Raw genomic sequence first — 461,373 nt, 5'->3', positions numbered from 1 at the left:
GTGGATATCGACCGCGCCGAGCTGGGCAAGGTCAAACAGGCCAACGTGGCGATCCATGCCGACGTCGGCCAGGTGCTGCAACAGCTGCTGCCGCAGATCGACACGCAGCCGCGCAGCGAATGGCTGAACACCGTCAATGACCTGAAGCGCGAATTCCCGTTCAACATGCCGAACGCCGACGATCCGCTGAGCCATTACGGCCTGGTGCTGGCCGCCGCGCGCTGCGTGGACGACAGCGCTATTATCACCACCGACGTAGGCCAGCATCAGATGTGGGTGGCGCAGGCCTATCCGCTGAGCCGGCCGCGCCAGTGGCTGACGTCGGGCGGCCTGGGCACCATGGGCTTCGGTCTGCCGGCGGCGATCGGCGCGGCGCTGGCGGAGCCCAAGCGCAAAGTGCTGTGCTTCTCCGGCGACGGCAGCCTGATGATGAACATTCAGGAAATGGCCACAGCGGTCGAGCACGATCTGGACGTGAAAATCATTTTGATGAACAACCAGGCGCTGGGGCTGGTGCACCAGCAGCAAACCCTGTTCTACCAACAGCGCATCTTCGCCGCCGCCTATCCGAAGCGCACCGACTTCCTGAAGATCGCCGCCGGATTCGGGTTGGATACCTGCGATCTGAACGCCGCGGAAGATCCGCAGGCGGCGCTGGCCGAGGCGATCCAACGCCCGGGCCCCTGCCTGATCCACGCGCTGATCGATATCAACGAAAAAGTATTCCCGATGGTGCCGCCGGGCGCCGCCAACATCGACATGATTGGAGAATAAGCCATGCTGCAACCACAAGATAAACCCCAGGTGATCCTGGAGCTGGCCGTGCGTAACCATCCCGGCGTGATGTCGCACGTTTGCGGGCTGTTCGCCCGCCGCGCGTTCAACGTCGAAGGCATTTTGTGCCTGCCATTGAACGACGGCCAACAGAGCCGCATTTGGCTATTGGTCGCCGACGATCAGCGGCTGGAACAAATGATAAGCCAGGTGGAAAAGCTGGAAGACGTGCTGCGGGTGAAGCGCCACAGCGAAGACGTGCGGGTATTTGAACAGCTGGAAGCGTTCTTCCAGTAAGGCGAACGGGGGCTAATGCCCCCGCAATCATTGCCCGGACAACACCTGCCACAGCAGGTGGCGATACACCGGCATCAGAGGCTGCTGGCTCAGCGCATAACCGGCCGCCAGTGCCGCCAGCCAACTCAATCCGCACACCACGCGCAGCCGCAGCGGTGTCAGCCAACGGCTCAGCCGATCGGCGCTGCGCTTGCCCTCGCGCCACCAGCGCCAGCTCAACCATACCGCCAGCCAGACCAGCAGCGCCGCCGCAAGCAGCAGCCACTTGAACATCGCGCTGTCGGCGCCGGCGGGAATATCGATCGCCACGCCCGCCAGAATGCCGGGGAAGAAATAAACCGGCGGCCAGGTCAGGCAACCGATGATGTTCGGCAGCGCGAACTTGTATGGCGGCAGATCGAGCATGCCAGCCACCATCGGCACCAACGGGCGCGTCGGGCCAACGAAGCGGCCAATCAAAATGGTCGCCATGCTGTGCTGGTGCAAGGCATGTTCGGTTTTGTCTAGCAGCGCCTTGTTTTTCTTCAGAAACGACCAGCGATGCAAAGGCCCCTTGAACGCGCGGCCGACGAAATAGGAGATCCAGTCACCGAGCAGGCAACCGACGATGCCCGCCGCCCAGGCGTAGTAAAAGTCCACCTTGCCGCTGCCGATCAACGCGCCGATGCTGGCCATCATCACCGTGCCGGGCAACAGCAGCCCCACCAGCGCCAGCGACTCCAGAAAAGCGACCAGCAGAACGACCATCAGGGTGAAAGCCAGTGACTGGGTGATCAAATCTTGTAAATAGGCTTCCATTACACCTCTGTGGATTATTCGGGCCAAACGGGCGGAGGATTTTCCTGTGCCGCCGCAGACGAGTCAATCGATCAATTGTATGCGTATTTGGCAACGCCGCGCGGCGATGGACAATCACTGTATAAAAACCCATACTATAATTTATCTATATTAGCGCCAAAACCGACATCTCGCTGAATGTCACGCCCGCCGCCCGGCGGAAGACGAAGGGGTTATGACAGCACTGCAACAGGGTTTCCTGCTCACTCGCCACTGGCGCGACACGCCCGCCGGCACCGAGGTCGAATTCTGGCTGGCGACCGACGCCGGCCCGCGTCAGCTACGCCTGCCGCCGCAAACCTCGGTGGCGTTTATCCCCGCCGAACAAAGGCAGCGCGCGGAACTGCTGCTGCGGGAAGAGCGGCAAGTCGAACTGAAACCGCTGGCGCTGACGGATTTTCACCATCGCCCGATGCTGGGGCTGTACTGCCGCCAGCACCGTCAGCTCATCAAGCTGGAAAAACTGCTGCGGGAAGGCGGCGTTGCGGTCTACGAGGCCGACATTCGCCCGCCGGAGCGCTACCTGATGGAACGCTTCATCACCGCGCCGGTGTGGTTCAACGGCCAGGGCGACGGCAATGGGCCGTTGCTCAGCGGCCAAATGAAGCCGGCGCCGGAGTACCGCCCAACGCTAAAACTGGTGTCGCTGGATATCGAAACCACCGCCCACGGCGAGCTTTACTCCATCGCGCTGGAAGGCTGCGGCCAGCGGCAGGTCTACATGCTGGGACCGGCCAACGGCGGCGATGAGCCGCTGGATTTCGATCTGGAATACTGCGCCAGCCGCCCTCAGCTGCTGGAGCGGTTGAACGCCTGGCTGGAGCGGCACGATCCCGATGCCATCATCGGCTGGAACCTGGTGCAGTTCGATCTGCGGGTGCTGCAAAAGCACGCCGAGCGCTACCAAATCCCGCTGCGGCTGGGGCGCGGCGGCAACCTGCTGGAGTGGCGCGAGCACGGCTTCAAGCAGAATCACTTTTTCGCCGCCGCCGCCGGCCGCCTGATCATCGATGGCATCGAGGCGCTGAAATCCGCCACCTGGAACTTTCCCTCCTTCAGCCTGGAATACGTTTCGCAGGAACTGCTGGGCGAAGGCAAGGCGATCGACAATCCTTATCAACGCATGGCGGAGATCGACCGGCGCTTCGCCGAAGACAAGCCGGCGCTGGCTCGCTACAACCTGAAGGACTGTGAGCTGGTGACGCGCATCTTCGCCAAGGCCGACCTGCTCAACTTCCTGCTGGAGCGTGCCACCGTCACCGGGCTGGCGGCCGACCGCAGCGGCGGATCGGTGGCGGCCTTCAGCCACCTCTATATGCCGCGCATGCATCGCCTGGGCTTTGTCGCCCCCAACCTCGGCGAACAGCCGGAGGAACACAGCCCCGGCGGCTTTGTGATGGATTCCCGGCCCGGCCTGTACGATTCGGTGTTGGTGCTGGACTATAAAAGCCTGTACCCGTCGATCATCCGCACCTTCCTGATCGATCCGGTCGGGCTGGTGGAAGGCATGCGCCACCCAAGCGACGCCGACTCGGTGCCCGGCTTTCGCAACGCCCGCTTCTCGCGCAGTAAACACTGCCTGCCGGCGATCGTCGAACAGATCTGGCAGGGGCGCGAGGCCGCCAAACGCCAGCACAATAAGCCGCTGTCGCAGGCGCTGAAGATCATCATGAACGCGCTGTACGGCGTGCTGGGATCGAGCGGCTGCCGCTTCTTCGATCCGCGGCTGGCGTCGTCGATCACCCTGCGCGGCCACGAGATCATGCGCCAAACCCGCGAGCTGATCGAAGCCGAAGGCTATCAGGTGATTTACGGCGACACCGACTCCACCTTCGTGTGGCTGAAACAGCCGCATGACGAGCAGCAGGCGGCGCAGATCGGCCGGGCGCTGGTGCAGCGGGTCAACGCCTGGTGGCAACAGCATCTGCAGCAGCAGTTCGGGCTGGAGAACGCGCTGGAACTGGAGTTCGAAACCCACTATTCCCGCTTCCTGATGCCGACCATTCGCGGCGCCGAACAGGGCAGCAAAAAACGCTACGCCGGCCTGATCGCGCGCGCCGACGGCGAGGAAGAGATGGTGTACAAAGGGCTGGAAACGGTGCGCACCGACTGGACGCCGCTCGCGCAGCAGTTCCAGCAGCAGCTCTATCAGCGTATCTTCAAACAACAGCCCTACCAGGACTATGTGCGCGATTACGTCGGCAAAACCCTGAACGGCGACTTCGACGATCAACTGGTGTACCGCAAACGGCTGCGCAGAAAGCTCGATGACTATCAGCGCAACGTGCCGCCGCACGCCCGCGCCGCGCGCATCGCCGACGACTACAACCGCAGCCAGGGGCGGCCGCTGCAGTATCAGAACGGCGGCTGGATCAGCTACGTGATGACCGTGGCCGGGCCGGAACCGCTGGAAACCCGCCATTCGCCCATCGATTATCAGCACTACCTTGAACGGCAGCTGCAACCGGTGGCAGACGCTATACTCCCTTTCTTGCACGACGATTTCACCACGCTGGTCACCGGGCAGATGGGGCTGTTTTGAGATTGCGCCAGGTTAAGAAAAATCATCCGGTTTTGCAGGTGACGAACGCGCCGCCTTCCATTACCATAGCGCCCTTCCCAAAACTGAACCACGCTTAGCCCTGCCGTCTCGCGACGTCTGCATGGCGTGAACGGCTATTGCCCGCCAAATTTAAAACAAACCGGGATTAGCAGACGTTCAGTACAGGTGCCGCGGCCCTTCCCGCCCGGTAACAAGACTTACTTACAAAGAATCGAGCCGACAATATATGCCTTTTACTCTTGGTCAACGCTGGATCAGCGACACGGAAAGCGAATTAGGACTGGGCACCGTCGTGGCGCTGGATGCGCGCATGATTACCCTGCTTTTCCCCGCCACCGGTGAAAACCGCCTCTATGCCAGAAACGATTCGCCGATCACCCGCGTGATGTTCAACCCGGGCGATACCGTCAGCAGCCACGAGGGGTGGCAGCTGCAGGTGGAAGAGGTGAAAGAGGAAAACGGTCTGTTGACCTATATCGGCACCCGCCTGGACACCCAGGAAAGCGGCGTGGCGATGCGCGAAGTGCTGCTGGACAGTAAGCTGACCTTCAGCAAACCGCAGGATCGCCTGTTCGCCGGCCAAATCGACCGCATGGACCGTTTCGCGCTGCGTTTTCGCGCCCGCAAATACCAGAGCGAGCAGTATCGCCTGCCGTTCGCCGGCCTGCGCGGCATGCGCGCCAGCCTGATCCCGCACCAGCTGCACATCGCTCATGAAGTCGGCCAGCGCCATGCGCCGCGCGTTCTGCTGGCGGACGAAGTCGGCCTCGGCAAAACCATCGAAGCCGGCATGATCATCCACCAGCAGCTGCTGGCGGGGCGCGCCGAACGCGTGCTGATCGTGGTGCCGGAAACGCTGCAGCACCAGTGGCTGGTGGAGATGATGCGCCGCTTCAACCTCTACTTCTCGCTGTTCGACGACAGCCGCTACGCCGAAGCCAAACTCGACAGCAGCAACCCGTTTGAGACCGAACAGTTGGTGATCTGCTCGCTGGACTTCGTGCGCCGCAACAAGCAGCGCCTGGAAGAGCTGGCGGACGCCCAGTGGGATCTGCTGGTGGTCGATGAAGCGCACCACCTGGCCTGGAGCGAAGAGGCGCCAAGCCGCGAATATCAGGTGATCGAACAGCTGGCCGAGCATATCCCCGGCGTGCTGCTGCTGACCGCCACCCCGGAACAGCTCGGTCAACAGAGCCACTTTGCGCGCCTGCGCCTGCTCGACCCGAACCGTTTCCACGACTACGGCGAGTTCGTCGCCGAGCAGCAGAAATACCGTCCGGTGGCCGACGCCGTCACCCTGCTGCTGAGCGGTGAACGCCTGGCCGACGACAAGCTTAACCTGCTGGGCGAGCTGATCGACGAGCAGGACATCGAGCCGCTGCTCAAAGCCGCCAACAGCGAAGGCGACAACGCCGAGCAGGCGCGTCAGGAGCTGGTATCGATGCTGATGGATCGCCACGGCACCAGCCGCGTGCTGTTCCGCAACACCCGTAACGGCGTGAAGGGCTTCCCGCACCGCAACCTGCACCAGATCAAGCTGCCATTGCCAACCCAATATCAGACCGCGATCAAAGTGTCCGGCATCATGGGCGCCAAAAAGTCCGTCGAAGCCCGTGCGCGCGACATGCTGTACCCGGAGCAGATCTATCAGGAATTCGAAGGCGAAAACGCCACCTGGTGGAACTTCGATCCGCGCGTCGAGTGGCTGCTGGATTACCTGCTGGCCAACCGCAACGAAAAAGTGCTGGTGATCTGCGCCAAAGCCGACACCGCGCTGCAGCTGGAGCAGGTGCTGCGCGAGCGTGAAGCGATCCGCGCCGCGGTGTTCCACGAAGGGCTGTCGATCATCGAGCGCGACCGCGCCGCCGCCTACTTCGCCTCCGAAGAAGAAGGCGCGCAGGTGCTGCTGTGTTCCGAGATCGGTTCCGAAGGCCGCAACTTCCAGTTCGCCAGCCAGCTGGTGATGTTCGATCTGCCGTTCAACCCGGATCTGCTGGAGCAGCGTATCGGCCGTCTGGACCGTATCGGCCAGATGCACGATATCCAAATCATGGTGCCTTACCTGGAGCACACCGCGCAGGCGGTGCTGGGCCGCTGGTTCCACGAAGGGCTCGACGCCTTCGAACACACCTGCCCGACCGGCCGCACCATCTACGACAGCTGCTACGAGCAGTTGATCGGCTATCTGGCCGCGCCGACCGAGCAGGAAGGCCTGGACGAATTCATCCACGCCTGCCGCCAGCAGCATGACCAGTTGAAAGCGCAGCTGGAACAGGGCCGCGATCGCCTGCTGGAGATGCACTCCAACGGCGGCGACAAAGCCCAGGCGCTGGCCGCCGCCATCGCCGAGCAAGATAACGACGTCAACCTGGTGGGCTTCGCGCTCAACCTGTTCGACATCGTCGGCATCAATCAGGAAGATCGCAGCGACAACCTGATCGTGCTCACGCCGTCCGACCATATGCTGGTGCCGGACTTCCCGGGCCTGCCGCAGGACGGCTGCACCGTCACCTTCGATCGCGATCGGGCGCTGTCGCGCGAAGACGCGCAGTTCGTCAGCTGGGAACACCCGATCATCCGCAACGGTCTGGATCTTATCCTGTCCGGCGATACCGGCAGCTGTGCGGTGTCCCTGTTGAAAAACAAAGCGTTGCCGGTCGGCACCTTGCTGGTTGAGCTGGTGTACGTGGTGGAAGCCCAGGCGCCGAAGCACCTGCAGCTGACCCGCTTCCTGCCGCCGACGCCGATCCGCATGCTGATGGACCGCAAGGGCACCAACCTGGCGGCGCAGGTCGAGTTCGAAAGCTTCAACCGCCAGTTGAACGCGGTCAACCGCCACACTTCCAGCAAGCTGGTCAATGCCGTGCAGCAAGACGTGCACACCATGCTGCAGCAGGCGGAAAGCCTGGTGGAAGCGCAGGCGCGCACGCTTATCGAACAAGCGAAGCAAGAGGCGGACGACAAGCTGAGCGCCGAGCTGGCGCGTCTGGAAGCGCTGAAGGCGGTCAACCCGAACATCCGCGACGACGAAGTCGAAGCGCTGGAGTTCAACCGCCGTCAGGTGCTGGCCAACCTCAATGAAGCCGGCTGGCGCCTGGACGCCATTCGTCTGGTGGTAGTCACCCACCAGTAACCGGCGCGACATGGGGAGGCCACCGTCTCCCCGGTCGGCCCTTTTCGCGGAGCCAAGATGGAACCCTACAATCCCCCGCAGGACCCGCTGCACATCCTGTATCAGGATGAACACATCATGGTGGTCAACAAGCCCAGCGGCTTGCTGTCGGTGCCCGGCCGCGCGCCGGAAAACAAAGACAGCCTGATGACCCGCATTCAGGCCGATCATCCGGCCGCCGAATCGGTGCACCGGCTGGACATGGCCACCAGCGGGGTGATCGTGGTGGCGCTCAACAAGGCCGCCGAGCGTGAGCTGAAGCGTCAGTTCCGCGAACGCGAGCCGAAGAAATCCTATATCGCCCGCGTTTGGGGGCATATGGAACATGACGAAGGACTGGTGGATTTGCCGCTGATCTGCGATTGGCCGAACCGGCCGCTGCAAAAGGTGTGTTTTGACACCGGCAAAGCGGCGCAAACCGAGTATCTGGTGCTGTCGCGAGACGCCGATGGCAGCACGCGCGTGAAGCTAACGCCGATCACCGGCCGCTCGCATCAGCTGCGGGTGCACATGCTGGCGCTGGGGCACCCGATCCTCGGCGACGGTTTCTACGCCCCGCCGGAGGCTAAGGCGATGGCGCCACGGCTACAGCTGCATGCGCAAGAGCTGCGCATCACCCACCCCGCCTTCCAGACGCCGATGCACTTTCGCGCCGAGCCGGATTTCTGAGCTCATCACCCTGAGATACCCTAAATAATTCGAGTTGCAGGAAGGCGGCAACTAAGCGCAGCCCCGGGAGCGTACAAAAAGTACGCGACCGGGGTAAGCGCGGGCAGCCAACACACCTGCAGCTCGAAGTATGACGGGTATCGTTATTTAAAACCTTTCTCGCGTTTGATCAGGTCGTACGCCGCCTGGATCTCCTGCGCTTTCTGCTTGGCCATTTCCATCATCTGCGGCGGCAAGCCTTTCGCCACCAGCTTATCCGGATGGTGTTCGCTCATCAGCTTGCGGTAGGCGCGTTTGATGGTGGCGGCATCGTCGCTGCTGCGCACGCCGAGCACCTTGCACGCATCGTCGAGCGTCGGGCCGCGCTGAGCCTGCTGATAGCCGCCCTGCGAATACCCGCCCTGCTGACCGCCGCCGAACTGACGCCCGCCCTCCATCATGCTGAGGAACTGATCGAACTGCGCGCGCGAAATGCCCAGCTCTTCGGCGATGACATACAGCACCTGACGTTCGTTCGGGTGCAGCGAGCCGTCGGCAAACGCCGCCTGAATCTGAATTTCCAGAAACATCCGAATCAGATCGAAGCGGCCGAAACAGATGCTGCGAAACTGCTGCAGCGTCTCACGCAGCGGGAACTGGCTCTGTTTGCCCTCGCGGAACGCCTGCTGCGCCGCGGTGCGCGCTTCGCCGTGCAGCTGCAGGCGATCCATAAACAGGCTGGCGATCTGGATATCCGCCTCGGTGACGCGCCCTTTGGATTTGGTCAGGTGGCCCATCACCTGAAAAGTGGTGCGGAAAAACAGCGTTTGCCGCGTTTGCTGGTCGGTGAAAAACCCCCGGCTGCGCTTGTTGCTGCGCGCCGTATCGATCATATGACCGATAATCAGCCCCAGAACTACACCCCAGAATCCCGCGCCAGACCAGATGGCGACGATGACGCCGAGCAGTTTTCCCCAATACTGCATATACTCCTCAATTATCATGCCGAAAGCCGCCCGCTCTCCTTCGCTTCAGGAAAGGGCGCAGGCGATTTTTCCTAGAATTTGGATTATCATACCTGTCATTTATCTTTGCGCCTAACGACGACGCAAGTAAACGGCTGGATTTAGCACTAGCGCAACGCAGATGAGTAATATAGTCTCTGACCGTTTGCCGGACACGACGCCTCTGATGACGGAACACCAAAACCGCGTATGAAAAAAAGTTTCCCAACACTGCTGGCCACGATGATTTGGACGGCACTCTACAGTCAGCATGCGCTGGCTGATCTGGCCGAGCAATGCATGCTTGGCGTTCCCGTTTACGACAAGCCTTTGGTCAGCGGCGATCCGAACAGCCAGCCGGTGACCATCAATGCCGATGACTCGCGCGCCGACTACCCGAAAAGCGCCCTGTTCAGCGGCAACGTGCATATCGAGCAGGGCAACAGCACCCTGACCGCCAAAGAAGTTGAGCTGAATCAGACGCAAAACCCCGGCCAGACGGAACCGGTGCGTACCGTCACCGCCACCGGCGACGTGCACTACAGCGACAATCAGATCAAACTGAAAGGCCCGAAGGCCTGGTCGAACCTGAATACCAAAGATACCGACGTCTATGAAGGCGACTACCAGATGGTCGGCCGTCAGGGGCGCGGCGACGCCGACAAGATGAAAATGCGCGGCGCCAACCGTTACACCATCCTGGAAAACGGCACCTTTACCTCCTGTCTGCCGGGCGACGACAGCTGGAGCGTGGTCGGTTCCGAAGTGATCCACGATCGCGAAGAGCAGGTGGCGGAAATATGGAACGCCCGCTTCCGCATCGGCGGCGTGCCGGTGTTCTACAGCCCGTACCTGCAGCTGCCGGTCGGCGACAAGCGCCGTTCCGGCTTCCTGATCCCGAACGCCAAGTACGGCAGCAACAACGGCTTCGAGTTCATGTTGCCGTACTACTGGAACATCGCGCCGAACTACGACGCCACCATCACCCCGCACTATATGTCCAAGCGCGGCTTGCAGTGGCAGACCGAGTTCCGTTATCTGGTGCAGCCGGGCCTCGGCCTGATGGAGTTCGACTGGTTGCCGGACGACAAGGAATACGGCAAAGATCATGACGACAACAAACGCTGGCTGTTCTACTGGAACCACAACGGCGTTATGGATCAGGTGTGGCGCTTCAACGTCGATTACACCAAGGTCAGCGATTCCAAGTACTTCACCGATCTGGACTCAAAATACGGCTCCACCACCGACGGCTACGCCACGCAGAAATTCAGCCTCGGCTACGCCAACGAGAACTGGAACGCCACGCTGAGCTCCAAGCAGTTCCAGATTTACGACGATACCGATCGCTCACAGTCAGACTCGTATAAAGTCCAGCCGCAGTTGGATCTGAACTACTACAAGAACGACCTCGGTCCGTTCGATTTCCATATCTACGGCCAGGCGGCCAAGTTCACCAGCGTCAACCCATACAGCCCGGACGCCACCCGTCTGCATATGGAGCCGACGCTGAGCCTGCCGCTCACCAACGGCTGGGCCAGCCTGAACACCGAAGCCAAGGTGATGGCAACCCATTACCAGCAGGATATTCCTGACGGTTTCGCCGCCAACTACCAGAGCCGCAAAAACGCTGCCGCGCCGGAGCTCGATGATTCGGTCAACCGCGTACTGCCGCAGTTCAAGGTCGACGGCAAGCTGGTGTTCGAGCGGCCGATGATCTGGGCCGAAGGCGCCACCCAGACGCTGGAGCCGCGCGTGCAGTACCTGTACGTGCCGTACCGTGACCAGAGCAACATCTACACCTACGACACCACGCTGCTGCAGACCGACTACTCCGGCCTGTTCCGCGATCGCACCTACAGCGGCCTGGATCGCATCGCTTCGCAGAACCGCGTGTCTACCGGTTTGACCACCCGCATTTATGATGACGCGCTGGTTGAACGTTTTAACGCTTCCGTGGGTCAAATCTACTACTTCAGCCGTTCGCGCACCGGCGATCGGGTAACCGGGTACGACAACAACGACGATACCGGTAGCGTGGCCTGGGCCGGCGATACCTATTGGAAAATCGACGATCGTTGGGGCCTGCGCGGCGGCCTGCAGTACGACACCCGCCTGAACAGCGTCTCGCTGGGCAACGGCGTGGTGGAATACCGCCAGGACGCCGAGCGCGTGGTGCAGCTGAACTACCGTTACGCCACGCCGGAATATATCCAGACGGCGTTGAACACCAAAACGGTTCCGGCCTTCCAAGACGGCATCTCGCAGGTGGGCATCACCGGCAGCTGGCCGATCGCCGATCGTTGGGCAGTGGTCGGGGCGTACTACTACGACACCCGTGCCAAACAATCCGCCGATCAGCTGGTGGGGCTGAAGTACAACACCTGCTGCTGGGCGGTGACGTTGGGCTATGAGCGCAAGATCACCGACTGGAACAACAGCAACAATACCAGCGTTTACGACAACAGAGTTTCGTTCAACGTCGAACTGCGCGGCCTGAGCAGCGATCATAGTCTCGGCTCCGCAGAAATGCTGCGCTCCGGCATTCTGCCGTATCAGCGCGCATTCTGACGCTTTGCAACACTTTGAAAACGAGAACTTTCACCCGCATTTGCGGATTACATAATGGGAAATGTATGAAGAACTGGAGAACGCTTATTCTCGGATTGGTGGTTTGCGCCAATGCCGCGTTCGCAGCACCCCAAGAAGTGGATAAAGTCGCCGCCGTCGTGGATAACGGCGTGGTACTCGAAAGCGACGTCAACGGACTGTTGCAGTCGGTGAAGCTCAACGCCCAGCAGGCCGGTCAGCAACTGCCGGACGACAAGACGCTGCGCCATCAGATCATCGAACGTCTGATCATGGATAACATCCAGCTGCAGATGGCCAAGAAAATGGGCATCACCGTCTCCGACGCCGAGCTGGACAAAGCGATCGCCAACATCGCCGCGCAGAACCGCATGAACGTCGATCAGCTGCGCAGCCGCCTGTCGTACGAAGGGTTGAACTACAACACCTACCGTTCGCAGATCCGTAAAGAGATGCTGATTTCCGAAGTGCGTAACAACGAAGTGCGCCGCCGCGTCACCATCCTGCCGCAGGAAGTGGACGCGCTGGCCAAACAGGTGGGCGCGCAGAACGGCAGCGACACCGAAATGAACATCAGCCACATCCTGATCCCGCTGCCGGAAAACCCGTCGCAGCAGCAGGTCGACAAAGCCGAAGAGCTGGCCAAACGCCTGGTGGGTGAGATCAACAGCGGCGCCGACTTCGGCAAGCTGGCGATCACTTACTCCGCCGACTCTCAGGCGCTGAAAGGCGGCAACATGGGCTGGGGCAAGCTGCAAGAGATCCCGACCCTGTTCGCTGAACGTCTGGTGAGCGCCAAGAAAGGCGACGTCGTCGGCCCAATCCGTTCCGGCGTCGGCTTCCACATCCTGAAAGTGAACGATATCCGCGGCGCCAGCCAGTCGGTGTCGGTCACCGAAGTGCACGCCCGTCACATCCTGCTGAAGCCTTCGGTGGTGCTGACTGACGATCAGGCGCGCGCCAAGCTGCAATCCGTTGCGGAAGCCATCAAGAGCGGCCGCGCCAAATTCGCCGACGAAGCCAAACAGCTGTCGCAGGATCCGGGTTCCGCCATGCAGGGCGGCGATCTGGGCTGGGCCTCCCCGGACATCTACGATCCGGCCTTCCGCGATGCGTTGCTGAAGCTGAGCAAAGGTGAAATCAGTGCGCCGGTGCACTCTTCCTTCGGTTGGCACCTGATTCAGCTGCTGGATACCCGTCAGGTGGATAAAACCGACGCCGCGCAGAAAGATCGCGCTTACCGCATGCTGTTCAACCGTAAGTTCGCCGAAGAGGCGCAGACCTGGATGCAGGAACAGCGCGCCCAGGCTTACGTGAAGATCCTCGATGGCAGCGATGCGCAGCAATAAACGCGTCGTCATTACCCCCGGCGAACCCGCCGGGGTGGGGCCGGATTTGGTAGCCGCCCTGGCGCAACAGGATTGGCCTGTTGAGCTGGTGGTGTGCGCCGATCCGGCCCTGCTGCTTGAACGAGCCAGGCGTTTGGGCCTGCCGCTGACGCTGCGCGACTACCAACCGCAGCAACCGGCCGAGGCGCAACGCGCCGGCACGCTGACCGTGCTGCCGGTGTCGCTCGCTCAGCCGGTCACCGCCGGTGAACTGAACGTCGGCAACAGCGCCTACGTGGTGGAAACCCTGGCGCGCGCCTGCGACGGCTGCCTGAACGGCGAATTTGCCGCGCTGATCACCGGCCCGGTGAACAAAGGCGTGATTAACGACGCCGGCGTGCCGTTTATCGGCCATACCGAATTCTTTGCCGATCGCAGCCGCTGCGATCGCGTGGTGATGATGCTCGCGACCGAAGAGCTGCGCGTGGCGCTGGCGACCACCCACCTGCCGCTGCTGGCGGTGCCGGGCGCCATCACGCAGCAGAGCCTGTTCGAAGTCATTCGCATTCTCGACCACGATCTGAAAACCAAATTTGGCATCGCTCAGCCGCACATTTACGTCTGCGGTCTGAATCCCCACGCCGGGGAAGGCGGCCATATGGGGCGCGAAGAGATAGACACCATCATCCCGGCGCTCGACGCGCTGCGCGCTGACGGTATCCATCTGATCGGCCCGCTGCCGGCGGACACCCTGTTCCAGCCCAAATATCTGCAAGATGCCGATGCGGTGCTGGCGATGTATCACGATCAGGGGCTGCCGGTGCTAAAATACCAAGGGTTCGGCCGCGCGGTGAATATCACCCTCGGTTTGCCTTTCATACGCACCTCGGTCGACCACGGTACCGCTCTGGAACTGGCCGGCACCGGCACCGCCGATGTCGGCAGTTTCCAAACGGCCCTGAATCTCGCCATTAAAATGATAATTAATTGTAATGAATAACAGAGTCCACCAAGGGCACTTTGCCCGCAAACGCTTTGGACAAAACTTTTTAACCGATCAGTTTGTCATCGATAGCATTGTCTCCGCCATTCACCCGCAGCCGGGCGAAGCGGTGGTCGAGATCGGCCCCGGCCTCGGCGCCTTGACCGAGCCGGTTGGCGCGCGCATGGACCGCATGACGGTGATCGAACTGGACCGCGATCTAGCCACCCGGTTGGAGAACCATCCGCGGCTGAAAGACAAGCTGACCATCCGCCAGCAGGACGCCATGACGGTGAATTTCGCCGAACTGGCCGAGGAAGCTGGCCAACCGCTGCGCGTATTTGGTAACCTGCCGTACAATATTTCGACGCCGCTGATGTTCCACCTTTTCAGCTATACTCAGGCAATCCGCGACATGCACTTTATGTTGCAAAAAGAGGTGGTCAACCGTCTGGTGGCCGGCCCGAACAGCAAGGCCTACGGGCGTTTGACCGTGATGGCGCAGTACTACTGCAACGTCATTCCGGTGCTGGAAGTGCCGCCGACCGCGTTCGCGCCGCCGCCGAAGGTCGATTCCGCCGTGGTGCGCCTGGTCCCGCACACCGAGCTGCCGAACCCGGTGGGCGACGTGCGCATGCTGAGCCGCATCACCACGCAGGCGTTCAACCAGCGGCGGAAAACCATCCGCAACAGCCTGGGCGACCTGTTCACGCCGGAGCAGCTGACGGAGCTGGGCGTCGATCCTTCGCTCAGAGCAGAAAATATTTCTGTGGCGCAGTACTGCAAGCTGGCGAACTGGCTGTCAGCCAATCCGGCGCCGCAGCAATAAGGAGTTGTTGTCATGATTGATTCGCCCCGCGTGTGTATTCAGGTTCAGAGCATCTATGTGGAATCACAGTCGATCCCTGAAGAAGAGCGTTACGTCTTCGCCTATACCATCACCATCCGCAATCTGGGGCGGACCAACGTGCAACTGCTGGGCCGTTACTGGCTGATCACCAACAGTAACGGCCGCCAAACCGAAGTCCAGGGCGAAGGCGTGATCGGCGAACAGCCCGTCATTCCGCCCGGTGGAGAGTTTCAGTACACCAGCGGCGCCATTCTGGAAACGCCGCTGGGCACCATGGAAGGCCATTACGAAATGGTTGACCATCAGGGTCAGCCGTTCCGCACCGCTATTCCCGTTTTTCGCTTAGCCATTCCAACGCTGATCCATTAATTATGTCGACATACCTTATCGGCGACGTTCACGGCTGTTTCGATGAACTGAAGTCGCTGCTGGCTCAGGTTGCGTTCGATCCCGAGCGCGATCAACTGTGGCTGACCGGCGATCTGGTGGCGCGCGGCCCCGCCTCGCTGGACGTGCTGCGCTACGTGCGCTCGCTCGGTCCGGCGGTGCGCATGGTGCTGGGCAACCACGATCTGCACCTGCTGGCGGTCTACGCCGGCATCAGCCGCAACAAACCCAAAGATCGCATCACCCCGCTGCTGGAAGCGCCGGACGCCGACGAGCTGATCAACTGGCTGCGCCGCCAACCGGTGCTGCAGGTGGATGATGAGCAAAAGCTGGTGATGGCGCACGCCGGCATCACCCCACAGTGGGATATCGACACCGCGAAAATGTGCGCGCGCGAAGTGGAAGCGGTATTGAGCAGCGACAGCTATCCGCTGTTCCTCGATGCCATGTACGGCGACATGCCGAACAACTGGGCGCCGGAGCTGAGCGGCCTGGCGCGCCTGCGTTTCAGCACCAATGCGTTCACGCGCATGCGCTACTGCTTCCCCAACGGCCAGCTCGACATGATCTGCAAAGATGCGCCGGGCAGCGCGCCGGCGCCGCTGAAGCCGTGGTTCGAGCTGCCGCGCCTGGTGGACCCGGAATACACCATCATCTTCGGCCACTGGGCCTCGCTGGAAGGCAAGGGCACGCCGGAGGGCGTGATCGGGCTGGATACCGGCTGCTGCTGGGGCGGCGATCTGACGATGCTGCGCTGGGAAGACCGCCGTTACTTCACGCAACCCGCCAATCGCGGCGAAGCGCCTGACCACGCCGGCAGATTAGCCGCATCCTGAAAATACAAAGGCGGCCCCGTGGCCGCCTTTGTTTTCTATATTATCGCCTTACGCCCCAATCACCCCGCCATCTTCACGCGTGATCATCAATACCGATGAGCGCGGGCGCGGGCTGTTGTTCGGGAAGTGCGAATCGCCCTCTTCTCCCGGATGCTGCACGTTGACGAACATCGTCTTGTAGTCCGGGGTGAAAGTGATGCCGGTCAGTTCGCAGGACTTCGGCCCCACCATGAAACGGCGGATCTCGCCGCTGACCGGATCGCCCACCAGCATCTGGTTGTTGCCCTGCCCGACGTAGTCGCCCTTGTTGCTGTATTTGCCATCGGTGAGGATCCACAGACGACCGGCGCGATCGAAGCCCAGCCCGTCCGGGCTGTTGAAGGTGTTTTCCGCCGTGATGTTCGGCGTGCCGCGGTTGACGCCTTCGGGGTGGGCGATCGGGTTGCCGCACAGCGCATAGATGTCCCAGGCGAAGACGTCGGCGGTGGCGTCGCCGCCCTCGTCCCAGCGAATGATTTGGCCGTAGATATTGTTCGGTCGCGGGTTGGCGGCGTTCAACGGCATCCCTTCCTCGCCGCGCTTGCTGTTGTTGGTCAGCGTGCAGTACGCGCGGCCGTCATGCGGGTTCACCGCGATCCACTCCGGGCGATCCATTTTGGTGGCGCCGACCTGCTGCGCCGCCTTGCGGGCGAAGATCAGCACTTCGGCCTCGTCGCGGAAGCCGTTCTCCGGCGTCAGGCCGTTCTTGCCGAACTCGAGCGCAATCCAGCGCCCTTTGCCCTTCAGCGGCGTGCCGGCCTCATCGCTGTCGAACTGCGCCACGTACAGCGTCCCCTCGTCCAGCAGCGTGCGATTGTTGGCCGGATTGGCGGCGTCGACCACGCCTTTGGAGACGTACTTATAGATATGTTCGCCGCGCTCGTCGTCGCCCATGTACACCACCAGGCGGCCGTCTTTGGCCACGGTCACCGCCGCGTTTTCATGTTTGAAGCGGCCGAGCGCGGTGTGCTTGATGGGCGTCGAGGCCGGATTCAACGGATCGATCTCGACGATCCAGCCGTGGCGGTTGAATTCGTTAGGGTTCTTCGCCACATCGAAGCGCTCATCATAGTCCGGCCAGTTGCGCTCCGGTTCGCTGGCCTTCAGCGTGTAGCGCTTCTGTTCCGGCGTGGTGCGATAATCGGCCTGACGGGTGCCGAAATAGGTATCGAAGTTTTCCTCGCAGGTCAGATAGGTGCCCCACGGCGTCTTGCCGTTGGCGCAGTTGCCGAAGGTGCCCAACACCTTGCGGCCGCTCGGATCGGCGGCGGTCTGCAGCAGCGAGTGCCCGGCGGCCGGGCCGCTGAACTGCATTTCGCTGTTGGCGGTGATGCGGCGGTTATAGCGCGACGGGCGCTCCACCTCCCAGCGCTGGCCGTCGCCAACCCGCTTGACCGCCACAATGGAGACGCCGTGCGCCGCCTGTGACTTGCGCACCTCTTCCAGGCTGGTGGCTTTGGCGCCGCCGTGGGCGAACAGATACTGTTCGTTGACGTATTCGTTATTGATGGCCATCACGCCGTGATTGTCATCGATAGGGAAGAAGCTCATGCCGTCATTGTTGTCGCCAAACTGTTTTTCCTGATCGGCGGCGCTGTTGTTGCCCTGCGGATCGAAGGCCGGCGCGCCGTCCACCAGCGGCTCGCCCCAGGAGATCAGCACCTCCGCGCGGTAGCCCGGCGCGATGGTCACCTCGTCGGCGGTAGATGCGGCGATGCCCTGAAAGCCCAGCAGCCTGTTCGGCGGCAGATCCTCGGCCAACGCCTCGGCGGAGACCGACCAGATGCCACCGCCGAGAAAGCCGGCCAGGCCGACGGCGCCGGCGCTGCCGAGCAACAGCTTGCGGCGAGAGGGATCGATCAGGCGGTCGGCGTCTAATTGCTCAATTTGCTTGGTCATAACGTGGTTACCTTTTTAGTTATGGCGCCGCGGTCAAGATTCACCAGAGTTGCCGTGGCGCTCGGAGTTGGGCTTCATACTAATCAGGTAATGTGACGGAAAGGTTACGAATGACCGGCGTAAAAAGGCCGGGGGCGCAATTGCTTGCGCCCCCGGGGATAACTGGCTAACGGGCTGAGATCAGCGGCGCTGCAGGATTTCGAAACAGTAGCTGTGCGAGTTCAGATTGTCGGCGTCGTGGAATTCGCTGAACGTGGTTTCCCACTCGTCCGGCTCGTAATCCGGGAAGTGGGTATCGCCGCCGACTTCGGCGTCGATGTGCGTCAGGTACAGACGGTCGGCGCGCGGCAGCAACTGGGTATAGATGCGCCCACCGCCGATCACCATCACTTCTTCCACCTCGCCCGCGGCGGCCAGCGCCTCATCCAGCGAGGTTACCCAGGTCACCCCGGCTTCGCTGCCCGGGCGGCTGCTCAAAACGATATTGTGGCGGCCCGGCAGCGGGCGGCCGATGGACTCGAAGGTCTTGCGGCCCATAATAACCGGCTTATTCAACGTGTTGCGTTTAAACCACGCAAGGTCCGCCGGCAGGTGCCACGGCATGGCGTTTTCCATGCCAATAACGCGATCCGCCGCCAAGGCAGCGATCAGGCTGATAATCATTGTTTAACCCTGTGTAGGCAGCAAAATTGGTGACACTATACGTAAAGGCCTGAGTGCCGTCGATAGGCTAATCAAGCAAGATGAATATATAAGATAGCTCTTATCAGCATATCTAATAACCAACGTTCTTCCGCCGGGAAATTTCACACGCCGGGGCGTTTGCGGTACAGCCACAGGCCCGGTAACGACAGGCCGATCGACAAGGCACCGACGATAAAACTGGCCTTGAGGAAGTTAGTGATCATGGTCTCCATCAAGGCCTCGCTGTAGCCCAGATGCGAGATCTCCACCACAGTTATCATCGCGGTATAGGCGGAAATGCCGGGGAACATCGGGATCACCGCCGCCACGGTGAACACCTTCGGATGCGCCAGCAGCCAGCGCGACCAGTAAATGCCGATGATGCCGATCAGGATCGCCGCCAGCAGCGAGGCCCACTCGATGTTCATGCCGGCATGCATCATCAGCATGCGCGAACCGCGCCCGATAGCCCCGAGCAATGCGCAATAGCGCAGCGCACGCAGCGGCACGTTAAACACCATGGCGAAGCCCAGCGCCGGCACCGCCGCCAACAGCATCTCCTGCAACAAGGCCCACAACAGATTCATGACCACCCCCGCAGATCCCACAGCGACATCGCCATCACTACCCCGATACAGGTCGCCAGCGTCAGCAGGCTGGCCATCGCCCAGCGCGCCAGCCCGGTATTCACATGCCCCTTGAACATGTCGGCCACCGCGTTGATCAGCGGGAAGCCCGGCACCAGCAGCAGCACGCTGGCGGCCATCGCCACGCTCGAGGTGTCTTTAAACGCCGGCAGGCGCAGCAGCAGTCCGGAGATCGACGTCGCGACAAATGCCGTCAGGCAGAAATTGATCAGCGGATTCATCTGGCGGGCGGTGAGGATTTGGCGCACCAACATCGCCGTGCCGCTGGCGATAAAGGTCACCAGGAAGGCGTCGCCGCCACCGCCGTTGAGCATGCTGAAGCACCCGCAGGACAGCCCCACCATCAATACCACCAGCCAGCGCGGGTAGCGCAGCGGCCGGATCCTTTCAAAGCGGCGCGCCACGTCGTGCGCATCCGCCAGGCGATGCTCGGCGAGGATCACGATATGCTGCACTTCGGTCACCACCTGCATATTGATGCCGCGATCGACGTTCTTACGGGTGGTGGTCAGACAGGCACCATGGCTAAGAGTGGTCAATACCACCGCATTGGCGGAGATCGAGCTTTCCACGCTGTCCATGCCCAGCGCCAGTCCCAGGCGAGTTGATAACTGTTCCACCACCGTGCTCTCGGCGCCGTGCTGCAACAGCAGCAACGCGCATTGAATGCACAGTCGGGTGATTTCACGCTGTTGCCGGTGCGGTTCCGGCCTGTCTGTGGCGGTAGTCTGCTGCATGGTGCTCCGTCGCGGGCGGTAGATGAATTATTATCATAGAGCCTAACAATACCTCATTGGGTTGATGCGCATCAGGGGAAGCGGCGTTATTATCGCCAGATTGCTGCCTTTTGCGCGAGACGTCTCCCATGCTTGAAACTTCGTTGTTCGTCGCCGGCATTGCCGCCCTCGGCATGCTCTCCCCCGGCCCGGATTTTTTCCTGGTGATCAAAAACGCCGCCCGCTACCCGCGGCTGGCCGCCATGATGACCGCCTTCGGCGTGATCTGCGGCGTCGCCACCCACATGTCCTACTGCGTCGCCGGGCTGGCGGTGGTGATCACCACCACGCCGTGGCTGTTCAACCTGCTGAAATACGCCGGGGCGGTCTATCTGGTGTGGATCGGCATCCAGGCGCTGCTGTCGCGCGGCGGCGGCAAAATGAACGTCAGCAATCTGCCGCAGCAGCAGGTCAGCCTGAAGAGCGCCTTTGCGCAAGGCTACCTGTGCAACCTGCTGAATCCGAAAGCCACCCTGTTCTTCCTGGCGGTCTTCACCCAGGTGCTGCAGATCGATTCCGGTCTGGGTGACAAGCTGTGGTACGCGGGGATTATTCTCGGCCTGTCGGTCATCTGGTGGCCGCTGCTGGTATTTTTGATCCAGAGCGGGCCGGTGCGCCGCGGGCTGGAAAAGACGCAGAAGATCGTCGACAAATTGCTGGGCGGCATGTTGATCGCCTTAGGCATCAAGGTCGCGCTGAGCTAAGCAAAAAAAGGGGCGCCATCACGGCGCCCCTCCCCTTATCCTTTGGCTTCCACCACTTCATCCTCCGGCGCCTTGCCGTCGATACTGCCGCGCCAGCCGGTCTGCTGCACCCGCGCCAGCCGATTCTGATCCTGCTCGATGGCCGCGCTGAGCATCTCCTTGGCCCGCTGCAGGCTGGCGATACGGAATTCAGTATCCTGGTAATTATCCAGCGTATCTTCCAGCATCTTCAGGTTATAGCGACGGAACGTGTCCGCTTTCTCGCGCGCCTCATAGGCGTCCAGCCCCAGCAACTCCAGCGTTTCACGGCCGACGCGCAGCGAGCTTTCGAAGGTTTCGCGCTCCGGTTTTTCCACCCCCAGCTGCCGCAGCTGATACCAGTGATCGACGTCGCGCGCCCGCGCCACCACCTTAAGATGCGGGAAGTGCTGCCTGGCCAGCTCGGTTAACGCCAGGCTGTCTTCCACGTCGTCGATGGCGTTGATCAGCACCTTGGCGTGAGCGGCGCCGGCGGCCTCCAGCAGATCGGCGCGCGTGGCGTCGCCGTAGAACACCTTGGTGTCGAATTTACGCAGCGTTTCGATATGGTCCGGATCGTGATCCAGTACCACGGTGTGCACGCCGTTGGCCAATAACAAACGACCGGCGATCTGGCCGAAACGGCCGAAGCCGGCGATGATCACGCTGGCATTCTCGTCATCAATGACGTCGGCCGGGCGATCCTCTTTCGGCGCATTTTTCTCCAGCTGCGCGGCGATCACCAACAGCAGCGGGGTGGCCGCCATCGACAGCGCCACCGCCAGCGTCAGCGACTTGGCCCATTCAACCGGCAAGACGCCGGCCAGCTGTGCGGCGCTGAAAATCACGAAGGCGAACTCACTGCCCTGCCCCAGCAGAATGGCGAACAGGCCGCGCTGGCGCTTCGGCACGCCGAGCAGCGGCCCAATCAGCCACAGCAACGCCGCCTTGATCAGCATAAAGCCCAGCAGCAGCGAGGCGATCAGCAACGGATGATGGAACAGCGTGCCGAAGTCGATCGACATGCCGACGCCGATGAAGAACAGCCCCAGCAGCAATCCCTTGAACGGCTGAATATCGCTCTCCAGCGCGTGGCGGTATTCCGAGCTCGCCAACAGCACCCCGGCGAGGAACGCCCCCATCGCCATCGACAGTCCGGCCATCTCCAGCAGGATGCCGAAGCCGAACACCAGGAACAATGCCACGGCGCTGAACACTTCGCGCATGCCCGAACGGGCGACGAAGTGCAGCAGCGGGCGGGTGACGTAGCGGCCGAGCAACACCACCATCGTCAACGCGCCCACCACCTTGGCCGCCGACAGCATGAAAGCGCCCAGCGTGGTGGTGGCGCCGCTGCTGGCCAGCAGCGGGATCATCGCCACCAGCGGGATCGCCGCGATATCCTGGAACAGCAGCACCGCAAACGCGCTGCGGCCGATCGGCGACGGCGTCAGATTGCGTTCGCTCATCGCCTGCATGGCAATGGCGGTGGATGAGAGCGCCAGCGTCAGGCCAATCAACAACGCCACCTTCCAGTTAAGGCCAAGGAAGTAACAGAAGGCGCTCAGCGCCAGGCCGCAGCCCACCATCTGAATGCTGCCGCCGCCGAACACCGAGGCACGCAGCGTCCACAGCCGTTTAGGATCCAGCTCCAGGCCGATGATAAACAGCATCAGCACCACGCCGATCTCGGCAAAGGTCAGGATCGATTCGGCGTCCGACACCAGCTTCAGCCCCCAGGGGCCAATGATGCAGCCGGCGATCAGGTAACCGAGCACCGAGCCCAGTCCCAGGCGCACCGCGATCGGCACAAACAGCGCCGCGGAGCCGAGGTAGATCAGCCCTTCGATCATCATGTGGTGATTATCCATGGCTGGCCTCCCGGGTTTCCGCTTCGGCATGTTCCATCAGGTAGTCGACCAGCCGCTGGCGGTAGGCTTCGCCGGCGGCAAGCAGCGCTGGCTCGTTGCAGGTAAAGGTATTGTGCACGGCGAAATAAGGCAGCCAGGTCATGCCGCAATAGATCGCCGTGGCCTGCAGCGGCTGCGCCAGCGCGGCGAAGTTGGGGAAGTCGCCCAGCTCGAAGTGGTGCTCGTCGCCGCCGCTGGTCACCGCCCACAGGCAGTCTTTACCCACCAGCGCATTGCCGTCGTGGCCGTAGGCCCAGCCGTGCTCCAGCACTTTGTCGATCCACAGCTTCAACAACGGCGGGAAGCTGTACCACTGCATCGGATGTTGCAGCACCACCAGGTCGGCGCGCTCCACCGCCCGCTGCTCGGCGTTGATGTCGATATTGAAATCGGGGTACAGCTCATACAGCGAGCGCACCTCCACCTCGGGGAGATCCTTCACCGCCTGCAGCAGGCGGTGATTGGCATGCGAATGCCGAGGATACGGGTGAGCATAAATTATCAGAATCATTGTTATCGTCGTTCCTTCGTTCCTTGCCAATACACCAAGCATATACCAATCACACAGAGTGACAGTTTGCCCACTGATTGATAGCGGAAATTTTTAACGCCAGCCGACAAATTCGCTGAATAAAAAAGGGCGCTGCATCTGCAGCGCCCCTTACGTTGCGTTATCGCGCTGTTACTTGCCGATGCGCGCGTGCATTTCCTGCACCGACGTCACCTGCTCGGTCGGATCCGCTTTCAGCGCCATCGCGGTGGCGAAGCCGCCGTTCAGCGTGGTGTCGTAGTGCACCTTGTACTGCAGTGCGCTGCGGCGAATCAGCTTGGAGTCCTCAATCGCCTGACGGCCTGCCGTGGTGTTGACGATGTAGGTGTACTCGCCGTTCTTGATACGGTCCTGAATGTGCGGACGCCCTTCGTGCACCTTGTTGACCAGGCGCGGGTTGATGCCCGCTTCGCCCAGCACCACCGCGGTGCCGTGGGTGGCGTCCAGCTCGAAGCCCTGCTTCAGCAGGCTGGCGGCCAAATCGACCACGCGGGCTTTATCGCCTTCACGCACCGACAGCAGCGCGCGGCCCTGCTTCTTCATGCCCGAGTTACTGCCCAGCATCGCTTTGGAGAAGGCTTCCGCGAAGGTGCGGCCCACGCCCATCACTTCCCCGGTAGAGCGCATTTCCGGCCCCAGAATCGGGTCGACGCCCGGGAATTTGTTGAACGGCAGCACCACTTCTTTCACCGAATAGTACGGCGGGATGATCTCTTCGGTCACACCCTGCTCGACCAGCGTTTTGCCCGCCATCACGCGCGCGGCCACTTTGGCCAGCGGCACGCCGGTGGCTTTGGAGACGAACGGCACGGTGCGCGCGGCGCGCGGGTTGACTTCAATCAGGTAGACTTCGTTGTCTTTCACCGCGAACTGCACGTTCATCAGGCCGCGCACCTGCAGCTCGAACGCCAGTTTTTCCACCTGACGACGCATCACGTCCTGAATTTCCTGGCTCAGGGTGTACGCCGGCAGCGAACACGCGGAGTCGCCGGAGTGCACGCCCGCCTGCTCGATGTGCTCCATGATGCCGCCAATCAGCACGCGTTCGCCGTCGCAGATGGCATCGACGTCCACTTCCACCGCGTCGTCCAGGAAGCGATCCAGCAGCACCGGCGCATCGTTGGATACGCTGACCGCAGTCTGGAAGTAGCGGCGCAGGTCGGTTTCGTCGTAAACGATTTCCATCGCCCGGCCGCCCAGCACGTAGGAAGGACGCACCACCAGCGGATAGCCGATGGCCGCCGCCTTCTCCACCGCCTGTTCGATGGCGGTGACGGTGGCGTTGGCCGGTTGCTTCAGACCCAGACGGTTGACCGCCTGCTGGAAGCGCTCGCGGTCTTCGGCGCGGTCGATGGCGTCCGGACTGGTGCCGATAACCGGCACGCCTGCGGCTTCCAGCTCGCGCGCCAGCTTCAGCGGAGTCTGGCCGCCATACTGCACGATCACGCCCTTCGGCTTCTCGATGCGCACGATTTCCAGCACGTCTTCCAGCGTTACCGGCTCAAAGTACAGGCGGTCTGAGGTGTCGTAGTCGGTGGAGACGGTTTCCGGGTTACAGTTGACCATGATGGTCTCGTAGCCGTCTTCGCGCAGCGCCAGCGAGGCGTGCACGCAGCAGTAGTCGAACTCGATGCCCTGGCCGATACGGTTCGGCCCGCCGCCCAGCACCATCACTTTCGGCCGGTCGTTGGTCGGGTTGGATTCGCACTCTTCTTCATAGGTGGAGTACATGTAGGCGGTGTCGGTGGCGAATTCCGCCGCGCAGGTATCCACGCGCTTGTAGACCGGATGCAGGCCGTAGCTGTGGCGCAGCTTGCGAATTTCGCTCTCGGCGACGCCGGCCAGCTTGGCCAGACGCGCATCGGCGAAGCCTTTGCGCTTCAGGGTGCGCAGGAACTCTTGGTTCAGGCCGTTGATGCCCGCGTCGGCCACCTGCTCTTCCAGGCGCACCAGCTCTTCAATCTGCACCAGGAACCAGCGGTCGACGTTGGTCAGGTTGAACACGCCGTCTACCGACAAACCGGCGCGGAAGGCGTCGGCGATGTACCAGATGCGGTCGGAACCGGCGTCTTTCAGCTCGCGGCGGATTTTGGTCAGCGCTTCCGGATCGTCCAGGCTCACTTTCGGGTCGAAACCGGTGGCGCCCACTTCCAGGCCGCGCAGCGCTTTCTGCAGCGACTCCTGCTGGGTGCGGCCGATGGCCATCACTTCACCGACCGACTTCATCTGGGTGGTCAGGCGATCGTTGGCGCCGGCGAACTTCTCGAAGTTGAAGCGCGGGATCTTGGTCACGACGTAGTCGATGGACGGTTCGAACGACGCCGGGGTGCGGCCGCCGGTGATGTCGTTCATCAGCTCATCGAGGGTGTAGCCCACCGCCAGCTTGGCGGCGATCTTGGCGATCGGGAAGCCGGTGGCTTTCGACGCCAGCGCCGAAGAGCGCGATACGCGCGGGTTCATTTCGATGACGATCAGGCGGCCGGTTTTCGGGTTGACCGAGAACTGCACGTTGGAGCCGCCGGTTTCGACGCCGATCTCACGCAGCACCGCCATCGAGGCGTTGCGCATGATTTGGTATTCCTTGTCGGTCAGGGTCTGGGCCGGCGCGACGGTGATCGAGTCACCGGTGTGGATGCCCATGGCGTCGAAGTTTTCGATGGAGCAGACGATGATGCAGTTGTCGTTCTTATCACGCACCACTTCCATCTCGTACTCTTTCCAACCGATCAGCGATTCATCGATCAGCAGCTCGTTGGTCGGCGACAGGTCCAGGCCGCGTTCGCAGATCTCTTCGAACTCTTCGCGGTTGTAGGCGATGCCGCCGCCGGTGCCGCCCATGGTAAAGGAAGGGCGGATGATGCACGGGAAGCCGACGTCAGCGGCCACCGCCAGCGCTTCTTCCATGGTGTGCGCGATGCCGGAACGCGCGGTATCCAGACCGATTTTCTTCATCGCCACATCGAAACGGCGACGATCTTCGGCCTTGTCAATCGCATCGGCGGTGGCGCCGATCATGGTAACGCCGAACTCGGCCAGCACGCCCTGACGCTCCAGTTCCAGCGCGCAGTTCAGCGCCGTCTGGCCGCCCATGGTCGGCAGCACCGCATCCGGGCGCTCTTTTTCGATGATCTTGCGCACCACTTCCCAGTGGATCGGCTCGATGTAGGTCGCATCGGCCATTTCCGGGTCGGTCATGATGGTCGCCGGGTTGGAGTTGACCAGAATGACGCGGTAACCCTCTTCGCGCAGCGCTTTACACGCCTGGGCACCCGAGTAGTCGAACTCACACGCCTGGCCGATAACGATCGGGCCAGCGCCGAGGATCAGGATGCTTTTTATGTCTGTACGTTTTGGCATTTTTTACTGCTCCTGATTATTTGGCGTTAGAACGGTAAGTCTCAATCAGTTCGATAAAGTGATCGAACAGCGGCGCGGCGTCGTGCGGGCCTGGGCTGGCTTCCGGGTGGCCCTGGAAGCTGAACGCCGCTTTGTCGGTGCGGTGAATGCCCTGCACCGTGTGGTCGAACAGCGATTTGTGCGTCACGCGCAGGTTCGCCGGCAGATTGTTCTCATCTACCGCAAAGCCGTGGTTCTGCGCGGTGATCATCACGGTGTTGTTGTCCAGATCCTTCACCGGGTGGTTGCCGCCGTGGTGGCCGAGCTTCATCTTCATGGTTTTCGCCCCGCTGGCCAGCGCCAGCAGCTGGTGGCCCAGGCAGATGCCGAACACCGGAATGTCGGTTTCCAGGAACTGTTTGATGGCGGTGATGGCGTAGTCGCACGGCTCCGGATCGCCCGGGCCGTTGGACAGGAAGATGCCGTCCGGATTCATTTTCAGCACCTCGTCGGCCGGGGTCTGCGCCGGCACCACGGTCAGGCGGCAGCCGCGATCCACCAGCATGCGCAGGATGTTGCGCTTGGCGCCGTAGTCGTAAGCCACCACGTGGAACGGCAGTTCCGCGGCGGTTTTGGCTTCGGGCAGGTCGCCTTCAAGCGTCCAGCTGCCTTGCTGCCAGCTGTAGGCCTCTTGGGTGGTGACCTCTTTCGCCAGATCCATGCCCTTCAACCCCGGGAAACCTTGCGCCTTGGCCAGGGCCAGCGCGGCGTCCGGCGAATCGGCGGCGATGATGCAGCCGTTCTGGGCGCCCTTCTCGCGCAGCAGGCGGGTCAATTTGCGGGTATCGATATCGGCGATCGCCACGATGTTGTGACGCTTGAGGTAGTCGGACAGGCTTTCTTCGTTGCGGTAGTTGCTGGCGATCAGCGGGAGGTCGCGAATGACGAGGCCTTGGGCGTGTACTGCGGAGGATTCTTCGTCGGAAGCATTGGTGCCGACATTGCCGATATGAGGATAAGTAAGAGTAACGATCTGGCGGGAATAGGAAGGATCAGTGAGGATTTCTTGATAACCGGTCATCGACGTATTGAAGACCACTTCCCCCACTGCCGTTCCCTCTGCCCCGATGGCCCGACCGTGGAATTGGGTTCCGTCTTCCAGAACCAATAGCGCTGACTTTATCAAAACACCCTCCAAGGAATAATCAATCACAATATTTGCATATTAATTCAGATATCGCGATCTAAATCAATGCAAAAACCGTCCGCGAGGCCAATTTTTGGCAAATTGGGCGCATTTTAATGATGAGTGCCTGGCTTGTCTACCCAAACTGCCGTTTTTTGTTTTATTTTTGCAGTTCTCGGCGCTCATGCGGCTTGAGCGCCGATAAAAACACAGAAAACCGGGGCTGGAAAACGGTTGCGGGGAAGAATGACGGAAAATAGCGCCGAAATGGGACAAAAAAGACGCTGAAAAAGCCGAGAGTGGAAAAAAAGGAGATGATTAGCAAAGTAAATACAGACAAATAACAGCTTTGGCAATGAAATAAAATCAACATGATATTTATCATGTTAAAAAAAAGGACAATAAAATTATTGCCCGATTATCATAGCATTATGATCAATACAACCACATCACGATGGTATGCAAATCAATTATAACTGGTCCAAATTCAACACGTCGCGCATATCAAATAAACCTTTATCCCGGTTATGCAGCCAGGCAGCCGCGCGCACCGCACCGCTGGCAAAAGTCATGCGGCTGGAAGCCTTATGGGTAATTTCCACCCGTTCACCGATGTCGGCGAACATCGCGGTGTGCTCGCCGACGATGTCGCCGGCGCGAATGGTGGCAAAGCCGATGCTCTTCGGATCGCGCTCGCCGGTATGGCCTTCGCGCGCATAGACCGCACAGCTTTTCAGATCGCGCCCCAGCGCGCCGGCAATCGCTTCGCCCATCGCCAACGCCGTGCCCGACGGCGCATCTACTTTGTGGCGGTGGTGCGCCTCGACGATTTCGATATCGGTATAGTCGCCCATCACCTGCGCGGCCTTCTCCAGCAGTTTCAGCACCAGGTTGACGCCGACGCTGAAGTTGGCGGCGAACACGATGCCGATATGCTGCGCTGCAGCGCGGATCGCCTGCTTGCCCGCGTCATCGAAGCCGGTGGTGCCAATCACCATCGCCTTGTGGTGCGCCACGCAAAAATCCAGGTAGTTCCGCGTGCTTTCCGGGCGGGTGAAGTCGATCAAAATGTCGAACTCGCTCGCCACTTTCTCCAGGCTGTCGCTTACCTTGACGCCCAGCGCGCCAATGCCCGCCAACTCGCCGGCATCGACGCCGATCAGGCTTGAACCCGGGCGCGACAACGCCGCGCCCAACACCACGCCTTCCGCCTGCTGCACCGCCTGGATCAACTGACGGCCCATCCGGCCGCCGGCGCCCGCAATCGCAATGCGGATTTGTGAATCACTCATGCTTGCTCTCTTCTTGATTTGACGCCTATCCCATTAGGCTATCGATTCAGGGTAACTGCCCCGCTGCAGCGCCGCCAGAGGATTCATTTCATAATTAGAAAATTATGATATTCCCCCGTTTTCATCAGCGGCGCTGTCGTGAGATTAACATTCAACCGATTTGGCGGCCTGCGACGATTGTACATAATCATGCAGTTTCCATGGCAAAAAAATGCAGAAAAAAGGCGCCGAAAACGGCGCCTGAGGAACGGAGTGCGGCGATGTCAGGCGGTAATGGCGGCCACTTCGTTGGCGATCGCCGTCAGCGCATCGTGGCGGGCATAGTCCTCACGCACCAGCGCCGCGCGCTGGCGATAGATCGGCTGCTGCAGAATGCGCGTCGCCGCCGCCAGGATCTGTTCAGGGCTTGGCGTGCTGGTGTGCAGGCTGATGCCGCAGCCGGCGGCGACCACGCGCGCGGCCGCCTCCAGTTTGTCTTCGCCTGTGCCGGCGACGATCAGCGGCACGCCGCTGTTCAGCGCATAGTTGATCGAGCCGTAACCGCCGTTGGTGATCAGCAGCGCCGTCTCCGGCAACCAGCGTTCGAAGGAGATAAACTCCCGCACTCTGGCATTGGCCGGCAGCGCGTCCATCAGTCCTTCCGTCGCCCGCCCGCCGGTGGTGGCCAACACCCGCACCGGCAGATGCGCCAGCGCCTGCAGCGTCGGCACGATCAGCTGATGCAAATCGACATTGGCCAACGTGCCCTGAGACACGATCACCAGCGGCCGGCGGTCGTCCGCCTCCCACAGCGTCTCTTCCGACGCCGGCTGGCCGCCGCTGCGCAGCGGGCCGACGAAGCGCACGCCGCTCGGCAGATCGTCGCGCTCATATTCCAGCGCCGTGGTAGCCAGCTGCAGGAAACGCTCGCAGCCGCCGATCAGCGCGTCGGTGAACGGGCGATCCAGCGCCCGCCCGCCCGCCTGCACCAGCGCCGCATCGAAGCTCTGCTGTACTTCATCGAGCAGCACGCGCGTTTCTTCATCCACCAACTGCTCACGGGTCAACGCCTGCGGCAGCAGCGCCGGCGGGATGCGCGGGCCATAAAAAATAGCATCGCGCGAAGAATACGACAGCGGCGTAACGCCGATACCGAAGACCGGCGGCCGTTCGGCAGACTGCAGCAGCGGCAGCACGCCGTAGAAGCAGTTCTCCACCATCAGCAGATCGGTGTCTTCGGCAGCGATAGTCGCACGCAGTTGCCGATCCAGCAGCGGGATCGGCGCGGCGAAGAAATCTTTCAGCGCCAGCGCCATCTGTGCATTGCCCGGCGGCAGGGCGGCGCGCTCGGGGAAGTGCTGCTCCAGGTGGCGGTAATCGAAATCCACCTGCGCGTCGAACGGCACGAAGCTCGCGCCCGCCGCCTCGGCGCGTTCGCGAAACAGCGCGCCGGTCATCATCCGCACCTGATGCCCTTGGGCAATCAGGTGTCGAGCGATGGCCAACATCGGGTAAACGTGCCCCGGAGTGGCGACTGCCGCCATCAATATCCTTGCCATAATGCTCCTTTACGCTTCTGTGTTAGCCGGCTTCAGCGCCAGATTGGCGCACACCGGATTGCTTTGAATATGCACGCGCTGCAAATGACGCGCGGAACGGGCGGTAAAGCCCTCGCGGCCGTGCAACAGCGAGAAGTTGTCCGCCACCACCACGTCACCCTGTTGCCATTGGTGGGCATAATAGTGACGCGGATCGTACAGATGCTGCTGCAGAGTGTGGTGGAACTGTTCCTGCTGTTGTTCCGGCACGCCGTGATATTCCAGCGCATGTTGATTGAGGAATTTTTTCCCCTCCGTCGGCGGTTCATTGTAGCGCATGATCAAGCCCCTGCCGTTCGGGTGCTGCACCACCAGCGGCGAACAGACTTCACCGCCGTAGTGCACCACCTGCTTGATGCGGTAGGTGATCGAGACCGACAGCCACTGATCCAGCAACGCTTCGTCCGCATTGGCCAGCAAGCGCGTGGTGTCGACGAAGGTAGTGCACCCGCCTTCGTCCGGCGACGGCGCCGCCACGCAGTGGAACAGCTGGAACTCGGGAATAGTCGGCTTATACATGCCATCCCAATGCAGCGGGACGTAGCTGCTGTCGAAAATATGATCCTTGGCGTCCGGATGTTCCTTCACGTCCAGCACCGCGCCAAACGGCCACATCATGATCTCGCCCCACTGCTCGGCGTAGCGCGTCAAAACCTCCCCATCGCTAAAACCGGAGTCGAATCCGCGCAGCACCAGCAAGTGATGCTCCTGCGCCAGCGCCCGCAGCGCTGCCACCGGCAGTTCGCCGATCTTTTGCCCCGGATGCTGCGGCGTCAGGATCGCGCCGAACGGGGTATTCGGTTGAATATGGCAATTAAGCGGTTGGTTATTCATCGGTGATTCTCCTTGCATCGAATGTGCTGCTCACACGGCAACGTGCCGTCAAAAACGCGTCCGCCAGGATTTCGGGCGCAAAAGCCTGCAGCGGCCTCAGGCCATCTGCGGTTGTTCGATCAGGTAATGGCTCGGCGTGCCGCGGATCTCCACCAATTCGCCGTCCAGGCTCTGCGCATCTTTACGCTTCATCAGCACGAACTGGCCGTTCACGTTGGCTGCCACGCCATGCCACGGCGTCAGCCAGTCGTCTTTGGTCGGCATCATGTGGATGCCTATCTTCAGGCTGTCGGCCGGCTGCGGGTGAATCGACAGGCGGATCGCCGCCGGGAAATGCTGGGCCAGCAGGTTGCCCCAGGCCCAGCTGCGCTGGATAACGCCGCAGGCGCGCCGTTTGGCGTCTTTTTGCAGCGCGGCGTTGGAACCGCTGTAGCCCGGCAGGAGGCTGTCTTCATACAAGAAGCGCGTGATGGCGCGATACAGCATTAATCCCTGCTCGTCCTGCATCAGCTGGCGCTTGATCGCCTCTTCCGATTCGGCATAACCGTCCACCAACAGCCGGCGCAGCAGATCGTAGTCATCGGTATGCTCCGCCAGGCCTTTGACATCGCCGAGGTTGAACACGCTCAGGTGGGTTGCGCCCACTTCATGCAGCAGGCTTTCAATCTCGCGTTGATAATGGTTGATCGCTTCGTCGCTGACGCGGATCAGATCGCCGAACACGTGGCCGTCGGAACAGATAACGATATGCGCGCCCGGCGGGTAATAGAGTTGAATACGCTGGCACAGCGAGTTGAGGAAGATCAGCGACAGCCGCTCCGCCATGTCCGGCACCGCGCCTATCACCTTATTGGCGTTGGGTGACTTGGTCGGAAAAGCCGGCAGCACGAATTCGATGCGCTGGTCGTTTTCAATGAATGCCCGAATGCGCGGCAATTGCACCTGAGTGACCTGCCGCTCTTCTTCAGCCAGAGAAGCATCGTCGGCGATGAGGCGACGTCGATATTGCAATAATTCACGTAGGATTTTTAATGCTATTTCTTCTTTTTTCTGTGCGCTATCCACAATGAGCTCCTGTTGCGATGTGGCGCGGGTGTATTATTGGCAAGCGCAATAAGATTTATCAAAAAGAGATAAAACGCATGCAAAATAATAATCAGCCCGTCGTTTATATGCTTCAGGCAATATAGGAAAGATGGTGCTATATTATTAGCCCGTATAAATCACAATCTAGGTTAAGTTGTGCTTAACAAACTATGAGCAATATTTTAAAACGCATGGCCATTTTCTCAAAAGTGGTCGATTGTGGCGCATTCAGCATGGCGGCAAAAGAATTGGGCATGACGACATCGGCCGTCAGCCAGCATATTCGCCAGCTGGAGGAACATCTGGGCATTCAATTACTGTTGCGATCGACGCGCTCATTGAGCCTGACCGAAGCCGGATTGTGCTTTTATGAAGATTGTCTGCTGATGATCCACGCCGCCGAGCGCGGGCAACAGCGGATCGCCGCGCTGCGCGGCGAGCTGGTCGGTGAACTGCGCGTCGCCACCTCGACCGAATTCGCCACCCATTATCTGGTGCCGGCGCTGCAGAGCTTCCTCGACGAGCACCCGCGCATCACGCTGCGGTTGGAAATCCACGATGAGAGAATAGACCTCATCGCGCAACGCATCGATCTGGCGATACGCGGCGGCGCGCTGGCTGACTCCAGCTACGTCTCAACGCGGCTGGCGCGCTGCCGCGAAGTGCTGTGCGCGTCCCCAGCCTATCTGGCACACCACGGGGTGCCGGATTCGCCTCAGGCGCTGACCCATCACCATTGGGTCACCTTTACGCCGCTCGGCAATCCGCAGTTTGTTCGCCTGATCCATCGCGACGGCGGCGAGCACCGCATGCGCATGACCGGGCGACTGTTCACCAACAGCGGCATGGCGATGAAGGAGCTGGCGCTGACCGGCAAAGGCATCATTCGCAATTTCTTCGCCAACGTCGAGCGAGAGTTGCGCAGCGGCGAGCTGATTGAAATATTGCCCGACTGGCGATTACCGGAAATTAATTGCTATGCCATTATGCCGCGACGGGAGATCCAGCCATTAAAAGTCCGGCGATTGCTGGAGCATATGAAGCTCTATTTAAAGGAGAAAGGATTAAACGACCTAGAACAGATTCGACAAGAATAAAATAAGAAACATCTGCAAGACTACTATTGTAATTATTGTAATCACGTTGACGACACCAGGCCCTATTTAGATTGCAGCCTAATGATATTTTATTTAATGACTTCATTTAGTCTATATAATTGATGACGCCGCCGCTATTTCAAATACTCAGAATAAATTTGACTTTAGTTAGCAGAAAATTTGAATATACTCAGCATTTTATTTTCAATGCCGTTGGCATTCCAAAAAAAACGGGAAGCCTAAGCTCCCCGTTGTCATTCACTCACGCACCTCAGTCAATCTGACGGACGTCCACGCGCAGCTCTTTCGGCACTTCGAACACGATGTTCTCTTCACGCCCGCTGATTTCATGCACGTCCAGGCCGCCCAGCGCTTTCAGGCGGGAGATCACCTCCTGCACCAGCACATCCGGTGCCGAGGCGCCGGCGGTAACGCCGATATTGCGCGCTTCGCTCAGCCAGCTTTCCTGAATATCCGCCGCCGAATCGATCAGATAAGCCGGTTTGCCGACGCGCTGCGCCAGTTCCGCCAGACGGTTAGAGTTGGAGGAATTCTTCGACCCCACCACCAGCACCACGTCCGCATCGCCGGCCAGGTTGCGCACCGCTTCCTGACGGTTGGTGGTGGCGTAGCAAATGTCATCCTTGCGCGGACCGATAATGCTCGGGAAGCGCTGACGCAGCGCGTCGATCACGTCCGAGGTATCATCCACCGACAGCGTGGTCTGCGTCATGAAGCACAGGTTGTTTTCGTCTTTCACCTGCAGCTTCCACACGTCATCCGGCGACTCGACCAGGTACATGCCGCCCTGCGGATTGCTGTACTGGCCCATGGTGCCTTCCACCTCCGGGTGCCCGGCGTGACCGATCAGAATCGCTTCGGTGCCGCGGCGGCTGGCGCGCGCCACTTCCATATGCACCTTGGTCACCAGCGGACAGGTGGCGTCGAACAGCATGGTCAGATCGCGCGCCTTGGCTTCGGCGCGCACCGCCTGAGAAACGCCGTGCGCCGAAAAGATCAGGATAGAGCCGTCCGGCACTTCGGCGATCTCTTCGATAAACACGGCGCCGCGCTCACGCAGGCTGTCGACCACGTAGCGGTTGTGCACCACTTCATGCCGTACGTAGATCGGAGCACCGTACAGCTCCAGCGCACGTTCCACGATGCTGATCGCACGATCAACCCCGGCGCAGAAGCCGCGCGGGTTAGCCAGCAATATTTGCATGCGTCTCCTCCTGCTGTGGATCAATCTCCAGCACTTCGATGTCGAAGGTCACCGGATGGCCCGCCAGCGGATGGTTGAAATCGACGGTGATCGAATCTTCCGCCACCGCGCGCACCACGCCCGGCATTTCGCTGCCGTCAATCGCGGTAAACAGCATGATGGTGCCCACGTCCGGCACGCCGGTTTCCGCGAAGTCGCGGCGCGAGAAGAACTGGACCAGATCCGGGTTCTCCGCGCCGAACGCCGCTTCCGGCTGCAGGGTAAAGGCGCGCTTATCGCCCGCGCGCAGGCCGAGCAGTTGCTCTTCCAGCGGCGCCGACAGGCTGCCGTCACCCAGGCGGAACAGCGCCGGTTTGCCGCTGCTGCGGGTGGATTCGGCGGTCGAACCGTCTTCCAGTTTCAGCGTGAAGTGAACCAGCACCGCGCTGTCACTGATAACCTGAGCCGTCATATTACTCACCTTTACTCTTTGCGCCTTTGCTCGCCGGCGACAGGAAACCTTCCAGCACGATCATCGCCGCACCCACGCAGATAAAGCTGTCCGCCAGATTAAAGGTCGGGTAGTGCCAATCACCGACGTAGAAGTCGATGAAGTCGACCACGAAACCGTGCCACAGGCGATCGAACAGGTTGCCCAACGCCCCGCCGATAATAAAGGCGTAGGCGATGTTGTTCAGCTTCTGCTGCGCGGTGCTGCGGTACATCATCACCAGCAGCACTGCGACGATGGCGATGGCGATGCCGGCAAAGAACCAGCGCTGCCAGCCGCCATGGTCGGCCAGGAAGCTGAACGCGGCGCCGTAGTTGCGCGCGTAAAACAGGTTGAACGACGGGATCAACGGCTGGGACTGGCCCAGCGTAAAGTTAGCGAGGATCCACTGTTTGCTGCCGAAATCCAGCGCCAGCACCGCCACCACAACCCACAGCCAACGCAGGCCGGTCGAACAAATTGGTTTACTCATCAGGCGCAAGTTCTCAGGCAAAGTTACGCTTCTCGCCGTCACCGGCGACGTTGCTCACACAGCGGCCGCAGATGTCTGCATGCTCCGCCACCAGGCCGATATCGGTGGTGTAATGCCAGCAGCGCGGGCACTTCTCACCTGGCGCTGTGCTGAAGGCGATCTTCAGCCCTTTCAACAGCTCGGAGGCCTGCGCATCGGTCGGCGCATCCGCCAATGGCGCAACGCTTGCCGCAGAGGTCAGCAGCACAAAGCGCAGCTCATCCTGCAGGCTGTTCAGACGCGCCGCCAACTCGCTGTCGGCATACAGCGTCACCGCCGCTTCCAGCGAACCGCCGAGGCGTTTGTCCGCACGCGCCTGCTCCAGCACCTTGTTCACTTCGCCGCGCACTTTCAGCAGCTCAGCCCAGAAAGCGTCGTTCATCGGCTCGCCTTCCGCCAGCCCGAACAGGCCGTCGTACCACTCTTCGGTGAACACGTACTGCGCGCGTTTGCCCGGCATGAAGCCCCAGATCTCATCTGCGGTGAACGACATGATCGGCGCCATCCAGCGCACCAGCGCTTCCACGATGTGATACAGCGCGGTCTGGCAGCTGCGGCGAGCGACGCTGTCGCTCTTGGCGGTGTACTGACGATCCTTGATGATATCCAGGTAGAAGGAGCCCATCTCGACCGAGCAGAACTGCATCAGGCGCTGCACCACTTCGTGGAAATCGTAGTTGGCGTAAGCCTGCTCGATATCCTGCTGCGCCGCCAGCGCGCGGCCGACCGCCCAGCGATCCAGCACCACCATGTCTTCCGGCGCCACGCAATCGGTGCTCGGCTCGAACCCGTTCAGGTTGGCCAGCAGGAAGCGCGCGGTGTTGCGGATGCGGCGGTAAGAGTCGGCGGAACGCTTGAGGATCTCGTCGGACACCGCGATCTCGCCGGTGTAATCGGTCGACGCCACCCACAGACGCAGAATGTCGCCGCCCAGCTTGTTCATCACGTCCTGCGGGCTGACGGTGTTGCCGATCGACTTGGACATCTTGCGGCCCTGGCCGTCGACGGTGAAGCCGTGGGTCAGCACTTCCTTGTACGGCGCCTTGCCCTTCATCGCGGTGGAGATCATCAGCGATGACATGAACCAGCCGCGGTGTTGGTCGGAGCCTTCCAGATACATGTCGGCGCCGTGGCCGTTGAATTCAGGACGCACGTCGACAACCGAGGCGTGGGTGGAACCGGAATCGAACCACACGTCCAGCGTATCCGGCACTTTCACGTAGTCGGCGGCTTCCGCGCCGAGGATGTCGGCCGCGTCCAGATCCCACCAGGCCTGAATGCCGTCTTGCTCGACGCGTTTGGCCACTTCTTCCATCAGCTCAACGCTGCGCGGGTGCAGCTGTTCGGTCTCTTTATGCACGAACAGCGACATCGGCACGCCCCAGGTGCGCTGACGCGAGATGCACCAGTCCGGGCGGTTGGCGACCATCATTTCGATGCGCGCCTGGCCCCAATCCGGGATCCACTGCACGCCCTTGATCTCTTCCAGCGACTGCTGACGCAGGCCTTTCTGATCCATGCTGATGAACCATTGCGGCGTGGCGCGGAAGATGATCGGCGTCTTGTGGCGCCAGCAGCACGGATAGCTGTGCAGGAACTTCTCGACGTGCAGCAGCGCGCCTTTGTCACGCAGCAGATCGACGATCAGATCGTTGGCCTTGAAGACGAACTTGCCGTCCAGCAGCGGGTAGGTGCCGGTCAGGTAGCAGCCGTTCGGCCCTACCGGGTTGGCCACTTCCAGGCCGTATTTCTGGCCGATCACGAAGTCGTCCGGGCCGTGGCCCGGCGCGGTATGCACCGCACCGGTACCGGCGTCCAGGGTCACGTGCTCGCCGAGGATTGCCGGCACGTCGAAGTCCATGAACGGGTGTTTGAAGCGCAGCAGCTCCAGATCGGCGCCTTTGCAGCTGCCCAGCACCGTCCACTCGGTGATGCCGGCGCGTTTCATCACGCTTTCCACCAGTTCGGCCGCCAGGATCAGGCACTGGCCGTCAACCTGCACCAGCTGATAGGTGAAATCCGGGTGCAGCGAGATCGCACGGTTGGCCGGCAAGGTCCACGGCGTGGTGGTCCAGATAACCAGCGAGATGGCGCCGTTGAAGTGGCTCACGCCGAACTTGGCCGCCACGGCAGCCGCGTCGGCCGCATGGAAGCTCACGTCGATCGACGGCGAAGTCTTGTCGTAGTACTCCACTTCCGCTTCCGCCAGCGACGAGCCGCAGTCGGTGCACCAGTGAACCGGCTTGGCGCCTTTCAGCAGGTGGCCGTTGCTGATGATCTTGCCCAGCGCGCGGATGATGTTGGCTTCGGTTTTGAAGTCCATCGTCAGGTACGGACGATCCCAGTCGCCCAACACGCCCAGACGGATGAAGTCCTTCTTCTGGCCTTCAACCTGCTCGGCCGCGTACTCGCGGCACTTCTGGCGGAACTCGGCCGCCGTCAGCTTCTCGCCCGGCTTGCCGTACAGTTGCTCAACCTTCAGTTCGATCGGCAGGCCGTGGCAGTCCCAACCCGGCACATAAGGCGAGTCGAAGCCGGCCATCCCTTTCGACTTGATGATAATGTCTTTGAGAATCTTGTTAACCGAGTGACCAATGTGAATGCTGCCGTTCGCATACGGAGGGCCGTCATGCAAAATGAAGGTTTTTTTGCCCTTTTTGGCAGTACGAATAATCCCGTACAGATCCTGTTCATACCAACGTTGCAGCATGCCAGGTTCGCGCTTGGCGAGATCGCCGCGCATCGGGAACCCTGTTTCCGGCAAGTTCAGGGTATTCTTGTAGTCACTCATGAGATTCTCGTTTCCGTTTTCGGCTATTTACCCGTCACACTTCAAGCTGCATCTTTGTCGGCCGCCCTTTCTCACCCGAATCACTTGCCTATGCAAGCTCATCGGGGTTCGCGCGGTTGCCGCCGCGATGCAACTCGAATTGTTTAGGGTAAACGATTAAACCAGTGTTTTTAACCCGAAGAACTTCCGGGCCGTCACCACATCATTGGCGATTTGCTGCTTAAGGGCATCGAGCGAAGCAAACCGCTGTTCATTGCGCAATTTTGCGCGGAGCACCACCTCAATATGGCGCCCGTAAAGATCCATTGTGACATCCAGCAGATGCACTTCCAGCTGCTGGCGCACGCCGGCGACGGTCGGGCGCGTGCCGATATTGGCCACGCCCGGCAGCGGCTTCGGCCCCAGGCCGTACACTTCCACCGCATACACTCCTTTCACCGGTGCCACCAGACGCTTGAGCGGCAAATTGGCGGTCGGGAAGCCGATGGTGCGCCCCAGCTCGTCGCCGTGCACCACGCGCCCGGAAATGCTGTACGGGTGGCCCAGCAGGGTCTCCGCCAGCGGCAGATCGTCCTCGCTCAGCGCGGTGCGGATCGCGGTGCTGCTGATGCGCCGCTCGCCTTCGCGGAAGGTCGGGGTGCTGACCACGTCGAAGCCGTACTCTTTTCCGGCCTGCTGCAATAGCGGAAAATCGCCCTGACGCCCGGCGCCAAAGCGAAAATCATCCCCCACCATCAGGAATTTGACGCCCAATTTTTCCACCAGCAGCTCGGCGACGAACGCCTGCGCGGTGTTGGCGGCGAAACGCGGATCGAACTTGACGCACAGCAGGTAATCGACGCCCGCCTGCGCCAGATAGTTGGCCTTGTCGCGCAGGCGCGTCAAGCGGGCCGGCGCTTTGTCTGCGGCGAACATCTCCAGCGGCTGCGGCTCAAAGATCATGACCATCACCGGCAGCCCGAGGCGTTTCCCCTGTTGCTTCAACTGTTCCAGCAACGCCTGATGGCCGCGATGCACGCCGTCAAAGTTGCCGATGGTGAGCACGCAACCATGGTGGCGCGCCCGGATATTGTGAATGCCGCGAATTAGCTCCATAGCTGGCTCAAAACAGTGGAAATCGGCGGATTATACCTTGTACAGCCGGTAAGGTTAACCCGCGATTGGTGCCTTTATGTAATAGACATACCATACCGGAGATAATCTGTGCGTGAAACGGCTTCGCCACAGTTTATCCGGCGCTGCCGGGGCGATTCTCGACCGCGGCCAACGGCTTGCGCCCGCCGCGGCAAATCATTGGCGAATTTTCTCGCGAAACACTGTATTCCCAAGAGCGAAGCTGGTAAAATCCTGCGCCATCACAACGTAGCGAGTGCCGCCTGTACAAACGGCGCTTATTTGCACAAATCCATTGACAAACGAAGGCTAAAAGGGCATATTCCTCGGCCTTTGAATTGTCCTCAATAGAATATATTTGGGAGTTGGACCTTGGCTAATATCAAATCAGCTAAGAAACGCGCCGTACAGTCTGAGAAACGCCGCAAGCATAACGCAAGCCGTCGCTCAATGGTGCGTACCTTCATCAAGAAGGTAGACGCAGCTATCGCAGCTGGCGACAAAGAAGCAGCACAAAATGCATTCCTGGTAATGCAGCCACTGGTGGACCGTCAGGCAGCTAAAGGCCTGATCCACAAAAACAAAGCAGCGCGTCATAAGTCAAACCTGACTGCACGCATCAACGCAATGCAATAAGCATTTCGTTATCTGCTTGATAAAAAAACCGGCTCAGGCCGGTTTTTTTACGTCCTGCGTTCAGTGAACCGCTAGCAGGAAAACAGCGCCGAGAAGTCTTTGTTGCAGACGCGCTGCACCGCCGGATGCTGGATCATGCGCTCGGCGAAGATGATGTAATACTCCTCCTGCACGCTGTCGATGCGCCCAATCTCCACCACGTTGTCATCGTTGTAGGTATCCTGCGCATACAGCGTCGGCGCCACGAAGATCGCATTGTGGTACATGCCGAAGGCCTTCATCAGCGCCGCATCGTCGAACTCGCCCAGAATTTCCACCTGAATACCCTGCGTATTGAACCAGTTGAGCAGCTTGCGCCCCAACATCGAACGACGGCCGGGGATCAGCAGCTTGCGCTGCTCCAGACAGGCCGGAAACGGCAGCTCCGGCGCCGGCTGGCGACAGAAAAAGCTGATGCCGCACTCGCCCAGCTTCAGCGAGAACAGCCCTTCCTGCTGGCTGGAGTCCACCGGGCAATCCGACAGGATCATATCCAGCTTGTGCTGGCTGAGCTGCTCCAGCAGCATCTCGTGCGTCGATTCAAAGCAACGCAGGTGGATCTGCTCGTTGTCCACCACCACCGCCGTTTCCAATACCTGGCTGACCAGCCGCTTCGACAGCGCGTCCGCCACGCCGACGTCGAACAACAGGTTGGACTCTTTGCGGTAGTTGACGATATCCAGCATTTCCTGGCTGAGCATGAACATCTTGTCGGCATAGCGGAACACCAGCTGCCCCAGCTCCGAAGGCACCAACCCGCGCCCCTGGCGTTTGAACAGCTTGCCGTCCAACCGCTCTTCCAGCGCTTTGATCTGGCCGGTGATGGTCTGCGGCGTCAGAAACAACGCTTCGGCGGCACCGACCACGGAACCGGCCTTGCAGACCTGCCAGAAATAGTAAAGGTGATTAAAGTTGATATGCGACATCCTCACGAGCGGCTCTCCTTAACAACGTTTCGCAGCGGCAAACGGTGTGCCGTGACGAGCGACAAACTTCCTTTCCCTGCTTCAGACAACGTATAGCCCCATTAGTCCCAACGAAGAACGGCCGAAGCTGCACATATTTTATACCGTACAGCTCCGACCAGCCATTTTATTATGTGCCCTTACCGGGCACATTCAGGATTAACGCACGCGCGGCAACGCCAGACGCAGTAATCCATACCCTACCACCGCCGCAGTGGTGGAGCCCAACAGGATCCCCAGGCGGGAATAGGTGCTGAGCGCCGCATCCGCATCGCCGAACGCCAGCGAGGCGATAAAAATCGACATGGTAAAACCAATGCCGCAAAGCACCGAAACGGCAAACACCTGTTTGAAGCCGATACCTTCAGGCAAACGGGCGATGCCCATTTTCACCGCCAGCAGGCTGAAGAGGAAAATCCCCAGCGGCTTGCCGATAAACAGGCCAGCCGCAATCCCAACCGGCAGCAGCGACGTCAATCCCTCCAGCGATACGCCCTGCAAAGAGACCCCGGCGTTGGCGAAAGCGAACAGCGGCAGGATCATGAACGCCACCCAAGGGTGCAGCTCATGCTCCAGCGTTTCCGACGGCGATGGCCCCTTTTTGACGTTCAACGGGATCATAAAGCCGACAATCACCCCGGCCAGCGTCGCATGCACCCCGGACTTGAGGATCGCCACCCACAGCACCAGGCCGACCATCATGTACAGCGAGGTCTTGCCCACGCCGCGCCAGTTCATCACCGCCAGCAGCGCCGTCGCCGCCGCCGCCACGCCCAGCGCCACCATCGACACTTCGTGGGTGTAGAACAGCGCGATGATGATGATCACGCCCAGGTCATCGATGATCGCCAGCGCCAACAGGAACACTTTCAGGCTGGTTGGCACGCGGTTGCCCAGCAGCGCCATGACGCCCAGCGCAAAGGCGATGTCGGTCGCGGCCGGGATCGCCCAGCCCTGGCGGGTGACTTCGTCCGCGCCGTTGAACAGCAGGTAAATCAGCGCCGGCGCCAACATGCCGCCCAGCGCGGCGATCGCCGGAAACACCGCTTTGTCGCGCCCGGACAGCGAGCCTTGCATCAGCTCGCGCTTGACCTCCAGCCCCACCACCAGGAAGAAGATGGCCATCAGGCCGTCGTTTATCCACAGCAGCAGCGGTTTAGCGATCTCCAGCGAAGCTACCTTCACCATCACCGGCAGGTTAAGGAATGCCTGATAGATCCCCTGCGCCGGGGTGTTGGCCATGATCAGGGCGACGATCGCCGCCGCGATCAGAATGATACCGCCCGCGGCTTCCTGACGTAAAAATTGACGAATGATGTTGGTCACAGTACGTCTCTCCAAATCTGTGCAGGGCATAGCGCCCTGCGAACCACAGTCATGAAGTGAGTATAGAGGGCGTTTTAGTTCGAAAAAATAAGTTTATAAATGCTAAATAGCTCGAGAAAACCGATAAAAAGCACGAATAAGTCACATTTACGTTGTGGAATTAGCGGTTTAGCGCGCAAATAAAAACCCCGGGACAGATGCCCGGGGTTCGCACATAAACCAACAGAAACAGCAGGTTAGCGAGTCAGATCGTCAAAGAACTTTTTCACCCCGTCGAAGAAGCTCTTCGAGCGCGGGCTGTTCTTGTCGCCGGACGGGCCACCCAGGCTCTCTTCCAGCTCACGCAGCAGCTGCTTTTGCTTGTCGTTCAGATTGACCGGGGTTTCCACCACCACGCGGCACAGCAGGTCGCCCTGGCTGCCGCCACGCACCGATTTCACGCCCTTGCCGCGCATGCGGAACAGCTTGCCGGTTTGGGTCTCCGAAGGCACCTTCAGTTTCACCCGGCCGTCCAGCGTCGGTACTTCAATCTCGCCGCCCAGCGCCGCCATGGCGAAGTTGATCGGCACTTCACAGTACAGGTTGTTGCCTTCACGCTCGAAGATCGGGTGCGCCTTCACCTGCACCTGAACGTACAGATCGCCCGCCGGTGCGCCGTGCTCGCCGGCTTCGCCTTCACCCGCCAGGCGGATACGATCGCCGGTATCCACGCCGGCCGGAATTTTCACCGACAGCGTTTTGGATTTTTCTACCCGGCCGTGGCCGTGGCACTTGTTGCACGGATCTTTGATGATCTGGCCGCGGCCATGGCAGTGCGGACACGCCTGCTGCACGGTGAAGAAGCCCTGACGCATCTGCACCTGGCCCTGGCCGTGACAGGTTGGACAGGTGACCGGCGAACTGCCCGGTTTGGCGCCGCTGCCGTGGCAGACGTCGCACTCTTCCAGCGTCGGGATGCGGATCTCTTTGGTGACGCCACGTACCGCTTCCTCGAGGGTCAGCTCCATGTTATAGCGCAGATCGGAACCGCGGCTGGCGCGCTGACGGCGGCCTCCGCCGAAGATGTCGCCAAACACGTCGCCAAAGATATCGCTGAAGTCGGCACCGCCGCCAAAGCCGCCGCCGCCCATGCCGCCCTGTTCAAAGGCCGCGTGCCCATACTGGTCGTAGGCCGCGCGTTTCTGATCGTCGGTCAGGACTTCGTAAGCTTCTTTAACTTCTTTAAACTTGGTTTCGGCGTCTTGTTCCTGGTTGCGGTCAGGATGGTATTTCATCGCCAGGCGTTTGTACGCCTTTTTGATCTCACGTTCATCCGCCGTCTTGCTGACGCCGAGAATCTCGTAATAGTCTTTCTTCGCCATTCTTTCGCTTACCCTTAACATGCGTGCACGGGCGCAGAGTTGCCTCGACGCCCGTGCTGGTTTCCGGGAGCGGCACCTCGGCCGCCCCGTGCCCGCTTAAGGGCGATTATTTTTTGTCTTTAACTTCTTCGAACTCGGCGTCAACCACGTCGTCGTCTTTCTGCGCCGCGTTGTCCGCGCCGGCGTCAGCACCCTGCTGAGCCTGCTGCGCCTGAGCCATTTCCAGCAGCTTGCCGGAAACCTGCACCAACGCCTGGGTCTTCGCTTCGATCTCGGCTTTATCTTCGCCTTTCACCGCCGCTTCCAGATCTTTCAGCGCCGCTTCGATCGCCGTTTTGTCTTCCGCCGGCAGTTTGTCGCCCGCTTCTTCCAGCTGTTTGCGCGTGCCGTGGATCAGGTGATCCGCCTGGTTGCGAGTCTGTACCAGCTCTTCAAACTTGCGGTCCGCTTCAGCGTTCAGCTCGGCGTCGCGCACCATTTTCTGGATTTCGTCTTCGTTCAGGCCAGAAGACGCCTTGATGGTGATCTTCTGCTCACGGCCGGTGTTCTTGTCTTTGGCAGACACGTGCAGGATGCCGTCGGCATCGATATCGAAGGTCACTTCGATCTGCGCCATGCCGCGCGGCGCCGCCTGGATGCCGTCCAGGTTGAACTGGCCCAGAGATTTGTTATCGCTGGCGCGCTTACGCTCACCCTGCAGCACGTGGATGGTTACCGCAGACTGGTTGTCTTCCGCAGTAGAGAACACCTGGCTGTGCTTGGTCGGGATAGTGGTGTTTTTGGTGATCAGCGGTGTCATCACGCTGCCCATGGTTTCGATACCCAGCGACAGCGGGGTCACGTCCAGCAGCAGAACGTCTTTCACATCACCGGCCAACACGCCGCCCTGTACCGCAGCGCCCACGGCAACCGCTTCGTCCGGGTTCACGTCTTTACGCGGCTCTTTGCCGAAGAAGTCTGCGACTTTCTTCTGCACCATTGGCATACGGGTCTGGCCGCCCACCAGGATCACGTCCTGAATGTCGGAAACCGACAGGCCAGCGTCTTTCAGCGCCACTTTCAGCGGCTCGATGGAGCGTGCCACCAGATCTTCAACCAGCGACTCGAGTTTGGCGCGAGTCACTTTGATGTTCATGTGTTTTGGACCGGTCGCGTCTGCAGTGATGTACGGCAGGTTAACGTCGGTCTGCTGAGCGGAAGACAGTTCGATCTTCGCTTTCTCGGCGGCTTCTTTCAGACGCTGCATCGCCAGCGGATCGTTGCGCAGATCGATGCCCTGATCTTTCTTGAACTCTTCCACCAGGTAGTTGATCAGACGGCTGTCGAAGTCTTCGCCGCCCAGGTGGGTGTCACCGTTGGTCGCCAGCACTTCGAAGGTTTTTTCGCCGTCAACGTCGTCGATTTCGATGATGGAGATATCGAAAGTACCGCCGCCCAGGTCATAAACCGCGATGGTGCGGTTGCCGACTTCTTTGTCCAGGCCATAGGCCAGGGCCGCCGCGGTCGGTTCGTTGATGATGCGCTTGACTTCCAGACCCGCGATGCGGCCGGCGTCTTTGGTCGCCTGACGCTGGGCGTCGTTGAAGTAAGCCGGTACGGTGATAACCGCTTCAGTTACCGGTTCGCCCAGGTAATCTTCCGCCGTTTTCTTCATTTTTTTCAGCACTTCCGCAGAGATCTGCGGCGGAGCCATTTTCTGGCCTTTCACTTCCAGCCAGGCGTCGCCGTTGTCGGCTTCGACGATTTTGTACGGCATGATCGCTTTGTCGCGCTGCGCTTCTTCATCCTGGAAGCGGCGACCGATCAGGCGCTTGATGGCGAACAGGGTGTTTTCAGGGTTGGTGACTGCCTGACGCTTAGCCGGCTGGCCAACCAGAGTTTCACCGTCCTGGGTATATGCGATAATAGAAGGAGTGGTGCGGTCGCCCTCGGCGTTTTCCAGCACGCGTGCCTTGGCACCATCCATAATTGCTACGCAAGAGTTGGTCGTACCCAGGTCGATACCAATAATTTTGCCCATCTAAACGTCTCCACTAAAAAATTCATAATCAGTCAGGTTGCTAACCTATATGCGGGCGATTTTTTGCTTTTCAACTGCCCGATATCTCAGTGCGACCCGCGGTTAGCAGCTGCGGTTGCAAATAAGATGGGGCCATCCAACCCGGCATCAAGGGGCAAGGCGAAAAAAATTTCTTTTTTTATCGTCATTCAGATCATTGTTTCCGGTTGCGGGGATCATTATGATGCGCGCGCTCTGATGGAAAACTTCGATTTTTTGGCCATTCAGACCATTTATGATTTTAATTCGCTGTTTCCGTTAATTTTCTGTTATCGCAGAGGACTTATGCACACCAACAAGTTGGCGAATCCCGGCCCTCTCGGCCTGATGGGCTTCGGGATGACCACCGTCTTGCTGAACCTGCACAACGCGGGCTTTTTTCCACTGAACTCCGCCATCATCAGCATGGGGATTTTCTTCGGTGGCCTGGCCCAGATCCTGGCCGGTCTGCTGGAGTACAAGAAGGGCAACACCTTCGGCATGACCGCCTTCACCGCCTACGGCAGCTTCTGGCTGAGCCTGGTCGGCCTGCTGCTGCTGCCGCGTCTGGGCCTGGCAGAGGCCACCGAAGCCCACGTGCTGGGCATCTACCTGGCGCTGTGGGGCGTCTTCACCCTGTTCATGTTCTTCGGCACCCTGGGCGCCAACCGCGTGCTGCAGTTCGTGTTCGCCAGCCTGACGCTGCTGTTCGCCCTGCTGGCCGTCGGCAACATCACCGGCAACCACACGCTGCTGACCTTCGCCGGCTATGAAGGGATTATCTGCGGCGCCAGCGCCATTTACCTGGCGATGGCCGAAGTACTCAACGAGCAGTATGGCCGCACCGTGCTGCCGATTGGCGAACCGGCTCCGGCGCGCGTCGCGGCCTCACCGGTCACGGCGTAATCGCCCGCCCCTGATGAAAAAGCCCTGCACTGCAGGGCTTTTTTTTAGCTGTAGGAGTCGGCTCGTCGCTCCCCGGCTTCGCTGTTCAGGTCACGATGCAGGTAGAAGCCGAGCAGCAGCCCGATGAGCGACAGCGCCAACACATAGTAAGCGGGCGCTAACGGGGTTAATTTCATGATCAGCGTCACAAAAATAGGGGTTAAACCGCCAAAAATAGCGTACGAGACGTTATATGAGAACGAGATACCGGTAAACCGCACTTCCGCCGGGAATGCCCGCACCATCACGTACGGTACGGCCCCCACCACGCCTACGCTGAACCCCACCAGAGCATAACAGGCGAACAGCATTTCCGGGCGCACGCCCACCGTCTGATAGAACAGCCAGCTGCAGCCGGCCAGCAGTACACTGCCGGCCACCAGCGTTTTGCTGGCGCCGAAGCGATCGGCCGACAAACCGGCGACGATGCAGCCGGCGATCAACATGATGGTGGCGATGCTGTTGGCCTGCAGCGTTAAGGCCGGCGCGATGCCGAACTGCTTTTGCAGATAGGTCGGGGTCATCAGGATCACCACCACGATGCCGGCGGAGAGCAGCCAGGTCAGCAGCATCGACACCGCCACTTCCCGTTTGTGGTTGAGCACCACCGATTTCAGCGGCAGCTCCTCGGCCAGCGCTTTACGCGCCTGCATCTCGATAAAGATCGGCGTTTCCTGCAGCCAACGGCGCAGGTACATCGCCACCAGGCCGAACATGCCGCCAAGCAGGAATGGAATACGCCAGCCGCCGCCGGCAATGCTCTGCGGGCTGAGCGTGGTGTTGATCACCGTCGCCACCACCGAGCCCAGCAGGATGCCCACCGTCAGCCCGGCGGTCAGCGTGCCGCAGGCGAAGCCGATGCGCCGGCGCGGCACATGTTCGGCGACGAAGACCCAGGCGCCCGGCACCTCACCGCCGATCGCCGCCCCCTGCAGCACGCGCATCAGCAGCAGCAACAGCGGCGCGGCGATGCCGATGCTGGCGTAGGTCGGCAGCAGGCCCATCGCCAGCGTCGGCAACGCCATCAGCAGAATGCTCAGGGTAAACATCTTTTTGCGGCCGACCAGATCGCCGAAGTGCGCCATCACGATGCCGCCCAGCGGGCGGGCCAGATAGCCGGCGGCGAAGATGCCGAAGGTTTGCACCAGCCGCAGCCATTCCGGCATGTCCGCCGGGAAGAACAGATCGCCGACCACGGCGGCGAAGAACACGAAGATGATGAAGTCGTAAAACTCCAGCGCGCCGCCCAACGCGGCCAACGTCAGCGTTTTGTAGTCTTGCCGGTTCAGCCGGCGATTAGTGTCGTGAGGCATAGGGCACCGTCGGTAAAGGCTGTAAAAATAAAAGCCGCAGGCTTTCTGTAAAAGAATCCTTACTATAGCGGCAAATTATTTTCACACCAGACGGGTTGAAGCCGATCTCGCAGATTGCTGAAATTTAGAGGTTTATCTCGCGACGTGCGCTCTTTGGCCGAAATGCTGCTACCACCGCGGCATGCGTTTCGACGTAAGGCCCGTCGAGCAGCTGAATGCAGTAAGGCACGCTGGCGAAGATGCCGTGCACCACCGCATTGCCCTGCTCATCCTTTACCCCTTCCAGCGTTTCCTTGATCGACTTCGGTTGGCCGGGCAGGTTGATGATCAGCGCCTGTTTGCGGATCGCCCCCACCTGGCGAGAAAGAATTGCCGTTGGCACATAGTGTAGGCTGATCTGACGCATTTGCTCGCCGAAGCCGGGCATCACGCGATCGGCGATCGCCAGCGTAGCGTCGGGGGTGACGTCGCGGCGCGCCGGCCCGGTGCCACCGGTGGTCAGCACCAGATGGCAGCCCATTTCGTCCACCAGCTCGCACAGCGTCTGTTCTATTTGCGTCTGCTCATCGGGGATCAGCCGGGTTTCCAGCTTGAAGGGCGTCGCCAGCGCGCCGGCCAGCCACTCCTCCAGCGCCGGAATGCCTTTATCCTGGTAAACACCGCCGGAAGCGCGGTCGGAAACGGAAACCAAACCAATACGTAAAATATCCATGCATAACCTCTACAGCCTGATGGGGTCCGAACGGGCTCGTCCCCCGTTCTGTTGTCATTGCCGAGAGTATAAGGGCTTCCCCCGCCGGCAGGGGCGTCGGGCATAAAAAAAGGTGGCCTGAGCCACCTTTTTACTGCGCGATCTGCGGGAATTACAGCAGGTCGGCGATCATTTTTTCCAGTTTGCCCTGGTCTACGGCGAACTTGCGGATGCCGTCGGTCAGTTTCTCGACCGCCATCGGATCCTGGTTGTGCTGCCAGTAGAACTCAGGTTCGGTCAGTGCGGCAGGACGCGCCTTCACTTCACCGGTATAAGACAGTTTGCGCTCCAGCGCGCCTTCGCTCTCCGCCAGCTCTTTCAGCAGCGCAGGGGCGATGGTCAGGCGGTCGCAGCCGGCCAGTTCGATGATTTCGCCGACGTTGCGGAAGCTGGCGCCCATCACTACGGTGTTGTAGCCGTGCTGTTTGTAATACTGGTAAATTTCGGTCACGGAGATCACGCCCGGATCTTCGTGCGGGGCGAACTCTTTCTTGTCGCCGTTGGCTTTGTACCAGTCGAGGATACGGCCGACGAACGGCGAGATCAGGTAAACGCCGGCTTCGGCACAGGCGCGAGCCTGAGCGAAGGAGAACAGCAGCGTCAGGTTACAGTTGATGCCTTCTTTCTCCAGCTGCTCCGCCGCGCGGATGCCCTGCCAGGTCGAGGCCAGTTTGATCAGAATGCGATCGTTGCTGATGCCGGCTTCGTTGTACAGCTTGATCAGGCGCTTGGCCTTGGCCACGCTGGCAACGGTGTCGTAAGACAGGCGTGCATCCACTTCGGTGGAGATGCGGCCCGGAACCAGTTTGAGGATCTCCAGACCGATGTTGACCGCCAGCTTGTCGGCGGCATCGGCGATTTGCTGCTCGCGATCGCTGCTCTGGCCGCGCGCCCAGGCGATGGCTTCGTCAATCAGTTTGCGGTATTCAGGAATTTGGGCTGCATTGAGGATCAGCGAAGGGTTGGTTGTGGCGTCCTGCGGTTGATACAGCTTCATTGCCGCGATATCACCCGTATCTGCAACCACCGTGGTCAGCTGGCGCAGGGAAGTTAATTTGTCGGTCATGTTGGCATTATCTCATCGTTTGTGCATGAACTTTTGGCATTGTTCAACCATGCCCTACCCTGATAATAACATGCGCCAAGCCCGGTGCAAGGCTGGAAAACCGCGGCGCACAAGCATCTGTTTTATCCTTGGGCGAGCAACCGTTTACGCCGATATCTTTCGCCATTACCGAGCGGATGGAAAGGCAATAACGTGCTATTGTCCGAATAAATTATGTTAAATTCGAAAAAATTGATGCAATTCGTCCGCTAATCTGCGAAAAATCTTAATCGACTGACGCCGGACAGATTCCAGCTAAGCTCTTGTAAAAAATAGGCCAATGTTTTTCACCTGCGGTGGATGCTGCAAGGTGCGCATTAAATTTCGATAAGAGGAGGGATCCATTGACGGACCTGATGAATTTTATAAACAACATTTTGTGGGGGTCGGTGCTGATTTATCTGCTGCTCGGCACCGGCATTTACTTCACGCTGCGCACCCGCTTTATCCAGCTCCGCCACTTCAGCCACATGTTCTCGGTGTTGAAAAACAGCAATAAAAGCGACAGCGCCGGCATCTCCTCTTTCCAGGCGCTGTGCACCACGCTGGCAGCGCGCGTCGGCACCGGCAACCTGACCGGCGTCGCCATCGCCCTGACCGCCGGCGGCCCCGGCGCCATCTTCTGGATGTGGGTGGTGGCGTTTATCGGCATGGCCACCTCATTTGTGGAAAGCTCGCTGGCTCAGCTCTATAAAACCAAAGACGATAACGGCAACTACCGTGGCGGCCCGGCCTATTACATGGAAAAAGGCCTTGGCATGCGCTGGATGGGCGTGCTGTTTTCGATCTTCCTGATCATCGCATTCGGTCTGGTGTTCAACGCCGTGCAGGCCAACTCCATCGCGCAAGCTTCCGCCGTCGCCTTCCACTTACAGCCGCTGCACGTCGGCATCGGTCTGGTGCTGCTGAGCGGCGTGGTGATCTTCGGCGGCATCCGTTCCATCGCCAAAGTGGCCGAACTGGTGGTGCCGCTGATGGCCGGTGCCTACCTGTTGCTGGCCCTCTGGGTGATTGGCCATAACATCGAACACATGCCGGCGATCCTGGCGCTGATCTTCAAAAGCGCCTTCGGCCTGCAGGAAGCCGCGGCCGGCGCCGTCGGTTACGGCATCTCCCAGGCGATGACCCAGGGCGTACAGCGCGGCCTGTTCTCCAACGAAGCCGGCATGGGATCGGCGCCCAACGCGGCGGCGTCCGCCTCGCCTTATCCGCCGCATCCCGCTTCGCAGGGCTACGTGCAAATGCTCGGGGTGTTTATCGATACCATCGTCATCTGCAGCGCCACCGCGGCGATCATCCTCTCCTCCGGCATTCTCGATCAGCCGACCGACAGCATCAGCGGCATCGATCTGACCCAGCGCGCGCTGTCGACCGCCGTCGGCAGTTGGGGCACGCCGTTCGTCGCTATCGCCATCTTCTTCTTCGCCTTTACCTCGATCATCGCCAACTACGCCTATGCCGAGAGCAACCTGGTGTTCCTCGAACACAATCATCCGGGCGGCCTGCTGATTTTCCGCTGCGTGGCGCTGGGCATGGTGATGTTCGGCGCGCTGGCGGAGCTGCCGCTGGTGTGGAAAATGGCGGATACCTCCATGGCATTGATGGCGATCACCAACCTGACGGCGATCCTGCTGCTGTCGCGGGTGGCGCTGAAGCTGGCCGACGACTACCATCGCCAGCGCCGCCTGGGCAAGCTGCCGACCTTCGACGCCAACCGTTATCCGGAGCTGAAATCGCAGCTGGAGCCGGGCGTGTGGGACGACAAGCCGCCGCCGCGCTGAGTATTCCGGGGCGTGTGCGATGCACGCCCCGCCTATTGGACCGATTGCCCCTTTTTTCCGCGCTTTTTGCTACAGTATGCGCACTTGGATAAACAGGATCTGGCCATGCTCGTTATTATTTCCCCTGCAAAAACGCTCGATTACGACAGCCCGCTGGCGACAAAACGCTTCACGCAGCCCGAACTGCTGGACAAGTCTCAGCGGCTTATCAAAATTTGCCGCGCGCTGACGCCGGCGCAAATCGCCAGCCTGATGAGCATCAGCGACAAGCTGGCCGGGCTCAATGCCGCGCGCTTTAGCGAATGGCAGCCGAAATTTACCCCGGACAATGCCCGCCAGGCGTTGCTGGCGTTCAAGGGCGACGTTTACACCGGCCTGCAGGCGCAGGATTTCAACGAAGCCGATTTCGACTTCGCCCAGCAGCATTTGCGCATGCTGTCCGGCCTGTATGGCGTGCTGCGGCCGCTCGATCTGATGATGCCGTACCGGCTGGAGATGGGCATCAAGCTGGAAAACCCGAAGGGCAAAGATCTGTACAGCTTCTGGGGCGATCAGATCACCCAAAAGCTCAACGAAGCGCTGGAGCAACAGGGCGACGACGTGGTGGTCAACCTGGCGTCAGACGAGTATTTCAAAGCGGTGAAGCCGGCCAAGCTGCACGGCTCGCTGATCAAACCGGTGTTCCTCGACGAGAAGAACGGCAAGTTCAAGGTCATCAGCTTCTACGCCAAGAAAGCGCGCGGGTTGATGAGCCGCTTTATCATCAAGAACCGCCTGACGCGCAGCGAGCAGCTGGCGGACTTCAACCTGGAAGGCTACGCCTTCGACGAAGCCGCTTCGCAAGGCAATGAACTGGTGTTCAAACGCCCGGAGCAGGCATAAAAAAAGCCGTCGCAAGACGGCTTTTCGCCTTCTAGCCTGCCGAACTTCAGGCCGGCAGCGCCATCAGGAATTTGCGCAGCTCGCCGAAACTGGCCGGCAGCGTGTGCGACAGCAGCGGCAGATCGGCCCGCAGCGCCAGCGCTTTCGGCAACGGCAGCTCCTGGCCGAGGATCGCTTCCACGCTCTCTTTAAACTTGGCCGGATGCGCCGTGCCGAGGAACAGCCCGAACTCCCCTTCCTGCAGCTGATCGCGCAGCGCGCGGTAAGCGATGGCCGCGTGCGGTTCGGAGATATAGCCCAGCTCGGCCAGCTCACGCATCGTGTCTTTGGTGGTCTCGTCGCTGACCGCCGCGTGACCCAGCTCTTTCAACTGCCAGACCTTGCGACGGAACAGCTCTTCCACGCGCGGCCAGTTGTTCGGCTGGCTGACATCCATGGCGTTGGACAGCGTCGCGACCGTAGCGTGCGGCTGCCACTGGCCGCTGGTCAGGAAGCGCGGCACGGTGTCGTTGGCGTTGGTGGCGGCGATGAAGCGCTTCACCGGCAGGCCCAGCGATTTGGCCAGCAGCCCGGCGGTCAGATCGCCGAAGTTGCCGCTCGGCACCGAAATCACCAGCTGATTGCGCGCTTCCTGCGGCAGCTGCGCCACCGCTTCGAAGTAGTAGCAGATCTGCGCCAGCAAGCGACTGATGTTGATCGAGTTGGCCGAGTTCAGGTGCAGCGCGTCTTTCAATTCCTGATCGTCGAACGCCTGTTTCACCAGCGCCTGACAGGCGTCGAAGTCGCCGTCGATCGCCACGGTGTGAATATTGCCGCCCAGGGTGCAGAACAGCTTTTCCTGCAGCGGGCTGATTTTGCCCTGCGGGTAGAGGATCACCACCCGAACGTTCTTCAGGCCATAGAAGGCGTGCGCCACGGCGGCGCCGGTGTCGCCGGAGGTGGCGGTCAAAATGGTCACTGGCTGATCGCCGGCCACTTCCGCCAGCATCTGCGCCATAAAGCGGCCGCCGAAGTCTTTGAACGCCAGCGTCGGGCCGTGGAACAGCTCCAGGCAGGAGACGTCTTCCGTCACTTTCGCTACCGGCGCCGGAAACTCAAAGGCGGCCTGTACGCGTTTCTTCAGCGCCGCTTCCGGCACTTCTTCGCCGATAAAGGCCGACAGAATGCGGCTGCTGCGGGTGACAAAGTCCTGCTCCAGCAGCTGGTCGATCTCGGTCAGTTCGAACGCCGGCAGCTCCAGCGGGAAGAACAGCCCCTGCTGCTTGCCCAGGCCTTGTTTGATCGCCTGCGCGAAGCTGACCTGCTCGTTGTGATCCTTAAGGTTGTACAGTTTCATGCGTTATCCCAGTAGTCGAGCGCCTGCGGTATCCAGACGGCAAATATGAACAAAACCTTCGTCGTTTTGCAGATAGTGTTGTTGCAGCCAGGCGGCCATGCGTTGCGCGGTGGCGCCGTCGTTGCAGACGGCGAACAGCGTCGGGCCGGAGCCGGAGATGCCGCAGGCCAGCGCGCCTATCTCCTGCGCCGCCTTGCGCGCTTCGGCGAAGCCCGGCAGCAGCCGGGTGCGGTACGGCTCGGCGATCACGTCCTGCATTAATTTGGCGGCCAGCTGCGGCTGCCGGGTGTGGCAGGCGTGAATAAAGCCGGCCAGATAGCGGCCGTGGCTGATGCAATCCTGACGGCGGTACTGCGCGGGTAAAATGGCGCGCGCTTCGGCGGTGGAGACCTTGATGCCCGGATAGGCCATAACCCACAGCCAATCGTCAAAGCACGGCACTTCCTGGCTGATAATGCCTTCTTCTTCCAGCATCAGCTGCAGGCCGCCCAGATAGCAGGGCGCCACGTTGTCGTAATGCACGCTGCCGGAAATGCGGCCTTCCAGCTCGCCCATCAGACCGAGCAGCGTCGTCTTATCCAGCGGGCGATCGCAAAATTCGTTCATCGCCATCAGCCCGGCCACCACCGAACAAGCGCTGGAGCCCAGCCCCGATCCGATCGGCATGTTCTTTTCCAGCCGCATCGCCACCGGCACTTCGCGGCCGATCTCCTGGCAGAAACGCTCCCAGCATTGATAAACGATGTTCTCTTTCGGCTCGGCCGGCAGCTTGCTGACGAAGCGCCCGGCGTTTTGCAGACTGAACGTCTCGGCGGCTTCCACGCTGACGCAGTCGCCCAGCAGCGTGCCGTCGATCGGCGAAACCGCCGCGCCCAGCACATCAAAACCGACGCTGACGTTACCGATCGAGGCCGGTGCATACACCTTAACCATATTAAACTCCCAACTTCCATGACAGTGTGCGCAGCAGATCGGCGAACACGCCCGCTGCGGTCACATCGTTACCGGCGCCGTAGCCGCGCAGCACCAGCGGCAGCGGCTGATAATAACGGCTGTAGAAGGCCAGCGCGTTCTCGCCGTTCTTCACTTTATACAACGGATCGTTGCCGTCCACCGCCTCGATGCGCACCTTACAGCGCCCTTCGTCGATCAGGCCGACATAGCGCAGCACCTTGCCTTGCTCGGCGGCATTGGCCACGTTGCGCGCGAACTCTTTATCCAGTTCCGGCAGCCGCGCCAGGAAATGCTCCACGTCGCCCGACGCGTCGAAGGACGGCGGCAGCACCGGCTCGACCTCGATATCGCTCAGCTCCAGCTTGTAACCGGCTTCGCGCGCCAGGATCAGCAGCTTGCGCGCCACGTCCATACCGGACAGATCGTCGCGCGGATCCGGCTCGGTGTAGCCATTGGCTCTGGCCTGCAGAGTCGCCGCCGACAGCGACAGCCCTTCATCCAGCTTGCCAAAAATAAAGGACAGCGAACCGGACAGGATGCCGGAGAAACGCACCAGCTCATCGCCGGCGTTCAGCAGGTTTTGCAGGTTCTCGATCACCGGCAGACCGGCGCCGACGTTGGTGTCGTAGAGGAACTTGCGGTGCGAACCGGCGGCGGCGGCGCGCAGTTGCTGATAATAGTTCATCGACGAGGTGTTGGCCTTTTTGTTCGGCGTTACCACATGGAAGCCGTCCGCCAGGAAGTCCACATACTGATCGGCCACCGCCTGGCTGGAGGTACAGTCGACGATCACCGGGTTCAGCAGGTGATACTCCTTCACCAGCCGGATCAGGCGGCCGAGATTGAACGGCTCCTGCGCGCCGGCCAGCTCGTCCCGCCAGCTGTCCAGCGCGATGCCGTGCACGTTGGTCAGCATCACGCGCGAGTTGGCGATGCCGCACACCCGCAGGTCGATATGTTTTTGCTTCAGCCACGGCTGCTGGCGGTAGATCTGCTCGATCAGCGCCCCGCCGACGCCGCCGACGCCGATGACGAACACTTCGATCACCTGATCGGTGTTGAACAGCATCTGGTGGCTGACGCGCACGCCGGTGGTGGCGGAATCATTGCTGACCACCACCGAGATTGAACGCTCGGAAGAGCCCTGGGCGATGGCGACGATATTGATGTTGGCGCGCGCCAGCGCGGAGAAGAAGCGCGCTGAAATGCCACGCAGGGTGCGCATGCCGTCGCCGACTACCGAGATGATCGCCAGGCGCTCCATGACGTCCAGCGGATCCAGCACGCCGTCTTTCAGCTCCAGATAGAACTCCTCTTCCAGCGCGCGGCGGGCGCGCTGCAGTTCACCCTGCGGCACGCAGAAGCTGATGCTGTATTCGGAAGAGGATTGGGTGATCAGCACCACCGAAATGCCGGCGCGCGACATCACGGCGAACACCCGTGCGGCCATGCCGACCATGCCTTTCATGCCCGGGCCGGAGACGTTGATCATCGCCATATTATTCAGGTTGGTGATGCCTTTCACCGGCATATCGGCATCGGTGCTGTCTTTGCCGATCAGCGTGCCGGGAGCCTGCGGGTTGGAGGTGTTTTTTATCAGGCAAGGAATTTGGAATTGGGCAATCGGCGTGATGGTGCGAGGGTGCAGCACTTTGGCGCCGAAATAGGAAAGCTCCATCGCCTCCTGGTACGACATCGATTTCAGCAGCCTGGCGTCCGGCACGGTGCGCGGATCGCAGGTATACACGCCGTCGACGTCGGTCCAGATTTCGCAACAGTCGGCACGCAGGCAGGCGGCCAGCACCGCGGCGGAATAGTCGGAGCCGTTGCGGCCCAGTACCACCAGCTCACCCTTGTCGTTACCGGCGGTGAAACCGGCCATCAGCACGATGTGGTCGGCCGGGATCGCCGCGGCGGCGATGCGCAGCGTGGACTCGGCGATATCCACGGTAGACTCCAGGTAGTGGCCCTGCGCCAGCAGTTTCTCCACCGGGTTGATCACCGTGACCGGATAACCCTTGGCGCGGAACACCCCTTCCATGATGGCGATGGAGAGCTTTTCGCCGCGGCAGATGATCGCCGCGTTGACGCTGTCCGGGCACTGACCCAACAGCGAGACCCCGTGCAACACCTGTTTGAGCTGCGCGAACTCCTGATCGACCACGCCTTTCAAACGATCGTATTCAAAGCCCGGCAGCGCCTGCGCCAGGCCGCTCAGCAGGTCGGCAAAGATCCGCTCGGCGTCGCTGATATTCGGCAGAATGTCCTGGCCCGCCACCGTTTTGTCGATCATTGCCACCAGATGGTTGGTGATCTTTGCGGGGGCGGACAAGACCGTGGCTACCTGTCCCTGACGCGCATTACTCTCCATGATGTCGGCGACGCGCAGAAAACGTTCTGCATTCGCCACCGAGGTTCCGCCAAATTTCAGCACTCGCATGTGTGATCTCTCCGAATTTAAGCCGAAAAAAAAGCCCGCACTGATTAGGTGCGGGCTTTTTTCTGTGTTTCCTGTGCGCGTCAGCCCGCCCCGTTACCTGTGGTATCGGTGGTGGTAATAATTGTGGTTTTCAGGCTGATGTTGCGCATGTTGTCTGTCTGTCTCATGAAATACTCTGTCCCCTCTATTGGTTAAAGCAATCGCTATCCCAAGTCAAACTATTTCTTTTTTTTGCTTATTTTCCGTTCAGCGGCGGTAATGCGCGATGCAACAGGTGAAAAGCAAAATGACAGAACAAAAAAACAACTTAAAGCCTATTTACTAGTGGATCACGCTGGGTAACCGTCTGATGGAGCCGCTATCACTTGGCGAGTTTTTTTTCGATATCGTGCAGCAGCGTATGCAGCATCGCCGTATCTCGTTGTTGCAGCGCGCCGAGGCGCTGGTGCAGCCAGTCGCGCAATTTTTGGTCATCGCCGACATCCAGGGTATTCAACAAAGCATCGGCGCGGCGGCGCAGCGCCTTGAGCTGCCCTTCCGACGCCGCCGTTTCCTGCGGTGTACTGACACCCATCAGGCTCGCCAGCTGGTAGCAGTAAACCATCACCGCCTGGCCCAGGTTAAGCGACGGATAGTCCGCCTGCATCGGCACGCCGGTCAGCAAGTCCGCCAGCGCCAGCTCTTCGTTGGTCAGGCCGGAATCTTCGCGGCCGAACACCAGCGCGGCCTGGCCGACCCACTGCTTACGCTCGCTCAGCTGTTCCAGCAGTTCGGGCGGCGTACAGTAGTAGTGAAAGCGCGCGCGGCTGCGGGCGGTGGTGGCGACGGTAAAATCCACGCCCGCCAGCGCCTGTTCCAGCGTGGCGAACGTTTGTACGCCGTCGAGGATCTCGCCGGCACCATGCGCCACCCAGCGCGCCGCCGGCTGCAGGTGCGCTTCGCTGTCGACGATGCGCAACGACGTGAAGCCCATGGTTTTCATCGCGCGCGCCGCCGCGCCGACATTTTCCGGCCGCGCCGGAGCCACTAAAACAATATGAAGCTGCATGACTCTTCCACCGAAGGCGGGCCTGCGTTTTTGACGATGGCGCAGCGCCCGCTTATATTTACAATTACGCAACAATAAACGCGTTAATAGCAACAAACAAGATTAAACGGCTCGTTGAACGAATAAACCCGTCGTAATAGTCATTATTCGCGCTTATGTTTTACTGCGTTTATTTATCAATAAGTTAAAACAACGCGATGATCAATAAGCGAATAATTGTATCCTATCGGGCCGGATAATGCTGAATCGTTCACAGAATTTGAGGTTCTGTGACTTAAACTGGCATTTCTGTAAGTGTTTTTCACAAATCTGTTAACGTGCTACAATTGAATTTGATATATGTCAACAAAGCGTAGTTTTGTTGGGTGATGAATTCGGCACGCGCTGTTATATTGCTGTTAATGGGGTTAGGATATGCGCCGTTTCGGCACCCAAGGGGTTGTAGGGAACAGCATCCCCACCAGGCTAGCGATCTTGTTGACATGAGATGGAAAGTGCATCAAGAACGAGTTTACGTACTTTAGTCATTTGCTGAGAGGGAACGTGGCGCTATCTCTGCCCTCCTCTAAGAAAACAAAGACTTCTGTACTTCCGATTTTCTATTTTGTTGGCAATTTTAGGTAGCAAATATGCAGACCCCGCACATTCTGATTGTCGAAGACGAGTTAGTCACTCGTAACACCCTGAAGAGCATTTTCGAGGCGGAAGGCTACATTGTTCATGAAGCCAATGATGGTGCAGAGATGCACAATATCCTGTCTGAAAATGATATCAATCTGGTCATCATGGACATCAACCTGCCAGGCAAAAACGGCCTGCTGTTGGCGCGCGAACTGCGTGAACAGGCCAGCGTAGCCTTGATGTTCCTGACCGGTCGCGATAACGAAGTGGACAAAATCCTCGGCCTGGAAATCGGCGCCGACGATTACATCACCAAGCCGTTCAACCCGCGTGAGCTGACCATCCGCGCGCGCAACCTGCTGTCGCGCACCATGAACCTGGGCAGCCTCGGCGAAGAGCGCCGTCTGGTCGAGAGCTACAAGTTCAACGGGTGGGAGCTGGACATCAACAGCCGCTCTTTGATCAGCCCGGCCGGCGAACAGTACAAGCTGCCGCGCAGCGAATTCCGCGCCATGCTGCACTTCTGCGAAAACCCGGGCAAGATCCAGTCGCGCGGCGAACTGCTGAAGAAAATGACCGGCCGCGAGCTGAAGCCGCATGATCGCACCGTGGACGTCACTATCCGTCGCATTCGCAAACACTTCGAATCGACGCCGGATACGCCGGAAATCATCGCCACCATTCACGGCGAAGGCTACCGCTTCTGCGGCGATCTGGAAGAGTAATTCCGGCCTGCCGTCATGAAAACGGGGTTCAGCATGCTGAACCCCGTTTTTTTATTTCGTCTCAGCCCATGGCATGATCGGCACCGCGCTCAACGCGTTCTTCGGCGAACCGTCGATCACCTTGTCGGAGTAGCTCAGGTAAATCAACGAATTGCGCTTGGCGTCATAGAAGCGCACCACCTGCAACTTCTTGAACACCAGCGAGGTGCGTTTCTGGAACACCACATCGCCTTCCGCCTTGCCGTTTTTGATCTTGTCGCTCAGCTCAATAGGCCCCACCTGCTGGCAGGAAATGGCCGCGTCGGCGGTGTCTTCCGCCAGCCCCAAGCCGCCTTTGATGCCGCCGGTTTTGGCGCGGCTGATATAACAAGTTACATTTTTAACATCCGGATCGTCGAACGCTTCCACTACGATTTTGTGGTCTGGCCCCAACAATTTAAACACCGTATCAACGGAGCCCACCTGCTCCGCCTGCGCGCTGCCAACGGTTGCGCAAACCAAACCGAATAAAAATATCCAGCTTTTTTTCATTTACTTAACTCCGGTATAACCTTGCCGCAAAAATAGGTTCGGCGGTCGCCATTATTTATGTCTAAGCTCACGGAATCGGTTTTTTTACGGGTCCGCACCGTCCGTTTTAGCACAGAGCGTGACAAAAATCTTTGAGAGTCGCGGAGTAAAAAAATTGCTATGATGCGGCGTCGTTATTTCTTTGCGCCCACTACGGTGTACCCCAATCCAACTCTGGCGCGGCATGCGCTGCAGAGGCAAAGAGTGCAACGCATAATGGCTCATGGATCGGTCTGATAGCGCAGCACCAGCGTGACGAATCAACAGTTCGGGTTCCTACCCCCAAGCTTTACGAGGAAGATCTATGGATCAAGCCGGTATCATTCGTGATCTGCTTAGCTGGCTGGAAAGCCATTTGGACCAACCCTTGTCGCTGGATAACGTGGCGGCCAAGGCAGGCTACTCCAAATGGCATCTGCAACGGATGTTCAAAGATATTACCGGTAACGCCATCGGTGCTTACATCCGGGCAAGGAGGCTGTCCAAAGCCGCCGTCGCGCTGCGTTTGACCAGCCGGCCGATTTTGGATATCGCCCTGCAATATCGCTTCGACTCGCAGCAGACCTTCACCCGCGCCTTCAAAAAACAGTTTGCGCAAACGCCGGCGCTGTACCGCCGCGCCGAAGACTGGAATGCATTCGGCATCTGTCCGCCGATCCGTCTGGGAGCCTTCACCTTGCCGCAGCCGGAGTTCGTCTCGCTGCCGGACAAGCAGCTGGTCGGCCTGACCCAAAGCTACTCCTGTACGCTGGAACAGATCACCACCGTGCGCACCGAACTGCGCTCACAGTTCTGGCGTCAGTTCCTCGGTGACGTCGAAACCCTGCCGCCGGTGCTGTACGGGCTGCACCACTCGCGACCGAGCCAGGAGAAGGACGACGAACAGGAAGTGCTGTACACCACGGCGCTGGAGCCGGATCAGGTGCCTGACAAGGTACAGGAAGGCCAGCCGCTGGTGTTGCCGGGCGGTGAGTTTGCGATGTTCAGCTACGAAGGGCCCACCGAGGGACTGCAAGACTTTATTCTGACGGTCTACGGCACCTGCCTGCCGGCGCTCCAGCTGACGCGCCGCAAAGGGCACGACATCGAGCGCTTCTATCCGAAAGGCGAGCGCCGTCCGCATCAGGCACCTATCGAGATCAAGTGCGATTACCTGATCCCGATTCGGCGTTAACGCTGCAGTTCGTCCAACGCGGGCATGTCCAAATGCGTGACATCGCCCGCCGTTTCCACGATCCAGCCGGAAGCCAGCCACGGGCTCTGCTGGTGATCGACGCGCGACAGTGAGCAATTGCGCAAGCGCAGGCGGCGTTCCGCATAGGCCGGCAGCCCCAGCACCGTACTGATCAAACACCCCAACGCGATACCATGACTGACGAGCAGCGGCTTGCTGCCTTCAGGCAGCATCAGGCAACTCTCCAGCGCGGCGCGCATGCGCTCGCCCAGCTCCTCCATGGATTCGCCTTGAGGGATTCGGCCGTCAGGAGTACCATCGACCATCTGTTTGCGCCACTGCTCTTCCTGCGGCGTCAAACTGTCGATCAGGCGTTCTTCCAGAACCCCCATGTGCAGCTCACGCAAACGCGGATCGCTAATCACTTCGCAGCCACAGGCGTCGGCGATGATCTGTGCGGTGCGGCGCGTGCGCCCCAGATCGCTGGTAATGATGTGCGTAATGCCTTCTTTGCTGACGCGCCTGGCGACCAGACGGGCCTGGTGTTCACCCATGGCGGTTAACGGGCTGTCGGACTGACCCTGGATGCGGCGAGCCGCGTTCCATTCCGTTTCGCCATGGCGAACGAGGTATACCTGTAACATTTTTGTTTTCCGTTATACTGCGTGAAATTTGCATTTATCCCCGGCCCGGTGGCGCTTTTGCCGCTGCCCGGCGTATCGGCCAGAAGGATATCAAACCCGTTATGTACCATGTTGTCGCTGCAACTACCAACCCGGCAAAGATCAAGGCTATTCAACTGGCCTTCGATGACGTCTTTGGCGCAGGCCAATACCGCATTGAATCCGTTGACGTCGCCAGCGGTGTCTCGCTGCAGCCGATAGGCAATCACGAAACCCGCACCGGCTCGCGTCAACGCGTCATGGAAGCGCGCCAGGTCAGGCCCGAGGCCGATTTTTGGGTCGGCGTGGAAGCCGGGATTGAAGAGAATATGACCTTCGCCTGGATGACCATCGAGAACCCGCACATCCGCGGCGAATCTCGCTCGGCGAGCCTGATGCTGCCGGAGGTCATCTTACAAGGTATTCGCGCCGGTCGCGAATTGGGCAGCGAAATGGCGGCGATCACCGGCAATGCCGAGGTGAAGCGCCAGGGCGGCGCCATCGGCGTCTTCACCGACGGCCGGCTGAGCCGCACCAGCGTTTACCACCAGGCGCTGCTGCTGGCGCTGGTGCCGTTTCACAACGCCATCTACCAGCAATAGCACCGCGCCCGCTAGGGCGCGTCGTGCAACAGCTGCTGCTCAAGCCACTGTTTCAGCTCGGGTGAAGCCGCTTTCAGGCTGTTCGATCCACGGGTGATGGTGGCGATCCCCGCGCCCAGTTCATTTTTCAGCTCGCGCTGGCTCATCTCGCCGCGCATCAGTTCCTGGATGATTCGCACCCGGGTGCCCAGCGCGGTGCGCTCGTCCGGCGTCAGCATCAGCTGCAGCAGCGGTTGATGCAGTTCTTGCGCAAACGAATTCTGCAGCAGCGCGACGAAGCGCAGCCAATCCTCATTGCCTTGTTCTGAAAGAGCGGGGTCGTTTAACGATAATTGCGTCATGGCAGCCACCATACTATTTAACTAGTACAGCAGCATACCATAGGGCCGTCAAAATCAATAACGTCTCTGCCACTCGGCGTCGGTCAGCACCTTGGCCGGCCGGTGCGTCAGATAGCGGTAAAACGCATCATAGGCCAACACATTCTTGACGTAGCCGCGGGTTTCCGAGAACGGAATGCTTTCGATGAACGCCACCGGATCGATCCGCCCCGCGCTGTTGCCCAGCCAGGTGTTCACCCGCGACGGGCCGGCGTTATAGGCGGCGCTCGACAGGATGCGGTTGCGGCCGAACTGCTGATAGACCGACTCCAGATAGCTGGTGCCGATGGTGATGTTAGTCTGTGGATCGAACAGCTGGCTCGGGCCGACGTAACCGGGAATATTGAACATCTGCACCGTATGCTGCGCGGTGCGCGGCATCACCTGCATCAGGCCGGTAGCGCCAACCGGCGACTGCGCTTTCGGATTCCAGGCGCTCTCCTGACGCGCGATAGCCATCGCGTAGCTGGTGGTGATCCCCTTGTCATCGGTCGCGCGGCGGAACTCCTGCGGCCAGGCGACCGGGAAGCGCTCCTCCAGATGATCCCACAGCTTGCCGACGATGGTCGCCTGCACGCTCAGATCGGCCCATTTTTGCTCAAAGGCGTAGCGCGCCAGCGCCTCTTGTTCCGGCCGGCTGCGGCTGGCGACGTAAGAGCCCCACTCGCTGCGGGCCAGGTTATCCATATTCCAGTACATCAGCTCGCGCACCCGGGCGACCTCCGGCCCGTCGACCAGCGACGTGCGCGGCTTGGCCGCCACCGCCACCATCACCGGATAAGTGGCGTTCAGCTTCTGCGCCGCGACCATCGGATAGAAGCCGCGTTCGGTCATCAGGTTACGCAACATCTCCTCGCCTTCGGCGCGTTTGCCTTCGTCCATCAGTTGACTGGCGCGCCAGTAGCGCCACTCATCCTTGTTGCGCGACGCTTCCGGCAGGCGGGCCAGCCAGGTCGCGACGCCCTGCCGATCGCCATAGCCCAACGCCATGCGCACCCGGCGCTCCAACAGCGAAGGCGAACGGCTGCGCAGAATCACCTGATCGCGCCACTGCGCCTGCTCGTAGGTAGCGTCGCTGCCCATCAGGCGCCAGGCCACCGCCTCTTCCAACCCCAGCCGTTCGTCGTCGCTCATTTTCTGCAGCCGCGCGAGCGTCGGGATCATCGCCCGCGCGTTTTCCACATCCTGCCGCGCCAGGCGTTCAAAGGCGATGCCGGTAGCGGCGCGGGTAAAGTCAGTTGGCCCCACGCTGCGGGCGAAGGCTTCCACGGTGGTCGGATCGTTTTGCAAGCGCACCAGGGCGTTGCCCATGGTCTGGTAGTCGGCCGGCAGCTGGCTATAGAGGTTGCTGACCAGCGAGCTGTTGCCTTCTTTCAGCGCCAGCTTCATGCGCGCCAGAATATCCAGCGGCGTTTGCTTGCCCGCGCCACGCCAGACGCTGAACAGACGATCGCAGGCGCCCGGCAGCGTTTTGCCGTTCAGCCACAGCTCGTCGGCGCCGCTCCAGGCCGCCTGCTGGTCGCCGGTGGCCCATTTGGCGTAGTAATAGTTGCAGCGCGCCGCCACCGGTTTGGGCGGCTGCGCGCTGAAGGCCAACAGGGTGCGCCAGTCTTCGCGCCGCGCCAGTTCATTGACGAAGCGCGGCACCAGTGATTTCGCCGGCGGCAGCGTCGGGTGGCGTTTGATAAAGTCGTTCACCTCGGAGAACCCCGCCTGGCTCAGATCCTGTGTCAGCTCGCGGTATTCCAGGTAAGGATAAAGCGGGTAATCGCGCAGCGTCGGCATCAGCTGCGCCACCACGTCCATCTGATTGCCATCCCACGCCTGTTTGATCTGCTGGTAACGCTGACGTTGCGCATCCAGAGAATCCGCCAGCGCCGCGCCTGAAAACGCCGTCAGACACAGGCCCATTGCCAACAGCCGTCGCTTGTCCACCTTGACCATCCTCGCTCTTTCCTCACTGGTTATACCGCAGGAGCCGCCCAGCTCCCCGGTGACCGCCGCACCACGGCGCCGCGGGACAAAATAAAGCCGGGCGCACGGCCCGGACGCAGATATCTACCATAGACAGCGCAATCGCTTATCCATTCAATACTGTAGAAGAAGAAGTGTATCGCCATGACGCGGGCCAGGTAAAAACGTTTACTTTGGCTGACAAATCAGGCCGGCGGGATATTTCCAGCCACCGGATTTTTATTAGCTGTCCCGGCGCTTATTGGAGAAGTAAAATACTTTTTAATTATTAGTCATCACATTATTTGATTTGTTATATGGCGCCACCGTTGCGCAAATCGCCTGACAGCGGGCTAAACGCGCCAACTTTGCAGAAAAGCGGTGGCAAACCCGGGTGGGCATTTTTATACTATCAAAAATAAGTAAGATAATTCCGAGAAAACAGCACATAAAGCGCCCAACGAAGACATCTTATAATACAATCCGCGCCAATTATGGGTTAGATAGTGTTCATTAGGCAGTGCGACTGACAGCTTTCAGCAAAACGATTGTCCCTTCAAGCGGGCCGGATTTTTCCTTGTCAGGCCACGGCCTGCGGGCAGTGGATCAGGCCGGAATGGCGGGTGAAGATGGTGAATAAGACCGCGATAGCGATGCGTTGCGCAAAAAGCCCCGAACCGGGCTTCCTTGACGCACGCCTGAATATCGGCCGCCTGCTGCTGATCGTTTTGTTGGTGCTGCTGACGTTGTCCGAGCCTGCGCACGCCGCCGCTGATCCCTATCAAAAGCGCACGCACGCCGTGACGACCGTAGTGGTAGGCATCATCAGCTACGCACGCTGGTCGCGTGAACCTAATCCGATCCGCTTGTGCGTGACCGCACCCACCCAGTATGCCGAAGGGCTGTTCGATCCGATCCTGCTGAGCGCGCCGCGTCCGATTAAAGCCGAGCGCGTGCCGTTCGATAGCCCAACGCTGAGTACCGGCTGTGATGTCATCTACTTAGGGAACATCACCGCCGCGCAGAGACAAAATTTCATGCAGCGCATTTCCGGCAACTCCATTCTCAGCATCAGCGAGAACGATAGCGAATGCTCCGCCGGCAGCGCATTTTGCCTGCAGATTGATGGGGACCAGGCCAGTTTCAAAGTCAACCTGGACGCTCTGGCGCGCAGCGGCGTGCGCGTTCACCCCAACGTGTTGCAGCTGGCACGCAAACAGGCGCCGCCGCTATGAGGCTGTTGCGTAAAAACCGCTCCGGCAATGCGCGCCCGACGCTGGGCCGAGTGCTGCAGCGGGTGCATCTTGGGCTGGCGCTGATCGCCGTCGGCACCGCCGGCATCTTTTTGACGCTGGTGGCGCTGTTTGCGCTGCGCGCCTATGCCAATCACAACCTGCACCTGATCGCGCGCTCCATCAGCTATACCGTCGAGGCCGCCGTGGTGTTTGAAGACCGCACCGCCGCGCGCGAGGCGCTGATGCTGATATCCTCCAACGAAGAGGTATCGGACGCGCGGATCCTCGACAACAACGGCAAGATGCTGGCCAACTGGCGCCATCCTACCGATGGGCCGCTGCACGGCCTGGAGCAGATCGTCGCGCACTGGGCGCTGCCCGAACCGGTCATTCTGCCTATCACCCACGAGGGCAAGCAGGTCGGCCAGGTCTGGCTGAGCGGCAACGGCGGCAGCCTGCTGCGTTTCCTGTTACGCGGCATGGTCGGCATGATCGCCTGCCTGGTGCTCAGCACCCTGTGCGCCCTGGTGCTGTCGCGCCGCATGCTGGTCGGCATCGTCAGTTCGCTGGACGACATCGCCAACGTGGCGCATGCGGTTCGCCGCGATCGCACCTTCGGCCTGCGGGTGCCGTCGGCGCCTATCGCCGAGCTGCATGAGCTCAGCAACGATTTCAACGGCTTGCTCGACGAGCTGGAGGCCTGGCAGGCCCATCTGAAGCAAGAGAACGACTCGCTGGCTCACCGGGCGACGCACGACAGCCTGACCGGCTTGCCGAACCGCGCCTTCTTCGAAGGGCGGCTAAGCCGCGCGCTGGGCGATATCGAACCGCCGGCGAAATTGGCGGTGCTGTTTATCGACGGCGATCGCTTCAAGGAGGTGAACGACAGTTACGGCCACGCCGCAGGCGATGCGGTGCTGACCACCATTGCCGGGCGCATTCGCGCGCAGCTGCGCGAGACCGATCTGGTCGCCCGCCTGGGAGGGGACGAATTCGCCGTGCTGCTGGCGCCGGTACACAGCACGGAAGATGTCTTGCAGATCGCTGACAACATCATCGACTGCATGACGCAACCGGTCATTCTGCCGAACGACGAGACGGTCATCACCTCTCTGAGTATCGGTATTGCGCTGTACCCTGATCACGCATCGACGCCTCAGGGTCTTTTGCACGAAGCTGACGATGCGATGTATCAGGCAAAGCATCGTTATAACGGAGGCTGGCGGCTGGCTATACATAAATAAGAGCCCCGGCTATAACACTTGAACTAGGGATTTTGACTATGATACAGCAACTTTTTAAAGGCCGTTTTTCACTGCTGACGATGATGTTCGTCGCTCTGCTGGCGCTCGCCGGCTGCCAGAGCAAACCGCAGGGCCTGACACCCGAGCAGGTCGCGCTGTTGCAATCGCAGGGCTTCAAACTGACCGATAATGGCTGGGAGTTCGGCCTGTCGGACAAGGTGCTGTTCGGCAACAACATCGGCAAACTGAACCCGGAAAGCACCGAGACGGTACAGAAGATGGGCCGTGCGCTGCTGAGCGTCGGCATCACCAAGTTCCGCCTGGACGGCCATACCGACAACTACGGTGAAGACAGCTATAACGATCAGCTCTCCCTGCGCCGCGCCGATGCGGTGGCCGATCTGCTGGCCAGCGTCGGCATTCCACGCGCCAATATCGAAACCCGCGGCATGGGCAAGCGCGATCCCGTTGCCGATAACCGCACCTCCAGCGGCCGTGCGGAAAACCGCCGCGTCGCGATCGTCGTCACGCCATAAGCCACCAATATGCGCCTTTATCGGCGCATAAACGGTTATACTTAGCGATCGCTGAGCGATGTCTGGGATCCGAGATCGAAACGGGCTACACTCATGCCGCCAGACATCCTATAAATACTGATATAGAGAGGCTTAGAGCAACGTGGCTCAATACGTCTATACCATGCACCGCGTCGGCAAGGTGGTACCGCCGAAGCGTCATATTTTGAAAAACATCTCCCTGAGCTTCTTCCCTGGGGCTAAAATCGGCGTGCTGGGCCTGAACGGCGCCGGTAAGTCCACCCTGCTGCGCATCATGGCCGGCATCGATACCGATATCGAAGGGGAAGCGCGCCCGCAGCCGGGCATCAAGATCGGTTACCTGCCGCAGGAGCCGCAGCTTAACCTCGAACACACCGTGCGTGAGTCGGTGGAAGAAGCGCTGGCGGAAGTGGTCGGCGCGCTGAAGCGCCTGGACGAAGTGTACGCGCTGTACGCGGAAGAAGGCGCAGACTTCGACAAGCTGGCCGCCGAACAGGGCCGCCTGGAAGAGATCATTCAGGCGCACGACGGTCACAACCTCAACGCCCAGCTGGAACGCGCCGCCGATGCGCTGCGCCTGCCGGACTGGGACGCCAAAATCGCCCACCTGTCCGGCGGTGAACGCCGCCGCGTGGCGCTGTGCCGCCTGCTGCTGGAAAAGCCGGACATGCTGCTGCTGGACGAACCGACCAACCACCTGGACGCCGAGTCCGTGGCCTGGCTGGAACGCTTCCTGCACGACTTCGAAGGCACCGTGGTAGCGATCACCCACGACCGTTACTTCCTGGATAACGTGGCCGGCTGGATCCTCGAACTTGACCGCGGCGAAGGCATTCCATGGGAAGGCAACTACTCCTCCTGGCTGGAGCAGAAAGACGCGCGTCTGGCGCAGGAAGCGTCCGCCGAAGCCGCTCGTCGCAAGTCGATCGAGAAAGAGCTGGAGTGGGTGCGCCAGGGCGCCAAAGGCCGTCAGTCCAAAGGCAAGGCCCGTCTGGCCCGCTTTGAAGAGCTGAACAACACCGAATACCAAAAACGTAACGAAACCAACGAGCTGTTCATTCCACCTGGCGCGCGCCTGGGCGATAAAGTGGTCGAAGTCAGCAACCTGCGTAAGTCCTATGGCGACCGCCTGCTGATCGACGACCTGTCGTTCTCGGTGCCGAAAGGCGCGATCGTCGGCATCATCGGCCCGAACGGCGCGGGTAAATCCACGCTGTTCCGCATGATGTCCGGTCAGGAGCAGCCTGATTCCGGCAGCATCGTGCTGGGCGATACCGTCAAGCTGGCGTCCGTCGATCAGTTCCGCGACAACATGGACGGTTCGAAAACCGTGTGGGAAGAAGTCTCCGGCGGGCAGGACATCATGCGCATCGGCAACACCGAGATGCCAAGCCGCGCCTATGTCGGCCGCTTCAACTTCAAGGGCGTCGATCAGGGCAAACGCGTGGGCGAGCTGTCCGGCGGTGAGCGTGGCCGTCTGCATCTGGCCAAGCTGCTGCAGGTTGGCGGCAACGTACTGCTGCTCGATGAACCGACCAACGACCTGGATATCGAAACCCTGCGCGCGCTGGAAAACGCCCTGCTGGAATTCCCTGGCTGCGCCATGGTGATCTCGCACGACCGTTGGTTCCTCGACCGTATCGCCACCCACATCCTGGACTACCAGGACGAGGGCAAGGTGGAATTCTTCGAAGGCAACTTCACCGAGTACGAAGAGTACAAGAAGCGTACGCTGGGCGCCGATGCGCTCGAGCCGCACCGCATCAAGTACAAGAAGATCGCCAAGTAATACGAAAGGCGCCGCATGCGGCGCCTTTTTTTACTCCCGCGCCAGCTCGCGCGCGTAGTCGTCGAACGCCGGATGCTGCAGCACCACATCGATGAAGCAGGCCAACGCCGCGGAATTCAGCTTGCGGCTCGGGTAGACCAGATATAGCTCATTCCCTTCTGCGCGCCACGCCGGCAGCACCTCCACCAACAGTTTCTGCGCCACCACCTCGCGGCTGAGAAACGCCGGCAGCAGCGTGATCCCCGCGCCGGCGATGGCGCATTCGCGCGCATACAGCAGGTTGTCGGTGGTGTGCGCCAGCGGCAGCTGCCAACGGTAGTAGTCATCGCCGCAGCGCAGGTTCCAGGCCGTCCAGGCGCGGTGGGCGATACAGCGATGCTGCTGCAGCTGCTGCGGATGTTCGATCGGCGGGTGCTGCGCCAAATAGGACGGTGCGGCCAACAGATAGCGCGGCGCATACCCGAGACGGCGGCCGATCAGCGAAGAATCCTGCGGCTTGCCGGTGCGCAGCGCGGCGTCGAAACCTTCCTGCACCAGATCCACCATCGCGTCGGACACCGACACCTCCAGCGAAACGTCCGGGTACTGGCGCTGAAAATCCGCTGCCAGCCGCGCCACCAGGGTCGCCCCCAGCCCGGCGGGCGTCGAGATGCGCAGGCGGCCGCTCGGGTTATCGCGCAGCCGCTGCAATGCCAGATCGGCACGTTCGGCAGCAGACATCATGACCTGACAATGTTCCAGATAACGCTCACCGGCGAAGGTCAGGTTCAGCTGGCGCGTGGTGCGATTGAGCAGCCGTAGCCCCAGCGTCTGCTCGAGCTGGCTGATGCGCTGGCTGACGCTGGATTTCGGCAACCCAACGCGCTGCGCGGCGGCGGTAAAACTGCCGCACTCCGCCACCAGCGCGAACAACGCCATGTCCTGCAGTTGTTTGAATTCCATTGTTCACCTTAAACGAACACTCCGTTAGATATTGTCCATCTTATCACCCCACTGTCGCGGGTCTACACTGGGGGCATCATTTGAAAGGAGTACAATCATGTCGATAAAAGCCATTGCCGTAGACCCGCAGAACCCCGCCGATTTCATCGAAATCTCACCGGAGATGCCGGTGCCCGGCCAGTACGATCTGCTGGTGGAAGTGAAAGCGGCGTCGGTCAACCCGGTGGACACCAAAGTGCACGCCGGTCTGCAGAAAAACGGCCTGCAGCAGCCGCGCATTCTCGGCTGGGACGCCAGCGGCGTCGTGGTGGACGTGGGCAACGGCGTCAGCGGCTTCAAGCCCGGCGATGAAGTGTGGTACGCCGGCGACATCACCCGCCCCGGCAGCAACAGCAGTCACCAACTGATCGACTCACGCATCGCCGCGCACAAGCCGCGCAGCCTGAACTGGGCCGAGTCCGCCGCCATGCCGCTCACCGCCCTCACCGCCTGGGAGGCGCTGTTCGAACACCTGAACATTCAGGACGCGCCGGAGCACAAGACGCTGCTGATCATCGGCGGCGCCGGCGGGGTCGGTTCGCTGGCCATTCCGCTGGCCGCGCTGCGCAGCAAGGTGAAAGTGATCGCCACCGCATCAAGACCGGAATCCGCCGCCTGGTGCCTTGAGCGCGGCGCCGATCTGGTGGTGGACTACCGCGATCTGAAGGGCAACCTGGCGCAGCAGGGCATCGAGCAGGTGGATTACATCCTGTGTCTGAACGATACCGACGGCCATTGGCCGGCGATGGCCGAGCTGGTCGCGCCGCTGGGCCATATCTGCACCATCGTCGAGAACGCGCAGCCGCTGGACCAAAACGCGCTGAAGCTGAAGAGCGCCGCGCTGCACTGGGAGTTCATGTTCACCCGCAGCATGTTCAGCACCCCGGACATCGCCCAGCAGGGCAAGATCCTGCAGCAGGTGGCGCAGCTGCTGGACGAGGGCAAGCTGAGCACCACGCTGAGCGAAACCCTGCACGGGCTGTCGGTAGACACGCTGACCGCCGCGCATCAACAGCTGCTCGGCGGCCATATGCAAGGCAAGCTGGTTATCGCTTACTGAGCCTGAATCGCGGCGGCGCAGCGCGCCGCCGTTACTGCGGACGAACGAAGCCGACGCACAGCGTCTGCTCGTCGCTATGCGGATCGGCGCGGAACGTCAGCGTCTGCTGCCAATCGAGGCGCATCTTCGGCCAGTGGGCCAACTCGCCGCCGAAGTCGCTGCGCGCGCAGTCCTCACCCAACCGCCCGAACAGGGCAACGCCGTGCTGCGCAATCTGCGGATAGCTGATGTTGACGTTGTAGATATTCGGCCGCGTATGATTGGACCAACGCGTAATGGTTCGCGGCCGGGAACCGGCGTACACCGTCATCCACTGCGACAGGTATTCGCCGCCGACGTAGCGCAGTTCAACGCCATACCGCTCCTGCCACTGCCGCTCCACCTCGGCGCTGAACGCCTTGATACCCACCATTTTCTGACCGGCGTTGCGCACGTTGCCCAGCATCACCGCGGCATACCCCAGGTAGACCGCCAGCGCCGCGCACATCAGACCAATGGTCGCCGCGCGCAGCGAACGCACCGGCGGCTGGCGCACGCAACCGACCAACAGCGCAGGCGCCAGCATGAAGAACGGCTGCAGCCATTCGGTCAGCCGGCCGCCGACGTTGAAAGAGAACCAGAAGGTAATGATGCCGAGCGGCAACAGGTAGACCCACAGCAACACCCGCATCGGCAACGCCGATGGCCAGGCCAGCACCGCCCCGCTGCGCCGCAGGATCCCCCACAGCACCAGCGACGGATAGAACACCAGCAGCAGCGACTGCAGCATGTCGAGATTGAGCTGCATCTTGATCTGCGAATCCACCCACTTGAAGGCGGCGAAATCGTGGTTCCACAACCAGAACACGTTCGGCAACACCAGCGCCAACCAGATCGCCACCGCCAGATAGAACTGCGGCTGGCGATAACAGCGGCGGATCTGCGGTACGAACAGCGTCGACAGCGCGGCGAAATAGACGAAGGCGAAGGTCGAGTACTTCGCCATCATCGCCAAACCGGCCGTCAGCGCGAAGGCCGGCCACCAGTTGGCCGAACGCGATATAGCCAGGTGGAAAAACAGCGCCATCCACGGCCACAGCATCACCAACAGGTAATTGTCGTTGTAGGGAATGATGTCGAAATTGATGATGCCGGACAGGTTGAGCGTCAACAGCGCCATCCAGGCCAGCGAGGTGCTGCCGCTCAGCCGGCGCGCCAACAGCCAGACGCCCAACATGCCGATGGCGATGGCGATGAAGTGCCCGCCATACCAGTACAGGTTCAGCGGCAGCCACGAGAACCCGATCGCCGGCTGCATCGCCGCCCCGACCAGCCACGGGTTTTTCGGTGAGCCCCATTCGCCGTTGAGGCCCCAGTTGAGCGCCTCGACGGCGTCGTAAGGCAGGGTAGGATCGAGATGAACAGTCAGCAGCGTCCAGGCTGCGGCATAGCAGACCAACCAAAGAGCGAGCAAGCGATAAGACATGTCTTCTTCTAAGCGTTATTGTAAAGAAAAGCTTAACGTAGTCGCTGTCGAATGAACCATGTTTAAACAAGCCGTTAAATGTGCGCCCGGGCGGCCGTTTCTGCCGCGCGATCGCACATTACGCTAATTTTGCTCAGCCTGCGGCGTGATGCTGGGCGGGCGCGTTCACCAACCGGCCGGCGTCCGCCGCCAGCAGCTGTTGCACCAGCTCGACGCAGCGCAGGAAGCGCTCTTCGTAATCGCTGGACTCAACGTGCACATACTCGATGTTGTTGGCGCGCAGCATCTCCTCCAGCAGGCGCTGGAACGCCAGCCGATCGGCGGTACTGCCGAGGCTGCGCAGGCCGTCCGCCACCCACGGCGTGTTGTTTTCCAGCAGGATCACCAGATCGAAACGGTATTCGTCGATCAGCGCCTGCACGAAGGGGTGTTCACGCCCCTCGTACTTTTTGCAAAACGCCTGGGTGGTGACGAAATCGGTATCGATAAATGCCACCTTGTTGGCGTACTTGACCGCGAAATCCACGTATTGCGCCTGCCCGAGGGCAATTTTGTCGTAGTCGGAGTACTGCAGCGCCATCTCGTCGCCGCCCAGGTGCGAGAACACGTAATCGCGGCCATATTCCCAGGCGCTGGTGGTGTTGAAGATGTTGGCCAGCTTGTTGACCAGCGTCGATTTGCCGCTCGACTCGCCGCCGAGGATCGCCACGGTGCGCACGAAGAACGGCTTCACCTCGGTCGGGATGTAATCCCAGTAGCGGAACGGATCCTGGCGGATCTGATTGCCGCTGATGTTCATGAACGAACGCTCGGGGTCGACCAGAATGGTTTCGATGCCCAGATGCTCGCGGTAACGCGGCGCATCCTGCGCTTCGCTGGAATAGATAAAGCTCGGCACGATGCCTTTCTGTTCCATAAAGGCCTTCATGCCGTCGCTCCACACGTTCCAGCCGTGCGGGTAGGGCTCGATGCCCTGCTCGTCGAACGAGTGGATATGGATGTTTTTCTGGTACTTGAAGGTCTGCAGCAGCCAGCGCAGGCGATCGCTGACCGTCGGCTGTTGCGACATCGAACTGTTCTCGAACAGTTCGCGGTCGCGCGGCTCGTCGTGGCACAAAATGACGTGCAGCTCATCCACCTGGCTGCAGGCGCGCTGGATCAGGTAGATATGGCCGGTGTGCAGCGGGTAAAATTTACCAAACACCACGCCGACTTTAACCTCTTTACGCGGGAACTCCAGCCCGAGAAAACGGTGCAGCGCTTCGAGCTTTTGCGCGCTCGGGCTTTTGATCTTGTCGTTCAACAGCTGGCTCAGATAGCCCTTGGTCATGCCGCTGGCATCCGCCACCTGCTGCAACGTGCAGCCTTTTTGCTTGATGGACGTCTTCAGGTAATCAAATTGCGGCATGGCCACCTCCGTTTAGTATGCTAAACAAAATAGCATATCTTGCTCGCCGTCGGCGACATTAATAAAACTCTTCCAGCACGTCCAGCGCGTCCGCCAGCTTCTTGACCCCGAACACCTGCATGTTGGCCGGCGGCTTCTTCGGCATATTGCCGTGCGGCACGATGGCGCGCTTGAAGCCGTGCTTGGCCGCTTCGGCGATCCGCTCCTGGCCGCTCGGCACCGGGCGAATTTCCCCCGCCAGCCCCACTTCGCCGAACACCACCAGATCGTTCGGCAGAGGCCGATCGCGCAGGCTCGAGACCAGCGACATCAGCAACGCCAGATCGGCGCTGGTCTCACTGACTTTCACCCCGCCGACCACGTTGACGAACACGTCCTGATCCGACATCTGCAGCCCGCCGTGCCGGTGCAGCACCGCCAGCAGGATCGCCAACCGGTTCTGCTCCAGGCCCACCGCCACGCGGCGCGGGTTGGACATCATCGAGTGATCCACCAGCGCCTGGATCTCCACCAGCAGCGGCCGGGTGCCTTCCCACACCACCATCACCGAGCTGCCGGAGGTGACTTCATCGCCGCGGCTGAGGAAGATCGCCGAAGGGTTGCTGACTTCGCGCAGCCCCTGTTCGGTCATGGCGAACACCCCCAGCTCGTTGACCGCGCCGAAGCGGTTCTTGTGGCTGCGCAGGGTGCGGAAGCGGGAATCGGCGTCGCCGTCCAGCAGCACCGAACAGTCGATACAGTGTTCCAGCACTTTTGGCCCGGCCAGCGAGCCGTCTTTGGTGACGTGGCCGACCATCACGATCGCCACGCCGCGCGTCTTGGCGAAGCGCGTCAGGTAGGCGGCGGTTTCCCGCACCTGCGCCACGCTGCCCGGCGAAGACTGAATGTCCGCCATGTGCATCACCTGAATCGAGTCGATCACCATCAGCTTCGGCTGTTCCTGCTCAGCGATCAGGCAGATCTGCTCGATGCTGGTTTCCGACAGCATGTTCAGGCCGCCGGTCGGCAGCCCCAGACGGTGAGCGCGCATCGCCACCTGCTGCAGCGACTCCTCACCGGTGACGTACAGGGTTTTCATCTGTTCAGACAGCTTGCACAGCACCTGCAGCAACAGGGTGCTCTTGCCGGCGCCGGGGTTGCCGCCGATCAGAATCGCACTGCCGGGCACCACGCCGCCGCCCAGCACGCGGTCGAACTCGAGAAAGCCGGTGGTGAAGCGCGGCAGCGCCTCCAGGCTGATTTCCGACAGCTTCTGCACCTTGCTGACGCCGGCGTCGCCGGCATAGCCGCTGAGGCGATCGTTGCGCGCCGCTGCGGGCGACGCGGCCAAACGCACTTCCGTGATGGTGTTCCAGGCATGACAGGCGCTGCACTGCCCCTGCCAACGCGGATAGTCCGCCCCGCACTCATTGCACACAAATGCCCGTTTTGCCGCTTTTGCCACGTCTTACCTCAATCTTTCGTTATCGCACTTCGTGTTTCAGGCTGCCGGTGAGAATACACAGCACGCCCATCAGATCCGCATGCCGGATCGATACCTGCGCTTTTTCATACACTTTCGGCTTGGCATGGTAGGCGATGCCCAGCCCCGCCGCCTGCATCATTTTCAAGTCGTTGGCGCCGTCGCCGATGGCCACGGTTTGCGCCAGCGGGATCTCCAGCTTCTCCGCCAGCCGCAGCAGCGTGTCGGCTTTGAACTGCGCGTCCACCACCGGCCCCAGCACTTCGCCGGTCAGCTTGCCGTCGCGGATCTCCAGCTCATTGGCCGCCGCCGCCACCAACCTCAGCCGGTTGCGCAGGTATTCGGCGTAGTAGGTGAAGCCGCCGGAGGCGATCGCCACATGCCAGCCCATCGCCTGCAGCTTGCCCACCAGGCTGGTCAGCCCCGGCATCAACGGCAGCTCGTCGCGCACCTGCTTGAGGATGTTGGCATCGGCCCCTTTCAGCGTGCCAACGCGCTGGCGCAGGCTGGCGGTAAAGTCCAGCTCGCCGCGCATCGCGCGTTCGGTGACTTCCGCCACCTGCTCGCCGACGCCCGCCAATTTGGCTATTTCGTCGATGCATTCGATCTCGATCGCCGTCGAATCCATGTCCATCACCAGCAGCCCCGGCGTGCGCAGGTGCGGGATCTTGCCGAGCGGCGCCACGTCCAGCCCGCTCTCCGCCGCCAACAGCTTGGCGCGCGGCGTCAAGGTGCCCGCCAGCCGCACCACCTGATAGTCGTCCACGCCCCAGGCGGTGACGATCACCATCGCCGCGCCCAGCTTGCGTTGGAATTGGGTAATGCGCGCCTTGTCCAGCTTCCTGCCGTATAACAGCCACCCGGTATTGCCCGCCCGGTAGTCCAGCGGCATCACTTCGTCGCCGCTGAGCGAAAGGGGAAGACCCGGCCATTGAGAGATCTCCGCCGGAAGATCGCAATAGGTCAGACTGTTTGACATCATTGACTCCTGAATGGACAAAAACGCTGCATGATAAAACGACGCATCAAGCTATCCTATCGCCAGCGGTTCTGGCAACATAAAGTGTCCCCGATGCCCAAGGAACCTGCATGGCTCGCGCTAAACTGAAATTTCGCCTGCACCGCACCGCTATTATCCTGATTTGCCTGGCTTTGCTGGTGCTGCTGATGCAGGGCGCCTCTTATTTTAGCCTGAGTCACCAAATGGCGCGATCCGAGCAGGTGGAAGAGCTGGCGCAGACGCTGACCAAACAGGTCGCCTACAGCCTGGCGCCGCTGCTGGACGACGACGGCAACAACCCGCGCATCGACGCCATCCTCAAGCAGCTCACCGATCACAGCCGCATTCTCGACGTCAGCGTGTATCAGTTGGACGGCACGCTGGTCTCCCACGCCGGGGAGCAGATAAGTATACGCGATCGCCTGTCGCTCGACGGCAAACGCGCCGGCAGCTACTTCAACCACCAATTGGTCGAATCCATTCAGGGCAAAGACGGCCCGATCGGCTTTATCCGCATCACCCTCGACACCCACGTGCTGGCGACCGAATCCAAACAGGTGGACAACACCACCAACCTGCTGCGCCTGATGATCCTGCTGGCGCTGGCGATCGGCATCATTCTGGCGCGCACCCTGCTGCAGCACCGCCGCAGCCGCTGGCAGCAGTCGCCCTACCTGTTGACCGCCAACACGCCACTGGAAGAAGGCAATACGGTGGAAGACGACGAAGAGGATGCGCCGGAGACAAAGCAGGAAGCGCCGAAGAAGGAGTAACTCAGGCCAGGCGTTGAATGCGTCCGTGCCGTTTTCTTGTCCTTTCGGTGAATAGATTGTCCGTAACAACGGGATCCACATCCAATTGAAAGGTAGAGCGTTAGCCAAAAACGGCCATGCGGAGTGAATAGATTGACGGGCGGGCGCCATGGCGACGCCCGCCGCGGTATTACGCTTTGTCGCCCAGCAGCACGGATTCCAGCGCGATAACGATCATTTCGTTAAAGGTGGTCTGGCGTTCCGCCGCCGTGGTCGCTTCGTGACGCAGGATGTGGTCGGACACGGTGCAGATGGTCAGCGCCTTGCAGCCGAACTCTTCGTACAGCTCCGCCGCCACGCCGTAGATGCCGGCCGCTTCCATTTCCACGCCCAGGATGCCGTACTTCTTCATCACCTGGAACATGTCCGGATCCGGGGTGTAGAACAGATCGGCGGAGAAGATGTTGCCCACGCGCGCCGGGATGCCCTGCGCCGCCGCCGCATCGACCGCGTTGCGCACCATGTCGAAGTCGGCGATCGCCGCGTAGTCGTTGTCCTTGAAGCGCAGACGGTTAACCTTGGAGTCGGTGCACGCGCCCATGCCGATCACCACGTCGCGCAGTTTGATATCGTCACGCACCGCGCCGCAGGAACCCACGCGAATGATCTTCTTCACGCCGAATTCGGCGATCAGCTCGCGCGCATAGATGGAGCAGGACGGGATGCCCATGCCGTGGCCCATTACGGAGATGCGGCGGCCTTTGTAGGTGCCGGTGAAGCCCAACATGCCGCGCACGTTGTTCACTTCCACCGCGCCTTCCAGGAAGGTTTCGGCGATGTATTTTGCGCGCAGCGGATCGCCCGGCATCAGTACTACGTCAGCGAAATCACCCATCTCAGCATTAATGTGCGGCGTAGCCATAATTCTCTTCCTTTAAATCGTATTAAATAGCGTTAAACGTATAAGCCGTGGTATGTCAGGCGGCGGCCAACTGCGCCACCGCCTTAAACTCACGAATTAAAACAGGGTTTTACCGTAATCCATCGGCGACAGGCCAAAATAATTGGCGACGGTCTGGCCGATGTCGGCGAAGGTCTCACGGTGGCCCAGCGAGCCCGGTTTCACTTTCGGGCCGTAGACCAGCACCGGGATGTGCTCACGGGTGTGGTCGGTGCCCGGCCAGGTCGGGTCGCAGCCGTGGTCGGCGGTGAAGATGATGATGTCTTCGTCTTTCACCAGCTTCAGCAGCTCCGGCAGGCGGCGGTCGAACAGCTCCAGCGCGGCGGCGTAGCCCGCCACGTCGCGGCGGTGGCCGTAAGAGGAGTCGAAGTCCACGAAGTTGGTGAACACGATGGTGTTGTCGCCGGCCTTTTCCATTTCAATCAGGGTCGCGTCGAACAGCGCGTCGATGCCGGTCGCTTTCACCTTCTTGGTGATGCCGACGTTGGCATAGATGTCGGCGATTTTACCGATCGACACCACTTCACCGCCCTTCTCGTCCACCAGCTTTTTCAGCACGGTCGGCGCCGGCGGCTCTACCGCCAGATCGTGGCGGTTGCCGGTGCGCTGGAAGTGGCCCGGCTTGTCGCCGACGAACGGACGCGCGATCACGCGGCCGATGTTGTAACCGCCTTCGGTTAGCTCTTCACGCGCGATTTCGCACAGCTCGTACAAGCGATCCAGGCCGAAGGTTTCTTCATGGCAGGCGATCTGGAACACCGAGTCGGCGGAGGTGTAGAAAATCGGCTTGCCGGTTTTCATGTGCTCTTCACCCAGCTGATCGAGGATCACGGTGCCGGATGAGTGACAGTTGCCCAGGTAGCCCGGCAGGTTGGCGCGCTCCACCAGCTTATCCAGCAGCGCCTGCGGGAAGCTGTTGTGCTCGTCCTTGAAATAGCCCCAGTCGAACAGTACCGGCACGCCGGCGATTTCCCAGTGGCCCGACGGCGTGTCTTTACCGGAAGAGAGCTCGCTGGCGTATGCGTAAGCGCCGATGATGTCGGCATTGCGATCCAGCCCCTGCGGGAAGTTGCCGGTGGACTCTTCCGCCGCTTTGCCGAGCCCCAGGCGGCTCAGGTTAGGCAGCGTCAGCGGACCCTGGCGGCCCACGTTGGCTTCACCGCGCGCGCAAACCTCGGCGATGTGGCCCAGAGTGTCGGAACCCCGGTCGCCAAAACGATCGGCGTCTTCGCTGGCGCCGATGCCGAAGGAGTCCAATACCATAATAAATGTGCGTTTCATCTGTGCTCTCCTGCGTGTTCTCACGCTTTGGACGGCCGCGAAAAAGCCGCGGCCGTTCCTGATTCTTGGGTTATTCCGTGACGCGCTTATACACTACCGGCGTCGCTTCCGGCGCCTTGTCACTCAGCGTCATTGCGCTACGCACCGCATCGGCCGCCTGCTGCCAGCTCTCTTCATCGTTGGCGTGGATCATCGCCAGCGGCTGCTGGGCATCCACCTTATCACCCAGGCGCGCCACCTCGGTCAGACCGACGCTGTAATCGATGGCGTCGCTCGCCCGGCGGCGGCCGCCGCCCAGCGAAACCACCGCCATGCCCAGCGCGCGGGTATCCATGGCGCTGATGATACCCGGATTTTCAGCATACACCGGCTTGCTCAGCGTTGCCGCCGGCAGATAGCTATCATAACGTTCGACGAAGTCTATCGGCCCTTGCTGCGCCGCCACCATGCGGCCAAACACTTCCGCCGCCTTGCCGTTGTCCAGCACCGCCTGCAGTTTGGCACGCGCATCGGCCTCGTCATTCGCCAGGCCGCCGGACAGCAGCATCTCCACGCACAGCGCCAGCGTCACTTCCAGCAGGCGCGGGTTGCGGTATTCACCGGTCAGGAAACGCACCGCTTCGCGCACTTCCACCGCATTGCCGGCGCTGGAGGCCAGCACCTGGTTCATGTCGGTCAGCAGCGCAGTGGTCTTGCAGCCCGCGCCGTTGGCCACGCCGACGATCGCCTGCGCCAAATCTTGCGACAGGGCATAGGTCGGCATAAAGGCGCCGGAACCGACCTTCACGTCCATCACCAGCGCATCCAGCCCTTCCGCCAGTTTCTTGGCCAGAATGGAGGCAGTGATCAGCGGGATAGAATCCACGGTGGCGGTGATGTCGCGGGTGGCGTAAAAACGTTTGTCCGCCGGCGCCAGCGAGCTGGTCTGGCCGATGATCGCCACGCCGACGTCCTGAATGATTTTACGGAAGGCGTTATCGTCCGGGAAAATATTGAAGCCCGGAATGGCTTCCAGTTTGTCCAGCGTGCCGCCGGTATGACCCAGGCCGCGGCCGGAGATCATCGGCACATAGCCGCCGCAGGCCGCCACCATCGGGCCGAGCATCAGCGAGGTCACGTCGCCCACGCCGCCGGTCGAATGCTTGTCGACGATCGGGCCGTTCAGCGCCAAACTCTTCCAGTCCAGCACGGTGCCGGAATCGCGCATCGCCATGGTGAGCGCCACGCGCTCCGGCATGCTCATGCCATGGAAATAAATGGTCATCGCCAGCGCGGCGATCTGCCCTTCCGACACCACATTGTCGCGAATACCGTTGATGAAAAAGCGGATTTCCGCTTCGCTTAACGGCTGGCCGTCGCGTTTCTTACGAATAATTTCTTGAGCCAGGAACAAGGCATCCCCCTGTGTCGCTGAGAGTCGGTGCAGACGGGCGCGCCTGGCGCCCGCCAACGAAATCGATCAGTAGCCGCCGCCGGCGGTCTGAGTCTGGTGGCCCAGCGTGGTCAGCAAGCTGGCCAGCAGGCTGGAAGCGCCAAAGCGGAAATGCCGCGCATCGGCCCACCCCTCGCCCAGAATACGATCGGCAAGTTGCAGATAATGCAGCGCGTCTTCCGCGGTGCGCACGCCGCCGGCCGGCTTGAAGCCCACCGTCTTCGCCACGCCCAGATCGCGGATCACCGACATCATCAGCTCGGCGCTCTCCAGGGTGGCGTTGACCGGCACCTTGCCGGTGGAGGTCTTGATAAAGTCAGCCCCGGCCTTGATGGCGATCTCGGACGCCTTGCGGATCAAATCGGCCTGTTTCAGCTCACCGGTTTCGATGATCACTTTCAACAGCACGTTGGCCGCCTGGCAAGCCTGCTTGCACTGTTTCACCAGCTCGAAGCCGACCTGTTCGTTGCCGGCGATCAGCGCACGGTATGGGAACACCACGTCCACTTCATCCGCGCCATAGGCGATCGCCGCGCGGGTTTCCGCCAGCGCGATGTCGATATCGTCATTGCCATGCGGGAAGTTGGTCACGGTGGCGATGCGGATGTCCGGCGTGCCTTGCTCGCGCAGCGCCTTACGCGCCACCGGGATAAAACGCGGGTAAATGCAGATGGCCGCCGTGTGGCCGGCCGGGCTGTTGGCCTGACGACAGAGCGCGATCACTTTCTCGTCGGTGTCATCATCATTCAGCGTGGTTAAATCCATCAAGTTCAGCGCACGTTGCGCTGCTGCGGTTAATTCGGTCATAAAACTCTCCAACTGAGTACCTGGGTGTTGGCGAGCGGACTTGGTTCCATGAAGATAGCGCTGGGGAACGGCGTTCCCGCGGCGGCAACTGAGATCCTTCTCACCGCACATGGCCACCCGCCTTGCGGCCGGCCAGTAATAGCTATTTGAACACGAATGCCGGAGGCGATTCGCGTTCATCGTCACACTATATGAAATAGCACTGTAACAGACCGGAATTATATGTGAAGAGCATCACAAAATAACGCGATATCGTTCACAAATTCGCTAAAGAAGCGGCTGAAGATCGCGGATGCGGCAAGCACCCGCGTTGCTTAGAGTATAGGCGGAGTCCCGCGATCGGTCGCGCCGTCGCGGGCTCCGTGATGGCTTACAGCGCCAGGAAGAAGCCGGCGATGGTGGCACTCATCAGGTTGGACAGCGTGCCCGCCGCCACGGCCTTCAGACCGAAGCGCGCGATGTCGTGGCGACGGTTGGGCGCCATGCTGCCCAGACCACCCAGCAAGATCGCCACCGAGGAGAGGTTGGCGAAGCCGCACAGCGCAAAGGAGATGATCGCCTTGGTGTGAGCCGACAGCACCTGCAGGCCTTCCGCCGCCACCACGTCGTCCGGGCGCAGATAGGCGCCGAAGTTCATATAGGCGACGAATTCGTTGACGATGATCTTCTGGCCGATAAACGAACCGGCGGTCATCGCTTCACTCCACGGCACGCCGATCAGGAAGGCGATCGGCGAGAACACCCAGCCGAGGATCAGCTCGAGCGACAGCTGCGGGTAATCGAACCAGCCGCCGATACCGCCGAGAATGCCGTTAAGCAAGGCGATCAGCGCGATAAACGCCAGCAGCATCGCACCGACGTTCAGCGCCAGCTGCATGCCGGAAGCCGCGCCGGAAGCCGCCGCGTCGATCACGTTGGCCGGACGATCTTCTTCAGCGATCAGCTTCATCGCATCGTCTTTATCGTGGGTCTGCTCAGTTTCCGGCACCATCAGCTTGGCGAACAGCAGCCCGCCCGGCGCGGCCATGAAGGACGCCGCGATCAGGTATTCCAGCGGCACGCCCATCTGCGCGTACCCCGCCAACACCGAACCGGCTACCGAGGCCAGGCCGCCGCACATCACGGCGAACAGTTCTGACTGGCTCATGGTGGCGATATAGGGGCGTACCACCAGCGGCGCTTCGGTCTGGCCGACGAAAATGTTGGCGGTCGCCGACAGCGATTCGGTGCGCGAGGTGCCCAGCAACTTGTGCAGGCCGCCGCCCAACACGCGGATCACCAACTGCATGATGCCGAGGTAGTACAGCACCGCAATCAGCGAGGAGAAGAACACGATCACCGGCAGGACGCGCAGCGCGAACACGAAGCCGCCGCCGCCGAACACCTCGAACATCTTGTCGGACACCAGCCCGCCGAAGATGAACGAAATGCCCTGATTGCCGTAGGCGATAACGTTTGCCACGCCGTTAGACATACTGCCGAGAATGCTGCGGCCCAGCGGCACGTACAGCACCAGCGCGCCGATGCCGACCTGAATGATGAACGCCCACACCACGGTGCGCAATTTGATGGCCCGACGGTTGCTGGAGAGCAGCACCGCAATGGCGATCAGCACCGCCATACCGACCAGACTCATGATGAGTTGCATGCAAAGTTTCCCTGTTGCAAAAAATAAAATACATCCCTGCTCATGAAGAGAGGTCTGCTATTGGAGAGTTTCGGGGGGATTATACTGAGCGAGGTCACCCTCGCACCGATTTATGTCACAAATGTATACAACGAGACGCAAATGAAAATCTTATAACGTGACGCAAGTCACGTTATAAGCTCGTCAATCCGGCATGGCAAACAGTGACTGGGTATTGCGTTGCAGATGGGCGGCGATCTCGTCGGCCGGTTCCGGCCGCAGCTCGCACAGCGTGTGAAACACCTCGGCGGCACGCTCGGGGCGATTCGGCTGCCCCTGATAGCCGGCCAGCGGCATGTCCGGCGCATCCGTCTCCAGCAGCAGCGCTTCAAGCGGCAGCTGCGCCATCACGCCGCGCGTTTTCTGCGCCCGCTCATAGGTGATGGTGCCGCCCACGCCGATGTAATAGCCGAGGCGGATAAACGCCTGCGCCTGCGACAGGCTGCCGGCAAAGCCGTGCACCACGCCGCGGCGCGGCAGCTGCATGCGCCGCAGCGCGGCGGCCAGCTGGTCGTGGGTGCGGCGCGAATGCAGGATCACCGGCAGCTCATGCTGTTTCGCCAGCTTCAGTTGGGCCAGCAGCACGCTTTGCTGCCGCTCGAACTGCGGGTTGTCCATATACAGATCGAGCCCGATCTCCCCCACCGCCACCAGCTTGCGCGGCCGTTCGGCCAACAGCGCCGCCAGCTGTTCCAGCTGCGGCTCATGATGCTGCGCGATATACAGCGGGTGCAGCCCCAGCGCGGCAAACAGCGGCGCGTGATCCTGCGCCAGCCGCAGCACCCGCGCGAAGCGATCGGCGGTGACCGTCGGGACGATGATGCGCTGCACGCCGGCGCTTGCCGCCCGCGTCAGGCTCTCGGCCTCATGTCCGGTAAAGGGCGGGAAATCGAAATGGCAGTGGGTGTCGGTAAAGGCGTAGCTCACAGCGCGCCCCCTTCACCCGGCGGCAGATCGCCCGGCAGGATGATTTTCGGCGCCGCCACCGCAGCCTCCGGCTGCGCCGTGAGATCGGGCGACATGGCGATGTCGGTCACGATCGGCGAAGGCATTCTGACGTTCTCCGGCTGGATCAGGCGGCGCGACAACGATTTTTGCACCTTGATACCGTCCGGTTCCTGCTGCGCCATCCACTGGCCGACGGTGGCCAGGAAGTAGCGGCCGCAGCGGCGCCCCAGGTGATAATCCTGATTGAGCGCCCCCAGTCGGCTGCCCAGCGCATTGCTGGCCAGCGGCTTAGGCGGGAAGATCTCGAAGATGCGCAGCTTGCCCGGCGGTTTCTCAATAAAGCGCTGGATGCGGTGATAGCTTTGCTCATGATGCTGCAGGATGCGCACCATCTGCTGCAGGCTGCTGTCGCTCAGCCAGTGCTCCATGCGCTTCATCCACTGTGGGGTGTAGTACATTTGCGAAGGCACGGTGCGGATCACCACGATGGTGTCGGCGCCGCGGCGGTAGGCCTCTTCCACTGGGATCGCATCGCTGATGCCGCCGTCCTGATAGCTGACGCCGTCCAACTCCACGCCCTGACGGTAAAAGCCGGGAATGGCGCTGGACGCCTTGATGGCCGGCAGCCAGCGTTCGCGCTGCGCCGGCAGATAGGCCGGTTCGAAATCGTCGCTGCGGCAGGCGCACAGCAGGAATTCGCGCCCGTCGATAAAATGCTGTTCCGCCACGTCCATCGCCAGCGGCATCTGCGCCGCCGCCGTATCAACCAGCCAATCGAGATCGATCAGATGCCCGCCGCGCACGAAACGCAGCGGATTGAAGAACTGGGCCGAGGTGGTGTAACGGGTGATCACCCGGCGCGCGTAGCCCATCTGCCCACAGATGTAGGCAGACAGATTCTGAGCGCCGGCCGATGTGCCGATCAGCAGATCGAAAGGGTTAAAGCCCGCGCGCTGGAACTCGTCCAGCACGCCGGCGGTGAAAATGCCGCGCTGGCCGCCGCCTTCGCAGACCAACGCCATTTTTCCTGGTCGAAAAGGTTTAGACGCCAGCGGTTCTATATTGCCGAGCGTGATGGGTATTCTGTATCCCAACTTGGCATCCTCAGTGAGACGTTTTCTCCGAGGATACCGCGTCTCGCTCTCTTCCGTAATCCTCTTGCAGCACGCCGACGAGGAAATCATTGCTGCCGGCCAACCAGGCACCATCGCTGCCGGACCATTCGGCCCACGCCTGCCATACCTGACCTTTCAGCTGTTTCCAGCGCCCGACGATGATGTCGCTGTTCATGGCCGGCCCTCCCCGAGGTGAGAAAAGGAATTAAGCTTTGTTACAGTTTGCAGGAAAATGCCGGCCGGCTAAGGGCGCCGACGGCCGGTGAACAGGCTGACCAGGAACAGGATGATGCCGACAACGAACACGACTTTGGCGGCCCAGGCGGCGGTGCCCGCCAGCGAACCGAACCCCAGTGCCGCAGCGATAAGCGCGATGACTAAAAAGATAATGCCCCAACGAAACATAAGCTTCTCCTTACCATTGTGAAAAAATTCGCTGCCGTCTACCGCCCCGACAACGGGACATCGACGGCAAATCAGTTTCTTTTTTTGGTGGTACACGTCGGGCCGCCTTCACGGCCCGACAGATGCGGCTTGTGGTTACTTGTTACGGGCGCCTGGCGGGATTACGGCTTGACCACCAGGTCGTTTTTCACGCTTTTCACGCCGTCGATAGCCTTGGCGATGCTTTCGGCACGCTCAGACTGCGCCTGCGTTTTCACCTCACCGGAAAGCTGCACCACGCCATCGGTGGTTTCCACTTTCACATTGCGCGACGGCACGATGTCATCGGCCAGCAGCTTGGCTTTCAGCTCGCTGGTGGTGGCGGTGTCGCCGGCATACGATTTGATCGACTGGTTGGCTTCATCTTTCACGTGCAGCTTGTCGCTGACGGTTTTGACGCCTTCCACCTTACCGGCAACCGCAACCGCATGCTCCGCCTGCGCCTGGCTGCCGACAAACCCGCTCAGGATCACGGTGCCTTTTTCGGTTTTCACCGAAATGTCAGTGCTTTTGATGGTTTTATCGTCCACCAACGCACTTTTAACTTTAGCCGTTATCGCGCTGTCATCCATGTAACCGTCAACTTTTTTCATGGAGCTATCGATTTTGGCACCGGCACTGTCCGCGGCGTTAGACGCCTTGTTGAGCAGACTGTCTTCGGCCAGCGCAGTGCCGCTCACCAAAGCAGAACCCAAAACAACAGCCATCAGCGAGTGTGCAAATTTGGTCTTTTTCATCGATCTCTTCCTTTTGTTGGGGGCCCCAGCGCCAGAGCGCCGGAACCCTTCAGCCGCCTTCACGCGGCCTCTCGGTAAATACTTCATCATCGCTATACGATTAAGCGTTCACGACAGGAATATTGCAACCGCCGTGCCAACTCCATAAACACCTTAAAAATCAAACAAAAAAAGCATTGAGTCGGATTTTTAATCAAAAAACTGTCGCCTATTGACGACAGACTAAGTGACACGAAACGGTAAAACAGTCATCTCATTGATATTTAAGGAAACAGACTGTCTCCTATCGGCAACACATCAGAATAACTCACCAAACAATCAGCGTATTACAGTGATTTACTCTCAAGCAATGTGCGGACATCTCGTTAAAGATAGACCATGCGGCGGAAAACGCAGGCCTAACGAACGCTGCCTGGCGATATCGGTTTGCGGCATAAAAGGTGAGGAAGTTTTATTAATTAGCGGAGTGAGGATGAGGGAGGTTGGCAGGGCGCACCGGGCGCCCTGCCGATTGATCAGTGTTCGCGGGTTTTGCGGAAGGTCACGTCAGGATAACGTTCCTGCGTCAGGTTGAGGTTCACCATGGTCGGCGCGATGTAGGACAGGTTGTCCCCACCGTCCAGCGCCAGGTTGATCTCGTTCTTGCGCTTGAACTCTTCGAACTTCTTCACGTCGTCGCACTCGACCCAGCGCGCGGTCGACACGTTGACCGACTCATACAGCGCTTCCACGTTGTACTCGCTCTTCAAGCGCGCCACCACCACGTCGAACTGCAGCACGCCGACCGCGCCGACGATCAGATCGTTGTTGGCGATCGGGCGGAACACCTGCACCGCGCCCTCTTCGGACAGCTGCACCAGCCCCTTCAGCAGCTGTTTCTGCTTCAGCGGATCGCGCAGGCGAATGCGACGGAACAGTTCCGGCGCGAAGTTCGGGATGCCGGTGAACTTCATGTCTTCACCCTGGGTGAAGGTATCGCCGATCTGGATGGTGCCATGGTTGTGCAGACCGATGATGTCGCCCGGGTAGGCTTCTTCCACGTGCGAACGGTCGCCGGCCATAAAGGTCAGCGCATCGGAGATCACCACGTCTTTGCCGGTGCGCACCTGGCGCAGCTTCATGCCCTTCTCATAACGGCCGGACACCACACGCATAAAGGCCACGCGGTCGCGGTGCTTCGGATCCATGTTGGCCTGGATCTTGAACACGAAGCCGGTGAATTTCTCTTCCGCCGCCGTCACTTCGCGGGTGTCGGTTTTGCGCGGCATCGGCGCCGGCGCCCAGGCCACCAGGCCGTCCAGCATATGATCCACGCCGAAGTTGCCGAGTGCGGTACCGAAGAACACCGGCGTCAGCTCGCCGCTCAGGAAAGCTTCCTGATCGAACTCGTGAGAAGCGCCCTGCACCAGCTCCAGCTCATCGCGCAGCTGCGCCGCCAGATCTTCGCCCACCGCCGCATCCAGCTCTGGGTTGTTCAGGCCCTTGACGATGCGCACTTCCTGAATGGTGTGGCCTTTACCGGTCTGGTACAGGTAGGTTTCATCCTTGTACAGGTGGTAAACGCCCTTGAACAGCTTGCCGCAGCCGATCGGCCAAGTGATGGGCGAGCAGGCGATCTTCAGCTCGCGCTCAACTTCATCCATCACTTCCATCGGATCGCGGATGTCGCGGTCCAGTTTGTTCATGAAGGTCAGGATCGGCGTGTCGCGCAGGCGGGTGACTTCCATCAGCTTGCGGGTGCGATCCTCTACGCCCTTGGCGGCGTCGATCACCATCAGACAGCAGTCGACCGCGGTCAGGGTGCGATACGTATCTTCGGAGAAGTCTTCGTGCCCCGGGGTATCCAGCAGGTTGACCAGGCTGTCACGGTACGGGAACTGCATCACCGAGGTGGTGATCGAGATCCCGCGCTGCTTTTCCATTTCCATCCAGTCGGATTTGGCGTGCTGGCTGGAGCCGCGGCCTTTTACCGTACCGGCGGTCTGGATCGCCTGTCCGAACAGCAGCACTTTTTCGGTAATGGTGGTTTTACCGGCATCGGGGTGCGAGATGATGGCGAAAGTTCTTCTTTTGGAGACTTCGCGGGCAAATTCACTAGGAGACATGGTTTTCAGGTTCTACGGTTAGTCCGCCCTGCGACATCATCAGAACGCGCCGATCGCGGCGCCGGGCAAAGCGGTGAATAAAAGATAACAGCCGGGCATTTTCGCCGATTTGCCAACCGGTGACAATCAATGGATCCGATTTCCCGCTAACACAGGCGGAAATCGGGGGACAAGGCGGCCCAATGCCGACGCAATACCGATTTGTGATCGTCCGCCATCGGCAGGTCCGCCAACAATGCCGGCCACAAAGCTCGCGCCTTGTCGATGGCATCCAAGAGATGCACCCGTATTGCGGGCCAGGGAATATCGACTCGATCGGACCAGCGCTCGAAGGTTCGCATTGAGATCCTATCCCAGCGTTTTTCCTTCGCCATATTGAGCGCAACCTCAGACTCACCAGGGATATAAGCCAATGTAGTGACGATGTCATAAGCGGGAGCAAGCCGCACATCGGCCTGGTTTGGATAGATCATGGACCAATTTTTTACGTGAGCATCGCCATTGGCGAGCAGAATATTCGCCAACAGACGGCGCGCCATTTGCTGCGTATCCGCTAAAGATTCACTGCCAAACTCATAGAGATAAGCCGCTATCTGATCGTAATTTTTGCCGCGGTATTTGTCGTGTGGATAGATCTCGAATATCTGGGCAAAATCTTCTGTATGCACTCGCCCACTTTCACTGCGGTCAAAACGACGAATGGCATACGCATAGGGTTCATCCGCCAAGCGAATATCAGGCAAGTGTTCAAGCCGTGTCAGCTCAACCAGCTCAATATCAGGAATATCCACGCCGATGGCTTGCGCCAAACGCATTGCCGTATATTCATTTTCAGGGAGATGACGATGAACGGTTGAAGGCGTTTTAATGATCCAGCTATCAGCGCCCACCTGAGAAGAAATGTTGAAGCGGCCCTCTTTGCGCACAGAGGAAAATTTCATTTGTACCCCTGCCAGAGAAAATTTCTGCGCCGCCACTCCAACATCAATATGCACGGCTTCCAGCTCTCCGCGCGACGTTAACGCCCAAGCGGGGATATCACTGGCGGCCAGCGGCCGTGCTTCAAGCGCTCCCGGCAAGTTTTCCCCGGCCCAGGCAAGTAAAGGAAACTCCTCATTCACATGGGTTTTCAACGACTGGGCCAACCAACTGCGCAGTGCGCCTTCGGGCAATAAATTGGATAAGACGGGCGGAAGGCGCTGCGATGACTGTAAAACTTGCTCAAGATACCCTGCGTGCGCCTTCTGCCTTAGCGTAAACAGGGGACGAACAGGCTCCGGCAAAGCGAGGTAGTGCGGATCAAACGTCAGGATGTTTCTGCCGCCGCTGTAGTGCGCCAGCACGCCCACCCGCACACCATGCAATATCAAGGCTAACGCCTGCACCGATTCAACCTGTCGCCGCCCTTTCATTCGCTAGTCCTCGAGATCTTTCAGTTTTTCTTCGAAATTCTGTAAGTTACTCACTTCTGGTGCATGACTCACTGTCTGTTGCAGCAAGCACTCCACATCACGGACAGACCTTTTCGGCACGATAACATATTCCAAATCCATCGCCGCCAATATCCGTAGCAGCGTGCTCATCCGCATATCGCTGCCCGATTCAACACGCTGATATTGCTGTTGAGTCATGCCAATCTTCATCAAAAAGTCTTTTTGGCTCCAGCCCAACTCAATGCGTTTTTCTTTCAGCAACGCTGATATTTCTGATAATTTTCTCATCCCCACCTCCAAACAACGCATTGATTGTTTCCTCAACAATAAACAACAAATTAGTTGTCGTCACAGCGAAAAACAACTTGTTTGATGTAAATTAATCAGGAAACAACTTTTCAGTTGTTAAAGGGGAGGAAAACAATCAATAGGATGTTTTTAGATTACCCCAGCGGCAGCGCCATCACGATCGCGTCTTCGCGGCCGTGGGCGCTCGGGTAATAATTGCGGCGCACGGTGACTTCGTTGAAACCGAGATCTTCATACAGCGCGATCGCCGCCTGGTTGGAGGCGCGCACCTCCAGCCACAGCGTGACCACGCCGCGGCTCTCCAGCTGTTCGATCAACGCGTTGAGCAACAGGCGGCCAAAACCCCGGCGCTGGTGCTGCGGATGAATGGCGATGTTGAACAGCGTGGCTTCGTCCAGCACGATTTGCGTGATGGCGAATCCCGCCATCTCCCCGTCGGCGCTCAGCTTCAGGTTAAGGTAGCGATCGCCCTGATTGCTGGCGAAGGTGGTTTCCGTCCAGGGAAAGGCGTGGCTGGCTTGCTCAATGGTGAAGGCTGTGGCCAGGTCGGCCGCCGTCAGGGTAGAAATCGTGTTCATGATGACAAATCTGCTGCCAGAGGGCGCGTTTGGCCCCCGCGTCTTGGGAAAGCTCGGCCAGCGCCGGGCTGTGTAGCTGCGCGCCGGCGACCGCGAGCGGTTCCGTCACGCCCAGCCGCCAACTGTTGCATGTGGTCTCTTCAGGCAGCATCGCCGCCTGTTCCGGCGTCAGGCTGTAGGTTTGCGCCGGCGTCAGCCCCAGGCTGCGCAGCACGTCGCAAAACAGCGGATCGTCGGGTGCGGGCAGCGTCTGCGCGACCACCAGCAGGCGCGCCTCGGGCGGCAGACTGACCGCCACTTCGCCCTGCAACACGCCCGGGCGGCGCAATGTCCACTGCGTAATACCCAGTTGTTGTAACAGCCAGTCGCGTTTTGATGCCATGCCGATTCCTACCCGTTGTGGTGCGCCATGCCTGCCATGCGCCGCGCTATGCTAACAAACCCGCGCAGCCCGCGCCAACAAACCCGTCGAACATATCGCCACAAAGCTCTATAATCCCCGGTCTCATTTCCAGGAGCCAATATCTGATGTCTGCATTAACCCCCGCCAGTGAAGTCATGCTGCGCCACAGTGATGAATTTATCGAACGCCGCGTGCTGTTTGCCGGCGACCTGCAGGACAGCCTGCCGGCCCAATTCGAGGCCGCGGACGTGCGCGTCCACACTCAGCATTACCATCACTGGCAGTTACTGAACCGGACGATGGGCGATAACGTGCAGTTCGGTTTGACCGTCGATCCCGCTTTCGTCGCCGACTGCGACACGCTGGTTTACTACTGGCCGAAGAGCAAGCAGGAGGCGCAATTCCAACTGTGCAACCTCCTGGCGCTGTTGCCGGTAGGCGTGGACGTGTTCGTGGTCGGTGAAAACCGCAGCGGCGTGCGCAGCGCCGAGCCAACGCTGGAAGGCCACGTTGCGCTGGTGAAAATCGACAGCGCGCGCCGCTGCGGCCTGTATCACGGCCGCCTGGACGCGCAGACCGAGTTCGACCTGAACGAGTGGTGGGACAGCTATCAGCTGCACGATCTGGAAGTAAAAACGCTGCCGGGCGTGTTCAGCCGCGACGGCCTGGACGTCGGCAGCTCGCTGCTGCTGTCGACGCTGGAAAAACACATGAAAGGCAAGGTGCTGGACATCGGCTGCGGCGCCGGCGTGATGGCCTCGGTGATGGCCAAGCTGTCGCCGAAGGTGAAACTGACCCTCAGCGACGTCAATGCCGCCGCGGTGGAATCCAGCCGCGCAACGCTGGCCGCCAACGGCATCGAAGGCGAAGTGATCGTCAGCAACGTTTACTCCGATATCACCGGCCGTTTCGACATGATCATCTCCAACCCGCCGTTCCACGACGGGCTGCAGACCAGCCTGACCGCTGCCGAAACCCTGATCCGCGGCGCGGTGAAGCACCTGCCGATCGGCGGCCAGCTGCGCATCGTCGCCAACGCCTTCCTGCCCTACCCGGACATTCTGGACGCCACCTTCGGCAGCCACGAAGTGCTGGCGCAAAACGGCCGCTTCAAGGTGTACCAGGCGACCGTCGGCCGCCCGCCGCGCGCACCGAAGAAGAAATAATTCGCCGTTGGCGGAAAACGACAGAGCGCGGCCTGCAGGCCGCGCTTTTTTTAACCGTTGATGTAGGTCATCGACTCCGCGCCGTAGCGATCGCCGGCCGCCGCACTCAGCGGGAACACCGCTTCAATCGCCGCCAGCTCAGCCGCGCTCAGCGTTATCTCCGCCGCCGCGACGTTCTCTTCCAGGTAACGACGGCGTTTGGTGCCGGGGATCGGCACGATGTGTTCCCCCTGCGCCAACACCCAGGCCAGCGCCAGCTGTGAGGGTTTGACGCCCTTCTGCGCCGCCAGCTCGCTCACCTTCTCCACCAGCGCCAGATTGCGACTGAAGTTTTCCCCCTGGAAGCGCGGGTTACTGCGGCGGAAATCGTCCTCGGCCAGATCCTCCGGCCGCCGGATAGCGCCGGTGAGGAAACCGCGCCCTAACGGGCTGTAGGGCACAAAGCCGATGCCCAGGCGCTCGCAGGCCGCCAGCACGCCCTGCTCGGCGTCGCGCGTCCACAGCGAATACTCGGTCTGCAGCGCGGTGATCGGATGTACCTTGTGCGCCCGCTCCAGCGTGGCGACCGACGCCTCGCTCAGGCCGATGTGACGGATCTTGCCTTCGCGGATCAGATCCGCCATCGTGCCGACGACGTCTTCGATCGGCACTTGCGGATCGACCCGGTGCTGATAATAGAGATCGATCTCCTCCACGCCCAAGCGCCGCAGGCTCCCCTCGACGGAGCGCCGGATATACTCGGGCCGGCTGCTGACGCCGCGCGCCGAAGGATCCGCCGGATCGCGCAGGATGCCGAACTTGGTGGCCAGGAACACCTGTTGCCGCTTGCCCCTGATCGCCTCCCCCACCAGCTCTTCGTTGGTGTGCGGCCCGTACATGTCGGCGGTGTCGAGCAGCGTGACGCCCAACTCCAGCGCCCGGTGCAGCGTGGCGATGGCCTCCTGCCGATCGGCGCCGGTGGAATAGAAGTCGCTCATGCCCATGCACCCCAGCCCCAGGGCGGAGACGACGGGACCGTTGGAACCGAGTTTACGTTGTTGCATTGTGCTGCCCTCATGCGGTGAATGGATAACGCAGCAAAGTCTGGTTGTTTACGCGACAAAGATAAATAATGCAGATTGCACATCACTGTTCAAAAATCACCAACAATCCGGAGTGGACATGGATCAGGTTCAAGCCATGCGCATTTTTACCCGCATCGTCGAACTGGGTAGCTTCAGCCGGGCGGCCGAACGCCTGCAGCTGCCGCGCGCCACGGTCAGCAACGCGCTGAAACGGCTGGAACAGCGGCTGGGCGTGCGCCTGCTGATCCGCACCACCCGCCAGGTGCAGGTGACCAGCGAAGGCAGCCTCTATTACCAGCGCTGCGTACAGCTGCTGGGGGCGCTGGAAGAGGCGGACACGTTGTTCAGCCAGCATAAGCTGCAGCCGTCCGGCAAGGTGCGCATCGATATGCCCCATTCGCTGGCGCGCGAGGTGGTGATTCCGGCGCTGGACGACTTTTATCGGCGGTATCCCGACATCACTCTGGCGCTGGGCGCCAACGACACCCACGTCGATCTGTTGCGCGAAGGCGTGGACTGCGTGCTGCGCGCCTGGGAAACCGAAGACGACGGCCTGGCGGCGCGGCGCATCGCCCAGCTGCCGCAGGTCACCTGCGCCTCCCCCGCTTATCTGCAGGCCCACGGCACGCCGCTTGACATCGATAGCCTGGAGCCGCATCGCGCGGTGGGGTATTTTTCACTGGCCAGCAACCGCGATTACCCGCTGGAATTCTGCCGCGGCGGCAAGCTGGAACTGCGCGAGCTGCCCGCCCGGCTCAGCGTCAGCGGCGCCGACGCCTACATCGCCGGCGCACGCGCCGGCATGGGCTTGATTCAGGCGGCGCGCTATTCGCTGGCGCCCTGGCTGAAACAGGGAGAGCTGGTGGAGGTGTTGGCGGACACGCCGCCTCCGCCAATGCCGATTTACATCATGTATCCGCCCGGCCGTTTCCTGGCGCCGCGGGTCAGGGTGTTGATTGATTGGCTGATTTGGCTGTTTGACCAGCAGAAAAGCGGCGATATGGCTGTTTTTCCAGCAAACGCCCGCAAAGCGGGGAAATAACTGTTGACGTGCCCGCCAAAATCTCTAGAATTCGCCTCCGTGGTAACGTTACTCCGGTAATGTTTCTGGTACGCGAAGGTGGCGGAATTGGTAGACGCGCTAGCTTCAGGTGTTAGTGTCCTTACGGACGTGAGGGTTCAAGTCCCTCTCTTCGCACCAAATAACCACATGATTTATATTGCACTCAGCATCGATGCGAAGGTGGCGGAATTGGTAGACGCGCTAGCTTCAGGTGTTAGTGTTCTTACGGACGTGAGGGTTCAAGTCCCTCTCTTCGCACCAAGCTGGCGACGTAATATAAATCAAAGCAACAACATCGACTGTGCGAAGGTGGCGGAATTGGTAGACGCGCTAGCTTCAGGTGTTAGTGTCCTTACGGACGTGAGGGTTCAAGTCCCTCTCTTCGCACCAATTGATGATCTCTCCGGTAGTTCCTTCGAAAAAATCCCAACGCATTGATGATAAACACGCTTAAGCGTGGTTTTGCCGTTTCTGGCGTTTCACCCAAAGCTGAAGTTGAGGCTGACTGCCGCCAGGCCGCCCGCCAGCGCCATGCAGGAAGGCAGCAGCAGATAGTGGCGCAGCCGGCTGTTGAACAGCATCACCAGCGTGGCCAACATCGCTATCACGATCAGGGTGCGCAACTGCAGCATATCCAGGTTGATCAAGGCCAGCAGCGGCATCAACGCACAAGGTAGCAAAACGCCCCAGGCGCTGGCCAGGCGATCCCCGAGGCACCAACTGACGCCCCACAGCCCGCACGCGGCAATCATGGCAGTGAGCATGACACCCTCCTTAAGTGATAATGATAACCAATATCATATAACACTTTTTTGGCCGCTGCATCATTTTCACTGCGCTGACCAAACTCAGATGACACCAGCAGGAAAAAATGATAATTTGACATAAGAAAATTCCTAGTCCTGTTTGCATGATAATAATCACAATCCTCAACCATGCAATTCAAGTGGATATTCGCGCCAAAGGAATGCTTCTCAACCTTAATTATTCGACAGAACGACTTTGCAAAGAGTGACCTCCGTATGAACGCCCGTTCTTATCAGGAATTACTGAACAGCAAGCAGCGCCTGGCATTATTTCTTTTTTTGGTAATGAATGCCGCCTCTTCCGTATTTACATTATTGTTCCCTTTTAGGGATACGCCCGCATTTACCCTACCTTTATTATGTATACCGCTATTTTGTCTGGTAGCGGCGCTATTTTCCCTGCAAACGCCACGTAAATATTTGTGCAAACTCAACCTGTTCGCCAGCGTACTCGGCCTGCTCTGGGCCGCACATATTTACGTTAAAAGTCAATATTGCCTACCGAATAACCAAGATTTTTTATTAATTAGTTTGTTTAGCATCTTTTTTATCAGCGCTATTTCTCTGACGGATAACTTTACCGCCTTTTGTTTACACGCCGTACCTTCCGCAATGATGATCCTGGCTCTAGACGGCATGCATAATACCCTGCGGATATTATTCACCACGCTATTACCTATTATCGCTTTCTCCATTCATCACCTGATGTTGAAACGCAGTGAAATCTTTACCCACGCGCTGGTGGCCAACCTGTATAACGAGCGGGACAAATTCAATAATTTGAGCATGCTCGATCCCTTGACCGGCCTTTATAACCGACGTGGTCTGGAGAATAAGATCACTATGCTGCTGGAACCGCAAACCGGCCACCATTACGTGCTATTGCTGGATATCGACCACTTCAAGGTCTACAACGACAGCTACGGCCACGCCATGGGCGATCGGGCTTTGGTGCAGGTGGCGGTCGCCATCCGCGATGCGGTGCGTTCGCGCGATATCGTGGTGCGTTACGGCGGGGAAGAGTTTTTGGTGCTGCTGACCAACGTGCACGAAGGCTACGCGGCGCAGCTGGCCGAGCGGGTGCGCCAACGCGTGGCGGAACTGAACATCCCGCACGGCGCCAGCCCGCAGCACAGCGGCACGCTGACGCTTAGCGCCGGCATCTCCGCGCTGGAAAAACTGGACATCGAATCGGCGATAGGCGCAGCCGACGCCGCGCTCTATCTGGCGAAACACAGCGGCCGCAACAATATCCAGCTGGCGCAAAACGTCCAGCCCGTCGTCATTCACCCTTAAGCCGCCGCCGAAACGGCGCGGCGGCCGCCAGTAAAACTTAAGCAGAGGTGGAGCGCAGCCCGTTCAACAACAGGTTCAAACTGGCCAAGGCCTGCTCCAGCGCCACGTCTTTTTCCGGCTGATGGGCGACCCACAGCGCAGCATCCATCAGGCCGCCATTGATTAAATGCGCCAGCGCTTCCGGTTCGGCGGTAGCGATACGCCGCTGCGCCATCAACGCCTGTAAGGCCCCCGTCATCCAGGTGATGCAACCCAGCTTGCTGGCCTGCAGATAGTCGGCTCCCAGCACCGAGGGCGAATCACGCAACAGAATGCGCTGCGATTGCGGCTCCGTCATCATGATCAGATAACCGCGGCAACGCCCCGCGAAGGCCTCCCAGTCATCCGGCGTGCTCGCGGTAATGTCGGCCAGGCGCGCATCCATTTCGGCGTCGATTTCCTGCACGACGGCCAAAAACAATCCCTTCTTGTCGCCAAAATGGTGATAGAGCGCACCGCGCGTCATACCGGCTTGCGCAGTAAGCTCATCCATCACCGTCTCGGCATACCCCACGCCGCCGAACTGCTGACGGGCGGCCGCCACCAGCTTACGCCGGGTTTCTTCAATCATTTCTGTGCGCGCTTTACGTGCCATGGATTCACTCCCGTCTTGCCATTGATGACGTTATAATTGACATACGCCATGTATGTCAATTAACGTAACATACGTGGCGTATGTCAATGATGGGCATTGCGCGAATACCGAGCCGCCAACATTCAGGAACCCTATTCATGGCAAATCCTTATTTCACACTGTTCAGCGCACCGGGCAGCAAGGCGTTTTCCTCTGCCGGGTTGATCGCACGCCTGCCGATCTCAATGACCGGTATCGGCATCATCACCATGCTTTCGCAGGTACGCGGCTCCTATTGGCTGGCGGGTGCGGTGGCAGCGACATTCGCCTTTTCCATGGCGCTGCTCGCGCCGCAAATCGCACGCGCGGCGGACCGCTACGGCCAAAGTCGCGTGCTGCCCTACGCCACCGGGGTCAGCGCACTCGCCCTGTTGCTGCTGCTGATCTGCACCCACTATCGGGCGCCGGACTGGACGCTGTTCGTCTTCGCCGCACTCGCGGGCGGCATGCCCAGCATCTCCGCAATGGTCAGAGCCCGCTGGAGCGAAATTTATCGCGGCACGCCGCAGCTGCACACGGCGTTTTCATTCGAGTCGGTGTTGGACGAAGTGGCCTTTATCGTCGGCCCGCCGATCGCCGTGGGGCTCAGCGTTGCGCTCTTCCCTGAGGCCGGCCCTCTGGCGGCCGCGCTGCTTCTGGTGGCGGGCGTTTCGGCATTCGCCTGGCAAAAAAGCACTCAGCCCCCGGTTTATCCCCGCAATAACCAGCGGCAGCGCGCCATCCTGGCCATGCCGTCGATGCAGATCCTGGTGCTGGCGCTGATCGCGCTGGGCACCATCGTCGGCACCGTGGACGTCATCAGCGTGGCCTTCGCCGAGCAGCAGGGGCAGCCGGCCGCCGCCAGCATCGTGCTGTCGGTTTACGCAGGCGGCTCCTGCCTCGCCGGGCTGATTTTCGGCGCAATAAAGCTGCCGTCCCCATTGCCTCGGCAGTTCTTATACGCCGCCTTCGCCACCGCACTCACCACGCTGCCGCTGCTGTGGGTGCACAATGTCTTAACGCTGGCGGCGGCGATGTTTGTCGCCGGACTGTTTTTCGCGCCGACCATGATCGTCGCCATGGGGTTAGTTGAACGCCTCGTGCCGCCTTCACGCTTGACGGAAGGATTGACCTGGATGGTGACCGGCCTGGGGGTTGGCGTGGCGCTCGGCGCCGCCCTGGCGGGGCTGGCGATCGATGCGGTGGGGATCAAGGCCGGCTTTGGCGTCACGCTCACGGCCGGCCTGGTCGTACTGCTGGTGGCGGCCGGCGGCTATCGCTTAATGCGGCGAACGCTGGCCGTGCAAGCGGCATGAACCGCTCGCGCTAGGCGCTTTCCCAAATCGCCTTGCCCTGCCAGCGCCGTTCGATCGCCGCCAGAAACAGTTTCACCTTGGGGGAGAGGTGGCGCCGGCTGGGATAGACGGCGCAGATCGGCGGCCCCGGGCGACAATAGCGCTCCAGCACCGGCACCAGCGTGCCGGCCGCAATCTGCTCGCCGACCAGAAACGCTCCTACCTGACACAGACCGGCCCCGGCGACGGCCGCATCACGCAATGCCTCGACGTTGTTGAAACGCATCCGGCCGCGCACCGGCTGTTCGTGCAGTTGACCGTTAACCCGATAGCGCCACGGCGCCGGCAACCCCTGATGGCTGAAGACCAGCGTCTCATGATCGCCCAACGCTTCCGGTTTCGCAGGCGTACCGTGCCGCGCCAGATAGTCTGGCGCCGCGCAGGTGATCAGGCGGTGCGGCGCGAGCACCCGCCGCACCAGTCGGCTGTCGTCGCTGCCGCCGACGCGGATCGCCACGTCGATGCCGTCGCGCACCAAATCGCTGTAATCGTCGGAGAAGCTGACGTCGGCGTCCACCTCCGGCCACTGCGCCAAAAATTCCCGCAGAATCGGCAGAATATGCAACCGCCCCAACGAGACCGGCACATCCAGCCGCAGCCGCCCGCGCGGGGTTTGCCGCCGCGTATTGAGTGCCGTTTCCGCCTCTTCGGCCTGCGACAGGATACGCTGCGCATACTCGTAAAACACCGCGCCGTCTTCGGTCAGGCTGACGCTGCGCGTGGTGCGCTGCAGCAGCCGGGTCGCCAATCGCGCCTCCAATCGGGTCACGCATTTGCCCGCCGCCGAACGGGAGATGCCCAGCCTCTCGGCCGCCAGCGTGAAGCTGCAGGCGTCGGCGACGCGAATGAATACCAGCAGGTCGGTCAGGTTATCCAACGGCATAGACGGTAAATTAGCCACGTTTTGTCCCCAATATTGCGCAATCAGGCCAGTTTATCAGCCATTTTGGCGCGGATACACTGGGGTTCTTCACCTGTTGGGAGAGTCATTATGAGTGCCTTACACGCCGACGGCGGCGCAAAAGCGTGGCTGGCCACCTTCACGGTCGGCCTGTCCACCTTTACCGTCGTCACCGCAGAAATGCTGCCCGTCGGGCTGCTGAGCCCGATCGTCAATACCCTGAACGCGACGATCGGCCGCGCCGGGCTGCTGATTTCCCTGCCGGCCCTGTTCGCCGCGCTGTTCGCCCCGCTGGTGGTGCTGGGCGCCCGGCGCACGGACCGCCGCGGCCTGTTGGCGGGCTTTCTGCTGCTGCTGATCGCCGCTAACCTGCTGGCCGCCGCCGCCACCTCCCTGGCCCTGCTGTTCGCCGCGCGCATCCTGCTGGGTTTTTGCATCGGCGGTATCTGGGCCATCGCCGGCGGGCTGGCGGAACGCCTGGTGCCGCCGGCCTCAGTCGGATTGGCGCTGTCCGTCATCTTCGGCGGCGTAGCGGCGGCCTCGGTGTTCGGCGTGCCGCTCGGGGTATTCCTCGGCGAAGCGCTGGGCTGGCGCCTGGCGTTTCTGGCGGTCGCCGTTCTGGCGGCGCTGACCCTGCTGCTGCTGGTGTGCGTGCTGCCGCCGCTGCCGGTCACGCAGGCGATAAGCTGGAGGTCGTTCACCGCGCAGCGCGCGAATCGCCGGCTGCTGACCGGGCTGCTGCTGACGTTTTTGCTGGTCGCCGGTCACTTTATGGCTTACACCTTTGTCCGTCCGCTGCTGCAGACGGTCTCCGGTATCGAGAGCCGCTGGGTGGGGCCGCTGCTGTTCGCCTACGGCGTCGCCGGCCTCGTCGGGAATTTCATCGCCGGCCAGGCCGCCGCCAAACGGCTGCGCCGCACCCTGGCGCTGATCGCCCTCGGGCTGGCGCTCGCCGTCCTGCTGCTGCCGCTGCTGGGCCACGCGCCGCTGAGCGGCGGCGCCTTCCTGCTGCTGTGGGGCATCGCCTACGGTGGCGTTTCCGTTGCGCTGATGGCGTGGATGCTCAAGGCGGCGCCCGATGCGGCCGAGGTCGCCTCTTCGCTGTATATCGCGCTGTTTAACCTGGCGATTTCCTGCGGTTCACTGGTGGGCGGGCTGGTGGTGGATGCCGGCGGCCTGACGATAAACGGCGCGCTGTCCGGCCTGGTGCTGCTGCTGGCGTTGGCCATCCTGATGGGAACCCGGCGGCAGATGCCAAAAGCGGCGGCGAAGGCCGATTCGCCGCCGGGGTGAATCAGGCGCGGCGCTGCCGCAGGCCGTAAACCAGCACCACCGCGAAGCACAGCAGCGGTAGCAGATAAGAGAGCGCGGTGCTGTAACGGTCGGCCAGCGCCCCCATAAAGTAAGGCATGATGGCGCCGCCGACGATCGCCATGATCATAAAGGAGCTGGCGCGCTTGGTGTGCTTGCCCAGATTTTTCACCCCCAGGGCGAAAATGGTCGGGAACATGATCGACATAAAGAAGAACACCGCGATCAGCGCCACCACCGATACGCCGTCGACGCTCAGCATCACCACGCCGCACAGCGCGATGTTGATCAGCGCATAGACCGCCAGCAGCGTCGCCGGTTTGACCCGCCCCATCAGCCAGGTGCTGAAGAAGCGCCCGACCATAAAGCAGATCATGGCGATCGACAGCAGGTAAGAGGCGTTCTGGTTAGACACCTCGCGCCAGTGCTCGGTGGCGTAGTTGATGAAGAACGCCCCCACGCCCACCTGCGCCGCCACGTAGAAGAACTGTGTGATAACCCCGCCGACGAAATGCGGATGCTGCCACAATCCCTGCGCTATCACGCCGTGCACCGGTTTTTCCTCTTCGCGGATCGCCGGCAGCCGGGTGCGGCTGAACAACAGCGCGATCAGCAACACCAGCGCGGCGATCGCCACATAGGTCATCTTCACCGCGCTCTGATCGCCGTCGCCGGCGGACTGGCCGGCGGAGAAGAACAGCGTGCCGCCGATCAGCGGGCCGATAAACTGCCCGAGGCCGTTGAACGACTGCGCCAGGTTGAGCCGCCGTTCGGCGCCCTGCGCGTCGCCCAGCACCGTGGCGTACGGGTTGGCCGCCGTTTCCAGGCAGCCCAGGCCGCTGGCGATAACGAACAGCGCAAACAGGAATACGCCGAAGCTGTTGGCCGACGCCGCCGGCACGAACAGCAGCGCCCCCAGCGCGTACAGGCACAGCCCGACCAGAATGCCCGCCTTATAACCCTTGCGATCCATAAAGTACCCGGCGGGCAGCGCCACCAGGAAATAGGCGCCGAAGTAGGCCGCCTGCAGCAGCCCCGACTGCGCCTTGGTGACGTGCAACGTCTCCTGAAAATGTTTGTTTAATACGTCCAGCAGGCCGTAGGACAGCCCCCACATGAAGAACAGGCTGGTGACCAGGATAAAGGCCCAGCGCAGATTGGCGGTCACGGGGACGCCCGGCTGCGCGGAGGCCGCACTTTTTTCAGCAAGCATGGTGATACCCTCGTATCGTCTGGCGATGATGATGTTGGCGTTATTGCTGTTGCAGAGAGAAAATCCGCGCCATTTCCACCCATTTTTCGCCCTGCGGCGTCCAGGGGGTGGCGGCCTGGTAGTGCCACATCAGCGCTTCCCATCGCTGTACTTCGGGGTTGTTCAGGCTGGCGGCGTCAAAGCGCGCGGCGTCGAAATCGGCGCTGACCTCCACGATCATGAACAGCCGGGTGCCCAACCGGTAAATTTCCATGTCCAGAATGCCGTGCTCGCGCAAATGCGCGGCGATGCCCGGCCAAATGCGCTGATGATGCTGCTGGTACTCCGCAATCAGCGCCGGTGAGTCAATCAGATCGAGCGCCTGGCAGAAACGGCGCCGCCCTGCCGCCGCGCCGCTCACGTCAGCGCCCGATCGAGATGCAGGTAGCCGCCGTCCACCGACAGCCATTGCCCGGTGGTGTGCGATGACCGCGACGACAGCAGAAACGCCACGGTGTCGGCTATCTCCTGCGGCGTGGTCATGCGCTGCCCGAGCGGGATGCGCGCGGTGATTTTATCCATCTGCCGCTGCGGCTCGGCGAAGGTGTTGAGCCAGCGCTGGTACTGCGGGGTGATCACCTCCGCCGGCACCACCGCGTTCACCCGCACCCCGTCATGGCGCAGCGACACCGCCCATTCGCGCGTCAGCGCCAGCACCGCGCCCTTGGCGGCGGTGTAACCGCTGGTGCCCCCCTGGCCGCTGAGCGCGGTCTTGGAGGCGATGTTGACGATGGCGCCCCGGCTCTCCCGCAGCGCCGCCTGGCACAGGTGCGCCATCAGGTAGTAGTGCACCAGGTTCTTTTCCAGCGAGCCGACGAACGCTTCGCGCCCCGCCTCCAGCCCGACGCCGTCATTGACCCCGGCGTTATTCACCAGTCCGTCGATGCGGCCGAAGGTCGCCAGCGTCTGGCTGACCGCCCGGCGGCAGGCCGCCTCGTCGCACAATTCGGTGAGGATCACCCCGGTGCGCGGCTGCAGCCGCTGCAAATCGGCCAGCAGCGCCGCCTCCGGCGCGGCGTTGGTGACCAGCACCGGGATCGCCCCTTCCTCGGCCAGCACATGAGAAATCGCCGCGCCAATGCCGGAACCGCCGCCGGTAACCAACACCACCTTATCTTGCAGATACAGATCCATAACCAGACTCCGTTAAACCGTAAATTCGCCAGGCGGTGTCGCCCCAAATCGCCGCCTGCTCGGCGGCCCCCAGCGTCGCCAGCGCCCGTTCGCACAGTTGCACCACCTGGCGGTAGTCGCCGGCCAGCAGGCACACCGGCCAATCGGAGCCGAACATCAGCCGCTGCGGGCCGAACGCCTCCAGCGCGGCATCGAAGAACGGCAGCAGCTCCTCCGCGCGCCACCGGCCACCCGGCGCCTCGGTGATCAGCCCCGACAGCTTGCAGGCCACATGCGGCAGCACCGCCAACGGCCGGATTTGCTGCGCCCAGTGCCGCGCGCCGCGGGCGATGTCCGGCTTGCCGAGGTGATCCAGCACCAGCCAGTGCTCGTCATGGCGGGCGGCGAACGCCGCCGCGGCCGCCAGATCCCGGTGCGTCACCAGGATCTCGTACACATACCCGGCGCGCTGCAGCGTTTGCATGCCGCGTTCCACCTCCGGCCGCGCCAACCAGGCCGCCGGATCCGCTTCATCCTGCACCTGATGGCGCACCCCGCGCAGCGCGCGATAAGGCCGCAAAGTTTCCAGACGCTGCGCCAGCTGTGGCGAAGCGATATCCAGCCACCCCACCACGCCGCATACGCCCTCGCTCTGCTCAGCCAGCGCCAGCAAGGCCAGCGTCTCTTCCTCGCTGGGGCGCGCCTGCACCGCCAGCGCGCTGTCGAAACCGTGTTCCTGCAACAGCGGCCGCAGCCGGGGCGGATCGAAATCCTGCCGCAGCACGCGCATCCGCTCGTCGATCCACGGGTAATGCTGCGGGTGGTAGCGCCAGTAGTGCTGGTGAGCGTCGATGCGCGGCATGCGATCCCCCCGCTTCACCCGCGGAACCGATACTGCTCGATCGACGCCGGATGCATCTCGATCGAGTAACCGGGACGGCTCGGCGGCATGTAGGCCGCGCCCTTGATCACGCAGGGATCGACAAAGTGTTCATGCAAATGATCGACGTACTCGATCACCCGGCCCTCGTGGGTGCCGGCGATGCACAGGAAGTCGATCATCGACAGGTGCTGCACGTATTCGCACAGCCCGACGCCGCCGGCGTGCGGGCAGACCGGCAGCTGGTATTTGGCCGCCATCAGCATCACCGCCAGCACTTCGTTGACGCCGCCGAGGCGACAGGCGTCGATCTGTACCACGTCCACCGCGCCGCGCATGATGAACTGCTTGAACATGATGCGGTTCTGGCACATCTCGCCGGTAGCCACCTTGACCGGCGCCACCCCTTCGCGGATGCGGCGATGCCCTTCCACGTCGTCCGGGCTGGTCGGCTCTTCGATAAACCAGGGTTTGGCGAACGCCAGATGCTTCACCCACGGAATGGCTTCATCGACTTCCCACACCTGGTTGGCGTCGATCATCAGCCGGCGATCCGGGCCGATCACCTCACGCGCGATGCGCACCCGGCGAATGTCGTCTTCCAGATCGCGCCCAACCTTCAGCTTCAGGTAGGAGAAACCGGCGTCGACCGCCTCCTGGCACAGGCGGCGCAGCTTGTCGTCCGGATAACCCAACCACCCTGCCGAAGTGGTGTAGCAGGGATACCCTTCCTGCAGCAGTCGTTCCAGGCGGCGTTCTTTGCCCTCGGCCCGCTGCTTGAGCAGCGCCAGCGCTTCCTGCGGCGTGATGCAGTCGGTGATGTAACGGAAGTCGATGCAGCGCACCAGCTCCTCCGGCGTCATCTCCGCCACCAGCCGCCACACCGGTTTGCCGACCGATTTGGCCCACAGATCCCACACCGCGTTGACCACCGCGCCGGTCGCCAGGTGAATGGCGCCTTTGTCCGGCCCGATCCAGCGCAGCTGGCTGTCGCTGGTGAAGCGCCGCCAGAAGGCGCCCATGTCAGCGGCGATATCCTCCAGCCGCTCGCCGACGATCTGATGCTCCAGCGCGCGGATCGCCGCGCAGCAGATCTCGTTGCCGCGGCCGATGGTGAACGTCAGCCCGTGGCCGCTGAGATCCGCGCGATCGGTCTCCAGGATCACGTAGGCGGCGGAATAGTCGGGATCCGGATTCATGGCGTCGGATCCGTCCAGCCCCAGCGACGTGGGGAAACGAATGTCTTCAACCCGCAGTGCGGTAATGGTGGTCATGGCGGCGCTCCCGGTTAAGCCTGTACGGTTTGCTGGCGCTGTTCGCCCAGCCCTTCGATGCCCAGACGCATCGTCTGGCCCGCCCGCAGGTAGATGGGCTGCGGTTTCTGCCCCATGCCGACGCCCGGCGGCGTGCCGGTGGAGATCACGTCGCCCGGCTGCAGGCTCATAAAGCGGCTGAGGTAGCTGACGATCTGCGGAATGCGGAAGATCATGGTGCTGGTGTTGCCGTCCTGATAGCGCTTGCCGTCCACCTCCAGCCACAGGTTCAGGCTGTGCGGATCGGCGATCTCGTCGGCGGTCACCAGCCAGGGCCCGATCGGCCCGAAGGTGTCGCAGCCTTTGCCCTTGTCCCAGGTGCCGCCGCGCTCAATTTGATATTCGCGTTCTGAGACGTCGTTGATCACGCAATAACCGGCGACGTGGCTCATCGCGTCCGTTTCGCTGATGTAGCGCCCGCCCAGGCCGATCACCACGCCCAGCTCCACTTCCCAGTCGGTTTTCTGCGAGCCGCGCGGGATCTCCACCCGGTCGTAGGGGCCGACCACCGCGCTGGTCCATTTGTTGAACACCACCGGTTCTTCAGGAATGGCCGCGCCGGTTTCCGCCGCGTGATCGGCGTAGTTCAGGCCGATGCAGATGAACTTGCCGATGCCGCCGACACAGGCGCCGAGGCGCGGCTGCCCCTCGACCAGCGGCAGCGCGGCGCTGTCCAGCGCGCGCAGTTTGGCGAGCGATGCCGGCAATAACGCGGCGCCGCCCACGTCGGCGATATGCTGCGACAGATCGCGCAGGCGACCTTGCGCATCCAACATGCCGGGGCGCTCTTGCCCGGGTTCCCCGTAACGTAAAAGTTTCATGCGTTCCTCTCTCAAAAATGGCGGCTCAGTTGCTCCAGCCGCCGTCGATGATCTGCACCGTGCCGGTGGTGTACGAACTGGCGTCGGAGGCCAGATACAGCGCCAACTGGGCGATCTCCTCGGTGGTGCCGATGCGCCCGATCGGCTGACGGGCGACGAACGCCTGATACACCTCTTGCTCGCTGCGCCCCTGTTCGCGCGCCTGCTCATTGATGCGCTGGCGCAGCGACGGCGATTCCACCGTGCCGGGGCAAATGGCGTTGCAGCGGATGCCCTGGGTGACGTAATCCGCCGCCACCGAGCGCGTCAGGCCGATCACCGCCGCTTTGCTGGCGCCGTAGGCGAAGCGGTTCGGCACCCCTTTCACGCTCGAAGCCACCGAGGACATGTTGATGATCGAGCCTTTGCCGCGCGCCAACATGCCCGGCAGGAAGGCGCGGATCATGCGGAACATCGCGGTCACGTTGAGATCGAGCGCGAACGCCCACTGATCTTCGCTGCAATCGAGGATCGATCCGCTGTGCACCACGCCTGCGCAGTTGAACAGCACATCGATCGGGCCGATCGCCTCCGCCGCCGCCGCGATGGCGGCCGGATCGGTGACGTTCAACGTCAGCGCGCGGATCCCGGCGCAGCCCTGCAGGCGCTCGAGGTTGATGTCGCTGGCGATCACCTCGGCACCGGCGGCGGCGAACAGCCTGGCGGTGGTAAAACCGATCCCTTGCCCGGCGGCGGTGATCAGTACGCGTTTCCCGGTTAAATCCATCTTGACTCCTCGGCCTAAAGGTCTAATGGTCAGGCCACTAAGGGCGATTAAAGGTCAGGCCTCTAACATGACAAAAGACGCTTTACGCGTTATCGTTGGGGGAAGAAGTTAATAAAACAGCCTTGAAACCACATTTCAATTAACCATTTTTTTACACTTGAATAACGATTACTCAAGCGCCTTGTCGCATAATTGTGCGCCAAATCACTGAACGCCGAATCGTCAAAGGTCAAAAATGCCGATTACCCGACTGGAAAACCCAAGGATTTACAGACAGATAGCCGACCAGCTCAAACGTCTTATCGAGAATAACGAATTTCCGCCTGGCAGCCGCCTGCCCTCGGAGCGCGATCTCGCCCAGCAATTGCAGGTCAGCCGCGCGTCGGTGCGCGAGGCGCTGATCGCATTGGAAGTGATCGGCCTGGTGGACGTCAAAGTGGGCAACGGGGTGATCGTCCGTTCGCAAACGCCACCGGCGGCGTCGCAGGAGTCGGTGATGGCCCAGGCCGGCCGCAACCAGTGGGCGGAGATCGACGACGAACTGAATATCGAGCTGGATTTCAACGCCGAGCTGCCGCCGTTTTCACTGCTGCAAACCCGCCTGCTGATTGAACCGGAGACCGCCGCGCTGGCCGCGCGCCACGCCACCGACGAGGAGCTGGCGGGCATCCGCGCCGCCTATGAGCAGAACTGCCGCGATAACCGCGCCGGCTCCGCCACCCACCCCGGCGATCGGCTGTTCCACATCCGCATCGCCCAGGCCAGCGGCAACCCGGCTTACGCGTTCATCATCGGTCATCTGCTCGGCCACCGCTACGGCAGCATGTTCCGCGTGCTGCAGCGCCACTATACGCCGGACGACATGCCGCACCGCTCCGAGCTGGAACACCGGGCGATCCTGGCGGCGATCGAAGCGCGCGATGTGCGCAGCGCCCGCAAGGCGATGAAGGCGCACCTGGACGAAGTGATCGCCATTTTCGCCCGCGCGCAGTAAGCCGCCGGCGGTTAAAAAATTTTATCGCCACCGCTCTTTTTTCTACATGCAGCGGGGGGGCGGGCGCATTACACTGGGCGATGGATTACGCCCTTTCCCGCTGCATTGTTAAATGGATAACGACCGTTGAAGAACTCTGTCTCCGCTTTATTGCTGGCGCTGGGCCTGTGCGCCGCGCCGCTGGCCGTGCAGGCCGCGCCCCCGCAGCTGGCTTCGCAAATCGTCGACCAGTATGCCGAACATATTTTCTACAACAGCGGCGCCACCGGCATGGCGCTGGTGGTGATCGACGGCAATCAGGTGGTTAACCGCAGCTTCGGCGACACCAAGCCCGGCAACAACCTGCGCCCGCGCCCGGATTCGCTGATCCGCATCGCCTCGATCACCAAGCTGATGACCAGCGAAGTGATGGTGAAAATGGCGGCGGCAGGCCAGGTCAAGCTGACCGACCCGCTGCGCAAGTACGCTCCCAAGGGCGCCTATGTGCCGTCTTACAACGCCGGCCAGCCGATCACGTTATTAAACCTGGCGACCCACACCAGCGCGTTGCCGCGCGAGCAGCCGGGCAAAAAGCCGCCGAAAACGCCGGTATTCACCTGGCCGACCAAGGCTCAGCGCTGGCAATGGCTGGCGCATGCCAACGTCACGGTGCCGCCGGGCGTGCGCGCCGCGTATTCCAACCTGGCGTACGATCTGCTGGCCGACGCGCTCTCGCGCGCCGCGGGCAAGCCTTACAGCGCGCTGCTGAAAGAGAAAATCACCGCGCCGCTCGGCATGGTCGACACCACGTTGACGCCGAGCCCCGAACAGTGCTCGCGCCTGATGGTGGCGGCGGCCGGCCCGAGCGCCTGTCGCGACACCACCGCCGCGGCCGGCAGCGGCGGCGTCTACTCCACCCCGCGCGACATGCAGCGCTGGATGCAGCAGTTCCTCTCTTCCAGCGCCAGCGGCCCGCGCAAAGCCACCGCCGCCAGCGAGCAAACCATGTACTTCCAGCGCCACGATCTGGTGTCGCTGAAGGGCATGGACGTGCCGGGACAAGCGGATGCATTGGGATTGGGCTGGGTGTATATGGCGCCGAAGGACGGGCTGCCGGGCATCATTCAGAAGACCGGCGGCGGCGGCGGATTCATTACCTACATGGCGATGATCCCGGCGAAAAACGTTGGGGTGTTCGTGGTGGTGACCCGTTCGGAGCTGAGCAAGTTCACCAACATGAGCGATCCGGTCAACCGCCTGGTGAGCGATCTGGCGGCCAACAAGAGTTGAGATGAGGGGCGCAGCCAACTGCGCCCCCACGCCTCAGGCCGGCACCGCCATCTGGTGGATCACCGAATGGAAGTTGCGCTTGAAGTAGATCAGGCCGTTGCCGGCTTCGCTCAGCGCGATCTGCTTGATCTGCACCAGGTACATCTGGTGAGTGCCGATGCTCTGGATCTGCTCGATCTCCCCTTCCAGGCTGGCCAGGGTATTGCGCAATACAGGCTGCCCCAACGCGCCAAGCTGCCACTCTTCCAGCCTGAAACGATCTTCCATGCTGACGCCGGTCATGCCGGCGAAGTGGCGCGCCATCAGTTCCTGTTCGTGGTTGAGCACGTTGACGCACAGCCTGCGATTTTCCTGAAATACCGGGTTCATCGCGCTGTTGCGGTTGATGCACACCAGCAGCGTCGGCGGCGTATCGGTCACCGAGCACACCGCCGTGGCGGTGATGCCGCAGCGCCCCGCCGGGCCGTCGGTGGTGACGATATTCACCGCCGCCGACAGGCTGGCCATCGCGTCGCGAAAGCGCAGCCGCTGTTCATTTTCCTGAGACATACAACCTCCTCCTGAATTACTTCAGCAGATTATCCAACTGATTAATATCGTCATTGTTCCGCAGGTGCGGCACCTTCCAGCCGTGCTGATCGTAATCGGCCAGGCACTTGTCGACCATCTGCATCATGCGATCCATGTTGCCGGATCCCTGCGCGTGGCGCAGGCACTGCAGGCGGATCTCATCCTGGCTGCCGGCGTAGTTGATCTCATACAGCTCGTGACGGCCGCCGAATTCGCTGCCGATCGCATCCCACATCAGCTTGAGGATCTTGATGCGTTCGACGTGATCCATGCCGTCCGATCCGCGCACGTAGCGCGCCAGGTACTTGTCGATCTCCGGGTTGTTCATGTCGCGTACGCTGGACGGCAGGTAGATCAGGCCGCTGGTGACGTTCTTCTCGATGATGTGTTTCACCTTGGTGTAGGCCATCGGCGCCATCACGCGGTAGGTCTGCAGCGCGGCGGAATCCGGCAGGTAGGCACCGTTTTCCCATTGCGTGGCTTCGGCGCACATCGCGTCGCTCAGCGACCAGAACAGGTTGCGCCAGGCCACCACTTCGCCCAGATCGGCCTGCACGCCGCGGAACTCCAGCACGCCGGTACACGAGAGGCTCTTTTGCAGCAGCGCGGTGATGAAGTCCATCTTCACCGCCAGGCGCACGCAGGCCTGCAGCGGGAACAGCCGGGCGAAACCGCCCTGGGTGCTCCAGCGGCGACAGCGGTCGAAATCGCGGTAAATCAGCACGTTTTCCCACGGGATCAGCACATGATCCATGATCAGGATCGCGTCGTTCTCGTCGAAGCGGCTGGTCAGCGGGTAGTCGAACGGCGAACCGGTGGCGCCGGCCACCAGCTCGTAGGAGGCGCGCGAAATCAGCTTCACCCCTTCGGCGTCCATCGGCGCCACGAACATCAGCGCGAAGTCCGGGTTATCGCCCATCACCTGCGCCGAACCGAAGCCGATGAAGTTGTAGTGGGTCAACGCCGAGTTGGTGGCCACCACTTTGGCGCCGCTGACGATGATGCCGGCGTCGGTCTCTTTCTCCACCTGAATGTAGACGTCCTTCACCTCGTTGACCGGCTTATGACGATCGATCGGCGGGTTGACGATAGCGTGGTTGAAATAGAGCCCGGTTTCCTGAATGCGTTTGTACCAGTGGCGCGCGTTGTCGGCGAACTGGCCGTAGAACTCCGGATAAGCGCCCAGCGCGCAGCCGAAGGCCGCCTTATAATCCGGCGTGCGCCCCATCCAGCCGTAGCTTTGGCGCGACCAGTCGGCGATGGCGTCACGCTGCTGGCGCATCTCTTCCGGGCTGCGGGCATAGCGGAAGAACTTGTGGGTGTAGCCGCCGTTGCCGGTGTCGGTATTCCAGCACAGGCGATCCTGGCTGGCCGGATCGTGCAGCGCGTCGTACAGCTGGCCGACCGAGGCCGCCGCATTGCGGAACGCCGGGTGGGTGGTGACGTCTTTCACGCGCTCGCCGTAAATGTAAATTTCGCGGCTGTCCTGCAAACTTTTCAGGTATTCGGCGCCGGTGAACGGGCGTTTGCTGTCGGCACGAAAGTCTTCTGGTTTCATCGGGTCTTCCTCGTAATCGGCATTTTTCAGGCCGTGGAGTCGGCCATTTGTTAAAATAATGTTTTCTTTTGGTTGCTTAATTGAAGCTGCCAAAGCCGGTTTCGAGAAGAGACTTTTGCGGCAATCGCCGGTACTTTTCAGGTCAGTTTGCCGCTTTCGCGGCAAACTGTGATCGCGGTTACGAAAGGGCGTGCTGCGCCGCGCGGTAGGTCGAGGGGGAACAGCCTTCCAGCCGATTGAAAAACCGGGCGAAATAGGCCGGATCCTTGAAGCCGAGGCTGTAGGCGGTTTCATGCACCGTGCAGGCGCTGAACAGCAGCATGCGCTTGGCCTCGCGCAGCAGCCGATCGAAGATCAGCCGCTTGGGCGGCCGGTTGGCGAAGCGCCGACACAGGTCGTTGAGCCGCGATTCGGTCACCCCCAACGCCTGCGCATACTCCGGTACCGGCAGATGCTCGCGGAAACGCTCGTCCACCATCTTGTTGAAGCGCTGGAACAGCTGCAGTTCGCCACGCACGCCGCTGTTGGCGCTGTCTTCCAGCGCGGTATTGCGCAACAGCAACGTGAACACCGCCTGCGCCAGCAGCGCCAGCGTCTGTTCGCGCCCGGCCAGGTTCTGCGCGAACTCGCGGCGTATCAGCGCCCAATAGTGGCTGAGCGCCGTCAGCTCCTGCGGCGCGTCGGCCAACGACAGGCAGATGCCCGGCATGTCGAGCGCCAGGTTGCTGCCGGGGTACAGGCGCTCCAGCAGCGGCCAAATCAACTCCTGACGCACCGTCAGCACGTGGCCGTCGCTGTCCGGTTCGGTGAAGAACGCATGCGGCACCGACGGCGGCGTGAGGATGAACAGCGGCGCCTGCACCGAATAGTGCTGATCGTCGAGCTGCAGCTCTATCTTGCCGGTCTCCAGAAAATGCACCTGGAAGAAGCAGTCGTGCCAGTGCACCTGCATGTCGCGGCCAAAGAATGCCGCCAGCCCGGCGAAGGTTTCGTAGTGCACCTCGTCGGCGGCGTAGCGCGCGTCATACTCTTTGCAAATATCGATGTTGGCGATAAAACCGGTACTTTTCCGCACCTCATTACCTCCTGCAATCCTGCCTGTCTGCGTATCAAGGCGTCGCTCTCGGGCGCGAATCCTTCATCGGGATGCGCCACACCAGCACGGCGCCGACGATCAACAGCGCCGAGACGAAATACAGCCCGGAGTTGAAGCTGCCGGTCAGATCCTTGAACCAGCCGATCAGCAGCGGGCTGAGCGCCGATCCGATGTTGCCGGTGGCGTTGATCACGGCGATCCCCACCGCTCGCGCTTCCAGGCTGATCGACTGATCCGGCGTGGTCCAGAAGATCGCCATGGCGGTAAAGGAACCGACCGACGCCATCACGATCCCCAGCAGTTGGATCAGGCTGTGATCGGTGGCGGAAGCCAATAGCCAGCCGGCGGCGGCGAACAGGTACGGCAGCGCTGTGTGATGCTTGCGCTCCTGCAGCCGGTCGGATCGTTTGCTCCACCACACCATGCCGGCGATGGTGCAGATCTGCGGGATCGCCGCCAGAATGCCGATCGTCACGTTGCTGCTGCCCTGGTTGAAGCTCTGCAGGATCTGCGGCGTCCAGATATTGATCGCGCTCAGGGTGTTGGTCAGGCAGAAATAGGCCAGCGTATACATCAACACAATCGGCGTGAAAATCTCGCGCCACAGGCTGCGCTGCTGCAGCGCGCGGTGGCTGCTCGGCCCGTTGGGCTGCACCAGCTGCAGCTTATCGGCCTCCATCATCGTCTTCAGGCTGGCTTTTTCCTCGTCGGTCAGCCACTTGGCCTTGGCCGGCGTGTCGTCGAGGTAGAACCACACCACCACGCCCAGCAGCACCGACGGAATGCCTTCCAGCAGGAACAGCCACTGCCAGCCCTTCAGGTTCATCACCCCGTCCAGCGCCAGAATATAGCCGGAGACCAGCGAACCGATCGCCATAGTCACCGGCATAGCGATCATGAACAAGGCGTTGGCGCGGGCGCGGTAGAACGCCGGGAACCAGTAGGTGAGGTACACCAGAATGCCCGGCAGAAAGCCGGCCTCGGTGATGCCGACGATCATGCGCAGCACGTACAGGCTGGTCGGTCCGGTGGCGAACATGGTGCAGGTGGAGGCGATGCCCCACAGCACCATGATGGTGGCGATCCAGCGCCGCGCGCCGACCCGGCTCAGCATCATGTTGCTGGGAATGCCGAAGATCACGTAGGTGGCATAGAACAACGTCGCCGCCAGCCCGAACATGGTCGAGCTGAGGCCGAGATCTTTGCCCATCGTCAGCCCGGCGAAGCCGATGTTGATGCGATCGAGGAAAGAGAAAACAAACAACACGAACAGGAAAATAATCAGGCGCCGAAACAACTTTTTAATCACCGATTGCTCGGCGGCGGTTAACGCTTTATGTTGCTGCGCCGGGTTGGCCGGCGGCAGCGAATCGACGTGGTTCATGGTTCAGTAGACTCCCGATGAAGGCGCTTGCGCCTCGCCCTGTTTGAACTCGTCCGCCAGGGCTTCCGCCGCCCGCGCCAGCAGGGTGGTATCCACCCCTACCGCGACGAACAGCGCGCCGGCTTCCAGATAGCGCTGCGCCAGCGCCTTGTTGGCCATCAGAATGCCCGGCGCCTTGCCGGCGGCACGGATGCGCGCGATGGCGTCGTCGATGGTGCGCTGCACCTCCGGATGCTGCGGATTGCCGGCGAAGCCCATGTCGGCGCTGAGATCCGCCGGGCCGATGAACACGCCGTCCACCCCTTCCACCTGCAGAATGGCGTCGAGGTTTTTCACCGCCTCGCGGGTTTCAATCTGCACCAGCACGCACATCTGCTCGTCGGCCTGCTGCAGGTAATCGGGCACCCGGTTCCAGCGCGAAGCGCGCGCCAGGGCGCTGCCGACGCCGCGCACGCCGTGCGGCGGATAACGCGTGGCGCGCACCGCGTCGCGCGCCTGTTCGGCATTCTGAATCATCGGGATCAATAAGGTTTGCGCGCCGACGTCCAGCAACTGCTTGATGATCACCGCGTCGTTCCACGGCGGCCGCACCACCGGCTGGCTCGGGTAAGGGGCGACCGCCTGCAGCTGCCCCAGCACCGTCTGCACGTTGTTGGGCGCATGTTCGCCGTCGATCAACAGCCAGTCGAAACCGGCGCCGGCCAACAGTTCGGCGCTGTAGCTGCTGCACAGCCCGAGCCACAGCCCGATCTGCGGGCGTTTTTCCTGCAGCGCTCGCTTGAAGTGGTTGGTTAACATCGCATTCTCCCTGACAAGCGGGCGCGGCGCATGGCCCCCGCCCGGTTTAGTGCGGCCCGATTCGCCGAGCCTGCTTATTAGACGAAGCGGCAGCTGATGCAGCCCATCGGGCCATAATCGACGTGGAAAGTATCGCCGCGCCGCGCCGGCACCGGCCGGGTGAAGGAACCGCCGAGGATCACCTGCCCCGCCTCCAGCTCCACCTCATACGGCGCCAGCTTGTTGGCCAGCCAGGCCACGCCGTTGGCCGGGTGATTGAGCACCGCCGCCGCCACGCCGGACTCTTCAATCACGCCGTTGCGGTACAGCAGCGCAGAGATCCAGCGCAGATCCAGCGCATCCGGCTTGATCGGCCGCCCGCCCATCACCACCCCGGCGTTGGCGGCGTTGTCGGAGATGGTGTCGAACACCTTGCGCGGCCGCTGCGTCTCGGGATCGACGTTGTGGCTGCGCGCGTCGATGATCTCCAGCGCCGGAATGACGTAGTCGGTGGCGTTGTAGACGTCGAACAGCGTGCAGTTCGGCCCGCGCAGCGGCTTGGCCAGCACGAACGCCAGCTCCACTTCCACCCGCGGCACGATAAAGCGATCGATCGGAATGTCGCTGCCGTCGTTGAAGAACATGTCGTCCAGCAGCGCGCCGTAATCCGGCTCGGTGATCTGCGAGCTCACCTGCATGGCGCGCGAGGTCAGGCCGATCTTGTGGCCTTTGAGCGTGCGCCCCTCGGCGATCTTCAGATCTACCCACTGCCGCTGAATGGCATAGGCGTCTTCAATGGTGATCTCGGGATGATCGAGCGACAGCGCGCGGATCTGCTCACGGCTCTTTTCCGCCTGATGCAGACGCTGCACGGCGCGGTTAACCTGCTCTTTATCCAGCATTTACGACCCCTTATTCACGCCTTGTTGAACAGCGCGTGGACATTGTTCTGTTTGTAATTCAGCACCGGATCCAGCTCTTCCATGGTGAAAGAGAGCGCCAGGTAACGCTGCGCCATCAGCGCGGCGAAGTGTTCCTTGATCAGCGCAAACAGCATCTCGCCCACCTGCTGACGGCTTTCCAGACTGCGGCCGTGGCCGATCTTCAACGTCATGTGCACGAAGGCGTAATCCTGCTTGCCGTCGGCCATCTGCCAGGTATCGAGCCAGATGGCCCGGCTGCGCACGCCGGCCAGCGGGAAGATGCCGGTCGCCGCCAGCGCCTCGTTGACCTTGGCGAACAGGGTGGGCAAATCCGCCTCGCGGCGGATATTGTCGGTACATTCAGCGTAAAAATGGGGCATTCACACACCTCAGGCTTCAGCGGGCAAAGGGAACACGGCGTTGACCTGCCCGGTGCCGGAACTGGCGAACAGCGGGGTGATGAACTCCACCTTGCCGTCGTACTTGTCCCAGCCGAGCAGGCCCAGCAGCATCACGGTGTCGTGCATGTTGCCTTCGCCGTAGCAATAATCGGCATACTCCGGCAGCATTTCGCAGAACTCGCGAAAGCGCCCCTCTTCCCAGAGCTTGACCACCCGTTCGTCCATTTGCTGGTCGAACTGACGGGTGTAGCTGTTCATGCCCTCTTCGGCGCGCTGATCGTCGATAAAGCGGTGCGACAGCGAGCCGCTGGCCAACACCGCCACGGTGCCGTCGTATTTTTCTATGGCGCTTTTGAGCGCCTCGCCCAGCCGGCGGCTGTCGGCGAAGTCATGCACGGTGCAAAACGCCGAGATCGACACCACCTTGAAATGCTTGTCGGCATTCATGTAACGCATCGGCACCAGCGTGCCGTATTCCAGCTTCAGGCTCGGGATGTCGTGCGCCTTGGCGCGTACGCCCCGCTTGCAGGCTTCATCGGCGATCAGCTGGCCCAGCGCCGGGTTGCCGTCGTAGTCGTAAGTCATGTCGCGGATGAAATGCGGCAGCTCGTTGCTGGTGTACACGCCGGAGAAATGCGCGCTGCAGTTGATGTGATAGGCGCTGTTCACCAGCCAGTGGGTGTCGAACACCACGATGGTGTCGACGCCCATCTCGCGGCAACGCGCGCCGATCTCTTTATGGCCGTCGATGGCCGCCTGCCGGCAGCCAAAGTTTTTCCCAGGGATTTCCGACAGATACATCGATGGCACATGTGTAATCTTGGCGGCTAACGCTAACTTACCCATAAGTCCTCACATGAAACAAAAATGATTCCGTGAACGATGCCGAGGCCTGATTAAACGCCCCAGCGTGGGATCGGGTGATCACCCATGGAAATGCACACGTTCTTCATCTCGGCGAACACTTCGAAGCTGTATTCGCCGCCTTCGCGGCCGGTGCCGGAGGCTTTCACGCCGCCGAACGGTTGGCGCAGATCGCGCACGTTTTGGGTGTTGACGAAAACCATGCCCGCTTCGATGCCGCGGGCCAGGCGCAGAACCTTGCTCACATCCTGCGTCCAGATGTACGACGCCAGGCCGTACTCCACGTCGTTGGCCATGCGCAGGCCGTCTTCTTCTGATTTGAACGGCAGCAGGCAGGCCACCGGCCCGAAGATCTCCTCCTGCGCCACGCGCATCCGGTTGTCGACATCCGCCAGCACCGTCGGGCGCAGGAAGTTGCCGTGGCTCAAGCCGGCCGGTTTATCCGGGCCGCCGGCCAGCAGGGTCGCCCCTTCCTCCACCCCGAGGCGGATATAGCCGGAGACTTTTTCCCAGTGCTGCGGGCTGATCAGCGCCCCCACCTGGGTGTTGGGATCTTGCGGATCGCCGACGCGCAGACGGTTGGCGCGCTCGGCGAAGCGTTTGACGAATTCCGGATAGATGCTCTCCTGAATGAAGATGCGCGAACCGGCGGTACAGCGTTCGCCGTTGATCGAGAAGATGGTGAACAGCGCGGCGTCGAGCGCCCGCTCGATGTCGGCGTCTTCAAAGATCAGCACCGGCGACTTGCCGCCGAGCTCCATGGAGAATTTCTTCAGCCCGGCGCTTTCGATGATGCGCCGGCCGGTGGCGGTGCCGCCGGTGAACGAAACCGCGCGCACGTCTTTATGGCGCACCAATGCGTCGCCGGCGGTGGCGCCGTAGCCCTGCACCACGTTCAGCACCCCAGCCGGAATGCCGGCCTCCAGCGCCAGCTCGCCCAGGCGATCGGCGCTCAGCGGCGACAGTTCGGACATTTTCAGCACCGCCGTGTTGCCCAGCGCCAGGCAAGGCGCCGTTTTCCAGGTGGCGGTCATGAACGGCACGTTCCACGGCGACACCAGCGCGCAGACCCCCACCGGCTGCACCAGCGTGTAGTTGAGCATCTTGTCGTCCACCGGGTAGGTCTTGCCGTTCATCTGCTGGCATACCTCGGCGAAGAATTCGAAGTTGTGCGAGGCGCGCGGGATCAGCACGTTTTTGGTCTGATGGATCGGCAGGCCGGTGTCGGCGGTTTCCATTTCGGCGATCTGCGGCACGTTCTGGTCGATCAGTTCACCCAAACGGCGCATCAGGCGCGCGCGCTCTTTCATCGGCGTGTTGGCCCACTTGGGGAAAGCCTCTTTCGCGGCCGCCACCGCCTGGTCGATCTCCAGCTGGCCGCCGGAGGCCACTTCCGCCAGCACCTCGCCGTTCGCCGGGTTGGTGGTGGTGAAATACTCTTTGCTGGCGACGTTCTTGCCGTTGATCCAGTGGTTGATGGTTTTCATCGTAGGCTCTCCTCGTAATCTTTTTCACTGATAATGTGGTTAACCAAACGGCCGATGCCCTCGATCTCCACCACCACTTCGTCGCCCGGCCGCACGTCGGCCAGCCCTTTCGGCGTGCCGGTGGCGATCATGTCGCCCGGCTGCAGCGTCATGAATTCGCTCAGGTAGGCGATCAGGAACGGAATGTCGAAAATCATGTCGGCGGTACTGCCGCGCTGGCGCAGCTCGCCGTTGACGTAGGTGCTGAGCGCCAGCCGGTGCGGATCGGCGACGTCGTCGCGATCGACGATGTACGGCCCGATCGGCGTCAGGGTATCGCGGCTCTTCACCCGCAGATTCGGCCGGTAGTAGTTTTCCAGGTAGTCGCGGATGGCGTAGTCGTTGCACAGGGTGTAACCCGCCACATACTCCATGGCGCGCTCGCGGCTGACGTTGCGTGCGGTCTTGCCGATCACCGCCACCAGCTCGGCTTCGTAATGCATGTACTCCACGTCGGCCGGACGCACCGATACCTGACGATGGCCGGTCAGAGTGTTCGGCGCCTTGAGGAACACCAGCGGCTCTTCCGGTGCCTTGAATTCCAGCTCGCTGGCGTGGTCGGCATAGTTCAGCCCCAGGGCGAACACCGTGCCCTGCGCCGGCGGCAGCCATTCCACTTCACGCTCCTGCAGCACCTCGCCGTTTGGCAGCGTGACGCGCAGCTGGTCGTCTACCTGAACGTTGACGATCTGGCCATGATGGCGAATACGGGCATGTTTCATGATGCGGCTCCTGCCTGAGTGACGCGGTTGCTCAACGTGGGCAGGCCGGCGGCGCGCACCGTCACCTCATCCCCCGGTTTGATCTCTATCCGCTGGTGCGGGGTGCCGATCAGCACCGCATCGCCCGGCTGCAGGGTGATGAAATCGCTGATGGCGGCGATCAGCTCCGGCACCGAGCGCACCAGATCGGCGGTGGACCAGCGATCCCGCTCCACGCCGTTGATCTCGGTGACGATCTCCAGCCGATCGGCATTCTCCAGTTGGCCCATCTCACCCAGCGGGCAGAAGCCGTCGCGGCATTTGGCCTTGATCGCCGGGCGATAGAAGCTGCTCTCCGGCAGGCTGACGTCGTTGGCCAACGCGTAACCGGCCAGATAACGGCTCACCTGCGCCGCCGGCACCTTGCGCGCGGTGTCGCCGATGATCACCGCCAGCGTGCCGCCGCTCTGCACGGTTTCACCGGCCGGAAACGGGATCGCCCCGCCGTTGGCGAGGTGGGTATTGCGCGGTTTGATAAACCACACCGGGGTTTTGGGCGGGGTCTGGTACGGCGGCTGGTGAAACGCCTGATCCCAGGCGTCCAGTTGGCTGCGGTGGTTCAGCGCAACGGAAAATACGGTGCCTTTCATGCGAACTCCTCCAATGGCAAAACATGACAACCGGCATTCATTAATATATTAATGATTACTTTTATACGCTGCGCAGCTTTTACGCAACGCGCTTGGAATGATTTGTGATCGTGATAACAAAATATTCACAAACAACAAACATTGGCGTGATTATTCAACGTATTAATCATTTTTCTCGCCATTTTTCGCTGCGCTACGCATTTTTGCTTTATCCCTGCGGGTAACTTTGGCTACTATTAAGTTATTAACAAATCGGGCTTTGCGGGGCAGGCGCCCCCATGACGAGCGCCGTAACAGCGAACACCTTGATAGCTAAGGCCAAACTTATGCATGAATCGTTAACCATCGCCCTGCTGCAGGCGCGTGAAACCGCCATGGGGTTCTTCCGCCCGATCCTGAAAAGCCACAATCTCACCGAGCAGCAGTGGCGCATCATCCGCGTGCTGGCCAACAGCCGCTCGATCGAATTCCACGAACTGGCGGCGGAAACCTGTATCCTGCGCCCCAGCCTGACCGGCATTCTGTCGCGCATGGAGCGCGACAAACTGATCTTCCGCCTCAAGCCGGTCAACGATCAGCGCAAGCTGTACGTGTCGCTGACCCAGCAGGGGCAGGATCTGTATGAAGTGGCGCGCCACCAGGTGGAACAGGGCTACGCCGAGATTGAAGCCGCTTTCTCGCGGCAGAAAATGGACCAGCTGATGACGTTGCTGGACGAGCTGATCACCCTGGGCGACAGCCTGCCCGCCAACGTCACCGCGCATCCTGCCAAGAAGTGACACCATGGGTCGAATTGCTGCCGAAACGCATTGCTGCTGGTGGGGTTTGAGAGGGGGCCAAAGACAACAAGGCAATCCTTGCCCCCTCGATGAGTTCACGATTTCCCTGACGTTTTTACCTTGACGTCATGCCGGATTCAAAAGCCTGAGTAAATTAGGGGCGTTGAGTTTTTTCAGCGCATTGCATTTATGCTGTGAAACGATTTTTTCCGTCATGCGCGCGGTTCTGGCCACGCGCCGTACTGGAAATCCGCGAGTTAATAAATTCAGTACGGTAAATTCAGCATCGGTGAGACTGGGATCCAGACACTGAACGGCGGGGAGCGCTGGCCCTTGAGCCAGTAGCTGGGCCGTTTTCTGCAGACTTTGACCGTCGTCCAGAAGATGGATCTCTAACGAGATATATCGCTTGCGCATACGCATGGCCAAGGCCCGGCTCTGTGCATTGCAACAAAGATACACCCTGCCGTTCCATTGACCGGTCCCCAGCCTCGATAAAATGTCGAGCAATGTCTGTTGGCTCGCCGTCAGCGAAAAGCGGCATCGCACGGCAATGATATCCATCGTCAGCAGTCTCCAGTGCCACCGAATATCATCCGTAGTAATCTGGCTATTTTCACCTTCGCGCAAAATTAAATATCTAAGGCCTTCGGCGTAGAAGTGATTGTCGTCCAAAATGGCGTAATTCACGATGCGACTCTCATTCACAGGGTGCTTGGGGTATAAATCACGTGGAGCGTGCCGGTATAGTCACCCGCCGTTTTACTTTCGGCGGCAAACGTCGGCGTCGTGAGCACTATCGGTGCCGGCACGCACAGCACGCTTTCACTCCCGCCTGGCAAAACGACCTGGCGAAGAATGCTCCGATCATTCGTGCCCTGCCAGACGATATCCGTTCCGTTGCTGGCGGTTTCTGTCGCGCCGGTCACCGGGTTAGTCACTGAGACCTGATAATCCACCCGGTCGCGTGCGCTGGTTTGGCTGCCGCCTCGCCGCCAGACAGAAAACGCACCGGCCGCGCGATCTGCCGCCGCCACGCCATCGTCGGTGAAGCGCAATATCACGCGGCTGCTGGCGGAGTTATTGCCGTCATACAGGCACATGTCCAACGAAGATTGCCCCTTGATTTCGCTCCCGCCTGGGCGCCCCGGCAGATTGCTCATAGTCAGGTTCAGATTCACCACCGGCGCGGAGTGAGGAAAAGCGGGTAAATAAATCTGATGATTGCTTGAATCAATCACCTCCAGGCGAATATTCGCCTGCCAGTTGGCGATCGTCAGGTAGCCGGGGCAGCCCACGTTGGCGTCGTTAAAATTCCCTCCGCAGTCGGCGCTTCCCCACTGACGCAGGTTCTGTTTCAGGGTGGCGCTCCAGATCCCCGGCTGATTGAGTTTTTCCAGCTCGCTTCTGACGATATAAAAGTCAAAATAGGGCTCGCTATTCCAGGCTGCGATATCCGCGCTGCCGCCGGTCACATAACTGGCAAAAGTAAAGACTTTGTTATTTATGAACATGTGTTTTTCACCATAGACTTTTACGTCCACGGTCTTCTTACTCAGTTCATGAGTAAAACGCAGGGTTATCGCATAAGGCGCCGCAGGATTGGCGCTAAACCAGACCGGCGCCGTCATGCAGGCGCCATTAGTAGCACCGGTACGCGACAGGCAGGTCAGGGCATTACGGCCCCACTTTTGCGGATCGGCAGGATCATAGCCACCCGGCTCATGCCGCCAGATGTCAAAACGGGCAGGCGGCGTCAGCCGATCGAAGCTGAAGCTGACGCTGGTATTTCTGCCGGCCGGAGCCCCCGCCAACGTATGACTGCTCCACAAGATCAACAACACGAACAGACTAATTAAACGTTTCACGTGAACTCCCTGTGGCAGTCGTTTCCTGATGATTCATGGCGGTCTGGCCCGAAGGCTGTGCACGGCCGGCCATCATTAATTGCGCCCGGCGCTGAACGTTGTCCGGCAGCGCCGAGAAAGTCATCTCACGACAGGCCACCGTGCCGACGTAGCGCACGACGTCGCGCGTGCTTTTGACCTGCAGCGCGCATTGATAGAACTGTTGATTTCGTACCAGATACAACGCCTCGATCGGCGCCTCGCTCTGCGCGCTGAATCCTCCATCTCCGAGATCGTTCCAGCCAATGACGTTCAACGGCACACTGCCTGACAGCGGCAAATGCCGCTCGTCGGTCAGTTGACCAAGCCAGGTATAGCTGGCCACCGTGCGAACTTCGCGACGCAGCATATTGCCCGGCACCATAAAGACCGTCCGGCTGCCGGAGCCCTGCGTGATTTCGCTGCTGGCGCCGTGGGAGACGTCCAGTGATTCGCTCACCGATAGCGTGGTTTGCTGGTAACCCGGCACGGCAAATAACGCGCGGCGGTTGGCGGCCACCTCTGCACTCCCTCCGTTGTCCAGCGCTACGGCAATTCGGGAACTTTGCCGATCGTCGGGCGCCGAGACATCCACGCCGATAGCCGATGCCGGGCGTCCGTCTCCCCAGCGGCCGAACCAGAGTCCGGAACGGGAAAGCGCGAAAGTCGAACTGTAGTTGCCGCTGCTACTGAGGGTGTGGTGGCGTGCCTGGCGATCCCAACTATCGCTCAGCGTCAGGCTGCCGTTACCGTACTGCCCGCCCTGACGGGTATAGACGGAGGTATTCAGCGAGTCGCCATTGATACCGGAAGCGCCCACGCCATATTCGTTTTCTCCGCGAGCATCGGTGTACCAATTATGCGCCACGTTGTAGCTGAGGGTTCCCGCCTGCCGTTGCTGTTGTTGCCAGGTAGCGCCAAGCGAGGTATAGCCGGAGCTTTCGCCCTGGCGCGGACGAGCCAGGGACAGGCTAACGCTCAGGTAGCCGCCTTTATCCCTGGCAGCAGAATGATTTTCACTGCGCATAAACAGGTTGATGCTGCTGTTGATGTTCAATCCGTTGGTGCTGAACGAATTACTGAGGCCACCCTGCCATGAGCGGGCGTGCGAACGGGTCATGTACATCTGCTCCCAAGGCAAGCCGTTGTCACGACCGTTATCGTCGGAGGGCAAGTCGCGTCGGGCGATATAGCGCCCCTCATTACGATTGTCGGAGTAGCCCAGTGAGGCATACCAGCTTCCTACCGGAACGGAAAACATCAGCGACAGCGATCGATAACAACCGCTGACGCCGTAAAATCCCGCATTACGGTTGTCGCAGTTTTCCGCCGCCAGAGCGTTGCGGTAGAAACTCAGCGAAAAGCCGTCGTTGTAGCTCACCTGCTGAATGTTGCCGCGCTCCCCCTCGCTGCCATAAAGGTAACTAAAACGAGTGCTCAGGACGCCGTCGACAGGGCCGGTGTTAAAACCGTGGTACCAGTCGAGGGCGTTTTCCGCAAATCGATGTTGTCGGGTCACTGTCGCGCCGCTGGTTAACGCCAGGGTGGCGGTTATCGGCAGGCGCACACCGGCCTGAGCTACGGGTGAGCGTGGGTCCTGCTGCGAGTCATTGTCCGTTTCGCCGGCTTGCAGAAACCATTCCACACGGTCAAAGGGGGTCATTCCCGTGCGCGTAAACGGGACGTCTTCGGTACGCAACAGACGATTATTTTCATAAATAGCCAGCGTCACCGTATAACTGCCCTCGGGAAATGCGCGAGTATCCAGCGTCTGGGCACCGGCATTCAGGTAAAAACTGCCCAGCAGTTGATTACCTCGCCGGGCGTCAATGCGCGCGTCGTGCGACAAAAATACAGTGACCGGCGTCCCTTGCGATTGTTGAACCGGGTTTATCCAGGCGCGTGTAGAACCGGCACGCATGCCGCGGATCTTACCGATAGGCAACTGGCTGAGCGTGATATTGCCCCCGGCGTTGCTGAACAAATCTCGGGTATCCATCTCCCCCAGTTGGACATAGTATTTGCGCCACAAGTCCTGACGAAACCAGGCGTTATTGACCGTCACATCCTGCATGTGCTGCTCACGCGAGCGTTGCCCCAGCCAGTTCCAGTCAACGTTCACATAGCCATCCTGCGTCACCGCCAGCGCACCGTTGCCCTGCACGTTGACCGATTGATAATCACGATCGGCGACAAAGTTGATATTTTGCTGATGAACGAGCGCAGTCTCGGTTTCACGCGTAGGCTGGAACCACTGCTTATCTTCCGAAGGCTTCGGCATATAGTGCTTGTCGAGAAACAAGCTGATACGCGCGTTGTTTTCATCGTAAATCACCGCTGCACTGCTGGTCTCGATATACCCACAGCCACGCGCCTCGCCGTTGCTGCTACAGGCCAGATTGCCGTTGCGAGGCATCGGAGCCGCCAGCACCGCATTGATGGCTGATAGCAGGCGAGGATCATCATTAAACCGTTTTTTGATAGCGTCTAGCAGACTCTCCGGCTGTATGAAACGCACGGTCTCCAGATTCATGTCCGTTTCGAACAGGCCAAGAGAATCACCGTACAGCGTCACTTCAATCCATAAGCGCTGGTTTTTCGCCAGCTCCTCAAAACCCTCCGGAATAGCCATCTCCGCGCAGGCTTGCTGAATGGATGCAGGTAACAATGCGGCAAAAAGGAGAATATTACGGGGGAGAGACATGAAAAAAACCTCTGATGTCAGGAAGACATCAGAGGGTGGAGACCCTCTGATGTTAATGACTTACAAACGCACTACCTTGTTTATGCACCGCCTTCCGCGGTAGTCGCCTGGGTCAACATCAAGCTGACTACACCGCTGTATTGGCCCGTTTTCAAAATACCTTTGGTGGTCTGAGAAATGATGAGCGGCAGTACCGCAGAACCATTTTCCACTGTCCCAGGGAACAGCTCGGCACCGGTGAATTCGGCGTCGGTGGTCGTGAGCGCCTTTTCACCCAGTTGTACCGTCAGGGGTATATTCTGATCGCCATCCGCATTGGTTAACTGTGCGGCGCTGACCAGACGGACTTTGACGTTACTGGTGGCGGAGTTAGACCATACTTTCGTGTTCAAACGATAGCTTTCCAGACCCCGACCCGGCAGGTACTGCATATCGATGCTGGCCGGCAGCGGGGTATTGTCCGCCTGGGTCATATCCAGCTGGGAATCGACGCTCGCATTGACTGTGATATCTTTTTGAATGGCAAGCGAGCTGAAAGAAGTGGCCAGCGCGGTAGCAATCAGCAGAGGTTTAATATAATGACGCATTGTTATCTCCATATTGGCATGCGGGCTTCATTCGCCCTATAAATAAACCACAGGCGTGGTTATTACGGTTGTCACGTTATTTTGCGACGGGTAATTCAGCCTCTTCACTGGTTTTACTCAGCCAGTTAAAGTAGCGAAACTTGTAGGTTGCACCACTATTTGCACTCAGGGACTTTAATTTTCTTTGCGTCCCCGGATACACAGTAGCGTCTTCTTTAATCCATTTGCACGATGCATTGGCACGGCAAAAACCAATTTCTTTTAGCGGAACTCGTACGTTTCCTGTATTTATAACTTCTCCGAGTGCAGGATTAATTTCCAGCGAAACCTTAGGCCGCTCTGGAGCAATATGCACCAAAGCCCCCCAGATAACATTCACCCCTAGCTTCGCTTCTGCTGAGCGGGTTTTATTTTCTCCGGACAATAAAACATCAGGCTGTTTCACCCCTTCAAAATAAACCCGCCATGTACTTTCCGTTGTCGGAGGTGATAGGGATACCAGGCGCACAACGCGCATTGAGCCAGCAGCAAGCGCAAATTTGGCAGGTGTTACTATCAGACCGTCCTTTTTCCATGAAGCGATTTCCACCTCTTTTTCATGCGGCGTACCTGGGTTAAGAATTCTCTTTTGCGTCACCCGAACGAACTGAATATCATCACTTTTGGATGCCACTTTAATGATCGCGGTCCCTGAAGCATCGACACCCAGCTCCATCGGATAAACACTCATATTAGCCAGAGCAACGTTGCTAAATAAGGAGAATAATAGTAAAAGGGCCAAAACCCTACTTATCCCGGGTAGCGTTTTATTATCTTTCAAATCTCACCTTCTTGTGCTCATCATAATGATGCGTAATGTTCTTCTTCTCATTCAGACACACTTTTCATGTCCTCACACCTTGAGAAAAATCTTATACTAAGCAGGATGACCATCACCACTTGTATCGCGAAATTTGGAAAACACAGTTTTTTTCTCTATTTACTGACTATTTATACGAAATAGTTAAAGAAAAACACTGATTATGATGATTTAGTTAAACTATCGATCTGATTAAAAAACAACCCAAAAAGGGGCGATAGAGAACCCACCCTGCCGGATAAGGTATAAATAAAAATCACAAACCCAAAAAGAGGTTTTTATATGTTCTTTATGTTAAGCAATTCGTTAGTATTTGACCCAAACACACAAAAACTCAGCCTGGCAGGCCAGCCTGAATCAGCGGTAAAGTTATCAGCGCCTGCTGTTCGATTATTATTGGAGTTCATTAGAAATAGAGAAAAAGAGCTCAGCAGAGACATGCTGATTACCCGGGTGTGGCAAGATTTTGGCTATACGCCATCCGGTAACAACCTCAACAAAGCTGTCAGCGAGATTCGAAAAGCCTTCCAGTCGTTGGGCGTTCACACATCGCCAATAGTGACAGTACCAGGCAAGGGTTTTTATTTTGATGCGGATGTCGTAGCACAGAAGCATCTCGATAAAAATGTCGCTATCGAGCCAGTTCCTCCACCGAAAACGAAAACAAAAAAAACATGGAAAGAGAGATTACGTTTATCAACACACCGGCCTTACTGTATTGCGGCATTAGCCGTATCAACGTTAATCGGAGGGAGCTACTTACTTTCAGAGTATGCGATGAATATTCCGCGAATCATGAGGCTACCGAATGAAAATTTTGAGCAGTGTACTGTCTGGTGGATAAGCACCCCTGAAAAACCGATTATTTTATCCAAGCTTCCTTCCCTGCTTAGTGAGAATAACCTGGACTGCCAGCGCGACAAGTATGACATCTATTATTTTAGCGCCCGCTTCCCTCTCACCTCTGCAGATGAGATTTTTATTGGCTCCTGCCCAAAAAGTAAAAAGGGCCTATGTAAAACAATTCGTTATAAAAGTGGGGTTGAAAAGTGAGGATTAAAGCTCTGTTAATCGTCAGTGGCGTTGTGACGGTGGGATTACTGGCAACTTTCCTTTCCCATACCAGGACTGAGAAGCAAGATATGCTTGCATGTACCACTAAGTTTATTTTTACCCGAAATGCAGGCAAAGTCAGTGAGGTAAAAGTGAATGTGATGACCCAGTTTTACTTTCATCGCGACGGAACCGGAATCACCACCTACAAAGGGGCAGCCTCTACCCGAGAGCTGGCGACGATGGTGGATCGCGATGTGAATTTTACCTGGAGGCCGCGCAATGATGCGGGAATCATCGAGCTGACCTACACGAAGACGCTACGGCGACATAACGATAATACGCCAGACAACGTGTGGGGCGATTTTGCCCGGCGTGGAACTCGTTACTATCTGACTATTTCTGAGGTGGCTCCGTCGGTGTGGTTGATTCAGGACAGGAAGTATCCAACCTACCTGTGCCGAGAAGAGTAAAGGCTGACATCTGCTTCATACGCAACCGGCTATATACATCAATAACCGGTTGCATCTTAATGGGGCACTTGGTTAAGGAAACGTCCCGCGGAGCCGGTAAGCGCTTCTGCCCAAACCTCCAGCTTGAGCAAACAACTGTCTATCAATCAATCAATCGGGCATGCGGTAAAACTCCCGCTGATGAGATCAAAATCAGCGGTGAGCATTCGTTTCCGGCAACAGCGCGCCGCCGTCCACCACCAGCGTCTGGCCGGTGATGTAGGCCGCCGCCGGCGAGGCGAGAAACACCATCGCCGCGGCGATGTCTTCCGGTTCCCCCAGCCGCCCGAGCGGCACCGCGGCGGCGATCGCCTGATTCACCTGCGCGTCGCCCAGGTTGGCCATCGCCGGCGTGCGGATCATCCCCGGCTCCACGCCGTTGACGCGAATGTTCTCCGCCGCCAGCTCCAGCGCCGCCGCGCGAATAAAGCCGTTTACCCCGGCCTTGGAGGCGGCGTAATGCGCCAGCCCCGGATACGCCACCCGCGGGCCGGTCACCGACGAGGTCACCAGCAGGCTGCCGCCGCCGGCGCGGCGCATCCACGGCAGCGCCGCCTGCGCCAGAAAGAACGGCGCCATCAGATTAACGCTCAGCGTGCGTTGCAGCAGGGCCGCGTCGATGGCGGCGAACGGCGTCAGCGGAAAGTAAGCTGCGTTGTGGATCACCACGTCCAGCCGTTGATGCCGCTCGCCCACCGCCGCCACCAGCTCGGCGATCTGCCCCGGCTCGGCCAGATCGCAGGCCAGCGCCTGCACGCTCAGCCCTTCGTCCCGCAGCATTTGCGCCGCCGCCTGCGCCTGCGGCAGCTGCACGTCCGCGATCGTCACCTCGGCGCCCAGCCGGGCAAAGGCGCTGACGATCGCCAGCCCGATGCCCTGCGCGCCGCCGGTCACCAGCACCGCCTGCCCGGCGAAGGCGTCGGCCGCATAGGTTGCGCTCATCGGCCTATCCTCGCGGGTGGCGCGTGGTGTTGAGCACCTGCGCGTGGGCGCCCACCGCAAAGTTGCTCAGCGCGCTGAAATCGCTGCCCTGATAACCGAGGATCTTGCCGTCGGTGCGCATGCCCTGCAGATCGATCATCACCACGCCCAGCGTCGGAATGATCTTCTCGCGCCAGACAAACAGATAAAGCTGCTCCGCCACCTTCACGTAGTGGCAGCGGTCGACGTCCGCCAGCCCTTTCTCCACCCCGTCCAGACACTGCCAGGCATAGAAGTTGTCGTTCAGGTAGATGTGCTCGTAACGTTCGGTCGGGCTGTAGGTGTACATGTTGCGCATGCCGATCAGCTCATCGGTAAAACCCGGCGGCGCCACGTCGGCGTCATCCAGCGTGCCGAAGCGGAATTCGGCCTCGACCGCGGTCAGCGGCAGCCCCTGTTCCACCCGGCTGAAGGCGTCGAGCCGCGCCTGCGCTTCGTCCGGCAGCTGGCCGTATACCGCGGTAAAGTTGCCCTGATTGCGGTCGCATACCAGCGTAATGCTGGCGTTGGCGCGGGCGGGATCGAGAAAATCGATGAACAGCACGCCGGGGCGAATGCTGGTGGCGCGATAGGCGACGCCGCGCCGCTCTCCCCACTCCAGCGTCTGCTCGTCGGTAAACCGACAGCGCTGCGTCGCGCCGTCGCTGAAACGCAGCGTCAGCGTGGTGCCCGCCAGGCCGTGCTGGCGTTCCAGCGTATTGCTGTGCGGCGCAAAGCCTTCCGCCAGCGCGCCAACCTGAATGAATACCGCTTCTGAACTCATGGAAATGCTCCTTACAGGGAAGTGAAAGCCAATGTCGGCACATCGACGATGGTGGAGCCGCCGTCGGCCACCAGCGCCGCGCCGGTAATGATTGAAGCCTCGCTGGAACAGAGGAAACGGCAGACGCGGGCGATCTCCTCGGCGCTGGCCGGCCGGCGCAGCGGCACGTCACGGCAGACCATCTGGTAGGCCTGCTCCAGCGAGATCTGATGGGCGTCCATCAGCAGCTGCATCTCTTCGTCCGCCATCGGCGTGGTCACCCAGCCGGGGCACACCGCGTTGGCGCGCACGCCCAGCGGGCCATAGTCACGGGCGATGGAGCGCATCAACCCGATCAGCGCGTGCTTGGCGGTGACATAACCGCAGACCTCCGGCCCGGCGGCCAGCGAGGCGATCGAGGCGACGAACAGCAGGTTGCCGCCGCTCTTGATCAGTTCCGGCAGGCAGGCGCGCGCGCTGGCGAAAGCGCTGTTGAGGTTGCTGTCCATCGCCCCTTGCCACTGCGCGTCGGTCATCTCGGTAATACGCTTGAAGCCCATGCCACCGGCGCTGCCAATCAGGCAGTCGATGCGCCCGGCGTCGCGCAGAATGGCCGGCAGCAACGTGTGGGCCCAGCTCTCGCCGCTGGCGGCGTCACCCACCAGCGCCTGCGCGCCGATCTCATGCGCCAGCGCCGCCAGCGGTTCCGGGCGGCGGCCGATGATGAACACCCGATCGCCCTGCGCCGCCAGCAGACGGGCGCAGGCGGCGCCGACGCCGGTGCCACCGCCGGTAATCACAACCACTCTATTCATGATTCAGCTTCTCCATCAGTTGGCCGATCATCAGCAGGCTGCTCAACAGCAGCCGCCGCTGTTCGGCGTCCAGCCGCAGATAGCGGCGGCCGGCCGGCAAACGGCTGACCACCTCCGACGCGGCGAAATGCTCGATATCCACCTGCCAGCGCCCGTCGTTCACCGTCAGCCGCACGCGGCGAAAATCCAGCTGCGCCAGCGTCTCGCCGATCTGCGGGTAGCGCAGCAGGCCTTCCAGCACCCGCTGCGCGGCCGCATGGCGCTGGCGCAGCAGATAGCGCACCCCGCACCGCCGCAGCCAACCGCCGGTCACCACGTCCAGCGTCAGCGGGGGCTGCGCCGCGCACGCGCCCTGTAACCGAAAACGGTGGCTGACGATATGCGCCATAAACAGCCCCTGCACCTGTTCGCTGACCTCGATCTGCGGCCCCTGCGGCAGCGTCAGCCGCAGCAGGCCCGGCGCCAGGCGTTCGCACGCGTAGGGTTCCAGGTTGCGCGCCAGACGATCCAGCGCGGCGCCCGGCCGATAGCCCGATGGCGCTCGCCGCCAGGCGCGATTAAGTGAGGGAAGTAAGCCGATCAAACTGCGCCTCCTCGTTTTCACCCTTGGCGAACGCGTTCTCCAGCACCTGCTCGACCGGCACCGGCTTGAACGGATTCACTTTCTGCACGCACAGCGTCCAGAACAGCGCATAGGCGGCGGTCAGGCCGATCATCCAGCCGAAGGGAATGTAGACGTCGCGCGGGTTCATCCCCGGCGGCGTGATGTAGACGATGGCCAGCACGATGCCGACGCTGGAGACGATCTGCGGCAGCGGGAACCACGGCGATTTATAGGCGCGCGGCAGATCGGGGCGGCGCAGGCGCAGCAGCACCACCGAGCAGGTCACCAGCAGGTAGGCCACGCCCCAGGCGCACACCGCCGCCAGCACCAGCGGAATGATCCTGTCGAGGTTGCCCTGAATGGCGAAGGCATGTACGCAGGGGATCAAGACCGCCACCAGAATGCCGACCACCGGCGTCTTAAAGCGCGGGTGCAGATAGGCGAACATGCGCGGCAGCGCGCCATCCAGCGCCATGCCGTACAGAATGCGCGGCACCGCCGCCATCAGCGTGTTGATGGTCGCTGCGCCCGCCAGCAGCAGGCCGACGCCCAGCCAGTATTTGCCGAACTGGCCCATCACCTGGCCGGCGAACGCCGGGATGGCCATCGGCGTTTCCAGCAGACGCGTGCCGCTGGCGGCGTCGATCACCACGTTTTCCACCTGGTGGCTGAGCGCCGCGCCGTACAGCGCCATGCACACCGCCACGCCGCACAGCCCGAGCGCCATCGCCCGCGGGATCACCCGATCGCAGCGTTTGATCTCCGGCGCCATCGGCGTCACCAGCTCACAGCCGACGAACATGAACATCGCCATGCCGATCAGGCTGAACACCGCGAAGGGATCGTTCAGATCGAGCGTGCTGCCGAACCAGCCCTCGAGCGGCACCGCATGCGGCGACAGCAGCCCGACGATGCCGAAAATCACCAGCGTGCTCCACATGGCGAAGGTCAGCACGATCTCCGCCTTGCCGAAGGCCTCGATGCCGAACGCATTGAGCAGGCCGAACACGACGACCAGCCCGACGCCGACCATCCAGGAGGCGTTGTGGCTTTCCATCAGGGTGTTGAGGTGCTCGAAGTTCACCAGCGCCATGATGCCGGAGAGAATGGTCTCGGCGGTGCCGGCGAAGATGTGCACGATCAGGTAGGCCGACAGCGCGCCGGTGATGGCGAAAAAGCGCCCCATGCCGCAGGAGATGTAGTCGTAAACCGAACCGGAAGTCGGCAGCAGCGCCGCCGCTTCGGAGAAAGTGGTGAGCTGCGCCTGCATCATGATGAAGGCGATCAGCATCGCCAGCGCGAAGGTGTCGCCGCCGATGCCGAAGCCGCTGGTGACCGTCAGGATCACCGGGCTGGCCATGATCACCCCGACCGAACTGGCCAGGGTGGTGGGAAAGCCGACCTTGCCTCGAGCCAGGTGGGCGTGCAACCGCGACGACAGGTTCATGGTTATTTCCTCTTATAGTTTTGGCCTGATGCATGCAGGTGCTTGCAGGTTTTTCACCGCCAGCGGCGGTCATCTCACTATAGAGAGGAAAGGAAAATGCTGACTATCGTCCTTAAGGACGAGACGCTTTCAACCTGCGGCCGCGCTCACGGCGGCGCGCCACTGCATCGCTCCCTGCGGGCTGCGCGGGTAGGCGCGCAGCGGCGCCAGCAGCGCGGAAAAGAAGGCGTAATAGCCGGCGCACAACCGGTTGTAGCGATCTTCACCCACATGCGCCGGGCAGCCGCCCTGGCAGACACTTTTCACGCTGCAGCGTTGGCACTCGCGGCGCAGGCTTTTGTTCTTGCCGAACGGCATCTCCGCCGCCCTTGCCGCCAGGGTGGCGAGCGGCGTCTGCCGATCGGCATGGCCGAGCAGGTGCTGCGCGTTGATCAGATGATCGCAGGCGTAGAGGCGACCGTCCGGCTCCATCACCAGATTGCCGCCGCAGCGTTCGGCGTGCACGCAGCTGGGGCTGACGTGGGTGAAATACTGCGCGTAGACCTGCTCAATGTTCATCACGAAGACCTGGCCGACGTGCCCGCGGCTGCGCCAGCGGCGGTATACCGCCAGCATGAAGCGCCCCCAGTTGGCGGCACTCAGCCCATAGCCGGCGGTGGGCGCATCCCCTTCCAGCATCAGCGGCTGAAACTGCAGATAGCGCGCGCCGATCGCCACCGCATGATCGTAGATCGCCTCGGCGCGGTCCGCGACGCCGTCGTGCACCACCATCAGCAGGTTGAAGTCGATCTGATGGCGCTGCAGCAGCGCGATGCCGCGCAGCGCGGCGTCATAGCTGGCGCCGCCGCGCTTGTCCGGCCGATGGGCGTCCTGCACCTCGCGATCGCCGTCCAGGCTGACGCCGATGATGAATTGATGCTGCCGGAACAGCCGGCACCAGGCATCGTTCAGCAGGGTGCCGTTGGTCTGCAGGCTGTTGCTGATCCGCACGCCCGGCGGCGCAAAGCGGCGTTGCAACGCCAGCGCCCGCTTGTAAAAACCGATCCCCGCCAACAGCGGCTCTCCACCCTGCCAGACGAAGTTGATCTCGCGGCTGTAGCGCGGCTGGGCGGCGATGTAGCCGCGGATAAACTCCGCCAGCAGGTCGTCGTCCATCTTGCGCGTCTGCGCTTGCTGGCGCTGCGGGTAGTAGCAGTAGCGGCAGCCCAGGTTGCAGCCAGCACCGATCGGTTTCACCAGCAGGTGAAAAGGCGCCGCCGCGCGCGGTTCGCTCTCTACCGGGATCTGCTGCGTGCGCAGCTGGGCCAGGTTCATGGCGCCGCCTGCGGCAACGGTTTGTGGGTCTGCGGATCCAGGCCAATGTAGTCGCCGGTGTTGGCGTCGACGCCGAGATAGTCGATCGCTGCACCTTTGGCTTCAATAACCATGCCCTGCTGCGCAAAGCGGCGATACGCCTCGCTCAGCCGTTTGACCCGCTCCGGGTCGGCGGCGGCCAGATCGCGCGTCTCCAGCGGATCGTCATGCAGGTTGAACAGCCCCCACGGCGCCATCTGCGCCGTCGGCCCGGCCTTCACCAACCGCCGCAGCTTCCAGACGCCGTCCACGTAGGCGGCCTGGTTATGCAGCTCCACGCCGTAGGTCGCGCGCGGCACGCCGTCGGCCTCGCCGCTGAAATAGCGCTTGAAGCTGACGCCGACCATCGGCAGCGTCGGTTTGGCCTTCAGCGGTTTGTGGGCGTCGATGCCGGCATAGTCGTACAGCGTCGGCGCGATGTCATACACCGCCATCGGCGTGCGATCGATACCGCCGCGGCCCTTCAACCCCGGCGCGGAGATGATGAAATCGGTGTTGATACCGCCCTGCGCGCTGGTGGTTTTGTGGTAGTTGGCGTACGGCGCGTTGCTGACGTTGGCCCAGTGCGGCCCGTAAGAGATGAACGATCCCTTGCGGCCGAGGTTGGCGTAGCTGTTGTCGAACTGCCGCCAATACTCCGGCTTCGAGCCGTAGTAGAAGCCGCTGGCCGGGTTGGCGCCGTTGTCGGTGGCGAACACGATCACCGTATTTTGGTCGCGGCCGGTCTGCTTGAGGGTATTCAGCACCGCGCCGACCTGATCGTCCATATAAGCGATCATCGCCGCGTACACCTGCATGGTCTTGGCTTCATATTTTTGCTGTTCCGGCGTCAGCGCGTTCCAGGCCTTATCCAGCGCCAGCGTCGGCATCGGCGTGCGATCGGAAATCAACCCCAGCGCCTTCAGGCGCTGAATGCGCCGCTGATAGGCCTGCTGGTAACCGGCGTCGTATTTGCCGTCGAATTTGGCGATCCAGTCATCCGGCGCCTGCAGCGGATCGTGCGGCGCGGTAAACGCCAGATAGGCGAAGACGGGCTTATTCTGCGGCGTCTCACGGATCCACTGTTCCAGCTGATCGGCATAGGCCTTGCTGGAATAGAAATCTTTGGGCAACGACACACGTTTGCCGTTCAGGGTGTAAAACGTGTGGAACGCCTCCACGGTACCCAGCGGTTTCGCGTCGTCGAAATGGCTGGTGCCGCCGCCCATAAAGGCGAAGGCGCGCTCAAAGCCGCGATCGGTCGGTTTGGCGCCGTCGACATAGCCCAGGTGCCATTTGCCCGCCATCATGGTGGCGTAACCCGCGTCGCGAAAACGCTCCGGCAGCGTGGTCACGCGGTCGGTCAGGCGCATTTCATACCCCGGCTGCGCGGCGGTGCTCTCATACCACCACATGCCGCCCATGCCGGCCTGCTGATTGGTGTTGCCGGTCATCAACATCGAACGCGCCGGCGCCGACATCGGCGAGGTGTAGTACTGACTCATGCGCACGCCCCGTTCGGCCAGCGCCTGCAGGTTGGGCGTCGGTATCTCGCCGCCGAACGGGCTGATGTCGGAGTAGCCCATGTCGTCCACCAGAATGATCAGCACATTGGGGCGATCGGCGTCCGCCCCCTGAGCCAGGCCCGATAAGGCGCCGCTCAACGCCACCGCCAACGTTTTTTTCTGCATCGTCCGTCCCCTGTATGGTCATGCGGACTGAACAACCCGACGCCTCAGCCCGAGAAAGGTCATCATTTTTTCGTCTTATACGTTTGGCGCCGCCTGGCGCTATCTTCAATTCGCAGTGTAGAAAGCGGCGGAAAAGCCTGGCTATCGTTCTTAAGAACGAGGGACGGCAACGACAGCGGCGGCTGTAGCACGCGCAGGGCGGCGAAAGCTTGACCCAGGCAAGCATTGAAAAGCGCTGTAAATTCAGCGGGAAAAGCGGTGAATTATTTCATTAACCTATTAATGAAAATCGCGATAAATCCGAACGAAAAAGCCCTGATTAACGCAGTGTCATCTTGTTATTTATGTATTTTATTGCAATCAGCCTCACGTTGTTAATATGTTTTTATTGTGTTGCCAAATTGCTACAACTATGCTTGTATCGTTCATATATTGACCGCCAACCTTCTCCAGATTGAACGATAAAGGGAGGAACACGAATCATGCACAGCACCGCATCCGATGCCTTTATCAACAGCTGTTTGGCGACCATTACGCACCTGATCCCGGTGTCTGCCGGGGTGTTTTATCTGGTCGATCGCGACCTGCGGCCGGATCACTACATCCTGCACGGCATGCCCGATAAAACGCATCAGCAGTACCTGAACCACTTCCAGCAAATTGACCCGCTGCAGCCGGCCAATTTCCATCGGCAAGACATCACCATGGTCGGCATGAGCCCGGCGGCGATCGCCGGCAACCGCCGCTATTACCACGACTTTATGCTGCCGAACGACATGCGCGACATGACGGAGATTTTTATTCGCCAGCGTAAGCGCATCGTTGCCGGTGTGTCGCTGATCCGCGATACGCCGTTTACCGAAGTGGAGCGCGGCCGCCTGCGCGCGGTACTGCCGCTGATCGAGCTGGCGACGCGCGATCTGCTGCCCGACAGCGAGGCGCAGCTTCTGACCGCCAAAGAGCAAGAGATCGTCAACATGGTGCGCGAAGGCGCCAGCAATAAGCGCATCGCCCTGAAGCTGGGCATTTCGCTGTCTACGGTGAAAACCCATATGCGCAATATTTTCGCCAAAACCGACGTGGTGAACCGCACCGAACTGGTCGCCGGCGGTTTTCTCGCTCACGGTTAACGCCCGATAACGGCCGCCGCTGCCGGCGGCCGGAAAATAACGCCAGAACATATTCGCCATTTATGGCGCGGCCTCCCCCTGCCCGCAATCGGGCCGGGCGGGATATTTCATCGTCACTCAACGCTTGGGGAAAAGGTTTATGTCCAGTGATTCGGTTTCCGCGCCCGCCGTCGGCGCGGCGCTCCCCTGCCCGCCGCGGCTGCTGACCGCCATTATCGTCTTCGCCGCCATTGCGCCGGGCATTCTGATGACCGCCCCCGCCGTGGCCGCCCAGCTCGCGACTCAGTGGCAACTCGGCCCGGCGCAGATCGGCCACCTGTTCTCCACCGAACTCGGCGCCATGAGCCTGGCCACGCTGCCGGCGTGGTGGTGGATCGGGCGCATCAACTGGCGGCGGGTCGCTACGCTGTCGGCGCTGGTGTTTATCGCCGGCAACCTGGCTTCGGCGCTGGTGCAGGATTTCACCCTGCTGCTGCCGCTGCGCTTTATCGCCTCGCTGGCGGGCGGCACCCTGATGATCCTGTGCATCACCTGCGCCGCCGGCACCGCCAACCCCAGCCGGGTGTATGCCTTCTGGGTGCTCGGCCAGCTGGTGCTGGGCGCGGTCGGGCTGCTGGTGCTGCCGCCGCTGTTCGCGCACTTCGGTCTGATGGCGGTCTACCTGATTTTGGCGGCCATCATGCTGTGCTGCCTGCCGCTCATCCCGGCGTTCCCCAACGGTTTTACCGCCGCCCGCGCCGCCCGCAGCGGCCCCGCCGCCTCGCTGGCGCGCAAGCTGTGCGCCGTGCTGGCGGTGCTGACCTTTTACATCAGCCTGAGCGCGGTCTGGACCTTTATCGGCGGCATCGCCGCCGGCGCCGGGCTGTCGCCGGCCCACAGCGGCCAGGTGCTGGCCGTCGCCACCTTGCTCGGCATCGTCGGCGCCGGCGCCGCGGCGCTGATCGGCGCGCGCTTCAGCGGCGGGCGCCTGATCGTACTGGGGTACGCCCTGCTGCTGGCCAGCGTGGCGCTGCTGACAGGCCAACCCCTGCTGCTGCGCTTCGCCCTGGCGGCCCTGCTGTTCAAATTCACCTGGACCTTCGTGCTGCCATTCATTCTGGCGCGGGTCGCCGGGCTGGATAACGACGGCAAGCTGATGAACGGCATCAACCTGGTGATCGGCGGCGGCATGGCCATCGGCCCGACGCTGGCCGGCTCTTTAATCGAATATTCCGGCGGTTTCAACGCCTTGCTGTTCGGCGCGCTGGGCTGCGCGCTGCTGTCGCTGCTGTTGATTTCGCTGGCTTCACCGCGCGCACCGCGCCGTATAACAGGAGGAGAAAGGTGAAAAAAACAACCGGTTTCTTGTTTGATGAACGCTGTTTCTGGCACAGCACCGGCCTGCACGCCACCACCCTGCCGGTCGGCGGCTGGGTGCAACCGCCTTCGGGCGCCGGCCACGCCGAATCGCCGGAAACCAAGCGGCGCATGAAGAATCTGATGGACGTGTCCGGCCTGTCGCGCCAACTCACCCTGCTGAGCGCCGAACCGGCGACGGAAGAAGACCTGCTGCGCATCCATCCCGCCCACTACCTGCAGCGCTTCAAACAGGTGAGCGACAGCGGCGGCGGCCTGCTGGGGGAGGAGGCGCCGCTGGGGCCGGGCAGCTATGAAATCGCCAAACTCTCCGCCGGACTGGCCTGCGCGGCGGTGGAGGCGGTGCTGCAGGGCGAGCTGGATAACGCCTATGCGCTGTCGCGCCCGCCGGGCCACCACTGCCTGCCGGATCAATCGATGGGCTTCTGCTTCCTGGCCAATATTCCCATCGCCATCGAGCGCGCCAAGGCCCGCTACGGCCTGGGCAAGGTGGCGGTGCTCGACTGGGACGTGCACCACGGCAACGGCACCCAGCATATCTATTGGCAGCGCGGCGACGTGCTGACGCTGTCGCTGCATCAGGACGGCTGCTTCCCGGCGGGCTATTCCGGCGAACAGGATCGCGGCGAAGGCGCCGGGGCAGGCTGCAATGTCAACGTGCCGATGCTGGCCGGCGCCGGCGACGACGGCTACCTGCACGCGATGCGGCGCATCATTATCCCGTCGCTGGAAAAATTCGAGCCGGAGCTGATCATCGTCGCCTGCGGCTACGATGCCAACGCGCTCGATCCGCTGGCGCGCATGCAGCTGCACAGCGACAGCTTCCGCGCCATGACCGCGCTGGTGCAAGACGCCGCCGACCGGCTGTGCGGCGGCAAGCTGGTGATGGTGCATGAAGGCGGCTACGCCGAATCCTACGTGCCGTTCTGCGGGCTGGCGGTGATGGAGCAGCTGAGCGGCGTGCGCACGGAAGTGCAGGATCCACTGCTAGAGTTCATCCAGCAACAGCAGCCGCGCGACGCCTTCAATCGCTTCCAGCGCGAAGCGCTCGACGAACTGGCGCGCCAGTTCGGCCTGTAATCCCCTCTCGAGCGGGCGCCGCATCCGGCGCCCCTGACAAGCTCGCCGCCAGCCGCTACGCTGAAGGGCAACCCTACCATCATGAGAACAATAACATGTCCGAACAAACCGTCAGCTTTATCAAAGGCCGCCACGGCGACATCGCCGTGCACGACTGGGGAAACGACAAGCCGCGCTATCTGGCGCTGCTGGTGCACGGCTACGGCGAGCATCTCGGCCGCTATCAATACGTGGCGCGCACACTGCAGGCGCAGGGGGCGCGGGTATTCGGCCCCGACCATCTCGGCCACGGTCTGTCGCAGGGCGAGCGCGTGCTGATCGAGGATTATGACGCCGTGGTCGACGACGTTCAGCGCGTGGTCGAGCATCTTCGCCAACAGTATCCGACGCTGCCGCTGGTGGTGATCGGCCACTCGATGGGCGGCATGATCGCCACCCGCTACGTGCAGCGTTATGGCGAGGAGGTGCGCGCATTGGTGCTGTCCGGCCCGCTGCTCGGCGACAGAACGGCGATTTCCGATCTGGCCGAGTTGCCGACGATCCCCGACGCGCCGCTGGATACCGCCACCCTGGCGCGCGATCCGGCGGTTGGCGCGGCCTATCAGGAGGATCCGCTGGTGTGGCACGGGCCGTTCAAACGCCCCACTCTGCACGCCATGCAGCGGATCCTCGCCGCCATCAACGCCGGGCCGGGGTTCGGCGCGCTGCCTACGCTGTGGATCCACGGCGACGACGACCGGCTGGTACTGATGAGCGAAACGCAAACCGCGCTCGATCGCCTGCGGGGCGACGATTTCGAACGGATGATCAACACGGGCGGGCGGCACGAGAGCTTTAACGAAACCAATAAGGATCAGATCCTCAAACGGGTAACCGACTTTATTGCGCGGGCGTTAGGTTAAGGTGCTCCCCCTCGGCATTCAGCCTGCTGAGGGGGGCATGACGGCGTCAGCCCTCGACGATGGCGAGGTAGTGTTTGACGAAGCGATCCGAGGTGATGTCCCAGCGCACCGGGGTGCCCTTCTCGACGAACCAGGAATCGCCGGCCTGATACTGCACCGATTCGCCGGTGCGTTCGTTGGTCAGGGTGGCGCTGCCTTCCCACACCGTGGCGTGCTCGGCGAACGGGTACTCCATCACGAAGCTGCCGCGGGTGCAGCTGAACACGCCGCAGTTCAGGTTGTCGGTCGGTTCGCCGAAGATGCTGGCCACGCCGACGTTTGGCGTGCCGGCGATCACCGTGGCGCCCAGGTTGCTGACGCTGCCGATCTCCAGCAGTTCCGGCAGCGGTTGTTTAAGCAGTAACGGTTTCATGTCATTCTCCTCTGAGGGTTAACGGCGGCCTTTCCAGTAGCCGGATGTCTGGTGCCAAACCTTACCGGCGGTGGTCATCACTCGCCGCAGCTTGTCTTTGCCGAAGATGTTGACGTGCGGGATCGAGCTCATCAGATCGTAGCGATCGGATCCTTCGCTCATGCCCTCCGCCAGCACCTTGCACACGATGTGGCTCGGCGTCACGCCGAAGCCGGAGTAGCCCTGCACATAAAACACGTTGTCGCGATCCGGCAGCGTGCCGATCTGCGGGAACAGGTTGGCGCTGCAGCACAGCGGGCCGCCCCAGGCCAGATCGATCTTCACGTCTTTCAGGTACGGGAACACCTTCAGCATCAGGTTGCGGTTCCAGGCCTTGAGATCCGACGGGAAATATTCGATCAGGCGGGTGGCGCTGCCGAACAGCAGCCGGTTCTCATTGGTCACCCGGTAATAGTCGATCACCGGGCGGATGTCGCTGTAGGCGCCGCGGATCGGGCTGATCTGACGGATCAGATCGTCAGACAGCGGCTCGGTGGCCAGCTGGAAGGCGTAGGTGTTGATGGTCTTGCGGTAGATCTGCGGTTCCATGCCGTTGAGAAAGCCGTTGCAGGCCCACAGCATCTTGTTGGCGCGCACCGAGCCCATGGCGGTGCGCACCGTGATGCGCGGCCCGTACTCCACGTTGAGCACGCTGCTGTTCTCGAAGATTTTCACCCCGTAGCCGCTCAGCGCCTTGGCCTCGCCCAGCAACAGGTTGAGCGAATGCACGTGGCCGCCGCCCATGTGTTTCAGCGCGCAGGTGTAGGCGTCGGAGCCCACCACCTGCTTCACCTCCGCCCCGGTGTAAAGCTCGATCTCCTCTTCCGGCGCCACCGCCCTGAACTCCTTCAGCCAGCCGCGCAGGGTCTTCTCCTGACGCGCGTTGCTGCCGAGATAGCCGTAGCCGAAGCAGAAGTCGGCGTCGATGTCATATTTCTTGATGCGCTCGCGGATAATGCCGGCGCCGAGGTTGCTGATCTTGAAGATGGTTTCCAGCCCGGCCGGGCCGACGTGGCGTTTGATCTTCTCCAGATCGTGGCCGATGCCGGCCATCACCTGGCCGCCGTTGCGCCCGGTGCCGCCGTAGCCCAGATAGCGGCCTTCGAGGATGGCGATGTTGGTGATGCCCTTCTCCGCCAGCTCCAGCGCGGTGTTGATGCCGGAGAAGCCGCCGCCGATGATCACCACGTCGACGTCCAGATCCTCTTCCAGCGTCGGGAAGCGCAGATCGTATTTTTTGGTCGCCGCGTAGTAGGTTAAGGACTCGATTTCGTTGTTCACTGCCGCACTCCCGATTGCCTATGCCATGACATCGGATTATCGGGAGCCGTGGGATTGTCCGCTATGTCCCCTTAGGGACATTCGCTACAAAAAATTAACATTCACGCGCTGCGCCGCTGCGGGGCGGTCAGCAGCAGACTGAACAGTTCGGCCTGCGAGCCGATGTTCAGCTTGCCGTAGATGTTCTTGCGGTGATTTTTTACCGTGCCGAGGCTGATGAACAGCCGGTCGGCGATCTGCTGCGAACCGCAGCCGGCGAGGATCAGATCGACGATCTCGCGCTCGCGCGGCGTCAACAGATAGCGCGCCTGCGCGCCGTCGTGGTTCTCCGTGTCGGCCTCGGCCGGTGCCGCCACCACTTCGCCGTGCAGCCGCGCCACGCTTTTTACCAGCGTCAGCGCGCTGCGCAGATCCGCCCGCTGCGGGTAACGCACCGCCACCGTGCGGCGCGCCGAGCCGAAAAATACCCCCAGCCCGCGCTCCGGCGTCAATTGCAGCAGCACGCCGGCCTCGTCGTGCCAGCCGGTCTTGCGATAAAAGTTACGGTAATAGTCGCTGTGATAAAACCCACAGGGCGCCAGCTGGCGCAGCGTCAGCACCTCGCCTTCGCCGCCGTCGTTCAGCGCGCGGTAAAACGGATCCTGCAGGTAGGCGCCCTGCTGGTAGATCTGGTTGACCGCGTCGCTGTTTTCCCGCTCGGTTTTGATCAGGCAGCGCGGCGGCCGGCCGCGTTCGAAGGCATAGACGATGGCGTTGTCGAAGGCGAAAAACCCTTCCAGCCAGTTCAGCAGGCTGGGATAAAAACGCGGGCTGGCCACCGCATCGATCACCGCAGACAAGCGTTCAACCTGAATATCCATACCCGCCTCGCCATTATTAATACATTAACAATCTACCGATTTCGGATGGTGTTGGCCGTACTACGGCCGGTACTGTTAAAAAAAGCATCCGGCGCGCCGAAATGCAAGAACGACATCGTTTACATGTTAAACAACTCACAGGTTGCCGCGGCGGGGAAAGCGGTGGCCGCTCCGCGCCCGCTGGCTTATGCTGTGGCATCGCGCCCCGCAACGCCGTCAAGGAGACCTCATGTCCGTCAGCCATATCATCGCCAACCGCCAGACCTGGTTCGGCCACGGCAGCATCCAGCAGCTGCCGCCGCTGCTGCTGGCCGATCCGCAGCCGACGCTGCTGTTCAGCTGCCGCTCTTTTCTCAACGGTCCGGTGTACGCCGGCCTGCGCGAAGCGTTGGCACCGCTGTTCATCGGCACCGAAATCGTCAGCCACGAGGCGTCGCCGCAGGAAATAGACGCCTGGGTGGCGCGCTGGCGCGGCCAGGCGCGGCGCGTGGTGGCCATCGGCGGCGGCAGCGTGCTGGACGCCGCCAAGGCGTTCTCCGCGCTGGTGGAGCACCCGCTGCCGACGCTGCGCTATATGGAAAAGGTGGGCGACAGCAAAATCAGCGGCGCCACCCTGCCGCTGATCGCCATTCCCACCACCGCCGGCACCGGCAGCGAGGTGACGCAGAACGCGGTGATCACCGATACCCAGGTCAGCAAAGTGAAAGCCTCGCTGCGCCATAATAACTTCGTGCCGCACACCGCCATTCTCGATCCGCAGCTGCTGGCCGGCGCGCCGGACAAGGTGCTGGCCTACTGCGCCATCGACGCCTTCACCCACCTGTTCGAGGCCTATCTGTCGAAAACCGCCGGCGCCATGACGCGCGATATGTCGCTGAGCGGCATCCGCCACTTCCTCGCTGCCTGGCCGGCGCTCAACCGCAGCGACGCGGCGCGCGAAGCGATTATGCAGGCTTCGTACCTCGGGGGGCTAACGCTGAGCGCCGCCGGGCTGGGGGTCATTCACGGCATCGCCGGCGAGATCGGCGCGCTGCGCGACTACCATCACGGCCAGGTCTGCGGCCGCCTGCTGCTGCCGTTCCTCACCCTGCTGGAAAGCAGCGAACAGCCGCAGCAGCGCGCGCTGATGGCCGAGCTGGCCGCGCGCCTGTACCCGCACTGGCAGGGCAGCCCGGAGAGCTACCTGACCGATTTCATCACCCGCCACGCCATCGCGCCATTCTGGCAGGACGATTTGCCGATTTCCGGCCAGGAATTGGCGGTGGCGCTGGAGAAATCCAACAGCAAGAATTCCTGGATCGACTATGCACCGGCGCAGCGGCAACGGATGATCGAAGAGGCGTTTCGCGTCGAATGATGATATCTACCCTAAATAGTTGGAGCTGCATCCCGGCGGCAAGAGGCGGCTCGCCAGGAGCTTACTCAAGTAAGTGACTGGCGTACGCACTCGCAGCCAACACAGATGCAGTTTCAAGTATGACGGGTATAATCAGACCAACGCACTAGCAGGAGTAAGGAAATGGGCATCATCGGCTGGATCTTCGCCGGCATCGCGGTCGGCATCCTGGTCGGCGCGCTGATCAGAATCTTCGGCAAGAAGAAAGAGCAGTAAGCGTCACGCTGTTCCGTGGGCCGCCAGCAGGCACTCATGGAACAGCTTCACCACCCGTTGCGGCACCGGCGAGCGGCGCAGCACGCTGGAGTATTCGCAGTGATAGCGGAACAGCGCCGGTTTGATCGCCCGCATCAGGTTCTGCGCCACAAAAAACGCCGCGTAGTGATCCGGCAGAAAGCCGACGTATTTGCCGGACAGAATTAACGTCGCTATCGACTCCTGCGCAAACCCCGTCGCCTTGCGATGCAAATGTTGCTGCAGGCTCAGTTCCATATTCGGCGAATGATAGCCTAATCCGGCGAAGGCATAATTGTGCAGCAGATCCCAATTTAATGTTTCATGGGGGCCGGAAAATAATTCATGCTGCGCGCCGCAATATAAGAACATCCTCTCACTGAATAACGAATGATAAGATAAACTTTCCGCGCTGCGGTGCATGGGAATAACCCCAACCTGAAATTGCCCGTCAATAACGCCGCGTTCAATGGTATTAATCGGCTCCACATACATTTGCAAAGAAACCTCCGGCGCGCGCTCGCTGAATAACGCGATAGCCCGGCCGATCTGCGCCTGCGGATTGCTGACCGTATGGTCGAATATCGCCACATGCAGCTGCCCGCCCATGCGCTGGTGCACCTCGTCCACTCCGCGACGGAAGGCCTCGGTGGCCGCCAGCAGGTTGACCGTTTCCTGGTAGATCAACAGCCCCTCATCGGTGACCGCAAAGCCCTCGCGCCCGCGCTGGCACAGCGTCAGGCCCAGCCGCTGTTCCAGATCCTTGATGTGCTTGCTGATGGTCGACAGGCTGATGTTCAGCTCCAGTTCGGCGGCGCTCATGCCGCCGCAGTCGACCACGGCCTTGAATACCCGCAGCAAACGCAGATCCATATCCGACAATTGTCCCAGCAACGCGCGCTTTTTTACTTGCATAAAACCTTAAGTAAGTTTCGACATATGATTATTCACAGTAGAGAACAAGCGGTACATAGTCAATTTCGCACAACAATTCGTTAACAACTCATTTTATTTAATTAATCGCACTTATTTTCCTGCCCGGAGGAAAACATGGCCGCTGAAAATTATTCGCTTAATCGTCTCGATGCCGCAGGGTTAGAAGCCCATTGGATGCCTTTTACCGGCAACCGCAATTTTAAAGCGCAGCCGCGCATCATTACTCAGGCCGCAGGGGCGTATTACACCAGCCACGACGGCAGAAAGATTTTCGATGGCCTGTCCGGATTGTGGTGCTGCGGATTGGGGCACGGCCGGCAGGAAATCACCGACGCCGCCCAGCGCCAGCTGGCGACGCTGGATTACTCGCCGGCGTTTCAGTTCGGCCACCCGCTGTCGTTCGAGCTGGCCAACCAGATCAAGGCGCTGACGCCAGCGGGGCTGGATTACGTATTCTTCACCGGCTCCGGCTCGGAAGCGGCGGACACCTCGCTGAAAATGGCGCGCGCTTACTGGCGCGCCAAAGGCCAGGCGGGCAAAACCTGCTTTATCGGCCGGGAAAAGGGCTACCACGGCGTTAACTTCGGCGGCATCTCGGTCGGCGGCATCGCCGGCAACCGCAAGACGTTCGGCGCCGGCGCCGAGGCGGATCATCTGCCGCACACCCTGCTGGCCGGCAACGCCTTTTCGCGCGGCATGCCGCAACAGGGGGTGGAGCTGGCGGATGAGCTCAGCCGCATCATCGCGCTGCGCGACGCCTCGACGATCGCCGCGGTGATCGTCGAACCGTTCTCCGGCTCCGCCGGGGTGATCGTGCCGCCGGTCGGCTATCTGCAGCGCCTGCGCGAGATCTGCACCCAGCATGACATTCTGCTGATCTTCGACGAAGTGATCACCGCCTTCGGCCGCTGCGGCGCGATGACCGGCGCCGAGGCGTTCGGCGTCACGCCGGACATCATGAACATCGCCAAACAGGTGACCAACGGCGCGCAGCCGATGGGCGCGGTGGTGGTGCGGCCGGAGATCTACCGCACCTTCATGAACGGCGGCGAGCCGGACTACCAGCTCGAATTCCCGCACGGCTACACCTACTCCGCTCATCCGGTCAGCTGCGCGGTCGCGCTGGCGACGCTGGACATCCTGCAGCGCGAACAGATGGTGGAGCGCGTGCAGGCGCTGGCGCCCTATTTCGAGCGCGCGGTGCACAGCCTGCAAGGAGCCAAACACGTCGCCGACATTCGCAATATCGGTCTGGCGGCCGGCATCACGCTGGCGGCGCGGCCCGGCGAACCGGCGCGGCGCCCCTTCGAGGCGGCGATGCGCTGCTGGGAAAGCGGATTTTACGTGCGCTACGGCGGCGACACCCTGCAGTTGGCGCCGCCGTTCATCAGCAGCGAGGCGCAGATCGATGCGCTGATCAACGCCGTCGGCGACGCCCTCAACGCCACCGAATAAGGAGAGAATCATGACCATTACCCATTGGATCAACGGCGAGCCTGCCACCGGCGGCGAACGCAGCCAGCCGGTTTACGACCCGGCCACCGGCCAATCGGCGCAGGAGGTGCAGCTGGCCGACCGCGCCACGGTGGAGCGCGCCATCGCCGCCGCCGAACAGGCCTATCCCGCCTGGCGCGATACCCCGCCGCTGAAACGCGCGCGCATCATGATGAAGCTAAAGGATCTGCTGGAGCAGCATGCTGACGCCGTCTGCCAATTGATCACCGCCGAGCACGGCAAAGTGCTCAGCGACGCCCTGGGCGAACTGCAGCGCGGCATCGAGAATATCGAATACGCCGGCTATGTGCCGGAACTGCTGAAAGGCGAACACAGCAAAGAGGCCGGCCCAGGCATCGACAGCTGGAGCGAGTTTCAACCGCTCGGGGTGGTGGCGGGCATCACGCCGTTCAACTTCCCGGCGATGGTGCCGCTGTGGATGTGGCCGATGGCGGTCGCCTGCGGCAACACCTTCGTGCTGAAGCCTTCCGAGCGCGTGCCCTCCGCCGCGCTGTATATCGCGCGGCTGGCGGCGGAGGCCGGGCTGCCGCCGGGGGTGCTCAACGTGGTCAACGGCGATCGCGAAGCGGTGGAGACGCTGCTGCATGACGGGCGCGTGAAGGCGATAAGCTTCGTCGGTTCGACGCCGGTGGCGGAACACATTTATCACACCGGCTGCGCGCAGAACAAACGGGTACAGGCGCTGGGCGGCGCCAAGAACCATGCGGTGGTGCTGCCGGACGCCGATATCCCCGGCGCGGTCGGCGCGCTGATGGGCGCGGCGTTCGGCTCCTGCGGCCAGCGCTGCATGGCCATTCCGCTGGTGGTCGCGGTGGGCGACGGCACCGCCGACGCGCTGATCGCCGGGCTGCGGCAACAGATGGCCGCCATGCGCGTCGGCCCCGGCAGCGACAACCGCAACGACATGGGGCCGCTGGTGACCCAACAGCATTATCAGAAGGTGAAAGGCTATATCGATCAGGGCGTGGCCGAAGGCGCCGAGCTGCTGGTGGACGGCCGCGAACTGCGCGTGACGGACGCCGACGGCCGCCCCAGCCAGGGGTATTTCCTCGGCCCGACGCTGTTCGACCGCGTGACGCCCGGCATGCGCATCTATCAGGAAGAGATCTTCGGCCCGGTGCTTGGCGTGGTGCGCGCGGCGTCGCTGCAAGAGGCGATGGCCTTGATCGACGCCCACGAATACGGTAACGGCACCTGCCTGTTCACCCGCGACGGCGAAGCGGCGCGTTACTTCTCCAGCCGCATTCAGGTCGGCATGGTGGGGATCAACGTGGCGCTGCCGGTGCCGGTGGCCTACCACTCGTTCGGCGGCTGGAAGCGCTCACTGTTTGGCGATCTGCACGCCTACGGCCCGGACGCGGTCAGGTTCTACACCAAACGCAAAACCGTGACCCAGCGCTGGCCGGCCTCCGGCGACGCCCGGCGCGCCAGCTTCAGCTTCCCGTCGGGGCAGGGGTAACACATAAGAACAATAAACTTCCGGGGAGCAACGCTCCCCGGCATTTCTCGCGCTCCATTTGATTCCTGCGTACAGCCTGTGCAGCAAAACAATAATTCACTCACACGTTAATGGAGTCGTTAACCATGCAAGAGTCCGCCCCTGAACACACCTTCAAAGGCAATCTCAGCGTCCTCGACGTGGTGATGATCACCGCGTCCGGCGTGACGCCGGCCAGTTCGATCTTCGTCATCGCCCCGCTGGCGATCGCCAGCGCCGGCAGCGGCGCCTTTCTGTCGTTTCTGATCGCCGCCTGCGTCGCCGCCACCATCGCGCTGTGCTATGCCGAGCTCGGCGCCGCGCACCCCAGCGCCGGCGGCGAATACAGCATCATCAAACGCCTGTTCGGCACCCTGTGCGGGTTGCAGACCTATCTGTTTATTCTCAGCGCCGCGCTGTTCGTGCCGGCGGTGCTGGCCACCGGCGCCGTACCCTATCTGAATACCGCGCTGGGCACCTCATTCGACGCCTCCACCGCCGGCATGATCACCGTGCTGATCGGCGGCGCCTGCGCCATTTTCAACATCAAGGCCAACGCCCTGCTGACCGGCGCCTTTCTGGTGGTGGAAGTGGCGGTGCTGGCGCTGATCGCCTGGCTCGGTTTCAGCCATCCGCATCAAAGCGCGGAGATCCTCACCGCGCCGGTGATGCTGGACGCGCAGGGCAGCCTGGCGCCGGTGTCGCTGCCGCTGATCGTCGCCATGGTCGGGGTCGCGCTGTTCTCCTACAACGGCTACGGCGCGGCGGTGTACATGGCGGAAGATATGCGCGAGCAGGGCAAACCGATGGCGATGGCGATCATGCTGACGCTGGTCATCGTGGTGCTGGTGGAACTGGTGCCGTTCACCGCCCTGCTGATCGGCTCGCCGTCGCTGGCGGAGATGGCCAAACAGGCCGACCCGGTCGGCTATGTGGTCACCCAGCTCGGCGGCCCGACGCTGGCGCGGGTGGTGAGCGGCGCGATTTATCTGTCGGTGTTCAACGCCATTATCGCCATCGTGGCGCAGTTCAGCCGCATGATGTTCGCCAGCGGGCGCGACGGTTTCTGGCTGCCGGCGTTCAACCGGGCGCTGAAAATCATCCACCCGCGCTTCGGCACCCCCTGGATCGCTACCCTGCTGTTCGGCGTGCCCTCGGCGCTGTTGGCGTTTTGCTCCGATCTCGAATCGCTGACCTCGTTCACCGTGATCCTGCTGCTGCTGGTGTACATCATCATGGCGGTGGCGGCGCTGATCAGCCGCCGTCGCCGCCACTTCCATCACCCGTACCTGATGCCGCTGTGGCCGCTGCCGGTGGCGGCGGCGCTGCTGTGCTGCCTGTACGTGCTGTGGACGATTTTGATCGCCAGCAGCCTGAAAGACTTTATTATCATTGCCGGCATCATCGGCTTCGGGCTGGCGCTGAACCACTTGCGCGGCCGCCAGACGGCGCCCCTCGCCGCCCCCTCAATAGAAGGAGAATAACCATGACGCAGCGCGCTCAGGATCTGGGCATCACCATCGGCCAGGGCACGCCCGGCCCGCTGAACGCCATCACCGACGTGCCCGGCGTGCGCGTCGGCCATGCCAGCCTTCATGCCGATTTGGCGGACGGGCGCAACGTGCGCACCGGCGTGACGGTGATCGAACCGCGCCCCGGCTCCGCCCGCCACGCCCCCTGCTTTGCCGGCGTGCACGTGCTGAACGGCAACGGCGACGCCACCGGCCTGGAATGGGTGCGTGAAGCGGGGCTGCTGACCAGCCCGATCGCCTTCACCAACACCCACAGCGTGGGGGTAGTGCGCGATGCGCTGATCGCGCTGGAACGCGAAGCGCTGCCCGCGAGCGACAACGCGGTGTACTGGAATATGCCGGTGGTGATGGAAACCTTCGATGGCCTGCTCAACGACATCAACGGCTTTCACGTCAAGGCCGAGCACGTGCGCCAGGCGCAGCAGGCGGCCCGTGGCGGCTTGCCGCAGGAAGGCGCGGTCGGCGGCGGCAGCGGCATGATCTGTCATGAGTTCAAGGGCGGCAGCGGCACCGCATCGCGCCGCTTGCCCGCCGATCAGGGTGGCTGGACGGTGGGCGCCATCGTGCAGGCCAACCACGGCAAGCGCGAGTCGCTGCTGGTCGGCGGTTATCCGGTGGGCCGCCACCTGGGGCATATCCCCTCGCCGTTCACGCCGCAGTTGCCGCATCCCGGCATGGGCTCCATCGTGGTGGCGCTGGCCACCGACGCGCCACTGCTGCCGCACCAGTGCGCGCGGCTGGCGCAGCGCGCCAGCATCGGCATCGCCCGCACCGGCGGCGGCACCGAGGATTCGAGCGGCGATATCTTTATCGCCTTCGCCACCGGCAACGACGGCCTGCCGCCCGCCGACTACGCCAATAAAGGCGATTTCACCACGCCGCTGCGCATGGTGAACAACGACTACATTTCGGCGCTGTTCGCGGCGGCGGCGGAAGCGGTGGAAGAGGCGATCGTCAATGCGCTGCTGGCGGCCAATAGCGTCAGCGGCAACGGCCATCGGGCGGAAGGGCTGAGCGCCGAGCAGCTGGTGACGGCGCTGGAGAAGGCCGGCTGGCGGCGATAAAAAAACGGGGCGCGGGGATTAACCGCGCCCTGCTTATCAGGATCCGCCGCCCGGCTTGGGCGTCGGGTAATCGTAATCCAGCTTCAACGGCTCGGCGTAGACGCTGTCCCACAGCTGTTGATACAGCTGGTCCAACCGCCCGCTCATCGCCGCGCTGTGCAGCACCAGCTCCAGATTGCGCGAGTTGTCCAGATAGCCGCCGGTCCAGTTGCTGGTGCCCACCCAGGCAATCTCATCATCGATGGTCATCAGCTTGCTGTGGATCACCCGGGCAAACGGGATGAAGCCGCTGCTGGCCGGCGGAATGGTCACCACCTTGATCTGCACGTTCGGCACCAGCGCCAGGCTCTTCAGCCAGGCGATATCCGGCTTTTTGGTGTTCCAGTTGGCCACCATCAGCTCGATCTGCACGCCGCGCGCCGCCGCACTGCGCAGCGCGTTGTCGATCACCGCATAGAAGGGGCGACTGTGCTCCGGGCCGAACGACAGCGGCGCGTAGTCCATCACCTGCACCCGCACCCGCCGTTTGGCGTCGGCCAGCAGGCGCGGCAACTCGGCCTGTGAGTCAATCACCCCCGCCGGGTTGTAGGCGCGCGGGCTGGCCACCAGATAGTTGCCCTGCGGGGGCGCGGTCGGCGGCGCATCGGGCAGCGCCGGCACCGGCTTATCCTGCGCCAACAGCGCCTGCGCCCGCCAGTCCTGTTCGAAGATCGCCTGAATTTGCCCCACCACCCTGGCGTCGCTGATGCGCAGCCCGGTTTCGTGAATATGCTCCAGCGCGCGCCAGTCGAAGTTCTGGCTGCCGACAAACGCCTGCTCGCCGTCCACCAGCAGATATTTGGCGTGCAGGATGCCGCCGCTCAGCTTCTGGTAAGGAATGATGCGCAGCTCCAGATTGGGGATCGCCTTCAGCTGTTCCAGCGTCTCGGCGGTGGAGTTGCGGATGCCTTTCTCCTCCATCAGGAAACGGATTTTCACCCCGCGCTCACCGGCCGCCTTCAGGCGCTGCAGCACGCCGTCCAGCAAGGAGCCGTCCTGATTCGCCACGTAAAACTGCCCCAGATCGATGCGGGTTTTCGCCGCGTCGAACATCTCGCGCCACACCTCGGCGGTGTTGCGCAGGTCGTCGGCCTGCAGCGCAGTTTCTACCGGTGCGGTATACACCAGCTCATAACCGGGAATCGCAAAACGCGCCGCAGCGCTCTGGCTCAACATCAACAAACAACCGCCCCACAATGCCGTATAAAGGCGGCCGAACGGCCGCCGTGTTGGATGGCCATTAGGCATAGCGCGGCGCCCCGCTGTCAACCCATTGTTCGCCGCTGCCGCTCTCCGGGCGGCTGGCCGGTTGACCGGCGCGGATCAGCAGCACCTTCAGCAGCTCGTTGATGCGCTCCATGCGGCTCTGCAGGAAGTTGTTGGCCACCAGGCACAGCAGCGCGATGGCGATGCCGAGACCAGTGGCGTACAGCGCGGTGCCCATCCCGGCCGACACCAGGCTCGGCTCGGAGACGCCCGAAGCGGCCAGCGCCTTGAAGGTTTCGATGATCCCCATCACCGTGCCCAGCAGCCCCAGCAGCGGCGCGGCGGTGACCACGGTTTCCAGCAGCCACAGGCCGCGCGCCATAGGCGGCTTGCTCAGCAGGTACTGGGCGTCGATCAGATCGCCGATCGCCTCGCGATCGCCGGCGCGGTGTTTCTGCGCCAGCACCGGCGCGATCACCGCCATCGGCAGGCTGTTGCGCTGGGTCAGCTCGTCCGGCAGATCGGCCGCGCGGCGCACCTCCGGCGTCAGCGCCTGCTCCAGCCGGCGCGCCTGGCGCTGGGTATAGGCGAAGTACAGCGTGCGTTCGATGATGATCACCAGCGCGATCGCCAGCGCGGCGTACATCACGTAGAAAATAATGTCGTGCAACAGATTGGCATCCATACAGGGCTCCTCTTCCCCGCCGCCCGGCAGGCAGCGGGGCATTCAGTTAAAAGGTGGCTTCCAGCGAGACGCTGAAGGTGCGTTCTTCGCCGACGTTGTAATACGGGGTGCTGGCCTTCACGCCGCCGTAGGGCGCCGCGTTGAAGGTGGTGGTGCGCACCGAGGTCAGGTATTCCTTGTCAAACAGGTTGCTGATGCCAAAGCGCAGCGCGGCGCTTTTGACGATTTTCTTGTCGACCGGCAGATGCACCCCCGCCGCCAGATCGAATACCGTGCGGCCGCCGATCTTCTCGTCGTTGGTCAAGTCGCCGTAGAATGCGCTGACGTACTTGCCGCTGACGCTGCCGTAATACAGCCCGTCGTCATAACCCAACGTCATGTTCAGCAGGTTTTTCGGCACGTTCGGCACCTCTTTGCCGGAGGTCGGCAGCGGCTGCCCGCCGTTGCTGACGATGTCGTTCTTCTGCTTCGATTGGGTATAGGTATAAGAGGTGTAGTAATTGAAGTTATGCGGCAGTTGGCCGCTCCACTCCAGCTCCAGCCCTTTGTTCTCCACGTTGCCGATGTTCATCATCTCGTAGTCGCCGGCCGCGTTGGTGGTGGAGATTTGGCGATCGCTGTAGCGCATGTAGAACAGCGTGGCGCTCAGCAGCATGTCCTCTTGCTGGAAACGCCAGCCCAGTTCGTGGTTCCAGCTCAGCTCCGGCTTGGTGCTGAGCGAGTCGCCAACGTTGTACAGCACGTAGTTGGGCGGCGTGCGCATGTTGCGCGTCAGGTTGTAGAACACCTGGTTTTCCTGGTTCACCTTATAGCTGGCGCTGAAGTTCGGCAGGAATTCGTGATAGGTGGCTTTGCGCTTCTCCGGCACGTTGTACAGGCTGCCGCGGTTGTCCCCTTTACGCTCCACGTACTGATAGGCCAGGCCGCCGACGAAGGTCCAGTCCGGCGTGGCAAACCAGGTGTCCTGCAGCCACACTTTCTGTGCCGGGGTGATGGTGTACTGGTTGCGCCCCTGCACGGTGTTGCCGTTGGCGTCCTTCACCTGATCGGAACCGCCGGGTTTCCCCCAAATCTGTGACGGGTTGCCGTCGCCCTTGATGCTGATGAACGGCTGAGTCTGCAGTTGGCGCGCGCGTTCATACCAGTAGCCGATATCCAGGCTGTGCTGATCGTTAATGTCCCACTTCAGCTTGGTGGTGATGCCCGGCCGCCAGGTTTGGGTCCACGACGGGCGGTAATAGGTGTTGGACTGCAGGTTGCTGAGGTCATACTGCCCGGCTCTGTCCGACGTGCTGGACAATACCGACGCCGTCTGGCCGTTGAAGCTGCCGCCGTTGCCCCAGTAGTAATACGGCTGCAGGGTCAGCGACAGGTTGTCGCGCAGCTGCAGTTTCTGGGTGAACGACAGCGTAAAGTTCTCGAACGGGTTGCGTTCAATCTTGTAATACTTGTTCAACTGCCCTTTGCTGTTGTACTCCGGCGAGGTGACATAATCGGTGTCACGGCCGTCGTTTTGGAACTGCGCCTTGCTCAGGGTGTTGTAGTTGGTGTTGTTCTGGCGGTTGTACTTCATCACCAGATTGCTGCTGTTGCCGTTGCCGTCTTCATACAGCGAATTCATCTCGAACTTGTCGGAGTACAGCCGCCCCTCGCCGCGCCATTTCTTCGCCTCGGTGTGCGAATAGGAGAGCCAGTTGCTGAAGCCGTTGTACTCGCCGGTCTCCAGGCGGGCGAAGGTTTTGCTCAGGCTGTTGCTGCCCAGCGTCTGCTTGACGAAACCGCCGAAGTCTTTCGCCGGGCGGCGCGTCACCAGGCCGATGTTGCCGCCGCTGGAGCCGATGTGCGGGCCGTCCGCTTCGGAAGATCCCTGGGTGACGAACACCTCCTCCAGGTTTTCCGCGTCGCCCAGCAGGTTCGGGTAGACCGCGTAGTTGCCGGAGTCGTTGATCGGGATGCCGTCCATCGACAGGCCGATCTGATCCGAGTTCATGCCGCGCATGGTGTAGTCCACGCCGCTCAGGCCGCTGGCGTCGTTGCTGTTGACGTTCAGGCCCGGCGTGTATTTCAGTTTATCGATGGCGTTGGCCGCCGACGGCATTTTGTCCATCGCCTCTTTGGTGACGGTGGAGCGCGCCTTGGCGCTGTCGTCCTGCACCATCATGCCGCCGCCGAGCGACTGCCCCTTGACGCTGATGGTGCCGACATCGGTGGCGTCGGCCGCCAGCGCGGCGCCCGGCAGCATCGCCGACATCACCGCCAGATAGATCCCAGAACGATTAAACGATTTCATTGTGTGCATCCCTTAAAAATCAAACGATTAACCCTTGCGCTAAGGCGCCTGATAATTGAACGTCGCGGTAAATCTTTTGGTTGTTTGCCCGGCGAACGCCTCGCTCGGGAACGGCTTCACTGAACTGATGCTTTGCAGGCTGCTCATCGCCGCGCGATTCAGCAGCATGCTGGCGGCCTTGTTGGCGATGCCGGAAGAGAGCACCCGCCCGCTGCGATCGACCTCCAGCCACACCTCGACGTTGCCCTGCGGGCGCTCAAGCGAGGCCTGCCGCCCGCTCGGGTAGCGCTTGCGCTGTTCCAGCTCACGGCGCAAGGCCAGCAGGTAGCCGTTTTCTATCGCCTGCGCGTTCACCTTCGGCGCCGCCGGTGCGGGCTGCGCCGCCGGCTTGCTGACCAGCGCGCGCGGTGCGGCGGGCGCCGGCGTCGGTTTAGGTTTCTCTACCGGTTTGGCTTTCTCTTTCACCGGTTTGGGTTTGGGCTTCGGTTGCGGTTTCGGCACCGGCTTGGCTTCCACGATCGGTTCCGGCGCCGGCACCACCGGTTCGGGGATCGGCTCCGGCTCCGGCTCGGGCGGCGGCGGTTCGGGCTGAGGCTCCGGCGGCGTTTCCGGTTGGGGTTCCGGCGCCGGTTCAGGTTCCACCAGCGCCAGTTCAATGGCGGTTTCGTCGTAGCGCGGCTGGATCTTCAGCGCCGCCTGTTGGCTGGCGAACAGCAGGCAACCGGCGACAATCAGCGCCGGCAACCAGCTGAAAAGATGACGTGAGCGATAGAGCAGATACATGTCACAGCTTCCGTGTCGCGATGGAGACGGAGAAGAAGCCGCCCTGGCGCAGGTTGTCCATGACCGCCACCAGCCGCTCGACCGCCACGCCTTTATCGCTGTTGACGATGATGGTGGTGGTCTGGTTGGCCTGCTGCTGTTGCTTCAGCGTGTTGACCAACGCGTCGAGCGCGATCGGCTGGCCATCCAGCTGCAGCTGTTCGTCGGCCCCCAGCGTGATGATCGCTTTCTTCTGCGGTTTCAGCTGTTGCGCGCTGCCGGCGGACGGCAGCTGCGTTTTCAGCCCGAGCGCCGGAATGACGTTCAGGCTGATCAAGACGAAAAACACCAATAAAAACATCATCACGTCGATCATCGGGATCAGTTCGATGTGCGCTTTGTTCTTTTTCGGTTCGTTCCAGTTACGCATGACACTCCCTCCAAAAGCGAAGCAGCCAATATAGGAGGGGTTTGTTTACCTTTTGTTACGCTTGTGTGATCTTATTTTCACAGTGGAGATTTTTTGCGAGAATTTTTTCAATGGCGGGCAATAAATGCGGAGATATAACTCATTAATTAGCGATAGTTTTTAATGGAATAATTGCAATGTGGGCCTAACGCCGTGCGGATGACGAGACAATAAATGTGAAAATAGTGACAAGCTGCGCCAACCGGTGGCGGCTTTGCCTCTCACCTCCCAGCGATATCTGCTATTTTTCCCAAGAAAATTCCCAACCCCCCTCTTTAAAACACTCGCCAAAAAATAAATGCGACTATATTTAACCAAATAACACCCTTCATTGAATGGAATATTGCCAATTAAATGGCAGTCGTTATATTTTTAAAGTGAAATGGCGCTACAGCGTTATTTTAGAATTTAATTAAACCCACTAAGTCACCCTTTTATTTATAAGGATTGTATATGAAAGTACTTAGTCAATATGAAGAACAGTACGTTAGCGGTGGCGATCTGAACGCGGCCTGGGATGGGCTGTTGGACGGCGCCATGACCGGCGCGCTGATTGCAGGTAAATCCGCAGGCGCAGGCGGCTTTATTGCCGGTGCGGTCGGCCAATTGGTCGGCACCATTATCGGCGGCGTTGCAGGCGGTGTGGGGCTGGGTCTTTATGGCCTGACGCATACGCAGCAGGAAGTGGCCGACTACGCGAAACATTTCCGCGAGACTATCGGCTCCACTTCGACCTCGGTCGGCGGCAGCCTGTAAACATGAATGAATAGTCACCCTTGCGGTGGCTATTTATTTTATTACAGCACCGTCCCTAATGTCGCGCGCTGCGCTCTTTATGGTTATGGCATCCCTGTATTTTTTCAAACCTGATGTTATCGCACCGGTATTCAATTGAGAAACCATCCACGGGCTGAAAGCGAATGGCGTTAATTTTACAGCCGCCATTAAGTTATTGAGATCGACCCACGCATAATCCGCCACTTCATCCGGATTAGCGCAGAGAGCGCCTTTACAATACGCGGCAAATACCGGGCAAACCTCATTCTCCATGATGCCGGACACGTCGGTCGCCTGATAACTGAAGGCGTCGCTCAGCAGCGTTATCTGCTCGACTTCCGTGCCCAATTCAACCTGAGCGCGACGTATAACGGCCTGCGCCAGCGCCTCTTGCGGCAGGGGATGCCCACAAAAAGAATTGGTCCAGCCCCCCGGCCAGGCGGTTTTGCTCAACGCGCGCCGGGTGACCAGCACGGCACCCTCGACAGTAAACAGGTAGCATGAAAAAGCCAGATGCAGCGGCGTATGCCGCGTGTGGACCTGATCTTTGGGCATCGTCCCGCAGGGCTGCCAGGCGGCGTCAAGCAAAACGACGTCTTCATTTCTCATCATTGGTATTTCCATGAAAAGGCGGGCCTTTCCCCGCCTGCGGTTTCATTTCCTCAGAAGAGGAGGAATGGTCGGCACTTCCGGCGCATTATCGATATCCTGCTGAGTCATGCGAAACTCGGGCGGATAATGCTCCCGTTCCGTTCTGCGAGCAGGTTCGGTATTACGCCAGGTATAAAGGCAGTGTTGACACTGGTATACCGTCCACACACCCTTGACCGGTGAATGCGCCATGACGTCTATCTGTTTATCGGCACAACGAGGACAAATCATAGGAACTCCTTAATGACGGTTAGCCAGCATGGCGGTTAATTTATCCACCCACAGGGCGGTTTCGGGTAAATCCTTGACCGGCTGGCTGTAGTGGCCGCGCGTATCCGGAGCCACCGGCGTGGTCGCGTCAATGATGAGTTTGTCCGTGATCCCCGCCGGGCTGGAGCCGGGATCCAACTCCAGCACCGACATATTCGGCAATTGCACCAAATCGCCGGCCGGATTGACCTTGGCGGACAGCGCCCACATAACCTGCGGCAGGTTGAAGGGATCGACATCCTCATCGACCATGATCACCATTTTCACATAGCCCAGCCCATGCGGCGTGGTCATCGCCCGCATCCCCACCGCGCGCGCGAAACCGCCGTAACGCTTTTTAGTGGAAATGATGACGAGCAACCCGTGGGTATACATCGCATTAACCGCCTGCACTTCCGGAAACTCGGCTTTCAACTGCTGATACAGCGGCACACAGGTGGCCGGCCCCATCAGGTAGTCGATTTCTGTCCAGGGCATGCCCAGATACAGGGATTCGAAAATCGGCCGCGAGCGGTAAGAAACCTTATCGATGCGCACCACCGTCATGTTGCGGCCGCCGGAATAGTGCCCCGTAAATTCGCCGAACGGGCCTTCAATCTCGCGCTTGCGGCCTTCAATCACCCCTTCAATGATGACTTCGGAACCCCAGGGCACATCAAAGCCGGTCAAGGGGGCCGTCGCTATCGGGTACGGGCTTTCACGCAGGGCGCCGGCCATTTCATACTCCGACTGATCGTATTTGAGCGGCGTCGCCCCCATCAGCGTAATGATCGGGTCATTGCCCAGCGTAATGGCGATAGGCAGATCCTCGCCGCGCTCTTCTGCTTTATGCAGATGCAGCGCGATGTCGTGCATCGGCACGGGCTGCAGGCCCAGCTTACGCTTGCCCTTCACCTCCATGCGATAAATGCCGACGTTTTGCTTGCCGAAGTGGGTCGGATCTTCAGGATCGCGGGAAACCACGCAGGCCTTATCCAGGTAGAATCCACCGTCGCCGTCGTTTAAGCGAAACAGCGGCAGGATCTCAAACAGATTAATCTCCTCACCGTTGACCTCGTTCTCGGCCCAGGGCGGATTATCGCGACGTTCCGCAGAGACGGGAAAATGATCCCAGCGGCGAATATACTCATCGATTTGCTGCTTCACCGGCGTGGCCGGCGGGAGCCCCAGGGCTATGGCGTGATTCTGCCATGACCCGATGGTATTCATGACCACATGCGCGTGTTCAAAGCCTTTAATGTTCCTGAATGCAATGGCGGGGGCGCCCTCACCCATTCTGCCTGTGGCGTTGGCTGCCGCGGCGATATCCGGTTCCGCCTGAACCTCCTCGGTAATATCGAGTAATTGTCCGGCCTCATCCAGCGCCGCTAAATAACTTCGCAGATCGTCATAAGCCATATTTAACCTTCCTCGGTGTCAGTGGTTTTTTTGCTATTTTCTTTTAGTCCTGCCCAGCGCTTTGCTCGGCGATGATCAAGACCAAATTGATCCAGCACGCGTGCGACAATATGATCGGTAACGTCATCAATATGAGTGGGGTGGTTATAATAAGCGGGCATGGGGGGAACCAATGACACCCCCAATTTCGAGAGCGCGAGCATATTTTCCAAGTGAATAGTGCTCAACGGCGTTTCTCTGGGAACCAACACCAACTTCCGCCCTTCTTTGATAATCACATCCGCCGCTCTGCCAATAAGCCCTTCAGCATAACCGGCTCGAATACCCGCCAACGTTTTCATACTGCAGGGAATAATGATCATGCCGTCCGTATGAAAAGAACCTGAAGAGATCGTGGCGGCCTGATCGGCAGAACCGTGCGTCACGTCGGCCATCGCCATCACGTCATGCACGGTGCAATTTGTTTCGAGTTCAATGGTCGTTTTGGCCCACTTACTCAAGATCAAATGCGTCTCTATGCCCTCCATGTCTTTTAGCGCCTGAAGCAGCGCCGTACCCAGCGGCGCCCCGGTCGCGCCCGTCATCGCGATCACTAATCTCATGCAACACCTCACAAAGTTCGTATACGAACGATTCATCAAATCTAGTCCCGAGATAGCGATAAAACAAGTGGGCAATATGTAACCGTTCGTAAGCGAACAACTTTCCGGACAGGTATCCCTTATCGGCTTATTTTGTTATATTGATATTATTGTTAGCTTTTTTCCTTTCAGGGAATAATGTATGAACAGAACGCTGGCCAATACTTTTTTCCACCTCATTCGCGAACTGCTTCAGGATCATAGTGCTCAATGGCAAAAATCGCTTCCTGAACTCAGCAAACAACAATATTCCATTCTGGCCACCGTTTCAGAAACGCCGGGCATTGAACAAATCGAATTAATGGAAGCGGCGATCAGCAGTAAAGCCGCGCTGGCCGAATTGCTAGGCCGCATGGAAGGAAAAGGTCTATTAAAACGGGAAGCCGGCGAGCATGATAAGCGCCGCCGATTTATTTACCTGACGCCTGCTGGGCAGGCGCTGTTCGAAGCCAGCCGCCCCATCGCCGACGCGATTGATAATATGTATCTCGAACGAGTCAATAAAGACCAACATGAGTCGGCGCTTTTCGTTTTAAAGACGATGATAGGGAAGCAATAAATTCACCGCGCCAACAGCGGAAGCTGAAAGCATAAAAAAAGACGCCCGCAGGCGTCTTTTTTATCGTTCACTGAAGCTCTGGGCAATCAGTTCACTTTCACCGGCATGCCGGAACGGGCCTTGATCGCCGCGTCCACTTCGCTCTGGTTGACGCCGGCGTCCATCAGCACTTTGCCGACCGGCGCAGAGATGGTCAACGGCACCGGATCCTTGGATTGCAGCTGCTCTTCGTTGGCCGACAGCGGGTTGTGCACTTCCACGTAGCGCGAGCCGTCCGGTTCGACGGTGGCCTTCATCGGTTCGTTGATGAACTGCACGCGGGTGCCGACCGGCACGTTCTGGAACAGGTACTTGATGTCGTCGGCGCGCAGACGCACGCAGCCGTGGCTCACACGCAGGCCGATGCCGAAGTTGGCGTTGGTGCCGTGAATGGCATACAGACGGCCGACATACAGCGCATACAGCCCCATCGGGTTATCCGGGCCGGCCGGGAACACCGCAGGCAGGATCTCGCCGTCAGCCGCGTATTCGGCGCGCATTTTGGCGGTCGGCGTCCAAGTTGGGCCGTCTTTCTTGCGCTGCACGGTGGTGGTCCAGTTCAGCGGGGTGTCTTTACCCAACTGGCCGATGCCGATCGGCAGCACCACCACGGTGTTGGAGCCTTTCGGGTAATAGTACAGACGCATTTCGGCGCTGTTGATGATGATGCCTTCACGCGGCGCGTCCGGCAGGATCAGCTGCTGCGGGATAGTCAGGGTGCTGCCGGCCTTCGGCAGGAACGGATCCACGCCCGGGTTGGCCTCCAGCATGTTGCTCAGCCCCATCTGATACTGGGCGGCGAAGCTTTCCAGCGGCAGTTTGCTGTCTTCCGGTACGGTGATTTGGATATTTTCGCCCACCAAACGGCTGTCTTTTGGCGGCAGCGGGTAGACGACGGCGAAGGCAGCCTGGCTGAATGCAACCAGTGCCGTAAACAGGGTTAATAACGCGCGAATGCTCATTTTCATCTTCGTGTTGGTCAAGGCCACTGGCGATTATGGGTATTGGTTTCTACGGCCACTTTGCCCCGTTGAATTTCAGCCGGCAGCTGACGGCGCTGCGGCCTGAAAAACCAGGGGGGATTTGACCGGATGCGCATTATATGTGCACATCAATCAAAGTGTGAACCATTACCGATGTAATATCGCAATTTTTTGTAACCTGACGCGCCACGCCGGCGATTTTTTGCGAGAACCGCCGCCTAGCTGGCGGCGGCCAACGCTTCCTCCCGCCGTATCGGAATCAGATATTCACAGCGGATCGCCGCGCCGCCGAGCGGGCAACTGCCCTCCTGCGCCGGGTAGAAACGCTCGATATCCTGCCCTGGCCGGCGAATGGCGTTCATCTGCGGCATGGCGGTGTCATACAGCCGGACAATAAAGTTTTGTAACCCTTCCGCCTGTCCCTGGTAGGTGAAACGGGCATACTCGCCCTGCTCGATAGTCACCCGTTCTCCCGGCGCCCCTTCGTCCGGCAGAGCGGCGGTGTAGGCCATGCGCGGGCTGCCCCGGCGGCACCGGTCAACTTCCAGACTGGTGAGGCCGTATACCACCTCCGGCAGCGCCTGCGGCTGCAGCAACTGCCGCCAGGCGTGGCGGCGCAGCTCGCACTTGGAGGCCGCCAGCTGCCCCAGCGTGCAGTGGCGGCGTTGAGTGTGCCCCACCAGCTGCATCGCGGGCAGCGTCACGATATCGGCCTGCGGCAATGGCGCTTCGGTCAGGCGCAGCGGCGGCTGCAGCCCATAGCTCGACCAATCCTGGCTGCGACGATAGCTGGCCGGCGGCAGACCGAACTGCTTGCGGAAGCAACGGGTGAAGGTCTGCTGCGAATCGAACTGGTAAGTATCGGCGATGCAGGCCACGCTGGTGCCGGTCAGGCGCAGTTCACGCGCGGCGGCGGTCAGCCTTCTGCGGCGCGCGTAGGTGCCGAGAATATGGCCGGTATGCTGCTTGAACATCCGCTGCAAATGCCATTTGGAGTAGCCGGACTTGGCGGCGATGTCGTCCAGCGTCAGCGGCTGATCCAGGCTCTGCTCGATCCAGGCCAGCAGCTGTTCAATCACCTGTTGCTGGTGCATGGTGTTCCCCTTATTTTAACAATAACGTCTGCGCCAATACCCGCCCTGCGGCTTCATCGGCGGCCACCAGTACCGGATAGCCCCAGAATTTGGCGCCGTATTCGGCGAATTCTTCCGCCGCCGCGCGTTTGGCGTCGTCCGGTTCCAGCATGATCATGCCTTTCACCCACCGCTTCAGCGCCTCGCGGTTATCGCGCTTCCACAGCGCCACCTGGGTGCGGGCATCGCGGTCATGTTCTTGTTCTTCATCGCCGACGCTGCGGTCGGTCATCAGGACAAAGGGTTCGGCGCGCGCCAGCAGCGCGCTGAATTCGGCCAGCTCGGCCTGGGTATCGCGCCCGCTGCGGCGCATCCATACCAGCGGAAAGTCGGCGCTATCCAATGACATAATCAGTTTCCTCGCGAAAGGGTTTAGAACTGGCGCTTACTTTATCGGCACCGGCGCTAGACCGCATTGCGCAATCAGGACATAATACTTTTCAATTCCGCCAAATTGAGAACTATTCTCATGAAAGTACAGATCCCCCGCCACTGTCTGGATATCGATCAGGTGCCGCGCCCGCTGTTTGCCCTGCAAGGTTCGACTCTCGAGCAGGATTGGGAAGTCGAGCCGCACCGCCACCGGAAGGCGCAACTGATCTACACCGTGCGCGGCATGATCCGCTGCGAAGTGGAAAACGGGCTGTGGCTGGTGCCGCCGCAGTGCGCGCTGTGGATGCCGGGCAACGTGTTGCACAACGCCCAGGGCGCCGGCTCCACCGAGGCCTACTGCCTGTTCGTCGATCAACATGCCGCCGTCGGCCTGCCGCAAAGCTGCTGCACGCTGTCGGTCTCGCCGCTGCTGCGCGAGCTGCTGCTGCAGGCCAGCACCTTCGAGCCGCTTTACGACGAACAGGGTGCCGAGGGGCGTCTGACGGCGGTATTGCTGGATCAGTTGGCGGCCGCGCCGATCGAGAATCTGCATCTGCCGGTGTCCGACGACGCGCGCATCCGGCAGTTGACCGAAGGCATGCTGAGCAGCCCGGCGGACAAATCCACCCTCGGGCAGTGGGCGCAGCGCATCGGCATGAGCGAACGCTCCCTCAGCCGCACCTTGCAACAGCAGATGGGCATGAGCTTCGGCCACTGGCGGCGCCAGCTGCACGTAATGCTGGCGCTGCAGCGCTTGACGCAGGGCGAGAGCGTACAGACGGTGGCGCTGGATTTGGGCTACGAGAGCGCCAGCGGCTTCGTCACCATGTTCAGAAAGGCGGTGGGCAAACCGCCGGCGCGCTATCTGGCGGAGCGCAACGCCTCTGGAGAGACCCTGGGCGGTGCGATCACCATGTAAAAAAGCCGGCGCAGGCGCCAGCTTGGAGCAGGTGAAAATCAGAAGTCGTAGAACACCGTTATCCAGGTGGAATCCGGCTCGTTGTCGCTGCTGTTGGCCAGCGTGCGCTCCACATACACCGACAGACCGTAACCGATGGTGGTGCCCGCGCCAAGATAGACGTGGTTGGCGTGATACGCCTCGTCTCCCTTCAGCCGCAGCGAGTCCGCCGCCACATAAGGCTGGACGGATTTGAGAAACGGCTTGTCGATATTGAAGGTGTAACCGACGAAGCCTTCCAGCCCGTAGCCGTCACCGGCGAAGAAGTGCGACAGCGTGCGCTGGCGGGTGCTCGGCACATAATCTTTGTAGTAGCTGGCGGTACCGACGATATACCAGTTATTCGGCTGCCAGGTTAACGCGGTGCCGGACAGCTGCTGGTGATAATCTTTTTCGCTGTACAGATTATCTTTGATCTTCGCATCGGTATAACTGTAGGCGGCGCTGAAGGTGAAGTCTTTCGTCACCTTGTAATCGAAGCCCAGCCCGCCGCCGCCTTTGCGGCGATAAATCAGGTTATCCGCGGTGTGCAGATCGTCTTCCGGCAATAAATAGTTGGCGTACAGCGTGACCGGCCCGAAATCATTGGTGTATTTGATGCTGTTTTTCGGTTTATTGCCGCCGTCATAGTCGCCGGAAATACCGATGCCGGTGCCGCCCGCATGGCCATCGTTATCCCAGACGTCGCTTTTGATGCCGACCACCGAATAATAGATGCCGTATTGATGGCCATAGGTCAGGGTGCCGTAACGATCGTCTTTGAAGCCGGCGTACAGCTGGCGCTGATAGTCGCGCTTGCCGTCTTCGTTATAGTGCCCGTCCCAGCTGAGCGCGTGCGCCAGATCGACGCCCCACTCGTAATAGCCGATGATCGAGGTGTCCTGCGTCAGCGCATAATCGCCGCTGAAGCGAAAACGCGTGCCGCCGTCGTGGCCGTTTTTGTCATAGCCCGGCTCCGGGCCGTTATTGAAGATCCACTCGGGGCGAATGCTGCCGCCCACCTTTAAACTGAGCGGTGCCAGCAACACATTGCTCTGCGGGTTTTTATCCAGAATGGTGATCTCGGCCTGTGCGCCGGCGGATAACGCCGACAGCAAGACGCCGCCAATGAATATTGGCGTTGTATTTTTTCTCATTATTACCCCTGCCCGAAAAAATTATTGTTATAAACGCGGTGGTCTTAAGCCACGCAGAAATAATTAACCGATGTGAGCAGCGCACGCAAGATATAAAAATTTACGCCATAACCTGCCATTATTTCAGGTTGGATTTAATTTCAGCAAAAACGTGTTCACCTGTAACACGGAGAAAAACAATGTAATAACCGCAGCACAAAATAAACCAATCAGCACGTTTCATCCAAAATAACCCAGCGTGATTATCTGGGAATAATGATAGCAAATAACAAATAAATATTATTGCCGCAGGTAAACCGTCACGCGAGGGAATTAATTAAAGGCGGGAAATAACGACGGAGCGCGTTGCGCGCTCCGGGGAAAATCTCACTACTGCGCCAGCCAACCGCCGTCCATGTTCCAGGCGGCGCCACGCACCTGCGCCGCCGCATCGCTGCATAGGAACAGCGCCAGCTCACCGAGCTGCTCTGGCGTGACGAACTCTTGCGAAGGCTGCTTCTCCGCCAACAGCTCATCGCGCGCCCGCTGCGGATCGGTACCGGCGGCGATGCGTTTGTCGATCTGCTGCTGCACCAGCGGCGTCAGCACCCAGCCGGGGCAGATGGCGTTGCAGGTGACGGGCGTGCGGGCGGTTTCCAGCGCCAGCGTCTTGGTCAGCCCCACCACGCCGTGCTTGGCCGCCACATAGGCCGACTTGTCTTTCGACGCCACCAGCCCGTGCACCGACGCCACGTTGATGATGCGTCCCCAGTTGCGCTCGCGCATCCCCGGCAGCGCCAACCGGCAGGTGTGGAACACCGCCGACAGGTTAATGGCGAGGATGGCGTTCCATTTCTCCACCGGGAACTGATCCAGCGGCGCCACGTGCTGAATGCCGGCGTTGTTCACCAGAATGTCCACGCCGCCGAACTCACGCTCGGCATAGTGCATCATGTCCGCTATCTGGGCCGCATCGCCGAGATCGGCGCCGTGATACCCCGGCGCGGCGCCCAGCCGGGCAACCTGCGCTTTCGCCGCTTCCACATCGCCAAAGCCGTTGAGGATCACGCGCACGCCGGCGGCGGCCAGCACGGACGCTATCCCGAGGCCGATGCCGCTGGTCGAGCCGGTCACCAGCGCGGTCTTGCCTTGTACACTCATGGTATCGCTCCTTTAAACAATGCCGGTCAGGTAGAACACGCCGATCACGAACAGCACCGCGGCGCTCTTGATCAGGGTGATGGCGAAGATGCCGCCATAGGCCTGCCGGTGGCTGAGGCCGGTGATCGCCAGCAGGGTGATCACCGCGCCGTTGTGCGGCAAGGTATCCATGCCGCCGCTGGCCATCGAGGCCACCCGGTGCAGCACTTCCAGCGGGATATGCGCGGCGTGGGCGGCGGCCACGAAGTTATCGGCCATCGCCGCCAGCGCGATGCTCATGCCGCCGGAGGCCGAGCCGGTGATGCCGGCCAGCAGGGTGACGCTGATCGCTTCGTTCAGCAGCGGATTGGGGATCGCCGACAGCGCCTGCGACAGCACCAAAAAGCCCGGCAGCGCGGCGATCACCGCGCCGAAGCCGTATTCGGAGGCGGTGTTCATCGCCGCCAGAATTGCGCCGCCGACCGCCGTCTTGCTGCCTTCCGCCAGCCGGCCGCGAATATTGCCAAAGCCGAACGCCACCACCAGTAGAATACCCGACACCAGCGCCGCTTCCACCGCCCAGATGGCGGTGATCTTCGCCACATCGGTGGTGATGGGCTTGGCCAGCCCCGGCAGCGTCAGATCGTGGCTGGCGCCGTACCACTGCGGGATCCAATGGGTGAAGGCAAGGTTGAATACCCCGACCAGAATCAACGGCAGGATGGCGATCAGCGGATTCGGCAGGTTGATATCGTCCGGGGTTTCCGGTTCGTTCAGCAGCTCGGTGCCGTAACCCTCCCCCTTCAACTGCGCCTTGCGCCGCTGGCGTTCAAGATACAGCAGGCCGACCGCGATGATGAACAGCGAGCCGATCAGCCCCAGCCAGGGCGCGGCCCAGGCATTGGTGCCGAAGAAGCTGGTCGGGATGATGTTTTGGATCTGCGGCGTGCCGGGCAAGGCGTCCATGGTGAAGGAGAAGGCGCCGAGCGCCACGGTGGCCGGGATCAGCCGCTTGGGGATGCCACTCTGGCGGAACAGCTCGGCGGCGAACGGATAAACCGCGAACGCCACCACAAACAGCGACACCCCGCCGTAGGTCAGCAGCGCGCACACCAGCACGATCACCGGAATGGCGTGACGCCGGCCGAGAATGCGGATCGCCGCCGCGACGATCGAACGGGAAAAACCGGACAGCTCAATCAGCTTGCCGAATACCGCCCCCAGCAGGAACACCGGGAAGTAGAGCTTCACAAAGCCGACCATCTTCTCCATAAACAGCCCGGTGAAGGTCGGCGCCACCGCGCCGGGGTCGGTCAACAGCACCGCGCCCAGCGCAGCGATCGGGGCGAACAAAATCACGCTGTAGCCGCGGTAGGCGGCCAGCATCAGTAATCCCAGTGCTGCCAGGGCAATCAAAACGCTCATCAGGCACCTCGCTATCGTTGTTATTGTCAGGTACGGCGTGCGAAATTACGGTTTCAGCGCAAAGCGCAGCTGATGCGCCCGTCGCCGTTGGATGCGTTCCCTGCGCGCTTCATCCCAAAGATAAAATCCCCGGCCGCTGCGCTGGCCGGTATCGCCGCGCTGCAGCCGCTGTTCCACCAGCGCCATCATCTCGTCACCGGTCGCCAGTTCCGGGAACAGGTGGCGGGCGATGTCCGCCACCGTCGGGAGCCCGGTCATGTCGGCGGCCTCCAGCGGGCCGACCATGGCGTAGCGCCGCCCCAGCGAGGCGCGCATCACCTGATCCACCACCTCGGCGCTGGCGATGCCGCTGTGGACGATGTGCAGCGCCTCGCGCAGCACCGCAAACTGCAGCCGGTTGCCGACAAACCCCGGCGCGGCGCGTTCCAGCAGCACCGCCTCCAGCGCCATCTCGCCGAGCAGCGCCTGCACCGCCGCCAGATGGCGCGGCTCGGTGGCGCTGCCGGGCACGATCTCCACCAGCGGGATCAGGTGCGGCGGATGCCAAAAGTGGGCGATCAGCAGGCGCTGCGGATGGGTCATGCGCGCCGCCAGCTCGTCCGGCAGCAGGCCGCTGGTGTTGCTGGCGATCACCGCGTCATCGGCGATCAGCCCTTCCAACTGCTCATACAGCGCATGCTTCAGCTCGAGCCGTTCCGGGATCGCCTCAATAAGCAGCCGGGCGCGCGCCACCGCGTTCAGATCGCCGGTCACGCGCAGACGCGCCAGCGCCGCTTCGCGCTCATCGTTATCAAACTGCCCGACGTCGCTCAGCTCGGCCAGAATGCCGCTCGCCACCGCCGGCGCTTCCGCCCGGCGCTGCGGATCCGGGTCATACAGCAGCACCTCATGGCCGTGGCGAATAAAGTGGGTGGCGATGCCCACCCCCATCAGCCCGGCGCCCAGTACCGCATAGTCAGATGACTGCATGGTGCCCTCCTCGGTTGTTTACGGGCGCTCTACCGCCAGCGCCACCCCCTGCCCGCCGCCGATGCACAGCATCGCCAGCCCCTTGTTCACCCCGCGGCGCTGCATTTCGAACAGCAGCGACACCAAAATGCGACAGCCGGACGCGCCGATCGGATGCCCCAGCGCGATCGCTCCGCCGTTGACGTTGACCCGTTCCGCCTCCCAGCCCAGTTCTTTACCCACCGCCAGCGCCTGCGCGGCGAAAGCTTCGTTGGCTTCGATCAGATCGACCTCCTCCAACCGCCAACCGGCTTTTTCCAGGCAGCGGCGCGCGGCCGGCGCCGGGCCGATGCCCATGATCGCCGGTTCGACGCCCGACGAGGCGTAACCGGCGATGCGCGCCAGCACCGGCAAACGCAGCGCGGCGGCTTTTTCCGCGCTCATCAGCAGCACCACGGCGGCGCCGTCGTTGAGCGACGAGGCGTTGCCGGCGGTCACCGTGCCCTCTTTGCGAAACGCCGGGCGCAGCCGCGCCAGCGCCTCCAGGCTGGTGTCGCGCGGCTGTTCGTCGCGCTCTACCCGCAGCGCTTCGCCCTTGGGCTGCGGCACCGTCACCGGCGTGATCTCCTGCGCGAAACGCCCGGCCTGCTGCGCCGCCTGCGCCTTCTGCTGCGAGCGCAGCGCGAACCTGTCTTGTTCTTCTCTGCTGATGGCGTATTTCTCCGCCAGGTTCTCGGCGGTGATGCCCATGTGATAGTCGTTGAACGCGTCCCACAGGCCATCGTGGATCACGCTGTCCACCATCTGCGCGTGACCGAGGCGCAGGCCGGCGCGCGCGCCGGCCATCAGGTAAGGCGACTGGCTCATGCTCTCCTGACCGCCGGCGATCACCGCGTCGGCGTCACCGCTGCGGATCGCCTGCACCGCCAGATGCACCGCCTTCAAACCGGAGCCGCACACCTTGTTGATGGTCAGCGCCGGCGTCGTAACGGGCAGCCCGGCGTTGAGCGCGGTCTGGCGCGCCGGATTCTGCCCGCAGCCGGCGGTCAGCACCTGGCCGAGGATCACTTCATCGATCTGCTGCGGCGGCACGCCACTTTGCGCCAGCAGCCCCTGCACCGCCGCCGTGCCCAGTTCCACCGCCGTCAGCGGCGCCAGCGCGCCGTGAAAACTGCCGACCGGCGTGCGCGTCGCCGCCACGATCACCACTTCACGTTGTTGCACATTCACCTCCCGTCTCAGAAACGCATTTCCGGCACTTGCTCCGGCACGATCAGCCGGCCGGCGGTTTTGGCGACAATCTCCGCCACGCTGACGCCCGGCGCGCGTTCGCGCAGCACGAAGGCGCCGTCTTCAATTTCCAGGTAGGCCAGATCGGTCAATACCTTGCGGATGCAGTTGGCGCCGGTCAGCGGCAGCGTGCAGCGCGGCAGCAGCTTGGACTCGCCGCCCTTCGCGGCGTGGGTCATCACCACGATGATGTTCTCCGCCCCCGCCACCAGATCCATCGCGCCGCCCATGCCCTTGACCATCTTGCCGGGGATCATCCACGAGGCGATGTTGCCCTCGACGTCCACTTCAAACGCCCCCAGCACGGTCAGATCGACATGGCCGCCGCGGATCATGGCGAACGACTGCGCCGAATCGAAAATAGACGCGCCGAGGCGCGCGGTGACCGTCTGCTTGCCGGCGTTGATCATGTCGGCGTCCAGCTGTTGCTCGGTCGGGAACTCGCCCATCCCCAGCAGGCCGTTTTCCGACTGCAGCATCACGTCCATGCCCGCCGGCACATAGTTGGCCACCAGCGTCGGTATGCCGATGCCCAGGTTGACGTAGTAACCGTCTCTCAGCTCTTGCGCCACGCGCTGCGCCATTTGTTCACGGGTAAGCATGCGAATTCTCCTTATGCCCGCAGGGTGCGTTGTTCGATACGCTTTTCGAAGGTGCCCTGGATCAGCCGATCGACGTAGATGCCGGGGGTGTGGATCGCCGCCGGATCCAGTTCGCCCGGCGCCACGATCTCTTCCACTTCCACCACCGTGATGCGCCCGGCGGTCGCCATCAGCGGATTGAAGTTCTGCGCGGTGTGGCGGTAGATGACGTTGCCGAAGTGATCGGCCTTCCAGCCTTTCACGATGGCGAAATCGCCGGTGATGGCGGTTTCCATGATGTAAGGGCGGCCGTTGAACTCGCGCACCTCTTTGCCTTCGGCGATCGGCGTGCCGTAACCGGTGGCGGTGAAGAACGCCGGGATGCCGGCGCCGCCGGCGCGGATCTTCTCCGCCAGCGTGCCCTGCGGCGTGAGATCCACCTCCAGCTCACCGCTGAGCGCCTGCTGCTCGAACAGCGCGTTTTCACCGACATAAGATCCCACCACCTTGCGGATCTGATGGGTTTCCAGCAGCCGCCCGAGGCCGAACCCGTCGACGCCACAGTTGTTGGAAACCACCGTCAAGCCGCGCACGCCGCGCCGGCGGATCTCTTCGATCAGGTTTTCCGGGATGCCGCACAGGCCAAAGCCGCCCGCCAGCACCGTCATGTTGTCCGTCAGGCCTGCCAGCGCTTCCTGGTAGCTGCCGACGCGTTTGTCGAGCCCTGCCATATCGTTGCCCCTGCATGTTGCGGCGCAGGGCGAAATGCCCTGGCTTGCGTGAGGGCATCTTCAGGTCACAAAAATGATTTGTTAATTTTGTTTTTATGCCGCATTCATTTAGAATTTTTATTAATCACTCGTTAACTGACAATTAACAAAGAGTTAACGCCAGCCAAAATGAAAATGAGCATCAAACAGTTACGCGCGTTTTTAGCGGTAGCTCACACTCTGAATTTCGCCCAGGCCAGCGAGCGGCTGAATATTTCTCAGCCGGCGCTCAGCCTGGCGATCCGTGGGCTGGAAGACGCGCTGGGCGGGCCGCTGCTGCTGCGCACCACCCGCCGGGTGACGCTGACGCCGGAGGGCGAAACCTTCTTCCCGATGGCGCGCCAGCTGCTGGCGGATTGGGATAACGCGGAAGAGGCGATGCGTCAGCGCTTCACCCTGCAGATGGGCAAGGTGGCGATTGCCGCCATGCCGTCGTTCGCCGGCAACCCGCTGCCGCCGATCCTCAAGGCCTTTCGCGATCGTTACGCCGGCATCAACGTGGCGGTGCACGACGTCATCAACGAGCAGGTGTTTGAAATGATCCGCGAAGGCCGGGTGGAGATGGGCATCGCCTTCGAGCCGGAGCCGAGCGACACCCTGCACTTCACCCCGCTGTGCCGCGATCGCTTTCTGGCGGTGGTGCCGAAGGATTCGGCGCTGGCACGCAGGGCGCAGGTGAGCTGGAAGGAGCTGCTGACGCTGGATTTCATCACCCTGCAGCGGCCATCAGCGGTGCGGCTGCTGCTGGAGCAGGAGCTGGCCCGCAGCGGGCGAACGCTGGAGGTGGCGTTTGAGAGCCACCAGCTGGTGACGGTCGGGCGCATGGTGGCCAACGGCCTCGGCGCCAGCGCGGTGCCGGCGCTGTGCGAGCAACAGATGGATGAGCTGGGGGCGGTCTGCGTGCCGCTGATCGGCCCGATTATCGAACGGCGCGTGGGCCTGATCCGCCTGGCGCAGCACCAACTCTCTTCCGCCGCTCAGGCGCTGGCGACGGTAATCGAACGGGAGATGGCGGGGAGTGGCGGGTAAAGCGGCACCAGCATTTTCAGATGATTCTCCGATCGAGAGCGTGAGCCAGAACCTGTTACCACCCTGTAGAAAATGTTAAGTTTCCTAAAAATAAGGAGGCTTTTCGACATGGAACAGAAGTCCAGCAGCATCGCACCGGGCTATTGCATCGCCCAACAAACCGGCCCGCTCGCCTTCCACGCCAACTACCTGTTCGGTGGCAAGCCATCGGAAGCGGCCCGCTTTTTTATGCAGCTCAATGCCGATACGCCGCTGGTTCAACCGGGGCAAATGCTGATCGTCGCCGATCCGCGCAATCATAATCAATCTACGCAGATCGCCGCCCTGATGCAGGCCAAGAGCCGCACCAGCAAAGCGGTGAAAGCCGGTGACAGCGATTTCTCCACCTTCTTGCACCGCAATTACGCCGCTATCGCCGCCTTCACCAGCTATGGGGAAACGGTCGTCGGGCTGGCTTCGGATGCCGGAGAACGCTACTTCAGCCAGATCAAGAATATCCTGGTTGAGATTGAAAAAACCTACCAAAATCAGTTCCGCACGAGTGGCGCGTTGATTGGCACCCAGTTTCAGGTGGAACGAGCGCGGCTGTTCGGTACATTAAAACCGTTACTGAATCGCCTTACTCGTGCTCAACTCAATATGAAAGAGTATGCGCAAATCAAACACGCGCTAGGGCTCTCCAGTAAATCGCTGGTGCATGAATGGAGCACCGCCGGCGTCGGCGCCATTAAGGGTTATTCGAACTACGTCGACAGCGCCAGCCGGGCGGCCAAGTTTATGAAAGCCGGCGGCTGGATCGGCATCGGATTGAGTGGGCTGAATACCACCAACGACGTCTACAACGCCTGCACCACCGGTCGCGAACAGGAGTGCGCCAAGATCGCGGTGAAGGGATACAGTCATTTTGCGGCAAGTACTGCGGCGGGGATTTTGGGGGGTGAAGGCGGTGCAATGCTAGCAATGACGGCTTGCAGTATCGTCTTAGGCGCCTCCACGTTTGGTACCGGTATTTTAGCTTGTGGTATAGCAGGCGCTGCTCTGGGTGGCGCAGCTGGCAGTTGGGGTGGCGGTGTAGCCGCCGACAGCATTACTGGTTTCATTTTTGGTGAATAATGAAAATCGCTATCGTCCTGTTCTTCACTCTGACATTGATTAGCGCCCTGGTGCAGTACCTTTACTATCGGCGCTATAGAAACGAATTTACTGAATTCTATCAACGTTATGTGCAAAGCGCCCATCCCTTGCCTCCATTCGTCATCTTCGCGGATAACCTTGGTTTGCTCGGTGTGTCTATCAAAGCACAATGGTTCCGTTGGGTATTGAATGGCAGAAAAATAAAGATAGGGAAAAACGCTTTTCTGAGCCCAAAAACCTACGAATTCGTGAATGAAAACACATCTCAACATCTGAAGAGCTGGATTCGAAAAGACTTCATCTTAAGCGTGCTGAAAATGGGGTGTTTGGCGTTGATGTGTATCTTTGCTTTTTTGAGCAAGGCATAACGCCCCTTGAACCTTAGCCGGTGGCTTATGAAAACAGCATCACTTATTGCAGCTGCGCTGCTCTTAGTTTGTTGGCTTGCTCAATATATTTACTCTCGTCGCTATAAACGCGAGTTCGATGTTTTTTATCGACGCTATACCCAACAGTGCCACTTTGTCCCTGCTCACGTCGCAATTGCCGATGGCCTTGGCTCTTTAGGTACTTCCATCAAAGTCCAATGGTTCAGAGGGATCCTTTGCGGCAAGAAAATCAAGGTGAAGAAAAACCAATATCTTCCCGCCAAGACCTATGAATTTGTTCGTCTTTCATCATCTGAACGCTTGCAGACCTGGATGAAAAACAACGGCACGCTTTTGGCGCTGGAAGGCCTGCTCTTCATCATGACATTGATCTTTATGATGATAGCGAGAATATCGTGATTCAGGCTGCTCGATGAAAACCCTTGTCATATTATGCTTAACGCTGCTGGTTTTAAGCGCCTTCATCCAATTCATTGGCTACCGTCGCCATAAAAAAGAGTTTGACGCGTTCTATCAGCGTTACGCCGGCAGCGGATATTTTATTCCGCCCTACGTCGCCTTTGCCGATAGCCTCGGCATGCCAGGTACCTCATTGAAGGCACAGTGGTTTCTTTGGATCCTGAAGAGGAAAAAAATAAAAATAAGGGATCACGTTTGGCTCGATGCGAAAACCTACGATTTCGTGCAAAAAACCGCCTCTCCTGAACTACAGAAGTGGCTGGCGATGGACTTTATACTTTTGCTCGTAGAGGCAATTATTACCACCGTAGGCTGTATTTTTATTTATCTCATCAATCATCAAGGTTGAGCAGACGCACTGCTCCCCTCCACCGCCTGCACCGCCGCCTTCTGCGTGGCGCGCTGATATAAGCACAGCTCCCTGCCCGGCTGGTTTTTCATAAACGGCTGCGGGTAGCGCCCGCCGATAAACAGCGCCGAATAGCCGACGTCATCACCGTAGTGAATAATCTCCCCTTCCACCCTGGCGTTTTTTAGCCCGCTGGCTTTCAGGCAGGCGGCGCGCATCGCCCGTTCGCTCTCGGCCCACGCCTGTGGGGAAGACGCGGTGGCGTGGAACGCGGCCAGCGCGGCGATAAGCAGCCCTATTCTCTTCATCGTTATCTCTCCTTCTACGACCCTCTCGCCAGTATAGACCGTGCCGACCCGGCCAACCCGCCGCGCTCTTTACGGCATTTTTATTCCGCACCCCGTTAACGTTACGGCGTTTTTACAGACAGTTTTTGCCGCCGCAGATACCCTTTTCACATCGCCGCTATGGCCTCACAAGAGAGTTGTCTCATGCGTTTATCCCTGCCTCTGTCCGTGACCGGTCTTCGTTCTGGAGCGCGCCATGCATGCTAATATCATCGGGTTCAATCCCCTGCTGGCGGAGCTGCCCGCATCGCCGACGCGCACCTTCCGCAAAGAGCTGGAACACTACCTGCAGCGCTATCCAGATACCGAACAGCTGGATATTTATCTGCACGATCTGAACGGCCAGCTGCGCGGCAAGCGCCTGCCGATCGCCGAAGCCTTTGGCCTGGAAAAAGGCTGCTACTTCCCGCTGTCGATCTACGCCCTGGATCTGCACGGCCGGGTGATAGAAGAAAGCGGGCTGGGGCAGCGGGCGGGCGAGCCGGATCGGCTGTGCCTGCCGGTGCCCGGCACGCTGCGCCCCTGCGCGCGCGATCCCGAACGCCACGCCCAGCTGCTGCTGACGATGCAAAACGCCGACGGCGACGCCTGCGAGCTGGAGCCGCGCGTGGTGCTGCAACGGGTGCTGAAGCGCCTGCACGAGCGCAACTGCTTCCCGGTGGTGGCGGCCGAACTGGAGTTCTACCTGCAGGATCCGCAGCGCCCCGCCGAGGCGGAAGCCTGCCCGACGCAGAGCTTCGCGGTGGATGCGCCCGAGCGCCACCATGCGCTGCTGAGCGACATCGAACGGCACGCGCGGCTGCAAAGCCTGCCGCTGACCGGCGTGGTGGCCGAAGCCGCTTCCGGCCAGTACGAGCTGAACCTGCATCACAGCCGGCGCGTGCTGGAAGCCTGCGACCAGATCATGGCGCTGAAGCGCCTGACGCGGCAGATTGCCGAGCAACATCACCAGCACGCCTGCTTTATGGCCAAGCCCTGCGCCCATGCCGCCGGCAGCGGGCTGCATTTTCACATCAGCCTGCAGAACGAGCACGGCGAGAACCTGCTGACCGGCGCGCCGGGTGAACTGAGCGACAACATGCAGCAGGCGATGGCGGGCATGCTGGCGCTGATGCCGGCGTCGATGGCGATCCTGGCGCCCAACATCAACGCGTTTCGCCGCTTCCGCCCCGGCATGCACGTGCCGCTGCGCGCCTCCTGGGGCCACAACAATCGCACGGTGGCGCTGCGCCTGCCCTGCGCCGACAGCGCCAATCAGCGCATCGAATACCGCCTGGCCGGCGCCGACGCCAACCCCTATCTGGCGCTGGCGGTGATGCTCGGCGGCCTGCTGCACGGGCTGGAACACCCGCTGCCGCTGCCGCCCGCCGCCAACGGCTGCGAAAGCGACAACGCCGCACCCTTGCCGCTCGGCCAGCAGGAGGCGCTGGCGCTGTTCCGCCACAGCGATCCGCTGCGCGAGCTGCTCGGCCCGGCGTTCTGCACCCTGTGGCACACCTGCAAAAGCGCCGAACTGCGCCGCTTCGAGGAACAGGTCACCGCCGCCGAACTCGGCTGGATGCTGTAACCATCCACTGATTCGTTAACCTAAGGATAATCATGAACATGCAACCGCAATTGGCCCCCGTACAGCCGCTGCTCTGCTGGCGCAAAGGCGTTTTTCATATCAGCACCGATCGGCAGCTATTGGATATCGAGGCGATCCAGCGTTTCCTCAGCCTGCCGGATCGGGCGGCGGCGGAGCGCCTGGCGCGCCACGGCCTGTGCTTTGGCCTGTACCGCAAACGCCACCAGCTCGGCTTCGCCCGTATGGTGACCGATTACGCCACCTTCGCCTCGGTGAGCGAGCTGTTCGTCAGCGCCGAATACCGCGGCGTCGGGCTGGGAAGCTGGCTGACGCGCTGCTGCCTGGCGCATCCGGCATTGCGCGGCCTGCGCGTCACGCTGCCCGTGCTGCAAGCGCCCTGGCGCGCCGACTGCGCGGCGCACGCCCCGCGCGCCCTGCACTGATAAGGAGAACCCGATGTCTCGTTTGGTGCTGATTTCCAACAAACAATGCGACGGCAAGGATCTGGCCTGCGCCGGCCGGACGTTGGCGGCCGACGCCGAACCGGGGCTGTGGCTCGGCTGGAACGGCGACGTGCAGAATTTCGCGCAGCGCCCGATCAGTTGCCGCCAACGCGCCGGTTACGATCAGGTGACCTTCCCGCTGTCGATCGAGGAGTTTCGCCGCCACTATCAGGGCTACTACCACGACGGCCTGTGGCCGGTGTTCCACAACCAGCCGGAGAAGGCGCACTTCACGCCGGAAAACTACCGCGCCTACCGGCAGCTGAACTGCCGTTTCGCCGATATCGCCTGCGAGCACCTGTGCCCGGGCGACATCGTCTGTATCGACGACTACCAGCTGCTGCCCTGCGCCCAGGCGTTGAAGGAGCAGGGGCTGCTGAATGCCTGCGCGTTCTTCTTCCACCTGCCGTTTCCATCGGCGGCGCTGCTGCGGCGCATCCCGGAACATCGCCAGCTGATCGCTTCGCTGCTGTTCTACGATCTGATCGGCTTTACCACCACGGACGATCGCAACGCCTTTCTCAGTTGCCTGGCGGGCGAGTTCCCGCTGGAGATGCTGCCCGACGACCAGATCCAGGCCAACGGGCATATTTTCGCCACCGGCATTTTCCCCACCGGCATCAACGGCAGGCAGGTTTACTGAACTCAGGCCGCCGCCCGCTGGCGCTCCAGTTCGCGCACCAGCGGGATCACCTCGCGGCCGAAGAACGCCACCTCTTCCTGGAAGTGCAGGAACGCCAACAGCATCAGATCCACCCCGGCGTCTTTCAGCGCGATGATGCGCTCGGCGATCTGCTGCGGCGTGCCGATCAGGTTGGTTTTAAAGCCGTCGTTGTACTGCACCAGATCCTCAAACGAGGATTTGGCCCAGTTGCCCTCGCCCTCCGGCGAAGCCGCCCCGGCGTTCTTCACCTCATGGCCGAATCCTTGCACCGCCTCCGGGTTGGCGTGATCGATAATCTCCTGCAGCACCGCCTGCGCTTCCTGCTCGGTATCGCGGGCAATGACGAAGCCGTTCACCCCCACCTTGACCCGGTGCTGGTTGGCCCTGGCCTTGGTCTGCAAATCGTCCACCTGCTGGCGAATGCCCTCCACGCTGTTGCCGTTGGTGAAGTACCAGTCCGAGACTCGCGCCGCCATGTCGCGCGCCGCCCGCGAGCTGCCGCCCTGGAAGATCTCCGGCAGCGGATCCAGCGGCTTGGGCTTCAGCGAGTAGTCGCGATAGCGATAAAAATCGCCGGCGAAGCTGAAGCTGGGCTCGGCCCAGATGCCGCGCAAACAGCGGATAAACTCTTCCGAGCGCAGGTAGCGCTCCTCATGATCCAGCCACGGCTCGCCGATGGCCTTGAACTCGCCGCGGAACCAGCCGCTGACGATATTGACCGCGATGCGCGCCTCCGAAAGGTGGCTGATGGTGGCGATCTGCTTGGCCGCCAGCGTGGGGTTCCACGGCCCCGGCAGCAGCGCGGCGATCACCTTCAGCTTCTCGGTGGAATCCAGCAGCGCCTGCGAAAACGACACCGACTCGTGCTGGTTGTCGGCGCCGTAACCGGCGGTGAAACGGATCTGGGTGAGCGCGTAGTCGAAACCGGCGCGCTCGGCAATCTGCGCCAGCTTGCGGTTGTAGCCGATGTCCCAACCGGTGCGCTGCGGGATGTTGCTGATCACCAGACCGCCGGAGACATTCGGCACCCAGTAGGCGAACTGAATAGGCTGCTGCGAGTGGTTTGCTGCTGACATGCTTCTCTCCCTCTGCTCGTTGGCGCCGTGATGCGGCACGCATATAACCATTATCGATTTACAAATATTGAAAACCTTGTTTTGGTTATAAATCCGATAGCAGAATGCGTGCCAACCGCCGCGTTAAGGCATCTGGCTGATAAACCGAGGGTTTAAAGCCGGCGGATTAAAGCGGGTGCTGCATTGGCAACAGCGGCTGGCGGGCGGCTGTTGGTTATGCAGCAAACCGCTCACCCCGCCAATCCAACCGTTCACCCGGCGGATCTGACCGCTGAGCGAAATACGCCTGTCTTCCCCCCTTACCCCCAGCGATGATGAGCTGTTCCTAAACCCGCCTTACCTCGGGAAAGACGCTACGGCTCACCGCGCCACTCTGACATCTCTTACAAGCGGATGAGTTCATTCATATTTTGCAGACTGGAATTAAGGATACCTCATGAAACGAGAGGGGATTTTAAAGCACATTCCGTGGATGCTGCTGGGGATACTCGGCGCAGCCTGCCTCGGCGTGGTGGCGCTGCGCCGCGGCGAACACATCAGCGCGCTGTGGATCGTCGTCGCTTCGGTGGCGGTGTATCTGGTGGCCTACCGCTACTACAGCCTGTACATCGCCACCAGGGTGATGAAGCTGGACGCCGGCCGCGCCACTCCGGCGGTGGTCAACAACGACGGCCTCAACTACGTGCCGACCAACAAGAACGTGCTGTTCGGCCACCACTTCGCCGCTATCGCCGGCGCCGGGCCGCTGGTGGGGCCGGTGCTGGCCGCGCAGGTCGGCTACCTGCCCGGCACGCTGTGGCTGCTGGGCGGCGTGGTGCTGGCGGGGGCGGTGCAGGACTTTATGGTGCTGTTCATCTCCTCGCGCCGCAACGGCGCCTCGCTCGGTGAGATCATCAAAAAAGAGATGGGGCCGATACCAGGGACCATTGCGCTGTTCGGCTGCTTCCTGATCATGATCATCATCCTGGCGGTGCTGGCGCTGATCGTGGTGAAAGCGCTGGCGGAAAGCCCGTGGGGCGTGTTCACCGTCTGCTCCACCGTGCCGATCGCGCTGTTTATGGGCATCTACATGCGCTACCTGCGCCCCGGCCGCGTGGGTGAAGTGTCAGTCATCGGCATCGTGCTGCTGGTGGCCGCCATCTGGTTCGGCGGCGTGGTGGCGCACGACCCGTACTGGGGCCCGGCGCTGACCTTTAAAGACACCACCATCACCTTCACGCTGATCGGCTACGCCTTTGTCTCCGCCCTGCTGCCGGTATGGCTGATCCTGGCGCCGCGCGACTACCTGGCCACCTTCCTGAAAATCGGCGTGATCGTCGGGCTGGCGATCGGCATCGTGATCCTCAACCCTGAGCTGAAAATGCCGGCGGTGACCCAGTTCGTCGACGGCACCGGCCCGGTGTGGAAAGGCACCCTGTTCCCATTCCTGTTCATCACCATCGCCTGCGGCGCGGTCTCCGGCTTCCATGCGCTGATCGCCTCCGGCACCACGCCGAAGCTGCTGGCCAATGAGACCGACGCGCGCTTTATCGGCTACGGCGCGATGCTGATGGAGTCCTTCGTCGCCATCATGGCGCTGGTGGCGGCGTCCATCATCGAGCCGGGCCTGTACTTCGCCATGAACACCCCGCCGGCGGCGCTGGGCATCACCATGCCGGACCTGCACCGCCTGGGCACCGAAGACGCGCCGATGATCATGGCTTCGCTGAAGGACGTGACCGTGCACGCAGCGGCGGCGGTCAGTTCCTGGGGCTTCGTCATCAGCCCGGAACAGATCCTGCAGACCGCCACCGACATCGGCGAACCTTCGGTGCTGAACCGCGCCGGCGGCGCGCCAACGCTGGCGGTGGGCATCGCCCACGTGTTCCACCAGATCATTCCGGGCGCCAACATGGGCTTCTGGTACCACTTCGGCATTCTGTTCGAGGCGCTGTTCATCCTGACCGCGCTGGACGCCGGCACCCGCTCCGGCCGCTTCATGCTGCAGGATCTGCTGGGCAACTTCGTGCCGTTCCTGAAGAAAACCGACTCGCTGGTGGCCGGCATTGTCGGCACCGCCGGCTGCGTCGGGCTGTGGGGCTACCTGCTGTATCAGGGCGTGGTGGATCCGCTCGGCGGCGTGAAGAGCCTGTGGCCGCTGTTCGGCATCTCCAACCAGATGCTGGCCGCCGTGGCGCTGGTGCTGGGCACCGTGGTGCTGATTAAGATGAAGCGCACCCAATACATCTGGGTGACCGTGCTGCCGGCGGTGTGGCTGCTGATCTGCACCACCTACGCGCTGGGCCTGAAGCTGTTCAGCGACAACCCGCAGCTGGAAGGCTTCTTCTTCCTGGCCGGCGAATACAAGCGCAAGATCGCCGAAGGCGGCGCCGAGCTGAGCGCCCAGCAGATCGCCAACATGAACCACATCGTGGTGAACAACTACACCAACGCCGGACTGAGCATTCTGTTCCTGCTGGTGGTGTACAGCATCATCTTCTATGGGGTGAAAACCGCGATGGCGGCGCACAAGAATCCGAAACGCACCGACCAGGAAACGCCTTACGTGCCGGTGCCGCAGGCCGCGCCCGCCGACGGCGTAACTGAGGGGGAGGTCAAAGTTTCGACCCAGCATTGATGTGATTTAACGGATACCCTGCATAATAAAATCAGTTATGCAGTACCGACATGAAAGTTAACCGGTACCCAAAGGATTTCGGGCCGCAGCAAGGCGGCAAGTGAGCGAATCCCCAGGAGCTTACTCAAGTAAGTGACTGGGGTTCGGGAGTGCAGCCAACACCGCTGCGGTTCGAAAGACGAAGGGTAAGCAGGGTATTTGGGAGTAAGAAACTATGTTCGGAAATCTTGGCCAGGCGGGAAAGTACCTCGGGCAGGCGGCGCGCATGTTGGTGGGCGTGCCTGACTACGATACCTACGTCCAGCACATGAAAGACAACCACCCGGACAAGCCGGTGATGACCTATAAAGAATTTTTCCGCGAGCGCCAGCAAGCGCGCTACGGCGGCGACGGCAAAGGCGGCATGCGCTGCTGTTAACCCGCAGTCACAAGGACCCGTATGAAACCCATTGCAGTCACCATCCTGACCGGCTTTTTGGGCGCCGGCAAAACCACCCTGCTGCGCCACATCCTGAACGCCGAACACGGCTATAAAATCGCGGTCATCGAGAACGAGTTCGGCGAAGTGCCGATCGACGACGCGCTGATCGGCGATCGCGCCAGCCGCATCACCACCCTGAGCAACGGCTGCATCTGCTGCAGCAAGTCCAACGAACTGGCGGACGCGCTGCTGGATCTGCTGGACGGCGTCGACAGCGGCCAGCTAGCGTTCGACCGGCTGATCATCGAATGCACCGGCATGGCCGATCCCGGCCCGATTACCCAGACCTTTTTCTCGCACGAGATCCTGTGCGAGCGCTTCCTGCTGGACGGCATCATCACCCTGGTGGACGCGGCACACGCCGAGCAGCAGCTGAGCCAGTTCAGCATCGCCCAGGCGCAGGTGGGCTACGCCGACCGCCTCCTGCTGACCAAAACCGACGTGGCGCCGGACTGCGAGGCGCTGATCCAACGGCTGCAGCGGATGAACGCCCGCGCGCCGGTGTACAAGGTGACGCACGGCGATATCGATCTGAGCGTGCTGTTCGACATCGAAGGCTTTACGCTGAACGACAAGCTGAACCTGACGCCGCCCGCCCCGCTGTTCCACCGCATCCCGCAGCCGCAGAGCGACATCCGCTCGATCGTGGTAACGCTGGAGCGCCCGCTGCCGCTGATGCAAATCTCCGAGGTGATGGAAGGCCTGCTGCTGGAATACGCCGACAACCTGCTGCGCTACAAAGGCATTCTGTCCATCGAAGACGAACCGCGCCGCCTGCTGTTCCAGGGCGTACAGCGGCTGTATAACGCCGACTGGGATCGGGAATGGCTGCCGGAGGAAGAGCGCAAGAGCACCTTGGTATTTATTGGTGTGGATCTGCCGGAGGAGGAGATTCGGGGGCGGCTGCGTTGAGCAAGAGGAGACGTCAGCGAGATCGCGCTGTCATGATGAGAAGAAGAAATGGGGAAAACGGCGGCAACCCGCAACGGGTTGCCTGACCGAAAGCGTTATCGTTTGGCGAACGACTTAAGGAACCTGAGGTTCCTCACCAGCACCACGGCCAGTAAGACACCCCAATAGACAAACAGCTCATATTTCATTTTCTCGCCTGCCAGCGCTGAAACCGATGCCCCCGCCAGACAGAGGAAAGTGAAGAAATACATTTCAAAACGTGGCATGGTCTTCCAGCTGATAATCGAGAACTCCGTTCTCAGGATCAGGAATGCCCAGAAGGCCAGACAGGTGCTTACCGCCGCGCCACCGGCGCCGAAACGTGGCACCAGCAATGCGTTTGAGGTGATATTGACGACCAAAGCAACTAATGAAACAAACATAGAATAGAGCGTTTTTCGACTTAAACCGATCCCCACCGCCGTGGTCTCGGAAAGCGTATAAAGCAATGGCGCGCCCAGACAAGCAATAAGAACATACTTAACGTCAATGTATTCTTTGGGCAAAACATAATCCGTAATCCAAGAAAAAAGCCCACCCAGGCTGAACAGGCAAACCACGGCAATCAGCATGCACTGCGTGACCTTGGTTACCATCTGCTGTTCGCCGCCTTCGTTAGACTCCGCCAGCTTGTACACCATCGGCGCCCACACGGTAGAGAACACACTTTGCAGGATGCTCGCCACGCCGGCGAAGCTAACCGCCACCGAGAAGATCGCCAGCTGTTCAAAGCCGGAATAGGCTCGCACGAACATCCTATCGACAGTGGTTAACCCCCAAAACGCCAACCCGCCCAAGATCAGCGGATAGCCAAACTTGAGCATCGCTTTCAGTTTGCCGTAGTCCAGCGAACTGCGCAGTGCGGCTATCCAATCCGCCCGGGAAGACCACATCAGCATCAGCGACACGGCGATAAAACCGACGGCGTTCGCCACCACCAACTGCATCAGCGTATGCTGGGTAAACAGAACATAGCACAGGCCAATGACGATCAGCGTCATCAGCTTGGGCATCAGTTGGCTGAGCGAAAACGCCATCCCCTTCTCCTGCATCCTGAGTATCAGGGACAAGAAACGGTTGATGAACGACGCCAAAAGAATCAACATGATAAGCCAGCTTATCGCCGTGTCTTTCTGTTCGAACAGCAACGCGGACAAACTGCCGGGGAACAGCAGGAACGCCGCACTGATGACTACGATCATCAGCAAGCCGGGGAAAGCGACGTTCTTCAACAGCTGCCCGCGATCGGTTTCACCGTGGTATTCCCGAACGTAAGCCTGATCAAGCCCCAAACTGAAAAACAGCACGCAGAAAGACACGGCCACATTCAGCATGCTGATTCGGCCTACGTCGTCTGCCGAAAACAGCCAGGTAATGACCGGCAGGGTCAACAACCCCAGCGCGGCATTACCGATCGGCCCGATGGCGAACGCCAGGATCTTGCGGGCGTTCACTCAAAGAACCTCACTACGCTTTCAATAACTTTATTCTGATCGGCATCGGTCATTTTGTAGTACAGCGGCAGGCGAACCAGTCTCTCGCTTTCGCGGGTGGTGTAGTTGTCTTCGCCAATGAAGGTGCCGAAGACCTTGCCCGCCGGCGCCGAGTGCAGCGGAATATAATGGAATACCGCCATCACGCCACAGGCCTTCAGGTGAGCGATGAACTGCGTTCTTTGCTCGATATCCTTCAGCTTCACATAGAACATATGCGCATTATGCTCGCAGTCCGCCGGGATGGTCGGCAACGTCAGCAGCCCTTTCTCCGCCAGCGGCGCAAAGCTCGCATAGTACTTGTGCCAGGTCGCCAGTCGGTTATCGTTAATCTCATCAGCCAGTTCCAACTGCCCCCACAGGCAAGCCGACTGCAGTTCACCCGGCAGGAAGCTGCTGCCGAAATCGACCCAGGTATATTTGTCCACCTGGCCGCGCAGGAACTGGCTGCGGTCGGTACCCTTCTCACGCAGAATTTCGGCGCGTTTGATAAAGCGTTCGTCATTGATCACCAACGCGCCGCCTTCACCACCGCTGGTGTAGTTTTTGGTTTCATGGAAGCTGAAAGCCGCCAGGTGACCTTTAACGCCAACGAAATCGCCTTTGTATTTGCTCATGACGCCCTGCGCGGCGTCTTCAACCACCAGCAGGTTATGCTGGTCGGCCAGGCGCATGATCGCATCCATATCGCAGGAGACGCCGGCGTAATGCACGGGCACAATGGCTTTGGTTTTATCGGTGATCGCCGCAGCCACCAGCGCTGCATCCATATTCATGGTTTCAGGGTGGATATCGACGAATTTGATTTTCGCGCCGCGCAACACGAAGGCATTGGCGGTACTGACGAAGGTGTAGCTTGGCATGATAACTTCGTCGCCCGGCTGGATATCAACCAGCAGCGCGGCGATCTCCAGCGCGGCGGTGCAAGATGGGGTCAACAGCGCGTGTTTGCACCCCAGCTTGCTTTCAAACCATTTCTGGCACTGTTTGCCGAACGGGCCGTCGCCCGACAATTTCCCATTCTCCAACGCCGCATTGATATATTGAATTTCGTTGCCGGTTACCGGTGGTTTGTTGAACGGTATCATGTTATCCCTTGTTGTCGATTCTGAATGCATGCCGGGGCGATGTGCCGTGCGGCATCAGGAAGTAAAGACGGCCTTTAACTGCGCGGTAAGGTTCTCAGCGGAGAAATAGGCTTCGATTTTTTGCTCGTTGTCATGCTTTTCCGCCGCGCTCAGGCTGCGTAGCGAAAACGTTTGAAGATCCAATACCTGGATATTCTTTTCTTGAAAGAAGTCCCACTGCGTGGTGCCTGGATTCAAAAACACCGTTTTTTTCAGCCCCAGCAGGGAAATGGTGTTACCCATCGCCTGTTGGCGATGATGGTTGAACACCGCGATATCCACTTTCCCCAGCAGTGCCAGGTAGTGCTGGAAAGGCATAAAGTCGGTCAAGGGGACAAATTTCTCGCCAAAGCGCCGCGTGCCTTCGGCCACCACTTCTGCCGCATAGCGTTTATTGCCATAGGAAAGCGGTACGACGAGCTCAATATTCTCGTTTTTGTACGTTTCCAATATATCAAACGCGGAAAAATGATTGTTGGTTGGATCGGCAGAATTACCCAGCAGAATGGTGGTTTTACCGTCCTCGCCCACCGCACGTTCATCAATGACGTTTTTCTTGTATACGTTGCTGGTATACAGCAGGCACTCATGCCACCGGCCGGCGCAGCCGTACCACTTTTTAGCCAACTCGTAATCGCCCTTGATGTAAGTGACAAAGTTGCCCATACGCTTAATGGCCGGGCGGCGGAGAAGCTCTGTCAGGCGCCATTTGAAGTTACGCTTGCCGATTTGGTATTGGTAAAGGTCACCACCCCATATGAACCAATAGCATTTTTTTAATACCCAAGGGGTCAACAGCAGCAACAGCGCCATCTTGATGCCGTGGAAGCTGTGCAGAATCACCCGATCGTGACGTTGAATGGCCTTCATCAACTTCAACGTCGGCTTGACGTTACCAAACAGATCCGCCCCGAGATAGTGAACGTTATCCGCCGGCGGCAAAGCGAAACGCACCTTATCGCCATAGACCCAAAACGTGTGTTCATCGGGATCGAATTTCTCATTCACAAATTCAATGAATGAAGGAATAAATTTATCCAGAGGACAAATATGTACAGTGCTCATATCCGCTCTATATGCAGGTTCGTCCAGTGCCCCGCCACGCTCCGGGTGTTCAAAGCACGGCGGGCCGGGGTTATTTTTCCGCGATCAGCTGCGACAGATACTGGCCATACAGCGTTTTGCCGAGCAGCTTGGCTTCGGTGGCCAGTTGCTCACGCGTCAACCAGCCTTTTCGGTAGGCGATCTCTTCCAGACAAGCGACCTTGAAGCCCTGACGCTTCTCAATAGTGTGTATAAACTGAGAGGCCTCGATCAAACTGTCGTGCGTGCCGGTGTCCAGCCAGGCGAAACCGCGCCCCAGCAGCTCGACGTTCAGCGTGCCGCGTTCCAGATACATCTGGTTGAGCGTGGTGATTTCCAGCTCACCGCGCGCCGACGGCTTCACCTGCTTGGCCATCTCAACCACGTGATGGTCATAGAAATAAAGCCCGGTGACCGCCCAGTTGGATTTCGGCACGGCCGGTTTTTCTTCCAGCGACAACGCGCGGAAGTTATCGTCGAACTCCACCACGCCGAAACGTTCAGGGTCCATCACCTGATAGCCGAAAACCGTCGCCCCTTCGCTGCGCTTCACCACCGACTCCAGCTTGTTGCCGAAGCCCTGGCCGAAGTGAATGTTGTCGCCAAGCACCAGTGCGCAGCTGTCACCGCCGATGAACGCTTCGCCAATGAGGAAGGCCTGCGCCAGGCCGTCCGGGCTCGGCTGAATTTCATAACTCAGATTGATGCCGAAACGGCTGCCGTCACCCAGCAAGCGCTTGAAGGAGGGCATATCTTCCGGAGTGGAGATGATCAGGATATCCCGAATGCCCGCCAGCATCAGCACCGAGATCGGGTAATAGACCATCGGCTTATCGTAAATCGGCAGCAACTGCTTGGAAACGCCGCGCGTGATGGGATAGAGACGCGTGCCGGAACCGCCCGCTAAAACAATGCCTTTCATTCTTCTTCCTTAAAAATCGATTAACGGGTCAAACCCAGACGCTCGCCGGCATAGGAGCCGTCTTTCACCCGGCTCCACCAGGCTTCGTTCGCCAGATACCATTCCACGGTTTTGCGAATGCCGCTTTCAAAGGTCTCTTGCGGCTTCCACCCCAACTCCGCATCGATCTTGGCGGCGTCGATCGCATAGCGCATATCGTGGCCCGGGCGATCGGTCACAAAGGTGATGAGATCCGCATAATGCGCGATATCACCCGGTTTGTGCGGCACCAGCTCATCCAGCAGTGCGCAAATGGTTTGCACCACTTCGATATTTTTGCGCTCGTTGTGACCACCGATATTATAGGTTTCCCCCACCGCGCCTTCGGTGACCACCTTATACAGCGCCCGCGCATGATCTTCTACATATAACCAGTCGCGCACCTGCGCGCCGTTGCCGTATACCGGCAGCGGCTTGCCTTCCAGCGCGTTCAGGATCGTCAGCGGGATCAGCTTTTCCGGGAAATGGTAAGGGCCATAGTTGTTCGAACAATTGGTGACAACGGTCGGTAAACCGTAGGTGCGCAACCAGGCGCGCACCAGGTGATCGCTGGCCGCTTTGGAGGCGGAATACGGGCTGCTTGGCGCATAAGGCGTAGTTTCGGTAAACAGATCGTCGGTGCCGTGCAGATCGCCGTACACCTCGTCGGTGGAGATGTGATGGAAACGGAACGCCTGCTTGCGCTCGGCGTCCAAGGCGTGCCAATACTGGCGAGCCGCCTCCAGTAAGGTGTAGGTGCCGACGATGTTGGTTTCGATAAAGGCGGCCGGGCCGTCAATAGAACGATCGACGTGACTTTCGGCGGCCAGGTGCATCACCGCATCGGGCTGAAAGGCGGCGAACACGCGATCCAACGCCTGACGGTCGCAAATATCGACCTGCTCGAAGGAGTAACGATCGCTATCGGCGATCGGCGCCAGGGATTCGAGGTTACCGGCATAGGTCAGGCTATCCAGCACCAAAATGTGATCAGCGGTATCATTGATAATATGGCGGGCAACGGCCGAGCCAATAAACCCGGCACCGCCGGTAACGATAATTTTCATAGAATCCTCTAAAATACGCCGTGGTCATTTCATCGCCACATTGTTTTACATGCGCATAAAACGGCTAAAGGCTTTTTCCTGGGTAAACACCCTGCCGGTAATCGAATAACAGCATTCCCACCACGCCGCCGCGAGCAAGCCCCTAAAACCAACAGAGCTGCATCGCAGCTCTGTTGGTTTTAGGTCGGCACGCAACCGTCGTGTTCGGATATTGTCGCCGGAAACGCCGGATGGCTACGCTACCGCCCTTGGCTCACAGACGCCAATCTCTGGTGGTCGCTCGGGTATTGCCGCCGGACGGCGACATGCTCAGGCCATTCATCCGCAGGGCCGCAAGGCTGGCCAGTGAAACCGTTCACCGACGCAACGCAGGAAGCCATGCCGAGACAGAAGAAAGCGCGATGCTTTCAACCGCTAAAGGCGGGTGGGAACGGCCAAACTTTCGGGGGATAACATAACGTATAGCGGCTCGAAAGAGCAGTCTTGGGGCGCTCTTTCAGATTATTACTCAGGGTGGTAAGGGGAAACGGCTGAAACGCCGCCGCGGAAAAGCATGGTGGCAGGATGACATCGCTGCGCCGAGTGACGAGGGCTTAGGCAGCCAGCCTGGACCTTAACCCCCCGGACGCATTTCCGGGTTCAATCCCGCTCGTACGGCCCCGCCGCCACCGACTCGCGCTCGATCAGGCTGGCCGGGAAGCTGGGGCGCTTACTCAGCTCGCCGCCGTCCAGCATCGACAGCAGGCGGTTGATGGTCTCCTGGATCATCTCGGTGACCGGCATCTTCATGCTCGACAGCGACGGCACGGTATAGGGCGCCAGCGGGATGTCGTCGAAGCCGATGACCGATACCGCCTCCGGCACCGCCACGCCACGCTCCGCCAGCCGCTTCATCGCGCCGATGGCCATTTCGTCGTTGCCGGCGACGATGGCACTGAACGTTTGCCCGCCGGCCAGCAGCGTATCAACCGCCGCCACGCCGCTTTGCGCGTGCCATTTCCCTTCGACGATCAACGCCTCGTTAACCGCAATGCCCTGCTGCGCCAGCGCGGATTTATAGCCGGAAAGCCGCTCCAGCCCGGTGGGGGAATCGAGCGAGCCGGTGATAAAGGCGATGTCGCGATGCCCGCGCGCGATCAGGTGCGCCACCGCCGCCGCGCCGGCGGCGTGCTGATCGCTGAAGATGCAGTAGCTGTCGTTCAGCCGCAGCCGCCGGTTGATCACCAGAATCGGCTGGCGGTGTTGGGAGACAATCTCGTCCATTTCCGCGATCGACAGAAAACGCGGGTAGATGATCACCCCGTCGCAGCGCAGATCCAGCAAAAACTGAATGGCGGCCCGCTCCTCTTCGGCGGTGTGCTTGCCGTCCGCCAGGATCAGTTGGCGGCCGTTCGCCTCCATGATGCGCGCCGACTGCGCCATCAGTTCGCTGAAATAGTTGCCGCTGTAGAGGGTGTTGGTGACCACCAGGCCGAGGGTTTGGGTGGTGTTGGTCGCCAGGCTGCGCGCCAGCAGGTTGGGCCGATAGCCGGTTTCCGCGATGGCTTTTTCCACCAACGCACGTTTCTCCTCGCTGACATAGCCGCTGCCGGACAAAACGCGCGACACCGTCGCCTTTGAAACGCCGGCCTTTTTCGCCACCTCGAGTATCGTTGCCATCTGTGCGCCGCCAAAATCCATGGGTTCAGCGCAGTCTACCCAAGACGCCCGGCGTTTGGAACGTTTTCACACCCCTGCACATCGGTATGCGCTTACCCCTAACGATCCAGATCACGAAAACGCAATGCCAAAAACCATAATTCTTGCCAGCTACAAAACACCAATACATGATTTTGTGAAACCGGTTTCTTATGGGCGTTTCATACGGATGGAACGACGGATCGCCCAGGCAGTAAATATTCGCCTTTGGGCTATCCGAATTGCTATCTGAGAGACGACACGCCATGCCGAAGAACTACGCAGAAATCTCGCACGCCATCGTGGCCGCCCTGGGCGGCGCGGGCAATATCGAGGCCGTGACCCACTGCATGACCCGCCTGAGATTCGTGGTGAAAGACAAAACGCGGATCGACACACCGGCGCTGAAGGCCATCGACGGCGTGCTGGGCGTGGTGCACAGCGGCGAACAGTGCCAGGTGATCATCGGCAACGAGGTGGCCAAAGCCTATCAGGCGGTGCTGGCGCTCGGCATGCCGGGCGCAGCATCCCCCGCCGCCCCGGTGAAACGCCAGCTTACCCTGAAGGGCATCGGCGCCGGCATTCTCGACGCGCTGGTGGGCACCATGTCGCCCCTGATCCCCGCCATCATCGGCGGCTCGATGGTGAAGCTGCTGGCGATGATCCTGGATATGGCCGGGGTATTCGAGAAAGGCTCCTCGACCCTCGTCATCCTCAATGTGATCGGCGACGGCGCGTTCTTCTTCCTGCCGGTGATGGTCGCCGCCTCGGCGGCGCTGAAGTTCAAAACCAACATGTCATTGGCGATCGCCATCGCCGGGGTGCTGGTGCATCCCAACTTTATCGATCTGATGGCCAAGGCGGCGCAGGGCCAGGCGGTGGAATTCGCCTTCATCCCGGTGACGGCGGTGAAATACACCTACACGGTGATCCCGGCGCTGGTGATGACCTGGATCCTGTCGCACATCGAACGCGGGGTGGATCGCATCACCCCGGCGGTGACCAAGAACTTCCTCAAGCCGATGCTGATCGTGCTGATCGCCGCGCCGATCGCCATTCTGCTTATCGGGCCGCTCGGCATCTGGATCGGCAGCGGCATCTCTGCGCTGGTGTACACCGTGCACGGCTACCTGGGCTGGCTTTCCGTGGCCATTATGGGGGCGATTTGGCCGCTGCTGGTGATCACCGGCATGCACCGGGTGTTTACCCCGACCATCATCCAGACCATCGCCGAGACCGGCAAAGAGGGCATGGTGATGCCTTCGGAGATCGGCGCCAACCTGTCGCTGGGCGGCGCTTCGCTGGCGGTGGCGCTGAAAACCAAAAACCGCGAGCTGCGCCAGACCGCGCTGGCCGCTGCCGCCTCCGCCATCGTGGCGGGGATTTCCGAACCGGCGCTGTACGGCGTGGCGGTGCGCCTGAAGCGGCCGCTGATCGCCAGCCTGATCAGCGGCTTCGTCTGCGGCGCGGTCGCCGGCATCGGCGGGTTGGCCAGCCATTCGATGGCCTCGCCCGGGCTGTTCACCAGCGTGCAGTTCTTCGATCCGGCCAACCCGATGAGCATCGTGTGGGTGGTGGCGGTGATGGCGCTCTCGGTGGTGCTGTCGTTCGCGCTCACGCTGATGCTGGGCTTCGAGGATCTGCCGGAAAACGCCGCCGCGCCCGGCCAAACCGCACCGGCGGCGAACGCCGCCGGTGCAACGCAATGAGACACCAGAGGATTGCATGTCCGATTCAACATTCCCTAAAGGATTTTTATGGGGCGGCGCTTTAGCCGCCAACCAGGCGGAAGGCGGCTATCGCGAGGGCGGCAAAGGGCTGACCACCGTCGATATGATCCCGCACGGCCCACACCGCATGGCGGTCAAACTCGGGCTGGAGAAGCGCTTTAGCCTGCGCGACGACGAATTTTATCCCAGCCATGACGCCATCGATTTCTACCACCGCTACCGCGACGACATCGCGCTGATGGCGGAGATGGGCTTTACCGTGTTCCGCACCTCCATCGCCTGGAGCCGCATCTACCCCAACGGCGACGAGCTGACGCCCAACCCCGAGGGCATCGCCTTCTACCGCAGCCTGTTCGAAGAGTGCCGCCAATACGGCATCGAACCGCTGGTGACCCTGTGCCATTTCGACGTGCCGATGCACCTGGTGACCGAATACGGCTCCTGGCGCAGCCGCAAGATGGTGGAGTTCTTCACCCGCTACGCCCGCACCTGCTTCGAAACCTTCGACGGGCTGGTGAAATACTGGCTGACTTTCAACGAGATCAACATCCTGCTGCACAGCCCGTTCTCCGGCGCCGGGCTGGTGTTTGAAGCGGACGAAAACCCCGAACAGGTGAAATACCAGGCCGCGCACCACGAACTGGTGGCCAGCGCGCTGGCGACGCGCATCGCCCACGAAGTGAACCCCGCCAACCAGGTGGGCTGCATGCTGGCCGGCGGCAACTTCTACCCGTGGTCCAGCAAGCCGGAAGACGTGTGGGCCGCGCTGGAGAAAGACCGCGAGAACCTGTTCTTTATCGACGTGCAGGCGCGCGGCGCTTACCCCTCCTACGCCGCCCGCGTCTTCCGTGAGAAAGGCGTCAGCATCGTCATGGAACCGGAAGACGCCGACATCCTGAAGCACACCGTCGACTTCGTCTCCTTCAGCTACTACGCCTCGCGCTGCGCCTCCGCCGACATGAACGACAACAACAGCAGCGCCGCCAACGTGGTGAAATCGCTGGCGAACCCGCACCTGCCGCGCAGCGACTGGGGCTGGGGCATCGATCCGCTGGGGCTGCGCATCACCATGAACATGATGTACGACCGCTACCAAAAGCCGCTGTTCCTGGTGGAAAACGGCCTGGGCGCACACGACGAATTCAATGCAGCAGGCGAGATAGAAGACGACTACCGCATCAGCTACCTGCGCGAACACATCCGCGCCATGGCCGACGCCATCGCCGACGGCGTGCCGGTGCTGGGTTACACCACCTGGGGCTGCATCGACCTGGTGGCCGCCTCGACCGGCGAAATGAGCAAGCGCTACGGCTTTGTCTACGTCGACCGCGACGACCAGGGCAACGGCACCCTCGCCCGCACCCGCAAGAAATCGTTCTGGTGGTATAAGAAAGTGATTGCCAGCAATGGTGGGGATTTGGGGTAGGTTTGGGCGGTGGGGTTAGCGTGGGGTACGGAGGGCTTCCAACCTCAGTTGATTGCCTTCCTGCTGCACAACGAATTCGGCGACAAATTCACGCGCAGAGGGAAACTCACCCGCCTGCTGTTTCTTGATGGAGACCAGCTTCGCGGAGAAATGGTATTGCTGCCCCGGCGTAAATACGTAGCCCTCATCAGGGACGCACTGATTGGGGGCGATATCCCGCAGCGGATCGAAGAATTTGAACGTGCGGCTCTGCACCTCATCCAATCGGTAGATCGAGATGCCCGCAAGCTTTTCGTCTCCCTGCGGCTGAACGGTGATGCATACTTTGCCCCCACGCAGGTTGGCGGTAGCGGGATAGTCTACGGGGATACGATCGCCTATCGACGGACAGCCTGCGAGCAGGAAGGGAAATGCGAGGGGGAAGATCCGTTTCATGATTACCTCTGACGTAAAAACTCGGCTAAAACCTGCTCGTACTGTAGACGAATTCTATTGTTTTGGGGACCCGTGTAATTCACAAAACGCCCAATACCATATGCCCAAGCATCATAGCCATATTGTATTAACAACCAATAATCGGCAACGATACAAGCTTGTTGTTCCAAAGAGTACTTTGTGAGCGTCTTATTAGCGTCCAACCTATAAGTGTAATTAGCTGCCCAACTAAAGGCACCTCTGAGGCGGACCCACTGCCCATGCTGATGCTGCCAAACATGGGCAAGCTCATGAATAAAGAAATGTTGTTTTGCGTAATTATTTACCTTAGAGAAATCAGCCAGGTATTCCTCCTCTCGGAAATATATCTCGCCGTTGGGCGACATACCAACATGCTTACCTTGTAAACCAAAGGGTAAGTAACTATCGCAATGAATCCATACACGGTTGTAGACGATCGACTTACCGAAAACACGTCGAGCCATGGCTATTTCACCCAACGTCATAAGCCGTAATGTTCCCTCTTTCACTTGTTGGCCTTTCTGTTCTTTCGTAAGCATGAGCCAAATTCCCTATGACCATTTTAAATCGAAATCTTAGCGACTACTTCTCAGCCAGTCTAGATTATATTTACTTATTTATAAAACAATGAAAAACCTCATGACAAATTCACTTCTTGAATTTATTTACCACCCTTGAAATAATAATTCAAATAAAGACATTCAGAACAAGAGAATATAAATAAGATGAGCATTCATAGAATCAATAGTTAAATTGTACAACTCATTAACTGCGATACTCATTCCATATTAGACATGAAATAGCCTGTAATTCCATACAGGTTATTTGTTCCTTTTACTGATAACGCTATAGTTTTCCTGCTGCGGCAAAATCCGCAGCCGGAGTTAGCGTTCCGAACACTTACACAAGGCAGCATTATGTATATAATGCTGGGGCTTTAAACATCCAGAATTATGGTGGCCCAAGTGGGGGCTTCGCAAGAAGCGCCGGTTTCCTTCGTGTCCGGTAACGCTAACTCCGCTTGGGCTACCACCATGGGTTTAGCGTCTCATGTGGTAGTACGCATACTACACACTAAGGATAAAGACGCATGGAAAATGTCGCCATCACCGACAACACCACAAGTACCCTCACCCTCTACCGCCAACTGTTTAACCACCTCGATCTCAGCGCTTTTAACCCTTCAGAACTCTTAGACCTGGCAGCCCTCTCTGCCGAACAGGCGGAAGGGCTGTGCCACGGCCTGATGCTGTTCGGCCATTTACTGCAAAAGCACCCGCAGCTGGATGCCGAAGGCTGGGAACAGTTGAATCGCTATCTCAATGCTACAGCGCATCTGGTTCCTGCGCTGTGTAACCTTTACGGGCGGGCGTTGCGGGAGATGGAAGCCTGCGGCTAACATAAATGGCAATCAGGGCGATGCCTGCACTCGTCGCCCTTCCCACTCAGGATTTACAATAGATCTGACTGACATATCACAACAAAAGCATTCATCAAGGTAGGCATTTCCTCCCCTACCTGGCATAGTTAACGCATTCGGTAAATCGATGAGTTAACTGCTGGGTATTGATGCATACTGCTCTCGTCAGCAAGCACATTGCCCAGAGCCTACTCGGTAATATGAGGGAGTGGTTTTGGCAACTGCAATAGAGGCGTTATCTTCAAAAGAATCCGTTTTAAAAACCATCGAAGAATATAAAAAACTTGGCCGAGATGAATTCTTAAAACAACATAAAATAAAGCGATTTAAAAAATCCACCCTTCTTTATAATGGCGAAAAGTACGACATCCGAGGCATTGCCGCTAGAGCATACAGTGAGCAGCATGGCTATCCGTTAAAGGGAATCAACGCCGATAGCGGAACGGAAAAAGCCATCCAATTTCTTAAAGATCTCGGTTTTGAGATCGTCGAAACGCCACATCCTTTTGACTATTTAACCGAGGGCAAACTGTACACACGCAAAGCGCTTATCGAGCTTTACGGCGGGCAGCTGCAAGGCGGCATATGGACCCCGCGGGAATTCCCGGTAATCTTTATCTTCACCGGAGAAAGCGGCGAAACCTACGGCTACAAAGATGGATGGACAGCCGAAGGCAGCTTCTCTTATACGGGAGAAGGCCAAAAAGGCCCTATGGAATTTATTCGTGGCAATAAATCCATCCGCGACCATAAAAAAGACGGCAAAGACATCTTCCTGTTTGAAGACAACAAGAAAGAAAAAGGCGTTCGCTATCTTGGCATGTTTGAGTGCGATTCTTGGGATCACATTCAGTGCTTAGATTTCGAAAATAACATGCGCCAAGGCATTACCTTTAACCTGTTCAAAGTCTCGTCACTGCATGCGGTTGAAGAAGAAGCAGACACCGATGAAGCCGATACGCAAACGGAGACGCTCGAGCAGTTGCGCAAGAAGGCACTGCAGTCCTCAAAGCAATCAGGCCAACGCCAACAGAGCGACAGCAAAAAATCCTGGTTCAAACGCAGCGAAGACGTAAAAAAATACGTGCTCAAGCGCGCCAATGGCATCTGCGAAGCCTGCGACCAGCCGGCACCGTTCAAGAAAAGAAATGGTGACCCCTACCTCGAACCCCATCACACTAAACGCCTAGCCGACGAAGGCCCCGACCACCCGCAGTGGGTGGGCGCCATCTGCCCAACTTGCCATCGCCGGATTCATAGCGGGGTGGATGGGAAAGAGGTGAATAAGCAGCTGATGGTGAAGTTGGAGTTGAAAGAGGCCACTATCGGTTAAAAGTTGCCGACAACAGCGTGCTACCAGTCAAATTCAAAACCGAGTTTGTGCAGTATCATAGGAATAATAAAGAATAACAGGGAACCTCAGCATGTCAGTACCTACCTACGACCAATTCATCGAGCCAGTGCTTCGCTTTTTGGCTACTAAGCCCGAAGGCGCACTTGCTCGGGATGTGCAAGATGCAGCAGCAGACATACTCAACCTAAACGAAGAACAACGGGCAGAGACCATCGCCAGCGGCCAATTGGTTTACAAGAACCGTACTGGCTGGGCTCACGATCGTTTGAAACGTGCTGGGCTCTCACACAGCTTATCCAGAGGCAAATGGTGCTTAACTGCCAAAGGCATCGACTGGTTAAAACAGCATCCAAACCCGCTTACTGCAGCAGAAGTCGAACACCTCGCTTTGGCTTATACCAACGTCAAACTTCAACAAAATAGTGATGCAGTGGATTTGGACCCGGTTACAGAATCCCTTCTCACCGAAGCGATGTTAACAAATAGCCCAGACGATCGCCTGGAACAATCAATCAAAGAGATCCGCGATGCGGTTGCAACGGAACTGCTGGAGAATCTAAGCCAAGTATCCCCAGGCCGCTTCGAGGTCATCGTGCTGGATGTGCTGCACCGTTTGGGCTACGGCGGCCACCGCGATGATTTAAAGCGAGTCGGAGGCAGCGGTGATGCGGGGATTGATGGCGTAATTTCTTTAGACAAGCTCGGCTTAGAAAAAGTGTATGTGCAAGCCAAACGCTGGCAAAACACCGTAGGCCGCCCTGAGTTGCATGCATTCTACGGTGCGCTTGTGGGACAAAAGGCTAAACGGGGAGTATTCATCACGACATCTGGCTTTACCAAGCATGCCGTTGCCTACGCGCAATCGGTAGAAGGCATGGTACTTATCGACGGTAACCGACTAGTGCATCTGATGATGGATAATGAGGTGGGTGTCAGCTCAACGTTACTGAAGGTTCCTAAACTCGATAGCGACTACTTCGACCAGTGATCCCCTTGCAAAATCGGTAATTTCTTAGAGGCCGAGCACATATCTCCTGGCCGATGTGTGGCCATGCCGTATTTTGTCCCTTTAGTTGGCTTATGTCGTTTAAGATTGCTCTGCTTGCGGGTATCATTTTGCGATACACATTCCAAATGACTAGTTCAGATTTAGCGTTTCTTGAGGATTTTCATGCATAACAACGAGCAGCTTTTCTTAAACGAGCTGGATAACAAATTTTGGAAGGCCGCCGACAAGCTGCGTGCCAATATGGATGCCGCCAACTACAAGCATGTAGTCCTGGGGCTGATCTTTCTAAAATATGTTTCCGATGCCTTCGAGGCTCGCCAGCAGGAGCTGATCACTTTGTTCCGCGATGTTGGCAACCCGGACAACATCTATGCCATGTCACGCGACGATTACGATTCTGATGAAGAGTACGCTCAAGCGATCCAGGAAGAACTAGAGGTCGAAGATTACTACACCGAGAAAAACGTCTTCTGGGTACCCAAAGCCGCACGCTGGGAAACGCTGAAAAACAAAGCCATGCTGCCGACCGGGACGGTATTATGGGTCGATAAGACCACAGGCCAAGAAATTAAACTGCGATCGGTCTCTTGGCTTATCGACAATGCGCTGGATGAAATTGAAAAAACCAACCCAAAACTGAAAGGTATTTTGAACCGCATCAGCCAATTCCAACTGGGCAATGAGGTTTTGACTGGCCTCATCAACACCTTCTCCGACGCAAACTTCAGCAAACCAGAATATAACGGCGAGAAGCTCAGCTTAAAAAGCAAAGATATTCTTGGACACGTTTACGAATATTTCCTCGGCCAGTTTGCACTGGCGGAAGGCAAACAAGGCGGCCAGTACTACACACCAAAAAGTATCGTTACGCTGATTGTCGAAATGCTGCAGCCGTATAACGGGCGCGTGTATGACCCGGCAATGGGCAAACGTTACATACCAAGTTTTAATCACACACCATACATGCTTCAATGGTGACAAATTAAACTGCTCTATGCTCAGAAGTAATTCCTTCCTGAACGGCATTGAGTTGTCGAAGGGGAAATGAATGGCAAGCCTTGAGCAAATTAACTACCAGCCACACCGAGCAGAAATATCAGAGGGCTCGTTGCAATGGTCTCCATTAAAAAGAAAACCCATTAAAAATCTTCCCCAAATAGTCTGGGAAGATAACTCAACTTGGGCTGAAGCTAATCTTTGGGCCTTGGATCAAGCAACATCATCAAAACGGGATCTGAAAACCGTTCGATCCAACATGTCCCACCTGCTTGCCTATGCTAAATGGCTAGAAGCAGAGTCTATTCAATGGTGTCACTTCCCAGAGCGAGAAAGTGAGCGCTGCCTGGTTCGCTTTCGCGGAGCACTTGTTGCCGCCAGAAATAATGGTGAGCTTGCTCCAAGTACCGCATCCCAACGAATGGCGGCTGTCATCCGTTTCTATAAATGGACACAATTGCGAAGATTAATTTCACCAGAATGGCCAATGTGGGAGCAGCGATTTGTTGGAATCAAACTAACCAATCCTTTTGGTCTCGAACATACCATGCGAGTTGCAAGTACAGACCTTGCCATCCCCAATCGAAAGGTTGCTGGGGCCATACAGCTTGAGGATGGCCTTCTCCCAGTAACTGTTTCTGCAATGAAAGAAATTCTCGCGCAGGCAGATCGCAGCGCAACCGAAGAGCTTTCGCTAATGCTACGAATTGGCTTTTTTACAGGGTTGCGCATTGGCTCAATTACCGATCTGAAGGTTCAAACTCTTCACAACGCAACCCTGGTTCCTGAAGTCGGTTGGAAGCGATTAGCTGTTGGTCCTGGTGCGAGGCCAATGGTCTCAACCAAGTTTGGCGTTTCCGGTTCAGTGCCAATACCTGAGGAGCTTCTCGAAACACTTATTGCCTATTCCATGAGTACGAGACGGCTGAAACGCCAAATGCTAGCGAGTCATGAAGATAGGGACCTACTATTCCTTACTCGCTATGGCAACTCGTACAGCGGAGATGATAGCCGAGCGGTTAACGTGGAAATGTCTCGTCTCCGATCATCTGGTAAAAGGGCTGGGCTGCAAGTGATGCGCGGTTTTCATTTCCATCGCACAAGAGCTACTTTTGCCACAGAGTTAATGCGCGTGGCGCTAAAGTTCATGCCAGTCGGTGATGCCATCCAGTTTGTAAGGGAGGCATGTTTGCACCGAGATGAAAGCACAACGATGAAATACATCAAGTTTATTGAAGCAAACAAAGCAATGGCAGATGCAGCGGAAGCTTTTTCGGAAGCCTTTATGGGATTGGCTAGAGGGCGTGTCAATGCATGAGTTAAATCTTACTTTTCCGGGCATGAGTCTTGGTACGCATCAAATCCCTTGGAACCTGAACATATTGCTTCATCATGGTGCTGCATGTGTACCGAGAAAAAATGCGATGGAATCGATACATCATTCCTCAGTCGATGATGTTGACGTTCTTCGAATTCCGATTGTATGCGCATTTCATGAAGCTATTTCCAGCATGATAAGTCAGGGGCGCTCTCGTTCACTTATCGAAGGCAGTCTGGAAGTGCTTTGGCGGTTCTTTGCATGGTCAGATACCAACTCATTGACTATGTCTCGAGATAAAGTGGTAACCAACTTCAAGAAATGGTCGGAATACCAGTTATATAGATCAAAAATCAAAAAGGAAGTGTCTGAAATTTACGTTTACAGACAGACTTCAAAGTTAGCCAATCTCATCGCTAGAGCCTTAAAACTTCCTGGAGCTAAGCCTGGCGGCGCACTTTTGATGCAAACAAGGATCAGAAAACCTAGCGCAAAAAAGAGCGTACTGACCAGCAGCGCAGATAAGCAAAATCTCAGCAGTACATTTGAGTTTGGTCATTGCCTGAGGTCGATCTGTGACGCCTTGGATTGTGCGACGGTCAGAGGACGGCTACCTATCCGTATTGCGCTGCAAGGCGGCAAGACCTTGGTGGTTGCAGGAAGCCTCCTTAATCCGGAAATGGATGTCGAATCTATAAAGTGCAGCACCGTCAGGAAAAATGCTGAGAAAGCCAGAGCGCCACTGACGGAGAGAGAAAGCCTTTTCGATCGGCATAAAAGATCGGGAATACTAAATCTGAGAATAGAATCTGAGCTTTTGATATTCATCGCACAAACAGGGATGAATCTGACTCAGGCATCAGCGCTTGAAAGAGAAACTTATCGTTGGAAGTCTAACGGTGACGATCTGGAGGTTTTCCGCGTATACAAGGGGAGACGCAGCGGCGAAGCTGTTTTTCGTTGCTATCGCTCTTATAAGGAACATCTCGAGCGATATTTGCAGTGGCTGAATGACACAGGGTTTGCTGAACACGATACCCGGCTTTTCCCTTTACAAAGTCGAGGCATGATTCGCGCAAAAGATTCAAAGATTGGATTCTACACATTGAAAGAATCCTTCAAGAAAATTGATGCTCGGATTTTAGGGCCACAGGAGCTGCGTAAAACCAGAGTAAACTGGCTACTCAGGCGAAGCAAAGATCTCGAAATTACGGCTGAGCAAATGGCCCATGATAAGGAAGTCCTTCTCCGTGATTATGAAAGGCCGCATCATCAATCAGCGGCATCCGAAATAGTCCGGTTCCATGCATCAACAGATCCTGCTTATACACCACCTGGGCCGGGTGTATGTATCGACAAAGATCGCGCCCCCGAGTCGATCAATGGTATAGCTAAAGAAGCGCCGAAACCAGACTGTACCAGCCCAGAAGGCTGTCTTTTTTGTACTAAGCATCGAGACGTTATGAGTCCTGATTATTGCTGGAAACTTGCCTCGCACGCAAAGATCAAGAGCCTGGAAGCAAACCTGTATAAACCACCGGAAAAGCAAGACATTCATCCTGCATACCGGGTTATTGAAAGAATAAGCAAAAAACTTGAAGCAATAGCGTCTGGCAGCGAAATACGAGCAATGTGGGTAAGTGAATCTCAGGATTTGATTCGTGCCGGTAAATATCACCCCTATTGGAGTGGCCATATAGAGCTGATGGAGGTAATTGCATGAATTTGGCTTACTTCCCGGGATTGCAGATTGAATCGGCCTTATCAAAAGAAGATGCGCTGAATTTTAAACCTGACAGCTGGCCCCCTGCGCCGGATTTTCCTGCTGTGATAGATGCCTATGGCCATGTTGTGTCTCGATATGGTGACGTAAGATGGGATCTTTCACCTTGGTCTGGGCACACCCTCACCATTCACTTTGGGGATGGTTCTGGTCAGGGAAAAAGAGTTAGCCCTCAGAACGCGGAGTTATTGCGTAAAGTTGTAGCGTGGTGGCTTTGGGGCGAAGCGGCTATTCGTTCTGCCAAGGCATTGGTGTTTAAGTTTGAGACGATAAAACCCCTGTTTGTGGCCTGCACAGATGCAGGTATTCTGGCTACTGAGCTCTATAGATATCCCAAGGTCATCGAGAAGTTATCCGAATATTATAAGCAACGCGGAAATCGCTTGATTGAATGCCTCCATTCATTATTCATCGCACGAGAGACTTTGGGGTTTGTCTTGCTTGACGAAAGCGGAATTAAACTACTTAGCAGCGTATTAACAACGAATGATTCGACGCAGACAGCTTATATACCAGCGAGGATATGGAGTTACCAGGTTTCACGTCTTCGCGAATGCTTGGAAGACTTTTTGTTGCACCAAGAAAAAGTTGAGGCCTGTTACGATTTTTGTTTGTCAGCTTATGCCAGAAATGCTGGAGGACATTTATCTAAATCATTCAATGGCTTGGGTTGTGATGGACCATTTAGAGACTCGCGAGTTATAGGCGAAAGCAGAACTGGAAAAATCTTTTATGGGTCATTTACAGAGACAGCTGAAGAATTTGGTATATCTGAATTGCTTGATCGTTGGGTGTTGTTTAATAAAGTTACTGGCATCAGATCACTTACTACTTACCTCTCTTTAATTAGTAGTGTTGGATTGGCTTATCTATTGAACTTTTCTTTGATGCGAATTGAAGAAGGCTCCAAACTTCGTGCTGATTGTTATGAGGTTGAACGTGATCAGCTAGGTGAAGAAATTCACATGCTAAAAGGTGTAACAACAAAAACCATTGAAGATTCTGATGCTCGCTGGATTGTTTCGCCCACCGTTGAAATCGCTCTGGCAGCAATGAAGGCTGTTGCTTTTATGCGATTAAAGGCAGCAAGAGAGAATCCTTATTTAGAATTATCAAAGGAAGATGTCGAGAACCCAGTTCTTCAATCTATTCAGCATGAACCATGGTGCCCCAAAGCACCCAAATCTCAATCAACCAAAAAGTACAAAAAGATTCGGTCATACGGCGACATTGCCAAAAATATGTGGCCAAAGCTCTTTGATGACAAGGAGCTGACTATTACCGAAGCTGATCTGGAAATGGCCAACAGAATGACATTTGGCCTTGATCCAGAGAAGTTTGCCGTAGGAAAAGTCTGGCCCCTTGCCTGGCATCAATTACGACGCACCGGTGCTGTTAATATGCTGGCCAGTGGATTGGTGACCGAAGCGTCTCTTCAGTATCAGCTGAAACATGTCTCACGCGCCATGAGCCAATACTACGGGAAAAACTACTACAGACTCAAAGAACCTTTGAATGACGAGGCGCGTGCGTATTACTTGCGTGAGATGTATCAATCAATGGTTCGGGAGTTTAAAGCGCTTCAATCTGATCAGTATGTTTCACCGCACGGCGAGAGGCGAAAGCAGCAGATTCTCTCTGAAATGTCGGAGAAAGATCATGAGCAGTTGCTCAAAGCCGCAAAAGCAGGACTGATCAGCTACCGTCAAACATTTCTTGGTGGCTGCGCCAATTCAGGCCCGCCTTGTCCACTCGGGGGGATCAGCAATATCAGTTCCTGTATGGGATTTAGCAGCAATAAGCCATGCGCATCGGCATTGTTAGATAAAGCCAAGCTACCAATGATTAAACAGCTTAAAAACGTTATTACTATTCAGATCAGTGACGCTGCGCCAGACTCCTCGTTGTACGAGTCATTGCGAGCGCAATTAGAATCCGCAGAGCGAGCAATCCATGTCATCGAAAGCAATTGAACCAAGAAAAGTCAGTAAGGCCGAACTAAAATTCAGGGAGGCTTTTGAACGTCTCAAAGCGGGCAAGCCAGACATTTTGCCAAAAGGGACACAGGTCAGTCAGAATAATGTTGCAAAAGAGGCGGGGGTAGATCCTTCCGCTCTTCGCAGAGCACGATTCCCTGAGCTGGTTGCGGATATTCAAGCCTGGATAGAAAGCCATAAGGATGAAGCACCGCAAAAATCGCCCAGACAAATGATGCTTGCGCAAAGATCGAGGAACCGTGATCTAATGGAAAAGGTTAAGGCTCTGGAAGAGCAGCGAGATAAAGCCTTGGGGCAGTTGCTGGATGCTCAATCCCGGATACTGGAGCTGACACTTGAGAATCAGCGTCTACAAGCTCAGCTACCGGCAAGTAATGTTCACTTCATTTCGAATTCGAAGAAACCCTCGTGAGCCACTTGCACAGGGAGCGAGCCTAAATTTGTTAAGAGATGAGATTTACGATCGGAATCTCCAGGGCATCAGCGATTTGATGGATCTTCGTCAGGGTGATGTTCTGGTCACCGCGCTCGATATGTCCCATATAGCTTCTATCGATACCCGCTAGGTCCGCCAAAGCCTCCTGCGAGAGGCCTTTTTCCTTCCGTATCTGGCGAACCTTCTCGCCAAAAGCGACCAGTCTTGGATCTTTCATATTCGCTCTGTCCAAAAGACAGAACTATCACCAAATGTTGGATATATCACCACGGGATATATCGCTCATTTTTACCATTCTGAGGTAGTCTTAACTCAATCGACTGAGTTATGGGCAAGCATATGTGGAATGACAAGAAGCAAAAATACTGGGAGGCGATCCGAAACCACCCCGGAGTCACCTACAAAAAGCTAAGTAAATATAAGTATCTACTGCAATTTGAGCTACTTCGATGGTACTTGTGGCCTCGATCTGGGCGATACCAGCACTTGACCCAGGACGGTGTCGTCTCAGAGGTGTTTATGGGGGAGCTGTCAGACTTCTATCACCGATACCTGACTGGTGAACTTCAATTTTCGGAAAACTTCGGAAAAACCTGGAGCAAGGTCGAAGAAAATGTTCTTTACGACATGATTCATTATGCCTGCACTGTCCGGCAGATAGCCGTTGAGCTAAAACGGCATCCTGTAAGCGTTGTCAACAAGCTGGCGAAGTACTTGGACGATGACAGTATCCAGAATCGCATTACTCAGGATTTTTACGATGTCCCTGTGCGGGAGCTAGTGCGATGGTGGTAGGTGTTAAGCATACATACTTGACATTTAGATATAACATTGAACAAAAGAAGACTTTCTTGTACTGTACCGACATGACACTTTACTAACTGCGGACAACAAACATGAGTGAGCAAATAATGACCGTCAAGGATGTCGCGTCGTACCTCAAGCTCAACGAGCGTACTGTCTATCGCATGGCCACAGCAGCAAAGATCCCAGCGTTCAAAGTGGGTACCTCGTGGCGTTTTAAGAAAGAAGAGATAGATATATGGATAGCGCAGCAACACAACCAAATATCAAGTAATAAAGAGAGCTAACCATGCTAGGACTGAAGTTACGTGAGGAGTTTTCTGGTCGTCGTATTAAAGGAACGATGATCGAAATGCATAACCGGAATGGCACCGGTGCGCTCGATAAGTCTGCAAGTGAATTTCTGAAGATCACTTACCCTTCAATCGACATGCTTAAGACTGTGGAGGCTGTCCAAGCTGGACGGGCCGAACCAGTTGTTATTATTGGTGCGAGGGGCCAAGGTAAATCACACCTTATGGCTGCACTGTCACATATGCATCAGGATAAGGATGCAACAGTAAATTGGTTGAATGACTGGTCTGCCCGACTGAAAAATCCTGACATTGCGGGTCTCAAATTACAGTATGGCATGCATGTCATTACCGAAAGCTTGCACCTGCAACGCTATAAGCATGTATGGGATGTTTTGTTCGACCAGCATCCGCATGGCAATATCATTAAAGCCAAGTGGGAGGTGCACGGCACCGAGGTTCCAGGTTATGACCTGATACTGGAAATGGCAGAGAATAAACCATTCATCCTTATTCTGGATGAATTCCAGACGTGGTTTGAAGGCTTAACAAACTCCAACCAATACAAGCGAAAGACCTGGGCGTTTAATTTCATTCAAATCCTCTCGGAAATATCTGAAAAGCACCCAGAACTTCTGACACTTGTCGTATCTGTGCGCGAAGGTAACTCTGATGCGGCGCAGCAGCTGTTCCGAGTAAATCCGGTGCGGATCGACTTTAAAGGGCCGGAAGCTAAGCGAGACAGACAGCGCTTGTTGCTCTACCGGATCTTCGAAAACCGAATGAATATCCCAGAGTCTGATATTGCTTCACTGATCAAAACTCATGTGGATGAGTTCCTGCGTTTGGGTCACATCTCTGGCTCCGAGCATGAAAAACATAGACAGCAATTTATCGAGGCCTGGCCTTACTCGCCAAGACTCCTGCAATTGCTGGACGATCAGGTGCTTATCGCAACCGAAACTCAAGAGACACGCGATCTCTTGCGTATTCTGGTGGATGTGTTTAAGGAATCTGGTGAAGACACAGCCATACTTACACCTGCCAACTTCAGCTTAACCAGTGAAAAATCAGGCGTTACGTCACTACTGGATTCGGTAGCGAGTCAGCTGCATCGGGATTTGCGTGAGAATGCACTGCGCAACCTCGAAGCTGTTAAAAACGGTGTACCTATTGCTCATGTCCCACATCTTGAGCCCATTCTTTCCGCTCTCTGGCTGCGTTCTCTATCATTGGAGAATCATGCCGGTGCTGAGCCGTCAGAATTGCAGCTGGATATTACTGAGCGAAAAGCGATTGATGACAACCTGTTTGCCGCTGAGCTTGCAGTCATCGAGGACAACAGCTTCAACATTCACCGCCAAGCCAACCGTTTGGTCTTCAAGAACGAGGTGAATCCACAGGCCAAGCTGTTAGCACATGCTAAAAACGACAAGCTCTTTCAAAAGGATGAGGATGTAGAACACCTCGCCAAAGAGATTCGTTACGCCCTGGTTGGGGATGGCAATCAGTCGAATATCTATCGAACCATCGTATTAAAGAAACAGTGGCGCACTTCGCCATGGGCGGATATTGAAGAAAAAGACCATCCTCAGCATTGGGATAACCGGATTCCAGTGATTGTTATGCCCAAGGCATCGCTGGACAACAAAGAGCTGGGAGAATGGCTGAAGACACATGTTACCAAGGCAAGAAACACTGTGCGCTTCCTGCTGCCACGTGTGGGTACTGGCGACATTTTCTACGATAAGTCTTTGCTGGTATTAGCCCGTGCGGTTTATCTTGCTAGCGATTGGAAAAACTCCGAGCGTGAGTACGCTCAATTGCATCTGAAATACCAGAAGGAACTGCGTGAGCAGTTGCAATCCCGCTTTGATCGTTTTGCAGTCTTGGTCGTATGGAATTTCGCAGACCCATCTCAATGCGAATTTGAGATTTCACAGCACGGCGCAGAAGGGTTACAGATCCTCGAAAAGCTGGATGCAAAAATCTGCAGCGAGCTGTTCATTCCAGAAGAATTCGACACCATACTGCTTGATGCCGCGACCAATAGCCGTAGCGTGGCCGACCTTATCGAACAGCTCAAAGAGCCAGCCCCAAAAGGTGCAGAAAGCATTCCTTGGCTTGGTGAAACAGCCGTTAAAGAGCGCATTGGGCGAGCCTGTGCAGAAGGCAAAATTGCCATCAACGCCAAAGGCAGTCTGTACGAGAAAAAGCCGTCAGAAACCACGGATGATGCTTGGTTGCGAGTACGTGGGAAACTGGGCAGTGGTAAAGATCTGGAAGACACGACACTGCACCTGCCCGGAGGCTCTGTTGGTTCAGGCGGCTCTGTCCCTGTTCAGCCTGTTCCAGGCGTGCCAGAAGAATTCACCACCGGTGGTGTTAACAAGCCAACCGCAGGCTCAGGCAATGGCGGCACTGCATCCGGTACGACACCAACGCCGGGATCGCTATTCGGTGGTTCCAGTGGCGGCTTCGTTGCTCATCACAGCGCCCATAATACATCCACATTGAGCTTGCTCGGTAAGCTTGAACAATGGGGCATTAACAAAGGCAGTAAGGTGAAGGACGTAAAGTTGTCTACCTCGCAGCTCACTGGTGCACAGTTAGAGCATCTGCTAAAAAACTTACCGGATGGTGTTACTTACTCTCTGGATTTGGATAAAGAACAATGATCGACGAGCGAAAGCATATGGATAAGTCACTGATCGCTGATATACACAGACTGCCCGCAGAGGAAGCATGGCCGAAAATTTTTTCGGCCCTCTGGCCCCTGTTTGCAGAACCGATCCGGCAGGATCTGGCGGATGCAAAAACAACCGAACGGGACCGCGCCATCAAACCATTAGATGACGTGTTGGCAGGCAGTGCCTGGGATTTGTGGGCATCGTTCGAGAGTGCTTCGCCAAAAACGGCAGATGCTCTGAAAGCATTCTGGCAACGCCAGACAACACCGAAAGCCATCCTGATTCTGGATGCACTGTCGCTCCGCGAAGCGCCCTGGATTCTCGAAAGTGCGCAGCAGCGGGGCTACACAGTTCACAGCGCCGGTGCGACCGCCTCTGAGCTACCCGGTGATACCACGCCGTTTGCTCGTGCAATGGGGTTTGGGCAGCGCACCAGATTGCAAAACAACCAGGGGAATAGTGCTGCTTTCCCTGAAGCCTTCACTGAGTCCACCGACTTGCCATGGGTGGATTGTGCATCTCTGATCAAGGCTGACCCGAATATTATTTTCTGGCATCACTGGCCTGATGAACGTATGCATCATCTGGCAGAACAGGGAGCAGGTTATCGGGTGTTGGCGAAAGAAGCCGCAGCCGTATTAACCGGCGATGAATTCTGGGCCTTCATCGACAAACTAGCCACGGGCCGTCGTCTGGTTATTACTGCCGACCATGGGTATTCAAACCCCGCGTTGTTTCCAGATGTTTACCCGGAAGACCAAAAAGCCTATCTGAAAGGGCAATTCAAGTCTGGCCGCAACAGCGAAGTGAAAGACGCAAAAGCTGAACAGCATTGGGTGCCACCATTATCTCAGGTACTGACGACGCAGCATGGCAATTGGAACATAGTACTGGGCCGCAAGAAATGGCGTTCACAAGGGGGCTACCCAAGCTTGGCTCATGGTGGACTTAGTCTGCTGGAAGTAGCGGTACCTTTCATCGAACTATCGAAACAGAATAATTAGTAGTCAGCCTAATGCTGACCTATGGATAAGTAATTTTATGGCAACTAAAAAAACGAAAGCGGAACTAACGACTGAGTTAGTCGCAGAAGCTGTTGGTGCGGGTAAAAAAGCGCAGCTTGAAACGGTTGATTTTTCTGATCCCAATCGCCCCCTAACTTGCCTTGAGGTTGATTTTCCTATTCTACCAATCAACCAGATTGCGCAAATCGAAGGCAACGCAGGTAAGCCAATATATCAAATGAGTAAGTGGTGGGCACGCCGGCGCTCCAGTGTGTTCCGCTCGATGTTGATTGCGGCTGCGACTAAGGCTCCTGAAGAGCCAGCCGAGGCAGCAAAACTGGTTTGGGATAACTATTACGCCAATCACCAGGACAACCAAGCGTTCAGAAAATTGAAAGTGGCTGACATTTTCATGGGGGGCGGTACCACACTGGTGGAAGGTGCACGGCTCGGCATGCAGATGACAGGCAACGATCTCAACCCAGTTGCCTGGCTGGTTGTCAAGAATGAATTGGCTGACGTCGATCTGGATGAAGTGAATAAACTGTTTGAGCACATTGAACGGGAAGTTAAACCCCAGATCATGCCGTTTTACGCCTGCGAAGGCCCCGATGGCGAAAAAGGAAAATGGACACAGCGTTCTACTGGCAAAGTCATGGGCGATGATTTTGATCCGCTGGCTCTAACACCTGAAGAACGCAAAGACTACGTATACGATGGCCCGGAGGTTATTTACACCTTCTGGGCTAAGCACGGGCCCTGTGCAGCTCCCGGATGTGGTCATCGCACACCAATTATGAATTCGCCATTAGTTGCTGTTAAGTCGCTTACTGTTAAAGCATGGCTTGGAACCGCCTGCACGAAGTGTGATGGGCGCTTTGATTTAGAGAGGCACCAAGCACGAATGGCGCCTGATGCGCCATTGGTGATTGATGGTGATGAAAAACCATTCAGTACCATGGATGACAAGGGGAATTTTACTTGCCCTCATTGCGGACACGTCCATAAAGATGAAATCGCAGCATTAAAAGGCGAATCTTCCCAGTTGCCCAAAAAGATTTACAAAAACAAGAAAATAGATCTTTCTCTTTTCGTTAATCCAGAATGGATGAAAGGGGCTGCCGGTAAAGACGATATTGGACAGCTCGGCGGTACTGCAAAGAGTGATGCTAATGCAACCGCACGCTGGAACAAACTAAGAGCAAACTCATTACGACTGATTGAAGTAAGAGGAAAGACAGGCGAACAATTTCTCGACCCAGAGACAGGAAACCTAATTGACGTTAAAAAAGGCAATATTCCCAAGAAATCAAATTTTGCTTGCCAAGAAGATACCTGCGGTCGCCAACAGGACGTTTTAGATAGCATCAAACTGTCTGGCTCTAACGGGCCGTTTAGTAGTTACTTACTTCATGGTTACTCCCAGAAGAGAAAAGAAGAAGGAAAACCATATGGGGGGCGTTTTTTTGCTTCTATAACGGAGCAGGTTATTGCCCGGCAAAACGCGTACTTGAAAGAATGGGAAGTAAGAAAAGACAGTGATTTGGCAGGCTATTGGCCCAAAAGTGAGCTTCCCTATGGATTCATGACCCATATGAATAATGGAGGGATACCAAATCATGGGTTTACGCATTGGCATACAATGTTTAACCCTTTGCAGCTGCTAATTCATTCGCAAATATTAAAAGCAATTGATACTGCTTATGGCTTTTCAGATACGGCGAAAGAGATTGCAATTGGGGCATTTCAGCAGTATCTGCGAAACCAAAATATGTTCTGTATATGGAATACCACCGCAGACAAAATGGAACCGATGTTCAGCAATAGTAACTACCACCCAAAGGCGACAGTGGTTGAAAATTCTGTTTTTGCGAATCTGGGGCGTGGCAACTGGGCGTCATGCAGGGCAAATACCATTTCAGGATTAGCATGGGCCAAAAGCCCATGGGAGATCGTGTCAAATGCCCATTTGGTAACCATTTCTGATGACCTAGCATCCTCAATTTCAGGTAAAAGTGAGAAGGCCCGCTTAGATGATAATGTTTTACCTGGGACAAAAGTAACGTGTGGTTCTTCAACAGAATTACAACACATAACAGACGGCGAGCTAGACCTGGTAATCACTGACCCACCATTTGGAGGCTTACTGCACTACTCCGAACTAGCCGATTTCTTTTACGTTTGGCTTAGACTGTTATTAAAGGATAAATATCCAGATTACTTTGCTGGCGAGTATACCCCTAAGACGTTAGAGGCTGTCGCTAACCGAGCTCGTAATCCTGACGATGCCGATGGATTCTACAAACGCATTCTCACGGAGTGCTGGAAAGAAGCGGGTCGAATGCTGAAGCCATCTGGAATACTGTCATTCACTTTCCATCACAGTGAAGACGAACCTTGGCTGGATGTATTGGAGAGTCTCTTCAACGCTGGTTACTACTTGGAGGCAACCTATCCGATACGTAGCGATGAGACAAAAGGACAAGGAGCTAAACCAGGTACGTTTGGGTCCCAAACGATTGAGTATGACATTATACACGTATGCAGAAAGCGGGTTGAGTCACCAAAAAAAATCTCTTGGGCTCGTTTACGTCGTCAGATCTTAGCTGATGTGCGTCAGTTACAGTCTATTTTAGAGCACCACCAGAATGGTGGTTTGCCCATGGCAGATATACAAGTTATCAAGCGCGGAAAAGCACTTGAGTATTTCTCTCGTCATTATGGACAAGTGTATGTCGAAGATGGACGAGAGTTTACCGTTAAAGAAGCACTTGTTGGGATCAACCAGATTTTAGACGATCAAATTGAAGGGGACGGGTTAGGCACGCCTGTAGTATGTGAACCTATTTCTCGTCAATTCTTGAGAATATTTTCTGGAAAATCTGAAATCCCTCGTGATCAAATGCAAAAGTATCTTAAGGGTACAGGAATTGGACCGAGTGACTTCTTGGCTCGAGGCTGGACGGAAGAAAAAAAGAAAATCTTCTACTGGGTTTCTCCACTCGAATTTGCTAGAGAAAAAATAGATAAAAAAGGCAGTTTGAGCCGCGACTTTGATCAGGCCATGTTGCTTATTGGTGCGTGTTATCCAGAAAGCGGTATCAATAGCAAGAAAATTCTGGATGAAGACTTCAAACCTCACCCCGCATTAGGGCATCTGTTGGATTGGCTTATTCACAACGGAGCCGACTTATCTATGCGCAGTGCCTGCACTTTGGCAAGGCAATTGTTTAATAGATGGGAAGCTGATCATCAGCAGGTTATGCAGGAACAAATATCATTGTTTGGTATGGAAGATGAAATATGAGCGATGTGCTGACCAACGACAAATGGAAGCGACGCGGTATCTCAGTGCTTTGGTGTGGCAAAACACTGGCTGAATTAAATGCTGCAAGTCAGGTGATCAGTCTGCGTCAGTTCATCGGCTATTACGAAGCGGGCTGGCCGGAGGATATGCCTCTGCTGAATGACGATGGCTTATACGTCGCAGGGTTGGACGTAGCCGTAGACGCTTTATCACCAGAAGATGCTCTGGAATGGCTGGAATCCGAGATTTACGAAATGATCTACGACTTTCAGAACCATGCCGATGCTGCGCTGATTTTCTGGATGCCGGATCAGGGGCGCTGGAAGGAAGATCTGACCACCAGTACCTATAACTGGTGCTTGGCTGGTAAATACGATGCGCAAATGTTCCCGTTGGGGCAATGCATCTGGAACGGCGCACAAAAGGACGTGCGCCGGATTGAATCCGATTTTGGCGGAAAAACGAACGAATGGCTGGGTTTATACCTAGAGCGGATCAGCTAATAGGGGTAACCATGACTTTTAAACCCGGTGAACGCGTCAGCCATTTTGAATTTGGCCAAGGTGTTGTTATCTCGGCAGCGGGTGGCTACGCCCGTGTCTTCTTTCCCCAGGGTGAGCGACAAGTACCCGTCAGCACCTTGGTGGCGGCACTTAGCCATAATGAGCGCGTGGTAGCTAGCATTGGCAGCCATACAGATAGTGACACGAAAGCCTGGCTCTCCTGGAAGGCGCATGAATTACCCCTTCAGGATTCAGCCAGCTCGCTGACTTCAGCCAAGATTGATTTGCTACCCCACCAGGTGGTGCTGACTCATCGGGTTGCCTGCGCGAGCCCACGTCGCTTTCTGATTGCCGATGAAGTCGGTTTGGGGAAAACCATTGAAACAGCGTTAGTGCTGCGGGAATTGGCCAGTCGTGGCGAGCTTAACCGGGCTTTAATGGTTGTGCCGGCGGGTCTGGTTAACAACTGGCACCGCGAGCTGAATGAAGTTTTCAATTTAAATTTTGAAGTATTCGGCCGCGAAGGTGATGTCAGCGACCGCCGCAGTAATGCGTTTGCTAAACATAACCTGCTGATTGCCAGCATCGACACCTTAAAGCGTCCAGCAAGAATCAAGAAAATACTAGAAGCACCCCGTTGGGATTTGATTGTTTTTGATGAAGCGCATCACTGCACGGCCTATAAGCAAGGCGGCAAAACCCGCAAGACCCAGAACTACAAATTGGCGGAAGCCTTACGTGACCACAGTAGAGATATGATTCTGCTGTCGGCCACACCACACCAGGGCGATCATTTTCGTTTCTGGAAGCTGATTGATTTACTTGACCCCACTTTGTTTTCCAGTGAAACCGAGATGGTGGAAGAACGCTACCGCCTGAATCCAATCATCTTCCGCCGCACCAAAGCCGACGCCTGTAAAGCCGATGGCTCCACGTTGTTTGCTAGGCGCTGGGTGCATACCGAAGCCTTTTCTATGTCAGATCAGGAGCGCGATTTCTATAACGCCCTGAATGAATACCTGCGCGACGGTTTTGCTTTGGCGAAGAAGCAAGGCGGCAAAGGAACGGCTCTGGGCTTTGTAATGACGATCTTCCAAAAAATTGCGGCGTCCAGCTTTGCGGCGGTGCATCGCACCTTGAGACGAAGACTGTTGGCCCTGACTGTTCATGAGGGCTTGATGCACGATGAAAACCTCGACATCGACGCCAGAGACTTTGCTTTTAATGAGGCGAAAGAACAGATTCGAGTTGAGTTCGATTTAGGTCATGACCGTCTTTCTGACCTTGAGATCGACCGTATATTGAATGACATCAAGCGTCGCCTCCTTAAAAAGATCAATGAAGAGCAGCTGGCTGCTGCATCCGATACGTTTACCGATGAGCTGGAAACAGCCGCCGCTGAAGATGCGGCCATGGATGCTGTGGCATACGCCCTGCCAGAAGAGCGATTCCGCATTAAAGAACTACTGGGGCTGTTCCCTTCAGCCCGTGAAACTAAAGTAGATAAGCTCATTGGGGCTTTGGGTGTGCTGTGGCAACAAAACCCAGAGGAACGTATTGTGATATTTGCCACCTATCTGGGTACGGTTGAAATGCTGTGCGACCAGATTGAAAAAGCGTATCCAGGCCAAGGTGTGGTTGTGCTTAAAGGTGGTGATCACGGAAGTAAACTCGCGGCAGAACGGCGCTTCAAACAGGCTAATGGCCCTCGCGTAATGATCTGTACAGCAGCCGGTCGGGAAGGTATCAACCTGCAACATGCACGGGTGCTGTTTAACTTTGACCTGCCGTGGAATCCAATGGATATGGAACAGCGCATTGGTCGTATTCACCGCTATGGACAGCGTGATACCGCACAGGTTTATAACCTTGTGTTGGGTGACACCATTGAAGGTCGCATTTTCCTGCTGCTGGATGAAAAACTGGAGGAAATTGCCAAGGCGCTCGGCAAAGTGGATGAAAAGGGCCAGGTGGAAGAAGACCTTCGATCACAGATCCTCGGCCAACTGTCTGAGCAGGTGAACTATCAGCAACTTTATTCGCAGGCACTGCAAGACCCAGAGCTTAAACGCACCCGACTGGAGCTTGAAGCGGCGATGGATAACGCCCGTCATGCAAAGGATGCGGTATTCGAACTATTCCAGGACCTAGATGGCTTCAGTTTGGATGACTACGCACCACTCTCAGATACCAGGGAATCTATAGACGATCTGATTCGGTTTATGCAGAAGGCCTCGCCATACGAAGGGGAAGTCATTGAGATTCGGGGACAAAAGCAATTGGCCCTGGTGAAAGATGGCCTCGAAAAAATGCGGTTTACCACGGATCGGAAAGAAGCGACCAATTCAGAAAAATTGCATTTGATTGGTTTGGATCATCCCGTGATTGCAGAACAGCTCGACAAATACCGCAATCTTGATCCTGAATGCCTTGGTTTCTCTTCTAGTGAGCTGAATGCTGGTGAAACCGTTTCTTTATGGGAAGTAAGGGCTGCCAACGAAAAGGGACACAATGTTCACTCCATCATGAAACTTGCTGTCGATGGCGATGGTAACCGGATACCTCATTTAGAAAAGCAAATAGACGCAGTGTTTAAACCTAAGGGAAAGATAGGCGCTCACGAAGTAGATTTGCATAAAATTGAAGCCGTCTTGGAGCGTGAACTTCATCACCGGAATATCGTGAAACCTGAGCAGTCTTTCTCTGCCAAGCTGATCTGCTTAGCGTGTGGTTGATTTGATAAAATTCGGTTTGAATGAGCTGGTGACAAAATTGAGCTTTTGTCACCAGTTAAGATGCTAACCTATGGACAATTTGGAAATCACCTGTAATGCAGAAAAATCCTTGCCTACAGCCAATGTCACCAGTAGTGAATGTTACGTGTGCAGCGGTTCCGGTGGGTTCTTCGTCTCTAGCGATCGTTTTATTGAAGAACACGCGGGTGAGAAAAATTACAACGCTGCTGAACAGAAGCGCAATATCTCCGTCTACGGCCAGGAGTCTAACCCGACCACCTGGAAACTGGCAGCGATGAACATGGCGATCCGCGGAATCGACTTTAACTTCGGTACGAAAAACGCCGATACCCTGCTGGACGATCAGCACCCGGATCTGCGCGCCGACTTCGTGATGGCTAACCCGCCGTTCAACATGAAAGAGTGGTGGAACGCAAAGCTGGAAAACGACGTGCGCTGGAAGTACGGTACACCGCCGCAGGGCAACGCCAACTTTGCGTGGATGCAGCACATGATCCATCATCTGGCGCCAAAAGGCTCAATGGCGCTGCTGTTGGCCAACGGTTCGATGAGCTCCAACACCAATAACGAAGGCGAAATCCGTCGTAACCTGATCGAAGCCGATCTGGTGGAGTGTATGGTGGCGCTGCCGGGGCAACTGTTTACCAACACCCAAATCCCGGCCTGTATCTGGTTCCTGACCAAGGACAAATCCGGCAGCAACGGTAAAGCGCACCGTAAGGGCGAAGTGCTGTTTATCGACGCCCGACAAATTGGCTATATGAAAGATCGCGTGCTGCGTGATTTCACCCGCCAAGATATCGCTAAAATTGCCAATACCTTCCACGCCTGGCAGGAAGATAAAGATTACCAGGACGAAGCCGGATTCTGCTTCTCAGCCACGCTGGAAGATATCCAGAAAAACGACTTTGTGCTAACCCCTGGGCGCTATGTGGGCTCTGCCGAGCAGGAAGAAGACAATGAGCCGTTTGCTGAAAAGATGGCACGGCTGACGGCGCAGCTTAAAACTCAGCTGGAAGAGAGTGCGAAACTGGAAGCTCAGATTAAGGCGAATCTGGGGGGGCTGGGTTATGAGTTTTGAATGGAAGAAATATACTATTGCAGATGTTTCAAAAAATGTTGTTACAGGGAAAACACCACCAGGAACTTTAGAAAAATATTTCGGTGGGGATGTACTTTTTGTTACCCCAACAGATATGGGAGATAACAAGTACATTGAGCGAACCCAAAGAACCTTATCCGATGAGGGGGAAGCTAAGCTAGCAAAACAGAGATTTGAATGTGGGATAGTTGTCTCTTGCATCGGGTGGCAAATGGGAAAATCCGCAATTGTTAAAAATGCGGCAGTTACAAACCAACAAATCAATACAATTATTCCAAACAATGAGATTATCGATACTGATTTTTTATACTATATACTTAGTGATAAAAGAACCGAGATATTCAACCTTGGAGCAACAGCGACAAGAACACCAATTTTAAAAAAATCACTGTTCGAAAAAATTGAGTTTTACGCACCAAAACTTGAACAGCAAAAAAAGATTGGCAACATTTTATCTTGTTTGGATGATAAAATAATCAACAACCGGAAAATCAATCAAACCCTCGAATAAATGGCCCAAACCCTGTTCAAAAGCTGGTTTGTCGATTTTGAACCGGTAAAAGCCAAAATCACGGTATTGGAATCGGGTGGTTCACAGGAAGAGGCGATGCTTGCTGCCATGACGGCGATTTCCGGGAAAGATGTTGATGCGCTGATGGTGTTTGAGCATGAACATCCAGAGCAATATGCTGAGTTAAAAGTTACGGCAGATTTGTTTCCGTCTGCGATGCAGGACAGTGAGCTGGGGGAGATTCCTGAGGGATGGTGTCATGGGCCCTTGAGCGACATTGCTACTTTTGCCAACGGTAAAGTCGATGTTTGCTCTCTGACGCCTGAAACGTATATTTCTACTGAAAATATGCTGGAAAATCGGGCTGGTATTTCTACAGCCTCCTCACTGCCCTCAGTAAATAGCGTTCCTGAATTTAGATGTGGACACGTTCTAATTTCCAATATTCGTCCTTATTTTAAGAAAATTTGGTTGGCTCGTTTCAAGGGAGGACGTTCGGCGGATGTACTAGCCTTTGAAGCACGAGATTCAGTCAATGTAGAATATGTTTACAACCTTCTTTATCAAGAGGTTTTCTTTAATTTCATGATGCTTACCTCTAAAGGTGTGAAAATGCCTCGTGGTGATAAAAAAGCCATAATGGACTGGCAGTGCGTACATCCTGATAAGAAAATTTCAAACGCTTTTTCAAAAGCAGTTGGTGAATATTATTCATTCATTGAAATTAACAATGCGCAGAATAAAACGTTAACCCAACTCCGTGACACCCTTCTCCCCAAACTCCTCTCCGGTGAAATCACTCTGCCGGAAGTCGAGCAGGCTATAGGTGAGGTGGAAAATGTATAAAATTGACCGCCCTAACAATACCCTTCAGTCATTGCTCGAAGTTTCTTTTAGCAGCCTCGGCTTTCGTGAGCGCGATCATTTGCAAGAATGGTTGGCAAAAAATCCGCAGGCGCTGACCAAGAAAGATGACAAAGAAGACGAACTGCTGATTATCCAGAAAGAGTTTGCAGGTTTCGACGATACCAAAGAGAGACTCGACCTGCTGGCTCTTGATAAAAAAGGCAATCTGGTGATCATCGAGAACAAGCTTGATGATTCTGGGCGCGACGTGGTGTGGCAAGCACTGAAATATGCCGGATACTGCGCTAATCTGCGTCAGGAAAGCGTGGTTGAAATCTTTCAGATGTATCTCGATCTTTATGATCCGAATGAAAAACGTCAAGCGGCTGATGTCATTGCGGAGTTTATGGGATGGGAAAGCCTGAAAGAAGGGGTGCTCAACCGTAAAGGTACCCAGCGCGTCATCATGGTAGCAGCCAATTTCCGCAAAGAGGTCACCAATACCGCACTGTGGTTGATGCAATTTGGTATTAGGGCGCAGTGCTTCAAGGTGACACCCTACCGTTTCGGCGATGATGTTTTTGTCGATATTCGCCAGGTGATCCCAACGCCGGAAGCAGAATCGTACATGATCGGCATGGCACAAAAAGAGGCGGAAGAACAATCTACTTCCAGCAGCAGTGAGCTGCAACAGCGACATTATCTGCGCCGCGAATTCTGGGCAATGGCACTGGAAAAATTCCGTACCAGCCCATGCTCATTGTTTAACAACAGAGCACCATCCACCGACCACTGGCTTGCAGCTGGCTCCGGGTTAAGTGGAGTGCCTTTTGAACTAATTTTTTCGCAAAAAGATGCTCGTGTGCAGCTTAATATTTCCCGCGGAGATGCGCTTGAAAACACCTGGCTTTTTGAACGTCTGAAGGAACGCAAAACGCATATTGAATCGCTATTTGGTGAACCACTCGACTGGCGACTGCTACCAGAGAGGAAAAGCTGTCAGATTGTCTGCTCAAAAATATTTGATGGCGGGAATAAAGCACTCTGGCCCACTATTATTGACTGGATGACGGATGGCATGAACCGCCTAGAAAAAGCGATCCGCCCGAGCTTATTAGAACTGGCGATTGAGCTTAAGCAAACAGGGTTAATTACCGAGGGAGAGGAAGAGTAATGCTGAGTGAAGACGATTTAGAACAGCAAAGCCTGCAGTGGTTTGCTGAACTGGGTTGGGAGGTGTTACATGGCCCGGATATCGCGCCCGACGGTGATAATCCGCTGCGTGCTTCGTTCCACGATGTGTTTTTGCGCCCGTTATTGCTGGAACAGCTGCAAAAAATTAATCCGCATCTCCCGGTTGCCGTTCTGGATGAGGTGATATTGCGTATCGCCCATGCACAAAGCCCAGACCTAATCGTCAGTAACAAAGCCTTCCATCACCTGCTGCTCGACGGCGTGCCGGTACAGTTCAAGCAGGACGATAACGTTATCCACGATAAAGCACTGTTGATGGATTTTAACCATCCGAAGAATAATCGCTTTACGGTGGTCAATCAGGTAGCCATCCAGGGAACGAAGCAGGTGCGTCGCCCGGATGTCATCTGCTATATCAACGGTCTGCCAATAGCAGTTATCGAACTAAAAAGTCCCGTTGATGCCAATGCCGATATCTGGGCGGCATTTAATCAGTTACAGACCTATAAAAACGAACTCAGCGATTTGTTTATCTGCAACGAAGCGCTGGTAGTCAGCGACGGCTATAACGCCCGCATTGGTTCCCTTACCGCGAACGAAGAACGTTTCCTGCCATGGAAAACGCTGACCAATGAAGATGACAAGCCGCTGTTTGAGTGGCAACTTGAAACGGTAGTTAAAGGATTCTTTAACCGTGAATTGCTACTCGACTATATTCGCTACTTCATCCTGTTTGAAAACGACGGTAAACGACTGATTAAAAAGATTGCCGCTTATCATCAATTCCATGCCGTGCGAGAAGCGGTGGCAGCGACAATTGTGGCCTCTACCGGCAAACACTTGCCGCTACGCAGCAACATCACGCCAGGCAGTAAAAAAGCGGGCGTAGTTTGGCATACTCAAGGTTCTGGAAAGAGTATTTCAATGTGCTGCTATGCCGGGAAGCTGCTGCAACAGGCAGAAATGAACAACCCGACCATCGTGGTAGTGACCGACCGTAACGATCTCGACGGACAACTTTATGCCACGTTCTGCCAGGCGCAAGATTTGCTTAAGCAGGAACCGTTGCAGGCGAACGACCGCGACCAACTCCGCGAGATGCTCAATGCCCGTGAATCAGGCGGAATTATTTTTACCACCGTACAAAAATTTGCCCCGCTGGACGGCGAAAAAACTCACCCAGCGCTCAATCTACGCAGCAATATCGTCGTCATTTCCGATGAGGCGCACCGCAGTCAATATGGCCTTAATGCCACGTTGGATCGCGAAACAGGCGCTTATAAGTACGGTTACGCCCAACATATGCGCGATGCATTACCCAATGCATCGTTTATGGGCTTTACCGGAACACCTGTATCTTCAGAAGATAAAGATACTCGCGCGGTATTTGGTGATTACGTCTCTATCTACGATATTCAGGATGCGGTGGAAGATGGCGCAACCGTGCCTATCTACTATGAATCACGTCTGGCAAAACTCGACCTTAACCACGAAGAGCTGGAAACGCTCTCTGAGCAAGTTGATGAGCTGGTCGAAGACGAAGAGACCGATCAGAAAGAGAAAACTAAAGGCGACTGGAGCCGCCTAGAAAAACTTGTAGGTTCTGAACCGCGTATCAATCAGGTGGCTGCCGATCTGGTTCAGCATTTTGAGGCCCGTAATGCCACAATGAATGGCAAAGCGATGATTGTTGCCATGAGCCGTGAAATCTGCGTGAAACTGTATAATTCATTGGTCACCTTACGTCCTGAATGGCACAGCGATGATGTTGAGAAGGGTGAAATCAAAATCATCATGACCGGCTCAGCCTCCGATAATAAATTCCTGCAGCCGCACATCTACAATAAGCAGACCAAAAAACGCCTTGAAGCGCGCTTTAAAGATCTCAACGATCCGCTAAAACTGGTGATTGTGCGCGATATGTGGCTTACCGGGTTTGATGCCCCCTGCTGCCATACCATGTATATCGACAAGCCAATGCGCGGACATAACCTAATGCAGGCCATTGCACGCGTTAACCGAGTCTTTAAAGACAAACCTGGCGGGTTGGTGGTCGATTACATCGGGATTGCTAACGAGCTGAAGCAAGCTTTGAAAACCTATACCGATTCAAAAGGTAAGGGGCAGACCACTATCGATGCTCATGAAGCTTTCGCTATTCTGCTTGAAAAGCTGGATGTGATTCACGGCATGTTTGCCAAAACACCAACCGCTGCCGGGTTTGATTACACTGGTTTTGAAGAAGTACCCCAACGGTTTTTACTCAAAGCTGCAGATTACGTGCTGGGCCTCGATGATGGTAAAAAACGCTTTTTTGATGTCGTACTGGCAATGAACAAAGCCTGGTCACTGTGCAGTACGCTGGATGAAGCCAAACCATTGCAAAAAGAGGTAGCGTTTCTGTCAGCGGTGAAAGTAGCGATTATCAAGCTGACGACAACCGACAAGAAATTCAGCCAGTCAGAGAAAAACACGCTGCTCGGTAAAATCCTTGATAACGCTATTATTGCGACAGGGGTGGATGATGTGTTTGCACTGGCGGGGTTGGGAAAACCCAATATCGGCTTACTTTCAGAAGAGTTTCTAGAAGAAGTGCGTGAAATGCCTCAGCGTAATCTGGCCGTTGAATTGCTGGAGAAGTTGTTGAACGACGGCATTCATGCTCGTACAAAAAATAACGTAGTACAGGAGAAAAAGTATTCAGATCGCCTTAGGGCCGTATTGCTTAAGTACAATAACCGCGCAATAGAAACTGCACAGGTAATTGAAGAGCTTATACAGATGGCTAAAGAGTTCCAAGAAGCCATGGCACGCGACGATGCTCTAGGTCTCAATCCGGATGAGATCGCGTTCTACGATGCATTAGCAGAAAACGAAAGTGCTGTGCGTGAACTAGGTGACGACACGCTCAAAAAACTGGCAATTGAAGTTACCTTGAAACTGCGACAGTCCACTACGGTAGACTGGCAAGTACGAGAAAGTGTGCGTGCCAGACTGCGTATTTTGGTAAGACAAACACTGCGTAAATATAAATATCCTCCGGATAAAACCGCAGGCGCCGTTGAGCTTATTTTGAAACAAGCCGAGGTTGTTTCGTATAATTGGACCAGCTAATAAATACAAAGGGAGGGCACCTCACCTCCCATCTCTAATAATTTAGGCTTGCGAGGATAACATCTGATGAATCGTTCAAAAAAACAGTTGAAACTCTTGGACTCACTTAGGTTACATGAAAAAAACAATCATAAGTTCTCTATAAAAGATCTTGTTAACTCTACCGGCTACAATGAAAATAGCATCAGAAAATATATTAATGAAAAGTTAAACGGCGTTTACTTACACCCAATCAATGAAAAAGAATGGCGATGTGATGGGCTATTAAAATTATCAAATGATGATTTTATAAGAATGATGTCTCAATCTTTGAAAGCAAAAACCGTCACACCTGAGTTGAAGATATATAAAGGACTATTAAAGCGCAGTTTAGATGCTTTCATCCTTTCACTTGAAGTATATAACAGGCCAAGCTTAGATAACCGTGTTGAAGCATTTTGCATTCTTTCAATCAATGCGTGGGAATTATTGCTTAAGGCTGAATTAATTAAAGCGCTAAGTTTGGATACTGTATTCAAGTCTAGTGGCCATTCGATTAGTATAAGTGATGCACTAAATAAAAGATTACAACAGAATGATCCCGTCAGGAAGAATCTAGAAACACTAGTTGAATTACGAGATAGCGCGATACACTTACTTATCCCTGAATTACAGCCCGAGTTGTCAAGACTCTTCCAAGCAAATGTACTGAACTATCAACAGCGATATTTAAATGAAACAGGTTCATCACCGTTATCAGGCCAAAGCATTGGAATGCTCAGCTTAGTTATTGATGGTCCACAGAGTGATATCTCTATTATTAAAGAAAACTATGGGAGTATGACAGCAGCAGTAGCTGAAGAGTTTCTGGGAAGATTCAATAAAAATGCAAGTGAATATGATTCTGTAGAATTCACAATACCAGTGGACTATAAGTTAACGCTAACAAAAAATACTAAAGAGAGTGATTTGTCATTAGGCATAGGTGAGACAGGCCATAATGCCATTATTATTAGAGAGGTCAGAGATCCCGATATCACCCATCCTTATTATGAAGGGACAGCCATTGAAAGAATAAACAATCAGCAAAGTGAGTTCTCGATCACTCGATATTCATTCAGAGCTGTAATTAGTAAACACAAAATTCAAAACAACAAGAAGTCCCCTATGCATTTTGAAATTGACAAGAGACATAGATACTCTGAAAAGTTCGTAATATGGTTTGTAGATAGTTTAAAACAGCCAGAATGGTTAGATGATGCAATCAGTTATTTGAAAAATAAGAAAGTGAAAAAGATAGCTAGTTAATCATCCTGATATAGCAGCTATGGATGCACCGTCGTAAGTAGCTGCTAACTTTTCATAGAGAAAAGAATTTTAAACAGCTAGAAAAATCATTTTAATTAATCCTAGCAACACATATATTCCTATCACCTTCATGAATAGCACCATTTAGAAAGAAATAAAATTCATTATCAGTGCGATGATCTATTTCGCTATCACATTAAAACCTAATACGGCTCCAACATAACCTCCTCACCCCGTTTCCACACGACAAACCTAGCTTCATACGGATGTAAAAGCGTACTGACAATAACACTGTATCCTTCACCAGGGATAACATCATACTCACCGATGCCGGGCACACACTTCCCCGGTTCCAACGCGACAGGCGTATTTGCATATGACTTTTCATAGACATAATTATCATTGCCATATTTCCATATGGCTACTTTCAGAATGGACTATTCTCTTTCCATGTCATCCTTATCAACAAAAACGCAGATCTTGCTACCTACAGTCGTTGCTTTTGCCGGGCGTAAATTGACTTTATCCCCCATAGGGCAACCAGAGATAAAAAGAGGAATAAAGAGTAAGAAGAGTTTTTTCATAGTGGCAGTCCTGCTCTTCCAGTTACAGATTGAATTCCTACAGAGTTAATAAATTATTCGCATGACAATAGTTAGTTAAAACATATCGTTAAACTCTAATCAGACTTCAACATAATACTTTCACCTTTCTTCATCACAACAAAACTGGTTCGATATGAATTCAGCGGTGTTCTTACCAACACGGTGTATCCTTCACCAGCGATAAAACTAAATTCACCGACACCTGGAACACATTTGTTGGCCTCCAACGTTATCGGGCTGTAAGCATATGATTTTTCGTATACGTAGGTATAGCCCCCTTGCTTCCAGATGGCGATATTCAGTATGGATTCGTTTTTTACGATATCGCTCTCATTAAAAAAGACGCAGACTTTACCGTCTACGATCTTACTTTGTACTTGATAGAGATTAAACCTGTCACCGATTGGGCAACCCGAGATAAAAAGAGGAAGAAGAAGGAATAAATATTTTCTCATAATGGCAGCCCTGCGCTTCTGATAATGGGGTGAAATTGTGACAATGTCCTTCTGTCCACTATCCCGATGAGTTTCCTGTTTGGCAAGCGGAAGAAGGTATTCGCCCCATATCTCTTGAGAATGAAATAGTCCGCAATTATCGATGCCTGCTGTTCCATGCTGTAGTGGCGCAGCAAAGGTTTATCAAGCCGATATTGATAACTTACCGCCCAACTGAGAAGCCCACGGGTGCGTACCCACATGCCCTTTTGGTGCTGCCAAACGTGTGCCATCTCATGAATGAAAAGATGCTGAGCTTCAGGATCCTGGCTCGCATAATCTCTTTCATAGAGTGACCTACGAAAGTACAACTCCCCATTCGGGCTCATCGCCGTGTACTGATTCTGGAGCCCAAACGGCAGGTAGCTGTCGCAGTGAACCAACACGCTCTGATAGAAAATGGTGCTGCCAAACACCGAACGCGCCAGATTGACTTCGCCCGGTGTTAACGCCCGCGTGATCCCTTCCTGTTGTGGCTCCATCCTGGAACTCCTTGATCCGAAAGAGTTCAATGAAACGTCATTTTAACCTTTAGGGTCAATCAGATAGGCCTTAGGAAAGCATCAGGAAGATCCGGTTTTCACTGAAATGGGAAATACGTCAATACAGAGTAAAGTGGGTAGGTAATTGCGGCAGGCAAATTCCAGACACAAAAAAACCACCTTTCGGTGGCTTCTTGTTCGCGCGGTACTTAATGGTGCCGAAGGCCGGACTCGAACCGGCACGTATCTCTACGGTTGATTTTGAATCAACTGCGTCTACCGATTTCGCCACTTCGGCACTGAAGTAGTATGCGGAAAACGGGTGAATTATACCTTCCCGCGACCAGCACGCAACACTTATCCGTTGTTCAATGAGTTAAGTGTCGAAAAAACCGCCGCCACGCGCGTTTGCCCGCCCCTCCTTCCCGCTACGCGCCCTTCATAACCCTGTTGATGATGAGCAGGCTGTTGCAACGAGCATCTGGGGATGAGGCACACCACGCTCACACGATACCGTCCGATTCCAGATTCCAGGGTCGTTGCACAGAACAATGATGGCTCATGTGCCGAACGTCACTCCTTCCTACTAGCCAGAACCGCTCGCCAGCTAGTGAAACAGGTTCAGGAACCCACTACGCGGAAGGCCGCGCCAGCCTCCCTCCTCATAGCCACCAGCTCCTATCAAAAATAAAATAATCCCCAGCCGCAATGGCAATGCTGCAAATAATTGCACATTCATGTGTCAGCCAATAAAGAATGAGGTTGCGCAACATTTCGAGAACACTATTTTCTCATTGGTGAAAATCAGGCAGGAAATAAAAAAATTGGAATGGTGCTCTCAAAGGAGAAAGAATAATTCTATTAGATGGGCTTTATCTTAAATCACCAGAAAATAGCGCACATACCTAACAAAATGGCTGGTTAATGCCTAAAAACCAGCTGAGATCGCTTGCCTATGCGGAGTTAATAGCTTTAAGATGGTGTAACAAAATTTTCCCTGGTGTTGGCCAATATTGGCAACCTGGCCCTACGCGGTCAGGTTTTTTTTTGTATTTTTTATCAAAACATTACCGGGAAAGTGTATCGCCTCAAGGGATGAGAAACTAGTTAGACTAAAGTACAGTCCCTTACTAGACCTTTATAAGTTCAGTGTGGTGATTATTTCATATCGCAGAGATCGGAGCCGATACGCTATTGCGGCCTTCACGTTAATCGCCACGCGGCCAACTCAATACCGATTTAACGCCCGTCATTTCCCGAATCGAAAGACGCTGTTCGCCAGCCGATATTTTCTCCATTTAGACGTATCCCGGCTGATGAGTTCTGCGCAGTCGTTGCCTCAGTATTCCACAGGCTAGCTAGCCCATCACTCCACCGGTTTAATCAGCCGCAGCTCCATCCCCAGGCGCACGGCATGTCGGGCATTCGTGACCCCCAATTTTTTGACGACGTTGGACATATGAAACTTGATGGTGCCGGTCTTTATACCGAGGATCATCGCCGTTTCCTGGTAGGTTTTACCCACGCTGGCCCAATAGAGGATCTCGTTTTCCCTGTCGGTAAAGCGGGCGTTTCTCTCTAGGGCTGCGGCGTTTTTTGCTGACAGTGGGGACAGCGCCAGGTACGACTCATGGATTGAGGCCAGCAATACCGAAATATCGCCTTTACGATCGGTGAGTGCCTGGATGGCTTCCGTTTTCTGTTCCGCATTGAAGGCAAAGGAAAGCGTGACGAGGTTGTCGTTGTAATCGTGCAGCACGAAGGTATAGCCGTGCGTCACGCCAAACTCGCGGGCCTGTTCGAACAGTTCGGGAAAGTGCAGCCCTGCGTCGGCCATGATTTGCTCGTCCCAGGCGAACGGGGTCAGGCGGTTGCGGGCGGTAAGCACTACCGGATCAATGTACTGCAACCCCTGCTCTTGATACTTTTTTACCCATTCACTCGGGTAGTTGGTGACGCCGAAGATGCAGGCAATGTCTTTTTTGGATAACACCACATACGCCCACAGGAGATTGCCCAACTCCCCTAGTGCCACTTCCAGGCGCTTGCCGATAATGTTGCTGAGATTATATTCATCTTCCATTGGCTGCCTGCTCCCTCTCCCTGCATTGCCGCTGAAGTGACTATAACACGACAAAAACCGCAGACGGGGGGATGCCGCACCAACAAAAAAGGCGCGGCCCCGCGGCCACGCCTTTCTTCACTACCGATCGCCCCGCTACTTGCGTTTGAGCAGCATATACACGCTGATCAGCAGGAACAGCATGCTCGGCAACAACGCGCCCAGCACCGGCGGCATGCTGTACACCAGACTCAGCGGGCCGAAAATCTGATCCAGCACGTAGAACAGGAAGCCGAAGCTGATGCCGGTCACCACGCGGATGCCCATCGGCACGCTGCGCAGCGGGCCGAAGATGAACGACAGCGCCATCAGCATCATCACCGCCACCGACAGCGGCGAGAAGATTTTGCTCCACATGTTGAGCTGGTAACGGCTGGCTTCCTGGCCGCTCTGCTTCAGGTACTTCACGTAGTTGTGCAGCCCGCTGATGGAGAGCGAATCCGGATCCAGCGCCACCACGCCCAGCTTGTCCGGGGTCAGGTTGGTTTTCCATTCGCCGGTCAGCGTCTGGGTGCCGGTCACCTGTTTCGGGTTGGTCAGATCCGAGGTGTCCACCTGCGAAAGCTGCCACAGGCCGTTCTCGAAGCTGGCGGTAGCCGCATAGCGCACCGTTTCCAGGCGACGCTGATCGTTGAAGTGGTAGATGTTCACGCCGGAGAGTTCTTTATCGCCGGAGACGCGCTCGATGTAGATGAAGTCGTTGCCGTCCTTCGCCCACAGCCCGCTCTTGGTGGAGAGCAGCGAGCCGCCGTACATCTGCTGGGCGCGGTAGTTGCGCGCCATCTGCTCGCCCTGCGGCGCCACCCACTCGCCGATCGCCATGGTCAGCAGCACCAGCGGAATGGCGGTTTTCATCACCGAGCCGGCGATCTGCAGGCGGGTGAAGCCGGAAGCCTGCATCACCACCAGTTCGCTGCGCGTCGCCAGTTGGCCCAGGCCGAGCAGCGCGCCGAGCAGCGCCGCCATCGGGAAGAAGATCTCGATGTCTTTCGGCACGCTCAGCAGGGTGTACATGCCGGCGCTCAGCGCGGTGTATTCGCCCTGGCCGACCTTGCGCAGCTGATCGACGAACTTGATGATGCCGGACAGCGACACCAGCATGAACAGCGTCATGATGATGGTGTTGAAAATCGTTTTACCGATATACCGGTCTAATACGCCAAACATCAGGCCGCTCCTCTCAGGCGTGCGCGCAGCTTACGCATCGGCACGGTATCCCACAGGTTCAGCGCCAGCGCGATCGCGAAGTAAACGCCGTTAACCAGCCACAGCCACAGCATCGGATCCAGCTTGCCCTTGCCGGCGTTGGAGCGCAGCGAGGTCTGCAGCAGGAAGAAGATCAGATACAGCAGGATGGCCGGCAGCATGCTCAGCACGCGGCCCTGGCGCGGGTTCACCACGCTGAGCGGCACCACCAGCAGCGCCATCAGCGCCACCGACACCACCAGCGTCAGGCGCCAGTGGAACTCGGCGCGCGCATCCGGATCGTCGGATTCCCACAGCGTCTGCATCGACATCTGTTCGGATTCGGTGTTGTCCGCCGCCACGGTGCGGTGGCCAATCACCGCCTTGTAGTCGGTGAAGTCGGTAATGCGGAAGTCGCGCAGCAGCGCGGTGCCTTCAAAACGGGTGCCCTTGTCGAGCGTCACCACCTGCGAGCCGTCTTTCTGCTGCACGATGTTGCCGTGCTCGGCCACCACCACCGACGGGCGTTGGTTGCCGTTCGGCCGCAGCTGCGCCAGGAACACGTCGTTGAAGGTGCTGCCCTTCACGTTGCCGATAAACAGCACCGCGTTGCCGTCCTGCGAGGGTTTGAACTGCCCTTCCGCCAGCCCGGCGATGCTCGGGTTGGCCTTGGCTTCGTTCACCACCACGTCCTGATAGCGCGAGGCCCAGGGGCCGGCCCAAAACACGTTCACCGCCGCGACCGCAGAGGTGAACAGCGCCAGGATCATGGCGGCGATAATCAGGGTGCGTTTGCCCAGCCCGCAGGCGTGCATGACGGTGATTTCGCTCTCGGTATACAACCGCCCAAGCGTCATCAACAAGCCGAGAAACAGGCTCAAAGGCAGGATGAGCTGCGCCATTTTCGGCACGCCCAACGCGAGCAGAGAGAGTACTAAGTTTGTCGGGATATTGCCGTCCACCGCGTCGCCCAACACCCTGACCAGGTTCTGACAAAAGAAGATCAGAAGCAGGATGAACAGGATGGCGATTTGGCTCTTGAGCGTTTCCCGTACCAGATATCTTATGATGATCACGCTTATTACGCCTGTGAAAACTTGTCTTTTTGCAGGAAAATCGATAATTTCATCGCTAATCCGCCATTTATTCTCATCATATGGCAACCTTCACAGCTAAAATAGTATTACAACATCAAGCCGTTTGGGTGTCCTATAGGAACTTGCTTATAGTCGCCAAAACAGAGCAATTTACGCCGTTCAGGTTAACATAATCCGTTAACTCAAATGGCGGGAGATCGTTACGGAGTCGATTATTCTAGCCGTAGCGTCCGCCTTTGTCTTTAAGATTCAGGAGAGTGCATGGAGTTCAGTGTAAAAAGCGGTAGCCCGGAAAAACAGCGCAGTGCCTGTATTGTAGTCGGCGTTTTCGAACCGCGCCGCCTGTCCCCTATCGCAGAACAACTCGACAAAATCAGTGATGGTTATATCAGCGCATTGCTGCGCCGTGGCGAACTGGAAGGCAAGGTCGGGCAGACGCTGCTACTGCACCATGTGCCCAACATTCTCTCCGAGCGCATCCTGCTGATCGGCTGCGGCAAAGAGCGCGAGCTCGATGAGCGCCAATACAAGCAGGTGATCCAGAAAACCATCAATACCCTCAACGACACCGGCTCAATGGAAGCGGTCTGCTTCCTGACCGAGCTGCACGTGAAAGGCCGCAACACCTACTGGAAAGTGCGTCAGGCGGTGGAAACCGCCAAAGAGACGCTCTACACCTTCGATCAGCTGAAAAGTAACAAGGTGGAGCCGCGTCGTCCGCTGCGCAAAATGGTGTTCAACGTGCCGACCCGCCGTGAGCTCACCAGCGGCGAGCGCGCTATCCAGCACGGCCTGGCGGTGGCTTCCGGCATCAAGGCGGCCAAAGATCTCGGCAACATGCCGCCGAACATCTGTAACGCCGGCTACCTGGCCTCGCAGGCCCGTCAGCTGGCGGACGCCTTCAGCACCAACATCACCACCCGCGTCATCGGCGAACAGCAGATGAAAGAGCTGGGCATGAACGCCTATCTGGCGGTCGGTGCCGGTTCGCAGAACGAATCATTGATGTCGGTGATGGAATATAAGGGCAACCCAAATCCGGACGCTAAGCCGATCGTGCTGGTAGGCAAAGGGCTAACCTTCGACTCCGGCGGCATCTCGATCAAACCGGCCGACGGCATGGACGAGATGAAATACGACATGTGCGGCGCGGCGACCGTGTACGGCGTGATGCGCGTGGTGGCGGAGCTGAACCTGCCGCTGAACGTGATCGGCGTGCTGGCCGGCTGTGAAAACATGCCGGGCGGCCGGGCGTACCGTCCGGGCGACGTGCTGACCACCATGTCCGGCCAGACCGTCGAGGTGCTCAACACCGACGCCGAAGGCCGCCTGGTGCTGTGCGATACCCTGACCTACGTCGAGCGCTTCGAGCCGGAGCTGGTGATCGACATCGCCACCCTGACCGGCGCCTGCGTGATCGCCCTGGGCCACCACATCACCGGCCTGATGTCGAACCACAACCCGCTGGCGCACGAGCTGCTGGGCGCTTCCGAGCAGGCCGGCGACCGCGCCTGGCGTTTGCCGATGGCCGACGAGTACTACGAGCAGCTGGACTCCAACTTCGCCGACATGGCGAACATCGGTGGTCGCCCTGGCGGTGCCATCACCGCTGCCTGCTTCCTGTCGCGCTTCACCCGCAAGTACACCTGGGCGCACCTGGATATCGCCGGCACCGCCTGGCGCTCCGGTAAAGCCAAGGGCGCGACCGGCCGCCCGGTAGCGCTGCTGTCGCAGTTCTTACTGAACCGTGCAGGCCTGAACGGCGACGATTAAATACCCTTCATCTTTCAAGCCGCAGCGTTGTTGGCCGCATTCGTTCACCCCAGTCACTGACTTGATGTCAGCTCCTGGGGATGAACGAACTTGCCGCCTAGCTGCAACTTGAAATCTATTGGGTATATAATCCTCTCAGCAGCGAAGGGGTAGAGTTATCTGCTCCGTTCCCAAAAAGGGCGCAACCTACATGTTGTGCCCTGTTTTTTTATCGGCAGCGGTGGATCCTTAATGAAACAGGCGACGTTTTATTTGCTCGACAACGCGGAACCGTCAGGCGCGCTCAGCGCCCATGAGGCCGTGGCCTGCGCCGTTGCCGCCAACGGCTTCCGCGCCGGCAAGCGGGTGCTGATCGCCTGCGAGAGCCAGGAGCAGGCCCAGCGGCTGGACGAAGCGCTGTGGCAGCGCGAGCCGCATGAATTCGTGCCGCACAACCTGGCCGGCGAAGGGCCGCACTACGGCGCGCCGGTGGAACTGTGCTGGCCCGGCAAGCGCGGCAACGCCCCGCGCGATCTGCTGATCGCCCTGCTGCCGCAGTTTGCCGATTTTGCTACCGCTTTCCATGAAGTGGTAGACTTCGTTCCTTACGAAGACACTCTGAAACAGTTGGCGCGCGACCGTTACAAGGCCTATCGCAGCGTCGGCTTCCATTTGACCACGGCTACGCCGCCAACTCACTGAATACGATAAAGAATGGAAAAGACAAACAGTCAGCTCGATACCGCATACGACCCAAAACAGATCGAACAGAAGCTGTACGATCACTGGGAGAATCAGGGTTACTTCAAGCCGAACGGCGATACCAGCCAGGAAAGCTTCTGCATCATGATCCCGCCGCCGAACGTCACCGGCAGCCTGCACATGGGCCACGCGTTCCAGCAGACCATCATGGACACCATGATTCGCTATCAGCGCATGCAGGGTAAAAACACCCTGTGGCAGGCGGGCACCGACCACGCCGGCATCGCCACCCAGATGGTGGTGGAGCGCAAGATCGCCGCAGAAGAAGGCAAAACCCGCCACGACTACGGCCGTGACGCGTTCATCGATAAGATCTGGCAGTGGAAAGCGGAATCCGGCGGCACCATCACCCGCCAGATGCGCCGTCTGGGCAACTCCGTGGACTGGGAGCGCGAGCGCTTCACCATGGACGAAGGCCTGTCGAACGCAGTGCGCGAAGTGTTTGTCCGTCTGCACAAAGAAGATCTGATCTACCGCGGCAAGCGCCTGGTGAACTGGGATCCGAAGCTGCGCACCGCCATCTCCGATCTGGAAGTGGAAAACCGCGAATCCAAAGGTTCCATGTGGCACCTGCGCTACCCGCTGGCCGACGGCGCGAAAACCGCCGAGGGCAAAGACTACCTGGTGGTCGCCACCACCCGTCCGGAAACCGTGCTGGGCGATACAGGCGTGGCGGTCAACCCGGAAGATCCGCGCTATAAAGACCTGATCGGCAAAGAGATCATTCTGCCGCTGGTCGGCCGCCGCATCCGCATCGTCGGCGACGAACACGCCGATATGGAAAAAGGCACCGGCTGCGTGAAGATCACCCCGGCGCACGATTTCAACGACTACGAAGTCGGCAAACGCCACGGCCTGCCGATGATCAACATTCTGACCTTCGACGGCGACATCCGTCAGGAAGCGGAAGTGTTCAACACCCTGGGCGAAGTCTGCTCCGACTACTGCAACGAGATCCCGGCCGAGTTCCGCGGCCTGGAGCGCTTCGCGGCGCGTAAAGCGGTGGTTGCCGCCTTCGAAAATCTGGGCCTGCTGGACGAGATTAAACCGCACGACCTGACGGTGCCTTACGGCGACCGCGGCGGCGTGGTGATCGAGCCGATGCTGACCGACCAATGGTACGTGCGCACCGCGCCGCTGGCCAAAGTGGCGGTGGAAGCGGTCGAACAGGGCCAAATCGAGTTCGTGCCGAAGCAGTACGAAAACATGTACTTCAGCTGGATGCGCGACATTCAGGACTGGTGCATCTCGCGTCAGCTGTGGTGGGGCCACCGCATCCCGGCCTGGTACGACGTGAACGGCAAAGTCTACGTGGGCCGCAGCGAAGAAGAAGTGCGCAGCGAGAACAACCTGGGCGCCGACGTGGTGCTAACCCAGGACGAAGACGTGCTGGACACCTGGTTCTCGTCCGGCCTGTGGACCTTCTCCACCCTGGGCTGGCCGGAGCAGACCGACGCGCTGAAAACCTTCCACCCGACCAGCGTGATGGTCAGCGGCTTCGACATCATCTTCTTCTGGATCGCGCGCATGATCATGCTGACCATGCACTTCATCAAGGATGAAAACGGCAAGCCGCAGGTGCCGTTCAAGACCGTCTACATGACCGGTCTTATCCGCGACGACGAAGGCCAGAAGATGTCCAAGTCGAAAGGCAACGTGATCGATCCGCTGGACATGGTCGACGGCATCTCGCTGGAAGATCTGCTGGAAAAACGCACCGGCAACATGATGCAGCCGCAGCTGGCGGAGAAGATCCGCAAGCGCACCGAGAAGCAGTTCCCGAACGGCATCGAGCCGCACGGCACCGACGCCCTGCGCTTCACCCTGGCGGCGCTGGCCTCGACCGGCCGCGACATCAACTGGGACATGAAGCGCCTGGAAGGCTACCGCAACTTCTGTAACAAGCTGTGGAACGCCAGCCGCTTCGTGCTGATGAACACCGAAGCGCACGACTGCGGCTTCAACGGCGGCGAGAAAGTGCTGTCGCTGGCGGATCGCTGGATCCTGGCCGAATTCAACCGCACGGTGAAAGCCTACCGCGAAGCGCTGGATACCTACCGCTTCGATCTGGCGGCCAACATCCTGTACGAATTCACCTGGAACCAGTTCTGCGACTGGTATCTGGAGCTGACCAAGCCGGTGGTGAGCAACGGCAGCGAAGCCGAACAACGCGGCACCCGCCACACGCTGATCACCGTGCTGGAAGCGCTGCTGCGCCTGGCGCACCCGATCATTCCGTTCATCACCGAAACCATCTGGCAGCGCGTGAAGCCGCTGACCGGCACGACCGCAGACACCATCATGCTGCAGCCGTTCCCGGCCTACGACGCCGCGCTGGAAGACGAGCAGGCGCTGAACGATCTGGAGTGGATCAAGCAAACCATCATCGCCGTGCGCAACATCCGCGCCGAGATGAACATCGCGCCAAGCAAAGCGCTCGACGTGCTGCTGCGCAACTGCAGCGCCGACGCCCAGCGCCGTGTGCAGGAGAACCAAAGCTTTATCGCCCGCCTGGCGCGCCTGGGATCCATCGCGCTGCTGCCGGCCGGTGAGAAAGGCCCGGTCTCCGTCACCAAGCTGGTGGACGGCGCCGAGCTGCTGATCCCGATGGCCGGTTTCATCGACAAGGACGCCGAGATCGCGCGTCTGGCCAAAGAGATGGGCAAACTGGATGCGGAAATCGCTTCGATCGAAGGCAAGCTGGCGAACGAAGGCTTCGTGGCGCGCGCGCCGGAAGCGGTGGTCGCCAAAGAGCGCGATCGCCTGGCGGCCTGCAAAGAAGGCAAAGTGAAGCTGCAGGAACAGCAGGCGACCATCGCCGCGCTGTAATCCACCGGCTCACGCCAACGCCTGAAAACAGCGGGGTCTTCCCCGCTGTTTTTTTATCGCCGTTGCATCCGGGCCGGGTTAGATGTTATTACAAGATATTACTGCTGCAGGGACGCCGCCGGGAAATAATCCCCGGCGCGTTTCGCGCTGCGATAAAAATGAAAAACGAACGTGGTCTCTTTCAATGGCGAGTGTAAACATGACAACAGCAACCCCGGCGCGCCTGCTGGTGCGCCCCATCACGGCGGAAGACAATCCCGCCATTGCTCACGTCATTCGCGAAGTCTCCGCCGAGCACGGCCTGACGGCGGATAAAGGCTATACCGTCTCCGATCCCAATCTGGACACCCTGTATCAGCTCTACAGCCTGCCGCGCAGCGCTTACTGGGTGATCGAAGTGGACGGCCAGGTCGCCGGCGGCGGCGGCATCGCGCCGCTGCAGGGCGGCGCAGACGATATTTGCGAATTGCAGAAGATGTATTTCCTGCCGGTGTTGCGCGGCAAGGGATTGGCGAAACGCCTGGCGCTGCAGGCGCTGGATTTCGCCCGCCAGCACGGCTTCCGCTGTTGTTACCTCGAGACCACCGCCAGCCTGACGCAGGCCGTTGCGCTGTACGAACATCTGGGCTTCGAACACATCGACCACGCGATGGGCGCCACCGGCCACGTCGATTGTGAAGTCACCATGCTGAAAACGCTGTAATCGCCCCGCCTCTTCATCAGGGCGCAGCTTGCTGCGCCTTTTTATTAATATCGCAATCAATCAGTAAAACTCGCTATAACGCCGTTTTTCAAGCAGATAAACTGACGTTAAAAACCTCTATGTAAATTTAATGTGAAGTTCGTTAATAAATTAACGATCGCAAATTGACCGCCTTTTCCCCCGCGTTACTCTGCCAGTATCCCAATCGCGCACGGAGAGCTGTCATGTCGGAAAATACCTTTGATTACATCATCGTCGGCGCCGGTTCCGCCGGCTGCGTGCTGGCGGCGCAGCTGATCCGCCGCACCCAGGCGCGGGTGCTGCTGCTGGAAGCCGGCGGCGACGACAATAACCTGTTCATCAAGATGCCGGCCGGGGTGGCCAAGATCATCGCCAAAAAGAGCTGGCCTTATGAGACGGAGCCGGAACCGCACGCCAATAACCGCCGCATGCAGATCGCGCAGGGCAAGGTGCTGGGCGGCAGCAGTTCGGTCAACGGCATGATCTACCTGCGCGGCCAGCCGCAAGACTACGACGACTGGGCCGAACGCTACGGCTGCACCGGCTGGAGCTACCGCGAGGTGCTGCCCTACTTCAAACGCGCCGAGGCCAACGAAAGCCTGTCGGACGACTACCACGGCGCCGACGGGCTGCTGCCGGTCAGCGAGAATCGCTACCGCCACCCGCTCAGCATGGCGTTTATCCGCGCCGGCCAGGAGCTGAACCTGCCCTATCGCAACGACTTCAACGGCGACAGCCAGCACGGCGTCGGTTTCTACCAAACCACCACCCACAACGGCGAGCGCGCCAGCACCGCCCGCACCTACCTGAAGGCGGTGCGCGACGAACGGCGGCTGGTGGTGAAACTGAACGCCCTGGCGCACCGGCTGACCTTCGAGGGCAACGTCGCCACCGGCGTGATCTACAGCCAGAATGGCGGCGCGGAAGTGACCGCGCGCGCCACCAAAGAGGTGATCGTCAGCGCCGGCGCGGTCGGTTCGCCGAAGCTGCTGATGCTGTCCGGCATCGGCCCGCGCGACCACCTGCAGCAGCTGGGCATTGAGGTGCGGGCGGATCTGCCGGTGGGCAAAAACTTCCACGACCACCTGCACATGTCGATCAACGTCAGCACCCGCGAGCCGATCAGCCTGTTCGGCGCCGATCGCGGCCTGCAGGCGCTGAGCCACGGCGCGCAGTGGCTGGCGTTTCGCAGCGGGGTGCTCTCATCCAACGTGCTGGAAGGCGCCGCCTTCACCGACAGCCAGGGCGACGGCCGGCCGGACGTGCAGATCCACTTCCTGCCGCTGCTGGACAGCTGGGACGACGTGCCCGGCGAGCCGCTGCCGAACATTCACGGCTTCACGCTCAAGGTCGGCTACCTGCAGCCGAAGGCGCGCGGCGAAGTGCTGCTGCGCAGCAGCAACCCACGCGATCCGGTCAAGCTGCACGCCAACTACCTCGGCCACCCGGACGATCTGGCCGGCAGCGTGCGCGCGGTGAAGTTCGGCCTGGATTTCCTGCAAACCGCAGCGCTGAAGCCGCTGATCAAAGATCTGCTGATGCCGCAGCCGGAATGGACGCGCGATGAGGCGCAGCTGGAGGAGTTCGTGCGCAACTTCTGCAAGACGGTGTATCACCCGGTGGGCAGTTGCCGCATGGGGCCGTCGCCGCAGGACGCGGTGACCGATCCGCAGCTGCGGGTGCACGGTTTTGAACGGCTGCGGGTGATCGACTGCTCCGTGATGCCGCAGCTCACCAGCGGCAACACCAATGCGCCGACCATCATGCTGGCGGAAAAGGCGGTGGATCTGTTGCTGGGCGCGCCGCAGTAAGGGCGCGCCTCAACCTCAGGCGGCGGCAGGCACGCCGCTGTGGAAGCGCAGTTCGCTGTCCGGCGACAGGATCAGTTCAGCTTCGAGGCGGCCGAAATACGCCACCCGTTCGCTGATGTCGCCGCCGGCGATCTGCTCGGCCAATGTCAGGTAGTCCTGATAATGGCGCGCTTCGGATCGCAGCAGCGAGACGTAAAAGCGGTTCAGCTCATCGTCCAGATGCGGCGCCAGCTTGGCGAAGCGTTCGCAGGATCGCGCTTCGATGTAGGCGCCACAGATCAGTTTGTCGATCAACGTCGCCGGATCGTGGGTACGGATCTCGCGGATCATGCCCTTGGCGTAGCGGCTGGCGGTGATCTTGCGATACGGGATCCCGCGCGCCTGCATGATCTCCAGCACCTGCGAGAAGTGATGCAGCTCTTCCTTGATCAACAGCACCATGCGATCCGCCAGATCCTGGCCGTAGGCCGAGCCGTTTTTCGGCAGGATCTTGCGGGTGAACTGGCCCTGGCGGAACAGCGTGTCCGGCGCGCCCTGCGCTTCGTGCAGAAACGCCTCGTAGGGCCGCAGCAGCGCCAACAGCGCGTCGCCGCTCTCTTTGTCCGCCACGTAACGGCGGATCAGCCACATGCCGGTCTGCGCTGCTTTCAGCTCGCACACCAGGTGGTCGGTCAGCAATAGCTGCAGGTTTTCCGGACGGCGCGCGGCGTCGATCCAGGCGTCGGGGGTTTCACAGTGCAGGAAGCTTAAAATCGGGGCTAGCAGGGATTGGTATGTCATGGCGTTTATCAGGGGCCGGCGAGAGCCGGCCCACAGGCATTAATCGGAAAGGAATTAGTGGCGTTTGCCGTCGTCGTCTTCGTCGATGTAGTCGCCGTCTTCGTCATCCTCACCGTCTTCACCGTTCGGATCTTCGAAGTAGGTGCCCCAGCCGTCGTAGTTGACGCCGCAGCGCTCCGCCAGCGCCACCAGCTGCTCGACCTGGGCGTCGATCAGCTCGGCGTTCAGGCCGACTTCGCTGATCACGTCGCAGCACATCACCAGCGAACCGTCTTCCACTTCCAGCTCTTCGGCGTCGGTCACTTCGTAGCCCAGCTTGAAGGCTTCAACGGCGGCCTGCTCCAGAACCTCAAATTTCTCGGCGGACAGATGGTGCTCGATGGTGTAGAGCGCGTCCGGATCGCTGCCGTCTTCCAGCAGCTCTTCGATGATCAGGCGGGTCTCTTCACGTTGTTCTTCCAGCAATTCGCGGTTTGCCATGCCTATATCCTCAAGTCAAATGGCCTTCATTCCTTCTATTTTCACACACCGCCGACATTGCTTCCACGATAAACGTGAAAGATTTCCTCGCCGGGGTTGAAATTGAATATTCATACATATAAAGTGAATTTTAATTCAATTACACAATCAGGGAATCGGACTATGAGCACCGGCAATGCGTTCTACCAACGTCACTTTCTGAGGTTAATGGATTTCACCCCCGCCGAACTGCAGGCGCTGCTGAAGCTGGCGGCCGATCTGAAGCAGGCCAAAAAGCAGGGGCGGGAACAGCGCCGGCTGCAGGGCAAAAACATTGCGCTCATCTTCGAAAAAGACTCGACCCGCACGCGATGCTCTTTCGAAGTTGCCGCATTCGATCAGGGCGCGCAGGTGACCTATCTCGGCCCGAGCGGCAGCCAGATCGGCCATAAAGAGTCGATGAAAGACACCGCCCGGGTGCTGGGCCGCCTGTACGACGGTATTCAGTATCGCGGTTACGGCCAGGCGCTGGTGGAAACCCTGGCGCAGCACGCCGGCGTGCCGGTGTGGAACGGCCTGACCGACGAGTTCCACCCTACTCAGCTGCTGGCGGATCTGCTCACCGTGCAGGAACACCTGCCGGGCAAGGCGCTGAGCAAGGTGAAACTGGCGTACGTCGGCGACGCGCGCAACAACATGGGCAACACGCTGCTGGAAGCCGCCGCGCTGGCGGGCATGGATCTGCGGCTGGTGGCGCCGAAGGCCTGCTGGCCGCAGCCGGAGCTGGTGGCCGAGTGTCAGGCGCTGGCGCAGCAAACCGGCGCGAAGCTCACCCTGACCGAAGACATCGCCGAAGGGGTGCAAGACGCCGACTTCCTCTACACAGACGTCTGGGTGTCGATGGGCGAACCGAAAGAGACCTGGCAGGAGCGTATTGCGCTGCTGCGGCCGTATCAGGTCAACATGGCGATGCTGAAACTGACCGGCAACCCAAACGTGAAGTTCCTGCACTGCCTGCCGGCGTTCCACGACGACCAAACCACGCTCGGCAAGCAGATGGCGCAGCAGTACGATCTGCACGGCGGCATGGAAGTGACCGACGAGGTGTTCGAGTCGGCGCACAGCGTGGTGTTCGATCAGGCGGAGAACCGGCTGCACACCATCAAGGCGGTGCTGGTCGCCACGCTGAGCGCAACGCTCTGATAATCCCCCCCTCCTCCCTGGCGCCCCCGGCCAGGGCGGCTAATATATTCCTGGAATATCAAATAGCGGATTGACCTTTGCCCACCACCGGCAAAGGTTCTACCGTGACAGGCCGACGGCGCCCGCGCCGTAAAAACCAACGATAACAAACCGTTCTCAGCGCCACCTTGTGGCGCCTTCAGGGGATATACACCGATGAAAGCCAAACTCTTGCCGCTGTTCTTACTCGCCGCCCTGCCCGCCGCCGCGTTAGCCGCCACGCCGCCGAATACGCTGGTGGTGGTGCAATCGCTGGATGACATCGTCAGCCTCGATCCGGCGGAAGCCAACGAACTCTCCAGCATCCAGACGGTGCCCAGCCTGTATCAACGATTGGTGCAGGCGGATCGCGACGATCCGGCCAAGGTGGCGCCGGTGCTGGCGGAAAGCTGGCAGAGCGATGCGGCGGCCAAAACGCTGACGGTGAAACTGCGGCCGCAGGCGGCGTTCGCCTCCGGCAACCCGCTGACCGCCGACGACGTGATCTTCTCCTACAGCCGCGCGGTCAAGATGAACAAATCGCCGGCGTTCATCCTCAACGTGCTCGGTTGGCAGCCGGACAACATCGACGCGCAGCTCAAGAAGATCGACGAACATACCGTGCAGCTGCGCTGGACGGCGGACGTCAGCCCGGCGGTGGCGCTGAATATCCTCTCGACGCCGATCGCCTCGATCGTCGACAGCAAAGCGGCGCTGGCCAACGTCAAAGACGGCGACTTCGGCAACGCCTGGCTGAAGATGCACTCCGCCGGCAGCGGCCCGTTCAAGATGCGCGTCTATCAGCCGCATCAGGCGATCGTGCTGGACGCCAATCCCACCACGCCGGGCGACAAGCCGCAGCTGAAAAACATCATCATTAAAAACGTGCCGGATCCGGCCACCCGCCGCCTGCTGCTCCAGCAGGGCGACGCCGATATCGCCCGCGAACTGGGCGCCGACCAGACCGACACGCTGAAGAACCAGCCGGGCGTCAAGGTGCTGGAGATCCCGTCCGCCGAGCAAAACTACCTGGTATTCAACACCGGCAACGGCGCCAATCCGCTGCTGAACAACCCGGCCTTCTGGGAGGCGGCGCGCTACCTGGTGGATTATCAAGGCATCACGAAGGATCTGCTGAAGGGACAATACTTCGTGCACCAGAGCTTCCTGCCGGTCGGGCTGCCGGGCGCGCTGGAGACCAACCCGTTCAGCTACGATCCGGCCAAGGCGAAAGCCATCCTGGCCAAGGCGGGGATTACCCACGCCGCCTTTACGCTGGACGTGGAGAACAAACCGCCGTTCATCACCATCGCGCAGGCGCTGCAGGGCAGCTTCGCCGCCGCCGGCGTGAAGATCGAGCTGCTGCCGGCCGCGGGCAGCCAGGTTTACTCCCGCGTGCGCGCCAGGCAGCATCAGGCGGCGATCCGCCTGTGGATCCCGGATTACTTCGACGCCCACTCCAACGCCAGCGCCTTCGCCTACAACGACGGCAAGAGCAGCACGGTGGCCGGGCTGAACGGCTGGCAGATCCCGCAGTTGAACCAGCAGACGCTGGCGGCGCTGGCCGAAGCCGATCCGGCCAAGCGCCGCGCGCTGTACACCGCCATGCAGCAGGAGCTGCAGCGCAGTTCGCCGTACGTGTTTATCGATCAGGCCAAAACCGAAGTGGTGCTGCGCGACAACGTCAAAGGCTATCAACAGGGGTTGAACGCCGACATGGTCTACTACGATCGCGTCAGCAAATAGCCGGCGGGCGGCCATCGCCGGCCAATCGATTGCGGGGCGGCAAAAAACGGCGTTTTAACGCTTGCAGTGGCAAAAAGCGCGAGTATAATGCGCCACAATTTGCCAGGAGAAAGCATGAAAAACGACGTTTGTTTTGTTAGCCGCAATCGACAAAACCGACTGCCTATCGGCGGCCAGCTGCCGTTGTTTCTCCTGTTGCTAAACCGATCGTTTCAAGCCCCTCATTGAGGGGCTTTTTTTTGCCTTAAAAAGTCCCGCGCCACGGGCACGCGTCGAGGAGGAGTGAAAAATGGCCAACCCGCTGTATCACAAACACATCATCTCTATTAACGATCTCAGCCGCGAGGATCTGGAGCTGGTGCTGCGCACCGCCGCCGGTCTGAAAGCCAACCCGCAGCCGGAACTGTTGAAACACAAGGTGATCGCCAGCTGCTTCTTTGAAGCCTCGACCCGTACCCGCCTGTCGTTCGAAACCTCGATGCACCGCCTCGGCGCCTCGGTGGTCGGTTTCGCCGACGGCAGCAACACCTCGCTCGGCAAGAAAGGCGAAACCCTGGCCGACACCATCTCGGTGATCAGCACCTACGTGGATGCCATCGTGATGCGCCATCCGCAGGAAGGGGCGGCGCGCATGGCCTCGGAGTTCTCCGGCAACGTGCCGGTGCTCAATGCCGGCGATGGCGCCAACCAGCACCCGACCCAAACCCTGCTGGATCTGTTCACCATCCAGGAAACCCAGGGCCGCCTGAGCAACCTCAGCATCGCCATGGTCGGCGACCTGAAGTACGGCCGCACCGTGCACTCGCTCACTCAGGCGCTGGCCAAGTTCGAAGGCAACCGCTTCTACTTCATCGCCCCGGACGCACTGGCGATGCCGGCCTACATCCTGAAAATGCTGGACGAGAAAGGCATCGAGTACAGCCTGCACGGCAGCATTGAAGAAGTGGTGCCGGAGCTGGATATTCTCTACATGACCCGGGTGCAGAAAGAGCGCCTCGATCCGTCCGAGTACGCCAACGTGAAGGCGCAGTTCGTGCTGCGCGCCGCGGATCTGGCCGGCGCGCGCGCCAACCTCAAGGTGCTGCACCCGCTGCCGCGCATCGACGAGATCGCCACCGACGTGGATAAAACGCCGCACGCTTACTACTTCCAGCAGGCGGGCAACGGCATCTTCGCCCGCCAGGCGCTGCTGGCGCTGGTGCTCAACGCTGATTTGGCTCTTTAAGGGGGAACCGCCATGACTCATGACAACAAACTGCAGGTCGAAGCGATCAAATGCGGCACGGTGATCGACCACATTCCGGCGCAGATCGGTTTCAAACTGCTGACGCTGTTCAAGCTGACCGCCACCGACCAGCGCATCACCATCGGCCTGAACCTGCCTTCCAACGAGCTGGGCCGCAAGGATCTGATCAAGATCGAGAACACCTTCCTGACCGAGCAGCAGGCCAACCAGCTGGCGATGTACGCGCCGAAGGCCACGGTGAACCGCATCGACAACTATGAAGTGGTGCGCAAGCTGACCCTTAGCCTGCCGGACCACATCGACGGGGTGCTGACCTGCCCGAACGGCAACTGCATCAGCCGCAGCGAGCCGGTGGCGTCGAGCTTCAGCGTCAAATCGCGCGGCGGCGAAGTGCACCTGAAGTGCCGCTACTGCGAAAAAGAGTTCGAGCACCAGGTGGTGCTGCAGGCCGACTAAGCCCGGTATGGGTGCCGGGAGATGGCGCTGTTATTCTCCCGGTGACGCCCTATAATGGGATTTCTGGATAGAACAATCCTCGTTTATCAGGAGAAAACATGTCACGTAACATCAGCACTGAACTCGCCCCGGCAGCCATTGGTCCTTACGTGCAGGGCGTTGATCTGGGCAGCATGATCATCACTTCCGGCCAGATCCCGGTCGATCCGAAAACCGGCGCCGTCGCCGACGACGTCGCCGCTCAGGCGCGCCAGTCGCTGGAAAACGTCAAAGCGATCGTCGAAGCCGCCGGCCTGAGCGTTGCCGACATCGTGAAAACCACCGTGTTCGTGAAAGACCTGAACGACTTCGCCACCGTCAACGCCGCGTACGAAGCCTTCTTCACCGAGCACAGCGCGCCGTTCCCGGCCCGCTCCTGCGTGGAAGTGGCGCGTCTGCCGAAAGACGTGAAGATCGAAATCGAAGCCATCGCCGTGCGTCGTTAATCGACGCGCACGCGCATCACGGCCAGTGCAGACTGGCCGTTTTTATTTCTGCTCTGCCCGACAGCCTGCCGTCCCTGCGCCTTCAGCGCTCACCGCCACCGCCATTTCGCCCTATATTAAGGCGTCGCTACGCCGCGCCTGCACCGCAAACGGGCGTTTTTCATCGCGGCAGCCCCGCTCTGCGCCATTTTCGCCCGTTATCGCCTTGGCACGTTTTATGCTCGATTGATTGACAGCCTGCAATGTCGACGAGGTGACGATGCTGAATATCAATCTTTCCGCTTCACCGTTTTTTGATGAGATGCTTCTGGCTGAGGGAAAACACCGTGGCCACTACGACGCCTACTGGCAATGGCTGCAGCAGGCCGATCACCAGGCCGTGCAACGCAAGCGGGAAGAGGCTGCGCTGCTGTTTCACCGGGTGGGCATCACCTTCAACGTCTACGGCGACGATGACGGCGCCGAGCGGTTGATCCCGTTCGACAGCGTGCCGCGCATTATTCCGGCCGCCGAATGGGCGATGCTCGATCGCGGCATTCGCCAGCGCGTACAGGCGCTCAACGCTTTCCTGCACGACATTTACCACCAGCAGCATATTCTGAAGGCCGGCCTCATTCCGGCAGAACAGGTGCTGGCCAACGATCAGTATCAACCCTGTATGCAAGGTGTTGATCTGCATCGCGATATCTATGCGCATATCGTCGGCGTGGACATGGTCCGCAACAGCGACGGCCAATACTACGTGCTGGAAGATAACTTGCGCACCCCGTCCGGCGTCTCTTACATGCTGGAAAACCGCAAAATGATGATGCGTCTGTATCCGGAACTGTTCGCCCGGCAACGCATCGCGCCGGTGGAGCGCTACCCGTCGCACCTGCTGCAAACGCTGCGCGAAAGCTCGCCCATCAACGATCCCACCGTGGTGGTGCTGACGCCGGGCCGCTTCAACAGCGCCTATTTTGAGCACAGTTTCCTGGCGCAGCAGATGGGGGTGGAGCTGGTCGAAAGCGCCGATCTGTTCGTCAAGGACGGCGCGGTGTTCATGCGCACCACCGCCGGGCCGTGCAAAGTGGACGTGATCTATCGTCGGGTGGACGACGCCTTCCTCGATCCGCTGGCGTTTCGGCCGGACTCGATGCTCGGCGTACCGGGGCTGCTGTCGGTGTATCGCGCCGGCAATGTGGTGCTGGCCAACGCCATCGGCACCGGCGTGGCCGACGACAAATCGATCTACCCCTACGTGCCGGATATGGTGCGCTTCTACCTGCAAGAGGAACCGATCCTCAACAACGTGCCAACCTGGCAGTGCCGACATAAAAACGAACTGTCGTATGTGCTGGCCAACCTCGAACAGATGGTCGTGAAAGAGGTGCACGGCGCCGGCGGCTACGGCATGTTGATCGGCCCTACGGCGAGCAAGGACGAGCTCGCCCGCTTCCGCGCTCTGCTGCTGGCTCGCCCGCAGAATTACATTGCGCAAAACACGCTGGCGCTGTCCACCTGCCCGACCTTCGTCAACGATGGTCTGGCGCCGCGGCATATCGATCTGCGGCCGTTCGCCCTCAGCGGCGCGGAGATCCGCCTGGTGCCCGGCGGCCTGACTCGGGTGGCGTTGGCGGAAGGTTCGCTGGTGGTGAACTCGTCGCAGGGCGGCGGCACCAAGGACACCTGGGTATTGGAGGACGACCTATGCTGAGCCGCACCGCCAGTGAACTCTATTGGATGGCCCGCTATCTGGAGCGGGCGGAAAGCATCGCCCGGGTGCTGGACGTCACCAACAAGCTGTCGATGATGCCGATCCGCGACGGCGGCGATCAGGATCTGCAGGTGCCGCTCAATCTGACCGGCACCGGCCAGCTGTATGCCGCCGCCTACCCGGAATTGACGATGCCCAATCTGGTCAGTTTCTTCGCGCTCGACAACCGCAACCACAGCAGCATCTTCAGCTGCCTGCAAATGGGCTGGAACAACGCCCACGCGGTGCGCGGCAGCCTGTCGTCCGAAGTCTGGGAGTGCATCAACGCCACCTGGATAGAGATGAAACTGATCCGCCGCCAGGGCATCGGCTCGGTGGGTGCCGATGCCTTCTTCGACTGGGTGAAGGAGCGCGCCCATCTGTTTCGCGGCGCCATGTTCGGCACGCTGCTGCGCAGCGACGCCATGCGCTTTATCCGTCTCGGCACCCTGCTGGAGCGGGCCGACGGCACCGCCCGTCTGCTGGAGGTGAAGAACACGCTGATGGACATCGACGGCGACCCGGTGCGCGAATATTACCGCATGGACACGCTGCTGCGGGCGGTGAGCGCGCGCGAAGCCTACCACAGCATCTACAAGCAGCCGTTGAGCCGCGAGACCATCGCCGAACTGATGATTCTGCGCAATGAAATTCCGCGTTCACTGCTGGCCTGCGTCGGCGACATGGTGCAGCAATTGGAACTGATCGGCGGCGGCGCCAACCAACCGCGACGTCTGGCGCACACCCTGCATGCCGAGTTGCGCTTCAGCAGCATGAAGGATCTGAACAAGATCGGCCTGGGCGAGTGGTTGAGCGCCTTTCTCGGCCAGGTGAACGGCATCGCCGAAAGCATCCATCACACTTATCTGGAGGCGCAATGAAACTGAATATTGAGCACAACACCCATTATCGCTACGCCCAGCCGGTGCAGCGCAGCACCCAATATCTGCGGCTGACGCCGCAGGATTCGCCGCATCAGCGCATCCTCTCCTGGCAACTGTCGTTGCCGGATGACGCGGTGCGCACCACCGACGCCTTCGGCAACGTACTGCACGTGCTGACGCTCGATGAACCGCATCAGGCCATCACCATTCGGGTGCTCGGGGAAGTGGAAATTGAAGACGGCGTCGAAGATCGGGCGCTCGGGCATCTGTCGCCGCTGGTATTTCTGCGCCATAGCCCGCTGACCCAGCCCGATGACGCCATTCAGGCCTTCGCCCTGCGTTATCATCAACCGCAGGCGGTGCTGAGCGGCCTGGAACATCTGATGGGCGAGCTGCTGCTGAAGATGCCTTACAGCCCAGGCTCCACGCGCGTGACAGACAGCGCCGCCGAGGCGTTCGCCGCCGGCAGCGGCGTGTGTCAGGATCATACGCATGTCTTCCTGAGCTGCTGTCGCAGTCTGAACATCCCGGCGCGCTACGTCAGCGGCTACCTGTACAGCGAAGACTCGACCCATGTCGCCACCCATGCCTGGGCGGAAGTGTGGGTGGAGGAACGCTGGCACAGCTTCGACGTGACCAACAATACGCGCATGCCAAATCAGCACCTTAAGCTGGCGGTCGGCATCGATTATCTGGACGCCTGCCCGGTGCGCGGCATGCGGCTGGGCGGCGGCTGCGAAGACATGAGCGCCATCGCCGCCGTACAAATGATGCCAACCGGCCAGTAGCCGCTTGCCGATGGCAAATGTTTCGGGCACGCTGCGCGTTGGCGGCGTGCCGGTCTTGTTTTGAGGGATTGTAGTATGACCTACTGTGTGGCCATGCGTTTGTCGTCCGGGCTGGTCTTTGCGTCCGATTCGCGCACCAACGCCGGGGTGGATCATATTTCCACCTTCCGCAAACTGCACGTGTTCCAACAGGACGGCGATCGCACGCTGGTGCTGCAAAGCGCCGGCAACCTGGCGACCACTCAGAGCATCATCAGTTTGCTGTTGCACCGCAGCAAGGACGCCGAACGCCCCAACCTGCTCAACGCTCCCAGCCTCTACGACGCCGCCACGCTGGTGGGGGAAACGGTGCGCGAGGTGATCCAGCGCGACAGTGAGGCGCAGCAAAGCGGCAGCACCACCGATTTCAGCTGCAACCTGCTGCTCGGCGGCCAAATTAGCGGGGAAGAGATGCGGCTGTTCCATATCTACCCGCAAGGCAATTTTATCGAAGCCACCCGCGACACGCCCTATTTTCAGATAGGCGAAAGCAAATACGGCAAACCGATCATCGACCGGGTACTGCACTACGACACGCCGCTGGAACAAGCGATGCAATGCGCGCTGATTTCACTGGATTCGACCCTGCGCAGCAACCTGTCCGTCGGGCTGCCGCTCGACGTGATGATCTACCCGCGCGACAGCTTCAGCCATACCCGGCAATACCGCATTACCGAAGACCATCCGTACTTCAGCGCCATCCGCAAGGGTTGGGGCGAAGGGCTGGTCAGCATTTTCACCCAGTTGCCGCCGCTGCAGCTGTAGGGATCCGGGCTCACACGAGCCCGTCCGCCTCATTGCGGCTGCAACCCCCGCAGCAACGCCTCCAGCGGGTACACCGCGGCAATCACCACTTCGTCGCGCGTCTGCGCCGCCGCATCCAGCTGGCGCTGCGCTTGTTCGGCCTCGGTTCGGCTCAGCGGTTTGTCCTGCTGATACCGCTCCAGCAGCGTTAAGCCCAATGCGGCCAGGGCATCGACGTCCTGCGCCACCGGCGCCAGCTCCCGCAGCGTGCGGTTGCCCGCGATCGCCGTCTGCAGCGCAGCGCCGTTCGCCTGCCAGCGCTGCAACCGTTCGCGCAGCGCCTGCGCCGCCGCCTTATCGCGCTTATCCTTCAGCAAAGCCCCGACCTGGGCATGCATGGCGCGCACCGCGCCACTCTCCGGCGGCAGCGCATCGGCAAAGCGATTCAGCGGTTCGAACTGATGATAGTTGCCGGCCTGGAACTTCAGGTGCTGGCGGGTGTAATACTGCGCCGGCTCCACCGCCTCGGCCAGGATCTGCAGCGGCAGGATCTGCACGCTGTTGCTCAGGCGGGTGAATTCGCGCGCCGTTTCCGCGTGCTGCTGCAGGCCGACCGACACCACCGACCAGGCGTCGATCGCCGCCAGCCGCCGGTACATGTTGCTTTCATCGGTGACGTCCTGCGCCGACCACAGCCGCTCCGCCACCGCGAAGGCGCGCGGCCACAGCTTGAGATCGAGCAGCGGCGCGCGCACGTTTTCCGCCCACAGCGCCGCTTCGCCGCCGAGAATGTTGGCCTGCCCCTTCTCGTCCGGCACCACCGGCATCTTGCCCGCCGGCGCCGCCGCCAGCTTGTCGCCGCTGGTGGGGTAACGCACGTTGCCGACCAGCGTATAGCCGCTGAGCTTGTCCTGTTGCAGCGTAAACACCGGCCGTGTGTCGCCCATCCAGGTATCGACGCGGAACGTCACCTGCTGCGGCGTGCGCCAGACGATGTCGTGCACCGCGCGGCGTGACTTGCCGTTGAAATCGATAAAGCCACGCCAGCCCTGCTTGCCCTCGATCAGCGTGAAGCTGCCTTCCACCGCGCTGCCCTTCAGGCGCGGCATGCTGAAGCGCCAGCTTTGCGCCTGCTCGCCGGGCTGCACCGCCGTCTCGACCCCCAGCGGCTGCGGCAGAATTTCATTGCGGTAGTGATAGGCGGTGCTTTGCGGCTGATCGAGGTAGAAACCGGTGGAGAGAATGCCCTGATAGCCATCCTGCGCGCTGGCGCCCAGCGAGTCTTGCCCCTGCCAGGATTGAATGACGATCGAACGCGGCAGCGACGGATGATAGATCTCGTCCCAGCCGACCATCTGCCGCTGGTGCTTCTCGAGGACTTTTTCCAGCTTCTGGTTGAAGTAGGCCTGCAGCGCATGGGTATCCGCCAGCCCGTTCTGCTGCATAAACGCCTGTATCGACGGCGACGCCCGCCACTGGCTGGCGTCCACTTCGTCACCGCCGATGTGCAGGTAGGGATCGGGGAAGATCTCTGCCAATTCACCGACGATCGTGTCGACAAACTGATAAACCTCGTCGCGGGTCGGATCGAGCGTCGGCTTATGCACGCCCCACTCGCGCTCCATGCGATACGGCCCCGGCGCGCTCATCAGCTCGGGATAGGCCACCGCGATGCTGGAGGCGTGCCCCGGCATGTCTATCTCCGGCACCACGCGAATGCCGCGCGCCGTGGCGTAAGCCACCACCTGCTGCATTTGCTCGCGGGTGTAAAACAGGCCGTCGCTGGCCTGCTGCTGCAATTTGGGGTAATGCTCGGAGGCGAAGCGCCAGCCCTGATCGTCGGTCAGGTGCCAGTGGAATACGTTGAGCTTGGCCGCCGCCATGCCGTCAAGCTGGCGCAGAATGTCCGGCAGCGGCAGGAAATGGCGCGCCGAATCCAGCAGCACGCCGCGCCACGGAAAACGCGGCACGTCGCGAATATCCACCAGCGGCAGGAAAGTGTTTTGCCCATCGGTCTGCAGCAGTTGCAGCAGGGTCTCCATGCCGCGCAGCGCGCCGAAGCGGGTGTTGGCGGTCAGCGTGGCACCCTGCGGCGTGACCACCAGCCGGTAGCTTTCGTCGCTGCCCGGCAGTGGCTGCGCCGCCACCCGATCCTTGATCACCACCTTGATCGCCGCGCCGTTTGCTTCTTCCCTCGGCGCCAGCGTCCAGCCGGTCTGCAGTTCGATGCGCTGGCGCCAGCGCGGCAGCGCGTCGCCCAAATCATCGCCCTGGAGGCTTAACGACAGCCGGTGATCCAAAATCAGTTTGCCCGCCGGTTGCGTCACTTCAACCTGCTGCGGCCAGGGCATCAGCGGAAAATCACCCGCCGGCTGCGCCAGCGCGCCGCAAGAAAACCATAACGATGAAGCCAGTAGCGTATAACGGAAAGGTCTGTGCATCGGAAATTCCTCAGAGGAAAAAAATCAATAAAAACAGCCAACGCTGTAGATAAAGACTCAGCACAGAACAGATGTCCAACCGTTGCGGTGAAAAAGCGGACGGGATCACAGTTGCCCCCTCCCGGCCGGAGGGGGCGAACGGGTTATTGCCAGCCGTAGCGGCGCACGAACCAGCCTTTCACGCACTGGGTCAGCACCATGTAACCGGCGAGGATCAGCACCAGCCACGGGAAGTAGGCGAGCGGCAGCGCCTGCAGCTGCAGGAAGCCGGCCAGCGGCGAGAACACCAGGCCGATGCCGGTGGCGATCACCGCCAGCGTCATGATGCACAGCGGCCAGGACGGTCGGCTCTGGATAAATGGAATTTTGCGCGTGCGGATCATGTGCACGATCAGCGTTTGCGACAGCAGCCCTTCCACGAACCAGCCGGACTGGAACAGCGTCTGCATTTCCGGCGTGTTAGCCTTGAATACCCACCACATCAGGCTGAAGGTCAGCACGTCGAAGATCGAACTGATCGGCCCAAAGAACACCATAAACCGCCCCAGATCGGCGGAGTTCCAGCGCTGCGGCTGGGTGATCTGATCGTCGTCGACGTTATCGAACGGGATGGCGATCTGCGAGATGTCGTACATCAGGTTCTGAATCAACAGGTGCAGCGGCAGCATTGGCAGGAACGGCAGGAAGGCGCTGGCGATCAGCACGCTGAACACGTTACCGAAGTTGGAGCTGGCGGTCATCTTGATGTATTTCAGCATGTTGGCGAAGGTGCGGCGCCCTTCGATCACCCCCTGCTCCAGCACCATCAGGCTTTTTTCCAGCAGGATGATGTCCGCCGCTTCCTTGGCGATGTCCACCGCCGAATCGACGGAGATGCCGATGTCGGCCGCGCGCAGCGCCGGCGCATCGTTGATGCCGTCGCCCATAAAGCCCACCACGTGCCCCTGGCGGCGCAGCAGTTTGACGATGCGCTCCTTGTGCAGCGGCGTCAGCTTGGCGAACACCGTGGTGCGCGCCGCCGCCTGCGCCAGCTGCTCGTCGTCCATCTGCTCGATCTCGCTGCCGCGCAGCAGATGATCGGCCTCCAGCCCGACGTCACGGCACACTTTGGCCGCCACCAGCTCGTTGTCGCCGGTGAGGATCTTCACCGTGACGCCGTTCTGTTTCAGCGCCGCCAGCGCCGGTGCGGTGCTTTCCTTCGGCGGATCGAGGAAAGCGACGTAGCCTTCGAGGATCAGATCCGATTCATCCGCCACGCCGTATTCATGGGTTTGCGCCGGCAGGATCTTGTTGGCCACTGCTACCACCCGCAGCCCCTGCTGGTTGAGATCGTCGGTGATGCGGCGAATGCGCGCCAGCAACGCCTCGCTGAGCGGGATCACCTCGTCTTCGTGGCGCACGTGGCTGCAAATCGCCAGCATCTCTTCCAGCGCGCCCTTGCACACCAGCTCGTGATACTCGTTGTCTTTGGCCACCACCACCGACATGCGGCGGCGCACGAAGTCGAACGGGATCTCATCCACCTTGCGGTAGTTTTGCAGCGCCTCCGGCTGCCGATTCTGCTCCGCGCAGCTCAGCACCGCCACGTCGAGCAGGTTTTTCAGCCCGGTCTGGTAGAAGCTGTTCAGCCAGGCGTAGCGCAACACCCGCTCACTGCCGGCGCCGAACGCATCGGTGTGGCGCTCCAGCACGATCTTGTCCTGGGTCAGGGTGCCGGTCTTGTCGGTGCACAGAATGTCCATGGCGCCGAAGTTCTGGATGGCGTCCAGCCGTTTGACGATCACCTTCTGGCGCGACAGTTTCACCGCCCCTTTGGCCAGCGTCGAGGTGACGATCATCGGCAGCATTTCCGGCGTCAGCCCGACCGCCACCGACAGCGCGAACAGCGCCGCTTCCCACCAATCGCCCTTGGTGTAGCCGTTGATCAGCAGCACGATCGGCGTCATCACCAGCATAAAGCGGATCAGCAGCCAGCTGACCTTGCTGATGCCGCTCTGGAAGGCGTTCGGCTGTTCATCCTGGCTGGTGACGCGCTGCGCCAGCTGGCCGAAATAGGTGCTGCCGCCGGTGCCGATCACCATCGCCAGCGCGGTGCCGCTGACCACGTTGGTGCCCATGAAGCACAGGTTCCGGCAGTCGAGCGGATCGGCCGCCGGCGACTGCGGCGCGGCGGATTTTTCCACCGGCAGCGATTCGCCGGTCAGCGCCGCCTGGCTGATGAACAGATCCTTGGCCGACAGCACGCGCAGATCCGCCGGGATCATGTCGCCGGCCGCCAGCTTGATGATATCGCCCGGCACCAGCTGCGCGATCGGCAGCTCCACATGCTCGCTCCTGCCGGTGAGCGCATCGCTGCGGATCACCGTGGCGGTGTTGCTCACCATCGCTTTTAGCGCATCGGCCGCCCGGTTGGAGCGCGCCTCCTGGATGAAGTTCAGCAGCGTGGAGATCAGCACCATCAGCGCGATCACCAAGGCGCCGGTGAGATCTTCGGTGGCGTAAGAGATCATGCCGAGCGCGGTCAGCAGCAGGTTGAATGGGTTGCGGTAGCAGTGCCAGAGGTGTTGCCACCAGGCCTCTTTTTGCTGATCGTCGATGACGTTCTCGCCGCAACGCCGGCGCACCTGTTCCGCCTCATGGGCGGTGATACCTTCCGGGTGGCTGTGGAAACGCTCAAACAGCTGCATCGTCTCTGCGGCGGCGCATTCCAGCCGCTGCTGCGCCAGGCCGGCCGGCATATCGCGCGCAGCGCCGCCGACGCTGTCCAGCAGGCTGTCGCGGCGCACCAAACGGCGCGGAAGGCCGCGGGCGAACAGGCCCAGCAGCTGACGGGGGAGTTTTTTCAGTTTCATGATTCGCACCTCGTCGCCCGGTGCCTCACGGCAGCGGGTAAACGGGGATCGTCATCGGCCGGGCGAATGGCGGATGCGCCAAAAAGCCTCTGCCAACGCAGATCCTTATTCTTTTTTTCAGCAGCAGGAGCGAACGACGAAGCGCGCGCTACCGGTTACCGTGATGTACTTCACCGGTAAAACAGCAGCGCCAGGCGGAGAGGTTTTACCGGAGAACCGAGTGAGTGTCTAAAGCAGTCGGGTCGGGGTCCATATGGGGTATAACCTCCGGTAAAGGGAAAAACAGAGCGGCAGGAGCGGCCGTTCAGCGCAGTGCAACAATCCCGTTTTGCATCAAGATCCGCGTGGGAAAATGAGCTATGCTGACGGGCATTGTTTTACAGGCCATTATGTTACGCCTGTCCACCTCAACGAAAAGTAAACCATGCAAAACCGGCTGACCATCAAGGACATCGCGCGCCTGAGCGGCGTAGGCAAATCCACCGTCTCACGCGTGTTGAACAATGAAGGCAGCGTGAGCCCGCAAACCCGCGAACGGGTGGAAGCGGTGATCCGTCAGCAAGGGTTTACCCCCTCCAAGTCGGCGCGCGCCATGCGCGGCCAAAGCGACAAAGTGGTGGGCATCATCGTTTCCCGTCTCGATTCGCCGTCGGAGAACCAGGCGGTGCGCACCATGCTGCCGCTGCTGTACCAACAGGGCTTCGACCCGATCGTGATGGAGAGCCAGTTCGAAACCCGCCTGGTGCAGGAGCACCTGCACGTACTGCGCCAGCGCAACGTCGACGGGGTGATCCTGTTCGGCTTCACCGGCCTGACCGCGGCGATGCTCAAACCGTGGCAGGAAAAAATGGTGGTGATGGTGCGCGAATACGACGGCTTCTCGTCCGTCTGCTACGACGACGCCGGCGCGGTGAACCTGCTGATGGATCGTCTGTACCGGCAGGGGCATCGGCATATCGGCTATCTGGGGGTGCAGCTCAGCGACGCCACCACCGGCCAGCGCCGCTACCAGGCCTATCTCGACGCCTGTGAACGCCTCACGCTCACGCCGCGCGCCACGCTGGGCGAGCTGAGTTACCAGAGCGGTTTCCAGCACGCCGCCGAAGTGATCGATGCGCACACCAGCGCGCTGATCTGCGCCTCCGACAGCATCGCCCTCGGCGCGATCAAGTACCTGCAGCAGCAGCCGGCGCGCGCCATTCAGGTGTGCGCCATCGGCAACACCCCGCTGCTCAGCTTCCTGTTCCCCGACACCCTGTCGGTGGAGTTCGGCTACGGCAGCGCCGGCCTGCTGGCGGCGCAGCAGCTGCTGGCGCAGCTCAGCGGCGAACAGGGGATCCGCCGCCTGGTGGTGCCCAGCAAACTTTCCTGACTCCCTGATTAGAAGTTGACCATTTTTTGTCATTTTGTGATCCTCGCCCCAAACCGGGAACGTTCCCATTTCATTCAAAAAGCCGAGTGGCTAAGCTTTGATCATTACTCAGTCAACACCTCTGCAGGTATCCCATAATGAGCAAAGTAAAACAGCAGGATATTGATCGCCTGATTGTTTTGGTCGGCGGCCGCGAGAACATCGCCACCGTCAGCCATTGCATTACCCGGCTGCGTTTCGTCCTCAATGACCCCAGTAAGGCCAGCCCAAAGGAAATCGAAGAGCTGCCGATGGTCAAAGGCTGCTTCACCAACGCCGGGCAGTTCCAGGTGGTGATCGGCACCGACGTCGGCGACTACTATCAGGCGCTGATCGCCAGCACCGGCGTCAACGAGGCCGACAAGGAACAGGCCAAGGTGGCGGCGCGCCAGAACATGACCTGGACCGAGCGCACCATCTCCCACTTCGCCGAGATCTTCTTCCCGCTGCTGCCGGCGCTGATCAGCGGCGGTCTGATCCTCGGCTTCCGCAACGTGATCGGCGACATCCCGATGTCCGACGGCCAAACGCTGGCGCAGATGCACCCGGCGTGGAAAACCGTTTACGACTTCCTGTGGCTGCTCGGTGAAGCGATCTTCATGTTCCTGCCGGTGGCCATCTGTTGGTCGACGGTGAAAAAAATGGGCGGCACCCCGGTGCTCGGCATCGTACTGGGCGTCACCCTGGTGTCGCCGCAGCTGATGAACTCCTACCTGCTCGGCCAGCAAACGCCAGAAGTGTGGAACTTCGGCTGGTTCGTGATCCAGAAAGTGGGTTATCAGGCGCAGGTGATCCCGTCAATCCTGGCGGGGATGGCGCTGGGCTGGATCGAGACCCGGCTGAAAAAGATCGTTCCCGACTATCTCTATCTGGTGGTGGTGCCGGTGGTCTCGCTGCTGCTGGCGGTGTTCCTGGCGCACGCGCTGATCGGGCCGTTCGGCCGCATGATCGGCGACGGCGTCGCCTGGGCGGTGAAATCGGTGATGACCGGCAGCTTCGCGCCGGTGGGCGCCGCGCTGTTCGGCTTCCTGTATGCGCCGCTGGTGATCACCGGTGTACACCAGACCACGCTGGCTATCGACATGCAGATGATCCAGAGCATGGGCGGCACCCCGGTATGGCCGCTGATTGCGCTGTCCAACATCGCGCAGGCCTCGGCGGTGCTCGGCATCATCATCATCAGCCGCAAGGCCAACGAGCGTGAAATCTCGGTGCCGGCGGCGATCTCCGCCTACCTCGGCGTGACCGAACCGGCGATGTACGGCATCAACCTCAAATACCGCTTCCCGATGCTGTGCGCGATGATCGGCTCCGCGATCGCCGGCCTTATCTGCGGGCTGGACGGCGTGATGGCCAACGGCATCGGCGTCGGCGGTCTGCCGGGCATTCTGTCTATCAAGCCGCAGTTCTGGCTGATTTACTCGCTGGCGATTCTGGTGGCGATCGTCATCCCGCTGGTGCTGACCATCATGGTCTACAAACGCAAAGCCGCCCGCGGCGAGCTGCCGGTTTGATTCACGCAAAATACGCAACATGAATGTAGGGGCTGGAAATACCCTATAGCTTTCGAGCTGCAGCTAGGCGGCAAGGGTGCAAATCCCCAGGAGCTTACTCAAGTAAGTGACTGGGGTGCAGCGCCAGCAGCCAACAACGCTGCAGTTTGAAAGATGAAGGGTACGGGCCCGTTGTCACGATTCAAAGGTATACAGCTATGAGCAACCCAACCCCCTGGTGGCAGAACGGCGTCATCTACCAAATTTATCCGAAGAGTTTTCAGGACAGCACCGGCAACGGCTACGGCGATTTGGCCGGCGTGACGCGGCGGCTGGACTATCTGCAGGAGCTGGGCGTCGACGCCATCTGGCTGACGCCGGTCTACGTGTCGCCACAGGTGGACAATGGCTATGACGTGGCGGACTACTGCGCCATCGATCCGGCTTACGGCACGATGGCGGACTTCGAGCAGCTGGTCGCCGCCGCCCACCAGCGCGGTATTCGCATCGTGATGGACATGGTGTTCAACCACACTTCGACCGAGCACCCGTGGTTCAAGGCCGCACAGGATCGCCACAGCCCGTATCGTCAGTTCTACGTCTGGCGCGACGGCGAAGGCGATACGCCGCCGAACAACTGGCGTTCCAAGTTCGGCGGCAACGCCTGGCAGTGGCACGCCGACAGCGGCCAGTACTACCTGCACCTGTTCGCCGCCGAGCAGGCGGATCTCAACTGGGAACACCCGCCGGTACGCGAAGAGCTGAAGAAAGTGTGCCAGTTCTGGGCGGACAAAGGCGTCGACGGCCTGCGCCTCGACGTGATCAACCTGGTGTCCAAACAGCAGGATTTCCCGTCCGACAGCCAGGGCGACGGCCGCCGCTTCTACACCGACGGCCCGCGCATCCACGAGTTCCTGCAGGAGATGAGCCGCGACGTGTTCCAGCCGCGCGGCCTGATGACGGTGGGCGAGATGTCCTCCACCACGCTCGAGCATTGCCAGCAATACGCGGCGCAGAGCGGCGAAGAGCTGTCGATGACCTTCAACTTCCACCACCTGAAGGTGGACTACGCCGGCGGCGAAAAATGGACGCGGGCGGCGCCGGATTACGTGGAGCTGAAGCAGATCTTCCGCCACTGGCAGCAAGGAATGCATAACCGCGCCTGGAACGCGCTGTTCTGGTGCAACCACGATCAGCCGCGCATCGTGTCGCGCTTCGGCGATGAAGGCGCACTGCGGCTGCCGGCCGCCAAAATGCTGGCGATGGTGCTGCACGGCATGCAGGGCACGCCTTATATCTACCAGGGTGAAGAGATTGGCATGACCAACCCCGGCTTCCGCGCCATTGAACAGTATCGCGACGTGGAAAGCCTGAACATGTACGCTGAACTGCGCGCTCAGGGCCGCAGCGACGCCGAACTGCTGGCGATCCTGGCCGACAAATCGCGCGACAACGGCCGTACGCCGATGCAGTGGAGCGCCGCGCCGCACGCCGGTTTCACCACCGGCACGCCGTGGATCGGCTGTGCCGAGAACTACCCGCAGATCAACGCCGAAGCGGCGCTGGCCGACCTCGACTCGGTGTTTTACGCCTACCGCCAGCTGATCACCCTGCGCAAGCAGTACCCGCTGCTGACCCACGGCGACTATCAGGATCTGGCGCCGGAACACCCGGCGCTGTGGTGCTATCAGCGCAGCTGGAACGGCCAGCGCCTGCTGGTGGCGGCCAACCTGGGCCGCGAGCCGCAGGCCTGGACGGCGGCGGGCGTGGAGCCTTCCGCCCAGTGGCGCCCGCTGATGAGCAACTACAGCGACTCGGCAGACCAGCCTCAGGCGCTGACGCTGCGGCCGTTCGAAGCGGTGTGGTGGCTGCTCGAAGACTAACCCTGCAGGGCGCGGCGAGCGCTGCGCCCTACCATTTCTCCAGCAACGCCACCACCCCGGCGGCCTCTTGCGCCAGGCGTTCATCGCTCATGTCGAACACACCCTGCACCAGATGCGGCGGCAGATAATCCATGCCGGTCAGGTTGGCCATGGCATGGAACGGCAGCAGCAGATCCTGCACCGGATAACGGTTGTACCCTTCCGCCGTATAGGCCTGCGCGTTGCCGCCAGTGCTCACCACCAGCTGCAGCGGCTTGCCGTGCAGTTGGGTGCCTTCGCTGCCGTAGGCGAAACCGTAGGTTAATACCGCATCCTGCCATTCGCTGAGGATCGCCGGCGAGCTGTACCAGAAAAACGGGAACAGCATCACCACCGCATCATGGCTCTGCAGCAGTTCCTGCTCGCGCGCCACGTCGATGCGGTAATCCGGATAAGCGCGGATCAGTTCGTGAACGGTCACGTTGGGCAACGGACGCAGCGCCGCGATCAGCGCTTTGTTGATGCGCGACTCGTCGGGAGTGCGGTGGGCGGTTAACACTAAAATGCGCGACATAACGATTCCTCGGTCATAAGAAGATGAGGGCATTTTTCCATTTCCGCCGCTTCGGGTGTAGGCTGTTAAAGGTCACTTCAATTTCAACCAAAAGTATCAACCACTATGTCGCTGCCCTTTGACGTGCACCGCCTGCTGCCGGCCTTCCTCGCCGCCGCGCAGGCGCAAAATTTCTCCGCCGCCGCTCGCCAGCTGGGCGTGACGCCGGCGGCGGTCAGCAAAAACATCCGCGCGCTGGAAGAGAAGCTAGCGCTGCGGCTGTTTCAGCGCAACACCCACAACGTGCTGCTGACCGACGAGGGCAAAGCGCTGCTGGCGCAGGTGGCGCCGCTGTGGCAGGCGTTGGCGGCCACGCTGGAAAGCGCCGGCGGCGAACGGCAGGCGCCGGCCGGCGTGGTGCGCGTCAGCATGATCCCCGGCTTCGGCCGCCAGATGCTGATGCCGTTGATCCCGCAATTTCTGGCGCGCTATCCGCAGATCGATCTCGATCTGTCGCTGGACGCCCGGGTGGTGAACCTGGTGGGCGAAGGCTTCGACGTCGGCATCGGCAGCCGGGTCGATCCCGACAGCCGGCTGGTGGCCCGCCCGCTCTACCCGATGCACATGGTGCTGGCGGCCTCGCCGGACTATCTGGCACGGTGCGGTGAACCGCAAACGCCGCACGATCTGCTGCGCCACGACTGCCTGCTGCACCGTAACCCGGGCAACGGCCGCCACGTCAAATGGCAGCTGCGCCATCAGGGCGAAACGCTGGCGCTGGATCTGAACGGCCGGCTGGTGGTGAGCCGGCCGGAAATGTTGCTGGATGCGGCGCTGGCCGGGCTCGGCATCGTCAACCTGGCGCGCTGGTACGTTGAAAAGCACTTCGAGCAAGGCACGCTGCGGCCGGTGCTGGCGCAATGCTGGCCGCGCCCGGTGCAGCTGTGGCTCTATTACGCCTCGGCGGATCTGCCGCCGCGGGTACGCGTCTGGGTCGACTTTCTGCTGGAACATTTTCGCGATCGGCCAACGGGCGATTGACGTCTGTTCAGCTTACGCACGCTCTTCCGTTTTCCTTGTTCTACATCAAAAGAATCGCGCCAATATCTATATATAGTGCATTAGGAATTACGAACACCTATATATAGTAGTTATCCACAAAATCATCCACACGTCGCCACAGCCCTTGCGCGCTGCGGCTTTGCCCTGTGGATAAGCGAAATTTGACGGTTGCTCGCCGCGTCAGGCGGGTATGAACGCTCCCTCGGGGAACAAGGAGTACAACGTGAAACCAGTAGTGATTAAGCGGGACGGTTGCCAGGTACCTTTTGACGAAGCGCGCATTGCGCAGGCCATCGAGCGCGCCGCGCTGGCGGTGGGCGTGGTCGACGCCGACTACTGCGCCACCGTCGCCCGCGTGGTCGCTCAGCGCATGGAGCAACAGCCGCGCGTCGATATCCACGAGATCCAGCAGGCGGTGGAAAACCAGCTGATGGCCGGCGAGTACAAACAGCTGGCGCGCGCCTATATCGAATACCGCCACGATCGCGACGTGGCGCGCGAGCTGCGCGGCCGCCTGAACCAGGAAATTCGCGGCCTGGTCGAGCAAAGCAACCGCGCGCTGCTGAATGAGAACGCCAACAAGGACAGCAAGGTGATCCCCACCCAGCGCGACCTGCTGGCGGGCATCGTCGCCAAACACTACGCCAAGCAGCACATCCTGCCGCGCGACGTGGTGCTGGCCCATGAACGCGGCGAAATTCACTACCACGATCTCGACTACTCGCCGTTCTTCCCGATGTTCAACTGCATGCTGATCGATCTGAAAGGCATGCTGACCAACGGCTTCAAGATGGGCAACGCCGAGATTGAGCCGCCGAAGTCGATCTCTACCGCCACCGCCGTGACCGCGCAGATCATCGCTCAGGTCGCCAGCCATATTTATGGCGGCACCACCATCAACCGCATCGATGAAATTCTGGCGCCGTTCGTCGACGAGAGCTTCCGCAAACACCTGCAGGTGGCGGAAGAATGGCAGATCCCGGACGCCAAAGGCTATGCCATGGCGCGCACCGAGAAAGAGTGTTACGACGCCTTCCAATCGCTGGAGTACGAGGTCAACACCCTGCACACCGCCAATGGCCAGACGCCGTTCGTCACCTTCGGCTTCGGCCTTGGCACCAGCTGGGAGTCGCGCCTGATCCAGCGCTCAATCCTGAAAAACCGCATCGCCGGGCTGGGCAAAAACCGCAAGACCGCCGTGTTCCCCAAACTGGTGTTCGCCATCCGCGACGGCCTCAACCACCAGTACGGCGATCCGAACTACGACATCAAGCAGCTGGCGCTGGAGTGCGCCAGCAAGCGCATGTACCCGGACATCCTCAACTACGATCAGGTGGTGAAGGTCACCGGCTCGTTCAAAACGCCGATGGGCTGCCGCAGCTTCCTCGGCACCTACGAGCAGGACGGCGAGCTGGTGCACGACGGCCGCAACAACATCGGCGTCATCAGTCTCAACCTGCCGCGCATCGCGCTGGAGGCGATGGGCGATGAGTCGCGCTTCTGGGCGCTGCTGGATCAGCGTCTGCAGCTGGCGAAAAAGGCCCTGATGACGCGCATCGCCCGGCTGGAAGGCATCAAGGCGCGGGTGGCGCCAATCTTGTACATGGAAGGCGCCTGCGGCGTGCGGCTCAAGGCCGACGACAACATCGCCGATATCTTCAAGAACGGCCGCGCTTCAATTTCGCTGGGCTATATCGGCCTGCACGAGACCATCAACGCGCTGTTCGGCGGCGAAAACCACGTGTATGACGACGAGGCGCTGCGCGCCAAAGCGGTGGCGATCGTCGCACGGCTGCGCGCCGCCGTCGACGCCTGGAAAGACGAGACCGGCTACGGCTTCAGCCTCTACAGCACGCCGAGCGAAAACCTGTGCGATCGCTTCTGCCGGCTGGACACCGCCGATTTCGGCGTGGTGCCGGGCGTCACCGACAAGGGCTATTACACCAACAGCTTCCACCTCGACGTGGAGAAGAAGGTCAATCCGTACGACAAGCTGGACTTCGAAGCGCCCTACCCGCCGTTGGCCAGCGGCGGCTTCATCTGCTACGGCGAGTACCCGAACCTGCAGCACAACCTGAAGGCGCTGGAAGACGTGTGGGACTACAGCTACAGCCGGGTGCCTTACTACGGCACCAACACGCCGATCGACGAGTGCTACGAATGCGGCTTCACCGGTGAATTCTCCTGCACCAGCAAAGGCTTCATCTGCCCGAAATGCGGCAACCACGACTCGGCCAAGGTCTCGGTCACCCGCCGGGTGTGCGGCTATCTCGGCAGCCCCGATGCCCGGCCGTTCAACGCCGGCAAGCAGGAAGAGGTGAAACGCCGGGTGAAACACCTCGGTAATGGGCAGCTCGGCTGAAAAACGCCGTGCAACCTAGGCAGAAGCCTGTTCATCAGGCGTGATTGTCGCCGCCAGTTTGCCTTCGGCCAGCGCGCACCAACCGCAGCGTACACACAGTACGTGAGGATTGGCAGCACTGCCCGGAGGCAAAATGGCCAGTAAAATAGCCTGATGGGCAGACCTCACATGAATTATCACCAGTATTACCCAATCGACGTGGTCAACGGCCCCGGCACCCGCTGCACGCTGTTTGTCGCCGGCTGCGTGCACCAGTGCCCCGGCTGCTACAACAAAAGCACCTGGCGGCTCAACTCCGGCCAGCCGTTTACCCCGGCGTTGGAAGACCGCATCATCGCCGATCTGAACGATACGCGCGTGCCGCGCCAGGGGCTGTCGCTCTCCGGCGGCGATCCGCTGCACCCGGCCAACGTGCCGAGCATCTTGCAACTGGTGAAACGGGTGCGCGCCGAGTGCCCCGGCAAGGATATCTGGCTGTGGACCGGCTACCGGCTGGCGGAACTGGACGCACACCAAATGCAGGTAGTGGACAGGATCAACGTGCTGATCGACGGCAAGTTCGTGCAAGATTTGAAAGACCCGGCGCTGATTTGGCGCGGCAGCAGCAACCAGGTGGTGCATAGGTTGCGTTGAGTTGATAGCTCGTGTCTCGACGTGCGTTAATACAAAGTCGGCATGATACGGCTACGGCACAGAGCTAAACCTGATAGGCGGCTTTGTGCCAGAAGCGGACCTAACGTGGTTTTAAAAGCCTCCTTCATGAAGTGGCCAACTTTTATCGACCACTTCATCTCTGTAGAACTAAATCACACGGGAATTTAGTACTAATCTTATCCCACGGCCTGATCGAGCGCCTCGATTGCACCTATCATGGCTTCTACAGTTGCCCTGTCAAATTCTGCCCTGTCGTTTTCATCATGCGTACCTTTATTGAGGTATCGCCATTCACGTGATTCTCCGCTAAAGCCGGTCAAAACCTCGATGGGAGAAAACACGGCATTTTTATTTGGGTCATTAAAATCGGCACGACCAATTTGTTTTTTCAATTGATCTGAGAGATTACGCAGCTCAATAGGTGCAGTTGCTGACCTCAGTTTAAGACTGAGGTTACCGTCACCGTGTTTGTTTACATAACGCCAGACTTTCCCCTTCATCAGCGATTCAAGTGACTGCCTGCATTTAGTCAGCGCCTCCCTGATTTCATTACGTCCATAATGACTTCTCGCTGAAAGAATATAGTTCCTAGGGGCACAGTTAAAATCCACTCGGATATGCAATTCGTCAAGACGTGGTAAAAAACTGAAAGTTCTGGATTGTGCAGCCACTGGCGCTGGCAATAAATTCTGTATGTCTTTGAAGAACTCTTCTCCGTGGCAGGCTAGGATGATTTGCTTATCTGCAAAGAAGGCGTCTTCAAACAGTGTTCTTCGAATAGATTCTCTGTGATCGTCATCGATAGCATTGACCGGATCATCAAATATCAAAAGTGGGCATTGCTCACTGATGTTTTTTGCCAACAAAATAGCCAACCCTATGCAGCGAACATGCCCCTCACTGAGCACATGTAAAGCATCAAAATATTGCGCTGGATTGTTCTGAAATGCCACCTCCAGCCTCTGATTCTGCATCAGGGGGAGATTGATACCAGCGAGCTTTTCTCCTGGAGGGTCATTACGGTTGAATGCATTGTACAAAGTAACAATGCTGTCTCCGAGATTCGCAACCAACTGCTGAGGCAAACCATCTTTATAGGCGTTCAACTGCAATACGAACCGGGCATAGGCTCCTGAGATTTCTCTATTCTTTCTTACAACGGATTCCTCAAATACAACCTCTTCAATAAGCTGCCTGTTTTCCGTATCAAAGTTACCAATCAACAACTCAGCCGCTGCGATGGCCCTTTCTGTCGTACTTCTTCTTGTCTGTAATATTGTTATCTGGCGTTCTGACTCACGCAGCCCCACAAGATCACGCTGCCGGGATTCCCGCAATTTAGCAGTTGCTTCTGTTTTTTTATCTTCTTCTTCCAACTGCAACACCTGTTTCTCCAGAAGAGACCAGGGAGTGACACCATTGCCTGCTGGTTGATGCAGATCACGCCACAAAGCGATGCCATTGTCTACTCGGAACCTTTCGAGAACATTTTCATGAGGAAGAAACTGGCAACAGGTGCCGACAACTTGTGAGACGCGGTACATCTGCTGGCTGAATGATTGTTCCAACTGAGCTATTTCACCCTGCAAGGCTGACAAAAACTCAAGCTTCAGCAATTCTTCACTGGCATGACTGTAGGGGTTTTTCGTAGCTTGCTGGAGTGGGGTATGGCATGCAGGGCACTGTTCTGGGCTGGAGCTCTGTAACTGGACGACTGCTTCGAATAAACTTTTGAACGAAACCTGCAGGCTCGCCTCTGCCAGTTGCTTCTGTTTGCCATACAGATCCGCCAATACAGTTTCAACAGAGCCACTTAAGTCCTTCAACATCGCACAGGTCAGGTGACTCTTGTTCGGAAGAGGTTTCTGTAACTCTGCCTCAAGCTGCCGGATGGTCCCGATATTTTGCTCATCCCCTTTTAATTCAATCATCATCTGCTGAAAAGAAAGGCCCTCGCGGTAGCCAGAAGCCAGCGTCTGTTCCTCAGAAACCAGTCCTTCAAGATCCGTCTTACCCGCTTCCAGTTGTTGGATGGCCCCCTCAAGTGTACGGCGTTTTTCTGCCAGTTGAGCGGCTTTTACGCCTATCAGATCGATGTATCTGCCATCAATCTCCGCAGTGAAATTTCGGACAAAATCATTGAATACATCCAGCCCAAATAACGTTGAAATTAGTTCGGTCTGCCTTGCCGGGGCTAGTGCCGCAATTCTTGAAAAGTTGTCGATGCGGTTTTTTTCAACAAAGCAAAAGCGATGCAGTGCTTCGTTATTCTCAATTTCCACATCATGCCCTTGAGCTCCAACGCCAGTAATCACAGGCGCAGAAAACTGATTGACGTATGCATTTTTAAAATAGTCGGTTTGATTACGAAAGCGTTTACTTTCAGCCTCAGCAACGCTACCCAATAATGTATATTCAAGTGCTTCGCAGAAACTGGACTTCCCGGTACCATTAGGCCCATAAATCAGCACCAAACGCGAATCCAGATCAAATTCCTCTTGTCTAGCAAATCCTCTGAACGGTCCAACGGACAGCCTTTTTAGCCGACTGAACGTGGGGACACGTTCGGAGTTCTGCTCAAGCAGTGGCAGGACTTCCGGACTGAGGGTATCCCATGAAGACTGAGCCAGATCGACGATGCGACGAATCCGCTGGCCCTGCGCGGTACCTAACGGGATAATACTATCCATATTATCCCACACTAGGTTCGCCATTTTTCTAACATCGCCGGGTACATCTGCTGCGTCTAAAGTTTGGAAAAAGCGCAAAAACTCGTTGCTGAGCATCATGAATCCTTTTTGACTTGTCGTTTTCTCTCGTTGTAAGGCAATGATAGAAGATACACTTTCAACTTATGTATTCATGTGATCTGCGAATCAAATATCCGCAGTTCCGCTCTCATGTTGAACAAACCCGGATCAAGGCAGTGTGAGTCACCACGATTTTGATAGCCATGTTAATTTGTTAAACAAAATTACTGGTTAAACTCTCAGGTGTATGGTATGAGTAAAATCTCGGTGGATGGGGCGTTAGAATGCAAGGAAATGTATGGCCACTAGTTACATTAGTGAACACAGTGCTGAATACTATTTAGTACCAGCGCTCAAAAACATTTTACAGGAACAATATAGCCATATCGCCCCAGTGTTTCCGTGGATATCTCGAGAGTTTAGCAATATCTCAAAATATCTTCATAAAGAGGACCGGTTTCATGTGCTGGTAATGTTTCCGCGCAGGCCAAAAATAAATTTCCCTGATGATTGTGAAGTATATATCACCATTAATGAAGAACTAGATACTTTTAATAAAGTAGGGAAAGAAAAAGGGGTTCCAGTGATAGCTGGTTGCCCTAGGGCTGTAAATATCTGGGACTTATCAAATTGTAATAATTACGCATGGGTGAATCTTAGCAAAATTAATTATTATGAGTATTTAAACCCAGTAAGTAGTTTGAAAAAAAATGGATTTTTGCTAGAGAAAGAGGACATTCTATCTCTTGTGAGAAATAGTGCTATTTTTAATTTAGAGACTTTTGAAGATTTTTTTCGATATGCAAAAGAAACTCAACATTACAGGATGTATGGAAGTCAATATAAGCCTGTATACTTTCTGATTAAGACACACTAACACAAAAGCGTTACCATTTTCAGCAGTCCATTAACTCAGCGTTAATGTCCACTCCTCGCTCAGAGCGAACGCTCTGATTCTTTTGTACACTGTCCGCGCAAACTGTCAATTCGAGTCCGAGCGAATACACTTAAAGACTATCTCTCTCAATCTATTTTCGGGACATGGAGTTCCCACAGCAGCCTCAATAGATTGGCTATTGAGGCTGAGGAACTTCGTACATCACCGCAAGCTTAGTGAGATCGATCACGCCAAGATAGCCATAGCCTGTGTTGGCATGCTGGAGATGGTTGAATCGTGTCCGCACTGGCACCCGAAAGCTATGGATTTTTTGGCAACTCACAGACGAACGAAGGTTTGCCGACAGCCCTATAGCGATTGCTCACAATCCACAGCAGGGTTTCAGTACATGGTAAGATGGAGAGACTCTAATCGATTTCTTATCCAGGCGAGGCGGAAATTACAAATTATTGACCACATTGAAGTAATGCGGATCTTATTGCAAGACCGAAACGCTTCATTTCAGATATATCAGAAATCATCTTATTTCTAAGTCCACGAGATATTTCTAGCTGAACTCCTTGTTTCGAAAATCCACGATTACAGATATTGTCCTTATCTAAACCTTGAAGCGAACGGTCAGCTTGCCGTTCTGCAAAATATCCGGCTTTAATGAGAGACTCAATTACTACCTGGCAGAGATCTCTTGCTAAACCACCAACATTGACGAATAATCCTTCACCCGACTGCCCATGGAAAGTTACAACAAAGCGGGCGGATTCAGCTATAGCTAAACCTTGTGGTTCATCAAATCGCGAACTAGTAATGTGAAGATCAGAATTATTATTTAGCTTAGCTCCTTCAAATAGATAGTAGGTAAGATCATCTCCAGCAATATATCTACAAATTTCTGATGTGCCAGGTTCAATTTTTCCAGCGTGAGGAGCAATCAAAGCTATCGATGAGCCATTTTGTCGAAGCTCAATTCGATACGCCCTTCTGGACTCCGATGATGAAAGTTGTTGAAAATTCATATACTTGTCTGCCACGATATAGCGTCTCCTAAATAAATGCCATTGCCGCTGTCTAAGCCCCTGAATGACCATGAAACTACCTGAACTTTACACCCACCACTAGCAAAATGAAAAAAACAACGCAAAGAAAAACCATTCACAACTAAAATATACACATCATCGTTAAAAATAGATATATTACACCATCAAATCAGAGCTTACTCTTCAAATACTGGTGGAAGTACTACATATTTAGTATAAAGAAGTACCGGAAAGTGAGAAATAATAAACTCACAGTCGGAATACCCTTTCAAAGCCCCAACTCAGTCTGGCCAACACTTCATTCATAATAGCCGCAGGTATTTTTTCTAGATGCTTGCCGTTCCGGACTTCCATATCAATAGTTCTGGGCTGGTCACGGCGAATAACGCCCGTTGTTTTAGTGCCCGCATCATCAGTGAAACTGGTAAAACCAGCGGCACGAGCAAAGTTTCCGTCACTGGTGACAGGAACAACAATGGATTGAGATGTCGGCTCTTCGCTCAAAGCCAACCAACAGCGACCTTAGACACTGTAAGTCCAGCTGTGAGCTAGCACAGCTCAACATCATCCTCGATAACGTTCCCGAATTTTCGCTTTGAATATAGCCATTCGTTTTTCTGCCTCTGAATGGCTTATATAAACCGCGGTGCCGTTTCTTAAACGTTCAAGGGTGGCATCCACCCTTTCACGCAGCGCCTGCTCCTGCAACATCACCTCTATGTCCATTTCAGGTTTATTCCGCTGTTCCATTTCCATCTCCTCCTTGAGACAGCATCGGGTCACGAATCCGTTACACCAATCCCATCCCCACCACGCCGGTCAGTACGCCGCACAGCGCCACCAGCGCCGCCGTCAGGCACAGCGCCCGGGCGGAGAAGGCCTTGTTGAGCATCAGCAGCGAAGGCAGGCTGACCGCTGGCAGGGTCATCAACAGCGCCAGCGCCGGGCCGGCGCCCATGCCCGCCAGCATCATGGTCTGCACGATCGGGATTTCTGCTGCGGTGGGGATAACGAACAGGCAGCCGACGATCGCCAGCGCGATGATCCACAGCAGGCTATTGTCGACGGCGCCGTCAGCGTGCGGGAACAGCCAGACCCGCGCCGCGCCTAGCGCCAGCACCGCCAATACGTAGATCGGGATGGTCGACCAAAACAGCGCCCACAGCGCTTTGCCCCAGCGGGCGAGGAACGGCTGCTCGTCGCTCTGCGCCGTCATCAGCGGCGGCTGCGGCGCGGCGGGCTGCGGGTCGTTGGCGGTCACGCGCTGCACCAGCCAGGCGATGCCCAGCACCATCACCACGCCCGCCACCAGGCGGATGGCGGCGAACGGCCAACCGAGCACAAACCCCATAAACACCAGCGTCGCCGGGTTCAATACCGGGTTGGCGAGCCAAAAGGCCAGCGCGGCACCGCTGGACACCGACTGGCGGCGCATGCCGGCGGCGACCGGCGCGGCGCAGCAGGTGCACATCATGCCCGGCAGCGCGATCAGCGCCCCCAGCACGGTGCCGGAAAAACGCCGGTGGCCGAGCGTGCGCGCCAGCCAATCGCGCGGGATCAGCACCTGCACCAGCGAACCTAATAGCACCCCGAGCAGCGCCGCCTTCCACACCGCGGTGAAGTAGACCAGCGCGTACTGCCAGGCCGCCAGCCAGGGGCTCGTGGCGCCGTCGGCCAGGATCGATTTGCCGATCGAGTGGCTGTCCGCCGCCACGAACGCCTTGCCGTAGTAAGGCTGCCATTTGACGTAGTAGAGGCCGACGGCCACCACCAGCAGAAACAGGATCGGTTTCCACAGCGGCCAGGCGCGTGGGGCGTGTTCAGGGGCGTTCAGAGGTTGCGGCATGGTAGCGGCCAGAGTCAGTCAACAGTGGCGCCAGCATAGCGCGCCGCCGCCGCTCGTGCACGCCTGGGCTGTCCTAAATAGTTCATCTGTTCGCCACCGAGGCGTAACGCGATTGTCATCTGCGCCCGTCACCATGATGCCAACGTGAAAACCACAGGGTAGACGCCCGATGAAACGCACCGCTTCCGCCTTCATCGCACCGCCATCGGCATGACGAGGTTTTTATTATGATGGAGTTATCTAGACATCCGACCACTTACCCCACCCGCTATCAGCAGATCGCCGCGCAGCTGGAACAGGAGCTGCGCACGCAGTACCGCTGTGGCGACTACCTGCCTTCAGAACAGCAGCTGGCCGAGCGTTATCAGGTCAATCGCCACACCCTGCGCCGCGCGGTGGATCAGCTGGTGGAGCGCGGCTGGCTGCAGCGCCGCCACGGCGTCGGCATTCTGGTGCTGATGCGGCCTTATGACTACCCGCTGCACTCCAACACCCGCTTCAGTCAGAACCTGTTCGAGCAGGGCAGCCACCCCACCAGTGAGCGCTTACTCGCTGTATTACGCCCGTGCAATGGGCATATCGCCAGCGCACTCTCGCGTGAAGAAGGCGAAATGGTGATCCACCTGCGCACCCTGCGCCGGGTCAACGGCGTGCCGATGAGCGTCATCGACCACTATCTGCCCGATCTGGACTGGTGGCCGGCGCTGCAGCAGTTCCACAGCGGTTCGCTGCACCAGTTTATCGAACAGCACCTCCGGCAGCCGCTGACCCGCCGCCAGACGCGCATCAGCGCGCGCCGCGCGCAGGCCAAAGAGAGCCGGCTGCTGGAGATCGCCACCCACGCGCCGCTGCTGTGCGTGCGCACCCTTAACGTCCGCAGCGGCGGCGAAGACGTGGCGGAATACTCCGTCAGCCTGGCCCGCGCCGACATGATTGAACTGACGATGGAGCACTGAATGCACGCCTTAGAGTCGAGACAACGCTGGATGTCGGTGCTGGCGCACAGCCGGCCCGAGCAGCTGCGCAGCCACTGGCAGGCGCTGAACCTCAGCCCGGGTTACCGCAGCATCCGCGCGCCGGAGATCGGCCTGGCCCAGCTGCAGGGGCGCATGGGCGCCACCGGCCGCCGCTTCGTGCTGGGGGACATGACCGTCACCCGCGCGGTGGTGCAGCTGGACAACGGCGGCTACGGCTACAGCTATATCGCCGGGCGCGACAAGGCGCACGCCGAGCTGTGCGCGCTGGCCGATGCGCTGCTGCAACAGCCGGAACACGGCGAACGCCTGCAACAACAGCTGATCGCGCCGCTGGCCGCGCTGCAGCACGAACAGCGCCAGCTGCGCGCCCGGGCGATCGCCGCCAGCCGGGTGGACTTCTTTACGCTGGTGCGAGGGGATTAAGCCATGAGTTTATTGACCGGTTTTGAACAACCGATAGACCAATCGCAGCACGCTTTCCGTTTGATTCTTAAAGCCTTGAGCGAACCGGGCCACCGGGTGACGCTGCCGGCCGGCCCGGCCTGGGCGCCGCTGAACGCCGCCAGCACCGCCGCGCTGCTGACGCTGGCCGATCAGGAAACGCCGCTGCAGCTGTGCGCGGCGCTTAAAAGTGAGCAAGTGCTAACAAACATTCGTTTTCACAGCGGCGCGCCGCTGGCCGCCACGGCGCAGGAGGTCTGCTTTGCCCTGTTCGATGAGCACGTTCAGGCCGCCGATCTGCAGGCGTTGCCGCACGGCACTGAAATCTCGCCGGAATGCGGCGCCACGGTCATCGTGCAGCTCGCCGAGCTGGATAACGGCGCCGCACTGCGCCTGACCGGCCCCGGCATCGAGAAGCAACGCCTGATAGCGCCACGCCTGCCGCCGGCGCTGCTGGATTATCTGGTCAATCGTCCGCAGCGCTTCCCGCTGGGGCTGGATATTTTGCTGACCTGCGGCGATCGCCTGCTGGCGATCCCGCGGACCACCCGCGTGGAGGTGTGCTGATGTACGTAGCGGTAAAAGGGGGCGAAAAAGCCATTGAGGCCGCCCATCAGCTGCAGGAACAGCTGCGGCGCGGCGACGAGGCGCTGCCGGCGATCGGCGCGGAACAAATCGAACAGCAGCTGGGGCTGGCGGTGGATCGGGTGATGACCGAAGGCGGTATCTACGATCGCGAGCTGGCGGCGCTGGCCATCAAACAGGCCAGTGGCGATCTGGTAGAGGCGATCTTCCTGCTGCGCGCCTATCGCACCACCCTGCCGCGCCTGGCGGTCAGCGAGCCGCTGGCCAGCGAAAACATGCGGCTGGAGCGGCGCATCTCGGCGGTTTACAAGGACTTGCCCGGCGGGCAGGTACTGGGGCCGACCTACGACTACACCCACCGGCTGCTGGACTTCGCGCTGCTGGCAGAAGGCGAGGCGCCGCGTGCGCCGCAGGCCGACGAACCGCTGCCGGACAACTGCAGCCACGTGTTCGATCTGTTGTGTCGCCAGCAGCTGGCGCGGGAGGAACAGGACGACGGCAGCGCGCCGGACGACATCACCCGCAACCCGCCGGTTTACCCCTGCTCGCGCTCGGCGCGCCTGCAGCAGCTGGTGCGCGGCGACGAAGGTTTTCTGCTGGCGCTCGGCTATGCCACCCAGCGCGGCTACGGCCGCAACCACCCGTTCGCCGGCGAGATCCGCACCGGCCACGTTTCGGTGGAGATCGTGCCTGAAGAGCTCGGTTTCGCCATCGATATCGGCGAAATCCTGCTGACCGAGTGCGAAATGGTCAACGGCTTCGTCGATCCCAAGGACCATCCGCCGCACTTCACCCGCGGTTACGGGCTGGTGTTCGGCCGCGCCGAACGCAAGGCGATGGCAATGGCGTTGGTGGATCGCGCATTGCAGAGCCCGGACTACGGCGAAGGCATCGCCGGCCCGGCGCAGGACGAAGAGTTCGTGCTGGCCCACGCCGACAACGTCGAGGCCGCCGGCTTCGTCTCCCACCTCAAGCTACCGCACTACGTCGACTTCCAGGCCGAACTGGAGCTGCTCAAGCGGCTGCGACAGGAATACAGCGAGCGTCAGGAGGCCCGCGATGAGTGAAGTATTGACCGGCTATAACCTCGGTTATCTGGACGAACAGACCAAGCGCATGATCCGCCGCGCCATCCTCAAGGCGGTGGCGATCCCCGGCTACCAGGTGCCGTTCGGCGGCCGCGAGATGCCGATGCCCTACGGTTGGGGCACCGGCGGCATTCAGCTCACCGCCAGCGTCATCGGCCGCGCCGACGTGCTGAAGGTGATAGACCAAGGGGCCGACGACACCACCAACGCGGTGTCGATCCGCCGCTTCTTCCAGCGCGTCGCGGGGGTGGCCACCACCGAACGCACGCCGGAGGCCACGCTGATCCAAACCCGCCACCGCATTCCGGAAACCGCGCTGCGCGAAGACCAGATCCTGATCTATCAGGTGCCGATCCCGGAGCCGTTGCGCTTTATCGAACCGCGCGAAACCGAGACCCGCAAGATGCACACGCTGGAGGAGTACGGCGTGATGCAGGTGAAGCTGTATGAGGACATCGCGCGCTACGGCCATATCGCCACCACCTACGCCTATCCGGTGAAGGTCAACGATCGCTACGTGATGGATCCGTCGCCGATCCCGAAATTCGACAACCCGAAAATGCACATGATGCCGGCGCTGCAGCTGTTCGGCGCCGGGCGCGAGAAACGCATCTACGCCCTGCCGCCGTTCACCAAGGTGGAGAGCCTGGACTTCGACGACCATCCGTTCAGCGTGCAGCAGTGGGACGAACCCTGCGCGCTGTGCGGCTCGCGCCACAGCTATCTCGACGAGGTGGTGCTCGACGATCGGGGCAACCGCATGTTCGTCTGTTCGGACACCGACTACTGCCGGCAGCAGCTGGCGCAATCTTCGCAAGAGGCGCAGCACTGATGACTTCCACCCCTTTGAGCACCACCCCGCTGCTGTCGGTGAACCGGCTCACCCACCTGTACGCCCCCGGCAAGGGCTTCAGCGACGTGTCGTTCGACATCTACCCCGGTGAAGTGCTGGGCATCGTCGGCGAATCCGGCTCCGGCAAAACCACGCTGCTGAAGTCGATCTCGGCGCGGCTGGCGCCGCAGCACGGGCAGATCCTTTACCGCCCGCAGGCGGACCAGGAGCACGACCTGTACGCCATGGCGGAGAGCGATCGCCGCCGCCTGCTGCGCACCGACTGGGGCGTGGTGCACCAGCATCCGCTCGACGGGCTGCGGCCGCAGGTCTCCGCCGGCGGCAACATCGGCGAGCGGCTGATGGCCATCGGCCAGCGCCACTATGGCGACATTCGCCGCCAGGCCGGCCAGTGGCTGGAAGACGTCGAGATCCCGCTGTCGCGCCTCGACGATCTACCGACCACCTTCTCCGGCGGCATGCAGCAGCGGCTGCAGATCGCCCGCAATCTGGTCACCCACCCCAAGCTGGTGTTTATGGACGAGCCGACCGGCGGGCTGGACGTGTCGGTGCAGGCGCGCCTGCTCGATCTGCTGCGCAACCTGGTGGTGGAGATGCAGCTGGCGGCGGTGATCGTCACCCACGATCTCGGCGTGGCGCGGCTGCTGGCCCACCGCCTGCTGGTGATGAAACAGGGCGAAGTGGTGGAGAGCGGCCTGACCGATCGGGTGCTGGACGATCCGCACCACCCCTACACCCAGCTGCTGGTTTCTTCGGTGCTGTCGTAACCCAAGGCGATAACAGATGACTATGCAAATCCGAGTTGAACATCTCAGTAAAACCTTTGTGCTGCATCAGCAGTACGGCACCCGCCTGCCGGTGCTGCACGACGCCAACCTGACGGTCCACGGCGGCGAATGCGTGGTGCTGCACGGCCACTCCGGCAGCGGCAAATCCACCCTGCTGCGCTCGCTGTACGCCAACTACCTGCCGGACAGCGGCCATATCTGGATCAACCACCAGGGCGACTGGCTGGACATGGTCAGCGCCGACGCGCGCCAGATTCTGGCCGTGCGCCGCCATACGCTGGGCTGGGTCAGCCAGTTCCTGCGGGTGATCCCACGCATCAGCGCGCTGGAGGTGGTGATGCAGCCGCTGCTGGAACAGGGCGTCGAGCGCGCCGAATGCCGCGAACGCGCCGAAGCGCTGCTCGCTGCGCTCAACGTGCCGCAGCGCCTGTGGCCGCTGGCGCCGTCCACCTTCTCCGGCGGCGAGCAGCAGCGGGTGAACATCGCGCGCGGCTTTATCGTCGATTACCCGATCCTGTTGCTGGATGAACCGACCGCCTCGCTCGACAGCCGCAACAGCGCGGCGGTGGTGCAGCTTATCGAACGCGCCAAGGCGCGCGGCGCGGCGATCGTCGGCATTTTTCACGATGAAGGCGTCCGCCGACAGGTCGCCGACCGGCTTTATGACATGCAGGCGCCGCAGGCGCTGGAGGCCCTCTGATGATCGTCAATAACGTTAAGCTGGTGCTGGATGACCAGGTGGTGCAAGGCTCGCTTGAGATGCAGGACGGCGTGATCCGCAGCTTCGCCGACGGCCCGAGCCGGCTGCCGCAGGCGCTGGACGGCGACGGCGGCTGGCTGCTGCCGGGGCTGATCGAGCTGCATACCGACAACCTGGACAAGTTTTTCACCCCGCGCCCGAACGTCGACTGGCCGGCCCATTCGGCGATGAGCAGCCACGATGCGCTGATGGTGGCCAACGGCATCACCACGGTGCTGGACGCAGTGGCGATCGGCGACGTGCGCGACGGCGGCCACCGGCTGGAAAACCTGCAGAAGATGATCGATGCGGTGATCCACAGCCAGCGCGCCGGGGTGAACCGCGCCGAGCATCGGCTGCACCTGCGCTGCGAGCTGCCGCACGAGAGCACCCTGCCGCTGTTCGAACAGCTGATGGACAAGCCGGGCGTGTCGCTGGTGTCGCTGATGGACCATTCGCCGGGCCAGCGCCAGTTCGCCTCGCGCGAAAAGTATCGCGAATATTATCAGGGCAAATACCACCTCAACGACCAGCAGATGAGCGAGTACGAGGAGCAGCAGGTCGCCCTGTCCGCCCGCTGGGCCGCGCCGAACCGCGAGGCGATCGCCGCCCACTGCCGCGCGCGCCGCATCTCGCTGGCCAGCCATGACGACGCCACCGCCGCGCACGTGGCCGAATCCTGCGCGCTGGGCAGCGCCATCGCCGAGTTCCCCACCACCGAGGCGGCCGCCCGCGCCTCGCACCAGCAGGGCCTGCAGGTGCTGATGGGCGCGCCAAACATCGTGCGCGGCGGTTCCCACTCCGGCAACGTGGCGGCGCACCACCTGGCGGCGCTGGGGGTGCTGGATATTCTCTCTTCCGATTATTACCCGGCCAGCCTGCTGGACGCGGCGTTTCGCCTCGCGGCGGACGAGCGCAACGCCTACGATCTGCCCCAGGCGGTGCGTATGATCACCCGCAACCCGGCGCGGGCGCTGGATCTGCAGGATCGCGGTACCATCGCCGAAGGATTACGGGCGGATCTGGTGCTGGCACGGCCGCACGGCGAGCACGTTTATGTGCAGAACGTGTGGCGTCAGGGCAGGCAGGTGTTCTGATGGCGCGGCTCATCTATCTGATGGGGCCTTCCGGCGCAGGCAAGGACAGCCTGCTGGCCGCGCTGCGGGCCGACGCCGACCGCGCGCCGCTGGTGGCGCACCGCTATATCACCCGGCCGGCGGACGCCGGCTGCGAGAATCATATTGCGCTGAGCGAACCCGAATTTCTGCGCCGCCGCGCCAAGGGGCTGTTCGCGCTCGACTGGCAGGCCCACCAGCAGCGCTACGCGTTCGGGATCGAAGTGGATCTTTGGCTGCTGCAGGGGATCGACGTGGCGGTCAACGGTTCGCGCGCCCACCTGCCGCAGGCGCAGCAGCGCTACGGGGCGCAGCTGCTGCCGGTGTGCCTGCAGGTCAGAGCCGCGATCCTGCGCCAGCGCCTGCAGGATCGCGGGCGGGAAAGCGCCGAACAGATCGAGCAGCGGCTGGCGCGGGCGGCGGAATATCAGCAGAGCCTGCCCGCCGGCTGCCGGGTGCTGCACAACGACGGCCCACTCGACGACACCCTGGCGGCGCTGCTGGCGCTGCTGCCGACCTCTACCCGACAAACTCAGGACGCGACGCCATGAACGACTTCGCCCAGCCGAAAATCGGCGACAACGTGACCCTTAACCGCACCCGGCTCGGCCAGTATGTGCACCTAGCCGACGATGCGATCCTGGAAGAGGTGGAGATGGGGGACTACTCCTACACCGCCGGGCACAACCAGATCTTTTACGCCACTATCGGCAAGTTCGTCTCCATCGCCTCCTATGCGCGCATCAATCCCGGCAACCACCCGACCTACCAGCGCATCGCGCAGCACCACTTCACCTACCGCGCTTCCGAATACGGGCTGGGGGAAGATGACGCGGCGTTCTTCGACTGGCGGCGCGAGCACCACGTCACCGTCGGCCACGACGTGTGGATCGGCCATAACGCCATCCTGATGCCGGGCGTCAGCGTCGGCAACGGCGCGGTGATCGGCAGCGCGGCGGTGGTCACCAAAGACGTGGAGCCCTACAGCATCGTCGCCGGCGTGGCGGCCAAGAAGATCGGCATGCGCTTTGACGACGAGCTGATCGAGCGTATCGAACGCAGCCAGTGGTGGCACTGGGATCACGCCACGCTGCAGGCGCGGCTGGCGGATTTTCGCGACATTAACCGCTTTGCGCAGAAGTACCTTTAACGGAGGGGAGCGATGCAACTGACCTTTCTCGGCACCGGCGGCGCGCAGCAGGTGCCGGTGTTCGGCTGCGACTGCCCTATCTGCCAACGGGCGCGGCGCGAGCCGGCATTTCGGCGGCGAGCGTGCAGCGCCATGCTCAACTATCAGGGGGAAACGACCTTATTGGATGCGGGATTACCGGCTTTGGAGCGGCGATTTTCGGCGGGGCAAATTCAACGTTTTTTACTGACACATTACCACATGGATCACGTTCAGGGGTTATTTCCTTTGCGTTGGGGGTGCGGAAATTCCATTCCGGTATATGGCCCGCCGGATGAACAGGGCTGCGACGACCTGTTCAAACACCCCGGCATTTTGGCGTTTCAGCCGCCGCTGGCGCCCTTCGCCACCGTCGAACTGGGCGGCATGCGCATCACCCCGCTGCCGCTGCAACACTCCAAACTGACCCACGGCTATCTGATCCAGGCGGCGGGCGCTGCGCTGGCCTACCTGACCGACACCGTCGGCCTGCCGCCGGCCACCGCCGGCTATCTGCAGAACGTGGCGCTGGATCTGCTGGTGCTCGACTGCAGCCTGCCGCCTCAGCCGCAGGCGCCACGCAACCACAACGATCTGACCCGCGCGCAGGAGACGCAGCGCTTGCTGCAGCCCAAACGCACGCTGCTGACGCACATCAGCCACCATCTCGATCTGTGGCTGCTGGACCACGAACTGCCCGCCGGGCTGGAGCTGGCGTTCGACCACCTCAGCGTCAGTCTCGGTAGCAGTGCAGCCGGTCCGATTCCAGCACCCTGACCCCTTCACCCGGCGTGAACGCCTGTTGCAGCAGCGTTTGCGCCACGTCTTTGGCGGCGACCGCGCGCCATTTGCCGGGCAGCAGCCTGAACAACGGCAGCGTAAGGCGCTCCATCAGGCGCGGCGCCGGGCGATCCCCCACCAGCATGGAAGGCCGCACCAGCGTCAGGCGCGGCCAGCGCTGTTCGCGCAGCGCCTGCTCCATCTCGCCTTTGGTGCGGTTATACAGGAAGGTGGAATGCGCATTGGCACCCAACGCGCTCACCACCAGACAGTGCTGCGCCCCCAACCGGCGGCCGGTCAGCGCGCTCTCCACCACCAGTTGGTAATCGACGTAGCGGAAGGCATCGGCGCTGCCCGCCGCCCGGCGGGTGGTGCCCAGGCAGCAGAACACCAGATCGACCGGCTGCTGCAGGCTACTCAGCAGCTCGAACAGCGCATCGCCGACCGGATTGGTCAGCTTGCCGTGCGGCGGCAGCGGCGTGCGCGTCGGCGCCACGATGGCCGTTATCTGCGGATCGCTTTGCAACAGCTGCAACAACTCGCGCCCCACCAGCCCGGTTGCGCCGACTAACAGTGCTCGCGCCATGCGATCTCCCGTTGTAATCAATACGTCGACTTAAAGTATAGACCGCGCCCAGTGCAGCTTCTTGCCGAAGCCGAGGGTGTTGTCGGTCATCTTCACCTCGTGCAGATCCAGCCGCCAAACCGAGGCCTTCATCGCCCTGGCGATCGGGAAACGCTTGCAGTAACGTGCGCGCGCCGCCTCGGCCTCTTCGCCGCTCAGCAGCACCGCCTCGGCGCGGTACTGCACGCCGCGGATCAGCGCGATGCTTTTCGGCTTCGGCGCGATGGTGCCGACCACCCGGCCGTTGTTCAGCATCAGCCCGCCGTGGCGGGTGTGCGGTTCGGTCATCAGCCACAGCGCCATCGTCGCGGCGTCGAACACGTAAAAACAGTTGGCACACCACATGTCGAGGCCGTCGCCGGCGCACAGCGTCAAGACGTGTTGTTTACCGATAAAATCCGCAATCTGCTGCCGTTGTTCTGGGGTATTCAAGGTTACTCGCCTCCCTGTTCACTCACTTCATCTTACCCTGCGTTGTTGAGGCGAGTCACAAATAACGATAATCATCAAAAATCGCATGTGAATACAAAACCATTATATTTGAATTTTTACCCAATCCAGCATAAAGCAGATTGATAACATAAATAACACAATGCGGATTTATTTGATCGTTATGCAGCCGGTTATTTGACCGCTTTTTTTATTCCTTCTCGGGCGGCATCAAAATTAAGCGCTCAAGGCCCGCGAACATTAGCAATTCATTTACATGCCAACCTCTGCGTCTGGATGATACTTATGCAACACATTGCATAACCGGTGAATAGTTATTTATCAAAACCGGCATTTATGTGATTCTCATCACAATTTTTAGTGCATCTTGCGCTAAAATAGCGCCATCTTTTCACTCAGCAAGGTGGATTAGAAAATGGAAAACAATAACCGAAAAATGGCGCACATCAGGCGTACAACCCATATTATGATGATGGCTCATCGCAGCTGCTTTAGCTTCGCATTCTTCAACTACAGATAACCCTCCCCTTCGCTCTTACGCCGTTGTTAAGAGTGTCTTTGCGTTTCACTTTATTCTCCGCACTCCGGTGATAATGTCTTTTTCTCGCTAAGCGGGAAGGGCGCGCAATACATTTTTAATTTCGGCCAAGCGCATCCAATATAAATAAAACAGCGAACACAGTTAATGCCTTTCGGCATCACTGGGTTCTCGCACACCTTTATTTTCGTGAAGGCGTTAGCGGCAAATGAAATTATTTGCCGGCGGAATGCCTTTGCCTGAAGAATGAGAAAAATGAAAAAATTAAAAATTGCCGCCAACACCCAAACCCTCGGCTGCTTTGAAACTGAACGCGACATCGTCGATGTGCATCACAGCGATTTCAATGACGTCGCCGCCATCGTGCTGTCGGTAGACGACGTCGCGCAAGGCATGGTGGCGCGCATCGAAGAACACGGCCTGAACATTCCGCTGTTCGTCGCCGTCTGCTGCGAAGAAGAGCTGGATAACGCCGTACTGCCGGCGCTGCACGGCGTGTTTGAACTGTGCGGCAAGAATACCCAGTTCTACGGCAAACAGCTGGAGGCCGCCGCCGCCAAATATGAGAGCGAGCTACTGCCGCCATTCTTCAACACGCTGACGCAATACGTAGAAATGGGTAACGCCACTTTCGCCTGCCCCGGCCACCAGGGCGGCGAGTTCTTCCGCAAACACCCGGCGGGCCGCCAGTTCTTCGACTTCTACGGCGAAACGATTTTCCGCTCCGACATGTGCAACGCCGACGTCAAACTGGGCGACCTGTTGATCCACGAAGGCGCGCCTTGCGCCGCGCAGCAGCACGCCGCCAAGGTGTTCAACGCCGACAAGACCTACTTCGTGCTCAACGGCACCTCGGCCTCGAACAAGGTGGCGACCAACGCCCTGCTGACGCGCGGCGACCTGGTGCTGTTCGACCGCAACAACCATAAATCCAACCACCACGGCGCGTTGATCCAGGCCGGCGCTACGCCGGTTTATCTGGAAACCGCCCGTAACCCGTTCGGCTTTATCGGCGGCATCGACGCGCACTGCTTCGACGAACGCTACCTGCGCCAACAGATCCGCGAAGTGGCGCCGGAACGCGCCAACGAGGCTCGCCCGTTCCGCCTGGCGATCATCCAGCTCGGCACCTACGACGGCACCATCTACAACGCCCGTCAGGTGGTCGACAAAATTGGCCACCTGTGCGACTACATCCTGTTCGACTCCGCCTGGGTGGGCTATGAGCAGTTCATTCCGATGATGAAAGACTGCTCGCCGCTGCTGCTGGAACTGAACGAAAACGATCCCGGCATCATCGTCACCCAGTCGGTGCACAAACAGCAGGCCGGTTTCTCGCAGACCTCGCAGATCCACAAAAAAGACAAGCACATCAAGGGGCAGAGCCGCTACTGCAACCACAAGCGCTTCAACAACGCCTTTATGCTGCACGCCTCCACCAGCCCGTTCTACCCGCTGTTCGCCGCGCTGGACGTCAACGCCAAGATGCACGAGGGCAAAAGCGGCCAGCGCCTGTGGCAGGAGTGCGTGCGCGTGGGTATCGAAGCGCGCAAAATGCTGCTGGATACCTGCACGATGATCAAACCGTTCGTGCCGGATCAGATCGACGGCAAACCGTGGCAGGCCTATGACACCGCGGCGATGGCCAACGATCTACGCTTCTTCAACTTCGTGCCCGGCGAGAAGTGGCACGCCTTTGAGGGCTATGCCGAGTCGCAGTACTTCGTCGATCCGTGCAAACTGCTGCTCACCACGCCGGGCATCGATACCGCCACCGGCAGCTACAGCGAGTTCGGCATCCCGGCGACCATTCTGGCCAACTACCTGCGTGAAAACGGCATCGTGCCGGAAAAATGCGATCTCAACTCGATCTTGTTCCTGCTGACGCCGGCGGAAGACATCGCCAAGATGCAGCATCTGGTGGCCCTGATCGCCCGCTTCGAGAAGCACATCGAGCAAAACTCATTGCTCAGCGAGGTGCTGCCTGCGGTCTATAAAAACCACCAGCAGCGCTACAAAAACTACACCATCCGCCAGCTGTGCCAGGAAATGCACGACCTTTACGTCAGCTATGACGTTAAAGAACTGCAAAAAGAGATGTTCCGCAAAAGCTATTTCCCACGCGTGGTGATGAACCCGCAGGACGCCAATACCGAGTTCGTGCGCGGCAATGTGGAATTGGTGTCGCTGGCCAAGGCCGAGGGCCGCATCGCCGCCGAAGGCGCCCTGCCTTACCCACCAGGCGTGCTGTGCGTGGTGCCCGGCGAAATTTGGGGTGGCGCCGCGCAGCGTTATTTCCTGGCACTGGAAGAAGGCATCAATTTATTGCCGGGATTCGCGCCGGAATTGCAGGGCGTTTATATCCAACAGGATGAGGACGGCTGGAACCGCGCTTACGGCTACGTCATGAAAAATTAATCACCTTACAGGGCGGCGATTATTCTCGCCGCCCGGATCGCATCCTAAAAGAGAAAATGATCATGAGTAAGTCCAATAATAAAATGGGGGTCGTGCAATTAACGATCCTGACCGCCGTGAATATGATGGGTTCCGGCATAATTATGCTGCCGACCAAGTTGGCCGAAGTGGGCACGATTTCGATCGTTTCCTGGCTGGTGACCGCCGTCGGCTCGATGGCGTTGGCCTACGCGTTCGCCAAATGCGGCATGTTCAGCCGTAAATCCGGCGGCATGGGCGGCTACGCCGAATACGCCTTTGGTAAATCAGGCAACTTCATGGCGAACTACACCTACGGCGTTTCGCTGCTGATCGCCAATATCGCCATCGCCATTTCCGCCGTCGGCTACGGCACCGAGCTGTTCGACACCACGCTCAGCCCGCTCGGGATCTGTATCGCCACCATCGGCGTGCTGTGGCTTGCGACCGTCGCCAACTTCGGCGGTGCGCGCATCACCGGCAAAATCAGCGGCATCACCGTCTGGGGCGTGATCATTCCGGTGGTGGGCATCTCGGTCATCGGCTGGTACTGGTTCAGCGGCAGCGCCTACGTCGCCGCCTGGAACCCGCATCAGGTGCTGACCTTCGAAGCCATCGGCGCTTCGATCTCGATGACCTTGTGGGCGTTCCTGGGGCTGGAATCCGCCTGCGCCAATACCGACGTGGTGGAAAATCCGGAGCGCAACGTGCCGATCGCCGTACTGGGCGGCACCCTCAGCGCGGCGGTGATCTATATCGTTTCGACCAACGTGATCGCCGGCATCGTGCCGAATATGGATCTGGCCAACTCCACCGCTCCGTTCGGGCTGGCGTTCTCCCACATGTTCAACCCGACGGTCGGCAAGATCATCATGGCGTTGATGGTGATGTCCTGCGTCGGCTCGCTGCTCGGCTGGCAGTTCACCATCGCGCAGGTGTTCAAATCCTCCGCCGACAGCGGCTTCTTCCCGAAAATCTTCTCCAAACTGAGCAAGGCCGACGCGCCGGTTAAAGGCATGCTGACCATCGTCGTCATCCAGAGCGGTTTGTCGCTGATGACCATCAGCCCATCATTGAACAAGCAGTTCAACGTGCTGGTGAACCTGGCGGTGGTGACCAACATCATCCCGTACATCCTGTCGATGGCGGCGTTGGTCATTATTCAGAAAGTGGCGAAGGTGCCGGACAACAAGGCGCGCATCGCCAATATCATCGCCGGCATCGGCGCGCTGTACAGCTTCTATGCGCTTTACAGCTCCGGTGAGGAAGCGATGATGTGGGGTGCCATCGCCACCTTCCTCGGCTGGACGCTGTACGGCATCGTTTCGCCGCGCTTCGAGCTGGCGGGAAAAAAGGGGTAAAGCGGTAAGGCACCGGCGGCCGGGGATGGGATTGTGGCGGCGAACATGCCATCATACGCCGACCCTGGCCACCAAAACGGCATACGATGACCGACACTACCCCCACTCCCTGGCACCTCTATATGCTGCGTTTACCGAGCGGCATACTGTATACCGGCATCACCACCGACGTGGCGCGCCGTCTGGCGCAACATCAGGCCGGCAAAGGCGCCAAGGCGCTGCGCGGCAAAGGGGAGCTGACGCTGGCGTTTCACTGCCAGGTGGGGGATCGCTCAACGGCGCTGAAGCTGGAATACCGCGTCAAACAGCTGAGCAAAATACAAAAAGAGCGGCTGGTGAATCACCCACCGCTGTCGTTGGCGTATTTGCTTACTGGTTAACAGGTGTCGGTAAAGTTTTATCCCTTCTATTCGACCTGCCTGGACGGCAGTGAACTGATGGCAAGACGCTCGCGGCCGGCCGCCGAATTTCTAAGCTGCCTATACGGCAGTGCACAAGCTCCGCCAGCCCGTCATCCTTGCCTTTGCTTTCTAAGCTGCCTGTACGGCAGTGCACGCCATCCTCAAGGTGCGCAACGGCTGGGGCGATTTCTAAGCTGCCTGTACGGCAGTGCACTGTTGAAGATTAGCGCTAATCAGCTGATTATCTAAAGAAAATCTATCTGTTGTGTCAAAAAACCTTTTTAAAATCACTTAAAGACTTATTATAAAAAAATCAATAAGTTAAATTTACCGCTCAAAAAAGGGTTCGCAAGTAAGACTGGAGAAAAGAGTCGCTTTCAAATCTATGAAAGAAAATTGGCGGGCACCCAGATTGGTATTATCACCAATCGCATTAGCCCAATAGCCAGTTATATACAGCTGGTGAAACTGGAGTTTTGACTCAAACAGCTGAGCAAAATACAAAAAGAGCGGCTGGTGAATCACCCGCCGCTGTCGTTGGAGTATTTGTTGCCGGTGGTTAAAAGCGATTAAACGGCGCCGAAAAAGCCACTTCGCCGCTGACGCCATTCAGGGCGTCTTCCGCCAGCGGATACACCTGGAACGCGCTTTCCGTGTCCGGCCAGCGACAATTCAGACCATAGGCGGCGGCCGGTTTGAAACCGAAGCGGCCGTAATAGGCCGGATCGCCCAGCACCACCACCGCGGCGTAGCTGAATTCGTTCAGCGAATCCAAGCCTTCGTACACCAGCTTTTCAGCCAGCCCCTGACGGCGCAGGCTTTCATCAACCGCCAGCGGCGCCAGCGCCACCCATTGGCGGTCTTCGCCGGCCACGTCTACCGGGCTGAACGCGGCATAACCCACTACGCCGCCTTCGTCGTCAGTGGCGACCACGCCCAGCGTCAGCAGGCCGTCTTCGCGCAGCTGTTGCACCAGGTCTGCTTCGTCGTCGCGGCCAAAGGCGCGGCGCAGCAAGGCGTCGATGCCCGCCGCGTCTACCGGGATCTCTACGCGGATCAGCATGATACCGCCACACGGGAAGCCGACGCCGTGCCCTCCTGCAGCCCTGCTTCGACAAAATCAGCCAACTGCAGCAGCCCCATGCGCAGCGGCGCAGGCATGCTTTCCAGCTCGATGGCGTCCATCAAATTTTTCACATACAGGCCCAATTCGGTATCCCCTTCAATCTGCAGCCGACGCTGAAAGAACAGCGTATCCGGATCTTGCTTGCGCGCCGCGATCAGGATCAGATCGTTGGCGTCGCCGCTGAAGCTGACGTCCGCTTCGGCGTGCTGGCTGACCACCAGTTTGTCGTTTTCTACCGTCATAAACCAGTGTAGCGCCAGATCGCGAACTTCGATCTTTAACCAGCGCGATTCGAGAAATTCCAGTTCGCCATCCGCCAACGCCTGGCGGAACTGCCAGCTCAGCACCTGTTGCAGCAGCTGGCGCTGCAGGGCGAACGGCGTGAATTTCAGCGGGATGCGCAGCAGCGACGGCCCCTGGCGCACAAGGCGTGCTCGTAGTTGTTCCAACACGGTCATCCACTCCTTTCAATACGGACTACCGCTATTTTGCCACACTGGCGCGCGGCTTCAGCGGTCTATATCAACAAATAGTGCATTTCACCGCCATGTTTATCAATACGCCATAAGCTGCCCCAAATCAAAACCTGTGCGCACCCCTTCGCCTAAAATGGCCTCCCCGATTCGCGTTTGCCGGCAGAACACCGCCGCCGGCAACCTTTAAAGACAGCGTGCGCCCGGCCGGGCGCACGGCTAAGCCAGGATAAATCTATGGAGCTGCTTTGCCCCGCCGGCAACCTGCCGGCCCTGAAGGCCGCGGTAGATAACGGCGCCGACGCCGTTTACATCGGGCTGAAAGACGATACCAACGCGCGCCACTTCGCCGGCCTCAACTTCACCGAGAAAAAGCTGCAGGAAGCGGTTGATTACGTGCATCGCCACGGCCGCAAATTGCATATCGCCATCAACACCTTCGCCCATCCCGACGGCTACGCCCGCTGGCAGCGCGCGGTGGATATGGCCGCCCAGCTGGGCGCCGATGCGCTGATTCTGGCGGATCTGGCGATGCTGGAATACGCCGCCCAGCGCTACCCGCAGCTGGAGCGCCACGTTTCGGTGCAGGCCTCCGCCACCAACGAAGAGGCGATCCGTTTCTACCAGCGCAACTTCGAGGTGGGCCGGGTGGTGCTGCCGCGCGTGCTGTCGATGCATCAGGTGAAACAGCTGGCGCGCACCAGCCCGGTGCCGCTGGAAGTGTTCGCCTTCGGCAGCCTGTGCATCATGGCCGAGGGGCGCTGCTACCTCTCCTCCTACCTGACCGGCGAGTCGCCGAACACCGTCGGCGCCTGCTCGCCGGCGCGCTTCGTGCGCTGGCAGCAAACCCCGCAGGGTATGGAGTCGCGCCTGAACGACGTGCTGATCGACCGCTACCAGGACCATGAAAACGCCGGTTACCCGACGCTGTGCAAGGGCCGCTATCTGGTGGACGACGTGCGCTACCACGCGCTGGAAGAGCCCACCAGCCTCAATACGCTGGAGCTGCTGCCAGAGCTGCTGGCCGCCAACATCGCCTCGGTGAAGATCGAAGGCCGCCAGCGCAGCCCGGCCTACGTCAGCCAGGTGGCGCGCGTCTGGCGCCAGGCGATCGACCGTTGCCAGGCCGATCCGGCCGCCTACCGCGCCGACGCCGCCTGGATGGAGACGCTGGGCGCGATGTCCGAGGGCACCCAGACCACGCTGGGCGCCTATCACCGCAAATGGCAGTAGCCGGAGGAAACATGAAATACGCACTGGGGCCGGTACTCTACTACTGGCCGAAAACCGACATCGCGGCGTTCTATCAACAGGCGGCGGAGAGCAGCGCCGACATCATTTACCTCGGCGAGAGCGTCTGCACCAAACGGCGCGAGATGAAGGTTAGCGATTGGCTGGCGCTGGCGCGCGAGATCGCCCACAGCGGCAAACAGGTGGTTATCTCCACGCTGGCGCTGCTGCAGGCGCCGTCCGAGTTGAATGAGCTGAAACGCTATGTGGAGAACGGCGAGTTCCTGTTGGAAGCCAACGATCTGGGCGCGGTGAACATGGCGGCGGAACGCGGCTTGCCGTTCGTCGCCGGCCATGCGCTGAACTGCTACAACGCCTATACCCTGCGCCTGCTGCGCCGCCAGGGCATGGTGCGCTGGTGCATGCCGGTCGAGCTGTCGCGCGACTGGCTGGCCAACCTGCTGACGCAGTGCGACGAGCTGGGCTTCCGCCACGATTTCGAGGTGGAGGTGCTGAGCTACGGCCATCTGCCGCTAGCCTATTCGGCGCGCTGCTTCACCGCCCGCTCGGAGAACCGCGGCAAGGACGAGTGCGAAACCTGCTGCATCAAATATCCGCAGGGCCGCATGATGCGCTCCCAAGAACAACAGCAGGTATTCGTGCTCAACGGCATCCAGACCATGAGCGGTTACTGCTACAACCTCGGCAACGAGCTGCCGAGCATGCAGGGGCTGGTGGACATCGTGCGGCTGTCGCCGCAGGGCGCCGAGACGCTGGCGCAAATCGACGCCTTCCGCGCCAACGAGCGCGGTGAGCAGCCGCTGGCCTTGACCGACCACGCCGACTGCAACGGCTACTGGCGCCGGGTGGCGGGGCTGGAGTTGGTGTCTTAACGAGGACAGAGCCGGCAGCGGGCGCTGCCGGCTCTGTTTATTTATCAAGATTAATGCGCTCATCTCCACCGTGGAACCAATGGAATAAACTTACACACATCAGGCAGCAGCTTCTGATACCAAAATAAGTGAAAACCGCGATGGCCGCATCTACCAAATGTTCTCCGTATGAAATAATACTCAGTGAGGAGAACGAGACAAGTAACATACTCAACGTTAGCGCAATCATATTACATAGCGGGTTTAAAAGACGTCTATTAACCATAACCCACCCTCTATTTTTGACACTCTAAAAGCGATTTACTCATCACCAGCGACATTGCCCATTAACGCTATTGGCGTTTTTATTCCCACCCAAGGCACCACCGTTATTCTTATTATTCCCGGCAGGGCTGTTATCTGCGCAAGAGACCGCCCCCATTAAGCCACCGGCAACCGCCATACCTATCATCCCTGGAGGGCCGCCGGAAAAACCGGTAAATGCGCCAATGATAATGCCCATTCCAACCTGATTGGCACAAGAGTTTGACGCACCTCTGCCTGGCCTGTCACGATCGCCGCCGTTATTTCCATCGCCACAACCGCCAATCAATTTTATCTCATCAAAATCAAGCGCTCTTATTGTTGACATATTATTCCATCCTTTAAATAACACGTTATAGATAAAGCTAACGCCAACCATTAATTCCCTAAGCAGGTCGACAATTACAACTACCAAAATCAACATAACAAATCAAATTAAAAATAAGAGCAGACGCCCAGCTAAATAAATCACCTTAGACATATCAATAATACGAAATAATAAAGGCGCCGAAAATGGCGCCTTTATTTATCCCCTACGCCCGCCGTTTCCTGAACATCCCGCGCAGCGCCACGCTGTTGCGCAAGAAGCCGACGCCGAAGCCCAGCAGGGTGTAGACCACGCCGAGTATCAGCATCATGGCGACGTCGCCCCACACCTCATTCAGCGACAGCCCCATCTGGTTGACGCCGGCGATCGCCTTGGTGCCCCAGGTGGAGGGGATGCTGTACGAGATGGCGCGCACCCAGGCCGGCATCGACTGCAGCGGCCAGATAGTGCCGGACAGGTAGAAGATCGGCGTGGTGATGAACGCCAGCGTCAGGTAGATCATCTCGACGCTGCGCAGGCACTCGGTCACCAGCTTGCCCAGCCCCAATACCGCCAGCAGGAACGGGAAGGTCAGCAGCAGCAGCTCGGCGATGTTCGCCGTCTGCCTATAGCCCAATACCCACGGCCACAGCACGAACAGCACGATCGACAGGAACAGCCAGATCGGCAGCAGCGCCGTCAGCCCGCCGAGGTGCGCCGCCAGCGGCGCCTTGCCGCCGGGCATGCTCTTCATGGCGATATTGACGCGGATACAGGCGATCAGCAGCGAGTGCTGCAACAGCATCACCAGCAGGCCGGGGAAGATGATCGCCGCAAAGCTGATGCCGGGGTTGAACACGTCCAGCGTTTGCCCCAGTATCGGCGTCAGCAGTATCTGCGCCTGCCGTTCGCTGAAGCCGCTGCGCAGCAGCAGCCCGTTGTTGTATTGCGTCAGCAGCTGCTGATAGGCCGCCACCACGTCCTGCTGGATCTGGCCGTTGGCCAGGCGGTTGGTGGCGTCGCCGTACATCGGCACCACAATGTTCTGCCCGCTGAGAATTTTCTTCTCCAGATCCACCGGCATGATGATCACCGCAAACAGCTTGCGCCAGCTGAGATCGCGCTGCGCCTGTTCCAGGCTGTCGTAGGTTTCAATCGCGATCTTGGAGGTAGCGTCCAGTTGGCGGATCAGCTGCCGGCTGGCGGTGCTGTGATCCTGATCGATCACGCCCACCGGCAGATCCCACACCGTGCGGTTGGCGTACACCAGGCTCATGATGCACAGCGACAGGATCAGCATCAGCCACACCGGCCGCTCCAGCATGCCGAGCAGCACCTTAACGAAGGTTTGCCAATAAAGCTTCATCCGGCGCTCCCCTCTTTTGCCAGCCGCGCCGGCAGGCGATTGCGCACCAGCAGCGCGGCCACCAGCGGATAGACCGCCAGCAGCGCGCACACGCTGAAGATGGCGCTGGCGTGCACCTGCCGCAGGAACACGTCAAACATCGCGTACAGCGCGTGGGTCAGCGGTTCGATGTTGGAAATGATGCGCGCCGGCAGCGGCATCGACAGCTCAGGCACCGCCATGCCGGAGAAGGTCATCGCGATACTGACCAAAATACCGATCAGGCTGTAGGCGGTGATGGTGCTGCCGGTAAAGGTGTACAGCAGCAGGCCGATGCTCTGCGCCGCCATCACATAAAACAGGCCGATCATCAGCATAAACAGCGGGTTGCCGCTGACGCGGGCGTCAAAGATGCCCACCAGCGCCGCGATCTCCACCATCAGCAGGGTGGTGAAACACAGCGTGTACGGCGCCAGCTTGCCGAGCAGCGCCAGGCTGAACGGCTTGGCCTGCAGCAGCGACTTGCTGCGCGCCAGCACATATATCATGCAGGTCACCGCGAACAGCTGCAGCAGGTGGATGGTGGCGGCGAACTGCTGGTAATAGATATAGCTGCCGCTGGCGTTGAACAGGCTGCCGTAGGAGAGCGTCACGTCCGCCAGCGGCGGCAACGTTTTGCCCATCTCGGTGGCGATGATGCTGCGGGTGCTGGCGTTGATTTCGTTCATCAGGCCGCCGAAGTCCTGGGTGGAGTACAGCCCGGCGCCGTAAAACAGCGCGTTGTAGTACATCACCACGCTCGGCTGTTTGCCCGACAGCGCATTGGCCTCAAAGTCCGGTGGGATATACAGCAACGCGTAATCCTGCGCGCTGCGCAGGCGGCTCAGCGACTCCGGCAGCCCGCCGCCGTATGCCTCGACGTGGGCGTGCGACCCGGCGTCCAGCCGGCGCGTCAGCGATTTGGACAGCGGACTGTGATCGCTGTCCACCACCGAGACCGGCAGATCGAGCAGCGTGCCTTCGGAGAAGTTGCTGCTGATCAGCGCAAACAGGATCAGCGGAAAGATCCAGCTCAGCCAGTGCACCACCGGGCTGCGAAAGGCGACGCGACACTCTTTGTCGAACGCGTGACTGAAGCAGCGCCAGCCGGCCCTTACTCTTTCCATTGCCATAAGGTGCTCATCCCCGGACGCAGGCCGTCCACCGGCTGTGACGGATACAGGCGCACTTCGAAGGTTTTCAGGTCGAAGTCGCCGGTGGCGCGGGTGGCGCGTTTGGTGGCGTAATCCCCCAGCGGCGCGATGTAGCGCACCTCGGTGTCGATCATTTTGTCCTTCAGCGCCGGCACCCGCAGCTTGACCTTGTCGCCTTTGCGCACGTGGGCCAGGATGTCTTCACGCAGGTTAAACACGAAGTAAGCGTCCGGCACCCGGATCAACGTCACCAGCGGGCTGCCGGCGTTCAGCAATTCGCCCACTTCGGCCGGGATCGGCCCCACTTCGCCGTCCACCGGCGCTTTCACCTGCAGATCGTCGCTCTGCGCCTGGATCTGCAGCAGGTTCTCTTCCGCCGCCCGCAGCGCCGCCGCATATTGCTGCCGCTGCTCGACGCGGTCGCCGTTGATGCCTTCATCCAGGTTGGCCTTGGCGGCCTGCACCTGCTGGAAGGCGGTGTCGCGCGACCGGCGCGAAGCGTCCAGCTCGGACTTCGAGATATAGCCCTTGCCGGCCACGCTCAGGTTACGGTTGTAGTCGTTTTGCGCATTGCGGTACTGCGCCTCGGCCTGCGCCAGGTTGGCGCGCAGGTTGCGGATGCTCTCTTCTCGGGTGCCGTGCAGCGACAGCTCGAGCTGCGCTTTGGCCTCGTCGCGCGTCGCCTGCGCGGAACGCAGCTGCGCCATCAATTCGGGGCTGTCGAGTTGGATGATCAGCTGGCCGCTTTTCACGTCATCGCCGCGTTCGATCAGGCGTTCAACAACCCGGCCTTTCGCCTTGGATGCGACGATCACTTCGGGGGCATCCACTTCACCCTGCAGCAACAGATCCTGATTGTGCGCGCGGAACAGGATCGCCAATGCGATCGCCACCATCATCAGCAACAGGGTAAACAGCGTCTTTTTTTTCATTATATCGGCTCCCGGAACGGTAAGCGGCGGGCGGGGATCATCATTTCCATGTCTCAAATTGCTCCAAAAAACACCATTGCACTCATGAGGATATCACAAGCACATATCTCCTCTTTTATAACTATAAATTGGATTATGCTTTTAACACTAAAAAGCATCTTTTTTCGGCCTTTTAGTATGCAGATTCCTGCAATCGCCCTTTAAGCGATCCACTCTCTGATGGACGATGTCATGACTGAACACACTGCCGTACCGCTTTCGGTACTGGATTTATCGCCAATCCCGCAAGGGGCCAAGGCGCGCGACGCTTTCCACTGTTCGCTGGATCTGGCGCAACACGCCGAACGCTGGGGCTACCAGCGCTACTGGCTGGCCGAGCACCACAATATGACCGGCATCGGCAGCGCCGCCACCTCGGTGCTGCTGGGCTATCTGGCCGCCGGCACCCAGAGCATTCGCCTCGGCTCCGGCGGCGTAATGCTGCCGAACCATGCGCCGCTGGTGATCGCTGAACAGTTCGGCACGCTGGAATCGCTCTACCCCGGCCGCATCGATCTGGGGCTGGGCCGCGCGCCCGGCACCGATCAACGCACCATGATGGCGCTGCGCCGCCACCTGTCCGGCGATGTGGATACCTTCCCGCGCGACGTGCAGGAACTGCAAAACTACTTCTGCGACGCGCAGCCCGGCCAGCCGGTGCAGGCGGTGCCGGGCCAGGGGCTGCATGTGCCGCTCTGGCTGCTCGGCTCCAGCCTCTACAGCGCACAGCTGGCGGCGCAGCTCGGCCTGCCGTTCGCCTTCGCTTCGCACTTCGCTCCGGATATGCTGTTCCAGGCGCTGCAACTGTACCGCGAGAACTTCAAACCCTCCAAACAGCTGGCGCAGCCGCATGCCATGGTGTGCGTCAACGTGATCGCCGCCGACAGCGACCGCGACGCGCGCTTCCTGTTCAGCTCGATGCAGCAGCAGTTCATCAATCTGCGCCGCGGTTCGCCCGGCCCGCTGCCGCCGCCGGTGGATAACATCCACGCGCTGTGGAGCGCCGGCGAGCAGTACGGCGTCGAACAGGCGCTGCGGATGTCGATCGTCGGCGATGAAAAAACGGTGCGTCACGGGCTGCAAACGCTGCTGCGTGAAACCGATGCCGACGAGATCATGGTCAACGGCCAGATTTTCGATCATCAGGCGCGGCTGCGTTCGTTCGAGATCGTCGCCGGCGTGAAGGGCGACATCGTGAAGGGCTAAAAAGCGAAAAGGCGGTGGGAACCCCACCGCCTTGGCGTTAACGCTGGATCAGGTAGCGGATGGTCGGCCCGTCCTGCTGGATATCCAACACCTTGTAGCCGTGGTTGCGCGCATCGAGCGGGATGTTGTTGATCGACTGCGGGCAATCACTGATCACCTCCAGGATCTCCCCCGGCTTCAGCTGCGGCATCGCCTCCAGCGTCGCCACCGCCGGGTACGGGCAAGGCTCACCCAGCATGTCCAGCCGGTAGTCCGGCACTATCGTCGTCTCTTTCATGGCATGCTCCTCAAATTCACCACCTGCGCCTCAGGCCGGGCGCGGAAAAAGCGTTTCTCCCACCACAGCATGGCGGCGAAGGCCAGCGCCAGCAGCAGGTAAGTCACCAGCAGGCCGCCGATCGGGCCGAAGGTGTCGAGCAGGTTGATCTTGTCGTAGTCGGTCGCCAGCGCCGGCGCCAGGTCGTCCCAGTAATAGGCCAGCAGCGTAGCGCCGATGATATTGCCCAGCCCCACCCACCAGTAGTGCACCTGCCCTTCCACGGCGCGGTACATCCAACCGGTCTCGCAGCCGCCGGCCAGCACGATGCCGAAGCCAAACAGCAAACCGCCCAGCACCGCATTCGGGCCGGCCCACATGATCTTCGGCGCCACGCCGAGCTGCACATAGCTGAAGATGCCGATGGCGCTCACCGCCATGCCGATGATGATGGCTTTCGCCATGTGGGTGCGGCCGGTGATCCACAGATCGCGGAACGCCGAAGTGAAGCAGATCTGCGCGCGCTCGATCAGCAGGCCAAAGCCGATGCCGAACAGCATGGCGATGCCGAGCTTCGGCGCATCGAACAGCGTCCACAGCGACCAGGCCACCGCCAGACCGAAGATCGCCATGCCCAACCGGAAGCGGCGGCGCGCCTGCTCAGGCTTCTGCGTCAGCGGCGCGGCGGCCTTCACCTTTTGCAATTTGACCGGAATGCGGAACATCGGCAGCAGCGTGAATTTGGCGCCGAAGTAAGAGCCGGCTGCGGTCGCCAGCGCGAAGAACCAGGCGTGCAACGAGAACTGAGGGATGCCGGTGAAGAACGCCGCCAGGTTGCACCCCATCGCCAGCCGCGCGCCGAAGCCGGCGATGATGCCGCCCAGCAGCGCCTGCACGATGCGAATGCGGTGCTGCGGTTGACGCAGCTTGATGTTGTTGGCCCACAACGCGGCGGCGATGCAGCCGGCGAACATGCCGATGATCATGCGCCCGTCGATGCGCTCCAGCGGCGTGCCCTGCAGGCCGATGACCTTGAAATAGCCCCATTGCTCGGGGTGCAGGCCGAACCACTGCAGCACATGGCCGCCCCAGCGGGTGAATTCGCCGGTCACCGCCCAGAAGGTGCCGGTCATGCCGAAGTAGTAGGTAGAGAGGATCCCGGCGGCGATCACCGCCGGCAGCGGCGCCCAAAAGCGCACCAGGTATTGAGATTTGAACTGCTGCCAACTCATGGCATCTCCCGTGCATATCATCCGTAAGAAAAAACCTTATGAATGATACGCCATTCAGGGGCGTTTGACGGCAATTTTCAGGCATAAAAAAACCAGCCCGCAGGCTGGTTTTTCAGAGCGCTTCACCGCGAACGGCGAATCAGCGATTACGCGTCGCCGAAACGACGACGTGGTGCCGCCGGTGCGCCGTCATCACGGCGTGGCGCCGGCTTGCCGTCACGGTTGTAGTTACCGCCACGACGCTCGCCGCCGTTGCCGCCTTCACGACGTTCGCCGAAGGAGCGACGTGGGCCGCCTTCGCGACGTTCGCCGTTGAACGGACGACCGTTGCCGCGACGCTCGCCGCCGTTGCCACCGTCACGACGCTCGCGACGTTCGAACGGCTGTGCATCGCCCAGCAGCTGCATGTTCATCGGCTTGTTCAGGATGCGAGTGCGAGTGAAGTGATTCAGGATCTCGCCCGGCATGCCTTTTGGCAGCTCGATGGTGGAGTGGGAAGCGAACAGCTTGATGTTACCGATGTAACGGCTGCTGATGTCGCCTTCGTTAGCGATAGCGCCAACGATGTGACGCACTTCAACGCCATCGTCACGGCCCACTTCGATGCGGTACAACTGCATTTCGCCAACGTCACGACGTTCGCGACGCGGACGATCGCCGTCACGGCTGTCACGACGGTCGCCACGATCACCGCGACGATCGTCACGGTCGTTGAACTCGCGGCGCTGACGCGGCTTGAAGACCGGATCCGGCGGCAGGATCAGCGGACGTTCGCCCTGTGCCATTTTCAGCAGCGCTGCGGCCAGAGTTTCCATATCCAGCTCTTCTTCCGGTTGCAGTTTGGTCAGCAGTGCGCGATACAGGTCCAGATCGCTGCTTTCCAGCTGCTGCTGAACTTTCGCGGCGAACTTGGCCAGACGACGCTCGCCCAGCAGTTCTGCGTTCGGCAGTTCCACTTCCGGGATGGTCAGCTTCATGGTGCGTTCGATGTTGCGCAGCAGGCGGCGTTCGCGGTTTTCCACGAACAGCAGCGCGCGGCCAGCGCGGCCCGCACGACCGGTACGGCCGATACGGTGAACGTAAGACTCGGAGTCCATCGGGATGTCGTAGTTGACAACCAGGCTGATGCGCTCAACGTCCAGGCCACGGGCCGCAACGTCGGTCGCGATCAGGATATCCAGACGACCGTCTTTCAGACGCTCCAGAGTCTGCTCACGCAGCGCCTGGTTCATGTCGCCGTTCAGCGCGGCGCTGCTGTAACCGCTGCGCTCCAGCGCTTCGGCCACTTCCAGGGTCGCGTTCTTGGTACGGACGAAGATGATCGCCGCGTCAAAGTCTTCGGCTTCCAGGAAACGCACCAGCGCTTCGTTTTTACGCATGCCGTAGACCGACCAGTAGCTCTGGCTGATGTCCGGACGGGTGGTGACGCTGGATTGGATGCGCACTTCCTGCGGCTCTTTCATGAAGCGGCGGGTGATGCGACGGATCGCTTCCGGCATGGTGGCGGAGAACAGCGCGGTCTGATGTTCAGCCGGGATCTCAGCCATGATGGTTTCTACGTCTTCGATAAAGCCCATGCGCAGCATTTCGTCGGCTTCATCCAGCACCAAACCGCTCAGATTGGAGAGGTTCAGGGTGCCGCGCTTCAGGTGGTCCAGCAGACGGCCTGGGGTACCCACAACGATTTGCGGGCCCTGGCGCAGAGCGCGCAGCTGCACGTCGTAACGCTGGCCGCCGTACAGGGCTACCACGTTGACGCCGTTCATGTGTTTGGAGAAATCGGTCATCGCTTCAGCAACCTGAACCGCCAGTTCGCGGGTCGGCGCCAGCACCAGGATCTGAGGTGCTTTCAGGTCTGCCTGCAGGTTGTGCAGCAGCGGCAGCGAGAACGCTGCAGTTTTACCACTACCGGTCTGCGCCATGCCCAGCACGTCGCGGCCGTTCAACAGGTGAGGAATACACTCAGCCTGGATCGGAGATGGTTTTTCATAGCCCAGATCGTTCAGGGCGGAAATGATTGGAGCAGACAGCCCCAGATCGGCAAAAGAGGTTTCAAACTCAGTCGTCATGTACACGTGCCTCATTAATAATGGCAGCCAGTCTACATAACTCGTCGAGAAAATTTTCAGTCATTTTCATTGAAAAGTGTGAACCGGCTCAAATTAGATTATAAAACGAACAAAAAAGCCCTCGCCCGTGAAGGCGATAACTTTGGTTAAAAACCAATGTTCATCAGGCTGATAGGTGTTCGTCAGCTATTGCTGGTCCGATTCCGATAGGTCGTCTTGCTCTTGGCCCAAAAGCGCCAATTCCAACAATGCATAGCGGTGCTCAACGAAGTTGTGAACGTTGTTAGACACCGTCAGTTTGAACAGCGCCGAAGCGGTGTCCTTGTCCCCCAGACTCAGGTAGTGTTTACCCAAATAGAAGTCAGTTTCACTGAGATGCTCAGCGAGCGAAGTGTTATCCGTTGCATCTGCCTTGAGGCGTTCCATCAGCGTTTTTTCGCTGATCTTGCCCAGGTAGAATTCGACAATATTCCATCCCCATTGCCCTCTGTCCGCTTTGTCATAGCGCTGCTGAAGCGCTACCTCGGCCTTCTTGGGATCGATTTCTCGCTCCACCAGATACAGCCATAACGAACGGAAGGGATCGTTTGGGTCGTCTTGATAAAACGCCTGCAGATCATCCTGCGCCAACGGGAAGCGGCCGCCATAATACAGTGCGATGCCCCGGTTTAAACGCGCGTAATTGTAAGTTGGATCAAGCTCTAGTACAGAATCAAACGCTTCATAGGCAGCATCAAAATTGCCTGCCTGCGTTAAGTAAATGCCCAGGTAGTTGAAAACTTCCGGCATGTCGGGACGTATCGCCAGCGCCTGCGAGAAATCATTGCGCGCTAATGCACGTAACCCGAGGCTATCATACAGCACACCGCGCTCATATAAAAGCTGTGCGCGTTCGTCATCCGTCAGTGCCCGGCTGGCAAGAATTTGTTCCATGCGCGCCAGGATCACTTCCTGCTGCAACGTAGGCTGCAACGGGATTGCCAAAACTTCGTCTTTACGCCAATCATGGTTGCTGCATCCTGCCAGCATGAGTGCTGTCGCAACGTAACACCAGCGCAAGAAAGGCTTCATTTCCCACTCCCGAAGACAAACATTGGATGAACGTCCTGTCCTCCGTTTGCTAAAACGCGGGCATCCTACCCGCGCGATACGAACAGCCCCCAACCCCGTGGTGGGGAGCTGTAAAACTATCTATACAGTTATTCTGCTTCAGGCGCAGGTGAACCTGCTTCCGGCGCCATCGCTTCTTTGATGCTCAGACGCACGCGGCCCTGACGGTCAACTTCCAGTACCTTAACCGGCACTTCCTGACCCATCTGCAGATAGTCGGTCACTTTCTCAACGCGCTTGTCGGCGATCTGAGAAATGTGCACCAGACCTTCTTTACCACCGCCGATAGCGACGAATGCGCCGAAATCAACGATACGGGTCACTTTGCCCTGGTAGATACGGCCCACTTCGATCTCTGCCGTGATCTCTTCGATGCGACGGATAGCGAATTTCGCTTTCTCACCGTCGGTCGCAGCGATTTTAACTGTACCATCATCTTCGATTTCGATGGTAGTGCCAGTCTCTTCGGTCAGCGCGCGGATAACGGAACCGCCCTTACCGATCACGTCTTTGATTTTATCCGGGTTGATGCGGATAGTATGAATACGCGGTGCGAATTCGGAGATATCGCCGCGCGGGGTGCTGATAGCCTGTTCCATTACGCCCAGGATGTGCAGACGCGCGCCCTTGGCCTGGTTCAGAGCCACCTGCATGATTTCGCGGGTGATGCCTTCGATTTTGATGTCCATCTGCAGCGCGGTGATACCGTCGCGGCTACCGGCCACTTTGAAGTCCATGTCGCCCAGGTGATCTTCGTCACCCAGAATGTCGGACAGAACCACGTAGTTGTCGGCTTCTTTCACCAGGCCCATCGCGATACCCGCAACGGCAGCCTTGATTGGCACACCAGCGTCCATCAGCGCCAGAGACGCGCCGCACACGGAAGCCATGGAAGAAGAACCGTTGGATTCGGTGATTTCAGACACCACGCGAACCGTGTACGGGAAATCTTCCGGTTTAGGCATCATAGCCAATACGCCGCGTTTCGCCAGGCGACCGTGACCGATTTCACGACGCTTAGGAGAACCGACCATGCCGGTTTCGCCTACGGAGTACGGAGGGAAGTTGTAGTGGAACAGGAAGCTGTCGGTCTTCTCGCCCATCAGCTCGTCCAGGTTCTGGGCGTCGCGCGCGGTGCCCAGGGTCGCGGTAACCAGCGCCTGAGTTTCGCCACGGGTGAACAGCGCGGAACCGTGGGTGCGCGGCAGTACGCCGGTGCGCACGTCCAGGCCACGGATCATGTCTTTTTCACGGCCGTCGATACGCGGCTCGCCACGCAGTACGCGGCTACGCACCACGTTTTTCTCCAGGTTGCCCAGGATGTCCTGGATCTCACCGGCGTCCAGCGTTTCGTCCTGCGCCAGCAGGGTTTCAACCACGCTGTCTTTGATCGCGTCAACCTGAGCGTAACGCTCTTGTTTTTCGGTGATGTGGTAAGCGTCGCCCAGGCGAGCTTCGGCCAGTTCAGCCACGCGCGCGTGCAGCGCTTCGTTGACCGCAGGCGCCTGCCAATCCCACTTCGGTTTGCCCGCTTCGGCAACCAGCGCGTTGATATTTTCGATAACCACTTGCTGCTGGTCGTGGCCGAACACCACGGCGCCCAGCATCTGATCTTCGCTCAGCACGTCCGCTTCGGATTCAACCATCAGCACCGCACCGGCAGTACCGGCAACCACCAGATCCAGACGGCTTTCTTTCAGCTCGTCGGTCGTCGGGTTCAGCACGTACTGATCGTTGATGTAACCTACGCGCGCGGCGCCGATTGGGCCGTTGAACGGAATACCGGACAGGCTCAGGGCCGCGGAAGCACCAATCATCGCAACGATGTCCGGGTTCACCTGCGGGTTAACGGAAACCACGGTCGCGATCACCTGAACTTCGTTCAGGAAGCTGTCCGGGAACAGTGGGCGGATCGGGCGGTCGATCAGACGGGAAGTCAGCGTCTCGCCTTCGCTCGGACGGCCTTCGCGACGGAAGAAGCTGCCCGGGATGCGGCCGGCGGCGTAGGTACGCTCTTGGTAGTTAACAGTCAGCGGGAAGAAGCTCTGGCCCGGCTTGGCTTTTTTCTGGCCAACGACGGTAACGAATACGGCGGTGTCATCCATGCTCACCATAACGGCGGCAGTGGCCTGACGAGCCATCATACCGGTTTCGATGGTGACGGTATGCTGGCCATACTGGAATTTGCGAATGATCGGTGTCAGCAAAATTATATCCTTGATTAGCGGCGCGCAATCGCATTGACGACTCGACACGCCTGTGACTCGATTTGCCTTCTCACTACATCCTCGCGACTAATGACAATCCTTATCTCAGGCGGGAGATAAAGCCTCTCATTAGCCGCGCGAACCTCTGTAACGGAAGAACCTGTTTGGAAACATCAGTAATACATTAACCTGATTTGCTTATGCTTCCTAGAAGAAAGGGGCCAAAATAGGCCCCTTTCCACTGAAACTTGCTAGATTAGCGACGCAGACCCAGACGCTCGATCAGGCTGGTGTAACGTGCTACATCTTTACGCTTCAGGTAGTCCAGCAGCTTACGACGCTGAGAAACCATACGCAGCAGACCACGACGGCTGTGGTGATCTTTTTTGTGCTCGGAGAAGTGGCCTTGCAGATGGTTGATCTGCGCAGTCAGCAGGGCAACCTGAACTTCGGTAGAACCGCTGTCGTTAGTACCACGACCGAAATCAGCTACGATTTGAGCTTTAGCTTCAACACTTAGAGACATTGTAATACTCCAGATTATAGATAATAAAAACAGGCGCCGATCTCTAATTCAGCAACCCAATGCATAAGCTGCGCCATTCTACTCTTAGCGCAGTGCGATCGCAAGGCGACGCAGTGCCCCGCCGTCAGTCGAAATGTTCGACCACCAGGCGGCGCGGCGCCACGCGACCATCCTCGGCGATGTCGCCAACGCCGATGAATTTCCGCTCTTCACCCTCGGTGATACGCACCATGCCGGAGGCCGGCGCGCCGGCCACCTGCACCGGCTGCCCCTGCTTGACGTAGCCCGCCACCACCGGCAACAAATTCACTTCCGGATAGTTCTCAACCGGGCTGTCCATCGGCATCAGCAGCGGATCGAGCAGCTCGCCGGGGGCGATCGCCTGTTCCTGCGCCTGCGCCAGCAAGGCGTTCAGCTGTTCCAGCGTCACCATGCGCGCGATCGGGTAAGTCGCCACCTGCAGGCGGCGCAGATAGATCACGTGCGCGCCGCAGCCCAGCAGCTCGCCGAGATCGTCGGTGATGGTGCGGATGTAGGTGCCTTTCGAGCAGTGGATCTCCAGCTCCAGCTCATCCCCTTCCCAGCGGATAAACTGCAGCTCGTACACCGTGATGCTGCGCGCTTCGCGCGGCACTTCAATCCCCTGGCGCGCATACTCGTAGAGTTTCTTGCCCTGGTATTTCAGCGCCGAATACATCGACGGCACCTGCTGGATGTCACCGCGGAAGGTGTCCAGCGCCGCGTCGAGCTGCGCCTGGGTAAAGTTCACCGGGCGCTCCTGCACGATCTGACCGTCGGCGTCCGAGGTATCGGTACGCTGCCCCAGCTTGGCGATCACCCGATAACGCTTGTCGGAATCGAGCAGATATTGCGAAAACTTGGTCGCTTCGCCCAGGCAGATAGGCAGCATGCCGGTCGCCAACGGATCGAGCGCGCCGGTGTGACCCGCTCGGTTGGCGTTGTACAGGCGCTTTACTTTTTGCAGCGCATCGTTGGACGACAAACCCTGCGGCTTGTCCAGCAACAGCACGCCGTGGATATCACGGCCGCGGCGACGAGGGCGACTCATCAGTCCTCCTTGTCATCGCCTGAGGCGGAACGGCGCTCGGCGTCGTTCTTCACCACGTTGGTCACCAGGTTGGACATGCGCATGCCTTCCACCAGGGAGTTGTCGTAGGCGAAGGTCAGCTCCGGCACCACGCGCAGGCGCATCGCTTTGCCCAGCAGAGTGCGGATGTAACCGGAAGCGTCCTGCAACGCTTTGATGCCGTTGGTGACCAGATCCGGATCGTGGTTCTCGGTCAGCACGTTCAGGAAGGTGACGTAAACCTTGGCGTACGCCAGGTCACGGGACACTTCCACGCCGGAAACGGTCGCCATGCCGACGCGCGGATCTTTCACTTCACGCTGCAGAATGATCGCAATCTCTTTCTGCATCTCTTGCGCCACGCGTTGACCGCGGCTGAATTCTTTTGCCATTTTGGATTCTCCAGACAAATCGGGGGGCACAAAGGCCCCCCGTAAACAGATATAAGCAGATGTGCAATCGTTAAGCGATGGTGCGTTGGATCTCAATGATTTCGAACACTTCGATCATGTCGCCGACGCGCACGTCGTTATAGTTCTTAACGCCGATACCACATTCCATGCCGTTACGGACTTCGTTAACGTCATCTTTGAAGCGGCGCAGGGATTCCAGCTCGCCTTCATAGATAACCACGTTGTCGCGCAGTACGCGGATTGGGTTGTGACGCTTGATGGTCCCTTCGGTAACCATACAGCCGGCGATAGCGCCGAACTTAGGCGATTTGAACACGTCGCGCACTTCGGCCAGGCCGATGATCTGCTGCTTGTATTCCGGCGCCAGCATGCCGCTCATCGCCTGCTTCACTTCGTCGATCAGGTTATAGATCACGGAGTAGTAACGCAGATCCAGGCTTTCCGCTTCGATCACGCGGCGCGCAGAAGCGTCGGCACGCACGTTGAAGCCCAGGATGATGGCGTTGGAAGCCGCCGCCAGCGTCGCGTCGGTTTCGGTGATACCACCTACGCCGGAGCCGACAATCTTCACCTTCACTTCGTCGGTGGAGAGTTTCAGCAGCGAGTCGCTGATCGCTTCGCAAGAGCCCTGAACGTCGGATTTCAGTACGATGTTCAGCTCGGACACTTCGCCGTCGGTCATGTTGGCGAACATGTTTTCCAGCTTGGACTTCTGCTGACGCGCCAGTTTGACTTCGCGGAACTTGCCCTGACGATACAGCGCCACTTCACGCGCTTTCTTCTCGTCACGCACCACGGTCGCTTCGTCACCCGCTGCAGGCACGCTGGACAGACCCAGGATTTCCACAGGGATGGACGGACCGGCGGAGGTCACTTCACGGCCCAATTCGTCGCGCATCGCACGCACACGGCCGTATTCGAAGCCACACAGGACGATGTCGCCCTTGTTCAGCGTACCTTCCTGAACCAGCACGGTAGCCACCGGGCCACGGCCTTTATCCAGGAAGGACTCGATCACTACGCCGCTCGCCATGCCACTGCGAACCGCTTTCAGCTCCAGAACTTCGGCCTGCAGCAGGATAGCCTGCAGCAGCTCGTCGATACCGGTACCGGCTTTCGCGGACACGTGGACGAACTGCGCTTCGCCGCCCCACTCTTCCGGCATCACGCCGTACTGGGACAGTTCCTGCTTAACGCGGTCCGGATCGGCTTCCGGCTTGTCGATTTTGTTCACCGCAACCACCAACGGCACCTGCGCCGCTTTCGCGTGCTGGATAGCTTCGATGGTTTGTGGCATCACGCCGTCGTCGGCCGCCACCACCAGAACCACGATGTCAGTCGCCTGAGCACCGCGAGCACGCATCGAGGTAAACGCGGCGTGGCCCGGGGTGTCCAGGAAGGTGATCATGCCGTTCTCGGTTTCTACGTGGTAGGCACCGATGTGTTGGGTAATGCCGCCGGCTTCGCCCGCCGCCACTTTGGTGGAGCGGATGTAGTCCAGCAGAGAGGTTTTACCGTGGTCAACGTGGCCCATGATGGTCACGACCGGCGCGCGCGGCTCGGCCGCAGCGCCCGTATCACGGTCGCTCATCAGCGCTTCTTCCAGCTCGTTTTCACGACGCAGGATAACTTTGTGGCCCATCTCTTCGGCAACCAGCTGCGCGGTTTCCTGGTCGATAACCTGGTTGATGGTGGCCATGGCGCCCAGCTTCATCATCACTTTGATGACCTGAGAACCTTTTACCGCCATCTTGTTGGCCAGCTCGGCCACGGTGATGGTTTCACCGATCACCACGTCGCGGTTAACCACCTGCGCCGGCTTGTTGAAGCCCTGCTGCAGAGCGCTAGGCTTGCGTTTGCCTTTACCACCACGGGTAACGGCGCGCGCTTCTTCGCGATCCGCTTTGGATTCGGACAGCTTGTTGCCTTTCTTCTGCTTGGTGGCTTTGCCGCCGCGGGTGCGGCTGCGACGATCGCCTTCAACTTTGGCGTCGTTTTCATCTTCAGCGGCACGGGCGTGCTGAGAGGTGGTCACGTGATAGTCGGCGCTTTCAACCGCGGCGCTTGCCGCGTCTGCCTGGGCCCACTTCTCGCCGTTCTCTTCGGCCATGCGACGGGCTTCTTCCGCCACGCGCTTGGCTTCCTCTTCAACCTTGCGGCGCACTTCCTCTTCCGCTTTACGTTTCAGTTCAGCGGCTTCGGCTTCACGGCGTGCTTTTTCCGCCTGAGCTGGCTTGGTCATTTCGTCGGTATGTTGATTGGTCACTTTTTCTTTTTCCGCTGAATTACGCTTAGCAATCTCCGCGGCCTCACGTTTGGCTTGCTCTTCGGCTGCGCGCTTCGCTTCCGCTTCGCGTTTTGCGAGCTCTTCCGCTTCGCGCCGTGCCTGCTCTTCCGCTTCACGCTGTGCCTGCTCTGCCGCTTCAGCCAACTGGGCTTCCTGCGTATCGCGATTTACATAAGTGCGTTTCTTGCGGACCTCAATTTGCACCGATTTACTTTTACCGCCGGTGCTCGGGATATTCAAGGTGCTGCGCGTTTTGCGCTGCAAAGTGAGTTTACCCGGCGCGCTGCCGTGTTCACGGTTCAGGTGCGCCAGCAATGTTTCTTTTTCTTGCTGGGTAACAGAGTCCGACTCGGACTTGTTGATCCCTGCATCAGCAAACTGCTGTACCAGGCGATCAACCGGAGTCTGAATCTCTGCTGCCAGCGATTTTACGGTTACATCTGTCGTCATGCTGTTCCTTCCTGCTACAGTTATTACGCGTTGTCGCCAAACCAACAGATATTGCGCGCAGCCATGATCAGCTCGCCGGCTTGCTCGTCGCTAAGCCCTTCAATATCAGCCAGATCGTCAACACCCTGCTCGGCAAGATCTTCCAGCGTACAAACCCCACGCGCGGCCAGTTTAAAGGCCATGCTGCGCTCAAGACCCGGCAGGTTGAGCAAATCGTCGGCCGGTTTGTTGTCGCCCAGGCTTTCTTCTTGTGCCAGGGCCAGCGTGGTCAATGCAGCTTTGGCGCGTTCGCGCAATGCTTCAACCGTATCTTCATCCAGACCGTCGATTTCCAACAGCTCTTTGATCGGCACGTAGGCCAGCTCTTCCAGCGTGGAGAAGCCTTCTTCAACCAGTACGGTGGCGAAATCTTCGTCGATATCAAGATACTTGGTGAAGGTATCAATAGCGGCATGAGCCTCGGCCTGGTGCTTGGCCTGCAGGTCGTCCGCCGTCATCACGTTCAGTTCCCAACGATCGTCGCCGCGGTGTTGTTTCAGCAGCTGGGAAGCCAAACGCACGTTTTGGCCGTTACGGCCGATCGCCTGTGCCAGGTTGCTGGCTTCAACGGCGATATCCATGGTGCAGTTATCTTCATCTACCACGATCGACGCGACGTCGGCCGGCGCCATGGCGTTGATGACGAATTGCGCTGGATTATCATCCCACAGGATGATGTCGATGCGTTCGCCGCCGAGCTCGCTCGACACGGCCTGAACGCGCGCACCGCGCATACCTACGCAGGCGCCGACCGGGTCGATGCGCTTGTCGTTGGTTTTCACTGCAATTTTCGCACGGGAGCCAGGATCGCGGGCTGCCGCTTTAATTTCAATCACTTCTTCGCCGATTTCCGGCACTTCGATGCGGAACAGTTCTTTCAGCATTTCCGGGCTGGAACGGCTGACGAACAGCTGCGCGCCGCGGGCTTCAGGACGCACGGCGTACAGTACGCCGCGAATGCGGTCGCCCGGACGGAAGTTTTCGCGCGGCAACATGTCTTCACGGCCAATCACCGCTTCGGCGTTGTTGCCCAGATCCAGCGCGATGCTGTCACGGTTCACTTTCTTCACCACGCCGGTGACGATCTCGCCTTCATGTTCACGGAAAGCGTCAACCACCATCGCGCGCTCGGCCTCGCGCACTTTCTGCACGATAACCTGCTTGGCGGTTTGGGTGGTGATGCGGTCGAAGGTCACGGATTCGATCTGATCTTCGACGTAGCCGCCGAGCTCGATGCTCGGATCTTCAAACTGAGCGGCTTCCAGCGTGATTTCACGCGTCGGCTGCGTCACTTCGTCTACGGCGACCCAACGGCGGAAGGTATCGAAATCGCCGGTTCTGCGGTCAATGCTGACGCGCACGTCGATTTCCTGCTCGTATTTTTTCTTGGTTGCGGTGGCTAATGCAGTTTCCAGCGCTTCGAAAATCTTCTCGCGCGGAAGGGATTTTTCATTGGAAACTGCTTCAACAACAGCCAGAATCTCTTTGTTCATCCTAGTTGCCTCTTCCAAACTTTAAAAGTGGGGTACCAGGTTCGCTTTCTGGATGTTGCTCAGCGCGAACACTTCATCTTTCCCTTCCACAGTAACCGTGATCATCTCGCCTTCGACAGACTTGATAATACCCTGCCACTTGCGACGGTTCTGTACCGCCATGCGCAGGACCAGGCTGACTTCTTCACCGAGGAAACGCGTATAGTGCTCTGCGGTGAACATCGGGCGATCAAGGCCAGGAGAGGAGACTTCCAAGTTGTAAGCGACCGTGATTGGATCTTCGACGTCCAATACAGCGCTGACCTGGTGGCTGACATCAGCGCAATCATCAACATTGATGCCGTTGTCACTATCAATATAGATGCGGAGCGTCGATTGGCGCGCACGAATGAATTCGATGCCTACAAGCTCAAAGCCCAACGCTTCTACGGGTGCCGAAAGCATCTCTGTTAACTGTTGCTCTAATGTGGACAAGCCCACCCCCAAGACATAAAAAAAGGGCTAAATAGCCCAGTGATTCTGTTGCCAAATAACAAAAAACCCCGAAAAATCGGGGCTTTATGCAACTGGACCCTGTTTGCCGCTAGGCGGCCTCGGTACAACTTTCGAGCAAGTGTCATTTTCAAATGTTGATCGAGAAAAGCGGATTTCAATCGAAAAGTGTATTTGAAAATAAACACTTAAAGGAAAGTGGTTGCGGGGGCCGGATTTGAACCGACGACCTTCGGGTTATGAGCCCGACGAGCTACCAGGCTGCTCCACCCCGCGTCCGAAAACGTGGCAAATACTACGCCGATAATCGCAAAATTGCAAGTTATCTCTGGGATTTGGTACCGAGGATGGGACTCGAACCCACAAGCCCGTTAGGGCACTACCACCTCAAGGTAGCGTGTCTACCAATTCCACCACCTCGGTACTGATTCTTACTGCTAACGGCCGTTGTTCTTTCGAGTTCACAACCACCGTTTACAAACTTTTTGCGGCTTACTGCGGGATGTCGCTGCTCGGCTTGGCAGGTGCTGCCGGCGCGGTTGTCTGCTCAGTTTTCACCGGCTGACCGAGGTTTTCCCACTCGCTGCCTTTCTTGCTTTGGTTGCTGCTGAGGTTGCCCAGAATCAGGCTGATGACGAAGAACAGCGTCGCCAATACAGCAGTCATGCGGGTCATAAAGTTACCGGAACCACTCGAACCGAACAACGTGCCTGATGCACCTGCTCCGAAAGAGGCTCCCATATCAGCGCCTTTACCTTGCTGCAACATAATCAGAGCAACCAGCCCGATTGAAATCAGCAGGAAAATTACCAGAAGAGCTTCGTACATAGTAGTACCCGTATCCTTGCGGCCTCACCGCATGCCAAATGCTTCACACTCATCAAGCAGGCGTGTTTATAAACTGCCTACTGAAGCGGGTGTGAATACTAACCAAAGCCGCCAACCCGCGCAAGGGCAATTTGCAGCCGCCGGCGCGTTTGCGGAAAAAAACGCCAACAATCGCCTGTTCGGGCTCAGCGATGCCAAGCCCGGCGGCTAACTGTCTGTTTTAACCTGCGGATTTCACCGCATCGGCGATGCGATGCGCCAGCGCGGTCACCTGCTGCTCGTCCTCACCCTCCACCATCACGCGGATCAGCGGTTCAGTGCCCGATTTGCGCAGCAGCACCCGGCCGCGGCCGGCCAGCTCGGCTTCCACCTGCTCGGTGACCTTGCGCACCGCTTCGGACTCCAGCGGATTGTGATCGCCGGCGAAACGCACGTTGACCAGGATCTGCGGCAACAGCTTCATGCCGCTGCACAGGTCATGCAGGCTCATGTGGTTGCGCACCATGGCGGTCAGCACCTGCAACCCGGCCACGATGCCGTCGCCGGTGGTGGTTTTGTCCAGCAAGATCACATGGCCGGAGTTTTCCGCACCGATGCGCCAGCCTAACTCCTGCAGCTTCTCCAGCACGTAACGGTCGCCCACTTTGGCGCGAGCGAACGGAATGCCCAGCTGTTTCAGCGCCAGCTCCAGCCCCATATTGCTCATCAGGGTGCCGACCGCGCCGCCGCGCAGCTGCCCCTGACGCAGGCCTTCGCGGGCGATGATGTACAGGATCTGATCGCCGTCCACCTTATTGCCCAGGTGATCCACCATCATCACGCGGTCGCCGTCGCCGTCGAACGCCAGGCCAACGTGCGCTTTTTCCTGCAGCACGCGCTCCTGCAGCTGACGCACATCGGTAGCGCCGCATTTCTCGTTGATGTTCATGCCGTCCGGCTCAACGCCGATGGCGATCACCGTAGCGCCCAGCTCGCGCAGCACGCTCGGCGCGATGTGGTAAGTCGCGCCGTTGGCGCAGTCGACCACGATTTTCAGCCCTTTCAGGCTCAGCTCGCTCGGGAAGGTGCCTTTGCAGAATTCGATATAGCGGCCGGCGGCGTCGATGATGCGGCTGGCTTTACCCAGTTCGGCGGACTCCACGCAGGTCAGCGGTTTTTCCATCTCGGCTTCAATTGCCTCTTCGACGTTGTCCGGCAGCTTGGCGCCGTCGATCGAGAAGAATTTGATGCCGTTGTCGTAGAACGGGTTATGCGAGGCGGAAATGACAATGCCCGCTTCGGCGCGGAAGGTACGCGTCAAATAAGCCACCGCCGGCGTAGGCATCGGCCCGGTGAAGGAGGCGGACAATCCGGCGGCCGCCAGACCGGCTTCCAGCGCGGACTCCAGCATATAGCCGGAGATGCGCGTATCCTTACCGATGATGATCTTGCGGGAACCGTGACGCGCCAGCACTTTACCGGCCGCCCAGCCCAGCTTCAGCACGAAGTCCGGCGTGATGGGGCTGTCCCCGACCTTGCCACGGATGCCGTCGGTGCCAAAATATTTGCGCTCGCTCATGTCTCTACTGTCCCTTAGCTGAAAGTGTTGCCTCGACGACACGCATCGCCTCGACGGTTTCTTTAACGTCATGCACTCTGACAATCTGCGCACCCTGCATCGCCGCGATCACCGCGCAGGCCACGCTGCCGATAACCCGTTGATCCGGCGGCACGTTCAGCAGTTGTCCAATCATCGATTTGCGCGACATGCCGACCAACAGCGGCAAACCAAAACGATGAAACTCCGACAACCGAGCCAGAAGCTGATAGTTGTGCGCCAAATTTTTACCGAAACCGAAGCCGGGGTCGAGCAGCAATTTCTGATTTGTTATCCCCGCCTCGTTACAGCGCCGGATATGGTGCTCGAAAAACGTCTGAACGTCGGCGATCAGATCGTCGTAGTGCGGCGCCTGCTGCATGGTGCGCGGCTGTCCCTGCATGTGCATCAGGCAGACCGGCAAACCGCTTTCCGCCGCCGCCGCCAGGGCGCCCGGCTCCTGCAGCGAACGGATGTCGTTGATCAGATGGGCGCCGGCCTGCGCCGATTCGCGGATCACGCCCGCCTTCGAGGTATCGACCGAGATAAAGACCTCGAAGCGCTGCGCCAGCGCTTCCACCACTGGCACGACCCGCTCAAGCTCCTCCTCTTCGCTCACCTCCGCCGCCCCCGGCCTTGTCGATTCGCCGCCGACGTCGATCATCGTGGCGCCGGCCGAAATCAGCGCATGCGCATGCACCAGCGCCTGGTTCAGGGTGTTGTGGCGGCCGCCGTCGGAAAACGAATCCGGTGTCACGTTGAGGATGCCCATCACCTGCGGATGGGAGAGATTGAGCGTCATGTCGCGCACGGTTAACTGCATGGTTGGTCCACCTTACTGTTGCCTGGTTCACTGCCCGCCGGGCAAAAAAAAACCCCGGCGTACCGGGGTTTGATGTTATTACACAGCCGTTGTTACTTGTCGAGCTGTTCGGACATGGTGTTGCCCGGCGTTGGGGTGCGCGGCTCATCTACCGGCGTCGGGGCTTTCGGGGTGCCGCCGTTGTCGGAGCTGTTGCCTTTGTTCGCATCGTCCCAGCCCGCCGGCGGACGCACGTCTTTGCGGTTCATCAGATCGTCGATCTGCGGCGCATCGATGGTTTCATACTTCATCAGCGCATCCTTCATCGAGTGCAGGATGTCCATGTTTTCCATCAGCAGCGAGCGAGCACGCGTGTAGTTACGTTCGATCAGCGACTTCACTTCCTGGTCGATGATACGCGCGGTTTCATCCGACATGTGCTTCGCCTTGGCCACGGAACGGCCCAGGAACACTTCACCCTCTTCTTCCGCATACAGCAGCGGCCCCAGCTTCTCGGAGAAGCCCCATTGGGTCACCATGTTGCGGGCGATGGAGGTCGCCACTTTGATGTCGTTCGACGCACCGGTAGAGACTTTTTCCGGCCCGTAGATGATCTCTTCCGCCAGACGGCCGCCGTACAGGGTGGAGATTTGGCTCTCCAGCTTCTGACGGCTGGCGCTGATCGCATCCCCTTCCGGCAGGAAGAAGGTCACGCCGAGCGCACGGCCACGAGGAATGATCGTCACTTTATGTACCGGATCATGTTCAGGAACCAGGCGGCCAATGATGGCGTGACCCGCTTCGTGATACGCGGTCGACTCTTTCTGCGCTTCGGTCATTACCATGGAGCGGCGTTCCGCACCCATCATGATCTTGTCTTTGGCTTTCTCGAACTCCACCATCGACACCACGCGCTTGTTGCCGCGGGCGGCGAACAGCGCCGCTTCGTTGACCAGGTTGGCCAGATCGGCACCGGAGAAGCCCGGCGTACCGCGCGCAATGACGGAGGCGTCGATGTCGGCAGCCAACGGCACGCGGCGCATGTGCACCTTCAGGATCTGCTCACGGCCACGCACATCCGGCAGCCCGACCACGACCTGACGGTCGAAACGACCCGGGCGCAGCAGCGCGGGGTCAAGCACGTCCGGACGGTTGGTGGCCGCGATGACGATGATGCCCTCGTTGCCTTCGAAACCGTCCATCTCAACCAGCATCTGGTTCAGGGTCTGCTCGCGCTCATCGTGACCGCCACCCAGGCCGGCGCCACGCTGGCGGCCGACGGCGTCGATTTCATCGATGAAGATGATGCACGGCGCGGCTTTCTTCGCTTGTTCGAACATGTCACGCACGCGGGATGCGCCCACGCCGACGAACATTTCGACGAAGTCGGAACCGGAAATGGTGAAGAACGGCACCTTCGCTTCGCCGGCGATCGCTTTCGCCAACAGCGTTTTACCGGTCCCCGGCGGGCCAACCATCAGCACGCCTTTCGGGATCTTGCCGCCCAGCTTCTGGAAACGGCTCGGTTCGCGCAGGTATTCCACCAGTTCGCTCACCTCTTCTTTCGCTTCGTCACACCCGGCGACATCGGCGAAAGTGGTCTTGATCTGGTCTTCCGTCAGCATTCGGGCCTTGCTCTTGCCGAAGGACATCGCGCCCTTGCCGCCGCCGCCCTGCATTTGCCGCATAAAGAAGATCCAGACCCCGATCAGCAACAGCATCGGGAACCAGGAGATAAAGATAGAAGCCAGCAGGCTCGGCTCTTCAGGCGGCTCGCCGACAACTTTCACATTCTTCGTTAACAACGTATCCAGCAACTTAGGATCGTTGACAGGGATGTAGGTCGTGTATTTGTTACTGTCTTTCTTGGTAACGTTAATTTCACGTCCGTTGATTCGCGCTTCGCGAACCTGGTCCTGGGTCAGTTCGGACATGAAGGTAGAGTAATCCACCCTACGGCCATTCGACTCGCTGGGCCCAAAGCTCTGGAATACAGACATCAACACTACCGCGATGACTAACCAGAGAATTAGGTTTTTCGCCATGTCACTCAAGGGATTAACCTCATCTTACAACTGTGTTAACAAACAGCGTTAGGGTACTACAGTTTGCGCCCTGTCGCTACAATGTACACTTCGCGCGAACGGGCGCGGGAAGCGTCTGGCTTACGAATCTTAACCTTCGTAAACAGGGAGCGAATTTCCCGTAGGTACTCGTCAAAGCCATCTCCCTGGAACACCTTCACCAGGAAACTTCCGCCTGGTGCGAGGACATCACGACACATATCCAGCGCCAACTCCACCAGATACATCGACCTTGGAATATCGACCGCCGGGGTGCCACTCATATTCGGGGCCATATCGGACATGACCACCTGAACCTTACTCTCGCCTACTCGTTCCAACAGTGCCTTCAACACCAGTTCATCACGAAAATCGCCCTGAAGGAAATCGACGCCAACGATAGGATCCATTGGCAAAATATCACAGGCGATGATGCGCCCGGTACCGCCGATTTGGGTGACCACATACTGCGACCAGCCGCCCGGTGCGGCGCCCAGGTCAACCACGGTCATGCCCGGTTTGAACAGTTTGTCGCTCTGCTGTATTTCATCAAGTTTAAACCAGGCACGGGAACGCAGTCCCTTTTTCTGCGCCTGCTGTACATATTTATCGCTAAAGTGTTCTTGTAACCAGCGACTGGAGCTAGCCGAACGCTTTTTATTAGCCATCTCGTTTTCCAACTATCATAAAAAGAGTCTTATGTCAGGGTCGCTGCTCACGTAGACTCACACCGGTGAAGACCGATTTGGTGATATACATGAGATGGCGGTAGAATGTACCGTTTTCAATCCCAACTTAAGCAAAAAAGACAATGAATCTGAATAATAAACAAAAACAGCACCTGAAAGGCCTGGCGCATCCGTTAAAACCGGTGGTGATGCTGGGCAATAACGGTCTTACCGAAGGGGTGCTGGCTGAAATTGAACAGGCTCTGGAGCATCATGAGCTGATCAAGGTAAAAATCGCCGCTGAAGATCGCGAAACCAAGACCCTGATCGCCGACGCTATCGTGCGTGAAACGGGCGCCTGCAATGTGCAAGTTATCGGCAGTACGCTTATTCTTTACCGCCCGTCGAAAGAGCGCAAGATCAGTCTACCGCGTTAATAACCATCAGGTTAACGAAAAGGTGCCATGCGCCTGACCAAGATAAAAGGCCGCTTGCGGCCTTTTTCCTATCTTTACAAAACGTTGGCGCATTAATGACCAATGGTCCCGATCAGAGATACTCGACCTTCAGGATCTCGTATTCCACGTCGCCGCCTGGGGTTTTGATCACCACCACATCGTCTTGCTCTTTGCCGATCAGGCCGCGCGCCATCGGCGAGTTTACCGAAATCAGATTTTTCTTGAAATCGGCCTCATCGTCGCCAACGATGCGGTAAGTCACTTCTTCTTCACTGTCCAGATTCATCACCGATACGGTGGCGCCGAAGATCACCCGGCCGGTGTTCGGCATCTTGGTGATATCGATCACCTGCGCATTGGACAGTTTGGCTTCGATTTCCTGAATGCGGCCTTCGCAGAAACCCTGCTGTTCGCGGGCGGCATGGTACTCGGCATTTTCTTTCAAGTCGCCGTGTTCACGCGCTTCAGCGATATCCGCAATGATTTTCGGGCGGCGCACGCTTTTCAGATATTCGAGCTCTTCGCGCAGTTTTTCAGCGCCAAACAAGGTCATCGGAATTTGGTTCATCGTATAAATACCTCTAAATCTTTCCTGTTCAAATAACCGTCATCCTGACGTATTCGTATGAAAACACGGTTGGCATACCGCCCCCCGCCTCCAGGCGACAAACAAAAGAAACCTGACTCGGAACGGAGCCCAAGCCAAGATCGGTTTTGCATTTTGATACGCATTTTAGCCTAGAGTTCCTTGAGGGTCATCGTTTACTTTTTCCCTGATTGCACCGTAGTATGACGGCACGTTATCCAGCTGTTATCCCGAGATTATGCGTTTTTCACGAATTGTCAGTGCATTGGCTTGCGCATTTGTTCTGAATGCGAATGCGGCCCCGGTTGAAGAGTACACACAATATCTGCCTGATGGGGCCAACCTTGCCCTGGTCGTTCAGAAGATCGGCGCCGGTGCGCCGACAATCGATTACCACTCTCAGCAAATGGCGCTGCCGGCCAGTACCCAAAAAGTGCTGACGGCGCTGGCGGCATTGCTGCAACTCGGGCCCGATTACCGTTTCACCACCACGCTGGAGAGCCAGGGTGATATCCGCGACGGCGTGCTGCGCGGCAACCTGATCGCCCGCTTCAGCGGCGATCCGACCTTCAAACGCCAGAGCCTGCGCAATATGGTGGCCGTCCTGAAGAAGCAGGGCGTGCGCCAAATCAGCGGCGACGTGCTGGTCGATACCTCGGTCTTCGCCAGCCATGACAAGGCGCCCGGCTGGCCGTGGAACGATCTGACGCAGTGCTTCAGCGCGCCGCCGGCTGCCGCCATTGTCGATCGCAACTGTTTCTCGGTCTCGCTGTACAGCGCGCCGAATCCGGGCGACATGGCGTTTATCCGCGTCGCCTCCTATTATCCGGTTAATATGTTTAGCCAGGTGCGCACCCTGGCGCGCGGCTCCGCAGACGCGCAGTACTGCGAGCTGGACGTGGTGCCGGGCGAGCTGAACCGCTTTACCCTGACCGGCTGCCTGACGCAGCGCAGCGAGCCGTTGCCGCTGGCCTTCGCCATCCAGGACGGCGCCAGCTATGCGGGCGCCATCCTGAAAGACGAGCTGAAGCAGGCCGACATCCAGATCGACGGGCATTTGAAACGCCAGACGCGCCCCGGCATCACCGGCACGGTGATCGCGCAAACCCAGTCGGCGCCGCTGCACGATCTGTTGAAAATCATGCTGAAGAAATCGGACAACATGATCGCCGATACCGTCTTCCGCACCATCGGCCACGAACGCTTCGGCGTGCCGGGCACCTGGCGAGCCGGTTCCGATGCGGTACGGCAGGTGCTGCGCCAGAAGGCCGGCATCGATCTGGGCAACACCATCATCGCCGACGGTTCCGGCCTGTCGCGCCACAACCTGCTGGCCCCGGCGACCATGATGCAGGCGCTGCAGTACATCGCGCAGCACGACAACGAGCTGAACTTTATCTCGATGCTGCCGCTGTCCGGCTATGATGGCACCCTGCGCTACCGCGGCGGCCTGCATGAGGCTGGCGTAGACGGCAAGGTGTCGGCCAAGACCGGCGCGCTGCAGGGCGTCTACAACCTGGCGGGCTTCATCACTACCGCCAGCGGCCAGCGCATGGCCTTCGTGCAGTATCTCTCCGGCTACGCCGTGCCGCCGGAAGATCAGAAACAGCGCCGCGCACCGCTGGTGCGTTTCGAAAGCCGCCTGTATCGGGATATTTACCAAAACAACTGAGGATCGCCATGAAGCTGCTGGTCGTTGAAGATGATGAACTGCTGCAACAAGGGCTGGCGCTGGCGCTGACCGGTGAAGGCTACGTGTGCGACTGCGCCGCCACAGCGGCGGAGGCCAGCAGCCTGCTCATCACCAGCCAATACAGCATGGTGATCCTGGATCTCGGCCTGCCGGACATGGACGGCGCAGCGCTGCTGCGGCAGTGGCGCCGCCAGCAGATCGATCTGCCGGTGCTGATCCTGACCGCCCGCGACGCCCTGGAAGACCGCGTCGATGGGCTGGACGCCGGCGCCGACGACTACCTGGTCAAACCCTTCGCGCTGGTTGAGCTGCAGGCGCGCGTGCGCGCTCTCCTGCGGCGCTACCAGGGCCACAGCGACAATCTGATGCAGGTGGATGACCTGCAGTTGAATCTCTCCAGCCAGCAGGTCTATCTGCAACAGCAGCCGGTGGAGGTCACGCCGAAAGAGTTCGCCATTCTGGCGCGCCTGATCATGCGTGCCGGGCAGACGGTCAACCGCGAACTCCTGCAGCAGGATCTCTACACCTGGCAAGATGATTTAGGTTCCAACACCCTGGAAGTGCATATTCACAACCTGCGCCGCAAACTGGGCAAGGATCGCATTCGCACCGTGCGCGGCATCGGCTACCGCCTGGAACCCTCGTCATGATCAGCATGCGCCGCCGCCTGCTGCTGATGCTGGCGCTGATCCTGCTGGTCACGCAACTCATCAGCGCCTTCTGGCTGTGGCACGAAAGCCAGGAGCAGATCAGCTTCCTGGTGGACGAAACCCTGTCCGCCAAAGTGCGTACCGAACGCGTCGATACCGAGATCGCCGAGGCCATCGCATCGCTGTTGGCGCCTTCGCTGATCATGATGATCGTCACCCTGTTGGCGTCATTCTGGGCTATCAGCTGGATCATCCGCCCACTCAACCAACTGCAACAGCGGCTGGAAAAGCGCTCTGCCGATAACCTGACGCCGCTGCCGATCACCAGCGATAGCCAGGAAATGGTGGCCGTCACCAATGCGCTCAATCAGCTGTTCTCACGGTTGGACAACACCATTCAACAGGAACGCCTGTTCACCGCCGACGCCGCCCACGAACTGCGCACGCCGCTGGCCGGCATCCGCCTGCATCTGGAATTGATGGAAAAACAAGGCGTCAAGGGCAGCCAGGCGCTGATCGCCCGCATCGATCAGCTGATGCATACCGTCGAGCAGTTGCTGATGCTGTCGCGCGCCGGGCAAGACTTCGCCAGCGGCCATTATCAGCATTTCGATTGGGTGGCCGATGTGATCCAGCCGCTGCGCGAAGAGCTCGACGAAATGGCCGCCCAACGCGGGCAGACGCTGGGCTGGCAATTGCCGGCTGCTGCCACAGTGAACGGCGATCCGGTGTTGCTGCGGCTTCTGCTGCGCAACCTGGTCGAAAACGCTCACCGTTACGGCCCGGAAGGCGGCGCGATACAGGTGCGGTTAACGCCGCAAGACAACGGCTATCTGCTGCAGGTCATCGACGATGGCCCGGGAATCAAGGAAGAAATGGTCGGGGAGCTGACGCAGGCGTTTCGCCGCATGGATCAACGCTACGGCGGCAGCGGACTGGGCCTGAATATCGTGATCCGCATCGCGCAACTGCACCAGGGGCGTTTGACGCTGGAAAACCGCCGCGATGCGCGCGGCCTGAATGCCCAGTGCTGGCTGCCGGAAAAGGCGCTCAAATAATAAGGGCCCAGCGTTGCTGAGCCCTTTATCACCGAATTACTTCTGGTAAATGATTTCGACGCCTTCGTCGTCGTCTTCGTCCCAGTCGTCATCCCAGTCATCTTCCGCTTCGGCTTCCACTTCCGCGATTTGCTCGCGGTGGTAGTCATCCCACATGAATTCGACTTTTTCCGGTGCGCTTTCTTCGATCGCCATCGCTTTCGGCTGGGTGTTGATGAAGTTCATCACGTCCCAGCACAGCGCGTTGACGCCTTCGCGGTTGGCGGCGGAGATCATGTAGTACTTCCCTTCCCAGCCCATGCCTTCCACAATCGCCTTGGCGCGTTCGGCGGCTTCTTCCTCACCAATCACATCAATTTTGTTGAACACCAGCCAGCGCGGCTTCTGCGCCAGATTTTCGCTGTATTGGTTCAACTCGTTAATGATGACTTTGGCGTTTTCCACCGGATCGGATTCGTCGATCGGCGCGATGTCCACCAGGTGCAGCAGCACGCGGCAACGCTCCAGGTGTTTCAGGAAACGAATACCCAGGCCGGCGCCTTCGGAGGCGCCCTCGATCAGCCCCGGAATGTCGGCGACCACAAAGCTCTGCTCGTGATCCATGCGCACCACGCCCAGGCTCGGCACCAGCGTGGTAAACGGATAATCGGCCACCTTCGGCTTGGCGGCGGACACCGCGCGGATGAAGGTCGATTTGCCGGCGTTCGGCAGCCCCAGCATGCCCACATCGGCCAGCAGCAACAGCTCCAGCAACAGGTCACGCGCTTCGCCGGCGGTACCCAGCGTCTTCTGACGCGGCGCGCGGTTGACCGAAGATTTGAAACGGGTGTTGCCCAGACCGTGCCAGCCGCCTTTAGCGACCATCAGCTTCTGCTCGTGGCGGGTCATGTCGCCGAGGATCTCGCCGGTGCCCTGATCCTTCACGCGCGTGCCGACCGGTACCTTGATGATGACGTCTTTACCGCGTTTGCCGGTACAGTCGCGGCTCTGGCCATTCTGGCCGCGTTCGGCGCGGAAAGACTTCTCAAAGCGGTAGTCGATCAGGGTGTTAAGGTTCTCGTCCGCCAGCAGGTAGACGTCGCCGCCGTCGCCGCCGTCACCGCCGTCAGGCCCACCGTTCGGGATATATTTTTCGCGGCGGAAGCTGACGCACCCGTTGCCGCCGTCGCCTGCAACGACCAGAATCGCTGCTTCATCTACAAACTTCATTTACCGTCTCCGTAAATCATTCACCGGGCTGCTTCAAAGGAGCAACCAGGGGGGGGTCTGCCCGTCGCGGCCACCACCGGTGACCAATTGCGGAAAACATGGCGCCCGCCACAACCACAAACGCACCGACATAGCCGACGATGTTCAGCGTCGGCATGGCGAATGCCTGGGGCCAAGCCAGCGCCAATAAATCTGAAAACAGCAGGGTAAACAGCGGGGTCAGCGTAACCAACGCGCTCACCTGCGCCGCCTGCCAGCGCGCCATCGCTTCTGCCAGCGCGCCATAGCCGATCAGCGTGTTGGCGCCGCAAAACAGCAGGCACGCCAATTGCCAGCCGCTAAGCTGGAAAATCACCTCGGGTTTGGCCAGAGGGAACAACGCAATCGCACATAAAGTGTACAACATAACCAGGATCTGCGGCGAAGCCAGCCGGCGCAGCAACACCTTTTGCGCCACGCCATAGCTCACCCAGACCATCGCCGCACACACGCCCAGCATGACGCCCAGCGTGTAGTCCGTCAGCCGGGTGAAGATCTCTATCAGACTGACGTTGAAAAACAGCATCAGCCCGCAAATCAACATCAGGGCGCCAATGACCTGGGTGATGCGCATGCGCTCTTTTAAAATCAGCACGCTGGCGAACATCATACCGACTGGCGACAGCTGGCCAATCACCTGCGACGCCGTCGGGCTCAGGTATTGCAGCGAGGAGCTGAAGAACACAAAGTTGCCCAGCAGCCCCGCCGTCGCGATCGCCAACAGCAGCAGCCAACGCGGCTGGAGGAACATCGTCAGCGGCGGCAGCTTGCCGCGCACCGCAAGGATCACGCCCAAACCGATGGCGGCCATGGTAAAGCGATACCAGACAACGGTAAACGGCTCCATCACCACCAACACTTCTTTCATCGCGATCGGCAACGCGCCCCAGCAAACCGCCGTGGTTAACGCCAGAGAAATGCCAACGCCGACCTGCTGCTTCGTATCCATATCACCTTCGCCAACGCTGACGGGCCAACCCTCAGGCAACCCATAAATGTAAAAAGCCCCGCAACGAATTGCGGGGCTTACATCTATTTCGTAAGGCTCGAAAAATTATTCAGCTTCGATGCTGATGAATTTACGATTGCTCGGGCCTTTAACTTCGAATTTGACTTTACCGTCTTTCAAAGCAAACAGAGTGTGGTCTTTGCCGCAACCCACGTTGGTACCAGCGTGGAATTTGGTGCCGCGCTGACGAACGATGATGCTGCCTGCCAGTACTGCTTCGCCGCCAAAGCGTTTTACGCCCAGACGTTTAGCTTCTGAATCGCGACCGTTACGAGTCGAGCCGCCAGCCTTTTTGTGTGCCATTAATCCGCTCTCCTAACTTAAGCGCTGATGCCGGTGATTTTAACGTCAGTGAACCACTGACGGTGGCCCTGCTGCTTACGGTGGTGTTTACGACGACGAAACTTAACGATTTTAATTTTCTCGCCACGACCGTGAGCAACGACTTCAGCTTTGATCTTGCCGCCATCGACGAAAGGAACGCCGATTTTGATATCTTCGCCATTAGCGATCATCAGAATCTGGTCAAACTCAACCGCTTCACCAGTTGCGATGTCCAGCTTTTCCAAGCGAACGGTCTGACCTTCGCTTACTCGGTGTTGTTTACCACCACTTTGGAAAACCGCGTACATATAAAACTCCGCTTTCCGCGTGCCCGACTGTGTTAGTTCAGAGCGCGCTATAAATATTCACAATAGGGCGCGAATTCTACGCAAAAAAGCGGCGCATGACAAGAGCAGAATAAGACCAGAAGGAGAAAAAAGAAGAAAAAAAGCGCAGTTTCTTTCGTGGCGTTTATCTGAACCGTTTTTCAAGTACAATCATAGGGACAGTTACCGCCATGTACCGATGTGAGCAGCGATCTCAACGCGGTGAAGAGAAACACAGCTGAAAAAAACACAATGAACCTAGAGCAAATTACCGAGTTAACCGCGCAAGATATGGCGGCCGTGAACGCAACAATTCTCGAACAGCTGAATTCCGATGTCACGCTCATCAATCAGCTTGGCTATTACATTATCAGCGGTGGCGGTAAGCGCATCCGGCCGATGATCGCCGTCCTGGCGGCGCGGGCGTTGGGCTACGAAGGCAACAAGCACGTCACCGTAGCCGCCCTGATCGAATTCATTCATACCGCCACGTTGTTGCATGACGACGTCGTCGACGAGTCGGACATGCGCCGCGGCAAAGCCACCGCCAACGCGGCGTTCGGCAACGCCGCCAGCGTGCTGGTCGGCGACTTTATCTATACCCGCGCCTTCCAGATGATGACCAGCCTGGAATCCCTGCGCGTGCTGGCGCTGATGTCGGAAGCGGTCAACGTCATCGCCGAAGGTGAAGTGCTGCAGTTGATGAACGTGCACGATCCCGACATCAGCGAAGAAAGTTATATGCGGGTGATCTACAGCAAAACCGCCCGTCTGTTTGAAGCGGCGGCGCAATCGTCGGCGATCCTGTCCGGCGCCAGCGCTGAGCAAGAACAGGCGCTGCAAGATTATGGCCGCTACCTCGGCACCGCTTTCCAACTGATCGACGATCTGCTCGACTACAGCGCCGACGGCAGCACGCTGGGCAAAAACACCGGCGACGATCTGAACGAAGGGAAACCGACCCTGCCGCTGCTGCACGCGATGCACAACGGCGACGACGCCCAGCGTGACATGATCCGCGGCGCGATTGAGCAAGGTAACGGCCGCCACCTGCTGGAGCCGGTGCTGCAGGCGATGCAGCAATGCGGTTCGCTGGAATACACCCGCAAACGCGCCGAGGAAGAAGCCGATAAGGCGATCGCCGCGCTGCAGGTCTTGCCGGCATCAGAGCACCGTACAGCGCTGGAGGGCTTGGCCCATTTGGCGGTACAACGCGATTTTTAAGAAATTTTAATTTCTTAATACATTCATCAGGCCCGCCCACGCGGGCCTGCCTAGGTATTGCTATCTTCGTCGATACGCGCCAGCAGGCCGCCAATCCCTTCCCGCATCAGGAAAGCCACCATTTTCTCGCGCTCGCTCTCCGTCAAATGGTAGTAATACTCGATCCAGACCGCCAACGGATCCTGGCGTTCTACGTCATATACCGCCCCGTCTTCTTTCAGCGTCAGCAGGTTACGCACGCCTGGAGGCAGGCTGTCGATATGGTACTCCAACGCTTTTCCCTGCACGCCTTTACGCCTGCGGCTGATCCAGCCTTCGCGTCGGGCCATCAGATTGATTCCCTGTGGTGAGGAGGGTAATCCTGCGATGCCTGTCAGTTCCTTGGCGGCAAACCACTCGTTTTTCATAGCCATCATCTCTGGGCAATAGTGGGCAATGTCGTTTTTTGGAAATTACTTGGGTATTTTTTAGGAAATTTAATGGTATTCTTGTTTCCTAATAAGCGTTTCACGTTGTTCAAACGCTTAACCATGACCCGTTAGTTATACCACTAACGCAACTTTGGCTAATCAGAAAAGGAATGTAAACATGAATTCAAGGAACCCAGATTGGCATCCGGCAGATATCATCGCGGCGCTACGCAAGCAGGGCACCACGCTGGCGGCAGTGTCGCGCAAGGCCGGATTAAGCTCATCGACGCTGGCCAATGCGCTGTCGCGCCCGTGGCCAAAGGGGGAATGGCTGATCGCCGAAGCGATAGGCATCCACCCTTCGGAGATCTGGCCAAGCCGCTATTACGATCCGCACAGCGATTGCCTGCTGGATCGCAAAGCACGCATCAAATCGTGAACGCGGAGCAAAAAAAACCGCCGGAACAGCGTCCGGCGGCGTTTATCGGCTGACTATCGGTGTCGATCAGTTATTGATGAACTTCTCGCCCAGTTCGATATCTTTATGCAGCACGTCCAGCATCTCGTTCAGTGCTTTCTGCTCGAAGGCGCTCAGGGTGCCGATATCTTTGCGTTCTTCAACGCCGTTCTTGCCCAGCACCAGCGGCTGCGCGAAGAAGCGAGCGTATTTGCCGTCGCCTTCAACGTAAGCACATTCCACAACGCCTTTCTCGCCCTGCAGCGCACGCACCAGAGACAGACCGAAACGGGCGGCCGCCTGGCCCATGGACAGCGTTGCAGACCCGCCGCCGGCTTTGGCTTCCACCACTTCAGTGCCGGCGTTCTGAATACGTTTGGTCAGATCCGCCACTTCCTGATCGGTGAAGCTCACGCCAGGGATCTGCGACAGCAGAGGCAGGATGGTCACGCCAGAGTGGCCGCCGATCACCGGCACGTTCAGTTCTTCAGGCTGCTTGCCTTTCAGCTCGGCCACGAAGGTATTGGAACGGATGATATCCAGCGAAGTCACGCCGAACAGTTTGTTCTTGTCGTAAACGCCGGCTTTTTTCAGCACTTCCGCCGCGATGGCGACCGTGGTGTTAACCGGGTTGGTGATGATGCCGATGCAGGCTTTCGGGCAGGTTTTCGCCACTTGCTCAATCAGGTTACGCACGATGCCGGCGTTAACGTTGAACAGGTCAGAGCGATCCATGCCTGGCTTACGGGCCACGCCGGCGGAAATCAGCACCACGTCCGCACCGTGCAGAGCCGGAGTCGCGTCTTCGCCGCTGAAGCCTTTGATTTTAACTGCGGTTGGGATGTGGCTTAAGTCGACGGCAACGCCTGGGGTAACGGGGGCAATGTCGTAGAGAGAGAGTTCAGAACCTGAAGGAAGCTGGGTTTTGAGTAGAAGGGCGAGGGCCTGGCCGATACCGCCAGCAGCACCGAGAACTGCAACTTTCATCCTATACTCCTTTATTATCTTAAATATATAAAGCGCCGTGAATGTGTTGGTTACGGACCTTAAGTTATTACACCTTTCAAAACAATAAATTAGCCAATTCTTGCCTGCAGGTGTAATAAAATGGCCGCTGTCGCGCCCATTTTAGATTAAATCGCTTACGCATGAAGGGCATAGCGCACACTAATCAAAAATAGTGCGAGGTTATTCACGAGCAAGTTAACCGGCCGTTACATTACACCCTTACGCAACATCAGAACAACATCATTTTAATAACATTTTATTTACCAGCGCAGGCCGATTTTCCGTCGTCAAAAGGGCATATTCATCGCGGCCGGATTTTGTTAAAATGCCGCCCTTTCCTCGCCGTCCGGTCATTTTTATTTTCTTTGGGGCGGCCTTTGTTGCATAAAAATTCATCTATATGCATAATCATGACTTCCACTATCAACATTCCACGGTGCAAAATGCGTAATCCCGCAAAACAGGAAGATCTGATCAAGACGTTCAAAGCGTTATTGAAAGAAGAAAAATTCAGTTCTCAAGGCGAGATCGTTTTGGCGCTGCAAGAAGAAGGCTTCGAAAACATTAACCAATCCAAAGTATCGCGCATGCTGACCAAGTTCGGCGCGGTACGTACGCGCAATGCCAAAATGGAAATGGTGTATTGCCTTCCTGCCGAACTCGGCGTGCCGACCACCACCAGCCCATTGAAGAATCTGGTGCTCGACGTCGACCATAACGATGCCGTCGTGGTGATCCACACCAGCCCGGGCGCCGCACAGCTGATCGCCCGCCTGCTCGACTCACTGGGTAAATCCCAGGGTATCCTCGGCACAATTGCCGGCGACGACACGATTTTCGTCACCCCGTCCAACGGCTTTACCGCTCAGAAGCTGCATGAAGCGATCCTGGGCGTGTTCGAACAAGAGCTGTGAAACCTGGCGCTAACAAAGTGCGGCTGTAAACCGCATTTTGTTAGCGCTTCTTTAACCCTCGCGTTACCTTCCCAGCCTTCAACCGCGTTTAACACTGCTTTTTTATCCCGCAACAACACATTTCCATGACATCTCCATGTAACCAGCAGTACCCACTGTGATCTTCCGCACTTTTGGTCAAAATCACTTACCTTATTGAAATTACATAAATTTAACATCAAAAGATCGTTTTATGAGCGTTTTTTATTCCTTACGGTTATAAAAAATAAGGATCATGAGGTTAAAGTTTCACTAGCAACTGTTAGCGAACTATTAATTTTTCGCGTTACTAGCTGTATACTCATTTTCGTGAACTGAATCACAGTTCGTTGGAACTGATAAAAGAATACGATGAGGTGAGATGATGAAAATTAAAGCTACCGTTGCAACCCTGAGCGTTCTGTCCATGCTTTCCTTTGGTGCATTCGCAGCACAATCTGTTGATGCAACCCAGGCCGCAAAACTGCAGCCCGCCGGTGTGATCACCGTGAGCGGCGTCGCCGCTGCGCCTTCCGACATTCGCCAGGCACTGTCCGACAAAGCCGACGCCAAAGGGGCGACCGCTTACCGCGTGATCGAAGCGCGCAACGACGGCAACTTCCACGCGACCGCTGAAATCTACAAATAAGTAACGGCATTACCCGGCAACGGGCAATACATCTCTGGAATCAAACGCTGTCATAACGGCCTTCAAGAATAAAAATCGCTGCCAAGCCCTTCCAGGCTGTTATGACCAAGGATCGCTATCATGAACATGAAAACTACTGTTGCTGCACTCGGTTTGTTATCCGTCATCTCCTTCGGCGCGTCTGCCGCCCAGTTGGTGACTAACGATCAGACCGCCAATCTGCAATCTATCGGCACCATTACCGTCAGCGGCATCGACGGCGCGCCGACCGACATTCGCCAGGCGTTGTCGGAGAAAGCCGACGCGAAAGGCGCGACCGCCTACCGCGTGATCGAAGCCCGTAACGAAGGCAACTACCACGCCACCGCCGAGATTTACAAATAACAACTCTGGGAACGGCTTTGCAGAGCTGATTACCCTCGTCACTGCCACTGCCGAGTTCTGACGCAAACGCCGATTTCCCAGAGACCCTCTCGTCGTCCTATCCGACGAACCCCGTTGCCCTCGCTCGCGAGGGCTTTTTTATGGGCGTAAAAAAGGCCGCGAATGCGGCCCTTAGGTTGGCTTATGCGGCTAAGCGATCAGTAGGTCACCTTCGGTTCCTGCTTTTTCGCCAGCGCGTCCAGCAAGCGATCGTGAATACCGCCGAAACCGCCGTTGCTCATCACCAGAATGTGGTCGCCCGGCTGTGCGGTTTTCACCACCATCTCCACCAGCGTGTCGAGATCCGCGCTCCAATGCGCCGGCTGCACGCAGGCATCCGCCACTTCCGCGACCTGCCACGGAATGTGGTGCGGCTGGAACAGGAACACTTCGTCGGCACGGCCGAGCGAAGGCGCCAGATCGTTTTTGCTGATGCCCATTTTCATGGTGTTGGATCGCGGTTCCAGCACCGCCAGAATGCGCGCCGTACCGCCGACCTTGCCGCGCAGCGCGGCCAGAGTGGCCAGGATCGCCGTCGGGTGGTGCGCGAAATCGTCGTAAACCGTGACGCCGTTGGCTTCGCCACGCAGCTCCAGACGGCGGCGGGCGTTGATGAAATCGCCCAACGCGCGGCAGGCGTCCGCCGGCTGCACGCCGACGTGGCGGGTCGCGGCGATAGCCATCAGGCCGTTATGCATGTTGTGCTCGCCCACCAGCGCCCACTTCACTTCGCCGACCTGCTCACCGTCGAGGAACACCGCGTAATGGCTGGCGTCCGGCGTCAGCTTCTGCGCGCGCCAGGCGCCCTCTTCGCCCACCAGTTCCTGCTCGCTCCAGCAGCCCATCGCCATCACCTGCTTCAGGTGGCTGTCGTTGTCCGGCAGGATGATCTTGCCTTTGCCCGGCACCAGACGCACCAGGTGGTGGAATTGTTTCTGAATGGCTTTCAGATCGTCGAAGATGTCGGCGTGGTCAAACTCCAGGTTGTTCATGATCAGCGTGCGCGGGCTGTAGTGCACGAACTTGGAGCGTTTGTCGAAGAACGCGCAGTCATACTCGTCGGCCTCGATCACGAAGAACGGGCTGCCGCCGAGGCGAGCCGAGACGTCGAAGTTGCCCGGCACGCCGCCGATGACAAAGCCCGGCTGGTAGCCGCAGGCTTCGAGGATCCAGGTCGCCATGCCGGCGGTGGTGGTTTTGCCGTGGGTGCCGGCGACCGCCAGTACCCAGCGATCGCGCAACACGGCGTCGTGCAGCCACTGCGGGCCGGAAACGTAAGGGATACCGCGCTCCAGCACCGCCTCCACGCACGGGTTGCCGCGCGTCATGGCGTTGCCGATGATCACCAGATCCGGCACCGGATCCAGCTGGGCGGGATCATAACCCTGAATCAGATCGATCCCCTGGTTCTCCAGCAGCGTGCTCATCGGCGGATAGACGTTGGCGTCCGAACCGGTGACGTCATGCCCCAGTGAGCGCGCCAGCATCGCCAGCCCGCCCATAAAGGTGCCACAGATCCCAAGAATGTGAATGCGCATAGGTTTCTCATGTGAGTGCATCGAATGTCGGCATATTCTAACGCTCAGAATCGTCCAGAAGAAATGGATTTGCCTATGAATGGCGCGCATCTTTGGGCTACACTGCACGCGAAAACGTTGGCGGTTTGTTAACAGGCCGCTATCCATCCGTAGATTCAGGGATTGTGTCATGAAAACGTTAGGCGAATTTATCGTCGAGAAACAGCACGACTTCTCTCACGCCACCGGCGAGCTGACCGCGTTACTTTCTGCAATTAAACTGGGCGCCAAAATCATCCACCGCGACATCAACAAGGCCGGCCTGGTTGATATTCTGGGAACCAGCGGGGTGTCCAACGTACAGGGCGAAGTTCAGATGAAACTGGACCTGTACGCGAACGAAAAACTGAAAGCGGCGTTGAAAGCGCGTGGTGAAGTTGCGGGTATCGCTTCCGAAGAAGAAGATGAAATCGTGATATTCGACGGCGAGCGAGCTGAAAATGCCAAGTATGTCGTATTGATGGATCCGTTGGACGGTTCGTCCAACATCGATGTCAACGTCTCGGTCGGTACGATTTTCTCTATCTATCGTCGCATCACGCCGGTCGGCACGCCGGTGACCGAAGAAGACTTCCTGCAGCCGGGCAGCGCCCAGGTCGCAGCGGGTTACGTGGTTTACGGCTCGTCCACCATGCTGGTGTACACCACCGGTTACGGCGTCCACGCCTTCACATACGATCCGTCTCTGGGCGTGTTCTGTCTCTCTCACGAGAAAGTGCGCTTCCCGGCGAGCGGCAACATGTATTCCATCAACGAAGGCAACTACATCAAGTTCCCTCTCGGCGTGAAGAAATACATCAAGTACTGCCAGGAGCAGGACGAAGCGACGCAGCGCCCTTATACCTCGCGCTACATCGGTTCTCTGGTGGCGGATTTCCACCGCAACCTGCTGAAAGGCGGCATCTACATCTACCCAAGCACCGCCAGCCACCCGCAAGGCAAGCTGCGCCTGCTGTACGAATGCAACCCGATGGCTTTCCTGGCCGAACAGGCCGGTGGTAAGGCCAGCGACGGCAAAAATCGCATTCTGGATATCACGCCGGTGAAACTGCACCAGCGCGCGCCATTCTTCGTCGGCACCAAGTCGATGGTAGAAGACGCAGAACGCTTCATCGCCGAAAACCCGGACGAGTAACGCGTTACTGGCAAGGGTTCGGCGCCGCGCCGAACCCTTATCGCCTTACAGCTTGAACGCCGCCATGCTCTGCGCCAGCAGCTGAGCCTGATCTTCCAGCGAGCGCGTCGCCGCCGCCGACTCTTCCACCAGCGCCGCATTCTGCTGCGCCACCTGATCCATCTGCGCCACCGCCAGGTTCACCTGTTCGATACCGCTGCTTTGTTCGCGCGTCGCCGCCGAGATCTCACGCATCAACGCCGTCACCCGACCCACTTCACCGGTGATACCGCTCATAGTCTGCGCCGCCGACTCCACCATCTGCTCGCCTTCCTGCACCCGGTTCTGCGACGCTTCGATCAACCCTTTGATCTCTTTCGCCGACTGGGCGCTGCGCTGCGCCAAATTGCGCACTTCGCCGGCCACCACCGCGAAGCCGCGGCCCTGTTCACCGGCGCGCGCCGCCTCCACCGCTGCGTTCAACGCCAGGATATTGGTCTGGAAGGCGATGCCGTCCATCACGCTGATGATATCGGCGATGCGGCGCGAGCTGTCGGTGATCGCCTGCATCTTGCTCATCACCTGACTGACCACGTCGCTGCCCTGGTTGGCGATATCGGACACGCTCAGCGCCAGCTGATTAGCCTGCTCGCAGTTCTCGGCGTTCATTTTCACCGTCGAGGTCAGCTGTTCCATGCTGGCGGCAGTCTCTTCCAGCGACGCGGCCGATTCTTCGGTGCGCTGCGCCAGATGCAGGTTACCGGCCGCCAGTTCGCGTGAACCGGTGTCGATCTGGCTGCTGGCGTCACGCACTTTGCTGACCGAATTGGCCAGCGCCTGCTGCATGCGCTGCATCGCCCGCACCAGGCGGCCCATCTCGGTATCGCCCTCGCCGCGGATCTCATGGGTCAGATCGCCGCCGGCGATGTATTCCAGCTGCGCGATGGACTCATCCAGCGGACGCAAAATGATCACCCGCAACGCAAACCAGGCCAGCACCGCCAGCAGCACGCTGAGCAGGCCCGCCACCACGATCAGCGAGATCTTGGTGCTGGCGTTGCTTTCCGCGTCATACACCTGCTTCTCGCCGAGCTTCATGGCGAAGCTGCGGAAATCGCTGAGATCCTTTTCAAACGCGATGCTCAACGCAGAGATACGGGTCTCCTGAATATGGTAGTACTCATCGATTTTACCGGCCTTGATGGCGGCGGCCATCGGCTTCACGCCCTGCTCCAGATAGGCGCGATAGCTGTTTTGCAGGCGGTTGGAGAGTTCACGGCCGCGCTCGGTCACGGTGCCGACGCCGACAAAGCGCGCCATTTCCTTGTTCGACTGCTCGAGGTAGCCGTAGATGCGGCCGACGGTGGCGTCGGCGACATCAGTCTGGCCGATCTCCCGTTGGCGCACCGCCAGCGAAGCGGCGGTTCGGGCGCGCAGCGTCAGGTTGGAGCTGTTGGCCAGCGAGCCCAGCTCTTCGCCGAGGATCTGGTTCAAGGTATGGATCGAGCGCGATCCTTCGTTAATCGCGTTGACGCCAATAACGCTGACCATGATCAGCAGCATGGTCATCAGGCTCAGCAGGGCGATCAGCCCAGCCTTCACCGTAATCTTTTTTAGCATGAGTTCTTCCCGGCTTCAGAATAGTGAGATCAGACGTAGTAGGGGTGGCAAAACGCGGAGCCAGCTTTGCTGGCTCATTATTGTTTGTTGAAGTTATCGGCAGGCGGAGGCAAAACTTCATGCCGCGGCGGGATTAATCTGGAAATTCTCCGCGCGCAGAGACACTGGGTTTTCGACGATGAAAAGGGCAGGAAATCGCAAAAGAGTCCGCTATAATAGCCGCCACTCCATTTCTGGTTTGATGATTAAAGGAAACCGACATGAGCTTGAATCTGGTCCCAGCTGGCAAAGACCTGCCGGAAGACATCTACGTAGTAATCGAAATCCCGGCCAACGCCGATCCAATCAAATACGAAATCGACAAAGAAACCGGCGCGCTGTTCGTTGACCGTTTCATGTCCACCGCGATGTTCTACCCGTGCAACTACGGCTACATCAACCACACTCTGTCTCTGGATGGTGATCCGGTTGACGTGCTGGTCCCAACCCCATATCCGCTGCAGCCGGGCTCCGTGATCCGCTGCCGTCCGGTTGGCGTGCTGAAGATGACCGACGAAGCCGGTGAAGACGCCAAGCTGGTTGCGGTACCGCACAGCAAGCTGACCAAAGAGTACGATCACGTGAAAGACGTGAACGACCTGCCGGAACTGCTGAAAGCCCAGATCGCTCACTTCTTCGAGCACTACAAAGATCTGGAAAAAGGCAAATGGGTGAAAGTGGAAGGCTGGGCAGACGCTGCCGCAGCTAAAGCGGAAATCATCGCCTCCTTCGAACGCGCCGCCAAGAAGTAATTTTCGCCGCCGTCCGATGAAAAAACACCGCTCATTGAGCGGTGTTTTTTTATTACTGATCTTCGAGGCGTTTCAGCCAGTCACCGCTGGTAATTCGCGGGTAACCGTCCACGCTGTGTTTATACAGGTAGATCCACGCACTCCCATAAGGCGTCTGAATCAGCTCGCGCTTATAGTCCTTGGTGTTGCTTTTCAGTTCGTCCAGCTCTGCCAGAATCGATGAGTTAATACGATACACTTCGCAATGTATCGTGCCCTCTCCAGGGATCGCCGCCGGGTAATGGCCCAGATTATAAATCTGATAGCCTTCGAGCTCGTGCTCGCCGAGCCATTGGGCGTTGGTCATCCAATGGCTGTTTCCCTGTTTGCGCCGTAAACTGCCGTAGACAATTATTCGCATCGCTAAAACTCAAACTGATAGAGCAAATCTAATGCCTGGTCGAGACCAGACACCGCTTCAAGATACAACTTAGGCATCAGGCGATAACGCAACGTCAGCGTGGCCAGCGAGTCGAAAATGCCCACCCCATATTTTACTTGTAAGCCTGGGAGGACATAGCCGCTCACGACAACCTGGGAATTGTCGCCAACCCCTTGAGTGTCCAGAGCCAAATTACTCACGCCGAATGCCTCGCCGATTTTACCCACAAGTTGACCACTTTGTGCAACCCCCATGCCGATTAACATCGACGTCATGGCGTTGCCGTCGGCGCCGGAACTGCTTAAGCCCTGACCGCGCAGCAGATAAGACAGGGCTTCCTGTTGCGATTTGGCCGGATCGGAGAACACTTCCAGCTTCGGCGCATCCGCCAGGCCGGTCACGCGCACGCCGGCGGTCACGTCGTCCTCGGTGGATTCCGGGTTGCGGATCGCCTCGATATTGAGCAGCGGCTGATCCGGCGGGCCGGAGAACATCAGCTGCCCTTTACGCACGATCAAATCCTGACCATAAGCATGGAAGCGACCGGAAGGGATGTCAATCTGGCCATTGAGGCCCAACCCTTTCTTGTCCTGCACCACTTTCAAATCGCCCTTCAGGCGGGCTTTCAGGCCGAAGGCGTCCAGCCGCACGTCGTTGCCGACGTGGATCATCAGATTGCTGTTGATCGGGATCGAGGCGGTCTTCGGTTGAATCGGCTTCAGCTGATCGTCCAGCATCACCTCGTCGGAAGAGACGCCCACCGCGCTTTCCGGCAGTTCCTGCACCGTGATGCGCGCCCAGGGAATGTCGACCTTGCCGTTGAGCGAGAACAGCTGCGGCGTGGCTTCGAACACCAGATCCGGCGATACGTCGATGCGGATCATCGGCGGCACCGTCACCCGCAGCTTGTCGCCCTTGGCGGCAATGCGCGCACGCCAGGCATTGATGTCACGCCAGTCGGCATCGCCCGCCAGATTCAGCTGGCCGCGCGTGGTGCTGAGCAGCCCTTCCAGCGTCGAGGTCATGCCGTTGAAATTCACCGCCAGCCGCGCGTCGGTCATATCGAACGGCATCCAGTGCCCCTGCACCTTCGCCCGATCCAACGCCAGACGCCCGAACACCAGCGGCTTCTGCGCGCTGCCGCCCAGACGCAGGTTGGCGTTCAGCATGCCCGCCGCGCTTTCGCCCTTCATCAGCGCCGGGTTAATCAGCGCCAACGAAATGTTGGTGATATTGACATTGCCGCTGATGGTGCGCCGCACCTGCGGATCCGCCACCTGGATATTGCCGTCGAACTGGCCGTTGTTGGTCAGTTTGATCCGCCAGTCGGCCTGCGCGCGGCCGTTGTTCAGGCCGGCGTTGAGGGTCAGCGTATCGAAGGCGATCGGCAGCGCATTGCCCTGCACCTGCTGCACCACCTTGACGCCGTTGCCGGCCAACGTGACCTTCGCCTCCGGCAGCGCGCCGCCCGGTTTCCAGCTGACGTCGGCCCGGCCGGTGAACACGCCGCTCAGGGCGGTCTCCGGGCCGAGGAACGGCTTGATCATCGCCAGATCGAAGCGGTTGAGCACCACGCTGGCCTGGCCGCTCTGGCCGGCTTCGATGGTCTTCGGCACGCACAGCTCGGCGTTCGGGTTCTGCCAGCAGTGCGGCCCGACGCTGATCTTCTGCGCGGTGTTCAGGTAGTCCAGCGCGATGGCGCGCGTCAGGCGCCACTCCCCCACCGGCGTATCGAAGCGGGTATTGTTCAGATTGCCGCGCCAGCGCTGCTGCTGACGATCGAAGCTGCCCTGCAGCGCCAGCTGGCCGGAGACCGGTTTGCCGTCGATCTTCAACTGCAGCTGATGCTGCTTCTCGCTGCCTTTGGCGTCGAGGGTCAGCAGGCTGACCTCCAGCGCGTCCTGCTTCAGCTGCTCGACGCGTACCGCCAGCTGCCCCTGGATCTGATCCGTGGAGCGCACGTCGCCGTCGATCTTCACACGGTTGATGCGCAGCGCCTGCCACTGCAAGCCGGAGGCGGTCAAATCCGCCAGCAGCTGAGGCGCCTGCAGATTGCCGCGCAGCTTCAGCAGCCCTTTGGCGGTGCCGCCGAGGCCCGGCAGCGCGCCGTCCAGACGCGGCGCGTCGATGTTGGCGTCCAGGTTCCAGTTCTTCTCGTCCAGCTGTCCTTTGACATTCAGCTGGTTGCGCCCCAGCGTCAGATCGATGCCGGGGATTTTCCACTGCCCGGCGGCGTTGCCGCTCAGCGTGCCGCGCGCCGTGACCTTGTTCTGCTTCACGTTGCCGTCCAGCTGCAGCACCGGCACCTGCAGCTGCCAGCTGCCGCCGTGCAGGCTGCCGCGCGTGGTGATCTTGCCGTCGAGTTTCGCCGGCCATTCCGGCCACTGCTTGGCGGTATTGATGCCGCTCAGCGTCAATTGCGAGGTCCAGCTGATGGCCTTGCTCCAGTCCACCAGCGCGGTGAGATCGGTATTGCCCTGCAGCGCCGCCAGGCGCAGGCGCTCCAGCTTGAACTGCTCGACGTTGCCTTTGCCGTCCAGCGTCAGCACCGCCGGCGGCAGATCCTGGCCTTTCAGATTGGCGCGCGTCGACAGCGCATAGTCGGTCGCCTTGCCGTTAAAGCGCAGGCGGAAATCGTTGACCTGATACTGCGCCTCGCCGCTCAGCGGCCATTTCAGCTGCTTGCTCTGCAGCGTCAGCGCCAGCGGCAGGCCGGCTTCGGCCAGCCGGGTTTGCACATCGAGCTGGGCGCCGACCGGGCCGGACAGATTCAGCGCCACCTTCAGCTCATCACGCAACCCGCCGTCGATGTTCAGCTTCACCTTCTCGCCCTTCAACGGGTCGATATTCAACGCGCTGTTGGCGGTCAGCGCCACCGGCCAGTCGCCGGTCAGGGTCGCCTGCCCCTGCACCGACAGCGTGCCCTGCGGCGACTTCACGTCGAAGTTGTCCAGCTGGATATGCTGATCCTGCGTGCTGGCCTGCAGCAACAGGCTCGTGATCAGCACGTCGGTATCGCCGGTCAAGCGCAGCTGTTCGCCGCTGATCTCTTTCACGGTGATATCCAGCGGCAGACGGATGTCCGGCAGATCCGGCAACAGCGGTTTGGCGAACAGTTCCTTCAGCGTTTCGCCGAGCGGCTTCTCCTCCGGCTGCGGCGCCGGTTTCGCCGCGTCGGTAACCTGCTCACCGACCTTTTTCGCCACCTCGACCGCCGGTTGCACCGCTTCCGGCAACGGATTTTGCGGCGTTTTCGGCAAGGCAATCAGCAACGAGCCGATCTTGGTTGGCATCAGCGTCAGCGCGCGCTCTTGCCACTGCGCGCCGGTGCGGAACTCGGCCAGAGAAATGGCGGTGTCGTCGACGGTGACCTTGACGTTATTCAGCGCCAGCAGGCGCAGGGTGATCGGATAAGGGGTGCTGAGATTGGTGGTCGGTTCACTGCTCTCCTCCACCGGCGCGGAGGGCGCCATCTCTTTGGTGTTCACCGCCACGTCCACGTCCTGAGCGGTCAAAGCGTTGACGCACAGCGAGCTGCGTTTAAAGCAGGAGAGATCGAGGGAGAGATGGAACTGCCCGGCGTTGACCGTCACGCCCGGCATCTGATACTTCACGCCCTTCAGCGTCAGATCGCGCCAGCCGCCGCTGACGCCGGCGATCTCCAGCCCCGGCACCCAGCGCGCCGCGCCGTTGATGACCATATGCAAACCGGTGGTGGTCCCCACCAGGAAGGCCAGGCCGCCGATCAGCAACAGCAGAATGACCAGAAATCCGAGGCAAATCTTTTTAACCAGGCTCATAGTTCAGGCCCCAAACCGATGTAGAACTGCATCCCGTGGGTGTCCTTGTCCCCCACGGGCGCGGCGATATCCAGCTTCACCGGCCCCACCGGTGACTGCCAGCGCACGCCTACGCCGGCGCCGGTCTTGAAGTTGCTCTGCTTGATATCGTTCACCGCTTCACCGGAATCGACGAACATCGCCCCCCACCATTTGCCGGTCACGTTGTATTGATACTCCAGCGAGCCGGTCAGCATCTTGGAGGCGCCGGTCAGCTTGCCGTCGTCGCCGCGCGGCGAAATGTCTTTGTACTTGTAGCCGCGAATGCTGCGGTCACCGCCGGCGAAGAAGCGCAGATCCGGCGGCACCTTGTCGAAGTCGTTGGTTTCGATCCAGCCCACCTGCCCGCGCGCTACAAAGCGATGCTTGTCGGCCAGGGTGCGGATCCAGACGTTCTGCGCCTGCATCAGCGCGAAGTCCACGCCGGAGCCCCAGGAAGTGTCGGACACGTCGATGGAATAGCGTTGGCTGTCGCCCCAGGTCGGCATCAGCCCGCCGCGCGAACGGGTGCGGTTGAAGCTGACGCCGGGGTACAGCAGCATGGTGGTGTTGCTGACGTTGCCCTGGGTAAAGTTATCCCAGCGCCAGGTCAGGTTGATCGCCCGCTGCCAGCCGCTGGAGAGATCCCAGTTGCGCGAGGCCACCACTTTGGAGGTCACGGATTTGGTGTCGTTAAGATCGACGTTCTTGAGCCCGCCCTGCAGCAGGTAATACTGCTCCAGCGGGTTCTTGAGCAGCGGGATCTTGTAAGTCAGATCCAGCTGCTGCTCCGGCGCCGACACGCTGGCGCTGGTTTCCAGGCTATGCCCGCGATCGTTGAGCCAGGGCTTTTTCCAGGTGCCTTTCACCCGCGGGCCGACGTCGGTGGAATAACCGATACCGGTTTCGACGGTGTTGCGCGTACGCGGCGTCACCAGCGCGTCCAACGGCAAAATCTTGTTCTCTTTGGCATCGTTGAAATCAGGGGACACCACCACCGAGTTGAACCAGTTGGTGGCGGACAAACGGCGGTTCAGCTCGGCCAAATCCTCCGAACTGTAGTAATCCCCCTGATGAAAGGGCACCAGATTTTGCAGATAGTCTTCGCGGATTTGCGAACCGGTGAATTTCACCTTGCCAAAGCGGTAACGTTCGCCGCTGTTGAAATCGATATCCCAAAATGCCTTGTGCAGATCTTCGGCCACGCCGAGCTGGCTTTTAGTCATGTCGGCGTCGAAGTAGCCTTTGCGCAGCGCCAGGCCGGTCAGCGAGCCTTTGAAACTGTCATACTTGCCGTGGTTGAGGATCTCGCCGATGGTCGGCCGTCCCTTCTTTACCAGCGTCAGGTAGTCCTCATCGGTCTTTGCGCCGCCTTCCAGCACGATGTTGGCGCCGGCGATGCGCACCGGCTCGCCCGGATTGACCTTGGCATGCAGCACCGGGCGCGACATCCCCGGCCGATCGTCCAGCGTAAACTCGATGGTCGGCTGGTAATAGCCGAGCGCGCGCAGCCCCTGGCGCACCGCCTCGTCCACCCGTGCGCGGAAGCGGCCGTCGGTGCCGACCTCTTCAGGCGTGATCGACGACAGCCGCACCCGGACGTTTTTTTCCAACTCTCCGCTTAACCCCTCCACCTGCAGCCGCACGTTCGCCGCATAGGCTGCAGGTGCCGCAAGCAACACAGATATCAAGCACATGACCGGGTACTTTGGCACGTGTTCTCCTTATTGATTTTACTGTCCTGTTATGGTGTTCGCTCCGGGGCCAGGGCAGACTCCGCGCTATCATGACGGCAGCCCTCTTCAACCTTCTTCCGGACGCCGCCCGCCGCGCTTTGCCACCGCCGCGCAACAGGCGAATTCTTCACTTTTGGCGCTCAAAATACTGCGTTAAGCTTATACAAAATCCAACTTGCCGCTTATTGTGGGCAAAGACGCGGTGAGATACAACCGAACCGCCGCCATGTAGGGTCAATTCTTACTGTGACAACAGGAGTCAACCGTGGTGCCATTTTTTGATAAATCACAAACCGTCGATAAGGCAAGCGCGCTGCCTGGCCGCACCACGCCAATGCCTGTCGCAACGCTCAACGTCGTCACCGAACACTCGATGACTCAGGTGCCGGCCGGCATGGAGGTGGCGATTTTCGCCATGGGCTGTTTCTGGGGCGTTGAGCGCCTGTTCTGGCAACAGCCGGGCGTCTACAGCACCGCCGCCGGCTACAGCGGCGGCTATACGCCGAACCCGACCTACCGCGAAGTGTGCAGCGGCCAGACCGGCCACGCCGAAGTGGTGCGCGTGGTGTTCGATCCGCACGTCGTCAGCTACAAACAGCTGCTGCAGCTGTTCTGGGAAAATCACGATCCGGCGCAGGGCATGCGCCAGGGCGGCGACGTCGGCACGCAGTACCGCTCGGCGATTTATACGCTGAGCCCAGAGCAGCAGGCCGAGGCGGAAAGCAGCCTGCAACGCTTCCAGCAGGCGATGGATGCGGCGGGCGATAAGCGCGCCATCACCACCGAGATCGCACCGGCGCTGCCGTTCTATTACGCGGAAGACGATCACCAACAGTACCTGTACAAGAACCCGGAAGGCTACTGCGGGCTGGGCGGCATCGGCGTTTGCCTGCCGCCGCAGGGCTGATTTGATGCCGGCCGGCGGCACTTTTTTAACCGCTGGCGGCCCCTGTGGGGCAACTGCTATACTATGCGGGCCGCTTCTGCGGCCCGATAGCTTCCCTTCTGGTTGTTATCGCTGCTTTTTTTACTATGTACTACCCTTCCTCAAGAGCGCCGGCATCCCGTCGGCACGTATGGATAGATTATGTTAAACAGTATTTTACTGATTCTTTTTCTGATCGCGGTGAGTGCGTTCTTCTCACTGTCGGAAATCTCTCTGGCCGCCTCGCGCAAGATCAAACTGAAGCTGATGGCTGACGAAGGTAACGTCAACGCCGCCAGAGTGCTCAAGCTGCAAGAAACCCCTGGCATCTTTTTCACCGTGGTGCAGATCGGCCTGAACGCCGTGGCCATCCTCGGCGGTATCGTCGGCGACGCGGCTTTCTCGCCCACTTTCAAGGTGTTGTTCGATCGTTTCCTGTCGCCCGAATTGGCGGAACAGGTCAGCTTCATCTGCTCTTTCGTGCTGGTGACCAGCCTGTTTATCCTGTTCGCCGATTTGACCCCGAAGCGCATCGGTATGATTGCACCAGAGACGGTCGCCGTCCGGATCATCAACCCGATGCGTTTCTCCATCATGATCTTCCGCCCGCTGGTGTGGTTCTTCAACGGCATGGCCAACCTGATCTTCCGTATGTTCAAGCTGCCGATGGTGCGTAAAGACGACATCACCTCCGATGACATCTATGCGGTGGTGGAAGCCGGCGCCCTGGCGGGCGTACTGCGCAAACAGGAGCACGAGCTGATTGAAAACGTGTTCGAACTGGAATCGCGCACCGTGCCGTCTTCGATGACCTCGCGCGAAAGCGTGGTGTACTTCGATCTGCGCGAAAGCGAAGAGAGCATCAAGGAGAAAGTCTCGACTCACCCGCACTCCAAGTTCCTGGTGTGCGACGGCCATATCGATCAGGTGGTCGGCTACGTCGATTCCAAAGACCTGCTGAACCGCGTGCTGGGCAACCAAAGCCTGGTGCTGAGCAGCGGCGTGCAGATCCGCTCGGCGCTGATCGTGCCGGACACGCTGACGCTGTCCGAAGCGCTGGAAAGCTTCAAAACCGCCGGCGAAGACTTCGCGGTGATCCTCAATGAATATGCGTTGGTGGTGGGCATCATCACCCTTAACGACGTGATGACCACGCTGATGGGCGATCTGGTCGGCCAGGGCCAGGAAGAGCAGATCGTGGCGCGCGACGAAAGTTCATGGCTGATTGAAGGCGGCACGCCGATCGACGACGTGATGCGCGTGCTGGACATCGACGAGTTCCCGCAGGCGGGCAACTACGAGACCATCGGCGGCTTTATGATGTATATGCTGCGCAAGATCCCGAAACGCACCGACTTCGTCAAATACGCCGGCTACAAGTTCGAAGTGGTGGATATCGACAGCTACAAGATAGACCAGCTGCTGGTCACCCGGCTGAGCGACAAGCCCGCGGCGGTGCTGCCGAAAGCGCCGGACGACACGCCTGCGGCCTGACGGCGGTAAGACAAAAACATCAGCGGCCCCATCGGGGCCGCATTTTTTTACCGCTGTCAGCGAGGTGCTCACCCCATCTCGGTCTGCAACAGCAGCACCTGACGGTTCACTTCAGACATCACGCTGAAATGGCGCTTGTCGCGAATCTTCGGCGGCAGGATTTTCCCCTCGTCGAATTCAAATGCGCCCACGTCTTTGATATACAGCCTTCCGCGAAACAGGGTCTTAACGTACTTTGCCACTTTCAAAGGGTTATAACGCTGGAAGATTCTCATTCTTTTACGCTCCTCCCGTTGATCCATGCGCTCAGCGAGCCGCCAAAGGTGGCAGCCTCGAAATTCAGAACGCAACTTGATTGCATGTAGTAGACCCAGTAAAGACCAGAACGTTCACTTCTGCCCGGATATCTACGCTGGATTTACACTTTTTGACAGAATTGTATATGATAATTTATAACGTTTTCAGGATATCCCTTCAAAATCTGATGATTAGCGAACCAAGGGAAAATCTGCGATCCGGTTAACAGGACAGACCTCTTATCACATCCTATGCTTTAGGCTGTCGAAGTGCTGTCGCACAAATTCCCCCCATTACAAGGAGAAAGCATGAAAACAAGTCGCATGCTGATGGTATCCCTGCTGCTCGCCCCGCTTTTCGCTTCCGCGCACAACTTCCAGCTCCAGCAGCGCGTGGCGCCGGTCGGCGTCAGCGACAAAGGAGAGCTCAATTACGCTGACGGTAATTTTAGCTACCAGAACTGGAACAGCGCGCAGCTCAGTGGAAAAGTGCGAGTGATACAACATATTGCCGGCCGCAGCTCCGCCAAAGACATGAACGACCCACTGATTGAAGCGATCAAGAAGGCGAAGCTACCACACGATCGTTACCAAACGACGACAATCGTCAACACCGACGATGCCCTGATGGGCACCGCGATGTTCGTGCGCAGCAGTATTGAAGACAGCAAGAAGGAGTTCCCATGGTCGCAGTTTATCGTCGACAGCGACGGCAACGTGCGCAAAGCCTGGGATCTGCAGCCGAAAGGATCCGCCATCGTGGTGCTGGATAAGCAAGGGCGCATCCAGTTCGCCAAAGACGGCGCGCTGACGCCGGAAGAGGTGCAGCAGGTGATGTCCAAGCTGCACCAGCTGTTGGCGAACTAACTCAGAACAGCGACACCCGGAAGCCGGGGTTGAGGAAAGATTCACGCGGGGTATAGAGCAATGGCTTACCCTGCCAATCGTGAATTTGCGCCCCGGCGGCCACCGCCACCGCATGCCCTGCGGCGGTATCCCAAATGTTGGTCGGCCCGAAGCGCGGATAGAGCTGCGCCTTGCCTTCCGCCACCAGACAGAACTTCAGCGAGGAACCGACTGACACGGTCTGGTGCTCGCCCAACTGCTGCAAATAATCTTTCAGTTCGTCATCGATATGCGAGCGGCTCACCACCACCAGCGGCGGATGCGCGTTGCTGACGCCGATCGCCTGCCGCACGCCCTTCTCTTCTTTCCAGGCCTTACCGCGCTCCGCCAGATACAACACGTCGATCGCCGGGGCATACACCACCCCCATCACCGCCTGCCCATCTTCAATCAGGGCGATATTGACCGTGAACTCGCCATTGCGATGTAAAAACTCTTTGGTGCCGTCCAACGGATCGACCAGCCAGTAGCGCGTCCAGCCGCGGCGCTCTTCCCACGCCGGCGGCTCCTCTTCCGACAGCAGCGGCACCTCCGGCGTCAGCGCCGCCAGGCCGCGCTTGATGATATGGTGTGCCGCCAGATCGGCCGCCGTCACCGGTGAATCATCTTTTTTCTGTGCGACATCAAGCGGTTGTTCACCATCGTACACCGCCATGATCGCCGCCCCCGCCTCGCGGGACAGTTGGCAAATTCGCTCTAACATCATGCACCTCAACTCCGCATCTCCGTGGGAAATTTCCCCCTGTCTCTGCTAGCAGACTAGTTTTTTTTACGCCGAATATCCATCTCAACCGCCTAAGCCTCGGGAATTCCTCATTTCTTGTTGGGCACAACTGTGAACTTCCCCGCGTTACCCGCCGCCATTTTCTGCCACACTTCACAGTTTACTGTGGCAAGCAATGTTAATTACATTTCCCTCTGCGATAACACTCGAATAATGGAATGGAGAGAATCCCAAATGATGAAGCATCCACTGACGCTGTCCGCGCTTGCGCTGCTGGTGTGCGCCTCCGCGCAAGCGGCCACCGTCGATCTGCGCGTGCTGGAAACCACCGATCTGCACAGCAACATGATGGACTTCGATTACTACAAGGACACGCCGACCGACAAGTTCGGCCTGGTGCGCACCGCCAGCCTGATCCAACAGGCGCGCCAGCAGGCCGCCAACGCGGTGTTGGTGGACAACGGCGACATCATTCAGGGCAGCCCGCTCGGCGACTACATGGCGGCCAAGGGGCTGAAACCGGGCGACGTGCACCCGGTCTATAAGGCGATGAACACGCTGGACTACGTCGTCGGCAACATCGGCAACCATGAGTTCAACTATGGGCTGGACTACCTGAAGAACGCTATCGCGGGCGCCAAATTCCCGTATATCAACGCCAACGTCATCGACGCCAAAACGCAAAAACCGCTGTTCACGCCGTACATCATCGTCGATACGCCGGTGAAAGATCGCGACGGCAAGGCGCATACGCTGCGCATCGGCTACATCGGCTTCGTGCCGCCACAGATCCTGGTGTGGGACAAGGCCAACCTGCAGGGCAAAGTGACGGTGGACGACATCACCGCCACCGCCAAGCGCTACGTGCCGCAGATGCGTAAAGAGGGCGCCGATCTGGTGGTGGCGATCCCGCATTCCGGGCTGTCCAGCGAGCCTTACAAGGCGATGGCGGAAAACTCGGTCTATTACCTCAGCCAGGTGCCGGGCATCGACGCCATCATGTTCGGCCACGCCCATGCGGTGTTCCCGAGCAAGGACTTTGCCAACATCAAAGGCGCGGATATCGACAAAGGCCTGCTGAACGGCGTGCCGGCGGTGATGCCGGGCCAATGGGGCGATCATCTCGGCGTGGTCGACCTGCAGCTCAACAACGATGGCGGCAGCTGGAAAGTGACCGCCGCCAACGCGGAAGCACGGCCGATCTACGACAAAGAGAACAAGAAATCGCTGGCGGCGGAAGACGCCGCGCTGGTGAAAGTGTTGGCGGACGATCACAAGGGCACGCGCGAGTTCGTCAGCCAGCCGATCGGTAAATCCGACGGCAACATGTACAGCTACCTGGCGCTGGTGCAGGACGATCCGACGGTGCAGATCGTCAACAATGCGCAGAAAGCCTACGTCGAACATTACATCCAGGGCGATCCGGACCTGGCCGATCTGCCGGTGCTGTCGGCGGCGGCGCCGTTCAAGGTCGGCGGCCGCAAGAACGATCCCTCCAGCTTCGTCGAAGTGGAAAAAGGCCAGCTCACCTTCCGCAACGCCGCCGATCTCTATCTCTACCCCAATACGCTGGTGGTGGTGAAGGCGAGCGGCAAAGAGGTGAAAGAGTGGCTGGAGTGCTCCGCCGGTCAGTTCAACCAGATCGACGTCAACAGCGCCAAGCCGCAGGGCTTGATCAACTGGGACGGCTTCCGCACCTATAACTTCGACGTGATCGACGGCGTCAACTACCAGATCGACGTCAGCCAGCCGGCGCGCTACGACGGCGAATGCCAACTGATCAACGACAAGGCGGAGCGTATCAAGCAGCTGACCTTCAACGGCAAGCCGATCGATCCGAACGCCACCTTCCTGGTCGCCACCAACAACTACCGCGCCTACGGCGGCAAATTTGCCGGCACCGGCGACCAACATATCGCCTTCGCTTCGCCGGATGAAAACCGCTCGGTGCTGGCGGCCTACATCAGCGCCGAAACCCAGCGGCATGGCGCGGTGCGCCCGCAGGCGGACAACAACTGGCGTTTGGCGAACTTCAGCAGCCAGCAGCCGCTGGATATCCGCTTCGAGACCTCGCCTTCGGACAAAGCGACAAGGTTTATCAAAGAGCACGCCCAATATCCGATGAGCGCCGCAGGCAGCGACAGCATCGGCTTCGCGGTTTATCGCATCGATTTAAGCGGTAAGTAACACGGTTTATGGCCGGCGCGCCCGGCCATTCATCGCCCGTCTGCGCGGCGCATAAAATAAGGGCGCCACGAAGGCGCCCAGAACAATCCTCGGTGGGATTACAGGATTTCCAGCAGCTCGACGTCGAACACCAGCGCGCTGAACGGCGGGATGGACGCGCCTGCGCCACGCTCGCCGTAGGCCAGGTTGTGCGGGATATACAGCTGCCATTTGGAGCCGACCGGCATCAGGGTCAGCGCTTCGATCCAGCCTGGGATCACGCCGCTGACCGGGAATTCTGCCGGCTGGCCGCGTTCAACCGAGCTGTCGAACACGTCGCCGTTGATCAGACGGCCGGTGTAGTGCACACGCACGCGATCCTGACGGGACGGAATTGGGCCGTTGCCCTGCTCCAGTACGGAGAACTGCAGGCCAGACTCGGTCAGCGTCACGTCATCGCGCTTGGCGTTGTCGTCCAGGAATTTCTGGCCTTCAACCGCCATCGCCTGCTGGCGCTCGCGGCGCACCGCGTCCGCACGCTCGTGGATTTCACGCAGCGCACGGTGCACCACGTCTACCGGAACCGCCGGGGCATTCCCTTCCAGCGCGTCACGCAGACCCGCCAGCAAAGCTTCCGGTTGCAAACCTTCCAGCCCGGACTCTTGCAGCTGCTGGCCGACCTGTAAACCAATCCCGTAACTTGCTTGCGCTTCAACGCTGTCAAAAGAAGGGGTTGTCATGGGGTTTTCCTTAAGTCTGTAAAAAGTCGAAAGCGCAGCATAACAGCGCGTCAATGCCGGGTAAAATCTTGTGTGGAGAATGATGACTTTTGTCGTAGAAAAAGAAACAATAACCTTCTGTTAACGCCCGCAGCCGCAAACCCCGGCTCTGCCGCTCAGCCGCCTTTCACTTCAATCAGTTAGCGGACTATACTGAAAGCAGGATATCGGGCAGGCGACGCGTTTGCCGCGCCGCACTGATTATTACGCCGTCGAAGAGAGGTCACCATGGGCAGAATCGCGCCCAGGAGAAGGAAAACCACCCGCATCTACCAGCCGCTGCTGCGCACCTGGCTGAACATCAGCCAGCGCCTGAAACCAGGCGCCGCACCCACGGCTGAAGGCGCGGAACCGCCATCGGAGCCGCCGTCGGCCAACGACAAAATGCAGCGGGTCAAAGCGCTGCTGATTAAAGTCTGGCATCTGCCGGACGGTTTCCATTGGATGGAACCGCTGCCCTACTTTCATCGCCGCTGGGTGCTGATCTTCGGCATCATTCTGCTGCTGGCGTTGCTATGGCCCTACTCGCCCGAAAGACAGCCGTTCCCGGTCTCTCAGCAGGAAACCAGCGTGCCGCTGCAGGCCGAGCTGCAAAACGGCGGTAGCGCCGCCACGCCTGCCAACGAACCGACGCCGGCAGGCAACTGGCAGCGTTATCAGATCCAGCCCGGCCAGACCCTGGCCCAACTGTTTCGCGACAACAATCTGCCGGTGAATGAAGTGTTCGCCATGGCACAGGTGGAAGGCGGCGACAAGCCGCTGAGCAACATGAAAGCCGGCCAGGAAGTGCGCATCGAACGCGACGCCAACGGTGTGATTAGCGCGCTGTCGGTCACCACGGCAGACAACAGCCAGGCGCTGTTCCGCCGCCAGGCCGACGGCAGCTACCGCCGGGAACGCTAATCTCTACAGCTGCGCCAGCAGAAACTCGCGCAGCACCACGCCCTGATTGTGCTCGGTATCTTTGCTGCCATACAGCAACGTCAGCGTTTGCCCCTGCCGTAACAGCGCCACCAGCGGCTGCCAGGCGTCGTTGGCCGCCAGCTGTTGGCGATAGCGCGTCTCAAAGGCTTCCCACTGGTCGGTATGCTGATGGAACCACTTGCGCAGCTCGTCATCCGGCGCCACCTGTTTCAACCACTGCACGCCCGTCAACCGCTCTTTGCTGATGCCGCGCGGCCATAGCCGGTCTATCAGATAACAGTGTTCCGGCGCCGGCGCGCTGAAATCGTAAACCCGCTGTAGCGTAATCGTTGCCATCGCACGCTCTCCTTTTCATCCCGTCTTCAAGCGTAGCGCGTTTTGCCGGGCGCAGAAAAGCAAAACGCCAGCGCGAGGCTGGCGTTTTAACCGGTTAACAGCAGCGTAAATTACGCTTCTGCAACCACAACTACATTCAGCTGTGCGAACACGTCGCTGTGTACCTGGAAGTGCACTTCGTGCTCGCCAGTGGTACGCAGAACGCCGTTCGGCAGACGAACTTCGCTCTTGGCAACTTCAACGCCTGCCGCAGTCACTGCGTCAGCGATGTCGCGGGTGCCGATAGAGCCGAACAGTTTACCTTCGTCGCCAGATTTGGAAGCGATGGTGACTGAACCCAGTTCGTTGATCTTGGTTGCGCGAGCTTCAGCAGCAGCCAGAACGTCAGCCAGTTTGGCTTCCAGTTCAGCACGGCGTGCTTCGAAGAACTCAACGTTTTTCTTGGTAGCAGGAACAGCTTTGCCCTGTGGTACCAGGAAGTTACGAGCGTAGCCCGCTTTAACGTTAACTTGATCACCCAGGCTGCCCAGGTTTGCTACTTTATCAAGCAGAATAACTTGCATTACCTTATCCTCTCAAAGTCGTTAATGGACAGTGGCCGATTACTGATGACGATCAGTGTACGGCAACAAAGACAGGTAGCGCGCGCGCTTGATAGCACGGGCCAGCTGGCGCTGATATTTTGCACGAGTACCGGTGATACGGCTCGGTACAATTTTACCACTTTCGGTGATGTAGTTTTTCAGCGTAGCGATGTCTTTATAGTCAATCTCTTGAACGCCTTCCGCGGTGAAACGGCAGAACTTGCGACGACGGAAATAACGTGCCATTTGGCTAGTCTCCAGAATCTATCAATTCAATCTGCTCGGCATGCAGAACCAATTTGCTCAGCCCGTTGCGCCCTTGATGGCAGCTTACAAAGCCTTGCACGGTAATCTGACTGCCGACCGTTAATCTTTGAGTTAGTGCTTGTGACTGTTGTCCGCTGACAACCACGGGCATTCGGCACCATGCTTGTCTGCTGAATCCGGCTTCCGTCTGCTGCGAACGGTGCTCTAGCACAAATTGGCAGTGCGGTATCCCGGAAGGACTCACTTTTCGAACCGGCGCCTTGCACACAGTGCCCGACAAAACCAGACGATTAGCCGTCACGGCGGCAATTACTCTTCAGAATCCCCAGCATCTGCATCATCTGCGGTTTCGTTAGCGAAATCTTCGCGGCGATCGCCACGACGTTCGTCTTTCGCTTTAACCATCGGAGATGCTTCGGTTACCGCGTGCTTAACGCGCATAACCATGCTGCGGATAACGGCGTCGTTGAAGCGGAAGTTAGTTTCCAGCTCATCGATCGCTTCCTGCGGCGCTTCAACGTTCAGCAGAACGTAGTGAGCTTTGTGCAGTTTGTTGATCGGATAAGCCAGCTGACGGCGGCCCCAGTCTTCCAGACGGTGAATCTGACCTTGCGCGTTAGTGATGGTAGCACTGTAACGCTCGATCATGCCCGGAACCTGTTCGCTTTGGTCAGGATGGACCATAAAAACGATTTCGTAATGACGCATCGAATTGCTCCTTACGGATTATTCAGCCTCCTGTCAGGGTCAACCGCGGCCCATGGAAGCAAGGAACGTGTTTAGTGTGCGGCTGAAAAATGACGCGTAATCATACTGACGCAGGGCGGGAAACTCAAGGACTGCGTGGGTTTTATTCGCGTTAATACGACGCGCTATGGGAAATAGCACGATTTGCTCGTGAGTGAACCTATGTACGCCGATCCATCAGTTTCAAAAATCTTTCAATGAAATCAGCGTTGAGTCACAAATCTATTTCACTTTTTTTGAAGGATGCCTTCAAAACACCCCGCTTTTTAATCGCCGGCAACGGACTAAAATTAACCATATCCGCCGCAGACAGCGCGACGAAAAAGATCCCAGGTTATTCAATGCAGATAAATGACTTTTTGCCGCAGCGACACTCGCTGTCAGGCCGTAACGGCAAAAAGTAAGAGAGGCACTATGAAACGCATTATTCTCGCGACGGCGCTGGCCGCCCTGTTCTCCGCCAATGTGATGGCCGCGACGGAGATCACCTCGCACCAGGCCGATCAACGCCAAAGCGTCGGCTTCGTCACCCTGAACCAGAATGTGGTTTCGCCGGACGACGCCAGCAGCCAGGTCAGTAAAATCGCCGACCAACGCGGCGCAAGCTCTTATCGCATCATCGCCCTGCACGAACCGGGCGACAACAGCACGATGCACGTCAGCGCCGAGCTGTACCGCTAAAGAGACGCGCCACGCCAGGGAAATCCCAGGGCTTCATCAGAAAGCCCGTTCAGTCCGCACCGGAGCGCCGCCCGTTGGGCGCTCCGCTTCCCCCGCCAATCAGAGCTTGAGCAACGCCGGCGCGTTGAGCGCCTTGCCCGGATTGTGCAACTGCAACGCCATCCGCAGATAGTGGGTGCGCATTTGCAGCAGATCGGCACTTTCCGCCAGGGTCGCCCGCTGTTCGAACGAGAGTGCTCCCGGCGCCGCAGTGTGAGTGGCCGCCGCTTTCGGCGCGAAAGAGAACAGTGCCGTCATGTTTTGCACCATATGCGCGGTAATGCGCGACAGCGGATGCACCTTGCCGTCGGCTGCCTCCAGCATCTCGCTGAAGGCCGCTGAGTTAAGCTCGGCGCGCGCTTTCATCGTTCCCATCAAACTGCGATCGGCGTCGGCCGTCTTGCTGATACCCTTTATCATGCCCTGCTCCTTGCTGCCCCAGAAAGAATTCACGCTGACATTCTCCCCTTCATTCGGCCAAACGATGGCCGAAACAGCAGGCACAGAGCGCTGCAATTCCATGCATCGTGCCCGGCGGCGCATCACAGCTCGCGGCGGAAAAAGTCGGCCGTGGCGGACAGCGCCAACGGCGTGATGCGGTGCTTAACCCCTGGCTCGACGAGCGACGTCAAACGGCCATCCGCGCCTTGCCGCCGCAGTTCGGCCGCCAAACGCAGGCTGTCCGCCGCCGGCACCACGTCGTCCGTCTCGCCGTGCCACAGCAACAACGGCCGCCCGGCTATCGTCTCCAAACGCCCTTCCAGCTCATATTCCGCCAGCACGGCGGTGCGCGCGGCAAACGCCGCCGGCGAGAGCACCTCGCCCTCTTCGCCCAACGGCGGATACAGCGTTTGCGCCAGTGAACGGTAATAGCCGGAGCCCATCAGACTGGCGGCCGCCCGGATCCACGGGAAGCGCGCGAAGGCGCCAAGCGCGGTCATGCCGCCCATTGAGGCGCCGGCAACGCCGGTGCGTCCGTCGGCAATCAGGCCAAGCCGCTCAAAATGTGCCTTGATCTGCGGCAGCTCGTCGATATTGCTGCGCAGGATCTCCCAGAACGCCGCCAGGCGCCGCGTCTCATCGCCGTCGAACCGCTCGCCGTGCCGATCGGCATCCGGCAGCACCGCCCGAAAACCGGCGCGCGCCAGCGCATAGGCGAAGTAGGCGTACACCTCTTTCGACGAGGTATAGCCATGGCAGAAGAACACCGTCGGCAGCGGCCGATGATACTGCCCCGCCGGCACCGCATGGATCACCGCAATATCGCCCGCCCGCTCGTCATGAATTTCGATCATCCGTTCATCCTCAACTCACCTGTTGGCATTCATCATGACAAACTTGCGCCAGCCAGCGTTAGCTCAATCTGTTCCAGCTTATATTGCGTTACACTGAAGCCATCGCACCGGCTCTTTCGAGGTTCCCATGACGTTTGTCCGCACACTTATCGCCCTGACGCTGGCCGCACAGCTTTCCGCCTGCGGCATCATGACCACCACGCCGAAACCGCCGCCGCCGCCCACCACACAGGCGCAGGAGATCGTCCGCGCGCAGACCGCCGAGCTGGTGAAAATCGGCACCGTCACCGCCGTGGTACGCGGCAGCCCGATGGACGTGGAAGCGGAGATCCAGCGCAAGGCCACCGCCGCCGGCGCCCGTTATTATGTGATCATCATGAACAGCGAAACCGTCGTGCCGGGCCAATGGTATTCCCAGGCGATCCTGTATCGCTAAGGCGGGGATTTTTTAAGCAGATTTACACTGGCTTTGCACAGGCTGAAGCAGGGTGTTGCACACTGAGGGACAGCATGCCGCATGTTGCGGGTGCGATTCAGGATCTGACGAAGGGGAACGCCATGAAACGCTCCACCGCACTCACCTCCCTCTTGCTTTCCATGGGGTTGCTCAGCACCGGCGCACAGTCCGCCGAGCTGGCGCCCGCCGATCGCGTGACGCCGCTCAGTGAAATCGCCGAGATCACCTTCAGCGATCTGCCCGGCTCGCCGCAGGAAGCGGAACTGGCCATCGCCCGCACCGCCGGCCAACACGGCGCCAGCTATTACCGCATCCTGCGGATGGAAGAGCAGGCGCACCCGCTTGGCTGGCGCGCCTCGGCCATCTTATACCTTTAGTAGCTCATGCAAGCCGCATTCAACACGCCGCCGCTGACGGAGACGCCCCCCAGGAAAATCCCGGCGGCCAGGTGATTCGCTTCTATCTTGTCGCTGATGCGCGGCATGTAGATCTTCACGGCCGCGAACAGCAGCAGTTGCACCACCAGCGCCACCACGCCCCACAGCAGGTAATCCAGCAGGCTGATCGAGTTGATCGCCGCGCTGGCCAGCGGGATCACATACCCCAGGCAGGCGCCGATGAAAGCAAAGGCGGCGGATTGATTATCGGCCTTGATCAACGCCCATTCGTCGTGCGGGGTGATGCGGGTATAGACGAACAGAAACACCAAAATCATGGCGAAACCGCTGAAGAAGTAAGAGGCGAACGCCGCCAACGCGCTGAGAATATCCATGTGCATTTTCCTGTCAGAGTGAGGCTGAATTAAAAAGGTTTTCGCCGCCGCGCGCCACCCTTTTCCCTAACCGCCGATGGCGCGGTTCAGCAGCAGTTCGCACACCTCGGCCGACAGCAGGCTCTCGCCGCGATGATCCAGCGTCAGGTGGCACCAGGCGTCGGCGATCTGCGGGCTGGCATGCTGCAGCAGCTGCGCGGCGCAGCACAGGTCGAACAGCTGCTGGGTCAGCAGCCGCCCCATCTCTTCACGCGGTTGCCGGGCGCGCTGCTGCCACTGCCGCCAGGCGTGATCGAACAACCGATTCTGGCCGCGCACCGGCTGCAGCTCGAACTGCAACATCTCGAGCGCGCCCGGCAGTTTATGCAGACTGCGCAACACGTCCAGACACATGATGTTGCCGGAGCCCTCCCAGATGCTGTTCACCGGCATTTCACGGTACAGGCGCGGCAGCTCGCTCTCTTCGCAGTAGCCGATGCCGCCCAGCACCTCCATCGCCTCGGCGATGAACGGCATGCCCTGGCGGCAGATGCTGTATTTGGCCGCCGGCGTCAGCAGGCGGCTGTAGATCAGCTCGCCCTCATTGCTGCGACTTTCCCAGGCGCGAGCCAGCCGGAACAGCAACGCGGTATGCCCTTCCAGCCGCAGCGCCATGCGCGCCAGAACCTGGCGCATTAGCGGTTGTTCGATCAACAGCTTACCGAATGCCTGCCGCTGCAGCGCATGATACAACGCCACCGACAACCCGCGGCGCATCAGACCGTGGCTGCCCAGCGAGCAGTCGAAACGGGTCAGGCCACCCATTTTCAGGATATGCCGCACGCCGTCGCCCTCATCGCCCAGCAGCCAGGCCGCGGCGTCCTGAAACTCCACCTCGCTGCTGGCGTTGGAGCGGTTGCCCAGCTTGTCTTTCAGCCGTTCCAGGCGAATGGCGTTGCGGCTGCCGTCCGGCAAAATGCGCGGCAGGAAGAAGCAGGACAGCCCGCCTTCGGCCTGCGCCAGCACCAGGTGCGCATCGCTCTGCGGCACCGAGAAGAACCACTTGTGCCCCACCAGCCGGTAGGCTTCGCCCGGCCCACGCGCGCCGAGCGGCACGGCGGTGGTGGTATTGCTCAAGACATCGGAGCCGCCCTGCTTCTCCGTCATGCCCATGCCGATCAGCAGGCCGCGCTTTTGCCCGCCCGGCAGCAGGTGAGCGTCATAACGATCCGACAGCAACGGCGTCAGCCAGGAGCGAAACTCGGCCGGTAACGCCTGCTGCAGCAGCGGCGTGGCGCCGAAGGTCATGGTCACCGGGCACAGCGTGCCGGCCTCGACCTGCGCATGCAGCATAAAGCGCGCGGCGCGCGCCACGAAGGAACCGATGCGCGCATCCTCCTGCCAGGGCAGGTTGTGCACCCGGTTGGCGATCAGCCCCTGCATCAGGATATGCCAGGCCGGGTGAAAGCGGACGTCGTCCAGTCGCTGGCCGGTGGCGTCGTAGCGCAGCAGCTCCGGCGGGTTGGCGTTGGCCAGCCGCCCCAGCTCCAGCGACTCCTGCGTGCCGAGCTGCTGGCCCAGCGAAGCCAATACCTCGGCGTCCCAACCGCCTTGCTCGCGCTGCAACGCTTCACGCAGCGGCGTATCGGAGAGAAACAGGTTGCTGTTGCCCAGCGGCTTGGGTTGGTTAAAAACGGTGTGCGTAGTCCAGACCATGAGAGTGCTCCCTGAAAAAAGCGTCAGGAGTAAGTATGGTCGGCGCAGGGATTTCTGCCGCAGGCGGGATCACAAGAGGGGGAATTAACGGGGGCACTGCGCCCCCGTCAGGAGAATCAGCCGCGCTGACGCACCGCTTCGAACAGGCAGATGCCGGTGGCGACCGACACGTTCAGCGAAGAGACGGTACCGGCCATCGGGATGCTGATCAGCTCGTCGCAGTGTTCGCGGGTCAGGCGGCGCATGCCTTCGCCTTCCGCGCCCATCACCAGCGCCATCGGGCCGGTCATTTTGCTCTGATACAGCGTATGGTCGGCTTCACCGGCGGTACCCACCACCCAGACATTCATCTCTTGCAGCAGACGCAGCGTACGCGCCAGGTTGGTCACGCGGATCAGCGGCACGTTTTCAGCCGCGCCGCAGGCCACTTTCTTGGCGGTGGCGTTCAGCTGGGCGGAACGGTCGCGCGGCACGATCACCGCGTGCACGCCGGCCGCGTCGGCGCTGCGCAGGCAGGCACCGAGGTTGTGCGGGTCGGTCACGCCATCCAGCACCAGCAGGAACGGCGTCTCCACGCTTTCCAGCAGGCCTGGCAGATCGTTCTCCTGATACTGACGCCCTTCGCGCACCCGGGCGATGATCCCCTGGTGCACCGCGCCTTCAACCTTGTCATCCAGCCATTGGCGGTTCGCCACCTGGATCACGATGCCGGTCGCTTCCAGCTCGGCGATCAGCGGTTGCAGGCGGCGATCTTCGCGGCCTTTCAGGATAAACACTTCCAGGAAGCGTTGCGGGTCGCGCTCTAACAGGGCTTTGACGGCGTGGATGCCGTAAATAATTTCGCTCATGATGCTCTTTTAAATTCGTGCGGCCGGCGATAACCGGCCGATGATAACGATGTGCGGCAGGTTAGGCCTGCTCGGCACCTTTCTTCTTGGCTGCGCGTTTGGCTTTGGTCGCCGCCGCGATTTTCCGCGTTTTGTCGGACGCTTTCTTGGCTTTCTTTTTCGCCTTCTTCACGTTGTCCGCAGGCTTGGCGTCATCCTGCTTGCGGAAGGCGCTGTCCGGCTCGAAGTTGGCCGGCGGTTTGCCGCCGCGGCGCTTGCCGCGCCCTGCGCTACCGTTGTCGCGCAGCGTACGCTGGCCGCCTTTCTTGGCGCGATCGCGCTCGGTTTTGCCTTCACCGCGCGCTTTGCGGGTGCTGGACACCAGCGCGAAGTCGATCTTGCGCTCGTCCATATGCACCGCGTCCACGCGGATCTCCACCGTATCCCCCAGGCGATAGACCGTGCCGGAAGACTCGCCGATCAGGCGCTGGCCGATATTATCGTAGCGATAGTAATCATTATCCAGCGTTGATACGTGCACCAGCCCGTCGATAAACAGATCGTTCAGGCGCACGAAGAAGCCGAAGCCGGTCACGCTGGAGATGATGCCGCTGAACACTTCACCGACGTGATCCTGCATGAAGTCGCACTTCAGCCAGTCGGCGACGTTGCGCGTCGCTTCGTCCGCGCGACGCTCGGTCATCGAGCAGTGTTCGCCCAGCTGCAGCATCTCTTCAAATTCGCTGTGCCAGCCGCCGGTCGGCGTCCAGCGCTCTTTCGGCTCGCCGTGTTCTTTGGCCAGCTGATATTTGATCGCGCGGTGCAGCGCCAGATCCGGATAACGGCGGATCGGCGAGGTGAAGTGGCCGTAAGACGCCAGCGCCAGGCCGAAGTGGCCGCGGTTTTCCGGATCGTAAATCGCCTGTTTCATCGAGCGCAGCAACATGGTTTGCAGCATTTCGTGGTCAGGGCGCTCAGACACTTCATCCATCAGCACCGCATAGTCCTTCGGCTGCGGCTTATTGCCGCCGCCCAGCGTCAGCCCCAGTTCGCTCAGCACGCTGCGCAGTGCGGAGATGTGATCGTCGCTTGGACGATCGTGCACGCGGTACAGCGCCGGCTCGTTGCGTTTCTCGACGAAGCGCGCGGCCGCCACGTTGGCCATGATCATGCACTCTTCGATCAGCTTGTGGGCGTCGTTGCGCACCGTCGGCTCTACGCGCTCGATGCGACGCTCGGCGTTGAAGATGAATTTGGCTTCTTCGGTTTCGAACGCGATGCCGCCGCGCTCGGCGCGCGCCTTATCCAGCACCTTGTACATGGCGTGCAGCTCTTCCAGGTGCTTGACCAGCGGATGGTAATGCTCGCGCAGCTCCTGATCGCCCTGCAGAATGTGCCACACCTTGTTGTAGGTCAGGCGGGCATGGGAGCTCATCACCGCCTCGTAGAACTTGGCCGTGGACAGGCGCCCCTGGGCGGAGATGGTCATCTCGCACACCATGCACAGGCGATCGACCTGCGGGTTCAGGGAGCACAGCCCGTTGGACAGCACTTCCGGCAGCATCGGGATCACCTGCGACGGGAAATACACCGAGTTGCCGCGGCTGCGCGCTTCATCGTCCAGCGCGGTGCGCGGACGCACGTAGTAGCTGACGTCGGCGATCGCCACCCACAGGCGCCAACCGCCGCCGCGTTTTTTCTCGCAGTACACGGCGTCATCGAAGTCGCGCGCGTCTTCACCATCGATGGTGACCAACGGCAGCTTGCGCAGATCGACGCGGCCCTTCTTGGCCGCTTCCGGCACCTGTTCGCTGAGATCGGCCACCTGTTTTTCCACCTGCGGCGGCCAGGTATGCGGGATCTCATGGGTGCGCAGCGCGATGTCCACCGCCATGCTGGTGCCCATCTTGTCGCCGAGGATCTCAACGATCTTGCCAACCGCCTTGGTGCGGCGGGTCGGACGCTGAGTCAACTCCACCACCACCATAAAGCCCATGCGCGCGCCGCTGACGCTGTCCGCCGGGATCAGAATATCGAAGCTCAGACGGCTGTCGTCCGGCACCACGAAGCCGGTACCGGCGTCCATGAAGAAGCGGCCGACGATCTGGCTGGTTTTCGGCACCAGCACGCGCACGATGCGCGCTTCGCGGCGCCCTTTGCGATCCGCGCCCAGCGCCTGCGCCAGCACCACGTCACCGTGGATCGCCATTTTCATCTGTTCGGCGGACAGGTACAGGTCGTCTTTGCTGCCTTCAACGCGCAGGAAGCCGTAGCCGTCACGGTGGCCGATCACCGTGCCGCGCAGCAGATCCAAACGTTCCGGCAGCGCGTAGCACTGGCGGCGGGTAAACACTAACTGTCCATCGCGCTCCATGGCGCGCAGGCGGCGGCGCAGCGCTTCCAGCTGTTCTTCACCGCTGAGACCCAATTCGTTGCCCAGTTCTTCGCGGCTGGCCGGCGTTTCTCTTTTCGCCAAATGGGCCAGGATATATTCACGGCTGGGGATAGGGGATTCGTATTTTTCTGCTTCTCGTTCCAGGAATGGATCTTGTGACATTGCGGTTCCTCCGTTGTCATCAGCAGGATGACGTTGAGCCTTGTCTTCTCAACGTCGTTTTATTCGACAAGCAATAGCTTGTAGAGCGGCGGATTGTCTTCGACCATGTCGGCCAACGTATGCTTATCCAGCTCTTCAAGGAAATTCTGTACGCCCTGGTGGAGCACCTGCTTCAATCGGCAGGCAGGGGTGATGTGGCAAAACTCGCTGCTGCAGTTAACCAGCGCGAGCGGCTCCAGCGCCCGCACCACGTCGCCGAGGCGAATGCTCTCGGCCGGTTTGCCCAAACGGATGCCGCCATGCTTGCCGCGCACCGCCGTGACAAAACCCACCCGGCTCAACTGATTGATGATCTTCACCATATGGTTGCGAGACACGCCATAAACCTCGGTCACTTCCGAGATGCTGGTCATCTTGTCCTGCGGCAACGAGGCCATGTAGATCAACGCCCGCAGGCCATAATCAGTAAAACTTGTTAACTGCACATCTTACCTCTGGGTATCACTTTACCCGTCTGATACGCCGCTTTTCGGCGCTATTCAAAAGATTACTCATTGGATAATAAACCAGCCGGAGAGTTCGTCGCTAATTATTTAGCGAATCCCGCGCCCTAAGGCGGGTTTATGAAAGGATTTTTTGACGTGAAACCGCAATCGGAGGGAGTCAGGATAAAAACAAACCGGGACGCGCCCGGTTTGTTTAATGCCGCAAAGCCTGATTATGCGTCGAACGGGTCGCGCAGGATCATGGTTTCGCTGCGATCCGGGCCGGTAGAGATGATGTCTACCGGTACGCCGGTCACTTCTTCGATGCGCTTGATGTAGTTCAGCGCAGCCTGAGGCAGCTTGCTGTGCTCTTTCACGCCAAAGGTGGTTTCGCTCCAGCCCGGCATGGTTTCGTAGATAGGCTCGATGCCTTCCCAGCCTTCAGCCGCCAGCGGAGTGGTGTCCACTTCGCGGCCGTCCGGCATGCGGTAGCCCACGCAGATCTTCACTTCTTTCAGGCCGTCCAGGACGTCCAGTTTGGTCAGGCAGAAGCCGGACAGAGAGTTGATCTGCACGGCGCGGCGCACCGCTACCGCGTCCAGCCAGCCGGTACGACGACGACGGCCGGTGGTGGCGCCGAACTCGTTACCCTGCTTGCACAGGTACTCGCCGGTTTCATCGAACAGTTCGGTTGGGAACGGACCTGCACCCACGCGAGTGGAGTAGGCTTTCACGATGCCCAGCACGTAGTCCACATAACGCGGGCCGATGCCGGAACCGGTAGCCACGCCGCCGGCGGTGGTGTTGGAAGAGGTGACGTACGGGTAAGTACCGTGGTCGATATCCAGCAGGGTGCCCTGAGCGCCTTCGAACATGATCAGGTCGCCACGCTTGCGCGCGCCGTCCAGCAGTTCGGAAACGTCAACCACCATGGCGGTCAGGATGTCGGCGATAGACAGCACATAGTCCAGCGTCGCCTGATAATCGACGGCGTCAACTTTGTAGTAGTTGACCAGCTGGAAGTTGTGGTAATCGACGATCTCTTTCAGCTTAACGGCGAAGGTTTCTTTGTTGAACAGATCGCCGACGCGCAGGCCGCGACGAGCCACTTTATCTTCGTAAGCCGGGCCGATGCCGCGACCGGTGGTGCCGATCGCTTTCGCGCCGCGCGCTTTCTCACGCGCGTTATCCAACGCAACGTGGTAAGGCAGGATCAACGGGCAAGCTTCAGACAGTAACAGACGTTCGCGTACCGGGATGCCACGCGCTTCGAGTTCACCCATTTCTTTCATCAACGCGTCCGGCGCCAGAACAACACCGTTGCCGATGATGCTGGTGACGTTTTCACGCAGAATACCTGAAGGAATTAAATGAAGAACGGTTTTTTCACCGTTGATTACCAGAGTGTGGCCAGCGTTATGGCCACCTTGGTAGCGCACAACATATTGAGCCCGTTCAGTCAGCAGGTCTACAACCTTGCCTTTACCTTCGTCACCCCATTGGGTGCCCAGTACGACGACGTTCTTACCCATTTTTCAAAATCACCGATTGCTTAAAAATGGATTCTACCACCGTAATTTTCGATTTTCAGCACTTTTAGCATACGATTGCATAAATTTTGGTCTAGACTTTAAAGACCCGTGCGGCCGCTCAACATGTAGTAGATCACGCAGCCCGCAACCACTATTCCACCGCCAAATCGCCGCAGCGTCGCGTCCGGCAACTGCGACATCGCCACAATCATTTTGCGCCAGGCCTGCGGAAACAGCATCGGCCCCAATCCTTCCAGCACCAGAACCAGCCCGAGCGCCAGCCAAATCGTTGAGTTCATGCATCCCCCAAAAACGAGAAAGGGCCCGCGTAAACGGGCCCTCGATCAGATTGCCTGCCGCGCTTATTTGCGCAGGGTATCAGGCGACTTCATGTAGCGGAAGAAATCGCTGTCCGGGCTCAGTACCAGCACGTCCTGATTGTCCTTGAAGCTGGCTTCATAGGCACGCAGGCTGCGGATAAAGGCATAGAAGTCCGGATCCTGGCTGAACGCATTGGCGAACAGCTTGGCTGCTTCGGCATCGCCTTCACCGCGGGTGATACGCGCCTGACGCTCTGCTTCCGCCAGGGTACGGGTCACTTCGTAATCCGCGCTGGCGCGCAGCTTCTCGGCCTCTTCCTGGCCCTGCGAGCGCAGACGACGGGCTACCGCTTCACGCTCGGCGCGCATACGCTGGTAGATGGCGTCGGACACTTCGGCCGGCAGGTTGATCTGCTTGATACGCACGTCGATCACTTCGATGCCCAGCGCCGCCATGCTGTTCGGGTTCACCTGCGGCTGTTTGCCGGTGGTTTCCCGCTCAACGCGCGCCGCCGCAGAGGCGATAGCGTCATCGGCTTCGGTGGTCGCCACTTCTTCGCCGTCGCCCACTGTGCCGGTGTTCAGCGCGTCACGCACGTCAGACATCAGCTTGCCGCGCGAGTCGGTCACGATGTCTTTCACGTCCAGGCGACCGATTTCGGAACGCAGACGGTCGCTGAACTTGCGTTTCAGCAGCACTTCGGCCTGGGAGACGTCGCCGCCGCCGGTCGCCAGATAGTAACGGCTGAAATCGCTGATGCGCCACTTCAGATAGGAGTCGACGATCAGGTCTTTCTTCTCGCTGGTCACGAAGCGATCGGCCTGGTTGTCCATGGTCTGGATACGCGCATCCAGGTTCTTCACGGTCTCAATGAACGGGATCTTGAGGTGCAGACCCGGCGCATACACCAGCGGCTTGTTTTCGCCATCGCGCAGCACCTTGCCGAAGCGCAGCACGATGCCGCGCTGGCCTTCCTGCACCACGAACAGCGAAGCGTACAGCACCACCAGCACCGCGAGGACAATAACTACAAAAGACTTACGCATTGATTACTCTCTCCCTACGCGAGTGGTGTCGTCACGCTGCGCATTCGCCCGGCGCTGCTCCATAACCGATCCGCCGCTGGTGCGCGGAGTGCTGCTGTTGGCAGCCGGCGCAGGATTCGGATTAAGGCGAATCAGGCTGGTATCCTTATTATTGCCGCTCTCCGTCGCCGCGCCTTGGCCGCGCAGCATCTGATCCAGCGGCAGCACCATCAGGTTGTTGCCTTTGTCGCTCACCAACACCTTACGGGTATGGCCCAGCACTTTTTCCATGGTTTCGATATACAGACGCTCGCGGGTGATCTGCGGTGCGGACTTGTATTCCGGCAACAGCTTGGCAAAGCGCGCCACCTCACCCTGAGCTTCCAGGACGGTGCGGTCCTTATAAGCCTTGGAGTCTTCCAGCAGACGCTGCGCCTGGCCGTTCGCACGCGGCTGAACTTCGTTGGCGTAAGCTTCCGCTTCACGGATGTATTGCTGCTCGTTCTCACGCGCGGCGATCGCATCGTCGAACGACGCCTTCACCTCTTCCGGCGGACGCGCCGCCTGGAAGTTGACGTCCAGCAGCGTGATGCCCATGTTGTAAGGACGAATGGTCTCTTCCAGCATGCGCTGCGTATCGTTACGCACCACGGTACGGCCTTCAGTCAGGATGCGATCCATCGAGTATTTGCCGATCACGCCGCGCAGGGCGCTGTCGGTCGCCTGGCTCAGGCTGTCGTCGGCATTGACGACGCTGAACAGGTACGCTTCCGGGTTGGTCACGCGGTACTGCACGTTCATTTCCACGCGCACCACGTTTTCATCGGAGGTCAGCATCACGCCGGACGCTGCCAATTCGCGCACGGACTCCACGTTCACCGGACGCACGTCGTCAATGAAGGTCGGCTTCCAGTTCAGGCCCGGCTGCACCAGATGGCTGAACTTACCGAAACGCGTCACGACGCCGCGCTCGGCTTCCTTGATGGTGTAGAAGCCGCTGGCGGCCCAGATCACCACCACGGCGACCGCCGCGATACCGATAATGCGGCCGCTGAAGCCCGGACCAGAGGTGCCGGTGCCGCCGCTATTGCTGTTGGAGCCTTTGCCCCCGCCGAAACCGCTCAATTTCTTGCTCAGTTTGCGGAAGATATCGTCCAAATCAGGTGGCCCTTGATCACGACCGCCTTTGTTGTTACCGCCAGAGTTGCCGCCATTGTTATTGCTGCTCCCCCACGGGTCGCGGTCCTGTCCGTTATTACCGGGCTGATTCCACGCCATGTTTTAGCTCCATATTCTGTGATTGGGTACTTCAGGCTTTCGCGAAGCATAAATGTAACAGGATATGATCATACGATAAAGTCAATCAGGTCCTGTTCTTGCTTGCAGAGACGACGCCATTCGACGATCGGCATTCGCACCACCACGCCAATGCTGCCGTCTTCTTCGTTCCACTCTTTTTCAATCGCCTGAAGCTGGTAAAAACGGCTGCGAAGACGGCCTGCCCGTGGCGGTAAGCGCAATTCGTAATGCGCGATCTCCCCCGATAAGCGCTCCGTCAACGCCTGATACAGCAACGGAATACCCTCTCCGCTGGCGGCGGACAGCCACACCCGGATCGGCAGGTTTTCGTCGTTGCGGTCGATACGCGGCACAAAATCGTCCAGCATATCTATTTTGTTCATCACTAACAGTGTAGGAATTTCATCCGAGTCTATCTCCGCCAGCACGGTGTTCACCGCTTCGATGTTCTCATCGACGCGCGGATCTGCGGCATCGATGACGTGCAGCAGCAGAGATGCCTGGCGCGTTTCCTGCAGCGTCGCCTTGAAGGCGGCCACCAGATCGTGCGGCAGGTGCCGGATAAAGCCTACGGTATCCGCCAACACGGTATCCCCCACGTCCGGCACGTCAATGCGCCGCAACGTAGGATCCAGGGTGGCAAATAGCTGGTCCGCCGCATACACCTCGGCAGACGTTATTCGGTTAAACAGGGTGGATTTGCCGGCGTTGGTGTAGCCCACCAGCGATACGGTCGGCACATCGGCGCGGGTCCGCGCGCGTCGGCCTTGTTCACGCTGCTTTTCTACCCGCTCCAGGCGGCGCAGAATCAAGCTGATGCGATCGCGCAACAGGCGACGGTCGGTCTCAAGCTGGGTTTCCCCCGGCCCGCGCAGGCCAATCCCCCCTTTTTGCCGCTCCAGGTGCGTCCAGCCGCGTACCAGGCGCGTGGCGATGTGACGCAACTGCGCCAGCTCCACCTGCAGCTTACCTTCATGGGTGCGGGCACGCTGGGCAAAGATGTCTAAAATCAGCCCGGTGCGATCGATCACCCGGCATTCGCACAGGCGCTCGAGGTTTCTTTCCTGCGCCGGGGAAAGGGAATGATCAAACAGGACAACAGACGCGCCGCTGGCTTTCACCGCATCTGCAATTTCTTCGGCCTTTCCTTCGCCGACAAAGTACTTCGGATGCGGGGCTTTGCGGCTACCAGTCACCACTTGCAAAGCTTCGACACCGGCTGAGGAGACCAGCGATTCGAACTCGTTGAGGTCTTCCGTATCTTTGTCTTGCGAGAAATAGATATGAACCAGTACGGCCTGCTCACCGGCTTCATAACGGTCAAACAAGCGTGCAACCTCTCAAACGGACACTCACCGTGAGTTTGGGGGACATAAACAGCCCGCGGCTGCTTATGCTCCCCGTCATGGTTGACTTGCAACGCGCTTTATTCAGCGTCATCGCTTTCCTGCTGCGGCTGTTGCTGCGCAGACGGATTGTTGCCATGGTGATAGTTGCTTGAACCGCCGCTCGGGTTGTTGCTGTGATGCGAAACCGGGCGTGACGGGACAACGGTAGAGATAGCGTGCTTGTACACCATCTGGCTAACCGTGTTCTTCAACAGGATGACAAACTGGTCAAAAGACTCAATCTGGCCTTGCAGCTTAATACCATTCACCAAATAAATAGAAACCGGAACACGTTCACGACGCAATGCGTTCAGGAACGGATCTTGCAAAGATTGCCCCTTAGCCATTCTATCTTTTCCTTATTTGCTTGTTGTTTGTAACTAAGAACCTGTCGGCTCTAAAATAAACGACGTAAAAAATTTGCGCGCTGAATACTCAGCAATTGTACACAATCACCCAACCTATGCACTAACAACCTGTGTCACCGAGTCCAAAGCCTCTCCCGGCTTTTCACTGTCCAACCAATGGACCGACTCCCAACCCCGTAACCAGGTCATCTGGCGTTTAGCCAACTGACGCGTTGCGCAAATACCACGATAAACCATCTCATCGTAACTAATTTCACCAGACAAGTATGACCACATCTGGCGGTAACCGACACAGCGAATGGAGGGCAAGTCCGTATGCAAATCACCCCGTGCGAAAAGTGCACGCGCTTCCGTCTCAAAACCCGCCGCCAACATTTGATGGTACCGCAGCTCGATGCGTTGATGGATCAACTCACGGCTGGTCGGCGCTATCGCAAATTGGTGAACTTGATACGGCAACGATTCACCCGAAATTTTAGTCAGTTCCGTTAAAGTTTTACCCGAAATAAAAAAAACTTCCAGTGCTCTGGACAGTCTCTGCGGATCATTCGGATGAATTCTCAATGCCGCGACCGGATCGATCGCCTGTAACTGACGGTGCAACGCCTCCCAGCCCTGCTCCGCCGCTTGCCGTTCGATGCGCTCGCGCACCGCGGGATCGGCGGACGGCAACGGCGACAATCCTTCCAGCAACGCCTTGAAATACAACATGGTGCCGCCCACCAACAGCGGAATGCGGCCGGCGGCGGTGATGTCGGCCATCTCTTTCAGCGCATCGGCGCGAAACTCCGCGGCCGAGTAAGCTTCGGCGGGATCGCGGATATCGATCAGCCGGTGCGGCGCCTGCGCCAATTCTTCGGCGCTCGGCTTGGCGGTGCCGATATCCATGCCGCGGTAAATCAGCGCGGAATCGACGCTGATCAGCTCCACCGGCAGGCGTTCACGCAGCGCGATCGCCAGCGCAGTCTTGCCCGAGGCGGTTGGCCCCATGATGAAAATAGCCGGGGGACGTGGTGTCATTTCAGTGTCAGTCATGCTTGAGGGCCGCCAGTGCGGCCTGTAAATCAACGGGTTGTAAAAGTCCGCTCGGTGGCGATTTGACCAGCTGCGGGCAAAGTCGTTCAACGTCGGTCAGCAATTGTATCGCTTGCGAGGTGTTCCACTGTTCATGTTCGCTGCCAAGGCGGCGAGCGAGCCAGGTAGCCAGCACCGCGGGCGACATCTCCTGATGTTCGGCCAGATAGCCTAACAGTTCGGGTATCAGTTTTTGTAAATTTTGTTGGCGTAATGGTAAAGGCACTGCGCGCAGCGTCACACGGCCGTGATCCGCCTGCAGATCCAGCCCCATCATCGTCAGCAGCGCCTGATGCCGCGCGATGGCCGCCGCTTCGCTCTTCTCCAACGTCAGCTTGACTGGGATCAGCAGCGGCTGCGGCCGCAGCCCTTCTGCCGGCGGGTTGAGCTGCGCCTGGCGCAGCCAGCGTTCCGCCACCGTCAGGTTAAGCAACGCCGGCTGCTGGCGCTGTTCAATCAACGCATAACACGGCGGATGGATCATCAGCACCCGGCCAAAGCTGTGTTGCCCGCTCGCCAACGGCGTTTCCGCTGCGGCTTTCGCCGGCGGGAACAGCGGCGGCTTGCTCGGGGTTTCCGGCGCGGCCTCGGCCGGCAGCTCGGCGGCGGGCTGCATCAGTTTACCGTACAGCTCGCCTTCGCGTTTTTGGTAACCGCCCGCCGTTTGCCAACCGGGCTGCGGCGCGCGCTCGCGGGCGGCGCCGGGCGATGACGGCGTTTCACGACGCGACGCCGGCAAAGAAAAATGGTTGCCGCCGGCGGCGACGCGGTTTTCCTGCTGCCAGACCGGCGCGGGCGCTTCGTCCGGCGTTTCCGCCAGCGGCAGCAACGGCGTCTGCCCGGCCTGTTGCAGCACGGTGGTCACTGCCTGGTAGATAAAATCGTGCACCAGCCGCGCCTGATGGAAACGCACCTCGTGCTTGGCGGGATGAACGTTGACATCCACCTGGTGCGGATCGACCTCCAGATACAGCACGTAAGCGGGCTGCTGATCGTCCTTCAACTGATCCTGATAGGCCTGACGAATGGCGTGATTGATCAAACGATCGCGCATCATGCGACAGTTGACGTAACAATACTGCATTTCACCCAGTTGGCGTGCCCCGGCCGGATCCGCCACCCAACCGCGGATGCTCAGATCGCCGTGCTGCCAGTCGATGCTCAACGCATGCTGTAAAAACGCCGGGCCGCAGATGCTGCCTAAACGGCGCTCGTGCTGGCTCTCTTCCTTCGCCGCCCGGTATTGGCGGATCAGTTTGCCGTTGTGGCTGAGGTTGATCGCCACATCGAAACGCGCCAGCGCGATGCGCCGCACCACTTCATCGATATGGCCAAATTCGGTTTTCTCGGTGCGCATGAACTTGCGGCGCGCCGGAGTATTGTAAAACAGATCCAGCACTTCCAGCGTGCTGCCGACCGGGTGCGCGGCGGGTTTGACCGTCACCGCCTGCTCGCGCCCTTCGGCGTAGGCTTGCCACGCTTCGCTCTGCTCGGCGGTGCGCGACGTCAGGGTCAAACGGGACACCGAACTGATACTGGCCAGCGCTTCGCCGCGAAAACCGAGGCTGACGATCGCTTCCAGGTCGTCGAGCGTGCTGATTTTACTGGTAGCGTGCCGCGCCAGCGCCAGCGCCAAATCGTCCTTGCCGATGCCGCAGCCGTTATCGCGAATGCGGATCAGCTTGGCACCGCCGCGTTCGATATCGATATCGATGCGCGTCGCACCGGCGTCCAGACTGTTTTCCACCAGCTCCTTGACCACCGACGCGGGGCGTTCAACCACCTCTCCGGCGGCGATCTGGTTGGCGAGCTGTGGCGGTAACACCTGGATAGGCATGCTGACTCCTGTAGCGGTGGCGCTAGGCCTGCGGAATGGTCAGCGTCCGATCCAGCGGCGCGACGTCCGACTTCAGATTATTGACCCGTTTCAGATCGCCGACGCTGACCCCATAACGAGAAGCGATAGAGGACAGCGTGTCCCCACGGGCCACTTTATGTTTAGACGGCTTCTTCGCCGGCGTTTTCGCCTTGGCGACGGCGGTGACGGCGGCGGTTTTCCCCGCCGGCACCTTCAGGCGTTGCCCGACCCACACGCCGTCTTTCTTCAGTTTGTTCAGATCCCGCAGGGCCGCCATGGTGGTGCCGTAGCTGTCGGCGATGCCGGACAGCGTCTCCGCCCGCTTCACCACGTGGATCTGGGTCTTGCCGCTAACGCTGCGGCTCGCGCCGGCCGGGCTGACGATAGGCTCCGGCTGGCGCACGTCTGGTGTTGAGGTGTTAACCGCCGCTGCGACGTCCAGCGGTCGGTTTTCCACCTTTGGGTCGGCTTGCAGCGGATGCGCCAGGAAGTAGCTGCGCAGGCCGTTATGAATGGCCTTGGCAATCTTTTCCTGATACGCGCTACTGCCCAGCAGCCGCTCCTCCGTGCTATTACTGATAAATCCTGTTTCCACCAGCAGCGATGGAATATCCGGCGAACGCAGCACGCCCAGGCTGGCGTGTTCCGGCCGGCGTTTATGCAACGAGCCGACGCTCTGCAGCTGCTGCAGCACTTTCACCGCCACATCGTACCCGACGCGCTGCGAGTGGCCGAACTGCAGATCCAGCACCGCCTGGCTCAGATAAGGGTCGGCCTGGCTGTTGGCCAGCAAATCGCCGGCGCCGCCGAGCAGCTCAGACTGCTTCTCGTGCTGTTCCAGCCAGCCGGCCATTTCGCTGTTGGCGCGGCGGTTGGACAGCACCCAGACGGAAGCGCCGCTGGCGCTGCGGTTTGGCGCGGCATCGGCGTGGATGGAGACCAGCACGTTGGCGCCCTGTTTGCGCGCAACGTCGGAACGCCCCATCACCGAGATAAAATAGTCGCCGTTACGCGTCAGCACCGGTTTGAACTGCGGATCGGCGTCCAGCATCGCCTGCAGGCGGCGCGCGATGGCGATGGTGACATTCTTTTCTTTCAACCCGCTCGGGCCGATGGCTCCCGGATCCTGGCCGCCGTGGCCGGCGTCGATCGCCACCACCACCCGATCGCCGGAACCGGCGGAAACGCGGCTGCTGCGCGGCGTGACCTCAGTGGCGGTGCCTGCGACCACAGTCTGTTTTTGGGTAAAGGGATTCGATCCCGTCGGCGCTTTGCGCAGCGGCGGCTCCGGCGCTTCACGCACCGCAACCGGCGCCTGACGCGGCGGTTGACTGACGGCGACCGGCGGAGGCGTTTGCACCGGCGCTTTACGCGCCACGATATTGGCGCCGCCTTCGGCCGAAATGGTGAACACCACGGTATGCACGCCGCCGTTCTGGCGAGTGGAAACGCGGGTTTTGGCGCGCTGGGTCAGATCAAACACCAGACGCACGCTCTGAGCGTCTTTCGGCGCGCTGGAGCGAATGCTCTTTACCAGGTTTTGCCCGCTAAAGTTGAGCGGCAGGCCGCCGACTTTGCCCTTCTGGTTAACGTCCAGCACCACCCGTTCCGGGCCGTGCAGCGGGAAAAACGCATAGTCCGGCGGGCCATTGAAGCTCACCGACACCGTCGCTTCGCGTTGGGCGTTCGACACTTTGATATCGGACAGCGAGGACGCCGCCAGCGCGTTCAACGCGCCGAGCGGCCCCAGCACGGCGATCAGCATGATGACCGCAAATTTTTTCAACACCTGCGTCATTGCAGCATCATCCCTGTGATCCATGAATGCGGTCTAACAACTGGCTGCCGTATGCGGAAATCGCCTCAATCTTCGCCTCTCGCCCCTCGCCCTGATAGCCGAGGTGCAGCGCCAGGTCCGGCTCCGGCAGCACGCCGGTGCCCTGCTGCGGCCATTCGACCAGGCAGATGGCGTCTTGCGCGAAGTAATCGCGAATGCCCATGAATTCAAGCTCTTCCGGATCGGCCAGGCGATACAGATCGAAGTGATACACCGCTAGCGGCTGCAAGGCATAGGGTTCCACCAGCGTGTAGGTCGGGCTTTTGACGTTGCCCTGATGCCCCAACGCCTGCAGGAAGCCACGGCTGAAGGTGGTTTTACCGGCGCCCAGGTCGCCGTAGAGATAGATGACGCTGGCGCGATCGCAGGCCTTGGCCAAAGTGGTGCCCAAAGCGACAGTCGCTGCCTCGTCCGGCAGAGGTAAAACGAGTTCTTTCATTCGATAAAGTCTATTTTGCCCACTCAGGGTTAACGAAATGAAGGATGTCCGGCAGTAAATCGGTCGCCAACATGCCTCTTGTTCCTTGTCTTTCCGCTACGCGATCGCCGGCCGCGCCATGCACGACGCAGCCCGCACAGGCGGCATCATACAGCGGGAGCTTTTGCGCCAGCAAACCGCCGATGATGCCCGACAGCACATCGCCCATGCCGCCGGAGGCCATGCCGGCGTTGCCGACGTCGGCGATCGCCATCTGCCCCTGCTCATCGGCGATCAGCGTACCGGCGCCTTTCAGCACCGCCACGCCGCCGTAGCGCGCCGTCAGCTTGCGCACGGCAAGTAAGCGATCACTCTCGATGTCGGCAGTGCTGCAGCTCAACAGCCGCGCCGCCTCTCCAGGATGCGGAGTCATCACGCGATTCTGCCGTTTCTCGGGATTTAATGCCAGCAAGTTCAGCGCATCGGCGTCCCACAAGGCTGGTTTATCGCTGGTTTGCAGCACGCTCAAGGCGTTTTTGCCCCACTCAGCCTGGCCCAGCCCCGGGCCAATCACCAGCACATCCGCCCATTGCATCGCCTGCCGCAGCGTCGCCTCGTCGAGCGCCTGCGCCATCAGCTCCGGCCTGGCCGCCAGCAGCGGCGCAACATGATCAATGTGAGTAAGCACTCGCACCAATCCAGCCCCGCTGCGCAGCGCCGCTTCCGCCGCCATGCGAATGGCGCCGCCGAATCCGCGGTCGCCGCCCACCAGCAGCAGACGACCATGTTCGCCCTTATGGGCGCAGGGGCGCCGCGGATGCAGCCAGCGCGGCAACGCCTCGGCGGTAAGCCGCTGAATCTGCTCCGGTTGCTTCGCCAACCAATCCGATAAGCCTAGCGCATTCTGATGAAGTTGCCCGACCCAGTCGCGCGCCTGCCCGGTCAGCAAACCCGGCTTGAGGCCGATGAACGTGACGGTGTGCGCGGCACGCACCACCGCGCCCGGCGCCGCGCCGCTTTCCGCCAGCAGGCCGGACGGGATATCGAGCGCCACCACCGGCGCCGAATGGCGGTTGGCGGCCTCAATCAGCGCATCAAAAGGCGCACGCGGCGCGCTGCCCAGGCCAGTGCCCAGCAAGCCGTCGATAATGAGCGAAACAGACGCCGGCCAGCGGCTGTTCGCCGGCAGAATATCGCCGCCTGCAGCTTGCCAGGCCTCGCGAGCCGCTGCGGCTTCCGGTGGCAAAGGGCGTGCGCCTTCGCAGGCGATCAGCGTCACCTGCACGCCCGCCGCCTTCGCCAGGCGCGCCACCACATAGCCGTCGCCGCCGTTGTTGCCGTGGCCACACAGCACCAGCCAGTGGTCACGGGAGGGGTACGCGTTGCGAGCCAGCGCGTAGGCCGCCTGACCGGCGCGCTGCATCAAATCGTAAAGAGAAATACCGAGCGAGGCCGCCGCCGCGGGTTCCGAACGACGGATCCAATCCGCAGGCCAGACAGAGTGTGGTAAACTGTCAGCGTATGCTTTTTCACTGTGGCCCGTCATGACGCACCCCCTCGATCTTCATCAACTCGCCCAACATATCAAGCAATGGGGGCAATCGCTAGGATTCCAGCAGGTTGGCATCTGCGATACCGATCTGAGCCTTGAAGAGCCGAAGCTGCAGGCCTGGCTCGACAAGCAGTACCACGGCGAGATGGAATGGATGGCGCGCCACGGCATGTTGCGCGCACGCCCTCACGAACTGTTGCCGGGCACGCTGCGAGTGATCAGCGTACGCATGAACTACCTGCCGGCCAAGGCGGCGTTCGCCAGCACCTTGCAGAATCCGCAACTGGGCTACGTCAGCCGCTACGCGCTGGGGCGTGACTATCACAAGCTGTTGCGCCAGCGCCTGAAAAAACTGGGCGATCAGATCCAGGAATACTGCGGCGAGTTGAATTTCCGCCCCTTTGTCGATTCTGCGCCGGTGATGGAGCGCGCGCTGGCCGCCAAGGCGGGCATCGGCTGGGTTGGTAAACACTCACTAATTCTCAACCGTGAAGCCGGGTCGTGGTTTTTCCTCGGCGAGTTGCTGATCGATCTGCCGCTGCCGGTGGATCGGCCGCAGGAAGAGCAGTGCGGCCGCTGCGTCGCCTGCATCACCACTTGCCCGACCGGCGCCATCGTCGCCCCCTATACTGTCGACGCCCGGCGCTGCATCTCCTACCTCACCATCGAGCTGGAAGGCGCGATCCCGGAAGAATTTCGCCCGCTGCTCGGCAACCGCATCTACGGCTGCGACGACTGCCAGCTGATCTGCCCGTGGAATCGCTTTTCGCAGCTCACTGACGAAGACGATTTCAGCCCGCGCGCCGCACTGCATGCGCCGCAGCTGATCGATCTGTTCAACTGGACAGAAGAAAAATTCCTGCGCATCACCGAAGGCTCGGCGATACGCCGCATCGGCCACCTGCGCTGGTTGCGCAATATCGCCGTGGCGCTGGGCAATGCGCCTTATGAGGACGGCGTCGTGCTCGCGCTGCGCACGCGTTTGGGCCAGGACAGCATGCTGGACGAGCATATCCACTGGGCGCTGGCGCAACAGCTTGCTCGCCGTGAAGCGCAGGGCATCGAGGTGCAGACGGCACAGAAAAAACGGCTGATACGGGCTGTGGAAAAAGGTTTGCCGAGGGACGCCTGACGGCGTGCGCCGCGCGGCCGCATCACCGGCATCCTTACTCTGTGGATTTGTGCATAAAAATAAAAACACGTTGTCTTTCAACTGCAACAAAAAGAGCAAGTGATCGGCATAACGTTTTGGGATAAATAAATAAGCATATAAATCAAATAGATAAATATTTAATTTGTATGACGTTGATTTTTCAGGCAGGCGAGTTTATGTGCAGAGGCTGTGGATAACTCTGTTCACAACATTTTTACCGGGCGTGTAAAACGGGACAAAAATCCGCGCCGGATAAGGCGTTGGACTTGAGTTTGAAACGAAGAGAAAATTGGAGCGGGAAACGAGACTCGAACTCGCGACCCCGACCTTGGCAAGGTCGTGCTCTACCAACTGAGCTATTCCCGCATAGAGATGCTTTCGGCATCCGGTCACCAAACACTGGCGTGACCTTTGAATTTTTGGAGCGGGAAACGAGGCTCGAACTCGCGACCTCAACCTTGGCAAGGTTGCGCTCTACCAACTGAGCTATTCCCGCGTCGCATAGGTACTGCTTGATACTGCTTTATTTATTCATCATGCCGCATCGCGACATTGTTGAATTTGGAGCGGGAAACGAGACTCGAACTCGCGACCCCGACCTTGGCAAGGTCGTGCTCTACCAACTGAGCTATTCCCGCCCGGCGTATCGATGGTGGAACGTTACGAAATTCTTCATCGGTACGGGGTGCGCATTATACGAGAAATCCTTTTTGCCGCAAGCCCCTGAAAGCAAAAAAACGCGATTTTTGTTTGATTGCCGATTAAAGCGCCAGATTGGCGAATTAAGCGGCTAAAAACGGCGTATTTTCCCCGCAGGGGCCGCCATCGCCTTAAAGCTGAATGAAATGTTCGCGGTAATAAGCCAGTTCGGCCACCGATTCGCGGATGTCATCCAGCGCCTGATGGGTGCCCTGCTTCTTAAAGCCGCCAAGAATTTCCGGCTTCCAACGGCGTGCCAGTTCCTTCAGCGTGCTGACGTCCAGGTAGCGGTAATGGAAGTAGGCTTCCAGCTCCGGCATGTAGCGGAACAGGAAACGGCGATCCTGGCCCACGCTGTTGCCGCAGATCGGCGATTTGCCGGCCGGCACCCATTGCTGCAGGAAGGCGATGGTTTCCAGCTCGGCGGCGCGATCGTCCTGGCGGCTGGCTTTCACCCGCTCCACCAGCCCGCTGCCGGTATGGGTGCGCACGTTCCACTCGTCCATCAAGGCCAGCTGCTCGTCGGATTGGTGCACGGCGATCACCGGCCCTTCGGCCAGGATGTTCAGGTTGGCGTCGGTGACCAGCGTGGCTATCTCGATAATGCGGTCACGCTCGGGATCCAGCCCGGTCATCTCCAAATCGATCCAAATCAGGTTATTTTCGTTTCCTGTCATGATGTTTCCTGCCTAAAAGCCGAGAGAAAAACGCTGTGCGGACGAGACGACGGGCGCCGCCGGTGGCGACGCGCCGCAGCCGGCGGCTAACAACGGTTATTTAATATAAAATAGCGTGTATCATAGTCTTTTTGGTCGCCTTGGGCGACATATACCCTGACGGGTTCAAGGCTGCGCCGGGGGCAACTCCCCACCGCGGCTGTGCATATACGTAAAGGTATAAAACCGATTCAAGTGAGGCGCAGTGAGTAAGAACAAACTGTCCAAAGGTCAGCAACGCCGCGTGCAGGCGAACCATCAGCGCCGTTTGAAGCGCGCCGATAACAAACCGGAACCGGATGATTCCCAGCTGGGCGAGCCGCAGGAAGGCGTCGTCATCAGCCGTTTCGGCATGCACGCCGACGTTGAGGCGCCGGATGGCACTCAGCACCGCTGCAACATCCGCCGCACGCTGCGTTCGCTGGTCACCGGCGATCGCGTGGTGTGGCGCCCCGGCCTGGGCACCCATGAAGGGGTGAAGGGCATCGTGGAAGCGGTGCACGAGCGCACCTCGGTGCTGACGCGCCCGGACTTCTATGACGGCGTGAAGCCGATCGCCGCCAATATCAATCAGATCGTCATCGTGTCGGCGATCCTGCCCGAGCTGTCGCTGAACATCATCGACCGCTATCTGGTGGCCTGCGAAACGCTCGAAGTCGAGCCGCTGATCGTGCTCAACAAAATTGACCTGCTGGACGCCGAAGCGCGCAAGCTGGTCGACGGCATGATGGATATCTATCGCAAGATTGGCTACCGGGTGCTGGAAGTCTCCAGCCAGACGCGGGAAGGCATGGCGGAATTCGAACAGGCGCTGGCCGGGCGCATCAGCATCTTCGCCGGCCAGTCGGGGGTCGGCAAATCCAGCCTGCTGAACGCGCTGCTGCCGCCGTCTGAAGAGCAAATTCTGGTAAATCAGGTTTCCGACGTCTCGGGCCTCGGGCAACATACCACCACCGCCGCGCGGCTGTACCACTTCCAGCACGGCGGCGACGTGATCGACTCCCCCGGAGTGCGCGAGTTTGGCCTGTGGCACCTGGAGCCGGAACAAATTACCCGCGGCTTTGTCGAATTCCGTGATTATTTAGGCGGTTGCAAATTCCGCGACTGCCGCCACGATACCGATCCCGGCTGCGCTATCCGCGCGGCGATGGAGAAAGGCGATATCGCGCAAGAGCGTTTCGACAACTACCACCGCATTCTGGAAAGCATGGCGCAGGTGAAGGTTCGCAAGAACTTCACGGACGCCGCAGACTGACACTGACGGGCGGGCATTGACGACGGCGGAGCCCTCGTTACAATGCGCGCCCTTTACCCTGATTCACGAGGTTAACGTGCTGGATAGCATCAAGATTAAACTGCAATATTGGCTGCCGAAGCTGGCGCTGACCCGCCTGGCGGGCTGGGGCGCCGACAAACGTGCCGGCTGGCTGACCCAACTGGTGGTCAAAACCTTCGCCCGCTACTACCGCGTGGACATGCAGGAAGCGCAAAACCCGGACCTGGCGTCTTACGCCACCTTCAACGACTTCTTCGTGCGCCCGCTGCGCGATGGCGCGCGCCCGATCATCGCCGACGCCAACTGGCTGGCGCTGCCCGCCGATGGCGCCATCAGCCAGCTCGGCCCGATCCGCGAGGATCAAATCTTCCAGGCCAAAGGCCACCACTACAGCCTGGAAGCGCTGCTGGCCGGCAACTATCTGTTGGCCGAGCCGTTCCGCAACGGCCTGTTCGCCACCACCTACCTGGCGCCGCGCGACTATCACCGCGTCCACATGCCGTGCGCCGGCGTGCTGCGCGAAATGATCTATGTGCCGGGCGATCTGTTCTCGGTCAACCCGCTCACCGCCGCCAACGTGCCTAACCTGTTCGCACGCAACGAGCGCGTGATCTGCGTCTTCGACACCGACATCGGGCCGATGGTGCAAATCCTGGTCGGCGCCACCATCGTCGGCAGCATTGAAACCGTCTGGGCCGGCACCGTCACGCCGCCGCGCGAAGGCATTATCAAGCGCTGGACCTACCCGGCCGCTGGTGAAGAAGGCGCCATCACATTGGAAAAAGGCGCCGAGATGGGCCGTTTCAAGCTCGGCTCCACGGTGATCAACCTGTTTACCGCAGGCAGCGTGCAGTTTGCGCCGCAGCTGCATAACGGCACCGTCACCCGCATGGGTGAAGCCTTCGCCGAAATCCCGGCCGCCGCTGAAACACCACAGACCCCGATCTAAAGGAATCGACGCCGTGCGCCTTTTCATCACGCTTTTGCTCGGTTGCCTGTTGTGGCAACCGGCGCTGGCCGCCCCCGTGCCGACCGAGAGCCAGCTCAAACAGGAGCTGAAGCAGGCGGAAAGCAGCAAAAACGCGCCGAATCAGGCGGAAACCACCGAGGCGCTGCAAAGCGCCCTCAACTGGCTGACGGAGCGCAAAGAGTCGCAGACTCGCTCCGAGCAGTATCAGAGGGTGATCGACGATTTCCCGAAGATGACGCAGGAGCTGCGCCGTCAGTTGGTGCTGGAAAGCAACAAGATCCTGCCGAACGGCGACGATTTGCCGGCCGCCGAGCTGGAACAGCAGATCCTGCAAACCAGCAGCCTGCTGCTGGAACAGGCGCGCCTGCTGCAGCAAGAGCAGGATCGCACGCGGGAGATCAGCGATTCGCTCGGCCAGCTGCCGCAGCAGCAGACCGACGCTCGCCGTGCGCTGACGGAAGTGCAGCGCCGCCTGCAGGCGCAGCCTGCCAACCCGACCACGCCGTACGCGCAGGCCGCCCTGGCCCTGCTGCAGACCGAAGCGGCGGCGCGCAAAGCCAAAGTGGACGAGCTGGAGCTGGCGCAGCTGTCGGCCAACAACCGGCAGGAGCTGGCGCGCATGCGCGCCGAGGTCTATAAAAAGCGCCACGAGAAAATAGACGTGCAGCTGCAGGCGCTGCGCAACAACCTCAATGCCCAGCGCCAACGCGAAGCGGAACTGGCGCTGGAAAAAACCGAGCAGTTGGCCGAGCAGAACGGCGACTTGCCAAGAAGCATCAGCCAACAGTTGCAGATCAACCGCGAACTGTCCGCCGCGCTGAACAGCCAGGCGCAGCGCATGGATCTGATTTCGTCGCAGCAGCGGCAGGCGGCGGCACAGACGCTGCAGGTGCGCCAGGCGCTGAGCACCATCATCGAACAGGCCCAGTGGCTCGGCTCGTCGTCGGCGCTGGGGGAAACCCTGCGCGCCCAAGTGGCGACGCTGCCGGAAATGCCCAAGCCGCAACAGCTGGACGGCGACATGGCCCAGCTGCGCGTGCAGCGCCTGCAGTTTGAAAATCAGTTGGAAAAGCTGTCGCAGCGCGAATTCAAGCGCGACGACGGCAGCGCGCTGACCAGCCAGGAGCAGCGCATCGTCGATGCCCAGCTGCGCACCCAGCGCGAGCTGCTCAACTCGCTGCTGTCCGGTTGCGACACCCAAATCCTCGAGCTGACCAAGCTGAAGGTGGCCAACACCCAACTGATCGAAGCGTTGAACGAAATTCGCGACGCCACCCACCGCTATCTGTTCTGGGTGCCGGACGTCAATCCGATCAACTTCTCTTATCCGCTCAACGTGGCGCACGATCTGACGCGCGTCCTGTCGTTGGACACGCTGTCGCAGCTCGGCGGCGCCTTCATGATGATGGTGACCAGCCGCGAAACGCTGATCCCGATCTTCGGCGCCCTGCTGCTGGTGATTTTCAGCATCAGTTCACGCAAGCACTATCACGCCTTCCTCGAGCGCGCCAGCAGCCGCGTCGGCAAGGTGACGCAGGACGAATTCTTCCTCACGGTGCGCACCGTGTTCTGGTCGATTCTGGTGGCGATGCCGCTGCCGGTGCTGTGGGCCGCGCTCGGTTACGGCCTGCAGAGCGCCTGGAACTACCCGGTGGCAGAAGCGATCGGCAAAGGGGTGACCGCCACGCTGCCGATCCTGTGGATCTGCATGATCTGCGCCGCCTTCGCCCACCCGCAGGGGCTGTTCATCGTGCACTTCCGCTGGCCGGCGAAGCAGGTCTCGCGCGCCATGCGCTACTACAAGATGTCGATCTGGCTGATCGTGCCGCTGATCATGGCGCTGATCACCTTCGATAGCCTGAAAGAACGCGAGTTCGCCAACACCCTGGGACGGCTGTGCTTTATCCTGCTGTGTCTGGCGCTGGCGCTGGTCACCCACAGCCTGAAACGCGCCGGCATTCCGCTGTATCTGGATAAAAACGGCTCCGGCGACAACATGCTCAACAGCGCCTTCTGGGGGCTGCTGCTGTCGGCGCCGCTGCTGGCGGCGCTGGCGTCGACCGTCGGTTACCTCACCACCGCGCAGGCGCTGTTGGCGCGCCTGGAGACCTCGGTGGCGATCTGGTTCCTGTTGCTGGTCATCTACCACATCATCCGCCGCTGGATGCTGATCCAACGGCGGCGCATCGCCTTCGATCGCGCCAAACAGCGCCGCGCCGACATCCTGGCCCAGCGCGCCCGCGGCGAAGACGAAACCTCGCACACCCCGAACAGCACCGAAGGCGCCATCGATCCGGACGATTCGGACTTCGATCTGGACACCATCAGCGCCCAGTCGCTGCGGCTGGTGCGGTCGATCCTGACGCTGATCGCGCTGGTGTCGGTGATCGTGCTGTGGTCCGAGATCCACTCCGCGTTCGCCTTCCTGGAAAACATCTCGCTGTGGGACGTGACTTCGACGGTGAACGGCGTAGAGACCGCCCATCCGATCACCCTCGGCGCGGTTCTGATCGCTATTCTGGTGCTGATCATCACCATGCAGCTGGTGCGCAACCTGCCGGCGCTGCTGGAGCTGGCGGTGCTGCAGCACTTGGATCTGTCGCCGGGCACCGGCTACGCCATCACCACCATCACCAAGTACTTGCTGCTGCTGTTCGGCGCGGTGCTCAGCTTCGCCTGGATCGGCATCGAATGGTCAAAACTGCAGTGGGTGGTTACCGCGCTCAGTCTGGGGTTGGGCTTCGGCATGCAGGAGATCTTCTCTAACTTCATCTCCGGCCTGATCATCCTGTTCGAGAAACCGATCCGCATCGGCGACACCGTGACGATCCGCAACCTGACCGGCACCGTCACCAAGATCAATACCCGCGCCACCACCATTTCGGACTGGGACCGCAAAGAGATCATCGTGCCGAACAAAGCGTTCATCACCGAACAGTTCGTCAACTGGTCGCTGTCGGACACCCTGACCCGTGTGGTGCTGACCGTACCGGCGCCGGGCGAAGCCAACAGCGAGGAGGTGACCAAAATCCTGATGAACGCCGCCGAACGCTGCTCGCTGGTGCTGGATAATCCGGCGCCGGAGGTTTACCTGGTCGATCTGCAACAGGGCATCCAGATCTTCGAGATGCGTATTTACGCCGCCGAGATGGGCCACCGCATGCCGCTGCGCCACGAGATCCACCAGCTGATCCTGGCGGGCTATCGCGAGCACGGCATCACGCTGCCGTACCCGCCGTTCCAGGTGCGCACCGAGACGCTGTCGCGGTTGACCAACAACGGCCGTACGCCGCCGTCTACGCCGGCGCCGAACACCAAGCGCGACGCCGGGGGGCTGTAAGCGCTTCTCGCGATAAAAAAAGGGTCGGCAAATGCCGACCCTTTTTGCTTTTCTCACCGCCTGAAACGTCAGGCGATCCCGACCGGGAAGGCTAATACGTCGCTCAGGCTCTCGGCGCCCAGCGCCAGCATCACCAGACGATCCACGCCCAGCGCTACGCCGGAACATTCCGGCATGCCGTGCTGCAATGCCGCCAACAGGTTGTAGTCGATCGGTTGCTGCGGCAGACCGCGCTCCGCGCGTTTGCGGTTGTCCTGCTCGAAGCGCTGCTGTTGTTCACGGCCGTCGGTCAGCTCGCGGAAACCGTTCGCCAGCTCAATGCCCTTGAAGTACACCTCAAAACGCTCCGCCACGCGGTGGTCTTCGGTGCTGATCTCCGCCAACGCCGCCTGGCTGGCCGGGAAGTGGTAAACGAACGCCGGCTTTTCACGGCCGATATGCGGTTCCACGCCCACGGTGAACAGCAGCTGCAGCAGCGTATCGCGATCTTCTTCGGTATCGGCGATGTTGCTCAGATCGAGTTTGGCCGCCGCTTCGCGCAGCTGCGCCTTCTCCGCCGACAGCGGATCGATGTCCAGATGGCGCAGGAACGCCTGCTGATAGGACAGGGTCTCCGCGCTCTCGCAGTCCAGCACCTGTTGCAGCAGATCGTCCACCTCATTCATCAGGCGGTACATGTCGTAGTGCGGACGGTACCACTCCAGCATGGTGAATTCGGGGTTATGGTGCCGCCCGGCTTCTTCATTGCGGAAGCTGCGCCCCATTTGGTAGATCGGGCCGCTGCCCGCCGCCAGCAGGCGCTTCATGTGATATTCCGGGCTGGTCATCATGTATAGCGTCAGGCCCTCTGCCGCCCCCGGCCCGACGAAACGCGTCTCGAACGGGAACAGGTGAACGTCGGTGACCGTCGCCTGGCTCATGGTGGGCGTCTCAACTTCCAGCACGCCACGATCGGCGAAGAAACGCCGGATCTCAGCCAGAATCGCTGCGCGTTTCAACAAATTGGCGATGGGTGCACTAGGCTGCCAGCTTGCCGTTTCGCTCATGGTAATTAACTCCGAAATCAAACAGGGGATGCAGTCTACTCGCATCCTTGCAGCCAAACAAATTCTTCACGATGCGCAACCGGCCATAACGCCAATTTCCGATAAATAGGCGGCAAAAGCGCGTTAAAAAGGGTAAAGCACGCCGAACGCGCGAAAAGGCAGGCAAGCCTGTTGGGCAAGCGTTAATCGACAAAACAATCGATCACATCAAATTTCGACTACTTAACTTTAGGTATAGTTAATTCCCCATTATTGGTGGGAGATATCTATCCTTAACCTTTAAGCAACATTAATCGGTTCAATTAGTTAGCACCCGAAGAGTTCGCTAAATTTTAAGCATAGATATTTAACTTGCCGTTCTTAACAAGAACATTGGAGGAATGCAGTGCAAACCTTTAACGCCGATCTTGCCATTATTGGGGCCGGGGGCGCTGGTTTACGTGCAGCAATAGCCGCAGCGGAAGCCAATCCCCAACTGAAAATCGCGCTGATCTCTAAGGTCTACCCGATGCGCAGCCACACGGTCGCCGCCGAGGGGGGCTCCGCCGCCGTCACTCAGGATCACGATACCTTCGACTACCACTTCCACGACACCGTCGCCGGCGGCGACTGGCTGTGCGAGCAGGACGTGGTCGATCACTTCGTGCATCAGTGCCCGCGCGAGATGACCCAGCTCGAACAATGGGGCTGCCCGTGGAGCCGCAAACCGGACGGTTCGGTCAACGTGCGGCGTTTCGGCGGCATGAAGATCGAACGCACCTGGTTCGCCGCCGACAAGACCGGCTTCCACATGCTGCACACCCTGTTCCAGACCTCGCTGAAATACCCGCAAATTCAACGCTTCGACGAGCACTTCGTACTGGATATCCTGGTGGATGACGGCCAGGCGCGCGGCCTGGTGGCGCTCAACATGATGGAAGGCACCCGCGTGCAGATCCGCGCCAACGCGGTGGTGATGGCCACCGGCGGCGCCGGGCGCGTTTACCGCTACAACACCAACGGCGGCATCGTCACCGGCGACGGCATGGGCATGGCGTTCTACCACGGCGTACCGCTGCGCGACATGGAGTTCGTGCAGTATCACCCGACCGGCCTGCCCGGTTCCGGCATCCTGATGACCGAGGGCTGCCGCGGCGAAGGCGGCATTCTGGTGAACAAAGACGGCTACCGCTACCTGCAAGACTACGGCATGGGCCCGGAAACCCCGCTGGGCGAGCCGAAGAACAAATACATGGAGCTGGGCCCACGCGACAAAGTGTCCCAGGCCTTCTGGCACGAATGGCGCGCCGGCCGCACCATCGCCACCCCACGCGGCGACGTGGTCTACCTCGATCTGCGCCACCTGGGCGAGAAAAAGCTGCTGGAACGGTTGCCGTTCATCTGCGAACTGGCCAAGGCCTATGTCGGCGTCGATCCGGTGAAAGATCCGATCCCAGTGCGCCCTACCGCGCACTACACCATGGGCGGCATTGAAACCGACCAGAACTGCGAAACCCGCATCAAGGGGCTGTTCGCGGTCGGCGAATGTTCCTCCGTCGGCCTGCACGGCGCCAACCGTCTCGGCTCCAACTCGCTGGCGGAACTGGTGGTATTCGGCCGCGTCGCCGGTGAGCACGCGGCGCGGCGCGCGCTGGAAACCGCGCCAGCCAACGGCGCCGCGCTGGATGCGCAAACACGCGACGTCGAAACCCGCCTGAGCAACCTGATGAAGCAGGAAGGCAACGAAAACTGGGCGAAGATCCGCGACGAAATGGGGCTGTCGATGGAAGAAGGCTGCGGCATCTACCGCACGCCGGAGCTGATGCAAAAAACCATCGATAAGCTGGCCGAGCTGAAAGAGCGCTTCAAACGCGTCAAACTCACCGACAACACCAGCGTGTTCAATACCGATCTGCTGTACACCATCGAGCTGGGCTACGGCCTGGACGTCGCCGAATGCATGGCGCACTCCGCATTTAACCGCAAAGAGTCGCGCGGCGCCCACCAGCGCCTGGACGAAGGCTGCACCGAGCGTGACGACGTCAACTTCCTCAAGCATACGCTGGCGTTCCATAACCCGCAGGGCGCGCCGCGTCTCGAATACAGCGACGTGAAAATCACCAAGCTGCCGCCGGCCAAACGCGTCTACGGCGCAGAAGCCGAAGCGCAGGAGAAAAAGAATAAGGAGCAGGCAAATGGCTGAGATGCAAACCCTGAAGATCGACGTCATGCGCTATAACCCGGAAAGTGACGCCGAGCCGCATTTCGTCACTTACGCCGTGCCTTATGATGAACAGACCTCGCTGCTTGATGCGCTGGGCTACATCAAGGATAACCTGGCGCCGGACCTCTCCTACCGCTGGTCGTGCCGCATGGCGATCTGCGGCTCCTGCGGCATGATGGTCAACCGCGTGCCGAAGCTGGCGTGCAAAACCTTCCTGCGCGACTACGTCGGCGGCATGAAGGTCGAAGCGCTGGGCAACTTCCCGATCGAGCGCGATCTGGTGGTGGACATGACCCACTTCATCGAGAGCCTGGAGGCGATCAAACCGTACATCATCGGCAACGATCGCAAACCGGAGGATGGCCCGAACGTGCAGACCCCGGCGCAGATGGCCAAATACCACCAGTTCTCCGGCTGCATCAACTGCGGCCTGTGCTACGCCGCGTGCCCGCAGTTCGGCCTCAACCCCGAGTTTATCGGCCCGGCGGCGATCACGCTGGCGCACCGCTATAACCTGGACAACCGCGACCACGGCAAGAAACAGCGCATGCCGCAGCTCAACGGCCAAAACGGCGTCTGGAGCTGCACCTTCGTCGGCTATTGCTCTGAAGTCTGCCCGAAACACGTCGATCCCGCCGCCGCCATCCAGCAGGGCAAGGTGGAGAGCGCCAAAGACTTCATGATCGCCATGCTGAAGCCGCAATAAGGGAGAAAAATTGCCATGACAACTCAACGTAAGCCCTATGTGCGCACCATGACGCCCACCTGGTGGCAAAAGCTCGGCTTCTACCGTTTCTACATGCTGCGCGAAGGCACCTCGGTGCTGGCGGTGTGGTTCAGCATCGTGCTGCTGTACGGCGTGTTCGCGCTGAAGGGCGGCGCCGAGAGCTGGGCCGGCTTCGTCGGTTTCTTGCAGAATCCGCTGGTGCTGTTGATCAACGTCGTCGCCCTGCTGGCGGCGGCGCTGCACACCAAAACCTGGTTCGATCTGGCGCCGAAGGCCGCCAATATCGTGGTCAACAGCGAGAAAATGGGGCCGGGCCCCATCGTGAAAGGGCTGTGGGCCGTCACCATCGTCGTCAGCGTGGTCATCCTGGCCGTGGCCCTGATCTAATCCGGAGGAAACATGATAAATCAAGCACCTAAACGTTCCGACGAGCCGGTTTTCTGGGGATTGTTCGGCGCCGGCGGCATGTGGGGGGCGATCGTCGCACCGGCCATCGTACTGCTGGTCGGCATTCTGCTGCCGCTGGGGCTGTTCCCCGGTGAGGCGCTGGGTTACGAGCGCGTGCTGGCGTTCTGCCAGAGCCTGATCGGCCGCCTATTCCTGCTGCTGATGATCATTCTGCCGCTGTGGTGCGGCCTGCACCGCATCCACCATGCGATGCACGATCTGAAGATCCACGTGCCGGCCGGCAAGTGGGTGTTCTACGGTCTGGCGGCGATCCTCAGCGTCGTCACCGTCATCGGCGTCGTCACGCTGTAAACCGCTCAGGCGGCCAACGCCCGTTGGCCGCCCTTTTCTCATCGGCTACACTGTCTACTCGCCCCCGGTAAACAGGAGTCACCGATGCGTTTATGGTCAAAGCTTAGCGTCATGCTTTCCGCCCTGCTCTCCGTCGCCTGCAGCGTCTCCCCGCCTAAAGACATCAAGGTCGTGACCCCTTTCGACAGCCAGCGCTATCTCGGCACCTGGTATGAGATTGCACGTCTGGATCATCGCTTCGAACGCGGTTTACAGCAGGTGACCGCCCACTACAGCCCGCGTGCCGACGGCGGACTGAAAGTCATCAATCGCGGCTTCAATCCGCAGAAACAGCAATGGCAAGAAAGCGAAGGCAAAGCCTACTTTATCGGTTCACCGCAGATCGCGGCGCTGAAAGTATCGTTCTTCGGCCCCTTCTACGGCGGCTACAACGTGATTGCCCTGGATCCGGCGTATCGCTACGCGCTGGTTTGCGGCCCGAACCGCGACTATCTGTGGATCCTGTCGCGCACGCCGACGCTTGACGCCGCCGTGCGCGACCGCTTATTGCAGACAGCCAAAGGCTACGGTTTCGCCACCGACAAGCTGATCTGGGTGCAGCAGTCCGCCGGTCAGTGACTGCTGAACTTCAGCCCGAGTATGCCGACCACGATCAGGCACAGGCTGATGATGCGCGCGATATTGGTCGATTCCCCCAACAGCACCATGCCCATGATGGCCGCGCCCACCGCGCCGATGCCGGTCCACACCGCGTAGGCGGTGCCGGCGGGCAGCGTTTTCATGGCGTTGGCCAACAGCAACATGCTGACCACCATCGCGGCGATGGTGATAATGCTCGGCGTCAGCCGGGTAAAACCGTGGGTGTATTTCAGACCGATAGCCCAAACCACTTCGAGCAAACCGGCGATAAGCAGAATAATCCAGGCCATGAGACGGCCTCCCTACCACTGGGGTCGTCCCCGATAAAATGACGCGTAAACGGGCCGTCCCGTTCAGCGAGGTGATGCATGACGGGTAACCTCACCCGCACTGCGGCAGGATAGCAGCAGCGTTAACGCTCAGGCAAGGGATAGAAATGTGGCGGCTCTCCGCAGCCGGAACGCCGCCGGGTGGAATGCGGATTATTCCGCGCTGCGCTGAATAGCCTTGCCGCCGGCCTGAATGTCTTCACCCACACCGCGGGTGGTATTGCAGGCGGTCAGCGAGCTCAAAATCATCAAAGAGAAGATCGCGATAATACTTTTCTTCAGCATAAGAAAGTCCTTATTTGTCGTTGATGAAAAAGTACGGCTTTCTAAGCGTAGTCAAAATTGACGGAGGGTGTGGGATCGTGACCGGCTTTGTGGCGCAAATACATCGGGTTAAAGGCGGGATCAGCTGGCCGTGCGGGAGATGGCGCCGCCGAGATGCTGAACGTCTTCGCCGAAACCGCGAAACGTATTGCAACTGCTGAGGGAGAAAAGGAACAACAGGGAGAGCACGGCCAACAGCGTTTTCTTGAACATGCGGATTTTCTGCCAACGAACGAGGATGGGATAAAACAGAGGAACCGCGGGGGTTCCTCTGTTTTGAAACTTACTTAACGCGAGAGACGTATTCGCCAGAGCGAGTGTCAACTTTGATCACTTCGCCGATCTGGACGAACAACGGCACTTTTACTACGGCGCCGGTGCTCAGGGTCGCCGGCTTGCCGCCAGTCCCTGCGGTATCGCCTTTCAGGCCAGGATCGGTATCGGTGATTTCCGCTTCGATGAAGTTCGGCGGCTGAACGGCGATTGGACGGCCATCCCACAGGGTGATGATGCACTCTGCGTTATCCTGCAGCCATTTGGCCGCGTCGCCGACGGTTTTGCCGTCAACCTGATGCTGTTCGAAAGACTCAGGGTGCATGAAGTGGTAGAACTCACCGTCGCTGTACAGGTAGTTCATGTTGGTGTCCATCACGTCTGCGCCTTCGCAAGAATCGGTAGACTTGAAGGTTTTTTCCACGCGGGTGCCGGTCAGCAGACGGCGCATTTTCACGCGTGCAAACGCCTGGCCTTTGCCCGGCTTAACGAACTCACTGGCTTCGACGGCGTAAGGTTCGCCCTCGAACATGATTTTAAGACCCGGACGGAAATCGTTGCTAGAATAAGTCGCCATGATGGCCCTCTGAATATTTGAACTGGTAGCTTAGCCAAAAAAATGGCACACATTATAACCCAAAGTACGGCACATAGAGAAGATTGGTTGCATCAACTCGCCGATGTTATTACCGATCCCGATGAATTACTGCAGCTTTTGTCACTGAATACGCACCCGGAACTGCCGCAGGGGCGCGATGCCCGCCGGCTGTTTGCCCTGCGCGTGCCGCGCGCCTTCGCTGCGCGCATGCGCCCCGGCGATGCCAACGACCCATTGCTGCGCCAGGTGCTGACCGCCAGAGAGGAGTTCATCAACGCCCCAGGGTTCACCACCGATCCACTCGATGAGCAGCGCAGCGTGGTGCCGGGCCTGCTGCACAAATACCGTAATCGCGCGCTGCTGCTGGTCAAAGGCGGCTGTGCGGTCAACTGCCGTTACTGCTTCCGCCGCCACTTCCCCTATCAGGATAATCAGGGCAACAAGAACAACTGGCGGCAGGCGCTGGATTATATCCGCCAACACCCGGAACTCGACGAGATCATTTTTTCCGGCGGCGATCCGCTGATGGCCAAAGACAGCGAGTTGGAGTGGCTGGTCGGCGAACTGGAGACCATCCCGCACCTGAAACGCCTGCGCATTCACACCCGTCTGCCGGTGGTGATCCCGGCGCGCATTACGCCGGCGCTGTGCCGCCTGCTGTCGGCCTCGCGCCTGCAGGTGCTGATGGTCACGCATATCAACCACGCCAACGAAATCGACCGCGAGCTGCAGAGCGCCATGGCCCAGCTGCGCCTCGCCGGCGTCACGCTGCTCAATCAAAGCGTGCTGCTGCGCGACGTCAACGATGACGCCGACACGCTGGCCGCGCTCAGCAACGCGCTGTTCGACGCCGGCATCCTGCCCTACTACATTCACGTGCTGGACAAGGTGCAGGGCGCGGCGCACTTCATGGTCAGCGACGATGAAGCGCGCGTCATCATGCAGGCGCTGCTGAGCAAGGTGTCCGGTTATCTGGTGCCGCGCCTGACGCGTGAAGTGGGCGGCGAACCGAGCAAAACACCGATCGACCTGCGCCTGATGCAGGAGTGATGCGCGCCACATGGCCTGATGGAACGAAAAGAGGAATGCCGTGGCATTCCTCTTTTTTTATCTCTGTGCGGCGTTTGGCCTCAGCGCCTTATGGGCACTTGTAAACCTGGCCGACCATTTTGCTGTCCAGCGGCGCGAAGCTGGAGAGCAGGTTCTGGCTTGGGCTGTTGGCGCCGTAGATCACGTTGCCGCCCATTGCCGCCGCCTTGTTGCGCAGATCGTTGGCCGCACCGCGCATGGAGCTGCCCTCACCGCCGTTGCCGGACAGCCAGTTGCTCTGGGTGCCGGTCACTTCCCCCAGCAGCTGGCATTCCGCCGCCGGCTTGCTGTCGGTGAACTTGATCTGCTGACCCGCAGCGGTCAGTTCATGAGTGGTGCTGCAACCCGCCAGCAGCACCGCTGCCGAAAGACCCAGTAAGGCTTTAATCCGCATCTTGTTCCCCATTCGATGTTGAGAATTACGCAAAATCTTCTACCCGTCGCCTTTCAAGCTGTAGCGTTGTTGACTGCACTCGCTCACCCCAGTTACTTACTCAAGTAAGCGCCTGGGGACTCACGAGCTGGCCGCCTAGCTACAACTTGAAATTCATAGGGTATATCAGAAAGCGATGCCATCTCTTAAGCATCCGTTGCCGCGCGAGCGGGCCAACGTCTTGAGCGACAGCTGATGACTAACCAGTTTACCAGCTAAATCGCCCCGGGCGGCAAAAATATCATCAAATACAGAGCGGCGGCATTATACCCAGCCGGCACCGGCCGCCGAAGCCGACGCTTCCGGCTCTCCCGCCAGTTGGAATACCGCCACCGCCTGCGCCAGCAAGGCCGCCTGCTCCTCCACGCCGACGGCGGTGGTCGCCACCTCTTCCACCAGCGCGGCATTCTGCTGGGTTACCTGATCCATCTGGGTCACCGCCACCCCGACCTGCTCAACGCCCTTTCTTTGCTCTTGCGACGCGTACGAGATGTTATCCATCAGCGACGTCACCTGGTTCACCGAGCCGACGATGGCATTCATCGTCTCGCCCGCCTGTTCCACCAGCCGCACGCCGGCGGCGATATCGCCGGTGACGCCGTCGACCAGGCTGCTGATCTCCTTGGCAGAAGTCGCGCAGCGCTGCGCCAGATTGCGCACTTCGCCGGCCACCACCGCAAAACCCCGCCCCTGCTCCCCGGCGCGCGCGGCCTCGACGGCGGCGTTCAGCGCCAGAATGTTGGTCTGGAAGGCGATGCCGTCGATCACGCTGGTAATATCCCCCACCTGACGCGCGCTGTCGTTGATCGCCCGCATCTTGTCGACCGCGCTGGCCATCAGCGTTTCGCCGTTGCGGGCAATGCCGGCGGTCTGATTGACCATCCCGGCGGCCTGGTTGGCGTTATCGGCGTTTTGCCGCACCGTAGCGGTGATCTGTTCCATGCTGGCGGCGGTTTCCGTCAGCGCGCTGGCCTGTTCTTCTGTGCGGCTGGAGAGATCGGCGTTGCCGACGGCGATCTCATGCGTGCCGTGGTTGATCGACTCCACGCCGTCACGCACCTGCTGCACGGTGGCGCTCAGCTCCTGCTGCATCGCCTGCAGGCTGGCGAACAGCATGCCAATCTCATCGTTGCTGCGCGCCACGATCTTGCTGCGCAGATCGCCACGCCCAACCTTTTGCAAATGTTCGGCAATCTGGCGCAGCGGCAGGATCAGGCGCCGGCGGAAATCACGCTGTACGGCGACCAGCAGCAGCAGGATCGCCGCCAGGGTGCCGCTCAGCAGGCGGGCGAACACTTTCTGAGTCTGCTCCGCCTCCTCCACCGCCAGACGGTGGGCGGCCACCGTGGCCCGCATGTAGTCGGCAAACTGGCCGTCCAACCGTTGGCGCACCTGACGCTTCTCGGCCGCCATGGCGTGCAGCCGTTCAATCAACGATGCCTGCGGCGTCTCGGCCAGCAGCGTCAACTCTTGCTTCAGCACTCTCTGCTGCGCCAGGTAGACCTTTTTCATCGCCTCGCCCAGCTCCGGGCGCGATACCGTCAGGCCCGGCGTATCCCAGAACAGATTGAAAGCGACATCGGCGCCGCGCAGCTCGCCGCGCGCCTCATCAATGCCCTGCTGAATATCGGCTCTGCTGGTCTGCGCCATACGCTCGAACGCCAGGTTGTCGATCAGCGTCTGCGTTTGCAGCAAGGAACGCCAGCTGCGGTTCAGCGCCGCTTCCTCGTCGGAGAAAGTGCTCATCCTGCCGATGCTGTTGCCGTTTTGCTGCATGAAATAGAAGGCGATGGCGCCGGGTCCCATGGGCATCAAGCCCAGCAGCAACAGCATCAACATCAACCAGGTGGCTATTTTCATATTTTTCAGCATAAGTCGTCTCCGTTGACAGTCACCCCGGCGGGGGAAAATTCCCCGCCCGGTAGGGGCTATATCGGTACGAAACGACAACGGTTTAGGGCAAAAACAAAATAATGCAATTATTCATTCATTAAACTAATAACAAGCTAATAAAACATTCTTTTTATTGATTTTTAAGCTAAAAAAAACCCCAGTCGTTTGACCGGGGTTCTCAGCACACAAGCGTGTGGGGGGATGATTACATCATGCCGCCCATACCGCCCATGCCGCCCATGCCGCCTGCTGCGCCCAGATCCGGTGCGTCAGCCTTCGGCAGGTCGGTGACCATGCATTCGGTGGTGATCATCAGGCCAGCCACGGAAGCCGCGTACTGCAGAGCAGAACGGGTCACTTTGGTTGGATCCAGGATACCCATCGCGATCATGTCGCCGTATTCTTCAGAGTAAGCGTTGTAGCCGTAGCTGCCTTCGCCCGCTTTCACCTGGTTGGCGATAACGGAAGCTTCTTCACCGGCGTTAACCACGATCTGACGCAGAGGGGCTTCCATTGCGCGCAGCGCAACTTTGATACCCACGTTCTGGTCTTCGTTGTCGCCTTTCAGCGCGGCGATTTTGCCTGCAACGCGGATCAGCGCGACGCCGCCGCCGGCAACCACGCCTTCTTCCACTGCAGCGCGGGTTGCGTGCAGGGCGTCTTCAACGCGGGCTTTCTTCTCTTTCATTTCAACTTCAGTCGCTGCGCCAACCTTGATAACGGCAACGCCGCCGGCCAGTTTCGCTACGCGCTCCTGCAGTTTTTCACGATCGTAGTCAGAGGTCGCTTCTTCGATCTGCTGACGGATCTGAGCAACGCGGCCCTGGATGGTCGCTTCGTCGCCCACGCCATCGATGATGATGGTGGTGTCTTTGTTGATGACAACGCGTTTCGCCTGACCCAGGTCTTCCAGGGTGGCTTTTTCCAGCTCCAGACCGATCTCTTCAGAGATAACGGTACCGGCAGTCAGGGTCGCGATGTCCTGCAGCATGGCTTTACGACGGTCGCCGAAGCCAGGCGCCTTAACGGCAGCCACTTTCACGATGCCGCGCATGGTGTTGACCACCAGGGTCGCCAGCGCTTCACCTTCAACGTCTTCAGCGATGATCAGCAGCGGTTTGCCTGCTTTGGCAACGGCTTCCAGCACCGGCAGCATTTCGCGGATGTTGGAGATCTTCTTGTCAGCCAGCAGGATGAACGGGCTTTCCAGCTCAACAGAACCGGTTTCCGGCTTGTTGATGAAGTATGGGGACAGGTAACCGCGGTCGAACTGCATACCTTCAACCACGTCCAGCTCGTCTTGCAGGCCGGTGCCTTCTTCAACGGTGATAACGCCTTCTTTGCCCACTTTCTCCATCGCTTCCGCGATCAGTTTACCCACGGTTTCGTCGGAGTTGGCGGAGATAGTGCCTACCTGAGCGATAGCTTTGGAATCGGAGCAAGGTACGGACAGTTTTTTCAGTTCTTCAACCGCAGCGACAACCGCTTTGTCGATGCCGCGCTTCAGATCCATCGGGTTCATGCCGGCAGCAACCGCTTTCAGGCCTTCGGTGATGATGGACTGAGCCAGTACGGTTGCCGTGGTGGTGCCGTCGCCCGCCGCGTCGTTCGCTTTGGAGGCCACTTCTTTCACCATCTGTGCGCCCATGTTCTCGAACTTGTCTTCCAGCTCGATTTCACGCGCAACGGAAACGCCGTCTTTGGTGATGGTCGGTGCGCCGAAAGATTTATCCAGCACTACGTTGCGGCCTTTCGGGCCCAGGGTCACTTTTACTGCATCAGCGAGAACATTCACGCCGCGGAGCATTTTCACGCGAGCGTCATTGCCGAATTTTACGTCTTTAGCTGCCATTGGTATTTCCCTTCAACTCGTTCAGTTCAGAAGATAAAGCGCAATTACGCTTCAACAATTGCCAGAATGTCGCTTTCGGACATGATCAACACTTCTTCATTGTCGATCTTCTCTGCTTTCACGCCGTAGCCGTCGTTGAAAATCACGATATCGCCAACTTTCACATCCAGCGGTTGGATGTTGCCGTTTTCCAGCACACGCCCTTTACCCACTGCAACCACTTCACCGCGAGTGGATTTACCCGCAGCAGAGCCAGTCAGGACGATGCCGCCAGCAGATTTTGATTCAACTTCTTTGCGCTTGACGATAACGCGGTCATGCAATGGACGAATACTCATTGAACGCTCTCCTGTAAGAAGGTCTCTATCAGATTTAGGGTTGTACACCGGATGGTTGTTATTACCGGCCTCGTGGCATTTGAGATGGGGGCGTTCCAGCCCCCTTCAAGGGGGCTAACGAAAAAAATTTCGCATTTTTGGTTCGGCGAGTGCCGCAGAGATGAAAAACGCGGCCTGGGCCGCGTTTGCTTAACGATCGTGAGGTTTGCGATCCTCGTCCGGGCGGTGTTCCAGCACCGGGCGCTCGTCGTCCTTACGCTGGAATTCGCCGTCAAAGGTGTTGCCGTTGGCGGCGTCGCCGCCCGTCCAACCGCCGGGGCGATACACCGACAGATGCGGCATCAGCTTCAGCGTCAGCGATTTTTGCACCGGCGGCAGCAGCAGCAGCAGGCCGAGGAAGTCGGTGAAGAAGCCCGGAATCAGCAGCAGGAAGCCCGCCAGCACCAGCGAAACGCTTTTCACCATTTCCGCCGCCGGGCTTTCGCCGGCCGCCAGTTTTTGCTGCATCTGCACGAAGGTTTTCATGCCCTGATTGCGCACCAGCGAAATGCCGACGCAGGAGCTGAACACCACCAGCAACAGGGTGACAGCCACGCCGAGCACGGCGGCGACTTTGATAAAGATGGATATTTCTATGTAAGCCAGCAGAAATATCAGCAGTAGCGGTAACCAGCGCACCTGGTTCTCCTATCGGTAGGTAAAGCGCGGCCGCCACGGGGCGACGGCGCGAAAAAAGAGGCCGTAAACGGCCGACACCATTACAATGAGGGCATCCCCCCACCATTTCAACCGAGAGCCGGTTTTTATTGCTAAAGTTCACAAACGTGAAAGAAGTCACAGAACCGGAAAAGGGCATATCCTTAAACACCATAAGGTGATCTGGATTCAGTCATTTCTTATCAACCAGCATATGATCTGGGCAGCAACGGGCGATTTGGTTAATCGTTTCACGCCCCAAGCCTTCGGCAATATTAATTTAGGCTGTGCCCTTTAGCCTTGACCTGACAAATTATTAATTCGGCAGCAACACATAGAGAAGGTTCTCATGTCAAACAACATTCGTATCGAAGAAGACCTGTTAGGAACACGTGAAGTCCCCGCAGACGCTTACTACGGAGTTCACACTCTGCGTGCGATTGAAAACTTCTACATCAGCAACAGCAAAATCAGCGATGTCCCCGAGTTCGTTCGCGGCATGGTGATGGTGAAAAAGGCCGCGGCGATGGCCAACAAAGAACTCAAAACCATTCCGCGCAAAATCGCCGACGTGATCATCCAGGCCTGCGACGAGGTGCTGGATAAAGGCAAGTGCATGGATCAGTTCCCGGTGGACGTATTCCAGGGCGGCGCGGGCACCTCGCTGAACATGAACACCAACGAAGTGCTGGCGAACATTGGCCTGGAGCTGATGGGCCACCAAAAAGGCGAATACCAGTACCTGAACCCGAACGATCACCTCAATAAATGCCAGTCCACCAACGACGCCTACCCGACCGGGTTCCGCATCGCGGTGTACGCCTCCAACCAGAAACTGATCGACGCCATCAACCAGCTGCGCGAAGGCTTCGATCGCAAGGCGAAAGAGTTCGAAACCATCCTGAAAATGGGCCGCACCCAGCTGCAGGACGCGGTGCCGATGACCCTCGGCCAGGAATTCCACGCCTTCAGCGTGCTGCTGAACGAAGAGACCCGCAACCTGCACCGCACCGCGGAGCTGCTGCTGGAAGTGAACCTGGGCGCCACCGCCATCGGCACCGCGCTCAACACCCCGGAAGGCTACCAGCCGCTGGCGGTGCAAAAACTGGCGGAAGTCAGCGGCCTGCCGGTGGTGCCAGCGGAAGACCTGATCGAAGCCACCTCCGACTGCGGCGCCTACGTGATGGTGCACAGCGCGCTCAAACGCCTGGCGGTGAAACTGTCCAAAATCTGTAACGACCTGCGCCTGCTCTCCTCCGGCCCGCGCGCCGGCCTGAACGAAATCAACCTGCCGGAGCTGCAGGCGGGATCGTCCATCATGCCGGCCAAAGTGAACCCGGTGGTGCCGGAAGTGGTCAATCAGGTGTGTTTCAAGGTGATTGGCAACGACACTTGCGTTACCATGGCGGCCGAAGCGGGCCAGCTGCAGTTGAACGTGATGGAGCCGGTGATCGGCCAGGCGATGTTCGAGTCGATCCACATCCTGACCAACGCCTGCTACAACCTGCTGGAAAAATGCATTAACGGCATCACCGCGAATAAAGAAGTCTGCGAACACTACGTCTTCAACTCGATCGGTATCGTCACCTATCTGAACCCGTTCATCGGCCACCACAACGGTGACATCGTCGGGAAGATCTGCGCCGAAACCGGCAAGAGCGTGCGCGAAGTGGTGCTGGAACGCGGCCTGCTGACCGAAGCCGAGCTGGATGACATCTTCTCCGTGGAGAACCTGATGCACCCGGCCTATAAAGCCAAACGCTATACGGATGAAAATGAACAATAACAGACCTACCCGGTAGCCCTGAAAGGCACGCTAAATCCTCTGGATAGCGTGCCTTTTTACTTTTCGGCGCCCACAAAATTTTAACGTTTTATTTTCAATTTACACCCTAAATCATTGGGACTGCATCAAGGCGGCAAGAGCGCAAGTCCCCAGGAGCTTACTCTAGTAAGTGACTGGGGTGAGTGCTCGCAGCCAACACCGATGCAGTTTCAAGGATGACGGGAAATCTCATTTTAAGGAGTAAACACTATGCTAGCCTTGGAATTGGTTATCGTTCTGCTGGCCATCTTTTTAGGGGCCAGGTTGGGCGGTATCGGTATCGGGTTCGCGGGGGGGTTGGGCGTTCTGGTCCTGGCGCTGATCGGCGTCAAGCCGGGCAGCATCCCTTTCGACGTGATTTCCATCATCATGGCGGTGATCGCGGCGATCTCCGCGATGCAGGTCGCCGGGGGGATGGACTACCTGGTGCAGCAGACCGAAAAGCTGCTGCGCAAGAACCCCAAACATATCACCATTCTCGCCCCTATCGTCACCTACTTCCTGACCATCTTCGCCGGCACCGGCAACATCTCGCTCTCGGCGCTGCCAGTGATCGCCGAAGTGGCGAAAGAACAGGGCATCAAGCCTTGCCGGCCGCTGTCGACCGCCGTGGTCTCCGCCCAGATCGCCATCACCGCCTCGCCGATTTCCGCCGCGGTGGTGTACATGTCTTCGGTGATGGAAGGCCACGGCGTCAGCTACCTGCACCTGCTGATGGTGGTGATCCCGTCCACCTTCTGCGCCGTGCTGGTGATGTCGCTGCTGGTGACCTGGCTGTTCGACTCCAAGCTGTCTAACGATCCGGTCTACCTGAAACGCCTGGAAGAAGGCCTGATCACCCTGCGCGGCAACAACGCGCTGGCGATCAAACCGCGCGCCAAAACCTCGGTGCTGCTGTTCCTGCTGGGCGTGCTGTGCGTGGTGGCCTACGCCATCATCAACAGCCCGGGCCTGGGCCTGGTGGCCAAGCCGCTGATGAACACCACCAACGCCATTCTGATCATCATGCTGAGCGTCGCCACGCTGACCACCCTGCTGTGCCGCGTCGACACCGACATGGTGCTGAACTCCAGCACCTTCAAGGCCGGCATGAGCGCCTGTATCTGTATCCTCGGCGTCGCCTGGCTGGGCGATACTTTCGTGCAGGCCAACATCGACTGGATCAAAGAGACGGCCGGCAGCGTCATTCAGGCGCACCCGTGGCTGCTGGCGGTGATCTTCTTCTTCTGCTCGGCGCTGCTGTACTCGCAGGCCGCCACCGCCAAGGCGCTGATGCCGATGGCGCTGGCGCTGAACGTGTCGCCGCTGACCGCCGTCGCCTCCTTCGCCGCCGTTTCCGGCCTGTTCATCCTGCCGACCTACCCGACGCTGGTCGCTGCGGTGCAGATGGACGATACCGGCACCACGCGCATCGGCCGCTTCGTGTTCAACCATCCGTTCTTCATTCCCGGCACCATGGGCGTGATCTTCGCGGTGGTATTCGGCTTCCTGCTCGGCAGCGTCATGCTGTAACGCTTCGACCGGGGCTGCGGCCCCGGTTTTCCTTCTGGCGATAAACTCGCCTTCTAGCCAATCCGCCTTCAGGGTATAGTGCCCATTCGAACCGATGAGAGGGCTGAAGATGTCTGATTGCGAAGCTGTCGTCATACTCTGTACCGCACCCGATGAAGCCAGCGCCCAGGAACTGGCGGCGCGGGTCTTGGGCGATAAGCTGGCGGCCTGCGCCACGCTGCTGCCCGGCGCCACCTCGCTCTATTACTGGGAAGGGAAACTGGAACAGGAATACGAGGTGCAGATGCTGTTCAAAAGCGATCGCCGCCGTCAGCAGGCCCTGCTCGACACCCTGAAACAACATCACCCCTACCAGACACCCGAGCTGCTGGTATTGCCGGTGATGGCCGGAGATAAAGACTACCTGTCATGGATCAACGCTTCATTAAACTGATTTTGCTGCTGTGCAGCCTGTTCTTCCTGCCGCAGGCGGCGCAGGCTTCGCTGTTCGCACCGACGGGCGGCAGCCAGTTCGTGCCCGTCGATCGGGCCTTCGCTTTCGATTTCAAACAGCAAGGCAACCAGGTAACGCTGAACTGGCAGATCCGCCCCGGCTATTACCTGTATCGTCAGCAGATCAAACTGGTGCCCCAGCAGGCGACGCTCGGCGCCTTTACCCTGCCGGAAGGATTGAGCCACAAGGACGAGTTCTTCGGCGAAGTCGCCATCTTCAAGCAGCAGCTTAATCTGCAGGTGCCGCTGCAACAGGCGGCGGCCAACGCCAGCCTCAGCGTCACCTATCAGGGCTGCGCCGAGGCCGGCTTCTGCTATCCGCCGGAAACCCGGGTCATCCCGCTGGATGCCGTCAGCGCCGGCGCTGCCGCCCCGCTCCCGGCCGCTGCACCGGCTGAAGCGCCCGCCGCACCGGCCAGCCTGCCGTTTTCGCCGCTGTGGGCGCTGCTGATCGGCATCGGCATCGCCTTCACGCCGTGCGTGCTGCCGATGTACCCACTGATCTCCGGCATCATCCTCGGCCGCGACCGGCCGCAAAGCAGCGGCCGCATTCTGGCGCTGGCGGTGGTTTACGTGCAGGGCATGGCGCTGACCTATACCCTGCTCGGGTTGGTGGTGGCCGCCGCCGGCCTGCAGTTCCAGGCGGCGCTGCAACATCCTTATGTCTTGATCGGCCTGTCGGTGCTGTTCATCGCCCTGGCGCTGTCGATGTTCGGCCTCTATTCCCTGCAGCTGCCTTCCGCACTGCAAACCCGGCTGGCTAACTGGAGCAACACCCAGCGCGGCGGCTCGCTGACCGGCGTGTTCCTGATGGGCGCTCTGGCCGGGCTGATTTGCTCGCCCTGCACCACCGCGCCGCTCAGCGCCATCCTGCTGTATATCGCCCAGAGCGGCAATCTGTGGGCCGGCGGCGGCACGCTGTACCTGTACGCGCTGGGGATGGGCATTCCGCTGGTGATCGTCACCCTGTTCGGCAACCGCCTGCTGCCGCGCAGCGGCCCATGGATGCAGTACGTGAAAGAGGCCTTCGGCTTCGTCATTCTGGCGCTGCCGGTGTTCCTGCTGGAGCGGGTAATCGGCGATCTGTGGGGCATGCGCCTGTGGAGCCTGCTCGGCCTGGCGTTCTTCGGCTGGGCTTTCGCCCTGAGCCTGAGAAGCGCGCGCGGCTGGGCTCGCGCCCTGCAACTGCTGCTGCTGGCGGCGGCGGTGATCGCCGCACGGCCGCTGCAGGACTGGGCTTTCGGCGCCGACCAGGCGCAGCAGGCCGCTCAGCCGCACCTGGCCTTTACCCGCATCAACAACGTCGCACAGCTCGATCTGGCGCTGCAACAGGCGCGCGGCAAGCCGGTGATGCTGGATCTGTACGCCGACTGGTGCGTAGCCTGTAAAGAGTTCGAGAAATACACCTTCAGCGATGCGGCGGTGCAGGCGAGCCTGGCCAACGCGGTGCTGCTGCAGGCGGATGTGACCGCCAACAGCGCGGAACAGGCGGCGCTGCTGAAGCATCTGCAGGTGCTGGGGCTGCCGACGATCCTGTTCTTCGATCCGGCGGGCCAGGAACTGACGGCGCAGCGGGTCACCGGTTTTATGAAGGCGGAAGCCTTCAACGCGCATTTGCAGAAAGTGATGCGATAACTGACACTGAAGATCGGAAGCGAATGGGAGGAAGCACAAGTGCAACGTGAACACGTCCTTGATACCGCGCTGGGCCTGTTGGAACAACAGGGCCTGGCGACCGCCACATTAGAGATGCTGGCGGAAAAACTCGACGTTCAGCCCGGCGATCTCAAACGGTTCTGGCCGGATCGCGAAGCGCTGCTGTACGACTGCCTGCGCTACCACGGACAACAGATCGACACCTGGCGCCGCCAGCTGCTGCTGGACGAAAATCTGAGCCCGCAGCAAAAGCTGCTGGCGCGCTATGACGTGCTGGCGGAATACGTGCAGCAAGACCGCTATCCCGGCTGCCTGTTTATCGCCGCCTGCAGCTTCTTCCCGGAAACGGACCACCCGATCCACCAACTGGCGGAGCAGCAAAAGCTGACCTCGCTGGAGCTGACCCGCGAATTGCTGCGTGCAATGGACGCCGACGACGCCGACATGGTGGCGCAGCAAATGGAGCTGATTCAGGAAGGCTGCCTGAGCAAACTGCTGGTAAAACGCCAGCTCCAGGACGTATCGGTCGCCAAACGGCTGGCGGAAGACATCTTGCAGGTGGCGCAGTGCCGCCGCAACGGGGCGTTGAGCTGAACCGGCAGGGTTGGCAGCGCCACCAACCCGAGGCGATAGCCCCAACAGGCGCATTTTTTGCGCCCTTTGCCTGAAAAGCCAGCAACCGGACGCATTTTAGCGTCTTTCACGCATAAAGCCGTTGACGGCTTTATGCCAATACGGTTTAATGCTGCCCGTTGCCCGGATAGCTCAGTCGGTAGAGCAGGGGATTGAAAATCCCCGTGTCCTTGGTTCGATTCCGAGTCCGGGCACCACTATTCATGAGGCCCCGCTGAAAAGCGGGGCTTTTCCTTTTCTGGTTACGGTAGATTTCTGGTCGTTACAACACGTTATTTGTTTGCTGGATTTCTCGCCATTTTTGACGATGTTTGTTGCTTTTAAACACATCAATACCTTCTGACAAGCCTCTCTCACTTCCCAGCTACGGTCTTTCTACAGTCAGTTACGGTTCTTCTCATTTCTAAGTGTTCATAATGATGCAAAAGTGCGGGGGAAACGGGGAGTTTTTAATTTCCCTTTATTATACAATGCATTAAATGAATTTCGATACGGGGAGTAGAGCGGGTAGATCCCACTTCTCTTGATGGGCAAAAGCTTCCAGCATATGTTTTCCCCTTTTCAGGGGGACCTCTACTATCCGCTCCACCAGAAACACGCACATTTTTCCTTTTCATTTCTTCGCATTACCAGAATCCCCCGTCTTCCACGCCATTATAGAAATGATTTACGCTTATGATTAGTGCCTTAGCTGCACATTGTGTCGACTCAACTCGTTTGTCAGGCTAGTAAGGTAAACTGATATATTAGTTTACCTTAAGGATAGCGCTATCAAATACTATTTCCCCTAATGAATTATGAAGGCATCAAATAGGTTTTCGTACTTATTGAAAAATTCAGAATCATCATTAAGAATCCAAATAATTTGACCTTTATGATAAATAAGGTAAATAACCTCATGAATTCTTTTTTCTTCAGCAACACGCCACAATATTTCATGGCATTGCTTAAAAAGCTTATCAAGGCGTTGGTTGAAGAGATAATTATACACATTCTTTAATATACGAATATCATCTTCTTTAATTTTTTCAAATTGCCCATTATCGACAATAATTTGATACTTATTAATACTAGCTCTGCATTGGTTATATGGGGAGGTTTCATGAGATAAAACCTCCTCTAAACTCTCCATTTTTTTAACACCTGTTTTCTCTCTATTGACGTCCAACAAGATGTTATTTGCAGTTGTATGAAACTTAAGTTTTCGAGCTTTCTTAGCCAATCTTTCAAGATAAACAATACGTTCTGATCTTTCTTTTTGAAGTGAAATCATTTGGTCGGAAACAATATAAGCATTACTATTCTTACGAAATTCTTTCTTTCTTTTTTTTGCGAGTTCTATAGCCTTTTCTTTTTCAGTCATCTCATATATATATAGCTGTTGAACATAACAAAGTGCAATTGTACTTTTGTCATTTTCAGGGCATAGTGCAATACACTTCTCTAAGTGGTATTGTGCATCAGCATACTTACCCAACATTCTGAAGGATGATGCTATATGCAAATGATATTTATAATATTGCGAGGGTAGCGTATCACCAAAAGCCTCTAATAAAAATTGAGCTGAAGAAATCACCTCGTTGTACATTGATGAATTTCTTAAAGCATATATGTAACCAATTGACAATTGGGATAGTTTAGTAAAGCGTCTTTTATTTAACTCATCATCATGCTGATCTTTAGATTCTGCAGATATAATTTTTCTTTTACACTCATAAATGTTATTTACAAGCAGATAACCACCATTATCACCTTCGGTACTGTAGCCCATCTCAAGAACTTTACGGTTTGTAGAATTTATTTTCAAACCGTCTTTCATTTCAATGATTGTAATTCCCAGATAATCATTTGAAATATTATCTATTTCGTCTTGACTCATTGATGATATAATGTAGTCCTTGATAATAGGATTCATTTTAGTAATCGACGTATCATCATCAATCACTATTGTTTTAGCTATCCCCATGTCGACAATATTTTTAATATCATCTAAATCTATTTCAGAACCAATTTTAGTTTTTCTTATATTTTTAAAAGATTCACCATTTTTTAACACAGAAAGAATTTTGATTAAAAGATAAGTCATCTCATGATCAGGAGAACTCTTTAAGTTCTCTATTTGTCGTTCAGTTTTTGATGAAATCACCTCAAAATAGGATACTCCTTTAAAAATATCTTTTTTATCAATCACATCCTGTGCAGATGCATCTTCTAAGTAATAGATTATCCGCTCTAACTTTCTGATGATACCCTCTGAAAGATTATGAAAAGACTGTAGATGTTCATGAGTGAAATTTCTTTCTTCAAATCTATTTTTAAGAATTAAAGATACTTCATGGAATGAAAGGACATCCAACTTGACGTGTATATCCCTGAATGATCGAATAAAGCTATTTGATGAAAAGAAAAACTTAGCATTCGGATTTATAACTGAAAGATATGATGGAATCGAACGTAGGTATGCCAGAGCATCCAAATCAATATCAGAAGAAATATTATAGAAATGAAATATCACATTTTCATGACTGTTTTGAGTATAAAAATAGATAATTTGAGAAATATCCGCCCCAGCATCAACCTTGATCTTAGTTTCCAATTGCTTCTTTGAAATAACTTCAGAGAGATCAATCTTCAATAGTCTTGACTCCCCCCCCCCCATTGTAAGAGAGACTGCATAAATGAAATCAGACAGTCCATATCCTAAGCCGGACTCGATGAAAATATATTTGAATTGTTCAAGAAGTAATTTGGCTTTATTTACCTCCTTGAGTCTTACAGAAACAAAATCCATTCTCTTGTCAAAATATGTAAAATTAAAACTTTGAGAGGATATTTCATCCTTAGACTGAGTTACTTTTTTTTTTGCGAATCCATGATGGGTTTCAGATTCAAAAAATGTTGTGCAATCGACGCCTTTATAAAAATTAATTCTACCTCTAGAAATAGCAGGAGCCAATTTTTCAAACCATTCTTCAAAGTCTTCTTCAATTATATCTAGTTTATCTGAGTAAAAACACCAAGCAATGTTATAATCAGCATTTGGAAGATTGACAATATTACTTAATGAACGTGTAAAACTATCATCCCAAGCTCCATAAGCCAAGATAACTACCAAGGTGTCTAAAAAAAGTTCATGAAGAGAACCCTCTATTTTATCCCTCTTTACACTTAACTGGCTATGAGTATGCATGGTATCATTTTTGTTCCAAACACCATGGATGTGTACAATTTTTAATTCATCATTTTGAGTACAAGGAATATGTGAGTCTGAAACGAGACTATAACTCTGTGGTTTTAAACAATGTGTTTGTTCAAAAGACTCTTCAATCAAAGTATCGAAATTTGTAGTGACAATATTTGCCACTTTGCATTTCTCATCTTTTATATACGTAGTGAAATCACTAACAGCTTTTGGTATCTTATGAAGATTAGTTACGGGATCAACATTACTTAATACAAATCTTTTTATGGTTTCATTTATATAATCCTGACCAAAAACAGATGAAATAAACTCGAAACCAGATTTATAATCATCTTTTAAATTTTGCTCTGCAATAAATTCGTTATAGTCATCGTAAAGGCCTTGTTTCTTAAGATGCTCAGAAATAAATAAAGTTATTTCCCCAACATCTGGAATGCCAGCGTCATTATGTTTCCTTGAAATAGCCGAGCCGATAACAAACGTAACAGGTTTACTCTCTTGAGAAAGTCTAATCTTTAACGCATTGCTATTTGGAATAATTCTTTTACCCATATATTTTTCTTCTATCCGTTTTAATTTTTCAAATCATTAGAACACTATTGCATTATGAAACTTTCATGGAATCATGGTTGTTTGTCAAGAAGGAGTTCGGGAAAATTTACCACAACGAGATAATTTCACCATTAAGTTGATTGTCCTCACGTAACTATGTGTGGATCATGCACATATTATTTCTGTGAATGTAGTGGCACAGTAAATTTGGCCACCTGATTAAAGGTGATATTCTCATCTCAACACAAAAAAGGTGACTTAATGAACAAGAAAACCAAACGTACGTTCACCCCTGAGTTCAGCCTGGAATATGCACAGCTGATTGTTGATAAGGGTTACTCATATCGACAAGCCAGTGAAGCGATGAATGTCGGCTCTACCACGCTTGAAAGCTGGGTACGCCAGCTCAGGCTAGAGCGTCAGGGGATCACGCCCTCTGCGCCCCCCATTACTGCAGAGCAGCAACGTATCCGCGAGCTGGAAAAGCAGGTTCGCCGCCTGGAGGAACAGAATACGATATTAAAAAAGGCTACTGCGCACTTGATGTCCGACTCACTGAACGGTTCACGATAGTTGCCAAACTGAGTGACAGCCACACGGTTGTTACCCTTTGCTCCGCTCTGGGAATACACCGTAGCAGTTACCGATACTGGCGAAAACGACGCGATACTGTCAATCCGGCGCGAGTCAGGTTGTACAGCGAAATACGCCAAGTATGGAACCAGAGTCGGGGCTCTGCTGGCGCACGCACTCTGGCTGAAATGCTGACTCAGAACGGCGTCCCGATGAGTCGTTACCGTGCCGGGCGCCTCATGAAATACCTGAATCTGAGCAGTTTTCAGCAGGAAAACATCAGTATAAAAATGCCCGTCAGGAACATACATGCCTGCCGAATTTACTCGAGCGTCAGTTCACTGTGCCGGAGCCAGACCGGGTATGGTGCGGAGATATTACGTACATCTGGGCAGGACATCGCTGGTGCTATCTGGCAGTTGTCATGGATCTTTTTGCCCGCAGAGTTATCGGCTGGAGTTGCAAGTATCCCGCTAAACCACACCATTCACTTTTAGAGATCTTCCGACATACTGATTATGTCTTCTGAGGAGATCATCATGCGTAAAGCTCGATTCACCGAACACCAGATCATTTCTGTTCTGAAGTCCGTCGAAGCCGGACGTACCGTTAAGGATGTCTGCCGTGAAGCCGCTATCTCTGAAGCCAGCTATTACAACTGGAAAGCGAAGTTTGGCGTCTGATATCAAAAAGATGAAAGACCTTGAGGATGAAAACCGACGCCTCAAACAGATGTTTGCTGATCTCAGTCTTGAATGCCGGGCACTTAAAGACGTCATCGAAAAAAAGCTTTAAAACCAGCGATAAAGCGTGAGCTCGTCAACTATGTGAAAGAGATGTTTTCGATGAGCGTACGCCAGGCATGCAGGACATTATCGCTGAGTAGGACGGTCTATTTTTACCAGCCCGATACCCGGCGCTATGAGCCGGTGATCCGGGCGCTGACTGAACTGGCGGAGCGCTATCCGTGATACGGCTTTAAGAAGCTGTTCCAGTTACTGCGCAGGCAGTGTAACAGCTGGAACCATAAGCGCGTTCACCGGATTTACTGCCTGCTGAAACTGAATTTTCGCCGTGAGGGAAAACAGCGCCTACTGGTGCGTAATCCGGCGATGCTGGTGACGCCAGAGGCGATGAAGCAGAGCTGGTCCATCGATTTTATGCACGATGCGCTGGTGTGCGGCAGACGCTTCCGGACGTTCAACGTGGTGGATGATTTTAACCGCAAAGCACTGGCGATCGAAATTGACCTGAGTATCCTGGCGCAACGCGTCGTGAGAGTGCTGGACAGGATAGTGGCAAACCGCGGCTATCCGCGGAAGATGCGTATGGATAACGGGCCAGAACTGGTCTCACTGGCACTGGCTCAATGGGCCGAAGAACATGGTGTGTTGCTGGAATTTATCAAGCCGGGAAAGCCGACGCAGAATGCGTTTATAGAGCGTTTTAACCGGACATATCGGACGGAGATACTAGATTTTTATCTGTTCAGAACCCTGAATGAAGCGCGGGAAATTACGGAGCGCTGGCTGACTGAATATAACAGCGAGCGACCTCATGAATCCCTGAACAACCTGACGCCGGAAGAGTACCGGCTGATGGCTGAAACCCCGGAAATCTCAAAAAGTGCGTGGAACTAAAACGGGTACGCTTACAGAGTCTGTCAACGAATGCCTATACAACACTGATAAGCAGCGCCCTTCGGATAGCATATGAGACGCGTGGTCAACCTCGGGATGTCATGTTCCATAGCGATCAAGGAAGCCAGTATACTGGCCTTAAATATCAACAACTTCTCTGGCGTTACAGAATAAATCAAAGCGTCAGTCGGCGGGGAAACTGTTGGGATAACAGCCCCATGGAACGCTTCTTCCGCAGTCTGAAAACAGAATGGGTGCCAGCGGATGGTTACGCAGGCAAGGACAAGGCCCGGCGACAAATCAGCGGCTATATCCTGAATTACTACAATAGCGTCAGGCCTCATCATTATAACGGAGGGCTGACGCCGGAAGAGTCAGAGAACAGATACCGTTTTTACTGTAAAACCGTGGCCAGTATTACTTGACCACTACAATCACCTTTAATCAGGTGGCACAAATTTACTGTGCCACTACAAGCCCCCTTCACCCTACAGGATTATGCTACCGGAGCCGCGCCAGAAACCCACGCTGTTCGGTGATTTCAGCCGATGGACGCTCGCCATACTCAACCAGACTCAGGTGTGTATCAGAACCGACGAAAACATCAGCCATACCGTTCATCCCTATCGCCTGCTTTGCAGCCATGCGGAGTGGTATCTTGCAGGAAGTGTTTCATCAACCGTGTTCGTTATTTCCCTCTCCTGAATCAGGCGGGTTGAGGTCTTATCTGATATGATCTTTGAAAAAGATATGAATTTAACTATATTGATTGAAAGGCCTGACTTTATTGACGTATTACCGCACATGAATGTTATCCATGAGATAATGCGTTATGATACCACAACACTTAAACATTCAATAAAAAAATAAATTCAAAATGCATTTGCAAGGTGTGCTTTATAAAAAACAACTCAATGTTAATTATTCATCTCATACAAACGCCAAGAATTATTAAATTCACCAATCATATATAAAATTAAAAAAGACAGCCATTTGCATTAACAAAAAACAAGCACCTAATTAATACAAAAAGCAAACACGTGTGGCCTACAATAAAAACCCCACGTGTTATAAATCATCATACAGGTTGAGCATTGGGCACATCATATAAATGAGCTTGGTAATGAGACTGTAATCTATGATCTAACAACGCCTGAAAAATATCAGGACAACATGCTTTAGTAACTATTATTTTACCATGTGGATCAAACTGCAGATTTAATCTAAAACGCTGAGCATTTGCAACTAAACTGGCCATGAACGCGCCGTTTTTGTAATATCCTTTTTGTTGAATAGCTGATGCTCTACGTAACTGCATTGCATTATTACCTACATACTCATTAAGAGGAGCCAAGTCTGTAAATAGCCCTGAAAATTCAGGCTCAACGGTAAGCGTATTAAAGTTAGTTATATGTGCTTGTTTATAGCTTAAAAGAGACTCAAACACACCTTTTTCCTTAATAAAGATATCATTTCCTAAAACAAAAAAATCAAAACACTTTGCTATATCGAATCTAGGTGTGTCATCAATCGCAAGAGTATGTTCTTCAAATACCAACGACTTCAAACCTTTCTTTTTTTTAGTTTTCCAAGAAGCATCGGTTTTTTTTATACAGTATAACGTGTCATTATCATGCACTAATTTTACTGCATAAAAATCGCAATTGTTTAGATGTTTAACATCTTGAACTTTTCGTTCAGGAGTCTGATTAGCTGAACATAATCTTACCTTATCTATCTCAGTTTCATCGCTCCCTATTTTAAGTAAGCTAGCCTCATTATTTTGAGCTAACAAACCATAATCAATAACTTCTGTATATCGCAACTTTTCGTTATTTATAAAAGTTTTTAACTCATTTTCTAAGTTTTCAGAAATACTAACCCAACGAGCAGAATATATAGGCAGGGTCTGTTCTATCTTTTTCCTAAAGACCCATAATGTAATGGATGCTTCGTTAATATTGAAATTTCCTAATGGTTCAATCATTGTTATCCCTCTTTATTTATTACAATCACAGACTGAATATTTTGAGTCTTTGTCGTACTATTAGGCTCAAGAGTTTTGTTAGATAAAACTACACCTGTGAATTCATCATCTACATTCCCAGGGTAATAATAGGTAATTTCATACATTCGCCAGTTCAGAACCACAAGCATTGGATTAAGAATAATCTGTCCAGATTTATATGACAACCAAAATAACCATAGTAAAAATATCAAAAACCCTATAAATTTAGCATCCTGCATATAATCTATACTCATAAAAGATACTATATAAGGTAAAACATAATTCATCAGATCCGAGGGTGTGTGTTTTACTGTTTTTATATATATATCTGTCCCTCCTTCATTTGTTAACTTCAATGCAATCCACGAGAATAAAAAACATATCAAACAAAGAACGAGAAAACCGATTGAAAGCCATGGTTTTTGCAGAGGAAAATGACAATTTTCGTTTAAAAAGACATTTAGACATACCTCACCCATTGCCTTTTTCTTATCAAAATCCTGAACAAGCAAAATCGTACTAAGCGGTAGATAAGAACCAAGAAATATCGCAAACGCTATAAGTAATCTTGGCCTCATATGTATCCCCCAGTTTTATCTGCATAAAGGTGAAAAGCTTATCATAGATTGTACAGTCAAAAGAGGATCTGTATCAGTATCTTTCAGAATGGTAGAACCTTGGTAGACTGACCAAAGGGAATGTCTAGACAAAATCATACAGGGTGTTCAGAAAACACACAAAAAACCGTTATCTAACATTAGTTAACTAACATAGATAAGGCTAAGTAGACGCCCACGTGCAGTTACAGATGCTTTTAACGCAATTTTAAAGGGATTGAAAATCCCCGTGTCCTTGGTTCGATTATTCGGTCTTCCGCTTCCTCGGTGGGATCAGCCCAATCAGCGCCAGCACACAGGATTTGGCGGCTAATACCAGATTGAGATGCCCGGGGAAAGCGACGTTGATAAACCAAAAGGCCAGGAAGATCGCCAGAGAAACCGGCCAGGCGAGCACGAAGAACCGGGTATCGCATAACCGCTGGGCGCAAAACAGCAGCGTCAGCACCACCGCCAATAGCCCGAAAGGAAGATACAGAATCAGTCTCAGGTAAGGGGCGATAACATCAGCGAACGAAACGTTATTGATGACGGAAATCGTCAACTTCTGAAAAAATAACGTATCACGATTATAAATCTCTAAAAGATTTAGCCACGCAAAGCTGAACCCTATCGTTAACGACATCCATACTGCGTATTCTTTGCGGGATAGGGGATTGGTGATCAAACTCAGTCTCTCGTTCAGCCAGCGGTTCCGAACAAAGGATATAGCATAACAACGCTGAACCGGCGGTAAACGGCGGTTCAGCGTTGTTGTTCAACTCGTCCGAACAGACGATCTTTTTCTCACTCCGTCATTGTCTCCGTACGCGCAAAATGAATAAACTCAGGCGCCGCAATACGCAGATAATCCTGCGCATTGAGCACCACGGAGCGTTGCAGATCGCCCGCGTTAAACGCAATGTCATCGTAACGATCAAACAGTTCCGGGTCGGCCACCAGCCTGAGCTGCGGGTGGAAGCTGAACGGCGGGATCGCCCCCGGTACGCAGGCCGTGAGGGTCGCGATTTCCGCCGGGCTGACCAACGATGCCTTTTTACCGCCCAACTCGGCCGCCAACCGCTGCAGATCCGCCTGACGGTCCGCCGCCAGCACCGCCAAAATGTAATGCTTGGCGCCGTCGATGCGCGTTTGGCACACCAGTGCCTTGGCGCCCTGCCCCTGTTCGGTGCCGCGCAGCGCCGCCACCGCTTCGCAGCGCCCCTCCGCCGGATGTTCTATCACCCGGAATGCGGCCTCTCCGGCGCTCAGCAACGCCACGACCTGCTCAAATACCGTCTTGTCTGTCACCATGGTTCTCTCTCGTCACCTGCCTGGTTCTATTGACCTGCCAGCAACTCGCCGTAGCGGCGAATGTCGACGTTGCCACCGCTGATGATCACACCGACGCGTTTTCCCCGCAGCATCGATTTATGCGCGCAGGCGGCGGCGAATCCCAGGCAGCCGGTTGGCTCCACCACCATTTTCATTCGTTCGGCGAAAAAGCGCATGGCGCTAATCAGCTCATCGTCGGTCACCGTCAGAATGTCGTCAACGTCCCGGCGGATAATAGGGAAAGTATATTGGCCCAGGTGCTGCGTCTGCGCGCCATCGGCGAGGGTCTGCGGCGTCTCAATGTGAACGATGCGGCCGGTACGGAATGATTGCTGCCCGTCATTGCCCGCCACAGGCTCTACGCCATAGACTCGGCAACCCGGTGACAGCCGGCGCGCGGCGAGCGCAGAACCGGCCAGCAACCCGCCGCCGCCCAGACAAACGAACAGCGCGTCCAGTTCGCCAACCTCGTCGAACAGCTCTTTAGCTGCGGTGCCCTGCCCGGCGATCACCTGCGGATGATCGTAAGGCGGGATCAGCGTTAATCCCTGTTGCTGCGCCAGATCCCGGCCGATCTGCTCGCGATCTTCATGATAACGGTTGTACTCCACCACTTTGCCGCCATAGCCGCGCGTCGCAGCCACTTTGGCCGCCGGCGCGTCGTGCGGCATGACGATCGTGGCGGGAATGTCGAGCAGCCGGGCAGCCAGCGCGATCGCCTGCGCATGATTGCCGGAAGAAAAGGCCACGACCCCGGCCTTGCGCTGCGCCGGAGAAAACTGCAGCAAAGCATTCATCGCACCGCGAAATTTAAAGGCGCCCATGCGCTGCAGGTTCTCGCATTTGAAAAATATGCTGGCGCCGAAATCGTCGTCAACCGTGCGTGAAGTCTGCACCGGCGTGCGGTGAGTATAATCATTGATGCGCGCGGCGGCGGCGGCCACGTCGTCATAAACGGGTAAAATCAAATCGGTCATAGCGTTACCTGTCAGTAAGGGTTAAAGGGCGGCCAACGCGACAGCTTCCACTTCCACGGCGGCGCCATAATGCAGTTGCGATACGCCGGCCACCGCGCGCGCAGGGCGAAACTCGCCGATCCATTCGGCATACAGCGCATTGAAGGTCGGCCACAAATCGATATCCGTCAGATAGACGCGCACCTGAACCAGCTGCGCGCGGCCGACGCCGGCCCCTGCCAGGCAGGCATCCAGATTGTCCAGCACCTGACGGACTTGCCGCGCGAAAGGTTCGTCGGCAAGACTCTCACCGGAAAAGGCGATCGGCAATTGACCAGAGATATAGACCGTCCCATTGGCCGTACAGCTGGGCGAATAATGACCGGCGGGAGGAAAGCCGCCGGCGGCGTTGTAAACCACATCATGCTTCATATTTAATCCTTGCACAGGTTCGAAAAGCCCTGCGGAAACGGCGCAGGGCGGCATTCAGACGGGTTTGCACGCAGCCGCTTCAGGCAGCCTCGCCTGAAAACCCACACGTTCTTTCTGCCAGTAAGAAATCGCCATGGTCGCCACGCCGTTGCCGGCCACGTTGGTCAACGTACGCATGGTATCCATCAAGCGATCCACGCCGAGAATCAGCGCCAGCCCCTCCATCGGTATCTCTGGAAACATCAACAGCGAAGCGGACAGCGTGACGAAAGCGCCGCCCGTCACGCCGGCTACGCCTTTCGAGGTCAATAGAAACACCATCAATAGACCGGCCTGTTGCGCCAGGCTCAGCTCCAAACCGGCGGCCTGAGCGATAAACAGCGCCGCTAACGTCATGTAGATTGAAGAGCCGTCCAGATTCAAGGAGTAACCGGTCGGCACGACAAAACCGACGGTGGCTTTACTGCAGCCGACCGATTCAAGTTTTTTCATCAGGCCAGGCAAGGCGGCTTCCGATGAGGTGGTGGTAAAGGCGATGATCAGCTCTTCCCTGATGAGTTTTAAGAAACTGAACAGGCTAAAACGGGTCAACCAGGCCACCACGGAAAACACCACCACAATGAGGAACAGACACCCCAGATAGACCAGCCCCACCAATTTCATCACCGGCATCAGCGCGCCGATGCCGTATTTGCCCAGCATGAACGCCGCCGCGCCAAATACGCCAACGGGCGCCAGCTTGAGGATGATATTGACCACTTTGAAGGTGGCGTCGGTCAGCAGATTCACCAAATCAACCACCGGCTTGCTTTTATCGCCCATCGCGTACAGCGCATAGCCAAACAGCAGAGCCACCAACAAGATTTGCAGCATGATGCCGCCGGCCAACGCATCAACCACCGTTTTCGGGATGATGCTCATCACGAAATCCATGCCTTGCAGGGGCTCCGCCGGTTTAAGCGCCGTGGCGGCATCGGCATGCAAGACCAGCCCCTTGCCCGGCTCAAACAGATTGCCCATCGCCAGGCCGATCAGCAGCGCCAACGTGCTGACCACTTCGAAATAACAGACCGAGATCATGCCCAGGCGGCCAACGCCGGCACCGCGTTTAACCTGCGCAAAACCGGCTACCACGGTGAGAAACACAATCAGGCCGGCCACCATTTTGATCAGTTTGACGAAGGCCGCCGCCAGCGGATTGAGCTGAGCGCCGATTTGCGGCCACAACAGGCCCAGCGCGCCACCGGCCGCCAGCCCTACCACCAACTGAAAGGTCAACGTGTAATAAAAAGGTTTTCGTGCAGAACCGACGACTGAAGTTGCAGACATTATTGTTCTCCATGCCCTTGCGGGCCGTTGAAGCTAGCGCTGAAAAACCCCGGTGTGTGCGATACGGCTTTTAACGCACAAACATTGTCATATTTAAAACAAATAATCTAAAATTAGAAAATAAGTCCAGAAATGATGTTATATACCTGCGCGACGGCCAAATGCCAATCGGGAAGTGCAGAATTGGGAGCAAGATCATTTTTAGTGCCGCCAGGCGCCAGATGAAAACCGCCGTGCGCCGCACTTGTGGTATGTTCTTCATCTGGCTCGAAATGAGCCAACGCCGCCAAGAAAGTGATCGGAGTGCCCTATGCCTGAAGTGCCGGAAAACCTGTTGTTATCCCAGTTGAATGTGATTGCCGAGGGGCTGAGCGCCACCTTCGCGCCGTTTTGCGAGGTGGTGGTTCACGATCTGCAAAATCCCGAACACGCCATTTTGGCGATCCACAACAACCTGTCCGGACGAGAAGTCGGCCAAGCGGCGACGGAACTTGGCCTGGCTCGCATCGCTTCGGCGGAGTTTCCCAGCGTGATCGCCAACTACGGCAACCTGTTCGCCGATGGCCGCCCGGCGAAAAGCACCTCGATCGGCATCAAGAATGCGCAGGGCGACTACGTCGCCGCACTCTGTTTGAACGTTGATATGACGCTGTTCCGCGGCATGCAAAACGCGCTGGCGCAGTTCACGCAAACGGCGGCCGGCGCGGTGACGGAACACCTGGAGCCCAGCGGCGCGGAGGCCATCCGCAACCGTATCGATCGCTTCGCCGCACGCCACGCCACCACGCCGCGCGCGCTGAAAACGCCGGAGAGAAAGCGGTTGATTCAGGAACTGAGGGAGCAAGGCCTGCTCGAGGTGAAAAAGGCGATGGAGATTGTGGCGCAGCACCTCGGCGTTTCCCGCGCTTCGGTGTATCTCTACGCCAAGGAAGAGTGAAGTTCAGGAAACGGCCAGGCGCGGATTGACGAAAAGCAGGCAGACGGCTGCCAGCAGCGACGGCAGCGCGAAAGCCATAAAGTTTTGCTGAAGCGTCAATTCACTATCAATCAACAGCCCCCCCATGAAGGGCCCCAGAATCGCGCCAATACGGCCAATGCCCAGGCCCCAGCCAAGGCCCGTCGAAGTCATGGTTCCAGGATAAAAACGGGCGACATAAGAACTCATCGCGATTTGCGTACCAATGGTGCTTGCACCTGCAATAATCAGCAGCAAATACAGGATGTACACCGGCGTCTGAGTACCCAACAACACTAAAGTGGCGGCGCCCAGCAAAAAATACCCAATAAGAATACGTCTTCCATTCATTCGGTCCATCAGCCAGCAACTGCTCAACGCCCCGACAATGGTGCCCAGATGCAGCGCAAACAGGAACGACAGGCTGGAGCCTAATGGATAGCCAGCCTGCAACATCAACTTAGGCAACCAGGAGGTCATGCCGTAGATGACAAACAGCGACATGAAGAAAACCAGCCAGAACATCAACGTACTTAAGCCTCTGCGTTCAGCGAACAGATCCTTCAGGGTCGCCTTTCCCGCTTTTATACCTGCCGAGGAAGAGCTGATAAACTTCGTACCGGGTTGATGGATATAGTCTGGCGCAATCTTTTCCAAAAGGCGTTTTAAACGGTCATGCTGTTCGGTTTTCACTAAAAATGCCGCCGATTCGGGCAGGTGGCTTAACATCCATGGCAAAACAATGAGTGGCAAAGCGGCAATATAAAATATAGATTGCCACCCCGCGACCGGGATCAAATAAATGCCTGACAGCGCCGCGAGCATGCCGCCGATGGAATAACCACTAAACATCAGCCCAACCATCAGGCTCCGCTTACTTTTAGGTGAATATTCGCTGGTGAGGGCCGTAACGCTGGGCATAACGCCTCCCAGCCCCATGCCGGCGATAAAACGACACCAGCCGAATTGGCCAGCATTAACGCTAAAGCCGCAAAGAAAAGTAAATAAGCTAAAGGTGATAATACACAAACTAATGGTTTTCTTCCTGCCTATTTTATCTGAGAGCGGACCCAATAAAATCGCGCCGAGCATCATGCCTACTAAGATATAACTGCCCAGCAGGCCCGCCTGAGCCGCAGTGATGCCCCAGTTCGCCATGAGTTCAGGAAGGACCACACCCAGTACTGCAAGATCGAAACCGTCAAAAACAATAATAAAAGCGCACCATAACACCGTGAGTCGGTGCATATTATTCAGTTTCGCATTATCTATTATTGGATTGATATCCACGACATAAATATTAGCTTGCGACATATGTCCTCCCGGAAATGAAATCGGCACCAACCATAAATATCAGAGCAAACCACCAATAATAGGTTGAGCTTATGTATTTCACTTATATAGACGAGTTGGATTTAGCTAAAAAACTTATTCTTTAATAAAAATTAAAAACCACCTATGATGAGTGGCCAATACATATTTTATTTTCATTCGCGACGATATCGCTCATGGGCGCGCTCGTCTAACACCCATTTTGCATCGTATTGATACCTTAAAGGCATAATCTTGGAGCTGCGTCATTTACGCTATTTTATCGCCGTCGCGGAAGAGCGGAATTTCAGCCGAGCGGCTGAACGGCTGCATATCAGCCAACCGCCGCTCAGCCGGCAAATTCAGCAGTTGGAGGCGAGCCTGGGGGTGAGGCTGTTTAAACGCGGCGCCCGTCCTCTGGTGCTGACCGCGGCCGGGCGCTTTCTCTATGGGCACGCACTGCAATTCCTGGCGCAAAGTCTCGAATTGAAGACCATGACCCAGCGCGTGGGGCAAGTAGAGCGCCCGCTGTCGCTCGGTTTTGTCGCCTCAACGCTCTATGACATCCTGCCGCAGCTGATTCGCCGTTTCCGCACCGCTCACCCCGAAGTGGGTCTGAACCTGCATGAAATGACCACTCTGGAACAGATTCGAGCGCTCAAGGAAGGGAAAATTGATGTAGGATTCGGCCGCATTCGCCATGAAGACATGCATATACGCCGCATTATCCTGCGAGAAGAGCCTCTGATGGCGGCCTTAGCGGCCGATCACCCGCTGGCTCGTTCGGAGGGATTAACGCTGCGCGCCCTACAGGCGGAAACGCTGATCGTTTACCCGCAAACACCGCGCCCAAGCTTTGCCGATCAGGTGCTGGCGACCTTTCGCGATCGTGTGTTAGTCCCCAGAAAAATCATGGAGGTGCGGGAACTGCAGGTCGCATTGGGGCTGGTAGCCGCTGGTGAAGGCATCGCGTTGGTTCCTCACTGCCTGCACAGCCTGAAGCGCCCGGACGTGGTCTACAACATATTGAACGAACGGCGCCTGGTTTCCCCGATCATCATGAGCACCCGACAGTTGGATGAATCTGAAGATATCAGGACACTGTTGCGGATGATTTACACTCTGTATGACGAACAAGGCATTGCCTACATCAAGCCTGAACGGCAAGATTGAGATACCTATGGCGGGCAAAACGAAGAAAAAGCCCACCATAGTCGTGGCGGGCTTAATTACATACATCCTTACTGACAAATCGAAGCGTATTTCTTCATAAACGGGCTGGCGCAAATTGACGCGTAAATGTCTTTTTGCAGTTGGCTGGCGCTAGAATCCGGCTTTTGCGAACCGCCAACGTTTACACCGGTGCCGTTGTTGCCGTTGTTGCCGTTAGTGCTGCCGTTAATGCTGACGTCAACTGAAGCACCGTTGCCGCTGCCGATATTGCCATTAAGACCACCGTCGATCACCAGCTTGGCCTGAGCCAGCTGCGAACACATCAGCAGCGTGCAACCCAGTAATGCGATTTTTCTTCTCATCATGTCCTTCTCCTTGTTTATTGAATTACCCGTTTGTATTTATTTCCCTGTGCGGCAGACCCTGTACCGGTTTCCTGTTGCGGCTAATGCCCTCTTCCACCTATCGCCAATCGCCTTTTCTTCATACGCTGATCGTGTTTGAAAAACGCATATAAACTCAGAAAAAACAAAAAAATCGCCAGATAAAAAAGATCCAATTTACCATCCCTGGGTACATCTCGGCACCACACAAAATATAATATTCACTTGATAAATAGTTTTTCATAACTCATAATCCATAGCGCGTTATGAGCCAAAAAAAGCAGGACTCATTCCTGCTTATCGATAAGAAATTATTAGCAAATCCCCAGCAGACTCGCCCACTGCCGTGTAGCGGTCTAATTCAAGCTTGAAACAACAGAGAGAACTAGGGTAACAACAAATAAGCAATAGACCATCCCTAATCAAGGTTAGGAATACTCTTCCATTCAGGATACCTTCTGTAACCTAGTAAAGCATTAAGATCACTTTTTCATTGAATGGATACCACAATTGTAGCGCTCCCTTGAAAATCACCCACTTCACCAGAGTAATTAGCCAGCGTTGAGGTCAAATTAACTTTCGTACCGGCCGGCCCAGCGTCAATAAGGGCACCTTTTGAAAAGGGTCTCCCGTTGATCGTTACGATGCTACGGAAGTTACTGGCTTTACTCAGGCTAATAAAGTCAGTGGCATTCGCTTCTGTTGCGACAATACGCACCGGAAAAGTTTCATTGCACCAAACGGTAATCTGTGCCGAAGCCTGGCTGCCGTTAACTTTGTCTGGCGCAACCAATCCATGTCGAATCTCTACCTGGGGTTCGCGAATATTACACTGAGTAGGGAGCACAACAGGCGCCTCGCAAGCCGGATAGCGATCTGCATCTAAAGCGCCGCCAGGAATAGAACCTTGTATCACTGCATGGTCAGAGTATTGCAAGTAAGTACACAGTCCCCAGCCACTCGTTGAGTTAACGATATATCGAGGCGAATTCGGTCCGACCCACCCCTTTTGTTGAGCCCTCAGAGCCAATTCGCCAAGCGTCTTGCTGTCTCTAATCCAACCGTCCCCGTAGTCACCAAATACATAAACATCAGAGCCCATCCCCCCCCAAGGCAAACGATACCGCAGATGGAGCGCGCAGCTGGTACAACCGTACATAGGGTTAGGCCTGAGATCATTGGTATCCCATTGCTTAATATAAACGCTCCAGATCCCCTGAACAGCCGGCCCCTGCCCTGGTGAATTTGTGGGTATAAGCTCCACTTCTGCCGCCGTTTTCCAATCAGCTACGGCGCTGATTGGAAAAAAGAGCAAGGCTGCCACTTTCAGCGCCAATATAAATCGTAACTTAATGCTGTCCTTTAACATCATCGTGCTCCAATATCAAAAACCAACCACCCCATGCGGTTATTAACAAGATATCTCAGATCGGTACTATTTCCCAATGCCCAACCACAAATTGAAAGAGCCGCGGATGAAAAACAGAAATGAAAAATATCAACTTTCAGTATATTCATCACCATGAAGCAATAACCAATAAATAAACTCATGATGCCGAGTTAACATTAACTTTCTCATTATCGAGCGTTTATGGCTATGAATCGTCTTGACGCTTAACCCCAGCAACCTAGCAGTATGGGATTGATCGAACCCATTACGAAGATAACCGACCACCTGCCGCTCTCTGCCGGTTAAGATTTGCCGCTTAGCGGTAGCCGGGAACGCAGAACCGGACAATGCTTCAGACAATAACTCAAACAGCTTGTTCTGATTATCTGTTCGGTACAGCACGCCAGAGATACCCCTCGCAGCTAAAACAGGCCGTTCCTTAACGGTAAGGATAAACGGTGCGCCTGAAAGATTCGCCCTGCGCCAGCGTTGCGCACGCCGCAGTGAAGAAGCAACAAGTATGTCGGTATGCCCCTCACCGTCCGGTGATAAAAAATTGACGGATTTATTGCGATTCTGCGCATACTTTTCAATACTGAGTCGAAGCCCCTCAGCAAAATAGCGATTCTCATCATCTATTACGATATTAAATGTTCCCATGCAACACCTCTTGTCGGCCAGGATAATTTTATTCCATACAGAATTGGTATTCTGCTCGGCCTGTTTTAAAGTTTTCCACCGGATATATTACGATATTTATTCTACTCGTATCGCTTACAGTCTATTATTCGTAATCAAGTAAAAATGTAGCCGTGCTGACAAATTCTCCTCTGGCTATACTCTTGTTTTTAATAGCCTCAGGTTCACCACGCACATAAGCTTTAAGCGTAATTCTATTGCTTCCTTCCTGTAGTCGCAGTTTTCCCGAAGGCTGATTCAAGGGTAATAGCTCACCTGAAACATTCTCCAAGCCAATGGCGATGCCGCTCGCACCACCGCTACTGATAGCCAGCAACCCCGGCAACGCAACGCTTTCCGTACCGCTGAAGGAAACGCTTACCGTTTCACCAAGGCTGAGATCACACTCCGTCAGCTGTAGAGAAAACGCTTTCCCCGCCGTACGCTGATTGAGATAGAGATATTTATCAATCACCGTGCCAAAATCCAGTTCGATATTTTCCTCTCCAGGGGGAATCACACAGGGCTCCGCCACCAGTTCACCACGGTAGTTAACCGCCACCGTAGGCGGGGCCCCCCAACCGGTATAGCTAATACACAGCAATGCCATCGCTAACGCTGTCTTTTTCATCCCTTTCTCCTGGTTGATATCGTATAAAAACGCTTATATCTGCGATGTGCATAATCAAGACGGAGTGATACCCTCCGTCACAGATGCCCACCACCAGTCATATATTTGTCCGATTCGCCAGGCAATTAATTAAAAAATCGGAAATATTACTACTCGTAAATGCCATTCTCAGATTTACAAGTACACTGTTGCTTCGCCACATATATCTGTTCACCAGGTCGTCACGCAGTACCGCGATGACGACGCGGCACAGGGGAGAGATATCTCGTTACCTATCGGTCTACAAAATATTCTAGCCTATGGACACCTAACGTATTTATAGCCGCGCCTTGTGTGGCAAGGTAAGCAACACCTTTAAACTCCACTATAGAAATATTAGTGCTGCTGTTTTTTATGAAAGTCACGCTGGAAATACCCATACCGATTAAGGTAAAGAAACAATGATCGTTTTAGATCCCTGAAACACCCCAATACTGCCATCATATCCCATCAGCGTGGAACTTAAGGTCAGCGTTACCCCTTGCGGCGTTGCCTCAACGACTTTCCCTTCACCTAAATCCTTGCCATCTATTTTCAGTTCACTCCGGAACTGTTTCCCACCATTAAAGTAAACGCTGCCGACTCTGTCTGCCGACATAATTCGCACCGGATATTTGGAACTGCACGTCACATGCAGCGAGGTGCTAACAGTCTGACCATTCACCTCCTCGTCACGCAGCACGCCATGGCGCAGCTCAATCTCTTTTTCCGCCAGGTCACAATAGGTGGGATCGACCACCGGCGGAACACATTGCATCCCCCCAGGAAAACGAGCAGGGCCATAAGCCCCTCCGGGGTATCTCCCCCAATAGCCAAAAAATATACATACATCTTTGGCACCAAAACCTTGCTTACTATAGAATTCCTTATTAAAGAGCGCTGACTGGGCAAAGCTTTGCGCTAGTTCCCCCATGGTCTTGCTGGTCGTGATCCCTGGGAAGCTCACTTCATTCATGGGAGACCCCGCCGTCCAATTGGTTGTTACAAAAAAGGTGACATTACATAAATAAGAACAGCCATACATTGGATTCGGCGTGACATCACCAGTATCCCAGTAAGTGACTTTGGCAAAATACTGTTTTTCTCTGGGGGAATATCGAATGTCAGCACTCCACCCCGCCCACGCGCCTGAAGTATATAAGAGCAGTAATATAAAAAAACTTCTTACTACATTTGATCTGGCTAACGTGTTAACCATTATATTGAGTCTCGCTCACTGAACCTATTAAGAATACGAGGCATGAGTCAGCTACCGTGAATATCAATTTCAGGCAACTGTAGTCACACCGGCATAAGCATCTTGCTCTCTTTCTCGTCATTTCTCCTCGCGCAGTTAACAACTGCGAGCTCACTCATATTTAAGCAGGAACGATGCGGAGGCATTGAACGCACCCGGCACCAGCTCCGTATTCACTTTCCGGACAGGCACCACCTGGAAATTAAGATCCATATCAGCCAGACCGTTAATCGCACCGCCGACGCCAAGATCAACAAAAGCGCCATTTTTTTGCCACTGCGCCTTAATCCCCAACCCCTTGACGTTAGTGGCCAACGCCGCCGTATCAAAACTACTGGGTTGACCGACATAGTAAATCTTATAGGCAACATCGAATTCCGCCGGGCAACTCACCTTCACCGAAAACGACTTCTTGTAACGCTCCCCATCGATTTTATTAACGCCCACCGTTTCAAAATCCACGTTTATCGGTTGCCCATCATTGAGCTCACAGGGCACATCCTCGCGTAGCGTCCCTTTGAAACTCATGTTTTCCACTGCTATCCCCTCTCGAGCAGTGATACCCAATAGGATGAGGCAAACTATGCCAAGCTTTTTCATCGTTGCCTCTCCTCTATTGATAGGCTAGCAGCAGGGTGGCGCCGGCAGTAAAGTCACCGCCGGGCAGCTTCGCATTCGCTCTTTTTACCGGAACAGCCTCTAATGGCGGAGCCTGACTACCCGAGTAGGTGAACTTCAGCCAGCTATTAATGGGCAATGGCTTCCCATCAGAACGAAATGCCACCCCGAAGTCGCTGATATTAGTCCGCAGCGCGGAAGCATCGAACGCGGTCGCACCGCCTTGAATTTTCATCTGCATGGCATTGGACTTAATGCCCGAACATTTCAGCGTATAATCAACCGATTTCTTATAATTGTTGCCATCCACCTTGACCGTCAGGATCTCGCCGAAGTCCACTTCGATGGTTTTATTGTCGTTAATCACGCAAGACGGTGTTTCCAGTACGGTGACGCTGACCGTCACAGTGGTCGCCGCATTGGCCAATGGTGACATTCCCACACAGAGAAGACACATCGCCGCATTGCGCCAAAGGCTGCAACTACCGGCCGGGCTGAATATGTGCGCCATACTTCTCAACTCCTTAGTCATAGCTCAGGCTAAAATCCATCGTGGCACGATAGGCTCCGGCCGCCAGACGGGCCGCCGTGCGTTCCGGCGCCACGCTATAGCTCAAGGTATTCTGCCCCGGCGTCAGCAGCAGCGGTTCCCCGCGGCTGCCCAGCCGCACATCCTGTCCACGGCTGTCGGTAAGACGCAATCCCAACCCGGCAATACCCTGAGCCCTGACCAGCTGCGGATTATCCGCATCCTGCCCGGCGCGGAAAGTGACCGTTACCGCCGGTTGATCATTGGCCCAGGTTAAGGCGCCGGTGCGTGAATCCCGGCTGCCGGCCGGGCTGCGCAGGCAGTCTCTCAGCCGTAACTCAAAGGCTACCGGCGCGCCGCGGTCACCAATATTCTGCAGGCGCCCGGTGCCGATCTCCCCCAGGCTGATAACCTGCCACGCGCTTTCCATCTCCAGCCGACAGGCGCTCTCCGTCAGCGCGCCGCGCACCTGCAGCACGCCATTGGCGCCGTCAGTGTACCAGTTATCCGCCACCTGCCCTTGCGCAGCCGGCATCAGCCACAGCATCGCCCCGAGGGTGAGAGGCACCATCAGCGCCAGCCCACCCAAGGTGCCGTAATACCGACAGTCGTGACGCTCCGGCAGGTGTTTTCTCAGTTTCTCGCTCATCCATTGCATCTTTATTCCTCCCGATGACCCGCCGCAGCCGGTGGTGTTACGACTTGCTCTTTTCCGGCACGACCTGGCAGGCGTTGCCGCTGCAGTTAAAGCTCAGCTGCGGGCGACCGCCGTAGTCGTTGATATAGGTCAGCACCGGGCCGTTACCCAACGCGCTGGCGTTGACGCCGAGCGGCGCACTGCTCTTCGGCGGCACCATCAACGGCTCGAAACCTTGCACGCCAGCCACGCCTTTCCTGGCCCCTGCGTCCACCAAAGTGACGTAATAAGGCGTCGGGTTATTCACCACATACTTGTCGCCCTGCTTGCTCAGCGTCAGCTGCTCTTGCCATGGCGCGGCATTCTGCTGCGGTGCAATCGCCGACGGGCGATAGAACAGCTTGATGCGCGTCTGCAGCGCAATCTGCAGCGTATTCGGCTTGTCGCTCTTCGGCGGGATCTCACGCAGGTTGAAGTAGTAGAGCGATTCCCTGTCCTGCGGCAGCTGTTTGGTCGCCGGCAGCGCCTGGATCTTCACCTGGCTCGGCTTGCCCGGCTCCACGCGCTGCACCGGCGGCAACACGGCCAGGGGGCTCTGGATCTTGTTGCCCTTTTCGTCCTCCAGCCAGCCCTGCGCCAGGTATGGCAACTGCTTGTTCTGGTTGCTGATATTCAGGCTGACAGACTTTTCGCTGCCGTCGAAGATCACCCGGGTGCGATCCAGCGCGATAGCGGCCTGCGCCTGCGGCGCCAGCAGCGCGCCCAACAGCGCGGCGGTCAGCAATTGATGTTTGCTCATGGTAAAGTTCTTTTTCATACGTTTATCACTCTTACAGATTCAAATAGGGTGTTCGCGTTCATTACGCCTCTGGCTCATTGGCCGGCAACGCCCGGCACGGCAGCAGCAGGTTGCTCATCATGTCAGCCGGCAACGCTTGCGGCAGGCTGATGGCGCACTGCGCCGCGCCGTTCCAGTGCACGGTCATGCTTTCACCTGGCCGGATGCCGCTCAGGTAGACGCTGCCGCCGTCGTTCACAATCCCTGTATCCTGTTTGCTGGCGTTCATCACCGTGGCGCCGAACGGCGGCGTGCTGCCGTCCGCCAGCCGGATAACCGCCATCGCCTTCTCCCCGGCGAGCACATCAAACTTGCGATAACCGATTGCGCCTTCGGTCAGGGTGGCCTGCACCACCGATTTGGTGGCCTCGGCGTTATCCCCCAGTTGGTTCAGATCGATGCTGGCCTTGTTGCGGTAGTAGCTGTTAACGTCCGTCACCACCGCCTTGCCCCAGCGGTTGGTATCTACGGTGCTGCCGTAACCACGCACCGGCACCCCGGCCACGCCGCCGGTATCCAGCAGCAGCCGGGTACTGCCCGGCATGCCGATGCGGTGCAGCGCTCCGCCTTCTGCCGTTAAGGTCGCACCGCCCTGCGCGCTGAAGCCCAGCGCGCTGTAGCTGCCCTGCTGATAGCTGGCGTTGGCGCTCAACTGGGCCATATCGCCCTCACGGCTGTAATAGCCGCTGAAGTTGGCGCCGTTTCTGGCGCTGCCGACGTTCAGCTGATAGTTGCTATGCTCATCCAACCGATCGTAATACCCCACTCGCTGGCTGCTGTCGTGACGGTTTACCGTCGCGCTGTAGCTCAGGTTGGCGCTCTGTCCCCACGGCAGCGACAGCGACAGGTACATGCCGTCGTCGTTGGTGTTTTCGTACTTGTTGCGGTACCCGGTCAACGACAGGCTCAGGTTGCGGAAGCGGCCGATATCGAAATAGCGCGACAGCGTCAGGTTGTAACGGTCATTGGCCGGTCGATCCCAATAGGTCTGGTGGTCATAGTTCAGGTACAGGCTCAGGCCGATATCCCGGAACTGCTGATTAAAGGTGATGGTGTACATCTCCTTGTTGTTGCCCACCCGGCCGCCGTAGTAGCGCGCGTCCAGATACTCGCTCATGCTCATAAAGTCCTGCTCCGAGAAGCGGTAGCCGGCGAAGGTCACCTGGCTGTCGGTCTCGTCGAAGGTCTTCGAATAGCTCAGGCGGTATGAACCGCCGCTCAGCGTGCCGTCCTGCTGCGGCAACCGCGCCCGCGACTGGGTGGCGTCGAACGACAGCGCGCCCAGCGCCATCAGATCGCGGCCGATACCCAACGAAGCCGCGTTGTAGTCGCCGCCGAACAGGCCGCCGCCGTACAGCGACCAACCGTTGCTCACCCCCCAGGAAAACTCGCCGGTGCCGAACAGCGGCCCATTGCTGCGATGCTGCCAGTCTGAAGGTTTGCCCGCCGCCATTTTGAAGCGCCAGGAACCGGGGCGCGTCAGGTATGGAATGCTGGCGGTGTTCATCTTGAACGCCTGCACGCTGCCGTCTTGCTCCTCCACCCGCACGTCCAACTCACCGGAGACCGCCTCGCTGATATCCTGGATGCGGAACGGCCCCGCCGCCACCTGAGTCTCATAAATCACCCGCCCCTGCTGGCTGATGGTGACTTTGGCGTTGGTTTTCGCCACCCCGACCACTTCCGGGGCATAGCCGCGCAGGTTCGGCGGCAACATGTTGTCGTCAGACACCAGGCTAACGCCGGTGAAACGGAAGCTGTCGAACAGGCCGGAGTTGAGGTAGTCCTCACCCAGCGTCAAGCGCGAGCGCAGCGCAGAAACGGCCCGATAGGCATAGTAACGGCTCCAGTCCAGCCGCTGATCGGTACCCTGGCCGCTGCCGGTTTGGTGATTGAGCTGCCCCTGCCAGTCAGCGCGCAATCGCCAGGCACCGACGTTGGCGCCGGCGGTACCGTTGCCGCTCAGGCTGTTACTCTGCCCACCGCTCCGCTCCTGGCGCTGAGTCTGGCCGTTAACGTTATAGTCAAACAGCAGGCCCGGAATGCCCTCATCCCAGCGCGACGGCGGATCCCAGTCAGGCGAGGAATATTCCAGATAAGCCTGCGGAATGCTCAAATACAGTGCTGCCGTGGCTAAATCGCCGCGCGCCTCCATGCCCTTCAGGCTGGCGATATCCAGACACTCGTCCTGATGCCACCAACGCAGTCCTTTCGACGCATCCGGTTTCAGCCCCAGCTGTTCCACCAGCGCCGGTGAAATACAGGCCTGGCTGCCCTGAGCATCGTCATCCGGCGGATAAAAACTGACGCTCTGTTCCGGCAATTCATTGTTATTAAGATGAATCACCATGGCATAGGCGCCCGGCATGATATAGCCGCTGCGTGAAAACTGGCTCAGGTCGATATTTTTTCTATCGTTCACGTCCAAAATATCGGTATTAAACTGAATGCCATCCTCGGCTTCTGCCTTTGGCGTTAAATGCGCTAACGCCAGAAATATACCGATACTTAGCGCATGAGGACGAAACAGCTTCCATGCAGGAGAAAAAAACATATCCACGACCCTGTTTATTTAATAGTATTTATCGGCAGAGCTCAGCCTCAGTAATAGTCCATTTTAAAACGCACCGCAGAATAATACTCTCCTGCCTGCAGTGGCTGATTATTAGCGACCAGCCGCATTTGGTAGTTAAGCAGCATTCTTTCCGGCAATACTTCTCGAATGGGCAATGGGTTTCCTGGGTGGGCAATATTTCCTTCTGCATCGACGATTTGCAATCCGATGCCTTTTGCCCCACCATGCATCTCAAATAACTCCCCCGTCGGCATCCCCGTCAAAAGTCACCCGAAAACCACTCCAGTCTGGCAAATTACTCTCAGCCCGAGATAAAACACAGTTAATTAGCTCAATGGAGAAATAACTAGCTCCCCCGCTGCCGTCACGAATAATATCTGCAACCGGTGTGACATCCATATCGATTAACTGTTCCCGACTGCCGGCGGCAATAGCGCAGGCGGTATTGATAATGGCTCCTTGCATATTGACCTGTCCCCATCCTTGACTGGGGCGAGCGGCCTGAACGTTATCCACGATTAACATTAAGGACAATAGGCAGGGAAGCATTAATTTTGCAGGAAAATAACTCATTGAATGCTCCCTATTCACAGAATTTCCACCGCACGAATCCCGGGAAAAGCATGCGGGCAAGCCCGCATGCTGCATTATCACTGCACAACCGGACTTACTGGTAAGCCAGGGTGAAGTCAGCCACGGACTGGAAGTCACCCGGGGTGATAACAGCGTTAGAAGCCTTGTTACCCTGCAGGTAAGCGGAGAAGCTCAGGGTGTTATTGCCATTGCCCAGCGTTTGCGCTGAAGAAGCTTTACCCAGCTCGATCACCTTGCCGGAACCGTCGGTGATGGCGATGCCAGCGCCCTTAGCAGTACCGGTAATGCCCAGCAGCTTAGCGTCCTCTACTGAAGCTGCGCCGGTGAAGGTGATAGCTACAGCATTATTCTTGCCAACGCCATTTGCATCACCAGCGTTCAGCTCGCAGTTTTCCAGCTTAATCTGGAAGTTTTTCGGCGTAGACTGGCCGCCGTTTTTCAGCGCCACGTTGGAAACCTGGCCCAGGTTAACGGTCTGGTCTACGGTTTCCGGGGTAATTGAGCAAGGTGCGTCAATGATCGCGCCTTTAAAGGTTACGGTGCCGTGGCCCTGGTCTTTTGCGTGAGCCACAGACGCTACGCCGAAAGCCAATACTGCTGCCATCATGATTTTATTCAGTTTCATATTAAATCCCTTACATTCCTTAGTAAGAAAGAGGTACTTATTGACGTCAATTAGATCAACAATTCACTCTTGATGTTTAACGCGCCGCTTTATTGTCGAGCGCAGATTCTTTCGCTGATACCTGCCTTTCAGCGTTCCGTATCAGTGGCAACAAATTTACCCCGCCCAAATCAAAAATAAAACGTTATGTCGTAAAAAGACAAAAACACAGGATTTAAATGTGAAAAATACACATCAAATAGGTTTAAATCCCAAAAAATAGAAATTAAATGACCTTATTTATTTTTTAATACTTATACACTTAGACCCGGATTAATATAATTATATGAATAGAGGGAAAAATCCTATTGACCATTAATAAGAAGGATTGAAAAAACAGCACACAGGTCTCAGAATCATCTCTCGACAGGTACGTTGACAGGTTGAAAAAATGATTTTCCATATAAATGACAACGTTCTCTATGATGAAGATGAGAACACATTGTCGCATATTGATAATGCGACAACTAAAATAGTCTTACTTAGACCCAGCGCCAGGCTGTTATCTCTGTTCATCCGTAACAATAATGTGTTACTAATGCGTGAAAAGCTGCTTAATGATGTCTGGGTTGAGCACGGACTTAAAGCCTCGAACAATAATCTGAATAACTATGTATCAGGGTTGCGCAAATCGCTGGCGCAGTTCGGCGAAGAGGCGCTTATTGTCACCTATCCGCGTCAGGGGTTTAAGTTCACCGCAGATATCATTCATGAAGTAAATAACAATGAGGAGGTAAAAAAACCGGAAAACAACCCAGAAGGAGATACTGAAGTCAGTAAGCTGACCAATAAAAAAGCGCAGCGTAATAGCGTCAATAGCCCATTCAGGCATCTGGCCATGGCATTCTTTGCCTGCCTGGTGCCATTTGCCGCTATCGTGCTTTATCAAAACGCCACCCGTATCAGCATGTATCCTTTAGGCGACTACGATCGCTGCCAAATATACAGTATGAATTCGGGGAGCGGCCACTTATCCGAAATCAAGCGATTTATCCAGCGCGCTGGTTTTAATTGTAGAAGTAAAGCTGACGTGTATTACTATGATAACATTCGCGATGAAGCTTCGCAGAAAGGCAAAGAGCTGTTAACCTTCTGCCCACGAGAAAAAAGCAGTCCGTGTATCTACAATTATATCGACAAAGAATAGCATTGATATTGCAAGATGTTACCTCACCAGGCCATCTCACTCTCAGGATCCCCTTGCCCTAGCCAAGGGGATTTATCTTAGGGTGTAGCACACACCAATAACGGCGCATGGTTATCGGCAAACAAGAAATGCCGGCTATCAATTTGCTCGATACGCCAGTGTAGTTGCGTCCCTTTCATCGGTAACCTACGGTTCAAATCCTCACGTACCATAGAATCATGGGGCTTAATGATATTATCCTTGACCAACAAGGTGTAGTTTTTCCCCTGCCGCTTGTAGTCCACAAGCAATACACGCTCAATAACGTAGCGATTTTCCCCGTCATACAGCCTGCCATTCAGCAGGATTGACATACTCCGCCGCCCTTCGGGAACAAAACTCACCAGTAAAACGCGTTCGATGCTCTTACCCGCAATGTTGTCAGTCACATGCTCAACCGCCTGACAAGCTGGTATCTGCGGTTCAAAGAACAGAAAGTATGCGGAGGTGACGCAGCACCCCATAGCCAACAGCGCGGTTATGATATAGCCGTATCGTTTTTTCATCGCGCTACAGGCCCCAGCTTTCATAAAAATTCTCGCATTGCGCCTTATCATTCGCAATTTGCGTCTGAGGGCAATAATAAAAATAAGAGCTTCGTGTCTTACCAGAGCCATTTGGCGTTAACGTTTGAGTATCATAGTAAAGCAACAGCGCCGGTTCATTACATCGTATCTGCGGTCGCTGCTTCAGCATATTGCGCAAGTGCGTCAAATCGACCTGATTGCTTCCCGGCTTATGGTAAGACGTTACAAACTGCACACGGCAACTACCAATTTTCCCTACATCTATCACGCTGAGCGACGGATAACCTGCATCGCACCACGCCCAAATACCGCTGCCCAACGCCAGAACCAACAAAGCCGCCAGCCCGGCGGCTTTGAAACGCGTATAGCTGCGTACAGCGGCGGAGCCTACCTCAGAGGGGATACCCACATCCTGGCCCACCTCCGGAGCCGGATCCTCTGCGGGCGCCTGGCTGTCCGCCGTTTTGATCGTAGCGGCGGTGAACATAAAACCTTGCCGCGGCAAGGTGACGATGATCTCCTCCTCGCCAAGCGAAGAGAACGCCTTGCGTAAAATTGAAATGGTATTGTTGAGGTTATTACCGGAAGCGACCTGACCGTGAGCCTCCCACACCTGCGTCAACAACGTCTCTCTGGATAACACCAGATTGTTGTTTCTGACTAATGTGGAAAGCAGGCGGTTCAGTGTGGCCGTCAGCATAATCGGCGGGATATCGTCATGCACCGAGACCAATTCCGATCTATCTTCGTGATATTTAATATTATTATTAATTATGTATCTCATACATTCCCTGCGCTACAAACCATGTCAACGCCAATTCCCCACCAAACAACATGATATTAGCACAGCAATTATAATAAGAAAATTCTTACGAATTAAATATAAATTCATATAAAACAATAAAATAAGAACAATAAATCATAGAGAATAGCGGAACCTTGGGCGCAGCTAAGGCTCCCTGCCTTCGCTTGATGCGACAACGTTCATTGCGATATATATAAAAAAACCCGCCATAACGGCGGGCTAATTCGGTTTGAAATTTATCAAACTAAGCGAGCAATTTGCCGCTCCTGCCAACGCCCAAACAGCAACAGGCCGCATATCGCCCCCAGCAGCGCGCAGAACATGTCGGACTGGGTGTCCCACGGGTCGCCCTGGGTGCCGAGAAACTCGTCGGCGCCCTGGCCCAGCGCCAGCGCCGCCCACCACTCGATCAGCTCATACAGGGCGCTGATCGCCAGCGCGATGCAGCACACCACGAAGCCCAACATCTTGCTCCCCTGCACATAACCACCGCGCAGCAGGATCTCGCGCGCCGCCAGCGCCGGCACCAGCCCCTGGAAGAAGTGCCCCAGTTTGTCGTACGGGTTACGGCCAAGACCCAGCCACTGCTGCACCTCAAACCCCAGCGGCACGCGGGCATAGCTGTACATGCCGCCAAAAATCAGGATCAGCGCGTGGAAGAAAATCAGCGTGTAGAGCAGCGGCGTCAGCGGGTAACGGCGGTGGGTCAGCCACAGCAGCGGCAAAACGATCAAGACCGGCGCCACCTCCATCAGCCAGGTGGTGCGATCGTAAGGGCTGGTGCCGCTGTGGATCAGCGCGGCCAGCAGCAGCAGAGTGATAACGGACAACAACAGCGGTGCGCGTGAGACGGGCATAACCAACGTTCCTTCGGGTCAATAAGGCAATCCACACTTTATACCGTAGATCGCACGGCGAAAAAAAACAGGCGGAGCGTCGCCGCTTCGCCTGTTCGAGGGATACTTACCCTGCGCGGGATTACTTCAGCGCTACGCGGATCACGTCGTCCGGCGCGGTGGCTTCTTTCTCGCGGCTGGAAGCCTGCTTGACGCTGACATACAGCGTCTGGCCGTCCGGCGACAGCGCCAGGCTGTTCGGATGGGTCGGCGTCTTGATGGTGTTCAGCACCTTGTAGCTCTTGGCGTCGATCACGCTCACTTCGCCCGCCTGGCGATGGGTGACGTACACTTCATTGCGCGCCGGGTTGAACAGCACCGCCAGCGATTCCGGCACGTCGATCTTGCTCAGGATGTTGCCGTTACGGGTATCCACCACCAGCACCTGCGGCTGCTTGGAATCGGTGATGAAGGCGCGGTGCGTGGCGGTATCCAGGCTGATGTTCAGGAAGAAGTGCTCTTTAGACTCATCCAGCTTCTTGCGCGACAGCACCTTGTTGCTCTGGGTATCGATGGTCACCAGCTCGCCGTCGGCGTTGGTGACGTACAGGCGTTTGGCGGCGGCGTCCAGCGCCAGGCCGGTGCCGTATTTGCCGGTGTCGGTCACGGTGGCGCGCAGGGTCAGATCCTTGCCGTCCACCACCCACACCACGCTGGAATCCCCCAGCCCGGTGATGTACAGGGTATCGCTGTCGGCATCCGCCACTAGTTCACGCGGCGCCAGCGGCTTGACGGTTTCGGAGCGCTGGCGCGCGTCCAGCACCAGGCGGCCTTTCACGTCGCCGGTCTTGGCGTCGATGGCGGTCACCGAGTTATTGACGGTGTTACCGAAGAACAGCGTGCCGGTCTTGGCGTTGACGGCGGCGCCAAACGGCTTGATGTCGTTATGGATAATTTGGGTCACGTCCAGCGTGGTCGGATCCAGACGGTAAACGATGCCGCCCTTGTCCAGCTTGCGGCTCTGCGAGGTGGCCAGGTAGAGCGCGTTCTCGCTCGGGCTGTAGGCCATTTCATAGGCGCCTTTGCCGACCGGCTTGCGCAGCACTTCCGGCGCGGTTTGCGCCTGCAAAGTGTTGGAGAACAGCAGCGTAGACAGCAGCATCAGCGGAAATGCCGCACGTTTTCCCTTGGTGATCAAAGTATTCATCAAAATCTCCTTATAAAGCCAACAGGGTGGCCGAACGGCCGCCCTCTGCTCGTGATTAAAATCAGGCTTTCTCTTCGGAAAGCAGCGCCCACCAGCTGTCGATGGTCGGGTTGCGCGCCAGCGCGATAAAGTCGATGTCGCCGCGGATCTTGCGCCAGCGGGTCGCCAGTTCCATGATGCGCACCGAATCCAGGCCGTAATCGATCAGGTTTTCATCGTTGCCCATGTCCTCGCTGTCTTCGTCCAGCAGCGGCAGGATCTGCTGACGCAGCGCATCAATGCTGGCGATGCCGGCCGCCGGGAGCAGAGACGCGGTGGTCACCACCCGGCCGCAGCGGCCGGCGGTGTAGCGCAGCGCCATCAGGTGTTCGTCGCGCGAGAAGTCCGCCAGACCGTCGGCCACCATGAACGGCTGGATGTTGCGCATGAAGGCGTCGATGGCGGTGGTCAGGCAGCCGATGTGCGCATACACGCCGCAGATGATCAGCTGATCGCGGCCGGACTCCTGCAGGATTTCCTGCAGCGGCGAGCGATGGAAGGCGCTGTAGCGCCATTTCACCAGCACCGTATCGTCTTCGTCCGGCGCCAGCGCGGCGGTCACCGCCTGCTGCTCGGGGTGTTTGTTCAGACCCGGCCCCCACATGTCGTTCAATAGCGCGCGATCTTCATCGCTCTGCTGGTTCGGCTGCGCGGTATAGAACACCGGAATGCCCTGCTGTTTGCAGTAACGACGCAGGTTGGCGATGTTCTCCACCACCTGTTTAATCAGCGCGCTGTCCTCGCCCCAGAAGTTGAGGAAATACTGCTGCATATCGTGGATCAGCAGCGCGGCGCGCTGCGGTTCTACCTGCCAGGTGACTTTATTTTGCGGCAGTTCGTCCGCCGTCGGCAGCGCGTAATCATTAAGTTTTGGAATGGCCATCAATTAATCTCCCTGAGCCTGAGTCTGTAGTTGCGCGTCGAGCTGCTGGCGCAGCCGTTTTTTGTCCACTTTGCCGACCGGAGTCAGCGGCAGGCTGTCCACCTGAATAAAGCGATCCGGCAGTTTGAAGTCCGCCACGCCCTGTTCGCGCAGGTGACGGCGCAGCACTACCGGCTTCAGCGGCGCGTTGGCAATGATATAGGCGCAGCTCTTCTCCCCCATCAGCGCATCCGGCATCGACACCAGTGCGGCGTTGATCACGTCCGAATGACGCAGCAGCAGGTTCTCGATCTCCTCGGCGGCGATCTTCTCCCCGCCGCGGTTGATCTGGTCTTTCTGCCGCCCCTGCACGGTGATGTAGCCGTCTTCGCTGATGCTGATCAGATCGCCGGAGCAATAGAAACCGTCGGCGTCAAAGGCATCGGCGTTGTGCGCCGGGCTCTGGTAGTAACCGCGGAAGGTGTAAGGCCCGCGCGTCATCAGCCGCCCAACCTCGCCCGCCGGTAACGGATTGCCGTCGTCATCCGCCACCCACACTTCGTCGTCCGGCGACATCGGCCGCCCTTGCGTCGCCAGAATGTGGCGTTCGTCGTCGTCCAGCCGGGTGTAGTTCACCAGCCCTTCCGCCATGCCGAACACTTGCTGCAGTTGGCAGCCGATTTCGTTCTGAATGCGTGCCGCCAGCGTTTCGCCCAGCTTGGCGCCGCCCACCTGCAGCAGTTTCAGGCTGGCGAGCTGGGCATTGCCGCCCCACTCTTCGATCGCCTGCAGCCACAGCGTGACCGCCGGCGGCACCAGCGCCGTCACGTTGATTTGGTGCTGTTCGATCAGGCGGAAGCATTGCCCGGCGTCCGGATCGGCGGCGAACACCACCAGCCCGGCGCCATAAAACACGCCCAGCACGCCCGGCGAACTCATCGGGTAGTTGTGCGCCACCGGCAGCGCGCACAGATAGCGGGTCTGCGCGTCGAAACGGCAGATCTCCACGCTGCGGCGAATGCTGTAGTAGTAATCATTGTGGGTGCGCGGGATCAGCTTCGGCGTACCGGTGCTGCCGCCGGAAAGCTGGAAGAACGCCACCCGATCGGCCGCGGAAGGCTGCGCGACGAAACCGTCGCTCGCTTCGTCCAGCCAGGCGGCCAGCGCCAGCTCGCCCTCAGCCTGGCTGCGCAGCGCCACGACGCGCAGCGAAGGATGCGCATCGCGGAAGGCGTTCAGGAATTGATCGTCGGCAAACAGCGCGTGCCGGCGATCGGCGATCAGCAGCGCCGGTTTGATCTGCTCGGCATAGGCGTTCAGCTCACTGCGCTGATGGCTGAACAGCGCATTGACCGGCGCCACGCCAATTTTCAGCAGCGCGAAGAACACGATATAGAACTCCGCCACGTTGCCCAGCTGCACCAGCGCGGTGTCGCCGGATTTTACGCCGCGGCGCAGCAAAGCGGCTGCCAGACGATCGGAACGCTGCTGCAGCTCGCGGTAGGTCAGGCTGCCCTGGGCGTCGATAATCGCCGGGGCGTCGTTGTTGGCCTGGCGGTCGAGGATCTCGGTCAGCGGTTTGTCAATCCAGTAGCCGCGCTCGCGATAGCGGCTGGCGAACTCCGCCGGCCAGGGGGTAAAGGCAATGCTCATCTTGTCGTTATCCTTGATTTATACCAAAGGCACGCAGAATGGTGCTGAGTTTGGTGCCTGTTTCATGCCATTCAGATTCGGGTGAAGAGTCTTCCACGATGCCGGCGCCGGCGAACAGCCGCACCCGGTTGCCGTCAACGGTGCCACAGCGGATGGTGACCACCCACTCGCCGTTGCCTTCATCGTCGCACCAGCCGACGATGCCGCCGAACAGGCCGCGATCGAACGGCTCCAGCTTGCCGATCAGGGCGTGCGCCTGGGCCGTCGGCATGCCGCACAGCGCCGGCGTCGGGTGCAACAGGCAGGCCAGCGACAGGGCGTTTTCGTCGGGAGATGCCGCCTCGCCGTCGATCGGCGTGGAGAGATGCCACAGCGTGGTGGTGGTCAGCAGTTCAGGGGTTTGCGGCACGTTCAGGTAGCGGCAGCGGCCGGCCAGCACGTCACGCATGCTTTCGGTGACGATGCGGTGCTCGTGGCGATCTTTCGCCGAGGCCATCAGCCGCTCTCCCACTTCGCGATCGCGCTCTGGGTCGGCCTCGCGCCGGGCGGAACCGGCCAGCGGGTTGGAATAGAAACGGCCGCCGTCCTGGCGCAGCAGCAGCTCGGGGCTAGCGCCCAACAGCGCGCCCTGCTCCAGCGGCACATGGAAATGGAAACCGTGCGGGTTTTGGGCAATCACGCGCGCCATCAGCGCATGGCGATCCACCGGCTGACGCGTTTCGATCTCCAGCAGGCGCGACAAGACCACTTTGTCCAACTCACCGGCCTTCATCGCGTCGACGGCGTCGCTGACCATATTCATGAACGGCTGCTGTGGCGGCAGTTCCGTTACCCCGGCCAGCTCCGGCCCATCCGCCGCCGGCCTAACGCCGGCCATAAAGGCGGCGCGATCGAACCAGCGGCTCTGCTGCGGAATAAACAGCGCCGAAGGCTGCCGGGTATCGAACGGGATGGCGCCGCACAGCAGCGGCTTTTTGATGCCGGCCTGGCGGGCCTCGGCAAACGCCTGCCGTACGCTGCGCTGGAACTCGCCGTTCAGATCGGCGCCGTCTGCGGCCGGCAGGCGAATGCGGCTGAAACAACCGGTGGTGGTCAGACTACGGAAAGGAGAAGTAAAGAAGAAGCCCGACGCGGGAGAAAAATCAGCGGCAAATCGCTGCTCTTCGCACTCCTGCACTTCCTTTCGATTGATGTCGTTCACGGCAGTATCCATCGCTTCGCCCTCAAGAATTTGAAGTGATAACCAATATAATAATGATTATCATTTGAGTTAATTCCGCGCTAAATTACTCGCCGATATTTGCTATGTCAATAAACGTAAGCACTTCTTTCATTTCGAAATCATGACATAAACGCTGTGGGTTTTACGCATGCCGATGATAAGCATTGCTATTTGATCCCACAGCGTTGTTTTAACGCGTTCGACTACTTTTCTGTGGCGGGCTGCGGCTCCGGTTTGTGCAGCGTAACCTGGCGCAAACCGGTCATGGCGAACAGCAACAGGATGCCGAGCAGCGCCGCGCCGAAGCCGAAACCGCTGGCGCTCATCGCCGGCAGCATAAAGGCGCCCATCGCCCCCAGCAGCAACGCGCCCAGCGCATCGCCCACCACGTTCTGCGCCGTCCACAGGCCATTGATGCGGCCGAGGAAGTTGTCCGGCGTCAGGCTCTGGATCAGACCGTATTGCAGCAGCGAGTTCAGCGCGCTCAGGTAGCCGAACGCCACCAGGCACAGTAACGCCAGGCTGTACCACGGCATCAGGCCGAACAGGCCGATGGCGGCGAACGCCGCGATCGCCGTCAGCAGCATCACCCAGCCGGGGCGCGCCACATGCGCCACGCGCCCGCTGGTGAACGCGCCGATGGCGGCGCCGAGCGGCACGGCGGCGTACATATAACCGAGGTGGGCAGCGTCGATGTGCCAGCCTTCCGCCATCGCCGGGTACAGCACGCGCACCGCGCTGGCCATGGTCAGCAGCGCGCCGATCAGTGCCACCATGCCGATCACCTTGTTCTGGAACAGGAAGGCGAAACCGCCCGCCAGCGCGCGCAGCGGGTGTTCACGCGGCTGCGGCGGCGGCATCAGCTGCGGCAGACTCAGCAGCGGCAGCAGCGTCAGCAGGGTGCCGAACGCCGCCAGACCGTAGTTCCAGGTGATGCCCATATGGGCGATCACCAGGCCGCCGATCGCCGGAGAAAGAATCGAGCCGAAGCGCACCGTCAGCATGCTGATGGCGCCCGCCTGCACGATGTTTTCGCGGCCCACCAGCGCCGGCGTGGCCGCCAGCAGCGCCGTCACCCCCACCGCGCCAAAGAAGCCGTCCCACACCGCCAGCAGATAAATGGCCGCCAGCGAAGGCGACGGCAACAGGGCATTGAGACACAGGCCGACAAATCCGACGCCGCAGGTGGAACGCGCAAACAGAATCAGCCGGCGTCGCTCATAGCGATCGGCCAATACGCCCCCCATCAGCAGCCCGGCGAACATGCCGCCGCCGGCCAGCGTCACCGCCAGCCCGACCTGCAGGGTGGAACCGGTCAGCGCCTGGATCTGCACCGGGATGGCGATCGCCATCAGTCCCAGCGCCACAATGGAGATAAAGCGCGCGCAGAACACCGCGCGGAAAGCCCGGTTGGTTTTCAGCAGGCTGAAATCAAGCAGGATGGAGGGTTTGCTACTCATCGGTTGTTCACCACATCTTTAAACGGGGATTCTGCAGTTGCGGGGCGCTATGCTAGCACAGATGACGAAATCAATAATGATAATAAAAATCATTGATATTCAACTGTGAGCGACCGCAAGAAACGCCGCCAAACGCGGGATAATCCCCGTGCCTGGCGGCGGGATGAGGGCGTCATTACAGCGTGCGCAAGATCCGGTTCAGCAGCGGCCCCAGCACTTTGAACGACGCCGGCGAAACGATATCGACGTGCGCGCAGTCCAGCTCGTGCGCCTGCAGCGCATCGACGTACTGCGACCAGGTTTGCTGCACGTCCATCCCTTCCTGCAGCGTGCGTTTGGCGACGAACAGCGTCGCCTGGCCGTGGAAACGGGCGGTCCGCGTGTGCGACAACAACCGCACCGAATCGGCGTAGTTGGCTTCGATGTTGTCGAACATCGCCGTGCGCGTCTCACCCAGCGCCGGATCGAGCGTGTCCTGCGACACCGCCAGGAACTGCTCGCGCTCGCGCTGCACTTCCTTCAACACGTTGTCGTCCAGCATCACGTCCCAGTTTTGGGTCTCCGGCGGATAGGTATCCAGCAGGCCGAGGAACGCCACCTGCTCGCCGCGCGCCTGCAGCCGGGCGGCGATGCCCTGCGCCAGCGTGCCGCCCAGCGAATAACCGATGAAGTGGTACGGCCCGTGCGGTTGGACCTGCAACACCGTCTGCAGGTGAGCATCCACCACCTGATCCATGTCTTCGCTCAGCGCCAGCGGGCCGTCCGGCCGCGGCGACTGGATGCCGACCAGCGACCAGTGCTGGTCGAGATAGCGCGGCAATACGCTGAACTGCCAGGAGAAGCCGGATGCCGGGTGCAGGCAGAACAGCGTCGGCCCCTCGGTAACGCGCAGCGGCAATACGCTGTCGAAGCCGCTGCGATCGGCCTCTTCCTGCGTGCGATCTTCCGCCAGCAAGGCGGCCAGTTGCTCAACGCGCGACGCCACCATCACCTGGCCGACGGACACCGCCTTGCCCAGATCGCGGCGCAGCTCCGCCGCCAGGCGCATCGCCAGCAGCGAGTGGCCGCCGAGCGCGAAGAAATCGTCGTCGGCGAACACCTGCTCGCGCTGCAGCAAGCGGGCGAATACCGCCGCGATCTCGCTTTCCAACCCGGCCTGCGGCGTCCGCCCCGCCTTGCGCTCACCGCCCTGCGGCTGCGGCAACGCCTTGCGATCCAGCTTGCCGTTGGCGCTCAGCGGCAAATCCTGCATTTCCACCAGCGCCACCGGCACCATGTGCGGCGGCAGGCGGTCGGCCAGCGCCGCGCGCAGGGCTTCCGCATCCCAGCTCGCGCCTGGCTGCATCACCAGATAGCCCACCAGCTGGCGCGCATCGCCGCCGGCGTCCACCGGCGTGCCCTGCAACACCAGCGCGTGCGTCACCGCCTGGCGCACGCCCGGCAGCGACAGCAAGGCGTGATCGATTTCACTCAGCTCAATACGCTGCCCGCGGATCTTCAGCTGATCGTCGCTGCGGCCCAAATATTCCACCGCGCCGTCCGGCAGCCAGCGCGCCACGTCGCCGGTACGGTACATCCGTCCTCCCTCGCCGAACGGGTCGGCGACAAAGCGGCTGGCGGTCAGATCCGGCCGGCCAAGGTAGCCGTGCGCCAGCTGCACGCCGGTCAGATACAGATCGCCCGCCACGCCCGGCGGCACCGGCCGCAGGCGCGCGTCCAGAATGCGCAGCCCGGTGTTCCATACCGGCAGGCCGATCGGCACGTTGGCGCCGGTCACCTTCGCCAGCGCGTCGCCGTAGGCCGGATGCCAGGTCACGTCCACCGCCGCTTCGGTCGGGCCGTAGAGGTTGTGCAACGGCACCGCCGTGCGGCTTTGCCACAGGCGGCACAGCTCCGCCGGCAGCGCTTCACCGCTGCAGAACACCTGACGCAACGCGACGCAGTTCGCCACCGCCGCGTCGTCGTCCAGGGCGGCCACGAAAGCCGCCAGCATCGACGGCACGAAGTGCAGCGTGGTAATGCGATGTTGCGCGATCAGCTGTTGCAGCTGCTGCGGATCGCGGTGCGCCTCCGGCGGCGCCATCACCAGCCGGGCGCCGACCATCAGCGGCCAGAAGAATTCCCACACCGAGACGTCGAAACTGCATGGCGTTTTCTGCAGCACCGCGTCGTCCGCCCCCAGCGGATACTGATGCTGCATCCACAGCAAGCGGTTGACGATCGCCTGATGGCCGACCAGCACGCCTTTCGGGCGCCCGGTGGAGCCGGAGGTAAAGATGATATAGGCCGCATGATCCGGCGTCGGGCCCGCGATCGCCACCCCGTCGGCGTGATCGGCCGCCAGCGGCGCGTCATACAGCAAAATTTCGCCCTTGTCGGCGAAACGCGCCTGCTGCGCCGGGCTGGTGATGACCAGCCGGGGTGCGGCGTCTTCCAGCATCATCGCCAGCCGCTCGTCCGGATAACCGGTGTCCAGCGGCAGGTAGGCGGCGCCCGCTTCCACGATCGCCATCAACGCCAGCGACAGGAACACCGAGCGCGGCAGCGCCACCGCCACGATGTCGCCCGGCCGTACGCCCTGCACAACCAGCTGGCGCGCTAGCGCCGTGACCTGTTCGCGCGTTTCGCGGTAGGTGAAGCTGAAATGCGCATCCGCCAGCGCCGGCGCGTTCGGCGTGCTTTGCGCCTGCTGCGCCAGCAGTTGGCTCAGCGTGGTCGCCGGCACCGGATGCGCCGTGTCGTTGACCCGCGCCAGCAGCGCGCGATCGTCGGCGGTCAGCATGTCGGCTTCGCCGATCGGCAACGTTGCCTGCGCGGCGAACTGCGCCAGCAGCAGCGGCAACCGCTGCAGATGCGCCAGCAGTTCCTGACGGCTGTAACGCTCGGCGTTGGCCAGCAGCTCCACCTTCAGCTGATGGTGTTCGTCGATAAACAGCGCAATCTCCAGATCGCGCACCGGCCCGGAGGCCAGATCGTGGGTAATGCCTTCGATACCGGCGAAGTCCAGCTGGTAATCGAACATTTTGAAGTTGAAGACCGTACCGTACAGCGGTTCGCCGTCGCCGATGCGCCCCAGATCGCGCTGCACCTGTTCGGCGTCGTAGCGCTGATGGCGGCGCACCGTTTTCAGCTCGCGGCTGATGCGGGAGGCGGCCTCATACAGCGTGGCCTGCGGCTCGAGGTGCATCTCCATCGGCAACACGTTGATCACCGGGCCGGCGGCGCACAGGGCGGCCGATCCGGTACGGCGCATGAAGATAAAACCGGCGCTGAAGCTCGGTTGGCCGCTCAGACGCGACACCCACAGCGCCACCAGCGCCACCGCCATATCGGCGGCGTTCAGCTTCTGCTGCGCGCCGCACTGCACCAGTTCGGCGAAGGCCTGCGGATCGCAGCGCTGTTCCAGTCGGTGGATGCGTGGCGTGGGCGTTTGCCCGGCCAGCGGCTGCGGGCAGATCGTGGCCGGCGGCGGCAACTGCCGTGCTTTTTCGCGCCAGAAATCGGCGTCGCGTTGCCAGGCCGGCGCCTCCCGGTAAGCCTGGTATTCCGCCACCACGTCGCTGAACGCCGTGAAAGGCGTCGGTTCCAGCGCGTCGCCGCGGCAAAGATGGGTGTAAATCGCCGCCACGCGGCGCGCGATGGCGGTGAAGCTGAAACCGTCCACCAGCAGATGGTGATAGCGCTGATACCAGAACCAGCGGTCATCCGCCAGACGCATCACCACATGACGATACAGCGGCGCGCCGCTGCCGGCGCGCAGATCGCCCGCCAGATCGATGTCCATCAGCGCGCGCGCGGCGGCTTCAGGGTCCGGCGACGTCGTCAGATCGACAAGTTCCGGCTCGTGCACCGCCAGCGTGTCATCCAGCCATTGCACCGGCACGCCGTCGCGTTCCGCAAAACGCAGGCGCAGCATGTCCACCTCGCCCAGACCCTGGATGATGGCCTGCAGCAGAGGCTCCACGGCGACAGGGCCGTTGAGTTCGATGGCGTGAGCCACCGCGTAGGCATTGCGATGCGGGGAGATTTGATCGGCGACCCAGATGCCGGGTTGTGCCGCGACCAGCGGCCATTCGCCCGCAAGCGCCGGGCCGCTGAGAGAGTTAGGGGTGTGTGACACTGCTTATTGCTCCCGTGATTACCTGGCGCCGGTCACGCCTCGCGTGCTGCGACCGGCAGAATATCTTGCCAATGCTGTTCCAGCCATTCGGCGCACTCGAGGCGCGCCGCCGGGCCAAAGACGATCGTCCACTCGGACGGAATGGCGCGGAAATCCGGCCACAAACTGTATTGTTGTTGTACGTTGCGCAGCACCAGGCTGCGCTGCTGTTGATCATCGAACGGATTCAGGCTTTCCATCATGTGTTCCTCGTGCCGTCGCCGATGCCGGGTAAGCGGTGGCGAAAGCGGAAGCCCATACCGCCTGCAGCCCATCGGTCAGGCCGCTGCGCCAGCACAGCGCATCGTGCCCGCCTTCCACCACCCGGTAGTGCACCCGATGGCCGGCGTCGCTCAGGCGCGCCGCCATTTCGCCACTGACCCGATGCACCAGTTTTTCCTGCGAACCGGCTTCCATAAAGACCTTCAGCGCGCCGTGGTTGCCCAGGCCGTGGCGTTCGACCTGTTGCATCAGCCAGCAGGCGTCGTCGGGAATGCTCGGCAGCTGCAGCATGTCGCGCCGCGGCCACCAGTAGGAACCGGACTGGGTGATCACCGCGCCGAAGCGCTGCGGCCAGCGCAGCCCGGCATACAGGGAGGCCAGGCCGCCAAAGCTTTGCCCCGCCACCACCGTATCGGCCGGCTTGTCGCTGTGCGGCGCCCAGTCGGCCAGCTGCGGCATCAGTTCTTCCTGCACCGCCAGCCAGAAATCGTCCTTGCAGGTTAATTCTCGCGCCCGGTGCGGCAGATCGATGATGTCGATCAGCACATACACCGCTTCCGGCAACGCCCCCTCGCGGGTCAGTTGCATCAGCGGCGCCCAAACCGGCATCTGCTTCGCCCAGAACTGGCCGTCGAGCAAGATCGCGAGCGGGCGCTCGGCCGGCTTGCTGTCGCCGGTGGTGTAGATCCAGACATCGCGGCTGTTGCCCAGGCGCTCGCTCTGCCAGGTATGCCGCTGCAAACGCGCCGGCAGCGGCGGCGTGCAGCGCCCGCTGGCGATCTCATATTCGTCGAACGAACGCCATACCGGCTGCGGCGGCGCATCCGGCATGTGCAGACCGGAGACGCTGTGACCGCTGGCGCTTTGCCAGGAGCGATACGGGTTGAGCAGATCGGGGGTAGCGCTGGCGAACACCTGATGCCACCAGTGACGCAGGTTGTGCATGTTGGCGTGCGCATCGTCGCCGCTGAACGCCGGCGGCCGCTCGTCAAAGCAGGGGATAAAGCAGTAGCTGCCGCGCCAGGCGCCGCTCAGTTCGGTCTGCCAATACCACACGTCGGTGCCGGCCAAACGCTGCAGGCTTTGCGGCGGATTTGGCTGATGGTGGTCGGTCAGGCAGTTAATGTTGATCCATACGCGACGGTAGGCGGAGGTCAATTCGCATCCCTGGGGATCGCGCCAGAAAAAGGTGGTGCGCCAGCGGCCGTTACCCGCCGGTTCTACCCATGGCGTACCGCGTCGTGCCACCGTCAACCACCACCCTGGACTGCCCGCATTGCTGCTGGCCAATAATCTGCTGCTTTCTGACTGTAGTTCTGTATTCACAACGCCTACCCATTTTGTAGTTGGCGGCACCGGGAACGTCGACTTTTCCCTATCGCCGGCCACCGCCCGAACGCACTGTACGCCAAATACTATTGATAATAATTTGCATTTGCAATAGTGTGTAAGGCTTGGAGATCGTGCTGGTATTGCGCGCAACGGACAGGGATCGGGGATACATCAATGGCATCCCTTGCCGCAGCCGATTTTCTATTTCCGACTACACAAAAACTACAACCGCCCTTCCCCCCATTCGGCGAGGGATGGCAGCAAGGTAGGACACTCAGATGAAAAGCAAGCTATCACGTTATTCTTTAGCCACTCTTATCGGCTTGGGATTGGGCGCGTCCGCGTTCGCCAACGCCGCGCAGCAAACCGACACCACCACCACGGAAGAGAACAGCGGCGCCACGGATAAAAAGCCGCGCGGCGAAGACACCATCGTCGTGACCGCCGCCCGGCAGAACCTGCAGGCGCCAGGGGTGTCCACCATCACCGCCGACGAGATCAAAAAACGCCCGCCGGCGCGCGACATCAGCGAACTGATCCGCACCATGCCCGGGGTTAACCTGACCGGCAACTCCACCAGCGGCCAGCGCGGCAACAATCGCCAGATCGATATCCGCGGCATGGGCCCGGAAAACACCCTGATTCTGATCGACGGCAAACCGGCCTCCAGCCGCAACTCGGTGCGTCAGGGTTGGCGCGGCGAACGCGACTCCCGCGGCGATACCGCCTGGGTGCCGCCGGAAATGATCGAACGCATCGAAGTGCTGCGCGGCCCCGCTGCTGCACGCTACGGCAACGGCGCCGCGGGCGGCGTGGTCAACATCATCACCAAGAAAGCCGGCGATGCGCTGCACGGCTCGCTGAACGGCTACTTCAACGTGCCGCAGCACAAGCAGGAAGGCGCCACCAAGCGCACCGATTTCAGCCTGTCCGGCCCGCTGAGCGATTCCCTGAGCTTCCGCCTGTTCGGCGGCTACAGCAAAACGCAGGCCGACGCCTGGGACATTAACGAATCGCATAAGTCGTACCGCGCTGCAGCCACAGCAACCACTCCTAGTTATGAAAATAGCGTTCCCGCTGGCCGCGAAGGGGTTATCGATAAAAACATCGACGCCCTGCTGCACTGGGATTTCGCCCATCTGCAGTCGCTGGAGTTCGAGTACGCCTATGGCCGCCAGGGCAACCTGTACGCCGGCGATACCCAGAACACCAACAGCAACGACCTGGTGCAGAGCAACTACGGCAAAGAGACCAACCGCATCTACCGTGAAACATTCGGTCTGACCCATCGCGGCGCCTGGGACAACGGCGTGAGCACCAACAACTACGTTCAGTTTGAACGCACCCGCAACACCCGCCTGAACGAGGGCTTGGCCGGCGGCACCGAAGGCATCTTCGACACCAAGAACACCGGTTTCGGCACCACCAAGCTGGACGACTTCCTGGCGCACAGCGAAGTCAGCGTGCCGTTTGAGCTGGGCGTCGCGCAAACCGCCACGCTGGGCACCGAGTGGACCCAGCAGCGGATGAAAGACGGCACCTCCACCAGCCAAACGCTGATGGGCGGCACCATTCCCGGCATGACCACCGGCACGCGCAGCCCTTACGCTTCCGCGCATATCTTCTCGCTGTTCGCCGAAGACAACATTGAGCTGACCGACACCACCATGCTGACACCGGGTCTGCGCTACGATCTGCATTCGGAATCCGGCAACAACTGGAGCCCGGCGCTGAACCTGTCGCAGGAACTGGGCGACTACTTCACGCTGAAGATGGGCATCGCGCGTTCCTATAAAGCCCCGACGCTGTTCCAAACCAACGGCAACTACCTGCTGTACAGCAAAGGCCAGGGATGTGCCGGCAGCGATACCAAAAACGGCTGCTACCTGCTCGGCAACGACGATCTTAAAGCGGAAACCAGCGTTAACAAAGAGATCGGGCTGGAATTCCATAACGAGGGCTGGCTGGCCGGCGTGACCTACTTCCGCAACGATTACCACAACAAGATTGAGGCGGGTAACTCGCGCATCGCCACCAGCAGCAAAAATACAGCGGTCTACCAGTGGGAAAACGTGCCGAAGGCGGTGGTGCAGGGGCTAGAGGGCTCATTGAACGTGCCGGTCAGCGAGACCGTCACCTGGAGCAACAACGCCACCTACATGATCGAGAACAAGAACAAGACTACCGGCGATTACCTGTCGGTGATCCCGAAGTTCACCGTCAACTCGACCCTCAGCTGGCAGGCCACTCAGGATCTGTCGATGCAGTCCACTTTAACCTGGTACGGCCGGCAGAAGCCGAAGAAGTACAACTATCAGGGTAAACCGGCCACCGGCGGCGAAACCCGCGAGGTCAGCCCTTACGCCATCGTCGGCGCCAGCGCGACCTATGACCTGACTAAAAACGTCAGCGTCACCGCCGGCATCGACAACCTGTTCGACAAACGCCAGTTCCGCGCCGGCAACGCGCAGAACGTGGGTGACCCAAACACCGGCGTGATCAACATCGCCGGCGCGGGCGCGGCCACCTACAACGAACCGGGCCGCACCTACTACATGAGCATCAACACCCACTTCTGATGACATAACCCAACGACAAAGGGGTGCTCAGCACCCCTTTTTTTACCTTTGCAATTCAGTTACCTGGTGTGCAGCTGAATGCGCACCACGCTTTCCGGCTTGCCGGCCTTGGTGGAAGCGCCGTCGTTTTTCACCGTCACGAACAGCGCGTCGCCTTTCGGATCCAACGCCAGGCTGTTAGGGTGCGGCGGCAGGTCTACGGTTTGCAGGCGCTTGAGGGTCTTGGCGTCAAACACCGTCAGCGTCCCGGCGCCGTGATCCACGCGCACGCCTTTGCGGTTGGCGACATACAGCCGCTGGCTACGCTCATCGAGCAGCAGGCCGATCGGCACCTCATCCGTCAGCTCGCTGGCCAGCACTTTTCCGCTGTCCGCATCCAGCGCGAATACCCGGTGGCCGCTGCTGCGCTTCACATAGTCGTGCCCCAGATGATGATTGCGGTAGTCGTCGCGATCGATGCCCTGATCGACGCCCAGCAGGCGATTGCTCGCCGGGTCATACACCAGGTTCAGCAGCTGATCGGCCTGTACTTCGTGCGTGGCGGTGATCGCCAGCGTGTCGGCGTTCAGGGTGATCACCTGCCCCTGCATGTTGGAGACGAACACCCGGCGGCCCTTCTCATCCAGCGTGATGCCCACCGCGTTGTAGCCGAAGCCCGGGATCACTTTCTCCAGCTTGCCGGCCTTGGTATCGACCACATACAGCACGCTGTCGACGCCGAAGCCCAGACCCGGCAGGAACAGACGGCCGCTTTGCGCGTCATACTTGAGCTCGCGGAGGCGGTACAGGTAGTCCTCGGTGATTTTAAACTTCTTCAGCTCCGCCAACAGGAAATCCAGACGCTTGCCGCTGATGCCCGCCTGCTTGTAAGCCTGCTCCAGCACCGCTTTGTCCAGCAACTTGATGCTGCCCAGCGCGTGGTTGGTGGTGGTGTCCACTACCCCGACTTCGCCGTTGAAGGCCTGCGTCAGGTACAGGCGATTGCCCGCGTCGTTCAGCGCCACGCCGAAGCCTTTCACCTGCAACGGGATCTCCGCCTTGATCGCCAGGGTGTTGGGATCCAGCCGCAGCACGCGGGAGCGCGCCTCTTCCTTCCAGTCCGGCGCGCTGACGAACAGCGCCTGTTGCGAGGTGCTGTAGGCCATCTCCACCACCGTCGACGACAGCGCCTGGCGCTTGATGTCCTGCGGTTTGATGCCGGCATCGTCGGCCTGCGCGGCGCCGGCGACCACCAGAGAGGCCGCCACCAGCAGCGACAGTAACGCGCGCGGGGTTGCTAGGGTTCCAGACATCCTTTTATCTCCTTGAAAATCATGCTTTCGGTTAGAGTGAAACAACGTCATGCCTGCGGCCCGGGCGGCAGCGCCGCCAGAGCGATATCGCCAGCGATGTGCTGCGCAAACTGGGTAAAGACGTGCTGAACGCCGTCGGCGATCAGATTGGCCTGCTCCCGGCTGTAGTGATCCTGGCGGTAGGTCATCATCACCCGCAGGGATTTCGCCCCCCCCAGATCGTCTTCCATCACCTCAAACTGCAGGCCGAGCAACGATTCGGCTTTCTCCGGCTCCACCTGACGGTAGGCGATCGCGCTGCCGTCCTGCAGCCGGAACTCGCCGTTCAGTTTGATGCGGCTGTGGATCTGGATGAACACTTCAAACATGTGGTTCTTGCGGTCGGCGTCCACGCCGAACAGCCCTTCTTCCACCAGATCGATCGGAATGTCGGTGTATGGCAGCGAGCCGTTGATGGTGTTTTTCACCTGGCTGACCAAGCCGGCCACCGTCAACCCTTCGTCGAAGCGCACGCGGTGCACCACCACGGTGGTGAAGTAGCCGACGGTATCGAAGAACTCGGCGTCGTTACGGCCGGAGGTCGAAGTGCCCACCAGCAGATCCGCCGGGCCGCCAAGCAGGCGCAGCGCCGAGGTGATCCCGGCATACACCACGTTGAACAGCGAAGCGTTATTGCGGCGAGCGAGCTGATACAGGCCTTCCGCCACAGCGGGATCGACCTCGAACTCCAGCCAGCCGCCGTTGACGTCCGCCGGCGCCGGCACTGCCGGGTGGGTAGAGGGTTCTTGCCGGAAGATCGGCTGGCCGACCGGCGCGCCGCGCAGCGCATCGAGCCAGTAGTCCAGATGTTGCTGCTGCACCCCGGAGGCCCGCTGCTGCCGGGCGAAGGTGTGGAACTGCGGCGGTTGCCCGCTCCACTGCGGCGCCTGGCCGACGACGCGATGGCGGTAGGCGATGCCCAGCTCATCCATCATCAGGTTGAGCGACCATTCATCCAGCACCACATGGTGGAACAGCAGCGACAGCAGCTGCTGGCCGTTGTCCGCATCGCGCAGCAGCGTGACGCGCAGCGGCAGCTCGGCGGCCAGATCGAACCGGTGCTGGCCGGCGTCGGCCAACAGGGCGGCGGCGTTGCCCGCCGGCGTCTCGTGAGAGAAGCGGAACCATGAGTAATCCGGCAGTTCGGCGGCCGGCACCACCACCTGCACCACCTCGCCCAGCTGCTCAACAAAGCGTGAACGCAGCACGGTATGGCGAGTCATGACGTCGATAAACGCCTGATGCAGCGCCGTTTCATCCACCGCATCGAAGAAGCGCAGAGAGAACGGCAGGTTGAAAATCTCGTCATGGCCGAAGGCTTCATACACCTTCCACAGCGATTCCTGCGCCAGCGACAGCGGCGCCTGCGCGCGATCATGATCGTCGGCGGCGGCCACCGGGGCATTCGGCTGCGCGACGTTCAGACGTTTGGCGTAGCCCGCCAGCCCACGCGCCGTCGGATGGCTGAACAGATCGTTAATGTTGATTTCGATCTGATGCAGGCTCAACAAGCGGCCGATCACCCGGGTGGCGACCAGCGAATGGCCGCCGCGATCGAAGAAGTCTTCATCCAGGGTCATTTCCGGCGCCACCAGCGCCTCACGGAACTCCTGCAAAATCAGCGGTGCAACGCTTTCGTCCGCCTCGCCGTTCGTCGCCGGCGCGGCCATCGCCGGGGAAGCGGCCTCAGCCGCCGGCAAGGCGACGGCAATCCGCTGCCCGGCCAGGAACGCGCTGAACTGCTCCAGCAGGAAAGGCGCCACATGGGGAGACAGGCGCGGATCGGTGACCAGCTCGAGCGTCAGCGCTTCCGCCTCTGGCAAGCCCAACAGCAGCGCCAGTTCAAACGGCGTATGCAGCGGCGGCAGCAACATGCGCTCGGCGTGAACGCCTTCCAGCCGCCACTCTGCGGCCAGATCGTCGCGCCAGGCCACCAGCAGCTGCGCCCGTTGCGGGTCCGGCTGTTCAGCCACGGCCTGCACCAGCAGCCGCTGCCCGACGTCGCTCTCGCCATGCTGCACGGTCAGGCGCATCAGCGGCGGCGCCGTCAGGCCAAGCTCCAGGCCGACGAACTCCGCCGTTTCCGCGGCCGGCACGCACAGCTGCACCGCTTGGCCGCCGGCCTGCGCGGCGACGAACTCGGCAAACCGCGCCGCCACCGCCGCCAGCAAGGCCCGCGGCGTGTCGTTGGCGGGCAACAGCGAGCGATCAATGCGCGTGACCACGCGCGCGCCCACCGGCGGCAACGCTTCAGCACGCGGCGCCGGGCTGCGGTAATCCTGCAGCGAGACCGCCTGGCGCGCCCAGGGCAGTTGCGGCTCCGTGGTTTCCGCCAGCTCGACCGGCTCCGCCGCGAAAGGCAGAGGCATCACATCCCCGTTGTAACGGGCGGACAGCATCGCCGGCAGGTGGCGCCAAGGCAGCGTTTCCGCCAGGATGTCATGCAAGACCACGCCCAAAATCACGGCATCGCCCGGCGTGAGCAACAGCAAGCCGCGCAGCGGCGCTTCGTTTTCCAGTTCAAACGGTGCCGCCTGCGCCTGCAGCAGGCAGCCAATGGCGTGCTGTTCGTCCGCCACCTGACGAAGGCTCACCGGTAACGGCGCCGAACCGGCGGCGCGTTTAATCAGCCCGTTTTCGTCATCAAAAACGTAGCGCACGTCCACGCCCGGCGTCTCCCGCACCAGCGCCTGCAGCGCCGCCGCCAGCCGGGCGATATCCACTTCCCCCGTCAGGCGCCAGGCCAGCGCCCGCTGCCCGCGTGCGTCACCCTGCTGCAGATGGGCGAACCATGCCCGCTCTTCGGCTTCGCTTACCGACCGCTCGCCGTTGGCCGACGCCGCGCCCAGCGCCTGAAACGCGCTCTCCAGCCGCTGGGCCTCTTCATCGCTCAGAATGCTGTCAAAATCACCGATCACTGCGTTATCTCCTTTGCCCGGCCGTGCCGGGATAGCGCACAAAACGGGGGACATGCGTCCCCCGTCACCGCGATAGCGTTAGAAAGTCAGCTCAACCGCCGCGCCGATCAGGCGGCCGCGCTGGAGCGTCGCCGTGTAGATGTCATTGCTTCGGATCATCTCGCGGCGGTCGGAGTCAAACAGGTTCTTCGCATACAGCGTGGCGCGGCCGTAGTCGAAGGTGTAAGCCAGCTGGGCGTTGGCCGTCCAATAGGAGCCGATGCGCCCGCGCGAGTCGTTATCGTATTGCGAATAGTAGGAGTCGGTGAACGCCACGTTGCTGCTCAGCTCCCACCCTTTCAGGAACTGATACTTGGCCCCCATGTTGGCGGTGTAAGCCGGCGCGCGCGCCAGCTCATGCCCTTCCACGCCGCTGCCCGAGAACTTTTTGATGTCGGTTTTCAGCAGGCCGAGGTTGCCGAACAGCTCGAAGTCCCAGCGCGGCTGCCAGGTGGCGCCGATTTCCGCCCCGTAGGTTTCCACCTTGTCGGCGTTGCGGATCACGCTGGAGTTCTCACCCAGCGAGTACGGCAGCTGCATGTCTTTGTAATCGTTGTAGAAGATGTTACCCGTCAGCACCACGTTGGCGTCTTTCAGGTGATGACGGGTGTACAGCTCGTAGTTCCAGACATACTCGGAACCGTAGGTGTAGCTGACCACCGGCGTGCCGATCGTGATGCCGCCACCGCCGGCGTTATAGCCGCGTGCGATCTTGGCGCCGTAGGTTTGGGTATCCGTCGGTTTCCAGGCCACGTCCAGCTTCGGCAGGAACACGGTGTAGGTTTCATCAAAATCGATGCGCACCGCCTGGCTGCCGCCGTCGCGGCGACGGTGTTCGCGTTCCAGACGGCTGGCGGCGGTCACGTCCACCTGCGGCGTCAGCGCATAGGTCAGCTCGGCGAACGCCGAATGGGTATCGGTTTTATCCTTGAAGGTCGAGCCGCCGAAAATGTTGACGAACTCATCCTGCGTGCCGTGGAAGTAACGCAGCCCCGCCAGCCCGTGCAGGCGGCTGTCCGCGCCACCGAAGCGCACCACCGGCTCCACGTGAACTTCCTGGCCGTCGATCTCGGCGTATTGGATGTTGTAAGCGGTAGGACGGTTGATGTTGAAATCGGTGTAGATAACGCGGTTTTCAAACGTCAGCGCATCGGAGGCCTCCCAGGCCAGATCCCAGATAGTGCTGTTCATGTTGCTTTTGAACACGGCGCGGCGCGGATCGTGACGCGGATTGGTCGGATGCGGCTGCGGGTTGAGGCTTTCGTTTTGCGGTGCGGTGCTGCCGAAGTGGTTAAAGGTCAGCTTAGTGGTCAGATCGCGCAGGCCGGCCGGATTGAACAACAGCTTGGCGCGGGCGGTGGTGGCTTCCACTTCACGCGGATCGCCCACTGGCGCATAGGCCGGCAGGTCAGCCTCGCTGCGGCGGCGCTGGCGATCGACGCTGACGCGGAACGCCAGCTGATCCTCCACCAGCGGGCCGGACGCCATGGCGGCCAACTGTGACGAGTGCTGGTTGCCGGCTCCGCCCTTGAAGGCGCTTTCCCATTCGAAGGTCGGGTCCTTACTGGCCATGACGATGGCGCCGGCGATGGCGTTGCGCCCCTGGATGTAGCTTTGCGGGCCGAGGAACACTTCGACGCGATCCAGATCCCACAGCGACTGCGGGCCGAACGCCTGTTCGTTATAGGTCAGCGAACGGCCGTCCAACGACAGATTGAGGCGCGGGCGGGTGCCGCTGAGGAAAGCATTGGCCCCGACGTTCGGGCCGGAACCGTCGATACCGCGCACGGTCGGCAGTTCGTTGCCGATGCCCAGATCCACCACGTTGGGGGTCATGCGCAGCAGATCGGGGATCTGCACCGCGTCGGGCATCGAGGCGATGCGGTTGCTGTCGAACACCTGCACGCTGGAGCCGGTGTCGAAAATGGAACGTTTGATCTTCTCACCGGTGACCAGCAGCGTTTCCGCGTCCTGGTAGGTTTCGTTGCTCTTCGTTTCCGCCGCGTTGACGTTACCGATCGCCAGTGAACACACGCCTAAAAATACCGAGGAAAATGCCCCAATGGCTCTTAACCCCGCCTTTTCCCCGTTTCCTACGCTTTCATGCCGTTGAGCCGCAAAATGCTTGCCCATAGATGTCTTCTCCTTTCATCCCAGAGGTGCACAAAATTTGATTTTTTTTTACACAACCTACATCGACACTCACACAGACCATGACGCTGCGGCCTTCCCGGCCTTGCTGTTGCTTATCCCTGCGGCAAACCCATGTCTTTCGCGGCCGAACGGGCGCGGCCCGTCCACGGCCAAGCCGCCGGCGGAGCGGCCGACGGCTTGTATAAAAACGTAAAATAATGTTAATAATGATAATATTTTGCATTTTCTAATGCAAATCATTATCAATAAAGGTGTGAGAGCGGCCACGATAACCGCCAGAAAACCTTATACTTTCGCAGGTAAAACAAGCGCTGCAATAACAGCCAATAATTACAATGCTAAGAATAATATGAATAAATTATTCACACCCAACCCCATGCCTGCCCGTTACAGCTAAAACCCCTTATAGATAGCACCCTCGCGTCAAATGGATCAAATAATAATAATTTTCATTCCTATTAACATTTGGATATATTCTTGCAGTCTCGTTGGCTGAATCAAAATGGATACCCGATGAAAGCTTTGACCACGATGCAGGCCGCCTATTGGGTTGGCCGACAGTCCGCTCCCCCTCTGGGCGGCATGGCCGCCCATCTGTATGCGGAATTCGACGGCGGCGAGCTGAACATCGCCCGGCTGCGCCAGGCCGTCGAGGCGTTGTACCTGCGTCATCCGCTGCTGCGCCTGCGCATTACCGACGATGGCAGGCAGACGATCGCACCTCCCGGCTCCCGGCATACTTTGCATCTCGACGACTGGCGACACACCGATGAAGCGACGCTGGCGGCCGCGCTCGCCGCCAAACGCCGGGCGAAAAGCACCCAGCTGCTGCCGCTGGAACAGGGCGTTCCCTGCGATATCAGCCTGAGCCTATTGCCGGAAGGACGCAGCCGCCTGCATGTCGATCTCGACATGATCGCCGGCGATGCCATGAGCTTTCGCCTGTTGATGGAAGATCTGACGGCGTTTTATCACCAGTGTCCGGCGGCCCCAGCCCATGACGCGCCGCCGGCCTACTTCGATCACCTAGAACGACGCGACGCCGACGTGGCGCTGCGCCAACGGCGCGAACGCGGCCAGCGTTGGTGGCGTGAACGCCTGGCGCAGATGCCGCCGGCGCCGCGCCTGCTGCGCACGCCGGATCGCTGCCGCAGCGATCGTTTGGCCATACAGCTGAATGCAGAAGAAAGCCGCGCGCTGGAAAACGTCGCCAAACGGCATCACACCTCCCTCTCTACGCTGTTTCTGGCGCTGTTCGCGCTGGCCGTCGGCCAGGGTTGGAACATGACGCGCTTCCGGCTCAACGTGCCGCTGTTCCACCGCGAGAGCGAACGGGAGGACGCACATCGCCTCATCGGCGATTTCTCTAACCTGGTGCTGCTCGGCGTGGAACTGAACCCGACGGAAAACCTGAACGCCTTCTGCCGGCGCCTGATGACGCAGCTGGCGGAGCTGATCGAGCATGCGGATTACCCCGGCGTCAGCGTGATGCGCGATCTGTCGCGCCTGCACGGCAGCCTGCAGCCTTCGCCGGTGGTGTTTACCGCCGGTTTCGGCATCCGCGGCAAAACGCTGTTTTCCGAACGGGTCGCCAACACCTTTGGCCGTCTCGGTTGGGTGATCTCTCAGGGGCCGCAGGTGGCGCTGGATGCGCAGGTCGCCCACGTCGACGACGGCATTCTGATCAACTGGGACGTGCGGCTGGACGCGTTCCCCGAGCAGGTGCTGCCGCGCCTGCTGGCCTGTTACCGGGCGCTGCTGCACCTGGCCGCGCGGCAAGCGGGGGCATTCGATCGCCCGCTGTCGCAGCTGCTGGCGCAATGCACGCCCGACGCGCTGGCGCAGCAGGCGCCGGTGCGCCAGGTGCTGCACCGGCTGCTGGCGCGGGTGGCTCCCGAGGCCAGTGTGCGCGACCACGACGATATCCGCCGGTTGGCCTTGCCGGATGCCGGGGTGAACGCGCTGCTGACGGTGCTCAACAAGTATCTGGCGGCGGCGCTGACGGCGCAGGATCTGACGGCGCATCCCTCCCCGGCTGCGCTGGCGGCGTTGATCTGCCAACGGTCGCCCGAGGCAGGAAGGCATGCGAAAACGCTGCTCGCCGCCCTGGCGCCGCAGCACTGAGATCGGTTTCCGGGCGCACGGCGCCCGGCTCGTTTTAATCGGTTAGCGACTATAGGGAAGTACCATGGAGACAGCTTTAACCGCACTGCAGCAGGCCTATCTTCTGGGCCGCAGCGATCGATGGCCGCTCGGCGGCGTGGCGATGCACGACTTTCGCGAATACCGCGCCCGGCAGCAGGATGTACCGCGCCTTGAAGCGCGCCTGACCGAGCTGGTACAGCACTACCCGGCGCTTCGCACCTGCATCGATGTGCAGCGCGGCACGCAGCACGTACGCCCGGAGGTGACGCTGCATCTGGATCGCCACGATCTGCGCGCCCTTGATGGCGAAACGGCGCAGCGCCAGGTCGAACAACTGCGCGAGCGTTACTCCCACCAGCGCCACGATCCGAGCCAACCGCTGTGGCGCATCGCCGTGATCCAACTTGCCGAACAGCAGGATCCGACGGGATCGCCGTACGATATGCTGATCTTTACCAGCTTTGATGCCTTGATCCTCGACGGCCAGGGGATCTCCACCGTGATCGCGCGCCTGTTCGACGATCGCCCTCTGACCTCGACCGCCGCCACACTGCCGCCCCCCGCCGCATCGGCGGCGCAGCGCCAGGCCGATGCCGCCTACTGGCGTGAAAAGCTGCAGGATGTCACCACCCCGTCGGCACTGCCGTGGCGCGCCCCGCTCGCCAATCTCACCGCATCACGCTATCGCCGCGCCACCTTGACGCTACCGCGCGATACGGTAAAACAGCTTGGCCGCCTGGGATCGCCGCATGCGCTGCTGCGCAACAGCCTGCTCTCGGCACTGATCCTCGATACGCTGGCCCACTGGACCACCGACGGGGAGCTGTGCGTCGGGGTGCCGGTGGCGTTCCCCGCCGCCGACGGCGCGCTGGGCAACGCCTCCAGCTTCGTGGCGGTGCGCTATTCGCGCTATGGCGAAGACTTTATCCAGCGCGCGCAAGCCTTGCAGGACGATGTGCTCGGCGCGCTCGATCACCTGGCGTTTTCCGGCGTCGATCTGGCGCGTCAGTTGCTCGGCCAAAGCCAGGGCGGCCCGGCGCTGCCGGTGATCCTGACCAACTGTCTGGGTTGGGAAACGCTGCCGGCCGAGGCGCCGGTGCGCTTTCACGACGGCCTGACCCAAACGCCGCAGGTCGCCATCGATATTCGCCTGACGCTGGACAGCGAAAAAAACCTGCAGCTGTGCGTGGACTACGCCGAACAGGCGCTGCACGGCGAGCAGGTAGAAGCCATGCTGGCGGCGTTGCAGCGACGCATCCTGCGCAGTTGCCAACGCGCCGACCTGGCGATCACGCCGCGAGATTTCATCGATCTGGCGCATTATCGCCACAACGACAGCGAAGCGAATTACGCGCCTTATCCTTATCTGGCGCAGCTGGCCGAGCGGCTGTTTGGCGCACAAAACGGCGGTAACGCGCTGATCTGCGGTGAACAGACGCTGACCTACCGCGAACTGGGCCAGCGGATCGCCACGGCGATCGCCAACCTGCAGAGCCGCAGCGTGCAGCCGGGCAACGTGGTGGCGCTGTATCTGCCGCGCAGCCCAGAACAGATCATCTTCAGCCTCGCCTGCGCCCTGCAGGGGGTGATCTGGGTGCCTATCGATATCAACTCACCGCCGGAACGCACCGCCTACCTGCTGGAGAACTGCCGGCCAACGCTGGTGGTGCACGGCGGCGATCTGGAGACGCCGATCGGCGTGACGCCGGCGATCCTGCTGGCGCCGACGGATCGCGCGCCTGCGCTGCCGGATGAACAGACGTTGGTGGAACGCAGCGCCAGCCTGGCCGCAAGCTACTATCTGTATACCTCCGGCACCACCGGCAAGCCCAAATGCGTGGTGCTCAACAACCGCGCCACCGCCAACGTTATCCACCAGACCCAGCAGCGCTGGGCGGTCACCGCCGACGACGTGTTCATTTCCGTCACGCCGCCGCACCATGACATGTCGATGTTCGATCTGTTCGGTTCGCTGTGCGCCGGCGCTACGCTGGTGCTGCCGGCGCCGCATCAGGAAAAAGACGCCATCAGCTGGAACCAGCTGGTGGAAAAACATCGGGTCAGCCTGTGGTGTTCGGTGCCGGCCATTCTGGAGATGCTGCTCACCTGCAAAACGGCCGACAGCCTGCGTTCGCTGCGTCTGGTGGCGCAAGGCGGCGACTACATCAAGCCGGCGACTGTGCAAACCCTGCGAACCCTGCGCCCGGATCTTGCGCTGTTCTCGCTCGGCGGGCCGACCGAAACCACCATATGGAGCATCTGGCACCCGATCGCCCCGCAGGAGAGCGGCACCGTGCCTTACGGCCGCCCGCTGCCCGCCAACCGTTATTTCATCTGCCATGACGACGGCAGCCACTGCCCGGCCGGCGTGGTCGGCCGCATCCATACCGCCGGGGTGAACCTGGCGTTGGGCTACCTGGAGCAGGGGGAGCTGAAGCAGCACGATTTCATCACCCTCGAAGGGCCGGACGGACAACCGCTGCGCGCTTTCCGCACTGGCGATCAGGGCTACTACCGTGCGGACGGCAACATCATGTTCGCCACCCGAGTGAACGGCTATGTGAAGATCCGCGGCGTGCGCGTCTCGCTGCCGGAAATCGAAGACGTGCTGCGCCGCCATCCGGCGATCCTGGATATGGTGGTGGTGGATTATCCCAGCGGAGAGAACAACGAGGCGGCGCTCGGCGCCCTGTATCTGACCCGCGACGGCAAACCGCTGCCGCTGTCCGAGATCCGCGCCTTCGCCACCGGCTATCTGCCCTGTACCCATATTCCGACGCGCTTTATCCATGCCGAGGCGCTGCCGCTGTCTGCCAACGGTAAAACCGATCGCCATCGCATCCGCGCCGACCTGAGCCACCAGCAAACCGCGCCGGCGTTGAACGCCTGCGCGGCCCCGCCGCCGAACGCGCCGCTGGCGCGCAGCGCCGAGATACTGACCATTTACTGGCAGGCGATCGGCGTGACCCCGCGCCCGGAATGGGGGGAAGAGACGGCGTTTATCGCCATGGGGCTGAAGCTGCCGCATATCAAACAGGTGGCCTCACGCCTCAATGACGCTTTCGGCACCCGTCTGGTAAGCAGTTCGCTCTTGCCGTGCAAGAACGCGCGCGAAGTGGCGGCGTTGCTGGCCAGCTGAAGTCCTGCCACTCGGGCGGGAGCACCCTCCCGCCCGCACTTTCTCAGGCGGGCAACGCCGTCAGGGCCGCCAGCGGTTGCTCCCAGGCTTCCCGCTGCAGCGCACGCAACAGAAATTCTTGCAGCGCCTCGCCATAGTCCAGCGCATCCTCCGTCGGAAACTGCTCCAGATAGATATCGATATCCACCTGCAGATCGCGGGCGTCGGTGCGGCCACGATAAGTCAGGTTGAAACCGTCGCCCGAGCCGCCGGCCAATACGCTGCGCGTACCGCTGCAGCCGGTAAAACGGGGCGTATCGAAGGGTTGCACGTTGATGAAAGGGGAAATAAAGAAGCGCGAGTCCGGATCCACGCCGCGATCGGCGGCCAGTTGGCGCAGGCGGTAGCCGGCGTGGCTGCGCAGCTCCCGCAGCTGCTGCGTCAGCGTGGTGAGAAAGCTCCCCAGCGTCTCCGCTTGCGGCGGTGACACCAGCAGCGGCAGGGTATTGACCGCCAGCGAAGGCACGTTGGTGGCGGCATGCCCACGGCGATTCAGCGCCGGCATCCACATCGGCAGCGTATCGCCCTGCCGGGTACCGCGCGGCATCACCTGAAACAGCCAGGCCGCCGACAGCGCCACCAGCAAGTCGGGCCAATTGATGCCACTGCGTTCCGACTGCTGCGCCAGACGTTGCGCGACTTCTGTCGGCAACCGACGGTTGACGCTCAGGCGTCGCACGCCATACTCCCTGCCGCCCTTGCGCACCGTCGGCAGCGCCTGCGACGGCGGCAGATAGCTCTGCCAAAAGCGCCGATCGCGCTCGCATCGCTCAGAATCAGCGTAGGCCAGCTCGGCCTGTTGAAAGACATTAAAGGCACCCAGGGGCATACCCGCGCTACCCTCACCCAGATAGTGCGCGTATAACGCGGCGCAGCGGTGTTCGATCAGGGCCATACCGAAGCCATCAATCAGAATATGGTGCGCACGCACGTACCAGAGGTAGCGCTCCGGCCCCAGTTTGAGCAGCCAGGCTGCGGCTAGCGGCTCGCTATGTAGCGCCCGGCGCTGCGCGATATCTTCGCGCATCAGGCTTTGCGCCGCCTGCCAGGGATCGCCGTGCGTTTGCAGATCGATGCGTTGCAATGGCGGTGTGCACTGTGGATCGTAACGTAACGGCGGGGGAGCGTCGCCATGCCGCTCACCAAAGCGCAAGGCAAACGCCTGCGTCTCGGCGAGAGTGGTGGCGATCGCCCGGCAGAGCGCCTCTTCCTCTACCGCGCCACACAGTTCGGTGCAATGTGCGACGGTGGACAGAGTCTGCCCAGGGTGCAAGGTGTGTTCTTCCCAGAAATCAAGCTGCGCTGGCGCCAGCGGCAACCATTCAGAGGCCAAAGCGGTGTCCGACATGTTACCTACCTTTGATAAGCCTGAATAAAGACGCCGAACGGGCGTAACCCCACCGTTCAACGGCTTTGCGTGTCTCCATACATCATCAAATGAAAATGATAATAACATCTATTATCATTTCTATTAATTTGGTAACACTTTAGATTCTGTTAAGCGGGGATGCAAGTCGCGCAGTAGGACAGAGAAAAGAAAGTGGCCGGTTGAAGAGCCATAAAAACAAAACGCCCCGGCACAACTGCCTGGGGCGTTTTCAACGTCGGCGATACTCGGTAATTAGGCCTGGTTGGCCGGCTTCACCTTCTGCGCCAGGAACTCCGTTTCGTAGGCCAGCGCCTTCTTGCGATCAAACTGGTGCTCCCATTTGGCGATCACCAATACCGCCAGCGCGTTACCCACCACATTCAGCGCAGTGCGCGCCATATCCAGGATACGGTCCACGCCGGCGATGAACGCCAGGCCTTCCAACGGAATGCCGACGCTGCCCAGGGTGGCCAGCAGCACCACGAACGAGACTCCCGGCACGCCGGCGATCCCTTTCGAGGTCACCATCAGCGTCAGCACCAGCACGATCTCCTGCCCCAACGACAGCTCGATGCCGTACAACTGGGCAATAAAGATGGCGGCGATGCTCTGGTACAGCGTCGAGCCATCCAGGTTAAAGGAGTAACCCGTCGGCACCACGAAGCTGGTGATCGACTTGGGCGCGCCATAAGCCTCCATCTTTTCGATGATGCGCGGCAGCACCGTTTCCGAACTGGCGGTGGAATAAGCCAGGATCAGTTCGTCTTTCAGGATGCGGATCAGCGTCCAGATGCGCAGGTTGCACAGCCGGGCGACCGCCCCCAGCACCACCAGGGCGAAGAACGCAATGGCGAAGTACACCAGCACCACCAGCTTGGCCAGCGGCAGCAGCGAAGCGAAACCGAAGTTGGCTACCGTGACCGCAATCAGGCCAAACACCCCGATCGGCGCATAGCGCATAATCATGTGGGTGACTTTGAACATGCTCTCGGACACCGCCTTGAACACCTTCAGCAGCGGCTCTTTGGTCTCTTTCGGCAACGACGACAGCCCCAGACCGAACAGCACCGAGAAGAAGATAATCGGCAACATGTCACCCTTGGCCATCGACGAGAAGACGTTCGACGGGATCAGCGACAGAATGGTCGCCACCAGACTGTGCGAACCGCTTTGCACCTGTTCGGTGGTTTTCTCGTACTGCGAAATGTCCACCGTGGTCAGCGTCGACATATCGATGCCGTGGCCGGGTTGGAAAACGTTGGCCAAGGTGAGCCCCACCACGATGGCGACGGTGGTGATCACTTCGAAGTAGATAATGGTTTTCAATCCGATGCGGCCCAGCTTTTTCGCATCCCCCACGCCGGCAATACCGACGATCAGCGTGGAAATAACGATCGGCACCACAATCATCTTGATCAAACGAATAAAGATATCACCCGCCGGGCTGAGAATATTACTCACTAGCCACTCACGAGATTCGGTCTGGTTGTGCAATACCGCGCCAACAATAATACCCAGTACCAACGCGATCAGGATTTGCCAAGCCAGGCTAATTTTTACACTTTTCATACCCAAAAAGTCCTCAAAGACTCTTTGCGCCGTACAAAGTCGCAACACGGCGAAAAGAATACTTAATCATTTATTACAGGCTTATGTTAATTCAGTGGAAGCGTTCACCTGCCCTGGGTGCGACGCAGTATAAATCTGTATCATCCGGGCGGCATGCTCTGCAAGCCTTGATTTGTCAGGCTTGAGCGCTGAATCGAATCACAAAAATTTCGCGTAACTATTTCAAATGGCATAATTGCTTGTTATTAAAAACATAATTTTTCATATAATGAAGTACATAACCGCGCCGACGACGATTTTTTGAACGCGATTAAAATGCGTTATTTTTCGTCCATTCTGCATATTTAGTCCACGACAAATGTTTATATTTTGTTACTCAAAAGTCAAACAAATGAGAATTGGCCGAGTGACACTTTCGTCCATAAATGCAGCGCCACTTTATATTTCGATTAAAAATCGAACGATACCGCAGGATGAATGCCACAGGGTATTTCCCGAGTTTTCATCAGGAATTAAGCGTTAATAAAACGTTATTTCACGCTGTGCAGTCCATCGTTATATCGTGCTAATGCCAACTTAGAATATTAATAGCGAAAAACAACCCAAAAAGATTTATAGCGAGAAATAATGGCGGCCCTGATCGTATCTATTAATTTCGCGGCAGTTGAGTCCGTTTTGGTTTATTCTTTTTTGTTCTTTATATAAGTGTTTTTGGTTAAAAACGTGGGTTTATGAGGATTTAAGCGCCAAAGAGATAGATACGCCCTGCAAATGCGACAGAACGATTACAAATCAATATCTTTGTTGCGTGATCTGCCGCGCAAAAAAGAAACAAAGAATCGTAGCAAACTATACTTAACCTTCAGTTGACATATCATTAACAACTTCAAGGAGAAAAGCTATGAGCCAACTGCATAAACACGCTATTCCTTCTGCAATTGCAGAACGCGCCCTGATTAATCCGGCACAATACCAACAGTATTATCAACAGTCGGTTCAAGACCCAGAGGCTTTCTGGGGTGAGCATGGCAAAATCCTGGATTGGATCAAACCCTATACCAAAGTTAAAAATACCTCGTTCGATCCGGGCCACGTCAGCATTCGCTGGTTTGAAGACGGCACCTTGAACCTGGCGGCCAACTGCCTGGACCGCCATCTGGCCGAGCGCGGTGACCAAACCGCCATTATCTGGGAAGGCGATGACCCGACCCAATCCAAAAAGGTGACTTACAAACAGCTGCACCACGATGTCTGCCAATTCGCCAACGTGCTGAAACAGCTCGGCGTTAAAAAAGGCGACGTGGTGGCCATCTATATGCCGATGGTGCCGGAAGCGGCGGTCGCCATGCTGGCCTGCGCGCGCATCGGCGCCGTACATTCGGTGATCTTCGGCGGCTTCTCGCCGGAAGCCGTCGCCGGGCGCATTATCGACTCCAACGCCAAACTGGTGATCACCGCCGATGAAGGCCTGCGCGCCGGCCGCGCCGTGCCGCTGAAAAAGAACGTCGACGATGCGCTGAAAAATCCCGGCGTGGTCAGCGTGGCCAACGTGGTGGTATTCAAACGCACCGGTAAACCGGGCTACTGGCAGGAAGGGCGCGATCTGTGGTGGCATGAGCTGACCCAGGGCGTCTCCGCAGACTGCCCGCCGGAAGAAGTGAACGCCGAAGATCCGCTGTTCATCCTGTACACCTCCGGTTCGACCGGCAAGCCGAAAGGCGTGCTGCACACCACCGGCGGCTACCTGGTCTACGCTGCGATGACCTTTAAGTATGTGTTCGACTACCACGACGGCGACATTTACTGGTGCACCGCCGACGTGGGCTGGGTCACCGGCCACAGCTATCTGCTGTACGGCCCGCTGGCCTGCGGTGCCACCACGCTGATGTTCGAAGGCGTGCCTAACTATCCGGGCGTCAATCGCCTGTCGCAGGTGATCGACAAACACCAGGTCAACATTCTGTATACCGCGCCGACCGCCATTCGCGCGTTGATGGCCGAAGGCGACAAGGCGATCGAAGGCACCCGACGCGATTCGCTGCGCATCATGGGCTCGGTCGGCGAACCGATCAACCCGGAAGCCTGGGAGTGGTATTACAACAAGATCGGCAACGCGAGATGCCCGATCGTCGACACCTGGTGGCAAACCGAAACCGGCGGCTTCATGATTACCCCGCTGCCGGGCGCCACTGAGCTGAAAGCCGGTTCCGCCACGCGGCCGTTCTTTGGCGTACAGCCGGCGCTGGTCGATAACGTCGGCACGCCGCAGGAAGGCGCCTGCGAAGGCAACCTGGTGATCGTCGATTCCTGGCCGGGCCAGGCGCGCACCCTGTTCGGTGACCATGATCGCTTCGAGCAAACTTACTTCTCGACCTTCAAAGGCATGTACTTCAGCGGTGACGGCGCCCGCCGCGACGAGGACGGTTACTACTGGATCACCGGCCGCGTCGACGACGTGCTGAACGTCTCCGGCCACCGTCTGGGCACCGCCGAGATCGAGTCCGCGCTGGTATCGCACCCGAAAATCGCCGAAGCGGCGGTGGTCGGCATTCCTCACAACATCAAAGGCCAGGCGATCTACGCCTACATCACGCTGAACCACGGCGAAGAACCGACGCCGGAGCTCTATACCGAAGTGCGCAACTGGGTGCGCAAAGAGATAGGGCCGATCGCTACGCCGGATGTGCTGCACTGGACAGACTCACTGCCCAAAACGCGCTCCGGCAAGATCATGCGGCGCATCCTGCGCAAAATTGCCGCCGGCGACACCAGCAACCTGGGGGATACCTCCACGCTGGCGGATCCGGCCGTAGTCGACAAGCTGTTGGAAGAAAAACAATCAATGAAAGTGCCGTCATAATTTACGCCGCTTCAGGCCGCTCATTCGGATAACGCGCCGTTGAGCGGCCCTGGCGCGGCGTACTCTCTCAATACCGACTGGAGACACTCTGATGAATGACACCATTTATCAAGGGATTGAAGAAAACCCGCGCTTTAAAGAGCTGGTGAGAAAACGCGGCCGGTTCGCCTGGCTGCTTTCGCTGATTACGCTGGCGCTGTACGTCGGCTTTATTTTGTTGATCGCCTTCGATCCACAATGGCTCGGTACGCCGATCGCCGCCGGATCGACCATCACCCGCGGGATCCCGGTCGGCGTCGGGTTGATCGTGATCTCTTTCGTCTTGACCGGGATCTACGTGTTTCGCGCCAACGGCGAGTTCGATCGCCTCACCGCAGAGATCCTGCGCGAGGTGAAACAATGAAGCGCTTATTGTCCGCCACCGCGCTGCTGTTACTGCCGGGCCTGGCCTGCGCCGACGCCATTGGCGGCGAGGTGCATCGCCAGCCGCTGAACATCCAGGCGATCGTGATGTTTATCCTGTTTGTCGGTGCCACCCTGTACATCACCTACTGGGCGTCCAAACGCACCCGTTCCCGTCAGGACTACTACACCGCGGGCGGGCGCATTACCGGCCTGCAAAACGGCCTGGCGATCGCCGGTGACTTCATGTCCGCCGCCTCGTTCCTCGGCATCTCCGCATTGGTCTACACCTCGGGCTATGACGGGCTGATCTACTCCATCGGCTTCCTCATCGGCTGGCCGATCATTCTGTTCCTGATCGCGGAACGCCTGCGCAATCTCGGCCGCTATACCTTCGCCGATGTCGCCTCTTACCGTCTGCAGCAGAAACCGATCCGCACCCTCTCGGCCTGCGGCTCGTTGGTAGTGGTGGCGCTATATCTGATCGCGCAGATGGTCGGCGCCGGTAAACTGATCCAGCTGCTGTTCGGGCTCAACTACCACGTGGCGGTGATCCTGGTCGGCATTCTGATGGTGCTGTACGTGCTGTTCGGCGGCATGCTGGCCACCACCTGGGTGCAGATCATCAAAGCGGTGCTGCTGCTGGCCGGCGCCAGCTTTATGGCGCTGATGGTGATGAAGTCGGTCAACTTCGACTTCAATACCCTGTTCGCCGAAGCGGTGAAGGTGCACCCGAAAGGCATCGCCATCATGAGCCCCGGCGGGCTGGTGTCCGATCCGATCTCCGCGCTGTCACTTGGCCTGGCGCTGATGTTCGGCACCGCCGGCCTGCCGCACATCCTGATGCGTTTCTTCACCGTGAGTGACGCCAAGGAAGCGCGCAAGAGCGTGTTCTACGCCACCGGCTTTATCGGTTACTTCTATATCCTGACCTTTATCATCGGCTTCGGCGCCATCTTGCTGGTTAGCGCCAATCCGGCGTTCAAAGACGCCACCGGCGCGCTGCTGGGCGGCACCAACATGGCGGCGGTGCACCTGGCCAATGCCGTTGGCGGCAACTTCTTCCTCGGCTTTATCTCGGCGGTGGCGTTCGCCACCATTCTGGCAGTGGTTGCAGGCCTGACGCTGGCCGGCGCCTCGGCCGTGTCCCATGACCTGTACGCCAGCGTGATTAAAAATGGCAAGGCGACCGAGCGCGATGAGCTGAAGGTCTCCAAGATCACCGTCGTGGTATTGGGGCTGGTCGCCATTGCCCTGGGGATTTTGTTCGAGAAGCAGAATATCGCCTTTATGGTCGGGCTGGCGTTCTCCATCGCTGCCAGCTGTAACTTCCCTATCATTATCCTGTCGATGTACTGGTCGCGTTTGACGACTCGCGGCGCGATGATTGGCGGCTGGCTGGGTCTGTTAACGGCGGTGATTCTGATGATCCTCGGCCCGACAATCTGGGTGCAGATCCTCGGCCATGAGAAACCGATTTATCCGTATGAATACCCGGCGCTATTCTCGATGATCGTGGCCTTTGTCGGCACCTGGCTGTTCTCGATCACCGACAGCTCGCTGGCCGGGCAGCAGGAGCGGGAACGCTTCCGGGCCCAGTTTGTCCGTTCGCAAACCGGGCTGGGCATCTCTCAGGGCAGCTCGCATTGATCGAATAATAAGTGAAAAAAGCAAACACACCCTAATCAAAGGCCCTTCGGGGCCTTTTCTCTGGCTCGCTGGCGGAGAATAAGGAGGAGGGGGAAAACCGCGCAGCGTAGCTGCGCTTTTTTACGTATTGCACATAGCAAAAAGCCCTGAACGTCAGTTCAGGGCTTTCGGCTTTATTTGATGCCTGGCAGTGTCCTACTCTCGCATGG

Annotated in this window: 406 protein-coding genes, 10 tRNA genes, 10 pseudogenes and 1 other annotated feature (1 of these 427 only partly in view); of the genes and pseudogenes, 170 read left to right on the top strand and 256 right to left on the bottom strand. The window is 58.8% G+C overall.

What is annotated here, in order from left to right; genetic code table 11:
* A protein-coding gene (gene ilvB / locus AC2CGI_RS15010; RefSeq protein ID WP_049242013.1) for an acetolactate synthase large subunit crosses the window boundary here: on the top strand, positions 1-774 show its final stretch. Its footprint begins 921 nt before the window's first position; 774 of the gene's 1,695 nt are visible here — the last part of the coding sequence; its start codon lies off the left edge, out of view; its stop codon occupies positions 772-774.
* Positions 775-777: 3 nt separating this feature from the next.
* Positions 778-1,071: an acetolactate synthase small subunit gene (ilvN, locus tag AC2CGI_RS15005; RefSeq protein WP_076740936.1), complete on the top strand. Its 294-nt coding sequence runs from the start codon at positions 778-780 to the stop codon at positions 1,069-1,071.
* A 27-nt stretch (positions 1,072-1,098) separates the two neighbouring features.
* Here ilvN and AC2CGI_RS15000 read toward each other — a convergent pair whose 3' ends face one another.
* Complete coding sequence (locus AC2CGI_RS15000) at positions 1,099-1,869, bottom strand: DedA family protein (protein WP_015376631.1); 771 nt, start codon at positions 1,867-1,869, stop codon at positions 1,099-1,101.
* A 214-nt stretch (positions 1,870-2,083) separates the two neighbouring features.
* On the opposite strand from AC2CGI_RS15000, the gene AC2CGI_RS14995 reads away from it, so the two are divergent.
* The 3 genes from AC2CGI_RS14995 to rluA all read left to right on the top strand — a co-directional run bounded on the left by AC2CGI_RS14995 (position 2,084) and on the right by rluA (position 8,312).
* Positions 2,084-4,450, top strand: coding sequence for a DNA polymerase II (locus tag AC2CGI_RS14995; RefSeq protein WP_076740935.1), 2,367 nt, complete (start codon positions 2,084-2,086; stop codon positions 4,448-4,450).
* A gap of 247 nt (positions 4,451-4,697) precedes the next feature.
* Entirely contained in the window at positions 4,698-7,604 is a 2,907-nt protein-coding gene (rapA, locus tag AC2CGI_RS14990; protein ID WP_076740934.1) for an RNA polymerase-associated protein RapA, read from the top strand.
* A 57-nt stretch (positions 7,605-7,661) separates the two neighbouring features.
* On the top strand, positions 7,662-8,312 hold the full coding sequence (gene rluA / locus AC2CGI_RS14985; protein ID WP_004932866.1) for a bifunctional tRNA pseudouridine(32) synthase/23S rRNA pseudouridine(746) synthase RluA: 651 nt from the start codon (positions 7,662-7,664) through the stop codon (positions 8,310-8,312).
* A 143-nt stretch (positions 8,313-8,455) separates the two neighbouring features.
* Here rluA and djlA read toward each other — a convergent pair whose 3' ends face one another.
* Positions 8,456-9,277, bottom strand: coding sequence for a co-chaperone DjlA (djlA, locus tag AC2CGI_RS14980; RefSeq protein WP_015376627.1), 822 nt, complete (start codon positions 9,275-9,277; stop codon positions 8,456-8,458).
* A gap of 228 nt (positions 9,278-9,505) precedes the next feature.
* Here djlA and lptD point away from each other — a divergent pair, with 228 nt between their 5' ends.
* The 6 genes from lptD (at position 9,506) to apaH (ending at position 16,267) form a co-directional block, all read left to right on the top strand.
* Entirely contained in the window at positions 9,506-11,866 is a 2,361-nt protein-coding gene (gene lptD, locus AC2CGI_RS14975; protein WP_021505352.1) for an LPS assembly protein LptD, read from the top strand.
* 65 nt (positions 11,867-11,931) lie between these two features.
* Positions 11,932-13,233: a peptidylprolyl isomerase SurA gene (surA, locus tag AC2CGI_RS14970; protein ID WP_004932876.1), complete on the top strand. Its 1,302-nt coding sequence runs from the start codon at positions 11,932-11,934 to the stop codon at positions 13,231-13,233.
* On the top strand, positions 13,211-14,212 hold the full coding sequence (gene pdxA, locus AC2CGI_RS14965) for a 4-hydroxythreonine-4-phosphate dehydrogenase PdxA (RefSeq protein ID WP_021505353.1): 1,002 nt from the start codon (positions 13,211-13,213) through the stop codon (positions 14,210-14,212). Before surA ends, pdxA begins: the two co-directional genes overlap by 23 nt.
* Positions 14,205-15,023 carry a 16S rRNA (adenine(1518)-N(6)/adenine(1519)-N(6))-dimethyltransferase RsmA gene (gene rsmA, locus AC2CGI_RS14960; RefSeq protein WP_004932881.1) on the top strand — a complete coding sequence of 273 codons (819 nt, stop codon included), beginning with the start codon at positions 14,205-14,207 and terminating at the stop codon, positions 15,021-15,023. The genes pdxA and rsmA overlap by 8 nt, the downstream gene beginning before the upstream one ends.
* Positions 15,024-15,035: 12 nt before the next feature.
* The gene (gene apaG / locus AC2CGI_RS14955) at positions 15,036-15,413 is read left to right on the top strand and encodes a Co2+/Mg2+ efflux protein ApaG (RefSeq protein ID WP_015376624.1); all 378 of its coding nucleotides are present in this window, start codon (positions 15,036-15,038) and stop codon (positions 15,411-15,413) included.
* A 2-nt stretch (positions 15,414-15,415) separates the two neighbouring features.
* Entirely contained in the window at positions 15,416-16,267 is an 852-nt protein-coding gene (gene apaH, locus AC2CGI_RS14950; protein WP_021505355.1) for a bis(5'-nucleosyl)-tetraphosphatase (symmetrical) ApaH, read from the top strand.
* A gap of 48 nt (positions 16,268-16,315) precedes the next feature.
* On the opposite strand, the gene AC2CGI_RS14945 is transcribed toward apaH, so the two are convergent.
* From AC2CGI_RS14945 to AC2CGI_RS14930, 4 genes are all read right to left on the bottom strand, one after another.
* Positions 16,316-18,205 (bottom strand): PhoX family protein, encoded by a 1,890-nt coding sequence (locus AC2CGI_RS14945; RefSeq protein ID WP_076740933.1) that lies wholly within the window; start codon positions 18,203-18,205, stop codon positions 16,316-16,318.
* Between the two features lie 180 nt (positions 18,206-18,385).
* Positions 18,386-18,868 (bottom strand): type 3 dihydrofolate reductase, encoded by a 483-nt coding sequence (gene folA / locus AC2CGI_RS14940; protein WP_004932893.1) that lies wholly within the window; start codon positions 18,866-18,868, stop codon positions 18,386-18,388.
* A gap of 143 nt (positions 18,869-19,011) precedes the next feature.
* Positions 19,012-19,476 carry a threonine/serine exporter gene (locus AC2CGI_RS14935; RefSeq protein WP_015376621.1) on the bottom strand — a complete coding sequence of 155 codons (465 nt, stop codon included), beginning with the start codon at positions 19,474-19,476 and terminating at the stop codon, positions 19,012-19,014.
* Positions 19,473-20,273: a threonine/serine exporter family protein gene (locus AC2CGI_RS14930; protein ID WP_015376620.1), complete on the bottom strand. Its 801-nt coding sequence runs from the start codon at positions 20,271-20,273 to the stop codon at positions 19,473-19,475. Before AC2CGI_RS14930 ends, AC2CGI_RS14935 begins: the two co-directional genes overlap by 4 nt.
* A gap of 128 nt (positions 20,274-20,401) precedes the next feature.
* Between AC2CGI_RS14930 and AC2CGI_RS14925 the strand changes: the two genes are divergently transcribed.
* A complete protein-coding gene (locus AC2CGI_RS14925; protein WP_015376619.1) occupies positions 20,402-21,016 on the top strand; it encodes a LysE family translocator in 615 nt (204 codons plus the stop codon).
* Positions 21,017-21,051: 35 nt separating this feature from the next.
* Here the strand turns inward: AC2CGI_RS14925 and kefC are convergent, their stop codons facing one another.
* From kefC to pvcA, 8 genes are all read right to left on the bottom strand, one after another.
* Positions 21,052-22,905: a glutathione-regulated potassium-efflux system protein KefC gene (gene kefC, locus AC2CGI_RS14920; RefSeq protein ID WP_021505358.1), complete on the bottom strand. Its 1,854-nt coding sequence runs from the start codon at positions 22,903-22,905 to the stop codon at positions 21,052-21,054.
* Positions 22,898-23,455: a glutathione-regulated potassium-efflux system oxidoreductase KefF gene (gene kefF / locus AC2CGI_RS14915; RefSeq protein ID WP_004932911.1), complete on the bottom strand. Its 558-nt coding sequence runs from the start codon at positions 23,453-23,455 to the stop codon at positions 22,898-22,900. The genes kefC and kefF overlap by 8 nt, the downstream gene beginning before the upstream one ends.
* Positions 23,456-23,626: 171 nt before the next feature.
* Entirely contained in the window at positions 23,627-26,851 is a 3,225-nt protein-coding gene (carB, locus tag AC2CGI_RS14910) for a carbamoyl-phosphate synthase large subunit (protein ID WP_049187986.1), read from the bottom strand.
* A 16-nt stretch (positions 26,852-26,867) separates the two neighbouring features.
* A complete protein-coding gene (gene carA / locus AC2CGI_RS14905; RefSeq protein ID WP_004932920.1) occupies positions 26,868-28,016 on the bottom strand; it encodes a glutamine-hydrolyzing carbamoyl-phosphate synthase small subunit in 1,149 nt (382 codons plus the stop codon).
* Between the two features lie 470 nt (positions 28,017-28,486).
* Entirely contained in the window at positions 28,487-29,308 is an 822-nt protein-coding gene (gene dapB, locus AC2CGI_RS14900) for a 4-hydroxy-tetrahydrodipicolinate reductase (RefSeq protein WP_021505361.1), read from the bottom strand.
* Positions 29,309-29,571: 263 nt separating this feature from the next.
* Entirely contained in the window at positions 29,572-30,831 is a 1,260-nt protein-coding gene (locus AC2CGI_RS14895) for a glycosyltransferase (RefSeq protein ID WP_076740932.1), read from the bottom strand.
* A 24-nt stretch (positions 30,832-30,855) separates the two neighbouring features.
* Positions 30,856-31,719, bottom strand: a complete 864-nt coding sequence (locus AC2CGI_RS14890; RefSeq protein WP_015376614.1) for a TauD/TfdA dioxygenase family protein — start codon at positions 31,717-31,719, stop codon at positions 30,856-30,858.
* A 96-nt stretch (positions 31,720-31,815) separates the two neighbouring features.
* On the bottom strand, positions 31,816-32,784 hold the full coding sequence (gene pvcA, locus AC2CGI_RS14885; RefSeq protein ID WP_004932937.1) for an L-tyrosine isonitrile synthase: 969 nt from the start codon (positions 32,782-32,784) through the stop codon (positions 31,816-31,818).
* A 191-nt stretch (positions 32,785-32,975) separates the two neighbouring features.
* On the opposite strand from pvcA, the gene AC2CGI_RS14880 reads away from it, so the two are divergent.
* Entirely contained in the window at positions 32,976-33,902 is a 927-nt protein-coding gene (locus AC2CGI_RS14880; RefSeq protein WP_004932941.1) for a LysR family transcriptional regulator, read from the top strand.
* Between the two features lie 271 nt (positions 33,903-34,173).
* Here AC2CGI_RS14880 and ispH read toward each other — a convergent pair whose 3' ends face one another.
* The 5 genes from ispH to ribF form a co-directional block, all read right to left on the bottom strand.
* On the bottom strand, positions 34,174-35,127 hold the full coding sequence (gene ispH / locus AC2CGI_RS14875; protein WP_004932946.1) for a 4-hydroxy-3-methylbut-2-enyl diphosphate reductase: 954 nt from the start codon (positions 35,125-35,127) through the stop codon (positions 34,174-34,176).
* The gene (gene fkpB / locus AC2CGI_RS14870; protein ID WP_016929135.1) at positions 35,108-35,578 is read right to left on the bottom strand and encodes an FKBP-type peptidyl-prolyl cis-trans isomerase; all 471 of its coding nucleotides are present in this window, start codon (positions 35,576-35,578) and stop codon (positions 35,108-35,110) included. The genes ispH and fkpB overlap by 20 nt, the downstream gene beginning before the upstream one ends.
* A gap of 1 nt (position 35,579) precedes the next feature.
* Positions 35,580-36,089, bottom strand: coding sequence for a signal peptidase II (gene lspA, locus AC2CGI_RS14865; RefSeq protein ID WP_004932951.1), 510 nt, complete (start codon positions 36,087-36,089; stop codon positions 35,580-35,582).
* A 13-nt stretch (positions 36,090-36,102) separates the two neighbouring features.
* Entirely contained in the window at positions 36,103-38,919 is a 2,817-nt protein-coding gene (ileS, locus tag AC2CGI_RS14860; protein WP_076740931.1) for an isoleucine--tRNA ligase, read from the bottom strand.
* Positions 38,920-39,075: 156 nt separating this feature from the next.
* Positions 39,076-40,014: a bifunctional riboflavin kinase/FAD synthetase gene (gene ribF / locus AC2CGI_RS14855; protein ID WP_015376612.1), complete on the bottom strand. Its 939-nt coding sequence runs from the start codon at positions 40,012-40,014 to the stop codon at positions 39,076-39,078.
* Positions 40,015-40,404: 390 nt separating this feature from the next.
* Here ribF and rpsT point away from each other — a divergent pair, with 390 nt between their 5' ends.
* Positions 40,405-40,668, top strand: a complete 264-nt coding sequence (gene rpsT / locus AC2CGI_RS14850; RefSeq protein ID WP_004932960.1) for a 30S ribosomal protein S20 — start codon at positions 40,405-40,407, stop codon at positions 40,666-40,668.
* Between the two features lie 71 nt (positions 40,669-40,739).
* Here the strand turns inward: rpsT and nhaR are convergent, their stop codons facing one another.
* From nhaR to dnaK, 4 genes are all read right to left on the bottom strand, one after another.
* Positions 40,740-41,639: a transcriptional activator NhaR gene (nhaR, locus tag AC2CGI_RS14845; RefSeq protein WP_004932962.1), complete on the bottom strand. Its 900-nt coding sequence runs from the start codon at positions 41,637-41,639 to the stop codon at positions 40,740-40,742.
* A 192-nt stretch (positions 41,640-41,831) separates the two neighbouring features.
* A complete protein-coding gene (gene nhaA / locus AC2CGI_RS14840) occupies positions 41,832-42,998 on the bottom strand; it encodes a Na+/H+ antiporter NhaA (protein ID WP_021505367.1) in 1,167 nt (388 codons plus the stop codon).
* A 236-nt stretch (positions 42,999-43,234) separates the two neighbouring features.
* Entirely contained in the window at positions 43,235-44,359 is a 1,125-nt protein-coding gene (gene dnaJ, locus AC2CGI_RS14835) for a molecular chaperone DnaJ (RefSeq protein ID WP_004932969.1), read from the bottom strand.
* A gap of 106 nt (positions 44,360-44,465) precedes the next feature.
* Entirely contained in the window at positions 44,466-46,379 is a 1,914-nt protein-coding gene (gene dnaK / locus AC2CGI_RS14830; protein WP_004932972.1) for a molecular chaperone DnaK, read from the bottom strand.
* Positions 46,380-46,703: 324 nt separating this feature from the next.
* Between dnaK and satP the strand changes: the two genes are divergently transcribed.
* Complete coding sequence (satP, locus tag AC2CGI_RS14825; protein WP_015376609.1) at positions 46,704-47,303, top strand: acetate uptake transporter; 600 nt, start codon at positions 46,704-46,706, stop codon at positions 47,301-47,303.
* 44 nt (positions 47,304-47,347) lie between these two features.
* Here satP and AC2CGI_RS14820 read toward each other — a convergent pair whose 3' ends face one another.
* The 3 genes from AC2CGI_RS14820 to tal all read right to left on the bottom strand — a co-directional run bounded on the left by AC2CGI_RS14820 (position 47,348) and on the right by tal (position 50,472).
* The gene (locus AC2CGI_RS14820) at positions 47,348-48,655 is read right to left on the bottom strand and encodes an MFS transporter (RefSeq protein ID WP_075684806.1); all 1,308 of its coding nucleotides are present in this window, start codon (positions 48,653-48,655) and stop codon (positions 47,348-47,350) included.
* A 124-nt stretch (positions 48,656-48,779) separates the two neighbouring features.
* Positions 48,780-49,367 (bottom strand): molybdopterin adenylyltransferase, encoded by a 588-nt coding sequence (mog, locus tag AC2CGI_RS14815; RefSeq protein ID WP_015376607.1) that lies wholly within the window; start codon positions 49,365-49,367, stop codon positions 48,780-48,782.
* A 151-nt stretch (positions 49,368-49,518) separates the two neighbouring features.
* Complete coding sequence (tal, locus tag AC2CGI_RS14810; RefSeq protein WP_004932982.1) at positions 49,519-50,472, bottom strand: transaldolase; 954 nt, start codon at positions 50,470-50,472, stop codon at positions 49,519-49,521.
* A gap of 383 nt (positions 50,473-50,855) precedes the next feature.
* Here tal and AC2CGI_RS14805 point away from each other — a divergent pair, with 383 nt between their 5' ends.
* Positions 50,856-52,292 carry an alanine/glycine:cation symporter family protein gene (locus AC2CGI_RS14805; RefSeq protein WP_021505370.1) on the top strand — a complete coding sequence of 479 codons (1,437 nt, stop codon included), beginning with the start codon at positions 50,856-50,858 and terminating at the stop codon, positions 52,290-52,292.
* A gap of 105 nt (positions 52,293-52,397) precedes the next feature.
* Complete coding sequence (gene yaaA, locus AC2CGI_RS14800) at positions 52,398-53,174, top strand: peroxide stress protein YaaA (RefSeq protein ID WP_076740929.1); 777 nt, start codon at positions 52,398-52,400, stop codon at positions 53,172-53,174.
* 46 nt (positions 53,175-53,220) lie between these two features.
* On the opposite strand, the gene thrC is transcribed toward yaaA, so the two are convergent.
* From thrC to AC2CGI_RS14775, 5 genes are all read right to left on the bottom strand, one after another.
* Positions 53,221-54,510 carry a threonine synthase gene (gene thrC, locus AC2CGI_RS14795; RefSeq protein WP_015376606.1) on the bottom strand — a complete coding sequence of 430 codons (1,290 nt, stop codon included), beginning with the start codon at positions 54,508-54,510 and terminating at the stop codon, positions 53,221-53,223.
* 3 nt (positions 54,511-54,513) lie between these two features.
* Positions 54,514-55,443, bottom strand: a complete 930-nt coding sequence (gene thrB, locus AC2CGI_RS14790; RefSeq protein ID WP_004932993.1) for a homoserine kinase — start codon at positions 55,441-55,443, stop codon at positions 54,514-54,516.
* 1 nt (position 55,444) lies between these two features.
* A complete protein-coding gene (gene thrA / locus AC2CGI_RS14785) occupies positions 55,445-57,904 on the bottom strand; it encodes a bifunctional aspartate kinase/homoserine dehydrogenase I (RefSeq protein ID WP_004932996.1) in 2,460 nt (819 codons plus the stop codon).
* A 24-nt stretch (positions 57,905-57,928) separates the two neighbouring features.
* Positions 57,929-58,046 (bottom strand) — a sequence feature (Thr leader region).
* A complete protein-coding gene (thrL, locus tag AC2CGI_RS14780) occupies positions 57,985-58,053 on the bottom strand; it encodes a thr operon leader peptide (RefSeq protein ID WP_086581142.1) in 69 nt (22 codons plus the stop codon). It overlaps the preceding feature by 62 nt.
* Positions 58,054-58,265: 212 nt before the next feature.
* Positions 58,266-58,952 carry a tRNA/rRNA methyltransferase gene (locus AC2CGI_RS14775; protein WP_021505374.1) on the bottom strand — a complete coding sequence of 229 codons (687 nt, stop codon included), beginning with the start codon at positions 58,950-58,952 and terminating at the stop codon, positions 58,266-58,268.
* A gap of 629 nt (positions 58,953-59,581) precedes the next feature.
* Here AC2CGI_RS14775 and arcA point away from each other — a divergent pair.
* Entirely contained in the window at positions 59,582-60,298 is a 717-nt protein-coding gene (arcA, locus tag AC2CGI_RS14770) for a two-component system response regulator ArcA (RefSeq protein ID WP_004933003.1), read from the top strand.
* Positions 60,299-60,349: 51 nt separating this feature from the next.
* Here the strand turns inward: arcA and creA are convergent, their stop codons facing one another.
* Positions 60,350-60,829 carry a protein CreA gene (creA, locus tag AC2CGI_RS14765; RefSeq protein WP_004933005.1) on the bottom strand — a complete coding sequence of 160 codons (480 nt, stop codon included), beginning with the start codon at positions 60,827-60,829 and terminating at the stop codon, positions 60,350-60,352.
* Positions 60,830-61,172: 343 nt separating this feature from the next.
* Between creA and robA the strand changes: the two genes are divergently transcribed.
* Positions 61,173-62,042, top strand: a complete 870-nt coding sequence (robA, locus tag AC2CGI_RS14760; RefSeq protein ID WP_015376605.1) for an MDR efflux pump AcrAB transcriptional activator RobA — start codon at positions 61,173-61,175, stop codon at positions 62,040-62,042.
* Here the strand turns inward: robA and gpmB are convergent.
* A complete protein-coding gene (gene gpmB, locus AC2CGI_RS14755) occupies positions 62,039-62,686 on the bottom strand; it encodes a 2,3-diphosphoglycerate-dependent phosphoglycerate mutase GpmB (RefSeq protein ID WP_004933012.1) in 648 nt (215 codons plus the stop codon). The two genes, robA and gpmB, sit on opposite strands and share 4 nt — an antisense overlap.
* Before the next feature lie 101 nt (positions 62,687-62,787).
* Here gpmB and yjjX point away from each other — a divergent pair, with 101 nt between their 5' ends.
* Positions 62,788-63,306: an inosine/xanthosine triphosphatase gene (gene yjjX / locus AC2CGI_RS14750; protein WP_004933015.1), complete on the top strand. Its 519-nt coding sequence runs from the start codon at positions 62,788-62,790 to the stop codon at positions 63,304-63,306.
* 11 nt (positions 63,307-63,317) lie between these two features.
* On the opposite strand, the gene trpR is transcribed toward yjjX, so the two are convergent.
* A complete protein-coding gene (gene trpR, locus AC2CGI_RS14745; protein WP_004933017.1) occupies positions 63,318-63,647 on the bottom strand; it encodes a trp operon repressor in 330 nt (109 codons plus the stop codon).
* Positions 63,648-63,701: 54 nt separating this feature from the next.
* On the bottom strand, positions 63,702-65,630 hold the full coding sequence (gene sltY, locus AC2CGI_RS14740; RefSeq protein ID WP_076740928.1) for a murein transglycosylase: 1,929 nt from the start codon (positions 65,628-65,630) through the stop codon (positions 63,702-63,704).
* Positions 65,631-66,268: 638 nt separating this feature from the next.
* Between sltY and yfiR the strand changes: the two genes are divergently transcribed.
* The 4 genes from yfiR (at position 66,269) to ettA (ending at position 70,464) form a co-directional block, all read left to right on the top strand.
* Positions 66,269-66,874 carry a regulatory sequestration protein YfiR gene (yfiR, locus tag AC2CGI_RS14735; protein WP_015376603.1) on the top strand — a complete coding sequence of 202 codons (606 nt, stop codon included), beginning with the start codon at positions 66,269-66,271 and terminating at the stop codon, positions 66,872-66,874.
* The gene (gene dgcN / locus AC2CGI_RS14730; protein ID WP_015376602.1) at positions 66,871-68,118 is read left to right on the top strand and encodes a diguanylate cyclase DgcN/YfiN; all 1,248 of its coding nucleotides are present in this window, start codon (positions 66,871-66,873) and stop codon (positions 68,116-68,118) included. The genes yfiR and dgcN overlap by 4 nt, the downstream gene beginning before the upstream one ends.
* Before the next feature lie 38 nt (positions 68,119-68,156).
* Positions 68,157-68,654 (top strand): outer membrane lipoprotein YfiB, encoded by a 498-nt coding sequence (yfiB, locus tag AC2CGI_RS14725; RefSeq protein WP_015376601.1) that lies wholly within the window; start codon positions 68,157-68,159, stop codon positions 68,652-68,654.
* Between the two features lie 142 nt (positions 68,655-68,796).
* Complete coding sequence (gene ettA / locus AC2CGI_RS14720; RefSeq protein ID WP_015376600.1) at positions 68,797-70,464, top strand: energy-dependent translational throttle protein EttA; 1,668 nt, start codon at positions 68,797-68,799, stop codon at positions 70,462-70,464.
* Positions 70,465-70,494: 30 nt separating this feature from the next.
* Here the strand turns inward: ettA and AC2CGI_RS14715 are convergent, their stop codons facing one another.
* Positions 70,495-71,406, bottom strand: coding sequence for a LysR family transcriptional regulator (locus tag AC2CGI_RS14715; RefSeq protein WP_015376599.1), 912 nt, complete (start codon positions 71,404-71,406; stop codon positions 70,495-70,497).
* 97 nt (positions 71,407-71,503) lie between these two features.
* Between AC2CGI_RS14715 and AC2CGI_RS14710 the strand changes: the two genes are divergently transcribed.
* The gene (locus tag AC2CGI_RS14710) at positions 71,504-72,505 is read left to right on the top strand and encodes a zinc-binding alcohol dehydrogenase family protein (protein WP_130054921.1); all 1,002 of its coding nucleotides are present in this window, start codon (positions 71,504-71,506) and stop codon (positions 72,503-72,505) included.
* Between the two features lie 31 nt (positions 72,506-72,536).
* Here the strand turns inward: AC2CGI_RS14710 and AC2CGI_RS14705 are convergent, their stop codons facing one another.
* The 4 genes from AC2CGI_RS14705 to serB form a co-directional block, all read right to left on the bottom strand.
* On the bottom strand, positions 72,537-73,970 hold the full coding sequence (locus AC2CGI_RS14705; RefSeq protein ID WP_015376597.1) for a glycosyltransferase family 39 protein: 1,434 nt from the start codon (positions 73,968-73,970) through the stop codon (positions 72,537-72,539).
* 133 nt (positions 73,971-74,103) lie between these two features.
* Positions 74,104-75,378, bottom strand: a complete 1,275-nt coding sequence (nadR, locus tag AC2CGI_RS14700) for a multifunctional transcriptional regulator/nicotinamide-nucleotide adenylyltransferase/ribosylnicotinamide kinase NadR (protein WP_021505379.1) — start codon at positions 75,376-75,378, stop codon at positions 74,104-74,106.
* Positions 75,379-75,436: 58 nt separating this feature from the next.
* The gene (radA, locus tag AC2CGI_RS14695; RefSeq protein ID WP_015376595.1) at positions 75,437-76,822 is read right to left on the bottom strand and encodes a DNA repair protein RadA; all 1,386 of its coding nucleotides are present in this window, start codon (positions 76,820-76,822) and stop codon (positions 75,437-75,439) included.
* A 19-nt stretch (positions 76,823-76,841) separates the two neighbouring features.
* The gene (gene serB / locus AC2CGI_RS14690; protein ID WP_004933052.1) at positions 76,842-77,819 is read right to left on the bottom strand and encodes a phosphoserine phosphatase; all 978 of its coding nucleotides are present in this window, start codon (positions 77,817-77,819) and stop codon (positions 76,842-76,844) included.
* A 110-nt stretch (positions 77,820-77,929) separates the two neighbouring features.
* Here serB and AC2CGI_RS14685 point away from each other — a divergent pair, with 110 nt between their 5' ends.
* Positions 77,930-78,613, top strand: a complete 684-nt coding sequence (locus AC2CGI_RS14685) for a YtjB family periplasmic protein (protein ID WP_004933054.1) — start codon at positions 77,930-77,932, stop codon at positions 78,611-78,613.
* Positions 78,614-78,782: 169 nt separating this feature from the next.
* Here AC2CGI_RS14685 and deoD read toward each other — a convergent pair whose 3' ends face one another.
* The 15 genes from deoD to AC2CGI_RS14610 form a co-directional block, all read right to left on the bottom strand.
* On the bottom strand, positions 78,783-79,514 hold the full coding sequence (gene deoD, locus AC2CGI_RS14680; RefSeq protein ID WP_004933059.1) for a purine-nucleoside phosphorylase: 732 nt from the start codon (positions 79,512-79,514) through the stop codon (positions 78,783-78,785).
* A 96-nt stretch (positions 79,515-79,610) separates the two neighbouring features.
* Entirely contained in the window at positions 79,611-80,834 is a 1,224-nt protein-coding gene (gene deoB / locus AC2CGI_RS14675; RefSeq protein ID WP_015376593.1) for a phosphopentomutase, read from the bottom strand.
* Positions 80,835-80,904: 70 nt separating this feature from the next.
* The gene (gene deoA / locus AC2CGI_RS14670; protein ID WP_076740926.1) at positions 80,905-82,227 is read right to left on the bottom strand and encodes a thymidine phosphorylase; all 1,323 of its coding nucleotides are present in this window, start codon (positions 82,225-82,227) and stop codon (positions 80,905-80,907) included.
* Between the two features lie 66 nt (positions 82,228-82,293).
* Complete coding sequence (deoC, locus tag AC2CGI_RS14665; protein ID WP_021505383.1) at positions 82,294-83,073, bottom strand: deoxyribose-phosphate aldolase; 780 nt, start codon at positions 83,071-83,073, stop codon at positions 82,294-82,296.
* A 370-nt stretch (positions 83,074-83,443) separates the two neighbouring features.
* Positions 83,444-84,721: a NupC/NupG family nucleoside CNT transporter gene (locus AC2CGI_RS14660; protein ID WP_019454990.1), complete on the bottom strand. Its 1,278-nt coding sequence runs from the start codon at positions 84,719-84,721 to the stop codon at positions 83,444-83,446.
* Between the two features lie 183 nt (positions 84,722-84,904).
* Positions 84,905-85,687 (bottom strand): TatD family hydrolase, encoded by a 783-nt coding sequence (locus AC2CGI_RS14655; protein WP_076740925.1) that lies wholly within the window; start codon positions 85,685-85,687, stop codon positions 84,905-84,907.
* On the bottom strand, positions 85,684-86,802 hold the full coding sequence (locus tag AC2CGI_RS14650; protein ID WP_031300414.1) for a patatin-like phospholipase family protein: 1,119 nt from the start codon (positions 86,800-86,802) through the stop codon (positions 85,684-85,686). The genes AC2CGI_RS14655 and AC2CGI_RS14650 overlap by 4 nt, the downstream gene beginning before the upstream one ends.
* 10 nt (positions 86,803-86,812) lie before the next feature.
* A complete protein-coding gene (locus AC2CGI_RS14645) occupies positions 86,813-86,998 on the bottom strand; it encodes a CsbD family protein (RefSeq protein WP_004933086.1) in 186 nt (61 codons plus the stop codon).
* A gap of 68 nt (positions 86,999-87,066) precedes the next feature.
* Positions 87,067-87,228, bottom strand: coding sequence for a DUF1328 domain-containing protein (locus AC2CGI_RS14640; protein WP_004933089.1), 162 nt, complete (start codon positions 87,226-87,228; stop codon positions 87,067-87,069).
* Between the two features lie 161 nt (positions 87,229-87,389).
* A complete protein-coding gene (gene osmY, locus AC2CGI_RS14635; RefSeq protein ID WP_004933091.1) occupies positions 87,390-88,004 on the bottom strand; it encodes a molecular chaperone OsmY in 615 nt (204 codons plus the stop codon).
* Between the two features lie 515 nt (positions 88,005-88,519).
* Positions 88,520-90,109 carry a peptide chain release factor 3 gene (gene prfC, locus AC2CGI_RS14630; protein ID WP_004933094.1) on the bottom strand — a complete coding sequence of 530 codons (1,590 nt, stop codon included), beginning with the start codon at positions 90,107-90,109 and terminating at the stop codon, positions 88,520-88,522.
* A gap of 146 nt (positions 90,110-90,255) precedes the next feature.
* Entirely contained in the window at positions 90,256-91,521 is a 1,266-nt protein-coding gene (locus AC2CGI_RS14625) for a type II toxin-antitoxin system HipA family toxin (RefSeq protein WP_076740924.1), read from the bottom strand.
* Positions 91,522-91,524: 3 nt separating this feature from the next.
* On the bottom strand, positions 91,525-91,830 hold the full coding sequence (locus tag AC2CGI_RS14620) for a helix-turn-helix domain-containing protein (RefSeq protein ID WP_019454983.1): 306 nt from the start codon (positions 91,828-91,830) through the stop codon (positions 91,525-91,527).
* Between the two features lie 155 nt (positions 91,831-91,985).
* Positions 91,986-92,429: a ribosomal protein S18-alanine N-acetyltransferase gene (gene rimI / locus AC2CGI_RS14615; protein WP_044029730.1), complete on the bottom strand. Its 444-nt coding sequence runs from the start codon at positions 92,427-92,429 to the stop codon at positions 91,986-91,988.
* Complete coding sequence (locus tag AC2CGI_RS14610; protein ID WP_021505387.1) at positions 92,374-92,811, bottom strand: DNA polymerase III subunit psi; 438 nt, start codon at positions 92,809-92,811, stop codon at positions 92,374-92,376. The genes rimI and AC2CGI_RS14610 overlap by 56 nt, the downstream gene beginning before the upstream one ends.
* Positions 92,812-92,957: 146 nt before the next feature.
* Between AC2CGI_RS14610 and rsmC the strand changes: the two genes are divergently transcribed.
* Complete coding sequence (gene rsmC, locus AC2CGI_RS14605) at positions 92,958-93,998, top strand: 16S rRNA (guanine(1207)-N(2))-methyltransferase RsmC (protein WP_031300418.1); 1,041 nt, start codon at positions 92,958-92,960, stop codon at positions 93,996-93,998.
* A 50-nt stretch (positions 93,999-94,048) separates the two neighbouring features.
* On the opposite strand, the gene AC2CGI_RS14600 is transcribed toward rsmC, so the two are convergent.
* Positions 94,049-95,041 carry an aldo/keto reductase gene (locus tag AC2CGI_RS14600; RefSeq protein ID WP_076740923.1) on the bottom strand — a complete coding sequence of 331 codons (993 nt, stop codon included), beginning with the start codon at positions 95,039-95,041 and terminating at the stop codon, positions 94,049-94,051.
* Between the two features lie 118 nt (positions 95,042-95,159).
* On the opposite strand from AC2CGI_RS14600, the gene AC2CGI_RS14595 reads away from it, so the two are divergent.
* The 4 genes from AC2CGI_RS14595 (at position 95,160) to AC2CGI_RS14580 (ending at position 96,515) form a co-directional block, all read left to right on the top strand.
* The gene (locus AC2CGI_RS14595; RefSeq protein ID WP_015376553.1) at positions 95,160-96,104 is read left to right on the top strand and encodes a LysR family transcriptional regulator; all 945 of its coding nucleotides are present in this window, start codon (positions 95,160-95,162) and stop codon (positions 96,102-96,104) included.
* 72 nt (positions 96,105-96,176) lie between these two features.
* Positions 96,177-96,263 (top strand) — tRNA-Leu (locus tag AC2CGI_RS14590).
* A 36-nt stretch (positions 96,264-96,299) separates the two neighbouring features.
* Positions 96,300-96,386: transfer RNA gene (locus tag AC2CGI_RS14585), tRNA-Leu, on the top strand.
* A gap of 42 nt (positions 96,387-96,428) precedes the next feature.
* Positions 96,429-96,515 (top strand) — tRNA-Leu (locus AC2CGI_RS14580).
* Positions 96,516-96,604: 89 nt separating this feature from the next.
* Here the strand turns inward: AC2CGI_RS14580 and AC2CGI_RS14575 are convergent.
* Positions 96,605-96,889, bottom strand: a complete 285-nt coding sequence (locus tag AC2CGI_RS14575) for a DUF1435 domain-containing protein (RefSeq protein ID WP_004933115.1) — start codon at positions 96,887-96,889, stop codon at positions 96,605-96,607.
* A 258-nt stretch (positions 96,890-97,147) separates the two neighbouring features.
* Between AC2CGI_RS14575 and AC2CGI_RS14570 the strand changes: the two genes are divergently transcribed.
* A complete protein-coding gene (locus tag AC2CGI_RS14570) occupies positions 97,148-98,227 on the top strand; it encodes a GGDEF domain-containing protein (RefSeq protein ID WP_015376552.1) in 1,080 nt (359 codons plus the stop codon).
* Positions 98,228-98,264: 37 nt separating this feature from the next.
* Here the strand turns inward: AC2CGI_RS14570 and AC2CGI_RS14565 are convergent, their stop codons facing one another.
* Positions 98,265-98,861, bottom strand: a complete 597-nt coding sequence (locus tag AC2CGI_RS14565; RefSeq protein ID WP_015376551.1) for a TetR/AcrR family transcriptional regulator — start codon at positions 98,859-98,861, stop codon at positions 98,265-98,267.
* 137 nt (positions 98,862-98,998) lie between these two features.
* Between AC2CGI_RS14565 and AC2CGI_RS14560 the strand changes: the two genes are divergently transcribed.
* Positions 98,999-100,195 carry an MFS transporter gene (locus AC2CGI_RS14560; RefSeq protein WP_021505391.1) on the top strand — a complete coding sequence of 399 codons (1,197 nt, stop codon included), beginning with the start codon at positions 98,999-99,001 and terminating at the stop codon, positions 100,193-100,195.
* A gap of 10 nt (positions 100,196-100,205) precedes the next feature.
* Here AC2CGI_RS14560 and AC2CGI_RS14555 read toward each other — a convergent pair whose 3' ends face one another.
* Positions 100,206-101,117, bottom strand: a complete 912-nt coding sequence (locus AC2CGI_RS14555; RefSeq protein ID WP_075684792.1) for a LysR family transcriptional regulator — start codon at positions 101,115-101,117, stop codon at positions 100,206-100,208.
* 108 nt (positions 101,118-101,225) lie between these two features.
* Between AC2CGI_RS14555 and AC2CGI_RS14550 the strand changes: the two genes are divergently transcribed.
* Positions 101,226-102,428 (top strand): MFS transporter, encoded by a 1,203-nt coding sequence (locus AC2CGI_RS14550; protein ID WP_015376548.1) that lies wholly within the window; start codon positions 101,226-101,228, stop codon positions 102,426-102,428.
* A 1-nt stretch (position 102,429) separates the two neighbouring features.
* Here AC2CGI_RS14550 and fucP read toward each other — a convergent pair whose 3' ends face one another.
* The 7 genes from fucP to AC2CGI_RS14515 are packed head-to-tail and all read right to left on the bottom strand — an operon-like array spanning position 102,430 to position 108,591.
* Positions 102,430-103,659, bottom strand: a complete 1,230-nt coding sequence (gene fucP / locus AC2CGI_RS14545) for an L-fucose:H+ symporter permease (RefSeq protein ID WP_076740922.1) — start codon at positions 103,657-103,659, stop codon at positions 102,430-102,432.
* 40 nt (positions 103,660-103,699) lie between these two features.
* Positions 103,700-104,059: an L-rhamnose mutarotase gene (locus AC2CGI_RS14540; RefSeq protein WP_015376547.1), complete on the bottom strand. Its 360-nt coding sequence runs from the start codon at positions 104,057-104,059 to the stop codon at positions 103,700-103,702.
* Entirely contained in the window at positions 104,056-104,832 is a 777-nt protein-coding gene (locus AC2CGI_RS14535; protein WP_076740921.1) for an L-fucose dehydrogenase, read from the bottom strand. Before AC2CGI_RS14535 ends, AC2CGI_RS14540 begins: the two co-directional genes overlap by 4 nt.
* Entirely contained in the window at positions 104,810-105,673 is an 864-nt protein-coding gene (locus tag AC2CGI_RS14530; RefSeq protein ID WP_076740920.1) for an amidohydrolase family protein, read from the bottom strand. Before AC2CGI_RS14530 ends, AC2CGI_RS14535 begins: the two co-directional genes overlap by 23 nt.
* A gap of 14 nt (positions 105,674-105,687) precedes the next feature.
* Positions 105,688-106,965, bottom strand: a complete 1,278-nt coding sequence (locus AC2CGI_RS14525; protein WP_076740919.1) for an L-fuconate dehydratase — start codon at positions 106,963-106,965, stop codon at positions 105,688-105,690.
* A 14-nt stretch (positions 106,966-106,979) separates the two neighbouring features.
* On the bottom strand, positions 106,980-107,825 hold the full coding sequence (locus tag AC2CGI_RS14520; RefSeq protein ID WP_015376543.1) for a fumarylacetoacetate hydrolase family protein: 846 nt from the start codon (positions 107,823-107,825) through the stop codon (positions 106,980-106,982).
* A gap of 25 nt (positions 107,826-107,850) precedes the next feature.
* Entirely contained in the window at positions 107,851-108,591 is a 741-nt protein-coding gene (locus AC2CGI_RS14515; RefSeq protein WP_021505398.1) for an SDR family oxidoreductase, read from the bottom strand.
* A 235-nt stretch (positions 108,592-108,826) separates the two neighbouring features.
* Here AC2CGI_RS14515 and AC2CGI_RS14510 point away from each other — a divergent pair, with 235 nt between their 5' ends.
* Positions 108,827-109,585 carry a FadR/GntR family transcriptional regulator gene (locus tag AC2CGI_RS14510; RefSeq protein WP_076740918.1) on the top strand — a complete coding sequence of 253 codons (759 nt, stop codon included), beginning with the start codon at positions 108,827-108,829 and terminating at the stop codon, positions 109,583-109,585.
* Positions 109,586-109,711: 126 nt separating this feature from the next.
* Positions 109,712-110,854 (top strand): D-alanyl-D-alanine-carboxypeptidase/endopeptidase AmpH, encoded by a 1,143-nt coding sequence (gene ampH / locus AC2CGI_RS14505; RefSeq protein WP_015376541.1) that lies wholly within the window; start codon positions 109,712-109,714, stop codon positions 110,852-110,854.
* Positions 110,855-110,887: 33 nt separating this feature from the next.
* Here the strand turns inward: ampH and hpaC are convergent, their stop codons facing one another.
* The 11 genes from hpaC to AC2CGI_RS14450 all read right to left on the bottom strand — a co-directional run bounded on the left by hpaC (position 110,888) and on the right by AC2CGI_RS14450 (position 121,304).
* Complete coding sequence (hpaC, locus tag AC2CGI_RS14500; protein WP_004933156.1) at positions 110,888-111,403, bottom strand: 4-hydroxyphenylacetate 3-monooxygenase, reductase component; 516 nt, start codon at positions 111,401-111,403, stop codon at positions 110,888-110,890.
* Positions 111,404-111,419: 16 nt separating this feature from the next.
* Positions 111,420-112,982 (bottom strand): 4-hydroxyphenylacetate 3-monooxygenase, oxygenase component, encoded by a 1,563-nt coding sequence (hpaB, locus tag AC2CGI_RS14495; protein ID WP_004933158.1) that lies wholly within the window; start codon positions 112,980-112,982, stop codon positions 111,420-111,422.
* A 178-nt stretch (positions 112,983-113,160) separates the two neighbouring features.
* A complete protein-coding gene (gene hpaA / locus AC2CGI_RS14490; protein WP_004933161.1) occupies positions 113,161-114,057 on the bottom strand; it encodes a 4-hydroxyphenylacetate catabolism regulatory protein HpaA in 897 nt (298 codons plus the stop codon).
* A gap of 34 nt (positions 114,058-114,091) precedes the next feature.
* A complete protein-coding gene (gene hpaX, locus AC2CGI_RS14485) occupies positions 114,092-115,462 on the bottom strand; it encodes a 4-hydroxyphenylacetate permease (RefSeq protein WP_075684787.1) in 1,371 nt (456 codons plus the stop codon).
* A gap of 3 nt (positions 115,463-115,465) precedes the next feature.
* Entirely contained in the window at positions 115,466-116,260 is a 795-nt protein-coding gene (hpaI, locus tag AC2CGI_RS14480; RefSeq protein WP_075684786.1) for a 4-hydroxy-2-oxoheptanedioate aldolase, read from the bottom strand.
* A 77-nt stretch (positions 116,261-116,337) separates the two neighbouring features.
* Positions 116,338-117,141 (bottom strand): 2-oxo-hept-4-ene-1,7-dioate hydratase, encoded by an 804-nt coding sequence (gene hpaH / locus AC2CGI_RS14475; protein WP_015376538.1) that lies wholly within the window; start codon positions 117,139-117,141, stop codon positions 116,338-116,340.
* Positions 117,142-117,155: 14 nt separating this feature from the next.
* On the bottom strand, positions 117,156-117,542 hold the full coding sequence (locus AC2CGI_RS14470) for a 5-carboxymethyl-2-hydroxymuconate Delta-isomerase (RefSeq protein WP_004933172.1): 387 nt from the start codon (positions 117,540-117,542) through the stop codon (positions 117,156-117,158).
* A 9-nt stretch (positions 117,543-117,551) separates the two neighbouring features.
* Entirely contained in the window at positions 117,552-118,409 is an 858-nt protein-coding gene (gene hpaD / locus AC2CGI_RS14465; protein ID WP_015376537.1) for a 3,4-dihydroxyphenylacetate 2,3-dioxygenase, read from the bottom strand.
* Between the two features lie 50 nt (positions 118,410-118,459).
* Complete coding sequence (hpaE, locus tag AC2CGI_RS14460; protein WP_015376536.1) at positions 118,460-119,914, bottom strand: 5-carboxymethyl-2-hydroxymuconate semialdehyde dehydrogenase; 1,455 nt, start codon at positions 119,912-119,914, stop codon at positions 118,460-118,462.
* The gene (locus AC2CGI_RS14455; protein ID WP_004933177.1) at positions 119,911-120,675 is read right to left on the bottom strand and encodes a fumarylacetoacetate hydrolase family protein; all 765 of its coding nucleotides are present in this window, start codon (positions 120,673-120,675) and stop codon (positions 119,911-119,913) included. Before AC2CGI_RS14455 ends, hpaE begins: the two co-directional genes overlap by 4 nt.
* Complete coding sequence (locus AC2CGI_RS14450) at positions 120,672-121,304, bottom strand: fumarylacetoacetate hydrolase family protein (RefSeq protein ID WP_015376535.1); 633 nt, start codon at positions 121,302-121,304, stop codon at positions 120,672-120,674. The genes AC2CGI_RS14455 and AC2CGI_RS14450 overlap by 4 nt, the downstream gene beginning before the upstream one ends.
* Before the next feature lie 326 nt (positions 121,305-121,630).
* Here AC2CGI_RS14450 and hpaR point away from each other — a divergent pair, with 326 nt between their 5' ends.
* Entirely contained in the window at positions 121,631-122,083 is a 453-nt protein-coding gene (gene hpaR, locus AC2CGI_RS14445; protein WP_015376534.1) for a homoprotocatechuate degradation operon regulator HpaR, read from the top strand.
* Between the two features lie 126 nt (positions 122,084-122,209).
* Here the strand turns inward: hpaR and AC2CGI_RS14440 are convergent, their stop codons facing one another.
* The 5 genes from AC2CGI_RS14440 to AC2CGI_RS14420 form a co-directional block, all read right to left on the bottom strand.
* A complete protein-coding gene (locus tag AC2CGI_RS14440) occupies positions 122,210-122,773 on the bottom strand; it encodes a LuxR C-terminal-related transcriptional regulator (protein ID WP_015376533.1) in 564 nt (187 codons plus the stop codon).
* A gap of 14 nt (positions 122,774-122,787) precedes the next feature.
* Complete coding sequence (locus AC2CGI_RS14435; RefSeq protein ID WP_015376532.1) at positions 122,788-123,951, bottom strand: CfaE/CblD family pilus tip adhesin; 1,164 nt, start codon at positions 123,949-123,951, stop codon at positions 122,788-122,790.
* Positions 123,935-126,673, bottom strand: a complete 2,739-nt coding sequence (locus tag AC2CGI_RS14430) for a TcfC E-set like domain-containing protein (RefSeq protein WP_015376531.1) — start codon at positions 126,671-126,673, stop codon at positions 123,935-123,937. The genes AC2CGI_RS14435 and AC2CGI_RS14430 overlap by 17 nt, the downstream gene beginning before the upstream one ends.
* Before the next feature lie 80 nt (positions 126,674-126,753).
* Complete coding sequence (locus AC2CGI_RS14425) at positions 126,754-127,260, bottom strand: CS1 type fimbrial major subunit (protein WP_015376530.1); 507 nt, start codon at positions 127,258-127,260, stop codon at positions 126,754-126,756.
* Positions 127,261-127,336: 76 nt separating this feature from the next.
* Complete coding sequence (locus tag AC2CGI_RS14420) at positions 127,337-128,080, bottom strand: fimbrial protein (RefSeq protein WP_226883040.1); 744 nt, start codon at positions 128,078-128,080, stop codon at positions 127,337-127,339.
* A 321-nt stretch (positions 128,081-128,401) separates the two neighbouring features.
* On the opposite strand from AC2CGI_RS14420, the gene AC2CGI_RS14415 reads away from it, so the two are divergent.
* Both AC2CGI_RS14415 and AC2CGI_RS14410 read left to right on the top strand, forming a co-directional pair.
* On the top strand, positions 128,402-129,172 hold the full coding sequence (locus AC2CGI_RS14415) for a winged helix-turn-helix domain-containing protein (RefSeq protein ID WP_015376528.1): 771 nt from the start codon (positions 128,402-128,404) through the stop codon (positions 129,170-129,172).
* A gap of 89 nt (positions 129,173-129,261) precedes the next feature.
* Positions 129,262-129,645 (top strand): hypothetical protein, encoded by a 384-nt coding sequence (locus AC2CGI_RS14410; RefSeq protein ID WP_226883039.1) that lies wholly within the window; start codon positions 129,262-129,264, stop codon positions 129,643-129,645.
* 192 nt (positions 129,646-129,837) lie between these two features.
* Here AC2CGI_RS14410 and AC2CGI_RS14405 read toward each other — a convergent pair whose 3' ends face one another.
* The 7 genes from AC2CGI_RS14405 to AC2CGI_RS14375 all read right to left on the bottom strand — a co-directional run bounded on the left by AC2CGI_RS14405 (position 129,838) and on the right by AC2CGI_RS14375 (position 137,296).
* Positions 129,838-130,626 carry an SDR family oxidoreductase gene (locus tag AC2CGI_RS14405; RefSeq protein WP_015376526.1) on the bottom strand — a complete coding sequence of 263 codons (789 nt, stop codon included), beginning with the start codon at positions 130,624-130,626 and terminating at the stop codon, positions 129,838-129,840.
* Between the two features lie 4 nt (positions 130,627-130,630).
* Complete coding sequence (locus AC2CGI_RS14400) at positions 130,631-131,428, bottom strand: molybdenum cofactor biosynthesis F family protein (protein ID WP_004933186.1); 798 nt, start codon at positions 131,426-131,428, stop codon at positions 130,631-130,633.
* 11 nt (positions 131,429-131,439) lie between these two features.
* Entirely contained in the window at positions 131,440-132,222 is a 783-nt protein-coding gene (locus tag AC2CGI_RS14395) for an SDR family NAD(P)-dependent oxidoreductase (RefSeq protein ID WP_015376525.1), read from the bottom strand.
* A complete protein-coding gene (locus AC2CGI_RS14390; RefSeq protein WP_076740917.1) occupies positions 132,215-132,805 on the bottom strand; it encodes a DUF3156 family protein in 591 nt (196 codons plus the stop codon). Before AC2CGI_RS14390 ends, AC2CGI_RS14395 begins: the two co-directional genes overlap by 8 nt.
* Positions 132,780-134,273 (bottom strand): APC family permease, encoded by a 1,494-nt coding sequence (locus AC2CGI_RS14385; RefSeq protein WP_004933191.1) that lies wholly within the window; start codon positions 134,271-134,273, stop codon positions 132,780-132,782. Before AC2CGI_RS14385 ends, AC2CGI_RS14390 begins: the two co-directional genes overlap by 26 nt.
* Positions 134,274-134,402: 129 nt before the next feature.
* Positions 134,403-135,587 (bottom strand): anaerobic sulfatase maturase, encoded by a 1,185-nt coding sequence (locus AC2CGI_RS14380; RefSeq protein ID WP_015376522.1) that lies wholly within the window; start codon positions 135,585-135,587, stop codon positions 134,403-134,405.
* On the bottom strand, positions 135,584-137,296 hold the full coding sequence (locus AC2CGI_RS14375; protein WP_021505407.1) for an arylsulfatase: 1,713 nt from the start codon (positions 137,294-137,296) through the stop codon (positions 135,584-135,586). The genes AC2CGI_RS14380 and AC2CGI_RS14375 overlap by 4 nt, the downstream gene beginning before the upstream one ends.
* Positions 137,297-137,778: 482 nt before the next feature.
* Here AC2CGI_RS14375 and AC2CGI_RS14370 point away from each other — a divergent pair, with 482 nt between their 5' ends.
* From AC2CGI_RS14370 to AC2CGI_RS14355, 4 genes are all read left to right on the top strand, one after another.
* Positions 137,779-138,426: a helix-turn-helix transcriptional regulator gene (locus tag AC2CGI_RS14370; RefSeq protein WP_004933198.1), complete on the top strand. Its 648-nt coding sequence runs from the start codon at positions 137,779-137,781 to the stop codon at positions 138,424-138,426.
* A 139-nt stretch (positions 138,427-138,565) separates the two neighbouring features.
* Entirely contained in the window at positions 138,566-139,753 is a 1,188-nt protein-coding gene (locus AC2CGI_RS14365; RefSeq protein WP_015376520.1) for an MFS transporter, read from the top strand.
* Positions 139,750-140,862, top strand: a complete 1,113-nt coding sequence (locus AC2CGI_RS14360; protein ID WP_076740916.1) for a class II histone deacetylase — start codon at positions 139,750-139,752, stop codon at positions 140,860-140,862. Before AC2CGI_RS14365 ends, AC2CGI_RS14360 begins: the two co-directional genes overlap by 4 nt.
* Before the next feature lie 95 nt (positions 140,863-140,957).
* On the top strand, positions 140,958-141,764 hold the full coding sequence (locus AC2CGI_RS14355; protein ID WP_075684781.1) for an alpha/beta hydrolase: 807 nt from the start codon (positions 140,958-140,960) through the stop codon (positions 141,762-141,764).
* Between the two features lie 46 nt (positions 141,765-141,810).
* Here AC2CGI_RS14355 and AC2CGI_RS14350 read toward each other — a convergent pair whose 3' ends face one another.
* The 3 genes from AC2CGI_RS14350 to AC2CGI_RS14340 all read right to left on the bottom strand — a co-directional run bounded on the left by AC2CGI_RS14350 (position 141,811) and on the right by AC2CGI_RS14340 (position 144,356).
* Positions 141,811-142,176 (bottom strand): cupin domain-containing protein, encoded by a 366-nt coding sequence (locus tag AC2CGI_RS14350; protein ID WP_015376517.1) that lies wholly within the window; start codon positions 142,174-142,176, stop codon positions 141,811-141,813.
* 18 nt (positions 142,177-142,194) lie between these two features.
* Positions 142,195-143,496, bottom strand: coding sequence for an NAD(P)/FAD-dependent oxidoreductase (locus AC2CGI_RS14345; RefSeq protein WP_015376516.1), 1,302 nt, complete (start codon positions 143,494-143,496; stop codon positions 142,195-142,197).
* Positions 143,497-143,597: 101 nt separating this feature from the next.
* On the bottom strand, positions 143,598-144,356 hold the full coding sequence (locus AC2CGI_RS14340) for a helix-turn-helix transcriptional regulator (protein ID WP_015376515.1): 759 nt from the start codon (positions 144,354-144,356) through the stop codon (positions 143,598-143,600).
* Between the two features lie 229 nt (positions 144,357-144,585).
* On the opposite strand from AC2CGI_RS14340, the gene AC2CGI_RS14335 reads away from it, so the two are divergent.
* Complete coding sequence (locus tag AC2CGI_RS14335; RefSeq protein WP_076740915.1) at positions 144,586-145,713, top strand: iron-containing alcohol dehydrogenase; 1,128 nt, start codon at positions 144,586-144,588, stop codon at positions 145,711-145,713.
* A 258-nt stretch (positions 145,714-145,971) separates the two neighbouring features.
* Here the strand turns inward: AC2CGI_RS14335 and AC2CGI_RS14330 are convergent, their stop codons facing one another.
* A complete protein-coding gene (locus AC2CGI_RS14330) occupies positions 145,972-146,901 on the bottom strand; it encodes a LysR family transcriptional regulator (RefSeq protein ID WP_021505270.1) in 930 nt (309 codons plus the stop codon).
* Positions 146,902-147,036: 135 nt separating this feature from the next.
* Between AC2CGI_RS14330 and aptA the strand changes: the two genes are divergently transcribed.
* From aptA to AC2CGI_RS14310, 4 genes are all read left to right on the top strand, one after another.
* Positions 147,037-148,377 (top strand): omega-aminotransferase AptA, encoded by a 1,341-nt coding sequence (gene aptA / locus AC2CGI_RS14325; RefSeq protein ID WP_076740914.1) that lies wholly within the window; start codon positions 147,037-147,039, stop codon positions 148,375-148,377.
* A gap of 10 nt (positions 148,378-148,387) precedes the next feature.
* Positions 148,388-149,896, top strand: coding sequence for a CoA-acylating methylmalonate-semialdehyde dehydrogenase (locus AC2CGI_RS14320; protein WP_076740913.1), 1,509 nt, complete (start codon positions 148,388-148,390; stop codon positions 149,894-149,896).
* Positions 149,897-150,021: 125 nt separating this feature from the next.
* Positions 150,022-151,398 carry an APC family permease gene (locus AC2CGI_RS14315; protein WP_076740912.1) on the top strand — a complete coding sequence of 459 codons (1,377 nt, stop codon included), beginning with the start codon at positions 150,022-150,024 and terminating at the stop codon, positions 151,396-151,398.
* Positions 151,399-151,400: 2 nt separating this feature from the next.
* Positions 151,401-152,510, top strand: a complete 1,110-nt coding sequence (locus AC2CGI_RS14310) for a DmpA family aminopeptidase (RefSeq protein ID WP_076740911.1) — start codon at positions 151,401-151,403, stop codon at positions 152,508-152,510.
* 36 nt (positions 152,511-152,546) lie between these two features.
* Here the strand turns inward: AC2CGI_RS14310 and AC2CGI_RS14305 are convergent, their stop codons facing one another.
* Genes AC2CGI_RS14305 through AC2CGI_RS14285 form a run of 5 tightly spaced genes read right to left on the bottom strand, consistent with a single transcriptional unit; the run spans position 152,547 to position 157,922 of the window.
* Positions 152,547-153,797: a phospholipase D-like domain-containing protein gene (locus tag AC2CGI_RS14305; protein ID WP_076740910.1), complete on the bottom strand. Its 1,251-nt coding sequence runs from the start codon at positions 153,795-153,797 to the stop codon at positions 152,547-152,549.
* Complete coding sequence (locus AC2CGI_RS14300) at positions 153,790-154,440, bottom strand: MotA/TolQ/ExbB proton channel family protein (RefSeq protein ID WP_004933236.1); 651 nt, start codon at positions 154,438-154,440, stop codon at positions 153,790-153,792. Before AC2CGI_RS14300 ends, AC2CGI_RS14305 begins: the two co-directional genes overlap by 8 nt.
* Before the next feature lie 46 nt (positions 154,441-154,486).
* Positions 154,487-156,730: a TonB-dependent receptor family protein gene (locus tag AC2CGI_RS14295; protein ID WP_004933238.1), complete on the bottom strand. Its 2,244-nt coding sequence runs from the start codon at positions 156,728-156,730 to the stop codon at positions 154,487-154,489.
* A 39-nt stretch (positions 156,731-156,769) separates the two neighbouring features.
* On the bottom strand, positions 156,770-157,513 hold the full coding sequence (locus tag AC2CGI_RS14290; RefSeq protein WP_076740909.1) for an energy transducer TonB family protein: 744 nt from the start codon (positions 157,511-157,513) through the stop codon (positions 156,770-156,772).
* A 1-nt stretch (position 157,514) separates the two neighbouring features.
* The gene (locus AC2CGI_RS14285; RefSeq protein WP_004933244.1) at positions 157,515-157,922 is read right to left on the bottom strand and encodes an ExbD/TolR family protein; all 408 of its coding nucleotides are present in this window, start codon (positions 157,920-157,922) and stop codon (positions 157,515-157,517) included.
* 492 nt (positions 157,923-158,414) lie between these two features.
* Between AC2CGI_RS14285 and AC2CGI_RS14280 the strand changes: the two genes are divergently transcribed.
* Positions 158,415-158,717 (top strand): DUF5862 family protein, encoded by a 303-nt coding sequence (locus AC2CGI_RS14280; protein WP_004933246.1) that lies wholly within the window; start codon positions 158,415-158,417, stop codon positions 158,715-158,717.
* Positions 158,718-158,750: 33 nt separating this feature from the next.
* On the opposite strand, the gene idi is transcribed toward AC2CGI_RS14280, so the two are convergent.
* The 4 genes from idi to AC2CGI_RS14260 are packed head-to-tail and all read right to left on the bottom strand — an operon-like array spanning position 158,751 to position 161,659.
* Positions 158,751-159,350, bottom strand: a complete 600-nt coding sequence (idi, locus tag AC2CGI_RS14275) for an isopentenyl-diphosphate Delta-isomerase (RefSeq protein WP_076740908.1) — start codon at positions 159,348-159,350, stop codon at positions 158,751-158,753.
* A gap of 42 nt (positions 159,351-159,392) precedes the next feature.
* Complete coding sequence (locus AC2CGI_RS14270) at positions 159,393-159,620, bottom strand: non-oxidative hydroxyarylic acid decarboxylases subunit D (RefSeq protein WP_004933250.1); 228 nt, start codon at positions 159,618-159,620, stop codon at positions 159,393-159,395.
* Between the two features lie 9 nt (positions 159,621-159,629).
* Positions 159,630-161,057 carry a non-oxidative hydroxyarylic acid decarboxylases subunit C gene (locus AC2CGI_RS14265; protein ID WP_015376505.1) on the bottom strand — a complete coding sequence of 476 codons (1,428 nt, stop codon included), beginning with the start codon at positions 161,055-161,057 and terminating at the stop codon, positions 159,630-159,632.
* A 2-nt stretch (positions 161,058-161,059) separates the two neighbouring features.
* Complete coding sequence (locus AC2CGI_RS14260; protein WP_076740907.1) at positions 161,060-161,659, bottom strand: non-oxidative hydroxyarylic acid decarboxylases subunit B; 600 nt, start codon at positions 161,657-161,659, stop codon at positions 161,060-161,062.
* A gap of 181 nt (positions 161,660-161,840) precedes the next feature.
* On the opposite strand from AC2CGI_RS14260, the gene AC2CGI_RS14255 reads away from it, so the two are divergent.
* Positions 161,841-162,257 carry a MarR family winged helix-turn-helix transcriptional regulator gene (locus tag AC2CGI_RS14255; protein ID WP_004933256.1) on the top strand — a complete coding sequence of 139 codons (417 nt, stop codon included), beginning with the start codon at positions 161,841-161,843 and terminating at the stop codon, positions 162,255-162,257.
* An 89-nt stretch (positions 162,258-162,346) separates the two neighbouring features.
* On the opposite strand, the pseudogene AC2CGI_RS14250 reads toward AC2CGI_RS14255, so the two are convergent.
* From AC2CGI_RS14250 to AC2CGI_RS14240, 3 genes and pseudogenes are all read right to left on the bottom strand, one after another.
* A pseudogene (locus tag AC2CGI_RS14250) lies at positions 162,347-163,264 on the bottom strand (L,D-transpeptidase family protein); the annotation flags it as partial.
* 233 nt (positions 163,265-163,497) lie between these two features.
* A complete protein-coding gene (locus tag AC2CGI_RS14245) occupies positions 163,498-164,373 on the bottom strand; it encodes a helix-turn-helix domain-containing protein (RefSeq protein WP_076740906.1) in 876 nt (291 codons plus the stop codon).
* Between the two features lie 10 nt (positions 164,374-164,383).
* On the bottom strand, positions 164,384-164,761 hold the full coding sequence (locus AC2CGI_RS14240) for a hypothetical protein (protein WP_076740905.1): 378 nt from the start codon (positions 164,759-164,761) through the stop codon (positions 164,384-164,386).
* Between the two features lie 120 nt (positions 164,762-164,881).
* Between AC2CGI_RS14240 and AC2CGI_RS14235 the strand changes: the two genes are divergently transcribed.
* Positions 164,882-165,703 carry an AraC family transcriptional regulator gene (locus AC2CGI_RS14235; RefSeq protein ID WP_021504183.1) on the top strand — a complete coding sequence of 274 codons (822 nt, stop codon included), beginning with the start codon at positions 164,882-164,884 and terminating at the stop codon, positions 165,701-165,703.
* A gap of 38 nt (positions 165,704-165,741) precedes the next feature.
* Here the strand turns inward: AC2CGI_RS14235 and AC2CGI_RS14230 are convergent, their stop codons facing one another.
* From AC2CGI_RS14230 to AC2CGI_RS14200, 7 genes are all read right to left on the bottom strand, one after another.
* Positions 165,742-166,878, bottom strand: coding sequence for a porin (locus tag AC2CGI_RS14230; RefSeq protein ID WP_049186600.1), 1,137 nt, complete (start codon positions 166,876-166,878; stop codon positions 165,742-165,744).
* A 369-nt stretch (positions 166,879-167,247) separates the two neighbouring features.
* Positions 167,248-168,018, bottom strand: a complete 771-nt coding sequence (locus AC2CGI_RS14225) for a 3-hydroxybutyrate dehydrogenase (protein WP_076740904.1) — start codon at positions 168,016-168,018, stop codon at positions 167,248-167,250.
* A gap of 12 nt (positions 168,019-168,030) precedes the next feature.
* Positions 168,031-169,425 carry a GntP family permease gene (locus AC2CGI_RS14220; RefSeq protein ID WP_197716273.1) on the bottom strand — a complete coding sequence of 465 codons (1,395 nt, stop codon included), beginning with the start codon at positions 169,423-169,425 and terminating at the stop codon, positions 168,031-168,033.
* A gap of 42 nt (positions 169,426-169,467) precedes the next feature.
* Positions 169,468-170,391: a 3-hydroxyacyl-CoA dehydrogenase family protein gene (locus AC2CGI_RS14215; protein ID WP_076740903.1), complete on the bottom strand. Its 924-nt coding sequence runs from the start codon at positions 170,389-170,391 to the stop codon at positions 169,468-169,470.
* 18 nt (positions 170,392-170,409) lie between these two features.
* On the bottom strand, positions 170,410-171,594 hold the full coding sequence (locus AC2CGI_RS14210; protein WP_076740902.1) for an acetyl-CoA C-acetyltransferase: 1,185 nt from the start codon (positions 171,592-171,594) through the stop codon (positions 170,410-170,412).
* Positions 171,595-171,608: 14 nt separating this feature from the next.
* Positions 171,609-172,262, bottom strand: coding sequence for a CoA transferase subunit B (locus AC2CGI_RS14205; protein ID WP_025305151.1), 654 nt, complete (start codon positions 172,260-172,262; stop codon positions 171,609-171,611).
* 11 nt (positions 172,263-172,273) lie between these two features.
* Positions 172,274-172,972, bottom strand: a complete 699-nt coding sequence (locus AC2CGI_RS14200; RefSeq protein WP_004933280.1) for a CoA transferase subunit A — start codon at positions 172,970-172,972, stop codon at positions 172,274-172,276.
* Between the two features lie 168 nt (positions 172,973-173,140).
* Here AC2CGI_RS14200 and AC2CGI_RS14195 point away from each other — a divergent pair, with 168 nt between their 5' ends.
* The 5 genes from AC2CGI_RS14195 to AC2CGI_RS14175 all read left to right on the top strand — a co-directional run bounded on the left by AC2CGI_RS14195 (position 173,141) and on the right by AC2CGI_RS14175 (position 176,371).
* Positions 173,141-174,040 (top strand): LysR family transcriptional regulator, encoded by a 900-nt coding sequence (locus tag AC2CGI_RS14195; RefSeq protein ID WP_044029783.1) that lies wholly within the window; start codon positions 173,141-173,143, stop codon positions 174,038-174,040.
* Between the two features lie 108 nt (positions 174,041-174,148).
* Positions 174,149-175,153, top strand: a complete 1,005-nt coding sequence (locus tag AC2CGI_RS14190) for a hypothetical protein (RefSeq protein WP_015376494.1) — start codon at positions 174,149-174,151, stop codon at positions 175,151-175,153.
* Complete coding sequence (locus tag AC2CGI_RS14185) at positions 175,153-175,542, top strand: hypothetical protein (RefSeq protein ID WP_015376493.1); 390 nt, start codon at positions 175,153-175,155, stop codon at positions 175,540-175,542. The genes AC2CGI_RS14190 and AC2CGI_RS14185 overlap by 1 nt, the downstream gene beginning before the upstream one ends.
* Before the next feature lie 27 nt (positions 175,543-175,569).
* On the top strand, positions 175,570-175,962 hold the full coding sequence (locus AC2CGI_RS14180; protein ID WP_041922177.1) for a hypothetical protein: 393 nt from the start codon (positions 175,570-175,572) through the stop codon (positions 175,960-175,962).
* A 13-nt stretch (positions 175,963-175,975) separates the two neighbouring features.
* The gene (locus tag AC2CGI_RS14175) at positions 175,976-176,371 is read left to right on the top strand and encodes a hypothetical protein (protein ID WP_015376492.1); all 396 of its coding nucleotides are present in this window, start codon (positions 175,976-175,978) and stop codon (positions 176,369-176,371) included.
* Here AC2CGI_RS14175 and AC2CGI_RS14170 read toward each other — a convergent pair.
* A complete protein-coding gene (locus AC2CGI_RS14170; protein ID WP_021504192.1) occupies positions 176,362-176,679 on the bottom strand; it encodes a hypothetical protein in 318 nt (105 codons plus the stop codon). The genes AC2CGI_RS14175 and AC2CGI_RS14170 overlap by 10 nt on opposite strands.
* Positions 176,680-176,914: 235 nt before the next feature.
* Between AC2CGI_RS14170 and AC2CGI_RS14165 the strand changes: the two genes are divergently transcribed.
* The 3 genes from AC2CGI_RS14165 to AC2CGI_RS14155 are packed head-to-tail and all read left to right on the top strand — an operon-like array spanning position 176,915 to position 179,431.
* Positions 176,915-178,285 (top strand): glutamine synthetase family protein, encoded by a 1,371-nt coding sequence (locus AC2CGI_RS14165; protein WP_015376490.1) that lies wholly within the window; start codon positions 176,915-176,917, stop codon positions 178,283-178,285.
* A gap of 32 nt (positions 178,286-178,317) precedes the next feature.
* A complete protein-coding gene (locus AC2CGI_RS14160; protein WP_015376489.1) occupies positions 178,318-178,728 on the top strand; it encodes a GNAT family N-acetyltransferase in 411 nt (136 codons plus the stop codon).
* Positions 178,729-178,741: 13 nt separating this feature from the next.
* Positions 178,742-179,431 carry a trehalose-6-phosphate synthase gene (locus tag AC2CGI_RS14155; protein WP_015376488.1) on the top strand — a complete coding sequence of 230 codons (690 nt, stop codon included), beginning with the start codon at positions 178,742-178,744 and terminating at the stop codon, positions 179,429-179,431.
* A 2-nt stretch (positions 179,432-179,433) separates the two neighbouring features.
* Here AC2CGI_RS14155 and sfnG read toward each other — a convergent pair whose 3' ends face one another.
* The gene (gene sfnG, locus AC2CGI_RS14150) at positions 179,434-180,528 is read right to left on the bottom strand and encodes a dimethylsulfone monooxygenase SfnG (RefSeq protein WP_049239726.1); all 1,095 of its coding nucleotides are present in this window, start codon (positions 180,526-180,528) and stop codon (positions 179,434-179,436) included.
* A 436-nt stretch (positions 180,529-180,964) separates the two neighbouring features.
* Between sfnG and AC2CGI_RS14145 the strand changes: the two genes are divergently transcribed.
* The 3 genes from AC2CGI_RS14145 (at position 180,965) to yjiA (ending at position 184,538) form a co-directional block, all read left to right on the top strand.
* Positions 180,965-183,145 (top strand): carbon starvation CstA family protein, encoded by a 2,181-nt coding sequence (locus AC2CGI_RS14145; RefSeq protein WP_015376487.1) that lies wholly within the window; start codon positions 180,965-180,967, stop codon positions 183,143-183,145.
* 214 nt (positions 183,146-183,359) lie between these two features.
* A complete protein-coding gene (locus tag AC2CGI_RS14140) occupies positions 183,360-183,563 on the top strand; it encodes a YbdD/YjiX family protein (protein WP_004953088.1) in 204 nt (67 codons plus the stop codon).
* Positions 183,564-183,584: 21 nt separating this feature from the next.
* The gene (gene yjiA, locus AC2CGI_RS14135) at positions 183,585-184,538 is read left to right on the top strand and encodes a GTPase (protein ID WP_076740901.1); all 954 of its coding nucleotides are present in this window, start codon (positions 183,585-183,587) and stop codon (positions 184,536-184,538) included.
* A gap of 95 nt (positions 184,539-184,633) precedes the next feature.
* Here yjiA and AC2CGI_RS14130 read toward each other — a convergent pair whose 3' ends face one another.
* The 6 genes from AC2CGI_RS14130 to AC2CGI_RS14105 all read right to left on the bottom strand — a co-directional run bounded on the left by AC2CGI_RS14130 (position 184,634) and on the right by AC2CGI_RS14105 (position 191,946).
* Complete coding sequence (locus AC2CGI_RS14130) at positions 184,634-186,031, bottom strand: lipopolysaccharide biosynthesis protein (protein WP_015376485.1); 1,398 nt, start codon at positions 186,029-186,031, stop codon at positions 184,634-184,636.
* The gene (rffA, locus tag AC2CGI_RS14125; protein WP_015376484.1) at positions 186,028-187,158 is read right to left on the bottom strand and encodes a dTDP-4-amino-4,6-dideoxygalactose transaminase; all 1,131 of its coding nucleotides are present in this window, start codon (positions 187,156-187,158) and stop codon (positions 186,028-186,030) included. The genes AC2CGI_RS14130 and rffA overlap by 4 nt, the downstream gene beginning before the upstream one ends.
* Before the next feature lie 54 nt (positions 187,159-187,212).
* The gene (locus AC2CGI_RS14120; RefSeq protein ID WP_075686282.1) at positions 187,213-188,262 is read right to left on the bottom strand and encodes a TDP-N-acetylfucosamine:lipid II N-acetylfucosaminyltransferase family protein; all 1,050 of its coding nucleotides are present in this window, start codon (positions 188,260-188,262) and stop codon (positions 187,213-187,215) included.
* Positions 188,263-188,332: 70 nt separating this feature from the next.
* Positions 188,333-189,202, bottom strand: coding sequence for a glucose-1-phosphate thymidylyltransferase RfbA (rfbA, locus tag AC2CGI_RS14115; protein ID WP_015376482.1), 870 nt, complete (start codon positions 189,200-189,202; stop codon positions 188,333-188,335).
* 20 nt (positions 189,203-189,222) lie between these two features.
* Positions 189,223-190,287: a dTDP-glucose 4,6-dehydratase gene (gene rffG, locus AC2CGI_RS14110; protein ID WP_015376481.1), complete on the bottom strand. Its 1,065-nt coding sequence runs from the start codon at positions 190,285-190,287 to the stop codon at positions 189,223-189,225.
* A 639-nt stretch (positions 190,288-190,926) separates the two neighbouring features.
* Positions 190,927-191,946: a LacI family DNA-binding transcriptional regulator gene (locus tag AC2CGI_RS14105; protein ID WP_130054890.1), complete on the bottom strand. Its 1,020-nt coding sequence runs from the start codon at positions 191,944-191,946 to the stop codon at positions 190,927-190,929.
* A 284-nt stretch (positions 191,947-192,230) separates the two neighbouring features.
* Here AC2CGI_RS14105 and ascF point away from each other — a divergent pair, with 284 nt between their 5' ends.
* Together ascF and AC2CGI_RS14095 are read left to right on the top strand one after the other, a co-directional pair.
* Positions 192,231-193,673 carry a PTS cellobiose/arbutin/salicin transporter subunit IIBC gene (gene ascF / locus AC2CGI_RS14100; protein ID WP_076740899.1) on the top strand — a complete coding sequence of 481 codons (1,443 nt, stop codon included), beginning with the start codon at positions 192,231-192,233 and terminating at the stop codon, positions 193,671-193,673.
* A gap of 16 nt (positions 193,674-193,689) precedes the next feature.
* The gene (locus AC2CGI_RS14095) at positions 193,690-195,120 is read left to right on the top strand and encodes a 6-phospho-beta-glucosidase (protein ID WP_076740898.1); all 1,431 of its coding nucleotides are present in this window, start codon (positions 193,690-193,692) and stop codon (positions 195,118-195,120) included.
* A 15-nt stretch (positions 195,121-195,135) separates the two neighbouring features.
* Here AC2CGI_RS14095 and AC2CGI_RS14090 read toward each other — a convergent pair whose 3' ends face one another.
* Together AC2CGI_RS14090 and AC2CGI_RS14085 are read right to left on the bottom strand one after the other, a co-directional pair.
* A complete protein-coding gene (locus AC2CGI_RS14090) occupies positions 195,136-195,555 on the bottom strand; it encodes a putative T6SS immunity periplasmic lipoprotein (protein WP_076740897.1) in 420 nt (139 codons plus the stop codon).
* 2 nt (positions 195,556-195,557) lie between these two features.
* The gene (locus tag AC2CGI_RS14085; protein WP_004933327.1) at positions 195,558-196,115 is read right to left on the bottom strand and encodes a hypothetical protein; all 558 of its coding nucleotides are present in this window, start codon (positions 196,113-196,115) and stop codon (positions 195,558-195,560) included.
* A 414-nt stretch (positions 196,116-196,529) separates the two neighbouring features.
* Between AC2CGI_RS14085 and AC2CGI_RS14080 the strand changes: the two genes are divergently transcribed.
* The 9 genes and pseudogenes from AC2CGI_RS14080 (at position 196,530) to AC2CGI_RS14040 (ending at position 205,865) form a co-directional block, all read left to right on the top strand.
* On the top strand, positions 196,530-196,772 hold the full coding sequence (locus AC2CGI_RS14080; protein ID WP_076740896.1) for an ash family protein: 243 nt from the start codon (positions 196,530-196,532) through the stop codon (positions 196,770-196,772).
* Positions 196,667-196,975 (top strand): hypothetical protein, encoded by a 309-nt coding sequence (locus AC2CGI_RS14075; RefSeq protein WP_076740895.1) that lies wholly within the window; start codon positions 196,667-196,669, stop codon positions 196,973-196,975. The genes AC2CGI_RS14080 and AC2CGI_RS14075 overlap by 106 nt, the downstream gene beginning before the upstream one ends.
* Before the next feature lie 235 nt (positions 196,976-197,210).
* Positions 197,211-198,329: an HNH endonuclease gene (locus tag AC2CGI_RS14070; RefSeq protein ID WP_076740894.1), complete on the top strand. Its 1,119-nt coding sequence runs from the start codon at positions 197,211-197,213 to the stop codon at positions 198,327-198,329.
* A gap of 91 nt (positions 198,330-198,420) precedes the next feature.
* Complete coding sequence (locus AC2CGI_RS14065) at positions 198,421-199,338, top strand: restriction endonuclease (RefSeq protein ID WP_076740893.1); 918 nt, start codon at positions 198,421-198,423, stop codon at positions 199,336-199,338.
* Positions 199,339-199,521: 183 nt separating this feature from the next.
* Positions 199,522-200,286 (top strand): annotated as a pseudogene (locus tag AC2CGI_RS14060) (type I restriction-modification system subunit M N-terminal domain-containing protein); the annotation flags it as partial.
* A gap of 121 nt (positions 200,287-200,407) precedes the next feature.
* Positions 200,408-201,673, top strand: coding sequence for a tyrosine-type recombinase/integrase (locus tag AC2CGI_RS14055; RefSeq protein ID WP_214210729.1), 1,266 nt, complete (start codon positions 200,408-200,410; stop codon positions 201,671-201,673).
* A complete protein-coding gene (locus AC2CGI_RS14050; protein ID WP_273873580.1) occupies positions 201,666-203,396 on the top strand; it encodes a site-specific integrase in 1,731 nt (576 codons plus the stop codon). The genes AC2CGI_RS14055 and AC2CGI_RS14050 overlap by 8 nt, the downstream gene beginning before the upstream one ends.
* Complete coding sequence (locus AC2CGI_RS14045; protein ID WP_484593956.1) at positions 203,393-205,429, top strand: hypothetical protein; 2,037 nt, start codon at positions 203,393-203,395, stop codon at positions 205,427-205,429. Before AC2CGI_RS14050 ends, AC2CGI_RS14045 begins: the two co-directional genes overlap by 4 nt.
* A complete protein-coding gene (locus AC2CGI_RS14040) occupies positions 205,410-205,865 on the top strand; it encodes a hypothetical protein (RefSeq protein WP_273873582.1) in 456 nt (151 codons plus the stop codon). Before AC2CGI_RS14045 ends, AC2CGI_RS14040 begins: the two co-directional genes overlap by 20 nt.
* Before the next feature lie 31 nt (positions 205,866-205,896).
* On the opposite strand, the gene AC2CGI_RS14035 is transcribed toward AC2CGI_RS14040, so the two are convergent.
* Complete coding sequence (locus AC2CGI_RS14035) at positions 205,897-206,106, bottom strand: helix-turn-helix domain-containing protein (protein ID WP_273873584.1); 210 nt, start codon at positions 206,104-206,106, stop codon at positions 205,897-205,899.
* A 679-nt stretch (positions 206,107-206,785) separates the two neighbouring features.
* Here AC2CGI_RS14035 and mads1 point away from each other — a divergent pair.
* From mads1 to AC2CGI_RS13980, 11 genes and pseudogenes are all read left to right on the top strand, one after another.
* The gene (mads1, locus tag AC2CGI_RS14030) at positions 206,786-206,980 is read left to right on the top strand and encodes a methylation-associated defense system helix-turn-helix domain-containing protein MAD1 (RefSeq protein WP_021574203.1); all 195 of its coding nucleotides are present in this window, start codon (positions 206,786-206,788) and stop codon (positions 206,978-206,980) included.
* A 2-nt stretch (positions 206,981-206,982) separates the two neighbouring features.
* Positions 206,983-209,664, top strand: a complete 2,682-nt coding sequence (locus tag AC2CGI_RS14025; protein ID WP_273873587.1) for a hypothetical protein — start codon at positions 206,983-206,985, stop codon at positions 209,662-209,664.
* A gap of 17 nt (positions 209,665-209,681) precedes the next feature.
* A complete protein-coding gene (locus AC2CGI_RS14020; protein ID WP_273873588.1) occupies positions 209,682-210,680 on the top strand; it encodes an alkaline phosphatase in 999 nt (332 codons plus the stop codon).
* A 37-nt stretch (positions 210,681-210,717) separates the two neighbouring features.
* Positions 210,718-213,987 carry a DUF1156 domain-containing protein gene (locus AC2CGI_RS14015; RefSeq protein WP_273873589.1) on the top strand — a complete coding sequence of 1,090 codons (3,270 nt, stop codon included), beginning with the start codon at positions 210,718-210,720 and terminating at the stop codon, positions 213,985-213,987.
* Positions 213,984-214,490, top strand: coding sequence for a 5'-nucleotidase (locus AC2CGI_RS14010; protein ID WP_273873591.1), 507 nt, complete (start codon positions 213,984-213,986; stop codon positions 214,488-214,490). The genes AC2CGI_RS14015 and AC2CGI_RS14010 overlap by 4 nt, the downstream gene beginning before the upstream one ends.
* A gap of 11 nt (positions 214,491-214,501) precedes the next feature.
* On the top strand, positions 214,502-217,225 hold the full coding sequence (locus AC2CGI_RS14005) for a DEAD/DEAH box helicase (protein WP_273873593.1): 2,724 nt from the start codon (positions 214,502-214,504) through the stop codon (positions 217,223-217,225).
* A 154-nt stretch (positions 217,226-217,379) separates the two neighbouring features.
* Positions 217,380-218,327, top strand: a pseudogene (locus AC2CGI_RS14000) (N-6 DNA methylase); the annotation flags it as partial.
* Positions 218,317-219,705, top strand: a pseudogene (locus tag AC2CGI_RS13995) (restriction endonuclease subunit S). The pseudogenes AC2CGI_RS14000 and AC2CGI_RS13995, both read left to right, overlap by 11 nt.
* Positions 219,698-220,879: a DUF4268 domain-containing protein gene (locus tag AC2CGI_RS13990; RefSeq protein ID WP_076740890.1), complete on the top strand. Its 1,182-nt coding sequence runs from the start codon at positions 219,698-219,700 to the stop codon at positions 220,877-220,879. Before AC2CGI_RS13995 ends, AC2CGI_RS13990 begins: the two are co-directional and overlap by 8 nt.
* Complete coding sequence (locus tag AC2CGI_RS13985) at positions 220,879-224,013, top strand: type I restriction endonuclease subunit R (RefSeq protein ID WP_076740889.1); 3,135 nt, start codon at positions 220,879-220,881, stop codon at positions 224,011-224,013. The genes AC2CGI_RS13990 and AC2CGI_RS13985 overlap by 1 nt, the downstream gene beginning before the upstream one ends.
* Before the next feature lie 66 nt (positions 224,014-224,079).
* The gene (locus tag AC2CGI_RS13980; RefSeq protein ID WP_076740888.1) at positions 224,080-225,300 is read left to right on the top strand and encodes a DUF3644 domain-containing protein; all 1,221 of its coding nucleotides are present in this window, start codon (positions 224,080-224,082) and stop codon (positions 225,298-225,300) included.
* Between the two features lie 203 nt (positions 225,301-225,503).
* On the opposite strand, the pseudogene AC2CGI_RS13975 reads toward AC2CGI_RS13980, so the two are convergent.
* From AC2CGI_RS13975 to lptF, 7 genes and pseudogenes are all read right to left on the bottom strand, one after another.
* Positions 225,504-225,884, bottom strand: a pseudogene (locus AC2CGI_RS13975) (putative T6SS immunity periplasmic lipoprotein).
* A 95-nt stretch (positions 225,885-225,979) separates the two neighbouring features.
* Positions 225,980-226,360 carry a putative T6SS immunity periplasmic lipoprotein gene (locus AC2CGI_RS13970; protein ID WP_076740887.1) on the bottom strand — a complete coding sequence of 127 codons (381 nt, stop codon included), beginning with the start codon at positions 226,358-226,360 and terminating at the stop codon, positions 225,980-225,982.
* Complete coding sequence (locus tag AC2CGI_RS13965; RefSeq protein WP_076740886.1) at positions 226,357-226,881, bottom strand: type IV secretion protein Rhs; 525 nt, start codon at positions 226,879-226,881, stop codon at positions 226,357-226,359. The genes AC2CGI_RS13970 and AC2CGI_RS13965 overlap by 4 nt, the downstream gene beginning before the upstream one ends.
* A gap of 213 nt (positions 226,882-227,094) precedes the next feature.
* Positions 227,095-227,179: transfer RNA gene (locus AC2CGI_RS13960), tRNA-Leu, on the bottom strand.
* A 1,068-nt stretch (positions 227,180-228,247) separates the two neighbouring features.
* Positions 228,248-228,964: an autoinducer binding domain-containing protein gene (locus AC2CGI_RS13955; RefSeq protein WP_076740865.1), complete on the bottom strand. Its 717-nt coding sequence runs from the start codon at positions 228,962-228,964 to the stop codon at positions 228,248-228,250.
* A 135-nt stretch (positions 228,965-229,099) separates the two neighbouring features.
* Complete coding sequence (lptG, locus tag AC2CGI_RS13950) at positions 229,100-230,170, bottom strand: LPS export ABC transporter permease LptG (protein WP_004933350.1); 1,071 nt, start codon at positions 230,168-230,170, stop codon at positions 229,100-229,102.
* Entirely contained in the window at positions 230,170-231,264 is a 1,095-nt protein-coding gene (lptF, locus tag AC2CGI_RS13945) for an LPS export ABC transporter permease LptF (RefSeq protein ID WP_004933351.1), read from the bottom strand. Before lptF ends, lptG begins: the two co-directional genes overlap by 1 nt.
* 282 nt (positions 231,265-231,546) lie before the next feature.
* Here lptF and pepA point away from each other — a divergent pair, with 282 nt between their 5' ends.
* The 5 genes from pepA (at position 231,547) to AC2CGI_RS13920 (ending at position 239,163) form a co-directional block, all read left to right on the top strand.
* On the top strand, positions 231,547-233,058 hold the full coding sequence (pepA, locus tag AC2CGI_RS13940; protein ID WP_004933352.1) for a leucyl aminopeptidase: 1,512 nt from the start codon (positions 231,547-231,549) through the stop codon (positions 233,056-233,058).
* A 231-nt stretch (positions 233,059-233,289) separates the two neighbouring features.
* Positions 233,290-233,739: a DNA polymerase III subunit chi gene (locus AC2CGI_RS13935; protein ID WP_004933353.1), complete on the top strand. Its 450-nt coding sequence runs from the start codon at positions 233,290-233,292 to the stop codon at positions 233,737-233,739.
* 12 nt (positions 233,740-233,751) lie between these two features.
* Positions 233,752-236,628 carry a valine--tRNA ligase gene (locus AC2CGI_RS13930; protein WP_076740863.1) on the top strand — a complete coding sequence of 959 codons (2,877 nt, stop codon included), beginning with the start codon at positions 233,752-233,754 and terminating at the stop codon, positions 236,626-236,628.
* A gap of 199 nt (positions 236,629-236,827) precedes the next feature.
* Positions 236,828-237,331 (top strand): GNAT family N-acetyltransferase, encoded by a 504-nt coding sequence (locus tag AC2CGI_RS13925; RefSeq protein ID WP_076740862.1) that lies wholly within the window; start codon positions 236,828-236,830, stop codon positions 237,329-237,331.
* Positions 237,332-237,555: 224 nt separating this feature from the next.
* The gene (locus tag AC2CGI_RS13920; RefSeq protein ID WP_076740861.1) at positions 237,556-239,163 is read left to right on the top strand and encodes a GMC family oxidoreductase; all 1,608 of its coding nucleotides are present in this window, start codon (positions 237,556-237,558) and stop codon (positions 239,161-239,163) included.
* Between the two features lie 15 nt (positions 239,164-239,178).
* Here AC2CGI_RS13920 and miaE read toward each other — a convergent pair whose 3' ends face one another.
* The gene (miaE, locus tag AC2CGI_RS13915) at positions 239,179-239,943 is read right to left on the bottom strand and encodes a tRNA isopentenyl-2-thiomethyl-A-37 hydroxylase MiaE (protein WP_076740860.1); all 765 of its coding nucleotides are present in this window, start codon (positions 239,941-239,943) and stop codon (positions 239,179-239,181) included.
* 54 nt (positions 239,944-239,997) lie between these two features.
* Complete coding sequence (gene rraB / locus AC2CGI_RS13910) at positions 239,998-240,423, bottom strand: ribonuclease E inhibitor RraB (RefSeq protein ID WP_004933365.1); 426 nt, start codon at positions 240,421-240,423, stop codon at positions 239,998-240,000.
* Between the two features lie 162 nt (positions 240,424-240,585).
* Between rraB and argF the strand changes: the two genes are divergently transcribed.
* The 9 genes from argF to AC2CGI_RS13865 all read left to right on the top strand — a co-directional run bounded on the left by argF (position 240,586) and on the right by AC2CGI_RS13865 (position 249,767).
* The gene (gene argF / locus AC2CGI_RS13905) at positions 240,586-241,605 is read left to right on the top strand and encodes an ornithine carbamoyltransferase (protein WP_076740859.1); all 1,020 of its coding nucleotides are present in this window, start codon (positions 240,586-240,588) and stop codon (positions 241,603-241,605) included.
* Positions 241,606-241,800: 195 nt separating this feature from the next.
* The gene (locus AC2CGI_RS13900) at positions 241,801-243,369 is read left to right on the top strand and encodes an ABC transporter substrate-binding protein (RefSeq protein ID WP_076740858.1); all 1,569 of its coding nucleotides are present in this window, start codon (positions 241,801-241,803) and stop codon (positions 243,367-243,369) included.
* Between the two features lie 289 nt (positions 243,370-243,658).
* Positions 243,659-244,594, top strand: a complete 936-nt coding sequence (gene pyrB / locus AC2CGI_RS13895; RefSeq protein ID WP_019453297.1) for an aspartate carbamoyltransferase — start codon at positions 243,659-243,661, stop codon at positions 244,592-244,594.
* Positions 244,595-244,606: 12 nt separating this feature from the next.
* Entirely contained in the window at positions 244,607-245,071 is a 465-nt protein-coding gene (gene pyrI, locus AC2CGI_RS13890) for an aspartate carbamoyltransferase regulatory subunit (protein WP_004933377.1), read from the top strand.
* A 98-nt stretch (positions 245,072-245,169) separates the two neighbouring features.
* Positions 245,170-245,556 (top strand): 2-iminobutanoate/2-iminopropanoate deaminase, encoded by a 387-nt coding sequence (gene ridA, locus AC2CGI_RS13885; protein WP_015376455.1) that lies wholly within the window; start codon positions 245,170-245,172, stop codon positions 245,554-245,556.
* Positions 245,557-245,815: 259 nt separating this feature from the next.
* A complete protein-coding gene (locus AC2CGI_RS13880) occupies positions 245,816-247,252 on the top strand; it encodes a circularly permuted type 2 ATP-grasp protein (RefSeq protein ID WP_015376454.1) in 1,437 nt (478 codons plus the stop codon).
* On the top strand, positions 247,246-248,172 hold the full coding sequence (locus tag AC2CGI_RS13875; protein WP_004933382.1) for an alpha-E domain-containing protein: 927 nt from the start codon (positions 247,246-247,248) through the stop codon (positions 248,170-248,172). Before AC2CGI_RS13880 ends, AC2CGI_RS13875 begins: the two co-directional genes overlap by 7 nt.
* Positions 248,169-248,963 carry a transglutaminase family protein gene (locus AC2CGI_RS13870; RefSeq protein ID WP_004933384.1) on the top strand — a complete coding sequence of 265 codons (795 nt, stop codon included), beginning with the start codon at positions 248,169-248,171 and terminating at the stop codon, positions 248,961-248,963. The genes AC2CGI_RS13875 and AC2CGI_RS13870 overlap by 4 nt, the downstream gene beginning before the upstream one ends.
* Before the next feature lie 75 nt (positions 248,964-249,038).
* Complete coding sequence (locus AC2CGI_RS13865) at positions 249,039-249,767, top strand: proteasome-type protease (RefSeq protein ID WP_076740857.1); 729 nt, start codon at positions 249,039-249,041, stop codon at positions 249,765-249,767.
* A 29-nt stretch (positions 249,768-249,796) separates the two neighbouring features.
* Here the strand turns inward: AC2CGI_RS13865 and AC2CGI_RS13860 are convergent, their stop codons facing one another.
* On the bottom strand, positions 249,797-252,187 hold the full coding sequence (locus tag AC2CGI_RS13860) for a beta-N-acetylhexosaminidase (protein WP_076740856.1): 2,391 nt from the start codon (positions 252,185-252,187) through the stop codon (positions 249,797-249,799).
* 143 nt (positions 252,188-252,330) lie between these two features.
* Positions 252,331-255,039: a magnesium-translocating P-type ATPase gene (mgtA, locus tag AC2CGI_RS13855; RefSeq protein ID WP_076740855.1), complete on the bottom strand. Its 2,709-nt coding sequence runs from the start codon at positions 255,037-255,039 to the stop codon at positions 252,331-252,333.
* Positions 255,040-255,463: 424 nt separating this feature from the next.
* Here mgtA and treR point away from each other — a divergent pair, with 424 nt between their 5' ends.
* The 3 genes from treR to treC all read left to right on the top strand — a co-directional run bounded on the left by treR (position 255,464) and on the right by treC (position 259,826).
* Positions 255,464-256,411 (top strand): trehalose operon repressor TreR, encoded by a 948-nt coding sequence (treR, locus tag AC2CGI_RS13850; protein WP_015376450.1) that lies wholly within the window; start codon positions 255,464-255,466, stop codon positions 256,409-256,411.
* Positions 256,412-256,548: 137 nt separating this feature from the next.
* Positions 256,549-257,964, top strand: coding sequence for a PTS trehalose transporter subunit IIBC (gene treB / locus AC2CGI_RS13845; protein ID WP_021504219.1), 1,416 nt, complete (start codon positions 256,549-256,551; stop codon positions 257,962-257,964).
* A 197-nt stretch (positions 257,965-258,161) separates the two neighbouring features.
* Complete coding sequence (gene treC, locus AC2CGI_RS13840) at positions 258,162-259,826, top strand: alpha,alpha-phosphotrehalase (protein ID WP_076740854.1); 1,665 nt, start codon at positions 258,162-258,164, stop codon at positions 259,824-259,826.
* A gap of 28 nt (positions 259,827-259,854) precedes the next feature.
* Here treC and AC2CGI_RS13835 read toward each other — a convergent pair whose 3' ends face one another.
* Entirely contained in the window at positions 259,855-260,379 is a 525-nt protein-coding gene (locus AC2CGI_RS13835; protein ID WP_076740853.1) for an NAD(P)H-dependent oxidoreductase, read from the bottom strand.
* Between the two features lie 105 nt (positions 260,380-260,484).
* Here AC2CGI_RS13835 and AC2CGI_RS13830 point away from each other — a divergent pair, with 105 nt between their 5' ends.
* From AC2CGI_RS13830 to nrdG, 3 genes are all read left to right on the top strand, one after another.
* Complete coding sequence (locus tag AC2CGI_RS13830; protein WP_076740852.1) at positions 260,485-261,399, top strand: LysR family transcriptional regulator; 915 nt, start codon at positions 260,485-260,487, stop codon at positions 261,397-261,399.
* A 244-nt stretch (positions 261,400-261,643) separates the two neighbouring features.
* Positions 261,644-263,782, top strand: coding sequence for an anaerobic ribonucleoside-triphosphate reductase (gene nrdD / locus AC2CGI_RS13825; RefSeq protein WP_076740851.1), 2,139 nt, complete (start codon positions 261,644-261,646; stop codon positions 263,780-263,782).
* A gap of 168 nt (positions 263,783-263,950) precedes the next feature.
* Positions 263,951-264,415: an anaerobic ribonucleoside-triphosphate reductase-activating protein gene (gene nrdG / locus AC2CGI_RS13820; protein WP_076740850.1), complete on the top strand. Its 465-nt coding sequence runs from the start codon at positions 263,951-263,953 to the stop codon at positions 264,413-264,415.
* Positions 264,416-264,612: 197 nt separating this feature from the next.
* Here the strand turns inward: nrdG and AC2CGI_RS13815 are convergent, their stop codons facing one another.
* Positions 264,613-267,225, bottom strand: coding sequence for an AAA family ATPase (locus tag AC2CGI_RS13815; RefSeq protein WP_242517231.1), 2,613 nt, complete (start codon positions 267,223-267,225; stop codon positions 264,613-264,615).
* Positions 267,226-267,484: 259 nt separating this feature from the next.
* On the opposite strand from AC2CGI_RS13815, the gene AC2CGI_RS13810 reads away from it, so the two are divergent.
* A complete protein-coding gene (locus AC2CGI_RS13810) occupies positions 267,485-268,063 on the top strand; it encodes a hypothetical protein (protein ID WP_076740848.1) in 579 nt (192 codons plus the stop codon).
* A 467-nt stretch (positions 268,064-268,530) separates the two neighbouring features.
* Here AC2CGI_RS13810 and AC2CGI_RS13805 read toward each other — a convergent pair whose 3' ends face one another.
* From AC2CGI_RS13805 to AC2CGI_RS13790, 4 genes and pseudogenes are all read right to left on the bottom strand, one after another.
* On the bottom strand, positions 268,531-269,112 hold the full coding sequence (locus AC2CGI_RS13805) for a poly-gamma-glutamate hydrolase family protein (protein WP_076740956.1): 582 nt from the start codon (positions 269,110-269,112) through the stop codon (positions 268,531-268,533).
* Positions 269,113-269,367: 255 nt separating this feature from the next.
* Positions 269,368-269,607: pseudogene (locus AC2CGI_RS13800) on the bottom strand (type II toxin-antitoxin system PemK/MazF family toxin); the annotation flags it as partial.
* 75 nt (positions 269,608-269,682) lie between these two features.
* On the bottom strand, positions 269,683-269,874 hold the full coding sequence (locus AC2CGI_RS13795) for a hypothetical protein (RefSeq protein WP_242517232.1): 192 nt from the start codon (positions 269,872-269,874) through the stop codon (positions 269,683-269,685).
* Between the two features lie 34 nt (positions 269,875-269,908).
* Complete coding sequence (locus tag AC2CGI_RS13790) at positions 269,909-270,964, bottom strand: permease (protein ID WP_076740846.1); 1,056 nt, start codon at positions 270,962-270,964, stop codon at positions 269,909-269,911.
* Positions 270,965-271,191: 227 nt separating this feature from the next.
* Between AC2CGI_RS13790 and phnF the strand changes: the two genes are divergently transcribed.
* From phnF to phnP, 11 genes are read left to right on the top strand one after another with little or no spacing between them, the layout of a single operon-like run.
* Positions 271,192-271,920, top strand: a complete 729-nt coding sequence (phnF, locus tag AC2CGI_RS13785) for a phosphonate metabolism transcriptional regulator PhnF (protein ID WP_076740845.1) — start codon at positions 271,192-271,194, stop codon at positions 271,918-271,920.
* Entirely contained in the window at positions 271,921-272,364 is a 444-nt protein-coding gene (gene phnG, locus AC2CGI_RS13780; RefSeq protein ID WP_016929298.1) for a phosphonate C-P lyase system protein PhnG, read from the top strand. It begins immediately after the preceding gene.
* Positions 272,365-272,367: 3 nt separating this feature from the next.
* Entirely contained in the window at positions 272,368-272,949 is a 582-nt protein-coding gene (gene phnH / locus AC2CGI_RS13775) for a phosphonate C-P lyase system protein PhnH (protein WP_015376437.1), read from the top strand.
* The gene (locus AC2CGI_RS13770) at positions 272,949-274,034 is read left to right on the top strand and encodes a carbon-phosphorus lyase complex subunit (RefSeq protein WP_076740844.1); all 1,086 of its coding nucleotides are present in this window, start codon (positions 272,949-272,951) and stop codon (positions 274,032-274,034) included. Before phnH ends, AC2CGI_RS13770 begins: the two co-directional genes overlap by 1 nt.
* Positions 274,027-274,887, top strand: coding sequence for an alpha-D-ribose 1-methylphosphonate 5-phosphate C-P-lyase PhnJ (locus AC2CGI_RS13765; protein WP_076740843.1), 861 nt, complete (start codon positions 274,027-274,029; stop codon positions 274,885-274,887). Before AC2CGI_RS13770 ends, AC2CGI_RS13765 begins: the two co-directional genes overlap by 8 nt.
* Positions 274,887-275,675 carry a phosphonate C-P lyase system protein PhnK gene (gene phnK / locus AC2CGI_RS13760; protein ID WP_060444784.1) on the top strand — a complete coding sequence of 263 codons (789 nt, stop codon included), beginning with the start codon at positions 274,887-274,889 and terminating at the stop codon, positions 275,673-275,675. Before AC2CGI_RS13765 ends, phnK begins: the two co-directional genes overlap by 1 nt.
* 16 nt (positions 275,676-275,691) lie before the next feature.
* Positions 275,692-276,396, top strand: a complete 705-nt coding sequence (gene phnL / locus AC2CGI_RS13755; protein ID WP_019453319.1) for a phosphonate C-P lyase system protein PhnL — start codon at positions 275,692-275,694, stop codon at positions 276,394-276,396.
* On the top strand, positions 276,396-277,532 hold the full coding sequence (gene phnM / locus AC2CGI_RS13750; RefSeq protein WP_004933428.1) for an alpha-D-ribose 1-methylphosphonate 5-triphosphate diphosphatase: 1,137 nt from the start codon (positions 276,396-276,398) through the stop codon (positions 277,530-277,532). The genes phnL and phnM overlap by 1 nt, the downstream gene beginning before the upstream one ends.
* Positions 277,532-278,101, top strand: coding sequence for a ribose 1,5-bisphosphokinase (gene phnN, locus AC2CGI_RS13745; RefSeq protein WP_076740842.1), 570 nt, complete (start codon positions 277,532-277,534; stop codon positions 278,099-278,101). Before phnM ends, phnN begins: the two co-directional genes overlap by 1 nt.
* Positions 278,098-278,700, top strand: a complete 603-nt coding sequence (locus tag AC2CGI_RS13740; RefSeq protein WP_076740841.1) for a DapH/DapD/GlmU-related protein — start codon at positions 278,098-278,100, stop codon at positions 278,698-278,700. The genes phnN and AC2CGI_RS13740 overlap by 4 nt, the downstream gene beginning before the upstream one ends.
* Positions 278,701-278,712: 12 nt before the next feature.
* A complete protein-coding gene (gene phnP / locus AC2CGI_RS13735) occupies positions 278,713-279,495 on the top strand; it encodes a phosphonate metabolism protein PhnP (protein WP_075685187.1) in 783 nt (260 codons plus the stop codon).
* Here the strand turns inward: phnP and AC2CGI_RS13730 are convergent.
* Together AC2CGI_RS13730 and AC2CGI_RS13725 are read right to left on the bottom strand one after the other, a co-directional pair.
* Positions 279,452-280,084 carry an NAD(P)H-binding protein gene (locus AC2CGI_RS13730; protein WP_076740840.1) on the bottom strand — a complete coding sequence of 211 codons (633 nt, stop codon included), beginning with the start codon at positions 280,082-280,084 and terminating at the stop codon, positions 279,452-279,454. The genes phnP and AC2CGI_RS13730 overlap by 44 nt on opposite strands.
* Positions 280,085-280,114: 30 nt before the next feature.
* Positions 280,115-280,555 (bottom strand): YhbP family protein, encoded by a 441-nt coding sequence (locus AC2CGI_RS13725; protein ID WP_015376428.1) that lies wholly within the window; start codon positions 280,553-280,555, stop codon positions 280,115-280,117.
* 433 nt (positions 280,556-280,988) lie between these two features.
* On the opposite strand from AC2CGI_RS13725, the gene speFL reads away from it, so the two are divergent.
* The 4 genes from speFL (at position 280,989) to AC2CGI_RS13705 (ending at position 285,288) form a co-directional block, all read left to right on the top strand.
* Positions 280,989-281,093: a leader peptide SpeFL gene (gene speFL / locus AC2CGI_RS13720; RefSeq protein ID WP_004933443.1), complete on the top strand. Its 105-nt coding sequence runs from the start codon at positions 280,989-280,991 to the stop codon at positions 281,091-281,093.
* 273 nt (positions 281,094-281,366) lie between these two features.
* Positions 281,367-283,529 (top strand): ornithine decarboxylase SpeF, encoded by a 2,163-nt coding sequence (speF, locus tag AC2CGI_RS13715; protein WP_044029859.1) that lies wholly within the window; start codon positions 281,367-281,369, stop codon positions 283,527-283,529.
* 62 nt (positions 283,530-283,591) lie between these two features.
* Positions 283,592-284,908 (top strand): putrescine-ornithine antiporter, encoded by a 1,317-nt coding sequence (gene potE / locus AC2CGI_RS13710; protein ID WP_080497842.1) that lies wholly within the window; start codon positions 283,592-283,594, stop codon positions 284,906-284,908.
* Between the two features lie 86 nt (positions 284,909-284,994).
* Positions 284,995-285,288, top strand: a complete 294-nt coding sequence (locus AC2CGI_RS13705; RefSeq protein WP_139339704.1) for a GIY-YIG nuclease family protein — start codon at positions 284,995-284,997, stop codon at positions 285,286-285,288.
* 580 nt (positions 285,289-285,868) lie between these two features.
* On the opposite strand, the gene AC2CGI_RS13700 is transcribed toward AC2CGI_RS13705, so the two are convergent.
* Both AC2CGI_RS13700 and ubiT read right to left on the bottom strand, forming a co-directional pair.
* Positions 285,869-286,372, bottom strand: a complete 504-nt coding sequence (locus AC2CGI_RS13700; RefSeq protein WP_033648656.1) for a GNAT family N-acetyltransferase — start codon at positions 286,370-286,372, stop codon at positions 285,869-285,871.
* Positions 286,366-286,887 (bottom strand): ubiquinone anaerobic biosynthesis accessory factor UbiT, encoded by a 522-nt coding sequence (ubiT, locus tag AC2CGI_RS13695; protein ID WP_049187007.1) that lies wholly within the window; start codon positions 286,885-286,887, stop codon positions 286,366-286,368. Before ubiT ends, AC2CGI_RS13700 begins: the two co-directional genes overlap by 7 nt.
* Before the next feature lie 258 nt (positions 286,888-287,145).
* Between ubiT and ubiU the strand changes: the two genes are divergently transcribed.
* Positions 287,146-288,141: a ubiquinone anaerobic biosynthesis protein UbiU gene (ubiU, locus tag AC2CGI_RS13690; RefSeq protein WP_015376422.1), complete on the top strand. Its 996-nt coding sequence runs from the start codon at positions 287,146-287,148 to the stop codon at positions 288,139-288,141.
* A gap of 11 nt (positions 288,142-288,152) precedes the next feature.
* A complete protein-coding gene (locus AC2CGI_RS13685) occupies positions 288,153-289,031 on the top strand; it encodes a U32 family peptidase (protein ID WP_060558420.1) in 879 nt (292 codons plus the stop codon).
* A 307-nt stretch (positions 289,032-289,338) separates the two neighbouring features.
* On the opposite strand, the gene AC2CGI_RS13680 is transcribed toward AC2CGI_RS13685, so the two are convergent.
* From AC2CGI_RS13680 to AC2CGI_RS13665, 4 genes are all read right to left on the bottom strand, one after another.
* Positions 289,339-289,758 (bottom strand): hypothetical protein, encoded by a 420-nt coding sequence (locus tag AC2CGI_RS13680; protein WP_130054891.1) that lies wholly within the window; start codon positions 289,756-289,758, stop codon positions 289,339-289,341.
* A 109-nt stretch (positions 289,759-289,867) separates the two neighbouring features.
* Positions 289,868-291,007: an ABC transporter permease gene (locus AC2CGI_RS13675; RefSeq protein ID WP_049243041.1), complete on the bottom strand. Its 1,140-nt coding sequence runs from the start codon at positions 291,005-291,007 to the stop codon at positions 289,868-289,870.
* Positions 291,004-292,158 carry an ABC transporter permease gene (locus tag AC2CGI_RS13670; protein WP_015376418.1) on the bottom strand — a complete coding sequence of 385 codons (1,155 nt, stop codon included), beginning with the start codon at positions 292,156-292,158 and terminating at the stop codon, positions 291,004-291,006. The genes AC2CGI_RS13675 and AC2CGI_RS13670 overlap by 4 nt, the downstream gene beginning before the upstream one ends.
* Positions 292,140-293,111: an HlyD family secretion protein gene (locus AC2CGI_RS13665; RefSeq protein WP_004933479.1), complete on the bottom strand. Its 972-nt coding sequence runs from the start codon at positions 293,109-293,111 to the stop codon at positions 292,140-292,142. The genes AC2CGI_RS13670 and AC2CGI_RS13665 overlap by 19 nt, the downstream gene beginning before the upstream one ends.
* A gap of 231 nt (positions 293,112-293,342) precedes the next feature.
* On the opposite strand from AC2CGI_RS13665, the gene AC2CGI_RS13660 reads away from it, so the two are divergent.
* Positions 293,343-294,356 (top strand): luciferase-like monooxygenase, encoded by a 1,014-nt coding sequence (locus AC2CGI_RS13660; RefSeq protein WP_015376417.1) that lies wholly within the window; start codon positions 293,343-293,345, stop codon positions 294,354-294,356.
* 37 nt (positions 294,357-294,393) lie between these two features.
* Here the strand turns inward: AC2CGI_RS13660 and yedF are convergent, their stop codons facing one another.
* From yedF to rlmE, 19 genes are all read right to left on the bottom strand, one after another.
* Positions 294,394-294,633 carry a sulfurtransferase-like selenium metabolism protein YedF gene (gene yedF, locus AC2CGI_RS13655; protein WP_004933486.1) on the bottom strand — a complete coding sequence of 80 codons (240 nt, stop codon included), beginning with the start codon at positions 294,631-294,633 and terminating at the stop codon, positions 294,394-294,396.
* The gene (yedE, locus tag AC2CGI_RS13650; RefSeq protein WP_004933488.1) at positions 294,630-295,844 is read right to left on the bottom strand and encodes a selenium metabolism membrane protein YedE/FdhT; all 1,215 of its coding nucleotides are present in this window, start codon (positions 295,842-295,844) and stop codon (positions 294,630-294,632) included. The genes yedF and yedE overlap by 4 nt, the downstream gene beginning before the upstream one ends.
* A gap of 146 nt (positions 295,845-295,990) precedes the next feature.
* Positions 295,991-297,913 carry a DEAD/DEAH family ATP-dependent RNA helicase gene (locus AC2CGI_RS13645; protein WP_004933492.1) on the bottom strand — a complete coding sequence of 641 codons (1,923 nt, stop codon included), beginning with the start codon at positions 297,911-297,913 and terminating at the stop codon, positions 295,991-295,993.
* On the bottom strand, positions 297,903-297,977 hold the full coding sequence (yrbN, locus tag AC2CGI_RS13640) for a protein YrbN (RefSeq protein ID WP_223182019.1): 75 nt from the start codon (positions 297,975-297,977) through the stop codon (positions 297,903-297,905). Before yrbN ends, AC2CGI_RS13645 begins: the two co-directional genes overlap by 11 nt.
* A 122-nt stretch (positions 297,978-298,099) precedes the next feature.
* On the bottom strand, positions 298,100-298,984 hold the full coding sequence (gene nlpI / locus AC2CGI_RS13635) for a lipoprotein NlpI (RefSeq protein WP_004933495.1): 885 nt from the start codon (positions 298,982-298,984) through the stop codon (positions 298,100-298,102).
* A gap of 128 nt (positions 298,985-299,112) precedes the next feature.
* On the bottom strand, positions 299,113-301,230 hold the full coding sequence (gene pnp, locus AC2CGI_RS13630) for a polyribonucleotide nucleotidyltransferase (RefSeq protein WP_004933498.1): 2,118 nt from the start codon (positions 301,228-301,230) through the stop codon (positions 299,113-299,115).
* A gap of 256 nt (positions 301,231-301,486) precedes the next feature.
* Positions 301,487-301,756 (bottom strand): 30S ribosomal protein S15, encoded by a 270-nt coding sequence (rpsO, locus tag AC2CGI_RS13625; RefSeq protein WP_004933502.1) that lies wholly within the window; start codon positions 301,754-301,756, stop codon positions 301,487-301,489.
* Between the two features lie 124 nt (positions 301,757-301,880).
* The gene (gene truB, locus AC2CGI_RS13620) at positions 301,881-302,825 is read right to left on the bottom strand and encodes a tRNA pseudouridine(55) synthase TruB (RefSeq protein WP_004933505.1); all 945 of its coding nucleotides are present in this window, start codon (positions 302,823-302,825) and stop codon (positions 301,881-301,883) included.
* Positions 302,825-303,235 (bottom strand): 30S ribosome-binding factor RbfA, encoded by a 411-nt coding sequence (gene rbfA, locus AC2CGI_RS13615; protein WP_004933508.1) that lies wholly within the window; start codon positions 303,233-303,235, stop codon positions 302,825-302,827. The genes truB and rbfA overlap by 1 nt, the downstream gene beginning before the upstream one ends.
* Before the next feature lie 70 nt (positions 303,236-303,305).
* A complete protein-coding gene (gene infB / locus AC2CGI_RS13610) occupies positions 303,306-305,993 on the bottom strand; it encodes a translation initiation factor IF-2 (RefSeq protein ID WP_004933511.1) in 2,688 nt (895 codons plus the stop codon).
* 23 nt (positions 305,994-306,016) lie between these two features.
* Complete coding sequence (gene nusA / locus AC2CGI_RS13605; RefSeq protein WP_004933514.1) at positions 306,017-307,525, bottom strand: transcription termination factor NusA; 1,509 nt, start codon at positions 307,523-307,525, stop codon at positions 306,017-306,019.
* A gap of 21 nt (positions 307,526-307,546) precedes the next feature.
* The gene (rimP, locus tag AC2CGI_RS13600; RefSeq protein WP_028127574.1) at positions 307,547-307,999 is read right to left on the bottom strand and encodes a ribosome maturation factor RimP; all 453 of its coding nucleotides are present in this window, start codon (positions 307,997-307,999) and stop codon (positions 307,547-307,549) included.
* A gap of 217 nt (positions 308,000-308,216) precedes the next feature.
* Positions 308,217-308,293 (bottom strand) — tRNA-Met (locus AC2CGI_RS13595).
* A gap of 60 nt (positions 308,294-308,353) precedes the next feature.
* Positions 308,354-308,440, bottom strand: a tRNA-Leu gene (locus AC2CGI_RS13590).
* A 69-nt stretch (positions 308,441-308,509) separates the two neighbouring features.
* Complete coding sequence (gene secG, locus AC2CGI_RS13585) at positions 308,510-308,845, bottom strand: preprotein translocase subunit SecG (RefSeq protein ID WP_004933519.1); 336 nt, start codon at positions 308,843-308,845, stop codon at positions 308,510-308,512.
* A 220-nt stretch (positions 308,846-309,065) separates the two neighbouring features.
* Positions 309,066-310,403, bottom strand: coding sequence for a phosphoglucosamine mutase (gene glmM, locus AC2CGI_RS13580; protein WP_021504256.1), 1,338 nt, complete (start codon positions 310,401-310,403; stop codon positions 309,066-309,068).
* A gap of 4 nt (positions 310,404-310,407) precedes the next feature.
* Positions 310,408-311,244, bottom strand: a complete 837-nt coding sequence (gene folP, locus AC2CGI_RS13575; RefSeq protein WP_076740837.1) for a dihydropteroate synthase — start codon at positions 311,242-311,244, stop codon at positions 310,408-310,410.
* Between the two features lie 92 nt (positions 311,245-311,336).
* Complete coding sequence (gene ftsH / locus AC2CGI_RS13570; protein WP_004933529.1) at positions 311,337-313,268, bottom strand: ATP-dependent zinc metalloprotease FtsH; 1,932 nt, start codon at positions 313,266-313,268, stop codon at positions 311,337-311,339.
* A 56-nt stretch (positions 313,269-313,324) separates the two neighbouring features.
* Entirely contained in the window at positions 313,325-313,954 is a 630-nt protein-coding gene (rlmE, locus tag AC2CGI_RS13565; RefSeq protein WP_004933533.1) for a 23S rRNA (uridine(2552)-2'-O)-methyltransferase RlmE, read from the bottom strand.
* A 143-nt stretch (positions 313,955-314,097) separates the two neighbouring features.
* On the opposite strand from rlmE, the gene yhbY reads away from it, so the two are divergent.
* Positions 314,098-314,391 carry a ribosome assembly RNA-binding protein YhbY gene (gene yhbY / locus AC2CGI_RS13560; protein ID WP_004933536.1) on the top strand — a complete coding sequence of 98 codons (294 nt, stop codon included), beginning with the start codon at positions 314,098-314,100 and terminating at the stop codon, positions 314,389-314,391.
* Between the two features lie 112 nt (positions 314,392-314,503).
* On the opposite strand, the gene greA is transcribed toward yhbY, so the two are convergent.
* Positions 314,504-314,980, bottom strand: coding sequence for a transcription elongation factor GreA (greA, locus tag AC2CGI_RS13555; RefSeq protein WP_004933539.1), 477 nt, complete (start codon positions 314,978-314,980; stop codon positions 314,504-314,506).
* Between the two features lie 256 nt (positions 314,981-315,236).
* Between greA and dacB the strand changes: the two genes are divergently transcribed.
* Genes dacB through pmrB form a run of 3 tightly spaced genes read left to right on the top strand, consistent with a single transcriptional unit; the run spans position 315,237 to position 318,399 of the window.
* The gene (gene dacB, locus AC2CGI_RS13550) at positions 315,237-316,670 is read left to right on the top strand and encodes a serine-type D-Ala-D-Ala carboxypeptidase (RefSeq protein WP_015376410.1); all 1,434 of its coding nucleotides are present in this window, start codon (positions 315,237-315,239) and stop codon (positions 316,668-316,670) included.
* Between the two features lie 8 nt (positions 316,671-316,678).
* A complete protein-coding gene (gene pmrA, locus AC2CGI_RS13545) occupies positions 316,679-317,341 on the top strand; it encodes a two-component system response regulator PmrA (protein WP_004933545.1) in 663 nt (220 codons plus the stop codon).
* Positions 317,338-318,399, top strand: coding sequence for a two-component system sensor histidine kinase PmrB (gene pmrB, locus AC2CGI_RS13540; protein WP_021504259.1), 1,062 nt, complete (start codon positions 317,338-317,340; stop codon positions 318,397-318,399). The genes pmrA and pmrB overlap by 4 nt, the downstream gene beginning before the upstream one ends.
* Before the next feature lie 36 nt (positions 318,400-318,435).
* Here the strand turns inward: pmrB and cgtA are convergent, their stop codons facing one another.
* The 4 genes from cgtA to rplU form a co-directional block, all read right to left on the bottom strand.
* The gene (gene cgtA, locus AC2CGI_RS13535; protein WP_004933553.1) at positions 318,436-319,608 is read right to left on the bottom strand and encodes an Obg family GTPase CgtA; all 1,173 of its coding nucleotides are present in this window, start codon (positions 319,606-319,608) and stop codon (positions 318,436-318,438) included.
* 16 nt (positions 319,609-319,624) lie between these two features.
* Positions 319,625-320,596 carry a DMT family transporter gene (locus tag AC2CGI_RS13530; protein ID WP_076740836.1) on the bottom strand — a complete coding sequence of 324 codons (972 nt, stop codon included), beginning with the start codon at positions 320,594-320,596 and terminating at the stop codon, positions 319,625-319,627.
* A 105-nt stretch (positions 320,597-320,701) separates the two neighbouring features.
* A complete protein-coding gene (gene rpmA, locus AC2CGI_RS13525; RefSeq protein WP_004933559.1) occupies positions 320,702-320,959 on the bottom strand; it encodes a 50S ribosomal protein L27 in 258 nt (85 codons plus the stop codon).
* A gap of 17 nt (positions 320,960-320,976) precedes the next feature.
* Entirely contained in the window at positions 320,977-321,288 is a 312-nt protein-coding gene (rplU, locus tag AC2CGI_RS13520; RefSeq protein WP_004933561.1) for a 50S ribosomal protein L21, read from the bottom strand.
* A 270-nt stretch (positions 321,289-321,558) separates the two neighbouring features.
* Between rplU and ispB the strand changes: the two genes are divergently transcribed.
* On the top strand, positions 321,559-322,530 hold the full coding sequence (gene ispB, locus AC2CGI_RS13515) for an octaprenyl diphosphate synthase (protein ID WP_016929331.1): 972 nt from the start codon (positions 321,559-321,561) through the stop codon (positions 322,528-322,530).
* 50 nt (positions 322,531-322,580) lie between these two features.
* Here ispB and AC2CGI_RS13510 read toward each other — a convergent pair whose 3' ends face one another.
* Entirely contained in the window at positions 322,581-322,937 is a 357-nt protein-coding gene (locus AC2CGI_RS13510; protein WP_033631624.1) for a DNA-binding protein, read from the bottom strand.
* Positions 322,938-323,118: 181 nt separating this feature from the next.
* Between AC2CGI_RS13510 and AC2CGI_RS13505 the strand changes: the two genes are divergently transcribed.
* A complete protein-coding gene (locus AC2CGI_RS13505) occupies positions 323,119-323,379 on the top strand; it encodes a helix-turn-helix domain-containing protein (RefSeq protein WP_004933567.1) in 261 nt (86 codons plus the stop codon).
* 66 nt (positions 323,380-323,445) lie between these two features.
* On the opposite strand, the gene mdh is transcribed toward AC2CGI_RS13505, so the two are convergent.
* Entirely contained in the window at positions 323,446-324,384 is a 939-nt protein-coding gene (gene mdh / locus AC2CGI_RS13500; RefSeq protein ID WP_004933569.1) for a malate dehydrogenase, read from the bottom strand.
* Positions 324,385-324,848: 464 nt separating this feature from the next.
* On the opposite strand from mdh, the gene argR reads away from it, so the two are divergent.
* From argR to yhcN (AC2CGI_RS13485), 3 genes are all read left to right on the top strand, one after another.
* Positions 324,849-325,319, top strand: coding sequence for a transcriptional regulator ArgR (gene argR, locus AC2CGI_RS13495; protein WP_004933572.1), 471 nt, complete (start codon positions 324,849-324,851; stop codon positions 325,317-325,319).
* A 403-nt stretch (positions 325,320-325,722) separates the two neighbouring features.
* Positions 325,723-325,986, top strand: a complete 264-nt coding sequence (gene yhcN / locus AC2CGI_RS13490; protein ID WP_004933574.1) for a peroxide/acid stress response protein YhcN — start codon at positions 325,723-325,725, stop codon at positions 325,984-325,986.
* Between the two features lie 120 nt (positions 325,987-326,106).
* Positions 326,107-326,370 carry a peroxide/acid stress response protein YhcN gene (gene yhcN / locus AC2CGI_RS13485; RefSeq protein WP_004933578.1) on the top strand — a complete coding sequence of 88 codons (264 nt, stop codon included), beginning with the start codon at positions 326,107-326,109 and terminating at the stop codon, positions 326,368-326,370.
* Between the two features lie 197 nt (positions 326,371-326,567).
* Here the strand turns inward: yhcN (AC2CGI_RS13485) and mpl are convergent, their stop codons facing one another.
* On the bottom strand, positions 326,568-327,947 hold the full coding sequence (gene mpl, locus AC2CGI_RS13480) for a UDP-N-acetylmuramate:L-alanyl-gamma-D-glutamyl-meso-diaminopimelate ligase (RefSeq protein ID WP_076740835.1): 1,380 nt from the start codon (positions 327,945-327,947) through the stop codon (positions 326,568-326,570).
* 169 nt (positions 327,948-328,116) lie between these two features.
* Between mpl and fbp the strand changes: the two genes are divergently transcribed.
* Complete coding sequence (fbp, locus tag AC2CGI_RS13475; RefSeq protein WP_004933587.1) at positions 328,117-329,121, top strand: class 1 fructose-bisphosphatase; 1,005 nt, start codon at positions 328,117-328,119, stop codon at positions 329,119-329,121.
* Positions 329,122-329,166: 45 nt separating this feature from the next.
* On the opposite strand, the gene AC2CGI_RS13470 is transcribed toward fbp, so the two are convergent.
* Positions 329,167-330,720 (bottom strand): methyl-accepting chemotaxis protein, encoded by a 1,554-nt coding sequence (locus AC2CGI_RS13470; RefSeq protein ID WP_015376405.1) that lies wholly within the window; start codon positions 330,718-330,720, stop codon positions 329,167-329,169.
* Between the two features lie 260 nt (positions 330,721-330,980).
* Here AC2CGI_RS13470 and ppa point away from each other — a divergent pair, with 260 nt between their 5' ends.
* Positions 330,981-331,511 (top strand): inorganic diphosphatase, encoded by a 531-nt coding sequence (ppa, locus tag AC2CGI_RS13465; RefSeq protein ID WP_004933594.1) that lies wholly within the window; start codon positions 330,981-330,983, stop codon positions 331,509-331,511.
* Between the two features lie 52 nt (positions 331,512-331,563).
* Here ppa and AC2CGI_RS13460 read toward each other — a convergent pair whose 3' ends face one another.
* The 3 genes from AC2CGI_RS13460 to tamA are packed head-to-tail and all read right to left on the bottom strand — an operon-like array spanning position 331,564 to position 337,447.
* Positions 331,564-331,911 (bottom strand): gamma-glutamylcyclotransferase family protein, encoded by a 348-nt coding sequence (locus AC2CGI_RS13460; RefSeq protein WP_004933596.1) that lies wholly within the window; start codon positions 331,909-331,911, stop codon positions 331,564-331,566.
* A gap of 2 nt (positions 331,912-331,913) precedes the next feature.
* A complete protein-coding gene (tamB, locus tag AC2CGI_RS13455) occupies positions 331,914-335,732 on the bottom strand; it encodes an autotransporter assembly complex protein TamB (protein WP_076740834.1) in 3,819 nt (1,272 codons plus the stop codon).
* Entirely contained in the window at positions 335,729-337,447 is a 1,719-nt protein-coding gene (gene tamA, locus AC2CGI_RS13450) for an autotransporter assembly complex protein TamA (protein ID WP_249339672.1), read from the bottom strand. Before tamA ends, tamB begins: the two co-directional genes overlap by 4 nt.
* 304 nt (positions 337,448-337,751) lie before the next feature.
* On the opposite strand from tamA, the gene msrA reads away from it, so the two are divergent.
* Together msrA and paeA are read left to right on the top strand one after the other, a co-directional pair.
* Positions 337,752-338,393 (top strand): peptide-methionine (S)-S-oxide reductase MsrA, encoded by a 642-nt coding sequence (msrA, locus tag AC2CGI_RS13445; RefSeq protein ID WP_076740833.1) that lies wholly within the window; start codon positions 337,752-337,754, stop codon positions 338,391-338,393.
* Positions 338,394-338,573: 180 nt separating this feature from the next.
* Positions 338,574-339,905 (top strand): polyamine export protein PaeA, encoded by a 1,332-nt coding sequence (gene paeA, locus AC2CGI_RS13440; RefSeq protein ID WP_004933603.1) that lies wholly within the window; start codon positions 338,574-338,576, stop codon positions 339,903-339,905.
* Positions 339,906-339,973: 68 nt separating this feature from the next.
* Here the strand turns inward: paeA and AC2CGI_RS13435 are convergent, their stop codons facing one another.
* On the bottom strand, positions 339,974-340,180 hold the full coding sequence (locus AC2CGI_RS13435; protein ID WP_004933604.1) for a DUF1107 domain-containing protein: 207 nt from the start codon (positions 340,178-340,180) through the stop codon (positions 339,974-339,976).
* Between the two features lie 330 nt (positions 340,181-340,510).
* Here AC2CGI_RS13435 and AC2CGI_RS13430 point away from each other — a divergent pair, with 330 nt between their 5' ends.
* Entirely contained in the window at positions 340,511-341,068 is a 558-nt protein-coding gene (locus AC2CGI_RS13430; RefSeq protein ID WP_025159587.1) for a YtfJ family protein, read from the top strand.
* Position 341,069: 1 nt separating this feature from the next.
* Here AC2CGI_RS13430 and cysQ read toward each other — a convergent pair whose 3' ends face one another.
* Complete coding sequence (gene cysQ, locus AC2CGI_RS13425; RefSeq protein WP_076740954.1) at positions 341,070-341,810, bottom strand: 3'(2'),5'-bisphosphate nucleotidase CysQ; 741 nt, start codon at positions 341,808-341,810, stop codon at positions 341,070-341,072.
* A gap of 255 nt (positions 341,811-342,065) precedes the next feature.
* On the opposite strand from cysQ, the gene AC2CGI_RS13420 reads away from it, so the two are divergent.
* Positions 342,066-344,018 (top strand): bifunctional 2',3'-cyclic-nucleotide 2'-phosphodiesterase/3'-nucleotidase, encoded by a 1,953-nt coding sequence (locus AC2CGI_RS13420; RefSeq protein ID WP_076740832.1) that lies wholly within the window; start codon positions 342,066-342,068, stop codon positions 344,016-344,018.
* A gap of 98 nt (positions 344,019-344,116) precedes the next feature.
* Here the strand turns inward: AC2CGI_RS13420 and bamJ are convergent, their stop codons facing one another.
* Entirely contained in the window at positions 344,117-344,737 is a 621-nt protein-coding gene (gene bamJ / locus AC2CGI_RS13415; protein WP_004933618.1) for a BamJ family beta-barrel-assembly machinery protein, read from the bottom strand.
* A gap of 267 nt (positions 344,738-345,004) precedes the next feature.
* Here bamJ and AC2CGI_RS13410 point away from each other — a divergent pair, with 267 nt between their 5' ends.
* Entirely contained in the window at positions 345,005-345,679 is a 675-nt protein-coding gene (locus AC2CGI_RS13410; protein ID WP_016929348.1) for an OapA family protein, read from the top strand.
* Positions 345,680-345,682: 3 nt separating this feature from the next.
* On the opposite strand, the gene AC2CGI_RS13405 is transcribed toward AC2CGI_RS13410, so the two are convergent.
* The 5 genes from AC2CGI_RS13405 to rpsF all read right to left on the bottom strand — a co-directional run bounded on the left by AC2CGI_RS13405 (position 345,683) and on the right by rpsF (position 347,595).
* Positions 345,683-346,036, bottom strand: a complete 354-nt coding sequence (locus AC2CGI_RS13405; RefSeq protein WP_015376398.1) for a DUF488 domain-containing protein — start codon at positions 346,034-346,036, stop codon at positions 345,683-345,685.
* 110 nt (positions 346,037-346,146) lie between these two features.
* Complete coding sequence (gene rplI / locus AC2CGI_RS13400) at positions 346,147-346,599, bottom strand: 50S ribosomal protein L9 (protein WP_004933629.1); 453 nt, start codon at positions 346,597-346,599, stop codon at positions 346,147-346,149.
* Positions 346,600-346,638: 39 nt separating this feature from the next.
* Positions 346,639-346,866: a 30S ribosomal protein S18 gene (gene rpsR / locus AC2CGI_RS13395; RefSeq protein WP_000135199.1), complete on the bottom strand. Its 228-nt coding sequence runs from the start codon at positions 346,864-346,866 to the stop codon at positions 346,639-346,641.
* 4 nt (positions 346,867-346,870) lie between these two features.
* Positions 346,871-347,188 carry a primosomal replication protein N gene (gene priB / locus AC2CGI_RS13390; protein WP_004933632.1) on the bottom strand — a complete coding sequence of 106 codons (318 nt, stop codon included), beginning with the start codon at positions 347,186-347,188 and terminating at the stop codon, positions 346,871-346,873.
* Between the two features lie 8 nt (positions 347,189-347,196).
* Positions 347,197-347,595 carry a 30S ribosomal protein S6 gene (gene rpsF, locus AC2CGI_RS13385; RefSeq protein WP_004933634.1) on the bottom strand — a complete coding sequence of 133 codons (399 nt, stop codon included), beginning with the start codon at positions 347,593-347,595 and terminating at the stop codon, positions 347,197-347,199.
* A gap of 453 nt (positions 347,596-348,048) precedes the next feature.
* Here rpsF and AC2CGI_RS13380 point away from each other — a divergent pair, with 453 nt between their 5' ends.
* Positions 348,049-348,315, top strand: coding sequence for a YdgH/BhsA/McbA family protein (locus AC2CGI_RS13380; protein WP_004933636.1), 267 nt, complete (start codon positions 348,049-348,051; stop codon positions 348,313-348,315).
* Positions 348,316-348,414: 99 nt separating this feature from the next.
* Here AC2CGI_RS13380 and AC2CGI_RS13375 read toward each other — a convergent pair whose 3' ends face one another.
* A complete protein-coding gene (locus AC2CGI_RS13375) occupies positions 348,415-348,774 on the bottom strand; it encodes a hypothetical protein (RefSeq protein WP_076740831.1) in 360 nt (119 codons plus the stop codon).
* A gap of 122 nt (positions 348,775-348,896) precedes the next feature.
* Positions 348,897-349,649, bottom strand: a complete 753-nt coding sequence (yjfP, locus tag AC2CGI_RS13370; protein WP_076740830.1) for an esterase — start codon at positions 349,647-349,649, stop codon at positions 348,897-348,899.
* A 127-nt stretch (positions 349,650-349,776) separates the two neighbouring features.
* Here yjfP and bsmA point away from each other — a divergent pair, with 127 nt between their 5' ends.
* The gene (gene bsmA / locus AC2CGI_RS13365; protein ID WP_004933642.1) at positions 349,777-350,085 is read left to right on the top strand and encodes a biofilm peroxide resistance protein BsmA; all 309 of its coding nucleotides are present in this window, start codon (positions 349,777-349,779) and stop codon (positions 350,083-350,085) included.
* A gap of 122 nt (positions 350,086-350,207) precedes the next feature.
* On the top strand, positions 350,208-350,483 hold the full coding sequence (locus AC2CGI_RS13360) for a YdgH/BhsA/McbA family protein (protein WP_033633541.1): 276 nt from the start codon (positions 350,208-350,210) through the stop codon (positions 350,481-350,483).
* On the opposite strand, the gene AC2CGI_RS13355 is transcribed toward AC2CGI_RS13360, so the two are convergent.
* The 16 genes from AC2CGI_RS13355 to nnr form a co-directional block, all read right to left on the bottom strand.
* Positions 350,480-350,878 carry a DUF350 domain-containing protein gene (locus AC2CGI_RS13355; protein WP_015376394.1) on the bottom strand — a complete coding sequence of 133 codons (399 nt, stop codon included), beginning with the start codon at positions 350,876-350,878 and terminating at the stop codon, positions 350,480-350,482. The genes AC2CGI_RS13360 and AC2CGI_RS13355 overlap by 4 nt on opposite strands.
* Before the next feature lie 66 nt (positions 350,879-350,944).
* Positions 350,945-352,573, bottom strand: a complete 1,629-nt coding sequence (locus tag AC2CGI_RS13350) for an isovaleryl-CoA dehydrogenase (protein ID WP_015376393.1) — start codon at positions 352,571-352,573, stop codon at positions 350,945-350,947.
* A gap of 116 nt (positions 352,574-352,689) precedes the next feature.
* Complete coding sequence (gene rlmB / locus AC2CGI_RS13345) at positions 352,690-353,421, bottom strand: 23S rRNA (guanosine(2251)-2'-O)-methyltransferase RlmB (protein WP_004933653.1); 732 nt, start codon at positions 353,419-353,421, stop codon at positions 352,690-352,692.
* Positions 353,422-353,482: 61 nt separating this feature from the next.
* Entirely contained in the window at positions 353,483-355,957 is a 2,475-nt protein-coding gene (rnr, locus tag AC2CGI_RS13340) for a ribonuclease R (RefSeq protein WP_015376392.1), read from the bottom strand.
* A 59-nt stretch (positions 355,958-356,016) separates the two neighbouring features.
* Positions 356,017-356,442: a nitric oxide-sensing transcriptional repressor NsrR gene (nsrR, locus tag AC2CGI_RS13335; protein ID WP_004933660.1), complete on the bottom strand. Its 426-nt coding sequence runs from the start codon at positions 356,440-356,442 to the stop codon at positions 356,017-356,019.
* Positions 356,443-356,675: 233 nt separating this feature from the next.
* The gene (locus AC2CGI_RS13330; protein WP_004933663.1) at positions 356,676-357,974 is read right to left on the bottom strand and encodes an adenylosuccinate synthase; all 1,299 of its coding nucleotides are present in this window, start codon (positions 357,972-357,974) and stop codon (positions 356,676-356,678) included.
* A gap of 98 nt (positions 357,975-358,072) precedes the next feature.
* Positions 358,073-358,273, bottom strand: coding sequence for a DUF2065 domain-containing protein (locus tag AC2CGI_RS13325; protein WP_004933666.1), 201 nt, complete (start codon positions 358,271-358,273; stop codon positions 358,073-358,075).
* A gap of 63 nt (positions 358,274-358,336) precedes the next feature.
* Positions 358,337-359,341: a protease modulator HflC gene (gene hflC / locus AC2CGI_RS13320; RefSeq protein ID WP_004933669.1), complete on the bottom strand. Its 1,005-nt coding sequence runs from the start codon at positions 359,339-359,341 to the stop codon at positions 358,337-358,339.
* Between the two features lie 3 nt (positions 359,342-359,344).
* Positions 359,345-360,598 (bottom strand): FtsH protease activity modulator HflK, encoded by a 1,254-nt coding sequence (gene hflK, locus AC2CGI_RS13315; RefSeq protein WP_076740829.1) that lies wholly within the window; start codon positions 360,596-360,598, stop codon positions 359,345-359,347.
* A 68-nt stretch (positions 360,599-360,666) separates the two neighbouring features.
* Entirely contained in the window at positions 360,667-361,947 is a 1,281-nt protein-coding gene (hflX, locus tag AC2CGI_RS13310; RefSeq protein WP_004933675.1) for a ribosome rescue GTPase HflX, read from the bottom strand.
* A 98-nt stretch (positions 361,948-362,045) separates the two neighbouring features.
* Positions 362,046-362,354: an RNA chaperone Hfq gene (gene hfq, locus AC2CGI_RS13305; protein ID WP_004933678.1), complete on the bottom strand. Its 309-nt coding sequence runs from the start codon at positions 362,352-362,354 to the stop codon at positions 362,046-362,048.
* Between the two features lie 114 nt (positions 362,355-362,468).
* A complete protein-coding gene (gene miaA / locus AC2CGI_RS13300; RefSeq protein WP_004933679.1) occupies positions 362,469-363,410 on the bottom strand; it encodes a tRNA (adenosine(37)-N6)-dimethylallyltransferase MiaA in 942 nt (313 codons plus the stop codon).
* Positions 363,403-365,286, bottom strand: coding sequence for a DNA mismatch repair endonuclease MutL (mutL, locus tag AC2CGI_RS13295; protein WP_075684694.1), 1,884 nt, complete (start codon positions 365,284-365,286; stop codon positions 363,403-363,405). Before mutL ends, miaA begins: the two co-directional genes overlap by 8 nt.
* Positions 365,287-365,308: 22 nt before the next feature.
* On the bottom strand, positions 365,309-367,105 hold the full coding sequence (gene amiB / locus AC2CGI_RS13290; protein ID WP_004929933.1) for an N-acetylmuramoyl-L-alanine amidase AmiB: 1,797 nt from the start codon (positions 367,103-367,105) through the stop codon (positions 365,309-365,311).
* Between the two features lie 7 nt (positions 367,106-367,112).
* On the bottom strand, positions 367,113-367,583 hold the full coding sequence (gene tsaE / locus AC2CGI_RS13285) for a tRNA (adenosine(37)-N6)-threonylcarbamoyltransferase complex ATPase subunit type 1 TsaE (RefSeq protein ID WP_015376387.1): 471 nt from the start codon (positions 367,581-367,583) through the stop codon (positions 367,113-367,115).
* A 10-nt stretch (positions 367,584-367,593) separates the two neighbouring features.
* Positions 367,594-369,108, bottom strand: a complete 1,515-nt coding sequence (nnr, locus tag AC2CGI_RS13280) for a bifunctional ADP-dependent NAD(P)H-hydrate dehydratase/NAD(P)H-hydrate epimerase (protein WP_075684693.1) — start codon at positions 369,106-369,108, stop codon at positions 367,594-367,596.
* On the opposite strand from nnr, the gene queG reads away from it, so the two are divergent.
* Entirely contained in the window at positions 369,107-370,246 is a 1,140-nt protein-coding gene (gene queG, locus AC2CGI_RS13275; protein WP_021504945.1) for a tRNA epoxyqueuosine(34) reductase QueG, read from the top strand. The two genes, nnr and queG, sit on opposite strands and share 2 nt — an antisense overlap.
* A 311-nt stretch (positions 370,247-370,557) precedes the next feature.
* Here the strand turns inward: queG and AC2CGI_RS13270 are convergent.
* From AC2CGI_RS13270 to orn, 4 genes are all read right to left on the bottom strand, one after another.
* Positions 370,558-370,633 (bottom strand) — tRNA-Gly (locus AC2CGI_RS13270).
* Between the two features lie 54 nt (positions 370,634-370,687).
* Positions 370,688-370,763: transfer RNA gene (locus tag AC2CGI_RS13265), tRNA-Gly, on the bottom strand.
* A gap of 66 nt (positions 370,764-370,829) precedes the next feature.
* Positions 370,830-370,905: transfer RNA gene (locus AC2CGI_RS13260), tRNA-Gly, on the bottom strand.
* Positions 370,906-371,097: 192 nt separating this feature from the next.
* Positions 371,098-371,643, bottom strand: a complete 546-nt coding sequence (gene orn, locus AC2CGI_RS13255) for an oligoribonuclease (protein ID WP_004929689.1) — start codon at positions 371,641-371,643, stop codon at positions 371,098-371,100.
* A 244-nt stretch (positions 371,644-371,887) separates the two neighbouring features.
* Here orn and rsgA point away from each other — a divergent pair, with 244 nt between their 5' ends.
* From rsgA to mscM, 3 genes are all read left to right on the top strand, one after another.
* Positions 371,888-372,937: a small ribosomal subunit biogenesis GTPase RsgA gene (gene rsgA / locus AC2CGI_RS13250; RefSeq protein ID WP_021504946.1), complete on the top strand. Its 1,050-nt coding sequence runs from the start codon at positions 371,888-371,890 to the stop codon at positions 372,935-372,937.
* 76 nt (positions 372,938-373,013) lie between these two features.
* Positions 373,014-373,907, top strand: coding sequence for an archaetidylserine decarboxylase (gene asd / locus AC2CGI_RS13245; protein ID WP_015376384.1), 894 nt, complete (start codon positions 373,014-373,016; stop codon positions 373,905-373,907).
* Between the two features lie 13 nt (positions 373,908-373,920).
* Complete coding sequence (mscM, locus tag AC2CGI_RS13240; RefSeq protein WP_015376383.1) at positions 373,921-377,268, top strand: miniconductance mechanosensitive channel MscM; 3,348 nt, start codon at positions 373,921-373,923, stop codon at positions 377,266-377,268.
* Between the two features lie 68 nt (positions 377,269-377,336).
* Here the strand turns inward: mscM and epmA are convergent, their stop codons facing one another.
* Complete coding sequence (epmA, locus tag AC2CGI_RS13235) at positions 377,337-378,314, bottom strand: elongation factor P--(R)-beta-lysine ligase (RefSeq protein WP_004929681.1); 978 nt, start codon at positions 378,312-378,314, stop codon at positions 377,337-377,339.
* Between the two features lie 385 nt (positions 378,315-378,699).
* On the opposite strand from epmA, the gene frdA reads away from it, so the two are divergent.
* The 5 genes from frdA to blc all read left to right on the top strand — a co-directional run bounded on the left by frdA (position 378,700) and on the right by blc (position 382,621).
* Complete coding sequence (frdA, locus tag AC2CGI_RS13230) at positions 378,700-380,496, top strand: fumarate reductase (quinol) flavoprotein subunit (RefSeq protein ID WP_076740828.1); 1,797 nt, start codon at positions 378,700-378,702, stop codon at positions 380,494-380,496.
* Positions 380,489-381,223: a succinate dehydrogenase/fumarate reductase iron-sulfur subunit gene (locus AC2CGI_RS13225; protein WP_004929676.1), complete on the top strand. Its 735-nt coding sequence runs from the start codon at positions 380,489-380,491 to the stop codon at positions 381,221-381,223. The genes frdA and AC2CGI_RS13225 overlap by 8 nt, the downstream gene beginning before the upstream one ends.
* Before the next feature lie 15 nt (positions 381,224-381,238).
* A complete protein-coding gene (gene frdC, locus AC2CGI_RS13220; protein ID WP_004929673.1) occupies positions 381,239-381,631 on the top strand; it encodes a fumarate reductase subunit FrdC in 393 nt (130 codons plus the stop codon).
* A gap of 12 nt (positions 381,632-381,643) precedes the next feature.
* On the top strand, positions 381,644-382,003 hold the full coding sequence (gene frdD, locus AC2CGI_RS13215; protein WP_004929672.1) for a fumarate reductase subunit FrdD: 360 nt from the start codon (positions 381,644-381,646) through the stop codon (positions 382,001-382,003).
* Positions 382,004-382,087: 84 nt separating this feature from the next.
* Entirely contained in the window at positions 382,088-382,621 is a 534-nt protein-coding gene (gene blc, locus AC2CGI_RS13210) for an outer membrane lipoprotein Blc (RefSeq protein WP_015376378.1), read from the top strand.
* Here blc and sugE read toward each other — a convergent pair.
* The 4 genes from sugE to efp form a co-directional block, all read right to left on the bottom strand.
* Positions 382,615-382,932 carry a quaternary ammonium compound efflux SMR transporter SugE gene (gene sugE / locus AC2CGI_RS13205; RefSeq protein ID WP_004929669.1) on the bottom strand — a complete coding sequence of 106 codons (318 nt, stop codon included), beginning with the start codon at positions 382,930-382,932 and terminating at the stop codon, positions 382,615-382,617. The two genes, blc and sugE, sit on opposite strands and share 7 nt — an antisense overlap.
* A gap of 192 nt (positions 382,933-383,124) precedes the next feature.
* A complete protein-coding gene (locus AC2CGI_RS13200) occupies positions 383,125-383,256 on the bottom strand; it encodes an entericidin A/B family lipoprotein (RefSeq protein WP_004929668.1) in 132 nt (43 codons plus the stop codon).
* Between the two features lie 120 nt (positions 383,257-383,376).
* Positions 383,377-383,508: an entericidin A/B family lipoprotein gene (locus AC2CGI_RS13195; protein WP_004929667.1), complete on the bottom strand. Its 132-nt coding sequence runs from the start codon at positions 383,506-383,508 to the stop codon at positions 383,377-383,379.
* Positions 383,509-383,578: 70 nt separating this feature from the next.
* Positions 383,579-384,145, bottom strand: a complete 567-nt coding sequence (efp, locus tag AC2CGI_RS13190; protein ID WP_004929666.1) for an elongation factor P — start codon at positions 384,143-384,145, stop codon at positions 383,579-383,581.
* Between the two features lie 42 nt (positions 384,146-384,187).
* Here efp and epmB point away from each other — a divergent pair, with 42 nt between their 5' ends.
* Complete coding sequence (epmB, locus tag AC2CGI_RS13185; protein ID WP_004929665.1) at positions 384,188-385,216, top strand: EF-P beta-lysylation protein EpmB; 1,029 nt, start codon at positions 384,188-384,190, stop codon at positions 385,214-385,216.
* An 88-nt stretch (positions 385,217-385,304) separates the two neighbouring features.
* Here epmB and AC2CGI_RS13180 read toward each other — a convergent pair whose 3' ends face one another.
* The 5 genes from AC2CGI_RS13180 to AC2CGI_RS13160 form a co-directional block, all read right to left on the bottom strand.
* Positions 385,305-385,649 carry a DUF4156 domain-containing protein gene (locus tag AC2CGI_RS13180; protein ID WP_004929664.1) on the bottom strand — a complete coding sequence of 115 codons (345 nt, stop codon included), beginning with the start codon at positions 385,647-385,649 and terminating at the stop codon, positions 385,305-385,307.
* A gap of 303 nt (positions 385,650-385,952) precedes the next feature.
* The gene (locus AC2CGI_RS13175) at positions 385,953-387,560 is read right to left on the bottom strand and encodes a methyl-accepting chemotaxis protein (protein ID WP_076740827.1); all 1,608 of its coding nucleotides are present in this window, start codon (positions 387,558-387,560) and stop codon (positions 385,953-385,955) included.
* A gap of 226 nt (positions 387,561-387,786) precedes the next feature.
* The gene (groL, locus tag AC2CGI_RS13170; RefSeq protein ID WP_004929662.1) at positions 387,787-389,433 is read right to left on the bottom strand and encodes a chaperonin GroEL; all 1,647 of its coding nucleotides are present in this window, start codon (positions 389,431-389,433) and stop codon (positions 387,787-387,789) included.
* 44 nt (positions 389,434-389,477) lie between these two features.
* Positions 389,478-389,771, bottom strand: coding sequence for a co-chaperone GroES (locus AC2CGI_RS13165; protein ID WP_004929661.1), 294 nt, complete (start codon positions 389,769-389,771; stop codon positions 389,478-389,480).
* 189 nt (positions 389,772-389,960) lie between these two features.
* Positions 389,961-390,449: an FxsA family protein gene (locus AC2CGI_RS13160; RefSeq protein ID WP_004929660.1), complete on the bottom strand. Its 489-nt coding sequence runs from the start codon at positions 390,447-390,449 to the stop codon at positions 389,961-389,963.
* Positions 390,450-390,816: 367 nt separating this feature from the next.
* On the opposite strand from AC2CGI_RS13160, the gene aspA reads away from it, so the two are divergent.
* The 6 genes from aspA to AC2CGI_RS13130 all read left to right on the top strand — a co-directional run bounded on the left by aspA (position 390,817) and on the right by AC2CGI_RS13130 (position 396,782).
* Complete coding sequence (aspA, locus tag AC2CGI_RS13155) at positions 390,817-392,253, top strand: aspartate ammonia-lyase (RefSeq protein WP_004929659.1); 1,437 nt, start codon at positions 390,817-390,819, stop codon at positions 392,251-392,253.
* Between the two features lie 249 nt (positions 392,254-392,502).
* Complete coding sequence (locus tag AC2CGI_RS13150) at positions 392,503-393,804, top strand: anaerobic C4-dicarboxylate transporter (protein ID WP_076740826.1); 1,302 nt, start codon at positions 392,503-392,505, stop codon at positions 393,802-393,804.
* 109 nt (positions 393,805-393,913) lie between these two features.
* Positions 393,914-394,237 carry a divalent cation tolerance protein CutA gene (gene cutA, locus AC2CGI_RS13145; protein WP_015376376.1) on the top strand — a complete coding sequence of 108 codons (324 nt, stop codon included), beginning with the start codon at positions 393,914-393,916 and terminating at the stop codon, positions 394,235-394,237.
* On the top strand, positions 394,213-395,931 hold the full coding sequence (locus AC2CGI_RS13140; RefSeq protein ID WP_049242679.1) for a protein-disulfide reductase DsbD: 1,719 nt from the start codon (positions 394,213-394,215) through the stop codon (positions 395,929-395,931). The genes cutA and AC2CGI_RS13140 overlap by 25 nt, the downstream gene beginning before the upstream one ends.
* A gap of 39 nt (positions 395,932-395,970) precedes the next feature.
* The gene (dicD, locus tag AC2CGI_RS13135; protein ID WP_076740825.1) at positions 395,971-396,546 is read left to right on the top strand and encodes a division control transcriptional repressor DicD; all 576 of its coding nucleotides are present in this window, start codon (positions 395,971-395,973) and stop codon (positions 396,544-396,546) included.
* A 160-nt stretch (positions 396,547-396,706) separates the two neighbouring features.
* A tRNA-Phe gene (locus AC2CGI_RS13130) sits at positions 396,707-396,782 on the top strand.
* A 590-nt stretch (positions 396,783-397,372) separates the two neighbouring features.
* On the opposite strand, the gene AC2CGI_RS13125 is transcribed toward AC2CGI_RS13130, so the two are convergent.
* Complete coding sequence (locus AC2CGI_RS13125) at positions 397,373-400,339, bottom strand: SIR2 family protein (RefSeq protein WP_484593955.1); 2,967 nt, start codon at positions 400,337-400,339, stop codon at positions 397,373-397,375.
* Positions 400,340-400,564: 225 nt separating this feature from the next.
* Between AC2CGI_RS13125 and AC2CGI_RS13120 the strand changes: the two are divergent.
* The 3 pseudogenes from AC2CGI_RS13120 to AC2CGI_RS13110 all read left to right on the top strand — a co-directional run.
* Positions 400,565-401,372: pseudogene (locus AC2CGI_RS13120) on the top strand (IS3 family transposase); the annotation flags it as partial.
* A gap of 79 nt (positions 401,373-401,451) precedes the next feature.
* Positions 401,452-402,552, top strand: a pseudogene (locus tag AC2CGI_RS13115) (IS3 family transposase).
* Positions 402,552-402,977: pseudogene (locus AC2CGI_RS13110) on the top strand (integrase core domain-containing protein); the annotation flags it as partial. The pseudogenes AC2CGI_RS13115 and AC2CGI_RS13110, both read left to right, overlap by 1 nt.
* Positions 402,978-403,630: 653 nt before the next feature.
* Here the strand turns inward: AC2CGI_RS13110 and AC2CGI_RS13105 are convergent.
* The 7 genes from AC2CGI_RS13105 to AC2CGI_RS13075 form a co-directional block, all read right to left on the bottom strand.
* Positions 403,631-404,539, bottom strand: coding sequence for a Kiwa anti-phage protein KwaB-like domain-containing protein (locus AC2CGI_RS13105; RefSeq protein WP_080497837.1), 909 nt, complete (start codon positions 404,537-404,539; stop codon positions 403,631-403,633).
* A 2-nt stretch (positions 404,540-404,541) separates the two neighbouring features.
* Complete coding sequence (locus AC2CGI_RS13100) at positions 404,542-405,138, bottom strand: hypothetical protein (protein WP_076740821.1); 597 nt, start codon at positions 405,136-405,138, stop codon at positions 404,542-404,544.
* A 283-nt stretch (positions 405,139-405,421) separates the two neighbouring features.
* Positions 405,422-405,802 (bottom strand): hypothetical protein, encoded by a 381-nt coding sequence (locus AC2CGI_RS13095; RefSeq protein WP_076740820.1) that lies wholly within the window; start codon positions 405,800-405,802, stop codon positions 405,422-405,424.
* Positions 405,803-405,963: 161 nt separating this feature from the next.
* Positions 405,964-406,470: a YbaK/prolyl-tRNA synthetase associated domain-containing protein gene (locus AC2CGI_RS13090; RefSeq protein WP_076740819.1), complete on the bottom strand. Its 507-nt coding sequence runs from the start codon at positions 406,468-406,470 to the stop codon at positions 405,964-405,966.
* A gap of 26 nt (positions 406,471-406,496) precedes the next feature.
* Entirely contained in the window at positions 406,497-407,468 is a 972-nt protein-coding gene (locus AC2CGI_RS13085; RefSeq protein WP_076740818.1) for a threo-3-hydroxy-L-aspartate ammonia-lyase, read from the bottom strand.
* A gap of 21 nt (positions 407,469-407,489) precedes the next feature.
* Entirely contained in the window at positions 407,490-407,879 is a 390-nt protein-coding gene (locus AC2CGI_RS13080) for a RidA family protein (RefSeq protein ID WP_046897895.1), read from the bottom strand.
* 54 nt (positions 407,880-407,933) lie between these two features.
* A complete protein-coding gene (locus AC2CGI_RS13075) occupies positions 407,934-409,208 on the bottom strand; it encodes a cation:dicarboxylate symporter family transporter (RefSeq protein WP_076740817.1) in 1,275 nt (424 codons plus the stop codon).
* A gap of 310 nt (positions 409,209-409,518) precedes the next feature.
* Between AC2CGI_RS13075 and AC2CGI_RS13070 the strand changes: the two genes are divergently transcribed.
* Positions 409,519-410,145, top strand: a complete 627-nt coding sequence (locus tag AC2CGI_RS13070; RefSeq protein WP_076740816.1) for a helix-turn-helix transcriptional regulator — start codon at positions 409,519-409,521, stop codon at positions 410,143-410,145.
* Positions 410,146-410,148: 3 nt separating this feature from the next.
* Here the strand turns inward: AC2CGI_RS13070 and AC2CGI_RS13065 are convergent, their stop codons facing one another.
* A complete protein-coding gene (locus tag AC2CGI_RS13065) occupies positions 410,149-411,477 on the bottom strand; it encodes an MFS transporter (RefSeq protein ID WP_076740815.1) in 1,329 nt (442 codons plus the stop codon).
* Between the two features lie 252 nt (positions 411,478-411,729).
* Between AC2CGI_RS13065 and AC2CGI_RS13060 the strand changes: the two genes are divergently transcribed.
* A complete protein-coding gene (locus tag AC2CGI_RS13060; protein ID WP_130054897.1) occupies positions 411,730-412,647 on the top strand; it encodes a LysR family transcriptional regulator in 918 nt (305 codons plus the stop codon).
* 68 nt (positions 412,648-412,715) lie between these two features.
* Here the strand turns inward: AC2CGI_RS13060 and AC2CGI_RS13055 are convergent, their stop codons facing one another.
* From AC2CGI_RS13055 to AC2CGI_RS13000, 12 genes and pseudogenes are all read right to left on the bottom strand, one after another.
* Entirely contained in the window at positions 412,716-413,012 is a 297-nt protein-coding gene (locus tag AC2CGI_RS13055; protein WP_076740813.1) for a hypothetical protein, read from the bottom strand.
* Positions 413,013-413,520: 508 nt separating this feature from the next.
* Complete coding sequence (locus AC2CGI_RS13050) at positions 413,521-414,399, bottom strand: MrpH family fimbial adhesin (protein WP_130054898.1); 879 nt, start codon at positions 414,397-414,399, stop codon at positions 413,521-413,523.
* A 129-nt stretch (positions 414,400-414,528) separates the two neighbouring features.
* Positions 414,529-415,080 carry a helix-turn-helix transcriptional regulator gene (locus tag AC2CGI_RS13045; RefSeq protein WP_076740812.1) on the bottom strand — a complete coding sequence of 184 codons (552 nt, stop codon included), beginning with the start codon at positions 415,078-415,080 and terminating at the stop codon, positions 414,529-414,531.
* Between the two features lie 124 nt (positions 415,081-415,204).
* Complete coding sequence (locus tag AC2CGI_RS13040; RefSeq protein WP_076740811.1) at positions 415,205-415,729, bottom strand: fimbrial protein; 525 nt, start codon at positions 415,727-415,729, stop codon at positions 415,205-415,207.
* 424 nt (positions 415,730-416,153) lie between these two features.
* Entirely contained in the window at positions 416,154-416,966 is an 813-nt protein-coding gene (locus tag AC2CGI_RS13035; RefSeq protein ID WP_130054899.1) for an MrpH family fimbial adhesin, read from the bottom strand.
* Positions 416,967-417,116: 150 nt separating this feature from the next.
* Complete coding sequence (locus AC2CGI_RS13030; protein WP_015376360.1) at positions 417,117-417,605, bottom strand: fimbrial protein; 489 nt, start codon at positions 417,603-417,605, stop codon at positions 417,117-417,119.
* Positions 417,606-417,618: 13 nt separating this feature from the next.
* Positions 417,619-418,134 carry a fimbrial protein gene (locus AC2CGI_RS13025; protein WP_015376359.1) on the bottom strand — a complete coding sequence of 172 codons (516 nt, stop codon included), beginning with the start codon at positions 418,132-418,134 and terminating at the stop codon, positions 417,619-417,621.
* A 13-nt stretch (positions 418,135-418,147) separates the two neighbouring features.
* Complete coding sequence (locus AC2CGI_RS13020; RefSeq protein ID WP_076740809.1) at positions 418,148-418,810, bottom strand: fimbrial protein; 663 nt, start codon at positions 418,808-418,810, stop codon at positions 418,148-418,150.
* Between the two features lie 37 nt (positions 418,811-418,847).
* Positions 418,848-419,606 carry a fimbria/pilus periplasmic chaperone gene (locus AC2CGI_RS13015; RefSeq protein WP_075686649.1) on the bottom strand — a complete coding sequence of 253 codons (759 nt, stop codon included), beginning with the start codon at positions 419,604-419,606 and terminating at the stop codon, positions 418,848-418,850.
* 43 nt (positions 419,607-419,649) lie between these two features.
* Positions 419,650-422,181, bottom strand: a complete 2,532-nt coding sequence (locus tag AC2CGI_RS13010) for an outer membrane usher protein (protein ID WP_076740808.1) — start codon at positions 422,179-422,181, stop codon at positions 419,650-419,652.
* Between the two features lie 47 nt (positions 422,182-422,228).
* A pseudogene (locus AC2CGI_RS13005) lies at positions 422,229-422,751 on the bottom strand (fimbrial protein).
* 118 nt (positions 422,752-422,869) lie between these two features.
* Complete coding sequence (locus AC2CGI_RS13000) at positions 422,870-423,421, bottom strand: fimbrial protein (protein WP_015376354.1); 552 nt, start codon at positions 423,419-423,421, stop codon at positions 422,870-422,872.
* Between the two features lie 430 nt (positions 423,422-423,851).
* Here AC2CGI_RS13000 and AC2CGI_RS12995 point away from each other — a divergent pair, with 430 nt between their 5' ends.
* Positions 423,852-424,607 (top strand): winged helix-turn-helix domain-containing protein, encoded by a 756-nt coding sequence (locus tag AC2CGI_RS12995; RefSeq protein WP_076740807.1) that lies wholly within the window; start codon positions 423,852-423,854, stop codon positions 424,605-424,607.
* 77 nt (positions 424,608-424,684) lie between these two features.
* On the opposite strand, the gene AC2CGI_RS12990 is transcribed toward AC2CGI_RS12995, so the two are convergent.
* From AC2CGI_RS12990 to fes, 11 genes are all read right to left on the bottom strand, one after another.
* The gene (locus AC2CGI_RS12990) at positions 424,685-425,152 is read right to left on the bottom strand and encodes a hypothetical protein (protein ID WP_484593954.1); all 468 of its coding nucleotides are present in this window, start codon (positions 425,150-425,152) and stop codon (positions 424,685-424,687) included.
* A 4-nt stretch (positions 425,153-425,156) separates the two neighbouring features.
* Positions 425,157-425,957, bottom strand: coding sequence for a winged helix-turn-helix domain-containing protein (locus tag AC2CGI_RS12985; RefSeq protein ID WP_076740805.1), 801 nt, complete (start codon positions 425,955-425,957; stop codon positions 425,157-425,159).
* A 260-nt stretch (positions 425,958-426,217) separates the two neighbouring features.
* On the bottom strand, positions 426,218-426,835 hold the full coding sequence (locus AC2CGI_RS12980; RefSeq protein ID WP_076740804.1) for a DUF2238 domain-containing protein: 618 nt from the start codon (positions 426,833-426,835) through the stop codon (positions 426,218-426,220).
* Between the two features lie 121 nt (positions 426,836-426,956).
* The gene (gene yncE / locus AC2CGI_RS12975; RefSeq protein WP_370456249.1) at positions 426,957-427,976 is read right to left on the bottom strand and encodes a 7-bladed beta-propeller protein YncE; all 1,020 of its coding nucleotides are present in this window, start codon (positions 427,974-427,976) and stop codon (positions 426,957-426,959) included.
* Between the two features lie 106 nt (positions 427,977-428,082).
* Positions 428,083-428,943, bottom strand: a complete 861-nt coding sequence (locus tag AC2CGI_RS12970; protein ID WP_004930014.1) for an isochorismatase — start codon at positions 428,941-428,943, stop codon at positions 428,083-428,085.
* A gap of 3 nt (positions 428,944-428,946) precedes the next feature.
* Positions 428,947-430,575 carry a (2,3-dihydroxybenzoyl)adenylate synthase gene (locus AC2CGI_RS12965; protein ID WP_076740803.1) on the bottom strand — a complete coding sequence of 543 codons (1,629 nt, stop codon included), beginning with the start codon at positions 430,573-430,575 and terminating at the stop codon, positions 428,947-428,949.
* A 7-nt stretch (positions 430,576-430,582) separates the two neighbouring features.
* A complete protein-coding gene (locus AC2CGI_RS12960) occupies positions 430,583-431,788 on the bottom strand; it encodes an isochorismate synthase (protein ID WP_015376346.1) in 1,206 nt (401 codons plus the stop codon).
* A gap of 212 nt (positions 431,789-432,000) precedes the next feature.
* Complete coding sequence (entS, locus tag AC2CGI_RS12955; RefSeq protein WP_015376345.1) at positions 432,001-433,257, bottom strand: enterobactin transporter EntS; 1,257 nt, start codon at positions 433,255-433,257, stop codon at positions 432,001-432,003.
* A gap of 175 nt (positions 433,258-433,432) precedes the next feature.
* Positions 433,433-437,377 (bottom strand): amino acid adenylation domain-containing protein, encoded by a 3,945-nt coding sequence (locus AC2CGI_RS12950; protein ID WP_484593953.1) that lies wholly within the window; start codon positions 437,375-437,377, stop codon positions 433,433-433,435.
* A 32-nt stretch (positions 437,378-437,409) separates the two neighbouring features.
* A complete protein-coding gene (locus tag AC2CGI_RS12945) occupies positions 437,410-437,616 on the bottom strand; it encodes an MbtH family protein (protein ID WP_004930023.1) in 207 nt (68 codons plus the stop codon).
* On the bottom strand, positions 437,591-438,964 hold the full coding sequence (gene fes / locus AC2CGI_RS12940; protein WP_074469401.1) for an enterochelin esterase: 1,374 nt from the start codon (positions 438,962-438,964) through the stop codon (positions 437,591-437,593). Before fes ends, AC2CGI_RS12945 begins: the two co-directional genes overlap by 26 nt.
* A gap of 284 nt (positions 438,965-439,248) precedes the next feature.
* Here fes and AC2CGI_RS12935 point away from each other — a divergent pair, with 284 nt between their 5' ends.
* Positions 439,249-441,549, top strand: coding sequence for a TonB-dependent siderophore receptor (locus tag AC2CGI_RS12935; protein WP_076740801.1), 2,301 nt, complete (start codon positions 439,249-439,251; stop codon positions 441,547-441,549).
* A gap of 59 nt (positions 441,550-441,608) precedes the next feature.
* Here the strand turns inward: AC2CGI_RS12935 and AC2CGI_RS12930 are convergent, their stop codons facing one another.
* From AC2CGI_RS12930 to AC2CGI_RS12920, 3 genes are all read right to left on the bottom strand, one after another.
* The gene (locus tag AC2CGI_RS12930) at positions 441,609-442,841 is read right to left on the bottom strand and encodes a YncE family protein (protein ID WP_048325759.1); all 1,233 of its coding nucleotides are present in this window, start codon (positions 442,839-442,841) and stop codon (positions 441,609-441,611) included.
* A gap of 47 nt (positions 442,842-442,888) precedes the next feature.
* Positions 442,889-445,798, bottom strand: a complete 2,910-nt coding sequence (locus tag AC2CGI_RS12925) for a condensation domain-containing protein (RefSeq protein ID WP_076740800.1) — start codon at positions 445,796-445,798, stop codon at positions 442,889-442,891.
* 78 nt (positions 445,799-445,876) lie between these two features.
* A complete protein-coding gene (locus AC2CGI_RS12920; RefSeq protein WP_015376338.1) occupies positions 445,877-447,970 on the bottom strand; it encodes a TonB-dependent receptor in 2,094 nt (697 codons plus the stop codon).
* 534 nt (positions 447,971-448,504) lie between these two features.
* Between AC2CGI_RS12920 and AC2CGI_RS12915 the strand changes: the two genes are divergently transcribed.
* Both AC2CGI_RS12915 and AC2CGI_RS12910 read left to right on the top strand, forming a co-directional pair.
* Entirely contained in the window at positions 448,505-450,115 is a 1,611-nt protein-coding gene (locus tag AC2CGI_RS12915; protein WP_076740799.1) for a condensation domain-containing protein, read from the top strand.
* Between the two features lie 64 nt (positions 450,116-450,179).
* Positions 450,180-453,275, top strand: coding sequence for an amino acid adenylation domain-containing protein (locus tag AC2CGI_RS12910; protein ID WP_484593952.1), 3,096 nt, complete (start codon positions 450,180-450,182; stop codon positions 453,273-453,275).
* Positions 453,276-453,318: 43 nt separating this feature from the next.
* Here AC2CGI_RS12910 and AC2CGI_RS12905 read toward each other — a convergent pair whose 3' ends face one another.
* Both AC2CGI_RS12905 and gltP read right to left on the bottom strand, forming a co-directional pair.
* The gene (locus AC2CGI_RS12905) at positions 453,319-454,662 is read right to left on the bottom strand and encodes a condensation domain-containing protein (protein ID WP_075685521.1); all 1,344 of its coding nucleotides are present in this window, start codon (positions 454,660-454,662) and stop codon (positions 453,319-453,321) included.
* Positions 454,663-454,935: 273 nt separating this feature from the next.
* On the bottom strand, positions 454,936-456,252 hold the full coding sequence (gene gltP / locus AC2CGI_RS12900; protein ID WP_015376334.1) for a glutamate/aspartate:proton symporter GltP: 1,317 nt from the start codon (positions 456,250-456,252) through the stop codon (positions 454,936-454,938).
* Between the two features lie 901 nt (positions 456,253-457,153).
* Here gltP and acs point away from each other — a divergent pair.
* From acs to actP, 3 genes are all read left to right on the top strand, one after another.
* Positions 457,154-459,112, top strand: a complete 1,959-nt coding sequence (gene acs / locus AC2CGI_RS12895; protein WP_004930044.1) for an acetate--CoA ligase — start codon at positions 457,154-457,156, stop codon at positions 459,110-459,112.
* 91 nt (positions 459,113-459,203) lie between these two features.
* A complete protein-coding gene (locus AC2CGI_RS12890; protein WP_004930047.1) occupies positions 459,204-459,515 on the top strand; it encodes a DUF485 domain-containing protein in 312 nt (103 codons plus the stop codon).
* The gene (actP, locus tag AC2CGI_RS12885) at positions 459,512-461,164 is read left to right on the top strand and encodes a cation/acetate symporter ActP (RefSeq protein WP_031300213.1); all 1,653 of its coding nucleotides are present in this window, start codon (positions 459,512-459,514) and stop codon (positions 461,162-461,164) included. The genes AC2CGI_RS12890 and actP overlap by 4 nt, the downstream gene beginning before the upstream one ends.
* The last annotated feature ends 209 nt before the right edge of the window (positions 461,165-461,373 follow it).

The sequence above is a fragment of the Serratia sp. LSHTC3 genome, from assembly GCF_057197125.1.
The sequence above is the reverse complement of the archived record's forward strand: the minus strand, read 5'-3'. Positions and strand labels throughout refer to the sequence as shown.

What these genes read in the sequence shown, in the direction of transcription:
- ilvN (WP_076740936.1), top strand. Translation starts at nt 778, where the DNA reads ATGCTGCAACCACAAGATAAACCCCAGGTGATCCTGGAGCTGGCCGTG.
- AC2CGI_RS15000 (WP_015376631.1), bottom strand. Translation starts at nt 1,869, where the DNA reads ATGGAAGCCTATTTACAAGATTTGATCACCCAGTCACTGGCTTTCACC.
- AC2CGI_RS14995 (WP_076740935.1), top strand. Translation starts at nt 2,084, where the DNA reads ATGACAGCACTGCAACAGGGTTTCCTGCTCACTCGCCACTGGCGCGAC.
- rapA (WP_076740934.1), top strand. Translation starts at nt 4,698, where the DNA reads ATGCCTTTTACTCTTGGTCAACGCTGGATCAGCGACACGGAAAGCGAA.
- rluA (WP_004932866.1), top strand. Translation starts at nt 7,662, where the DNA reads ATGGAACCCTACAATCCCCCGCAGGACCCGCTGCACATCCTGTATCAG.
- djlA (WP_015376627.1), bottom strand. Translation starts at nt 9,277, where the DNA reads ATGCAGTATTGGGGAAAACTGCTCGGCGTCATCGTCGCCATCTGGTCT.
- lptD (WP_021505352.1), top strand. Translation starts at nt 9,506, where the DNA reads ATGAAAAAAAGTTTCCCAACACTGCTGGCCACGATGATTTGGACGGCA.
- surA (WP_004932876.1), top strand. Translation starts at nt 11,932, where the DNA reads ATGAAGAACTGGAGAACGCTTATTCTCGGATTGGTGGTTTGCGCCAAT.
- pdxA (WP_021505353.1), top strand. Translation starts at nt 13,211, where the DNA reads ATGGCAGCGATGCGCAGCAATAAACGCGTCGTCATTACCCCCGGCGAA.
- rsmA (WP_004932881.1), top strand. Translation starts at nt 14,205, where the DNA reads ATGAATAACAGAGTCCACCAAGGGCACTTTGCCCGCAAACGCTTTGGA.
- apaG (WP_015376624.1), top strand. Translation starts at nt 15,036, where the DNA reads ATGATTGATTCGCCCCGCGTGTGTATTCAGGTTCAGAGCATCTATGTG.
- apaH (WP_021505355.1), top strand. Translation starts at nt 15,416, where the DNA reads ATGTCGACATACCTTATCGGCGACGTTCACGGCTGTTTCGATGAACTG.
- AC2CGI_RS14945 (WP_076740933.1), bottom strand. Translation starts at nt 18,205, where the DNA reads ATGACCAAGCAAATTGAGCAATTAGACGCCGACCGCCTGATCGATCCC.
- folA (WP_004932893.1), bottom strand. Translation starts at nt 18,868, where the DNA reads ATGATTATCAGCCTGATCGCTGCCTTGGCGGCGGATCGCGTTATTGGC.
- AC2CGI_RS14935 (WP_015376621.1), bottom strand. Translation starts at nt 19,476, where the DNA reads ATGAATCTGTTGTGGGCCTTGTTGCAGGAGATGCTGTTGGCGGCGGTG.
- AC2CGI_RS14930 (WP_015376620.1), bottom strand. Translation starts at nt 20,273, where the DNA reads ATGCAGCAGACTACCGCCACAGACAGGCCGGAACCGCACCGGCAACAG.
- AC2CGI_RS14925 (WP_015376619.1), top strand. Translation starts at nt 20,402, where the DNA reads ATGCTTGAAACTTCGTTGTTCGTCGCCGGCATTGCCGCCCTCGGCATG.
- kefC (WP_021505358.1), bottom strand. Translation starts at nt 22,905, where the DNA reads ATGGATAATCACCACATGATGATCGAAGGGCTGATCTACCTCGGCTCC.
- kefF (WP_004932911.1), bottom strand. Translation starts at nt 23,455, where the DNA reads ATGATTCTGATAATTTATGCTCACCCGTATCCTCGGCATTCGCATGCC.
- carB (WP_049187986.1), bottom strand. Translation starts at nt 26,851, where the DNA reads ATGCCAAAACGTACAGACATAAAAAGCATCCTGATCCTCGGCGCTGGC.
- dapB (WP_021505361.1), bottom strand. Translation starts at nt 29,308, where the DNA reads ATGAGTGATTCACAAATCCGCATTGCGATTGCGGGCGCCGGCGGCCGG.
- AC2CGI_RS14895 (WP_076740932.1), bottom strand. Translation starts at nt 30,831, where the DNA reads ATGGCGGCAGTCGCCACTCCGGGGCACGTTTACCCGATGTTGGCCATC.
- AC2CGI_RS14890 (WP_015376614.1), bottom strand. Translation starts at nt 31,719, where the DNA reads ATGAATAACCAACCGCTTAATTGCCATATTCAACCGAATACCCCGTTC.
- AC2CGI_RS14880 (WP_004932941.1), top strand. Translation starts at nt 32,976, where the DNA reads ATGAGCAATATTTTAAAACGCATGGCCATTTTCTCAAAAGTGGTCGAT.
- ispH (WP_004932946.1), bottom strand. Translation starts at nt 35,127, where the DNA reads ATGCAAATATTGCTGGCTAACCCGCGCGGCTTCTGCGCCGGGGTTGAT.
- fkpB (WP_016929135.1), bottom strand. Translation starts at nt 35,578, where the DNA reads ATGACGGCTCAGGTTATCAGTGACAGCGCGGTGCTGGTTCACTTCACG.
- lspA (WP_004932951.1), bottom strand. Translation starts at nt 36,089, where the DNA reads ATGAGTAAACCAATTTGTTCGACCGGCCTGCGTTGGCTGTGGGTTGTG.
- ileS (WP_076740931.1), bottom strand. Translation starts at nt 38,919, where the DNA reads ATGAGTGACTACAAGAATACCCTGAACTTGCCGGAAACAGGGTTCCCG.
- ribF (WP_015376612.1), bottom strand. Translation starts at nt 40,014, where the DNA reads ATGGAGCTAATTCGCGGCATTCACAATATCCGGGCGCGCCACCATGGT.
- dnaJ (WP_004932969.1), bottom strand. Translation starts at nt 44,359, where the DNA reads ATGGCGAAGAAAGACTATTACGAGATTCTCGGCGTCAGCAAGACGGCG.
- dnaK (WP_004932972.1), bottom strand. Translation starts at nt 46,379, where the DNA reads ATGGGCAAAATTATTGGTATCGACCTGGGTACGACCAACTCTTGCGTA.
- satP (WP_015376609.1), top strand. Translation starts at nt 46,704, where the DNA reads ATGCACACCAACAAGTTGGCGAATCCCGGCCCTCTCGGCCTGATGGGC.
- AC2CGI_RS14820 (WP_075684806.1), bottom strand. Translation starts at nt 48,655, where the DNA reads ATGCCTCACGACACTAATCGCCGGCTGAACCGGCAAGACTACAAAACG.
- mog (WP_015376607.1), bottom strand. Translation starts at nt 49,367, where the DNA reads ATGGATATTTTACGTATTGGTTTGGTTTCCGTTTCCGACCGCGCTTCC.
- tal (WP_004932982.1), bottom strand. Translation starts at nt 50,472, where the DNA reads ATGACCGACAAATTAACTTCCCTGCGCCAGCTGACCACGGTGGTTGCA.
- yaaA (WP_076740929.1), top strand. Translation starts at nt 52,398, where the DNA reads ATGCTCGTTATTATTTCCCCTGCAAAAACGCTCGATTACGACAGCCCG.
- thrC (WP_015376606.1), bottom strand. Translation starts at nt 54,510, where the DNA reads ATGAAACTGTACAACCTTAAGGATCACAACGAGCAGGTCAGCTTCGCG.
- thrB (WP_004932993.1), bottom strand. Translation starts at nt 55,443, where the DNA reads ATGGTTAAGGTGTATGCACCGGCCTCGATCGGTAACGTCAGCGTCGGT.
- thrA (WP_004932996.1), bottom strand. Translation starts at nt 57,904, where the DNA reads ATGCGAGTGCTGAAATTTGGCGGAACCTCGGTGGCGAATGCAGAACGT.
- AC2CGI_RS14775 (WP_021505374.1), bottom strand. Translation starts at nt 58,952, where the DNA reads ATGCAGCTTCATATTGTTTTAGTGGCTCCGGCGCGGCCGGAAAATGTC.
- arcA (WP_004933003.1), top strand. Translation starts at nt 59,582, where the DNA reads ATGCAGACCCCGCACATTCTGATTGTCGAAGACGAGTTAGTCACTCGT.
- creA (WP_004933005.1), bottom strand. Translation starts at nt 60,829, where the DNA reads ATGAAAAAAAGCTGGATATTTTTATTCGGTTTGGTTTGCGCAACCGTT.
- robA (WP_015376605.1), top strand. Translation starts at nt 61,173, where the DNA reads ATGGATCAAGCCGGTATCATTCGTGATCTGCTTAGCTGGCTGGAAAGC.
- gpmB (WP_004933012.1), bottom strand. Translation starts at nt 62,686, where the DNA reads ATGTTACAGGTATACCTCGTTCGCCATGGCGAAACGGAATGGAACGCG.
- yjjX (WP_004933015.1), top strand. Translation starts at nt 62,788, where the DNA reads ATGTACCATGTTGTCGCTGCAACTACCAACCCGGCAAAGATCAAGGCT.
- trpR (WP_004933017.1), bottom strand. Translation starts at nt 63,647, where the DNA reads ATGACGCAATTATCGTTAAACGACCCCGCTCTTTCAGAACAAGGCAAT.
- sltY (WP_076740928.1), bottom strand. Translation starts at nt 65,630, where the DNA reads ATGGTCAAGGTGGACAAGCGACGGCTGTTGGCAATGGGCCTGTGTCTG.
- yfiR (WP_015376603.1), top strand. Translation starts at nt 66,269, where the DNA reads ATGGTGAATAAGACCGCGATAGCGATGCGTTGCGCAAAAAGCCCCGAA.
- dgcN (WP_015376602.1), top strand. Translation starts at nt 66,871, where the DNA reads ATGAGGCTGTTGCGTAAAAACCGCTCCGGCAATGCGCGCCCGACGCTG.
- yfiB (WP_015376601.1), top strand. Translation starts at nt 68,157, where the DNA reads ATGATACAGCAACTTTTTAAAGGCCGTTTTTCACTGCTGACGATGATG.
- AC2CGI_RS14715 (WP_015376599.1), bottom strand. Translation starts at nt 71,406, where the DNA reads ATGGAATTCAAACAACTGCAGGACATGGCGTTGTTCGCGCTGGTGGCG.
- AC2CGI_RS14710 (WP_130054921.1), top strand. Translation starts at nt 71,504, where the DNA reads ATGTCGATAAAAGCCATTGCCGTAGACCCGCAGAACCCCGCCGATTTC.
- AC2CGI_RS14705 (WP_015376597.1), bottom strand. Translation starts at nt 73,970, where the DNA reads ATGTCTTATCGCTTGCTCGCTCTTTGGTTGGTCTGCTATGCCGCAGCC.
- nadR (WP_021505379.1), bottom strand. Translation starts at nt 75,378, where the DNA reads ATGCCGCAATTTGATTACCTGAAGACGTCCATCAAGCAAAAAGGCTGC.
- serB (WP_004933052.1), bottom strand. Translation starts at nt 77,819, where the DNA reads ATGTCAAACAGTCTGACCTATTGCGATCTTCCGGCGGAGATCTCTCAA.
- AC2CGI_RS14685 (WP_004933054.1), top strand. Translation starts at nt 77,930, where the DNA reads ATGGCTCGCGCTAAACTGAAATTTCGCCTGCACCGCACCGCTATTATC.
- deoD (WP_004933059.1), bottom strand. Translation starts at nt 79,514, where the DNA reads ATGGCTACGCCGCACATTAATGCTGAGATGGGTGATTTCGCTGACGTA.
- deoB (WP_015376593.1), bottom strand. Translation starts at nt 80,834, where the DNA reads ATGAAACGCACATTTATTATGGTATTGGACTCCTTCGGCATCGGCGCC.
- deoC (WP_021505383.1), bottom strand. Translation starts at nt 83,073, where the DNA reads ATGACCGAATTAACCGCAGCAGCGCAACGTGCGCTGAACTTGATGGAT.
- AC2CGI_RS14660 (WP_019454990.1), bottom strand. Translation starts at nt 84,721, where the DNA reads ATGCAACTCATCATGAGTCTGGTCGGTATGGCGGTGCTGATCGCCATT.
- AC2CGI_RS14645 (WP_004933086.1), bottom strand. Translation starts at nt 86,998, where the DNA reads ATGAACAGCGACATCATCGTCGGGCGCTGGAAACAGCTGAAAGGTCAG.
- AC2CGI_RS14640 (WP_004933089.1), bottom strand. Translation starts at nt 87,228, where the DNA reads ATGTTTCGTTGGGGCATTATCTTTTTAGTCATCGCGCTTATCGCTGCG.
- osmY (WP_004933091.1), bottom strand. Translation starts at nt 88,004, where the DNA reads ATGAAAAAGACCAAATTTGCACACTCGCTGATGGCTGTTGTTTTGGGT.
- prfC (WP_004933094.1), bottom strand. Translation starts at nt 90,109, where the DNA reads ATGTCTCCTAGTGAATTTGCCCGCGAAGTCTCCAAAAGAAGAACTTTC.
- AC2CGI_RS14625 (WP_076740924.1), bottom strand. Translation starts at nt 91,521, where the DNA reads ATGAAAGGGCGGCGACAGGTTGAATCGGTGCAGGCGTTAGCCTTGATA.
- AC2CGI_RS14620 (WP_019454983.1), bottom strand. Translation starts at nt 91,830, where the DNA reads ATGAGAAAATTATCAGAAATATCAGCGTTGCTGAAAGAAAAACGCATT.
- rimI (WP_044029730.1), bottom strand. Translation starts at nt 92,429, where the DNA reads ATGAACACGATTTCTACCCTGACGGCGGCCGACCTGGCCACAGCCTTC.
- AC2CGI_RS14610 (WP_021505387.1), bottom strand. Translation starts at nt 92,811, where the DNA reads ATGGCATCAAAACGCGACTGGCTGTTACAACAACTGGGTATTACGCAG.
- rsmC (WP_031300418.1), top strand. Translation starts at nt 92,958, where the DNA reads ATGTCTGCATTAACCCCCGCCAGTGAAGTCATGCTGCGCCACAGTGAT.
- AC2CGI_RS14600 (WP_076740923.1), bottom strand. Translation starts at nt 95,041, where the DNA reads ATGCAACAACGTAAACTCGGTTCCAACGGTCCCGTCGTCTCCGCCCTG.
- AC2CGI_RS14595 (WP_015376553.1), top strand. Translation starts at nt 95,160, where the DNA reads ATGGATCAGGTTCAAGCCATGCGCATTTTTACCCGCATCGTCGAACTG.
- AC2CGI_RS14575 (WP_004933115.1), bottom strand. Translation starts at nt 96,889, where the DNA reads ATGCTCACTGCCATGATTGCCGCGTGCGGGCTGTGGGGCGTCAGTTGG.
- AC2CGI_RS14570 (WP_015376552.1), top strand. Translation starts at nt 97,148, where the DNA reads ATGAACGCCCGTTCTTATCAGGAATTACTGAACAGCAAGCAGCGCCTG.
- AC2CGI_RS14565 (WP_015376551.1), bottom strand. Translation starts at nt 98,861, where the DNA reads ATGGCACGTAAAGCGCGCACAGAAATGATTGAAGAAACCCGGCGTAAG.
- AC2CGI_RS14560 (WP_021505391.1), top strand. Translation starts at nt 98,999, where the DNA reads ATGGCAAATCCTTATTTCACACTGTTCAGCGCACCGGGCAGCAAGGCG.
- AC2CGI_RS14555 (WP_075684792.1), bottom strand. Translation starts at nt 101,117, where the DNA reads ATGCCGTTGGATAACCTGACCGACCTGCTGGTATTCATTCGCGTCGCC.
- AC2CGI_RS14550 (WP_015376548.1), top strand. Translation starts at nt 101,226, where the DNA reads ATGAGTGCCTTACACGCCGACGGCGGCGCAAAAGCGTGGCTGGCCACC.
- fucP (WP_076740922.1), bottom strand. Translation starts at nt 103,659, where the DNA reads ATGCTTGCTGAAAAAAGTGCGGCCTCCGCGCAGCCGGGCGTCCCCGTG.
- AC2CGI_RS14535 (WP_076740921.1), bottom strand. Translation starts at nt 104,832, where the DNA reads ATGGATCTGTATCTGCAAGATAAGGTGGTGTTGGTTACCGGCGGCGGT.
- AC2CGI_RS14530 (WP_076740920.1), bottom strand. Translation starts at nt 105,673, where the DNA reads ATGCCGCGCATCGACGCTCACCAGCACTACTGGCGCTACCACCCGCAG.
- AC2CGI_RS14525 (WP_076740919.1), bottom strand. Translation starts at nt 106,965, where the DNA reads ATGACCACCATTACCGCACTGCGGGTTGAAGACATTCGTTTCCCCACG.
- AC2CGI_RS14520 (WP_015376543.1), bottom strand. Translation starts at nt 107,825, where the DNA reads ATGAAACTTTTACGTTACGGGGAACCCGGGCAAGAGCGCCCCGGCATG.
- AC2CGI_RS14515 (WP_021505398.1), bottom strand. Translation starts at nt 108,591, where the DNA reads ATGGATTTAACCGGGAAACGCGTACTGATCACCGCCGCCGGGCAAGGG.
- AC2CGI_RS14510 (WP_076740918.1), top strand. Translation starts at nt 108,827, where the DNA reads ATGCCGATTACCCGACTGGAAAACCCAAGGATTTACAGACAGATAGCC.
- hpaC (WP_004933156.1), bottom strand. Translation starts at nt 111,403, where the DNA reads ATGTCTCAGGAAAATGAACAGCGGCTGCGCTTTCGCGACGCGATGGCC.
- hpaB (WP_004933158.1), bottom strand. Translation starts at nt 112,982, where the DNA reads ATGAAACCAGAAGACTTTCGTGCCGACAGCAAACGCCCGTTCACCGGC.
- hpaX (WP_075684787.1), bottom strand. Translation starts at nt 115,462, where the DNA reads ATGAACCACGTCGATTCGCTGCCGCCGGCCAACCCGGCGCAGCAACAT.
- hpaI (WP_075684786.1), bottom strand. Translation starts at nt 116,260, where the DNA reads ATGTTAACCAACCACTTCAAGCGAGCGCTGCAGGAAAAACGCCCGCAG.
- hpaH (WP_015376538.1), bottom strand. Translation starts at nt 117,141, where the DNA reads ATGCTGGATAAAGAGCAGGTTAACCGCGCCGTGCAGCGTCTGCATCAG.
- AC2CGI_RS14470 (WP_004933172.1), bottom strand. Translation starts at nt 117,542, where the DNA reads ATGCCCCATTTTTACGCTGAATGTACCGACAATATCCGCCGCGAGGCG.
- hpaD (WP_015376537.1), bottom strand. Translation starts at nt 118,409, where the DNA reads ATGGGTAAGTTAGCGTTAGCCGCCAAGATTACACATGTGCCATCGATG.
- hpaE (WP_015376536.1), bottom strand. Translation starts at nt 119,914, where the DNA reads ATGAAAACCATCAACCACTGGATCAACGGCAAGAACGTCGCCAGCAAA.
- AC2CGI_RS14455 (WP_004933177.1), bottom strand. Translation starts at nt 120,675, where the DNA reads ATGAAACATGCCCGTATTCGCCATCATGGCCAGATCGTCAACGTTCAG.
- AC2CGI_RS14450 (WP_015376535.1), bottom strand. Translation starts at nt 121,304, where the DNA reads ATGAAAGGCACCGTATTTTCCGTTGCGCTGAACCACCGCAGCCAACTG.
- hpaR (WP_015376534.1), top strand. Translation starts at nt 121,631, where the DNA reads ATGCATGAATCGTTAACCATCGCCCTGCTGCAGGCGCGTGAAACCGCC.
- AC2CGI_RS14430 (WP_015376531.1), bottom strand. Translation starts at nt 126,673, where the DNA reads ATGTCTCTCCCCCGTAATATTCTCCTTTTTGCCGCATTGTTACCTGCA.
- AC2CGI_RS14425 (WP_015376530.1), bottom strand. Translation starts at nt 127,260, where the DNA reads ATGCGTCATTATATTAAACCTCTGCTGATTGCTACCGCGCTGGCCACT.
- AC2CGI_RS14415 (WP_015376528.1), top strand. Translation starts at nt 128,402, where the DNA reads ATGTTCTTTATGTTAAGCAATTCGTTAGTATTTGACCCAAACACACAA.
- AC2CGI_RS14410 (WP_226883039.1), top strand. Translation starts at nt 129,262, where the DNA reads ATGCTTGCATGTACCACTAAGTTTATTTTTACCCGAAATGCAGGCAAA.
- AC2CGI_RS14405 (WP_015376526.1), bottom strand. Translation starts at nt 130,626, where the DNA reads ATGAGCGCAACCTATGCGGCCGACGCCTTCGCCGGGCAGGCGGTGCTG.
- AC2CGI_RS14400 (WP_004933186.1), bottom strand. Translation starts at nt 131,428, where the DNA reads ATGAGTTCAGAAGCGGTATTCATTCAGGTTGGCGCGCTGGCGGAAGGC.
- AC2CGI_RS14395 (WP_015376525.1), bottom strand. Translation starts at nt 132,222, where the DNA reads ATGAATAGAGTGGTTGTGATTACCGGCGGTGGCACCGGCGTCGGCGCC.
- AC2CGI_RS14385 (WP_004933191.1), bottom strand. Translation starts at nt 134,273, where the DNA reads ATGAACCTGTCGTCGCGGTTGCACGCCCACCTGGCTCGAGGCAAGGTC.
- AC2CGI_RS14380 (WP_015376522.1), bottom strand. Translation starts at nt 135,587, where the DNA reads ATGAACCTGGCCCAGCTGCGCACGCAGCAGATCCCGGTAGAGAGCGAA.
- AC2CGI_RS14375 (WP_021505407.1), bottom strand. Translation starts at nt 137,296, where the DNA reads ATGCAGAAAAAAACGTTGGCGGTGGCGTTGAGCGGCGCCTTATCGGGC.
- AC2CGI_RS14370 (WP_004933198.1), top strand. Translation starts at nt 137,779, where the DNA reads ATGCACAGCACCGCATCCGATGCCTTTATCAACAGCTGTTTGGCGACC.
- AC2CGI_RS14365 (WP_015376520.1), top strand. Translation starts at nt 138,566, where the DNA reads ATGTCCAGTGATTCGGTTTCCGCGCCCGCCGTCGGCGCGGCGCTCCCC.
- AC2CGI_RS14355 (WP_075684781.1), top strand. Translation starts at nt 140,958, where the DNA reads ATGTCCGAACAAACCGTCAGCTTTATCAAAGGCCGCCACGGCGACATC.
- AC2CGI_RS14350 (WP_015376517.1), bottom strand. Translation starts at nt 142,176, where the DNA reads ATGAAACCGTTACTGCTTAAACAACCGCTGCCGGAACTGCTGGAGATC.
- AC2CGI_RS14340 (WP_015376515.1), bottom strand. Translation starts at nt 144,356, where the DNA reads ATGGATATTCAGGTTGAACGCTTGTCTGCGGTGATCGATGCGGTGGCC.
- AC2CGI_RS14335 (WP_076740915.1), top strand. Translation starts at nt 144,586, where the DNA reads ATGTCCGTCAGCCATATCATCGCCAACCGCCAGACCTGGTTCGGCCAC.
- AC2CGI_RS14330 (WP_021505270.1), bottom strand. Translation starts at nt 146,901, where the DNA reads ATGCAAGTAAAAAAGCGCGCGTTGCTGGGACAATTGTCGGATATGGAT.
- aptA (WP_076740914.1), top strand. Translation starts at nt 147,037, where the DNA reads ATGGCCGCTGAAAATTATTCGCTTAATCGTCTCGATGCCGCAGGGTTA.
- AC2CGI_RS14320 (WP_076740913.1), top strand. Translation starts at nt 148,388, where the DNA reads ATGACCATTACCCATTGGATCAACGGCGAGCCTGCCACCGGCGGCGAA.
- AC2CGI_RS14315 (WP_076740912.1), top strand. Translation starts at nt 150,022, where the DNA reads ATGCAAGAGTCCGCCCCTGAACACACCTTCAAAGGCAATCTCAGCGTC.
- AC2CGI_RS14310 (WP_076740911.1), top strand. Translation starts at nt 151,401, where the DNA reads ATGACGCAGCGCGCTCAGGATCTGGGCATCACCATCGGCCAGGGCACG.
- AC2CGI_RS14305 (WP_076740910.1), bottom strand. Translation starts at nt 153,797, where the DNA reads ATGCCTAATGGCCATCCAACACGGCGGCCGTTCGGCCGCCTTTATACG.
- AC2CGI_RS14300 (WP_004933236.1), bottom strand. Translation starts at nt 154,440, where the DNA reads ATGGATGCCAATCTGTTGCACGACATTATTTTCTACGTGATGTACGCC.
- AC2CGI_RS14295 (WP_004933238.1), bottom strand. Translation starts at nt 156,730, where the DNA reads ATGAAATCGTTTAATCGTTCTGGGATCTATCTGGCGGTGATGTCGGCG.
- AC2CGI_RS14290 (WP_076740909.1), bottom strand. Translation starts at nt 157,513, where the DNA reads ATGTATCTGCTCTATCGCTCACGTCATCTTTTCAGCTGGTTGCCGGCG.
- AC2CGI_RS14285 (WP_004933244.1), bottom strand. Translation starts at nt 157,922, where the DNA reads ATGCGTAACTGGAACGAACCGAAAAAGAACAAAGCGCACATCGAACTG.
- AC2CGI_RS14280 (WP_004933246.1), top strand. Translation starts at nt 158,415, where the DNA reads ATGAAAGTACTTAGTCAATATGAAGAACAGTACGTTAGCGGTGGCGAT.
- idi (WP_076740908.1), bottom strand. Translation starts at nt 159,350, where the DNA reads ATGATGAGAAATGAAGACGTCGTTTTGCTTGACGCCGCCTGGCAGCCC.
- AC2CGI_RS14270 (WP_004933250.1), bottom strand. Translation starts at nt 159,620, where the DNA reads ATGATTTGTCCTCGTTGTGCCGATAAACAGATAGACGTCATGGCGCAT.
- AC2CGI_RS14265 (WP_015376505.1), bottom strand. Translation starts at nt 161,057, where the DNA reads ATGGCTTATGACGATCTGCGAAGTTATTTAGCGGCGCTGGATGAGGCC.
- AC2CGI_RS14260 (WP_076740907.1), bottom strand. Translation starts at nt 161,659, where the DNA reads ATGAGATTAGTGATCGCGATGACGGGCGCGACCGGGGCGCCGCTGGGT.
- AC2CGI_RS14255 (WP_004933256.1), top strand. Translation starts at nt 161,841, where the DNA reads ATGAACAGAACGCTGGCCAATACTTTTTTCCACCTCATTCGCGAACTG.
- AC2CGI_RS14245 (WP_076740906.1), bottom strand. Translation starts at nt 164,373, where the DNA reads ATGCACCAGCAACAGGTGATTGAACAGCTGCTGGCCTGGATCGAGCAG.
- AC2CGI_RS14240 (WP_076740905.1), bottom strand. Translation starts at nt 164,761, where the DNA reads ATGTCATTGGATAGCGCCGACTTTCCGCTGGTATGGATGCGCCGCAGC.
- AC2CGI_RS14235 (WP_021504183.1), top strand. Translation starts at nt 164,882, where the DNA reads ATGAAAGTACAGATCCCCCGCCACTGTCTGGATATCGATCAGGTGCCG.
- AC2CGI_RS14230 (WP_049186600.1), bottom strand. Translation starts at nt 166,878, where the DNA reads ATGAGAAAAAATACAACGCCAATATTCATTGGCGGCGTCTTGCTGTCG.
- AC2CGI_RS14225 (WP_076740904.1), bottom strand. Translation starts at nt 168,018, where the DNA reads ATGAGTGTACAAGGCAAGACCGCGCTGGTGACCGGCTCGACCAGCGGC.
- AC2CGI_RS14215 (WP_076740903.1), bottom strand. Translation starts at nt 170,391, where the DNA reads ATGCAGTCATCTGACTATGCGGTACTGGGCGCCGGGCTGATGGGGGTG.
- AC2CGI_RS14205 (WP_025305151.1), bottom strand. Translation starts at nt 172,262, where the DNA reads ATGCTTACCCGTGAACAAATGGCGCAGCGCGTGGCGCAAGAGCTGAGA.
- AC2CGI_RS14200 (WP_004933280.1), bottom strand. Translation starts at nt 172,972, where the DNA reads ATGGCAGGGCTCGACAAACGCGTCGGCAGCTACCAGGAAGCGCTGGCA.
- AC2CGI_RS14195 (WP_044029783.1), top strand. Translation starts at nt 173,141, where the DNA reads ATGAAAATGAGCATCAAACAGTTACGCGCGTTTTTAGCGGTAGCTCAC.
- AC2CGI_RS14190 (WP_015376494.1), top strand. Translation starts at nt 174,149, where the DNA reads ATGGAACAGAAGTCCAGCAGCATCGCACCGGGCTATTGCATCGCCCAA.
- AC2CGI_RS14185 (WP_015376493.1), top strand. Translation starts at nt 175,153, where the DNA reads ATGAAAATCGCTATCGTCCTGTTCTTCACTCTGACATTGATTAGCGCC.
- AC2CGI_RS14180 (WP_041922177.1), top strand. Translation starts at nt 175,570, where the DNA reads ATGAAAACAGCATCACTTATTGCAGCTGCGCTGCTCTTAGTTTGTTGG.
- AC2CGI_RS14175 (WP_015376492.1), top strand. Translation starts at nt 175,976, where the DNA reads ATGAAAACCCTTGTCATATTATGCTTAACGCTGCTGGTTTTAAGCGCC.
- AC2CGI_RS14170 (WP_021504192.1), bottom strand. Translation starts at nt 176,679, where the DNA reads ATGAAGAGAATAGGGCTGCTTATCGCCGCGCTGGCCGCGTTCCACGCC.
- AC2CGI_RS14165 (WP_015376490.1), top strand. Translation starts at nt 176,915, where the DNA reads ATGCATGCTAATATCATCGGGTTCAATCCCCTGCTGGCGGAGCTGCCC.
- AC2CGI_RS14160 (WP_015376489.1), top strand. Translation starts at nt 178,318, where the DNA reads ATGAACATGCAACCGCAATTGGCCCCCGTACAGCCGCTGCTCTGCTGG.
- AC2CGI_RS14155 (WP_015376488.1), top strand. Translation starts at nt 178,742, where the DNA reads ATGTCTCGTTTGGTGCTGATTTCCAACAAACAATGCGACGGCAAGGAT.
- sfnG (WP_049239726.1), bottom strand. Translation starts at nt 180,528, where the DNA reads ATGTCAGCAGCAAACCACTCGCAGCAGCCTATTCAGTTCGCCTACTGG.
- AC2CGI_RS14145 (WP_015376487.1), top strand. Translation starts at nt 180,965, where the DNA reads ATGAAACGAGAGGGGATTTTAAAGCACATTCCGTGGATGCTGCTGGGG.
- AC2CGI_RS14140 (WP_004953088.1), top strand. Translation starts at nt 183,360, where the DNA reads ATGTTCGGAAATCTTGGCCAGGCGGGAAAGTACCTCGGGCAGGCGGCG.
- yjiA (WP_076740901.1), top strand. Translation starts at nt 183,585, where the DNA reads ATGAAACCCATTGCAGTCACCATCCTGACCGGCTTTTTGGGCGCCGGC.
- rffA (WP_015376484.1), bottom strand. Translation starts at nt 187,158, where the DNA reads ATGATACCGTTCAACAAACCACCGGTAACCGGCAACGAAATTCAATAT.
- AC2CGI_RS14120 (WP_075686282.1), bottom strand. Translation starts at nt 188,262, where the DNA reads ATGAGCACTGTACATATTTGTCCTCTGGATAAATTTATTCCTTCATTC.
- rfbA (WP_015376482.1), bottom strand. Translation starts at nt 189,202, where the DNA reads ATGAAAGGCATTGTTTTAGCGGGCGGTTCCGGCACGCGTCTCTATCCC.
- rffG (WP_015376481.1), bottom strand. Translation starts at nt 190,287, where the DNA reads ATGAAAATTATCGTTACCGGCGGTGCCGGGTTTATTGGCTCGGCCGTT.
- AC2CGI_RS14105 (WP_130054890.1), bottom strand. Translation starts at nt 191,946, where the DNA reads ATGGCAACGATACTCGAGGTGGCGAAAAAGGCCGGCGTTTCAAAGGCG.
- ascF (WP_076740899.1), top strand. Translation starts at nt 192,231, where the DNA reads ATGCCGAAGAACTACGCAGAAATCTCGCACGCCATCGTGGCCGCCCTG.
- AC2CGI_RS14095 (WP_076740898.1), top strand. Translation starts at nt 193,690, where the DNA reads ATGTCCGATTCAACATTCCCTAAAGGATTTTTATGGGGCGGCGCTTTA.
- AC2CGI_RS14090 (WP_076740897.1), bottom strand. Translation starts at nt 195,555, where the DNA reads ATGAAACGGATCTTCCCCCTCGCATTTCCCTTCCTGCTCGCAGGCTGT.
- AC2CGI_RS14085 (WP_004933327.1), bottom strand. Translation starts at nt 196,115, where the DNA reads ATGCTTACGAAAGAACAGAAAGGCCAACAAGTGAAAGAGGGAACATTA.
- AC2CGI_RS14080 (WP_076740896.1), top strand. Translation starts at nt 196,530, where the DNA reads ATGGTGGCCCAAGTGGGGGCTTCGCAAGAAGCGCCGGTTTCCTTCGTG.
- AC2CGI_RS14075 (WP_076740895.1), top strand. Translation starts at nt 196,667, where the DNA reads ATGGAAAATGTCGCCATCACCGACAACACCACAAGTACCCTCACCCTC.
- AC2CGI_RS14065 (WP_076740893.1), top strand. Translation starts at nt 198,421, where the DNA reads ATGTCAGTACCTACCTACGACCAATTCATCGAGCCAGTGCTTCGCTTT.
- AC2CGI_RS14055 (WP_214210729.1), top strand. Translation starts at nt 200,408, where the DNA reads ATGGCAAGCCTTGAGCAAATTAACTACCAGCCACACCGAGCAGAAATA.
- AC2CGI_RS14050 (WP_273873580.1), top strand. Translation starts at nt 201,666, where the DNA reads ATGCATGAGTTAAATCTTACTTTTCCGGGCATGAGTCTTGGTACGCAT.
- AC2CGI_RS14045 (WP_484593956.1), top strand. Translation starts at nt 203,393, where the DNA reads ATGAATTTGGCTTACTTCCCGGGATTGCAGATTGAATCGGCCTTATCA.
- AC2CGI_RS14040 (WP_273873582.1), top strand. Translation starts at nt 205,410, where the DNA reads ATGTCATCGAAAGCAATTGAACCAAGAAAAGTCAGTAAGGCCGAACTA.
- AC2CGI_RS14035 (WP_273873584.1), bottom strand. Translation starts at nt 206,106, where the DNA reads ATGAAAGATCCAAGACTGGTCGCTTTTGGCGAGAAGGTTCGCCAGATA.
- mads1 (WP_021574203.1), top strand. Translation starts at nt 206,786, where the DNA reads ATGAGTGAGCAAATAATGACCGTCAAGGATGTCGCGTCGTACCTCAAG.
- AC2CGI_RS14025 (WP_273873587.1), top strand. Translation starts at nt 206,983, where the DNA reads ATGCTAGGACTGAAGTTACGTGAGGAGTTTTCTGGTCGTCGTATTAAA.
- AC2CGI_RS14020 (WP_273873588.1), top strand. Translation starts at nt 209,682, where the DNA reads ATGGATAAGTCACTGATCGCTGATATACACAGACTGCCCGCAGAGGAA.
- AC2CGI_RS14015 (WP_273873589.1), top strand. Translation starts at nt 210,718, where the DNA reads ATGGCAACTAAAAAAACGAAAGCGGAACTAACGACTGAGTTAGTCGCA.
- AC2CGI_RS14010 (WP_273873591.1), top strand. Translation starts at nt 213,984, where the DNA reads ATGAGCGATGTGCTGACCAACGACAAATGGAAGCGACGCGGTATCTCA.
- AC2CGI_RS14005 (WP_273873593.1), top strand. Translation starts at nt 214,502, where the DNA reads ATGACTTTTAAACCCGGTGAACGCGTCAGCCATTTTGAATTTGGCCAA.
- AC2CGI_RS13990 (WP_076740890.1), top strand. Translation starts at nt 219,698, where the DNA reads ATGTATAAAATTGACCGCCCTAACAATACCCTTCAGTCATTGCTCGAA.
- AC2CGI_RS13985 (WP_076740889.1), top strand. Translation starts at nt 220,879, where the DNA reads ATGCTGAGTGAAGACGATTTAGAACAGCAAAGCCTGCAGTGGTTTGCT.
- AC2CGI_RS13980 (WP_076740888.1), top strand. Translation starts at nt 224,080, where the DNA reads ATGAATCGTTCAAAAAAACAGTTGAAACTCTTGGACTCACTTAGGTTA.
- AC2CGI_RS13970 (WP_076740887.1), bottom strand. Translation starts at nt 226,360, where the DNA reads ATGAGAAAATATTTATTCCTTCTTCTTCCTCTTTTTATCTCGGGTTGC.
- AC2CGI_RS13965 (WP_076740886.1), bottom strand. Translation starts at nt 226,881, where the DNA reads ATGGAGCCACAACAGGAAGGGATCACGCGGGCGTTAACACCGGGCGAA.
- AC2CGI_RS13955 (WP_076740865.1), bottom strand. Translation starts at nt 228,964, where the DNA reads ATGGAAGATGAATATAATCTCAGCAACATTATCGGCAAGCGCCTGGAA.
- lptG (WP_004933350.1), bottom strand. Translation starts at nt 230,170, where the DNA reads ATGTTTGGCGTATTAGACCGGTATATCGGTAAAACGATTTTCAACACC.
- pepA (WP_004933352.1), top strand. Translation starts at nt 231,547, where the DNA reads ATGGAGTTCAGTGTAAAAAGCGGTAGCCCGGAAAAACAGCGCAGTGCC.
- AC2CGI_RS13935 (WP_004933353.1), top strand. Translation starts at nt 233,290, where the DNA reads ATGAAACAGGCGACGTTTTATTTGCTCGACAACGCGGAACCGTCAGGC.
- AC2CGI_RS13930 (WP_076740863.1), top strand. Translation starts at nt 233,752, where the DNA reads ATGGAAAAGACAAACAGTCAGCTCGATACCGCATACGACCCAAAACAG.
- AC2CGI_RS13925 (WP_076740862.1), top strand. Translation starts at nt 236,828, where the DNA reads ATGACAACAGCAACCCCGGCGCGCCTGCTGGTGCGCCCCATCACGGCG.
- AC2CGI_RS13920 (WP_076740861.1), top strand. Translation starts at nt 237,556, where the DNA reads ATGTCGGAAAATACCTTTGATTACATCATCGTCGGCGCCGGTTCCGCC.
- miaE (WP_076740860.1), bottom strand. Translation starts at nt 239,943, where the DNA reads ATGACATACCAATCCCTGCTAGCCCCGATTTTAAGCTTCCTGCACTGT.
- rraB (WP_004933365.1), bottom strand. Translation starts at nt 240,423, where the DNA reads ATGGCAAACCGCGAATTGCTGGAAGAACAACGTGAAGAGACCCGCCTG.
- argF (WP_076740859.1), top strand. Translation starts at nt 240,586, where the DNA reads ATGAGCACCGGCAATGCGTTCTACCAACGTCACTTTCTGAGGTTAATG.
- AC2CGI_RS13900 (WP_076740858.1), top strand. Translation starts at nt 241,801, where the DNA reads ATGAAAGCCAAACTCTTGCCGCTGTTCTTACTCGCCGCCCTGCCCGCC.
- pyrB (WP_019453297.1), top strand. Translation starts at nt 243,659, where the DNA reads ATGGCCAACCCGCTGTATCACAAACACATCATCTCTATTAACGATCTC.
- pyrI (WP_004933377.1), top strand. Translation starts at nt 244,607, where the DNA reads ATGACTCATGACAACAAACTGCAGGTCGAAGCGATCAAATGCGGCACG.
- ridA (WP_015376455.1), top strand. Translation starts at nt 245,170, where the DNA reads ATGTCACGTAACATCAGCACTGAACTCGCCCCGGCAGCCATTGGTCCT.
- AC2CGI_RS13880 (WP_015376454.1), top strand. Translation starts at nt 245,816, where the DNA reads ATGCTGAATATCAATCTTTCCGCTTCACCGTTTTTTGATGAGATGCTT.
- AC2CGI_RS13875 (WP_004933382.1), top strand. Translation starts at nt 247,246, where the DNA reads ATGCTGAGCCGCACCGCCAGTGAACTCTATTGGATGGCCCGCTATCTG.
- AC2CGI_RS13870 (WP_004933384.1), top strand. Translation starts at nt 248,169, where the DNA reads ATGAAACTGAATATTGAGCACAACACCCATTATCGCTACGCCCAGCCG.
- AC2CGI_RS13865 (WP_076740857.1), top strand. Translation starts at nt 249,039, where the DNA reads ATGACCTACTGTGTGGCCATGCGTTTGTCGTCCGGGCTGGTCTTTGCG.
- AC2CGI_RS13860 (WP_076740856.1), bottom strand. Translation starts at nt 252,187, where the DNA reads ATGCACAGACCTTTCCGTTATACGCTACTGGCTTCATCGTTATGGTTT.
- mgtA (WP_076740855.1), bottom strand. Translation starts at nt 255,039, where the DNA reads ATGAAACTGAAAAAACTCCCCCGTCAGCTGCTGGGCCTGTTCGCCCGC.
- treR (WP_015376450.1), top strand. Translation starts at nt 255,464, where the DNA reads ATGCAAAACCGGCTGACCATCAAGGACATCGCGCGCCTGAGCGGCGTA.
- treB (WP_021504219.1), top strand. Translation starts at nt 256,549, where the DNA reads ATGAGCAAAGTAAAACAGCAGGATATTGATCGCCTGATTGTTTTGGTC.
- treC (WP_076740854.1), top strand. Translation starts at nt 258,162, where the DNA reads ATGAGCAACCCAACCCCCTGGTGGCAGAACGGCGTCATCTACCAAATT.
- AC2CGI_RS13835 (WP_076740853.1), bottom strand. Translation starts at nt 260,379, where the DNA reads ATGTCGCGCATTTTAGTGTTAACCGCCCACCGCACTCCCGACGAGTCG.
- AC2CGI_RS13830 (WP_076740852.1), top strand. Translation starts at nt 260,485, where the DNA reads ATGTCGCTGCCCTTTGACGTGCACCGCCTGCTGCCGGCCTTCCTCGCC.
- nrdG (WP_076740850.1), top strand. Translation starts at nt 263,951, where the DNA reads ATGAATTATCACCAGTATTACCCAATCGACGTGGTCAACGGCCCCGGC.
- AC2CGI_RS13815 (WP_242517231.1), bottom strand. Translation starts at nt 267,225, where the DNA reads ATGATGCTCAGCAACGAGTTTTTGCGCTTTTTCCAAACTTTAGACGCA.
- AC2CGI_RS13810 (WP_076740848.1), top strand. Translation starts at nt 267,485, where the DNA reads ATGGCCACTAGTTACATTAGTGAACACAGTGCTGAATACTATTTAGTA.
- AC2CGI_RS13795 (WP_242517232.1), bottom strand. Translation starts at nt 269,874, where the DNA reads ATGGAAATGGAACAGCGGAATAAACCTGAAATGGACATAGAGGTGATG.
- AC2CGI_RS13790 (WP_076740846.1), bottom strand. Translation starts at nt 270,964, where the DNA reads ATGCCGCAACCTCTGAACGCCCCTGAACACGCCCCACGCGCCTGGCCG.
- phnF (WP_076740845.1), top strand. Translation starts at nt 271,192, where the DNA reads ATGATGGAGTTATCTAGACATCCGACCACTTACCCCACCCGCTATCAG.
- phnG (WP_016929298.1), top strand. Translation starts at nt 271,921, where the DNA reads ATGCACGCCTTAGAGTCGAGACAACGCTGGATGTCGGTGCTGGCGCAC.
- phnH (WP_015376437.1), top strand. Translation starts at nt 272,368, where the DNA reads ATGAGTTTATTGACCGGTTTTGAACAACCGATAGACCAATCGCAGCAC.
- AC2CGI_RS13770 (WP_076740844.1), top strand. Translation starts at nt 272,949, where the DNA reads ATGTACGTAGCGGTAAAAGGGGGCGAAAAAGCCATTGAGGCCGCCCAT.
- AC2CGI_RS13765 (WP_076740843.1), top strand. Translation starts at nt 274,027, where the DNA reads ATGAGTGAAGTATTGACCGGCTATAACCTCGGTTATCTGGACGAACAG.
- phnK (WP_060444784.1), top strand. Translation starts at nt 274,887, where the DNA reads ATGACTTCCACCCCTTTGAGCACCACCCCGCTGCTGTCGGTGAACCGG.
- phnL (WP_019453319.1), top strand. Translation starts at nt 275,692, where the DNA reads ATGACTATGCAAATCCGAGTTGAACATCTCAGTAAAACCTTTGTGCTG.
- phnM (WP_004933428.1), top strand. Translation starts at nt 276,396, where the DNA reads ATGATCGTCAATAACGTTAAGCTGGTGCTGGATGACCAGGTGGTGCAA.
- phnN (WP_076740842.1), top strand. Translation starts at nt 277,532, where the DNA reads ATGGCGCGGCTCATCTATCTGATGGGGCCTTCCGGCGCAGGCAAGGAC.
- AC2CGI_RS13740 (WP_076740841.1), top strand. Translation starts at nt 278,098, where the DNA reads ATGAACGACTTCGCCCAGCCGAAAATCGGCGACAACGTGACCCTTAAC.
- phnP (WP_075685187.1), top strand. Translation starts at nt 278,713, where the DNA reads ATGCAACTGACCTTTCTCGGCACCGGCGGCGCGCAGCAGGTGCCGGTG.
- AC2CGI_RS13730 (WP_076740840.1), bottom strand. Translation starts at nt 280,084, where the DNA reads ATGGCGCGAGCACTGTTAGTCGGCGCAACCGGGCTGGTGGGGCGCGAG.
- speFL (WP_004933443.1), top strand. Translation starts at nt 280,989, where the DNA reads ATGGAAAACAATAACCGAAAAATGGCGCACATCAGGCGTACAACCCAT.
- speF (WP_044029859.1), top strand. Translation starts at nt 281,367, where the DNA reads ATGAAAAAATTAAAAATTGCCGCCAACACCCAAACCCTCGGCTGCTTT.
- potE (WP_080497842.1), top strand. Translation starts at nt 283,592, where the DNA reads ATGAGTAAGTCCAATAATAAAATGGGGGTCGTGCAATTAACGATCCTG.
- AC2CGI_RS13705 (WP_139339704.1), top strand. Translation starts at nt 284,995, where the DNA reads ATGACCGACACTACCCCCACTCCCTGGCACCTCTATATGCTGCGTTTA.
- AC2CGI_RS13700 (WP_033648656.1), bottom strand. Translation starts at nt 286,372, where the DNA reads ATGCTGATCCGCGTAGAGATCCCGGTAGACGCGGCGGGCATCGACGCC.
- ubiU (WP_015376422.1), top strand. Translation starts at nt 287,146, where the DNA reads ATGGAGCTGCTTTGCCCCGCCGGCAACCTGCCGGCCCTGAAGGCCGCG.
- AC2CGI_RS13685 (WP_060558420.1), top strand. Translation starts at nt 288,153, where the DNA reads ATGAAATACGCACTGGGGCCGGTACTCTACTACTGGCCGAAAACCGAC.
- AC2CGI_RS13680 (WP_130054891.1), bottom strand. Translation starts at nt 289,758, where the DNA reads ATGTTGATTTTGGTAGTTGTAATTGTCGACCTGCTTAGGGAATTAATG.
- AC2CGI_RS13675 (WP_049243041.1), bottom strand. Translation starts at nt 291,007, where the DNA reads ATGAAGCTTTATTGGCAAACCTTCGTTAAGGTGCTGCTCGGCATGCTG.
- AC2CGI_RS13670 (WP_015376418.1), bottom strand. Translation starts at nt 292,158, where the DNA reads ATGGCAATGGAAAGAGTAAGGGCCGGCTGGCGCTGCTTCAGTCACGCG.
- AC2CGI_RS13665 (WP_004933479.1), bottom strand. Translation starts at nt 293,111, where the DNA reads ATGAAAAAAAAGACGCTGTTTACCCTGTTGCTGATGATGGTGGCGATC.
- AC2CGI_RS13660 (WP_015376417.1), top strand. Translation starts at nt 293,343, where the DNA reads ATGACTGAACACACTGCCGTACCGCTTTCGGTACTGGATTTATCGCCA.
- yedF (WP_004933486.1), bottom strand. Translation starts at nt 294,633, where the DNA reads ATGAAAGAGACGACGATAGTGCCGGACTACCGGCTGGACATGCTGGGT.
- yedE (WP_004933488.1), bottom strand. Translation starts at nt 295,844, where the DNA reads ATGAGTTGGCAGCAGTTCAAATCTCAATACCTGGTGCGCTTTTGGGCG.
- AC2CGI_RS13645 (WP_004933492.1), bottom strand. Translation starts at nt 297,913, where the DNA reads ATGACGACTGAGTTTGAAACCTCTTTTGCCGATCTGGGGCTGTCTGCT.
- nlpI (WP_004933495.1), bottom strand. Translation starts at nt 298,984, where the DNA reads ATGAAGCCTTTCTTGCGCTGGTGTTACGTTGCGACAGCACTCATGCTG.
- rpsO (WP_004933502.1), bottom strand. Translation starts at nt 301,756, where the DNA reads ATGTCTCTAAGTGTTGAAGCTAAAGCTCAAATCGTAGCTGATTTCGGT.
- truB (WP_004933505.1), bottom strand. Translation starts at nt 302,825, where the DNA reads ATGAGTCGCCCTCGTCGCCGCGGCCGTGATATCCACGGCGTGCTGTTG.
- rbfA (WP_004933508.1), bottom strand. Translation starts at nt 303,235, where the DNA reads ATGGCAAAAGAATTCAGCCGCGGTCAACGCGTGGCGCAAGAGATGCAG.
- infB (WP_004933511.1), bottom strand. Translation starts at nt 305,993, where the DNA reads ATGACGACAGATGTAACCGTAAAATCGCTGGCAGCAGAGATTCAGACT.
- nusA (WP_004933514.1), bottom strand. Translation starts at nt 307,525, where the DNA reads ATGAACAAAGAGATTCTGGCTGTTGTTGAAGCAGTTTCCAATGAAAAA.
- secG (WP_004933519.1), bottom strand. Translation starts at nt 308,845, where the DNA reads ATGTACGAAGCTCTTCTGGTAATTTTCCTGCTGATTTCAATCGGGCTG.
- glmM (WP_021504256.1), bottom strand. Translation starts at nt 310,403, where the DNA reads ATGAGCGAGCGCAAATATTTTGGCACCGACGGCATCCGTGGCAAGGTC.
- folP (WP_076740837.1), bottom strand. Translation starts at nt 311,244, where the DNA reads ATGCAGTTAACCGTGCGCGACATGACGCTCAATCTCTCCCATCCGCAG.
- ftsH (WP_004933529.1), bottom strand. Translation starts at nt 313,268, where the DNA reads ATGGCGAAAAACCTAATTCTCTGGTTAGTCATCGCGGTAGTGTTGATG.
- rlmE (WP_004933533.1), bottom strand. Translation starts at nt 313,954, where the DNA reads ATGGCTAATAAAAAGCGTTCGGCTAGCTCCAGTCGCTGGTTACAAGAA.
- yhbY (WP_004933536.1), top strand. Translation starts at nt 314,098, where the DNA reads ATGAATCTGAATAATAAACAAAAACAGCACCTGAAAGGCCTGGCGCAT.
- greA (WP_004933539.1), bottom strand. Translation starts at nt 314,980, where the DNA reads ATGAACCAAATTCCGATGACCTTGTTTGGCGCTGAAAAACTGCGCGAA.
- dacB (WP_015376410.1), top strand. Translation starts at nt 315,237, where the DNA reads ATGCGTTTTTCACGAATTGTCAGTGCATTGGCTTGCGCATTTGTTCTG.
- pmrA (WP_004933545.1), top strand. Translation starts at nt 316,679, where the DNA reads ATGAAGCTGCTGGTCGTTGAAGATGATGAACTGCTGCAACAAGGGCTG.
- pmrB (WP_021504259.1), top strand. Translation starts at nt 317,338, where the DNA reads ATGATCAGCATGCGCCGCCGCCTGCTGCTGATGCTGGCGCTGATCCTG.
- cgtA (WP_004933553.1), bottom strand. Translation starts at nt 319,608, where the DNA reads ATGAAGTTTGTAGATGAAGCAGCGATTCTGGTCGTTGCAGGCGACGGC.
- AC2CGI_RS13530 (WP_076740836.1), bottom strand. Translation starts at nt 320,596, where the DNA reads ATGGATACGAAGCAGCAGGTCGGCGTTGGCATTTCTCTGGCGTTAACC.
- rpmA (WP_004933559.1), bottom strand. Translation starts at nt 320,959, where the DNA reads ATGGCACACAAAAAGGCTGGCGGCTCGACTCGTAACGGTCGCGATTCA.
- rplU (WP_004933561.1), bottom strand. Translation starts at nt 321,288, where the DNA reads ATGTACGCGGTTTTCCAAAGTGGTGGTAAACAACACCGAGTAAGCGAA.
- ispB (WP_016929331.1), top strand. Translation starts at nt 321,559, where the DNA reads ATGAACCTAGAGCAAATTACCGAGTTAACCGCGCAAGATATGGCGGCC.
- AC2CGI_RS13510 (WP_033631624.1), bottom strand. Translation starts at nt 322,937, where the DNA reads ATGAAAAACGAGTGGTTTGCCGCCAAGGAACTGACAGGCATCGCAGGA.
- AC2CGI_RS13505 (WP_004933567.1), top strand. Translation starts at nt 323,119, where the DNA reads ATGAATTCAAGGAACCCAGATTGGCATCCGGCAGATATCATCGCGGCG.
- mdh (WP_004933569.1), bottom strand. Translation starts at nt 324,384, where the DNA reads ATGAAAGTTGCAGTTCTCGGTGCTGCTGGCGGTATCGGCCAGGCCCTC.
- argR (WP_004933572.1), top strand. Translation starts at nt 324,849, where the DNA reads ATGCGTAATCCCGCAAAACAGGAAGATCTGATCAAGACGTTCAAAGCG.
- yhcN (WP_004933574.1), top strand. Translation starts at nt 325,723, where the DNA reads ATGAAAATTAAAGCTACCGTTGCAACCCTGAGCGTTCTGTCCATGCTT.
- yhcN (WP_004933578.1), top strand. Translation starts at nt 326,107, where the DNA reads ATGAACATGAAAACTACTGTTGCTGCACTCGGTTTGTTATCCGTCATC.
- mpl (WP_076740835.1), bottom strand. Translation starts at nt 327,947, where the DNA reads ATGCGCATTCACATTCTTGGGATCTGTGGCACCTTTATGGGCGGGCTG.
- fbp (WP_004933587.1), top strand. Translation starts at nt 328,117, where the DNA reads ATGAAAACGTTAGGCGAATTTATCGTCGAGAAACAGCACGACTTCTCT.
- AC2CGI_RS13470 (WP_015376405.1), bottom strand. Translation starts at nt 330,720, where the DNA reads ATGCTAAAAAAGATTACGGTGAAGGCTGGGCTGATCGCCCTGCTGAGC.
- ppa (WP_004933594.1), top strand. Translation starts at nt 330,981, where the DNA reads ATGAGCTTGAATCTGGTCCCAGCTGGCAAAGACCTGCCGGAAGACATC.
- AC2CGI_RS13460 (WP_004933596.1), bottom strand. Translation starts at nt 331,911, where the DNA reads ATGCGAATAATTGTCTACGGCAGTTTACGGCGCAAACAGGGAAACAGC.
- tamB (WP_076740834.1), bottom strand. Translation starts at nt 335,732, where the DNA reads ATGAGCCTGGTTAAAAAGATTTGCCTCGGATTTCTGGTCATTCTGCTG.
- tamA (WP_249339672.1), bottom strand. Translation starts at nt 337,447, where the DNA reads ATGTGCTTGATATCTGTGTTGCTTGCGGCACCTGCAGCCTATGCGGCG.
- paeA (WP_004933603.1), top strand. Translation starts at nt 338,574, where the DNA reads ATGTTAAACAGTATTTTACTGATTCTTTTTCTGATCGCGGTGAGTGCG.
- AC2CGI_RS13435 (WP_004933604.1), bottom strand. Translation starts at nt 340,180, where the DNA reads ATGAGAATCTTCCAGCGTTATAACCCTTTGAAAGTGGCAAAGTACGTT.
- AC2CGI_RS13430 (WP_025159587.1), top strand. Translation starts at nt 340,511, where the DNA reads ATGAAAACAAGTCGCATGCTGATGGTATCCCTGCTGCTCGCCCCGCTT.
- cysQ (WP_076740954.1), bottom strand. Translation starts at nt 341,810, where the DNA reads ATGTTAGAGCGAATTTGCCAACTGTCCCGCGAGGCGGGGGCGGCGATC.
- AC2CGI_RS13420 (WP_076740832.1), top strand. Translation starts at nt 342,066, where the DNA reads ATGATGAAGCATCCACTGACGCTGTCCGCGCTTGCGCTGCTGGTGTGC.
- bamJ (WP_004933618.1), bottom strand. Translation starts at nt 344,737, where the DNA reads ATGACAACCCCTTCTTTTGACAGCGTTGAAGCGCAAGCAAGTTACGGG.
- AC2CGI_RS13410 (WP_016929348.1), top strand. Translation starts at nt 345,005, where the DNA reads ATGGGCAGAATCGCGCCCAGGAGAAGGAAAACCACCCGCATCTACCAG.
- AC2CGI_RS13405 (WP_015376398.1), bottom strand. Translation starts at nt 346,036, where the DNA reads ATGGCAACGATTACGCTACAGCGGGTTTACGATTTCAGCGCGCCGGCG.
- rplI (WP_004933629.1), bottom strand. Translation starts at nt 346,599, where the DNA reads ATGCAAGTTATTCTGCTTGATAAAGTAGCAAACCTGGGCAGCCTGGGT.
- rpsR (WP_000135199.1), bottom strand. Translation starts at nt 346,866, where the DNA reads ATGGCACGTTATTTCCGTCGTCGCAAGTTCTGCCGTTTCACCGCGGAA.
- rpsF (WP_004933634.1), bottom strand. Translation starts at nt 347,595, where the DNA reads ATGCGTCATTACGAAATCGTTTTTATGGTCCATCCTGACCAAAGCGAA.
- AC2CGI_RS13380 (WP_004933636.1), top strand. Translation starts at nt 348,049, where the DNA reads ATGAAACGCATTATTCTCGCGACGGCGCTGGCCGCCCTGTTCTCCGCC.
- AC2CGI_RS13375 (WP_076740831.1), bottom strand. Translation starts at nt 348,774, where the DNA reads ATGATAAAGGGTATCAGCAAGACGGCCGACGCCGATCGCAGTTTGATG.
- yjfP (WP_076740830.1), bottom strand. Translation starts at nt 349,649, where the DNA reads ATGATCGAAATTCATGACGAGCGGGCGGGCGATATTGCGGTGATCCAT.
- bsmA (WP_004933642.1), top strand. Translation starts at nt 349,777, where the DNA reads ATGACGTTTGTCCGCACACTTATCGCCCTGACGCTGGCCGCACAGCTT.
- AC2CGI_RS13360 (WP_033633541.1), top strand. Translation starts at nt 350,208, where the DNA reads ATGAAACGCTCCACCGCACTCACCTCCCTCTTGCTTTCCATGGGGTTG.
- AC2CGI_RS13355 (WP_015376394.1), bottom strand. Translation starts at nt 350,878, where the DNA reads ATGGATATTCTCAGCGCGTTGGCGGCGTTCGCCTCTTACTTCTTCAGC.
- AC2CGI_RS13350 (WP_015376393.1), bottom strand. Translation starts at nt 352,573, where the DNA reads ATGGTCTGGACTACGCACACCGTTTTTAACCAACCCAAGCCGCTGGGC.
- rlmB (WP_004933653.1), bottom strand. Translation starts at nt 353,421, where the DNA reads ATGAGCGAAATTATTTACGGCATCCACGCCGTCAAAGCCCTGTTAGAG.
- rnr (WP_015376392.1), bottom strand. Translation starts at nt 355,957, where the DNA reads ATGTCACAAGATCCATTCCTGGAACGAGAAGCAGAAAAATACGAATCC.
- AC2CGI_RS13330 (WP_004933663.1), bottom strand. Translation starts at nt 357,974, where the DNA reads ATGGGTAAGAACGTCGTCGTACTGGGCACCCAATGGGGTGACGAAGGT.
- AC2CGI_RS13325 (WP_004933666.1), bottom strand. Translation starts at nt 358,273, where the DNA reads ATGAACTCAACGATTTGGCTGGCGCTCGGGCTGGTTCTGGTGCTGGAA.
- hflC (WP_004933669.1), bottom strand. Translation starts at nt 359,341, where the DNA reads ATGCGTAAGTCTTTTGTAGTTATTGTCCTCGCGGTGCTGGTGGTGCTG.
- hflK (WP_076740829.1), bottom strand. Translation starts at nt 360,598, where the DNA reads ATGGCGTGGAATCAGCCCGGTAATAACGGACAGGACCGCGACCCGTGG.
- hfq (WP_004933678.1), bottom strand. Translation starts at nt 362,354, where the DNA reads ATGGCTAAGGGGCAATCTTTGCAAGATCCGTTCCTGAACGCATTGCGT.
- miaA (WP_004933679.1), bottom strand. Translation starts at nt 363,410, where the DNA reads ATGACTGACACTGAAATGACACCACGTCCCCCGGCTATTTTCATCATG.
- mutL (WP_075684694.1), bottom strand. Translation starts at nt 365,286, where the DNA reads ATGCCTATCCAGGTGTTACCGCCACAGCTCGCCAACCAGATCGCCGCC.
- amiB (WP_004929933.1), bottom strand. Translation starts at nt 367,105, where the DNA reads ATGACGCAGGTGTTGAAAAAATTTGCGGTCATCATGCTGATCGCCGTG.
- tsaE (WP_015376387.1), bottom strand. Translation starts at nt 367,583, where the DNA reads ATGAAAGAACTCGTTTTACCTCTGCCGGACGAGGCAGCGACTGTCGCT.
- queG (WP_021504945.1), top strand. Translation starts at nt 369,107, where the DNA reads ATGACGCACCCCCTCGATCTTCATCAACTCGCCCAACATATCAAGCAA.
- nnr (WP_075684693.1), bottom strand. Translation starts at nt 369,108, where the DNA reads ATGACGGGCCACAGTGAAAAAGCATACGCTGACAGTTTACCACACTCT.
- orn (WP_004929689.1), bottom strand. Translation starts at nt 371,643, where the DNA reads ATGACAGGAAACGAAAATAACCTGATTTGGATCGATTTGGAGATGACC.
- epmA (WP_004929681.1), bottom strand. Translation starts at nt 378,314, where the DNA reads ATGAGCGAAACGGCAAGCTGGCAGCCTAGTGCACCCATCGCCAATTTG.
- AC2CGI_RS13225 (WP_004929676.1), top strand. Translation starts at nt 380,489, where the DNA reads ATGGCTGAGATGCAAACCCTGAAGATCGACGTCATGCGCTATAACCCG.
- frdC (WP_004929673.1), top strand. Translation starts at nt 381,239, where the DNA reads ATGACAACTCAACGTAAGCCCTATGTGCGCACCATGACGCCCACCTGG.
- frdD (WP_004929672.1), top strand. Translation starts at nt 381,644, where the DNA reads ATGATAAATCAAGCACCTAAACGTTCCGACGAGCCGGTTTTCTGGGGA.
- blc (WP_015376378.1), top strand. Translation starts at nt 382,088, where the DNA reads ATGCGTTTATGGTCAAAGCTTAGCGTCATGCTTTCCGCCCTGCTCTCC.
- sugE (WP_004929669.1), bottom strand. Translation starts at nt 382,932, where the DNA reads ATGGCCTGGATTATTCTGCTTATCGCCGGTTTGCTCGAAGTGGTTTGG.
- AC2CGI_RS13200 (WP_004929668.1), bottom strand. Translation starts at nt 383,256, where the DNA reads ATGCTGAAGAAAAGTATTATCGCGATCTTCTCTTTGATGATTTTGAGC.
- AC2CGI_RS13195 (WP_004929667.1), bottom strand. Translation starts at nt 383,508, where the DNA reads ATGTTCAAGAAAACGCTGTTGGCCGTGCTCTCCCTGTTGTTCCTTTTC.
- efp (WP_004929666.1), bottom strand. Translation starts at nt 384,145, where the DNA reads ATGGCGACTTATTCTAGCAACGATTTCCGTCCGGGTCTTAAAATCATG.
- epmB (WP_004929665.1), top strand. Translation starts at nt 384,188, where the DNA reads ATGGCACACATTATAACCCAAAGTACGGCACATAGAGAAGATTGGTTG.
- AC2CGI_RS13180 (WP_004929664.1), bottom strand. Translation starts at nt 385,649, where the DNA reads ATGCGGATTAAAGCCTTACTGGGTCTTTCGGCAGCGGTGCTGCTGGCG.
- AC2CGI_RS13175 (WP_076740827.1), bottom strand. Translation starts at nt 387,560, where the DNA reads ATGCTGAAAAATATGAAAATAGCCACCTGGTTGATGTTGATGCTGTTG.
- groL (WP_004929662.1), bottom strand. Translation starts at nt 389,433, where the DNA reads ATGGCAGCTAAAGACGTAAAATTCGGCAATGACGCTCGCGTGAAAATG.
- AC2CGI_RS13165 (WP_004929661.1), bottom strand. Translation starts at nt 389,771, where the DNA reads ATGAGTATTCGTCCATTGCATGACCGCGTTATCGTCAAGCGCAAAGAA.
- aspA (WP_004929659.1), top strand. Translation starts at nt 390,817, where the DNA reads ATGTCAAACAACATTCGTATCGAAGAAGACCTGTTAGGAACACGTGAA.
- AC2CGI_RS13150 (WP_076740826.1), top strand. Translation starts at nt 392,503, where the DNA reads ATGCTAGCCTTGGAATTGGTTATCGTTCTGCTGGCCATCTTTTTAGGG.
- cutA (WP_015376376.1), top strand. Translation starts at nt 393,914, where the DNA reads ATGTCTGATTGCGAAGCTGTCGTCATACTCTGTACCGCACCCGATGAA.
- AC2CGI_RS13140 (WP_049242679.1), top strand. Translation starts at nt 394,213, where the DNA reads ATGGATCAACGCTTCATTAAACTGATTTTGCTGCTGTGCAGCCTGTTC.
- AC2CGI_RS13125 (WP_484593955.1), bottom strand. Translation starts at nt 400,339, where the DNA reads ATGGGTAAAAGAATTATTCCAAATAGCAATGCGTTAAAGATTAGACTT.
- AC2CGI_RS13105 (WP_080497837.1), bottom strand. Translation starts at nt 404,539, where the DNA reads ATGATTGAACCATTAGGAAATTTCAATATTAACGAAGCATCCATTACA.
- AC2CGI_RS13100 (WP_076740821.1), bottom strand. Translation starts at nt 405,138, where the DNA reads ATGAGGCCAAGATTACTTATAGCGTTTGCGATATTTCTTGGTTCTTAT.
- AC2CGI_RS13095 (WP_076740820.1), bottom strand. Translation starts at nt 405,802, where the DNA reads ATGTCGTTAACGATAGGGTTCAGCTTTGCGTGGCTAAATCTTTTAGAG.
- AC2CGI_RS13090 (WP_076740819.1), bottom strand. Translation starts at nt 406,470, where the DNA reads ATGGTGACAGACAAGACGGTATTTGAGCAGGTCGTGGCGTTGCTGAGC.
- AC2CGI_RS13085 (WP_076740818.1), bottom strand. Translation starts at nt 407,468, where the DNA reads ATGACCGATTTGATTTTACCCGTTTATGACGACGTGGCCGCCGCCGCC.
- AC2CGI_RS13080 (WP_046897895.1), bottom strand. Translation starts at nt 407,879, where the DNA reads ATGAAGCATGATGTGGTTTACAACGCCGCCGGCGGCTTTCCTCCCGCC.
- AC2CGI_RS13075 (WP_076740817.1), bottom strand. Translation starts at nt 409,208, where the DNA reads ATGTCTGCAACTTCAGTCGTCGGTTCTGCACGAAAACCTTTTTATTAC.
- AC2CGI_RS13070 (WP_076740816.1), top strand. Translation starts at nt 409,519, where the DNA reads ATGCCTGAAGTGCCGGAAAACCTGTTGTTATCCCAGTTGAATGTGATT.
- AC2CGI_RS13065 (WP_076740815.1), bottom strand. Translation starts at nt 411,477, where the DNA reads ATGTCGCAAGCTAATATTTATGTCGTGGATATCAATCCAATAATAGAT.
- AC2CGI_RS13055 (WP_076740813.1), bottom strand. Translation starts at nt 413,012, where the DNA reads ATGATGAGAAGAAAAATCGCATTACTGGGTTGCACGCTGCTGATGTGT.
- AC2CGI_RS13050 (WP_130054898.1), bottom strand. Translation starts at nt 414,399, where the DNA reads ATGTTAAAGGACAGCATTAAGTTACGATTTATATTGGCGCTGAAAGTG.
- AC2CGI_RS13045 (WP_076740812.1), bottom strand. Translation starts at nt 415,080, where the DNA reads ATGGGAACATTTAATATCGTAATAGATGATGAGAATCGCTATTTTGCT.
- AC2CGI_RS13040 (WP_076740811.1), bottom strand. Translation starts at nt 415,729, where the DNA reads ATGAAAAAGACAGCGTTAGCGATGGCATTGCTGTGTATTAGCTATACC.
- AC2CGI_RS13035 (WP_130054899.1), bottom strand. Translation starts at nt 416,966, where the DNA reads ATGGTTAACACGTTAGCCAGATCAAATGTAGTAAGAAGTTTTTTTATA.
- AC2CGI_RS13030 (WP_015376360.1), bottom strand. Translation starts at nt 417,605, where the DNA reads ATGAAAAAGCTTGGCATAGTTTGCCTCATCCTATTGGGTATCACTGCT.
- AC2CGI_RS13025 (WP_015376359.1), bottom strand. Translation starts at nt 418,134, where the DNA reads ATGGCGCACATATTCAGCCCGGCCGGTAGTTGCAGCCTTTGGCGCAAT.
- AC2CGI_RS13020 (WP_076740809.1), bottom strand. Translation starts at nt 418,810, where the DNA reads ATGCAATGGATGAGCGAGAAACTGAGAAAACACCTGCCGGAGCGTCAC.
- AC2CGI_RS13015 (WP_075686649.1), bottom strand. Translation starts at nt 419,606, where the DNA reads ATGAAAAAGAACTTTACCATGAGCAAACATCAATTGCTGACCGCCGCG.
- AC2CGI_RS13010 (WP_076740808.1), bottom strand. Translation starts at nt 422,181, where the DNA reads ATGTTTTTTTCTCCTGCATGGAAGCTGTTTCGTCCTCATGCGCTAAGT.
- AC2CGI_RS13000 (WP_015376354.1), bottom strand. Translation starts at nt 423,421, where the DNA reads ATGAAACTGAATAAAATCATGATGGCAGCAGTATTGGCTTTCGGCGTA.
- AC2CGI_RS12995 (WP_076740807.1), top strand. Translation starts at nt 423,852, where the DNA reads ATGATTTTCCATATAAATGACAACGTTCTCTATGATGAAGATGAGAAC.
- AC2CGI_RS12990 (WP_484593954.1), bottom strand. Translation starts at nt 425,152, where the DNA reads ATGAAAAAACGATACGGCTATATCATAACCGCGCTGTTGGCTATGGGG.
- AC2CGI_RS12985 (WP_076740805.1), bottom strand. Translation starts at nt 425,957, where the DNA reads ATGAGATACATAATTAATAATAATATTAAATATCACGAAGATAGATCG.
- AC2CGI_RS12980 (WP_076740804.1), bottom strand. Translation starts at nt 426,835, where the DNA reads ATGCCCGTCTCACGCGCACCGCTGTTGTTGTCCGTTATCACTCTGCTG.
- yncE (WP_370456249.1), bottom strand. Translation starts at nt 427,976, where the DNA reads ATGCTGCTGTCTACGCTGCTGTTCTCCAACACTTTGCAGGCGCAAACC.
- AC2CGI_RS12970 (WP_004930014.1), bottom strand. Translation starts at nt 428,943, where the DNA reads ATGGCCATTCCAAAACTTAATGATTACGCGCTGCCGACGGCGGACGAA.
- AC2CGI_RS12965 (WP_076740803.1), bottom strand. Translation starts at nt 430,575, where the DNA reads ATGAGCATTGCCTTTACCCCCTGGCCGGCGGAGTTCGCCAGCCGCTAT.
- AC2CGI_RS12960 (WP_015376346.1), bottom strand. Translation starts at nt 431,788, where the DNA reads ATGGATACTGCCGTGAACGACATCAATCGAAAGGAAGTGCAGGAGTGC.
- entS (WP_015376345.1), bottom strand. Translation starts at nt 433,257, where the DNA reads ATGAGTAGCAAACCCTCCATCCTGCTTGATTTCAGCCTGCTGAAAACC.
- AC2CGI_RS12945 (WP_004930023.1), bottom strand. Translation starts at nt 437,616, where the DNA reads ATGGAAAGCCTGAATCCGTTCGATGATCAACAGCAGCGCAGCCTGGTG.
- AC2CGI_RS12935 (WP_076740801.1), top strand. Translation starts at nt 439,249, where the DNA reads ATGAAAAGCAAGCTATCACGTTATTCTTTAGCCACTCTTATCGGCTTG.
- AC2CGI_RS12930 (WP_048325759.1), bottom strand. Translation starts at nt 442,841, where the DNA reads ATGTCTGGAACCCTAGCAACCCCGCGCGCGTTACTGTCGCTGCTGGTG.
- AC2CGI_RS12920 (WP_015376338.1), bottom strand. Translation starts at nt 447,970, where the DNA reads ATGGGCAAGCATTTTGCGGCTCAACGGCATGAAAGCGTAGGAAACGGG.
- AC2CGI_RS12915 (WP_076740799.1), top strand. Translation starts at nt 448,505, where the DNA reads ATGAAAGCTTTGACCACGATGCAGGCCGCCTATTGGGTTGGCCGACAG.
- AC2CGI_RS12910 (WP_484593952.1), top strand. Translation starts at nt 450,180, where the DNA reads ATGGAGACAGCTTTAACCGCACTGCAGCAGGCCTATCTTCTGGGCCGC.
- AC2CGI_RS12905 (WP_075685521.1), bottom strand. Translation starts at nt 454,662, where the DNA reads ATGTCGGACACCGCTTTGGCCTCTGAATGGTTGCCGCTGGCGCCAGCG.
- gltP (WP_015376334.1), bottom strand. Translation starts at nt 456,252, where the DNA reads ATGAAAAGTGTAAAAATTAGCCTGGCTTGGCAAATCCTGATCGCGTTG.
- acs (WP_004930044.1), top strand. Translation starts at nt 457,154, where the DNA reads ATGAGCCAACTGCATAAACACGCTATTCCTTCTGCAATTGCAGAACGC.
- AC2CGI_RS12890 (WP_004930047.1), top strand. Translation starts at nt 459,204, where the DNA reads ATGAATGACACCATTTATCAAGGGATTGAAGAAAACCCGCGCTTTAAA.
- actP (WP_031300213.1), top strand. Translation starts at nt 459,512, where the DNA reads ATGAAGCGCTTATTGTCCGCCACCGCGCTGCTGTTACTGCCGGGCCTG.